This window comes from Bacillus luti, assembly GCF_009739945.1.
GTDB lineage: Bacteria > Bacillota > Bacilli > Bacillales > Bacillaceae_G > Bacillus_A > Bacillus_A luti.
Genome location: NZ_CP040336.1, coordinates 547672 through 1009044 on the forward strand (window position 1 = coordinate 547672; position 461373 = coordinate 1009044).

Consider the following 461373-nt stretch of genomic DNA (forward strand, 5'->3'; position numbering starts at 1 on the left):
TGGTATCCAAATTTCACTCTTGAAGTTTGGTGATGTTACATCTTTCTGTTCATTCCACAATATTTCCGGCCCTTCTGCTAGTTCATAGTTCGAAGAAGGGAACCATTCGGAATAAATACGTCCCCATACATTTTGCAATGCATCAGGAAATGGACCGACAGCTTCAAATATAGCCCAAGTTGAAGCTGCAACTTCCAGTTGGGCGAATTGCTCTGGACAATCTTTCGCTGTGGCTACTCCAATGTAGTGATCGAGTTCGCCTTTCTCCTCCATTCTTCCTTCAGAAAAATTAGTAGAGGCACTAATGATTCCGTTTGGTTCCACATTTGAAAGCATCTTTAATGTTTGAATAGACTCTGGGTTTAAACTTTTCCACATAGAAGCAATTTCTTCATTTACACCGTTAAATACAATCGGTACGCGTTTTGTAATACCTATAATTCGAAATGGTTCTTTTTCTTCAATTCGATAGTTCATTTCATTTCCTCCTTGAATCGATAACTGGAAGGTCATTGGTGAATAAGCTTTCAAAGAATGACTACTATTTCGGGTCTCTGAAGGTGTTATGCCGTGCAAGTTTTGAAAGGCACGAGAGAATGAATCTGATGAGTTGTACCCATATTTGATAGCGACATCAATGACTTTTACATTGCTGTTTTGTAGTTCAAAGGCAGCAAGAGTAAGACGTCTACAACGAATATATTCTGATAGTGATATGCCAGCTAGAAATGAAAACATCCTTTTAAAGTGATATTCAGAGCAAAGAGCTAGCTTCGCAACTTCTTTAAAATTAATTTCATTTGTTAGGTTGTTTTCAATATAGCGCATTGCAGCATTCATATGTTTAAGTGAATCCATATGATGACCTCCTCTGTACATAGAATAGCAAGAACGAAATAGCCCCATCCGACATTTCGTGCACAACTTTGTAGGTAGTTTTTTCACCTTACAAAATTGTAATGTTCCTGTAAGGAGAATGAATGGATGGCATGATATCCCAATGTTATAGTAACAAAGTACTTTGATTCATTATGTTAACTTTTTGATGTCTTTACTTATGTGCCTTACATAACTGTCATGTTTGTGTAAGAAACATCGATAGTGGCAAGAGTAGAGAGTGTATATAGTTGAAGATAGAGAATAGAAGAAATGAGGGATGTCGAGATGAAAACAGTGTTAGAAGCAAAAAATATTGAAAAAGTGTATGACACGGGTGGTAATAAATTTGCAGCGTTAAAAGGTATTAACTTACAAGTAAAAGAAGGTGAGTTCGTTGGAATTATGGGACCTTCTGGTTCTGGTAAGACGACTTTACTAAACGTTCTTTCTACAATTGATAATGCGACGAACGGTGAAATTTTAATTGATGGAAAAGACATTGTGAAAATGAATGATGATAAGTTGGCATTATTCCGCCGTGATCATTTAGGGTTCATTTTCCAAGATTATAACTTATTAGATACGTTAACGGTGAAAGAGAATATTGCGTTACCACTTGCGTTATCGAAAGTGAAAGCGAGTGAGATTGATCGCCGCGTTCTTGAAATTTCAAAGAAATTCGGTATTGATCACATTTTAAGTCAGTTCCCATATCAAGTATCTGGTGGACAGAAGCAAAGATGCGCGGCATCGCGTGCAATTGTTACAAATCCAAGTATGATTTTCGGGGACGAGCCAACTGGAGCACTTGATTCTAAATCAGCGACAGATTTATTAGAAAGTATGAAGTCGTTAAATGAATATGATAACTCTACAATTTTAATGGTAACGCACGATGCGTTTGCGGCGAGTTATTGTAAACGAGTTATTTTCATTAAAGATGGTGAGTTATATAAAGAATTGCACCGCGGCGAGTTAACGCGTAAACAGTTCTTCCAACAAGTCGTTGACGTAATGTCTTCTATTTCTGGAGGTATGGCTGATGACCTTATCTAGCATTGCCCTCCGCAACATACAGCGGAACTTTAAAGACTACTTTGTGTATTTTGCATCTATGATTTTTAGTATTGTCATTTATTTTACCTTTAAAGCGCTGCAATACAATTCACAAATGGAAAAAGCAGCGGAAGCTTCTAAAAAAATTAGCGGGGCATTCCAAGTTTCGAGTGTCATGCTTATCATTTTCGTGGCAGTGTTCATTATATATTCGAACGGTTTCTTTACACGTAAACGTAAAAAAGAAGTTGGACTATATTCCTTATTAGGTATTCGAAAAAGACAAATCGGTAAAATGCTCTTTTATGAAAATATGTTAATGGGATTAATGTCTTTAATTATCGGAATTGCGATTGGTAGTGTCCTTTCGAAGCTATTCCTTGAACTGCTAGTAAGCATGATGGGATTAAACTTAAATGTTCATTTTGAAGTACCAATGGCTGCAATTGTTGATACAGCACTTATTTTCCTTGTGATTATTTTGTATACATCACTTCAAGGATATCGTTTAATTTATCGATTTAAACTAATTGAACTTTTCCGTGCAGAACGTGAAGGAGAAGCAATGCCAAAAGGATCTGTCATTATGGCATTAATTTCAGTTGTCTTAATCGGTTCAGGTTATTTCTTAGCATTAATGTTCATGAAGGCAGTTCAATATGCAGACTTTATGGCAGTTGCACTTTATATTTTACTGGCAACAGTATTAGGTACGTACTTACTATTTATGTTCTTTACAGTATTCGTATTGAAACGTGCAAGAACGAATAAATCATCGTTTTATAACGGTATGAATATGGTAACGACGTCACAGCTACTATATCGTATTAAAGGAAATGCAAAGTCACTTGCGACAATTTCTATTTTAAGCGCGGTAACATTAACAGCGGTTGGTACGTCAGTTACGATGTATTACAACACATTTACGCAATCAAAAGTAGTTGCACCATATAGCTATTCTTATGAGAAAAAAGATGCAGCGCTTGATAAGAAAGTAAATGCGATTTTTGCAGAAGAGAAGAAAAATCATCCGATCAAAGATCAATTTGAAATTGAGACAGTTCCTGTAAAAGGGAAGTTTGAAGGAGACAAAGTTGATTTCATTCTAAATATGAACTATACGATTTTAGGGAAATATCAGTTTATGTCTCAGTCGGAATTTAACAAACTTGCTAAAAAAATTGATGCAGAAACAGTGAATGTAGCTGCTGGTGAAGCATTTATATATGATAGCTCGTATATTGAAGGACATGAGTTTAGTCCACAATATAAAGGAAACAAAGCAGTATTCCAAATCGGAAACGAAACGAAGCAATTAAAAATTCAAGGTGCCAATGACGTCGCGATTACAAATTTAGGTGAATTAGTTGTTGTCGTTTCAGATGAAATGTATGAGCAAGCGAAGCAAGCATTTGGAACACGCGTTGTAAAAAATATTGATGTAAAAGATGAAAAAGATAGTAAAGTGTTAACAGAAAAATTAACAAAAGTGATGCCAGCTGGTGAATCAGAAATGGTGCCATCATTTAGAGATTTCTACACTGGTTTCCATATGGGGCTTGAAGGAACAGGATTAATGATGTTTATTGGAATGTTCTTAGGTCTTGTATTCTTACTAGCAACAGGTTCTATCATTTACTTTAAACAATTAACAGAAGCAAATGCTGATCGTGAGCGTTATGTTGTACTTCACAAAATAGGGGTCACAAAACAAGAAATGAAAAAAGCTATTGCAAAACAAGTAAGCTTTATTTTTGCGATCCCGTTAGTAATCGGAATCCTGCACAGCTTGTTTGCATTAAAAGGTTTAGGGAACATACTACCATTTGAAATTATGATTCCGCTCCTAATTAGTATTGGAGTATATGGCGTCATTTATATCGGATATTACTTCATCACAGTTCGTTCTTATTATAAGATTGTGAGCGCGAAGTAATAGGAGATAATTATAAGAAGCTAAAAAGCCATTCACCTAATTTTTTATGAGGTGAATGGCTTTTTGTTTTTGTATATAAGTGCGACTAAGAGGGAGACACAATTAACGAGCATCAATTATGTCTATAAGACTAAAAGTATGTTTATGACCAAAGATATCTATGCATATTACAGTACGTTTTAAAGGATGTATTTCCATTACGGTCATGTACATTGTAGGAAAATAACCATTTTTATAATACGTGATCAATATTTCTACTTCTGAAATGAATGAGCGTAATAAGGTGTCTTCAATTCTTTCTCTATCATCGTATGGTGATACTTTTCGTGTGTCTTTCGTGTCAGCAGATTGTTTAGACATAATATTCATTGAAATCGATTTAAATATGTTTGCACTGCTCATGCTTTCTATTCTCCTAACAATATATTTTCTATATAGGAAGGTTAATGACTATGGAAGTAGTTATTACAGATAATTTATAAGCATTTTGTTTATCCCGCTTTAATGGGCAGTAAGACCCCCACTGATTAAAGTTTCACTTTATAGGACGATATTGGAAAATGAATTTGCTTGATACTAGAAAATTAACAAATAAATTACCATATTTATAGTAATTTATTTGTCATTTTTGTACTTTTTTGAATGCGGTTAAAATTTTATTTGGGAGGAAGGAGAATAAAATGAATATGAGGTGAGAAAAGTATTATACTTATCTCACCTCATAGTAAGAAAACATCTTTATATAACAGTATGATTTTCACGATATTGTCTAGGCGTCATATTCGTGATTTTTTTGAAAACTCGTGTGAAATAACTTTGGTCATTAAAATTAAGCCATGTACAAATATCTGATAATGGATAGGTCGTTAATGTTAATAATTTTTTAGCTTCTTCTACCCGTTCTCTTTGAATGTATTCACTTAAAGGAATGCCCACTTCTTTTTTAAACAGTTTTGATAAATAAGTAGGAGAAATATGTAAAAGATTAGCAAGGTCATTGAGAGATATTTCATCGTAAATTTGCTTGTGAATATGATTAAGGCATGTAGTAATGGAATTAGAATATACTTGATTATTATATTCTTTAACACGTTCTGCAAAAGTACATAACGCATCTTCAATTAATCTATTTACGGAATACATGTTATCTAGTTTTTCAATGGTTTGTATATATAAAGTACCGAGTGAAAAAGCAATATCTGACGGAAGATTACCGTCTATCGCATACCGAATGGCTAGCGTAATGGCAATAATCCCATTGTTTTTTTGGTTTCTAAGTTGATCGCCTTTGGATGAAATTGCCGCATCTTCTTGAGGGAATGAATATGCATATTGTATGACCTTTTCTTTATTGCCTTCTTTAATTGCTGAAAAAAATTTACGTTCCAATGATATATCATAATTTTGCGGATCATGCCGGCGACGTTTTGAAATGTATAGATCAGGATTTACGATTTTATAAGAAACGTCTTCGAGTAATTTATTTTTCTCCCAAACAATATCTCGATCTAATTTTTCATTAAAGATTACGTAATATAACCAAATACTTATATCAATTAGAGTGCTTTTTTTAACCTCAGGTAGAAATTGATAGTAGTCTATTCCTTGTTGCATGTTATTCGTACAGTTAAAATATTTCATAAGTTTAATCGCCATTTCATCAGACACTTTTGGATAGGTAGTAGGACCGATTATAATTGTACCTTTTATATGTTCATGGTTTGTTATATGGATGATAATGAAGTTTTCAAGATACTTGTTCCCTTTAAAAAGTGGGAAATTACAAGGAACATTTTCTTGATACATCTCACTAAGATGTTCTTCTTTAGAAGAATAAAAAGGACTACAAATCGTATGAGAAGTAGCTTCATATAAAATTTTTTTGTCAGTAGATAAAAACTGAACAGGTACATGAAAAGTTCTATGCACAAGATCACATAAGTATTGTAGATCAATGGATTTATTCATTATTTTCTCCTTTTAAATAGTATTAAATCTACATCCATTTCCATAAGATGTGAATTTCTTAATATTCATTTATCCCGCTTTAATGGGCAGTAAGACCCCCGCCTCAAAATTCAGCGAAAGCAAAGAAGTTAGGTGGGGGATCAACTGCCCATAAAAGTCTGATTGGTTCAACTAATAATCAGTGGGGGATGAAGAAAACCCCCACTGATTAAAGTTTCACTTTATTCTTACTTTTTATAAAAAGATTGCATGTATTTACGGATTCATTTACTTAGGTGTTGTATAGCAATATAGACGTATTGATGATGGCTTCCATAAAAGTTTCTTTTTATATCTATTATACCAAATAAATAAATACATAAGAGTTATTTATATCCAAAACCCCTCCCTAATTATTATTAGTTGAAATAATCGAGTTGTTATTACATGGTAAAATATAGAAGGAGGAGGCGGGAAGTATGCTACTTATTGTTAGCCTTATATTAATTGGAATTATGTGTAGTATGAGAATAGTATCCTTACATATGATAGAACGGCAAATAATAGAGGAGCGATATGTATATTGCCCAAAATGTGATGCGAAAATTAGAAGAGGGAACTCTGCTCCTTTTTGTTCGAAGTGTAATTTAATGTTTTAAAGAAAATAAAAAGGCCACAACGAACATATTTCAGTTCGTTGTGGCCTTTTTTGAATGAAGAATAATAACAACTTTCTATGTTCCACTGATAATTTCTACAGTTATCTCCACAAGAATAGTGGATTTTGTTAAATAAAATCATTTTTAATAATTTTATTTTGGAGCTACAGACGTTGAAACATAAAATTGTTACTTATTAGTATCTATAACACTTTAAAGTGCGTACTTTTTATTGTGTTGCTGATAAGACATAATTACATACGTAAGAGGGAAATGAGTAGTGCGAAATTAAAAAGCATCTATATTATTTTTAATAATTGTCGTGCTTTGAAGTGTATATTTTTTGACAGTTCGAATCCCTTATAGTGCATTTGATCGGTCATCCCTTTTCACATTATTTACATCCATTCATCATTTTTAAATAGATTTTAGGAGGAGATTTTAAATGAAAGATTTATTAAAAGGTACACTTGGTTTTGGTACGGCACCACTAGGTAATATGTACCGTAATATTCCAGAGGAAGAAGCAATCGCAACAGTGGATGCTGCTTGGGATAATGGTGTTCGTTACTTTGATACAGCTCCACTTTATGGATCTGGTTTAGCAGAGATTCGTCTTGGTGAAGCACTATCGAAAAGAAATCGTGATGATTACTTCTTAAGTACAAAAGTAGGTCGAATTATTTCAGATGAATTGGAAGATCCATCTACACGTGATTTAGGTGAAAAAGGCGGACTTTTCGAATTTGGTCGTAAAAATAAAATCATAAACGACTACAGTGCGGATGCAACTCTGCGTTCTATTGAGGATAGCTTAAAACGTTTAAAAACAGACCGTCTAGATTTTGTTTATATTCATGATGTAGCACAAGATTTTTATGGAGATGAGTGGATTTCACAATTTGAAATTGCTCGAACAGGAGCATTCCGTGCACTTACTCAATTACGTGACGAAGGTGTAATTAAAGGCTGGGGCCTTGGAGTAAACAAAGTAGAATCAATTGAACTTATGTTGGATTTAGAAGAAGCAAAACCAAATGTTTCTTTACTAGCTGGTCGCTATTCATTATTAGACCACGAGCGTGCGTTAGAACGCGTAATGCCTGCGGCTGTAAAAAACAATATGGACATTGTTGTTGGTGGACCATATAGCTCAGGTGTTCTTGCTGGAGGAGCTCATTTCGAATACCAAAAAGCGTCACCAGAAATCATTGCAAAAGTTAATAAAATGAAAAACCTTGCAGAACGTCATGGAATCAGTATTAAAGCTGCTGCTTTACAATTTGCATTGGCTAATCCAGCAGTTGCTGCTGTTATTCCAGGTGCAAGTAAACCGGAACGAATTGCAGAAGACCAAGCTGCATTGAAAACAGTAATTCCAGCAGCGTTCTGGGAAGAAATGCGTGAACAAAAATTAGTTGCAGTTAATGCACCACTACCAATTAACGTTAAATAAAAAGGAGAGTAATTAAAATGGCAAATACTATTACATCTATTGAAATCCCAGCGTCACCTGAACAAGTATGGCAATTAATTGGAGGTTTTGATGCACTTCCAGATTGGTTACCGTATATCCCTAGCAGTAAAGTAACTGAAGGCGGACGTGTACGTCATTTAGCTAATCCTGATGGCGATGCGATTGTAGAGCGTTTAGAAGCATTTAATGAGAAAGAACGTTACTACACATATTCAATTATGCAAGCACCGTTCCCTGTAACTAATTATTTATCTACAATCCGTGTTAAAGAAGGTAAAGATGCTAGCACATCATTAGTTGAATGGTCTGGTAGCTTCACTCCTGTAGAGGTTACTGATGAAGAGGCAATTAATCTATTCCATGGAATTTATAAAGATGGTTTAGAGGCGTTACAACAAGCATATTTAGCTTAATCAAATTATTAAACATTTGAAAGCCTGCAGTGTAACAACTGCAGGCTTTTTTATGATCATTGCATTTCTTTTTAAGGAAATATTAAGAAACCAAAGCACTATTTATTAAGAAAATGTATCTGTACTGAAGTCTGTTGCCTGAACAAAGTTTGTCCTCTCCCTTATATCAAGGTGCTTCTTTCCTTCGTTGTATATAAAAATCACTAGAGCATGCAAATAGACCATTCTACTATTTTTAAGTAGTATTATTAGAATGTCACAGGCAAGTATGGCTATGTTATACTTTGGTGAAATTGAAAAGTTTATATAGAGGTGAAGATGATACATATGCAAAAAGATATTTTGAAACTATTAGATAAAAAACAAAGTAACTATGAATTTCCTGCTTTTGATAATGAAGATATGGATATTTCACAAGTGAAATTCTCTCTTTTCTTTAAAGATAATAAGGATTGGTTAATGGTGTTTCAAATTGTTGGTGTAGGTTCATTAGGGGTATTTAATGATATTCAAGTATATGGCGATAGAATTACTCATTCAATGGGTGATGATGGTATTTTGCAATTAAATGATGGAGATTATGAATTATTTGATGATGAAGGTAATTTTATACCGGATATGTATACTGGCAGTTTAAAAATACGTGAGCATCATTTTGAATATAAATTTACAGAAGAAGAGTATGGAGATAATGGAATAGATGTACAAACGACAGAGCATTATCCAACATACTTCATGCGTATGCTTGCTACTCATGACGAAGCTAGAAAATTATTATGGTGGGATAAAGAAGAAATTTTAGAAGAGTTCGGTTTAGAAGGCGATTGGGAAGTAGCGTATGAAACGGAAGAGTGGAAACACGTTGAAGAAGAGAAAGTAAGTGAAAATGAATTTTTCCAATCAGTAGCCGCTGCAATAGAGACGCAAGATACAGGCGTTATTGTGAATAAGGATTGTAATACGCACTGGAAAAATTGGGTGGAGTTTGATTACGAAAACTTATATTAAAAATGAAAAAACAGGTTAAAATACCTTTCTAATAAAAAAGACGAGCTAAAGTGTTGAAACTTTAGTTCGTCTTTTTGTATTACACAACCGCAGGATTATAAATCATCGTAAAATGCCCTTGTAACAATTCAATATGACATGGTGTATGAAGTGAACTTTCGCCATCTGTATCTACTTCTTTTTCTTCTTCTGTTTCAATATGAATGGACTTCGCTTTTACGTGGAAGATGTCATTTTCATTTGTGTCTTCAAATAGTTTCTTTCCGATGTAATCTTTAAATGCTTGAATCCCCGTTGATTTGACTACGAAAATATCAAGTGTTCCGTCATCGCATTTTACATTTGGAATAAAGGAAGGAATACCACCAAGATATTCACCGTTTCCTACCATAACAAGGACAGCTTCGTCTTCATATACTTGTCCGTCGTAAGTGATTTTAACTGGGAATGTTTCAGCATTTTTGACCGTTCGAATGGTGCTTAAGTAGTAGCCAATTTTACCAAGCTTTGCTTTCTCTTCTGCATCAATATTGTTTGATACTTCAGATACGAGTCCAATACCCCAGAAGTTTAAGAAGTGTTGCCCGTTTGCTTTTGCGACGTCAACTGGTTTTACGTGTTCTTTTGTGATCAGTTTTGCTGCGTCTGCAATATTTTGCGGAACACCAAGTGTACGAGAGAAGTCGTTGCAAGTTCCGCCTGGAATGATTGCAAGTGTAGGTCTAGTTTCAAGAGGGGCTAATCCGTTTGTGCATTCAAATACAGTTCCGTCACCACCAAAGACGATAATTAAATCTACTTTACTAGCAAACTCTTGGCAATATTTTGTTGCATCACCTTGCTTTTTCGTATGAAGGATATGTAAATCAGGAAAAGCTGTGGCAAGAGGTGGTACGATTTTCGCTAAATTTGTATGTAAGTCGCCTTGACCGGCCTTCGGATTTACGATGAGGAGTACTTTTTCAAATTTTGTCTTTGTCATTTTTATTCTCTCCCTTTGTCTTGTACGAATCGTGATAGAAAATAAACTTTCATCAGTAATTGATGAAAGTTTATTTTGTTATATTAGTCCGTTACAACTGAAGCGATAAATGGTAAGTTACGATATTTTTCCGCACAGTCGATACCGTATCCAACGATAAATTCGTCTGGAATTTGGAAGCCAACATATTCAGCTTTTAAGTCCACTTTACGGCGCTCTGGCTTATCAAGTAACGTACAGAATTTAAGTGCCTTCGGTTTATGCATAAAGAAGTGATCTTTTAAGAAGTGCAGTGTTAAACCTGAATCGATAATATCTTCTACGACAATTACGTTTTTTCCAGTAATGTTTACGTCGATATCTTTTAGTAGTTTCACTTTTCCTGTTGTTTCCGTTTGATTTCCGTAGCTAGATGCAGAGATGAAATCAATTGTTACATCGTTTTTAATGTGACGAATTAAATCAGCAGCAAATACGAATGAACCTTTTAATACTGCGATGACTACGATTTCTTCTCCTTCAAAGTCACGTTCGATTTGAAGTGCTAGTTCTTTTACTTTTGCTTGTAATTGTTCTTCAGAAATTAAAGTGTCTTTTATTTCAATATTCATTGGAGTCCTCCTACAGTGTAAAACTTGTGAACATTTCGACTGTAAAGGATAGAAAGGAAAAAGTCAAAGAAGATAGTAATTTTTTACAAAGACAACAACAAAATCATCTGATGATATGATATACTAATCACATTAAGAAAACGCTTCCACGAAAGGTGATTATGATGAAAAAGAAACAGTACACAAGTGTAACATTTATAAAAGCATTACTATTAACGATTGTTCTTGGTCTGTTGGCTTACATAATTGACGTACCTGTAATTCGCATTTCACTAATTGGAATGACGTTAGTATTAGGCGCAATTTCCCACGGCATGATGTCGCAGCTGCAAGAAGCTGGACTTGATAATATGAATGATCATATAGATAAAAAGTGAGAAACCTTCATGTATATATAATGAAGGTTTTTTCTTTTCTTACAAAAATGTAAGGTAGTTGTAAGACAAATCGATAGTTGCATAATAGCATTTTGGATACACTATGAGTGTAAGGTAAAAGGCAAGCATATTTAGGTAAACTAAGTTTTAGGCACTCTATATGTGAAGAAGGAGTAGGAGGGCATGGAGAAACGTTGGACAACCTTTTCTTTTTTAGCAACTAGTAACACCGTAATGCTAGCTGGTGAAATGGATTTTTTGCACTTGTTTGATCGAGAAGACGATCATTCTTCTTCTAAATTTACAATGAAATGGTGTAAATGGAGCGAAAATTGTAGATTGGAAGAAGAGGCCCCTAAAGAAGAGCAAAAAATTATTTTAACAAATCCTATTAAAGCGTGGGTTGTTCAACGTCGCAAGTGTAACGTCAAAAATCATTTTAAGAAAACTGAGCCGAGACAATTAGTTATCGCTCCGGCCCGCTCTACTTCTAAATCACGCGAAAGTAACATGTAAATATTGAGACACACACCCGAAAAGAGCATTGTATCATACAGTGCTCTTTTTCTTTTTGTAAAAATCCTTTTGTCTGAGGAAAAATTTGTTATGATTATGGAGGAATCTTACATTTTACATATTGTTAGGAAATGTGAACGTAATAAAATTCGAAGAGGTGTGTGTATGATGAAAAAGTATAGTGTAATTGCAGTAGCGAGTCTGTTAGCGACAAATCTATTAACATTTCCTTCTAGTTCACTAGCGGAAATTGAAAATAAAACGAGAAATAGTATAGAAGCTTTACCACACATACAGAGCAATGAGAAAAGCGAACTGCAAAAACAATTAGAAGCTGTCAAAGAACGACAAATAGAATTAGAAAAAAGAGAAGAAATTTTAAAACAGCAGGAGGAATTATTTGTTAAGGTAGATGAATTAAACCAGAAAAAAGACGAGTTACTGAAACAAGATGGTGAACATAAAGTACAACTGGAAGAAGTACAGCAGGAATTAGATGAGTTGAAAAAGCAGCAAGCAGAACTTGAAGGGAAGAACCCGTTACAAGTGAAGGATAACAATGAAGAGAAAAAAGCTGCTGAATTAAAAAAACAAGAAGAACTTGAAGAGAAGAATGCATTAGAAATAAAAGAAAACGATAGCCAAGAAGAAAAAACTCTTGAAGAATTAGAAGAACAAAAAAAGAAGGACGAGCTAAAGAAGCAACAAGATGAATTACGAAAACAGCAGGAAGAATTGAAAAAGCAACAACTAGAAATGGAGCAGCAAATAAAACAAGAGCTTGAATTAAAACAAAAAGAGGAACAAGCAAAACAAGAACTTGAATTAAAACAAAAAGAAGAACAGACAAAACAAGAACTTGAATTAAAACAAAAAGAAGAACAGACAAAACAAGAACTTGAATTAAAACAAAAAGAAGAACAGGCAAAACAAGAACTTGAGCTAAAACAAAAAGAGGAACAAACAAAACAAGAATTTGAATTGAAGCAAAAAGAAGAACAGGAAAAGAGAGAAGCAGAATTAAAACGAGCTGCTATTACAATGCAAGCAGCGCCGCAATCGTTTCCTGATGTGCCAAAGTGGGCGGAAGAGTCTGTTTATTATTTAGTTCATAAACAGGTGATTTCTGGGATGCCGGATGGAACGTTTGCATCAAACAAAGTATTAAGTAGAGCTGAAGCAGCTACAATTATGGCGAAAATTTTAGGATTAGAAGTTAAAGAAGGAGAAAAGCCAACTTTTACAGACTCTCAAGACCATTGGGCAACTTCTTATATTGCTGCGGTGGAAAAAGCAGGTGTCATTAAAGGTGAAGGAAATGGGAAATTTAATCCGAATGGACAAATGACAAGAGCTGCTATGGCAGCGATGTTGGTCCAAGCTTATCAATTAGACAAAAAGGTTAATGAAGAATTACCAACATTATTTGCTGATGTAAAAGATCATTGGGGTGAGAAATTCATTAATATTTTAGTAGGCATGGGTATATCCAGTGGTGTTGATGGAGAGCATTGGCAACCGGATAGATCCATTACGCGTGCAGAGGCAGCGCAGCTCGTCGCAGTTACACATAAGTCTAAAGACAATGAAGTGAAGGTAAAAAAGATAAACATTTCGAAAAAATTCTTTACGTATAATGGACCATCTTTATCATCTGGAATTTCAAAGGAATATGGACCTAGGGAAGTAACAGTGTATGAAGAACGAGAAGATGGATGGATTAGAATTCATACGGAAGAAGGTTTTAAGTGGGTTTGTTTAGTTGAAAAGAAAATAAATATGAATAATAACTTTTTGACATACAATGAGGCATCCTTATCTTCTGGTATTTCAAGTGAGTATACTCCGCAAATAGTAACAGTTGTTGAAGAGCGAGAAGGAAATTGGATTAAAATTTATACTGGTTTAGGTTATAAGTGGGTATGTTTAATAGACAAGAAAGTACAGATTGATAGAGACTTTACTACTTATGATGCCCCTGTCCGATCTGCAAATATATTAGGTTATTATGGGCCTCAAGTAGTAACTGTTGTAGAGGAAAGAGGTACGTGGCTTCGTATACGTACATATGCAGGCTATCAATGGTTAGATACGAAAAAAGAAGCGAAGTATTTATCTAAAGTATTCTTTGCTTATGATAGTCCGAGTTTTGTATCTCGTGTATCCGGAAAGTATGCACCACAGACAGTAGAAGTTTATGGTGAAAGAGATGGTGGCTGGATTCAAATTCAAACTAGTAACGGATTAAAGTGGGTTAATGAAGGAAATGTTAATCGTAGTCAGGTCATACTGAATGTACCGTCGCTGTATCAATTCCCAGAATTGAATAATGGATGTGAAGTTGTTTCTTTACAAATGCTTGTGGAACATCAAACTGGTCGTTCGTTCAATAAAGTGATGTTTGCGTTTGAAATGCCGTTTGATCAAACGAAGTTAAAAAATTATAAAACGTCATCACAAATTTGGGGAGATCCAGATGTAGGATTTGTAGGTGATGTAACAGGTAATACACCAGGGTATTCTATTAATCCAGAACCACTAAAACGATTGTTAGATAAATATGCAAGAGGAACGAACTTAACCGGAAATGATCTTTCTGTTTTAGAAGACTATGTAAGAAATGGGAAACCAGTAGTAACATGGGTAACTGTCGCTCTAAATAACCCAAGACCAATTACAACGTGGAAAACACCAGGTGGAAAAACAATTTCTGCAAGAATGAATACGCATGCAGTTGTTTTAACAGGTGTGGATGATAATTACGTATACTATAATGATCCGTTTTATGGGACGAAAAATGTAAAAGTAAGTAAGAGCCGATTTGCAAGTATTTATAATCAAATGGGCAAGAAAGCTTTAAGTGTAGATTAACTTTAAAAGGTTATCCGAAGATTATTTCGGATAACCTTTTTTTACAATGAAATCTTTAAATGAAATATATTTCATCTGCACCTTATATTTACATCAATTATTTATTCTAGTGATACATCCGGTGCGAGTTGATGTAAATAAAATATAGGGAGAGAATAAAAATGAAAAAGAAACTATTACCAATCTGTGCAATGGCTTTTTTAACAGTAGGATATTCTTCAGTAGTAAGTGCGGATACTGGAACAGTAACAAAGGAAGAACAGGCGCAAATGCAGCAAGATAAAGCAAAAAAAGAAGCTGCGATTAAGGAACAACAAAAAAATGATGTAGCGAAAAAGCAAGCCGCGCAAGTACAAGAAAAAAGTGATATGGCAAAAAAAGAAGCCGCAATTAAGGAACAGCAAAAAAATGCTACAGCGAAAAAAGAAGTAGCGAAGCCAGTTGTACAAGGTGAAAAATTACCAAACACAGCATCAAATAATGTCGCAATGATGGGCTTAAGTGCCTCTCTTGTAGCAATAGGTGCATTATTTGGTTTGAATCGTCGCAATAAAGTTAAGGGGTAAATAAAATATTGTCCTATAAAGAATGGGATAATTTCACATATTAAAAATGGTAGGTTCTTCCTACCATTTTTTGCATGGAGGGATGAAATGTGAAGTTACTTAATTATATCGGAATCCTATTGATGGCTATAGGGCTATTCATGGGATCATATTACGCTATGGAATGGTATAAAGGAAAAAGCTCTGCTCAACAATTAACGAAAGAAGAAATAAAGAACTTTAACAATATAGAACATAATCAACTTCCTTATGAAACACCTGTAACTTCTCAAGTACCTTCTTCTCAAACAGAACATAAAGAAGGAGAAAAGGTAGCGATGTTAAATATACCGAAAATAAAAAAGAAGTTTTCTATATATTGGGGAGCTGGTGATGCAACGTTGAAGAAGGGAGTTGGAATGTTCGTTAGTGATTTAACGACAACGCCATCTGGAGGGGGACATACTGTACTGAGTGGGCACCGGGATACTGTATTTACAGAGTTGGGAGAGTTAAAAGAAAAGGATACCCTTATTTTAGAGTATGATAAAAAAACTTACACATATGAAATTCAAAAAATATGGATTACCCATGCTGATGATCGTACTGTTATTATAAAAAAAGAAGAGCCAATATTAACACTGACAACTTGCTATCCATTTGATTATATAGGGGATGCACCAGATAGATATATTATCGAGGCGAAATTAACTGCTAGTTATTCAAAATGAAATTGTAGTTTCTGAAAGCGGGAGGGGGTACATAAGTTATGTCAAAGAATATTTTAATTGTTGAAGATGAAGATATATTACGTGAAATATTAAAAGATTATTTTTTGAGTGAACAATATGTAGTGTTTGAAGCAAGAGATGGGAAAGAAGCTTTAGTTGTGTTTGAGGAAGAAGAAGTAGATTTAGTTATTCTAGATATTATGTTACCAGAACTTGATGGGTGGTCTGTTTGCCGGAGAATCCGTAAGACGTCCGGAGTTCCAATTATTATGCTGACGGCACGTGTTGATGAGGATGATACGTTACTTGGATTTGAACTTGGGGCGGATGATTATGTGACGAAGCCGTATAGCCCACCAATTTTATTAGCAAGAGCGAAAAGGTTGTTAGAAAGCAGAAAAGTGACAAAACAACTTTTAGAGAGTGAAGATGATACGTTATCAATCCATGGCATTCACGTCCATTTTCCGTCGCGTACTGTTACGGTAGATAGAACAGACATTAATTTAACACATACTGAATTTGAAATATTAGCGTATTTCATGAAAAACCAAGGGATTGTTTTAACACGAGAGCAACTCATTTCAAGAATTTGGGGATATGAATTTGCTGGCGATGATCGAACGGTTAATAGCCATATTCGTAATTTGCGAAATAAATTAGGAGAAAAAGCAAAGTACATTACAACTGTAGTACGAACAGGTTATAAATTTGAGGGGACTGTATGAGAAAAGGGATTGTACTGAAATTATTTACTCTCACAACAGCATTATGCATGTTAATTTTAGCGACGATATTTATTGGACAAACGATATTTTTTAAGCAATATTATGCAAATCGAAAAGTGGAAGATATTAAAGTAAATTTAAATTCCTTTGAACAAAATTATTTAAAGGAAGCCGGAAATGCAGAAGGAATTCAAAAGCTGGAGCAAGACTTTTTAAGAGAAAATAATACGTGGATTACGACATTAGATCAGAACGGTAATTTAAAGCATGTGGATGATTTTTATTTTGAGGTAACGATAGATCGTAGACAACAAAAGAGCTTTGGACGACAACTATTCAAAATGCCCTTATACAATCTCGTCAATATAGAGGAAATTGATAATAAATCATCAGAGCAGTTTTTAGGCCAAGAAATTTATTTTTCTGGAGTGAAAAAAGAAGATGATTTTATTCCATTCTCTTTCTCGTTATCTAAGCAGAATTTAAGTGGCTCGAATAAACCGTTAGAAAAAGCATTTAATGAGAAAATGAGTAAATCAAATGAGGAGAAAAAGAAAGTAGCTGGGGAACAAGTTGGTAAGGAAAAGAAGCCAGCCGTTCAGGAGCAAGCTGCCCCAGAACCAGATGTTTACATAGCGGGCCGTGTTACGAAAGTACAGTTACCCGATGTAAAAGGTTTTGTAAATCCAATTTATAAGAATAATTTATTCTTCGATAGTATAAAAGAGTTTCAAACGGATTTATTACTAAAAGAGAGTAATAAAATAGAGTATTCAACAAAGACAATGGACTATGAAAAAAATGATATAAAATATAAATTATTAATGAAACCGATAAAAGAAAAAGATGGATCTGTAACATATATTTATGCGATGGCTTCTTTACAACCTGTAGATGAAGCTGTACAAATGGTGCAAGATTATTACATCTACATTATTGCATTTGTGGTCGTTCTCATTTTTCTAGCTTCGTTCTATTACTCAAAACAAATTGCAAAACCGTTATTAAAAATAAATGATACAACGAAGAAAATAGCGCATTTAGATTTTACAGAAAAAATACCGATTACTTCAAAAGATGAAATTGGGGATTTATCGAAAAATATTAATGTGCTATCGAATAAACTCCATTCGCATATTGGACAGCTAGAACAAGATATTGAAAAAGAAAGAAAGTTAGAAAATACGCGGAAAGAATTTATTTCTGGTGTTTCGCATGAATTAAAAACACCGCTGAGTATTATGAAAAGCTGTATTTCCATTTTAAAAGATGGGGTAGCTGAACATAAAAAAGAATACTATTTTCAAGCGATGGAACGAGAAGTAGACAAAATGGATACGTTAATATTGGATATGCTTGAGTTAGCTAAATTTGAGTCAGGCACGTATAAAATGAAAAAGGATTTATTTTATATTGATACAGTAATTGAAGACATATGTGAACATCTTTCTGTGGAAATAGAGAAAAAAGAACTTCGTGTTCATAAAAATATAGGTCCATTTGAAGTGATGGCAAATCAAGGCCGGATTGAACAAGTCATTGTGAACTTCATTACGAATGCGATACGTTATACACCAAATAAGGAAGATATTATTGTTTCTACAATAGATGAAAAAGGTCGTATAAAAGTATGTATTGAAAATAAAGGTACTCACATTGAAGAAGAGCAGTTAGATAAAATTTGGGATCGTTTTTATCGCGTGGATGCAGCTCGCCAGCGTTCACAGGGGGGAACAGGGCTTGGTCTTGCGATTTCAAAAAATATTTTAGAACTGCACGATGCTGAATATGGGGCAGAAAATACAGAAGATGGTGTGTTATTTTACTTCTATTTACAGAAAAAAGCGTAGATGATGCATGCTACGCTTTTTTTAATTTATTTTCATATTATCTTTACCTAATCTTTATTTTTAAGCGATATAATCTGGTTAGAATATGAGGTTATGTAAGGAGTCGATGAACCGTGCATAGCAATTGGCTAAGTATAATGGTATTTATTTTCTTTTGTGCATTTATTGTATTTTTAATTGATATTACGATATGAAAAAAAAGCGCTTATTAAGCGCTTTTTTTGTTTGCATTTATTTGAGAAGCACCGATGCTTTTGAATAAGCGTGGTGAAGTTCTAAATAAAAGGAATAGTAATACTGTGCATAAGGCGAAAGAACCAAGCATTGTACTACCGTTTACAATTAATGAATATAGCACAGCAGATTGACCTTTCGGTGCATATTGTCCCCAGAAAATAATACCGGCGATAAAGTGACAGAAGTAGCGTGCAAAGCTACCGACAAATGTTGCAAGGATCATGTAAACAAGTGCTTTCTTTTTTTTGTTTTGCTTTGATGCAGGTTTATCTTTACGGCTACCTAAGTTGGATTGGTCTTCATTAGATGAAAGAAGAGCATTTTGAATTGGACGATAGAATAAACCAGCAAATCCAATAAAAGCAAAGGCAATGAAGTACTCAATGAATGCTTGAATAGGTGTTAAGATGTAAGCATCTCCTACGACAATTTGTAATAGTCCCCAAATTAATCCTCCTAAGAAAGCCATTTTGAAGCCCCAGCGGTATGCGATAATAAAAATAGGAATCATTGCAAATGAAATGGAACCACCTGTTGGAAGTTTAAGTGATAATGGTAAAATATCGATAATCATGGCGAAGGCTGCAAGAATAGCAGATTCGATCATCGCTTGTAAATTGGTGTTACGCATGTTGTCTCCCCCTAAATCCAAGTTGTACAAAAAAGAACATTATCATAGGAGGATACGAAATACGTAAATAAAAAAGAGGTATGTATTTCGGACGTTTGCACAATCCCTGCGTTAGCATTAACTAACAGGTTCGAAGGGTCGGAACGAAGGTGTTCCCTCTCAGCAGCATGGCTCCCCCTGTGATAACGAGATTCTTTATTTGCTATTGTTTATTGTAAGCGAAATGGATGAGAATGGCAAACGAATCTGTTATGACAATTATTGAAATAGAATTGTATTGAAATGTTAATAAATATGAAGCAAAAAGATATAGTACAAGAGAAATAGAGTGTGCTATAATTCTTTTGAAAATAATTATCATTCTCTTCTGAGGGGGAAGGTTATGAGCTTAGTAGATATTAAAATTGGCGAGAAAGTGTTAGTAAAAAGTATTCAGTCGTTAGATCAGTTACTAAAGAGAAGACTGGCTGCTTTCGGTCTTTCTGAAGGAAGCGAACTTCGCATGAAACAGAAAGCGATGTTCAAAGGTCCTTGTACATTGGAGTGTCGTGGACAGTTAATTAGTATTCGTCATTGTGACGCGAAAATGATAAAGGTGGAATTAGCGTGAATAAGGTAGCTTTGCTAGGGAATCCGAATACAGGGAAAACATCATTATTTAATGCACTTACTGGTTCTTATGAATATGTAGGAAACTGGAGCGGTGTAACAGTAGAAAAGAAGGTTGGTAAATTAAAAGATAAGCAAGGAACATTAATTGATTTACCAGGCGTCTATGATTTAAATCCAGTTTCACGTGATGAAGGTGTTGTAACAAACTTTCTACTAACAGAAGAATTTAATCATATGTTAAATATCGTGGATTCTTCGCAGTTTGAACGAAATATGCATTTAACGTTGCAATTACTTGAATTTGGTAAGCCCGTTTCAATTGGTCTAAATATGGTTGATGTGGCGAAGCAAAGAGGAATTGTCATTGATGTAAAGCGGTTATCAGAATTACTAGGAGTAACAGTCATTCCTGTTGTTGCAAGAAGTGGAAAAGGCTGTGAAGAATTACTTACGACTCTTAAAGAAAATGACAAAAAAGATAAAAACTCATTCATTATTTCATATGGTTTACAAATGGATGAAGGGATTAGAGAAGTAATTACTCTTTTAGAGACAGCGAATTATGAGCATCCAAGATGGCTAGCCCTTCAATTTTTAAGCAATAACGAAGTAGTAGAAAAAGAAATGAAAGCACTACCAATTTATAAGGAACTTGTAGCCGTTCGATCTCGCTTAGAAGAAAAACTTGATTGTACGTTAGAGGAGCATATTTACAAGACTCGTGAAGCGTATATTGAAAAGTTAAAAACAAATGTTATGAAGCATGAGAAAGAAGGAAAAATTCCTTTTTCGGAAAAAATTGATAGGTTAATTACGCATAAAATTTTAGGACTTCCAATCTTTTTAGCAGTTATGTTTTTTATTTTTCAGGTTACGTTTACGTGGATTGGGACACCGTTATCTGATATGTTAGATGGATTTTTTGGTGGGCAGCTTACGGATTGGGTAACGGCTGGACTTACAAGTGTTGGTGCTTCTGATTTTATTCAAGCACTCGTTACAGAAGGTATTATTGCTGGTGTTGGTGCTGTATTAGTATTCGTGCCACAAATCTTTGCACTATTCTTTTTCATTTCATTATTAGAAGACTCAGGATATATGGCGCGAATTGCAGTTGTTATGGATAGGATTATGGAGTTCTTTGGCTTAAACGGTAAAGCTTTTATTCCGATGATTATCGGTTTTGGATGTAACGTTCCAGGAATTATGGCGGCGAGAACGATTGAACAAGAGAAAGAGCGTTTACTTACAGTTTTAGTAACACCATTTATGTCTTGTTCAGCACGTTTACCTGTATATGCATTATTTGCGGGAGTATTCTTCCCTAATAGTCAGGCGACTGTTGTATTTTCTTTATATGTTGCAGGTATTGTTCTGGCATTACTCGTTACAAAAATTATGTCTCTTACGATTTTGAAAGCGGAAAAATCTATTTTCGTAATTGAATTACCACCTTACCGTGTACCACAAGCAAAAACATTATGGCTGAGCACATGGGAGAAAGGGAAAGGATTTGTTCGTAAAGCTGGTACATTCATCTTCGGTGGATCGGTTGTCATTTGGTTATTAAATTATGCAGGTCCATCAGGATTTGGTGTTGATATGGGAGACAGTTATTTAGCAATGATTGGTGGATTTATTGCACCACTGTTTGCCCCACTTGGTTTTGGAACATGGCAAGCTGCAGCATCCCTTTTAACAGGATTTTTAGCGAAGGAAGTTGTTGTTTCAACAATGGCAATCATTTATGCGGTTAAAGAAGATGTGCTTGGAAATGTAATGGGAGCACATTATACAGCATTATCAGCTTATGCATTTATGTTCTTTATTTTATTATATGTTCCGTGTTTAGCGACGGTGGCTGTTATTAAACGTGAAACAGGATCAGCGAAGTGGACGATTTTCTCAGTCGTTTATCCACTCGTAGTTGCTTATGTATTAACGCTCATTATATACCAAGTTGGATCCTTACTCGGATTCTAGAAGGAGATGTATTGTGGTGATGGTCAATATTATAATTGGAGCTATCATTTTTGGTTATGCAGCATATACGTTAGTTAATTTTGTAAAGAGAAGTAAAAAAGGAAAATGCGCAGCATGTTCTTTAAATAAGTCATGTCAGTCGCAAACGTGTAGCCCGGATATGGAGCAAGTTGCTCATAAATAGAAAAAAGCTTTGCGAATTTCGCAAAGCTTTTTTTGTGTTATTTTTTAATTTTTACAAGTTGAGAAGCTTCTACTCCCTTGTAACCAGGGAATTCTTTACTTGGGTCTTTATCGAATTTTAATACACCTACAGATTTTTCATCACCTTTTACATTGCTGTAAGTTGCGTCATCAACAATTGCGTACATATCTGTATATGCGCGGCCACTTCCGATAATTGTGTTGCCTTCATATTTTAATTTCGCACCATCAAGTGTAGTATTTTCAACTTTCTCTTTTGCGAATAATACACCTTGTTCAGTCGTTACAGCCGGTAATTTATCAAGTGGTTTCGTGTTGTCTTTTTCATCCACTTTGCTAAGTAACTCTTTCTTCACCAGTTCTTCGCCAGTTTTCTTATCCATTACAAGAACTTTTTTGCCATCTAATGTTGTCATTTTCATTTTATAGAAGTCTTTTTCTTTCACTTCTTTTTTATTTTTATCTGTAATTTGCTGAACTTGTTCTTCTGATCCGTATAGTACAAAACCGTTCGCTTTATCTCCTAATAAAGAACAACCTGATAATGCTCCAAGTGAAATTGCTGCTGCTAATCCGATTCCTACTAATTTTTTCATGATGATTTCTCCTTTTATATGTTTTATAGTAAATACAATTTTTGTATTATTGCTTACATGTGAAGAAGCTTGTTTGTTGCTTCTGGTATTAGTGTATAAGAAATATGGAGACGTAACTATCGAGTTAGCTTACAGTAACATTACAATAATGTAATTTAGTGAAAGTACGTAAAAATAAGTTAATTCTAAGGATAAATAATGAGAATATATTAGGAAAACAATATTGTATTTGGAATGTCATATTATATTGGATGTATTTTGGAAATAACATGTAAGGGCATCTTTGTTTTGTTATAATAAACACATAGGCTGTAAAAATGAATATTCTTTACTGTAAAGGGAGATTTTTAAGTTTTCCAAGTAGTGAATTTGAAATATGAGGTATATCATAGGAGGAATTCGGATGTCTGTATTTAAACGATTACGAGATTTAACAATGTCAAATGTGTATTCATTAATTGAAAAAGCGGAAGATCCAGTTAAGATGACGGATCAATATTTACGTGATATGCAAGCGGATGTACAAGAAGCTGAGAAAAGTGTAGCAGCTCAAATTGCGCTTGAGAAGAAATTCAAATTATTATTTGAAGAGCAAGAAGCACTTGTGAAAAAACGTGAAGAACAAGCTCATATGGCTGTTCAAGCTAGCAACTTAGATCTTGCGCGCCGTGCACTAGAAGAAAAACAAAATGCAGAGCAAAAGATGAATGAGTATAAAGCAAGCTATGAGCAAAACAAAGCAGCTGCTGATAATCTTCGTGCGAAGTTAGAAGAAATGCGTAAGCAATTAACTGAGCTGAAAAATAAACGTGAAACACTTGTAGCGCGTGTAAATGCAGCGAAAGCACAAAAGAATATTAATCAGGCGATGTCTGGATTTGATTCGAATTCAGCAAAAGCTGGTTTAAGCCGTATGGAAGAGAAAGCTCTTCAATTAGAGGCTGAAGCAGAAGCAAGTGGTGAAGTGTACAAAAAAGAAAAATCATTAGATGATGAATTCGCAAGCTTAAACAAAAATTCTGCTGTTGACGATGAATTAGCTCGTATTATGAAGCAGTATGAGAAATAATATAGAATAGAGACAAATGAACCGACATGTCTAAATACATTCATGTCGGTTTTCTATTACTTTTTAGAGGAGGTTTTGCAATGTCGTGGATGAATGTAGTAGCCATGCTTGTATGGACTGGAGCGAGTGCAGTACTTTTATTTGCAATTATGTGGGTTGATTCAATTTTTACAAAATACAATGATTTAAAAGAAATAAAAAATGGGAATACGGCTGTAGCGACTCGTTTTGTTATGAAATTATTCGCACAAGGATACATTTTATCCCAATCGATAACGAAAGCAAATGATTTATGGCAAGCACTTCTTGCTTCAGCAGTTTCTTTCGTTATTTTATTAGTGGTAGAAATGTTCATTGAATTCGTATTAAAGAAAATGTCTGGTCTTGATTTAGAAGAAGGTACGAAAGAAGGCAGTGTTGCGCATGCAATGTTAGCTGGATCATTACATATTGTTGGGGCACTTATTTTAGGTGCTTGTTTATAAAGAGAAAAGGAGGGGTAAATCATGAGTTTATTTAAACGTATTAAAAATATAATGAAAAGTCCAGAGCCGCCGAAGCTAGAAAAGAGTCTTTTAACGTTAGCGCCTGGTGATATGATTGAAGTTTCATTAGTCATGTACGAATTAACTGGGAAAACGAGCATGCATTCTCGCAAGGAAATTGTTTTAACGCTGCAAGACGGGAAAGATATTCGTTATTTAAAAATTGAAGATCGTGAAAATACGTATTACAAATTATATACACCAATTGATGGTCGTTTAGATTCAATTGATGAAATCCCGACGACGATTGAAATGGATGATACAGAGTACCATATGGAAGAGCAATATAATGGACGTGTTGTTGTGATGGGGAAAACACCATTTTCAGCTTCAGAGGAACAGTACGTATGGGAATTCCAATCTGATAATCGAAAGTTATTACGTATTGAATGGCAAAATGGTCGCACAATGATGTATGAGGGAGAAGCAATCATTCCTGCTGATGTACAAATTATAAGAGCAACGTAAGGGGGCGTAATCATGTCAAACCGATTGTTTACCATGATTAAATCATTTGTGATCCCTATACTTGCTATCGTTACATTACTTGTTGTTGCTGGTTATGCCTTATCAGGTTGTCAAGGCGGGCAGACAAAGTCGATTCAAGACCGCTATCCACTTGAGTCTGTCGCAAAAGAAGGTAAACAAGAATCTTACGTGTATAGGGCCGCCAATCGGTCAGTTCCTGAAGTCGCGAAGGAACTTATAGCCGAAAGGAAACCGAAGCAAGCATCTAAAGAAGACGAAAATCAAATGTTTCTCGTTTATTCTGATAAAATGTATAACCTTCAAAAGGATAAAGAGAAACCATCTGATACGTTAATTGAAGTAAGTAATGAAGAGTTTGTCCGTCAAAATTACCAACCGTCCTTCCTGCAAGGATATATTATGGGGAGTATATTAAACGATATATTCGGTTCGAAAAAATCATCGTCTGGTGATTATCGCGGATATAATGACAGACAAAATCATAAACCAGTTACGCCAGAAAGACCGCCTACGAAAGAAGAAAAGAAAAACCCACCTCCAATTACGAAGGAAGGGAAAGGGTCTATCATTAAGCGAGGCGATAATGTAGATTCGAAATCTTCTGTAGGAGATACAGGAAGTATTACGAAAAAAGGAAATAATACGCCTCCGCCTTCTACTGGAAGCAAAGGGAAAATTACGAAAACACCAGGTGGTTCGAGCGGATCAGATGTGAAGCCGAAATCTTCTATTAAAACGCCACCAAGGAATACATCTCCCCCAAAAACAAGGGTTGGTGGTTCAGGGAAAATCACGAAGAGAAGATAGGTATAGAGACCGAAAAGTGGAATTTACTTTTCGGTCTTTTTATTATGGAAATTAATTCCTTGTAGTTGGTACAATTAAGGTATAAGGAGGAGATTGTTATGACTATGTATAAAAGATTTAGTGTAATTATGTTCCTCGTATTATTCGTGAGTTTGTTTATAAGTACAACGATGAGATTTCACTTTGTAGTAGGTATTCTATGGATATTATGTACATGTACTCTCTTTCTATATGTTCCGCTTCGCTTTCAACATGAAGTGTCCGCCTTTCAAAAATACGTAGCATGGATTAAGAGCGGAGGAAGGTGGGGGGAATAAAATATATCAACGATTCGACAAGGAGTATCGATTTTATAATAAAAAGAGGCAGTCCCAACATTTTGGGACTGCCTCTTTTTTTGCATAACGATTAATGAATATCGCGCTTCTTGAAATTACCGCCTTTTACTTCTGCTACGTCATAAACTGTAATAAAGGCATTAGGATCGATTTCATTAATCAGGTCTTTCATTTTACTTTCTTCTAAACGGTTAATTACACAAGAAATTTCTTTGAATTTCTCTTTTGAATAACCACCATAAACTTCATTGTATGTTGCGCTTCGGCCTAAACGATCGCGGATGGTTTCTACCATTAATTCAGGCTCTTTTGTGATAATCTTGAATGTTTTCGAACCACTTAAACCAACTTCGACGATATGAATCACTTTCGAAGCAATAAAGTAAGCAATTGCCGAAAGGATAGCGCCTTGAAGACCGAATACTGTTGATACGAAAATAAATACGAACATGTTTAAGAATAAAATAAGGTCACTCGTTCCAAATGGTAACTTACGAGAAAGTAATACAGCTAGCATATCGATTCCATCTAATGCTCCGCCGTTACGTAATGCTAGTCCCATACCAAAACCGATAATAATACCACCAACAACTGTAACTAATAATGTATCGCCTTCAATAATAGTTGGTATACCGTGCATGACAACGGTACCGATTGCTAATGAAGCAATCCCGATAATAGAATAGATTGCAAAGCTTTTACCGATCTGCTTATATCCTAACCAAACGAAAGGAATGTTGATAACTGCGATTAGAGCTCCTAATGGTAATCCAAATAATCTTGAACTAACGATACTTAAACCAGTTACACCACCGTCGGATACGTTATTTGGAATTAATACTGCTTCTAATCCGTATGCTGTGATGAATGCCCCAATAATAATCATCAAAGCTTTTGAAGCAATTTTTAGCTTATTGGGCTTGTTTTTGATAATTTTCTCCATGTAATTTCCTCGTTTCAAACTAGTTTCTTATTTGTTACGTAATTCACACCTAAATTCCATTTTAACATTTTATTTGAAAAAATTCTCCTTTAATGGATGTATGCAGGGAATAGTATCACCGTATTGTTTTAAAAAAATTTGAAATGGGTATAAGAAATCCCATCCTTAAAAAGGATGGGATGTTGTTAAGAAAATATAAAACTTATGACTGTTAGGAATAACGCGAATCCTAAAATCGTTCCACATACTTTCATATGGCGCTTACGTCCCATAACGACGATTGCGACATATTCGCGAATCATTGCATTAGGCCAATAATAAAAGGCTGTTTTTGATCCGATTCCTTGGCTATTCAGACCAGCTTGTTTTGCATATATGCCAGCGCGGAAAAGATGGAAATTATTCGTTGTAAAAATACTTCTATATTTACCTTCTGGTTTTAACGAATCCATAATTTCTTTAGAGAACGCCATGTTTTGATATGTGTTGACAGAGCGATTTTCCTGCACTGTATGTTCAATTGGAATTCCTTTTTCAATAGCGTAATTTTGCATTGCTTCCGCTTCTGGAAGACCTTCATCTGGACCTTGTCCACCAGAGAATATAATTGTTGGTGGTGTATTCACGGCTGCTTGTTTCCAGTAAAAGTCGATTGCTTTATTAATGCGACTTGCAAGTAAAGGTGGTACTTTGTCATTAATTAAGCCGCTCCCAAGAACGATGATGAAATCTTGATTACGTCTCGGTCTATTGAATTGGTATAAAAAATATGCGCTTAAGAAGTTAGACAAATGTACAAAGAAATATATAGTTATAAGAGAAATAGCAGCAAAAATAGGCTCTAAATGCGATGAAACTAAACTTGCTGGATTTATAATAGGGAGTAACATAAAGAATAACATCCCTAAAGCAGCAAGGAGTGTTAAACAGTTAGTGAACCGTCGTCCTTCTCGCTTCATTAAAATTCTAGCATTAAGAAATAGCCCAAACATTAAAGCAACAATACCGAAAGGAAGCATAATGAGAAGTGCTAAAAAAGGTAAAAATATAATGTAGCGTAGGACATCACTATCTGAGTTCAAAGATACAATCACACAAAAAAGAAGGAAAAAACAGATAAAGGCATTAAATAAAAAGCCGTTTATTATTTTTCGCGGATCTTTTAAATAGGAGATAAGAAAAATAATAAACAATATAAGAGGAATAATTCCGAAATACATAAATATAGTACACCTCAATTTGTATAAGAATTTGACATACCTTTTATATTACATGATTTTATAATTGAAAATGAAAGAAAAAGGATTTTGAATTTTCTTAATAAAGTATATTCAAGGCGCTATATTAAAAGTAAAATGTTTGAAAAGGCACTCGGTAGAGTGTCTTTTCTTTTTGTATGTAATTATGCATATTATATTTATTTTCAAGTGAAGAGGATTAAAATATAGGTGGTAGGCAGACTATATAAAGCAGAATTTAATACAAACATTTCCCTCTACTTTTTTGTATCTAACAATCGTATAACAATAAAAAATTCTGTTTTATAGTGTCTGTTTATGAAAAGCGTAAAAGGTGTCTTCGGTGAAGGCACCTTTTTGTTGTTTAATGTAGATGCTTTTCACTGTTGATATAGTGGAAAGTATCTATACTAAACATTAGCAATCTTCCGTATAAATATTATCAATTTACTATATATTCCAGTGGTGGTAACCTACATATGAAAGGCTATCTTTTTCAAAATATTACCCCTAATAAATTTTTGAAGAAGTCAACTGTCTCCAAAATTGCCATTCATGCTTAGCAAAAAAGAATCCTGCTGGATTCTTTTTTGTGTTCGACATGATATGATAAATTATATTTTAATAATTTGTTATTATGTTAAATGGTTATTAAGAATAGTAAAAGGGGATTTTAGAATGAATTTAAAGAAAATACTTTTAGCAGGTGCGCTTGTCGCAACAACTGCATTTACATCAATTGGGACGGCACAAGCAAGTACTATCTTCAAAGATGTTCCAACAGGGCATTGGTCTTATAAAGCAATTTTAGATTTAACAAGTAAAAATATTGTTAGTGGGTACGGAAATGGAATTTTTGGATTCGGCGATGACGTGACTCGTGAGCAAGTTGCTAGACTTATGTATCTTCAACTAAAGCCGGGATTGAAAGAGAATTACAATAATCCGTATAATGATATTAATGAGCATTCAACAAGTTTTAAAAAGGAAATTTTAGCATTAACAGAAATGGGGATTTTTGCAGGAGATGAAAAAGGGAACTTTAGACCAAAAGCTTCTTTGACTCGTGAAGAAATGGCTCAAGTGTTAACAAATGCATATAAATTAGTGGCAAAATCAGAGCATACATTTGTAGATGTAGATAGAAAATCATGGTCGAATAAAGCGATTAGCGCTGTACAGTCTAATAAAATTGCTGCTGGAACAGGCGATAATATGTTTTCACCTAAGATGAATGTAACTCGTGAACAATATGTACAGTTCTTATATAATGCGACATTACCATATGAGGAAAGACCAGGAGCAAATCAAGAGCCAAAGCGCTTTGCTAATTGTAAAGAAGCAAACGATGCTGGATTTTATGATATTACAAGAGATAGTCCGTACTACGGAAAGCATTTAGATCGTGATGGCGATGGAATTGCTTGTGAGAGAGAGAAGAGCGGTAAATAAGAAAAAGCACTCAATCTGAGTGCTTTTTCTTATTGAAACATGCTATTTTTGTAGGCAATTTTCATAAAATAAAAGTAACGAAATGAAAGTAGGTGACAAAATGCCGGCAGTTGTGGAAGGTGTTATTATTGAAAACTGCAATGGGACGATTAATTTAGGTGATAAATATAACGTGCAGCCTATTGAAAAGACGAAAGCTTATAATGGATCGGGATCATCGAATACAGGACTAAAAGTTCAAACATTTAGTGGTGTTAGTACAGCGGATGTAGGGGATAATGATGTGAATGACCAAGGGATACAATTTACTTTATAGTGTAATATGCAAAATTTCATAAAATGATGAATTTGCCCTGTGCTACAATGTAGCTGTGAGCTGTTAGTGATTCTTCTATATCATAGTTGTTAGATTAGAAATATAACATCTTATCGAAAATCATACGTATAAAAAAGACACTTCAAACGAAGTGTCTTTTTTTATCTTAGTGATATCCTTTAGCAGAGTCTTTATGAATTTTATTTTTAAAGATACTGTAACTCCAAAGTTGATATCCAATAACGATTGGTACCATGACCATTGCCACGAAGAACATAATTTTTAAATTCAATTGACTACCAGCTGCGTTGTATAACGTTGTACTATACGCATCGTTAATACGAGATGGTAACATTCTTGGGAACATACCTGCAAAGCCAGTTGTCATAAACATTGCAATCGTTAAGCAAACGAATGTGAATGCAAGACCGATTTTATGTTTGTACACCATAATAAGTGCGAGTACACTCATTAACATGGCAAGTACCGGAAGAATGAATAGTACAGGATATTCCGTAAAGTTTTGGAATAGGTTTGTACGATTGGCAGTTGCTACGTAGAAAATAGCTAAAATGATAGCAGCTGCCATTGAAAATGGTCGTGCGATTTTATAAGCGCGATCAGATACTTCACCAGTCGTCTTAATCATAACCCAAAGGGCACCAGATACGACGAATATAGCAGTGAAGAAGAGACCACCTAAAATACCATAATGATTTAATAAGCTAAGTAAGTTTCCTTCATAACCGTTTTTTCCAATTTCTAGTCCGTAATATAGATTAGCGAATGTAACACCGAATAAGAAGGCGATTAGGAAACTACCGATTGTAAATGCCCATTTACAAGTTTTTTGCCAAATTGGTGAATCGTCTTTATGCATGAATTCAAGTCCAGCAGCGCGAGCAAATAGTGCAAGTAATACTAAAAATAACGGTGTATATAGATAACTAAACATATTGGCATATGTGACTGGGAAGGCAGCAAATGTTGCGCCACCAGCTGTAATTAACCATACTTCATTACCGCCCCAGAACGGGCCAATTGCTTCTTGTAATTGATTTCGTTCTTGTCGGTCTTTCGCAACGAATGGGAAAATCATCCCGTTACCGAGTGCGTATCCATCAAGAATGAAGTAAACTGTCCAAATTACGCCCCATAAACCGAACCAGATGACTGCAAGCATATCATGAGACATGAGCTGTACCTCCTTCAGTAGCAGGTTCTTCTAATGCAGCAGGTCCTTTTTTCGCGAACTTTAGCATTAAGTATACGTCTGCGATTAAAAGTAAAGTATAGAACAAGATTAAACTAATTAAAGAGAACCAAATTTGTGGAACGGATATAGGTGACACAGATTCTGCTGTACGCATGAGTTTATATACTGTCCATGGTTGGCGACCTACTTCAGCGACAACCCAGCCAGCATTAATCGCAATGTATGGAAGTAAGACGGACCACATTGTAATTTTTAAATAACGTTTTGAGTTTTCTAGTTTTCCTTTTCGGTTTAAATAGAAGCCGTACCAAGTTAATGCCATAAAGAACATACCAAGTGCAACCATTAAGCGGAAGCTATAATACACGAGGTTAACATTTGGACGTTCATCTTTCGGAATATCTTTTAAACCAACAATTTCGCCATCAAATGAGTTTGTATAGAAGAAGCTTCCTAGTTTCGGAATCGTAAGGAATTCAAAGTTCTTTTCGTTTTTTACATCAGGAATTTGCACAATTGAGAAGCCTTGTCCTTTACCAGTTTCCCAAACTGCTTCCATTGCAGCTCCTTTAGCTGGTTGATATTTAGCTGCGGATACACCGGATTGATGTCCCATAAATGGTGTAACAGTTGCAGCGAATAATCCTAACATTAAACCAAACTTAAATGATTTTTTGAAGAATTCAACTTCATTTTTACGTAGTAAGTGATAGGCACTAATTGCCATAACGAAGAAAGCACCAACGATATAACAACCAATTACAGTATGGAAGAACATATTCCAAGCATATGGATTTGTAACAAGTGCCCAGAAGTCGTTTAATTCAGCGCGGCCATTACGTACTACGTAGCCAACAGGATTTTGCATGAAACCGTTCGCTGTAATAATCCAAAGGGCAGAAATATTTGTTCCAAGTGCAACCATCCACATACAGAAGGCGCGGAACTTTGGTGAAATTTTGTCTTTACCGAATAACCATATCCCCATGAAGGTAGATTCTAAGAAGAAGGCAACAAGTGCTTCGATTGCGAGAGGTGATCCGAAAATATCTCCCATATATTTGGAGTACTCAGACCAGTTTGTTCCAAATTGGAATTCCATCGTAATCCCGGTTATAATCCCCATTACGAAGTTAATTGTAAATAATTTCCCCCAGAAATTTGCCATTTTGCGGTATGTTGGATTCAATGTGCGGGCGTATTGAGTTTCCATACATGCTACTAAAATAACAAGTCCGATTGTCAAAGGTACAAATAAAAAGTGATAAAAAATAGTAATTGCAAATTGAAAACGACTCAGTAACAGAACGTCGGACATAATAAATATTCACTCCTTTTTTACATTATCTACAATTAGTTTATAGTGAAAATAGGAGCATAGTGTGTGATACATGTTACAAAGCTGTGTGTATATTTTGAAAGAATTATGTCGGTTATCTGAAAATATATTGCTTTTATAATAATACAATATGCTTTTTGTGTTTTTCATATTTTGGTACACTATATAAGTAATGTAAATGAGAGAAAAGAGGGTCCTTTACTATGAAGTCATTAGAAGAGATTTTACAATACAATGAAAAATTCGTTGAAGAAAAAAAATACGAAGAGTATGAAACGGGAAAATTCCCAAATAAAAAAATGGTAATAATCTCTTGTATGGATACTCGCCTTGTTGAATTATTACCGAAAGCGATGAATATGCGTAACGGTGATGTGAAAATTATTAAAGTAGCAGGCGCTGTTATTTCACATCCGTTTGGAAGTATTATGCGTAGTATTTTAGTTGCTGTATATGAGCTGGGTGCTGATGAAGTTTGTGTAGTTGGTCACCACGATTGTGGTATGGCAAAAATTCAAGCAAGCAGTACAATTGAGAAGATGAAAGAGCGCGGTATAACAAATGAGAAATTAGATACACTTCGTTATTCTGGAATCGATTTAGAAAGATTCCTACAAGGATTCTCTAGTGTAGAAGAAAGTGTAGAACATAGCGTATCAATACTTCGCAACCATCCATTACTTCCAGAAGAAGTACCTGTTCACGGTCTTGTTATCGATCCTGACACAGGAAAATTAGATTTAGTTGTGAATGGTTACGACAATTAAGAATTCACTTTGTCATCCTTTTTATCTGGGACAGGATCAAATCCTCCCGGGTGGAAAGGGTGACATTTTAATATACGCTTACAAGTAAGCCAAAATCCTTTGAGGGCACCGTGTTTTTGAAACGCCTCTAATCCGTAATGAGAACAAGTTGGATAAAAGCGGCACGTTGGTGGTGTCATCGGAGAAATGAACTTTTGATAAAAGCGTATAATCCAAATAAAAATCTGTTTCATAACGGTCTCCTTTTCAGCATAGTCTTAAAGTATTATAGCACGACTGTACATAATACTTTACTAATGTGCATTTCCGTTATATCATATTGGATATAACGGAATTAAATTAAAAGCGGGAGAGATGTTGTATGCCATCAGTAGAAAGCTTTGAATTAGATCATACGATTGTAAAGGCGCCTTATGTAAGACATTGCGGAGTTCACAATGTAGGTAGTGACGGTATTGTAAATAAATTCGATATTCGTTTTTGCCAACCGAATAAACAAGCAATGAAGCCAGATGTTATTCATACGTTAGAACATTTATTAGCATTTAATTTACGTAAATATATTGATCGTTATCCGCATTTCGATATTATCGATATTTCACCGATGGGCTGCCAAACAGGATACTATCTTGTAGTAAGCGGAACACCGACAGTTCGAGAAATCATTGATTTATTAGAACTAACATTAAAAGATGCGGTTCAAATTACAGAAATTCCAGCTGCAAATGAAACACAATGTGGCCAAGCGAAGCTTCATGACTTAGAAGGAGCAAAACGCTTAATGAACTTCTGGTTAAGCCAAGATAAAGATGAACTTGAGAAAGTGTTTGGATAAGTAGAAAAAACTGCCTGTAAAAGGGCAGTTTTTTTTGTAGCATGATGATAAATGGAATTATATCGACGATTTTTCAAATATATCGAATACAACTTGAAATATATCAACGATTTTTTAAATATATCGACGTTTCGACAAGGGCTATCGACTTGCCGAAAAAAGTTGGCAAAAAATGATCCTCTATTTTACTACGTGCTTGTAAATGCTAAATTGCTCAAGATTTCATTCTATACGTAGCGAAGGTAGTTTGATATGAGAACGAAGAGCGTAAGAATAGAGATGAAAAAAAACGGAATGCTCATTGATTTTCTTCCGGATTTCAGTTCGTTAATTCCTAGAAGAATAAAGGAACAGCTGAGAGCAAATTGTATGTATGGGGTAAATATGAAGTTATCAGTAATAAGAGAATAAGTGCAAAGCGATATGGTGAGAAGAGTAAGAAGTCCTAAAACAATCCGTAATCCAGTTTGCATGGAAATCCCCCTTTTAAATAGACTATTTATCGGAATAGTTCTGAGAAGCTAAGAAATAAAGCACCAGCACCAGCTATGAAAGCAAATATACCACTAGATTTTCTGTCTTGTTTTATTTCTCCTAGTCCTATAGTGAAAGCCATTAATCCTAAGAAAATAAACATATAAGGCATCATTTCTCTATTACCAGTAAAATATCCATAGATTACTATACATAATGCAATGAGTGCAAAAGTAATCTGTAATCCTTTTAGCATATATATCCCCCCTGTTATTTTATATAGCTAATGATGAGGAAAATCTAAATAAATCCGATTCTTGAATCCTTTTTCTTTATTTGTTCAAGGGCAATGAGGAATAGTAAAGCACCTAATAGAAATTGTGAAAGTGGTAGAAAGTTATTTTGACCTGTATAGAGCCCGATTGCCGACATAAAGATCACACTAATCGCGATTATGATACGAAGTACGCGAAGCATATTATGAATTCTCTTTATTCTTTTTTGTATAAGGATTATCTTCTGGTTTATCAATGGAATGTTTGTAAGCATACCCTTTATTAATCGTCATGACGGAGAGTACTAGTATGACTAGGACGATTATAATACCGATAATTAATATTTTGAACATGGAATCCCTCCTTTTCTTTATTTTACATAATTTTGTAATTGATGAAAACAATAGAAATAAAAAGGATGAAAGAAGGGTGTTACATGGAGCAGAAAAAAACATATTATATATCAATAGCAAATGGTCAAATTTCACAAGTGAAGACGGCGGATACGTATAATTTTGAGATTTCCGCGAGTGATGAGGAGATTACGGAGTTGAGAGAGTACTTCGATCAAGCATATGTAGAGGATTTAGGTTCATTTGTACGCTCCCACGTTCCATTTGTTGAGTATCATCACGATTCAAATAATGACCGATATGATGAACAACTACAAAAAGCATATAAAATGATTTACGATTTAGGAAATCATGAGACGAAAGAATTAGTCGCGCAAATGGGAATAATCAATGGATTATAATTGGATAATATTATGCAGAAAAGCGAGAATATGCTACAATTTGTGGTAGGAAAAACTTGTAACCATCAATAGGGGAGTAATGGCATGTACAAATTTAAAGATTATTACCACAACACTGTACAATTATCGTTTGAACGTTATCCATTTTCTCCTGAGCCAAAGCATGTTTGGGTTGTATGCCGGTACGGGGATCAATGGTTATTAACGCATCATTTACGTCGCGGTCTTGAATTTCCAGGTGGTAAGGTGGAACTCGGGGAAACACCGGAAGAAGCGGCGGTTCGAGAAGTTCATGAAGAAACCGGCGGCATAGTTTCTGATTTAACTTACTTAGGACAATATAAAGTATCTGGAAAAGACAAAATAATCATTAAAAACATTTATTTTGCAACAATTAGTGCGGTAGAAGCACATACGCATTACGAAGAAACGAAGGGATCTGTTTTATTAACAGACATTCCTGACAACATTAAAACGGATAGAAAATTTAGCTTTATAATGCGCGACGATGTATTAGCGCGTACGATGAAACATATAGAAGAAATCGGCTGTTTTACGAAGTAAAGTAGCCGGTTTCTTTTTTGTGTTTAAGAATAAATGTAAATATATCTTTACATTATTTTGGATATATTATACAATTTTGTAAAGATATATTTACATTTTAGGAGGGGAAGATGGATAAAAGTAAAGAAACGACTGTTACTGTTTCGATGGTTAAATTAAATTTCTATTCATGTTGTATAGCATTCGTTCTGGCGATTGGAGTTAGTTCTTTACATGCGCTTCTTTCAGGCGGTGTTCAATTTGAAATTACGTTACCAACTATGTTTCTTTTTATTATCGCAATGATTGTTCTCGTTTGTATTCATGAAGCGATACATTTAATAGGATTTCGCTATATCGGCGGTGTTCCGTGGAGTGAACTAAAATGGGGCGTCAATTGGAAATTAGGTGTTGCATATGCTCATTCTAAACAGGCGATTACAGTAAAGCAAATGAAGAAAGTGTTAATGCTGCCGTTTTTACCAACTGGAATTTTGCCAATTGTAATTGGATTAGCTATGAATATGCAATCCATCTCATTTTTAGGGATTTTACTAACAGCAGGTTGCATCGGTGACATTGCCTTATATCAAAAAGTGTCAAAGTTTCCAGATGATGCGCAAGTTAAAGATCATCCGAGTAAACCGCAGTTTACAGTATATGAATCATAAAGGAAGAGGAGGCGTTCGGGAAACGAAGCCTCCTTTTACTATTGAATTGTTTTGATCTCTGCCTTTAAAAACGAGAGAGCCTCCAATAAATCATCCACCATACGTGAATGCTCAAAGTCACTCCAAAACGAATCTTTCTTCCAAACGCCATGAATTCCTACTTGTTCAGAACCAAGTACATCATTTTCTGGATGATCCCCAATGTAAAGACATTCTTCTGCCTTAACACCTAACTTTTGTAAAGCTCGTTTGAAAATATCAGGATGAGGTTTTTTCATTCCTTCCGCTTCTGAAATGAGAATGGTGTTTGTATACGTATGTAAGTTCAGAGCACGGAGATTGCTCATTTGAAAGTTAGTAAAGCCGTTTGTAATAATGCCGATTTTAATATTTTGTTGTGTTAATTGTTGAAGTAATTCATGCATGTTTGGGAAAGGGATACAATGATGTTGAAAATTTGTAATGTAGTCGTGCAGCAGTTGCTCTGATGTTAAAGTGGTAATGTTATATTCGCCAATGAGAGTAGCATATACTTTATCCTTCCAGGTGTAGCCATTGTTGTCGAGTTCGAGAAAACGAGAACAATATTCGGATTGTTCAATGTTCATAAAATGAAGAGAAAAGCGATTGTATTGGTCATGAATAAATCGCTCTAAAGATTGTCGTCGATCTAATAGTGTCCCATCTAAATCAAATAGCACAGCGTGAATCATATGTAACCTCCTTAAAGCTTTTATAAATAATTATCGCATATTCGTTAGAAAATGATTATCATATTTTTGTAGGCTGTAACGACGGAGGTTTAAATGAAAAAATTGTATGGAAAGTTAACATGTTTTATAATTTCAATTGGTTTAGTCGCCGGATGTGATATGGCGGAGCAAACTTTGAAAAGAGAGAAGAAAGATGTGTGCGAAACGACAGAAGAATGTACAGAAATAGGCGATAAAACGCTCCAAAAAGTATATGGAAAGATAGATGGACTTTCAGAACTTGAAGTACCAGAAGAGGATGTAACGGAGCAACATACTGCAAGTAATGAGATGAAAAAAGCAGAGCAGAAAAAAGACGATGATGAAAATTATTTCTTTTTAGCTTCCTATTATATTGATGGTGATGAAATTGTAGATCCTTATTTTGAAAAAATAGAACGGAAACGTTTAAATAAAGTATTCGCTGAAGATAAAGAAGCGAAAGAAGAGGTGCTACAACAACGTCAAGATAGAGGGTACCATGAATCATTATGGGACATGTACAGCACTCTTATTCCAGCTAAATATCGCAGCGACATAAAAGAATTCGATATGATGACAGACGGTTACGATGGAATTGTGGCCCATGTTATGCCAAGTATGGAATATCCGAAAGAATGGGTTCTTAGTTTAGATACGCTTGATTCTGCAGTAAATATCGATGAAGTGATGAAAACATTAATTCATGAGACTGCTCACGTGTTAACGCTAGGTCATAAACAAATACCAGTAAATGAACAGTACTTAAAGGCTTTTGAAGAAGATAAAGATATTGCATCATATCAAAATAAATGTAAATCGCTTTTCTTACAAGAAGGGTGTGCGAAGGAGAGTTCTTATATTAATCAATTCCATAATTCTTTCTGGAAACAAATTGAGCAAGAGTGGACAGAGAAGAAAGTGGAAGAAAGTGAAGAAGCTCAAATGCAATTTTTCAAGGAGAGACAAGATGAGTTTGTATCTGAATACGGAACAACCAATGTAGCGGAAGATATCGCAGATACATTTACAGCGTTTATTTTACAAGATTCAAAAGAAGTGAAAGAAGGGACAGCGCTAAAGTATAAGAAGATTGCTTTCTTCTATCAATTCCCTGAACTTGTAAAAATGAGAGCAGAAGTATTATCGGGATTATACGATGTTTCAAAAACGATAGAACAATAAATTAGATACTAATGTGAGTTATATGCTCGATATGTAGGAGTGGTGAAACGAAAACGCAAAGACGTTCAAATCTTTGCGTTTTTTCTTCTTTTCGATAAAATTGAAAATTCTGTCTTTTTATTAAAAAGAAGAAGGAACTGGCGTTATAAAATAGAATTAGTATAAAAACGTCACAATTTAGACACAATTATAATGCGCGTGTTGTAGGGGATATAAGTTTACTCTCGAGGAGGTAATGAAACGTATGAAAACGATTCTTGCTGTTGCTGGTCTCATTTGGGTAATGTCTCATAGTTTTCCGATCTTTGAAGGGGAGCAAATTCGTAGTGCATTAAATAAAAAGTTCAATGATTATCATGTGATAGATCGAAAAGATAATGTCGTTACAGTACGTGTGAAAGATTGTTTCCATACAGTTACGGTTGCGGATGGAAACGTTACAAATGAAACAAAGTTGTGTGATAAAAAGTAAAAGAAAGAAGCTGACTATAATGTGTAGGGTCAGCTTCTTTTTTGTTTTCCAATTAGAAGTTTCTCGAATGCCTCCACAAACACATACATAAGAGTTGCAAGGACACATGTGAGGAGTACGCTAAGTAAGACGAGCGTGAAGTTAAAGACTTGGAATCCATAGCTAATTAAATAGCCAAGTCCTTGTTTAGACACGAGAAGCTCACCGAAAATAACACCGACCCATGACAATCCAACATTTACTTTTAGCGTTGAAATAATGGCTGGGAACGATGAGGGGAGTATAACTTGCTTATAACATTGCCATTTATTTGCGCCAAATGTGTCCATCACTTTTATATAGTTAGAATCGACTTCTTGAAATGCACTGTAAATAACGAGGATGGTAATAATGATGGAAATGATTACGCCCATTGCAATAGACGATGAAATATTTGGACCGAAGATTACAATGATAATCGGACCAAGTGCGACTTTTGGCATGGCGTTTAGGACGACCAGATATGGATCAAGTACGCGAGCTAAAAGTGGCATCCACCAAAGGAAAGTAGCGATGATTGCTCCAAGTACTGTCCCAAGAATGAAACCTATTCCCGTTTCAAGCAATGTCGTCCATATGTGAACCCAAAGAGAACCGTCAATCCATTTACTAAGGAAGAGATCCAAAATGCTTGAAGGAGAGCTAAAGAGTAAAGGATCAATCCACTCTTTTTTACTAGCTATTTCCCATAGTGCAAAGAAAAGAATAAGTAGTAAAAGTTGTAACGACCTGGCTAACCATGCGCGCCTGCGTTCTTTCTTTCGAAACTGTTCATGTAGTTGCTTTATATTATCCAAGGCGCTCCAGCTCCTTCCATATATTTTGGAAGAGGGATGGGAAGTCATGGTGGTGGCGTGATTCTAACGGTGATAAGGAGCGGATACTTTCCGGGACGATGAATGTTTTTGCAATTTTTCCAGGGTTTGCTTGTAGTAAATAAATACGGTCACTCATCGCAATTGCTTCTTCGATATCATGTGTTACAAGGAGTGACGTTTTTTTATATTTACGTAGCAAGTTGAAGACGAGCTCTTCTAGTTTCAGCTTCGTTTGATAATCGAGCGCTGAGAATGGTTCATCTAGCAATAAAATTTTCGGATCGGTCGCTAACGTTCGAACGAGAGCGGCACGTTGACGCATACCACCGGATAATTCGCGGGGATATAGTTCTTCTACATCATGTAGACCGACTTGTTTTAAAAGCTGTAAAGTATGTTTTTTCGTCTGTTCATCGTAAATTTTTCGGGTGTGAAGCCCGAGCATAATATTTTCTTCAATTGTTTTCCAAGGAAACAAGTAGTCTTGCTGAAGCATATATCCCATAGATGAAGTTTTCGTTGTAATCGGTTCACCATCTAAAAAGACGATACCTTCAATTGGATCAAGTAGCCCAGCGATAATGGAGAGGAGGGTCGTTTTGCCGCAACCACTTGGACCGAGTATAGAAATAAATTCGCCTTCTTCCACTTGTAAGCTCATATCTTCGAGAATCAGTTTCGCATTCTCTTTTGCGAAAAAGCAGTGAGAAACGTTACGTATTTGTAAAAAACTCATACACTTCGCCTCTATTTCTTAATAACGCTTTCGGCAATTTTTGTATTGACGAGCGCTTCATGTGGGACTTCTTTTTGCAATTCGCCAGCATTTTTCATAATCGTTTGGAGTTGTTTCCATTCTTCAGCATCTAATAGCGGGTTTGTCGCATAGGAATGTTGCTTTTTATACCGTTCAATTACTTTTACTGTAATGTCTTTTGAAGTGTCTTTAAATAAAGGAGAAACGGCATCAGCAATCTCTTCTGGACTATGAGTATCAACCCATTGTTGTGCTTTATAGAGAGCACGTGTGAACTTTTCAGCAGCAACTTTATCCTTTTTTAAGAAACTTTCCTTTGCCATGAACGATGTATAAGGAACAGTACCGGATTCACTTCCGAACGAAGCGACGATATAACCTTTTCCTTCTTTTTCGAGTATACTTGCAGTCGGTTCAAAGAGCTGCACGAACTCTCCAGTGCCAGATGAGAAGGCATTTGCAATGTTAGCAAACTCGATATTTTGAATTAAGTTTGTATCTTTGTGGGGGTCAATGCCATTTTTCTTTAAAACATATTCTCCAACCATTTGCGGCATGCCGCCTTTACGTTGTCCTAAAAACGTAACACCTTTCACGTCATTCCAATTAAAAGAATCTAATTTTTTACGCGATACTAAAAATGTTCCATCTGTTTGTGTGAGTTGTGCAAAGTTGATGACAGGATCTTTTGCTCCTTGTTGATGAACGTAAATGGACGTTTCGGAACCGACGAGAGCAATATCAATTCCGCCAGATAAAAGAGCGGTCATCGTTTTATCTCCGCCAGCTGTTGTTTGTAAATCAATATTTAATCCTTCATCTTTAAAAAATCCCTTTTCAATTCCAACGTATAACGGGGCATAGAAGAGAGAATGGGTAACTTCACCGATGCGGATGTTTTGAGTTTGATCTTTCGTACCTTCTTTTTTGCTACTACAAGCAGCGAATGTGAAAACAGCCAGTAACAGGATGCAAAAAACAGCTATTAATTTTTTCATTAAATGACACCTCCTAAAAGTCAATCTACAAGCAGGATATGTAGGTAAGTGCCCATATGTGAGTATAGATAGCAGGAATTTTTTGGAGGATAAAGAAGTACAAATATAAGGGGTGATAAAATGGAGTACGAATACGATGATAGCGTACATTTACATCTTGACTATTTCGGAGCAGAATGTGATATGGAATCGATTGCTTACAAGAGAAAGCATGAAGACGTATGGGATGTGTATTTTAATTTTGGGGTATATGGTATTCAGAAAAATGAGGTAGAGATAGGTAGGTTTATGGACGAATATGCTGGTTATTACGTTTTTTCTGTACATGCTCGTGATTTAAGCTGGGAATTTGGAAGTGCTCAGTTTGAGGAGTGGGTTTTGAAGAATCATATCGTTGAAAAAGCGCTACAAAAATAGGGAGAAACTTAGTGATCGATTTTCTCATACTATTGTTCATTTTAGTAGTTGGATTCTTCATTATGCAATTTCTTAGTTACCAATTTGCAAAGAAAAATATTCATAAATACAAGGAAGTAAAATGGGTTCGTATGTGGTTAGATATGACGATGAAAAAGGGGCCAAGACTAGATTTTTTTGATTTTGTATTTCTAATAATCGTATGTATTATATGGAAAGTATGGATATATTCTTTTATATAATGAATAGACGAATGTCTGTTAGAATGAAAAAGAACCTGTCAGTGTTGATGGGTTCTTTTTTTATAGTAATATTTTTATCCCGCTTTAATGGGCAGTAAGACCCCCACCTCAAAATTCAGCGAAAGCAAAGAAGTTAGGTGGGGGCCGGGCTGCCCATAAAAGTCCGATTGGTGAAGGCTAATAATCAGTGGGGGATGAAGAAAACCCCCACTGATTAAAGTTTCACTTTATGGAGTATAGTTTATTTATGTTGGTAGAATATAGAGAAGAAAAAGTGTTATTTTTAAGGGGAAATTAAGGATACATGTGTATAATACAAACACAACGGGAGACTAACTGCATATAAATATGGTATTTTGTATAGGACAATATGTTTGCTGATGCGAGGCGAAGGGGTAAAGGAAAGAGGGAATAAATTGCGTTTTAATGTTTTAACACAGCGACGAAGAAGAGATGAATTTCATTTTAGCTTTTCGGCTCAGCAGCCGAAAAAGAACCTATTAATTTCAATCATTCTTAGTGGAATGTGGGCAATTTGTTTAGAGACATTGTTTTTTGTAATACTAAGTTCTTTCGAATTCGAGAAAACTAAAGAATTTTTTGACGGGAAAATGCAACTCAGTATACTCATTATTATTTTGTGGGGCGTACTCTTATACGTCATTCATTTAAATAAAGGCATTAGTCATAAGCTTAGGCCAGCCATTCGAGTGTACATCGTATTATTTTTGATCGCACATACAATGAACTGGATGTATATCATGATACAGGAAGATATGAACCTTCTTTTAGTAAATACGTGGGTTTATTTACAACATGGACAGTATATGTTAAGTCTATTGTTTATTTATATGGTATATATTTTTGTGTATAGTTTGCTTGGAAGAATTTTCTTAAGTACAACGATAACTAGTGTAGTCTTACTTGTTTTTGTGCTGGTGAACTATTTTAAAATCATGTTTAGAGGAGATCCATTCTATCCGTCTGATTTCACACAGATCGCTCATATGGATTCTGTTATACCGATGGTTATGGAAGCCTTTAGTTTTTGGAAGATGTTTCTCGTAATAGTTGGTATTGGGTTGCTTATATGTGTAGTTATGTATATACGAAAGCATATTCCAGTTATAAAATCTCATATTATTATAAGGATTATTTTAGTATGTGGATCTGCGTTTATGGTGTATGCATATAGTAATTTTTCTAATACCTTTATGAATAATTTATTCCAAAAAGGTGGAGTAGACATTCGTGCGTGGAATCAAACTACAAATTATCAGGTAAATGGTTTTGTTATAGGATTTTTAAGTAACTTAGATACGACGGTCATCGAAGAACCAGAGGGATATTCAAAGGAAAATATGCAGCGTATTGCTAAGGATATAGAGAAAACATATGGTGGCAATATAGGTGGACAAAAAAAGGTAGAGAAGCCGAATATTATATTTATTATGAGTGAAGCTTTTTGGGATCCGACAAAATTAACGAATCTTTCGTTTAGCGAAGATCCAGTGCCGAATTTACATCATTATATAGAGAATTTTCCTGGGGGACAAACGATAGCCCCTACATTTGGCGGAAATACAGCGAATACAGAATTTGAAGCATTAACAGGTTACTCGATGAGTCTCTTAATGCCTGGTTCTATACCGTATCAACAAGCCATTCCAAGTCAGAAAGAAATTCCATCTATTGCAAGCGAATTGAAAAAACAAGGGTACTATGCAAGTGCAATTCATGCTTTTAATAGATCGTTTTATAAAAGGGACGATGTATATAAAACGTTGGGATTCGATCATTTTAATGCAGAAGACACGATGAAAAACACTGAAGTAGTGGGAGACAATATCGGTGATTTATCTATGAGTAAAGAAATAATAGATGAATTGAATAAGAGAAAACAACCGACGTTTATCCACGCGGTGACGATGCAAAATCATTTTCCATATAAGGAGAATATGTTTGGTGAAAACAAAATAGAGATTAGTGGATTAACAGAAGAGGAATCGAAGGCGGAATTAGAAGCATATACGGAAGGCGTAAGACTCTCGGATGAAGCGCTGCAGTATTTAATAGAGCAGCTTGACGATTTAGAAAGACCCACTTTAGTAGTTTTCTTCGGAGATCATTTGCCTTTATTAGGGACTAATAAGTCTATTTATAAAGAAGCAGGATATATAGAGAATGAAGAAACTGTAAGTGAAAGATTAGCTATGGCAGAAACACCATTGTTAATGTATGCAAATTTTGATTTGCCAAATGATAATTTAGGTTTAGTAAGTCCAATTTATTTCTCTAATCTTGTTTTTGATTATGCAGGATTAAATAAATCACCGTACTACCAATTTTTATCAGAAATGCATAAAGAAATACCAGTGCTTAGAGATGAATTAAAGGTTAATAAAGATGGGGAAGAGATAGATTTAACAAAGAAACAAAAAGAAATGTTGGAGCAGTATAAAATGATCCAATATGATTTACTCGCTGGAAAGCAGTATAGTAAAGAAACACTCTTTAAATAAAGGAAACAAAAAGAACTTGTATCATGGGTACAAGTTCTTTTTAATATTTAACGGGGTAACCAGACAAGCTGGGTTTAGGGAGTATTACCTGTGCTTTTAGTATATATGAAAATGTAATCGTTTTATTAATTGATTTGTGAGAAATATGTGAATTATTATCCCTTTCAAAATTACGGACTAAAGAGTTATAATAAATCCCTCTAAATTTGTAAAATCGTAATTGGAGGGAGAAAATGAGATTAACTGGATTTCAATTAAAAATGTTAGCAATGATATTAATGGTCTGTGATCATGTGTATCAATACATACCGAATAGCCCAATTTGGTTAACATACGTAGGACGTATTGTTGCACCAATTTTTCTATATTTTGTTGTAGAAGGATTCTTTTATACGCGAAGCCGGAAAAAATACATAGCAAGAATGTTTATGTGGGCAGTTATTATGAAGACGGGAAGTATTCTTATTATGCTACTTGTTCCTCCAAAAGGAGAGGGCATACAAAATAACATTTTTCTATACTTTGTTTTTGCATTTATATTATTAATTACGTTAGAACAATTTATGAAGAAAAAAACGATAATGCATTTCATATATGTTGTGTTAGGAACTGCTATTGCTTTATTGCCAGAGATGAGCATTTTTGGTGCTATGTCTGTATATGCTTTTTATTTCTTTAGACATGATAAGTTGAAACTGTCGATAGCGTATGTTGTAAGTAGCATTGTTGCTACGATAGCTATGGGGTGGATTGCAGAAGGTGGAGCGATCTTTACAATACATGCTCTACTTGAAAATTATCAATGGATGATGATTTTCGCCCTGCCCTTCTTGCTACTTTATAACGGAGAAAGAGGCTATAATAAGACGTGGGCAAAGTATATGTTTTACGTATTTTACCCAGTACACATTTGGATGTTATATATCATTGGGCAATTTGTTTAATATGTTGAAGAGGAGTTCGTCCTTTAGGACGAACTCCTCTTTTTAATTGGTTGCTAAGCCGATATAATGCAGTTTGTGTACGAGTTCAATTTATCCCGCTTTAATGGGCAGTAAGACCCCCACCTCAAAATTCAGCGAAAGCAAAGAAGTTAGGTGGGGGATCAACTGCCCATAAAAGTCCGATTGGTGAAGGCTAATAATCAGTGGGAGATGAAGAAAACCTCCACTGATTAAAGTTTCACTTTATAATCTTAACCATAAAGAAAATAATTTCTAGTTAAAAGTTTGATTTTAGGAAAGTACTTTTATATATATAGTTTTAATTATCAGAAAAATCAATTAAAATAAGAGAGAACTGAAAAAAATGTAAAAAGAGGTGGAATATTGAAAAGTTTTTGGGGTGGGAAAATAGTAGAGTTTTTTATTAGTATCGCAGTTATTCTGACTGTAAGTTATTTGCCGTTTTCTTTGTTTTTAGGGAATAGCCTTAGTTTTACTACATATTTAGAGAGGTTAGCTTCGCCAAAGGATATTGCACATATTGATACAAACACTATGCAGTCAATTCCTTTTTTTGAACGAATTATGGAACCGTATACGTATTCTATGACCATTCTTTTAATTGCTACTTGTTTAACAATTATACTTTCAATTGGTCTTTCATCCGTATACTTATTAGTTTCTTCTAAAATTAAAAAGGGGATTGAGAGTTGTTTAATTTTAATAGAATCAGTTCCAGATTTATTATTAATTTTTAGTTTACAATTATTTGCTGTATGGCTGTATAAACAGACAGGGTATCGCTTCGTTACTATTTATGCGTTTAATGATGAACGTGCCTATTTCTTACCTATTCTTTGTATGACTATCGTTCCAACTCTGCATTTTTTCCGTATTATCGTTTTATTTTTAATGGAAGAGAAGAATAAGCCTTATGTGGAATTTGCTCGTGCAAAAGGGTTTAGTAATAAATATATACTGTATGTGCATTTATTACGTAATATAATGTATCATCTGTTAAATCACTTACAGCCACTGTTCTTGTTCATGATTTCAAGCCTCTTAATGGTAGAAGGTGCCTTTAATATTACAGGGTATATGTCTTTCTTAGTAAGGGCAGGTACTTTAAATCCTTTAACGATGGCATGGTGGATTCTTTTATTATTTGTTCCATTCTATATTCTATTTGCTATTATACATTACCGAGTAAATCGTATTACAGGAGGGGCTTCTCATGATATATAGAAACTTTCGCTCCAAACGTTTTTTGTTTGGTGTCCTGTATTTTGTAGGGATTGTTGTAATTAGTTATCTTATTACGTGGTTTGGTAAGGATTTATATACGAGTAAGACGATATGGATAAGAGATGAGAGTGGGAATGTTATTGGGGCAGCTCCGTTCAATCCACTTACAGTACCACCGCTCGGTACAGATCGTAACGGTTTGAATTTATTTTTTCAATTATTAGTAGGGGCAAAGTTTACCATTTTATTCGTATTTGGCATATGTGTTGTACAAGTGTTTCTCGGTACGGTATTAGGTGTAATATTAGCTCATACACCATCCATCGTACAAAATTTATTTCAAAAAATATGTAAAGTGTATTTCTTCATTCCGACAGTGCTATGGGCGATTTTGTGGATATTTCCAATCATGTTGCACAGTGAATTAACTGGATTTAATATGGAGATTATTATAAAGCAATTTACTGTTCTTTGTTTTGCGCTACTGCCAGCTGTTATTCTTTATGTGAATCAAGAAATCAATTTATTTATGAAAAATGAGTTTGTTACTACTTCGAAAATATTAGGTGCTTCAAGGTTTCGGATTATTAGAAAGCATATATGGTTGTATTTAAAAGAAATCCTTGTCGTTCTTTTTTTACAGCAGTTTGTTCAATTATTTACGTTATTAATTCATTTAGCGTTTTTTGGGATTTTAATAGGGGGACGAGGTATAGATTATGATACGAGGAAACCATACTCACTTACGAATGAATGGGCGGGGTTAATTGGTCTATACAAAAATGAATTTTTAGCGGCACCATGGATTGTCATTGCACCACTATTATTCTTTACGGTTTCGATATTCGTTTTACATTTAATGATTAAAGGAATAAAGAAAGAGCGAGGTAGAGGCTTATATTCTATGGATAAAAAGAAAAAGAATGAGCCATATGAACAAGGAAAGGAAAAGAAAGAAATAGATAAAGCTTTGTTCATTCAGGTATCGTCTAAATCGATAGAAAAAGGTAGTTAAGAAAAAAGAATTTGCTGTAAGGGCAAATTCTTTTTTTATTGCAGCGGGACTATGAATTTAAAAATTTTATAAGTTCCGTATTTAATTCATCTGCTTGATCGATTGGGGAACCGTGGCCACTATTTGTCAGAGCATGTAGTTGCGCATTTTTAATCCGCTTTTGCGTAAGCTCAGCGCTTTTATACGGGATAAGTTGGTCGTGAACGCCGTGGAATATTTTTGTCGGAACGTTAATCTTGCTTAAATCTTTCGTTACGTCTTCGTTTGCAGCTGCTTGCAAAATTTTGATGAGAGCATAGGAAGCGGACTGCATACCGAGATAAGAAAACCATTCTAACGTAGCAGCCCCTAAGTTTCTATTAAAAAATGATAAAGATACGTCACTTAAAAACTTTGGTAAATTTACATACATTTGATTAATGAGCGCATCTGCTTGTTCTTTTGGTACACCGTAAGGGGATTCTTGATTTTTAACGAATGAAGGAGAGACCGCATCAATTAATGCGAGCTTAGAAATGCGGTGACCGTTATAGCGGGACATATAGCGAATAGAAAGAGCACCACCGACTGAAAAACCGACTAACGTAGCATTTTCTACTTGGAGTGCTTCTAGGACAATCGCGATATCATCGGCTAATCGATCATATGTGTAACCAGTCCACGGTTTATCAGGTTGCCCATTTCCGCGTATATCCATGGCGATGCAGCGAAAGCCATGCTGTGGTAAAACATTGAGTTGATATTGATACATTTGATGATTTAAAGGCCAGCCATGGACGAAAAAAACCGTTTTACTACCAGGACCGGGATTAACGTCTTGCACAAAAATATGCACATCTTTCTCGACCGTAACAAACATGCAGTATCCCCCTTATGTGTATTAGTAGGCCCTATTCCAAAAACGTTGTTTTGTCATCGCTTGAATAAATTCATTTGCTAGGAGCGTAGGGTTTTGTTCTATTAAGACACCAGGCTTTCCTTCGATATTTAAAGATTGAATAATAGTAGAACCATTTTGGAAGGAACCAATTGGCTTAAAGTGATTATATGATTCTACGACAAATGAATTTGCTTTATTAAGAAAATGTTCATCCATATTTCCACCAATAAGAAGGAGACCATCGTAAAGAAGCGGAGATCCAGTTAGGAAAGTATCATTTACTTCCCACTGTACATTTTGTGTTCCTTGCACTGTGCCTAGTTTTTCAGAAATAATGACTGGTTGAAGACCAACTTGCTTCAACTGATTTATTATATATTGTGCATTTTGCCCATCATATCCGTTTGCAACGATGACACCTACCCGTAATGTATTTGGACTAAATGTCGTATTTGCCATGCTCAGTGCTGGAGAGATCGTTGTAACGTTGGACTCTTGAACATTAGGGACTTTTGCTCCGACTGCTTCGGCTACTAATGTGGCTAATTCTGTACTAATATGCCCGACCATATCTACGACTTGTTGGCGGACGGATTTACTTTTAACCTTTCCTAATTCAAAGGAGAAGGCTTGCATAATATGAACTTTTTCGACGTTACTCATACTATTCCAAAATAAACGAGCTTGAGAGAAATGGTCTTTGAAACTAGCGGCTGTTTGTCTCGTTTTATGTCCAGATACAGTAGAAGGATATGTAACGAAGCCGCCTTTTGTCCCAGGCACAGTGTAAGGAGAATTATTTGCTAAGGAGTTATTATGGTAAGCAACTTTTCCTTTATCGATTATATATTTAGAAGCGCCATCTCTCTGGTTATTATGAAAAGGACATACTGGACGATTAATCGGTAACTCTTGATAATTTGTACCGACGCGTGCTAATTGTGTATCAGTGTAAGAAAAGAGCCTGCCTTGTAAGAGAGGATCATTGGTAAAATCAATACCGCGGACGATGCTTCCGGGATGCAGTGCGACTTGTTCTGTTTCAGCAAATACATTATCGACGTTCTTGTTTAACGTCATTTTTCCGATGATTTTAACCGGGAAATCTTCTTCAGGCCAAATTTTCGTTGCATCTAATATGTCGAAATCATATTTAAATTCATCCTCTTCTTCTAAAATTTGAATGCCAAGTTCATATTCCGGATAGTTTCCAGCATTAATATTTTCCCACAAATCACGGCGATGGTAATCTGGATCAGCACCGCCTAACTTTTGAGCTTCATCCCAAATTAATGAATGGACACCAAGCTTTGGTTTCCAGTGAAATTTTACAAAACGGGACTTTCCATTTTTATTAACTAAACGGAATGTATGAACGCCGAAGCCTTGCATCATTCGAAAACTTCGCGGAATCGTACGATCGGACATAATCCACATCATCATTGCAGCGGACTCCTGATTATTGGCGATGAAATCCCAAAACGTATCGTGCGCTGTTTGTCCTTGTGGAATTTCATTATGAGGCTCTGGTTTAAGAGCATGAATGAGATCGGGAAATTTAATACCATCTTGAATGAAAAATATCGGGATGTTGTTACCGACTAAATCAAAATTACCTTCTTCTGTATAAAATTTAACAGCGAACCCTCTTACATCTCGATTCGTTTCATTTGCACCTTTTGATCCGGCTACTTCAGAGAAACGAACGAAAAGCGGCGTTTTTTTTGAAGGGTCTTGTAGAAAGTTTGCCATTGTTAGTTCTTCTAAAGATTCATATAGCTCGAAAACACCATGTGCGCCGTATCCTCGTGCATGAACGACTCGTTCAGGAATTCGTTCACGATCAAAATGAGAAAGCTTTTCTCGCATAAGGAAATCTTCTAGAAGGGTAGGACCACGATCGCCGACGGTTAAAGAGTTTTCATCATTTGAAATTTTAACACCTGTATTTGTTGTCATTTCCTTTCCTTCATTATTACGTGTAAAGGATTCGAGCTGTTCTGTCTTTTTATTTTCTTTGTCGTCCATATAAAACACCTCCCATAATATACGTATTATTGTTTAAAGTTTTTATGCTTACATATAGCCTGAAGATATTGCTATTTTGGGATGATTTTCCTCAAATGTTCGATTTATCTTTGTTTGTCTATGAAAATCATTTATTATAATAAATGGTATTCTTCGAGATATTATTTTGAAGGGGTGTTGAAGTGAAAGAAAGTTTTCTATCATATAAAGAAGAAGAAAGGAATGCCAAAATCTTTTTATGGCTGCTATCTGTCATTGTTGTTGTATACCAAGTTCTTTATACAACCCTATTAGAAAATAAAGCACCAATGGAAAATTTGCATAGAGGAATTTGGCAAGTTATATGCGGAGTAGCAATATTGTGCGTGAATATATATTTAATAAAAAAAGAAAAAGCAAATCTTATTAAATACGCTGGGATCCTCGTATACATAGGGATAGAAATCGCTAATATACTTTTGTATATGCTTTATAATAAGGCGGCATTTGATGGGACGAATGTAATAGAAATTATTCTCATTTTCTTTGTACCTATATTTTTAAATAAAAGATATTTTGTGTGTTTACTGGCGGCTATTATAGGGAAATATTTGATTTATTTATTTGTATTAGAGGAAGTAAAAGCATTCATGTTCCTTATTATGTACACACTTGTATTAATAGCTACATACATCATTTTAAATCGATTCTTGCAATATCTTTCAGCGGTAAAGGAAAGTATTAGGATTGCTAGTGAATCACAACAGTTAGCAGTAATCGGAAAAATGGCAGCGACAGTTGGACATGAAATTAAAAATCCACTTGCTTCATTAAAAGGATTTACACAATTACAGCGAGAGAAGCATGAGGAAGATCCAATTTATAAACGGATGATTCTTGAAATAGAGAATATGAATAATATGATTAGTGAATTGATGGAAGTTGCTACATGCAAACCCTCTGTTTATAAGCAACATGATGTAGGAGAGATTGTATTACAAGCAGCAGCAACTCTTCGTGAAAAAATGTGTGAGTCAAATATTCAGCTTATTTCTAATGTGGAAGGAAAAAAGATAGAGATTGAATGTGATGAACGAAAAATAAAGGGCGTATGTATATATATTATAAAAAATGCTCTGGAGGCAATGGAGCAAGGTGGAATATTAGAGTTACGAATAGAAAATAAAGATCAAGATTATGTAATGATCAGTATAATTGATAATGGCTATGGAATTAAGGATGAATATATAACGCTTGTTAAAGAGCCTTTCTATACAACGAAACACGATAAAATTGGTCTGGGACTTACGGTAGCAGATCGAATTGTTACTGAGCATCTTGGTGAATTACATATTTTAAGTGAAAGAAATATTGGAACGAGAATAGACATTTCTCTCCCAAAAAAGTATGAAAATAATGAAATACAGGTAGAGGAAAAGCTAGGAGTTACCATATGAATAAAGACTATATATTTGAAAATGAAGAAATAAAGGCGCTCAAAGCGTTTTTAAGCTTATTTTTTATTATATTTTTTGTATATGACCTTGCCTATGAATTTATCGTACCTTTAATAGGTGCAGAGCAAGAAGGGGTAGGCGTATTTGAAGATGGTTTAGGTTTATGGCTTTATGTTTTGATGATAATCTTATTTTGCACTGGAATATACTTCATGAAATGGAAGAATCCATTTATGGTAAAGTATATGATTCTAATTGGCTATAATCTGTTAGATTTTATTCATAATATTATGATTTACTATGGTAGCGATGCTGAGTTTGATGGTGGAAATATAGTAGAAGGATTTTTTATTTTATTTGCACCAATCTTTGTAAGTAAAAGATATTTTTGGTTAGTCGTAGGGATATTGGTTGGAAAGTACGCTCTTATAGGAATCATTATTCAATCTTCTCTCGTATTAATCCCAATGGCATTATGTAGCGTATTTGCTATTATATGTTGGATTATATTTTTGAGACTGCAGTCTTATGTTCGTACGCTTGAGATGATGGATAAAGAAATAAAACAAACAGAAAAATTAGCAACAGTTGGGAAAATGGCGACAGCTATTGGCTATAAAATTAGAAGACCTCTAGCAAATTTGAAAAAACTTGTGAATAAGCAAGCAAACAAATATCCAGAAGACAAGATTTATAGTGATATTATGAAACAAGAGGTAGATCGAATTCATACAATTGCTACAGAACTTAGTGGGCTTGAGAAATCTAATTCGATAGAATCAGAAACTCATAATATACAAGAAATTATCTCTTATGTTATTCAAGTTATGGGCAAGCCAGCTTTAGAACAAGGGGTACACATACAAGGTATTTACAGTAAAGACATACCGTTAATCACATGTGATGAAAAACGATTAAAACAAGTGTTTTTTAACTTAATTAAAAATGCAATTGAAGCAATGTCAATTGGCGGAACGATTACGATTAAAGTAATTGTAGAAGATGGAATCATTGTTCAAGTGAAAGATGAAGGTTGCGGAATTCCAAAAGAGAAAATTCCGAAGTTAAATGAAGCTTTTTATACAACGAAAGAAACGGGAACAGGATTAGGATTAGTAGTTACAGAAAAAATTATTAAAGACCACAACGGTAAGATGAGTTTTGAAAGTGAAGTTGGGGTTGGAACGACGGTTAATATTATGTTGCCGATATAGTAGTGGAGTTTTAAAAAGGGAGATCACCTATTTGAGAGTGATCTCTTTTTTGTTAAATAAATTACTTTAAAGAGGGAACTAAATATTAGTGATTAGAAAAACAGAATATACAGCACTGGCAGTAATTCCAGGGGCAATATAAAGGGATAGAGCATCTCCTCTCGAAACGGGGTTTCCAGCTGTAATGCTAGTCCAGGTTACAGTGGCTGGACCTACTGCTGGAGTAGGATTAAATACTTGAATTTGTCCCGATCCAGTATCCGTCGGTTTAATTGAAAATACCATAGTTCCGGTAATTTTGTCAGTAGTAGTTAAGGTAATAGTAGATAGAATGTAACTAGAGGTAGGGGCAGTGAGGTTTGTGGGGACATTCCTGCAAATATCAATCGTATAAACAGAAGCAGGTAAGTTATTTACATTTATTGACGCAGTAAAGCCAACTATACTACCGGATCCAGCAGTGACATATGGAATAACATTAGAGTCAATTCCAGGAGAGCCCGCTATACGTTGGAACCCAGCATTTGTTCCTTGAAAAACAATACTTTTAGCTGAAGCACTACCCGCAGAGCCAGTGGGTCCAGTACTCCCGGTAGATCCAGTGTTTCCGGAAGGTCCGGTGATACCAGTGGGTCCAGTACTCCCGGTAGATCCAGTGTTTCCGGAAGGTCCGGTGATGCCAGTGGGCCCAGTACTCCCGGTAGATCCAGTGTTTCCAGAAGGTCCGGTGATGCCAGTGGGCCCAGTACTCCCAGTAGATCCAGTGTTTCCGGAAGGTCCGGTGATGCCAGTGGGCCCAGTACTCCCGGTAGATCCAGTGTTTCCGGAAGGTCCGGTGATGCCAGCTGGTCCAGTGATACCAGTGGGTCCAGTACTCCCGGTAGATCCAGTGTTTCCGGAAGGTCCGGTGATACCAGTGGGTCCAGTACTCCCGGTAGATCCAGTGTTTCCGGAAGGTCCAGTGATGCCAGTGGGCCCAGTACTCCCGGTAGATCCAGTGTTTCCGGAAGGTCCAGTGCTCCCCGTAGGTCCACTTTCCACTAATACGATATAATCTAGAGATATATTTGGAAAACCTTGAGGTGCATCTTTTTTAACAACATAGCCGCTGCCCGTATAAGTGACAACTTGTCCTTTTTTATAGTTGGGAGCGGCTGCTAGACTAAAGGTGGTAGTACTTTGTAAACCGGCACCGGAAGGTCCTATAGCCCCAGTCGGTCCTGTAGCCCCTGTAGGCCCGGTGCTTCCGGTAGCACCGGTGATACCAGTGGCGCCGGTACTACCAATAGAACTGCCGTTTCGTCTGCCGTCGCAACTAAAGCAATTACGTTGATACATGTACGTTCTCCTTTCTACATTTTGGAAATCTAGTTTTAAAAATAGAACTACTATATATATATTAGAAATTCTATGTTTTTGTGTGGTTGATTGTATTGTGTATATAGATTTCAAAAATAGGGGGGAGAATTGAATTTTTTTAGAGGAACCATTTTTCTTGCGGAAGCAAAGCAATATTTATATCAAAATTCGCATTAAACCAATCATATATCAATTTTTCTTTCACTAAATATTTAGAGACGGAGTGTGATACAGCCTCTTTTATCACATATGTTAGTCTTAATTTTTTGTATACAATGATTTAGAAAAATAGTGGTACAATATATGAAGGATACGAGAAGAGAGGATGAAGATTAGAGTATGTACGTTACTGTAACAGAAGCAGCATATAAAAAGATTATGGATACGATTCCAAGTGAAGCGAAATATATAAAATTATTCTACGATAATGAAGGTTGCGGTTGTGTAATGAGCGGAATTATCGATTTAGTAGCTATAGCAGAAAAAGATGAGCGTGATGTAGATATTGAATCAAACCAATTTAGCTTTATCGCAGATCGTACAAAGCTTGTATTTATGGATGACAAGTTAACAGTCGATTGGCATGAAGGTGGAGGGACTTTTCAGCTAAAAAGCCCGAGCCAGTTTTATAATCCAAATATGAAGTTACATGTTCGAGTGTAACAAAGAAAAGGCCGCCCAAAAATATTTTTGAAGCGGTCTTCTTTAATTATATAAGATGTTATTATTGGCGTTTTTGTTGATAAATTAATATCCCTTGTTGAATCGCCGATATGACTTCGTTTACAAAATGAGCTACTTAATACAATGAAATGTACATATGATTGAATTTTCTGTATAATCGTATTTGCGGAGGGGATACGCATGAGAAAATGGGGAATGGAGTTATTACTTTTAAGTGTCGTTATTATTTGGGGGATTAACTTTACGATTGCGAAATATGGACTTTTAGAATTTACAGCAATTGAGTTTACTGCACTTCGGATGATATCGGCGGCACCGCTTATGTTACTCCTTACATTTTTTATTGAAAAGTCGGTTTATATGGAGCGAAAGGATATACCTAGATTAATTATCGTTAGCTTTGTAGGTATTGTACTGTATCAAACGTTATTTATGGAAACTGTCAAATATACATCCGCTACAAATGCCTCTTTACTTATTTCTATTTCACCTATTTTTACAACTGTATTTGCGATTTTCTTGAAACAAGAAAAATTTTCTTCTCGAAAGCTTATCGGTTCTATCATTGCCTTTTGTGGTGCAGCCTTAGTTTTAGTAGCAGGGAATTCACTTGCTAGTTCTTTTTACGGGAATGGCATTGGATTAATTACATCAATATGCTGGGGGCTTTATCCTGTTTTAGCAAGTCCATTAATTAAAAAATATTCAGCACTGCGTGTTACCGCATGGTCAGCACTAGTTGGCGCGATTCCGCTCTTACTTTTAAGTGGACCATACGTATTTATAATGCCATTTCACATTACACATGGAATGACACTATTTGCTTTACTTTATTCTATTTTCTTTGTAACAGTGTTCGGTTTAGTTATGTGGTATGTTGGAGTTCAAAAAATTGGAGCGTCACATACGATGGTATATATGTATATAACGCCGCTTGTAGCTGTTTTATTTGCAGCAGTATGGGCAAAGGAATATATTTCATTACAACAAATAATTGGTGGAATGGTCATTTTCTTCGGTCTATGGTTTGTGAAATCAGAGAAAGTAAAAGTACATTCTACTGCGGGGGAACCTATATCAAAATAGGAAAACAGATCACCTATGATCTGCTTTCCTATTTTTTTATTTTTGGTAAGAAGATGAGAAATAAGATCGCAGTAATAAGTGGAATTAAGTTTAAAAATGGAATACGGAAGAGTGTGATAAGAATAATACCCGGAAGAAGAACACCGAGGACAGCGTAGAAAATACTATGGTTTTTCGTGTACCAATACAATGAAAGTCCAATAAGTGCAGGGACAATGAGGTGGATGAGAGCCATTAAAAAATAAATCATTAGACGCCCCCTTTATTTGTGTACTCATTACATCATATCCGTATGTTCATAGATTGATATCAATTTTTTCATAAATGGACGAAAAATGTTTGGAAAAACGTCACAAATTATGAGAATATGATGTTTGAAATCTTGTATAATATTATTTCCTAAAAACATTCAAACAACATAAACATTGTGTTTATGTTGTTTTTTAATTTGAGTGAAATGGGTTTAAGTAGTATGGACTTGAAAGAAGTTTTTTGTTGGATAGATGAAAATTACTGAAGAAGAGGAGAACAGCATGATTAGTATGTCATTAAGGTCGTTTAAAATTCAATCGTATTATCTATTAGGTATTCTTTTGCTAGGCTGGATGGTAACACCGTTTTCAGCACATTTTTTAGGTGCAGGAATTGGACTTATCGTAAGTATGTATTGTGTTTGGCTTTTAGGGAGACGAATTGAGAAGCTTGGAGATAGTATCGTAAAGAAAACGAAAGCACCGACGCTCGGTATGTTTAATCGTTTTGCCGCTGCTATTTTGGGCGCTATTATTATGTACGAAATTGAGCACCATATGGTGATGTGGGCATTTGCAGTAGGGATTATGGGCGGTTATTTCTTAATCGTTGTTAATTTAGGATACTATAGTATGAAAGATGAGAAGGAATTAACGAAGAGTTAAAAAGTTAAAAAGCCTCTTTTTAGATGAAATAGAGGATCCGGCGATGGATGTACAACAGGAAGCGAAACTTTGCATAAAATACAGGTTTCAGCTTCCAATAAGTTAACATGAAATCACTGATTAGTATGGCCCTTAGGTTCTTTAAAAAAGTTGGATATAATACAACAAATTATTCCGGTAATTAGAATAATGTATTTTATCGTTTCACTTGTATGCTCAAATAAATTAACGTTAAGCATCACAAGTCCCCAAAACATTTGGATTGCTCCATAACTGAATAAAATTTTTCCTGTACGAGAAAAATTTTTCATAGGCCTCATCCTTTCCTGTATATGTAAATTATAGCATGGGAAACTTAAAATGAATGATTATAAAATGAATTTTCTGTATTTTTCGGGTATTGGTAAGTGATTTTATGAGCTAAGTTACAGATGAAGAGATTAAAGTTTTAAGATATAGAAAGAAGCTTACGCAAAAACGTAAGCTTCTTTTTTATGTAAGTGTGTGAACCGTAAAGTCGCATTGGGTTTTGTCGGTGAGTACGCAAAACTTTACGGTTACACAACACTTATTCATATGAGTAAAAGGGTTATTCCAACAGAAAGTTTTAATTTAAGCGATTGGACCGCCTAAGTTAATAATGTCTTCAGAAACGCTTTCGAACTTTTTGAAGTTCTCTTTGAATTCATTTGCAAGCTCGATTGCTTTTACTTTGTAAGCAGCTTTATCAGCCCAAGTTTGTTCAGGCATTAACACTTCGTCAGGTACACCTGGTACGTGAAGTGGAACTTCAAGACCGAAGATGTCATGTTTAGCTGTTTCAGTTTTCGCAAGTTCGCCGCTTAATGCTGCTTGAATCATTGCACGAGTGTAACCTAAGTTCATACGCTTACCAACGCCGTATTCGCCACCAGTCCAGCCAGTGTTTACTAAGAATACTTTTGCGTCATATTTCTCGATTTTTTCACCAAGCATTTCAGCATAGCGAGATGCATCAAGTGGTAAGAATGGTGAACCGAAGCAAGTTGAGAATGTAGCTTGCGGAGATGTAACGCCGCGCTCTGTGCCTGCTAGTTTACTAGTGTAACCACTTAAGAAATGGTACATAGCTTGTTCTTTTGATAACTTACTGATTGGAGGCAATACGCCAGATGCATCAGCAGTTAAGAAAATAATTGTATTTGGATGTCCTGCAACACTTGGCAGTACGATATTGTCAATCGCATGCATAGGGTATGCAGCACGTGTATTTTCTGTTAAAGTAGTATCGTTGTAGTCTGCGATACGCGTTTGGTCATTAATGATAACGTTTTCTAAAACAGATCCAAATTTGATTGCATCAAAAATTTGTGGCTCTTTCTCGTGAGAAAGGTTTACGCATTTCGCATAGCAACCGCCTTCAATATTGAATACACCGTTATCAGACCATCCATGCTCGTCGTCACCGATTAATTTACGGTTTGGATCAGCAGACAATGTTGTTTTACCTGTTCCAGATAATCCGAAGAATAGTGCCACGTCGCCTTCTTCACCTACGTTTGCAGAGCAATGCATAGAAAGGATATCTTGTTCAGGTAGTAAGAAGTTCATAATAGAGAAAATTGATTTTTTCATTTCTCCAGCGTATTCTGTACCACCGATCAGTACGATACGTTTTTCGAATGAAACCATAATGAATGCTTCAGAATTTGTGCCGTCAATTGCTGGGTCTGCTTTGAAGTTCGGCGCAGAAACAATTGTAAATTCTGATTCATGAGTTGTTAATTCTTCTTCAGTTGGACGAATAAATAATTGGTGTACGAACAAATTATGCCATGCGTATTCGTTAACAACTTGAATTGGTAGGCGATAGTTGCGATCAGCGCCTGCAAATCCTTTGAAGATGAATAACTCTTCTTTTTCTTTTAAGTATTCTAATACTTTTGTATATAATTTATTAAAATGTTCTTCAGAAATCGGTTGGTTCACAGCTCCCCAAGCAATTTTGTCAGCAACCGATGCTTCTTTCACAATAAATTTATCTTTAGGAGAACGTCCTGTATATTTTCCAGTTGAAGCAGAAACGGCACCAGTCGAAGTTAATTTCCCTTCATTTCGCATTAATACTTTTTCCACTAATTGCGGAACACTTAGTTGAATCTGTGCATTGCTTCCGTTCAATAATTCATGTAAACCAATTTGGACATTCACAGTACTCATATTTATATACCATCCTTTTCATTTAATGAAATATTTCTCGTAATCCCCATCAATAGTATAACACAATTATATAAATAATGTATACTATTTCTTTATTTTTGTTTGTGTGAATGTATTAATTCCTTATTAATATTCCATTCTCTCTCTATTGAGAAAAACTTTCAGGAAAATGTGAATATTAATTGACAAATGAATATCATTTCTTTAGTATAGGTTGGGACGGATACTCTCTTATCCCGAGCTGGCGGAGGGACAGGCCCGATGAAGCCCAGCAACCTCATCTGTATTGGTAAATACAGGTGAATAGGTGCTAAAACCTGTGCGAGGCTACAGGTCTCGAACGATAAGAGCGAAGGGCAAAAAGCAGTATGCAAGTAGCAAATTAAACCTTTCCTCTATGTAAAGTGGGAAAGGTTTTTCTGTATGCTTGTGTGGGAGAATAAATGTATGTCGCAGTTTGTGGCAAATTAAGGATGAGTTCCGTACAATATATACAATTACTGTAGGGAGGTTTACCACATGACAAAAAAACGTCATCTGTTCACATCTGAGTCTGTAACTGAAGGACATCCAGATAAAATTTGTGACCAAATTTCTGATTCAATTTTAGATGCGATCTTATCAAAAGACGCAAATGCACGTGTAGCTTGTGAAACAACTGTAACAACTGGTTTAGTATTGGTAGCGGGGGAAATTACGACTTCTACTTACGTAGACATTCCGAAAATCGTTCGTGAAACAATTCAAGGCATTGGTTACACACGCGCAAAATACGGATTCGATGCAGAAACTTGTGCAGTTTTAACATCTATCGATGAGCAATCTGCTGACATCGCTATGGGTGTTGACCAAGCGCTAGAAGCACGCGAAGGTCAAATGACTGACGCTGAGATTGAGGCAATTGGTGCAGGAGACCAAGGTTTAATGTTTGGTTTCGCATGTAATGAGACACAAGAGTTAATGCCACTTCCAATCTCGCTTGCTCACAAATTAGCTCGCCGTTTAACTGAAGTACGTAAAGATGATACATTATCATACCTACGTCCGGATGGAAAAACGCAAGTTACAGTTGAGTATGATGAAAATGGTAAACCTGTACGTGTAGATACAATCGTAATTTCTACACAGCATCATCCAGATGTTACATGGGAAGAAATCGATCGCGATTTAAAAGAGCATGTAATTAAAGCTGTAGTTCCAGCAGAATTAATGGATGGAGAAACGAAATTCTTCATTAACCCAACTGGCCGCTTCGTAATTGGTGGACCACAAGGTGATGCTGGTTTAACAGGACGTAAAATCATCGTTGATACTTACGGTGGATACGCTCGCCACGGTGGCGGTGCATTCTCTGGTAAAGATGCAACGAAAGTTGACCGTTCAGCAGCATATGCAGCTCGTTATGTTGCGAAAAACATCGTAGCAGCTGGTCTTGCTGACAAAGCAGAAGTACAACTTGCATACGCAATCGGTGTAGCACAACCAGTATCAATTTCAGTTGATACATTCGGCACTGGTAAAGTATCTGAAGACGTATTAGTAGAACTAGTTCGTAACAACTTCGATCTTCGCCCAGCTGGTATTATTAAAATGCTAGACTTACGTCGCCCAATTTACAAACAAACAGCAGCTTACGGCCACTTCGGACGTACTGATGTAGATCTAACATGGGAACGTACAGACAAAGCTGCAGCTTTAAAAGAGCAAGCTGGTCTATAATATATGAAAAAAAGCTTTGCGCGGTGAGCGCAAAGCTTTTTTTATTTTATTTTACTTATTATTTGAATACATGAATGACAATGTACTTCTCCTTCTAGTTCAATATACTTTTTCATATTTGTCATTCCGCTTGCCGGAAAGGGCATATGAATCCATGCTTTTTCATACGTTTGTATTTCTTTTTGACATGATTTACAAAGGATTGGTTTCTTACGGAACATAGAAAATCAACCTTTCAGTTGGCGTGCTTTTCCGGCGCAAAAAGCACTGCATAGTAAAAATAGCGTTGCGAATATAATGCTCACTAATGTAGCGGATGGGATTGCCCCTTTTAGAGAAAAACCGACGGTGATGGAAGCGATAAATAAGAGGATGAATGTTGTTGTTAATTTTTTATAAATTTCCATAGTATGTAGACCTCCTTATTTAGAGATAGAACGTATAAAAATAAAATCTAATATATAGGCAAGTACGAGAGGAATTAATGTGCTAGTCAAATAGTAACGAATACCACCATCCGGCATAAGCACATACAATTTTAAAAAGTTTATATCAAATCCGTAAGCGATGCATTGAAACACGGATAAAATAATAAGGAATGGTATAATAGGTACATATCGTTTTATGTTATAAAACATAAAAAAACTCCTTTATATGGATAAATATACTTATATTGTATCATATTGAATTCTTTAATTTATACATAATTTTACAAAGTTAAATGAAAGGAAAGATGAAAAATGAGCGTAACCGAGCATAAAAAACAAGCGCCAAAAGAAGTGCGCTGCAAGATCGTAACGATTTCCGATACACGTACAGAAGAGACAGATAAGAGCGGACAACTATTACATGAATTGTTAAAAGAAGCAGGACATACAGTGACTTCTTATGAAATTGTAAAAGATGATAAAGAAAGCATTCAGCAAGCAGTGTTAGCTGGCTATCATAAGGAAGATGTAGATGTTGTATTAACGAATGGCGGTACTGGTATTACGAAGCGTGATGTCACAATTGAAGCGGTATCAGTTCTATTAGATAAAGAAATTGTCGGATTTGGTGAGTTGTTCCGCATGATTAGTTATTTAGAAGATATCGGAAGCAGCGCAATGTTAAGTAGAGCAATTGGCGGTACAATTGGGCGTAAAGTAGTCTTTTCAATGCCGGGATCTAGCGGAGCCGTTCGCCTTGCGATGAATAAATTAATTTTACCGGAATTAGGTCATATTACATTTGAGCTGCATCGCCAATGAGTAAGTGGGCTGGAATTGTATTAGCGGGCGGTATGTCGAGTAGATTCGGTGAACCGAAAGCGCTAGCGAGCTGGGGTGGGAGTACTTTTGTTGAGCATATTTTGAAAGTGATGACAACTGCGGTGCAAGAAGTTGTAGTCATTAGTCACTCCGATATAAAAGAGCGAGTAGAGCAACTCATACAAGTTCCTGTTATAGAAGATATTCCGCATTATAAAGGAAACGGCCCACTTGCTGGAATTGTATCAGGAATGGAATATATAGAAGCAGATTGGTATGCTATTATGCCTTGCGATGCGCCAAATGTTTCACAAGAATGGTTTCCCATTTTACTAGAGCAAACGAGTGATGAGTATGATGCGGTTGTGCCTATTATTAATGGAAGAAAACAGCCGCTACTTGCAGCGTATCATAACCGTGTGAAAGAGAAGATTTACACTTTACTTCAGGAAGAGAAAAGAAGTATGGGCCAGCTTTTATCACAATGCAATGTGAAATATATTGCTGGTGAAGATGTACAAGCGAATGCAGATTGGTTTATAAATGTGAATACGAAAGAAGAATATGCGCAGGTTCAAAAAAACCTTTCAAATGAATGAAAGGTTTTTTGATATACAGAAATTGGGGAACAATTACTGTATAAAGGTATGTGAGTAAGTTGATTTTAAGGGGAATTTCTTAAAATCATCATACAGTAAAAACACTGTACAACCATATTTTAATTTTTATGGGTTTTTATTACAAGTCTGTTTAGTTATGTATCTTTTTGATATAATGAATATAGAAATAAATAGATATTTCACCTTGTGTATCATTTAGCAAACGAAATTTTATAATTGTGTAAAAAACTCCCTTCGTCTTTTGAAGGGAGTTTTTTGTTTTGAAATTGATTTATCCCGCTTTAATGGGCAGTAAGACCCCCACCTCAAAATTCAGCGAAAGCAAAGAAGTTAGGTGGGGGTCGGGCTGCCCATAAAAGTCCGATTGGTGAAGGCTAATAATCAGTGGGGGATGAAGAAAACCCCCACTGATTAAAGTTTCACTTTATATACATCTTTAGTTCTATACGATAGACATAGAATATATTTACAAATATAACATTTGATGGGTAGCAGAATAGGAAGGCCTGTTTTATACTAATATTGTGTCACCCCTTCTAAGGGACAGTGCACAGCCGGTGATTGGCTAATGGGAACATTCTCATTTTGCCAGTGCCGGTTTTTTATTAGATAATGATGATAATAAATTTTTTGAGGGAGGGATCGTTTTGAAAAAGATAGATTTTACTTCTGTGAGAGAGCAAGTAGCTAGTTTTTATATTTATTCTATCTCTTTTCTTGGTTTAATTGCTGTTATGATTTCCTTATTTTTAATTGAAATGCCTTCCCATTTTGTATTACCTTTGTTGTTAATTATGTTTATGGGCATTACTGAGTATTTTCCTATCCGCATTTGGAGAGGTGGAATCACACTGAGCCTTACACTTATTTATATAATGAATTGGCAGTTTGGAATGTATACAACTGTTGTTTCATGTGTGGGTGTGATGTTAAGTATCCAATTGTTTCGCCGATTACCTATGCAAAGGACGGTATTTAATTGTGCGCAACTTGCCCTTAGCATTGTATTAGCAGAATGGTTTTCGAGAGGATGTTTCTCTCTTTTTATTTCTGGAATGAATCTTTCAGTTTTATATGAAAAATTCATAATCTTATTTTTATTCAGCGCATTTCTTTGTCTATTTAACAGTTTATTTTATGATCTTTTAATCATACTTCTTCCTCAGCCTTACCCACTAGAAGAGTGGCGTAAAAAGAATATGTTAGTACTCTTGAGTTTGAGTTTTTGTTTACTTTATTCTTCACTTATACATATTTTAGATTACCGATACCGTGGCGTGATAGATGAAATTATGGTACTGTTCTTCTTTTTCCCGCTTGTGGCAATTTGTATCATTAGCTCATTCGTTAGACAAATACGAGTGGAAAAAGAACGATTATATAAGCTTTTTTCTATTACGACGGAATTAAGTCACGGATTATCTGCCGGAAACTTACAACAGATGAAACAATCATTGAAAGGATTTCTAGGAATACAGGCATATGTTTTATGGGCGAAAGATGAAGAGAACTGGACGCTTTTATTAAAGGATGGAAAAGTACGTCATGATATTTCTAATTGTTCTGACCTGTATAAGGAGTTTGAAGAAATATCAGAAACTGTAGTTGTGACGGATTGGAAAACAGGTATGGCTCCGGGAGATGAAGTGTTTGAAAATACGATGCGTTCTCTTGTGTATTTACCTCTTAAGGTAAATCACGAATTAGTTGGAATGTTTGTGGCAGGGAAAAGTAGGAGTGCGAGTTTTATTACTGAAGATGTACAAACTTTAGCTACGTTTGCTAATCAATTAGGCAGCTTGCTTAAAACACGGACACTCGTCTCTGAACAGGAAAAAAGAACGATTTTAGAAGAGCGAAATCGAATTGCTCGTGAAATCCACGATGGAATTGCACAAGCACTGGCTGGTGTAATATTTCAGATGGATTCAGCCCAGAAAAAGTATGCAGATCAACCAAAAGACATGCAGCAAGTGGTAGATACAAGCATAAAAAAATTACGGAAGAGTTTGAGTGAAGTTCGTTATTCTATTTATGCTTTAAAGCCCTATCCAACACAAAGATTAGGACTAAAACAAGCGATTATAAGTAAAGTCCAATCCTTAAAACAAGAATATGATTTAGCCATTACATATCATGAAAGAGGTCGTTCTCGAAAACTTAGTTTTACGAAAGAACGAGTCATTTTCGACACTTTACAGGAGAGTTTGCAGAACATTATAAAGCATGCAAGGGCAGATAAAGTTGATATTTTATTAAGTTATCAAAAGGAACATATACTTTTAAAGGTAAAGGATAACGGAATTGGTTTTTCTCTTTTTGAATCTATGATTAAAGCAAAGCATGAGCCGCATTATGGTATATTACATATGAATGAACAGGCTGAACAGCTAGGGGCCGCCCTTCAAATTGATAGTTCAAAAGGAAAAGGTACAGAAATTATATTGTTAATTCCAGATTCAGAAATGGGGGAGGAGTATCATGATTCGAATATTAGTAGTGGATGATCATACTGTTTTGCGTGATGGAATTCGAAGTATATTGGAACTCGAATCTGATATGCGAGTAGTTGGGGAGGCTGTTTCCGGTGATGAGGTAGTAAAGAAAGTAGAAGAGTGTAGGCCTGATTGTATCTTAATGGATATTAATTTACCAGGAAAAAATGGTATCGAGGCTACATCACTCGTGAAAAATCAGTATCCGAACTGCCGTGTTCTCGTATTAACGATGTATGAACATGATGAATACTTGATGTCTGCACTTCGGGCAGGGGCAGACGGTTATTTATTGAAGGATTCATCATCTGAGCAGGTAGTGGCGGCAATCCGAATGGTATTACAAGGAGATTCTGTGATTCATCCGCGTATGACTAAAAAGTTGATTACATATCATCAACAAACGAAATCAGAATCAAATGAAAATGAACTAACAGAGCGTGAAAAAGAAATACTATTTGAATTGGTCAAAGGTCTTAGCAATAAGGAAATTGCTGAAGCTCTATATATTAGTGACAAGACAGTTAAAATTCATGTTAATAAGATTTTCAGGAAATTAAATGTGAAAAGCCGTTCACAAGCAGTCATATATGCTGTTCGAAATCAGCTTGTTCCATTTTCTTAAATGAAAATCATTTAAAAGAACTACTCTGTACCTTATTATTTTACTCAAAATAATAAGGAGCGGAGTAGTTCTTTTGTACTATACGGTATAGAACTAATAACTAAAAAAAATATTCCTTTTTGATAATTTTCAGAAAAATTTAAATTTATTAAGATAAGGAAGTAGAGTCGTAGCCTAATAGTTTTAGAAATTTATATTATGCAATGACTATAGATACAAATAAATTTAGATGGGGGAACTTGTATGAAGAGAGGAAAATTTGGGAGGGTTCTTACAGGAACATTAGTTGCTGGTATGCTATTGTCACAAGGTATTCCGTATAACGTATTAGCAGAAAGTCCGGCTGAACTGAAGCCAGTTGATAATGCGGAACAGGTACTAATGAATCTGTCTGCAGAACAAAGAAAAGCGTTGGAACAGCTAGATGTAAGCCCTAATTTTACGATTTCACCTGATATTGATACGAATAGTCCTAAATTAGTTAACGTTATCGTGGAATTCAATCAAGCTCCAGCAAAAATTGAAGTGATGAAACAAGCGGCGAAAGGGAAGAAAATAGCTGCTACTACTGCGCAAGCAAAAGTGGATGAAGAGCATAAAGTGTTCAAACAACATGTCGAATCTTTAAAATCGAAGAAAGATGTTGGCACTTACGATACGAAAAAAGTGGAAATCACACGCGAATATAAAAATGCAATCAACGGTGTAGCGATGACTTTACCTGGTGTGGCTGTCAAAGAGTTGATCCAATCAGGAGTAGTAAACCGTGTCTTTAAAGATTACGAGGTAAAAGTAGAACCTCCAGTAGAAACACAAAAAGAAATCCAGCCAAAAATGGCGGACAGTATTCCGCAAATTGGTGTGGACAAGCTTCATGCAGAAAACATTACAGGTAAAGGAATTAAAGTCGGCGTTCTTGATACAGGTGTTGACTATAATCATCCAGATTTAAAAGATGCTTATAAAGGCGGATATGATTTTGTAGATAACGATGCAAATCCGATGGAAACAACGTACGAGGATTGGATAAAAGCTGGTAAGCCAGAGTATCCAGGGTTAGTGTACTATACAAACCATGGTACACATGTAGCAGGAACGATTGCAGCTCAAAAGAAAAACAATGCCGATTACGCTGTAAAAGGTGTGGCACCTGATGTAGATTTATATGCTTACAGAGTCCTAGGACCATGGGGCGGAGGAAATACAGCGGGAATCCTTGCTGGGATGGATAAAGCAATTGCAGATGGTATGGATGTCATCAACATGTCGCTTGGTGCACAGACGAACGATCCGCTATATGCTACTTCTGTCGCAGTAAATAACGCCATGCTTTCAGGAGTAGCGACAGTTGTTGCCGCAGGAAACAATGGACCAAACGAAAAGACGCTCGGTTCCCCTGGAACAGCAGCGCTTGGTATTTCAGTAGGGGCAAGTGATGCTGCCATGTCTATTCCTACATTCAGCGCAAGTGTATCTAACGAAAAATTTGAAAACATGCAGTTATTAGGTAAAGATTTTCCTGATAAGTTAGAAGATCTACAAGGACAATCGTTACCGATTGTATTTGCGGGACTTGGTAAGCCAGCTGATTTTACGGGGAAAGATCTTAACGGAAAAATTGCGCTGATTCAGCGCGGGGAAATTACGTTTGATGAAAAAATTAAAAATGCTAAAAAAGCCGGAGCAAAAGCAGTTATTGTGTATAACAATGCCGACGAACAAATATCTGCCTACTTAGGCGAGGGGGTAGGTCTTATTCCATCTTTCCGTCTGTCAAAAGCAGATGGCGAACGGTTAAAGGCGCTAGGTGAAGTATCTTTCAAATTCGAAACGCTGAGCAATACAAAAACGGAAGGTGATCACTTAGCTGATTTCAGCTCCCGTGGGCCGGTAAATGGGAATTATGACATTAAGCCAGACGTAGTCGCTCCAGGGGTGTCTATTTTCTCTACTGCACCGGAATATATTAACGATCCGCAGGACGGCATAAATTACGGTAATGCATATGTACGCTTGTCTGGTACTTCTATGGCTAGCCCTCACGTAGCGGGTACAGTAGCATTGATTTTGCAGGAGCATCCAGAATACACTCCTTTCGATGTAAAAGCGGCTCTTATGAATACATCTGATGATTTGAATGGCAAGAATTCCGTATATGAAGTGGGTGCTGGGCGCATCGATGCGTATCAAGCCGTCCATACGGACACATCCATTAAAGTATTAGACAAAACACAAAATATCGAGAATGGCAAGGTTGTCGAAATTGACGAACAGACAGGTTCCATTGTGTTTGGCAGACATGTTAAGCAAGGGGATAAACCGATTGAAGCTAGCAAAAAAGTGGTTGTTCAGAACAATAGTAAAGACGAAAAATCCTTTAAAGTAGAAGTGGAGTATCACGGTGAACGTACAGGCATTCAAGATGCAGTAAAGAACGGTATACAAGTTGAGGTGCCGGCATCTCTTACAATGGCAAGCGGACAATCACAGGAGCTGCAGCCGAAAATTACAATTCCTGCTAGCGCAGCGAAAGGTAGATACGAAGGATATATTCATGTAACGAATGCGAACAATCCGTCTGAAACATACCAAATCCCGTTCGCTGTCATGGTGACGGAAAAGGGATTTGAATATGCGAAAACGAGCAATCCGTCCGTGACGAATACGACACCTTTCTGGCAATATATGTACCCGTTTGTTCATGTCAACATGAAGTTGAATAGCCCGATGAAAACCATTGATGTACTTGTTAAGGATAGTGCAACAGGGAAAGCTGTAGGTTTTATAGGCACAGCAGATGCCAGCAGATTATTGATAGACGTAGACACGTTTCTTATGAATGCATTTAGCGGTACTGTCTATCCATTTACCAATGATCCTTCTAAGCCGATTGGTGATCTTCCTGTAAAGCTTCCGGCAGGCGATTATCTACTGGAACTGATTGCACACGATGAGGAAGGGAAATCATATGTTATAGATAATCCGCTTATCGTGGACAATACAGCACCGGAAGTAAATATGGATAAAAAACCGGGTGTAATCGAGGTTAATGACTCCATGTTCACAGTAGAGGATGGACAAAAAGCAGTATGGCTGCATGGAACAGCCAAGGATGCGACAGTGGATCTATTGAAATCAAAAGGTTTAAACTATGATCAATCGTCCAATCAAATGGCTTACTATGCAAACACTGGAATGATAGGTGGGTACTTCCCAATCCAAGCAAATGGAGACGTAAAATTCGGTATTGAGGAAAGTGATATTGCAACGAAACCTCTAAATTTGACTTTGGCTACGTATGATATTGCAACGGCAATTGGTAAACAAAACTATGTTTTCGTAAAAGAAGGTACGGAATATACGACTTCTAGTTATGATAAGAAAGACGTAAAAGTTGGCGATACAGTTACGAGGACACTTAGTCTTAATAATGTGAAGCAGCTTGTATCCGGGGAATTCCAGATCGACTTCAGAAAAGATTTGCTCAAGTTTGAGAATGTGAAACTGAACAATGCGGCAAACGAGTATGCGAAGGAAAGAGGTTTGGAAGTATTAATGCAAGAACCTGTGGTGACAGAAGGAACTTACAATAATACGGTGAAGGTTGGCGCATCTATGAAAGGGAATGCATTTAGTGGTATGGATGGAGATATGCCTTTCCTTGATGTCACGTTCAAAGTAGTAAATGAATATTACGATATTGTTGTGGGTGATTACCAGTTTAATATAAAACAGGCGTCTTATATGAAAGCGGGACAAACAGCTGCTACTGCCATTTCTTCTTTCGGTACGGAAAGCTTTAACATCATTCCAACGCATTCGAGAGTGTATGGTTATATCGGACCGGAAGCATTTTTGAGAAATGACGGTAGTTTGTTAAAAAGTGATTATTCAACAATCGGCGCACAAGTATATGCGATCTCCCCAAGCGGCAAAAAATATAAAGGAACGATTGATAAACAAGGAACCTACGAGATTAAAGGCATCCCAGCTTCTACTGAAGCCTACACAGTTGTTTTTGATGTTCCGGGACATCTCAAAGCGATGAAAAAATTTATTCCGGGGTATTTTGTAGGAGATGAGCTGCGCGGGCAACAGGTAGGGGTACGTGTTAAAAATCTTGCGGGGGACGTAAATGGTGATAGATTGATTGACATTCGCGATATGCAAAGTGTAGTTGAAGCATACGGCAAGAAGGATGCTTCTATCGTGCCACAAGATCTTAACCAAGACGGTGTCGTAAACGAGACGGATGTTCGCTTCATTGAGAAAAACTTCTTGCAAAAAGAAGTCGGTGTTCCAGAAGTAGTTAAACCAAAAGAAACAATTGGTAAAAAAGGATTGGCAGATTTCTTACGTCAGATCGGTCTAGAACCGAAGAAATAAAAAAGGTGACTTAGGAGCGGCTGTTGATAAAAGAGGGAGAAATTTCATCTTCTACAAATATCGATAGTCGCTCTTAAATAAAATGCTAAGTTCTTTATTAAGAACTTAGCGGCTTTTTTTTAAGACATGAAGTAAGGTAATAATCCGTTTTATCCCGCTTTAATGGGCAGTAAGACCCCCACCTCAAAATTCAGCGAAAGCAAAGAATTTAGGTGGGGGATCAACTGCCCATAAAAGTCCGATTGGTGAAGGCTAATAATCAGTGGGGATGAAGAAACCCCCCACTGATTAAAGTTTCACTTTATCCCATATGGGCTTATCAGATTTTTGGTAGTTTAAATATTATAAAAATAGGGGGATCATTAAAATGAGTCTTAAGAAAAAACTTGGTATGGGTGTTGCATCTGCAGCTCTTGGTTTATCTTTAATTGGGGGCGGAACGTTTGCGTACTTCAGTGATAAAGAAGTATCAGAAAACACATTTGCGGCGGGTACGTTAGATTTGAGCATGGATCCACAAGTTATCATCGATGTTGACAAAATCAAACCAGGTGATCAAATAGAACGCGATTTCCACTTAATCAACAGCGGTACTTTGAAAATTAAGGACGTTCATCTTCTTACTGATTACACTGTAACAGATGTAAAAGGCGATAATGGAAATGCTGATTTCGGTGATCATGTTAAAGTGGAGTTTTTATGGAACATAGACAAAAACACAGTTCCTGTATGGGAAACTACGTTGTCTGAATTAAAACAAGCAACTGCTGATGGCAACCTTCCTGATCTTGTCCAAAAAGGTGTCGTAAATTGGGAAGGAAATGGACTTGCTCCAGGAAAAGATGACACTTTCTATGTGAAATTCATATTTGAAGATAATGGGGAAGATCAAAACGTATTCCAAGGAGATACATTAAAATTAAATTGGACATTCGATGCGTCTCAGACAAAAGGTAAAGAAAAATAAGTTCAAATGGTATTCATTATATTTATGTACCAATGGAATCGTTAAATAAAAACGCAATATAAAGAGAGGCACTCCTTCTTCGAAGGGTGACCTCTCTTTATATTGTGAATTGATGATACATAAACTGAATTTAAGCTAGCATTTCCGCATTTCGACTTTGAATAACATCATTATAATGCATGAATAAATTATTGAAAATTTCATCCCAGCTTTGTGTATTAGCGTAGGAGTGAGCATCTAGGCTCATTTGTTTCCGCATTTCTTCATTATTTAACAAGCCATAAATAGAGGATAAAAATGAGTCTTCATTTTTGGGTTCGCATAGAACGCCCGTTTTTTCATCTGTAATAATATTTTTAACTCCGCCACTATTTGCACCAATAACAGGTGTACCACATGCAAGTGATTCCAGTACGACGTTCCCAAATGTTTCAGTAGCAGATGGAAATACCATTAGATCGGAAGAAGCATAGGCTTCAGCTAAATCTTCACCTTGTAAATATCCAGTAAAGGTTACATTTGTTTTCGGAACAGCTTCACGCAAATTTGTTGCTAGAGGACCATCTCCTGCGATGAGCCAATGAATGTCGTTTCGAGCATGCGCTGTTTTAACGATAATGTTTTGTAACGTATCAATATCTTTTTCAGGAGCAATCCGTCCAACGTAGGAAAGAATATACTTCGCTGTAATATTATATTTTTTTCGGAATAGGTCTGTATTATAAGATGGATGAAAGAGTGTACAATCTACACCACGTCCCCATATATAAAGAGATTGAAAGCCTTTATTTTTTAATTGATGTAATGTTTCAGGGGATGGAACGAAATTTTTGTGCATATGACTATGAAACCATTTTAAATAGTTCCAAAGCATATTGGAGAGGAATTCGATTTTGTAATAACGTAAATAAGCGTCAAAATCAGTATGATAAGAACCGACAACTGGAATGTTTAACTTTTTTGCGTAATATAACCCACAAAGCCCCATGTTGAAAGGTGTGGCAATGTGAATCATATCAGGTTTAAAGGCAAGAAGTTCCCGCTTAATGCGCGGAGTAGGAAAAGAAAAGCGACATTCTGGATATAATATTGTTAACGGGATACTTCTCATTTTGTTTACATTCGCTACGAAATTATCTTCAGCCGTATGCTGAGGGGCGAAAACAGAATAGGCGATTTTTTCTTTCTGAAAATATTGTGTTAACCGCTCTAACGTTTTCGCAACTCCGTTCACTTGTGGGGTAAAAGTATCGGTAAATATGGCGACTCTCATCATATCACTCCTTTATGTGAAAAGTGGGATGAATTGATAAAAAGAGATAATGCCAGAGCAAGTGCCGAGGCACATACCGACGAATACATCAGACGGATAGTGAAGCCCTAAATAAATGCGAGAAATACCAACGCATAATGCTAACGGTAATAGAAAAACAAATAAGCTTGGATTATAGCAAATAAACGGAATGAAGACAGAGAAAACGGCTGTTGTATGACCAGACGGGAAAGAGTGGTCTTTTAATGGATGGACTGGATATTTCGCATCTTGAATTGTTAAATATGGACGTTTCCGGGGATACCATCTTTTTAATATTTGCACAGGGATATGGCTAATCGCTAACGAAATAGCAGTTGCGATTGCGGCTTGGTGCAAAGTACCTTTTGCGAAAATTAAAAAGAACAGTGTGAGTGCGATTGAGAAAGTAGCACCGCCGATATGAGTAATATTGCTGAAAAAGATATTTAATGTTTTTTGATCAAAATATCGGTTAATACCTTTGAAAATGTAACATTCTATTTTATATAATCCACTGACCTTCATGAAAATTCTCCTCCCTCATCTACATATATATGGAGATATTTGCTTTTATTTTAATAAGATTTTGTTGAGGGAGTAATAATGTTTTGTAAAGAAACAGTTAGATTTTATAAAAAAAGCTGCCAGTATTATGGCAGCGGTAAAATCACTTTTGTAGTGATTTATAATATTGACCTTTTTCAACGTATTGTGTGCGAATACGTTCCATGTCTTTACGGTCTTCTTCTGTTAACTCACGAACGACTTTCGCTGGACGACCGAAAGCTAATGTGTTTGGTGGGATTTTCTTTCCTTGTGAAACGAGGCTTCCAGCACCGATAAAGGCTCCTTCGCCAATTTCAGCACCATCCAATATAATAGAGCCCATTCCAATTAAAGCATCCTTTTTTATATGGCAGCTATGTAAAATAACTTGATGCCCAACTGTCACATCATCTTCTAAAATAAGAGGATATTCTGGGCTTTGGTGGAGTGTACATTGATCTTGTACATTTACTCTATCTCCAATTATTGTTGGTGATACGTCACCTCGGATGACTGTATTAAACCAAATACTTGCTTCCTCGCCAATTGTCACATCACCTGTAATGGTTACGTAGTCAGCGATAAAAGCACTACTCGAAATTTTCGGATTTTTTTCTTTGTAAGGATATATCATGTAAAGCCTTCCTTTCCTAGAGACTAATTTTAGTGTATCAAATTATGAAAAAGAGTGAAATGGAGGTGGTCCGTATGTGGAATTATGAAGCAGAGGAAGCGAAAGCTGTAGTCGTTATTGTGCACGGCGCTATGGAGTATCATGGACGTTACGAAGCAGTCGCGGAAATGTGGAATCATATCGGCTATCATGTCGTGATGGGGGACCTTCCGTCACATGGAACGACTTCAAGAAATAGAGGACATATTGATTCGTTTGATGAATACATAGAGGAAGTTAAAGCGTGGGTGAAAGAAGCAAGAAAGTATCGGTTACCTATTTTTCTATTCGGTCATAGTATGGGCGGCCTTATCGTCATTCGTATGATGCAAGAAACGAAGAGAGAGGATATAGATGGTATTGTTTTAAGTTCGCCATGTTTAGGCGTATTAGCTGCACCTGCTGCCCCGCTTCGAGCTGCGTCAAAAATATTAAATATCGTTGCCCCAAAATTGCAATTTGCAACGAATCTTACAGTGGAAATGTCAACACGTAACCATGAAGTGAGAGATGCGATGGAGAATGATTCATTGTTCTTGCGCAAAGTGTCAGTACGTTGGTATAGTGAATTAATTAAGTCTATTGAAATTGCTCATAAAAAAATAGGTGATTTTCCAGACGTTCCACTCTTGCTAATGCAAGCATGTGAGGATAAACTTGTAGATAAAACACGTGTCCGCACTTGGTTTGATAATGTTAAAATAAGTGATAAGGCATATAAAGAATGGCCGAATTGTTATCATGAGTTATTAAACGAGTATGAGCGTGATGAAATTTTGAATTATATTCAGGCATTTACTGAAATACGTATCAATAACATAATAGAAACAAATAAGTAAATTATTTGTACATTGAATAGAGGAGATGAAGGAAGAAGTGAACGTACCGAGTAATCCCATAACGCTCATGGCGAAAGTATACCGTGATGTGTTTCCGGTTGTACACCATGAGCTAGCGATGTGGAAAGAGCGTGCCTACCATATTCCGAATGATGAGCTTCATAGTCAGGCAATCGCAAGTATTGAGCATAAAACGTTTCATTGCGAAGGCGGTGGCATTTTAGCGTTATTAGCGAATGAACACCGAGAGGAATGTATTCGTTTTATCGTCGCATATCAAACGATTAGTGACTACTTAGATAATTTATGTGATCGCAGTACATCACTTGATCCAAATGATTTTGCCGCACTACATGAATCGATGTTAATGGCATTATCACCTGAAGTAGAAGGTGGCGGTAATTATTATCGCTATCGTGATGATCAAGATGATGGTGGTTATTTAGATGAACTTGTTGAAACATGCCAAGATGTTTTAAAGAAAACGAAGCATTATGACAAAATTGCTCCTGTTCTTCATGAACTTGCTTGTTATTATTGTGATTTGCAAATTCATAAACACGTGAAGTTAGAAGAAAGAGAACCGCGCTTAAAAACATGGTTTGAAGCGCATCAAGAAAACTTACCTGAGATGAGTTGGTTTGAATTTTCAGCATGTGCTGGTTCTACGCTTGGAATCTTCTGCCTTGTAGCATATGCATTTCATGATGAATTACATGATGAAGATATTGCGAAAATTAGACAAGGGTACTTCCCTTACGTGCAAGGACTTCACATTTTACTTGATTATTTCATCGATCAAGAAGAAGACCGCGCCGGCGGGGATTTGAATTTCTGTAGTTATTATGAAAACGAGCAAGCTATATTAGATCGTATGAAACATTTTGTAGAAGAAGCAGAGAAGAGCATTGGTAATCTACCTCATGCGAAGTTTCATCGTCTCATAAGCCGAGGGTTACTGGGTATTTATTTATCGGATCAGAAAGTATCAGCACAAAAGAATATGCACAAAATGGCACGGCGCATTGTAAAATACGGAGGGCTTACTTCACGATTCTTCTACTGGAACGGGAAGTTGTACCGAAAGAAAATGGCGCAGTGATGAAGAAAACCACTCATGTAGAGTGGTTTTTGTTATAATATGGTAAAGGTGTGTTGGAAATGAAGCGATTGTTTCAAAAGCTATATGACAATATTGAAGTAACATTACTCGTGTTACTTTCCATTTCATTTGTGACTGGAATGTATATGATGATGAATAAAGCCGGCGGTCCTACAACGATGGATTATGTAGCTCAAGTTATTATTGCATTGATTATTATAGTAGATATTGTCTTTTTAATAAGTGGTAGAAAAAAAGAAAATAGTAAATAAAAAGCATTTGTACATGGGAGTACAAATGCTTTTTATTATGATCGTATTTTTGAAAATACATATATAAGAAGTTCAACCGCAAAAAGAACTAAAACAGATAGTCCGAATAAAGGCATGATAGCACCTAGTATAACCATCATGATAAAGAAAACGAGTACGCTTTTCTTATCTCTTTGCTTTGGAGGTGCGGCTAACTTTCCTTTCGGCTTTCTTGCTAACCACATTTTTATTCCGTAATAAATGAGAAGTAATAAAGATAATGTCGTTAGTAAGCATACTATTTTATTTGGCCATCCGAATAAATGCCCTTCATGAAGCGGGATACCGTAAGTGAACCATTGTGCAAATAAGCCATAATCACGATAATCCGTTTTTGAAATAAGTTTTCCGCTATATTGATCAAAATAAGCTGTTATTTCTTCATTTGGTGCGACATGCATACCCGTAATACCAGAACCGCTTGATTTTGAAACAGTGAATACACCTTTTGGATCAGCTGGTAGTGAGATAACATATGGCTTTTTTATTTCAATTCCTTTTTGTAATTCATCGACAGAAATTGCTTTTGGTTCATTTGAATTCGATTCAGGAGGAGCTTCCTTTCTTGTTGCCCACGGTAATTCTTTTACCTTCGATTCAGGCGGTGCCATATACAACTTTGGATATCCAATTGATTCATTCGACGCTGCGATTTTATAAATTTGGTTCCCCATAAATCCTGACCATGGCAATCCAGATGCGACTAGCAGAACGAGAGGAATTGTAAATATAATACCGATAATAGAATGACGTCGTTTTGCTTTTTCTCGCTTATTGGATGCCGGTGTGTTTTTGAATTGGCGTATACTCATGTATAACCCAGTCACAATTAAGAAGATTGTCCAACATGCCGCAAGTTCTACAATATAGTTAACGACAGTGCCACCAACTAAAAGAGAACTATGTAATTCCCTCATTATATTGGCAAATGTTTCACTTGCGTTTTGATCCCCAACAATTTGATTATTGCTATCTAAATACACATACTTTTGTTGTCCGGTATACTCATTTGCAATGGTAAGTCTCGTATTATAATCCCCATTAAACTCACTAATTTTAGCCACACTATAATGTGGATATTTTTTCTCTGTTAAGGAAATAGAATCAGTCATCGAAATAGATTCTGTTTGGGCGCTCTTCCCAAAATATAAATCTTTATAGATGAAATCTTCAACTTCTTCCCGAAATAAATACCCAATTCCGCTCAGTGACAACGTAATAAGAAGCGGCGTAATAAAAAGCCCAGCATAAAAATGCCAACGCCAAAAAATGTAATGAAGCGAACGATTTGCTTTCATACTTTCAGTTCCCCTAACCTTCCCTATATGAATAACTACTTATTTAATATAGCGAGATTAAGTGTGATTACTTTGAAAGAATTGTGAAGAAAGTTAAAAGTTTTTAAGGGTTTCAACATTTATAAATGTTTCTTCTTATTTGATAAATATATTTCAACAACCGCTTTCGCAAGACATTGAGCAGAATCAACAAAATCCTCACTCGCCACAACATTCAAATCGGTACATGCAATAATTGCGGTATCTACTTCATCTTGCAATTGTAAAACGAGCGCATTCCACAATTCGCGAGCTTCTTTAATTTCTCCAGATTTAGTACAAGTAATAATTTGATTAATCCTTTCCTGCCATTTTTCATGATGAATGTATTCTATATTGCGCTTTGCAATCCCATCTTGGTAAATCCCAGCTTGAACAGTTGCTTCTGTTGCGAGAAGAGCGACTCTTTTTGTATTTTCAGGAATTGCTTGTAACGTTTCATCGACTATATTTAAAATCGGGATAGAAAGCGAACGCTGTAATTCTTCAAAATAAAGATGCGCCGTATTACACGGCATAGCGATAAATTCTACGCCAGTACTTTCAAGTTTTTGTGCTCCTTCAATAATCGCTTTTTTCATCGCCTCGTGATTAATAGGGTGATCCATGTAAAACGGTGTTGGGCACGAATAGATCATCATATGAGGAAAGTCCATATCATGCTTTGCTCCATATATTGTTTGGCATTTTGCTACAACTGTATCGACGAATGGTCCAGTGGATTTTTGCCCCATTCCTGCTAGTATTCCGATCATTGTTTCGTCTCCTTTAATATGTAATTAAAAACGTTTTTTGCGAACGATAAAAAGAAATAAGGTAAATAATAAAAATGAATATACGATAGCCCAAGCTGTGAGCCATAGCGTGTGAGTCAGTATATTATATTTGTATTGTCCAAGCATTAGAAAGCTTTCGACAGGTGGAAAAACCCATAGTAATTCTTTTTTTAATCGGATAGATGCGATTGTTATAAGCAATATGGATGTAAGGCTAAGCCAAGCAGTGCTTGCTTTTTGAATTATATTTCTTGTAAATAATGTTGCGATTGAAATTCCTAGTATAGAGAAAGACATGTGAGAGAGAAATCCGACTAGAAATAAAGAAACTGTCATTTTTTCATTAAACATTTGCAAAATAATTGGATAGATTACGGATATAAAAGATAACACAGTACAAATGAGAAGAGCCGTAATATATTTACCAACATAGAGTGTGGAAATATTATTTGTGTGAGAAATAGTAATTTGCTCTTGTACAGGGTCTTCAGTATGAAAAATTGTAAGTGTAATCCAGGCAGATAATAAATAAAGTGCGAGTGCTGTTTCTAAATATGTCGGTACAATAGGAGTCGGTTTATATGTATATACAAAAAGCAAGCTCACAAAGTACATCGCAATAGGAGGGACATACTTATACGATTTTGTATAGTCGAGAAAATGGTAACGAATAAGCGCAAACATAATAAACCTTCTTTCGATTTAAAAATTAGGTTGTAGCAATGTGATAGATGCTTTTTTATGTAATAAAAACTGAAGTATGTCATTTGTATATTCTTTTTCGATTTGTAATTGAATAAGGTTTTGATTTGAATTGTGTGCAACGTGTATAAAACCGGATTGCTTTTGTAGTTCTATCGCTGAAAATGTGTCGTGAACGATTGCCTCAATATAGACTTGTTCTGCCCCTTTTTGTACAAAAGTATCTGCTGTGATTGTATGGTTTGCTAACGTCACAATTCTATCGGCGAAGTTTTCTAGTAGTTGTTTTTCGTGACATGTGAAGAGTATAGATATGCCTTGTTGTTTTAATGAGAGTAAAATATGTTCTAATTCTTGCTGAGAGTTAGGATCGAGCCCAGAAAGAGGTTCATCTAGAATTAATAAATGGACGTCCGTAAGCAATGCTTGCATAATGCCTGTTTTTTGTTTCATACCTTTTGAAAAGTTTCGTACAACGGAATGCCTTGCATGATGTAAATGAAAAGATTCAAGAAGCATCGGAATTTTATCTTTTAAATATTTTGTTGATAAACCGTGAATCTGGCCCAGATGATATAGATAATCCTCTAATGTAAAACGAATCCCTTCAGGAAAATGTTCAGGTACATAGCCAATTTGTATATGTTCTTTTCTTTGAAGTGCCCCTACCGTAGGTGAAATAAATCCTGCAATTATTTTGAGTAGAGTACTTTTTCCAGTCCCGTTCCCGCCAATAATAGCGAGTGCTTCTCCTTCTGGAATGGATAAATCAATGTTGTCTAGTATAAGTGATTTGCCATACTTCTTTTGAATTCCCCTTAGTTCTACTAGCAAAGTTCTATCCTTCTTTCTTTAAATAGTGTATATATCCATTATATAGGAGAATAACAAAAAGACGTACAATGAGTGCACGTCTGTTTTTGTTATGTTGTGTCGAATCGTCGATATATTATCGTTTCTCAATCGCCACAATAAATGGCGGGTTATTTTGTTGGTTAATGAAGCCGTATCGTAGTACGTGTGCTTGTTTTTGGTCTAGTTCTTCGGCAAATTTAAGTACAGCGTCGCGTTCTACTTGTCCTTCAGGGTGTCCGTGGTAAATGACAAGGACGATGATTCCTTCAGGGGCCATTACTTCTAATAATTGTTCAATTGCCGAAATTGTTGAGTTCGGTTTTGTAACGATATGCTTGTCACCGCCAGGAAGGTAACCTAAGTTGAAAATTGCGCCTGTTACTTTTCCTTTTGCATCGTCCGGTAATACGGATAGAAGCGTATCGTGACTATCGTGAACTAAAACAGTACGTCCGAAAAGCTCTTTTGCTTTTAAACGGATAGTAGAGCTTTCAATTGCTTCTTTTTGAATATCAAATCCAAATACTTTTCCGTGATCTCCAACGATTTCAGCTAGGAAGCAAGTGTCATGTCCATTGCCAAGAGTTGCATCTACAGCGTAATCGCCTTCTTTTACTGCCGTTTGCAACAGTGAGCGAGCAAACGGTAATACACGTTCTAATTTCATTTTTGTTTCTCCTCATTTGCATATTTTCCTTGCCAGCTTCCGCGGCGTACAAATTCTGCATCGATGGAATTTAATACTTCCCATTTATTTAAGCTCCACATTGGACCAATCATTAAATCAGGTGGACCGTCACCTGTGATGCGGTGCACAATTACGTCTTCTGGAATGATTTCAAGTTGGTCAACAACGAGACTTACGTAATCCTCAAGAGAAAGGAACTCGAGTTGTCCTTTTTCATATTGCTTCACCATTGGCGTTCCTTTTAATAAATGAAGTAAATGAATTTTAATTCCTTGTACGTCAAGCTTCGCTACTTCACGAGCTGTTTCCATCATCATGTCGTAATTTTCAAGTGGAAGACCGTTAATAATATGAGAGCAAACTCTAATACCATGCTTGCGTAATTTATTTACACCTTCCACATAAGACGGATAATCGTGAGCGCGATTAATAAGGTTTGCAGTTCGTTCATGAACAGTTTGTAATCCGAGTTCAACCCAAAGGTACGTGCGTTTATTTAAGTCCGCTAAATATTCAACGACATCGTCCGGTAAACAATCAGGACGAGTTGCGATAGAAAGACCGACAACGTCTTTTTCTGCTAGAAGCGGTTCGAATTTTTCTTTTAACACTTCAAGTGGTGCGTGTGTATTTGTGTAAGCTTGGAAATAAGCGATACATTTTCCATCTTTCCACTTTGAGCGCATTTTTTCTTTCATTTCATGATATTGCGTTATAACATCATCGCGGCGATCGCCAGCGAAGTCACCAGATCCAGCGGCACTGCAAAATGTACAACCGCCATAAGCAACTGTACCGTCACGGTTCGGACAATCGAAGCCAGCGTCTAATGATACTTTAAAGATTTTTTCACCAAATTCATTTCGTAAATGGTAATTCCATGTGTGATAACGTTTATTGTCGTTTGTATATGGAAAAGGGTTTTGAACCTTCATTATTTTCCCTCCTAAGCCGAGTCAAAATGAAACAAAATACATTATAACATACTCATAAGGTTCAGATGGAAGGGACACACTAAAGGGGAATTAAAGCAAGGAGGGACAATTATGGCAGAGCGTCAATCACTTGAATCGTATATTACACAAGCGGAACAAGCGGTGGAATATGCGAAAGAACAATTAGACCAAGGTATGAGACAAGAGCATTACAATACGATGGAGTATTCAGATGCACAGTTACAATTAGAGCAAGCATATAACGATTTACAAACGATGCAACAACATGCGAATGATGAGCAACGTGAGCAGTTAAATAGAGCACGTATGGCAATTCGCCAATTGCAACATCAAATGATTATTACACCGCACTAATAAGGAGTGAATGTAATGGCGAAACGTTCAGATCAAAATAACCCAGAGCAAAAAACACAAAACGGGCATAACGCTGAGTTTTCGAATGAACTTGATCCAGTTGTTCAAGTGAAACAGCGTAACAGTAAAAAGGGACAACCTCAAAGATCGAGGCAATCAGAGTAGACCAGGTCGCAATATGACCTGGTTTTATTTTATTATATTACAATAATGTAAGATTTCTGTAAGGTTTGCCGATAGTTGTAAGCTTACTTTTCCAGTAGAGTAAGGGAGGATTAAATTTTATACAAGGAGCTGCTTTATGGGGAACAATATTTCAAACAAACGAATCGATGAGTTAGATTACATTCGTGGCTTCGCATTACTGGGGATTATTTTAGTAAATATTCTTGCACTACTTAACATTAAAATTCCAGATCCTAATACAGTGGATGCTAGTTATCAAAGATTTCTATACTTATTTGTAGAAGGTCGTTTCTTCTCGATTTTCTCATTCTTATTTGGAGTGGGATTCTATATCTTTATCTCGAGAGCAATTGCAAAAGGGAAAAATGGCTATGTTTTATTTTTAAGACGCGTAGTGGCATTGTTTATTTTTGGATACATTCATCAAATGTTTCAACCTGGAGAGGCATTAGCGTTATACGCGATTTGCGGGTTAATCGTTTTACCGTTTTATAAAGCGAAAAAAGAAGTGAATCTAGTACTAGGGCTTATTTTGACAATTACCTTCAGTGTAATGGGTGCTAAAGAATTTTTACCGCTAGGTCTAATTTTATTAGGGCTTGCTGCAGGACAGTATAAAGTGTTTGAAAATCTTTCAGCGAAAATAAAGCAAGTTGCTATTTTTACAGCTATTATGTTTGTTTTAAGTGTTGTAGCTTTATGGTATCAATATGGGCACGTCCCTGCTGCTCCGTTTGTAAATATGATACTTGAGAATGAGGATGGGACAATGGATGCTGCAAGCCAATTTTTAAAAATTGGTGTGACAGTTGGACCGATTATTTCAGCTTTCTATGTAGGAGCATTAATTTTATTGCTTCAACTAAAACCAGTTCAAACAGTATTAGCACCACTGAAATACTACGGTCGTATGGCGTTAACAAATTATATTGGACAAACTGCAATGATTTTAATCGCAGGAAGTGTATTTAACTTTGCAGAAAACTTAACTTACATGCAGACGTTATATGTGTGTATTGCAATTTACGTAATTCAAATTGTATTTAGCGTAATTTGGATGAAGATCTTTAAAATGGGTCCATTAGAATGGATTTGGCGTGTTATTACGTATTGGACGGTAACACCTTTAAAGAAATAAAGTGAAACTTTAATCAGTGGGGGGGTTCTTCATCCCCCACTGATTATTAGCCTTCACCAATCGGACTTTTATGGGCAGCCCGACCCCCACCTAACTTTTTTGCTTTCGCTGAATTTTGAGGTGGGGGTCTTACGGCCCATTAAAGTGGGATAGAGAGAGAAGTGGGCTGTTCCTTTTGTGGAACAGCCCATTTTTTATTGTTATCTTTTTCGGTAAGTCGATATTACTTGTCGAAGCGTTAATGAAATTTCATTTATCAACGAACCTTACACACTTATCTTTTTTATATTACAAAAGTGTAAGGTAAATGTAATGTTAACAAATAGCAGTTCATCTCCAAAAGGCGCAAAATAGGTAATGGAAAAACAAGCGTAGGAGGATATATATGACGAAACCAGTTGTAGACGTAAAAAACGTTCAAAAAGTGTACGGTAAAAAAGGTGAGAACCAATCACACGCGTTAAAAGGTGTTTCATTCTCAATTCAAGAGGGTGAGTTTGTAGGAATTATGGGACCATCTGGTTCTGGTAAAACGACATTATTAAATGTAATTTCCACGCTTGATAAAGCAACGGGCGGCGTTGTTGAAATTGCGGGTACGGATATTACAAAAATGAAGCAAGGTGAGCTTTCTGATTTCCGTTCACAAAAATTAGGATTCATCTTCCAAGATTTTAACTTGTTAGAAAACCTATCTATTTATGAAAACATCGCACTTCCATTATCTCTTCAAGGTGTTTCATCACGTAATATTGGACCGAAAGTAGAAAAGGTAGCTGATATGTTAGGCATTTCGGCAATACTTCAAAAATATCCATCTGAAGTATCTGGTGGACAAAAACAACGTTCAGCAGCAGCACGCGCATTAGTACATGAGCCGGCAATTATTTTAGGGGACGAGCCAACAGGAGCGCTTGATTCTAAAAATGCAACGAGTTTACTTGATGCGATGACAAACTTAAATAAAGATCAAGGTGTATCTATTATGATGGTTACACATGATCCGTACAGTGCAAGTTACTGTCAACGTATTTTATTCATTCAAGATGGTGAGCTATATAAAGAAATTCACCGCGGTGGTACGCGTGAAGAGTTCTATAAAGAAATTTTAGATGTACTTGCAGATTTAGGTACACAAAAAGCGTAAGAAAGGAGGTTCTAGTACATGTTATTCAAACTTTCCATGTCAGGGCTAAAAAGTAAGTTGAAAGATTATATCGTCTTACTTGTCGGTCTTGTCATGTCTATCTCAATTTTTTATATGTTCCAAACGTTAGCGCTGAATAAAGCATTTATCGAATCTAACTCAGTTATTCAATCAATTGGATTCGTATTCCAAGCAGGTTCATTTTTACTAGCAATCATAACCTTCTTCTATATTTTATATGCAAACTCTTTCTTATTATCTCTTCGTCAAAAAGAGTTTGGTATGTATATGATGTTAGGAGCAAAAAAGCATAAAGTTACATTACTTATGTTTATTGAAACGATTGTATTAGGTGCTGCATCTCTTGCGATTGGTATTACAGTTGGTGTAGGACTTGCAGAAGGTATCGGACAGTTATTAATGAAACAATTAGAGTTTGCTGGTGAAGGGTATAAAGCATTTTACCTGCCATCTATGACTGTTACTTGTATTTTCTTCTTTGCATTATTTGTACTATCAGCAATTATGAATAGTATTAAGTTATCACGTATTTCTGTATTGCAACTTGTGCATGCAGATGCACAAACAGAGCGTGTTGCAGTAAAAGGAAAAATGACAGGTTTGGTTGCATTCCTAGCAGTTATTTTATTAGGAATTGGCTATGCATCAATGATTTACATGGAAAAACTAAGAGAAATGGGAATCCTTATTGCATTAATTACAACAACAGCTGGTACTTATATGCTATTTGGATCACTTCTCCCGGTTATTATTAAAAAGTTAAAAAGTAATAAAAAGCGTAGTGAAAAAGGACTTAACGCATTTACGTTTGCACAATTAAATTTCCGTATTAATAGTTTAACGAAGGTGCTTGCGACAGTAGCTATGTTAGTCGCTCTTGGAGCCGGTGCAATTTCAGGTGGTATGGCGTTTAAAAATAACGTTATAAAAATGGTTGATGGTTTCGTAATATATGATTCAGTAGTTCATAATCCAACTGCTGAAGAAAAGAAAGTTTTAGACGGTATTACATTTAAAGAGAAAAGTGAATATCGTTACAAAGTCGATGATAAATACGTTTACTATGTAAAAGAGGATTTAGAGAAAAATCGTCCTTTAGTAAGAGATATGGCAAATATGAAATCGATGAAGGATTTAGTGAACACGAAGAAAGTTTCAGCGGACCTGCCAGTAGGTGCAGTTTCTAGAGAAATGAATGAAAAAGATGCGAATGCTAAAGCACTTCCAGAAGAATGGGACGAGGCTTTCAGAACAATCCAGCCATTCTACGTACATGAAGATCATGCAATTAAAATTGTAGATCAAAAAATGTACGATACTGTAAATGGTAAAGAAGGAATCGTATTTACTGGAAAAACAGATGATTTTGAAGCACACACAAAAGAATGGAAAAAACTTGACGAGTTGCAACTAGATAAATATAAAAATATACAAGCTGAAAGATTAGATAGTAAATATCAAGCTTACGACATGTTCTACGGAGTTGCGAGCGGAACGGTGTTTATGGGATTCTTCCTTGGAATTGCTTTCTTAGCAATGATGGCAAGTTGTTTAATGTTTAAAATTCTTTCAGGTGCATCAAAAGATATTACGCGTTATCAAATGCTTCGTAAAATCGGTGTGCGCCGTGAATTATTAACGAAATCAATTTATAAAGAGTTATTCTTAGTATTCCTATTCCCTGCAATTGTAGGTATTGCTCACGTATTGGTAGGTATGAATATTTTCGGATTTATTTTAATCGATCCGTACTTCCGTATTTGGGTACCAATTGTAATTTTCGTAGTTATTTACACGATTTATTACTTCATTACTGTTCAATTGTATAAAGGAATTGTTCTTCCGAAAGAAGATTAATAGGTAAAAAGCCGAGTGAATGCGCTCGGCTTTTTGTATTTTCAGAAAAAACACTTTAATGTTACTGAAATATATAATATAATATAAATAAGTAACATAAAATAAAAGTAGAAGCAGCTCGATAAGGAAAGGAGGAATCTGATCTGTAGAAAGAAGCTGAACCTTTTATCCCCACACCTTTTTCTAACCACACTGTATTTGTACAATCGTAAGTTTCCACATTAAAAATTGCCGAGACCACAGAAGTATATTGTAAAAATAATGGATAAGACATGGAAATCCCATAGCATGATAAGGTAAAATGGACAACATGATGAGAAAATTACCGTTCATAAGATGAGGAGAATACATGTATGGAAGTTGTAGAGGCATTAAAAGATATAAGCCAAATTGAGGCTATGAAAAAGTATTTAAAAGAGCACTCACAGCGAGATTATCTTTTATTTGTTATTGGAATTAACACAGGATTAAAGATTACTGAGCTACTTAGTATGAAATTTGAAGAGGTATTAAATGAAGATGGAACTGTTAAAGAGTTTTATTCTCTTCCTGTGAAAGATGAAAAATTTAAACAAGATATTTATTTAAATACAAAAGTAAAAGAAGCGCTGTTAGATTACGCACAATCTATTGATGTGAAAAGAGAAAATTACGTATTTCAATCTAATAAAACAACAAATTCAATTACGCGCCAACAAGCGTATCGTGTAATTCATAGTGCTGCGGAAGCAGTTGGAATTGTTGGGAAGATTGGAACGAACTCAATGAGAAAAACATTTGGGTTTCATGCGTACAAAAGAGGAATAGCGATTGCACTATTGCAAAAACACTTTCACCATGCAACACCTTCAGAGACATTGAAGTATTTGGGAATCTCAAAAGATGAAGAATTTAAAACGGAGATTGATGTAGATTTATAAAAGCCGTAACTAAAAACCTTAGGAGGCGGAAAATATGAATATTAGAGAAAGTGAACTTCCGGGCATTGGTTGTAAATTTGAAGTAATTACAAAAGGTAATGAAAAAATGGTTATCGTTATTCACGATGATGGCCGAAGAGAAATGTATCATTTTGATGCGGATCATGATGAGAGTATTTCAAGTATTTCTCTTCGCGATTCTGAAGCAAGACAAATCGCAGCTATATTAGGTGGAATGGTGTATAGACCACAAGCGTTAGACACGATTGAAATGGCTTTTGAAGGATTATCAATTGAATGGTTTAAGGTGGAGAATCATGCACCAGTCGTACAAAAAACAATTGGTAGCTTACATGTCAGAAAAACATATAACGTAACAATTATTGCTATTTTAAAAAAGAATATGAAGAAATTCTTTAATCCAGGTCCAGACTCTATTATTGAAGCTGGCGATATGCTCGTACTATCAGGTGCGAGACATGAAGTGAAAAGAATTATTAATGAATTGCTTTCAGCCGGAGGTGACTCATAATCGATGAATACTTTAGTCTTTGAAGTTGGAACTGCGTTAGTATTAGTCGCTTTTGCAGCTATTCTCGCTGCAAAGTTAAAGTTCTCGATTATTCCGTTTCTCATTATACTCGGTATGCTAGTAGGGCCTCATGCCCCGGATTTAGGGCTTATCGATTTAAGATTTATTGAAAGCGGAGAAGTTATTTCCTTCCTCGGCCGTATTGGCGTCATATTCCTCCTATTCTATTTAGGTTTAGAATTCTCAATAAAAAAATTAATTAAATCAGGAAAGTCGATTGCTTTTGGGGGAACCGTTCATATATCACTTAATTTTATATTAGGTTTACTTTACGGATATATAATGGGTTTCCCCTTATTAGAAACATTAATCATTGCTGGAATCATAACAATTTCATCAAGTGCAATTGTTGCAAAGGTAATTGTTGATTTAAGAAGATCTGGTAATAAAGAGACTGAACTTATTTTGGGGATTATTATGTTCGATGATATCTTTTTAGCTGTATATTTGTCAGTCGTTTCAGGGTTAGTACTCGGTGGTGCAACATCATTTGTAGGTGCTCTTACATCGGTGTTAATCGCAGTAGGGTATATGCTGCTATTCTTTGTAATCGCTAGAAAAGCTACGCCGTTCTTAAATAAAATATTAGATATTTCGTCAAATGAAATTTTTATTATCGTAATATTCGCTATTTTATTCTTTGTAGCAGGATTTTCAGAAACAATTCATGTTGCTGAGGCGATTGGAGCGTTATTGTTAGGACTCGTCTTTTCTGAAACAGAGCATAGTGATCGTATTGAGCATCTCGTCGTTCCATTTCGTGATTTCTTTGGAGCCATATTCTTTTTCAGCTTCGGTTTAAGTATAGATCCGTTTTCACTTGGTGGAGCAGTGTGGTTGGCGTTGGGAGCAGTTCTTATTACGCTCATCGGTAATTTTACCGCGGGAATGCTTGCCGGACGTAAAGCCGGATTATCACATAAAGCTTCCACAAACATTGGATTAACTCTCGTATCGCGCGGGGAATTCTCTATTATTGTCGCGAATATTGGCATTGCGGGTGGCTTAATGGCAACGATTAAACCGTTCTCTGCACTGTACGTTTTAATATTAGCATCATTAGGACCTTTATTAACGAAGGAGTCTGGAAGAATATATACCTTGCTAGATAAAATGTTTAAATGGAGCGCTAAAGAACGTGGGAAAAGAGAAAAAGAAGTTGGATAATATAAATAAGAGGAGACTGCATGAAATTCATGCAGTCTCCTCTTATTTATATATCGTTACTGATGTCATTTCTTGTTGGTAAGTCGATATATTTTTAAGCAGCAATCAATATAATTTCATTTACCAACAAACCATTATCTGAATTTCATCAACTATTAATCAGTTGCCTTCCTATTTAAAAACGACTACAATTTTACTGTTATAGATGAACGAAAAAAATAGAATAGGAGGGGAGACTATGCCAAGGAAAGTATGGCTATTAGTAGCTGGGATGATTATTAATGTCACGGGTGCTTCTTTTTTATGGCCTTTTAATACAATTTATTTGCATGATCACCTAGGGAAATCTTTATCTGTGGCCGGAATGGTATTAATGATCAACTCGCTTACTGGAGTAATCGGAAACTTGCTCGGCGGTGTTTTATTTGATAAATGGGGCGGTTATAAATCAATTCTAGTAGGGATTGTGATTACACTCGTATCGATTTTAGGTCTCGTGTTCTTCCACGGTTGGCCGTTATATGTTGTATGGCTAGCGTTAATCGGATTCGGTTCTGGAATGGTCTTCCCATCGATGTATGCGATGGTTGGTACGGTTTGGCCAGAGGGCGGAAGACGGGCATTTAATGCGATGTATGTTGGACAAAACGTTGGTATTGCGATCGGAACAGCGTGTGGTGGATTAGTTGCATCGTATCGTTTTGATTATATTTTCTTAGCGAACTTTATTTTGTACTTTGTTTTCTTCTTAATTGCTTTTATTGGCTTCCGTGGTATGGAAGACAAAAAAGAGCCAGGAGTGCAAAAAGAAGTCGAAACGGAAAAAGGCTGGTCACTTACACCAGGATTCAAAGCACTTCTTATTGTGTGTGTAGCATATGCTTTATGCTGGGTTACATACGTACAATGGCAGGGAGCGATTGCGACACATATGCAGGAGCTGAATATTAGCCTTCGCCACTATAGTCTATTATGGACGATAAATGGAGCGATGATTGTTTGTGCGCAGCCGTTAGTTAGTATGTTAATTCGCTGGATGAAGCGTTCTTTAAAACAACAAATTATGATTGGAATCGTCATTTTTGCGGCGTCATTCGTTGTGTTAAGTCAAGCGCAGCAATTTACGATGTTCCTCGTTGCGATGGTAACATTAACAATTGGTGAGTTATTCGTATGGCCAGCAGTTCCAACGATTGCGAATATACTTGCGCCAAAAGATAAGTTAGGGTTTTATCAAGGGGTTGTAAATAGTGCGGCGACTGTAGGGAAAATGTTCGGACCAGTCGTTGGCGGAGCGATTGTTGATTTATACAATATGGAAGTATTGTTTATAGCAATCATGGTAATGCTTGTAGTAGCGCTTATTGCAACGAGCATTTATGATAAACGAGTAAAAGTAGAAGAAACAGTTGAAGAAAAAATTGCAGTTTAGTTTGACGGAACATGTAACATGTTTTAGAATATATTTAAATAAAACAACCTTTGGAACAAGGGAGATGGCTCGGCTGTCTAAAGACGAATTCGTTAGTTATTAATAGTAACGATTAACCGAGAAGCCCCGCTTTAAGTAAGCTCTTTAGAGATACTAAGTGGAGGGTAGTTCACATTAACTCATATTTGTAATAACAGTGAGAAGGAGTAGTAGTAATAGAAGCTGGTTTAGAGAGTTGACGGTCGGTGCAAGTCAATCCACGTTTCGTTATGAACTCGCCTTTGAGTTGCAGTTGTGAAACTAATAGTAGCAATTGCCGTTAATCCACGTTACGGATCTAAGCGAATGTATATTTGTACATTAATTTAGGGTGGTACCGCGGGAATCTATAACCTCTCGTCCCTTTCTAGGGATGAGAGGTTTTTTGTATTTTGGGCGGTGAAAATAAATAGAATTTCAAGGAGGGTATCTCATGAGCTTTAATCATCAAGACATTGAGAAGAAGTGGCAAGGGTACTGGGAAGAGAATAAAACATTCCGTACGCCAGATGAGACAGAAAAACCAAAATTTTATGCACTAGATATGTTCCCATATCCATCAGGTGCAGGTCTACACGTAGGACATCCAGAAGGTTATACAGCGACAGATATTTTATCTCGTATGAAGCGTATGCAAGGATATAACGTTCTTCATCCAATGGGATGGGATGCATTCGGTCTTCCAGCAGAGCAATATGCACTTGATACTGGAAACAGCCCAGCTGAATTTACAGAGCATAATATTAATACGTTCCGTAACCAAATTAAATCATTAGGTTTCTCTTACGATTGGGACCGTGAAGTAAATACAACAGATCCAAACTACTACAAGTGGACACAATGGATCTTCCTGCAACTATTTGAAAAAGGCTTAGCTTACGTTGATGAAGTACCTGTAAACTGGTGCCCAGCACTTGGTACAGTACTTGCAAACGAAGAAATCATTGACGGTAAGAGTGAGCGCGGTGGACATCCAGTTGAACGTCGTCCGATGAGACAGTGGATGTTAAAAATTACAGCTTACGGAGATCGTCTATTAGAAGATCTAGATGAGCTTGATTGGCCAGAAAGCTTAAAAGATATGCAACGTAACTGGATCGGTCGTTCTGAAGGTGCAGAAGTACACTTCAACATCGATGGTACAGACGAGAAATTCACAGTTTTCACAACGCGTCCGGATACACTATTTGGTGCGAGCTACTGTGTACTTGCTCCAGAGCATGCGCTTGTTGCTGACATTACAACAGCAGAGCAAAAAGAAGCTGTAGAAGCTTACATTAACTCTGTTAAAATGAAGAGTGATCTAGAGCGTACAGAACTTGCGAAAGAGAAAACTGGTGTATTCACTGGTGCTTACGCAGTTAACCCAGTAAATGGTGAGAAATTACCAATCTGGATCGCTGACTATGTTCTTGCAACTTACGGAACAGGTGCTGTAATGGCAGTTCCAGCTCATGATGAGCGTGACTATGAATTCGCATCAACGTTCAATCTTCCGATGAAAGAAGTTGTAAAAGGCGGAGACATTACGAAAGAAGCATACACAGGTGATGGTGCGCACGTAAACTCAGCATTCCTTGATGGTTTAAATAAAGAAGAAGCAATCGCAAAAATGATTGAATGGCTTGAAGTAACGAGCGCAGGAAATCAAAAAGTAACGTACCGTCTACGTGACTGGTTATTCAGCCGTCAACGTTACTGGGGTGAGCCAATTCCAGTAATTCACTGGGAAGATGGTACAATGACAGCTGTGAAAGAAGAAGAATTACCATTAGTTCTTCCGAAAACAGAAAACATCCGTCCTTCAGGTACAGGTGAATCACCACTTGCTAACATTGAAGAGTGGGTAAATGTTGTAGATCCTGAGACTGGTAAAAAAGGTCGTCGTGAAACGAACACAATGCCACAATGGGCTGGTAGCTGCTGGTATTACCTACGTTACATCGATCCAAACAACAGCGAAGCACTTGTAGATCCTGAAAAAGTAAAACAATGGCTTCCAGTTGATATTTATATCGGCGGAGCAGAGCATGCTGTACTTCACTTACTATATGCTCGTTTCTGGCATAAAGTATTATACGATATCGGTGTGGTTCCAACGAAAGAACCGTTCCAACAATTATTCAACCAAGGTATGATTCTAGGTGAAAACAACGAGAAAATGAGTAAATCAAAAGGTAACGTTGTAAACCCTGATGATATCGTAGCAAGCCACGGTGCAGATACACTTCGTCTATACGAAATGTTCATGGGACCATTAGACGCTTCAATTGCTTGGTCTGAAAATGGTCTTGACGGAGCTCGTCGTTTCCTAGACCGCGTATGGCGCCTATTCGTTCAAGATAACGGTGAATTAAGTGAGAAAATTACTGATGCACCAAACAAAGAGCTTGAAAAAGCTTACCATCAAACAGTGAAGAAAGTAACAGAAGACTATGCAGAGCTTCGCTTTAACACAGCGATTTCTCAAATGATGGTATTCATCAACGATGCATACAAAGCTGAAACACTTCCGAAAGAATATGTAGAAGGTTTCGTAAAAATGATTGCACCGGTTGCACCTCACATTGGGGAAGAGCTATGGAGCAAACTTGGATACAATGAAACAATCACATATGCAAGCTGGCCAACATTTGATGAGTCTAAACTTGTAGAAGATGAAGTTGAAATCGTTGTTCAAGTTATGGGTAAAGTTCGCGCAAAACTAACAATGAGTAAAGACGCATCAAAAGAAGAAATGGAACAACTTGCACTTGAAGCAATTCAAGACCAAATTGAAGGGAAAACAGTTCGTAAAGTAATTGTTGTTCCTGGAAAACTTGTTAACGTTGTTGCAAACTAATTCATTCTAAATAAAAGCTCAGAGTATTTATACTCTGAGCTTTTTTGTGTAGAAAATAATCTCTGGATCACCTTCGTCTAAATTTTCAATTATTCCACTACGTATAAAACCGTTCGCACTAAAAACTTTTTGCATACTTTCATTTGATTCGTTCGTTGAAGAAAAGATTTTTTGAGTAGGAGAATGACTTAACATATATGAGATTAACGAGCTTGCATAGCCGCGCCTTCTTTTTGCTGGCGAAACAATGATTAATGAGAGGAAAGTACAATCAAAGAAATTTGTATCGTATGTTAGAAAACCCGAAATAGAATTATCTTCTTTTACGATGACGCATCGGCCCTCATCAATAGTGTGCTTAATATAATTTCGTCTACTATTATCTCCGATTACATCAATATCTATATGTACGATTGAATCTAAATCATGGATAGAAGCTTTTGTTATGTCCTTCAATAGAAATACCCCCCAGAAAAATATTCAGTTAATTAATTTTATCATAAATGAAGAAAAAGAAGCGGAATTCCAATACAGACAAACACCTATTCTTCTATAAGAAATATGATAAAAAAGGTAGGCTAAATTGAGTAGAAGAGGTGAAAGGAATGAAAGGGATGGACAATAATGCACCACATGGCTTCTTCGGAGGTGGATCGGGTAGTTATGAACAAATGATGTTAATGGGAGGAGCTGACCAACAAGGATACGGTGGAATTCCGAGCTGGATGGGTGGAGCAGCAGGAGGATTTCCAACATCGGTAGCTGGCATGCAAACTGGAATGCCTACATTAATGGGAGGATTTTCGACATCAGGGGTTGGAATGCCTACAGTAACAGGAGGGTTTCCAACATCAGTAGCTGGAGCACAAACAGGAATTCCGACATTAGTAGGAGGCGCACAAGGGGGCGTGCCTGTAGGTATGCCAACTACGTTTCCATCTTTCGTCGGAGGCGTACAAACAGGATTTCCTGTACCTGGAATAGGTGTTGTAGCAGGTGGAGTAGGTGGGTTTCCACAGGTTGTTCATGGCCATCATGGACATCACCACCATCAAGGCCACCAAGGTCATCATGGACACCATCATCACCAAGGTCAACATGGCCATCATGGTCATCATCATCACCAAGGTCAACATGGCCATCATGGTCATCACCATCACCAAGGTCAACACGGTCATCATGGGCACCACCATCAAGGTCAACACGGCCATCATCAACAACAAGTACATTACCAAGGACACCACCACATACATCCACAAGCTGTTCTTTATCAAACTCATCAAGGGCATCACGGTCACCAAGGCCATCACGGTCATCAAGGGCATCACGGTCACCAAGGCCATCACGGTCATCAAGGCCAACATGGTCACCAAGGCCACCAAGGTCAACATGGTCAACATGGTCACCAAGGTCAACATGGTCACCAAGGTCAACACGGTCAACACGGTCACCAAGGTCAACACGGTCAACAGCATCAACAATACCAACAATATCAACAACAGCAACAATCTTCGCCTTGGACAGGTGGAATTGGAGCAGGAGCGGCAGGAGCAGCTGCAGGGGCAGCTAGCATTGGTGGGGCAGCAGGACACGCGGGGCACGTGGGTCATTAATGAGCTGCAGAAAAAAAGACATAATAAAAAACTGCTAGGTAATCCTAGCAGTTTTTTTCCGCTTCTTGGCGTTGACGTTCGATTTCAGCACGAAGTTGTGGTTCTGGTGCTTGCCAGCCTTCTGGCTTTAGAATTTTGCCGTCTCCTTCACGGAAGCGAGGTTTCCCATCAGGGAATAGCTTTGCCATGTTAGCGTTGTTTACAATTTCAAATCCTTTATCTGGACGTACACCCATTTCTGCAAACGTTCCGAATGCAAAGTAAATAAGGTCAATAAGTGCATCGTATTGATCTTCAACAGTCGTTGCTTCTAGAAATTCTTCTAGCTCTTCTTGCATAAAGCTAGCACGAATTTTTGCGCGCTCTTCCGCTAATTTTGTTGGGGTATTTGTCACAGGATGCCCGAATACTTCATGCATTTTCGCAACAAGTTCGTATCCTTTATCTAAACCTTTTTCGTTGGTCATGTTGTTTCATCCTTTCTCGCTTAGTGCCGAATTTCATTGTAACATAAGGTGATTATGAAATGAAAAGAACATCTTATAGAAATAAGATGTTCGCTTGTTATTCTTCTTTTTTTATTAAAATGGATAAAATAAGGTCGATGCCGAACATACCAACAAGTAGCATTGGTATAACGACAAGTAAATAACGTGTGAAGGAAACATTTTTTAAGTATGTATGAGCAAATAAAAAGACGCCGAGAAATAAAATACCATTCAAAATAGGCTTTACTAATTTTTTAGACATAAGCTCCCCCATAAATATCTTCTCTCTCTATCTAAAATAAAAACTCCTCTTTCCGTTGTATCATGCTGGAGAGAGGAGTTCAATCATTTCTCATTCAATTACACCAGAATTTGTAATATTCACGGTGTATTTTATATTAATTGGAACATCTTTGTACATTCGTCTCCATTCTTCTAGTTTGAATGGGCGATAATGATGTTTATATTTTGCTCCTAGCCCGAGGGGATCGACGTCTAAAGATTTAAACTGCTTAATTAATTTAGCAGCTTGTTTATCTAATTGTTTTTGGACATCTTTTTCAATGTTTTTTGTGTTCTTGTTATTTTCTAAGTTAATTTGTTTCGATAGTTCTTGAATACGTGCATCAAGATGAACGTGAATGAAAAAAGAAGGCTTTCCATTTTTAATCTTTATATCGTAAGTTGGAACAGAACGAATATTATTAATCATTACGTATGCAGAATCTGTTTTAAATTCATGTGAATCTAATTTATGTTTCTCTAATAGTCCTTTAAATATGAACATATCTTTTTGCGCAATTTTACCGATATATTTATCCTTTTTAAAAAGACCAATTCCGGTGATTTTTATTTTATCACCATGCTTCTTTAGAATGGGAATATAGTAGTCTTGCCCTTCTTGATAATAACGGAACGCCCCTACATGTAGATTATCCGTTGGTAAAGGACCGGTTTCCATATTATGTTCTAGCAACTTTTTCATATAAATTGCAACGTTGTATGAAGTTGTATATTTTCCTTTTAAAAGTTCAGTACCATTCCCCTCTAATAAAGCAACATATAAAGCGTTCCCTATATTCACATCTCGAAGTAATGTATCGAATGAAGTAGACATTCCTGTTTTGGCAAGTCTTATCGTATATAGGGCGACACGCATTTGTCCGCTAGCAAAAGGTTGAGAAGACTCTAAAGATGAGTCTGCTTTTACTTGTTTTACCGCATTTGCAGTTCCTTCAAAAACTTGAACTTTATTTCCTTTTTTCTGAATGGGACAAACGAATGTCACTTTTACTTTATTATCTTTTGCTACATCAAAAACGGTTCCTTGAATAAGTTGCACATCGTCGATAATATTTTTTTGTAAACATCCAGTTAGACTAAAGAATGTTATACAAGAAATAAGTATTAATTTGCTTTTGATTTTTTCCATTTTCTTTTCACCCACACAATAATAAATAGGATAGGGATGTATACATACATGAGCCAAAAACTAGCTTTTCCAGAATTACTAATAAAAGTATTAATGTCATGTCTGGTTGTTAAAAGCTGTGAAACAATGAGGGTGATAAGGATGAAAGCGATTAGGACACCTCTTTGTTTTACGCGAAATATTTCATGAGTTCCTCTCGTTGCCGCCCATAACGGAAGGATAAAACTCGTAACAATAACGAGTGCATAAGCGGAAATTGCAATATATTCTAGTCTTTCAATGAATGGTAATTGGATTACCTGGGTCATAGAAAGTTGTGACCAAATCGTTTTTAATAATTGTTTCTCACTAAAAAACGCAAAGGCTAAAAGGGTACTAAACAAATATAGAAGATTTGAAAATAGCGCCCCGTATTGAGCGAATTTATGAGATTGTATAGGTTTTTTTACAAAGGGATAAGCCATGAGATAAATTTCAAAGCCTGTCATACTGTAGATTGACAGATTGGCGGCTTTTAAAATATCTGAAAAGGAATGTGTGAACACAGGGAGTAAATTATCCCAATGTGAGTATTTCAAAACGAATAGGCTAAGCAATAAATATCCTAATGTACCGCCAACTGAAATGACGCAAATACCAGTAATGACACGAAATCCAGAAGAAATAATGTAGTAGCTAACTAAGCATAAAAAGAGAGTTAGCATCCAAGTGGAAGCGGTAGGAAACATCCATACTTGAATAATTTCAACGTATGTCCGAATGACGGAAATACTGACGATTAAAAAATAAGTCATAAAGATGATACTAATGCCATTTCCTAGCCATTTTCCAAATGTTTGTCGATGTAAATCAATTAAGTTTCCGTTTGTTTCTTTTAATAAAAAATACATCATCCATATAAGAATATGGATACAAACTCCTATAATTAGAACTCCCATCCAGGCGTCATATCCAGCGGCTTTTGCAATAATGCGAGCGAATCCGAGAACTCCGGCGCCAAACTGTGCACTGTGAATTAAGAAGAAAATAAAGATAGGAGATATTTGATATTTTTCTTGAACTTTACTCATCAATGCACCTCATTCCTTAATCATCAAAATCGGATCTATGTTTTGTTGAAATTCCTTTCGCTGCTTTTTTTACATGTTGTGGTCTTGCTTGTACATCTCTTGTGTCAATCATTGTTAAAGGGAAACGAATCCAAGAATCTTTAACGGATTGTTGTCTTGTCGGATAAAACAAAGCGTACGGCTTGCGTAAGGAAGTCAGTCTAAATAGATGGGTAAATAAAAAGATAAATCCAAGAGAAATCCCGAAAAGTCCTCCTATTTCGGCAAATATGAGAAACGGGAAACGTAGCAGCCGAACCGCATTACCCATTTTATAAATAGGCGTAATAAAGGATGCGAGCGCTGATAAGGCAACGATAATTAATAAAATGTTACTCGTTAAACCAGCTTGTACAGATGCTTGCCCGATTACGATACCGCCTACAATACCGAGCGTTTGACCAACTTTCATCGGTAACCTCGCGCCAGCTTCTCTTAATAAATCGATGGCAAGTTCTAAGAAGAGCGCTTCAATTAAAGGTGGAAACGGTACTTGTGCTCTTGATAAAATCAACGTTTCAAGTAGGTCACTAGGAATTAATTCGTAGTGATAGTTTAAAGTGGCAACATATAATGGTGTTGCGCAAATTGAGAATAAAACAGCGATTAGCCGTAAAATTCTTGAAAATGTAGCGTATAACCAAGAGACGTTATAGTCTTCTGGTGAAATAAAGAAATCGAAATATGATACAGGTGTTAGTAAAATACTTGGCGAACCATCCACAAAAATAGCGATTTTTCCATCAATTAGTGCTTTTGTAACTCTATCAGTACGTTCTGTATTGATATAGAGAGGGAAAATTGACTTTTCTCCCATCAATTCTTGTATATAAGCACTATCATTAATTTGATCATATTCAAGAGCGCGTAAAGATTCCTCTAGAAAATCAATATTATCTTTTTCAGCGAGGTTATCTAAATACATCATGACAACTTTTGTTTTTGAAAACTCTCCGATGATCATTTCCTTTGTTTGTAAATCTAAAACTGGAAGGCGTTTTCGAACTAAATTAATATTTGTATCAATATCCTCTACGAATCCCTCTTGCGGACCAATAACAGTCGATTCATTTAATGGAGGAGTAGGTGCACGATAATTATCAATTGCAATATTTGCAAGCATACACTTTTGATCTTGTTGATTTACTTGGACAATCGCATGCCCCTTTAAAACCATGTCCTCAATTTTTTGTAAATCATTCGTAATTGTAATGCCGCTCATTGGAATATTTTCTTTTAGCTCTTCTAGTGTAGCGTTAGGTCGTTCCAAAAGAGTAGGCATTAAGTATTTTTGCAATTTCTCACCATCAAGTGAAGGACGATAGTAAGAAATCCAATAAGGCATCGTTTCATCTTCAGATGTATGGTAATTAACAAAATCACTAGACTTTTTCAGCTTCTCTATTAAATTTTGTAGAGAATGGATACGGTCTTTTTCTGGTTTTGTAAAATCATAAATACTATTACTTCCAGGGCTTTGCGAATCGTTCTGCTTAGAGTTTTGCTGCTTCTCTTGAGAAGAATTGCCCTGTTTAGAGTTTTGCTGTTTCTCTTGAGAAGAATCGTCTTGTTTAGAATTTTGCTGTTTCTCTTGAGAAGAATCATCTTGTTTAGAGTTTTGCTGTTTCTCTTGAGAAGAATCGTCTTGTTTAGAGTTTTGCTGTTTCTCTTGAGAAGAATCATCTTGTTTAGAGTTTTGCTGTTTCTCTTGAGAAGAATCATCTTGTTTAGAGTTTTGCTGTTTCTCTTGAGAAGAATCATCTTGTTTAGAGTTTTGCTGTTTCTCTTGAGAAGAATCATCTTGTTTAGAGTTTTGCTGTTTCTCTTGAGAAGAATCATCTTGTTTAGAGTTTTGCTGTTTCTCTTGAGAAGAATCATCTTGTTTAGAGTTTTGCTGTTTCTCTTGAGAAGAATCGTCTTGTTTAGAATTTTGCTGTTTCTCTTGAGAAGAATCGTCTTGTTTAGAATTTTGCTGTTTCTCTTGAGAAGAGCCGTTTTGTTTTTTATCCTGGGAAGGATCTTTTTGTTCCTCTTTTTTTTGTTCTTCATTGTTATTTTTATTATGTTTCATACTTTTAGTCTGCTCTTTGTTAGTATCCTCTTGTTTGTTAGATTGCTGCTCCTCGTTATCTGTTTCGTTTGTTTTTGATTTTTTTTTCTTACGTAACCAATTCCAAATCATATGTATGCCCTCTTTGATTGTGTAATATAGTGCTATTTTGTGGCTAATTTTGTATATTATTCATTTATTTATGAAAAGAAGAAGGAGATTGGTTTGCATAGAAACAATCCTTTAGTAGGCAGTTCATACTATAGCGGGAAGAGGGCGAATCTGTGCAAATTGTAAAAAAGGAGAAGTTTATTTTAAAAGAGTTTACGTTTGAAAATGGTAGGGTAATGCCTGTCCAAATGGGATATGAGACGTATGGTACTTTAAATAGAGAAAGATCAAATGCAATTTTGGTTTGTCATTATTTTAGTGCAACAAGTCACGCGGCGGGAAAATATACAGAGAATGATGAGGAGTCTGGTTGGTGGGATGGACTAATTGGACCTGGAAAAGCAATTGATACAAATAAGTATTTTGTTATATGTACGGATAATCTTTGTAATGTGCAGGTGAAGAATCCATACGTGATTACAACGGGACCGAAGTCGATTAATCCAGAAACAGGGGATGAATATGCCATGGATTTCCCTGTGTTTACATTTCTTGATGTAGCTCGTATGCAATATGGATTAATAAAAGATATGGGAATCTCAAGATTACACGCTGTAATGGGACCTTCGGCGGGTGGAATGATTGCGCAGCAATGGGCTGTTCACTATCCTCATATGGTAGAACGAATGATTGGCGTTATTACGAATCCACAAAATCCAATTATAACGTCCGTAAATGTAGCGCAAAATGCGATTGAAGCAATACAACTAGATCCAAATTGGAAAGGCGGGAAATATGGAGAAGTACAGCCGATGAAGGGGCTCCATTTAGCGAATAGAATGATGTTTATGAATGCGTTTGATGAACATTTTTATGAAACGGCATTCTCGCGTAATAGTATAGAAATGGCACCTTATCAAGAGTTTTCTGCATTAACATCATTTGAGAAAGAGATAAATAAAGTGACATATAGAAGTATAGAGTTGGTAGATGCAAACTCATGGATGTACACTGCAAAGGCAGTTTTATTACATGATATTGCGCATGGATTTTCTTCCTTAGCGGAGGCTCTTTCTCGGGTAGAGGCGAATGTACTCATGATTCCGTGTAAACAAGATTTACTTCAGCCATCTCGTTACAATTATAAAATGGTAGACATTTTGCAAAAACAAGGGAAGTATGCGGAAGTGTATGAGATAGAGAGTATAAATGGGCATATGGCGGGAGCATTTGATATTCATTTATTTGAAAAGAAAGTTTATGAATTTTTAAATCGGAAAGTATCTAGTTTTGTGTAAGAAATAAATGATGAGGAAAAGGTGCAATGTTTGTAGTAGGCACCTTTTTTTACATGATTTGCAGACGGAAAATATAGGTAGCGACTGCTATACCGAAGAACGCTATACTAAGCAATAGAAATAAGAATGACATTTCTTGTGGCGATTTTATCTTTTTATTATTTTTCATACTAAGTGTAATAATCGCAGTGATTAAGAAAATGACGCCCATAATGAAAAGAAAAAGTGTCATTTTAACTGGCTCCTTTCATAAAACAAGTATATTGAGGATACAATGTGCGAGTTATGTTTGTAAAGAATAAGTTTTGCTAGAAAATTGAGAAATAAAATTTCGATTCTTTGCGTTCCTTCTTTCACATGCTAAAATTAATTAGGAATGCTTGTTTAAAGAAGAAGCTAAAGGTTTTATTTTATATAAGGAGGAAATACATATGACAGAAGTTAACACGATTACTACAGAAGAAGTGCAAGAGCGTTTAGAAAATGGAGAAACGTTATTTTTAGTAGATGTAAGGGAAGATGAAGAAGTAGCGGCAGGAAAGATTCCAGAAGCTGTACATATTAAAATGGGTGATATCCCAAATAAAGTAGATTTCTTTGATAAAGAGAATGAATACATCTTTATTTGCCGTTCAGGAATGCGCAGTGAAAATGTATGCCATTATTTAAATGAGCAAGGATTTAAAACAGTGAACATGGTTGGCGGTATGCTTCAATATGAAGGTGAAACGAAATAGTTAATTGTTAAAAACTTGAAACGAGTCTGTTTCAAGTTTTTTTCTTTTGCATACAGTATAAAAAAGGAGGAGGGGGAAATGGGGATTAACTTGCGTAAAGTAAAAATTATTAATAATACAGGAGCTGTTAATGTCGGCGACTGTTATGATATCTCACCTTTAGCGGTGGCGAAAATATATGCGGGTGCTGGAGGATCGAGTGCTGCTGTTTTTTTAAATGGGAAAAGACAGCCAGAAGCGGTGATCAGAACATCAGTGTTTCTTCCGCCATTAGCGACGAGTACACGTACATTAGGTTCATAGAGGAAAGGTAGAGTGTGATTATGCCTGCTCATATAAAAGAGTTTGTTATTGTGAATAACACTGGGAATATATTTACCGGTGATAATTTAAGTGATACTTCATTTACTGCGACGAAATCGTATAGTGGTTCAATGGGGTGCACTTGGATTGATGTCGTTACAGTAATAGGAACGGAGACAAAGCTTTGTTTACAGCCAGGAGATTCTGTGACGACAACATATACACGAGGTACTCCTGCTGGTACTGTACCAGGAACAAATGCAGGGCAAGTTACAAATGTATCGGGTATAGCGCAAGCTGTCCCTAATACAGATAATATGGATTCAATTGCGGGACTCCCTTAAGGAATTAAGGGGGTTTTTATTATTTGAAATAAAAATAGTCTTTGAGATTGTTTTTGTAAATAGATATTAAGAAGAGGTTTGCTTAATGTAAAAAAAGATGGTGTGTAGGCGGTGAAAGTGTGAAAGAGCGCGATAAACAAAATTCATTAAACTCTAATTTCGGAATTTCACCAAATCTTATTGGACCTACCTTCCCTCCCGTTCCAACGGGATTTACTGGCATGGGTCCAACGGGTCCAACAGGCCCGACTGGCCCTCAAGGACCAAGAGGATTACAAGGCCCAATGGGGGTAATTGGGCCGACAGGACCTCAAGGTGTGCAAGGGATGCAAGGACCGGCTGGACCAATAGGAGCAACAGGACCGGAAGGACAGCAGGGATCGCAAGGATTGAGGGGACCAATTGGAGATACAGGAGCAACAGGTGGGCAGGGGGTGCAAGGAATACAAGGTCCGATCGGTCCGATGGGGGCGACAGGAGCGCAAGGAATACAGGGAATACAGGGAGTGCAAGGTCCGATTGGAGTGACTGGACCTGAGGGATCTCAAGGAATACAAGGTGTGCAAGGGATACAGGGCGCAACTGGTTCACAAGGAATACAAGGAACTCAAGGGATACAAGGGTCACAAGGACCAAGTGGAAGTACGGGAATAACAGGAGCAACAGGAGCAACTGGTCAGGGGATACCGGGTCCGACTGGAATAACAGGCCCAACAGGGGTAACGGGTCCATCTGGAGGGCCACCTGGTCCAACGGGTGCAACAGGTGCGACTGGACCAGGAGGTGGTCCGAGTGGAAGTACAGGAGCAACGGGAAGTACAGGAGCAACGGGAACTACTGGTTCAACAGGAAGTACAGGAGCAACGGGAACTACCGGTTCGACTGGAAATACAGGAGAAACTGGTGCGCAAGGTTTGCAAGGGATCCAAGGAATACAAGGACCGATTGGTCCAACAGGTCCAGAAGGTCCACAAGGAATTCAAGGTATCCCTGGTCCGGCGGGAGCAACGGGTGAACAAGGAATCCAAGGTATTCAGGGGATACAAGGGATATCGGGAGCAACGGGTGATCAAGGACCACAAGGTATACAAGGGGTTATAGGACCTCAAGGTGTGACAGGAGGAACAGGCGATCAAGGTCCACAAGGTATACAAGGGATACCGGGTCCACCTGGAGATACAGGCCCGCAAGGCGTTCAAGGAATACAAGGTCCGGTGGGTGATATGGGCCCAACAGGCCCAGAAGGTCCAGAAGGGATCCAGGGACCGCAAGGAATACAAGGAATACCGGGACCAGCAGGAGCAACAGGTCCAGAGGGGCAACAAGGGATTCAGGGAATTCAAGGCCCGGTAGGTGCAACAGGCCCAGAAGGCCCGCAAGGAATCCAGGGATTACAAGGAATTCAAGGAGAAACAGGAGCAACTGGAGCACAAGGTGTGCAAGGCGTTCAAGGGATACAGGGTGACATAGGAGCAACAGGTCCAGAGGGCCCGCAAGGTATTCAAGGTGCTCAAGGGGAAATAGGTCCAACAGGTCCAATGGGGTCACAGGGAGTGCAAGGAATTCAGGGAGAAATAGGGGCGACTGGAGCACAAGGTGTTCAAGGTCTGCAAGGAATCCAAGGCCCGCAAGGTCCGACGGGAGTAACTGGAGATACAGGAGCGACAGGAGTTACAGGGGAAGGAGCGACAGGTCCAACGGGAGTAACCGGTGCAACAGGGGTAACCGGTCCATCAGGGGGCCCCGCAGGACCGACTGGCCCAACAGGTCCATCGGGCCCGGCGGGAGTGACAGGTCCATCAGGTGGTCCACCTGGCCCGACAGGAGCGACTGGTGTAACTGGAACGGTAGGAGAAACGGGAGCCACGGGAGAAACAGGTGTGACGGGAGCGACAGGGGCAATTGGAGAAACGGGAGCAACCGGCCTGCAAGGTCCACAAGGAATCCAAGGTGTGCAAGGAGACATAGGTCCAACGGGTCCGCAAGGTGTTCAAGGTCCACAAGGAATACAAGGGATAACGGGAGCAACCGGTCTGCAAGGTCCACAAGGAATCCAAGGTGTGCAAGGAGATATAGGTCCAACAGGTCCGCAAGGAATCCAAGGAGATCAAGGTCCGCAAGGGATCCAAGGTGTGACAGGAGCAACTGGGGCACAAGGGCCACAGGGAATTCAAGGGATACAAGGGATTCAAGGCCCGACTGGTCCACAAGGCCCGACAGGAGTACAAGGAATTCAAGGAGACATAGGTCCAACGGGTCCGCAAGGTGTTCAAGGCTTACAAGGTCCACAAGGCCCAACAGGTTCAACTGGAGCACAAGGCCCGCAAGGAAATCAAGGTTCGACGGGAGCAACGGGAGTAACGGGAGCAACGGGAGCAACGGGAGCAACGGGAGCAACGGGAGCAACGGGAGCAACGGGAGCAACGGGAGCAACGGGAGCAACGGGAGCAACGGGAGCGACGGGAGCAACGGGAGCAACGGGAGCAACGGGAGCAACGGGAGTAACGGGAGCAACGGGGGTAACCGGAGTAACAGGGGACACAGGAGCCACGGGAACGACCGGAGTTAGTACCACTGCAACGTATGCATTTGCGAATAATACGTCAGGCAGTAGTCTAGGAGCCGGTGCAAATGTTAATTTACCGAATAACCAAAATATAGGACCTGGAATAACTGTTAGTGGTGGGAATACTATATTTACAGTTGCGAATGCAGGGAATTATTATATAGCCTATACAATCAATTTAACAGCTGCTGTAGCTGTAGGTGCTCGTATAACTGTAAATGGAAGCCCGCTCGCCGGAACGATAAATTCTTCTTTAGTTGGTGTGAGTTCATTGAATGCGACTATTATTACTAACTTGCTTGCCGGATCCGCTATTAGCTTGCAATTATCTGGATTACTTGGAGTTACATTATCCACGACAGCACCAGGGGCTACTCTAACGATTATTAGATTAAGTTAATAAGCAGAAAACCTTGAAACTTGTATGTTTCAAGGTTTTTTCATCCCAGTATTTGAGAGTAAACCTGTTTAATTAGAAAGAGGTGGATATCTCTGATTGTTGAAAGTTTTACTTTATTCACGTGAGCAAAAACATCGCAGTTCGAAAATATATTATAATAGAATGAAAAGAGAAAATATTGGCGGAAAGGGAGGGTGGCGATGCAGGAGAAGGTTAAGGATTTTTTTGGACGCCCACTTCAAGATTTACGCATATCTGTTATTGATCGTTGCAATTTTAGATGTACATATTGTATGCCGGCAGAAGTGTTTGGGCCTGATTATGCTTTTTTGAAAGATGAGTTTTTACTGACGTTTGATGAAATTGAGCGTTTGGCAAAACTATTCGTTAGTATCGGTGTACGGAAAATTAGACTTACTGGTGGCGAGCCACTACTTCGTAAAGATGTAACAAAACTTATTGCGCGTCTCGTGAAAATTGATGGACTAGTAGATATAGGATTAACGACAAATGCCATTCATTTAACGAAACAAGCGAAGGCATTAAAAGAAGCTGGATTACATAGAGTAAACGTTAGTTTAGATGCAATAGATGATGATGTATTTAGGGATATTAATGGCCGGAATGTCAATACGAAACCTGTTATTAAAGGAATTATGGCTGCGAAAGAGGCGGGGCTGGAAGTAAAGGTAAATATGGTTGTGAAAAAAGGGATGAACGATCATCAAGTACTGCCGATGGCCGCGTATTTTAAAGAACAAGGAATCGCGCTTAGATTTATTGAGTTTATGGATGTTGGTAGTACGAATGGGTGGAATTTTGACCAAGTCGTTACAAAGCGAGAATTAATTGAGATGATTCATAAGGTATATCCGCTTGAGCCGGCTGAAGCGCATTATTTCGGTGAAGTTGCGAAACGATATCGGTATGCTGGAACAAATGTAGAGGTCGGTTTTATTACCTCTGTTTCTGAGTCGTTTTGTTCGTCTTGTACGAGAGCGAGAATTTCGGCTGATGGAAGGTTTTATACTTGCTTGTTTGCGACAGAAGGATTGGATATAAGAGAACTTCTTAGAAATAATCTTTCAGATGAAGAGTTATTACGCGCTATACAAGATGTATGGATGAATAGAAAAGATAGATATTCAGATGAACGGACAGAAGAAAGTGCAAAAAATCGTCCGAAAATCGAAATGTCGTATATAGGAGGATAAGAAAGGGGGCTATCGTATGCAGGAGCGATATTCAAGACAAATATTATTTCCTGGTGTTGGAGAAGAAGGGCAGCGAAAAATAAAAGAGAAGCATGTGCTTATTATCGGCGCTGGTGCTCTTGGTGCAGCGAATGCAGAAGCAATTGTTAGAGCGGGTGTTGGAAAAGTAACGATTGCTGATCGTGATTATGTAGAATGGAGCAATTTACAAAGGCAACAATTATATACCGAAGAAGATGCAAAGCAGTATAAACCGAAGGCGATAGCGGCAGCAGAACATTTAAAAGCGATTAATTCTGAGGTGGAAATAAATCCGGTTGTAACGGATGTAACGGTGCAAGAAATGGAAGAGCTAGTGAATGATGTAGATTTAATATTAGATGCGACAGATAATTTTGAAACACGTCTTCTTATTAATGATATTTCACAGAAGTATAATATTCCATGGATATATGGTGGTTGTGTCGGAAGTTACGGCGTAACGTATACAATTTTACCAGGAAAAACACCGTGCTTCCGCTGTTTAATGGAACATCCAGCGAGCGGAGCAACATGTGATACAGCCGGTATTATACAGCCAGCGGTACAATTAGTAGTGGCGCATCAAATAACGGAAGCATTGAAAATATTAGTAGAAGACTTTGGCGCACTTCGTGAAACGATGTTATCGTTTGATCTTTGGAATAATCAGCAGATGGCATTTAAAGTGAATAGGCAGAAGAAAGATACGTGTCTATCTTGTGGAAGATTACGTACATATCCGAGTTTAACATTTGAAGCACAAACAAAAACAGAAGTGTTATGTGGGCGAAATACAGTACAAATTCGTCCAGGTGTGCGGAATGAATTTAATTTAGAAGAAATTAAAAAGCGCTTACAAAGAAGTGTGGATGTAAAAACTACGCCGTATTTATTATCGTTTCCAGTGGAGGAATTTCGTTTTGTTTTATTTACAGATGGCCGGGCGTTTATTCATGGGACGAACGATATGAATGTAGCAAAACGTTTATATGCAAGATATATAGGTTGAACCTAAAGGGAATCCTTTAGGTTCAACGGAGAAAGTCTTAAGATTTTCTTGTATAATCTCCACTTTTTCCACCTGTTTTTTCAAGTAAGTATGTTTCGCCAATGATCATACCTTTATCAACAGCTTTACACATATCATACACAGTAAGAGCGGTAGCGGAAGCGGCAGTTAAAGCTTCCATTTCAACACCGGTGCTACCTTCTGTTTTAACTTTTACTTCAATGAGTAATCGGTATTGTTCTTCTAATTGTTTCCAATCGAAAGAAACATCGACACCTTTTAATAATAAAGGGTGGCACATTGGGATAATATCAGAAGTGCGTTTTGCAGCCATAATGCCTGCGATTTGTGCAACCGCTAATACGTCACCCTTTCCAATTTCATTGTGAGAGATTTTATCGTAAATTTCTTTCGTAACGACGATACTAGAACACGCAATTGCTGTTCGAACGGTTGCCTTTTTCTCGCTTATATCAACCATTTTTGCGCGGCCCTGGTCGTTGAAATGTGTGAATGAAGACATGGAATTCCTCCTTGAAGTAATTTCTATTTAATACATAAAGTTTAATCGAGATAAAAAAAATTGCAAATATGGGGTGAGAAATGATGGTAGAAAAACGAATTCCGATTCAAGTTGCCGAGGCAGTAGAGCGGGTAATGGAATATGCGAAGAATGGTGAAGTAGAATCGGTTTCTATTACGGAAAGTTACGGGAGAATTCTTGGGGAAGATGTTATCTCAGATCATGACGTTCCTCATTTTGACCGTTCTCCTTACGATGGTTTTGCCATTCGAGCAGAAGATACGAAAGAAGCAAGTCAGGAGAATCCAGTTACATTTGAAGTAATAGGGGAAATTGGAGCGGGGTCTGTTTTTTTTGAAGAAGTAGGATCTTTTAAAGCGGTTCGTATTATGACAGGAGCAGCTATTCCGGCAGATTGTAATGCAGTCGTAATGCTAGAATTGACGGAAGGATTTGAGCAGAACGGAACAACATATATGAGGTTAAAGCGTCCTTTTAATAGTGGTGATAACGTGTCATTTAAAGGAGAAGATATAAAACAAAATCAAGTTCTCGTTCAGAAAGGTGTTGCGATCAATCCTGGTGTTGCGGCCCTATTAGCGACGTTTGGGTATAGTACGGTGAAAGTTGTAAAACAGCCTGTTGTCGGTATTGTAACGACAGGAAGTGAATTGCTAGAAGTGCACGAGCCGTTAGAGCCAGGGAAAATTAGAAATAGTAACTCTTATATGATCGCCGCTCAAATTATGAAAGCTGGCGGGAAAGTTCGGTATTATGGTCAACTTGCCGATGAGTTAGATGCATGTTTTACAGCTGTTCAATCGGCGATGGATGAGGTCGATATTTTAATTACAACAGGCGGTGTGTCGGTAGGAGATTATGACTACTTACCAGCTATTTATGAAAGGTTACAGGCGAATGTACTCTTTAATAAAATAGCGATGAGACCAGGAAGTGTAACGACAGTAGCTGAAGTTGATGGGAAGTTACTTTTCGGTTTATCAGGAAATCCTTCAGCTTGTTACGTAGGATTTGAACTATTTGTGCATCCCGTTATAAAAACATATTTGTATGCGAAGGAACCTCACGTATATAGAGCAGATGCTATTTTGCAAAAAGATTTTCTAAAGCCAAATCCGTTTACTCGTTTTGTAAGAGCGAACGTGACAATCGCGGATGGGGCACTACACGCGATGCCGGTTGGTTTAGATAAATCGAGTGCGGTATCTTCACTTGCCGATGCGAATGCTTTTATCGTATTGCCTGGAGGAACGAGAGGATTTGAAGCAGGGATGAAAGTATCTGTATTATTGTTAGAGCACGCCGAGGGATGTGATTGGCCATGGGCAAAGCCTCTTCAATCTTACAAATAGTAGGGTATCAAAATAGCGGGAAAACAACACTAGTTGAGAAAGTTGTGCATGCATTAGCAGAAAGTGAAATGAAAGTTGCTACAATTAAACATCACGGGCACGGAGGCTTTCCAGAAGTAGCACAAAAAGATAGTGAAAGACACCGTAAAGCTGGAGCTGTCGTAAGTAGTGTAGAAGGGGCGGGATTACTTTCACTTTCTTCACTAAAAAAAGAATGGTCCTTGCAAGAAATTATTCGTTTATATGAGTTTTTTGAAGTGGATACGATTTTAATAGAGGGCTATAAAAAAGAGAAATATCCGAAAGTAGTGTTACTTCGTTCTGCGGAAGACATTGAACTTTTACATAAAGTAGAAAATATAGTAGCGGTTATTGTGTGGCATGATGTTCCAAAAAGCATACGAGAAGAATATAAAGTATTTCATATAACAGAAGAAGAGTTGTATATAGACTGGTTTTTACAAACGGTTAGGAGTATAAAATGACAAATACGTATTATGAAGTAATTGATACAGAAATCTCGATTGAAGAGGTAGCTCAGAAGGTAATTCGGCGTGAATGCGGTGCTGTTACAACATTTATCGGAACGGTTAGAGAGTTTACGAAAGGGCGCCGTACATTATATTTAGAATATGTCGCTTATAAAACGATGGCAGAAAAGATGCTACAGAAAATTGGCTCGGAAGTGAAAGAGAAGTGGCCAGGTACACACGTTGCCATTACACATCGCATCGGTACATTGCAAATTTCTGATATCGCGGTTGTTGTTGCCGTTTCAACACCGCACCGTAAAGCGGCTTATGAAGCGAATGAATATATTATGGAACGTATAAAACAAATTGTTCCGATTTGGAAAAAGGAATTTTGGGAGGATGGTGACTCGTGGATTGGTGATCAATTAGAAAAAACGCCATATCCGGCGGGAGAGCCTGGGAAGGAGTTATAAGTATGATTCGAGTATTGTTATTTGCACACTTGCAAGAGGAAGCAGGAACAAGTGAGTTACAAATAGAGAAAGAAAATATTACGGTCACGCAGTTAAAAGATATTGTTGCCAAAGAGTATAATGTACCGGTGTCAGCACCGATTATGGTTGCAATTAATGAAGAATATGCAAATGAAGATGATAGGATTCAATCTGGTGATGTTGTTGCACTCATACCACCAGTGAGCGGTGGTTAATATTAAATATATGCGATAAAAAACGACTTTCCTAAATAGGGAAGTCGTTTTTTATCGTGTTTTGGAGAACACTATCTTATAGGAAAAGGAGGGCGTTATGAAAAAAATATGTGTAATGATTGCTATAATATGTTCTGTTTTTTTCTCTTCTCCAAGCTATTCTTGGGCGAAAGAATCGAAGGAACAGCTGTTAGAGAGTGCGTTACTGAATAGGTACTATTCAGTTATTAGGCAAGCGACAGAAGATCAATATGAATGTGCTTCAGTTATAAATATAAAGCGTCTCGGCAAGAAAGATGAGTTCGTTCCTAGATATGAAGTGACGCTACAATTCCTTACATTTCAAGGTGCACATAATCCGCCGAATGACAAAGTTACAATTACTTTGGAAGACAATATAGACCACATAAAGATAAAGAAAGTAGAGCGAGAAAAAAATGTGTCTAGTGCGATTGCAGAAAAGATTTGTGAACGTGAAAAAGAAAAAATAAAAGCTCACTCTACTGATTCAGAGTAATAACCTATGACGTTTAGTAAAGAAAGGTAATGAGTGATGGATATATTTTTAGCGATTTTACCAGCTATATTTTGGGGAAGTATTGTGCTATTTAACGTGAAACTGGGCGGAGGACCTTATAGTCAAACGCTCGGTACAACGCTTGGCGCGCTTATTTTCTCGATTGTTGTTTATATTTTTATGAAACCAGTATTGACTCCTACTGTTATCGGAGTTGGAATTGTGTCAGGTTTATTTTGGGCGCTTGGTCAGGCGAATCAACTAAAAAGTATTGATTTAATGGGCGTTTCGAGGACGATGCCGATTTCAACAGGACTTCAATTAGTTGCGACGACTTTATTTGGAGTCATCGTATTTCATGAGTGGTCCACGACAATATCAGTCGTCCTTGGTGTATTGGCGCTCGTTTGTATTATTATCGGTGTTATTTTAACATCGCTTCAAAGTGAAGAAGAAAAGAATACAGAGCAAGCGAGGAATTTTAAAAGGGGCATTATCATTTTATTGATTTCAACAGTCGGTTATTTAGTTTACGTAGTAGTGATTAGACTATTTAACGTAGATGGTTGGTCAGCTTTATTGCCACAAGCAGTTGGTATGGTGTTAGGGGGGATTTTGCTTACTTTTAAACATCATCCATTTAATAAATATGCAATACGAAATATTATTCCAGGATTAATTTGGGCAGCTGGAAATATGTTTTTATTCATTTCGCAGCCGCGTGTTGGAGTGGCAACAAGTTTCTCGCTATCGCAAATGGGAATTATTATTTCGACGCTTGGCGGGATTCTTATATTAGGTGAAAGAAAAACGAAACGCCAATTAACAGGGATTGTTGTCGGTATCGTTTTTATTATCGCAGCCGGAATTATGTTAGGTATAGCAAAAAGTTAAAGGAGGTATGAAAATGTATAGTGATTTAGAAGGAAAGGTTGTCGTCATTACAGGATCAGCAACTGGTCTTGGAAGGGCGATGGGAGTAAGGTTTGCTGAGGAGAAAGCAAAAGTAGTGATTAACTATCGCTCACGGGAGTCAGAAGCGAATGATGTGTTAGAAGAAATTAAAAAGGTAGGCGGAGAAGCGATTGCTGTAAAAGGTGATGTAACGGTCGAATCAGATATGGCGAATCTCATTCAATCTGCTGTGAAAGAGTTTGGTACGCTTGACGTTATGATTAATAATGCAGGGATAGAAAATGCGGTACCATCGCATGAAATGCCGCTTGAAGATTGGAATAGGGTAATTAACACAAATTTAACAGGTGCTTTTTTAGGAAGCCGTGAAGCGATTAAATATTTTGTAGAACATGATATTAAAGGATCTGTCATTAATATGTCTAGTGTTCATGAGAAAATTCCGTGGCCCTTATTTGTGCACTATGCAGCAAGTAAGGGCGGTATCAAACTGATGACAGAAACGTTAGCGATGGAATATGCGCCAAAAGGTATTCGAGTAAATAATATCGGGCCAGGTGCAATTAATACGCCAATCAATGCAGAAAAATTTGCTGATCCTAAAAAACGTGCTGACGTAGAAAGTATGATACCGATGGGCTACATTGGAAAACCAGAAGAAATTGCAGCAGTAGCAGCTTGGCTTGCTTCTTCAGAGGCGAGTTATGTAACTGGAATTACGCTATTTGCAGATGGTGGAATGACGTTATATCCATCGTTTCAAGCTGGGCGTGGGTAATATAAAAGGACGAAGAGATAATGCTCTTCGTCCTTTTTTTACAAAAAAAAATAGCGGCAGCTATTTTAAATTTAATGATTAATTGTATCTTGAAGAAATTCTGTCGCTTGATGTTCAGAAACGTTTTGTACGAGCGCAACTTCGCTAATCATCATTTTTCGTGCATTATCTAGCATTTGTTTTTCGCTCGCATTTAAGGCTCTTTCTTTATTACGGCGAAGTAAATCTCGAACAACTTCTGCGCTATCTTGCAGATTACCGTTTTTCATTTTTTCCATATTCATTGTATATCTTTGTTTCCACGAGAGCGATGTGTCTGATTCTCCCTGCTGGAATTCGAGAAGTATATCATTTAACGTACCTTTATCAACGATATAACGAATACCTGATTTTTGTAATTGATCCATCGGAAGCATTACTTGCATATCTTTACTAAGGATGCGTATTACACAATATTGACGCAAAGTACCTAATATTTCTTTCTCTTCAATTGCTTCGATGATCCCTGCACCGTGCATTGGATAAACGATTTTATCACCAATTTGAAACAAATCATCCACCTCCATATGTGCTAACCATTTTTAATGATAACACATGGATATAAAAATGTCAAATTTTATATAATAACATAGTGTTTATAGTGTAGTCAATAAGTAAAACCTCTTTTTTTATATATTTTTTTACGCTTATTTATTTATGGCTTTTTTAGAAAAATAGTACAGGTGAGGAAGGCAGGCATATCCACTTATTTTTAAGCATAAAATGTAAAATCGCTAATACAATATACCTAAATCCGTTCTTTGCAAAGGAGGGAGAGAAGGTGGGGCGCACAATAAAAATTGATATTACAAATAAAGTTGTAGCTAAATTTAGACCAGATTATTTGGAATTATATACGAGTAAATTTATGATAGGTAAGTTTTATGTCTATACTGAAGGTAAACAATATGTGTTAGAAGACGGATATATATGAAGACGGAAAATTTTATCGCATCATAGATACGCACCGTGGCAATAATCAAGCGGCGGAGGGCTGCGATCTAGGATGGTGTTAACATGATTCGTGTGAAAGTTTTTGATGAAAGTCACGAAAAAGACTTAGAAGACGCAGTAAATGTGTTTTTAAAAAAGATTGATGATAGTAAATTTGTAGATATTAAGTACCAAGTTGGCGTTTCCATTAACGATGATGAAAACCAAATTTATTGCTTTTCAGCAATGATCGTTTATAAAGCATAAAAAAGAGCTGGGTGAGCCAGCTCTTTTTTATGCTTTATGTTGGGACAACATGTGTCGGTAATACGTTCATAATAGATTGGGGTGTGCCTAATTTATTTGTCGTTAAAAGAGGCTCCCCTGTCTCATGATTTTGGGCATCTTTACACATACCAAGGTGATAACGATCACCTAAAAATGGATCAATATAAAAACCGTTTTTGAATACTTTATCATTCGGATGTTTTTCATGGTGAATGTCAGAGCAGTTAATGCAATAGAACATAGCTTTCATCCCCTTTTTATTTTTGTTTGAAAAAAGTGAGTCGGTAGTCATTTCGCTCCTAAGGAAATGTTGAGGAGAAGAGAAATAACTACCTACTCAAATGGTGGGCATATTCCTTCTGATTTTTTATATCTCGCGTATTGCCTCTGAGGGAAGGAGGAGAGACGAATTACGCATGATATAAGTAAGGCACATCTTTCAATATGAATGATGGAGTTTCATATTGAGAGAAGTTTTTATTTTTGATTGCCTTTGTGAGTATATTATGAAGAAATGCTGAGAGGGTGTTTGTCCTGTTGAAAAAATGTTGAGAATTTCTCAACGGTAAAACGAATCAATATTGACATGAAACTAAAAGGTGTTATATCATCTTAATGAAACCAAAAGGTGTTATGTTTTAGTGACGAATAAAGGAGAATGAAAATGGAACAACAAAATACATTAAATGATATTAAACAAACAATCGTTTTTAACGCGTCTATTCAAAAAGTTTGGAGTGTAGTATCGACTGCAGAGGGGATTGCCTCATGGTTTATGCCGAACGATTTCAAATTAGAAGTAGGACATGAATTTCATGTGCAATCACCATTTGGGCCATCACCATGTAAAGTGTTAGAAATCGATGAGCCAAATCACCTCTCTTTCTCATGGGATACAGATGGCTGGGTCGTTTCATTTAATCTGAAAGACCTAGGAGATAATAAAACAGAATTTACGTTAATTCACGGCGGCTGGAAACATCCTGATGAAATTCTTCCGAAAGCGAATGCGAAGAGCTCTATTATTCGCGACAGAATGAGCGGAGGCTGGGTAGCGATTGTAAATGAAAAACTGAAAAAGGTTGTCGAAGGCTAAGTGTCCTCTTCAGCAGCGAAATATGATGTATTTCAAGCAATTGCTGATCCAACCCGCCGAGAAGTAATACGGTTATTAAGCGATAAAGAGTTACCGATTTCAAAAATAACAGATCATTTTCCGATGAGCCGTACGGCTGTTGTGAAGCATCTTCATATCCTTTCAGAAGCGAATTTAGTAAGTGGAAGAAAAAGCGGGAGAGAGAAGATATATCGCCTGCATCCAGAACCATTAGAGGAATTACAGCAGTGGCTCTCGTACTATGAACGTTTTTGGGATAATAAATTGTCTATGCTTAAACATATTGTGGAGAATGAAGAGTAAAAGAGGATGACCATTTCGGTCATCCTCTTTTATTGCTCACTTGTTTGTTTAGCTGGCTTTAGTAAGAGCCAAGCAATAATTAAAGTTAATACTGCTAATGCAAAAGTACTCATATAAATGACGTGCACACTTGATGCTAATGCGGATTGAGACTCGGTTGCTACGTTTGCTGTAGCTCCGCCGTGTCCGCCAGAAGAAACAAGATCAAGATTTTTAATGCCACGCGCGTGAATCATCGTATTGAAGATTGTTCCGAAGAATGCAGCACCTAATGTTTGACTAAATGTATTAATAAATGTGTTTAAACCGACGGCTGTCCCGCGCGTATGTGCTGGTACAGCTGCTTGAATTGTTACCATGTAAATAGGTGTTACAAGCCCCATTCCTAAGCCGAATAATCCGACTGCTACATAAATAAGGAATGATGGTGAGTCCGTTGACAATGTAAATAATAAGAACGTAGCAACTGATAAAATGCTAGCTCCAAGTAAAATAATTTGTTTCGTTTTTAATTTGCCAACTAAGTTACCCGAGAACATAGCACCGAATGTCCACATAACAGGAATCGGCATTAAAATGAGTCCAGCTTCTGTTGCATTTTTTCCTAAAACACCTTGGCTCCATATTGGAAGATACACTGTAATACTAATAATCATTGCACCAGCAATCAGTGTTAGTATGTTTATTGTAGATAATGTGCGATTAGAGAAAAGTGCTAGCGGAATTAATGGTTCCGGAGACTTTTTCTCGATGTATAAGAAAAGAATGAATGAAACAGCGGCAAAGATTAATAGGCCGATAATTGAAATGTCTCCCCAGTTTTGCTTACTGCTACCTGTTAATAATGCGTATAGTAGAGCAATTGTGCTTAATGAAAAGACGGTTGCACCAAGGTAATCGATATGTTGCTTAGATGACTTAATCGATTCCTTATAATAAATTGCGATCATTAAGCAAGCGATAATTCCAAATGGAACGTTTAAGAAGAAGATATAACGCCACGAAAGGGAATCAACTAAAAATCCACCTACTAACGGCCCGATAACACCAGATACACCCCAAACGGCACTCATCCAGCCTTGTGCTTTCGCGCGGTCTTTTGCTTCGCTATATAGGTCCCCAATAATTGTCATAGTAATTGGCATAACAGCACCAGCACCTACACCTTGAAGAGCACGGAAGAAGATTAATTGTTCCATTGATGTAACGACTCCGCATAGTGCAGAACCGATTAAGAAGATTGTTGCTCCAATGAGCAGAACTTTTTTACGACCGAACAAATCAGCTAGCTTTCCGTATATTGGAGTCGAAACTGCTGTGGCAAGCATATAAATTGCGTAAACCCAGCTAACAAGTTCGACGCCTGACAGGTCACTCGTTATACGAGGGATTGCTGTACTAACAATCGTTCCTTCTACCGCAGAAAGAAACGTCATTAGCATTAAAGACATCATGACTTTTTTTCTCATTTGTTTTCCCCTTACCCTTTTTCGAATATTCAACAATATAAAATATAAAGGTACTAAGGTATATAAAGCAACAAAAAAGCATGAGGGGTTCGGCATTTTTCGTTGGTAAGGCGATATATCCTATAGAATTGCTAATAGAATTTCATGAACCTATAAAAAAAGAAACAGGGAAGTCCTGTTTCTTCTTTAATATTGCATTTTCGCATTTTCTCCAGCTGTCGTTCCAGCAATTCTACCAGTAACGAGAGCAGATGTAATATTATAGCCGCCAGTATAACCGTGAATATCAAGAACTTCTCCGCAGAAATATAAGCCATTTGTGAATTTAGAAGACATTTCTTTCGGATTAATTTCTTTAACGGATACACCACCGCCAGTAACAAATGCTTTTTCAATTGACTGCGTACCATTTACATTCACAGTAAATTCTTTAAAGTCTTTCACAAGTGCACGAATCTTCTCATGAGAAACTTGTCCAGCTTGTTCGCTACCGTCAATTTCATTTTTTTCTAATAAGAATAGGAAGTAACGCTCAGGAACGTAACCTTTTAACACGTTTTTAATTCCTTTTTTCGGATCTTCCTTCATTTGTTTTAGCATGCGCTGGAATAGTTGCTCACTATTTTCTTCTGGCAATGCATCGATGCTCATTTGCACTGTATTCGTTTTGAACTTTTTCAGTGCTTTCACAACGAATTGACTACAGCGAAGGGCAGCAGGACCAGATAAGCCGAAATGAGTGAAGAGCATATCCATTTTGTGAGAAATGATAGCTTTTCCTTTCGGATTTAATACACTTAAGTTTATGTCTCGTAAAGCGAGTCCTTGCAGTGAACGGTCTCGAATAAATGGTTCGTTTGAAAGGATGGGTACTTCTGTTGGGAATAATTCTGTAATTGTATGACCAGCTTTTTTAGCCCAAGCATATCCGTCCCCAGTAGATCCAGTTTGCGGAACAGATTTTCCGCCAACAGCGATAACGACGTGATTTGTGTCTAACACTTCGCCTGTTTGCAGTACAACTGCTTTCGTTTGACCATTTTCATATTCAATCGTTTCAACAGGTGTATTCGTACGGATCTTTACACCTAAATCTTTTAATCGTGTTAAAAGTGCGTCTACTACCGATTGCGCTTTATTTGAAACAGGGAACATGCGGCCATGATCCTCCTCTTTCAGTTTTACGCCGAGATTTTCGAAGAATGTAATAATATCTTCATTATTAAAAATAGAAAAAGCGCTGTATAAGAAGCGGCCATTTCCTGGTATATGTTTAACGATCTCATCAAGTGGTAGACGGTTCGTTACGTTACAACGGCCACCGCCAGAAATCGCAAGTTTACGCCCTAGTTTATTTCCTTTATCAAGAAGTAAGACGCTTGCGCCTTCTTCTGCAGCACCGATTGCAGCCATTAGCCCAGAAGGCCCGCCGCCGATGACAATAACATCATAATGCATAATATATCGACCTCATTTTCTACATTTCCTGCCTAAAAGAATAGCATGTTTTCTCTTAAAAGAAAAATAGAGTGAAGTACTGCTTAAGGGGAGAATTGTGGTACAATACAAAAGTTAGAGTTCAGCACGATCCAGCTATTTGTGGGCAATAAGACTAAAACTTTAAGATTTAGGAGAAATAAAGAGGGAGTCTAGTAACCCATAAATGCCCGATTAGTACGAGCTAATAATCAGTAGGGAAGAACACCCTCACTGATTAAAGTTTCACTTTATGTAGATGTAGGAGGATTTTTGTATGTCCGATTCGAAATTTTTGCGCGGAACGCTTATCGTTACGTTAGGGACATTTTTAGTAAAGTTCTTAGGCATGATTTACGTTTTTCCATTTCATGCGTTAGTAGGCACAGAAGGCGGAACGCTCTATACATATGGATACATTCCATATACGATCTTTTTAAGTATCGCAACGGCAGGTGTGCCGCTTGCTGTTTCAAAATTTGTTTCCAAATATAACGCACTTGGCGATTATAAAACGAGCCGGAGAATGTTCCGCTCGGGAATGGTTATGATGATAGTAACAGGAGTTCTTTCATTCTTAGTTCTATACATGACGGCGCCGTTGTTTGCAGAAGCAATGCTTGGTAAACAAAGTGTACACAGTAATGTAGGAGAAGTTACGACGATTATTCGTCTTGTAAGTTTTGCGCTTATTGTTGTACCAGCAGCGAGTTTAATTCGTGGTTATTTCCAAGGTCACCAATCGATGGGACCAACTACTGTTTCGCAAATTATTGAACAAATTATTCGTATTGTCTTTTTATTAGCAGGTAGTTTTATCGTTATTAAAGTACTTGGCGGTACAGTTGCAACAGCAGTTGGGGTAGCGACATTTGCTGCGTTCGTTTCAGCAGTTGGAGCGCTCGGTGTCCTCATTTGGTACTGGTTAAAACGTAAAAAACATTTGGATCAATATTTAATTGAACAAACTGTACCAGAGTCGACAGTGAGTACCGTTCAATTGTTTAAAGAATTATTTGCATATGCGATTCCTTACGTTGTAATTGGGTTAACAATTCCTTTATATCAACAAATTGATACATTAACATTTAACTCAATTATGCAGGCGATTGGTCAAGGTGATATCGCAGAGCGAGCACTCGGTATTTTCACAATGTGGACGCATAAATTAATTATGATTCCTGTATCACTTGCAACAGCGTTTAGCTTAACGCTTGTGCCAGCGATTACAAAATCGTTTACTGAAAAACAACATCGTTATTTAAAATTACAAATTACACAAACATTCCAAGCAAATATGTTTTTAACATTGCCAGCAGTTATCGGTATTTCTACACTGGCATATCCGATTTATACAGCGTTTTACGACTCAGATCCACTAGGTGGACAAGTATTAATGTGGTATGCGCCAGTTGCGTTGTTATTTGCTTTATTTACAGTAACAGCGGCGATTCTGCAAGGGATTAATCAACAAAAACATGCGATTGTCGCGCTTATTATGGGTGTTATTTTGAAATTCGTATGTAACGTAATCTTTATTCGTTATTTCGGTACAGTTGGAGCAATTTTAGCAACTGCAGTTGGCTTCTTAGCCTCTGTATGGTATACGAATAGACAAATCAAAAAACATGTACACTATTCATTTGGTGTTGTATATAAGAGAACATTCCAAATTGCAGTATTAACACTTGTAATGGTCGTGGCGGTAAAACTATCACAATGGCTGCTATCCTTCATGATTTCGCCTGATGGCCGTATTGGAGCTCTTATAACAGTTGTGGTTTGTGCAGGTATTGGTGGTCTTGTTTACGGATTATTAGCAATTCGCACAGGAGTACTTGAAAGAGTATTTGGCGGAGAAGCGTTAGAGAAAATTCAACGTAAACTTGGTAGTAGATTTAAAATAAAGTTGAAATCAAAAGGGGCGTAATTACGTCCCCTTTTCTATGATAAACAAAGAAGGTGAAAAACGTGAGATTAGATAAATTATTAGCGAATATGGGATATGGAAGTAGAAAAGAAGTAAAGAAATTATTGAAAGACGGCGTTGTAAAAATTGACGGAACGCCAGTGAAAGATGCGAAGGTTCATGTAAATGTAGAAGAGCAAGAAGTTATGATTCACGGTGAAGTTGTGGAATATAAAGAGTTTGTTTATTTAATGATGCACAAACCACAAGGTGTTATTTCAGCGACAGAAGATGATAACCATGAAACGGTAATAGATTTATTAGAATTAGAAGACGCAATCTTTGATCCGTTCCCAGTTGGAAGGCTTGATATCGATACAGAAGGTTTCTTATTGATAACAAATGATGGGAAGTTATCGCATCAATTATTATCTCCGAAAAAGCATGTGCCGAAAAAATATTACGCGCACGTTGCAGGAGTAGTAACAGAAGAGGATGTAAAAGAGTTTGCTAAAGGTGTTATTTTAGACGATGGTTATGAAACGAAGCCGGGTGCACTTACAATATTAAAAAGCGATGATATTTCTGAAATTGAGCTTGTCATTACAGAAGGAAAATTCCATCAAGTGAAGCGTATGTTTGAAGCGGTAGGGAAAAAAGTTGTTTATTTAAAGAGAACAGAAATGGGACCGTTAGTATTAGATGAAGAACTAGAACTTGGGCAATACCGAGAGTTAACAGACGAAGAAGTGGAAATGTTAAAAACATATCAAGTAGATACTGAAAAGTAGTGCTGTTTTAAGGCGCAGAAAAGACCCCTTTCTAATGAGTTAGAAAGGGGTATGTATTTATTTACATACAATTATTTTTTCATTATGAGGTCATTCTCACTTTCTTTCCTGTTGTTGTCCACTTACCGCGGCAAGGGCTATACACGAGTTCATTAAACTGCAACACATTTAGATCACGTTGTATCGTTCGTGGTGTGATCCCGAACTCATCTACAAGGTCTTTCGTCGTTACCGTTCCGTTTTCATTGATGTACATATAAATCGATTTAATGCGTGTTAGCATACGAGTAGTTGTAGGTTTCAAGAGAAAACCACTCCTCTACTAGTTTTTTTGACCCCATTCAGGAAAGAAGGTCGTTACTACCATTGTACTCTACATGATAAAATTCATGCTTTAATCTACTTAAATTTTACAAAAGTTTAACAAATATTCATATAGAAAAATATTGGTAGTTGACATTGTATATGGTCAGTCAACTAAATCATAAAATTCTACGTAAAACGCCAAATTCCTGCAAATTTTTTTAAGAAAATAAAAGAAAAACTAATGGGAAATATCTGAAATATTACAATTGTTCGGTATTTAATATTCGTGTATGGCATAAGAGATTTCGGTTTGCTATGATGAAAGAGATAATATAGTGAAGGATGGATGCGTGATGTCAGCGATTAATTGGACAGAAGAAGTTACGAAACGAAAAGATGATTTAATTCGTGATACACAACAATTTTTGCAAATTAAAAGTGTGTGGGAAGAAGAATCGGCGAAAGAGGGCGCACCATTCGGTGAAGGCGTAGAAAAAGCTCTATCTTTCATGTTACATAAAGGAGAAGCTGAAGGTTTTGCTTCTAAAAATTTAGAAGGATATGCAGGTCATCTTGAAATGGGACAAGGAGAAGAATTAGTAGGTATTCTTTGTCACGTTGACGTTGTACCAGAAGGAGACGGATGGACGACTCCAGCATATAGTGCGGATATTCGCGACGGAAAGATTTTTGCACGCGGTGCAATTGATGATAAAGGTCCAACGATGGCAGCTTATTATGCGATGAAGATTGTGAAAGAATTAGGTTTGCCGCTTTCAAAACGTGTTCGTATGATTTTAGGAACAGATGAGGAAAGCAATTGGAAATGTGTAGATCACTATTTTAAAAATGAAGAAATGCCAACAATCGGTTTTGCGCCAGACGCGGACTTTCCAATTATTAATGCAGAAAAAGGAATTTCTGATATACAAGTTGTGCAAAATGGTAGCGAAGAGAAAAATGGTGCATATGAACTTGTTTCATTTGAATCAGGTCGTCGCTTAAATATGGTTCCTGATTTTGCAGAAGCGATTGTTACAGGAGAAGATGTAAATGCACTTACAGTAGCATATGAAGAGTATCTACAAACTGCTAAAAAAATAGGGAAATCAACTATAGAAGGAAATACAGTGACGTTGCAAATAGAAGGAATTTCAGCACACGGATCTACTCCTGAAAAAGGAGTGAATGCAGGTTTATTATTAGCAAACTTCTTAACTACAGTTTCCCTTGATGGAAAAGCAAACTCATTTGCGACATTTGTAACAGAAACATTTACAGGAGATATTTTAGGAGAGAAAGCTGGTATTTCTTATAAAGACGATATTAGCGGACCATTAACAGTGAATGTCGGTCGACTTTCTTATACGAAAGAAAATGGTGGGAATTTAGGGTTAAACGTACGTTACCCAGTTACGACTAACTTTGAAGAAACTATTGCGAAGTTAAAAGAGTATGTTGGCACTCATGGATTTGAAGTAGCTGACTATTCTAACTCTCGCCCGCATCACGTTGATAAAGATCACGAATTAATTCGTACACTGCAACGTGTATATGAAGAACAAACAGGAGAAAAAGCAGAACTATTAGCAATCGGCGGCGGTACTTACGCTCGTTCATTGAAAGCTGGTGTTGCATTTGGCCCGTTGTTCCCTGGAAAAGAAGAACTTGCGCATCAAAAAGATGAGTACATTGAAATTGAAGATTTACTAAAAGCAACAGCGATTTATGCGCAAGCAATTCATGAATTAGCGAAGTAATGGATATGTAAATAATGACCGCTCTCTACTTTAGAGGGCGGCTTCTTTTTACCTGAATGAGATAAGAAAGAAAAGCAACAATAAAAAGAAGGAGACGATGTATATGGATAGACATTATTTTGTCGCAATCACTTTACCAAATCATATAAAAGAAGTGCTATCTAACTATAAAGAAGATATGAAGGAGGAATTACCATTTCGCTCGTGGGTACATAAGGAAGATTATCATATTACCCTTTCTTTTTTAGGAAGTGCGACAGAGGAACAGTTAGAAGGGGTAAAGAATGGATTACACACACTTACAGAAATGAAAGAGCTATCGTTCACATTACAAGGCTTTTCAACGTTTGGCATGGAAGATAGACCACGTATTTTTTGGGCGAAGGTAAGTGAGAATCACGATTTGTTTCAGTTACAAAAGCGCGTGCATGCTATTTGTGAAGAAAATGGGTTTTCTCTAGAAACACGCCCATACCATCCACACATTACTGTTGCCCGTAAATGGGTAGGAGAAGAACCGTTTCATTTAGAACATATAAAAGGAGTGCCTGAAATATCATTTCAAGCGGATACGATCACTTTATACGAATCTCACGTGAAAGAAACACCCAAATATAAATCAATTGCTGAAATAAAACTACAAAAATAGAATGTATGAAAACGTTTTTTATGCAGGTGAATATACTATAGAGAAGAATGGAGTTACTGTATAGAGTTTTGCTCATAAGAAAAGTCGTATGATTTGCAACTCGTTTAATCCCGCAGCTACATGAGTGGAGATGTCTCCACTCATTCAAGTTTCACTTTATTTTAACTTTGAGAATGATGGTGATTTTTTTATGTTGAAAGTAAAACGTCCATTTGATGCCTATTTAGATGAAATGAATAAAATTACAATTTTGCTCCCACATGCGTATGGAACAAGTCGGACATTTCGTTTGCAAGAAGGAACCAATGTGAAAGATTTACCGATTGCTCATACGATTGCGCTTCCGGATGCAACGAAGTATGAGTGCTTTATAGAAGAGCCGCTAGATGTGGGAAAGTATTATACAGTACGAGATGAACGGAATGAAGAAACGGATTTACAAATAGGTGCTGTGATTCGAACAGAAATTTTCGATGAAAAGTATTATTACGAAGGTACAGATTTAGGTGCTGTACATCAAAAAGAAGTAACAACATTTAAAGTATGGGCTCCAACTGCAAGACTTGCGAAAGTAAGAATTTATAAAAGTGATAAAGAATATACCGACCATGAAATGCATAGAGGAGAAAACGGAGTTTGGACTCATGCATTTCATGGGGATTTAGGCGGAGCGCAATATACATTTCTTGTTTGTATTAACTTAATATGGAATGAAGCGGTGGATCCTTACGCAAAGTCGGTGACTGTAAATGGGAAATATGGCGTTGTAATCGATTTGGAAAAAACGCATGTAACAAAACGAGAGGAATTATCACCATTACAGTCAATGACAGATGCGATATTGTATGAACTGCATATTCGTGATGCGACTATTCATCAGGGCAGTGGAGTGAATAAAAAAGGAACATATAAAGGGTTAATGGAAGAGGGAACAACGGGACGAAATGGGACGCTAACGGGATTATCTCACATAAAAGATTTAGGTGTTACACATGTTGAATTATTGCCTTTACATTGTTTCGGTGGTGTAAATGAGGCGAATCCTTCCGCCGTATACAATTGGGGTTACAATCCACTATATTACAATGCCCCAACGGGATTTTATGCTACAAACCCTTCGGATCCTTATAACAGGATTATAGAGTGTAAACAATTGATTGAAACATTTCATGAGAACGGCATTAGGGTGATTATAGATGTTGTATATAATCATGTGTATGAAAGAGAGCTATCATCATTTGAAAAGCTTGTCCCAGGATATTATTTTCGTCATGGTGAAGATGGTATGCCTTCTAATGGGACGGGAGTTGGAAATGATATAGCATCCGAGCGGAAAATGATGAGGAAATTCATTATAGAGTCTATTTTATATTGGCTTACTGAATACAATGTTGACGGATTTCGATTTGATTTAATGGGGATTTTAGATATTGAGACGATGAATATAATAGAAAAAGAAGTACGAAACAGAAAGCGTGATGCACTTTTATTAGGAGAAGGGTGGGATTTGCAAACACCACTATCTCTTGAAGAAAAAGCAATATTAAATAATGCAAAGAAAATGCCACATATCGCGCAATTTAACGATCAATTTCGTGACGGGATAAAAGGAAGTACATTTCATATAAATAAACGTGGGTTTGCGTTTGGTGGACATGTAGACTGCCATCATTTGCAATATATATCATCCGGTAGTCTTCTAAGTATGAAAGAAACAGGGTTGTTTTTAGAGCCGGTGCAAAGTATTAACTATGTAGAATGTCACGATAATATGACGATGTGGGATAAACTAGTGCGTAGTAATGACGAGTCGGAAGAGGTTTTGAAAAAACGTCACCTTCTTGCAAGCGCAATGGTTATCCTTTCACAAGGTATACCTTTTTTACATGCGGGGCAGGAGTTTTATCGCACGAAGAAAGGAAATGAAAATAGTTATAATGCAAATGATGAAATTAATCAATTAGATTGGGATCAAAAGGAGAAAGAGATGGAGACCGTTAATTATATAAAAGGATTAATTGCGATCCGTAAAGAGCATGGGGCATTCCGATTACAAAACGCAGACCTTATAAAAAAGCATATGACCTTTTTACAAACATCTACAGAAGTACTTGCATACCATTTGCAACATGTAGAATCATTTGGACCGTGGAAAGAGATTGTCGTTTTATTGAATAGCAGTTTGGAAGCTAAAACGGTGCAACTGCCAAAAGAAGAAACGTGGCATGTGTTAGTAAACGAAAAGCAAGCGAAAATAGAGCCAATTTCTTCTTTTAGAGGAAAGGAACTTAGCCTCGCTCCAATTAGCACGTATATATTGACGATAATGTGACAAATCGCTACTTGACGATGCGAATGTAATAAATGTAGAATTGACAAAGGTGACGATTTTGATAAGTTGTCATTCTATGAGTGGTTTTGTAAAATAAAATAGAGAGTCTTTGGTATATGCCAAGATTTCTTTTCGTTTACAGTAAAATATATGAATCCACAACATGTGTAGAAATGTTGCGGTTTTTCTTTTCATAACTATAAAAGATAAGGATTTGTTAACGGGTAATGAATATGGAATGGTTGGAACAATTATTAGGAAAAGAGTGGAGTCTTGTACCGGCTGGTGGAGTGACGGGCGATGCATATATTGCGCAAAATGGACAACAGAAGTTATTTTTAAAGCGGAATACATCGCCCTTTTTAGCGGTATTGTCAGCAGAAGGAATTGTTCCAAAATTACTTTGGACAAGAAGGGTAACGAACGGTGATGTAATTTCTGCTCAAAAATGGCTTCCGGGACAGAAGTTAGAGCCAGAGGACATGAAACTAGAACGTGTTGCGAAACTTTTGAAAAAAATACACTCCTCTAAAGCACTGGTGCAGATGATTCAAAGATTGGGGAAGCAGCCGCTTCACGCACAAGAGTTATTACAACAACTGCAACTTGTTTTAAGAGGAGATATAAGAGTTGATGAAACAATTCAGCAAGGTCTTCAATATTTAACGGATTCATTAAAAGATATTGAATACAATGAATTCGTTGTATGTCATTGTGATGTAAATCATAACAATTGGCTATTGTCAGATGAAGATGAGTTGTTTCTAATTGATTGGGATGGAGCTGTAATTGCTGACCCAGCTTTAGACCTCGGTATGTTATTATATTGGTACATTCCGCGCCACGAATGGAGTGAATGGCTCGGATATTATGATATTGAAATGGATGAATCACTGCTTAGGCGTATGAGATGGTATGTAATAGCACAAACGATTTTATCTATTCAATGGCACACAACAAAAAAACAGCAAGCAGAAGCTGAATATTGGCATCAATATTTACAGCAACTACTTGCTTCAGAGTAATACTTAAGAAAAATTGTCCATTCCAGCAATCCACTGAGTAAGTTGTTCTTGATTATTGGAAATGTGGTTGTCCAAATTAGAGGAAGATTTACCCGATTGACTATAAGAATATACATCGTTTAGCATTGCTTTAGCGTCACTATTTATATTATCGTTTGCGAGTAACGATTGAATGAGACGCTCTAATTGCTCGCATTCAGAAACTGTCCCGCAACAATCACTTTGGTGATTGACTAAAATATCTTTCAGCACTTCTAATTGATGTTGTTGATTAATTGGCATGAACGGATCATCCTTTCGATTGTTTTTCTCTTCCCAGAAAGGTAAGAGAAAAAGCTGCTTCGTCATGGAATGTTTAATGCTGTATGTAGTTTTTATCAAAATGGTACATCTTATACTTGAAAGAAACGGACCGAGTGCTCGTACGTACTTGGTTTTTTGTTTGGTAGATTGATTAAAACAGAAAGAAGGAATTATTCCTTTAAAATAGCTTTGTAAAGAGAGGGAAACATCTATGCGTTTAAGACATAAACCATATGCAATGGATCGAATTAATGAGTATTCACATATCGTAATCGGAAACCCAGAGGAGTGCGCCGGTAACTGGAAAGAAGTATTTGGAAATGAACAACCAATTCATATTGAAGTAGGTACAGGTCGTGGCCGCTTTATGTATGATATGGCAAAAGCAAATCCTCATATTAATTATATTGGAATTGAAAAATTCACAAGTGTTGTTGTAGATGCACTTGATAAATTAATTGAAGAAGAAGTACCGAACTTAAAGTTAATTAATAAAGATGCTGAAGATTTAACAGTTTTCTTTGCAAAAGGTGAAATTGATCGCGTTTATTTAAACTTCTCAGATCCATGGCCAAAGAAACGTCATACGAAGCGTCGTTTAACGTATAAAACATTTTTACGCAATTATGAAGAAGTGTTAGTAGAAGGCGGAGAAATTCATTTCAAAACAGATAACCAAGGTTTATTTGAATATTCTCTTATGAGTATGGCTGAGTATGGTATGTTACTAACGTACTTAAGCTTAGATCTTCATAACAGCGACTTTGAAGGTAACATCATGACTGAGTACGAAGAGAAATTCTCTAGTAAAGGTCATCGTATTTACCGAGTAGAAGCAAAATATCGTACAGAGCCTATGCAGTAATGCATAGGTTTTTTGTGTCTTAAATAATCAGAATTTTATGTTAAAATCAATAGAAAGGGGGAGATGTAATGGAACAACTACAAATTGGAGATATAAAAGCGACGTGGTTAAAAGGCGGGAACACACATTTAGATGGGGGAGCAATGTTTGGTGTTGTGCCGAAAGTGCTTTGGTCACGTAAATATAAACATAACGAAACAAATCATATTTATCTACGAACAGATCCGTTACTTTTGCAAACGAAAGACGGTAATATGCTTATTGATTCCGGAATAGGAAACGGTAAATTGAATGAGAAGATGAAGCGAAATCAAGGTGTAACAGAAGAATCATCGGTTTATGAATCATTAGAAAAACTGGGATTAAAGCCTGAAGATATTCATTATGTTCTAATGACGCACCTTCATTTTGATCATGCATCTGGCCTAACAAAATGGGATGGAGATCACCTTGTACCGGCGTTTCCGAATGCAAAAGTTTACGTAAGTGAAACAGAGTGGAATGAAATGAGAAGTCCAAATATTAGATCCCGTAATACATATTGGAAGGAAAATTGGGAGCCGATTGTAGATCAAGTTGTTACGTTTCAGCAAGAAATAGAAATTACAGATGAAATAAAAATGGCGCATACAGGCGGTCATAGTGATGGACATGCAGTTATTGCTTTAGAAAGCCAAGGTGAAACGATGCTTCATTTAGCAGACCTATTGCCGACGCATGCACATCAAAATGTATTATGGGTAATGGCATACGATGATTACCCAATGACATCGATTGAAAATAAGCAAAAGTGGATGAAGTATGGTGCTGAAAAAGAGGCGTGGTTTACGTTTTATCATGACGCATATTATCGTGCAGTAAAGTGGAATGAGGAAGGGCATATTGTAGAAAAGATAGAGCGGAAAACGAGTGTAGAAGCATAAAAACGGGGTGTTCCAGCGGTCTGTTGGAGCGTCCTCTTCTTTTGTTGTCGGTAAGTCGATATATCTCAATAATCGCTGATATAATTTCAATCACTATCCACAATTTCAAAAAAATAAGAGGTTCACCTAATGGGAACCCTCCTTTTTATGCTGCTATAACCTCTAAAACAGTACCTGTTTTAGCATCAACTAAAAATTCAAATCGTTCTTGTATATCATCTAACATCGTTGTAAGACCGCCACGATAAACTTCGTATGCGACATCATATTTTTCAAATGTCTCCGGAACCATATGTACCCAAGAGCCAGTAATTTCACCTTTATGACTTAATGCTTGTTTCACCATTTTCAATGCTTTTTCTGAAGAAATATGGGATTGTTCTTGTACTTTGTTTGCAACGAAATAACCAGCTGCGAACCCAACGCCAAGACCTGCTACTAAACCTTTCCAGCTCATATATTCACCTCAATTCTATAAAATAAAAATAGTGTACCGATAATAATTATAAAGCAAATACAGCTAAAAAAGAAGAAACTAGAAACATTTCGAAAATTTCGTTACAATAAAAGAGGTATTCTACTAAGGTTTGAAAGAAGGGGACTTCGTGAATAAAGAGACATTACAATTATTTCGTACGTTAACAGAATTACAAGGTGCGTCAGGTTTTGAACATGATGTACGCCGTTTTATGAAGCAAGAATTAAGCAAATATGCTGATGAAATTGTACAAGACGGTTTAGGTAGCGTATTTGGTCTGAAAAAAGGGGACGAAACTGGCCCACGTGTTCTTGTAGCAGGTCATATGGATGAAGTAGGTTTCATGATTACGCAAATTACGAAAAACGGAATGCTTCGTTTTCAACCGTTAGGCGGCTGGTGGAGCCAAGTTCTATTAGCGCAGCGCGTACAAGTGATGACGAAGAATGGTCCTGTTATTGGGGTTGTTGGTTCTATCCCTCCTCATTTATTAAGTGACGCGCAACGTGCAAAACCGATGGATATAAAAAACATGTTAATTGATATAGGTGCAGATAGCTATGAAGATGCGATTGAAATTGGTGTAAAACCAGGACAACAAATCGTGCCAATCTGCCCGTTTACTCCGATGGCAAACGAAAAGAAAATCATGGCGAAAGCTTGGGACAACCGTTACGGATGTGGCCTTGCAATTGAATTACTAAAAGAATTAAAAGACGAAACATTACCAAATACATTATACTCTGGTGCGACTGTACAAGAAGAAGTTGGTCTTCGCGGCGCACAAACTGCTGCGAATATGATTCAACCAGACATCTTCTATGCGCTTGATGCAAGTCCAGCAAACGATGCTTCTGGTGACAAAACACAGTTCGGTCAATTAGGAAAAGGTGCTCTTCTTCGTATTTACGATCGTACAATGGTAACGCATAGAGGAATGCGTGAATTTATTTTAGATACAGCAGAAACACACAACATTCCGTACCAATACTTTATTTCACAAGGTGGTACAGACGCGGGCCGTGTACATACAAGTAACTCTGGTATCCCATCAGCAGTAATTGGTGTTTGCGCACGCTACATTCATACACATGCTTCTATTTTACATGTTGATGATTATGCAGCAGCGAAAGAACTCATTACGAAGCTTGTAAGAGCAACAGATAAAACGACGTTAGAAACAATTAAGAATAACGCGTAGAGAGGAAGGGCGAAAAACCCTTCTTTTTTTAGGTTGAATAGATGACCTAGCGATGAGTGGTGGCGGTTAGTGCCTAATGGGTGCTCGAATGATGTATTAAGAACGCGGGTAGGAAGAAAGAAGAAGCCTGTTTTTGTGTTTAGGACCAGTAATATTGTGGAAAGCGACCTTCTTTTATCCCGCTTTAATGGGCAGTAAGACCCCCACCTCAAAATTCAGCGAAAGCAAAGAATTTAGGTGGGGGATCAACTGCCCATAAAAGTCCGATTGGTGAAGGCTAATAATCAGTGGGGGATGAAGAAAACCCCCACTGATTAAAGTTTCACTTTATGGGGAGAAGGAATTCCCTGGTGGTGTGTGGTAGTGGTTGGTACTTAATTTGTGCCGAAGCGGATATTAGAATAGAATGAAGAATTTTTATAGAGGTGAACGAAATGAAAGTAGTAGTTGGATCAAAGAATAAAACGAAGGTTGGAGCAGTGGAGAAGGTTTGGGGAGATGCTACAATTACATCCCTTTCTGTTCCTTCAGGAGTAGCAGCACAGCCGTTTTCAGATGAAGAGACGATGCAAGGAGCGATAAATAGAGCAAAACGAGCGCTCCAGGAAGGAGAAGCTCAAATTGGTATTGGGCTGGAAGGCGGCGTGATGAAAACGGCGCACGGTTTATTTATGTGTAACTGGGGTGCTTTGGCGACAAGTGACGGTAGAGTATTTGTTGCAGGAGGCGCTCGTATTAAATTACCAGATGACTTTTTAACGCCACTGGAAGAAGGAAAAGAGTTAAGCGAAGTGATGGAAGAATTTGTACAGCGAAAAGATATTCGTAGCCACGAAGGTGCTATCGGGATCTTTACAGATGATTATGTCAATCGAACGGAATTATTTGTACACGTTGTTAAGTTGTTAGTTGGACAATATAAGTATGATGAAAAGCAAGCATAAACCTTGCACCGTGCGCGATGTATGGTAGTATAAAAGAAAGATTATAACATGAAAAAAGCACTCGTTAGAGGAGGAAATATAGATGAAATCATTAGAAAGCATGGAGCAATTCCAACAATTAAAAAATGAAGAGAATGTAGTCTTTATGTTCTCAGCAGAATGGTGTCCAGACTGCCGCTTTGTAGACCCATTTATGCCAGAAGTAGAAGAGAAATATAGTGATTTCTCATTTTACTATGTAGATCGTGATGAGTTTATTGATCTATGCGTGAAATTAGACGTATTTGGCATTCCGAGCTTTGTAGCGTACAATAAGGGTGAAGAAACAGGTCGCTATGTAAACAAAGATCGTAAAACACAAGAACAAATCGAAGAGTTCATTGAAGGTTTAAAATAAGGCAATTTGCCAATTGAATTGTAAAACAACCTCTACCTTCGCGGGGGAGGTTATTTTTTTGGAAGGGAGGAAAAAGAGATGAAGATGACAAGTAAAAAGATGAAAGACGAGTTAATGAAGAAATTATCTCGTCCAGAATGGGACTTTCAGTATGATAGCGAGAAAGAAGTTCTACGTATTGAACAGAAAGACTCTAAAAAAGGTATTAACGTATCGCTTCCAGGAGTTGTGGCAAAATGGGAAGTGAATAAAGAAAAAGCAATTGAAGAGGTTGCCTATTACGTACAAGAGGCGTTAATTGCGATGCATAAAGAAGAAAATAGCGAGGCGAAAATTTTACCTGTTATTCGCTCTACTTCTTTCCCGAAACAAGCAGAAGAAGGAAATCCGTTTATTATGACGGATCATACGGCGGAAACACGTATTTACTACGCGCTAGATTCTAATAAAACGTATCGACTAATTGATGAGCGTTTATTACAAAAGTTAGAGCTTACAGAACAACAAGTACGTGAAATGGCATTATTCAATGCTCGTTCATTAGGGTATGAATTTAAGCAGGACACAGTAGCAGGTAATACATTCTACTTTTTAAACACAAACGATGGGTATGATGCGACGCGTATTTTAAACGAATCGTTACTACAATCGATGCGTGAAAAGATTTCTGGTGACATGGTTGTTGCTGTTCCTCACCAAGATGTATTAATTATTGCTGATATCGTTAACGAAATCGGTTATGATATTATTGCACAAATGACAATGAAATTTTTTGCCGAAGGGCATGTTCCGATTACATCACTTTCATTCGTATATGAAGATGGGGACTTTGAACCAATCTTTATTTTAGCGAAGAATCGGAAGAAGACAGATGGAAAAGAGAAAGGATGAACGAAGTGAACGTTTTTTACAACCTTGAAGGAATTGGTGACACTCTAATTGTTGCCTTACAAGATATTACTTTAGAGACTCGTACTTTTGATCGCAAAGGAGATGTTGCTCGCGTTTATGATCGTGAAAGCAACGTAACGGGAGGATTCAACATCTTTAATGCATCTTCTTACTTAGAAGTAACAGAAACAGGTAACCTTACATTAACGAAAGAACTTGTTGAGAAAATCAACGAAATTTTAGCGAAGAACGGCTTTGAAGAAACAGTAGAAGCAGATCTTTCTCCGAAATTTGTTGTAGGCTATGTAGCTGAAAAAGAGAAACATCCAAATGCTGATAAGTTAAACATCTGTAAAGTAGAAATCGGTACAGAAACATTACAAATCGTATGTGGCGCACCGAACGTTGATGCAGGACAAAAAGTTGTCGTTGCAAAAATCGGCGCTGTAATGCCAAGTGGTATGCTGATTAAACCAGCTGAACTTCGCGGTGTTCCTTCTTCTGGAATGATTTGCTCTGCACGTGAATTAGAGCTTCCAGACGCTCCACAAGAAAAAGGTATTCTCGTATTAGAAGATAGCTTTGAAGTTGGACAAGAGTTTAAATTTTAATTGATATTAGAAAAGAGAGGTTGTCCTTATGGGCAACCTTTTTTGTTATTGTTAGCTATAGTCTGAGTTATGATAGATATATTTGAAAAATCATTAATAGCATAAGGAGAAAGAAGGAGGTTACCCAGTTGCGAAGTTGACTGATGGGGCATCCTTCTTTTATTTGTAACTTTTTTTCTCAAAATCTATATTGTATTTTATAAACAGTCTAGTTAAAATTTAGAAAAAAGAAGGGGGTAGACGTATGAAACAACAACTAAAAATCGCAGAACTTCTGAAACGAATTGAAACTTCCAAACAGCAAGATATCGAATTAGGTTCCTATGAAATATATGTATTTAGCGAAAGTGAATTAGAAAAAGGACAAATCGGTTACCGATATGATAAACATAAAAACTCATTAATAAGTGAAGAGAATGGAAAGTGGCAAGAAGGATGGATTGTGATTGGATATGAAACGGATATGGGCGATCCGGTTTTCGTGAATATCGATGATGATGCGTATCCAGTGTATACGGCAGAACGTGGTACAGAAACGTGGCAGCCTGTTAATATTGGAAGCATAGATGAGATTATAGGGCAATTATAAGAAAAAATTTGAGTCCGGTGCAAAGTGATGGGAGAGAAATATGAAGTATATAAAAATAATGAGCGTGATTGCATTTATTGGTATATATATGGGAGGTTGCTCACAAGAACAACCGAAAAAAGAGACAACATCTCCTATAAAAGAAACAAGCGAAGATAAAAAGGAAGACGCACCGGTAGAAAAGCAGCAAGAAGAACAAGAAAAGAAAGAAGAACCGCAAGCAATTCAAACAAATGAGCAAGTGGAGCAAAAGCAGGAGGAAGTGTCGGCTGAGGAAAAGAAAGAGAAATCTATGCCAGTGCAGCCAGCTGAGCAACTTATGCAAAATAATGAACAAAAAATAGAGAGTAAGGAAAAACAAGAAAAATTTCTCGTTGTCATTGATCCAGGGCATCAACAAAAAGCAAATTTAAATTTAGAGCCGATTGGTCCGGGAGCAACAACACAAAAATATAAAGTGACAGATGGAACAACAGGTGTTGCAACAAAAAAGAGAGAGTCTGTCCTTGTGTTAGAGATGGCTTTTATATTAAAAGAAAAGCTTGAAGCAAAGGGAATGCAAGTATTAATGACGAGAACGTCACAAGATGTTGATATAAGTAATAAAGAACGTGCGACATTTGCGAATGATCATAAAGCGAATTTATTTTTACGTCTTCATGCAGATGGTTCTGAAAATCCGAATCAAAGTGGATTCGCTGTATTGACGCCTGCAGAAGGAAGTCCGTATACGAAAGAAATCTATGCGGAAAGTCTTCAAATCTCTCAAACGATAGTAAATAAAATGAGAGAGAACCAGCAAGTGAAAGTAAATGGAATTAAGTTCAGGGATGATCTTTCTGGATTTAATTGGTCCAAAGTACCTGGTGTACTATTAGAACTTGGGTTTATGTCAAACCATGAAGAAGATAAAAAATTATCTGACCCGCAGTATGTAAATTCTTTATTGCAAAGTGTAACGGATAGTGTAGATGAATATCGGAAGAGTAAAGCTTAAACGCAGTCTTACATGTAAGGGTGCGTTTTTCCATATGAAAACACTCGTAAATTAGAATATTATGGATAAATATGACATGCTTAATTTTACCTGCACTTTTTTCCGAATGCTGATACAATAAAGGATGTTACTATTTAGTAGAAAGAGTGGTAAGCATGTTAGATTGGATGAAAAAGCTGTTTAACAAAGAGGAAGAACAAACAGCGATGAATAAAGAAGTACCAAAGCAAGTTGAAAGTCAGCCGAAAATTCCTCGTGTAAACCACTACACTGAAGCAAGAGAAGCGCAAATGGCAAGTAGGAATGCAGGTAAATGTCGTTTTCCATTAGTACCAGATAATGGGTTCGATGAAGAGGATGTTATAGAAACAGGGCATTTTGAAGAACAACCTGTTCAAGCTGTAACATATGAAAATCAGCCTATTCAAAGAGGAATCAAAGTGGAAAGAAGCAGACGACCGTATGTGGAGAAGGTAGTTCCTACATATGAAGAGCCGGAAGTGCAATATGAACCGGAGCGAGAGCCTGTCGTAAAGAAAACACCTGCACCAGCGCAAGAAAGTAACCGTAGACCATTTCGTCCAACAGAAATGATTTCGCCAATTTACGGATATAATCGTCCTTCTGTAGAGAAAAAGGAAGAAAAGCAGGAGGAAGTAAAGGAAAGAGAAGACCTTGAAATATCTGTAGAGGGAAAAGCGGTCGTTGATGCATGGTTAGAGAAAAAGGGATATACATTATCTGATTTCTCAGAAGGACAAGCAAAGATTTCTTCTTCTAGTCATGAAGGAGTTGATCAGCAAGATCAACAGAGTAAAAAGGAAGAAAAATCAGTTGTCGATCAATGGTTAGAGAAAAACGGTTATGAAATTGAGCGCCAAGTACCTTTAGTAGAAGAAAAAGAAGTGGTTCAAGAAATTAGTGCACCGCAGGAAGTTGTAGCGGATGAATTACTTCATAAAACGGTAGCTGAGCGCATGGAAGATGCAAAGCAAGAAAAAGATGTAGTGGTGCTAAACGAAAATATTTCACAAGAGAAATTAGTAGATTCTAAAGTAGAGCACGAGGATACAATACTATCAGAAGAAATTAAGCGTAATACAGAAATAGAACAACCTACTATTGAAGTAGAAAAACAAGCTCCAGAAGAATCAGTGATTGTCAAAGCAGAAGAAAAATTTGAAGAAACAATCATTGTGGAAATACCAGAAGAGTTAGAAGAAGAAACAAAAGAAGAAATAGAAGTAATTGCAGAAGAGTCAGAAGAAGTAGAAGTAATTGCAGAAGCAGAAGAGTCAGAAGAAGTAGAAGTAATTGCAGAAGCAGAAGAGTCAGAAGAAGTAGAAGTAATTGCAGAAGCAGAAGAGTCAGAAGAAGTAGAAGTAATTGCAGAAGCAGAAGAGTTAGAAGAAGTGGAAGCAATTGCAGAAACAGAAGAGTCAGAAGAAGTAGAAGTAATTGCAGAAGCAGAAGAGTCAGAAGAAGTAGAAGTAATTGCAGAAACAGAAGAGTCAGAAGAAGTGGAAGTAATTGCAGAAGCAGAAGAGTCAGAAGAAGTAGAAGTAATTGCGGAAGCAGAAGAGTCAGAAGAAGTAGAAGTAATTGCAGAAGCAGAAGAGTCAGAAGAAGTAGAAGTAATTGCAGAAGCAGAAGAGTCAGAAGAAGTAGAAGTAATTGCAGAAGCAGAAGAGTCAGAAGAAGTAGAAGTAATTGCAGAAACAGAAGAGTCAGAAGAAGTGGAAGTAATTGCAGAAGCAGAAGAGTCAGAAGAAGTAGAAGTAATTGCGGAAGCGGATTCTGTAACACTTGAGGAAACGCAGCAAGAAATGTTGTTAAATGAAGCAATTGAACAAAAGAATGAGTTCATACATGTTGCTGAGGCTGATGAGCAAACGAAGAAAGATGTTCAAAGCTTCGCGGATGTTTTAATTGCAGAAGAGCAACGAGTTGTAGAAGAAACACCGGTCGTAGAAGAACAACGAGTTGTAGAGGAAACACCGGTCGTAGAAGAACAACGAGTTGTAGAGGAAGCACCGGTCGTAGAAGAGCAACGAGTTTTAGAAGAAACACCGGTCGTAGAAGAACAACGAGTTGTAGAGGAAACACCGGTCGTAGAAGAACAACGAGTTGTAGAGGAAGCACCGGTCGTAGAAGAGCAACGAGTTGTAGAGGAAGCACCGGTCGTAGAAGAACAACGAGTTGTAGAGGAAACACCGGTCGTAGAAGAACAACGAGTTGTAGAGGAAGCACCGGTCGTAGAAGAGCAACGAGTTTTAGAAGAAACACCGATTGCAGAAGAGCAGCCAGTTGTACAAAAAGAAGAACCAAAACGTGAGAAAAAGCGTCACGTACCATTTAATGTTGTTATGTTGAAACAAGATAGAACACGATTAATGGAAAGACATGCGGCTAGAGCGAATGCAATGCAATCTTCTATGAGTGAACGAGTAGAGAGTAAGCCTGTACAACAAGTAGAAGAAACACCAGTGCAACAAGTGGCAGTAGAACCACAAGTGGAAGAAACACTAGTACAGCAAGTGGTAGTAGAACCACAAGTAGAAGAAAACGCAGTGCAACAAGTGATAGTAGAACCACAAGTGGAAGAAACACCAGTGCAACAAGTGGCAGTAGAACCACAGGTGGAAGAAACACCAGTGCAGCAAGTGGCAGTGGAACCACAGGTGGAAGAAACACTAGTACAGCAAGTGGCAGTGGAACCACAAGTGGAAGAGAAACCAATGCAGCAAGTAGTGGTAGAATCACAAGTGGAAGAACAACCAGTGCAACAAGTGGTGGTAGAGCAAGTACAAGAGAAGGCGTATGTTGTAAATCAAAGAGAGAACGATATGCGAAATGTACTGCAAACACCACCGACATACGCTATTCCGCCATTAACATTGTTGGCAATTCCACAGCAAGCAGCGTTAGATAATACGGAATGGTTGGATGAACAGAAAGAATTATTAGATACGACGTTTAATAATTTCCATGTTGGCGCACATGTTATTAATGTATCGCAAGGTCCAGCGGTAACTCGCTTTGAAGTACAACCAGACCCAGGTGTGAAAGTAAATAAAATTACAAATTTAAGTGATGATATTAAGTTGAGCTTAGCGGCGAAAGATATTCGTATTGAAGCGCCGATTCCAGGTAAAAGTGCGATTGGAATAGAAGTTCCAAATAAAGAAAGTAAGCCAGTATTTCTTCGTGAAATTTTAAGAAGTCCTGTGTTTACAAAAAGTGAATCACCGCTTACTGTTGCGCTAGGGCTTGATATTTCAGGTGATCCAATTGTAACGGATATTCGAAAAATGCCACACGGACTTATTGCGGGTGCAACAGGTTCAGGTAAAAGTGTATGTATTAACGCAATCTTAACGAGTATTTTATATAAAGCGAAACCACATGAAGTGAAGTTAATGTTAATCGATCCGAAGATGGTTGAGCTTGCACCATACAATTCTGTTCCGCATCTTGTAGCGCCTGTTATTACGGATGTAAAAGCAGCGACAGCTGCATTAAAGTGGGCAGTTGAAGAGATGGAGCGTCGTTATGAATTATTTGCGCACGCTGGTGCTCGTGATTTAACCCGCTATAATACAATTGTAAGTGAACGAGAAATTCCAGGGGAGACATTACCTTATATCGTTATCGTTATTGATGAGTTAGCTGACTTAATGATGGTAGCGCCTGGTGATGTTGAGGAAGCAATTTGTCGTATTGCACAAAAAGCACGTGCTTGTGGTATTCATTTATTAGTTGCGACGCAGCGTCCATCTGTAGATGTTATTACAGGTTTAATTAAATCAAATATTCCAACGCGTATAGCATTTACTGTATCGTCTCAAGTTGATTCGCGTACGATTATTGATATCGGGGGCGCGGAGAAATTACTTGGCCGTGGTGATATGTTATTTTTAGGGAACGGTACATCGAAGCCAGTTCGTGTACAAGGCGTATATGTATCGGATGATGAGATTGAAAAAACAGTTGACCATGTGAAAAAGCAAATGAAGCCGAATTACTTATTTAAGCAAGAGGATTTATTAGCGAAAACAGAACAGGCTGAGTCGGAAGACGAATTGTTTTTAGATGCATGTCAATTTGTTGTAGAACAAGGGGGAGCGTCCACATCTTCTGTACAGCGAAAATTCCGTATCGGTTATAATCGCGCGGCCCGCCTCATTGAAGAGATGGAATCGCAAGGGATTATTTCTGAAGCAAGAGGAACAAAGCCGAGAGATGTCCTTATTTCTGAGGATGAATTTGCTGCTATGCAGGAAACAAATGTATAGTAGCAGGTTTTGCTGTATACTAAGAGAAAATGTTGGATAGTAAAGTAGGGAGTAAAGCGACATGAAAGAAATTGAATTAAAATTAAAAGGTGAAATAAATCGACTAACAAATAAAACATTTAAATTTGATGAGCGTGTTGGAGAAGGTTGGTTCTCCGCCGTTTACTTTTTAAAAACTAGAGAAATCATTGAAGAATTTCGCCCGAAAAGTGTTGTAACGATGCAGTTTTTCCAAAAAGAGAATGCAGTACTTTGCGGAACAGATGAAGTAATCGCATTGCTACAAACATTTGCCAAAAATCCTGAGGAATTAGAAATTCATTCTTTAAAGGATGGCGATAATATTAGTCCATTTGAAACAGTTTTAACAATTCATGGCCCTTATGAAAATTTCGGATTTTTAGAAGGTGTAATTGATGGGATTTTAGCTCGTCGTACATCAGTTGCGACAAACGTATATAACGTTGTCCAAGCTGCACGTAGTGTAGATAAAGAAAAACCAGTTATTTTCATGGGAGATCGTGATGATCATTATACGCAACAAGCGGGTGATGGTTATGCGGCATACATCGGAGGTATGAGCGCACAAGCGACGCATGCTATGAATGAGTGGTGGGGTAAGAGTGGTATGGGGACAATGCCTCACGCACTAATTCAAATGTTTAATGGTGATGTTGTTGAAGCAGCAAAAGCATATCATAAGAAATTCCCAGAAGATGAATTAGTCGTACTAATTGATTACAACAATGATGTCATTACAGATGCACTTCGCGTAGCACGTGAATTTGGATCAACATTAAAAGGTGTGCGTGTCGATACGTCTCGTACAATGATCGATCAATACTTTATTCGTCATCCAGAAGTACTTGGAACATTTGATCCACGTGGTGTAAATCCATCGCTTGTATTTGCACTTCGTAAGGCTCTTGATGAGGAAGGGTTCCAACATGTAGATATCGTTGTAACTGGAGGATTTGATGAGAAGCGTATTCGTGAATTTGAAGCTCAAAATGTTCCTGTCGATATATACGGCGTAGGAAGTAGCTTATTAAAAATGAATATTGGCTTTACTGGTGACAACGTAGAATTAAATGGAAAACCAGAAGCTAAGGCTGGTCGTAAATACCGTCCAAACCCACGTCTAGAGCGTGTTCAATTGGAAACAAGAGAAGATATGTAAAAAAGAGAAAAACTGATAGGTGATTGACCCTATCAGTTTTTCTGTTATCATAGTATAACAGCTGGTTTTTTGCTATAATAAGTTTGTTATGGACATAAAAGAAGTACGTACGTGTTTATCCTGATAAGTGAAGATAAAAGAGAACTTCACTTCATCAGAAATGTATGATGATTACCAAAATAAGAAAAGATTCATATACTGTCTTATAGATAGGCCGTTGTATTAGTTCGAAATGTTGGAGGTTCTTTAAGATGACAGTTTACCATTTTGTAGGAATTAAAGGAACAGGAATGAGTTCATTAGCACAAATTCTTCATGACATGAAGCATACTGTTCAAGGGTCTGATTATGAAAAGCGTTTCTTTACACAAACAGCATTGGAAAAGCGTGGTATTTCCATCCTTCCTTTTGATAAAAATAATATTAAAGAAGGACAAGTGATTATCGCAGGAAATGCGTTTCCTGACACGCATGAAGAAATCGTAGCAGCAAAAGAATTAAATATCCCAGTACATCGTTACCATCACTTTTTAGGTGACCTTATGAATCAGTACACAAGTGTTGCTGTAACTGGTGCACATGGAAAAACATCAACTACAGGTTTGTTAGCCCATGTAATGCAAGGCGCACACCCAACATCTTACCTTATTGGAGATGGAACTGGGCATGGGGTAGAAAATAGTAAGTATTTTGTATTTGAAGCTTGTGAGTATCGTCGTCATTTCTTGTCTTACTATCCAGACTATGCAATTATGACAAACATTGATTTCGATCACCCAGATTATTTCTCAGACATCAATGATGTATTCAGTGCATTCCAAGAGATGGCATTGCAAGTGAAAAAAGGTATTATTGCATGTGGTGATGATGAAGAACTTCAAAAAATTCAAGCGAAAGTACCTGTTATTTTCTATGGATTTGGAGAAGATAATGATTTCCAAGCACGTAACATTCAAAAGAGAACAGATGGTACAATATTCGATGTATTCGTTCGTAATACGTACTATGATACGTTCAAAATTACTGGATACGGCAATCACAGCGTATTAAATGCATTAGCAGTAATCGCGCTTTGCCATTATGAAAACGTTGATGTAGAAGCGGTTAAACATCAATTAACAACTTTTGAAGGCGTAAAACGTCGCTTTAATGAAAAGCCAATGGGAGAGCAAGTTATCATCGATGACTATGCACACCATCCGACAGAAATTAACGCAACGATTGAAGCAGCTCGTCAAAAACATCCAGAGCGTGAAGTTGTAGCTGTATTCCAGCCACATACATTCTCACGTACAGAAAAGTTCTTAGATGAGTTCGCAGAAAGCTTAAGCAAAGCTGACCAAGTATACTTATGTGATATTTTCGGATCAGCACGCGAAAACAAAGGTGAATTAACAATCGAAGATCTGCAGAAGCGTATTGACGGTGCAGAACTAATTACAGATACAACAACAGATGTGTTAAAGAAACATAAAAACGGCGTTCTTATTTTCATGGGCGCAGGAGACATCCAGAAATTCGAAGCAGCTTACGTAAAAGAAGTTCAAGTTGCAGAGAAGTAATAGAAAAGACGCATAGCTATGGCTGTGCGTCTTTTTTGCTGTGTAGTATTGTTGTCGAATTTGGTCGGTAAGTCGATATATTTCAAAAATCTTTAATATGTTAGAAGGGAATTTTCCATCTATAGATGTTAGAATAATAAGAAAACTAAAAAGGGGCTAAAAATCATGTTCACACTCCGAGTAGACGAAGAAATCGAACTACAACTATTAGAGAAACATCATAAAGAGGAATTATATCAATTAATAAATCAAAACCGTAATCATTTACGAAGATGGCTCCCTTGGGTAGATGGGACAAAATCTGCGGATGCTTATGATGAAATTTTCCCGATGTGGTTAAAGAAATTTGCAGAGGGAGACGGTTTTGAAAGTGGTATACGCTATAAAGGAAAGCTCGTTGGGATGGTAGGCATTCATCCAGTGAGCTGGGGGAAGAAAGCGACGAGTCTTGGATATTATCTTGCGGAAGACGCTGGAGGGAAAGGTATTATGACGCGTAGCGTGAAGGCTGTACTTCACTATGCATTTGAAAATTTAAAGCTGAATAAAGTTGAAATTCGGTGCGGCGTTGAAAATGCAAAAAGCCGCGCGATTCCAGAGCGTTTAGGGTTTAAATTAGATGGTATTTTAAGAGATGACGAATGGATATATGATCATTTTCAGGATATTGCTGTATATAGTTTATTAGCTTCAGAATGGAAAGGGATTCAGGGTAAGTAAGAAATTTTATCCCGCTTTAATGGGCAGTAAGACCCCCACCTCAAAATTCAGCGAAAGCAAAGAAGTTAGGTGGGGGTCGGGCTGCCCATAAAAGTCCGATTGGTGAAGGCTAATAATCAGTGGGGGATGAAGAAAACCCCCACTGATTAAAGTTTCACTTTATGACAAATTGTTTAAAAAGGTCATTTGTAAATGGCCTTTTTTTTATAAAGTAAAATGGAAATAGTGGTATAATTTGGTTAGGGGGTGTAGGTATGGACTTTCCAATTCAAAGAAGTAAATCAGCAGTAATTTTCGTGAGTCTCACGTTAGTTTTTATGTTTGTGTATCCAATTGTCATGCTTTTCACAAATAAAGAGCAGTGGATGTCAGCGCTGATTGGGATGGGGCTATGCTTCATTGTAAATGTACCACTCGTTTGGGAAATATTTATTAAAAAGCATAAAGTAGAAGATGGTGTATTAAAGTACGGTATTTTAAATGATGATGTTGTATTAAAAGATATTAGAGTTGTTCGTCAAGTTGGAAAGTATCTTGAAATTACGACGAACGCATACAAAGTACATATGGTTCCGATGCCGCAACATATGGAGCAGTTTTTGTCGCTTGTAGAAAAAGAGAATCCACATGTAAAAATAGAAATGGTGGGTAAGAAATGAAAAGAATCTGTACGTTGTTTGTGCTTTTATTAACGGCATCTATTCTTTTAATAGGATGTAGTACGAAGAAGGAAAAGGCTGATATGAACTTAGAAAAAGCACAAAAAATTGAAATTGAATCTCTTACTGATTCAATTGAGAAAAAAGTAATTACCGATAAGAAAGAAATTGAAAAACTGTTCGAAGTCATGAAAATGGATAAGTGGGAAATGGAATCGGCTCCGTTAGATACTCCGCAAGGGAAAACATTTAAAATGTATCAAGAAGATACACCAAAATTATCGGATTCGAGTAAAGATAAAAAAGAGTTACATGAAATTGGTACGATGACAGTATATAAAGATGTCCCGTATGTTGAAGTTGAAATGAAAAATAAGAAAATGAGTTTTAAAGTACCAGAAAATGTGGCGAAAGAGTTATTAAAGTATTAAAAAAACGCTCGGAGAAAATCCCGAGCGTTTTTTTATTATTTTAAGTTCTCTGGGTTTAAAGCTTCTAATTCAGATACAACAAAGCGTCCGTCTTTACGGATTAGTACGTCGTCGAAGTAAATTTCGCCGCCGCCGTATTCAGGACGTTGGATGCATACTAAGTCCCAATGGATGTTCGAGTTGTTGCCGTTCCATGCATCGTCGTAAGCTTGTCCAGGAGTGAAGTGGAAGCTGCCATCGATTTTTTCATCGAATAGGATGTCTCCCATTGGATGTAAGATGTATGGGTTTACGCCGATTGCGAACTCACCAACGTAGCGTGCGCCTTCGTCTGTATCGAAGATTTTGTTAATGCGTTCTGAATCGTTTGCAGTTGCTTCAACGATTTGACCGTTCTCGAACTTAAGTTGTACATTTTCAAATGTATAACCGTTGTAAGGAGATGGTGTGTTGTAAGAAACTGTACCGTTAACAGAGTCACGAACTGGTGCAGAGTATACTTCACCATCTGGAATGTTTAAATGACCTGAGCATTTAATTGCTGGAATGTCTTTAATAGAGAATGTTAAGTCAGTTCCAGGGCCAGTTAAACGAACTTTATCTGTTTTATTCATTAATGTAACAAGGCTATCCATCGCCTTATCCATTTTACCGTAGTCTAAGTTACATACTTCAAAGTAGAAGTCTTCGAAAGCTTCTGTACTCATTTTAGCAAGCTGTGCCATAGAAGCATTTGGGTAGCGAAGAACAACCCAGCGTGTTTTTGGAACGCGAATGTCTCTATGAACTTTTTTGCCAACTGTTTGGCCATGAACTTTCATACGCTCACTTGGAACGTCAGCTTGTTCATTAATATTATCGCCAGAGCGAAGACCGATATAAGCGTCCATATCTTTCATTACGCTTGCTTCATATGCAGCGATTTGTTCGAAATGTTCTTCAGTAGCACCCATTAATAAAGAGCGATCTACTTGATGATCTTTTAAAGAAACGAATGGGAAACCACCAGCTGCATATGCTTCTTTAACAAGTGCAGTTACAAGTTCTTTTTGTAAGCCGAAGTTTTCAATTAATACTTTTTCACCTTTTTGTAAGCGAATAGAGTAGTTAATTAAATTGTATGCTAACTTTTCAATGCGTGGATCTTTCATATGTAAAGCCTCCCTACTAATTATGTATCCTCCCCTATTGTAACCTACTTAGTGGAATTTGTTGAATCATTTATGTTAAAGTTAACGAATAAGTATGAAAATTCTAATGGAATATAGGGATTAGAATGAAACGGCAAATGATTGTATAATAGGGGAAAGTATGAAAAAGATAAAGGAAGTGATGAAATGCAAGTTCTTTTATATGTAAGTGCAGCCATTATCGCGGTTGCTTTCGCTGTATTAGTAGTGTATGTATGCAGAACGTTGTTATCGGTTCAAAAGACGTTAGAAAACGTTGCAAGCACGTTAGAAGGTCTAGAAAAGCAAATGCAAGGAATTAGCGTAGAGACGGAGCAATTATTACATAAGACAAATGCGTTAGCTGATGATATTCAACAGAAGTCACAGTCGTTAAATAAAGTAGTAGCAGGTGTAGATGGAATTGGGACGACAATCCATTCTTTAAATACGAAACTTCGTAATGTATCAGAGTCTGTTACGGACGAAATTGAAAATAATGCAGATAAAGTAGCGCAAGTTGTACAATGGAGTAGCGCAGCAATTGAAGTATACAATCATTATCGTGCAACAAGACAAGAGAAGAAGGTTGAAAAAGAAGAGCGTAAACTAGAAAGGCTTGAGAAAAAAGCAGAGAAGAAAGAGAAGCGCTCTAGACTTCGTATGAGAGGTGAATCGTGATGAATATGACAAAACTTGAAACAATTGAAGAGCTTGAAGTATTAGTGGAAAAGAATGAGCCATATGTTCTTTTTAAACATAGTACAACATGCCCGATTAGTCATGGTGCATACACAGAGTTTCAAGCGTATTGTAGTGAAGAAAGAGCAGTACCAGCTTACTATTTATACGTACAAGATGCGAGAGATGTTTCGAATCGTGTTGCAGAACAATACAGTATTAGACATGAATCTCCGCAAGTGTTATACATAAAAGATGGGATGGTAGTATGGAATACGTCTCATTGGAACATTAAAAAAGACGCGTTAGAAGAGAATATCAAGTAAAAAGAAGCAAGCGAAAGGTGCTTGCTTCTTTTTTTTGTTTTTGTTGAAATATATTTAATGGTACACTGTTAATAGTTCAAACTAAATAACTAGATTGTTGAAAGTAGGTTTTAAGTAATGAAGAAAATGGCATTATCCTTCGCGGTCGTAAGTTTATTACTGGGAGCTTGTGGTAGTAATAATGCGATTAGTAAGAAGGATGAAGTTATACAAAAGGATACGAAAGAAAAAAGTATGATTCCAAGAACGGCTGTTTCTAAAGATTATTATAGAACTGTTATTCCTTTAAAAGAACAAAAGGTGATTAATACAGCTAATATAAAAACAAATTCTAAATTAGATTTAGCAGAATATGAAAATGGTTTAATGAATATTGCAAAAGAGCAATTTGATACAGAAAATCATGTGCTTCAATTAAATCAGTACATTCCGGAGAAGTTAATTGATGAATTAGTTGCGAAAGTAGAAGCACCAGTGTTGACGAACATTATTGAACAAGACTATTTCGGAAAGCAGAATTCAAACGAATTAAGTTTATCTGGCGTTACGATTGGTTTAGCTATGTCTTCAAGTGTGTCTAATGAAGAGGCTATTTCTAAAGGTACTGAAGTTGCTAAACAACTTATAGAAGCTATTAACAAAAACGATAAATATAACAAATCTCCAATTACGTTTGCGATCTTTAAGCAAGAAAATACAAGTTCTTTAAAAAATGGTACGTATATTGCTAGTGCTACTGTTCAAAAGAATGATACGAACCTTGGAAACTGGGGTACGATTGATGAACAAGCATATTCATATCCTTCTGATGAATTTAAACAAGCGCGTGGAGAAGATAATACAAAAATAAATGAATTTGCTGAGTCAATAAAAAAGTTTTCTCCTGGAGATTACATTCCAGTCAATGCTAAAGTTTCGTATAAACAGCAGCAAATGGATACATTAAATATGAATATTGTTATTAAATATAACGGTAAAACAGAATTAATGGCCCTTACCCAAATGGCTGCTCAAAGTATGTTAGAGAAATTGCCTAAAGATACGAAAGTACAATTACAAATAAAGTCCGAGAGTAAAATCGAGGCTGTTATTATAAAAGAGAAAAACAGCGATAAACCGTTTGTTTCCTTCTTATAAAACAGCATTTGGAAGTAAACGATAAAAACTTTTAAGGAGCTGTTCTAAAAAGGCATTTTGGAACAGTTTTCTCTTATTGTATAGTGACTGTCATTGTCGATTTTTGTTGGTAAGTCGATATATTTAAAAAATCGCTCATATAAATTTCATTTACTATCGTACTGCTTAAAATAAGGTTTTTATTATGAAACATCTATATTTTTACAAAAAATGCCCTTTTTTTCATGAAAAATACGAAAATACGAGAAAAGAAGCGAATTTTTTCGAAACTTTTGCGGGAAAATATTGTATGAGCCTGCGTTTTTATCGTATCATTAGTAAAAGGAAGAACTCGGGACGATTGGTGGCATCTGCAAATAGAGTTGATGTCTTTTTTTCATTCAAGTAACCGATACATAAAAATAGATAACAAAAATAGAAGGAGTGTGCGATGAGATGAACGTAACAATCTATGATGTAGCGCGCGAAGCGAACGTTTCAATGGCTACCGTATCACGCGTTGTGAACGGTAACCCAAATGTAAAGCCTACAACAAGAAAGAAAGTATTAGAAGCAATTGATCGTTTAGGGTACCGCCCAAATGCGGTAGCACGTGGACTAGCAAGTAAGAAGACAACTACAGTGGGTGTTATTATTCCTGATATCTCAAATACATTTTATGCGGAACTTGCGCGTGGAATTGAAGATATCGCAACAATGTACAAATATAACATCATTTTAAGTAACTCTGACCAAAACAAAGAGAAAGAATTCCATTTATTAAATACGATGCTTGGAAAACAAGTGGACGGAATTGTTTTCATGGGTGAAGATATTACAGACATTCATATTGAAGAATTTAAAAAGTCTCCAGTACCGATTGTATTAGCAGCGTCATTCGATGAGAAAAATGAAACGCCATCAGTAAATATTGATTATACACAAGCAGCATACGATGCAATGAAGCACTTCATTGAGCAAGGCCATACGCGTATCGGTTTCGTCTCTGGTCCGTTCATTGATAAAGCGGGAAGCGCAAAGAAATTACAAGGTTATAAAAAAGCTTTAGAAGAAGCAGGTATTTCATATGATGAAAATCTTATAATTGATGGAGATTACACATATGATTCAGGCATCGAAGCATTCGAAAAGCTTTGGAGCATTGATGAAAAGCCGACAGCAATCTTCGTATCTTCTGATGAAATGGCACTAGGTGTAATCCACGCAGCACAAGACGCTGGATTAAACGTACCAACTGATGTAGAAGTACTTGGTTTCGATAATACACGCCTAGCATTAATGGTACGCCCGCAGCTTTCGACAGTTGTACAACCAATGTATGATATCGGTGCAGTAGCAATGCGTCTATTAACGAAGTATATGAACAAAGAAAAAGTGGAAGATCACACTGTTATCTTACCTCACCGTATCCAATTTAGAGATTCAACGAAGTAAGTATAAAAAGCTCACAGCGATTGCTGTGAGCTTTTATTCGTATTCAGGATAGTATTTTTTAACTACTGTATCGACAGTTTCATTTTTCTTAACGTGTAAAAATCTTGCGTACAATTCTGTCCCTGTTTCAAATGACGTATCATTTAATTCAAACACATGTAACACTTTTCGAAACTTCCATGTGACTTTCTCCTCGTACACATTTTCATACGTTAATTCAGATTGTATAGCGAGCTTTTCACCTAGCACATGTGCTTCCTCTAAACTATTCGCTTTAACAAGAATGATGCTTTCTTCAAAAAGTGTATCGTGATCTCCTTCATAATGCTCATCAATTTTCGTAGGATCAGGCTCACCAGAATGAACAGATTCAAATAATAATTTTACAGCGTACATATTATATTGCATGTTTGACCTTATAAATAATACTTGCGACAAGTGAAGCTGGTATTGTAAATACGTTACTTTGGTAATGGTAATGTATTTGAGATTCTTCATAAGACATGTTGTCATATAATTCGTTTTGTGACACATTCATTTTCTTCTGTTTTTCTTTGAGTATTTTAATGTAGTTATACTGTATTGGGACGAGAATGATGAAATAGGCTAATACGATTAGTGAAATCCAAATCATTATGAACACTCCCTTATAAAGAATATTTATATATGGTAATCATATCAATTAATACAAAGTATATCCATTTTTTTTGTTAAGGCTAATTTTCTTCTAAAAATGCGAAGAGTTCTTCTTCGCTCCTTAAATGGCGATCGATACATGTTTGTGCAACGCCTTTTAATCCTTGTAATAATGCATCTATGTGCAACGTATCATACTGAGTTATATTTCCCTCTACCATCGTTTCGTCTTTTTCTAAGTTAATTGATATTTTTAGTACAGTTATATTACTTTGCAAATTTACAACTTCGATGTAAAAAAACTGTTTGTCTAAGTCAATCGTAACATAATCGAATCGTTCGGTTAGCTCTAATTTAAATGTGGTAGTATATTCCAAGTGGAAGCCTCCTTATTGTATAAGTGTATGTTATAAAGCCTTCGCTACAGATGAGGGTATTCCTTGTTATATGTCACATAAGTGCAAATTTACCTATTATAGGGCAATGTCATGTATAATAGAAAGAAAAGGCTTGTGAGGGGGGAGAAAAGATGATCGTTCTTTGGATAATTACGCTTTGTATGACTGCTATTTTTGCATATATGACGTTAAAACAAAATGGCTTCAAGCGATTTGTTCCAGGAAGTATTCTTGCAGGAATTGCCCTTATCACGTATGTAATTTCTATTTTTATTGAAAATGTATCGGTGGATATGAGCACAAGCTTAATGTTTATCGGTATCACACTATTTGCAGGTAGTATTATGGTGCTTATGGTTGCTGGTATTATTTTATTTATTCATATGAATTCGGAAACGTTATAACATATAGAAAAGGCATGCCCCGAGGGGCATGCCTTTTGTCCGTTCAATTATGCTCTATCTTTAGAAGAGTTTTGTTGTTTTAATAAGTCGCGAATTTCGCCAAGAAGTTCTTCTTCTTTTGTTGGTTCTGGAAGTTTCTCTTCTTTTTCTTCTTCTCTTTTAGATGTTAGTTTGTTGAATACTTTAACGAACATAAAGATAGCAGCTGCAATAATTAAGAAATCAAAAATAGTTTGGATGAAGTTACCATACATAATAGATGATTTACCGAATGTAATTTTTAAATCTGTAAAGTCAACGCCACCTAATACCATACCAAGTAATGGTGTAATAATGTCTTTTACTAATGAACTAACGATTTTACCGAATGCAGCACCGATTACAACCCCGACAGCTAAATCGATTACGTTCCCTTTGAACGCGAATTTTTTAAACTCGTTCCACATGTGTTAATCCCACCCTTTCCACGATTCAATATGAAATTTATAATTCCTATCAACATATTCTATAGAAATTTACGAGAGAAATAAAGGGGAAATGGGAATGAAAGTAAATTCTGAAAAATGTATCCGTTTTAATTTTTGTTTACATTATCCAGTAGAGATTGCAACATTTGCTGCGTTTTTAATCCTTCTAATCCATCTACAACAGGTTTTGTATCTCCGTGTACACATTCAATAAAATGATGAACAGCATCTTCAAAACCGCGCTGCTTTAATGTCGTTTCCCATGACGGAGAACCGCTTTGTGAAACAGAGTTTTCTGCCTCAATTTCAAATGTATTCATATTTTTTACACGAATGATTTTTCCTGTTGTTACAAGTTCAATTTGTTCTAAGTTTGTACCTGCATGACGATGCATGGCTGTAGAGAGTAAGAGCCCGTTTGCGGTTGTGTATGTATGATGTCCATAAAGGAGTTCATTTTTTTCGTTTATTTGCATCATATTATGAACGACGTTAAGGTTATCATTAGCTAACCAGCGGGCAGTATCTACAATATGTAAGTAATCATCTAGCATAGTAAAATCGTACGTATTTGGCCCTACTTTATTTGTGCGGTGCTTTTCAATTCGAATCCATGAAATATCATTAGCTTGTTCTTTGGCAGTGACGTACATAGGAACGAAACGGCGATTAAATCCAACCATTAACTTTCGATTATACTTTTCACTCATTTCGACTAGTTTTTCAGATTGTTCCACAGTAGCAGCTAACGGTTTATCTACGTAAACATCGATTCCTTTTTCAAGAAGTGTAGAAACGATTTCATAATGCGTAGCAGTTGAACTATGAACGAAGATTGCATCACATTCTGAAGCTAACGTTTCCATAGAATGAAAATCTTGAATACGATATTGCTGGCAAATTTGTTTTCTTTTCTCTGCATTAGGTGTAAATGCCCCTACAAAATTCCAAGTTGTTTCATTTGTAAGTGTTGGGAGGTAAGCTTTTTGTGCAATACTTCCAAGACCAATCATCCCGATTTTAGGTTTGTTCATGTTTAATCCCACCCTATCAATATTGATGTAACGGCTTAAATGTAGCATAGGGCGGGGGAGGAAGGCAAAAAGTAGGATTACTTCTGTCCTTCTATTAAAATCTTCTCTATCTCTTCAAAATTATGAGCCCGAGCGTGCTCTAGCGGGGTAACACCATCGTTGTCTGGAATATTTACGTCAGCACCATGTTTAATTAGAAGGCGAATGACTTGTTGTTGTGTTTCATCTCCGTCACTTAGTACGATAGCTTCCATTAAGGCGGTCCACCCGAGATTATTTACATGGTTTACATCAATATTTGTTCGCGTGAGGAGTTCTTTTATAACATCAATATAGCCATGTTCCGAGGCTGGGATAAGAGCTGTTCCGCCATACCGATTCGTAAGGGATGGATCGGCGCCAGCGTCAATCGTTAGTTTTAAAATATCCAAATAACCTTCTGCACCGGCGTATAGAAATGGGTTATTTTTCATATCATCTTGAACATTTACGTCAGCCCCAGCGTTGATAAGAGCTTTGGCGGTTTTTACATCATTTTTGTATGTGGCAATCATAAGAGGGGTACGTCCTTTATTGTCCGTTATATTTATGTCGGCCCCTTTTTTGAGCAATGATATAACAGTATTCGTTTCCTGTTTTTCAGTAGCTGTTAGTAGTGCTGTCTCCATGTTTGTCATCTCCTTTTTAACTTCTTGTTCTTGCGAGCAACCTTGTAAAAAAATTACGCAACATATCATGCTTAATGTTTTTTTGAACATGGAATTTCAACCTCCTAATTTCAACTCTAAAATAAGAACATTAAATTTTTATAAACTGACACTAAAATTACTATAAAATCGCTTGAGTATTTGAACATATATTTTTATGCTTATGAGTAATAAGGTTTAATAAAGTGAGGATTTAACATATGTCTATTAAAACAAGGTTTTTATTTTCTTATATTGCCGTTATTCTCGTTTCTATTACGCTTATATTAGTCGCGGGGTTTTTAATTGTTTTTTCAATAACAGGGGACTTGGAGTCAGTGAAAAATTTTTATAAAAGTTCCTATATTCAAAAGCCGCTTACGCAAGAAGAAGAGAATGCGTATCTTGAATTGAAATTAGCGGCAAAGCAACATCAATCACAACTATTAGATGAATCGTTCGTTTCATCAATTGAAAAAGAAGGTGTGAAAATAGCTGTAAGAAAGGGAGATTCCATTTCATATGCTTCGAAAGAATTTGAAAGGTCAACCTTAACAGAAGCCCTTCCGAAATTTGAATCAGCAAATATTAATAGTCGTGGTACAACGGAACTAGGCGATACATTTTATCGATATGTAAAATTTGATTTTTATTTTCCGCAGAAAGAAGAAGGTAGTATATTTGTATTAAAAAAGCAAAGTTCATTTGTAGACCTTACACAGAAATTATTTCCGATTTTGTTCATATCGCTCTTACTTTTAGCCATTTTGCTTATTGGATTATTAAGTTACCTCGTCTCCAGAAGTGTGATAAAACCAATCTTTGTATTGAAAGATGCGACTGAGAAAATTAAAGAAGGAAATTTGGATTTTCAAATACCAGTTACATCACACGATGAAATAGGACAATTAAATCAAGGGTTTGAGGAAATGAGGAAGAAATTAAAAGAGTCGATAGAGATGCAAACACAGTATGAAGAAAATCGAAAAGAGCTCATTTCAAACATCTCTCATGATTTAAAAACACCGATTACATCTATTATCGGATATGTAGAAGGAATAAAAGACGGGGTAGCAAACACACCAGAAAAAATGGATAAGTACTTAACGACTATCCATACGAAAGCAAGGCATATGGATACACTCATTGACGAACTATTTTTATTTTCGAAGCTCGATTTAAATCGAGTTCCATTTCAGTTTGAAACGGTTGAATTAAATATGTTTATGCAAGAATTAATAGAAGAGATGCAGATGGATTTAAGTAAAGAAGGTATAGAAATTAACTTACAATTACATGCATCACCACTATATGTAACGGCTGATTGCGAAAAGATAAATAGAGTGATATCAAATTTAATTCATAATAGTGTGAAATACATGGATAAAGAAGAAAAGAAAATTACTGTAACGGTATCAAGTGATAACAATAAAGTTATTGTGAAAGTAATGGACAATGGATCAGGTATAGAATCTGATACACTTCCTTATATTTTTGAACGTTTTTATCGTGCAGAGCAATCACGAAACTCTAGTACAGGTGGAAGTGGACTTGGCTTAGCGATAGCAAAACAAATTGTTGAAGAACATGGCGGGGAGATTTGGGCAGAAAGCGAGCTTGGGAAAGGCACAAGTATTTTCTTCTCGTTGGAAAAAGTAGAGAAATGTGGTGAGTAATTTGAAAAGAATTTTACTAATAGAAGACGAAATCAGCATTGCAGAATTACAGCGAGATTATTTAGAAATTAGTGATTTTCAAGTTGATGTAGAGCATTCTGGAGAAACAGGTTTACAAAGGGCTTTGCAAGAAGACTACGATTTAATTATTTTAGACATTATGCTTCCGAAGATGAACGGATTCGAAATTTGTAAGCAAATTCGAGCTATAAAAGACATTCCGATTTTACTTGTTTCAGCAAAGAAGGAAGATATAGATAAAATTCGTGGTCTCGGATTAGGTGCGGATGATTATATAACGAAACCGTTTAGCCCAAGTGAATTAGTTGCAAGGGTAAAGGCGCATATCTCTCGTTATGAACGATTATCAGGAAATGTAAGTAAGCAACGCGATACGTTATATATTCACGGAATCTCTATCGATCAACGGGCGAGAAAAGTTTTTATAAACAATGAAGAAATCGCATTTACAACGAAGGAATTTGATTTATTAACATTCTTTGTAACACATCCAAACCAAGTATTAAATAAAGAACAGTTATTTGAACGCATCTGGGGATTAGATTCCGCGGGTGATTTAGCCACTGTCGTTGTTCACATTAGAAAGCTACGTGAAAAAATTGAAAGAGATCCTGCTCACCCGCAATATATTGAAACAGTATGGGGAGCTGGTTATCGTTTTAATGTGTAATGTACCTGCCGAGTAATTGGCAGGTTTTTTATGTGTTATTTGAACGAAAGGGAAAAATAGGTAATTTATGTTGGGATATAAAGAGATAAAACATAGGAGAGCATGAAAGGGCGTGCTACATTTTGAGTAATTAAAAGTATTTCTAGCTCTAAGGTAAGTTTAAAAGATAGAGATAAAAAGTCAGTACTACTTGATGTAGGTTTATTGGCTATTTCTTGTGTTCTTTTATTTGTTTATATTTCCTTAATAATAACGGTACTGGTGTAACGATTTATAAAATGTTTGAGTAGTAGAAGTAAAATGAGTGGTTTCTTCTAAAAAAGGATAATGATTACTCTCCTCAAATATCACAAAGATAGAATTACGTATGCTATCATGCATCTCGATAGAATATTGAATCGGGCACTGTACATCGTGTCGTCCGCACATAATAAGTGTCTTTGTTTGAATGGAAGGTAAATACTCTCTTAAATCAAATGACGGATATTCATTGGCGAAAGCGTTCATCCGGCTAGCTGACATTGTTTTTATGATTGGTTTACAAAAATAAGAGTTATAGTTTTCTGGTTTATACAATGATAATTTTGTTCTCTTAGTAGATAGTTCTTTCCGTTCTTCACTTGTAAGATGAGGGCTTTTTAAGTTTTCGATGAGCAGTTGCATATAATGAAACTGTGGATGTTCCGGATGATAAATACAAAATGGTGTTTCCGTATAGTTACTTGCTGCAGCTCCGGTCACGACTAATGATTGTAAGGAAGTTGGATATGTAATCGCGTATAAAAGTCCAAGCATACCACCTGTTGAATGACCAGCGAAATGCCATGTGGAAAATTGTAAAGCTTCTTTAATTGCTTCTAAGTCGTGAATCGTTTCAATCATACTTAATTCGTTTTCTACTTTGGCTTTTACAGAATTACCAGCGTCTCGTAAATTAATGAGGAATACACGATGCGTAGAAGTGAAAACATCCGCAAAGTAATCCCCAGTTTCATTGAATTGTGAATAGTGATGTGTAATGCAAAGCGGTTCGCCATTTCCTTTTGTGAAGAGTTCGAATGCGCCGCGTTTCGTGTTAATTATTTGTTGTGTCCACATAATTTTACGACCTTTCCACATAAAAATTGGGCCAGACTGTTACTAAATAAAAATATATCAGCGATTATTAAAATATACCGATTCATCGACAGAAGCCGACAACAAATAAAAGGAGGCTATTCAAAAACGAGCCTCCTTTTCGTTTAGTACAAAGATTTTGTCATATTATTCCGAATAATTTCGAGGGATTTCGCTACAGTTAATGCATTCTTTTCTTCAATTTCCGGTTTGCGGGGGATAGGTTTATACATGTTGTCTGGATCTTCCCATGTTAGGGGAAGTTCTGTTTCTGCTTGTCCTTTCCAAGCGTCAATCCATTCTGGAGGAAGATAACCTGAGATGTTTTGGATGTTGTTCATTTCGAGCCAAATGAGTGCCCAAGCCCTTGGGACGACGCGCCAGTGGTCATAACCACCACCGCCGACAGCAATCCAGCGACCGTCGCAATATTCATTAGCGATTTCGCGAGCGAGCTTCGGTATTTCACGGTAAATATTCATTGTTGAACAAAGGTGTGTAAGTGGATCGTAATAATGTGCGTCAGCGCCGTTTTGCGTTAAAATAATATCGGGTTTAAAGTATGCGGCAACTTCTTTTACAACAGTTCGATAGGAATCTAAAAACGATTCGTCTTCTGTAAAAGCATCGAGTGGAACGTTGAAAGAATAACTATAGCCATTACCTTGTCCGCGTTCATTTACAGCGCCAGTTCCAGGGAATAAATAACGCCCAGTTTCATGTAATGAAATAGTGCATACGTTAGGATCGTCGTAAAAAGACCACTGTACACCATCACCGTGATGAGCGTCTGTATCAATATATAAAACACGTAAACCGTATTTTTTCTGTATATATTTCATTGCGATGGAACTGTCATTATAAATGCAAAATCCAGATGCTTTGCCGCGAAAACCGTGATGTAAGCCACCCCCTAAATTAAGCGCGTGCTTTACTTTCCCGGAAAGAACAGCATCGACAGCTGTTAATGTACCGCCAACGAGTAATGCACTTGCTTCGTGCATATTTGGAAACATCGGTGTATCTTCTGTTCCGAGTCCATACGTCATCGCAATTGATTTTTCTAACTTACCTTCTCCAGCACGTTTTACCGCATTTATGTATTCCTCTGTATGAACGTAGGCGATCTCTTCATCTGTAGCCATCCGTGGTGAGATGATTTGGGAAGGAGAGATGAAACCACCCTTTTGTAATAAATCATACGTAAGTGTGACGCGCAGTTGGTTAAAAGGATGATCAGGGCTAAAGGAATAGCCCCGAAAGTCATCCGAATAAATAAACGCGCTACTCATGCTTGCATCCCCATAATGTTCGGCCATAATACGCGGTAGCCTTCTGCTTCAAGTGCATCAATTACTTTTAGAGGATTCATCGTTTGAATGCGGAAAACGAGTACTTTATCATTCTCATCTTTTGCTGGGTAGACGAGAACGCTCACGATATTTATTTGTAAATCACTAAAAATAGCAACGACTTTTCCAAGGATACCAGGTTCGTTTTTTACTTGAATTTCAATTTGTGAACTCGGTTGATGTGCGCCTGTTAATTTCACTAACGTATGCAGTACAGTAGATTCGGAAATAATTCCAACTAACTTTCCAGCCTTTGTAACAGGAAGACAGCCGATTTTGTTTTCAAAAAATAAAGTAGCAATTTCCTCAACGAAATCGAGAGGATGGCAAGTCATAACAGGGTGCTTCATAATAAGTTCGAGCGGTTGCTGCAGCATATCGAGTGAAACTTGTTCATCTAGAATTGATGGACTTGCATCTCTTACATCCCGGTCAGAAATAATGCCTACGACATGATTATTTTGATCGACAATTGGAATGTGCCGAATGCCTTTCGTGCGTATCGTTCGGATTGCTGTTTCGATTGTATCGTTTGGATGTAGTGTCACTACATTTTGATTCATAATTTCTTCTACAATCATTCCAGTTGCCCCCCTTTATTAATACATAAAGCGATTGTGAAAACGTAGACGATCAAAAGCTTGAATAGAATCCGTATCAACACGTTTTCCGATGCGGACCATTAAACAGTTGGCAGGGTGGGAACAAATTTCAGGATCATCTGTAGCCATCCATTGTAAACCACCAGCATTCATCATCTTCTCCATTACTTTTCGGTATTCCCAAACATTTAAGCCTGTTTGCTTTAAATCCCAGTGCCAATAATATTCAGTCGTCAATATAATGTAATCTTCCATATAATCGTCCATCATAGAAACTTCTAATAAGTTCTTTCCGACAGAGCTCCCGCGGAAGGCTGGGACGACTTCAATTGCCCCGAGCTCAATTAAGTTCTCCATTTTTCCTTCTGACCATCGTTCGAGCGGATCAGGATACAAGTATGTAACATATCCAACGATCGTTTGGTCATGTCTAGCAATAATGAGACGAGCTTCTGGTAATTTAGAAATTTCGACAATTGCTTTATATTGTTGCTCGGCAGGACGAAACGCAACTAAATCTGGATGAAATTCATACATTTCTAAGTTATGTGTAGAGACAGGACCTTCAATAATTAAAGTGCCTTTCGCTGTTTTTAAGTTTCTAGCATTATATATTTTCTTATGGATCAATGTATTGCTCACCACCTTGAGGTTTTGAGAATCTATTAATATCGTACTTTATAATATATGCGATGTGAATCGAATTTTGTCATTAAAAATTTGTCTAAAAATCAACAAATATACTGAAAATTTTAAATAATGTCATTATAATAGATAATAGAATACATAGGAGGGGGATGTAAAGTATGAAAGTAGAAACGCTTCCAGTCATTAAAGGAAAAAATAATTTGCCGAATTATGAAGAGGCATACGCGAATTTTAACTGGGAAGAGGTTAATAAAAATTTTACTTGGAATGAGACAGGCCGAGTAAATATGGCGTATGAAGCAATTGATAAGCATGCGAAATCCGATCGTAAAAATAAAGTAGCCCTTTATTATCAAGATGGATCGCGAAAAGAGAAATATACATTTAAGGAAATGAAGGATTTTTCTAATAAAGCAGGAAACGTCCTGAAAAATTATGGCGATGTTGAAAAGGGCGATCGCGTTTTTATTTTTATGCCGCGTTCTCCAGAATTATATTTTGCACTTTTAGGTGCGGTGAAATTAGGGGCAATTGTTGGGCCGCTATTTGAAGCATTTATGGAAGGTGCAGTTCGTGATCGCTTAGAAGATAGTGAAGCGAAGGTGTTAATTACAACGCCTGAATTGTTAGAGCGTGTACCATTAAATGATTTACCTGCTTTAAAAACAGTCTTCCTTGTTGGAGATAATGTAGAAGAAGGCGGTAAAACGGTAGCGTTCAATCCTTTATTTGAACAAGCTTCAAAAGAATTACATATCGAATGGTTAGACCGTGAAGACGGTTTAATTCTTCACTATACGTCTGGTTCTACTGGTAAGCCAAAAGGTGTTCTACATGCGCAAAACGCAATGGTACAGCATTACCAAACGGCGAAGTGGGTATTAGATTTAAAAGAAGACGATGTATATTGGTGCACAGCTGATCCAGGCTGGGTAACTGGAACGGCTTACGGTATTTTCGCACCGTGGTTAGTTGGAGCATCAAATGTTGTTTTAGGTGGCCGCTTTAGCCCAGAAGCTTGGTATGAAGCACTGCAAGATTACGGTGTAACAGTTTGGTATAGTGCACCAACAGCGTTCCGTATGTTAATGGGTGCTGGACAAGATGCAATTAAAAAATATGATTTATCACAAGTGCGCCACGTATTAAGCGTTGGTGAGCCGTTAAATCCAGAAGTAATTCGCTGGGGTATGAATGCATTTGGACTTCGTATTCATGATACGTGGTGGATGACAGAAACAGGTGGACAAGTTATTTGTAACTACCCTTGTATGGAAATCCGCCCAGGGTCAATGGGTAAACCAATTCCAGGTGTGAAAGCAGCGATTGTTGATAATGAAGGAAATGAAGTACCACCATACACAATGGGGAACTTAGCAATTGCGAAAGGTTGGCCATCTATGATGCGTGCGGTTTGGAATAATCCGCAAAAGTACGAGTCTTACTTCATGCCGGGAGATTGGTACGTATCAGGTGATTCAGCTTATATGGATGAAGACGGATACTTCTGGTTCCAAGGACGTATTGACGATGTAATTATGACGTCAGGTGAGCGCGTTGGACCGTTTGAAGTAGAAAGTAAATTAATCGAGCACGCTGCTGTTGCAGAAGCTGGTGTAATCGGTATTCCTGATCCGGTTCGCGGCGAAATCATTAAAGCATTTATCGCACTTCGAGCAGGATACGAGCCATCAGAAGAATTAAAAGAAGAAATTCGTCAATTTGTAAAGAAAGGCCTAGCAGCTCATGCAGCGCCAAGGCAAATTGAATTTAAAGATAAATTACCGAAAACGAGAAGTGGTAAAATTATGCGCCGCGTATTAAAAGCGTGGGAGTTAAATTTACCAACAGGTGACTTATCGACGATGGAAGATTAAGAGAGAAAGGTCTGAACAAGTAATATGTTCAGGCCTTTCTTTTTTTATGGTATCATGAACTTATATATATAAGTTAAAGGGGAGAAGGAAATGAAAACAGAAAAAGAAAAGATGATACAAGGGGAAATGTACATACCGGCTGATCCAGTTTTAGTACGAGAGAGAGAGCAAGCACGTATATTAACGAGAAAATTCAATGATATGCCAGAAGTGCAATTAAAAGAGCGTAGCGAAATCATAAAAGAATTATTCGGAACGACAGGAGACAATATTCACCTTGAATCTTCTTTTAGATGCGATTACGGTTACAACATTCATGTTGGCGAAAATTTTTATGCGAACTTTGATTGTACGATTTTAGACGTATGTCCAGTAATAATCGGTGTGAATTGTATGTTAGCTCCAGGCGTTCACATTTATACAGCGACACACCCGCTTGATCCAGTAGAGCGCATAAGCGGAGTAGAATACGGAAAGCCAGTTACAATTGGCGATAACGTATGGATTGGCGGAAGAGCGATTATTAATCCAGGTGTAACAATTGGAGACAATGCTGTTATCGCATCTGGCGCCGTTGTAACAAAAGATGTACCGGATAATGTAGTCGTTGGCGGGAATCCTGCAAAAATTATAAAAAAAATAAAATAATATTTGAACGAAGCGCCTTCCTCGTCTGTATACATTTATGAAAGAATAGATGAGGGAGGCTTTTTTATGTCTAATAAATTACTTCTTACTTTTGCTTTAATTGGAATTATAGTCGTATTTTCTTGTGGTTTGTTATTACCGATGCCAATCGGATTTAAAGTTTCAATGATTACAGCTGGCGTTATGATGATTGTTATGTTTTCCATCATCATTCCATTTGATAGAAAATATATAGTACGGAAAAAAGGATATAAAATTGATTTTACAAAAACAAAAGTGTACTTTCGCTGGAATGTATTTGATACGATTTCAGCTTGTCTTGCAGTGTATGCATGCATATGTGTGCAAGCATTAAATATTTTAGTTTCAACCGGACAGACAATTCAAAACCCGTATGTTCAATTTTTTACGAATCAATCGCAAGTATGGATCATTGTCGCTAGTTGCTATTTAATTTCCCGCATTTCATTAACGTTAAAAGGAATAAAGGAGATCAAAAATCATGGCGCAGATTGGGATTGAGGAGGAACTCATGCTTGCGTATCAAAATGGAGATAAGCAGGCAGGAGAAAAACTATATGTTTTAATCAAACCAGCGCTATACACATTTTTGTATCGATTTAACCGAGATGAACAATTGAGTATCGACCTCGTGCAAGATACGTTTTTGACGCTAGAGCGTAAGAAACATATGTATGAACCTGAAAAGGGTAAAATAAAAACGTATTTATTTCAAATTGGTTATCGTCTTATGATTAATAAATTAAATAGAAGAAAAAAGTGGCGTACGCTTTTGCCATTTTTAGTACCGATTCAGGAAAAAGAATTTTCTCACGAAGATCGGCTCACAGTAAGAGAAGCAATTTTGAAAGTTCCAGAAGAGCAAAGGGCGGTCCTAATCCTTTCTTATTATCATGACATGCAGCAAAAAGAAATTGCAGAGGTATTAGAGATTCCAGTCGGAACGGTGAAGTCGAGACTTCATAACGGAATAAAGAAATTGAAACAATTGCTGGAGGTGGATGAAATTGAGAGAAAATCCCTTTAAGAATGAATATAAATTACAGCAACATTTAGATAGTGACCATATAGAAATACCAGATTTTCCAAAAGCGGTAAGTCGCTTCGATCGATTAATCGGATTTATGGGTTCTCCGGCGAAAGATCCTGTGGAGGCGACGATTGGGAATGATTTATCCATTGTTTTTCATATCTCACTATTAGTCGGTGCTCCAATTCTTTCTCTTATTACGGTATTCTGTGCGACGTTATAAAGAATTGGCAAGGGGAGAAATCCGGCCCTTATTTGACACGCCTATATAAATGATGGTATAAAGAAAAGTATATGAATAATTGAGCGTGGAAAGGGAGAAGTAGTGATCATTTCCCTGTTTTAGAGAGCTGATGGTCGGTGGAAATCAGCACATAGATGATCGCGAATTACGCCCCTAGAGCATCTTTTTTCGATTGAATTGTATTCAAAAGGGAAAAGACGGTGCTAAGCCGTTATGTAAATAAGGTGGTAGGCTTTTTTTGCCTGCAACTAGGGTGGTAACGCGATAATCAAAATCGTCCCTTATTTGAAGGGGCGATTTTTTTATGTTTTCAACCTTCACGCCAGTAATGAACTTAAAGGAGAGTATGTAGGATATGGGTATTTTACAAGATCTTGAATTTCGCGGTCTAATTAATCAGCAAACAGACGCTGAGGGCCTAGAGCAATTATTAGAAAAAGAAAGCGTTAAATTATACTGTGGTTTCGACCCGACAGCGGATAGCTTACACATCGGTCATATGTTACCAGTATTAATGTTACGTCGTTTCCAATTAGCTGGTCACCAACCAATCGCACTTGTTGGCGGTGGTACTGGTATGATCGGTGACCCAAGTGGTAAAAAAGCAGAGCGTACATTAAATACGAAAGATACAGTTGCTTACTACACAGAAAGCATTAAAAACCAACTTTCAAACTTCTTAGAGTTTGAAAACGTGGACAACCCAGCAACAATGGCTAACAACTATGATTGGCTTGGTAACTTAGATGTAATTTCATTCTTACGCGATATCGGTAAAAACTTCGGTTTAAACTATATGTTAGCAAAAGATACAGTAGCATCTCGTTTAGAGACTGGTATTTCATTTACTGAGTTTAGTTACATGATTTTACAATCATACGACTTCTTAAACTTATACCAACACCATAATTGCCGCCTACAAATCGGTGGTAGTGATCAATGGGGTAACATTACAGCTGGTCTTGAATTAATCCGTAAATCAGAAGAAGATGCGAAAGCGTTCGGTTTAACAATTCCACTTGTTACAAAATCTGATGGTACGAAGTTTGGTAAAACAGAAGGCGGCGCAATTTGGTTAGATCCAGAGAAAACAACTCCTTACGAGTTCTACCAATTCTGGATTAACACAGATGACCGCGACGTTGTTAAATACTTAAAATACTTCACATTCTTATCTCATGAAGAAATTCTTGAGCTTGAGAAGCAAGTAGCTGAAGCACCAGAAAAACGTGCAGCACAAAAAGCATTAGGTTCTGAAATGACAAAACTTGTTCACGGCGAAGAAGCGTTAGAGCAAGCAATTAAAATTTCAGCTGCACTATTCAGCGGTTCTGTAGCAGAACTGACTGCAAGCGAAATCGAACAAGGATTCAAAGACGTACCATCTGTAGAACGTACTGCAGAAGATACAGTATTAATCGACTTACTTGTAGAAAGCAAAATCTCTCCATCAAAACGTCAAGCACGTGAAGATGTAACGAACGGTGCAATCTACGTAAACGGTGAGCGTACACAAGCATTAGACTACGTTGTAACAGAAAACGACCGCATCGAAGGTAAATTCACAATCATTCGCCGCGGTAAGAAGAAATATTTCTTAATTCGTTACTAATCAGAAACGAATATATAACAAATAGTACCCCGAATTGTAGGCTGAAAAGTTTATGATTCGGGGTTTTTTATGTATGGATTTAAATCGCCGGATCGTTTCTTTTAAATAGAATATAAAGAATTAATATGAGCATATAAAGTAAGCTAATTAGCATAACGATAAATGCCGCCGGATAGAATTTTGCTGCATATATAAAGAAATCGATTTGATAAATATCTTGGTAATTTGAAACAGTGCCTTTAAAGTAATTCGTAAACTTAGCGCTATATTTCCATTCATCAGGATAATCTATTAAATTACTTCCCTGATACCAACTTATAAGTGCTGAAGCGATAAACAGCATACATGCACTGCCCAATTGAACCATTTGGTTTATTGTCAAAAAGAATCCACCTCCTATTTTATGGTTATTATAGCGTGCATTCATATGCCTGTAACTATTTTGTTGTAATCTCCATTTCGAGTTCATACGGAAATCACATGTAAGCGGTATGATAAATGTATAACAAATAGAAAGGAGTGGTAAAACGAAATGTCACTAGAAGCGCTCATTATCTTTTCTTTGCTAAATGCGGGGCAGCTTGCAGAGAATTCGAAGGTTGATATACATAAAGAGCAGAAAGATGCTTATGTATATGTTCAGAAAGAGGAAAATAAATAACTTTAATATATAAATAAAAGCTACTCGAAGTAACTGTTTAGTTGTCTTCGGTAGCTTTTTCATTTGTATAGCTTTATTTGTGCGAGAGTTAGCTCTTCATTATTCCAATTTAGGAGTTTATTTTACAAGGCTGCTTCTGAATCCCATACTTCTACAAATTCAAAACCTTTTAAATCACTTTCTAAAATTGCATTTCTCAGTTCATCTGATACGAAAACAGAAGGGATATGTAATGTTTCATTTAAGTAAACTTTAAATATTGTTTACTTCTTAACCATTTAATATTAAGTCCCCCCTGTCAAAAAATAAAATTTGTCCTCTGGGGAGGATAGGTAGCGTAGGGGCACATCAATAGTTGCACTATTTTTTTAAAAATGAAGGGGGGTGAAATGTCTACGAAACTCTGACTGTGTAAGTCCATATGTCTATGTTGTACAACCTGCTAACAACATAACAGGAATAGCTAAAGCTAATAGTTTACGTTTCATTGACATATATCCCTTTGTGTTATTTCTTTTTACTTAGTTCTTTTGTTGCTTTGTCTACTATTTCAGAAGCATCGTCTAAATTCTTTTTAGCGAATTCAATTGAATCTTCATCATTCTCTTCTAAACCTGTTTGCATATTCTCTACCCCTGATTTCGAGAATATCATTGCTTTAGTTACTTTTATTGGTGTTTTATTGTCTTCGGCTAATGGATAATCTAATTTATCAATCTTATCAATTAACTCGAAATAAGGTTTTGATAACTCTTTTAACTTTTCAGCTTTCTTCTTATTAGACTTTCTGCTATCTATAAGGTCTTGTATTTCTTCCGTTTGTTCCGTGTAATCTTTAAGTAAGTATGTTGCATTCTTACCATAGTCTTCTTTCTTGTTTTCTTTAACAGAAGCTTCCATTACTTCGTCTTTCTTTTTATCGTTTGACTCACAACCTACCCCAGTTATTAACAACATCGGAATCGCTAAAGTTAATAGTTTACGTTTCATTTGCTCATACCCCTTTAGTATTTATTATTCTACTTCACTTACACTTTGTTCGTCTAATGCTCGAATATTGTCTAATGCTTTACCAGACATTTCTAAGGCTTCATCCATACTCTCAGAACCAATATCTACCTTACTCTCATTGATTTTGTCTACCCCTTCTAACATCTTATCTATCGACTTTTCATAGAGAATAAGAGATTTTTTTAGTTCCAGTTGTAAGTTTTCATATTGTTTAGGTGGTTTAATGTCTTGTAATTTCTTAGCTTTCGCATAAACCTTTTCAAGTTGCGCTTTTACCTCTTCTTGGTTTGTTAGTAGAGTTCTGGCCTTTTCAATATATGGATACTCCTTTTTAAAAGTGTTGTAAGTAATTAACATATGAAACCATAACATAAATTATGTAAATAAGATATGTAAATATTTCATCCTTAAGAGGAATTTTGAGTGTTTTAACAATATGAAAACATGTATTACGGTTGTAGAGAATCCCGCTCTGTATGCTCTTCTTCTAAATTTACCCTTATTCGTCCCTCGACGTTTAGGTTTTTTTTATGCTTCTATAAACTCTTTATCAAAGAAGTTGTTTACGTAACTTATTATTTTTGTAAAGGTATTAACATGCCTCAAAGCGAACTTATCCACATTCCAATTGAAAGAGTGATTAAATGATAATCAGAGAAGGTATTGAAGTAACGAGCATTACTTTAGATGGTTATGAGTTCACGATTCCAGAAGGTTTTTCTGAGTTTTTACTTCGTGCTGGATATTGGTGAGTTGGTGAGGAAGTAGAAACGATTAACCGTGAAGAAATTTTGTTGAAATATGATAGAGAAGTTTTTGTGGAAAACGGGAGATTACACACGAGGATAATTTATAAAGGAAATAAAAAATCATGAATGAAAAGATGAGAGGATCTTATGGAAAGAAAAGAATGAATTATATTAGATAATCCGCCTAGTAAAGAAACAGCATTAAAGATGGCAGCGCTTTTTATGAAAACATCGGTTTCGCGTATATTAGCGGTTCGTAAAGCTGAACAAGAAAAAAGGGGATAAAGGGTATGGGAAATGAGAAAGGACAAATTATTCGTGATGAAAAAGGAATGTTGTAAAGGTAATTCTTACGAAAGAACAATGGAAAAGGTTCTTAACACCGTTGATACCAGCGGCAAGAGAATTAATCATACAAAGAAAATGTGAGTAAAGAAAGAAACAAAACGAATTAAAAAGTATGAATGAGGCTAATGTTAATGAATAACTGGACTATTGAGATTACAGAGGAAAAGCTACGTAAGTTAAAGCCAATATTCGAGAGTATCTTGTCTAGAGAACATGGTAAAACAATTAAAATCACGTCACTAACAATGGGTGGGATAATGATTAAAGATGAGGAATTGAAAGAAGGTAAATAATATGTTTGCTATTAAGATAGATGAACGTAAAATTGAAGAACTTTTCTTGGAAGAGATACGAAAACGTCTAGAGCAAATTGAACATAGAAAAACATTGTGGGATATGAAAGAATTATGTAAGCAAACGAGTATGAGTGAAAATACCATAAAGGATAAATTCTTTTACGACGAACGGTTTCCAAAATATAAGATAGGTGGAAAGTGGTATTTTCCAGCAGTAGAAGCAGAGAGTTTTTTGCTTATGTGGATAAAAGAACAATGAAAATTTTTGAAGAAAAGAAGGGCTTATAATTATTAACTACAAATAAGGTAAATGTACTATGAATCCATAGAGCTTTTTATTATTTTGTTTACACTTACTCATTTCTATACACACGCCAGCCTTATAATTTCTTGCCCCAAACTAGCCCCAGGTACATTCTTTTTGATGCTTTATTTTGCATTGTTAATACAACATAAAAAAAGCCCAGGCCCCTTGATAAACAAGGTTCCTAAGGCTTTTAATACGACTCTTTTCAGAGTACCGAGATTAACGAGAGTAGAACTCTACGATTAATGCTTCGTTGATTTCAGCTGGTAACTCAGCGCGCTCAGCGTGACGAGTGTAAGTAGCTTCTAATTTGTCAGCATCGAAAGTTAAGTATTCTGGTACGAAGTTGTTAACTTCGATCGCTTCTTTAACAACAACAAGGCTGTTAGATTTTTCGCGAACGCTGATAGTTTGACCAGGTTTTACACGGTAAGATGGGATATCTACGCGAGATCCATCAACTGTGATGTGACCGTGGTTTACTAATTGGCGAGCTGCACGACGAGTGCGAGCTAAGCCCATACGGTAAACTAAGTTGTCAAGACGAGCTTCAAGAAGGATCATGAAGTTTTCGCCGTGCTTACCAGGCATTTTACCTGCTTGGTCAAATGTGCGACGGAATTGACGCTCAGTCATGCCGTACATGTGACGAAGTTTTTGTTTCTCTTGTAATTGTAAACCGTATTCTGAAAGTTTCTTACGTTGGTTAGGACCGTGAGGACCTGGTGCGTAAGGGCGTTTTTCTAATTCTTTTCCTGTGCCGCTTAGAGAGATTCCAAGACGACGAGACAGTTTCCAAGCTGGACCTGTATAACGAGCCATAGTTGACTCCTCCTTTAAAAATGTTTTTATTTACGTAAAATAAAAACAGACGTAATCGATATTTACGGGCATTTTGTTTTCATGTACCTTCGCTCCAGCAGCAGGGAGTTACGAGATACACCTCCGTAGAGGAACAAAATACAAACGATAAACTCACATTACAAGGCTGCCTTTTTATTTTACACAAACGCTATTATATCTTTTACCCAGAGTTTCGTCAAGCGAGTACGTTTTTGTTTTATGCATATAAATTTTGGAAATTAACAAGAAGGAATTTAAAACAATATAAAAGAAGAGATAGAAACACAAATAAAACGCTTACATAAAATGCAGTAAAAACGTTCATCAAATTTTTGTTGATGGATATGCGGCAATAAAAACATAAAAGGGGATGTTTTTATGAAAAAGAAGCATATGGAGACAGCGTTAATTCATCACGGTTATACATCTGAGGAACATAAAGGGAGTTTAACACCACCTTTATTTCAAACGTCTACATTTACATTTGAGACTGCGGAGCAAGGTGAGGCGAGTTTTGCGGGAGTGGATCCGTCTTATATTTACTCAAGGCTTGGAAATCCAACTGTGAAATTATTTGAAGAACGTATGGCGGTGTTAGAAGGAGGAGAAGAAGCACTTGCCTTCGGATCTGGTATGGCAGCTATTTCAGCAACTTTAATTGGCTTTTTAAAGGCTGGAGATCATATTATTTGTTCAAATGGATTATATGGATGTACGTACGGTTTTTTAGAAGTGTTAGAAGAGAAGTTTATGATTACACATTCATTTTGTGATATGGAGACAGAAGAAGATCTTGAAAGTAAGATTCGTCCTAATACAAAGCTTATTTTCGTTGAAACACCGATTAATCCAACGATGAAATTAATTGATTTAAAACAGGTGATTCGGGTTGCGAAGCAAAATGGCTTACTTGTCATTGTTGATAATACGTTTTGTTCACCTTATTTACAAAGACCACTTGAACTCGGCTGTGACGCTGTTGTGCATAGTGCGACAAAATATATTGGTGGTCACGGCGATGTTGTGGCGGGTGTAACAATTTGTAAAACGAAAGCGTTAGCTGAAAAAATTCGCCCGATGCGAAAAGATATCGGCGGTATTATGGCGCCGTTTGACGCATGGTTATTGTTACGCGGATTAAAGACGTTAGCCGTAAGAATGGATCGCCATTGTGATAATGCAGAAAAAATTGTATCGTTTCTAAAAAATCATGACGCGGTAGAAGGTGTTTGGTATCCAGAAGGGGAGTTAGCATCTCGCCAAATGAAGCGGGGCGGCGGTGTGATTTCTTTTTCAATTAAAGGCGGAAAAGAAGAGACGCAAGCGTTTATCAATGATCTACACTTTATTACGATTGCGGTCAGTTTAGGAGATACAGAAACGTTAATTCAGCATCCAGCGACGATGACGCACGCTGCGATTCCGGCTGAGCTAAGAAAAGAAATGGGTATTTTTGATAATTTAATACGTTTATCTGTCGGTTTAGAATCGTGGGAGGATATTGTTTCTGACTTAGAGCAGGCGTTAAAGAAAATATCTACTGTGAATCAATAAAAAAGAGGGAACTATCGGTTTCGTACGTGATGTACTGAATCGATAACTCCCTCTTTTCTTGTTACATATGTTTTAGGAGTGCTTCCACAAACTTTTCTAAATAGTGCTGATCTACTTCGTCGAAACGATTTTTTTCGGGACTATCAATATCAAGTACACCGATGACAGTTCCTTCTTTCACAATCGGTACAACGATTTCTGAATTAGAAGCACTATCGCAAGCGATATGTCCTGGGAATTGATGAACATCTGCTACAAGCTGTGTTGTTTTCGTTTCAGCTGCCACGCCGCAAACGCCTCGCCCGAAAGGAATGCGCACGCAAGCAGGCATTCCTTGGAATGGTCCAAGAACAAGCTGATTTCCTTCTGTTACATAAAAGCCAACCCAATTAACGCGATCTAAAAATTGGTTTAATAATGCGGACGCATTTGATAAGTTTGCGACTACGTTTGATTCGCCAGTTAATAATGCATCCAATTGTTTAATTACTGTCTCATATTGCTGTTCACGAGATCCTGCATAACTTTCTTTAGTAAACATGGAAACAACTCCCTTTTTATCGAGATGTGTAAAATGTTAGCAAAATACGATGTATTTCACATGACTTTGTCGATAGAAAATTAAAGGAATTTGTCTTAAAAGTCAAGAAATTTAAACTATAGCTGTTCAGTGAGAGGAAGTGAGCGCATGAAACAGACGAAACAAAAAGTAATTGATGCGGCAATATCGTTGTTTAACACGAAAGGGTATGATGGAACGTCGGTGCGAGACATTGCAAAGCGAGCGGATGTGAATGTAGCCAATATTTCATATTATTTTGCTGGAAAGCAAGGTTTATTAGAACAGCTTATTACTGATTTTTTAGAGGGATATATTCATGTGATTGAAATGTCGTTTGAACAAAGAGAGTATTTGTCGGCTAAAGATGTGATGGTGCAAATGGTGCGCGGGATTTTACGATATCAATTTGAAAACAGGGAGCTGACACGTTTCTTCTACCGAGAGCTTTCGCTTGATACGACGTTAATTCGTGAAGTGATGACGATTTATTTTTCAAAAGAAAGATATTATATAGAGCAAATTATTAGGCAAGGGCAGACGAAACAAGAGTTTCAGAAGGTATCTTTTACAATGTTTATGACGCAATTAAAAGGCATGATGAATATGCCGTTTTTATATCCGCAATATATATCAGAAGTATTGCATTCGTTCCCGTCCGAGACATTTTTCTTAGAAATGTACACGAAAGAAATTGAGCAATGGATGGAACAGGCATTATGTAAAACGAATATGTATCAGGAATGGCCAAGAGCTGTTCATATGTGAAAAATCCCCACCTAACGAACTGAGGTGGGGATTTTTGTCGTTTCTTTTCTTTGCCATACATTGTTGCATAATAGCGCAATAATTGTTAATGAGGCGCCGACAATTTCAATTTTGTCGACTGTATAACCTCGAAAGATGGAACCAATAAGAGCAAGTACAGGAACTAAGTTCATAAATAATATGCCGTTAATAGATGAAATATAGCGATTTCCTGTGTTCCAGCAAAAGACAGCGATCACACCCGCGATAATCGACATGTAAAAGAGTTCAAAACGAACGCTCACAATTGTACGTAGTGACGGTACAGTAATGACGTTTGTATAAGTTAATACAGCGACAATAAAAACGAGTGAAATAGAGCCGAATAAACAAGTTAACGTCGTATATCGAAGTGGTGACCAAGATGGGAATTGAGCACCGCCGTTCGTGTAAATGACCCAGCAAGTAACACCACATAGCATAAGTAGATTTGTTGAGAAGTGACTGGCAGCTCCGAATAATAAGTGAATATTTCCCTTTGAAATGACAAGCATAACACCGATTAGTGCAACGAACATACAAAGGAATGTGTAGTTTTGTGGGCGTTTGTTTTTGGTTATCCACTGCAATAATAAAGCGATGAGCGGCATAAGAGACTGAATCATCGCGGCATGGATGGCTCCAGAAGGTCCGGCAAGTTGTTGGCCGTAAAAAACGAGAAATCCGTATCCTGCGAAACCGACTGTTCCATAAAAGAATAACGAAAGTGTTCTTTTTTCTAAGCGGAGCGAATGTGTTCCTTCAGCAATTAAGAGTAGTATAAGGAAAATAATAGCTGCTGACCCATATCTGATAGCTGTGAAGAAGAACGGATCGATGAATTGCAAAGCATTCGCCATTACTGGAAACATAAATCCCCAAGCAGTTACAGCCAGTAAGCATAGGGTGGATCCGAGTAGTATTTGTTTTTTGTTCAAGAGTATCTTTCCCCTTTACATTTCGTTATAGTAAGTTGATGAAATAAGTATAAAGAGTAATTGCTTATAGAAGGAAATACCGATTTTTTATGACAGTTATAACTTTTTGTTAGAGGTGTGTACGATGGATTTAGAGGCAGTACGATCGTTTATTGAAGTAAAGAACACGCGAAGTTTATCAAAGGCAAGTAAGCTTTTACATATTTCTCAACCGGCACTTAGTAAACAAATTCAAAGGTTAGAAGCGGATTTAGAGGTTACTTTACTAAGGCGTTCCGCGCAAGGAGTGGAGTTAACAGCGGCTGGAGAGTTATTTATAACAAGAATGTTACCGGTTTTGGAACAGATACAAGAAGTGAAAGCCGAAATGAAGAAATTTCAAGAGAAGCAGCACATTTCTATAGGCATATTGCCAAGTTTAGCAGCAAATTATATATCGAAATGTAAAGATATATTAGGTGACGGATTCGAAGTGGAATGGAAAATTGAGCATACGAAAGTACTAATGGGACTCTTTAAAGAACGGAAGATTGAAGCAATGTTCGTCGATTCAGTAGTAGAAGGCGCTACGTGTATAAAAGAAATACGAGAAGAAAAAATGGTTTGTGTCGTTTCAAATGATCATCTTTATAAAGTGAAAACAGTAATCCGAATGGAAGATTTGCAAAATGAAAAGTTAATCGTCTATCCAGAAATCTGTGATGTAAGGAAAATGATTACGAACATGTTTCAAGGGATAGGTGCGAAGCCAATTATTGCGTTTGAAACTTCTTATGCAGAGCCGATGCTTGCGATGGTCAGTGCTGGACTTGGTATTACGTTACTTCCAGAAATGGTAGTAGAGCAAGCGATAAAGCAAGGGAATGTGAATGCAATTCCTATTGAACCGCCACTTGTGCGCAAAATTTATTTCGCATCTCATATGGAAGAGAACCTGTTACTACAATCATTTGAGGATAGATAAAGGAGTAAGCGGAAGATTGAGAAAGATTACAATTGCATTGAAAGAAACATGAAATTTTAAAAAAAACTAGGTCAAAAACAAGCCATTACATGGTATGATTAGTACATTGTTAGTTGTTAAATATAGGGGAATTCCCTTTTTATACATAATGCCTTCCATTTCATAAACGGAACGGACAAAAAAAGAGATATAACTAGGAGGCTTTTTTGCATGGATTCTATCCTGACGATCGTTATCATTGTAGTAAGCTCTATTCTAGTGCTGCTCATGATAGAGCTTGTGATAAGAAATCGTTCATATAAAGATATTGAGGCACTGGAGCAGTGGAAACAAGAGATAAAAGATAAACCTGTAGCAGATGAACTAAAACGGGTAAAAGATTTAAATATGACGGGTCAAACAGAAGAACTGTTTGGTAAATGGCGTGAAGAATGGGATGAAATTGTATCAACAACCCTTCCGAAAGCTGACAAAGATTTAGCGCAAGCGCGAAAATTCGCCTCGCAATTCTCCTTCCGAAAAGCAAAGCATGCGATGAATGAATCCATAAGTGGTTTAGATGACGCTGATAATCGTATTACTGGCATTTTAAATGAATTACAGCAATTGTTAGAAAGCCATGAGAAAAATAGCTCGGAAATTGAAGGATTACGTGATACATATCGTAGTATGAAGAAGAGTGTTCTTGCACATAGACATATGTATGGAGCTGCTGAACAAAAAATCGAAGAGATGCTAGACGCTGAATCTAATAAATTCAAAACTTTTGAAGAAGCAACCGATAATGGTGACTATTTAAAAGCGAGAGAGATCGTTATTAGTTTGGAAGAAGGTTTAGCAGATTTAGAAATCATTATTCACCAAATCCCAGATTTATTGGTAGAATGTCAGGCGACATTACCAGTTCAGCTGGAAGATTTATTACACGGTCATAATGATATGGTAAGACAAGGCTATGTATTAGAGTATTTGGAAATCCCTAAAGAAGTTCGCGATATGACGACACAACTACACACATGTTTAATGGACATACAGGAGCTGCACATAACGGAAGCAGCTGGAAAAGTAGAAAACTTAAAAACTCGTTTAGATGGTTTCTATGATCAACTTGAGCAAGAGGTGCATGCGAGACATTATGTGGAGCAAAAAACACTTTCTGTTTATGAAGATTTAGAAGAGATTCGCACTGAAACAATTGAAACAAAAGCAGAAACACAACTTGTGAAACAAAGTTATCAGTTACAAGATAAGGACATTGAGTCTCAAAAAGTAATTGAAAAGCAAATGCACATTTTAACGAAACGTTTTGAAATGCTACAATTACGCGTTGCGGAACAAGATATTGCCTTCTCTATTATTCGTGAGGAACTAGAAGAGGTCTATGAGCAATGTGAAACGTTGAAAGTACTTCATGCAGAGTATAAAGAAATGCTACAAACGATGCGTAAAGAAGAATTTGAGGCGCGTGAGAAATTACAAGAAATGCGAAATACTATTTTCGAAACGAAGCGCTTTATGCAAAAATCGAATTTGCCAGGTCTTCCAGAGAGTATTATGGAAGATTTACAAAGAGGGCAAATGGCGATGCAAGCTGTTTATGATCAATTAGAAGTGAAACCGTTAAATATGAACGCTGTAAATAGTAGTTTAGAAGAAGCATACACAACTGTTAATGGTGTAGCTGAAATGACAGAAGAGTTAATTGGACAGGCGTATTTAGTTGAAAAATTAATACAATACGGTAACCGTTACCGCAGTCACGATGAGAACCTGGCAGAAAGTTTAAATTATGCGGAGAAATTATTCCGCGAATATCAATACGATGCAGCTTTAGAACAAGCGGCTTCTATACTAGAGCAACTTGAACCTGGTGTTGTTCAAAAAATAGCTGAATATGTAGACAATGAACAAACCCTTTCATAAAGGGTTTGTTTTTTTGTGTAATTTTGAAGACGATGTTGCTATAATGAATAGCGGAATACAGTAAGGTTGTTCGTTTGAAAATATAACGGAACCTTTGAGTAGTCTTAGCGTAATTACACGTATTTGTGATATGATTATATGATGTGATAGCGCTGAAAGGGGAAGAACGATGATCTATTTTGATAATAGTGCGACGACGAAGCCATATCCAGAAGCCCTTCAATCGTACGTAACGGTTGCTGGAAAATATTTTGGAAATCCTTCTTCCATTCATTCGCTAGGAGGAGAGGCAGAGCGTCTATTAACACAATCAAGAACAATTGCAGCGCAGCTCCTTCACGTTAAACCTTCTGAAATTATTTTCACATCAGGTGGAACGGAAGGGAATAACCTTGCGATTAAAGGGATTGCGATGAGGAATCGTTCGCGCGGCAAACATATCATTACAACGAATATTGAACACGCGTCTGTGTTTGAAGCATATAAGCAATTAGAAGAGCTTGGGTTTGATGTAACATATTTACCGGTTAACGAGCATGGTGTTGTATCGGTAGAAGATGTAAAGCAAGCACTTCGTGAAGATACGATTCTTGTGTCAATTATTCATGTGAACAACGAGACTGGAGCAATTCAGCCTGTTGCTGAAATTGGAACGTTATTATCGAATTATCCGAAAATAAGATTCCATGTGGACCATGTACAAGGGATAGGAAAAGTACCGCTTGATTTATACGCTTCTCATATTGACCTTTGCTCAATATCTGGACATAAATTCCATAGTGTAAAAGGAACGGGCCTTCTTTATGTACGTGATGGTGTAAGGTTAGATCCAATTTTATCAGGCGGTCAACAAGAGCTTAAATATCGCTCTGGTACAGAAAATTTACCTGGCATTGTAGCGATGGTGAAAGCACTTCGCATGACGATGGAACAAGTGAAAGAAAAGATAGCTCATTTGCAAAGTTTACAAACAGAGCTTGTCCGTTTCTTTAAAGAGATGGAAGATGTAACGATTAATACGTCGCTTGCATATGCAGCACCACACATTTTAAATGTATCGTTTGTTGGTTTAAAACCAGAAGTGGTCGTTCATGCTTTAGAAGAACACGGTGTTTATGTATCAACGAAGTCTGCTTGTTCTTCAAAAGCAAATGAAGTGAGCAGAGTGTTAGTGTCAATGGGAGTACCGCATGCCGCAGCTGCAAGTGCGATTCGCATTAGTTTGGCACCAGAAAACACGATGGAAGAAGTAAAACAATTTGAAGGTATTGTGAAAGAGACGATGCCAAAATTATATGAAGTGATGAGGTAAAGAAATATGATGACATATGAATATATTTTAGTGCGTTACGGAGAAATGACGACAAAAGGTAAGAACCGTTCTAAATTTGTAAGCACATTAAAAGATAACGTGAAGTTCAAATTGAAAAAGTTCCCAAATATTAAAATCGATGCAACACATGACCGTATGTACATCCAATTAAATGGTGAAGATCATGAAGCGATCTCTGAAAGATTGCAAGATGTATTCGGTATTCATAAGTTTAACCTAGCAATGAAAGTACCATCAGAATTAGAAGACATTAAAAAAGGTGCATTAGCAGCTTTCCTACAAGTAAAAGGCGATGTGAAAACATTTAAAATTACTGTACACCGTTCTTATAAGCATTTCCCAATGAGAACGATGGAATTATTACCTGAGATTGGTGGATACATTCTAGAAAATACAGAAGATATTACTGTAGATGTTCATAATCCAGATGTAAATGTACGTGTAGAAATTCGTAGTGGTTATAGCTACATCATGTGCGATGAGCGTATGGGAGCTGGCGGTTTACCAGTTGGCGTTGGTGGAAAAGTAATGGTACTTCTTTCTGGTGGTATCGATAGCCCGGTAGCAGCTTACTTAACGATGAAACGCGGCGTATCTGTGGAAGCAGTTCACTTCCATAGTCCGCCTTTCACAAGCGAGCGTGCAAAACAAAAAGTAATTGATTTAGCACAAGAGTTAACGAAGTATTGTAAACGTGTAACGCTTCACCTTGTTCCATTTACAGAAGTGCAAAAAACGATTAATAAAGAAATTCCATCTAGCTATTCAATGACGGTTATGCGCCGTATGATGATGCGTATTACAGAACGCATTGCTGAGGAGCGTAATGCACTTGCAATCACGACTGGTGAAAGTCTTGGACAAGTAGCGAGCCAAACGTTAGATAGTATGCATACGATTAACGAAGTAACAAACTACCCAGTTATTCGTCCGCTTATTACGATGGATAAATTAGAAATTATTAAAATTGCTGAAGAAATTGGAACGTACGAGATTTCAATTCGTCCGTACGAAGATTGCTGTACAGTATTCACACCAGCAAGCCCAGCTACAAAACCGAAGCGTGAAAAAGCAAACCGTTTTGAAGCGAAATATGATTTCACACCGTTAATCGACGAAGCTGTAGCGAACAAAGAAACAATGGTATTACAAACAGTAGAAGTAGTGGCGGAAGAAGAAAAATTCGAGGAACTTTTCTAAAACCATAAATTACCATATCTAAAATATGTATGAAGTCATGTTGTTTATCACACTCTATACTCACAAGGAGGTGATACAACATGGCAAGCACAAATAAATTAGCAGTGTCTGGTGCTCAAGCAGCATTAGATCAAATGAAATACGAAATCGCTCAAGAGTTTGGTGTTCAACTTGGAGCTGATGCAACATCTCGCGCTAACGGTTCTGTTGGTGGCGAAATCACTAAACGTCTAGTTTCACTAGCTGAGCAACAATTAGGCGGTTTCCAAAAATAATCCCATATATGATGGCTTAGAAAGAGCGGGTTCTCCCGCTCTTTCTTTTTGTTGTTTGTATCGTGATACATTTATCCCGCTTTAATGGGCAGTAAGACCCCCGCCTCAAAATTCAGCGAAAGCAAAGAAGTTAGGTGGGGGATTAACTGCCCATAAAAGTCCGATTGGTGAAAGCTAATAATCAGTGGGGGGATGAAGAAAACCCCCCACTGATTAAAGTTTCACTTTATTTCGACATAGACGTGAAAAATTTGTCAAAAGAAGAGGGTTCAAAATTAACTGAAAATTCTTTATTATAAAAGGGAGGCATAGAAATGAAGGAGGATATTTTATGAAAAGAGAGGAATTATTGGCGCCACCGTCTTATAACTTAGTTTCTGAAATAGAGAAATATACAGGTGATAAAGAGAAGCTTGCTTTAATTTGGCAAGATGATAAAGGGAATAGAAAAGAAGTTACATATTGTGAATTAATGCAAGGTGCAAATAAAATTGGAAACGCTTTTATAAAAAGTGGTTTACAAAAAGGGGACAAGCTTCTCATTATGATGCCGCGCTTAATTGAAGCTTATATGACGTATATTGCTGCAATTAAAGCGGGATTTGTTGTGATTCCAAGTTCGGAAATGTTACGCAAAAAAGATATCGAATATCGTATCGGGCATGGGGAAGTAAAAGCGATTGTAAGTTATGAACCGTATATTGGACAATTTGATGATATAGAGGCGATGGAATCTCTTCAAAAATTCGTCCTGAGCGAGCAGTCAGTAGATGGCTGGATGAATTTAAAAACAGCATTAGAAACAGAAAGCGATAGGCTAGAAATGGCGAAGACAGACAAAGAAGATATGGTCTTTTTATCTTATACGTCAGGGACGACAGGAAATCCAAAAGGTGTCGTTCATACGCATGCGTGGGCATATGCTCATTTACGTACGAGCGCCCCAAATTGGCTCGGAATTGAAGAGAATGATGTTGTATGGGCGACGGCTAGTCCGGGCTGGCAAAAGTGGATTTGGAGCCCGTTTTTAGCAACTCTCGGCTCAGGGGCAACGGGATTTGTATATCACGGTAAATTTGAACCGAAAACGTATTTGAATTTATTAGATGATAATAAAGTGAATGTGCTTTGTTGTACGCCGACTGAGTATAGATTAATGGCAAAAGTAGAAAATTTAAGTGAGTACAATTTAGAAGCGTTACATAGCGCTGTATCGGCCGGTGAACCACTAAATAGGGAAGTTATTGAAACGTTCCAAAGGCATTTCGATATTACAGTGAGAGATGGTTATGGGCAAACGGAAAACACACTACTTGTTGGGACAATGAAAGGGATGGACATTAGACCAGGATCAATGGGAAAACCGACGCCAGGCAACCATGTTGATATCGTAAATGAGGAAGGAGTTCCTGTACAACTTGGAGAAGTTGGTGATATTGCAGTTCACATTGAAACACCAGCCCTCTTTAAACAATATTATAAAGATGACGAGCGTACAGCGATGCAATTCCGTGGTGATTATTATATTACTGGTGACAAAGCGAAGAAAGATGAAGACGGCTATTTCTGGTTTGAAGGACGTGGAGATGATATCATTATTAGCTCTGGCTATACAATCGGGCCGTTTGAAGTAGAAGATGCACTTGTAAAACATCCATACGTAAGAGAATGTGCGGTTGTTGCAAGTCCAGATGAAATTCGTGGAAGTGTCGTGAAGGCATTTATTGTATTAAGAGAGAATATAGAAAAGAACGAAGAAACATTAATTCCAGTACTACAACAACACGTCAAAGAACTTACTGCACCATATAAATACCCTCGCAAAATTGAATTTGTAGATGAACTACCAAAAACGATTTCTGGAAAAATTCGCCGCATTGAACTTAGAAACCAAGAGATGGAGCTTCCTTCAAAATAATTTCGAAAATAGAGTAGTAAATAGTTGAATGAAATGTAAAACGTATGATAATATAAAAACGAACATAAGTTCGATTTTTATAAATTAAAAAAAGAGGTGTCCGTATGATTTTAGGTATTAATCCTTACTTAGTTTTAGATGGTAGTGGGCAAGAAGCTGTTCAGTTTTACAAAGAGGCGTTAGATGCAAAAGTAGAAATTATGCAAACTTTTGGTGACATGCCTGAAAATCCAGAATACCCGGTTCCAGCTGAAGCGAAAGAGCGCGTTTTACACGCTACTTTAAAAGTTGGTAATACGGATCTTATGATTTCTGATACATTCCCAGGTCAAGGGCATGCAATTGGATCTCAAGTAACAATTGCAATTCAAATTAGTGACGCGGAAAAAGCGAAAGAAGTATTCGATAAGTTACAAGAAGGTGGCGAAGTTATTATGCCACTTCAAGAAACATTCTGGAGCCCAGCATACGGACAAGTAAAAGATAAATTTAATATTGAATGGCAAGTTACAACGTCTACTACTGAGCAAAAGTAATTTTTAGAAAAAGCACCATTTTTAATCGAAATGGTGCTTTTTTTATACGTTCTAATTTCGTAGACTAAAATAAAAAGGGGATGAATATATGGGAGAAATTTGGCATGGCGGCACTATTTACACGATGAGAGAAGAAAGTGAAAAAGTGGATGCGATTTACGTTGAAAACGGTATGATTGTTGATGTCGGGAGTAAAGAAGAGTTAGAAAACCGATACTTTGCGGAGAAATTGCATGACTTAGAAGGAAAAACGATGATTCCAGGTCTCGTTGATAGTCATATGCATCTTATTGGTCATGGGGAGAGGCTACTTCGTCTAGACCTATCCAATTGTACATCTTATAGCGAAGTGCTTACTCTCGTTCAGAAGCGAGTAGAAGAAGCACCAAAAGGGTCTTGGATTATTGGAGAAGGATGGAATGAAAATAACTTTACAGACACAAAAGACGTTCACGCGCGTGATCTAGATATCATTTCGAAAGAACATCCCATTTTATTAAAGCGAGTTTGTCGTCACGTTACATGGGTGAACTCATACATACTGCAAAAAGCGAACATAACAGAAAAGGCAAAAGACCCGAAAGGTGGAAAAATTGGCCGGGATTCATCAAATATGTTAACAGGGCTTTTATATGAACAAGGACAAGAATTAATTAAACATGTTCAGCCTGAAATTGATGAAGCTTATTTACGAAGAGCGCTGCAAACAGCGATTAAAGATTGTTGGCAATATGGACTCGTTGGTGGGCATACGGAAGATTTAAATTATTATGGTGGTTTTAGAAAAACGTATAATGCGTTTTCTTATGTTATAAAAGAAATGCCATTTAAAGCGCACTTACTCGTTCACCATGAAGTAGCAAATGAACGAAAAGAATATGAAGATGAGCACTATATTGAATTTGGTGCCATGAAAATTTTTTCTGATGGCTCTTTTGGCGGAAGAACAGCTTTATTAAGTGAACCGTATGAAGATGAGAAGGAAACGAATGGTGTTGCAATTTTTTCACGTGAAGAGCTTGCGGAGTTAGTGAAAAAAGCACGAGATTTACATATGCCAGTTGCCATTCATACAATTGGTGATTTATCACTTGAATACGTCATTGATGCACTCGAATTATATCCACCAGCAAAAGGATTACGTGACCGCATTATTCATTGTCAGCTTGCTCGTGAAGCATTGATTGAACGAATGAAACACTTGCCAGCTATTATCGATATTCAGCCTGTCTTTGTATCATCGGATTTCCCGTCAGTAATTGAAAAACTAGGAGAGCGTCGTCTCCGTTACGCATACGCTTGGAAGACGCTATTAGAAGCTGGATTGCACTGTAACGGTGGCTCTGATGCACCAATTGAACAAGTAAACCCTTTCTTAGGTATATATAGCGCTGTTACACGTAGAAGTTTTATTGACGGCGTATGTTATATGCCAGAAGAAAGGCTAACAGTATATGAGGCTGTTTCTTTATTTACAACAGGAAGTGCCTATGCAATCGGAAAAGAAGCGAAGCGGGGACAAATTACAAAAGGATATGAGGCAGACTTTACGATAATAGACCGCAATATTTTTGAAATAGAAGCAGAAGAAATAAGAGAAGTGCAAGCAGCGATGACTGTTATTGATGGGAAGATTGTTTATCCCGCTTTAATGGGCAGTAAGACCCCCACCTCAAAATTCAGCGAAAGCAAAGAAGTTAGGTGGGGGTCGGGCTGCCCATAAAAGTCCGATTGGTGAAGGCTAATAATCAGTGGGGGATGAAGAAAACCCCCACTGATTAAAGTTTCACTTTATAGAAAAGAAGTGTGAGAATATATCAGCGATTATTGAAATATATCGACTTACCGACAAAAGATGACGAAAACCGCGAACGATAGAGAGAGAAAGAAAAACCGTCGTATTATGGAATTCCCATAATGCGACGGTTTTTTAATGCTATAAAAACGTTCTCTGTACTTTTTCCCAGAACGAATTATTTTTAATTTAACTGTTTTAATTTGTTTATCGCTTAAGCGCACAACAATTTTTTCAACTTGTTTAATGCTAAGCGCTTCGTTATCCATACCGATAACAGGATAATCGTTACCGTCTGGTCGTAGTTTTAGAGTTAATGTACGTTTGTGATTTAAAATGAACGGTGAACCAAGTGTACGGTATGTGTTGTTATTTAAAGATGCTAGTTCACTTACTTGGAAACACGGGATAAGTGGATCAACAACTGCGCCGTGTAATGATTTATTGTAAGCAGTACTGCCTGTTGGTGTGGAGATAACTAACCCATCACCTCTAAATGTTTCGAAATATAAATCGTCGACGTGTACATCTACAACAAATGTTTTAATGATACTAGAGCGTAATGAGAGCTCATTTAAACAATGGAAAGATGTACCGTGATCTACATCTACTTGAATTGTTGGATACTTTCGCACTTCAATTTCGTTCTTTGTAATTTCTTGAAGGGCTGTATCAACGTGATCGATGTGGAAATCGCAGTAGAATGAAATTTCATCATTCGTAGAAATCCCTGCGTATAAGCAATCTTCTCTAAAACCGGTTTTACGAACGGCTTGTAAGAAAGTTCCATCATCTCCAACGCTGACGATAGCGTTTGCATTTTTTGGATGATCTAATATGGTAAATCCATTCTCCTCTAAAATACTATAGATTGGTTTCATTTTTTCAACGAGCGTTATTTTGTCATCACCATAAAAGAAAAATAAATTGCGACGATTTGCCATTATGTATCCCTCCACTGCAGTTAGATTTTCTAGTTTTAGTGCTTCATACCATTAGAATGTATTCTCGATGATATGTTCAAATAATATATTTCGATATAAATTGTCAAAATACCTTTTTATTTTTAGAAAAATTTTTATATTCAATTTTATCAAAGGTTGTTTAATGATGAATAAACTTGTCGATAATGGGTACGGAGTGAAAGGATGATACGTATGGAGTGGCTCGCAATTGGAATGATAATTCTTCTCCTATTTATTTTGCTTATACTATTGTCGAAAATATCACTTAAAGTGACATTTTTATATTCAGAAATGGAAAAGCAATGTTTGTTTCAAGTGAAGATATGGATGATTCGATACACATTTGATGTATTGGAAAGAATTGAAAAGCAACAGAAGAAGACCGGACAAAAAATAAAAAAAGCTGAAAAGGACGGCGGACTAGATAATAAAATTATGGCCCAACTTGATAGCATTGGAGAACTGATAAAAAGGCTTCAAGAAGTTCATACTATTGTTAAAGATTTTCTCAAACGAGTGAAAATCAATGGTTGGAAATGGCACACGCAAATTGGAGCAGGCGACGCAGCTAGTACTGGAATTGTCACAGGATATGCATGGGGGACAAAAGGAATGGCTGCTGGAGTTGTAGGACAATATATGCATATTGTCGATGTACCAGAATTTGAAATTACTCCTGTTTTTCAAGGGAAGGGATTTGCGTCAAGATGTGAGTTAACAGCATCTTTTCGTATATTCCGTACTGTAAAAACAGCGGTGAAATTGCTCATGTTTATGAGAAAACAAAAATCTGGTATGGCAGAGAAACCTGTTCAAGCATAGGGGGGATATAGAATGGACCATCCAATTCAAGGTTTAATGACAACCGCAATGCAGCATTTAAAACAAATGACTGATGTAAATACAATTGTTGGTGACCCAATTAAAGCGGCAGATGGAAGTGTAATTCTTACCGTTTCGAAAGTTAGTTTCGGATTTGCCGCTGGTGGAAGTGAGTTTGGTAAAGAACAAGCAGGCCGTCATCCATTTGGCGGGGGAAGCGGTGGAGGAGTTTCTATTAATCCTGTTGCTTTTCTTGTTATAAATGGAGAAGGTGTAAAAGTGTTGCATTTAGATAAGCAAACACACGTCATCGATAAAATAATTGAATTAGCGCCACAAGCTGTTGATAAAGTGAAGGAAATGATGGATAAACGCAAAGAAGACGATCCTGAATTTCAAATTTAACGAATAGAGAAGCTAATCAATAGGTTAGCTTCTTTTATTTTTTTGTAAATAAAGCGATTTTATTTGCATTATCGATAGGGACAAACTATCATTTACAGTGTACATATTTTGTTTAAATAAGGGAGGATTTTCAAGTGGCAAACGTAACTTTTAAAGGTAATCCAATGACTTTAGTTGGAACAGAAGTTAAAGTTGGCGATCAAGCGCCAAACTTCCAAGTATTAGCAAACGACTTATCTCCAGTAAGTTTAGAAACATACAAAGGCGAAGTAAAATTAATTAGTGTTGTACCTTCAATCGACACAGGTGTGTGTGATGCACAAACACGTCGTTTTAACCAAGATGCAGCAGGTATTGAAAACGCGAAAGTATTAACAATTAGCGCTGATTTACCATTCGCTCAAAAACGCTGGTGTGCAGCAAACGGTTTAGAAAATGTTGTTACACTTTCTGACCACCGTGACCTTTCATTCGGTGAAGCTTACGGCTTAGTAATGAAAGAACTTCGTTTACTTGCTCGTGCAGTATTCGTAGTAGATAGCAATGACAAAGTAGTTTACGTAGAATACGTAGGCGAAGGTACAAGCCATCCAAACTATGAAGCAGCATTAGAAGCAGCAAAATCTGCGAAGTAATGTGAAGAAAATGACCTCTTAATAAAGAGGTCGTTTTTTCTCATATATTGCTGCATAATGGTACCAATATATGAGAAAAAACGTTATATCATATATAACTTAAAGGGGAGCTCTTTGTAGGAGGTCGCTTTTTCTTTTTTGAAAAAAACACTTTGTGGTATGATATAAGTTATGTGTAAAAGAGAGAAGGAGGAATGTACGTGAGTCAGACAGTAGAAACATTATTTTCTATTTTTGATTCTTCTGCGGTAGTTTTACGTAAAGAATTAGATGTAACATATTTAGAGGCGCTTGTAGAAACAGGTAATAACTTGTTTGAAGGAGCGATTTTACAAGAGGAATTATCAGAATCAGCAATTGAAAGGCTGAATCGTGAATATAGTACGTTTAATGAAGAAACATATAAAGGTGAAGAAATTCGTAAAGCATTTCAATTAGCCATCTTAAAAGGAATGAAAGAAGGCGTACAAGCGAATCACGAAATGACGCCTGATGCAGTTGGTATGTTCATGAGCTACTTATTCCATAAATTTATGCAAGGTCAAAATGAAATTACTGTGTTAGATCCTGCAATTGGGACAGGTAACTTAATGACGACAGTGTTTAATAGCGCCAAAGAAGGGCTAACAATGAGTGGATTTGGTGTAGAAGTGGATGAAGTGCTAATTAAACTTGCTTTAGTAAATGCGAATTTACAAAAGCATGCAATCGAATTCTTCCATCAAGATGGACTAGCACCACTTTATATCGATCCGGTTGATGCAGTCGTTTCAGACTTACCGATTGGTTATTACCCAAATGAAATCGGTGCAAGTGAATATAAGTTAAAAGCAGATGAAGGAATGTCATATGCCCATCACCTATTTATTGAACAAAGTGTGAAACATACGAAAGAAGGTGGGTACTTATTCTTCCTAGTACCGAACTTCATTTTTGAAAGTGATCAAGCACCGAAATTACATGCATTTATTAAAGAAACATGCTTTATTCAAGGGTTATTACAGCTACCTGTTTCCATGTTTAAAAACGAGAAAAATGCAAAAAGTATATTTGTTCTCCAAAAGAAAGGCCAGGGTGTAACAATGCCAAAACAGGCGTTATTAGTGGAGTTACCTAAATTCTCCAACATGAAGGCAATGGAGAACATTATGGATCAATTAAATACTTGGTTTGCAACCCATAAATAAAGTTAGGTATATGTAACAGGATTAGTAATTCATGTAGTACAGTTTTATATAATATGTCATATTTTTAAATATATTCAAGATTTAACTGAATTTTTTTGAAATCTGTAATATATATTTTTTCTTGGTGTTACAATTTTTTCACTTGAAATATATGTCGGACGATGTTTAAATTAAAATCGTGAGTATAAAATTTGCTAATGATGAAACGTTTTCATATTTAGTAAATTTGATCAGATAAAATCGAGCGGTTTGTGGAAACATCCACACAACTACCAAGAGAAAAAGGGGCGAAAGACTAGATGTCAAAAATCATCGCGATTAACGCAGGAAGCTCTTCCTTAAAGTTCCAATTATTTGAAATGCCAAGTGAAACAGTATTAACAAAAGGTTTAGTAGAACGTATCGGTTTAGAAGATAGTATCTTCACTATTACTGTAGATGGCGAAAAACAAAAAGAAATTACAAACATCCCAGATCACGCAGTAGCAGTTAATATGCTTCTAAAAAAATTAACTGAAAACGGAATCGTTAAGTCTCTAGATGAGATTGGCGGTATCGGTCACCGTGTTGTTCACGGCGGCGAAAAATTTGCTGACTCTGTTTTAATTACTGATGAAGTATTAGCTGATATCGAAGATTTAAGCGATTTAGCACCACTTCATAACCCAGCAAACATTGTTGGTATTAAAGCATTCCAAGAAGTATTACCAAACGTACCAGCAGTAGCAGTATTTGATACAGCATTCCACCAAACAATGCCGGAATCTGCATTCCTATACAGCTTACCATATGAGTACTATGAGAAATTTGGCATCCGTAAATACGGTTTCCACGGAACTTCTCACAAATATGTAACTGAGCGTGCGGCTGAATTATTAGGTCGTCCACTTGAAAGCTTAAGCTTACTTTCTTGTCACTTAGGTAACGGTGCAAGTATCGCAGCAGTAGAAGGCGGTAAATCTATCGATACTTCTATGGGCTTCACTCCACTTGCTGGTGTAACAATGGGTACACGTTCTGGTAACCTTGACCCTGCGTTAATTCCATACATCATGGAAAAAACAGGCCAAACAGTAGAAGAAGTAGTTAACGTATTAAACAAGAAGAGTGGTATGTTAGGTCTTACTGGTTACTCTAGTGACCTACGTGACATCATTGCGAAAGAAGAAGAAGGCGACCACCGTGCGAAAGTAGCACTTGATGTATTCGTAAGCCGTATCCACAAATACATCGGTTCTTACACTGCTCGTATGAAAGGTGTAGACGCAATCATCTTCACAGCTGGTGTAGGTGAAAACAGTGCAATTATTCGTGAGCGCGTATTAGAAGGCCTTGAGTACATGGGCGTATACTTCGACGTAAAACGTAATAACGTATTTGGTGAAGAAGCATTCATCAGCTTCCCACACTCTCCAGTAAAAATTATCGTAATTCCAACTGACGAAGAAGTTATGATTGCTCGTGACGTACTACGTCTTGGAGATATTGGTTAATATATTATATGAAAAGAAAGACGAGATCCTATAGGATCTCGTCTTTTTTCTTTTGGATATAGTTTAAAATTCCATCTGGATATAGTACTTTTTCCTTCTGAATAAAAGCTGTAATGGGAATCCATTTTGCATACGATACGGTTTGCGCATCTTGTATATTCACTTTTTCCATTTCATATAGTGATGTGTCTAATAAGCGTACAGAATATAGCTGAATGATTTCATGACCAATTTCCTCATCTAGCTGAAAGATGTTTTCTAAGCAGCCTAAATAATTGGTGATTTCCACTTCTGTATGAAGCTCTTCTTGAAATTCACGAATAACGGTATGTGCTGATTTTTCACCAAGTTCAATTGAGCCGCCAAGAGGTCGGTAATACGTTTCATCGCCTGTATGATATTCTTGTACGAGAAGGCGACCGTGATGTGTGGCAAGACCGAATGCTTTTGCACGTGGATACATATAGAATCACTCCTTATTTATTTTGTATAAGGATGATTATAATGTATTGCATGATAAAAAGTGTGGTGTATTTAAGCGTGCGGTCTAATTGAGATCCCATCAAATAAGTCATTCCAAAATCCTTCATTGTACTGGTATACATCCATAATAGGGCATTTTATAACGCAAACATTTTGTAATCCCCAATCTTCTTGGATGACAGTTGTTACATCCGTAGGAATCAGTAACAAGACGGAGAATTTATGTTTGACTATTTGAGATAAAATTTGTTCCAGAGATCGTGCTTCTTCGTATGTTCCTCCAGTCCGAATAAACAATATGGACTTTTCCATTTCAATTGTAGTTAGAAAACGATTAATTCGATGCTCATAATTTAGCTTGATTTCTGAATAAGAAGGCCAAGAAGTTGGTGTATTTACATCTGTTTTAAAGTCATGACAGGAGTCGATTTCATAGAGGTTGTCCCTTAGTCTTAATTTCGCATCATCATCCCAAAATGAGATGAAGGATAAATTTTCGAAGTGTAAAAAACGGTCAAATCGATTTTGTAATAATAAATTCACTTTTTCCAATGAGGGGCTTAGCATAAAATCAATAACGCCAAAAATGGTGATAATCCGAATTGATATAACGCCCAAGCAGGCCAACAGTTTTGTCCTAAACTGAATACGGTATTATATTCTTTTTTTATATTGGATAGATTCATGTGATTTATTTCATCCTTTTTGCTAATATTTTATGCCACTAAAAAATGGTATGTGAATAAAGATAGACAAGCATATTTGTAAAGAATAAGCGGAAATATGTTACAATAGAAAAAAATCGAACGAGGTGGTTGTTACGATGCGATCGAAGCGAGAACAAGCCATTTTAGACAATATAAAAGAATGGGAATTGCAATTAGTTGAGCAAGAAGCGACGGATTTTCAAAAAATGTTTGATAAATGGGTACATAATACAATTGCGAAATTACCTGAGAAAAAACGAAAAGATTTCTTTACGAAAGCAGATGGATGGCTCTTTCATTTGCATGCATTGATTCAAAGTTCACAATCACAGTTAGATGCGCGTAATCGTATTTTAGGAACATCGAGATTATTTGATGAATCGATTGAGCAACTAGAAGATTTGAAAGCATTATCTATTGATCAATTAACATACATAGCAGAGCAGCAAACAGCACGCCATCGTCTATATTCATTCGTACAAGGCGGAGCCACCGGTGCTGGAGGTTTATTATTATTAACAGCTGATTTTCCAGTTATGATTGCGTTAAATGTGAAGGCTGTCCAACTGATTGCAACATCATTTGGGCATGATGTGAACAAGCCTTATGAAATGATGCTTGCGTTAAAGGTGTTTCACGCGTCATTACTACCAGGAAGGCTTCAACAATACGCATGGTACAATTTATTGCAAGAACTGGGGCAAGAAGATTCGTTCTTTTATGAAGGAGACGAGGCGGTGTTACAACCAGCTTCTACTGAAGTTGTGTTAAAACAAATTTTGAAGACATTTTCGATTTATGCGCTTCGTCGTAAGTTATTCCAAGGTATTCCGGTAATCGGCATGGCGATTGGATCTACAGTGAATTATCGTTTAACGAGAAATGTTACTGAATTTGCGAATCGATTTTATCAAGTGCGTCACATAGTTGAAAAAGAAAAAAGTATGTAAAAAAAAGCGAGAGGCGCCGAAGCCTTTCGCTTTTTTAATTTGTTGCATGTTTCTTTGTCATTGGAATAGATACGGGTTGCTTTTCTGCTGTTTTTTCTGTTTTTGGATAATAAATTAAATCCAATGTTTTTGCCTGTACGGCAATAGAAAGAATAGTAAAAGCAATTTCCGTCCAATTTAAATAATATAATGAAAGCGCAAGAACAATCGCGTCAAAGACGAAGAAAATTTGCCCAATTGTAAAACGAGTTCGTTTACTTAATACAATTGTTAAAATATCGTCTCCACCGGTTGCACCGCCAAATCGCAATATAAAACCGAGTCCAATACCAGCTAACGCACCGCCAACTATCGCAGCTACAAATAAATTATTTGATAAATCTACCGTGAATGGAGAGTAATTTTCCATAAGAGAATAAAACACTCCGAATGAAATCGAACCTAGGAATGAATAACCAACCATTTTTCTACCTAAAAATGAAGCACACAGTAAAATAATAGGGATATCCATAATTACAGTTGAAATAGATGGTGAAATATCATAAAAATTTTGGATGAATAGTGCAATACCTACAAAGCCACCTTCAGTTAAGTGGTTTTGGAAGTGAATGTGATATAGCGCTGCTGCTAAAATAAATGAACCGATTAAAACCATAAAAATTTCTTTAATAATTTGTCGACTTTGGATGTTCCTCATCGTTATTCCTTCTTTCCGTAGTTAGTAGTCCTTTTGTGTTGTAAACTAACTACGAGCTCACATGTAGCTTCAGTTAGTTTACGAAAAAACTAACTACGCTATATGTCGCTGAAGAAATAACGAATAATCCTCTCGTCCATCAAGTTTCCCTACCTTCGTTTTAGTTTAAGTCTTAAAGCGACTAAACAAAACGTGGAGTAGGATTCTTCATTTAGCAATCCTGCTCTTCTTTGTTTTGTTTAGCTAGTAACAATTAAGTCCTAAACAAAACGCTACGTGTAAGAAGAGTCTTTTTTTTGCCAAATTATCCTTCGGGCAATCATAATTTCCCCACTCTCGTATTTTTTTCGCTAGACTAAAGTATCTGAGCTGAAAAATACGCTACGTGTATGATTCGTCAATACGATGCCACATGCTCCTTCGAGCGATCATGATATCAAAATCCCTTCCTTCAAGATTTATACTATTATATCATACTTTTAAAAAATGTATGCGGATGGAAACCGACAATAAACGGAGGGAATCTACAAAAATTGTTATGTTTAAATATTTTTGTAGAAAAGCCTAAGCTATTTTGCAGAATCGGACAGTTTCTTTAGTTTGTCCAATAAGTAAGAAAGAGATGGCGTTTATTCAGTTGTATCTTTTTGGTCACCTTTATCTTTAAAAAACGCATCCCAGCTAATCACACTTAAAAACGTTAAAGCGATAATAACGAAAGCACGCATAAGTATGGACCTCCTTTTGTACATAGTATGTGAATCCTTCGTTTTGGAATGTGTAATTTTTTTACAAGTCGTAACTGTTATGAGGTTATATTAATATAGATAGATAAAAGGGATAAAGAAGATATGCTAACAGACATGTTCAAAAGAAAAGAATTAATATGCGTTTCATGTAAGAAAAAGATTCAATATGAAGAAGAGCTCGTTGCTTTTGTAAAGTTGCCGAAAGAAAGAAGTATATTAGTCGGTCCGTTTGATGTGTGTTTGGCGAAAACAGCACAAGAAATATATTGTAAATCTTGTTACGACAAAAAAGCATGACCCAAAGTAATTGAGGGGCATGCTTTTTTCATTGGTGTGCCTTCCCCTCAGATACATTTTGAGTGAGTCGATACCAAAGCCAAAGGTCATTAATGATAGAAGCGAGATCGGCAATTTCTGAATTCAGTTTGCAAGAGATTTCGAAGTCTTCTTCGTTATTTAAATGATGTTGTTTTGCATTAATGTAATGTTCAAGTTCTTTTATACGATCGGGTATTTTTCCGCGAATTTGCTCCCATTTTAATAAAATAGTGTGCTGTGTTTTTTCAGAGATGTCATCCCATTCTTCTTGTATATTCGGCACTGCGATTCCTAGATGCTCATTGTATATAAAATATTTTTCCATAGATACACCTCCATTTATCTGCCTCTATTTTACATAAAAAAAGAAAGAAGTTCGACGAAATTGTTTGAAAAAATTTGAAAATGACCCTTGATACATTTTGTAAAAGGTGTTAAAGTGTGAATTATTATAAAAGAAAATGAATATTTATTCTTTAGGGGGATGCAAAATGGAGAAGAAAAAAGTGGTATTAGCATATTCCGGAGGTCTTGATACTTCCGTTGCAATTAAATGGTTACAAGAGAAAAATTATGATATTATCGCGCTTTGTTTAGACTTAGGGGAAGGTAAAGACTTAGCATTTGTAAAAGAAAAGGCACTTTCAGTAGGTGCAATTAAATCATATATGATTGATGTTCAAGAAGAATTTGCTAATGAATATGCATTGATGGCGATGCAAGCACACACATTATACGAAGGGAAATATCCTCTTGTCTCTGCATTATCTCGTCCGCTTATTGCGAAGAAATTAGTAGAAATCGCAGAACAAGAAGGCGCAACTGCAGTTGCACACGGATGTACAGGGAAAGGAAATGACCAAGTTCGTTTTGAAGTTTCTATCCAAGCATTAAATCCTTACTTAGAAGTGATTGCGCCTGTACGTGAATGGAAATGGTCACGTGAAGAAGAAATTGCATATGCAAAAGAAAATGATGTACCAATCCCAATTAATTTAGATAGCCCGTTTTCAATCGATCAAAACTTATGGGGACGCAGCAACGAATGTGGTATTTTAGAAGATCCATGGGCAGCGCCGCCAGAAGATGCATATGAGATGACATTGGCATTAGAAGATACACCGAATAAACCAGAGTTTGTAGAAATCGGATTTGAAGCAGGTGTACCGACTACTTTAAATGGCACTGCATATCCACTTTCAGAACTTATTAAAACGTTAAACGCACTTGCTGGAAAACACGGCGTTGGACGTATCGATCACGTAGAAAATCGTCTTGTTGGTATTAAATCTCGTGAAGTATATGAATGTCCAGCGGCAATGACGTTAATTACAGCGCATAAAGAACTTGAAGATTTAACACTTGTGAAAGAGGTTGCTCATTTCAAACCGATGATTGAGCAGAAAATAACAGAACTTATTTATAACGGTTTATGGTTCTCTCCTTTAAAACAAGCGCTCAATGCTTTCTTACAAGAAACACAAAAAAATGTAACGGGTACAGTGCGTGTGAAATTATTTAAAGGTCATGCAATTGTAGAAGGACGTAAATCTGAGTACTCTTTATACGATGAAAAACTAGCAACATATACTGCTCAAGATGAATTTAATCATGATGCAGCAGTTGGATTCATTTCATTATTCGGTTTACCTACGAAAGTATACAGCCAAGTGAATCAAAAGAAGGTGGAAGCGTGAGCAAACTTTGGGGCGGACGTTTTACAGAAGAAGCGGAAGCGTGGGTTGAAGAGTTCGGAGCATCTATCTCCTTCGATCAACAATTAGTAAATCAAGATATAAAGGGAAGTATTGCGCACGTAACGATGCTAGCGAAGCAAGGCATCGTTACGAAAGAAGAAGCAGAGAAAATAAAGGTGGGGCTTCACTACTTATTAGAGGAAGCAAAAGAGAATAAGCTTCAATTCTCAGTAGAAGCAGAAGATATTCACTTAAACATTGAAAAAATGTTAATTGAAAAAATTGGCGAAGTAGGGGGGAAACTTCATACAGGCCGAAGCCGTAACGATCAAGTGGCGACAGATATGCATTTGTATTTAAAAGAAAAGGTAGAAGACATCATAAAAGCTACAAAACAATTGCAAACTGTTCTTGTTCATCAAGCAGAAAATAATATTGAAACCATTATGCCTGGCTATACGCATTTGCAGCGTGCACAGCCGATTTCGTTTGCTCATCATATCCTTGCTTACTTTTGGATGTTAGAGCGTGATGTGAATCGTTATGAAGATTCATTAAAGCGTATTAATATTTCACCATTAGGAGCAGGAGCGTTAGCTGGGACAACATTCCCAATTGACCGCGAATATAGTGCGGAGCTTCTTGGGTTTAATGGAATCTATGAAAATAGTTTAGATGCAGTAAGCGATCGTGATTTCATACTGGAGTTTTTAAGTAACTCATCTATACTTATGATGCACTTATCACGCTTTTGCGAAGAACTTATTTTATGGAGTAGCCAAGAGTTTCAATTTATTGAAATGAGCGATCAATACGCAACGGGAAGCAGTATTATGCCGCAAAAGAAAAATCCGGATATGGCGGAACTAATCCGTGGTAAAACAGGCAGAGTGTACGGTAATTTATTTAGTTTACTTACAGTAATGAAAGGGTTACCGCTCGCTTACAATAAAGACTTGCAAGAAGACAAAGAGGGAATGTTTGATACAGTAAAAACAGTAGAAGGATGTCTTCATATTATGGCAGGCATGCTTGAAACGATGACTGTAAACAAAGAAAAAATGGGGCAAGCTGTGACGCAAGATTTCTCTAACGCAACAGAAATTGCTGACTACTTAGCAAATAAAGGACTGCCATTCCGTCAAGCTCATGAAATTGTTGGGAAGTTAGTTCTACATTGCACGCAAAAAGGAATTTATTTAGTAGATGTACCACTTGAAACGTATAAAGAAATGAGTTCTTTATTTGAAGAAGATTTGTATGAAGTGCTGTCACCATATGCGGCTGTAAAACGCCGTAATAGTGCTGGCGGGACAGGGTTTGAGCAAATCCAAAAAGCTTTGGATAAAGTGAAAGGTTTAACAAAAGAAGTTATTAGGAATTGAGTTGGAAAGTACGCTAGTCTGTTAAAGTCTAGCGTACTTTCTTTTTATTGGTATTAAAGTTATGATATAGTCAAAGATTACAATTAAAGGTCAGAGGAATCTATGAAAAAAATAATATTTATAGTCGTACTATTAATCAGCTTACTTGCAAATGCTAAAGTATTTCTCTTGGACAAATATTTGTCTGTTGGTGAAAAAGAGAAGCAAGAGGAAGCGATTATCGCAACGATGTGGCATTTGCAAGAGAAAGGATATAAAGAAAGTGATATTTCATACATACAACCGGCCTTTTATAGTAAAAGCGGTTCTTACGGTATGAATATCCAGTTTAAAGATGAACCAAATGAATCGTATACATATAGAGTTTCGAAAGATGCTAAAACCAATAAACTAACTGTACACCAGGATAGTAATGAGCCAGGCGGTATGGGCGGGAAACATCAAGATCTTAAATAGGTATGGAAGACTGCTGATAGGTAATATGGGCAGTTTTTTATATTTTTTTTAGAAGGGGACGCCCGAGATTGTTATAGTTGTTCTTCATAATGATAAAATGATGTTTCTCATGTATCGCTAAAAGCTGGATCGATTGAATAAGGTTAGGATAGTGCGCAATTGGATCTAAAAATACGATATGCCCTGCAATATTTTCTTCTATATTTTGAACTAGTTTTTTTATTTCATCAGTTTCATGTGCAAGTAATGCTTCTAATTCAGTTACATTCAGAGATTGATAGACCTTTTTTGAAGGAACTAAAATCCAAGGGGCTTTCATTCCTCTACCATGTTTCTTTTTGTATTCGGCATAAATATCGTGTATTTCAGTTTCAAATGGGGCATTTTTTCTTAGCTTTGCATAAGGGATAAGAGTGAGAGAGAATTTAATTGCTACTTTGAGCATTCTTGCAATTAAATATAAGTGATAAAAGTGTTCACCAGTAGACCATTTTTTGTCCTCTTTCCTATACCATAGTTGTCCTTGTGATAATGAATGAAGATGAGGAAGGAACTCGTTCCTTTGTGCATGTAATGTATGAAAATGTTTTGAGATATTTTCAGATTTCATATTTTGACACCCTCCACATTTTTTCCTAATTATAACATTTTCGTGTGGATGTAAGTAAGCCTAGAGAAATTTGCTCTAGGCTTCAAGTTGTACTGATTAATCATACTTATGTCGATCTTCCGTAATTCGAATATACTCAATATCCATCAAATCTCGTAGTAATGCACCGTTACTCAGTTCAATTCCATGCTTTTCTTTAAAATGTGTACGGATTGTATCTAACATTTCGATTTCTTTCCCATTCACATCTAAAATAATACGTTCAGAATCATCCATGTTGCATCCTCCTTTTTTAAACATATATATTTTGTCCGTCTATTTCTAAAAAATGTATGTTAATGTAATGTTAGGAAATAAGAAAGGAATGGAACATGAGACGTATTTATCTTATAGGGTTAATTTTGTATACGCTAATTGTATTACACGTTGCATTCCCAAATATCTTTTCATTTGAGAATGTAGAAACAGTACAAGTTGCAATATTTATCTTTACTCTATTTGTAATAGATTGCTGTATTTCGATATGGCTTTCGAAAAGAAAACATGTACAAAATAAAAAAGAAATGGAACGAAAAAAGAGAAAACGTTCATTTTGGATGATGACGTACTGTTTATCTTTAGTGCTTACTGCTGCTTTTTTTAGTGAACATATTCCATTAGAAAGAGTCAATATTGGATTTGGGGCATTCGTATTTGTATACTATTTTTTCGTGCACTTTCTTCCTTATATGAAAGAAAAGCGAGGAGAAGAGGAAGATCCGCTTGTAGAAGAAGCGAGAGAACAAGAGCATAAGAGAATAGAAGAAGATATACAGAAACTCGGAGAACAAAAATGGTATTTGAAATCAAAAATCATATATGTTCTTTGTTTTATTACGCCGCCAATCGGTTATTTGTATGTATTCTGCTTTCGTAAAAAAATGACAGAAGATGCAAGGCAATCTTATTTAACGATTGCGACGATTATGATGGCGTTATGGTCTTTGAAGTTCTTACCGCCTTATGTGTTGGCAGTAGCTATTGTTATGGTAGTTTGTCTTGTATTTATAGTGAAGTATGTGAAATAAGTTGTAGTTGTATAGGCTACAGCTATATAATCATAATCGATATAATTATATATAATAATATTTCGGAAAGGGGATGCAGTATGGGGTTAATTAAATTAGTAACGAGAGCGGCGGCTAAAGTTACAGCTGAAGTAGTTGGCGGTGCGATAGAAGCAGTAGGAGAAGTTACGAACAGTAATTTCATAAAGGATGTTGGAAAAGGTATTGTACATGTTTCAGAAAAGGGAGTTGAAACGGTGCAAGCGATACGAGAGGGAGATACTGATAAGGCGATAGAAGCAGGAAAAGAATTAGCAAAGGTTGCGGCTGTAGGTGTTTTCTCAGTAGGGGTTATAGATATAATTGATGGTGCAGATGGAATTACAGATGGGATAGGCAGTGATAATGTAGCACAAGCATCGGCTTTAGAAACAGCTGATGTGGAATATACGACGGAGGAAAATCCGAATACTCATCATGTAACAGCACATGAAAGAGTTTTACCTGACGGGAGAACAATATGGGTAGATGGTGATGGCGATACGAGTGTAGATACACAAGGTGGCTGGGAACAACATAATCCGGATTACAGAATTCCTAAAGTATAAATGAAAATAGGGTAAATAAGAGAAGCCTCTTATTTACCCTGTTTATTTTTATGAATTAAAGATCACCTTGCTCCTCATCACCACGAACAACAAGGACATCGCATTTCGCATAGCGAATAATATGTTCAGAGACGCTACCAATTAGGAAACGCTCAACAGCATTTAAACCAGTCGCACCACACATAATTAAATCTACTTTATGGTTTGGAGCAATTTCTTTTGAAATTTTAGATTTAGGATTACCAAATTCTAATACAGTTTCAATTTTTTCAAGGCCAGCTTCAAGCGCAGTTTTTTTGTAGTCTTCTAATAAGTCTTCTGCAAATAGATTTGCACGTTCAGCAATTGCGCGGCTATAAGCTTCTACTGCTGAGTATGCTTTTACATCAACGATATGTGCAATTGTTAATGTTGCATTGTTTCGTTTTGCGACTTGAATTGCTTTTTTAAAGGCTTTTTCTGCTTCTTTAGAACCATCCACCGCGATTAAAATATTTGTATATGTATTATTCATAGTAAATTCCTCCCAATCATTTTTATTACTGTTTACAACTTTATTATAAAACAAATTTTGGTAATGTGCTTGCCCGAAACGTTACAGAATTTCGAAAACTCTGTTTTAATTCATTTTAGTTGTAATTGGTGCGAGAACTTGTTACATATGAAGTATAGCAATTTAAAAGGAGGGCATGTTTGTGAGACACGCGCTCATTACAGCCGGTACGAAAGGTTTAGGAAAGCAAGTAACAGAAAAGTTATTGGCTAAAGGCTATTCAGTAACAGTAACGTATCATAGCGATATCACGGCTATGGAAACGATGAGAGAAACATATAAAAATATAGAAGAGCGTCTACAATTCGTGCAAGCGGATGTCACGAAAAAGGAAGATTTACATAAAATAGTAGAAGAAGCGATAAGCCGTTTTGGCAAAATTGACTTTTTAATTAATAATGCTGGTCCATATGTATTTGAACGAAAAAAGTTAGTCGATTATGAAGAAGACGAATGGAATGAAATGATTCAGGGTAATTTAACAGCGGTATTTCATTTATTAAAACTTGTCGTTCCGGTTATGAGAAAACAGAACTTTGGCCGTATTATTAATTACGGATTCCAAGGGGCAGATAGCGCACCGGGATGGATTTATCGTTCAGCTTTTGCGGCAGCGAAAGTAGGACTTGTTTCATTAACGAAAACAGTTGCTTACGAAGAAGCGGAATATGGTATTACTGCAAATATGGTATGTCCTGGTGATATTATTGGTGAAATGAAAGAAGCGACAATTCAAGAAGCACGTCAGTTGAAAGAACATAACACACCAATTGGTAGATCTGGAACAGGCGAAGATATCGCAAGAACGATTTCGTTTTTATGTGAGGACGATTCCGATATGATTACCGGTACAATTATTGAAGTAACGGGTGCAGTAGATGTTATTCATAGACATCGATAGAGAAAAATAAAGTGAAGTTTCGAATAATTGGACAGTTTATCCATTGTGCTGAGAGGTGCGGATAATACTGTCCTTTAATGTAAGATTAAATCTATCGGAAAACTTGTATTATTTTTTGTCAAATATTGAGATATTATGTTAAAATATAAGAGCGTAGAAAGCGCTTTAAAAAATGATTCAGGGGTCATTTCATAACTCAAGGGGGAACTAATAATGCGTATCGGTATTCCAACAGAAATTAAAAACAATGAAAACCGCGTGGCAATGACGCCAGCGGGAGCTGTACATTTAGTGCAAAATGGTCATGAAGTTTTTGTTCAAAAAGGAGCAGGTTTAGGATCTGGTTTTACGGATGAAGAATACGTACAAGCTGGTGCGAAACTTGTTGAAACTGCTGAAGAAGCATGGAATCAAGATATGGTTATGAAGGTAAAAGAGCCAGTAGCAAGTGAATATGGCTATTTCCGCGAAGGTTTAATTTTATTCACGTACTTACACTTAGCTCCAGAACCAGAATTAACGAAAGCATTAATCGATAACAAAGTTGTATCAATCGCATACGAAACAGTACAATTAGACAATCGTTCATTACCATTACTTGCACCTATGAGTGAAGTAGCTGGTCGTATGTCTGCACAAATCGGTGCACAATTCCTTGAGAAAAACAAAGGTGGTAAAGGTATCTTACTTGCAGGCGTTCCAGGGGTGAAACGCGGCAAAGTAACAATTATCGGCGGTGGTCAAGCTGGTACAAACGCAGCGAAGATTGCAGTAGGTTTAGGTGCAGATGTAACAATCATCGACTTAAGTGCAGAACGTCTTCGTCAATTAGATGACATTTTTGGTAACCAAGTAAAAACGTTAATGTCTAATCCATACAACATTGCAGAAGCTGTAAAAGAATCTGACCTTGTTATTGGTGCAGTATTAATTCCAGGTGCAAAAGCGCCAAAACTTGTAACAGAAGAAATGATTCAATCAATGGAACCAGGTTCTGTCGTTGTAGATATCGCGATTGACCAAGGTGGTATTTTCGAAACAACTGACCGTATTACAACTCATGACAACCCAACTTACGAAAAATATGGCGTTGTTCATTATGCAGTTGCTAATATGCCAGGTGCGGTTCCACGTACATCAACTCTTGCATTAACAAACGTAACAGTACCATATGCAGTACAAATTGCGAACAAAGGCTACAAAGATGCTTGCTTAGGAAACACTGCATTATTAAAAGGTATTAACACATTAGATGGATATGTAACATTTGAAGCAGTTGCAGAAGCGCACGGTTTACAATACGCTGATGCGAAAGAGCTTCTTGAGAAAGCTCCTGCTTTATCATAATAGAGATATATGCGAGACCTTCCTTTTTATGAGGAAGGTCTTTTTTTACGGGTAATAACATGTAAAAATTGGTATTTATTGATGTTAATCGACCTTTACTATGATAATTTAGAATTATATAAAATTTGGAAGGGGGATCAGATTGGGAAGAAAAAGTAAGCGGAGGAAGCAAAAAAAACAAAGAGGAGTAAGGAGTAAACGGGAGTTAGTAGTTACGAAAAAGAGACCTAGGTCTAAAATCGAAAGTGGTTTAATAGATGTGGCGAATGTTATGTATTTTATTGTCATGTGTATTATTTTTATTAACTTAATTAAGTTACCAGTTTCAAATTTATCTTTACATGTATTTGTACTTATTATTTTTTTAATGGTAGCGATTTTAGTACATGTTTTAGTGTTTGGAACATTACTATCAACTAATAAGAATGGTGGAGAAAAAAGGCGGAAAAAGAAAAGAAATTCGTCTTATTATTCAAGCTCATCAAGTGGATTTGGTGATTACAGTAGCAACGATTGTAGCAGCTCAAGTGATGGTGGAGGAGATTGCGGAGGTGGTGGAGACTAAGTTCGTTTTTCAGAAGAACGACTAATGAAAGGATGGGATGAAAGATGGAAACTGTGAATTTAATAGAATTAACAAAGGACATTCAAGATCAACATAAAAATTTCGTCGTTTCAAATGTAAATAGTCATTGCTTACGAATCGCTGTATTTACTGGTGAATATGATTGGCACTATCATTCTAATTCGGATGAATTATTTATTGTGTTAGAGGGGGAATTACTTATTGATTTTGAAGATGGAGAAACAGCGGTATTAAAGCCAAATGATTCTATTTTAATTCCAGCATGTACAATTCATAGAACGAGAGCATTAAAGCGAACGGTAAATCTTTGTTTTGAAAATATAGAGGCTGATACGATTAAAGTGGAGCGATTATGAAAAAATTATCTGTAGCCGAGTATAGAAAAATTCTTCCGATTTTAGAAAGCCTTACAAGAACGACGACGTTTGCTTATGCGGTATGTGACCAAATGATAGATGGTGAGATTTTTGCCAACGAGAAGTTAACGGCAGGATTAATTATTACAGCTAACGGTATCTATTATTTATTTGGTGATACGGATGATCAAAATTATAACGAAGATTTATTTGCGTATTTAAAAATGGCTATTGAAAAAACAGAGAAGAGATTTACACTCTTCACTTCAAGTGCCGAGTGGGAAATGATGTTAGAAGAGCGTTTTAGTAATGCACTTCGGAACATCCCGCGAATGAAATTTCAAAGCGTAACCTTTGAAGAGAGAAAACGAGATTGTAACAAAAATACACATGAAGTGAAGCGTATTGATAGAAAAGGTATAGCACAAAGTAATGAATTTACAGAAGAATATTATAAAGAATATTGGGGATCAACTGAAGCATTTTTGAATGATGGTTTTGGATTTTGTATAGAGAAAAATGGGACGATTGTAGCGGAATGTGTTTCGATATTTAGTGGAAATGGATTTGCTGAAATTGATATTGCGACACATAAAGAGCATCAAGGGAAAGGGTTAGCTCAAGCTGTTGCGACACGGTTCATTGAGTATTGCATGCAAAATGATATTATACCGTGCTGGGATTGTTATGTAGCTAATATTCCTTCGCAAAAATTAGCTAGTAAATTAAGTTTTTACAATCCAATAGAATATAGATTGTTTGCACGTAAGAAAACGGGGGAATAAAAATGAATGTGGAGTTAACAAGATTTAAAGTGAAGCAAGGTAAAAGTCATCGTGTAGACGAATGGATGCAGCTTCTTAATGACAACATGAAAGAAGTGCTTTTGACACTAAACGACGAAAAGATGTACGTTGAGACAATTTTCCGGGAAATAAGAGATGGAGAAGAATACTTATATTGGTATTCTATACAAGGAGAAAACGGGGCTCTTGTCGAAAATTCTCATCATGAAATTGATAAAAAGCACTTAGCGTTTTGGTATGAATGTATTGATGAAGAAGCACCCTCTGTTGATATGAAAACAGAAGTTGTTATGATTCAAGATGTTGTGAAGGAAGCGATGAAATAATAGATTGGTATTTTTGAGAGAAGCACATTAAAATAGATGTGCTTTTTATTTTGAAAAAAATTTTAGGAAAAGCTGTATTTAGATATCTTTAAGTGAAAATAAAGGGGGATATCAAGAGTATTTTAGGACAAACTATGATGAAATAAAAAACACTGAACCAAAAGATTTACGAATATACGGTGTAGTCGTAACAGGTAAAACAGAGGATTTACAAAGTTTACAAGGAGCACCATATATTAAGGCGGCTGTTAAAGGTGTAACCGTTGAGAAATATTAATTACGGTAGATTAATGTGAATAATCAGAAAACTTATGTTATAATATGGGAAAAGGAGGTTTATATGAGGCAAATACATGGAGCAATTTATATTTACATAACAATGTTTTTCGTGGCGATATCCTATGGATTAGGGCACGTGTATTCGCATCCTATACTAACTTTTTTAAGCGGAGCATGTATGGCGTTTGCGCTTCTTGTCCACCTTTTTTCAGTTTGGATCGTGAAATTTCAATTAAATATTAGTGAAATAGAAGAAGGCACTTTTTAAAGAAAGGGCCTTCTTTTTTATAATGTTGGGTGGGCTCTTGTAGTAATCTTTCAATTTTGTATGTAGCTTCTTTACATATAGACATTGAGAAGAATGAGACAAGAAATAAGTACTTTGGAATGGAGGGGCATTATGAAGAAAGTATTATTTTTGTTCATTAGTATTTTCTTTTTAGGAAGTTGTTCAATTTCATATGTTACTTTTTCTAGCGAGAGTAAAAGTTGGAAGGGGCAATATAAAGGGCATATTAAGGATGACAGTGAAGATGGCATGTTTACGTTTCAATATAAAGGCGGAGATGGAAATACAGAATTGAAAAATTTAGAGATTGCTATTAATGGAGCCTTTAGTACAATGACACAAACGTCAGAAAATCATAAAGGAGCAAAGGTTGAAATGAAGTCTTCTTGTGTAAGTTGTGCGCCTTTATCTAAAGATGAACCGATAGAGATTGTGATTAAATGGGATGATAAGTATGAAGAGAAGATGGTGTTAAAGCAGAAATAGTGTAGGATAAGGAGTTAGGAATGAATAGGCATACGAAGATTTCTATGTATATATTTTTCAGTGTATTTCTACTCGTATTATCAGCGTGTACTACAAAACAAGTAGCGGTAAAAGCAATACCTAAAGAAGGATATATTGTATTAAGAAATGACACGGTGTTTTTTGTCGGTGATAAAACGTTTGAAACAAAAGTAGAATTGCAAAATTATGTGGAACAACAAATGAATAAAGAGTATCCATCAGATATAGTGTTGAGCTTTAAGGATAAAGACGCATATAGTCAATTAAAAACAGGTGATAAAATAAAAGTATCGTCTTCTAAAATACTTGAAAGTTATCCAGCGAAAATGATAGTAGAGAAATAAAAAAGGCAGCACTCACGCTGCCTTTTTTATTATTTCACAAATTGTAATTCTTTCGGGAATTTCGTTAAAATTTCTGATCCATCTTTTGTGATATAAATATCATCTTCAATACGAACGCCACCTACGTTTGGTACGTAAATACCTGGCTCGATTGTGAAGACCATACCTTCTTTTAGTGGAGATTCGTTACCAGCTTTTACATCTGGATATTCGTGGACGCTAATTCCAAGTCCGTGACCAAGGCGGTGTGGGAAGAAGTCGCCGTAACCTGCATCTGCGATAACAGAACGAGCCGCGTTATCGATTGCGCCAAGTGTAACACCTGGTTTACATGCTTCAACTGCTTGTAATTGTCCAGCAAGTACAGTGTTGTAAATACGAGTTTGTTCTTCAGAAATCTCGCCGAATGCTACTGTACGTGTAATGTCAGAGCAATAACCGTCAATGATTACACCTAAATCAAATAGTACGAAATCACCGCGTTTCATTTTGTTTGCACCTGGAATACCGTGCGGAAGAGCAGAATTTGCACCTGCTAATACCATCGTATCAAATGACATTTTATGTATGCCTTTTGTTTTTAATTCGTGTTCAATAATTGCTAATACTTCTAGCTCGCTACGATTTTCTTTAATTGCATTTACACCAACTTCAACAGCATAGTCTGCCATTTTAGCTGCTTCGCGTAAAATAGAAAGTTCTTTTTCGTCTTTAATTAAACGAAGTTCGCGAACTTTTTCTTCCGCTGATCTGAACGCTGCATTTGGGAATAATTTTGTTAATTCTTCGTAACGTTCTACGTTTAAATGTTCTTTTTCAATTGCAACTGCGTTTGCATTGATGCCACGGTCTTTAATTGCTTTTGCAATCATATCCCATGGTTTGTCAGTATCAGTAAATCCGATAATTTCATGTGCCCAGCCAGCGTTACGTGCTTGGCCTTCTTCCATTTTAGGGCAAATTAAAATAGGCTCTTTTTCTTGGAATACAAACATACCAAGAAGTCTTTCGTGTGGTTCACAGTGGAAGTTTGTCATGTAGAAGACGTTTGGTGTAGAAGTTAAGAACGCAGCTTCTACGTTTTTTTCTTTTAGCCATTGCATTAAATTTTCTAATCTAGCATTCATCGATTGGCACCTCCGAGATTTCAATTACATGTATAACTTTACATCGGATGAAAGCGTTATGACAAGTAAATAGATGTTAGAAAAGACAGGGAATTGAGAAATCATGTAGAATACAAAGTGAGAATGTGAATAGGGGAGGAATGTAATCATGAAAGTATCTTATCACGGACATTCAGTTGTAAAGATTGAAACGAATGGAAAAGTAATTTTAATTGATCCATTTTTAACGGGAAATCCGACAACAGATTTAAAGGCTGAAGATGTAAAAGTAGATGCGATTCTTTTATCGCATGGACATGGTGATCATGTTGGAGATACAGTAGAGCTTGCGAAGAAAAATAATGCAGTAGTTATAGCGCCATTTGAACTAGCGACATTTTTAAGTTGGCAAGGTGTGAATACACATCCAATGCATATTGGTGGTTCACATGAATTTGACTTCGGCAAAGTGAAGTTTACACAAGCATTCCATGGTTCTAGTTATATTGATGAAGAAAATAAGACGATTACATATACAGGTATGCCAGCGGGTATTTTATTTACAGCAGAAGAGAAAACGGTATATCATGCGGGAGATACTGCACTGTTCTCTGATATGAAGTTAATTGGAGAACTGAATAATATTGATGTAGCATTTTTACCAATTGGTGATAATTTCACAATGGGACCAGAAGATGCTGTTTTAGCAGCAAAATGGGTTCAAGCGAAAACTGTTGTACCGATGCATTACAATACGTTCCCAGTAATTGAACAAGATCCATATCAATTTGTAGAAAAGCTACAAAATTGTACAGGGAAAGTATTAGAAGCTGGAGAAAGTATTACACTATAGAAAAGAAACCCTTCATTTGAAAAGACGAGTGAAGGGTTTTTACGTGTGTAGGACAACTTTTAACTGTTGTAGTTGTTTTGATGATTCTTTTCTTTTTGGAAGTGGCTGTTCAGGTGTTTCATTCAATTCCATTGCAACCTTTTTCCCGTCTACGAAAGCTAAAAATACAGCACCTACAATTTCTAATAATTTTTTCATCATTTATCCGCTCCTTTGTTTCATTTCTTGTCTTCATTGTATATTGAAGCGGTGGGACAAACTATCGAACGAGATGACAATACCATTACATTGTTGTAATAGAAGAAGTGGTGTAATGTAAGGCGTATTTTGTTATAAAAAAATAGTACAGATATACAAAGAGAGAGTGTAACAGTTTTGAAAATATAGTATACTGAAAATACAACACATGAAGAATTTAGGGAAAAGAAAGTATGGTGAAACCATTTGGCTACCAAGCATAACCAAATTTTAGAACATATTAATAGCCTGCCAGTAGGCCATAAAATTTCTGTAAGGCAAATTGCGAAAGATTTGAGTGTAAGTGAAGGGACAGCTTACCGTGCAATTAAAGATGCAGAAAATAAAGGATATGTTAGTACAATTGAACGTGTCGGAACAATTCGAATTGAACAAAAGAAGAAAGAAAATATCGAAAAACTGACATATGCAGAAGTCGTTAACATTGTCGACGGTCAAGTACTTGGGGGCAGAGAAGGACTACATAAAACATTAAATAAATTCGTAATCGGAGCTATGAAATTAGAAGCGATGATGCGCTATACAGAAGCTGGGAATTTACTCATTATTGGTAACCGTACGAATGCACATCAATTAGCGCTAGAAACTGGAGCCGCTGTATTAATTACGGGCGGATTTGATACGGAAGATCATGTGAAGAAATTAGCAGACGAATTAAAGCTGCCGATTATTTCAAGTAGCTACGATACATTTACGGTTGCGACGTTAATTAACCGTGCAATTTATGACCAACTTATTAAGAAAGAAATTGTACTCGTTGAAGATATTTTAACGCCAATTGAAGAAACGTTATATTTAAAGCCAAATGATACTGTACAGCAATGGCATGCATATAACGAAGAGACAATGCACGGAAGATATCCAATTGTTGATGAAAATAAAAAGGTGCTAGGAATCGTAACTTCAAAAGATATGATCGGTGTAGCGAAAGAAACATCAATTGATAAAGTAATGACAAAACACCCAATTACAGTGAACGGTAAAATGTCTGTCGCAGCTGCGGCACGTATGATGGTGTGGGAAGGAATTGAATTACTTCCTGTCGTTGAGGAAGGAAATAAACTGCAAGGTATCATTAGCCGTCAAGATGTACTTCAGGCACTGCAAATGATTCAACGTCAGCCACAAGTTGGAGAAACAATTGATGATATTGTAACGAATCAATTTATGACGCCAAAAGAAGCGAAAAATGAGCATCTATATCAATTTTCAGTGACGCCGCAAATGACGAATTCAATCGGAACGCTATCTTACGGTGTATTCGCAACGATTGTGACGGAAGCAACGAATCGCGTTATTCGTGCGCAAAAGAAGAGCGATTTAATTGTTGAAAACTTAACGATTTATTTCGTAAAACCAGTTCAAATTGATAATGTTGTATCGGTTCATCCGAAAGTATTAGAGATTGGACGTAAATTTGGTAAGGTTGATGTAGAAGTGCATCATGAAGGTAATGTTGTTGGAAAAGCATTACTTATGGTGCAGTTAATTGATAAATAAAAAGATGGAGCAGGCCACTTTGGTTTGTTCCATCTTTTTTTAGAAGATACAGTAGGGCGTTTTAAAATTTAGTTATCAATTGAATCTATTATGTTTTGAATTGCAAAAGAGAAAATTAAACACGTTCTGTTTCATATTTATAAGTAAGGGCACGCAATAATTTGCAGTTGTTTGAACAATAATTGTGGAGGTGTCGAATGGGAGTGATATTTTTCTTTTTAGGTTTAATATTTGTAATTACTGTTCATGTATTAACTCATAGAATAATGGATTCAAATAAAAAGAAATTGTATGTAATAAGTTTGATTTTCGCTATTATTTGTTCCTTTATCCATACAACTGGAGAAAATAAGAGCGATTTTCTTTACTTTGGTATACCAGCAGAAAATTTCATTTATTATGGCGGATGGGAAATTTCGTTTAATCCATTAGGCTTTTTCTTTAATTTTATTTTGTTTTATTGGATGTTGAAGCTATTACTTAAGCTGCGTAAGACTTGATATTGAACCTATTAAAAGGAATCCTGGAAATTTTACTCGGCGATATATTCAGTATGCTGAAGGGTAATTATACGGTGAGACAATTGTATGGATAAAAAACAGAATATTAATTTAATTAGAGTTTACACTATGCTATAATTGTATTGTAAGAAAATGGATTTTGGGAAGGTGGTATGCAATATGTCATCAGAAGTGCTCTTTTTTGGTGGAATCGCACTATTTTACTTTCTTGTGATGATACCGTTTCAATATTTATACTTACAAGGTTTACATGAAAAAAAGAAACGAACAGGATTATCTCAGCGAGAACTATATGAAAAAATGTCTTTTGAAGAAGAACAATTACATTTTCACGTACAAGGGAACCCATTTAATATACCTTCAGCTTTTGTTGCATATATGATTTTAAAAGTTAGAGGACGTAAAAAAGCATCACAATGTTGATGCTTTTTTACGTTGCTTCATAAGCTTCTGCTTCTTTAACTGCTAATGGTAAGAAATGTTTGTATTGGCGAAATCCATTAAATGCACTTGCGCTACCAAATAAAACGAATAGAACACCGACGATCATACGGGCAGTTGAAAGTTCTAAAAAGAATTGGTTTATCCCGAAGAATAAGACGAATGAACCGAGTGCCATTGCGGATTTTCCTGAGAGCCAACCTTTCTCCATTGGGCGGTTTGTACGAAAGTATTTTGTTTTGTAGAAGAGGTACAACATAAATGAGACGATAATACAGAAGACTAATACTGGCATAATACACACTCCCATCGCTTTGTGAAAAATAATAGTGGAGAAAAAAGAAATATCTAAACTTTCTAACTTTTATTATAAAGCAATTGTTCGCATGTATGAAATACTTTCCGTTATAATGGAGGATAAAGTGAAACTTTCATTCGTGTGAGGATGTTTCCACGCACGAATGATTAGCCCAGACCAATTGGGCTTTTACTGCACGTTAAAGTGAAGAAGTTGAATGAAAAGGAGATTATACATATGCATGAGCAAATTTTAGGAGCAATTAAAGAGTTCGATACGATTATTATTCATCGTCACGTGCGTCCGGATCCAGATGCGTTAGGTTCACAGGGCGGTCTTAGTACAATTCTACAAGAATCGTTTCCAGAGAAAAATATTTATACGGTTGGGTACAATGAACCGTCACTAGCATACTTACGAGTAATGGATGATATTGAAGATAGTGTATATGAAAATGCACTTGTTATCGTATGTGATACTGCAAACCAAGAACGTGTTGACGATCAGCGCTATACAAAAGGGAAGATGTTAATTAAAATTGATCATCATCCAAATGAAGATCCGTACGGAGATATTACGTGGGTAGATACGACAGCAAGTTCTACAAGTGAAATGATTTATGAGTTTTACAGTTATGGCAAAGATAAAGGATTAAAGATAACAAAAGAAGCAGCTCGCCTTATTTTAGCAGGAATTGTTGGAGATACAGGTCGTTTCTTATTCCCGAATACAACAGCGAAAACACTTTGTTATGTAAGTGAGCTTGTTGATATGGATGTGAAATTCACAGATTTATACAATGAAATGTATAAGACAAAAGAAAAAATCGCTCGTTTAAACGGATATATTTTACAAAACTTTACGATGGTAGAAGAAGGAGCGGCTTACATTAAGCTAACGAAAGAAGTATTAGAAGAGTTTGATGTACTTCCTTCTGAAGCATCTGGTGTTGTCGGAGCGCTTGGTAATATTGACGGATTAAAGGCGTGGGTTCTGTTTTTAGAGGAAGACGATGTGATTCGTGTTCGTCTTCGTTCAAAAGGACCAGTTATTAATAAATTAGCAATGCAATATAACGGCGGAGGGCATCCGATGGCCTCAGGTGCAAAAGCATCTTCTTGGGAAGAAGCGGATCGTCTGTTTGCTGATTTATGTGAGATTTGTAAATAAGAAATTATATGTTAGAACGAAAAGAAGGAGTGGCGTTAAAGCCCTCCTTCTTTATTTTTCTTTCTCTATCGCAATGCTAATTTCGAGCACGGTATCAAAAGATATTGTATCGACTTTAAAACGATATAGACGATCGTAATGTTTATACGTTTTATTTTCGATTGCTTTTTTGAGTAGGTCTTTATTTTTTGCGATACTTTGAATGTTTTTCGTTAAAAGATGTTGAAGATCATTATGGATAGAAGTGGTCATATTTTCGAGTGTAAGGTTGTCTAAATCATATTTTTCTCGATTTATAATTTTTATTTTAATCTCTTGGATGGTTAAGAGTCGTTTGTTTTCTGTGTTCAATTTCTCTTGATCTTCGAGAAGGACGTGGAGTTTGGCTTCTTGCTTTTCTATAATTTCTCGTTGCTGTGCTATTTTACTAGATTGTTCTTGTTGAAAAACACCGTATATGTACAAAAAAACAAACCAACTCAACACGCCTCCAACAGCAGCACCAGCTAAAACTAAATACCATCTTTTAGCTGTATTAGCACTTGGTACTCTCATACATGTTCCTGCGTTAGCCATTTAATAATAATAAGACCAGTTTGCATACCGCCAGTTGCGAAAAAAATAAGGAGAATTTGTTTTACGATATCTTTCATGTCTCCGCCAAAAAAACTTCTTTCAAAGCTATAAAAAGTATCAAATGTTCCGCCAATTGCTGCAACAAGTGCCCAAATTCTTAAATTTTGAGCAAATTGATTAATATATGTTAGAGCTGGTTTCCCGATAAGAAATGCACCAAATCCACCAATTAATGAACCGCCAAGTATAACCCCAAAGGCAATAAAATAACTAATAATAAGCAGAGAGAAAAAAGTATGTTCTCTTACATCCATCGTCATTCCCCTTTCTTCTTCATATATATGGACAAAGTATAAGAAGTATGTTTTGATTTCCGCTTTCCTCTTCACCTATAATAAAAGTAGTCAAATAGGTAAAGAGAGGGTACAACAGTGAAGTTTGTGCATTTACAATGTCAAACCGTTTTTAGTTTATTAAAAAGTGCTTGTAAAATTGATGAGCTTGTAGTCAGGGCAAAAGAGCTTGGTTTTTCATCGCTGGCTATTACGGATGAAAATGTTATGTATGGCGTTATTCCATTTTATAAAGCATGTAAGAAAAATGGTATACAGCCTATTATCGGCTTAACAGCTTCTATTTTTAGTGAGGAAGAAGAAAGGTCTTATCCGCTTGTCTTACTTGCTGAAAATGAAATAGGCTATCAAAATTTATTAAAGATTTCTAGTAGCATTATGACGAAATCAAAAGAAGGTATTCCGAAGAAGTGGTTGGCGCATTATGCGAAAGGGCTAATTGCAATTTCGCCAGGGAAAGATGGGGAAATTGAACAGTTATTATTAGAAGACAAAGAGAGTCAAGCTGAAGAAGTAGCTCGCACATATCAAAATATGTTTGGCGATTTTTATATAAGTTTGCAGCATCATGCGATTCAAGATGAGCTGCTTTTACAAGAGAAGCTACCTGAATTTATTAATAAGGTAAACATTCCAGTCGTTGCAACAAATGATGTACGTTATATCAATCAAAGCGATGCGCTTGTTCATGAATGTTTATTGTCTGTTGAAGGTGGAACGAAAATGACTGATCCAGATAGGCCGAGGCTGAAAACGGATCAATATTATTTAAAGTCATCAGATGAAATGGGAGCACTATTTTCTCAAGCAGAAGAAGCCATTTATAATACAGTAAAAATCGCAGAACGTTGTCATGTAGAAATACAGTTTCATGTAAATCAATTACCGAAATATCCTGTTCCATCTAGCGAAACGAATGATACGTATTTGCGCCGTGTTTGTGAAGAAGGTATGCGTAAACGATATGGTGCGCCCAAAGAAGTGCATATAGCGCGTTTGAATCATGAATTAAATGTCATTTCTAGCATGGGATTTAGTGATTATTTCCTTATCGTATGGGATTTTATGAAATACGCGCATGAAAATCATATTTTAACAGGACCAGGCCGTGGATCCGCTGCTGGCTCACTCGTTTCGTATGTATTAGAAATTACTGATATTGATCCGATTGAATACGATTTATTATTTGAGAGATTTTTAAATCCCGAACGTGTGACACTTCCAGATATTGATATCGATTTTCCAGATATAAGACGTGATGAGATGATTCGATATGTGAAAGATAAATATGGTCAGCTTCGTGTTGCGCAAATTGTAACGTTTGGTACGCTTGCGGCGAAAGCGGCAATTAGAGACATTGCACGTGTAATGGGGCTGCCGCCAAGAGATATTGACATATTTTCAAAACTTATCCCATCAAAGCTTGGTATAACGTTAAAAGATGCTTATGAAGAGTCACAATCGCTTCGTGAGTTTATTCAAGGGAATCTTTTGCATGAACGTGTATTTGAGATTGCAAAGCGTGTAGAAGGCTTACCACGTCATACGTCTATTCATGCAGCTGGCGTTATTATGAGTCAAGAACCATTAACGGGAAGTATAGCAATTCAAGAAGGGCATAACGATGTTTATGTTACACAATATCCGGCTGATGCATTAGAAGAACTCGGGTTGCTTAAGATGGACTTTTTAGGGTTACGTAATTTAACGTTACTTGAAAATATTATAAAGTTTATCGTGAAAAAAACGGGGAAACAAATTGATATAAGAAAGTTACCTCTTCAAGATGAAAAGACATTTCAATTGCTAGGAAGAGGGGATACAACAGGCGTATTTCAGCTAGAGTCAGGTGGTATGCGAAATGTGCTTCGCGGGTTAAAGCCGAATGAATTTGAAGACATCGTCGCTGTTAACTCGTTGTACAGACCAGGACCGATGGAACAAATTCCAACCTTTATTGAATCGAAGCATGGAAAAAGAAAGATTGAATATTTACATCCGGATTTAAAACCGATTTTAGAAAGAACATACGGTGTAATTGTATACCAAGAACAAATTATGCAAATTGCCTCAAAGTTAGCTGGATTTTCGCTCGGAGAAGCAGATTTATTGCGCCGTGCAGTGAGTAAAAAGAATCGTGACATTTTAGATCAGGAACGTAAGCATTTTGTGCAAGGTTGTTTAAAAAACGGTTATGAAGAGACATCTGCAAATAAAATTTACGACTTAATTGTAAGATTTGCAAATTACGGTTTTAACCGAAGTCATGCTGTAGCTTACAGTATGATTGGATATCAACTCGCCTACTTAAAGGCGAATTATACGCTGGAATTTATGACGGCATTATTATCAAGTGCAATTGGAAATGAAGATAAGATTGTGCAGTATATACGAGAAACGAAGCGGAAAGGTTTTCACGTTTTGCCACCGTCTCTGCAAAGAAGTGGTTACAACTTCCAAATAGAAGGAAACGCAATACGTTACAGTTTACTTTCCATTCGAAATATCGGAATGGCTACGGTGACGGCATTACTCGAAGAACGCGAGAAAAAAATGTTCGAAGATTTATTTGAATTTTGTCTTCGTATGCCATCAAAGTTTGTAACAGAGCGAAATTTAGAAGCATTCGTCTGGTCGGGATGTTTCGACGATTTTGGTATTTCGAGAACAAACTTATGGAAAAGCCTTAAAGGAGCATTAGAGTACGCTAATCTTGCACGTGATTTAGGAGATGCTGTTCCAAAATCAAAATACGTACAAGGAGAAGAGCTATCTTTTATTGAACAATTAAATAAAGAAAAAGAAGCACTTGGGTTTTATTTATCAAGTTATCCGACAGCGCAGTATGTGAAGTTAGGAAAAGAATTAGAAATTCCATCTCTCGCTCAGGCGATGCGACATAAGAAAAAAGTACAAAGAGCTATCGTGTATATAACAAGTGTGAGAGTGATTCGTACGAAAAAGTTGCAAAAGATGGCGTTTATTACATTCTGTGATCAAAATGATGAAATGGAGGCGGTTCTCTTCCCGGAAACGTATATACATTTCTCAGACAAGTTACAAGAAGGAGCAATTGTTTTAGTTGACGGTACGATCGAGCTAAGAAATCATAAGCTGCAATGGATCGTAAATGGACTCTATCCGTTAGAAGAAATGGATGCTTATGAAGAAAAGAAAGATGCATCGGTTTATGTAAAATTACCATCTCAGTATGAGAAAAAGCTTTTAAATCAGGTTACCAAAATATTGTTTGACTATTCAGGTTTTGCGAAAGTACTAATTTATTATGAAAAGGAACATAAAATGGTACAATTATCTCGAAGTTTATCAATTCATCCAAGTGAAGAATGTCTAGGAGCACTTCGTGAAATTGTCGGGGAAGAAAATGTAGTTGTGAAAATATAATGGACAATTTCCCTACACTTCGATTATTATAGTAGTAGTGTTCGTGGTCAGACCACTTGGAGAAATTGATATCAGCCAGAATAATTTGAGGAGAGTGGATAGTTTGTCAACACTTCGTGAAGAAGCACTTCACATGCATAAAGTGCATCAAGGAAAATTAGAAACGGTATCAAAAGTAAAAGTAGAAAATGCAAAAGATTTAAGTCTTGCATATTCTCCAGGGGTTGCAGAGCCTTGTAAAGAAATTTATGACGATAAAAGTAAGGTATATGAATATACGATGAAGGGAAATATGGTAGCAGTTGTGACAGATGGAACAGCTGTACTTGGTCTTGGAAACATTGGACCTGAAGCATCTCTTCCTGTAATGGAAGGTAAAGCTGTATTATTCAAGAGCTTTGCTGGTGTAGATGCATTCCCAATTGCCTTAAATACAAACGATGTAGATAAAATTGTTGAAACTGTAAAATTAATGGAGCCAACTTTTGGCGGCGTTAACTTAGAAGATATCGCAGCACCAAACTGCTTCATTATCGAAGAACGTTTGAAAAAAGAAACAAATATTCCTATCTTCCATGATGATCAACACGGAACAGCTATCGTAACAGTAGCGGGTCTTGTGAACGCACTGAAATTAGTTGGAAAGAAAATGTCTGACATTAAAGTTGTTGCAAATGGCGCAGGTGCAGCAGGTATTGCAATTATTAAACTTCTATATCGCTATGGTGTACGTGATGTTATTATGTGTGACCGTAAAGGCGCGATCTACGAAGGTCGTCCTACAGGTATGAATCCGGTTAAGGATGAAGTTGCAAAATATACGAATAAGAATCGTATTGAAGGTTCTTTAGCTGATGTTGTACAAGGTGCGGACGTATTTATTGGTGTATCTGCAGAAGGTGCATTAACAGAAGAGATGGTTCGTACAATGAATGACGATGCAATTATTTTTGCAATGGCGAATCCAGTTCCAGAAATTATGCCAGAATTGGCAAAAGCAGCGGGCGCAGCTGTTGTTGGAACAGGTCGTTCTGACTTCCCAAACCAAGTAAATAATGTACTAGCGTTCCCTGGTATTTTCCGTGGAGCACTTGATGTACATGCGACACAAATTAACGAAGAAATGAAGATGGCAGCTGTACAGGCCATTGCAGAGCTTGTAGCAGAAGATGAGTTAAATGCAGACTATATCATTCCAGCACCGTTTGACGCGCGTGTAGCGCCTCAAGTAGCGGCTTATGTTGCGAAAGCTGCAATGGAGACAGGAGTAGCTCGCCGTCAAGTAGATCCAAATGAGATCGCTGAGAAAACAAAACAATTAGCGCTGATTGGTAAAGAATAAGCGAGGAATTTCCATTGACATCATCAAACACAAAAGTATATCTCGAAATTGTAAAAAAAATCCGTTCTATTATGGAAGAGGATGGATTGGTAGCGGGAGATCGTTTGCCGTCTGAGCGTGAGTTAAGTTCACGCTTAAATGTCGGACGCTCCTCTGTAAGAGAAGCATTGCGTGCTCTAGAACTTGTAGGGTTAATTGAAACGAGACGTGGTGAAGGGACGTTTATTCGAAACTTTTATGATAACGGTCTTGTACAATTAATCGCTCCATTTTTATTGCAAGATGAGAAGACAATTCGTGATTTATTGCAAACAAAACGATTGCTTGAAAAAGATATGATTCGAATTGTATGTAATTTACCGAAAGAAACGTTTTCTAAAGTGCTAAGGAAATTAGATCAAGTACTTGAAGGAAATGAAAGCTCAATTCCAACGCTTCATCAAACATTCTTTAAAACACTTATTGAACAAGTCGATAATTATTTACTATATCGCATTTGGATGATCGTAAATGATTATGTAGCAACTCTTTCTTGTGAGGTTTCAGGAGACTCTATTGATTTGTATAGAAAGCTTTATGCGACTTTGGAAGGAAAACAAGAAAATGATGCACTAAAAATTTACGATGAATTAGTAGAGAATATACAGTTTCACTCGTAATGTATAAAATTTGTCGAAATGACCATGACACGTTATGACAAACATTCTACCGCATAGCGGTTAAAGTTAAACGTAAAGAGAGAGGTTATTAGACAGATTGAGAAGATAAGGCTAACATCAGACTTTGGTGTTAGCCCCATTTTCTTCTTACGCTAACCTTAGCTCTCAACGAAGGGGGTCAAATTGTGCTAAGAGATTTATTCGTGAAAAAGAAAAAGTACGCTGCAATACCTTCAGAACAAGTACGGAAAGATGTACCAGATGGCGTTATGACAAAATGTCCGAAATGTAAAAAAATCATGTATACGAAAGAGCTTTTAAAAAATTTAAAAGTATGTGTGAACTGTGGATATCATCATCCTATGAATGCGTGGGAACGTCTTGATAGTATATTGGACGAAGGGTCATTCCGTGAGTATGACAAAGAAATGGTTTCATTAAATCCACTCGAGTTTCCTGGATATGAGGAGAAATTAGAGAGCGATCGTAAGAAGACTGAATTAAACGAAGCGGTTGTAACTGGTGAAGGAACAATTGATGACATGCTTGTTGTTGTTGCAGTAATGGATTCTCGTTTTCGAATGGGGAGCATGGGCTCTGTAGTAGGAGAAAAAATTGCCCGTGCGGTTGAAAAGGCATACGACTTACAAGTTCCATTTATTATCTTTACTGCTTCGGGTGGTGCCCGTATGCAAGAAGGGATATTAAGTTTAATGCAAATGGCAAAAACAAGCGTAGCTTTGAAAAAGCATAGTAATGCAGGAGGATTATTTATTTCTGTTATGACTCATCCAACGACGGGCGGGGTTTCAGCGAGTTTCGCTTCACTTGGTGATTATAATCTTGCAGAACCAGGCGCACTTATCGGATTTGCCGGTAGACGTGTAATTGAACAAACCGTGCGTGAGAAACTACCGGAGGACTTCCAAACGGCAGAATTCTTACTAGACCATGGTCAATTAGATGCGGTTGTGCATCGTGATGATATGAGAGAATCACTTCGCAAGATTTTAGAAGTTCATCAAGGAGGGGAAATGGCTGTATGGCAGAGCTAGAATTTGAGAAACCAGTTGTTGAGCTAAGAAATAAGATTCGTGAACTGAAAGACTATACGAAAAACAGCCAGATGGACTTCAGTGAGGAGATTCGTATTTTGGAAGACAAGCTAGAAAATTTAGAGGAAGATATATACGGCAATATGAAAGTATGGGACCGTGTTCAAATTGCTCGTCATGCAGAACGACCGACAACGCTCGATTATATTGAGCACTTATTTACTGATTTTTTCGAATGTCATGGAGATCGTCTATTTGGCGATGATGCAGCGATTGTCGGTGGCATTGCGAAATATAAAGGGATGCCTGTAACTGTAATTGGGCATCAACGCGGAAAAGATACGAAAGAAAATATTCGCCGTAATTTTGGGATGCCTCATCCAGAAGGGTATCGAAAAGCATTACGTTTAATGAAGCAGGCGGAAAAGTTTAATCGTCCAATTATTTGTTTTATTGATACGAAAGGGGCTTATCCTGGTAAAGCTGCTGAAGAACGTGGTCAAAGTGAAGCTATCGCCCGCAACTTATTTGAAATGGCAGGCTTAACGGTACCTGTTATTTGTATCGTTATCGGCGAAGGTGGTAGTGGTGGCGCGCTAGGCCTTGGAGTAGGGGATTACATTCATATGCTAGAAAATTCCACTTATTCTGTTATTACACCAGAGGGTGCAGCGGCAATTCTTTGGAAAGATGCAGGAAAAGCAAAGGAAGCTGCAGAGGCGATGAGAATTACAGCAGCAGATTTGAAAGAATTAGGTGTAATTGACGAAATTATTCCAGAGGCAAAAGGTGGAGCACACCGTAATATTTTAAAACAGTCAGAAAATATCGACTTAATGATTAGAAAAACTTTTGAACAATTAAACGGAATTTCGAAAGATGAATTAATCGAAAAACGTTATGAAAAATATATGAAAATTGGGCAAGTTTCGTTTTCAAACGCTTCCATTTGGATAAAATAAGAAAAACGTGCGTTCCACTTCGCGAATGCACGTTTTTATTATGAAAAGACACATCTTCTCCATTGTAATTTTATATTTTTTCGTGTTATTTTATTATAAGGCAAATAATCTTTATGAGGTGAGTACAAATGAAACGTATTGGTGTATTAACAAGTGGTGGAGATTCACCTGGTATGAATGCTGCCATTCGTGCAGTTGTTCGTAAAGCGATTTTCCATGATATTGAAGTATATGGTATTTACCATGGATACGCTGGATTAATTTCTGGTCATATTGAAAAATTAGAGCTTGGTTCTGTTGGCGATATTATCCACCGCGGTGGTACAAAATTATATACAGCAAGATGTCCTGAGTTTAAAGATCCAGAAGTACGACTAAAAGGTATCGAGCAATTAAAGAAACACGGTATCGAAGGACTTGTTGTTATTGGTGGAGATGGTTCTTACCAAGGTGCTAAAAAATTAACTGAACAAGGATTCCCATGTGTTGGTGTACCAGGTACAATCGACAATGATATTCCTGGAACAGACTTCACAATTGGTTTCGATACAGCTTTAAATACTGTTATTGATGCAATTGATAAAATCCGTGATACAGCTACATCTCATGAACGTACATATGTTATCGAAGTAATGGGACGTCACGCTGGTGATATCGCATTATGGGCTGGTTTAGCTGATGGTGCAGAAACAATCTTAATTCCAGAAGAGAAGTATGACATGGAGGATGTTATCGCTCGTCTGAAACGTGGTAGTGAACGTGGTAAAAAGCACAGTATTATCGTTGTAGCTGAAGGTGTTGGAAGTGCAATTGACATCGGTAAGCACATTGAAGAAGCAACAAACTTTGATACTCGTGTAACGGTATTAGGTCACGTACAACGTGGTGGATCACCAAGTGCACAAGACCGTGTATTAGCAAGTCGTCTTGGCGCAAGAGCAGTTGAATTGTTAATTGCTGGTAAAGGTGGACGTTGTGTTGGTATTCAAGATAACAAACTTGTTGATCATGACATCATCGAAGCGTTAGCTCAAAAGCATACAATCGATAAAGATATGTATCAATTATCTAAAGAATTATCCATCTAATTGGCTTAATGTCAGATATTTGGGAACGGTTTCATAAATTTCGGAGGTGCAATATGCGTAAAACTAAAATTGTATGTACTATAGGTCCTGCTAGTGAAAGTATTGAGAAATTAGAACAATTAATGGAAGCTGGTATGAACGTTGCTCGTTTAAACTTCTCTCACGGTAGCCATGAAGAACACGGCGCTCGTATTAAAAACATTCGTGAAGCGTCAAAGAAAACTGGTAAAACAGTTGGTATCTTACTTGATACAAAAGGTCCGGAAATCCGTACTCACGACTTCGTAGACGGACAAGCTGAGCTTGTAACAGGTGCAGAAGTAGTTCTTTCTACTGAGCAAGTATTAGGTACTGCTGAGAAGTTCTCTGTATCTTATGCTGGTCTTTATGACGATGTAGATCCAGGTTCTCGTATTCTAATCGATGACGGTCTTATCGAACTAGAAGTAATCGAAAAAGCTGACGGAAACATCCGTACAAAAGTTCTTAACAGTGGAACTGTAAAAAATAAAAAAGGTGTTAACGTACCAAACGTAAGCATTAAGCTTCCTGGTATCACTGAAAAAGACGTAAAAGATATCATTTTCGGTATCGAGCAAAAAGTTGATTTCATCGCAGCTTCATTCGTTCGTAAAGCATCTGACGTATTAGAAATCCGTGAATTATTAGAAGAGCATAACGCTCAATACATCCAAATCGTACCAAAAATCGAAAACCAAGAAGGTATCGACAACATCGATTCAATCTTAGAAGTTTCTGACGGTTTAATGGTAGCTCGTGGTGACATGGGTGTAGAAATTCCACCAGAAGAAGTACCGTTAGTACAAAAACGTCTAATCAAAAAATGTAACGTGTTAGGTAAACCAGTTATTACTGCAACACAAATGTTAGATTCTATGCAACGTAACCCACGTCCAACTCGTGCGGAAGCAAGTGACGTAGCTAACGCAATCTTTGATGGTACAGATGCAATCATGCTTTCAGGTGAAACAGCTGCTGGACAATACCCAGTAGAAGCAGTAACAATGATGGCTAACATTGCAGTGCGTGTTGAAAAATCATTACAATATGAAGATATGTTCAAAAAACGTATTAAAGAGTTCACTCCAACAATTACAGATGCAATTAGCCAATCTGTTGCACATACAGCGCTTGCTCTTGATGTAGCTGCAATCGTAGCTCCAACAGAAAGTGGATATACTGCGAAAATGATCTCTAAATACCGTCCGAAATCTCCAATCGTAGCTGTAACATCTGACGAGCAAGTAGGACGTCGTCTTGCACTTGTTTGGGGTGTACAAGCATTTATGGCTGAGAAGCGTGCAGCTTCTACTGACGAAATGTTAGATACAGCAATTCAAACAGGTATGGACGCAGGTCTAATCGGACTTGGAGACACTGTGGTAATCACTGCTGGCGTTCCAGTTGCTGAAACTGGTACAACAAACTTAATGAAAATCCACGTTGTTGGTGAAGAAGTTGCTAAAGGACAAGGAATCGGTCGTAAAGCTGCAAAAGGTAAAGTAGTTGTAGCGAAAACAGCTGCTGAAGCTGTAGCGAACGTAAACAAAGGTGATATCCTTGTTACAACAAGCACAGATAAAGATATGATCCCTGCAATCGAAAAAGCTGCAGCTTTAGTTGTAGAAGAAGGCGGTCTAACAAGCCACGCGGCTGTTGTAGGCGTATCAATCGGTATTCCTGTTATCGTTGGTGTAAACGGCGTAACAGCAACTTTAAAAAATGGCCAAGAAGTAACAGTTGATGCAGCACGCGGAATTGTTTATAATGGACATGCGGAAGTGCTATAAGTAATACGGAGAGAAGGATCGGAGTCCTTCTCTTTTTTTTACACAAAAATGGAGTGTAAATAGCTTGAGACGCCTGAAAATGCGTAGGGAAACCGTTTGTTATGAGGGTTAACGGGAAAGGTAGTTTCGTTTCTGAAAGGCTTGTATCGGCATTGTGAAGGCGTTAAAAACGAAGTGTAAAAGAGGTGTGGAACTATGAAATGGTTGTTATTCTTGTTGATTTTAATACCGGCGATTGAGATTACGGTATTAATTGGATCGAGTCATATAATAGGCCTATGGTCTACGTTCGCTATGATTGTATTTACTGGTGTTGTAGGTGTATATTTAGCGAAAAAACAAGGATTTAAAGTGCTTAGAGAGATTCAATCTAAGTTGAATAGAGGAGAAATGCCAGGTGCGGCGGTACTAGATGGTATTTTTGTGTTTGTAGGAGGGATTCTTTTAGTGCTTCCTGGCTATGTAACGGATGTAATGGGGTTTATTTTTGTTATCCCTATTACGAGGGCTTTGTTGAAACCGCTTGTTATGAAATGGATGGAATGGAAGTTTAGAAAGAACTCTACTATTATTGTTCAGAAATAGTGCTTAGATTATATCAATCTAAGCACTATTTTTTTTGTTCAGCCAGAGGGTGAGTGATAGGGATGGGGGAAACTGTGGATGGAAGCTTTAATTTAGTATATTTGTTGTGTATTTTTGTTTGGATTCGATTATACATATGATTTTAGCTGTTATTAGTTTTCGTATATAAAGGGTCGATCGGTACGAAGTTGTTAAACAAGGATAGGGAAATTGTTAATGGAAGGCCTCTTTCATACATTTTTGTATATTTATTCATTTACATAAAAAGTAATAAATGTAAGTAATAATTATGAAATAAATAGAATAAAAATGTATTTTTGGTTAGAAAATGCGTTTTTTTATGCAAAAAATAAGAGAATTATCCTTTTCTAGGGGCAATTCTCTTTCTACATGTAGTTTGTATGAAAAATAAGTACAAGGAATAAACAGTGGGAATTTCCCACTGTTTATAGCCTGATTTTTTTGTGTGAATTAGAAATTATTATTTTGAAGGTGAACCTTTAATATATTTCCACAAGTCATGGAATACATGGGCTTTGTGTAATGTATTAAGTAGTACTAATGTGACTGGACCGATGATTAATCCTAAGAAACCAAAGAGCTTAAAGCCAACGAATAGAGCGATCAGTGTCGCTAATGGATCGAGGCCGATATTAGAGGAAAGTACTTTAGGCTCCATAATTTGTCTTTGGACAATCACGACGATGTATAAAATGAGAAGACCAATGGCGAATGCTGTGTCGCCAGTGAAAAATACGTATATAACCCAAGGAACGAAGACGGCTCCTGTTCCTAAATATGGGAGTAAATCTACAACACCTGTAATAATCGCGATAGTAATCGCGTATGGCACGCGTAAGATTAAAAGACCGATTAGTACAATAACAGTAGTCATAGATACGAGTGTAAGTTGCGCTTTAACAAAACCGAACAGCGCTTTTCTTAAGTCGACAAAAATCGTTTTTCCGTAGCCATGAACACGATTTGGTAGCAATTTTCTTGCTTTCTGAGCAAGGCGATGCCAATCGTAACTAATGAAGAAAGTAGCTAATAAAACGAATACAAGGACAGTTAAAGTCGTTGGTAGTGCACTAATGAAATTTGTTAATCCGCTTATAATGGCGGTTAAGAGTTCCTTCATTTGTGTTGTTGCTTCGGTTCCTAAGTTTTGAATGTTTTGCGTAATCGTATAGCGCTGTGGTTCTCCGAGATGATTAAATTTAGAGATTAAATCATCGTAGAGAGGCATAATATGATTAAGTGCAAATTGCTGAGCGAATGTAACAATGTCAGGAAACTTTACTGTAACAATTTGTAGTAAGTATGTTGTGGCGGATATTGCTTCCGTTACAAGGTATGTAACAAGTCCGACGATAGCTCCGAATACGAGAATTAAGCTAACGAGTACTGCCAGTGCGCGAGGGAATTGTAGTTTTTGATTAAGGAAATTGACGACAGGATTAATCAAATAAGCAAATGCAAAAGCGATAATAAAAGGATAGATAAGCCCTGACGTGTATAGCAATACATAGAACCCAACTACCGTTGCTACAATGACAAATATGAGTCGCAATATCATATATAGTAAGTTTCGGTTCAAAGATGTATACCTCCCATTCCAATTTGGATTATCCTAATTCGTCCAACTTATAACGAGTGTGATGCACTGATTAAATTTTCACTTTATGTTATAGTGGAATGATGGATTTAGCCTGCTTTTTCAGTACATGAACGACTGTGAAAGCTTGTTGACGATGCTTCTACTATATGGTAAAAACTTCATTTTCTCTTCTTTTTATTTTACCTGTTTCTTATTAGAAAAGAAAGGAGAGACGACCGTTTTCAAAAATGTATACATGCTGTAAATTTTTTTGATGAAAGTCTCATTTTTCAATTTTAAAATGCAAAAAAAATTGAATGTGTTATCGATAAATAGGCATCCGTATATCATGTATAACGATAGGTTTAAAGGTATTTTTGTTTGGAAACGAGTTCATTATTTTCAGAAAGGAAGTGTAATCATGATTAGTCAGTCGACGTTATTTTTATTCATACTACTTATCATAGGACTTATTGCGAAAAATCAATCGCTTACTGTAGCAATTGGTGTGTTGTTTTTATTGAAGTTTACGTTTTTAGGAGATAAAGTCTTTCCTTATTTACAAACGAAAGGGATTAACCTCGGTGTAACAGTCATTACAATCGCGGTACTCGTACCGATTGCGACGGGAGAAATTGGTTTTAAACAACTTGGAGAAGCGGCGAAATCGTATTATGCGTGGATTGCTTTAGCTTCAGGGGTAGCGGTTGCTTTGTTGGCAAAAGGCGGCGTGCAATTATTGACGACGGATCCTCATATTACAACTGCGCTTGTTTTTGGGACAATTATAGCGGTAGCCTTATTTAATGGGGTTGCTGTAGGTCCGTTAATTGGGGCTGGAATTGCCTATGCGGTTATGAGTATTATACAGATGTTTAAATAAGGAATTTTATAGTAATATAAAAATTTTGAATTCTTTCTGTTCACAAAAGTCAGATAATTGTTTATAATAGGATTAGAAACTTTGAAAAGTTACATAACAGCAGAGACTTTACACCAGATAAAATAAAAACAACATAAAACAATTTTATAATGATATTGTTTTATGTTGTTTTTATCATAAAACTCTTCGGAATTTATTTTCCTCACTAACTTGTTGTTTTGAGCGTGAGGATTCGGGGAGACATTCACGCTCATGCTTTCCATGTAGGTAATGGACATTAAGAGGGGAACATCGCAAAAAATTTGCATGATCGTGCATTTTGCTTGCCTAAAGAGTGAACGGGCGTTCATAATTTATAAGGGGAGCAAATAGATATAAGGAGCAAGGTTGGGAGAATTTTCAGGAAAAGGAGAGAATGTCATGACTGTTATTCGAGGTTTAGAAGGGGTAGTAGCAACAACATCATCTGTGAGCTCTATTATTGATGATACATTAACTTATGTTGGGTATAATATTGATGATTTAGCTGAGAATGCTACATTTGAAGAAGTAGTGTACTTATTATGGCACCGCAAGCTTCCTAATGAAAAAGAACTAGCGGAATTTAAAGATACTGTATCTGAATACTATAAAGTTCCAGGTGAGATTTTAACATATTTGAAACAAGTAGATTTAAAAATTGCGCATCCGATGTCTGTTTTACGAACTGCAATTTCCATGCTATCATTATACGATGAGAGCGCTGAAATTATGGATGGAAAGTCTAATTATTTGAAAGCGGTTAAATTACAGGCTCAAGTGGGAACTTTAATTGCTGCTTATGCAAGAATCCGTAAAGGCTTAGACGTTGTTGAGCCGAGAAAAGATTTATCATTAGCTGCAAACTTCTTGTACATGTTAAATGACCGCGAGCCAAATGAAGTTGAAATTGAAGCTTTTGATAAGGCGCTTGTACTTCATGCGGATCATGAGTTAAACGCTTCTACATTTACTGCACGTGTTTGCGTAGCTACACTTTCAGATGTATATTCTGGTATTACAGCAGCAATTGGTGCATTAAAAGGTCCTCTTCACGGCGGGGCAAATGAAAATGTAATGAAGATGTTAACTGAAATTGGCGAAGAAGAAAATGTAGAATCATATATTCATAATGCTCTTCAAAATAAAGTGAAAATTATGGGATTTGGCCACCGTGTATATGAGCATGGTGATCCACGCGCAAAACATTTACGTGAAATGTCTAAGAGATTATGCGTGCTTTTAGGAGAAGACAAATGGTATAATATGTCTATCAAAATTGAAGACATTGTAACAAAAGAAAAAGGTCTTCCACCAAATGTTGATTTCTATTCAGCTTCTGTATACCATTGTTTAGGAATTGACCATGACTTATTTACACCTATTTTTGCAATTAGCCGTATGTCAGGCTGGTTAGCTCATATTCTAGAACAATATGAAAACAACCGTTTAATCCGTCCGCGTGCTGATTATAATGGACCAACACATCAAGTGTATGTTCCAATTGCACAACGATAAGCGAAAAACACTATTTCGATAGTGAAAATACGCTTTCAAAAGTCTGATTTTTTCGGGAAGATGTAATGATTAGAATATTTTAATTTTACTAACGGTTTGAACTGAGGGGTTATTCCCTCAGTTTCATACATATGAAATTTCAAACATGGGGGTTATCACATTGACAACAGGTGAAAAAATTACTGTAACTAATGGTGTTATGAATGTACCAAACAATCCGATTATTCCATTTATCGAAGGAGATGGAATTGGTCCTGATATTTGGGCAGCTGCATCTCGCGTACTAGAAGCAGCAGTTGAAAAAGCTTATGATGGTGAGAAGAAAATCGTTTGGAAAGAAGTGCTTGCAGGGGAAAAAGCATTCAACCAAACAGGCGAGTGGTTACCAGAAGAGACTTTAAATTTAATCCGTGAATATTTAATCGCGATTAAAGGCCCGCTTACAACTCCAGTTGGCGGTGGTATTCGTTCTCTAAACGTAGCGCTTCGTCAAGAATTAGATTTATATGTATGTCTACGTCCAGTTCGTTATTTTGAAGGTGTTCCTTCACCTGTAAAACGTCCGGAAGATACTGATATGGTTATTTTCCGTGAAAATACAGAAGACATTTATGCTGGAATTGAATATGCACAAGGATCTCCAGAAGCAGAAAAAGTTCTTGCTTTCTTAAAAGAAGCAATGGGTGTTAATAAAATCCGCTTCCCAGAAACATCTGGTATTGGTATTAAGCCGATCTCAGAAGAAGGGACAAAGCGTCTTGTTCGTGCTGCAATTCAATATGCAATTAACGAAAAACGCTCTTCTGTTACATTAGTTCATAAAGGAAACATTATGAAATTTACAGAAGGTGCCTTCAAAAACTGGGGTTACGAAGTAGCGGAACAAGAATTCGGCGATAAAGTATTTACTTGGGCTGAATATGATCGTATCGTTGAAAAAGATGGAAAAGATGCAGCGAATAAAGCGATGGCAGACGCTGAAGTGGCTGGAAAAATCATCGTAAAAGATTCTATTGCAGATATCTTCTTACAACAAATTTTAACTCGTCCACGTGAGTTCGATGTTGTAGCAACAATGAACTTAAACGGAGACTACATCTCTGATGCACTTGCTGCACAAGTAGGTGGAATTGGTATTGCACCTGGTGCAAACATTAACTATGTAACTGGACATGCTATCTTTGAAGCTACACATGGTACAGCTCCAAAATATGCAGGCTTAGATAAAGTAAACCCATCTTCTGTTCTTCTTTCTGGTGTATTATTATTAGAGCACTTAGGATGGAACGAAGCTGCGAAATTAGTAACAGCTTCAGTTGAGAAAACAATTGCATCAAAAGTAGTAACATACGACTTCGCTCGTCTAATGGAAGGCGCAACAGAAGTGAAATGTTCTGAGTTCGCTAATGAACTTATTAAAAACATGGATGTAGCGATAATCAAAAACGCATAATTAAAGCGGGGGGGTAAAATATGACAATCAAACGCAAGAAAGTTTCAGTCATCGGTGCAGGATTTACAGGAGCAACAACAGCATTCTTATTAGCACAAAAAGAACTTGCAGATGTTGTATTAGTGGACATTCCACAGCTGGAAAATCCAACAAAAGGGAAAGCGTTAGATATGTTAGAAGCGAGCCCAGTACAAGGTTTTGATGCTAACATTATTGGAACATCTGATTACGCAGATACTGCTGATTCTGACGTTGTCGTTATTACAGCGGGTATTGCGCGTAAGCCTGGTATGAGCCGTGATGACTTAGTAGCAACAAACTCTAAAATTATGAAAAGTATTACGCGCGACATTGCAAAACATTCACCAAATGCAATTATTGTTGTATTAACAAATCCAGTTGATGCAATGACATATTCTGTATTTAAAGAGGCAGGATTCCCGAAAGAACGTGTAATCGGTCAATCGGGCGTATTAGATACAGCTCGTTTCCGTACATTCATTGCGCAAGAATTAAATCTTTCTGTGAAGGACATTACAGGATTTGTTCTTGGTGGACACGGTGACGATATGGTACCTCTTGTACGTTATTCTTATGCAGGTGGCATTCCGTTAGAAACGTTAATTCCGAAAGAGCGTTTAGAGGCAATTGTAGAACGTACACGTAAAGGTGGCGGCGAGATTGTAGGCTTATTAGGAAACGGTAGTGCATATTACGCACCAGCTGCTTCTTTAGTTGAAATGACAGAGGCGATCTTAAAAGATCAACGCCGTGTATTACCAGCTATTGCGTACCTTGAAGGTGAATATGGTTATAGTGACCTTTACTTAGGGGTACCAGTAATTTTAGGTGGTAACGGAATTGAACAAATTATTGAGTTAGAACTTCTTGCAGAGGAAAAAGAAGCGTTAGATCGCTCTGTAGAATCTGTACGTAACGTTATGAAAGTTCTTGTTTAATAATTAAATATAAGCGGAAAAAGATTCGGGGCCCCGAATCTTTTTCTACTATTTATTGAAATGTTTTTTTGAAATAATATGAAAACGCTGTCATTTGGTGTATCCTATAATGAAACTATAGACTTATACTATATATTGCCCTCATCACAGTAAATTTCGGATAAGGTATCGCTTTTAGTAGGATAATAAGGTGAAAAAATCGGAGGGGGTTGTAACATGTTAAAGAAAAAAGTTCAAATTGGTCGTAAAATGGATGAAATTACAGTAGGAGAGAAATTATCTATCACTGAAAAAATTGAGGATAAAGATTTGTTATTGTACTTAGGGTTAACGAATGATGCCAATCCATTATATATTCAGCATGATTACGCATCCCAAACTCCGTATGAAAAGCCGATTGTACCAAGCATTATGCTAACTGGAATGATTACAACGGCAGTTACGAAATATTTACCAGGTCCAGGTAGCCATATTACTAGGAAGGACCTTACGTTCGTGAAGCATGTTCACCATTATGAAACGTTACAAATCCACTTTGAAGTAGTGGCTGTTTCTGAGGAGGAACATACAATTGATATGCTTGTATCTGCTCATGATGAAAAAGGAGATACTGTTGTGAAAGGCTCATTAACAGTAACACCACCTTATAAATCTGTTTCCATTATGGAAAAAGCATTGGATAATTTTTAAAAGATGAAAGTTAGAATGATATAAAAGTAGTGCTAGTCATATTCTTATTAAGAATATGCTAGCGCTATTTTTTTTTGGGGAAGGTGATATAGCTGTGAAATGGAAAAGGGAAGACAGAATCTTTGAAACGATAAGAGAAGCTGAAGTGTGGGCCGATTCGATCGCGAATGAAATGTATGGAAGAGTATTTGATGGATATGAAACACCAGATTATAAAATAGCGTATGCTCTTTCGTTTTTCCTAGCGCAAAATCAAGATTTTACAGTTCATACGGAAGTGAGCTTTAAAGAAGAGAGAGAAATCTATAAAGTTTGGCAAAATCCTGTGTAGTTGCAGGTGAGGTGTAATTACGTCTATTTTCTCAATTTTACACAAACAAACTCCATGAATAGACAATTATATTGAGGGGGAACCTGTTTTCTAGTATGATGAGAATAACGGGGAAAATACTAGGATGAAGAAGGTTTCAAGTCTATAACTTGGAGGAAAAGAATGAACAATCGTATTTTAGTAGTTGATGATGAGGAGTTTATCTTAACTTTAATTGAATTTAATTTACAACAAGCTGGTTTTGAAGTTATAACAGCGATGGATGGAGAAATGGCGCTTCAAAAGGCGACAACAGAACGTCCGGATTTAATTATATTAGATTTAATGCTTCCGAAAATGGATGGTATGGAAGTTTGTAAAGAATTACGATTGCAGCGTATCATGACGCCGATTTTAATGTTAACAGCAAAAGATGATGAGTTTGATAAGGTGCTAGGTCTTGAACTTGGGGCAGATGATTATATGACGAAGCCATTTAGTCCGAGGGAAGTAGTTGCTCGTGTGAAGGCGATTTTGCGTCGTACGAAATTGCAACAAGAAGAACAAGTTGCAGAAGCGCCAGATGAAGATAGCATCATAATTGCAGAACTTAAAATTTTACCAGAGTTTTATGAGGCTTATTTCCAAGGAAGAAAGCTTGAATTAACACCAAAAGAATTTGAACTACTTGTTTATCTTGCGAAAAATAAGAGTCGCGTATTGACGCGTGATCAATTATTAAGTGCTGTATGGAATTATGATTTTGCTGGTGATACACGAATTGTTGACGTTCATATTAGTCATTTGCGCGATAAAATTGAACAAAATACGAAAAAACCGACGTACATTAAAACGATACGTGGTTTAGGATATAAATTAGAGGAGCCAAAAGGGGATGAATAAATTTCGTTCCAGGCTTCTTTTTACATTTGTTTCTCTCATTGTGTTTATTTTAGTTGGACTAGGTTTATTGCTAGAAACTGTTTTTGAAAACTACTATATAAATCATGCTAAAGAGAGAATGGTAAAAGAGACAGAGTATGTTGCCGTATTAGCAGAAGAACAAGGTTTCGATGATGTTTTAAAAAATCCGTATGTATTTGAAAAGTTGGAAGAGAAAATACCAGCTTCTATTCTATTTGTGGATGAAAAAAATAAAGTTCAATATAGCAAAGGGCAACAATCTGCTTTTAGCCAAGAGATGGTCAAAGAACTTTCCTCTGAAACAGCGAAGCAAAAAAATAAAGTGATTACGAAAGAAACGGATCAAAAGAATGAGTTTTATCATGTTGTATTCGTTCAGGATGTAGAAGGAAAACAAGGATATATTTTGGTGAAAAGTACAATTGATACATTGAGGGATGTTCACCAGAAAACGTGGGGATTATTAATCATTGGATTTGTCATCGCTTGTCTCGTAGTTGTATTCTTGGGTATGAAAATTACAGGGCAATATATTAGACCGATTGAATCCGTTACGAAAGTTGCAATTGAATTAGCGAAGGGGAATTATAAAGCGCGTGCATACGAAAGTCATTCGGATGAAACAGGAATGCTGAGTAAAGCAATTAATATTTTAGCGCGTAATTTACAAGAGATGACGCTTGAGCAAGAAATGCAACAAGACCGCCTGCATACATTAATTGAAAATATGGGAAGTGGAATGATTCTAATCGATAGCCGCGGTTATATAAACCTTGTAAACCGTTCGTATAAGGAGACTTTCCACGTAACAGACGAAGAATATTTAGATCGTTTATACTACGAGTCGTTTCATCATACAGAAATTATAGAGCTAGTGGAAGAAATCTTTATGACAGAAGTGAAAGTGCGTAAACAAATGTTGTTACCACTTGGAATTGAGCGAAAGCATTTTGAAGTATATGGAGCGCCAATTATTGGGACAAACCATGAATGGAAAGGAATTGTTCTCGTATTCCATGACATTACTGAGTTGAAGAAATTAGAACAAATGAGAAAAGACTTCTTAGCGAATGTTTCTCATGAACTAAAGACACCGATTACTTCTATTAAAGGTTTTTCAGAAACACTCTTGGACGGAGCGATGGATAATAAAAAGTTCTGCGAACATTTCTTGCATATTATTTTAAAAGAAAGTGAGCGTATGCAAGGTTTAATTGAAGATTTATTAGATTTGTCAAAAATCGAGCAACAAGGGTTTAAATTAAATATGGGAACCGTTGATATGAAGGGGCTTCTTGAAGATATTCATATGGTGCTTAATAATAAGGCGGGCGAAAAAGAAATCTCTTTACAAGTGGATGTATTAAAACGTGTTTCTGTCATTGGAGATCCGAGTCGATTGAAACAGATCTTTATTAATTTAATTAATAATGCAATCGTATATACACCTGCTGGAGGCGTTGTTTCTGTAGAGTTAGCAGAAGATAAATATAATGCTTACATAAAAGTATCGGATACTGGAATTGGTATTAGTAAAGATGAAATTCCGCGTATTTTTGAACGCTTTTACCGAGTGGATAAAGCGAGAAGTAGAAATACTGGTGGTACAGGCCTTGGATTATCGATTGTAAAACATTTAGTTGAGGCGCATCACGGTACAATTACAGTGGATAGCGAAGTTGGAGAAGGGACAACATTTACGGTTGTTTTACCAAAATCAGCAACTGATAAATAGGATGATGGATGTTTACAATATATTAACAATGGCTTAATTAAATATTAATAAAGCTCTGTTAATATAATAGATGAAAACCCCTTCATCCAAGGAGTAATTTTGGACGAGAGTAGTTGTGCTATTCTCGTCACTTCCCTTTATGCCAATATAAGCCGATTTTATATATAGGAAAATAACCGTTATTTTTCTTCTCTCTATTAGTCATGTTAATATAGAGAGAGGAAAGGAACGGTTTTTTTCTGTGAAAAAAATCATTTCAAATTTGTATGGGGAGGTTTCTGATTTGGAAAAAAAGGTCGTACTAGTAGATGGTAATAATATCGCGTATCGTGCTTTTTTTGCACTACCGCTTTTAAATAACGACAAAGGTATACATACGAACGCAATTTACGGTTTTACAATGATGTTAATGAGAATATTAGAGGAAGAAAAGCCGACGCATATGTTAGTAGCATTTGATGCAGGCAAAACAACGTTCCGTCATAAAACGTATAGTGAGTATAAGGGTGGACGTCAAAAGACTCCACCTGAGTTATCAGAGCAGTTCCCGTTTATTCGTGAAATGCTTGATGCGTTCAATGTACCACGTTATGAGCTGGCAAATTATGAAGCAGATGACATTATGGGAACGTTAGCGAAAGAAGCGAGTGAGCAAGGGGCAAGTGTAAAAGTTATTTCAGGAGATAAAGATTTACTTCAACTTGTTTCTGATAACACGCTTGTATGTATTCCTAGAAAAGGGATTACAGAAGTAGATGAATATACGACAGAAGCTTTATTTGAGAAATACAGCTTATCACCAAAGCAAATTATCGATATGAAAGGTTTAATGGGAGACCAATCAGATAATATCCCGGGTGTACCAGGAGTTGGTGAAAAAACTGCGATTAAATTGTTAACACAGTTTGGAACGGTTGAAGAGGTGTATGAAAATATAGATCAAGTAAGCGGGAAGAAATTAAAAGAAAAGCTGGAAGCAAATAAAGACCAAGCTCTTATGAGTAAAGATCTTGCAACTATTATTACAGATGCACCGATTACTGTACATGTGGATGATATGGAGTATAAAGGCTATGAAGCAAGTGATGTCATTCCAATGTTCGAGAGTTTAGGATTTACATCTCTTTTAAATAAGTTAGGTGTTACGCCGGAGGAAACAGCTCCAGCTGAATTAGATGATATTACATTTGATATCGTGGAAGAAGTTACACAAGAAATGCTTCAGCAAGATAGTGCGCTTATTGTTGAAGTGCAAGAAGATAATTATCATAAAGCAGATATTCAAGGTTTTGGTATTCAAAATGAAAATGGTTGCTACTTTATTCAGACAGACATTGCCCTTAAGTCAGATGCTTTTAAAGAGTGGCTTGCAAATGGAGAAATGAGAAAGCATACATTTGATGCGAAGCGTGCGATCGTTGCGCTTAAATGGAATGGGATAGATATTCAAGGGATTGACTTTGATTTATTAATCGCTGCGTATTTACTTGATCCAGCTGATACGGACAAAGATTTCCGTACTGTAGCGAAAATGAAAGAAACGCATGCTGTGAAATCCGATGAAGAAGTTTACGGAAAAGGCGCGAAGCGTGCTGTTCCAGAGCTAGAAGTAGTAGCGGAGCATGTCGCTCGTAAAGTGCATGTATTATATGATGTAAAGCAAACATTCATTGAAGAGTTAGAAAAAAATGAGCAATATGAACTATTTACAGAGTTAGAATTGCCACTTGCACGTGTATTAGCTGATATGGAAGTAAAAGGTGTAAAAGTTGATACGGATCGTCTTCGTAATATGGGAGAAGAGCTTGCAGGTAGATTAAAGGAAATGGAACAGGAAATTTATAAGCTTGCGGGAACAGAATTTAATATTAATTCACCGAAGCAGCTTGGTGTTATTCTGTTTGAAAACTTAAACTTACCAGTTATTAAAAAGACGAAAACAGGCTATTCTACATCAGCTGATGTACTAGACAAGCTTATGGATCACCATGAGATCATTCCAAATATTTTACATTATCGTCAATTAGGAAAACTAAACTCAACTTATATTGAAGGTTTATTGAAAGTTGTACATGAAGATTCATGTAAAATCCATACTCGTTTCAATCAAGTATTAACGCAAACAGGCCGATTAAGCTCAACGGATCCGAACTTGCAAAATATCCCGATTCGATTAGAAGAAGGAAGAAAGATTCGTCAGGCATTCGTTCCATCAGAAGAAGGATGGATTATGTACGCAGCAGATTATTCGCAAATTGAACTTCGTGTATTAGCTCATATTGCAAATGATAAAGGGCTAGTTGAAGCGTTCCAACATGACATGGATATTCATACGAAAACAGCTATGGATGTATTTGGCGTTGAAAAAGATGAAGTAACTTCAAATATGAGACGACAAGCGAAAGCTGTTAACTTCGGAATTGTATATGGTATTAGTGATTATGGTCTTTCGCAAAACTTAGGAATTACAAGAAAAGCAGCAGCGGAATTTATTGAAAAGTATTTAGAAAGTTTCCCTGGTGTACAAGAATACATGGAGGACATCGTAAAAGATGCGAAACAAAAAGGATATGTGGCTACATTATTAAATCGTCGCCGTTACATTCCAGAAATTACGAGTCGTAATTTCAATCTACGTAGCTTTGCTGAACGTACAGCTATGAATACACCAATTCAAGGTACTGCAGCAGATATTATTAAAAAAGCGATGATTATTATGGCGGATCGTTTAGAAGAAGAAGGATTACAAGCGCGTCTTCTTCTGCAAGTACACGATGAATTAATATTTGAAGCACCAAAAGAAGAAATTGAAAAATTAGAGAAGCTTGTACCAGAAGTAATGGAACATGCAATTGAACTGGCAGTTCCGCTGAAAGTTGATTATTCTTACGGTCCAACTTGGTACGACGCAAAATAAGGAAGTGATGAAATGCCTGAATTACCAGAGGTTGAAAACGTCAGACGGACACTTGAAAATCTTGTAACAGGAAAAACAATTGCAGATGTCATTGTTACTTATCCCAAAATAGTAAAACGTCCGGATGATGCAGAAATCTTTAAAGAAATGCTAAAAGGCGAGACGATTGAAAATGTAAAGCGAAGAGGAAAGTTTTTGCTTTTATATGTAACGAATTATGTCATTGTTTCCCATTTGCGTATGGAAGGTAAGTTTTTACTACATCAAGAGGATGAGCCGATTGATAAACATACGCATGTCCGTTTCTTATTTACAGATGGAACTGAATTGCATTATAAAGACGTGAGAAAGTTTGGTACGATGCATCTCTTTAAGAAAGGTGAAGAATTGAATCAAATGCCTCTTGTTGATTTAGGACCAGAGCCATTTGATGCTGAATTGACACCGAAGTATTTACAAGAGAGATTGCAAAAGACAAATCGCAAAATAAAAGTCGTATTATTAGACCAACGCCTTTTAGTAGGGCTTGGAAATATATATGTAGATGAAGTTTTATTCCGTTCTCAAATTCATCCAGAACGAGAAGCGTCGTCTTTAACAGAAGAAGAAATCGAGAGAGTGTACGAAGCGATTGTTACAACGCTAGGCGAAGCAGTGAAGCGAGGCGGAAGTACAATTAGAACGTATATTAATTCGCAAGGACAAATTGGTTCATTCCAAGAACTTCTAAATGTATATGGGAAAAAGGGAGAACCATGTGTGACTTGCGGTACGATTTTAGAAAAAACAGTTGTTGGCGGGAGAGGAACGCATTACTGCCCAATTTGTCAGCCTAGAATATAGAAAAGAGATAACATCGGATAGGCATTTGTCATATACATACAGCAGAGCTATGTATAAGGGAGGAGCTTACCGATGTACCTTTATTTATCTCTTATTTTATTAGCTTTTACATTAAGCTTAGATAGCTGTAGTGTAGGGCTAACATATGGTTTAAGAAGCGTAAGAATTCCACTAAGATCAATTATAATTATCGGAATTTGTTCAGCGGCTGTTATGCTTGTTTCAATGGGAATTGGACATATGATCGCGAAAGTTTTTTCACCTGTTATCGCAACGCGTATCGGTGGGCTTGTTCTTATTGGAATAGGGATTTGGGTATTATACCAATTTTTTCGGAGTGATAAAAAAGAAGAACCGAAGCAAGAGGAGAAGGTCTGGAAATTAGAGATTGCTTCACTAGGACTAGTGATTCAAATTTTACGGAAACCGACTGTTGCAGATTTTGATAAATCGGGTACTATTTCTGCAGGAGAAGCATTACTTCTCGGTATAGCTCTTTCTGTAGATTCGTTTGGTGCTGGAATTGGCGCATCTTTATTAGGTTATGCACCTGCTATGATGGCGATATTAGTCGCAGTAATGAGTTCTTTATTTTTATTTATTGGAATGAAGCTTGGTACGGTTTTATCGAATATGAAATGGTTGCAAAAATTTACATTCCTGCCTGGGGTATTACTCATCATTATTGGAATTTGGAAAATGTAAGTATGGGCGTGGAACATTAGTTTCGCGCCTTTTATTATGAGGAGGATTATTATGACAGTAGTAATTGGATTAACGGGAGGCATTGCAAGCGGAAAAAGTACGGTATCAGAAATGTTTCGTGAGCTAAGTATACCAGTTATTGATGCAGATGTTATTGCAAGAGAAGTTGTAGAACAAGGAAAACCAGCATATAACAAAATTGTAGAGACATTTGGAACGGAAGTGTTACAACAAGATGGGGAACTGGATCGTCCAAAATTGGGAAGCATCGTTTTCTATAATGAAGAAAAACGATTGCAGTTAAATAAAATTGTGCATCCTGCAGTACGTGAAGAAATGAATACACAAAAAGAAATGTACATAAAAAAAGGTGTGCAAGCGATTGTGTTAGATATCCCGCTATTGTTTGAAAGTAAATTAACAAGTCTTGTGGATCGTGTTTTAGTTGTAGCAGTTACGCCGAATACACAATTAAATCGCTTAATGAAACGAAATAACTTTTCAGAGAAAGAAGCAACGGCTCGTATTCAATCTCAGATGCCATTAGAAGAAAAAGTGAAAAATGCAGATGAAGTGATAAATAATGATGGCACAATTATGGGAACGAAAACACAATTACAGGTAATTTTAAAGAAATGGAACATTATTGACTAAAAAATTGTGAAATTAGTGAAAATGCTTAGTGACATATCTCCTTTTTGTGTTATACTATTATTGGGATTGGAGATAAATAGTATAACGCATTCAAGGGGGATAACATATTATGACTCGTGTGGCAATTAATGGATTTGGACGTATTGGGAGAATGGTATTTCGTCAGGCAATAAAAGAAAGCGCATTCGAAATTGTAGCAATCAATGCAAGCTATCCATCTGAAACGTTAGCACATTTAATTAAATATGATACAGTTCACGGCAAGTTTGACGGAACAGTAGAAGCATTTGAAGATCACTTATTAGTTGATGGGAAAATGATTCGCCTTTTAAACAACCGCGATCCAAAGGAATTGCCTTGGACAGATCTAGGTGTTGAAGTCGTAATTGAAGCAACTGGTAAATTTAATTCAAAAGAAAAAGCAATTCTTCACGTTGAAGCTGGAGCGAAAAAAGTTATTTTAACAGCGCCTGGTAAAAATGAAGATGTAACAATTGTAGTTGGTGTGAACGAAGACCAATTAGATATTACAAAACATACTGTTATTTCAAATGCATCTTGTACAACAAACTGTTTAGCACCTGTTGTGAAGGTGTTAGATGAGCAGTTCGGAATTGAAAACGGTTTAATGACAACTGTTCACGCTTATACAAATGACCAAAAAAATATTGATAACCCACATAAAGATTTAAGAAGAGCACGTGCTTGCGGACAATCAATTATTCCGACAACTACAGGTGCTGCGAAAGCGCTAGCAAAAGTTCTTCCGCATTTAAACGGAAAACTTCACGGTATGGCACTTCGTGTACCGACGCCAAACGTGTCTCTTGTTGACTTAGTAGTAGATGTAAAACGTGATGTGACAGTTGAAGCTATTAATGATGCATTCAAAACTGTTGCCAACGGTGCGTTAAAAGGCATCGTAGAGTTCAGTGAAGAGCCATTAGTATCTATCGACTTTAATACAAATACACACTCAGCTATTATCGATGGTTTATCTACAATGGTAATGGGTGAGCGTAAAGTGAAAGTACTTGCTTGGTATGATAACGAGTGGGGCTACTCTCGTCGTGTTGTAGACCTTGTAACGTTAGTTGTTGACGAATTAGCGAAACAAAAAAACGTGCAACATATTTAAGTGAATAAGGGAGAGGGCAGGTGAATATTTGCCCTCTTTTTTTAATTTTTTCTGAAAAGGAAAAAAATTATACGAGTATATTTTAAAAAGTGGACATACCACAAAGCGTTGGGATTACTGCATTCGTGAATCATTTCTTTTTTTTAGGGAAAAGTAAAGAGGAAAATATGACAGAAAATCGAAAAAACTGTTGTTGCAAAATGAAAATAAACAAAGTATACTAACACTCGTAAACTTAAGAGCTGAGGTACGTAGTCACTACTTAAAGGGTTAGGACCTCTCTGGACTAACTTTCCCCCGTGGTAGTGGAGCAAGCCAAATTGCAAATTAGTTTTCAATTCGAACAGTTAGAATAAATTTACAAGGGGGAACTGTAGAATGGATACTATGGATACGATGGGTCGTCACGTGATCGCTGAACTTTGGGATTGCGATTTCGACAAGCTTAATGACATGCCGTATATTGAACAATTATTTGTGGATGCAGCACTAAGAGCTGGTGCTGAAGTACGTGAGGTTGCTTTTCATAAATTTGCACCACAAGGTGTAAGTGGAGTAGTAATTATCTCGGAATCACATTTAACAATTCATAGCTTTCCGGAGCACGGTTACGCAAGTATTGATGTTTATACTTGTGGGGATCGTATTGATCCAAATGTTGCTGCAGAATATATTGCAGAAGGTTTAAACGCGAAAACGCGTGAGAGCATCGAGCTTCCTCGAGGCACTGGTAGCTTCGAAATTAAGCAGAGAGAAACAAAAGCTCTTTAAAAAAGAACATAATTGATTTAAAATGTAAAGAGGTGTATAATGCACCTCTTTTTTAGTTTATAAAAAAGGAAAACATAACGTACTTGTTAGTTGGATAAATTGAAATTTTACAAATAAGTTAGTGTCGCATCTACCATCTCATTTTGTTGAAAAACTTGATGATGAAATAATGCGTTGAAACTTAAAGTGGTAAGAGCGTTAGAATGAGTTATATAATATTGTATATATATTTTTAGGTGAAGTGAGTAGAGAGAAAATAAAGATTATAGTGTAAAGGAGTGAATATATTGCGTTGTCCATCCTGTTCTCATAATGGCACAAGAGTGTTAGATTCGCGTCCGGTAGACGAGGGGCGCTCTATTCGAAGAAGGAGAGAGTGTGAAAGTTGTTTAAGTCGCTTTACGACATTTGAAAGAGTAGAAGAGTCGCCTCTTATCGTTGTTAAAAAAGAAGGTACACGGGAAGAGTTTAATAAAGAAAAGATTTTACGTGGTTTAATTAAAGCGTGTGAAAAAAGACCGGTATCTTTAAGACAATTAGAGGAAGTAACACAAAGTGTGGAGCGTGAACTTCGTAATTTAGGTATTTCAGAAGTGAAAAGTGATATGATTGGTGAAATAGTTATGGAAGAGCTTCGTGATATCGATGATGTTGCTTACGTGCGTTTTGCTTCTGTATATCGTCAATTTAAAGATTTAAATGTATTTATTGAAGAATTAAAAGATATACTGCAAAAAGAAAGAGAATAGAAGCCCAATTCCGTTCTCTTTACATACTGTAAGTAATGAGATAAGAGAGCTAGAAGCGTAAGCTAATAGCTCTTTTTCGCTAATAAAATATATAATGAAGATAGAATGAATTTAAGGATAGATTGAATGAGAGAAAGGAAAAGCAAGAATGGAAAAACAGTCATGGATGGAGCTATTGCCGATTGATCGTTACAAAGTAAGTGCGAAAGGGCTACTACATAATTACGACCGAAAAGTGTTAACAATGTTGTATCAGCCGTTAATAGGTAGTAGAGCTTTTAGTTTATACATGACGCTATGGGGAGAGTTAGAGCAGGATCGTGTATTTGGAAAAGAGAATACACATCATTCCCTTATGGTGACTATGCAAATGCAACTTCCTGAAATATATGAGGAGCGAGTGAAGTTAGAGGCGATTGGGCTTTTAAAGGTATATATTAAGAAAGAAAAAGATATTCGAATGTTTATATACGAGTTGCAACCGCCTTTATCTCCGAAGCAGTTTTTTGATGATATTGTTTTAAGTATCTTTTTATACAATCGATTGAGTCGGACAAAATATAATCAAGTAAAGCAATATTTCTTAGAAGAAGAATTTGATTTTGTTTCTTATGAAAATGTTACGCGCTCTTTCAATGATGTGTTCGGATCGTTTAATCCAGGGCAGCTTGAGCATGCGCAAGAAGACCTTCGTATTCCAAAAACGACAACTATGCCAAGTAATGAGAAGGGAGACGCTCCGGAAGTTTGGAATGATTTCTTTGATTTCTCCTTATTTGTAGACGGCTTGTCTGCTCTTGTTCCTAAAAAGGCGATTACAGATCAAGTGCGAGAATGTGTCATTACACTTGCTTACGTGTATGGTGTAGATGTGTTATCGATGCAAAATATCGTTCTTGGTGCGGTGACAGAGATGCAGACCATTGATATTGAAAGGCTTAGAAAAGGAGCGCGTGATTGGTATCAGTTCGAAAACGGTCAAGCGTTACCTGTATTAAGTGAAAGAGTACAGCCTCACGCTGCACGTATGATGAAAGAGAAAGAGCCTTCTACACAAGAAGAGATGTTAATCAAACAGTTAGAGGAAATCTCACCAAAACAACTATTGAAAGAAATCTCTGGTGGTGCAGAGGCCACGAAGGCTGACTTGCAAATCGTTGAAGATGTAATGATGAACCAAAAGTTAACGCCAGGTGTTGTGAATGTACTTATTTATTACGTTATGCTACGCTCAGATATGAAGCTTGCGAAAACGTATGTGGAGAAGATTGCTGGTCATTGGGCGCGTAAAAAGGTTGGCACAGTAGCTGAAGCGATGGCACTGGCGAAAGAGGAAAACCGTCAATATCAAGAGTGGGCTGAGACGAAGAAAAAAGGTCGTACGTCGAAGAAAACGGTACGAAAAGAAATGGTACCAGATTGGCTGAAAGAAGAGCCGAAAGAACAAGAGAAAGAAACTGTGAAAAAAGATGTAAGTGTTGAAAAAGGTGCAAGTACGTTAGAAGATGAACGAAAACGACTAGAAGAAGTGTTGAAAAAATATAAGCGTGATTAATAGAAGAGAATGAACGCTCTTTGAGGTGAGAAAATGGAGCATATTCAAAATTCATTTGCAAAGTTAATGGAAAATAAAAATTTTAAAAATAGATATGAAGTATTAAAGGCGGAAGTAATGGCACATCCGCGTGTGAAAGCATTTATAGACGAACATCAAGGTGAAGTAACAACTTCTATGATTGAGCGTAGTCTTGTGAAATTATACGAATATATTGGACAAAGTGTAGGTTGCGCGGATTGTCCGGATTTAGGTTCGTGTAAAAACATGCTGCAAGGATATGAGCCAAAGCTTGTTATTCAAGGTAAGATGATTGATATTCAATATGATCGCTGCATTAGAAAAGTAGCGTATGACGAGAGGAAAAAATACGAAAAACTCGTTCAAAGTGTATATATGCCAAATGATATTTTACAGGCAACGATGGAGAATTTAGATCCTTCCGATTTAGATGCACGTATCCATGCAATCGGAGCGGCGAATGAATTTTTAAGTACATATGAACCAGGTAAAAAAGTACAAGGTTTATATTTGTACGGTAAATTTGGTGTAGGAAAAACGTATTTATTAGGAGCAATCGCGAATGAACTTGCTCGAAAGAAAATAAGCTCGATGCTTGTATACTTCCCAGAATTTTTACGTGAAATTAAAAGTTCGATTCAAGATAATTCGATTGGGGAAAAAATTGATGCCGTTAAACGTGTACAAGTGCTAATGTTAGATGATATTGGAGCGGAAGCGATGTCGAGCTTTGTACGTGACGACGTGCTCGGCGCAATCTTACAATTCCGTATGCTAGAAAACTTGCCAACGTTCTTTACGTCTAACTTTGATTTCAAGGAGCTGGAACATCATTTAACGTATACACAACGTGGTGAAGCGGAAGAAATGAAAGCAGCTCGTATTATGGAAAGGATTAAATATTTAGCGAAACCAATTTCAATTGGCGGGAAAAACCGTCGTCATAAGTAAAAGAGCGAGCTGAGAAGCTTGCTCTTTTTTCGTTTTGAACGCATTATACACTAGCTGAATTGTAAAATGAAAAGTTCTTATAGAAAATTCATTGTAGCTTGTATCATTTTTTTCTCCCTCCCTTAATATATATAAAATTAGCAAGCCATATCGAGTGGATCTTCTAACGATAGGAAATGAAATTCTACTAAGAGTGAACTTCATGCGGAACGGACTCTTATAGGACTTGTAACGTATAGATACAATCCTTTAGAGCGGGGATAAAAGGGGGGACAAAAGTGATTGAAATTTGCTTCGAAGAAAAAAATGATGCTATGCACGTATATAAACAACTACTGAAAAGAGCGGAAATGTTATATAAGGAAACGAGTGTGTACTTGCAGGAACAGAAAGTTGTGATTCACATACCAGTGCGTGAATCGAATTATATTGAAAAGATTTTATTACCAGTAATGGTGTATTTCATTGTGAATGTGAAACAAAATGAGTGGATATATACAATCCTAAAAGAAAAGTTTTTTTATGAAGAACAAGAAGAGTGTCATCAAATATTGCATATGGCACAGGAGATTTTAAAGGGAAGAAGAAAAGGTGTAGCGCAGGATTTAACACGCAATGCATTTGAATCATACATTAAGTCTTCTTTAAATAATTGGATTTGTGACCCGCTCTCATTCTCGTTTACATCATATGTTCGTTTTCGTCTTCGTACATATAGGGAAATGGTAGCTAAGCTTGCGGAAGTGGCGATTGATGAGTATAAGATGGAACAAGAGTATCAAATGTTCATTGAGACGCTTCGGCAACAAGTGAGTAGTCGGAAATCACGTTTGTCCTGTGTGCACCTTATTTTTGATGAAAGCTTTATTTTTTATGATGATAAAGGTAGACGTTTAAAACAGGAGAGATTGGTCCAATATATAGATGAAGAATTATTAAAGCAAAAGGATGTATATATTGATACGAAAATAATTGCACCACTTCTTTCTATTTCGCCGAAAAAAATTTATTTATATACGAAAGAACAAGATCACAATATGATTATTACGTTGCGAAACGTATTTCAAGAACGAGTACAATTACATGGATTACATGAGTTTGAGCGCAATGTGAAAAATTTAAAAAATAAAGGTAACGCCCTTGATTTTCTAAGTTTTTGAGCATATAATTACCTACATAAATGAAATATATCGAAATGTCATGATGAGGACATGAGTAGTTTTCTACGATTTTCAGAGAGGGGAGCCTTAGGGTGTGAGCTTCCTAGTACGGGATTATTACTTACCACCTCTAAACTTTAGCAGTGAACGATTTTTCTAGTAATTGCTAACGGACAACACCGTTATGTTGAACTTGAGCAATTAACAATTATGTTAATTGGAACAAGGGTGGAACCACGAATTCAACACTCGTCCCTTTTTACGGGATGAGTGTTTTTTATTTTGAAAAAAAGAGGAGTGACCAGTGATGGCAGATGTAGTTAAAATTACTTTCCCTGATGGAGCTGTGAAGGAGTTTCCTAAAGGCGTAACAACTGAAGAAATCGCAGCTTCTATTAGCCCAGGCTTAAAGAAAAAAGCTGTGGCTGGAAAATTAAATGATGAGATGATCGATCTTGTTACACCAATCGAAGAAGATGGTGCAGTTTCTATCATTACATTAGATTCTGAAGATGGCTTATATATTTTACGCCACTCAACAGCTCACCTTTTAGCACAAGCGTTAAAACGTTTATATAAAGATGTTAAGGTTGAGCTTGGTATTGGTCCAGTAATTGAAAATGGCTTCTACTACGATATTGATATGGAAGAAGCAATTACAGTTGAAGACTTCAAGAAAATCGAAAAAGAAATGCAAAAAATCGTGAACGAGAACTTAGAAATCGTTCGTCATGAAGTACCACGTGCAGAAGCAATTCGTCGTTTTGAAGAAATCGGCGATGAGTTAAAATTAGATTTAATTAACGATCTTCCAGAAGATGCAGTTATTTCAATCTATGAGCAAGGCGAATTCTTCGACCTTTGTCGTGGTGTTCACCTTCCATCTACAGGGAAAATTAAAGTGTTTAAATTATTAAGCGTAGCGGGTGCTTACTGGCGCGGCGATAGCAATAATAAAATGTTACAACGTATTTACGGTACTGCATTCGTTAAGAAAGCAGAATTAGATGAGCACTTACGTATGCTTGAAGAAGCAAAAGAGCGCGACCATCGTAAATTAGGTAAAGAACTAAAATTGTTTACTAATAGCCAAAAAGTAGGACAAGGTTTACCACTTTGGTTACCAAAAGGTGCGACAATCCGCCGTATTATCGAGCGTTACATCGTTGATAAAGAAGCGAGCTTAGGCTATGATCACGTATACACTCCAGTACTAGGAAGCAGAGAGCTTTATGAAACTTCTGGTCACTGGAACCACTACCGTGATGGTATGTTCCCATCAATGGAAATGGATAATGAAGAGTTAGTTCTTCGTCCAATGAACTGCCCTCACCACATGATGGTTTATAAAAACGATATTCACAGTTACCGTGAACTACCAATCCGTATTGCGGAACTTGGAACAATGCACCGTTATGAAATGTCAGGTGCGTTATCTGGATTACAACGTGTACGCGGGATGACTTTAAACGACGCGCACATTTTCGTTCGTCCAGATCAAATTAAAGAAGAATTGAAACGCGTTGTAAACTTAACTCTAGAAGTGTACAAAGATTTCGGTTTAGAGAACTATTCCTTCCGTCTATCTTATCGCGACCCAGCAGATACTAAAAAGTACTATGCTGATGATGAGATGTGGGAAAAAGCACAAGGTATGTTAAAAGAAGCTATGGATGAAATGGGTCTTGATTACTACGAAGCAGAAGGTGAAGCGGCATTCTACGGTCCAAAACTTGACGTTCAAGTTCGTACTGCTCTTGGAAAAGACGAAACACTTTCAACTGTACAATTAGACTTCTTACTTCCAGAACGCTTTGAATTAGCTTACGTTGGTGAAGACGGTAAACAACATCGTCCAGTTGTAATTCACCGCGGTGTTGTATCAACTATGGAACGCTTCGTAGCCTTCTTAATTGAAGAATACAAAGGTGCATTCCCAACTTGGTTAGCTCCAGTTCAAGCACAAGTAATTCCAGTTTCTCCGCAAGTACATTTAGACTATGCGAAGAAAGTACAAGACGAATTACGCCGTGCTGGTATCCGTGTTGAATTAGATACTCGTGAAGAGAAAATTGGTTACAAAATCCGTGAAGCACAAATGCAAAAAATTCCGTACATGCTTGTAGTAGGTGACAATGAAGTAACTGAAAATGGCGTAAACGTACGTAAATATGGTGAGCAAAAATCAGAAACAATCGCATTAGAGGCTTTTGTTGACATGATTAAAGTAGAAGGCAAACGATAAGAAAGAGCCGCGGTATACCGCGGCTTTTCTATGTAATATAAGTGAGAGAAATTAGAAAAAATAACCATATGATACTTATCATAAAAAAGTATTGCAAGTATGGTAGTTGTTTGTTACAATATTTCTTGTTGTTAGTAAAACACATCGCGTCTTCTTGACAGACGTCATGTCCTATGATAAACTCATCAAGGATAATAGAATATTGTTTTGTGGAACAAGTAGAAGCACCCGCTTCTCACCTGATGGACGCATTCGCAGTTTACAGGTAAATGTATTTCTTACTTAAGATTTTACAAGTGTGGGTGTCGTATGCCCGCACTTTTTTTGTCGGGTTCTATGACTACAAAATATGTTCTGAGAAAACCTTGGAGGTGGCTTACTATTAGCAAGGATATGATGATTAACGAGCAAATTCGTGCACGTGAAGTACGTTTAGTTGGCGCAAATGGCGATCAACTTGGAATCAAGTCTCGTAATGACGCTTTAGACTTAGCTGCAAATCTTAATCTTGATTTAGTATTAGTTGCTCCAAATGCGAAACCGCCAGTATGCCGCATTATGGACTACGGTAAATTCCGCTTTGAGCAACAGAAGAAAGAAAAAGAACAGCGCAAAAATCAAAAAGTAATTAGCATGAAAGAAGTTCGTTTAAGTCCAACAATTGATGAACATGACTTTAACACAAAACTTCGTAATGCTATCAAGTTTTTAGAGAAAGGCGACAAGGTTAAAGCGTCAATTCGCTTTAAAGGACGTGCCATTACTCATAAAGAAATCGGTCAACGTGTTTTAGATCGCTTCTCAGAAGCTTGTGCTGAAGTTAGTACAATCGAATCTAAGCCTAAAATGGAAGGACGCAGTATGTTCTTAGTTTTAGCACCGAAAAACGATAAGTAATAGATAGAGGAGGAAATACCTATGCCTAAACAAAAAACTCATCGCGGCGCTGCAAAGCGTTTCAAAAAGACTGGATCAGGTAAACTGAAACGTTCTCACGCTTACACAAGCCATTTATTCGCTAACAAATCTACAAAAGCTAAACGTAAACTACGTAAAGCTGGTGTAGTAAGCGCTGGTGACTTCAAACGCATTCGTCAAATGCTTGACAACTTAAAATAAGTTCGGCTGATATATAGAACAATTAGGAGGTAATATTATGCCAAGAGTAAAAGGTGGTACAGTTACTCGTCAACGTCGTAAAAAAGTAATTAAATTAGCAAAAGGTTACTACGGTTCAAAAAATACATTATTCAAGGTTGCTAACCAACAGGTTATGAAATCTCTAATGTATGCATTCCGTGACCGCCGTCAAAAGAAACGTGACTTCCGTAAATTATGGATTACACGTATCAACGCAGCAGCTCGTATGAATGGTCTTTCTTACAGCCGCTTAATGCACGGTCTTAAAAATGCTGGCATCGAAGTTAACCGTAAGATGCTTGCTGACTTAGCTGTTCATGACGAAAAAGCTTTCGCTGAATTAGCAACAGTTGCAAAAAACAACATTAACTAATTAATTAGTTGAAACCTTAGAAGATTTTTCTTCTAAGGTTTTTTGTTTGTATTCAAAGAGAAGTATGTCGTTATCGATATGACAAAATCAATATAAAAGCTATAGCAATATAGAAGAATATGCATATGAAGCCAGGAGAATCCTCCTGGCTTTTTTTCAATTATACTCCTTTGGAAAGAAGAGTATCTTTCCTACCTGAAACGACACTGCTATAATGGAAAGATGATATGGAACTTTCATCAGATAAAATAATATTTTTATTAGTGGGCAATCCCCGGATAAGTATTAACTATCACCAATCGGAGTGAATAATCTAATAGTGATGATTGAAACGTATTTGTAAATTAAGGACAAGCTATTTTGTAAAGAGATAAATGGCTGACTTATTAATAAAAAATGAAAAATAATAATGAACTTTGAGATGAAACAACATTGTTGCGTAAAATGCGATGTTGGAGGAGGACAATAGAATGGACTTACTACAACTATTTAAATTACAAAAAGAACTAGATGACCGTATTGCGAAAGAACATGACTTACAACCGAAAAAGTTGTTAAAAGAAAAAATGTTAGCTCTTCTTGTAGAAATTGGAGAACTTGCAAATGAAACACGTTGTTTTAAATATTGGAGCAATAAACCGGCTTCAGAACGTGAAGTAATATTAGAAGAGTACGTAGATGGTTTGCATTTTATTTTATCAATCGGAATTGATTTAGGTATTGATAAAAACTTCCTATTCTATAAGTGTGCACAAACGAATAAAACACAAGTAGAAATTTTCTTAGACACATATGCGAAAGTGATTCGTTTTACAGATCAACCATCTATTACGAACTATATTGAATTATTTACAAGCTATCTTCGACTTGGACAAGCGCTTGAGTTCGAACAAGAAGAGATTGAAAAAGCGTATTTAGACAAAAATGAAGTAAATCATCAGCGTCAAACACAAGGATACTAATTTAATTTTTGAATATTTCAATTTAATTATTGTATAATGAAGTGACTGAAGAAAAAGGAGGGTGTTGGCAATGACAAAATTAGACTCGACATTGACAATGCTAAAAGAATTAACAGATGCACGTGGTATTGCGGGTAACGAGCGTGAACCACGTGAAGTAATGAAGAAATATATCGAGCCGTTTGCGGACGAACTTTCTACTGATAATTTAGGAAGTTTAGTTGCGAAAAAAGTAGGGGAAGAAAACGGCCCGAAAATTATGGTTGCAGGTCATTTAGATGAAGTTGGCTTTATGATTACGCAAATTGATGACAAAGGTTTCCTTCGTTTTCAAACGGTTGGTGGCTGGTGGTCACAAGTTATGCTTGCACAGCGCGTAACAATTGTAACGCGTAAAGGAGACGTAACAGGTGTAATTGGTTCAAAACCACCGCACATTTTACCTCCAGAAGCACGTAAAAAGCCAGTTGACATTAAAGACATGTTCATTGATATTGGTGCTTCTAGCCAAGAAGAAGCGATGGAGTGGGGCGTACGACCTGGAGATCAAGTTGTACCTTACTTTGAATTCCAAGTGATGAAGAATGAAAAAATGTTGCTTGCAAAAGCATGGGATAACCGAATTGGTTGTGCAATTGCAATTGACGTATTAAAACAATTAAAAGATGAAAAGCATCCGAACGTTGTATATGGCGTAGGGACTGTACAAGAAGAAGTCGGTCTTCGTGGTGCGAAAACATCTGCAAACTATATTAAACCAGATATCGCATTCGCAGTAGATGTTGGTATCGCTGGGGATACACCTGGTGTAACGGCAAAAGAAGCGCAAAGTAAAATGGGCGATGGACCACAGATTATTTTATATGACGCTTCTGTTATTGGACATACAGGTTTACGTGACTTTGTAGTGGATGTTGCTGATGAATTACAAATTCCGTACCAATATGATTCGGTAGCGGGCGGGGGAACAGATGCTGGTGCAATTCATATTGCTGTAAATGGTATTCCTTCTATGGCAATTACGATTGCAACGCGATACATTCATTCTCATGCGGCAATGTTACACCGTGATGACTATGAAAATGCAGTGAAGTTAATTGTGGAAGTTATTAAACGTCTTGATAAAGAGGCTGTACATAACATTACATTTAATTAATAGAAAAAAGCGAAGGAACCTCTCCTTCGCTTTTTTATGTTTTTAAAAAGGTCTTTCTAATCCAGCTGCAGTATGAGCTCCTAAAATGATTAAACGAGTTAATTGCATGGCCATGAAATGCGGAGTATATATCATGCCCCTTTTTAACCAAGACATAATCATTCCGATATGAGCACCTGTCACATAGCTAATAAGAATGTCACGGGGAACCATAAGTTCTGTATCATTCGGCTGTGAAATAGACAAGCTCAATGTTAAATGTGTTTGGATTGTTTTCATCATTTTATAAGAGAAGTTTCCAGCTGCCTTATCACCAAGCATAACGTTATAGAAGTTCACATTTTCTGCAATATGTTCGAATAAAGCTAAAAAGGTTGGATTTGGTGAATCAAATGTAAGTTGAAATTCTTCTTTATTTTTATTTTTCGGTTTAATTACTTCCGTTAATTTCTCTAACATTTCTTCAATACTTTTTTCTAATAGGTCATATTTATCGTGGTAATGGCTATAAAACGTGGCGCGATTTACAGGAGCACGTTCTGCAATATGTTGGACCGTTACATTTTCAAATCCTTTTTCGCCTACTAAAGCGACAAAAGCATCCTGTATGAGTTGTCTCGTCCGCTTTACACGTGGATCATTTGTATTTTTAATAGACATTGTTACTTCTCCTCGTTTATTTTTTTACACTTAAACAACATAATGGTATTATATTGTTGTTTAAGCGACATTTCATACTGAAATTGTCGGTTGTAGATTCAAAATAATTATTTATAATTATAAACGATAGTCCTTCAGAAATCAGCACCGCTCACAGGTAGACATATTTTAGTTTACGCTGTAAATGGTGTGATTTTTTTGTTTAAAAGTTAATATAATTAACAATTAAACAGTCTAAACAATAAGGACGTAAATAGTTTAGAAAAAAATTATATGCGATATAAGGAGAGGAATGCAATGAATCAGTTTCGAAGAATGGTGATTATCAACATTATCACATTAATTGTACTAGTTGGCGGCGGCATTGGCGGTTATTACTATTACAATCAAGCGGAAAATTACTTGAAAACAGAAAATGCAAAAATTGATGGAAAGGTAATTCCGATTGCATCACCAGTAGCAGGTAAACTAACTGACTGGAAAGCTGAAGTAGGAAAGAACTACAATGAGAATGATAAATTAGGTGCTGTCACTGTAGCAGCGGCTAATGGAGAACAAACAGTAGATGTAACAATTCCGCAAAATGCAACAGTTGTACAATCAAACGCGACGACAAATGCTTTCGTTGGAGCGGGTAGCCCAATTGCTTATGCATTTGATATGAATAACTTATGGGTAACAGCAAACATTGAAGAAACAGATGTTGACGATGTACAAAAAGGGCAAGATGTAGATGTGTATGTAGATGCATATCCAGATACAACATTATCAGGAAAAGTAGAGCAAGTTGGGTTAACAACAGCGAATACATTCTCTATGCTACCATCAAGCAACGCAACAGCGAACTATACGAAAGTAACACAAGTAGTACCAGTTAAAATTTCTTTAGATCATAGCAAATCAGTAAATATTGTTCCTGGCATGAATGTGACAGTTCGTATTCATAAGTAAGGGGGAGATGAGATGTCCTCAATCGTAATTGCAGGATATGCACTATTTTGTATAATCGTCTTCTTCCTTGTAAATCGTCTTTTACGAAAGAAAAAAACGAACGCGGGAGAAGAACAAGTCCCAGCCGTAAGTAAAATAGAAGTAAGTAATGTAGAAACAGAAGAGAAAGAATTTGAAAACAAGCAAGAACCGGAAATTTCTAATGTAGTTGAGTTAGAAACAGGAAAGCAAGAAGAAGTGAAGCAAGAAAAAGAAGTGCCGAAAAAACAAATGTCTATGCCTGTGGAAAATGTAAATGTAAAAGCAGTTGTAGCGGTATTAATTCTCGGTATGTTCGTTTCCATTTTAAACCAAACAATCATTAACGTTGCATTGCCTCCGTTAATGAATGAATTTAACGTATCAACTTCAACAGCACAATGGTTAATTACAGGCTTTATGCTTGTAAACGGAATTTTAGTGCCGATTAGCGCCTTTTTAGTTTCACGATTTACGTATCGTAAATTATTCGTAGCGGCAATGTTATTCTTCACGGTAGGATCTATCATTTGTGCTATATCAGGTAACTTTACAATGATGATGACGGGCCGCGTTATTCAAGCGGTTGGTGCAGGTATTTTAATGCCAGTTGGTATGAATATCTTCATGACATTATTCCCTCCTCATAAGCGCGGAGCAGCTATGGGATTACTAGGGGTAGCAATGATTTTAGCGCCAGCTATCGGACCAACTGTAACAGGTTGGGTGATTGAAAACTATAGCTGGAACTTGATGTTCTACGGGATGTTTGTAATTGGTTTAATTATTACGTTTCTAGCTTTAAAATTCTTTACACTAGCTCAGCCAGTATCTAAAACGAAATTAGATGTATTTGGTGTTGTTAGTTCAAGTATTGGACTAGGAAGCTTATTGTACGGATTTAGTGAAGCAGGAAATAATAGTTGGACTAGTGCAGAAGTTATTATTTCACTTGTTATTGGGGTAATTGGTTTAGCGTTATTTATTTGGAGAGAGCTAACAACGGACAATAAAATGCTTGATTTACAAGTGTTTAAATATCCAGTATTTACGTTTACTTTAGTAATTAATGCAATTGTAACGATGGCATTATTCGGGGGTATGTTATTGCTTCCAGTATATCTGCAAAACATTCGCGGTTTCACACCGATAGAATCAGGTTTATTATTACTTCCAGGATCATTAATTATGGGGATCATGGGGCCTATTGCAGGTAAACTATTTGATAAGTATGGTATTCGTCCGTTAGCAATTGTCGGATTAGCCATTACGACGTTTGCGACATATGAATTTACAACGTTATCGATGGATACACCGTATAGCGTTATTATGACGGATTATATTATACGCTCAATTGGTATGTCATTCATTATGATGCCAATTATGACAGCTGGTATGAACGCATTGCCGATGAAATTAATTTCTCACGGTACAGCAACGCAAAATACGTCAAGACAAGTAGCTGGTTCAATTGGAACAGCGATATTAATCACGCTTATGACGCAACAAACGACTGCTCACGTAGCAGATTACGGCAATATGTTAACAACGTCCAACCCAATATTAGTTGATAAAGTACACGGTATGGGCCAAAGTTTAGCGGCCTTAGCTGGATCAGCTCAAGCAGGAGATGCGATGAGCACGCAACTATTATATGGACAAATTTCAAAGCTATCTGCAATTAACGGTATTAACGATGCCTTCTTAATTGCAACGATACTCGCAGGTATTGCTTGGGTGTTATCGTTCTTCTTACCATCAGGCAATAAACCAAATAGAAAAGCAGGGAATTAATTCCCTGCTTTTTTGTCTTTTTATAAAAGGAATTCAACTAAATATAGAATGAATCTCCTGCAGACATGAGTCCCCAAAAAATAACCCCTAATATTCCTGCAATAAAAATAATGAATCCCATATTACGTATACTTTTAATTTTTGCTTTTAACCCAATGAATCCCGCTAATAATCCAGTCAAAGAAAATAGGATCCAGTATAGAGAAGTTGGAATAGGAAGGATTGTATCACCATTAATCCCCATGCCCCAAAAAACATAAGGTAGCACGACGAAGGATAGACTGAGTAACCCCATTAAACTAACAAGTAATTTGCGATGTTTAATTCCTGCAATAATTAAAAAAATCCCGCCAAAAAGTCCACATAAAGTAAGGAGTGGTACATAGAAAATCCAAAGTAAGCTCAAAACGTGCATATATAATCTCCCTCTAGTTAATGAGTTATATTTTACTACGAGAGGATTATTTTGGATATCATTAATAAATATATATAATTTGATAAAAATGAGTAGTGACGATACGAACTATCGAAAAGTGTTAACAGAAGAATTTGAAGTTGTTATAAAAGAGTGAAAGAGGTATCGTGATGATACCTCTTTTTTACGTTGAAAAGGCGATTATATTAGTCAAAATATGTAATAGTATAGCTGGAATAATAGATTTAGTTTGTTTGTACAATAAACAAGCAAATATTCCCGTCATAAATGCGCTAACCATAATTCCCACAGAATACGTATGAGCAATACCGAAAATTAAACTTGAGAGAATTACAGCTGACCAAAAGGTAAACTTCTCTTCGAAAAAACGAAGAAGAATACCTCTGCATACAAGCTCTTCAAAAATAGGTGCAAAAATCCCACCAGCTAGAAGTAAGAGAAGTGGATAGTGCTCTAGTGTTGAAAGTTGCAATGCATCAGACTGTTCTTGTACGGATGAAGGAAATAATTTATCTAATACAAACATATCTACAAACAGGGTGAGTACATAATAAATGAGAACATAGATGTACATTTGAAAAGATTTTAAAACTCGAAAATCAAATATGGGTAATACTAGTTCTTTCAGTGGTTTATATTTCATTATAAATACGATTAGTAAAAGTAGGGCAACTAATTCATAACTTACATTTTCTATAGATTCAAGTAAAGGTTTATTTGTATCTGGGTTAATGTATCCATATAACTCAATAGGTAAAAATGTAAAGAGTATATTTATTAATGAGAGACATGGAAAGATAATGAATAAAGCTCCAAGAAATTGTAACCATGACATAGAGTTTTTCTGTTCGTGTGGAATTGGTGCAGTGGGTTGCATATGTTCAAATCACCTCTTTATATTTATATATAAAATTATAGTTGATTTGAATTTGGAATGTTACGTTTAAATATTACATACAAGATTCGAATTTGAAATATTCCGTGTCTTTTTAGGGGAAAATAATAAAAGAGGTATCACCCTATAGTGATGCCTCTTTCTCATTGATAACTATGTTCTGCCTTGTTATTCGATTTCGATTGCTCTATTTGTAATTCACGCTCTACTAATCGATCTAACTGTTGGATTGCCTTTAGCGCTTTTTCATAAGAAATCGTTCGGTAATGGTGCGCTCCGCCTGGTTCTTCATCTGCTTCATCCGCCCATTTAATAATGTTTTGAAGAGATGTTCTTTCAATTTCTTGTTCTACTAAGAAAGAATCTGTATGAAGGAGAATTGCGATAGAAATTTCTTTTGCTAGTTTCGGATGTTCTCCTAATCTAATAAGCAATTTATGAGCTCTTTCTGCGCCTTTAATTGCGTGTATATCATTCTTTTTATATAAGTCATAGTCCCATTCGCCGCCTGTGTACCATGTATGGTGTCCGATATCATGAAGGAAACCGGCTTTTGTCGCAGCATCGACTGAGGCGTGATGCTTTTTAGCTAAGTGAAACGCATGGTAAGCGACAGCAATCGCGTGGACCATTCCAGAACGATTTACATATTTTTGTGTAATGTGGTGTTTAAAAACTTGTTCAAGCGTAATACGGTGCATAAAACATTCACTCCTTTTATCCCGCTTTAACGGGCAGTAAGATTCCTACTTCAAAATTCGGCGAATACGAGAAAGTTAGGTGGGAAATCAACTGCCCGTAAAAGCCCGATTGGTTCAACTAATAATTAGTGGGGATGAACACCCCTCCCCACTAATTAAAGTTTCACTTTATCTAATGGTGTATATGAAGAAAAACGATCGGTTTAAATGTATTTTGAACATTGTACTCCATCAATCGGCGTTAGTAAAGTAGAAATGTTTAGGAAAAGAAAAATTTTATAGGCATAAAAAAATCACCTTAGCTTATGCAAAGGTGATTTTCAAATTGCTTATTTTTTTAATCCTTGCTCTAGTGTTTCTAACATTTCATGCTTTTCATTTTCATCAGCATTTTTCCAAATGACTTCGAATAAAACACCAAGACCTGGAAGCATTTTTTCTTCACCGCTTTGAATTGCATCGACAATTGTTTCTTGTAATTGGTCTTGTGAATTTCCAGATACATTCGCTAATACAGCGCCGCGTAAATTAAAACTCATTATTTTCACCTCTTCTTCAGAATTGAAACTGACGTTAGTTTTTGTTCTTTTTTATGTAAATATGTATGAAAAATAGGCTATAATGATAAGACAAGAAGAGAGGGAAATACATATTATGAAAAACATTGATTCAGTACAAAATCCGCGTGTGAAGCAGTGGAAAAAGCTGCAAACGAAAAAGGAACGCGATAAAAAAGGTTTATTTTTTGTAGAAGGATTCCATTTAGTAGAGGAAGCTTTAAAGGCAGGCGTTGTAACAGAACTTATCGTTTCAGATCAAACAGACCTTCCGAAAGATTGGACAGTTAATGATGTGGAAATGTATATCGTGCCGGAAGCAATTGTAAAAGTACTTCGTGAAACAGAAACGACGCAAGGTGTATTTGCTGTTTGTGAAAAGCATGAGAAAGAAGTAGCTCTTACTGACGGGAAATTCCTTTTATTAGATGGCCTTCAAGACCCAGGTAATTTAGGAACGATTATTCGTACAGCTGATGCAGCTGGTATTCATGCCGTTGTGCTTGGAGAAGGTTGTGTTGATGTTTACAATAGTAAAGTACTCCGCTCTACACAAGGTTCTATTTTCCACTTACCCATTGTAAAAGGAAACTTAGAAGAATGGGTAGACAAGTTAAAGGAAAATAATGTTCCTGTATATGGAACAGCTCTTGAAAATGGCGTTCCTTACGGCGAGGTAACACCAGCCGGAAGTTTTGCATTAATTGTAGGGAATGAAGGAAACGGCGTACGCCAAGAGATTCTTGCAAAAACGGATCAAAACTTGTATATTCCGATTTACGGCGGGGCAGAATCATTAAATGTTGCAGTTGCAGCAGGGATTTTAACGTATTATTTACAAAGCCCAGTTGCGAACAAATAAAAAACTTCTTATAATAAGTTGAAGTACATTATATTAAAAGTTAAATAACGAAAAACGTTGATAGAGAAGAGTAGCTTACAAAATCGCCATATAGGGAGAGAATGCCATAGACTGAAAGCATTCTTATGGTAGACGGAAGTGAATTCACCTCTGGAGTTGACGCCAGGACCATATATATGTAAAGGCGTTCCGGTCAGAATTGATCGTTATAACTAATGAGTGGGCAGACTTGTTCTGTCAATTTAGGGTGGTACCGCGAATTTACCTCGTCCCTTTTTGGGAGCGAGGTTTTTTTATTTTTAAAATTAGGAGGGTTCCAAATGGAAGCACGTTTAAAAGAGCTAAAGCAAAAAGCGTTAGAGCTTATTGAAGAAGCGAAAGAGCTAAAAGGCTTAAACGATGTACGCGTAGCGTATTTAGGTAAAAAAGGTCCGATTACAGAAGTATTACGCGGCATGGGAAAATTATCAGCAGAAGAGCGTCCACGTATGGGAGCATTAGTAAATGAAGTACGTGAAGCGATTCAAACGCGTCTAGACGACAAAATTGGTAACTTAGAAAAAGCAGTAATTGAAGCGAAGTTAGCAACTGAAACAATTGATGTTACACTGCCGGGGCGTCCTGTTGAAACAGGTTGTCACCATCCGTTAACAGCTGTTGTGGAACAAATTGAAGATGTATTCATCGGTATGGGTTATGAAGTAGCTGAAGGAACAGAAGTAGAAAAAGACTACTACAACTTCGAAGCATTAAACTTACCGAAAGATCACCCAGCGCGTGATATGCAAGATACATTCTACATTACAGAAGAAACGTTACTACGTACACATACATCTTCTGTACAAGCGCGTACGATGGAAAATAATAAAGAAAAAGGCCCAATTAAAATTATTTGTCCTGGTAAAGTGTATCGCCGTGATGACGATGATGCGACGCATTCACACCAATTCATGCAAATTGAAGGTCTTGTAATTGACAAAAACATTCGCATGAGTGATTTAAAAGGTACACTGCAAGTATTCGTGAAAAAGATGTTCGGTGAAGATCGTGAAATCCGTCTTCGTCCAAGTTTCTTCCCATTCACAGAGCCATCTGTAGAGATGGATATTTCTTGTATGATGTGTCATGGCAAAGGTTGCGGCACTTGTAAAGGAACTGGCTGGATTGAAATTTTAGGCGCAGGTATGGTTCATCCGAACGTACTTGAAATGGCTGGTTATGATTCAAAAGAATATCAAGGTTTCGCATTCGGTATGGGCGCAGAGCGTATCGCAATGTTGAAATACGGCGTAGATGACATTCGTCATTTCTATACAAATGATGTACGTTTCTTACAACAATTCAAACGAGCGTAAGGGAAGGAGAGGATAAGTATGTTCGTATCATATCGTTGGTTACAAGAGTATGTAGATATTAAAGATGTAACAGCACAAGAACTAGCAGACAAAATCACGAAAAGTGGTATTGAAGTAGAAGGTGTTGAAGTATTAAATAAAGGTGTAAAAGGTGTTGTAGTTGGTCACGTATTAGAATGTGAAAAACACCCAGAAGCTGACAAATTAAGCAAATGCTTAATCGATATCGGTGAAGAAGAACCAGTTCAAATTATTTGTGGAGCTGCTAATATTGCAAAAGGTTTAAAAGTACCAGTTGCAAAAGTTGGCGCTGTACTTCCTGGTAACTTCAAAATTAAAAAAGCAAAACTACGTGGTGAAGCATCTCACGGTATGGTTTGTGCTCTTCAAGAGCTTGGTATTGATGGGAAATTAGTTTCGAAAGACTACGCAGATGGTATCTTCATCTTCCCAAGTGACGCTGAAGTTGGTGCAGATGCACTTGAAATTTTAAACTTACATGATGAGGTACTTGAGCTTGGTTTAACACCAAACCGTGCAGATTGTTTAAACATGTTAGGTGTTGCGTATGAAGTAGCTGCTATTTACGGCCGCGAAGTAAAACTTCCAGCTATCGACTTACAAGAAACAGCAGAAAAAACTTCTGATTACATTTCTGTAAGTGTAGAAGCGAAAGAAGAAAATCCATTATATATTGCAAAAATGGTTAAAAACGTAAAAATTGGTCCATCACCAATGTGGATGCAAACGCGCCTTATGGCAGCTGGCATTCGTCCAATTAGCAATGTAGTTGATATTACAAACTACATTTTAATGGAATACGGTCAACCGTTACACGCATTCGATTACGATAAATTAGGTTCAAAAGAAATCGTTGTTCGTCTTGCAAAAGAAGGCGAAAAAATTGAAACGTTAGATGATCAAGAGCGTACGTTACAGGATCACCATCTTGTAATTACAAACGGAACAAAAGCTTTAGCTGTTGCTGGTGTAATGGGCGGAGCCGATTCTGAAGTTACAAATGAGACAGTAAATGTTTTAATTGAGTCTGCATACTTTGCAGGTCAAACAGTGCGTCGTACATCAAAAGACTTAGGTCTTCGTAGTGAATCAAGCGCACGCTTCGAAAAAGGAATCGACCCAACACGTACATTTGAAGCAATTCAACACGCAGCTGCTTTAATGGCGAAATACGCTGGTGGTGAAGCACTTGAAGGTGTAGTAGAAGCTGACAACTTACAAGTACAAGAGCGTACAGTATCTGTTACTGCTGAAAAAGTAAACCATGTATTAGGTACAACTATTTCTGCAAGTGAGATGGGTACAATGTTCACAAACTTAAAATTCCCATTCACAGAAGTAGAAGGAACATTCCATGTGAATGTACCAGCACGTCGTCCTGATATTACAATTTCAGAAGACTTAGTAGAAGAAGTGGGCCGTCTATACGGTTATGACCACATTCCAGTTACATTACCTTCTGGAACGATGACTCGTGGTAAATTAACATCAGCACAAACGAAACGTCGTAAAGTACGTCGCTTCCTAGAAGGTGCTGGTTTATATGAAGCAATCACGTATTCATTAACAAGCGCTGACAAAGCGAAACAATATATGGTTGAGCCGAACGAAAAGGCGCCTGTAAACCTTGCACTTCCAATGAGTGAAGAGCGTAGCCAACTTCGTTTAAGCTTAGTGCCACAATTGCTAGAAGCAGTTTCATACAACGTTGCACGTAAAAACGACAGCGTTGCTTTATACGAAGTAGGTTCTATCTTCTTACCAACAGAAGCAGGAGAACTTCCGAAAGAAGAACAACATCTTGCAGGTGTTATGACAGGTCTTGCTCTTCACCATGCATGGCAAGGTGAGAAGAAAGTAGTAGACTTCTTCGTTGTGAAAGGTGTACTAGAAGGACTATTCGACGTACTTGGCGTTTCAAACCAAATCACATATGTACCAGCAAAACGTGAAGGTATGCACCCAGGTCGTACAGCTGACATCGTATTAGATGGCGACGTAATTGGTTTCATCGGTCAATTGCACCCAGAAGCAGAAAAACAATTAGATGTGAAAAATACATTCGTATTCGAACTATCTCTTGTAAAAGTATTCGGTGCAGACGCAGAAGAAACTTACTACTCAGCGATTCCACGTTTCCCATCTATGACACGTGATATGGCTGTTGTTGTAACGAAAGAAACAAAAGCTGGCGAAATGAAGCAAGTCATTGCTGAAGCTGGCGGAGAACTTCTGAAAGACGTAACGTTATTCGACTTATACGAAGGTGAAAAAATGGAAGAAGGCAAGAAATCACTTGCATTCTCTATGACTTACTTCGATGCAGAACGTACGTTAACAGATGAAGAAGTAACAGAGGCACATAACCGTGTATTAACAACGGTAGAAGAGAAATTTGGTGCGGAGTTACGTAAGTAATGAGAAATTGCCGGATTAAGTCCGGCAATTTTTTTATGGCACGATCGTCGATATATGATAAAAATCGCCGATAAATATTAAGGCATCTTGCATCTTTCTCTCGAATGTAGTACATTAATTTTAGTTTAACAAAATGAAAGACGATGATAAGGAAAAGTAGTATATACTATAATCCAAAGCGAGTCAGGGACGGTGAGAGCCTGATGAGGCGGTATATGTGAAGAACACCTTGGAGTTGCTAACCGAAATTGAATCTTGTATTCAAGAGTAGACTTAGACGGGAATCCGGCCTGTTACAAACCGGGAAGTATGTATTACATACGAGTTAAAGTTGGTCTTTATGACAAATTGGGTGGTACCGCGAAGTTTAACCTTTCGTCCCTTTATGGATGAAAGGTTTTTTTGTATTTAAATATATCAGCAAAGGAGAATTTCACTATGGAAAACACATTAGTAAAAAGTCTGTATAGAGATACAGATAAATACGCAGGTCAAACAGTACAAGTATCAGGGTGGATTCGTAACTTACGTGATTCAAAAGCATTTGGTTTCATCGAATTAAACGACGGTAGCTTCTTCAAAAGCGTTCAAATCGTTTTCGATACAGAGTTAGAAAACTTCAAAGAAATTGCAAAACTTCCACTTAGCTCTTCAGTTAAAGTAGAAGGTAAAGTAATTGCAACGCCTGGAGCGAAGCAACCATTTGAAATTAAAGCAGAAAAAATTGATATCGAGGGATTATCAGATTCTGATTACCCACTTCAAAAGAAACGTCACACGTTTGAATACTTACGTACAATCGCTCACTTACGTCCAAGAACAAATGCATTCTCTGCAACGTTCCGTGTACGTTCTATTGCAGCATTTGCGATTCACCAGTTCTTCCAAGAGCGTGGATTCGTACATGTTCACACACCAATCATCACTGGTAGTGATACAGAAGGTGCAGGCGAAATGTTCCGCGTAACAACGCAAGATTTAAACAACGTATCAAAAGGCGAAGACGGACAAGTTGATGAATCAAAAGACTTCTTCGGCAAAGAAACAAACTTAACAGTAAGTGGACAGCTGAACGCTGAAGCTTATGCATTAGCATTCCGTGACGTATACACATTCGGACCTACATTCCGTGCGGAAAACTCAAACACAACTCGCCACGCTGCTGAGTTCTGGATGGTTGAGCCGGAGATTGCATTCGCTGAATTAGGCGATGTAATGGATCTTACAGAAGATATGCTGAAATATGCAATGAAATACGTACTAGAGCATGCACCAGAAGAAATGGAATTCTTCAACAGCTTCGTTGATAAAACAGTTCTAGAGCGCATGAACAACGTAATCAACTCTGACTTCGGTCGTATCACATATACAGAAGCAATTAAAGTACTTCAAGAGTCAGGTGCTGACTTCAAATACCCAGTAGAATGGGGTATTGACTTACAAACAGAGCACGAAAGATACTTATCAGAAGAAATCTTCAAACGCCCTGTATTCGTAACTGACTATCCAAAAGACATTAAAGCGTTCTACATGCGTATGAATGAAGATGGAAAAACAGTAGCTGCTACTGACCTTCTAGTTCCTGGTATCGGCGAATTAATCGGCGGAAGTCAACGTGAAGAAAGAATGGACGTTTTAGTAGACAGAATTAAAGAATTAGGTATGAACGAAGAGGACTACTGGTGGTACTTAGAACTTAGAAAATACGGCGGTACAAAACACGCTGGATTCGGTCTAGGTTTCGAGCGCTTCCTAATGTACATCACTGGTATGGCTAACATCCGTGACGTAATTCCATTCCCAAGAACTCCAGGTTCTTCTGAGTTTTAAGATATGAAAAAAGCGAGAGCAACTGCTCTCGCTTTTTTTATTGGGAAAGGGTGTAACTACAACCCAAATTTTATTAAGTATTTCACAATTGGAAAAGATGTTGTTCATAGTTTTCTTCCCACTTCATATATAAGTAAAGCGAATGCGACATTTATAGGGAAGGGGTTTTGATGCAATGGGAGAAATTTTAAATCATACAAAGTGGTCATTGCGTGACAAGTATATAGTAATCACTGGTGCAACAAGTGGTATTGGATTAGCGGCAGCTAAGGTATTTGCAGAACGCGGTGCTAAGCTAGGAATCATTGCACGCAATGAAGCAAAAGCGAATGATGTTATGACTCAACTTGAACATCTAACGAATGGGAATACAGTGGTAGATATATTTTTCGCTGATATGGCTTCCCAACAATCTATACGCCGGGTAGCCACTGACATTTTAGAAAGGTGTCCGAGAATTGATATATTAGTGAATAATGCTGGAGCTTTATTTCAAACAAGGCAAATTACGGAGGACGGTTTGGAGATGACCTGGGCGGTAAACCATTTAGGCCCATTTTTGCTCACAGATTTGTTGTTGGAGCGTTTAAAAGAAAGTGCTCCTGCTCGTGTCATTACCACTGCATCTCACGGTCACAAAATGGCTAAAAAGGGAATTGATTTCGGTGACCTAGATGCAGAACAACTGTATCGCGGTGTTAAGAAGTTCATGGGCGGTCCTACAATGCGTTATGCGCAAACAAAACTAGCTAACATTTTATTCACCTCTGAATTGGCACAGCGATTGGAGGGAACGGGTGTTAGTGCTTATAGCTTTGATCCGGGGCTAGTGAATACGAATTTTAACCAGGACAATGGTCTGGTTGCTCGTTTAACTATGGCGGCAATGAAACCTTTCTCTCGTACGCCCGAGGAAGGTGCTGAAACTTTGATATGGCTAGCAGAATCAAATGGAATTATTGACCATAGTGGCTGTTACTATGCTGATAAGCAAATAGGAAAAACGTCTGAAGCCGCCTTGGATAAGGGTGTTGCAAAACGTCTATGGGACATTAGTGAAAAACAGACACGAGAGTAACAGAGTAGTGAGCGTCTGTTCAGACTAATATGTTGAATAGTTTTTTACCCTTAAGTAAAAAGTAATCTTGGGGGTGAGTGCAATGAGTAAAAAGGTGAAAACAGACCATTCTAGATCAAGCCTTGGTTCTCCAGAAGTAGAAGGACAAGGAACGACGGCACATGAAACAGGTTCTCATAAAGTATCTTCATCAAATAAGAAGCAGAAACGAAGCTAACATAAAAAAGGAGAGTCTTGGCGACTCTCCTTTTTTATGTACTACATCTTCTTATCGTTAATTTCTTTCGTAATTTTATCCCGCATTAACGGGCAGTAAGACCCCCACCTCAAAATTCAGCGAAAGCGAAGAAGTTAGATGGGGGATCAACTGCCCATAAAAGCCCGATTGGTTCAACTAATAATCAGTGGGGGATGAACAAAACCCCCACTGATTAAAGTTTCACTTTATCTACATCTTTGTCTAATCGATCTAAATAGAAAAACCACAGTAAACTCATGAACACGTAATAGATGGCCATAACGCCAAGATTATCAGATATATTTTCGAATGTGGATTTAGTAGTGAAAAAAGCTCCCCAAATGGTAGAAATAGTGAGGTAAGAAAGTGGACCTACGAGATGTACGAAAGCATATAATACCTTTTTAATTTTTACAGCGCTCATATGAATTCCCTCCTTATGCAAACACTCCTTTTCTTCTAATCATAAATTCAAGTTCCTCACAGAAGTGTCGTAGTTTTGCTGGATTATGTATTAACAAGCGGGCATCGTGTTTCCCGATAAATCTTCGGATCCGAAAGTTTAATAGGAATGATCTACCATATCTTTCAATCAAATTTTGGCATTCCTTTTGCTCGCTTAGTAATTGAATATTTTCCCTAATTTCGAATTGTCTTTCATGTGGATCACCTAGTAAAATATTTAGAATCATTTGTAGAAGTAGCGATGGGAATCTCCTTCTATGTTGGAATAATCTGTATATTTTAATTGTAACAAAATTACAAGGACAATAGTAGGGTGAAACAAAAAACAGGAGTTTGTAGGCTCCTGTTTTTGTCGATACTATTTTAATAAGCGAAACGCTTTTTCTGTATTAGCAAAATGCAGTTTCACAAACTCAGGTAATCTTTCTTTACCAAGCCTTTGGATTAATTTAGCGGCTGCAATATCAACTTGTTTACCAGCACCTTTTGGAAGCGGCATACCAGCTTTTTTACTGAGTTCGTCAAATTGTTTTACAAATGAGTAACGAGCTAAAATGGAAGCGGCGGCGACTGCTAAATGGACGCTTTCGCCTTTCGTCGCAAAGTAAACATTTTCACGCTGTACTTCTTTTTGTTTTGCTAAATATTTGTAGTATGTATCAGGTTGCGTGAATTGATCGATTAAGACGCCTTCAGGTTTTGTAGGTGCCATTTTTGCTAATAAATTTGTAATAGCTTTATTGTGTAGTAAAGCTTTTAGCTTACCTTGGTTGTTTCCTTTATCAAATAGCTCGTTATATTTTTCATTATGAAGGACAAGAGAGCTGTAAGGAACAACGTGTAGAAGTTGTTTCGCAATAGCGGTAATCTGATCATCATTTAAGTTTTTAGAGTCTTTTACACCAAGTTCTTTTAGTAGTGGAATTTGTTTCGCATCCACATATACAGCAACTACTGTCATCGGTCCGAAGTAATCACCAGTACCAACTTCATCAGACCCTACGATAGACATTGTACCGATCGAAGCAGGCGGTGCATAACGGTGTGAATCGACAGATTTTTTTACAGCTGTTTTTGGTGTTTGAGAGACACTTTGCCAACGAGAAGCTTCTGCTTCAGCGCGACCTCCTTGGAACATTACTTTTCCAGATTTATACGCTGTAATTGTGCAAGATGGCACCTTTGCCATAAAGATACCGCCTTGCGGAATTTTCGGGCTTAGCGCTTGTTTATATTGTTTTTTCATGTCTTCAATTACTGTAGAACTTGTTTGTATTACGATAGAATTTGACAATATGGTCGCTCCTTTTTTTATATTGTTATTTTTATCATATCGGATTGTTCTTTCTGTTTCCATATTATGATGGTTCATGGTATTATAAACTTTAGGATTCTGTACGTGATTGGAGGCCGGTGAGTTGTCACAACAAAAGGGAAATAAAAGTCGAATTAATGTAGAAATATATGGCCAACAGTATTCAGTTGTTGGCGATGAAAGTACAAGTCATATCCGCATGGTAGCAGCGATTGTGGATGATAAAATGCGCGAACTCAATGCCAAGAATCCTTCGCTTGATACGAGTAGACTAGCGGTATTGACGGCGGTAAACGTCATACACGATTACATAAAATTAAAAGAAGAACATGAAAAATTGAAAGAAAGTATGACAAAAAAAGGAATGGAATAACATGATTGATATTATTATCATTTTACTGCTTGTTATGGGATTTTTCCTTGGCTTACGCAGAGGGTTTATTCTGCAACTTGTAAAGTTAACAAGCTTTATTATCGCATACCTTGTTGCATACTGGTACTGTAAAGATTTAGCGCCAGCACTTGCGAAATTTATTCCGTATCCATTTGATAAAAATGTATCTGTTCCAGAATGGATTGATGCAAATAATATTGAAACTGTATTTTACCAAGCGATTGCGTTTATCGTATTATTTATTATTACAAAAATCGCACTTTCATTGCTCGGTAATTTGTTAAATATGTTTGCAGAAATACCGGTTTTAAAGCAAGTAAATGCGTTTGCGGGGGCGATCCTCGGATTTTTAGAAGTATACATTATTTTGTTTGTATTAATTATCGTTGGAAATATTCTTCCGATTGAACAAGTACAAACACCATTACAAAAATCATCAATTAGCAACATAATTGTAGACGATACACCGATTCTTTCTGAAAAGGTGAAGGAGCTATGGCAGACAGGTAGCAAAGTATAACTTCTCTTTTTTCGGAAAGGGAAGTTTTTTTCTATGAAAGAAAGGCGGGGCAATGATGAAAGTAAATAAAAAACAAGTTATCAAATTACTAGAAACAATTGGTCTTTTTATGGAATTGAAGGGTGCGAATCCATTTAAAATATCTGCATTTCGTAAAGCAGCAGCAGCGTTAGAAAGTGATGATCGTAGTCTTTCTGAAATTGAAGATTTTACAAAGATTCCAGGCATCGGAAAAGGAACGGCAGCAGTTATTCAAGAATATATAGAATCGGGAACATCTGAAGTATTACAAGAGCTTGAAACAGAAGTACCGAGTAGTTTATTACCGCTATTAAAACTACCAGGTCTTGGTGGTAAAAAGGTAGCAAAGTTATATAAAGAACTTGGTGTTGTTGATATGGAATCGCTAAAAGCTGTTTGTGAGGAAAATAAAGTACAGGCTTTAGCAGGTTTCGGTAAGAAGACAGAGGAGAAAATATTAGAAGCAATCGATCAAGTAGGGTCTCGTCCAGAGCGTTTACCAATCGCGATGGTATTGCCTATTGCCGGGGAAATAGAGGAGAAATTGTCGAATATTGCTGAAGTAATTCGTTTCTCTCGCGCTGGTAGCTTGCGCCGAGTTCGTGAGACAGTGAAGGATTTAGACTTCATTATTGCAACGACAGAGCCAGCAGCGGTACGTGAGCATTTATTACAGTTCGATAATATGATTGAAGTAATCGCGAGCGGTGATACGAAAGTTTCTGTTCGTCTTCAATATGAATATGATATTTCAATTGATTTCCGCTTAGTAAAACCAGAAGAGTTTATTACAACTCTTCACCATTTCACAGGATCAAAAGACCATAACGTAAAAATGCGTCAAATCGCAAAAGATAAAGGCGAGAAAATTAGTGAGTACGGTGTAGAGAACTTGGAAACAGGTGAAGTGAAGACATTTGAAACAGAAGAGGAGTTCTTTGCTCATTTCGGTCTTCCATTTATCCCACCAGAAGTGCGTGAAGATGGAAAGGAAATTGAATTAATTAAAGAGTATCCAAACTTAATTCAGTTCTCTGATATACAAGGTGATTTACATATGCATACAACATGGAGTGACGGTGCCTTTTCCATTGAAGAAATGGTACAAGCATGTCGTGCTCGTGGGTATAAGTTTATGGCGATTACGGACCATTCACAATACTTAAAAGTAGCGAACGGTTTAACGAAAGAGCGTCTTCGTGAACAAGCAAAAGAAATTGAACGTATGAATGAGAAGTACCCAGACATTACAATTTTACGCGGAATTGAAATGGACATTTTACCGGATGCCTCGCTTGATTTTGATGACGAAGTATTGGTAGAACTAGATTATGTCATTGGAGCGATTCACTCTAGCTTCTCACAAGACCGTGAAACGATTATGAAACGTCTTCGCGCTGCGCTAGAGAATAAACATGTCACAATGATTGCCCATCCGACAGGACGTCTTCTTGGACGACGCGCAGGCTATGATGTAGATACAGATTTATTAATTGAGCTCGCAAAAGAAACAAATACAGTTTTAGAATTAAATGCGAATCCGAACCGTCTAGATTTAAGCGCGAAATTATTAAAACAAGCACAAGATGCTGGTGTAAAAGTAGCGATTAATACGGATGCTCATACGCTTGAAATGTTAGAAGATATGGAAACAGGTGTAGCGGCAGCACGTAAAGGTTGGATTCAAAAAGATAACGTGATTAATACGTGGGATATTGAACGTTTATTAGACTATATTAAACGTAATAAGTAATACAAGGGGGACCTGCAACATGTTAGAAAGAACGTTGCGTGTATTAGAATACAATAAAGTAAAAGAACAATTACTTGAACATACAGCCTCTTCACTTGGTCGTGATAAAGTGAAGCATTTAGTGCCGAGCACTGATTTTGAAGAGATTGTAGAGATGCAAGATACAACGGATGAAGCAGCGAAAGTCATTCGTTTAAAGGGTAGTGCACCATTAGGTGGTATTACGGATATTCGCTCAAATGTGAAGCGTGCAAAGATCGGAAGTATGTTAAGCCCAAATGAACTACTGGATATTGCGAATACGATGTACGGTAGTCGTAATATGAAACGTTTCATTGAAGATATGGTTGATAATGGTGTCGAGCTTCCAATTTTAGAAACTCATGTCGCTCAAATTGTATCTTTATATGACTTAGAAAAGAAAATTACAAATTGTATCGGTGATGGCGGTGAAGTAGTCGATAGCGCAAGTGATAAACTGCGTGGTATTCGTACTCAAATTCGTACTGCGGAAAGCCGTATTCGTGAAAAGTTAGAAAACATGACGCGTTCTTCAAACGCACAAAAGATGCTGTCTGACTCGATTGTAACGATTCGTAACGAACGCTACGTAATCCCGGTAAAACAAGAATACCGCGGTGTATATGGCGGTATTGTTCACGATCAATCGGCTTCTGGACAAACGTTATTTATTGAACCACAAGTCATTGTCGAATTAAATAACGCGCTTCAAGAAGCACGTGTGAAAGAAAAACAAGAAATTGAACGCATCCTATTGATGTTAACAGAAGAAGTGGCAGTAGAAGCCGATATCGTTTTATCAAACGTAGAAGTAGTTGCAAATCTTGATTTCATCTTTGCGAAAGCTTTTTATGCGAAACGAATTAAAGCAACGAAACCAATCGTAAATAACGAGCGCTATATGGATTTAAGACAAGCACGTCATCCGCTTATTGATCCAGAAATTATTGTGCCAAATAACATTATGTTAGGTAAAGATTTCACGACAATTGTTATTACAGGACCGAATACAGGTGGTAAAACAGTTACGCTGAAAACAGTTGGTATTTGTGTATTAATGGCGCAATCCGGTCTTCACATTCCAGTAATGGATGAGTCAGAGATTTGTGTATTCAAAAATATCTTTGCTGATATCGGTGATGAGCAATCGATTGAACAAAGTTTAAGTACGTTCTCCTCACATATGGTGAACATTGTTGATATTTTAGAAAAAGCTGATTTTGAAAGCTTAGTTTTATTCGATGAATTAGGTGCTGGAACAGACCCGCAAGAAGGGGCTGCACTTGCAATTTCAATTTTAGATGAAGTATGTAATCGTGGTGCTCGCGTTGTTGCAACGACGCATTATCCAGAATTAAAAGCATACGGATATAACCGTGAGCAAGTTATTAATGCGAGCGTTGAGTTCGACGTGAACACATTAAGTCCAACGTATAAATTATTAATCGGCGTACCAGGGCGCAGTAACGCCTTTGAAATTTCGAAGCGTCTTGGATTATCTGATCGCGTGATTGATCAAGCACGTAACCATATTAGTACAGATACAAATAAAATTGAAAATATGATTGCGAAGTTAGAAGAAAGTCAAAAGAACGCAGAGCGTGACTGGAACGAAGCAGAAGCACTTCGCAAGCAATCTGAAAAACTTCATCGCGAATTACAACGTCAAATTGTTGAATTTAACGAAGATCGCGATGAACGATTACTAAAAGTGCAAAAAGAAGGCGAAGAAAAGGTCGAAGCTGCGAAGAAAGAAGCAGAAGGTATTATTCAAGAACTTCGTCAATTGCGTAAAGCACAGCTTGCAAACGTGAAAGATCACGAACTTATTGAAGCGAAGAGCCGTCTAGAAGGCGCAGCACCAGAGCTCGTGAAGAAACAAAAAGTAAACGTGAAAAACACTGCGCCGAAACAACAATTACGCGCAGGTGATGAAGTAAAAGTATTAACGTTCGGTCAAAAAGGTCAATTACTTGAAAAAGTAAGCGATACAGAGTGGAGCGTACAAATCGGTATTCTGAAGATGAAAGTGAAAGAATCCAATATGGAATACATTAATACACCGAAGCAAACTGAGAAAAAAGCAGTCGCAAGTGTGAAGGGGAGAGATTATCACGTTTCATTAGAACTTGACCTTCGTGGTGAACGATTTGAAAATGCAATGGTGCGCGTTGAGAAATATTTAGACGATGCACAGCTTGCAAGCTATCCTCGCGTATCAATTATTCACGGTAAAGGAACAGGAGCGCTTCGCCAAGGTGTTCAAGATTACTTGAAGAAGCACCGCGGTGTGAAAACATTCCGTTACGGTGACATGGGCGAGGGAGGCCTAGGTGTAACAGTTGTCGAATTAAAATAGAAAACAACGAAACAAAGGGGAAACCATTATATGTTTATGGACAAACTTGCAAAAGTATTGTTAGCTTGTTGTGGAATATTTTTGGTGATTGGGGTTATTTATTTAGTTGTTTTTGCGAAGTAAACGAGCGTCAATCGTGGCAGAATGATATTGCCATAGATTGACGCTTTTAATCTATATGAAAAGGAATAAGAGATGAAAATCAACCAATACATAAGCGAAGCAAAATCCTGCTCCAGACGTGAAACAGATCGCCTTATTAAAGCTGGACGCGTGGCTATTAACGCCGAAATATGTACGCACGGTGCACTCGTGAGCAATGGTGATGTTGTAACGATTGATGGACAGATTATTGCAAAAGAAGAGAGAGAAAAGGTGTATATCGCCTTTCATAAACCAGTCGGAATTACTTGTACAGCAGCTGATCATATTGAAGATAACATTATTGATTATATCAATTATCCAGAGAGAATCTTTCCAGTTGGACGATTAGATAAAGCATCAGAAGGACTTATTTTATTAACGAATGATGGCGCGATTGCGAATCAAATTTTACACGGAGATCATGAGCATGAGAAAGAATATGTCGTGACGGTCGATAAGCCTTTTACAGATTGGTTTATTGATGAGATGGCCAGTGGTGTAAAGATTAAAGATGGCATGACAAAACGATGTCAAGTGACGAGAGTGGATCAGTCTACATTTCGCATTGTTTTAACGCAAGGAATGAATAGGCAAATTCGTAGAATGAGCCGTGCTTTCGGGTTTACTGTAATAAAGCTAAAGCGAGTGCGCATTATGAATATAGAGCTAAATGAGCTTGAAGTAGGAAAATGGCGGAGCATTACACCAGAGGAATTAGACACTTTAATAGGACAGTTATAGGGAGGAAAAATTTTCTCCCTATATTTTTTTGTCAGAAAAAATAAAACTATTGATTTTTTAAAAAATAGCCCATATAATAAAAAACAACAAGTTTCGACAAGATATTTTATAAAAGTAATGATGAGGACATGAGTTGTTTTTTACGATTCTCAGAGAGGGAAGCCTTAGGCTGTGAGCTTCCTAATACGGAAAGACAAATTTACCACCTCTAAACTTCAAGAGTGAACTGCATGATGCATTGTAATTCTTGGCGGATAAAACCGTTATCAATTTACACGAGCTATAAAATGAGCTTATTTTGTTATAAATTCATTTTATTAGAATAAGGGTGGAACCACGATTTCAACACTCGTCCCTTTGTTAGGGACGGGTGTTTTTTGCGTTCTTTTACGGGGAAGTATGCTTGAAAGAGGATATGTGACGGATTTGAATTCAGAATATTTTGTCAATGAAACATTTAGGAGGTTAGTAGAAATGAAATCATCTTTAAAGTTTTCTGAGATGTTTGCAATAAGTTTAATGTTATTTGCACTATTTTTTGGCGCAGGTAATATGATTTTTCCACCAGCGTTAGGACAAGGTGCTGGAACTGATGTATGGATCGCCTTGTTTGGTTTTATCGTAACAGGAGTTGGATTACCTTTATTAGGTGTAATTGTTATAGCCTTAAAGGGAGATATTAACGAGCTAGCGGGACGTGTACATCCTATATTCGCACTTGTTTTTATCACTGCAATTTATTTATGTTTAGGTGTATTTGTAAGTGTTCCACGTACAGGAACAGTTGCTTATGAAATGAGTGTTGCACCGTTTTTACCAAGTGAGATAGCTGGTCAAGCATATCCACTTGTTATCTTTACATTTATTTTCTTTGCAGTAACTTTCTATTTAGCTTTAAACCCCTCGAAATTAGTGGGACGCATCGGTAAAGTGTTAACTCCAATTTTGTTAGCTGTTATTGCAATTATTGTAGTGAAAGCACTTATTACACCAATCGGAGAATTTGGTGCACCGACAGAAGTATATAGTGCTCCTCTTTTTAAAGGTTTTATTGACGGATATTTAACTTTAGATGGACTTGCAGCACTTGTTTTCGGAAATGTTGTTATTAATGCTTTAAAAGCAAAAGGTGTTACAAATAAAAATAGCATTGCGAAAGTAACAATCTTTGCAGGGTTTATTGCGGCACTTGGTTTATTACTTGTGTATTTAGCGCTTGCTTACCTTGGAGCTTCTAGTGTATCTCTTGGAATGGGAGCAAACGGAGGAATTATTTTAACAAATGTTGTGAATCATTTATTTGGAAGTTACGGAACTTTATTACTAGGTATCGCAATTACAGCAGCATGTTTAACAACTTCTGTAGGAATTGTTGCCGCTTGTGGAGAATATTTTTCTTCCTTATTACCGAAGCTTTCATATCAAAAAGTTGTTTTCATTTTCTGTGTATTAGCATTTATGGTAGCGAATCTTGGATTAACTCAGTTAAATGCATTAGCATTACCAATTTTAATCGCAATTTATCCAATTGGAATCGTTCTTATCGTATTATCACTCGTTGAAAACTACGTTCGTCTTCCATTAGCGATGTACGTGGGTGGTATTGTAGGAGCATTTGCAATAAGTTTCTTTGATGGATTACACAATGCGAATCTTCAAATTGCAGCATTAGCACCTATTTTAGATAAGATCCCATTATATAGTGTAGGGATTGGGTGGTTAGTTCCAGGTATGATCGGTATAGGATTTGGTTATATAATTTCTAAGTTTCAAAAGCATGAAATTGCTGTAGAAAAATAGAGAAAAGAGGCTTCCTATGAAAGGAAGCCTCTTTTTTTGTAGAAAAAGCCGCATATAGGGAAATTTAGATATTAAAAATTTTATACGTAATATAGTTGACAAAAAAATTATGAGTAGGCTAAGATTGACTTAGTTGTGGAAATATTGGAAGGGAAGTGAGGGGAAGGAGAGACGGACTTGTCTGTGACTATATTATTTTGCTAGAAGAGGTGATAAATAGTAGGATAGAGGAAGTTTTATTTTTTTGAATCCCATTGAGAATGATAATCAATATATTTAAAATGTACTTTGGTTCAATAAATACTTCTTTGTATAAGGAGTTATGGGGATAGATTATTTTTTTGGGCTATAGTGAGAATGATAATCACTAAATCTTAAGTTACATATTGTTATTCGTCATGAAATAGAGATTAAATGATTATTTTTTTTCTTATATATTGAGAATAATTATCATTTTCAAAAATATAAAATAAAAGGGAAATAAGGAGGTAGTAAGGGAAATGAGAAAGTTTTCTGTATTACCCGCTTTTATTATGACATTTGTATGTATGCTAGCTTTTCTTGTAGTGCCATTCGGACAAGCTTCAGCAAAATTAGCTGACGGTACTTACGATATTAACTATGTGATACAAAAAGCGGAAAACAATTCAGCTTCAATGGCCAATGATTATTTTGAAAAGCCAGCAAAATTAGTAGTAAAAAACGGTGAGATGAGAGTACAAATTCCGATGAATCATAGTGCTTGGATTACAGAATTTAAAGCACCAGAGAACGGGAATTTTGTTGATGCAAAAGTTGTTAGTAAAGATGAATCGGCGGATAAAAGAACAGTAGAGTTTAAAGTGGATGATTTATCTAAGCCAGCAGCTGCAAAAATTCATGTTGTTGTACCAAATGTAAATTATGATCATAATTACACAATTCGCTTTGCGTTTGATGCAAACGTAAAAGCGGTAGGTGGAGAAAATACAGCAACTACTGTAACAAAGAATAATGATCAAACAAAAACAGATACAAAAGTAAAAGAAGAAGTGAAGAAAGAAGAGAGCAAAGAGGCAAACAAAGGAAAGAATGAGAGTGGTAAAACTGAAAAAACAGATAATCCAAAAACTGGTGATGAAGCACGCATCGGATTATTTGCAGCGTTACTCCTTATTTCGGGTGTTTTCTTAATTCGTAAAGTACGTCAAAACTAAATAAAGGAGCGGTATTCCATTGAATAGATATCTTAAAATTGTTGTTGCGATGTTTTTCATGATATTTACATTCGTATCAACATTACAACCTCTTGCAGTTCAAGCAGCTACTAAACTAGCCGATGGTGAATATACAATTGGTTTCCAAGTGATTAAAGACACGTCAGATGAAATATCTAAAATGAATGACTATGTTATAAGTCCAGCTACTTTAAAAGTAAAAGATGGTAAACAAAAAGTTTCTTTCACTTTAAAGAACAGTGAATGGATTACGAAGTTTACAACAGAAAAAAATGGTCAGTTTGTTGATGTGAATGTGATTGATGAGAATAAAGAGAAGAATATTAGAGTAGTAGAATTCGATGTAGCAGATGTATCAAACCTTTTAAATGGAAAAGTAAAAGTAGATATTGATGCGATGAATTATCATCATATTTTTGATGTTCGCATTAAATTTGATGTAAGTAGTATTACACCGGTTCATGTAGAAAAGCCAAATGAAAAAGAGGATCCAGCGAATAAGCCAGATCCAAATGAAAAACCGGATCCAAGTCAGAAGCCCGACCAAAAGCCTGACTCAGATCAACAACCAAATTCTAACACAATTAAAGATGGAGAGTACAGCATTCCATTTAAAGTATTAAAAGATAAGACAGATGAAGAATCTAGAATGAATACTTACATGGTAAATCCAGGAGTATTAAAAGTAGAAAACGGTAAGAAAAAAGCGGTTGTAACGTTAACAGATAACGCATCAATTAAAAATTTCCAAACGGAAAAAGATGGTTCATTTGTTGATGCAAAAGTAGTAAGTGAAGATAAAGAGAAAAATACAAGAGTAGTAGAATTCGAAGTAGACAATTTATCTAAAAAGTTAAATGCAAAAATATTTATCGAAGTGGCATCAAAAAATTATAAACAAACGCATGAGTTACAACTTCAATTTAATCAAGAAAAACTTGAGCCAATCAAAAAACAACCAGACGGTGATAAAAAGCCAGAGGTAGAAACAATTAAAGATGGAGAGTACAGTATTCCATTTAAAGTGTTGAAAGATAAGACAAATGAAGAATCTAGAATGAAAGATAGTGTGGTAAGTCCAGCGGTATTAAAAGTAGAAAATGGTAAGAAAAAAGCACTTGTAACATTAAAAGATATCTCATCAATTAAAAATTTCCAAACAGAAAAAAACGGTGCATTTGTTGATGCAAAAGTAGTGAGTGAAGATGCAGAAAAAAATACAAGAATTGTAGAATTCGAAGTAGATGATTTATCTAAAAAAATAAATACAAAAGTATTTATTGAAGTGGCATCAAGAAATTATAAACAAACGCATGAGTTACAACTTCAATTTGATCAAGAAAAACTTGAGCCAATTAAAAATGAAGAAAAGCAACCAGACGGCGATAAGAAACCAGAAGTAGAGAAGCCGAATGTTGAAACAATTAAAGACGGCGAATACAGTATCAATTTCAAGGCTTTAAAAGATCAAACCGATGAACTTTCAATGATGAACACATATACGAAAAGTCCAGGTGTGTTAAAAGTACAAAATGGTAAGAAGTATGTGTCATTTACGTTAACGAATAGTGCTTGGATTACAAAGTTTGAATTCGAGAAAAATGGTTCGTTTATTGATGCAAGTGTATTAAGTGAAGATAAGAAAGCTGATACACGCGTAGTGGAAGTGGAAGTTGGAGATTTATCAAAAAAATTAAATGCAAAAGTGAAAGTAGATATCGATTCAATGAACTACCATCATTTCTACGATATTCAATTTGCATTTGATAAAGATAGCATTCAGCCAGTAGACAACGAAGGTGGAAACAACAACGAAGGCGGAAACAACAACGAAGGCGGAAGTGAAAACCAAGGCGGAAACAACAACGAAGGTGGAAACAACAACCAGGGCGGAAACAACAACGAAGGTGGAAACAACAACCAGGGCGGAAACAACAACGAAGGTGGAAATAACAACGAAGGCGGAAACAACAACCAGGGCGGAAACAACAACGAAGGTGGAAACAACAACCAAGGTGAAAACAACAACCAGGGCGATAACACAACCATTGATCCAAAAGCTCTTAAAGATGGTGAATATAGTATTGGTTTTAAAGTTTTAAAAGATCAAACCGATGAACTTTCAATCATGAACACATATACAAAGAATCCAGGTGTATTAAAAGTAAAAGATGGTAAGAAGTATGTATCGTTTACATTAACGAATAGTGCGTGGATTACGAAGTTTGAGTATGAAAAAAATGGTTCTTTCGTTGACGCGAAAGCGTTAAGCGAAAACAAAGAGAAAAACACAAAGGTAGTAGAACTAGAAGTAGATGATTTATCAAAAAAATTAAATGCAAAAGTAAAAGTAGATATTGATGCGATGAATTACCACCATTTCTACGATGTTCAATTTGTATTTGATCAAAATAGTATCAAAGTTTTAGGTAACGAAGGCGGAAACAATAACGAAGGTGAAAATGACAACCAAGGCGGAAACAATAACCAAGGTGGAAATGACAACCAGGGCGGAAACAATAACCAAGGTGGCAACGACAACCAAGGTGGAAACAATAACCAAGGCGGAGATAATAAGCCGAAAGTAATCGTTGATCCGAAAAATTTAGTAGATGGTCAATACGATATTCCATTTAAAGTGTTAAAAGACAAAACAAATGAACTTTCAAAGATGCATGACTATACTGTACATCCAGCAAAATTAATCGTTAAAGATGGTAAAAAGTACATTGAGATGACGCTGAAAAATAGTGCGTGGATTACGAAATTCCAAACAGAAAACAATGGTCTATTTGCTGATGCGAAAATAGTGAGCGAAGATAAAAATGCAAATACGAGAGTGGTGCAATTTGAAGTAAGTGATTTATTTGCAAAATTAAATGCAAAAGTAAAAGTAGATATTAACGAAATGAACTACCATCATTTCTACGATGTACAAATCCAATTTGATACAAATAATATTGGTGCGCTAGGAACGATTAAAGAGGATCCAAAAAAAGATCCAAAGAATGATCCGAAAAATCCAGTAACTACACCGAAAGTAGATAATGTAAAAACAGTAGGAACTCCTGATTTTAACCGAAATGCAGATGGTAAAAAGAAAAACGAAGCTACAAATAATGATGCGAAAAAAGAGAAAAACTCAAAAACTGCAGATACAGCACAGCTTGGTTTATACATGGTGCTACTGCTAGGTTCACTTGCTTTACTAGTTCGTAAATATAGAGCTGGTAGATTGTAATTTTTGGAGTCTTGATGCGTTTTCGGGCGCATCAAGACTTGTTTCATATTGTTTGGAAAGGAGTGGTGATTGAGAGTGAAGAAAATTGCAAGTGTACTAATGGCTATCATTTTATTAGTGAGTATAGCTGGGTGCTCGTCACCTAAAAAAGAAACAGCGAAGCAGGTAAAGAGTGAAGGTAAAGAGAGGATTGTTGCAACGACAGTCGCTGTTACTGAAATTATGGATGCGTTAGAAGTAGATTTAGTTGGTGTACCAACAAGTACGAAAGATTTACCAAAGAGATATAAAGGCTTACCGGAAGTTGGAAACCCAATGAGTCCAGATATGGAAAAAGCAAAATCATTAAAGCCATCAGAAGTGTTATCTGTGACAACACTTGAATATGAATTAAAGCCAGTTTTTGATGGTGTAGGTATGAAAGCAAACTTTTTAGATTTAACGAGTTTGAAAAATATGCAAAATTCAATTAGCGATTTAGGTAAGAAATATGGACGTGAGAAGCAAGCGGAAACAGTTGTAACTAAGTTAGATAACAAGGTTGCAGAGATTCAAAAAGCAGTAAAGGGTAAGAAAGAACCGACAGTACTTATTTTATTGGGTGTACCGGGAAGTTACTTAGTAGCGACAGAACATTCCTATATTGGAGATTTAGTAAAACAACTAGGTGGTAAAAATATTGTACAAGGTGAACAAGTAGAGTATTTAGCCTCTAATACAGAGTATTTAAAGAAAGCCGATCCAGACATTATTTTAAGAGCGGCACATGGTATGCCTGATGAAGTCGTAAAAATGTTCGATAAAGAATTTAAAACAAATGACATTTGGAAACACTTCGCTGCAGTTAAAAATAACCGTGTTTACGATTTAGAAGAGCGTTTATTTGGAACGACAGGTAATTTAGCGGCTATTGAAGCATTAGATGAATTGAAAAAAATGATGTATCCGTGATGCATTTTTATATAAAGGAAGAGTGGAATGAATAAAAAACTTGGAGTTTCTTCATTGTTACTGTATTGCTTATTGTTATGACATCATTGTCAGCAATGAAAGGAAGTTTAGAAATAGGGATTGTTGAGCTTGTGCAAGGAATATTTACAGGGGCCAATGAAGATGTTGAAGTAATTAAAGATTTACGTTTCCCGCGTATTATTATTGCGCTGTTCACTGGGGCGGCTCTTGCTGTTTCAGGTGTGCTTTTTCAAGCTGTTATGAAAAATCCACTTGCTGATGCTGGAGTGATTGGTATATCTTCAGGAGCAAGTTTTATGACACTTGTTATTATTACGTTATTCCCGCAATTCTTTTTCTGGACACCAGTATTCGCCTTTTTAGGTGGGGCGTTTGCATGTTATCTCGTTTATGCTTTTTCATGGAAGTCAGGGCTAAGTCCACTTCGCATTATTTTAGTTGGTATAGCTATTAATGCAATGTTCACTGGATTAAATGAATCGTTCATTACGATTTGCGGATATTTCATTAAGAGTATTAAGCAAACGACGACTTCCAACATAACGATGAAGACGTGGGGCGATGTAGAAATAATGGTTACGTATGGAACAATTGGTCTTGTTCTTGCACTGTTTGTAGGAGCTTGGTGTAACTTATTATCACTACAAGATAAGACTGCGAAAAACTTAGGTTTGCACGTGACGAGAGTTCGTCTTATTATTTCTGCCATTGCAGTACTTTTAGCGGCAGTATCAACAGCGATTGCAGGAGTCATTGCTTTCGTTGGATTACTTGTTCCGCACATTTCAAGACAACTAGTTGGTTCAGACCATAAAGTGTTGATTCCATTTTCTGCACTTGCAGGAGCGTTATTAATTTTGACGGCGGATACGATTGGAAGGTTAATTGTGCCACCTAATGAAATTCCAGCAGCAACAATTATGGCGGTCATTGGTGGGCCATTCTTAATATTCTTGCTTAGAAAGAGTGATAAAGTTCATGGAAATTAAAAATGTAACCTTTTCATACGATAATGTAACAAATCGTTTAAAGTCTGTTAGTAGTGAAATAGAAATTGGGAAAATTACAACAATCATTGGTCCAAATGGTTGCGGGAAATCAACATTACTTGGTGTTATGTCTAGAAATCATGCTCCTAATAGTGGAGAAGTAATACTTGATGGGAAAGCGATTAGTGAGTATAAACCGAAAGAGTTTGCTAGAAAGTTAGCTGTTGTCCATCAGCAAAATGAGGCACCAGCAGATATTACAGTGGAAAAACTAATAAGCTTTGGACGTATGCCATATAAAAATGTTTTTTCTTCGCAAACTGATGAAGATAGAGAAGCAATTGAGCGTGCATTAACATGTACGAATTTGCAAAGTAAACGTGAAAAGCCAATTCATGCTTTATCGGGCGGAGAGAGACAGCGAGTTTGGATTGCGATGACATTAGCTCAAAGTACACCAATGCTTTTCTTAGATGAACCGACAACATATTTAGATATTTATTATCAGCTAGAAATATTAGAGTTAGTGAAAGAGTTAAATGAAGTGTATGGATTAACGATTGTAATGGTACTACATGATATTAATCAAGCTATTCGTTACAGTGATCATATTATCGTTATGAAAGATGGGGAGATTGTTACGAAAGGCAATCCTAATGATGTAATAACAGAAGAAATGGTTAAAGCAATATATGGTGTAGATGTCGTTGTAAAACAAGATGAAGATACAGGGTTATACATGGTACCAATGGGAATTTAAAGGCTGAGCATAATCCGTTTTGAGGTGATAATTTGAATAGTAAGAAAGAACGGAAAAAGAATTCTTTTTTTCAACGAATACTTACAATTGTATTTTTAGGAATCTTTTTCTATTCAATGTATGAATTGGGTGGGATTTTCATGGATTATTATGAAAATCGTAAAGTAATGGCTGAAGCGCAACATATTTATAAGAGAAGTCCAATGGAAGAAAAATCAGAAGATGGGGAAGTACGTAAACAGTTTCAAGCTCTCCAAAAAATGAATCCAGAAATAGTTGGATGGATTACGATGGATGATACACAAATCAATTATCCAATCGTTCAAGCGAAGGATAATGATTACTATTTATTTCGTAATTACAAAGGCGAGGATATGAGAGCGGGAAGTATTTTTATGGATTATCGTAATGATGTGAAATCTCAAAACCGAAATACAATTTTATATGGTCATCGTATGAAGGACGGTTCTATGTTTGGAAGCTTAAAAAAGATGTTGGATGAAGATTTCTTCATGTCCCATCGTAAATTGTATTATGATACATTATTTGAAGGATACGACGTTGAAGTGTTTTCAGTATATACGACAACGACGGATTTTTATTACATTGAAACGGATTTTGAAAGCGATGCAGCGTATACAGCGTTCTTAAAGCAAATTCAAGATAAATCACTTTACAAAACGGATACGGAATTGACGGCTAACGATGAAATTATAACACTTTCGACATGTGACTATGCACTTGATCCAGAAGCAGGGAGATTAGTAGTGCATGCGAAACTAGTAAAAAGACAGTAAAGAAAAAAGTATAGAATATGAGGGGCGGTAATGCTTCTCATATTCTATACTTTAAAAAAGAAATATGTTTACTGTGCTGCAGCCATTGGCATACGTACAACTTCAACATTGTAGTAAGTGATTTTATTGTCAAGAATATAATCTGGCATCCCGCCTTGATGTGAGTGAGCAGCTTTAAATGCTGGGCTCTTCGTCCAACCTTGGAAATCTTCTTTTGCATTCCAGCGTGTGCTAATTGTTACTTCATCATAATCAACTGTATTTTGCGTTAGAAGAACTTCTAATCCTAAAAAGCCTGGCATCGTTTCGACTTGACCTACTTTATTAAAACGATCAATTAATTTATGTCCATTTCCCTTTGTAATTTTAGCTGTATTTGTAACAATAATCATGTTTTATTCCTCCTATAAGTGTAACCTTTATTTTCGAGAACTCATATACATTAAATGATAATGAAAATCATTATCAATGTCAATGGTAAATGTGAAATAAATAAGTATTTTTTCTATTATGTTAGACAGTAAGATTTCCATTTCAAAGTGTAGTAAATATGTGGGGTTAAGCGAGAGAATGAGTGAGTTGTACTAGCAAAGCAATAATATGGTATAGTGAAACGAGGCTGTTTTTCAGTCTCGTTTTTTACATGCTTCCTACAAATTAGAAAGCATTCAAATGGAAAGGAAGACATTACATGCGATCAGAAGTAACGATAAAAATAAAACCGAAATTTATAAAAGAAATTAAAAGTGGATATCCGCTTATTTTAAAAGATGCAATTCAAAACTTAAATGATGTCCGAGAAGAAGGGACAATTATTAAAGTAGTAGATGAGAAGAACCAATTCATCGGAAAAGGCTATTATGGAAAACAAAATAAAGGGTACGGCTGGATTTTAACGAGAAAAGAGAGTGAACAAATTAATCAATCTTTCTTTGAAAGTAAAATAAAATCTGCCTTACATAAACGAAAGCAATTTTACAAATCAAGTGATACGACAGCATTCCGTGTTGTGAACGGTGAAGGTGATGGGCTTGGGGGCTTAATCATCGATTATTATGACGGCTATTATGTAGTAAGTTGGTATAGTGAAGGGATTTATACTTTCAGAGATGAGATTATAGCAGCTCTTCAAAAAGTAGCAAACTTTAAAGGTATTTATGAGAAAAAGCGTTTTGATACGAAAGGGAAATACATTGAAGGTGATGATTTCGTAGCAGGAGAGCGCGGTGAATTCCCGCTTATTGTAAAAGAGAATGGTGTGAACTTTGCGGTTTATTTAAATGACGGAGCAATGGTTGGTGTATTTTTAGATCAACGAAACGTTCGAAAACAAATTCGTGATAAATATGCAAAGGGAAGAACCGTGTTAAATATGTTCTCTTATACAGGTGCTTTCTCTGTATTTGCGGCGCTTGGTGGAGCGAGCAAAACGACGAGTGTCGACCTTGCAAATCGTAGTTTAAGTAAAACGATTGAGCAGTTTAGTGTAAATGAAATTGATTATGAAGCACAAGATATTATTGTAGAAGATGTATTTCTATATTTCAAATATGCAGCTAAGAAAAAGATGAAATTTGATATGGTCGTACTAGACCCTCCAAGCTTTGCCCGCTCAAAAAAATATACATTTAGTGCAGCGAAAGATTATAAAAACTTATTAAAAGAAACAATTGCCATTACAGAAAATAACGGGATTATCGTTGCTTCTACAAATTGTAGTGCGTTCGATATGAAAAAGTTTAAAGGCTTTATCGATACAGCATTTAAAGAAATGAATGGCAAATATAAAATATTAGAAGAACATTCTTTACCAGAAGATTTCCGTACAATCGATCAATTTAAAGAAGGAGACTATTTAAAAGTAGTTTTCATCGAGAAAATTAAAGGCTAATAAACAAAAAGGAGCTCGAGTTTACTTGAGCTCCTTTTCTTATTGGACGATATTTTGTACTCTACCGACTTGCCCGTCTTGTAATCGCACTTTAATGCCATGCGGATGAGAAGGGGAGTTTGTCAAAATATCTTTTACAATTCCACGTGTTAGTTTGCCCGTTCGCTGATCTTGTTTTAATACAATATCAACTTCAAGACCTGGTGCGATATTAGAACGTTTTTGTCCGTTCATTTATACACCTGTACGTCTACGTTGGTTGTTTGTTTTCTTCGTTTGTTGGTTTTGTAATTTTTTCGTTTCTTGGCTTTGGTTTTTGGCATTTTGACCATTACCGTTACCTTGCTTTTTCTTTGCAAGTTGTTCACGCATTAAATCAGCTAAGCTTACTTTTTTGTTTTCTGACATGATAAGTCTCCTTTATATAAAGTTAATTATGAACTATCGTAGTAAATTTCATCATATCATTGTTACGGAAGGAAGGGAAGTTGGTTTGAAAATTCATATAATTCTTCACAGTGTTCATTCGTTACGATACAATTAAAATGTTAATGTTTGTAAAAAAGGGGATAGACATATGTCACATCATATTTTATTAGTTGAAGATGATATCTCAATTCAAGAGATGGTGGGAAAATATTTAATGAAAGAAGGCTTTCAAGTTACAATTGCGTCTGATGGAGAAGAAGGGGTGCAAGCCTTTTTTAAATCACCTTTTGATTTAGTTATCCTCGATATCATGATGCCGAAGTTAGATGGATTAGAGGTTGTACGTATTATTCGTGAGAAGAGTGCAGTTCCGGTTTTAATGATGTCAGCAAAAGATACAGATGTTGATAAAGCTGTTGGATTAGGACTTGGAGCAGATGATTACATCTGTAAGCCATTTTCGATGATTGAATTGGCTGCACGTGTAAAAGCAGGTATTCGAAGATCTACGAAATATTCAGCGACAGAAACAACCGAAAAAATGATTCGGATTGGTGATTTAACCATAGATCCAATCAACTTTACTGTGGAGAAAAATGGGAAGCCTCTCAAACTTACTTTAAAAGAATTTGAGATTTTAAAACTGTTCGTAAAGAATCAAAATCGTGTATTTACGAAAGCACAAATATATACGTTGGTTTGGAATGAAGAGTATTACGGTGATGATAATGTTATTAATGTTCATATGAGAAGATTGCGTGAGAAAATCGAAAATGATCCATCTAATCCAGAATATATTAAAACGTTATGGGGCATCGGCTATAAGCTGGAAGTGATGTAGTATGGTCAATTTGTTAATGGGCATTATTTTTATATTGATATGTATCATTTACATACAATATAAAATGAGAAAAACTAGTAGCAAAAATTTACGATACACATATGAAAAGTTGGAAAGTATTGTGAATGAAAAAACAGGTGAGAAGTTACTCGTTATGACAGATGATCAAGAATTACAAAAGTTATTAGTGGCAATTAATCATTTATTAGATGCAAAGCAGAAAACGAATGCAGATCACGCGAAAGTAGAAATTTCGATGAGAAAAATGCTTTCAAATATTTCACATGACTTAAAAACACCACTAACAGTTATTCTTGGATATACAGAAATGTTAAATGAGGATAAAACGATAAAAAAAGAAGAACAGCAAGTATTACTTGAAAAGGTGCATGTGAAAACATTAGAAGTCATGGAACTGATTCATAAGTTTTTTGATTTAGCAAAATTAGAATCAGGTGACAAAGCAATTGAGATAACAAAAGTCAATATGAATGAAGTTTGTCGTGAGAAAATTTTATCCTTTTATGATTTGGTGACAGCGAAAGGTTTTCAAGTTCATATTGATATACCGGAAAGAAATATATATGCACTTGGAAATGAAGAAGTATTAGGCAGGGTATTGAATAATTTAATATCAAATGCGATTACATATGGAGACGATGGAAAGATGCTCGGTATGACGTTAAGAGATGATGAAACGAGTGTGTATATAGACGTATGGGACACGGGAAAAGGAATTGATGAGACTCATATTGATAAAGTGTTTGAGCGTATGTATACACTTGAAGACTCCAGAAATAGATTGTACCAAGGTAGCGGTTTAGGGTTAACGATTACGAAAAGGCTTGTGGAGGCGATGGATGGAGAAATTCATCTTTCTAGTAAGCCGTATGAAAAAACGGCTTTTACAGTTGTATTAACAAAAATGCAGTTTTAGCTTGTAGAGCAGTAGATTCTACAAGCTTTTTTTCAGCGTAAGGAATTTGTAAGAAACGGGTAAGAAAAAAGAGATTTCCGTTGTCTATTATAGAAGTATAAAGTAGTGCGAAAGGAGAAAATGACATGACATATATATTAAAAACGAATCAGCTAACGAAAGTGTTTAAGGGGAAAGAAGTTATTTCTAGCGTTAACATGCATGTGAAAAAAGGAGAGATATACGGTTTCTTAGGACCGAATGGTGCAGGTAAAACAACGATTATGAAAATGATCACAAATTTAATAAAACCGACGAGTGGTGATATTGAAATTTTCGGTGAGAAGTTAACAGACACATCTTATGAAGTATTAAAAAGAATGGGGACAATTATTGAATATCCGGTTTTTTATGAGAAACTAACGGCGCAGGAAAACTTAGAATTACATTGTGAATATATGGGCTATTACGATAAGAACGCCATTGAGCATGCTTTAAATTTAGTAAAACTGCACGGTATAGATGAGAAAAAAGTAAAAGATTTTTCATTAGGGATGAAACAACGACTCGGTATTGCAAGGGCAATTATGACAAAACCAGAGCTACTTATTTTAGATGAACCGATTAACGGTTTAGATCCAATTGGTATTAAAGAATTGCGAGATTTATTTAAAATGCTCTGCAAAGAATATGGCATTACTTTATTAGTTTCTAGTCATATTTTAGGCGAGATGGAACAAATGGCAGATACAATTGGCGTTATTCAAAATGGGAAACTAATAAAAGAAGTTTCAATGAAGAGTATTAATGGAAAACAAACAGAGTACATTGAAATCACTGTTCCTGATGTGAAACGGGCAGCTTATATTTTAGAAGATAAACTCGGTATAAAAAATTACAAAATAATGAGTGGAAACATGATTCGTGTGTATGATACGGCAGCGTCTCAGCAAGCTATTTCAAAAGCACTTATTATGAACGATGTAGAAATTGAAAGTATTAATAAGAAACATAGTTCCTTAGAGGAATATTTCTTAAATGTAATGGATGGAGAGGGCATTCATGCTTAATGGATTGTTAGTGAATCTAGTAAGCGGATTGATCGTAATGTTCATAAGTGGGATTTTATATTATAGAAAACCAGAGCGGAAATGGTTGTTAATTCTACTAGTGATAGGAATGTTAAGCTTCGTTACTGCTGGAATTAGAATGTTAGCAGTGTAGAGACAGTTATATAAAGAATGGAGGCGCGGTTTATATGTTTAAGTTAATGAAGCTCGAATGGAAGAAACATCAACTATCTAGTTACTTTAAAGGGGTAACGATTTGTATTATAGCAATTTTTGTTGCAGTAAGTTTTATGGGGTTAGGAGTGAAAGGTGAAGTAGATGCGGCGCTCACTGATTTCACAAAATATATGACCTTAGCAAACATCTTTATTAGGATGACATTTCTAATTTTTAGTTCGGTCATTTTATCACGGTTAGTAATTGATGAGTATAAGAACAAAACAATGCAACTACTGTTTATGTATCCATTGCAAAGAAAAATGTTAATGAGGGCGAAGTTAACAATTGTTTTTAGTTTTTGTTTTGTGAGCATGATTATTGCTACTTTCATTATTAGTTTGCTCATATTTTTTATGAATCCAATGATGGGAGTAATTGAAACGCCTGTTACGATAGGTGAAATAATAGCTACCGTTCCAGCTACTTTTATAAATGCATTTATGATATCTGGTATAAGTTTAATTCCTTTATTTTTTGGGATGAGAAAGAAATCGGCACCAACAACAATTACTTCTGCAGTAATAATCGGGATGATAATGAACAGTAACATTGGAAGCAATCAAGTAAGTTTTTATAGTTTTATAGCTATCCCAATTGTGCTCTGTTTATTAGGAATTTTTATTAGTTATCTTTCATATCGTAAAATCGACAAGGTCGATGTGGCGTAAAGTAAGTTTAAAACAACAACGAACTGGGGTATGAATGTTGAAAAAAATAATAGTAATTGCAATTTTATTTCTGACAATTGCTAGTGTAGTTTTTGGTTTTAAGACATTTCAGGGGAAAGATTTTAAGAAAGAAAAGTCTTTTGAGATAAATAATATAAAAGAAATCGAAGTGGATAATGAAAATTGGGATATTGAATTTAAAAGTACAGACGCTAATAAAATAGTAATTTCCGCTCAAGGTCAACAAGTAGATAAAGATCTAGAGCCTGTCAAAATAGAAAATGACGGAAAGAAAATTGTGATTAAACAAAAACAAAAGGCGACCAGATTTTTTAATGGTTTTACGTTTAGGAAGAAAAATAGTATATCTATAGCTATTCCGAAGAAAGAAATAGATAAAATTGTATTAAATAATAAATCGGGTGATGTGAAAATAAGAAATATAGAAGTGAAAAGTATCGTTACAAAAAGCAAGTCTGGAGATGAAATGATTGTAGGACTATTAGCAGAGAAGGGTGAATTCACTTCGAAAAGTGGCGAATTAAGTTTGAAAGATAGTTCAGTACAAGAGTTAAATATAAAGTCTACAACTGGCGATAACTATGTAACAAATGTAAACAACGTAAATATGAACATCACTTCAACATCCGGTGAAGTATTACTGAAAGATATAAAAGAAGGAAAATCATTATTTATAGAAACAAAATCAGGAGATATTGGCGTAAGGTATAAAGGTGTTCCGGATTCATTGAAACTTACAGCTAAAAGTAATTCGAATGACATACTGGTGAATGTAAACGGATTGAAGAAAGACAAGAATACTGAAAAGATAATAGAAGGAATCATTGGTGATGCAAAAAACGAAGTGAAGATTTTAAGTAAAACAGGAGCAATTTATATTGATTAAGTCTTAAACGGGAGGAGGACCATCATGCTACGTCTTATGAAGCTAGAACTGAAGAAATTTAAACTCGGCTGGTACGTGAAGAGAGCAGTAATTGCAAATCTTGTTATACTGGCATTATTGATTTTTGTTAGCATCGTTTCTCAAATAGAGGGAGATCCAGAAATAAGAGATCCGCAGGCGATTTTGTTAATGGCTAGTTCAATAGTAAGAGCAACATTTATTATTTTTGGTGCTATACTAATAGCTAAGTTAATAATTGATGAATATAAAAACAAAACAATATTATTGATGTTTTCTTATCCAATTAATCGGAAGAAAATAATGATTAGTAAGTTGGCTATTACAGCAATATTAACATTCATAACAGTTATTTTATCTAATATTTTTGTAGTAGGAATTTTCATTGGAATAGATAGTTATTTTTCGATTCTTTCTAATCCATTTACATTAGATCAATTGATTCAAGAAGGGATAAATCTCGTTCCTTTAGCCATTGCCACTGCTGGAATAAGCTTAATTCCTCTATACTTCGGAATGCGTAAACGTTCAGTGCCAACTACTATTGTTTCGTCTATTATCGTTGTACTAATCGCAATTAATAACCCACCAATATTTCCTATAGCGACCTTTCTTCCTCTTCAATTCGCATTTGCAGCGATTGGTGTGGCGATTGCTTATTATGGGATTAGAAATATTGAGAGAGAAGATGCAATATAAAGTTTCACATGAAACAAGTTACAGAAAAAGACAAGGTGAATCAATACCTTGTCTTTTTCTGTCGTTACATTTTTGGAGCTTCCATCCCGGCCGCAGCCCATTCTTCTTTTGCAGGACCATATACGCCAGGGACTGTTAAGCCAGCTTGTCGCATTAAAACTGTCATTTGTCCGCGGTGGTGATTTTGATGATTAATAAGCGTCATTAAAAATATAGAATTCGGCATAGGGCGACCAAAGAAGTCATTAATAGTCGCTAAGTCTTTATCAGTCCATTCGCTTTGAAGTGCTTCAACAAAAGCTGCATTTACTTTACGATATTGATCAGCAATTGTTGTAGCAGAAGTCGGTACAGGATAATCTTTCGTTTCCCCTTCAAACTTAAGCCCTGTGCCAGATAGCATAACCGGAATGGCCGTCACGATATGCCAAGCAACTCTGCCTAACGTCCAGTGTCCAGGTGCAATTTCCTGTGATAAAGATTCATCTGTTAATGCATCGAGCATCTTCTGAGTAGATTCAGCCTCGTATTTCCATGATTGTAAAAAGCCTTCAATTGTTTGGTACATAGTTATCCCTCCTAATTATGTTCATAGGTTAAGTTCGAGACACTTGATTTATTCCCTTTTAATAGAAAAAAATTCATTACATATTGTTACAATATAAAAATAACTAGAAAATATTTGTAGAATTGTCAGGAATCGAATGTGTTCATTCGTATATATAACGAATAGAGAATGGGATAAAGCGTGGTGATAAGGGTGAAAGATATAGAAATAGTAGAAGGTCTTCGAAAACAGGATATGTTAGCTTTACATACAGTAATTGATCGATATGGGGAGTTAATTTATAGGGTGGTTCACAGTGTGTTAGATACGGCACATAGTAAGGTGCTAGTGGATGAATGTGTTGATGATATTTTATTAATCGTTTGGTACAACATTAGCAGTTACGATGAAAATCGTGGGAAGTTTAGGAATTGGCTTATATCCGTTGCGAAATTTAAAGCCATTGATTATAAACGAAAAAGTAATAAGGCTTACCAATTACAAGAGTTTCATCAAGAAATATATGAAGAAGGGGAAGAGGTTAATTTAACAACAGAAGAGCGAAATCATAATTTTTACGTCTTAATTAAAGAATTGAACGAAAAAGATAAGGAAATTTTTATAAAAAGGTATTTAGATGAATATAGCGTACAAGAAATAGCACTTGAATTCGGTATGACCCGAGATACGGTGTATAGCAGGCTTTCGAGAGGGAGAAAGAAATTGAAGAAGCTGTTAGGAGGGAAAAGAAATGAATAAAGAAAAATTGCTTCAGGAATTAAATAATTTGCAGTATGGTGATAATTTTGTAGAAGATTATAGAAATGATAAAAAAATAGATAAAAAGAAAATAGATCGTACAAAAGAAGTTGTAACAAAAACAATTTTAATGAAACGTTGTTATGAGGCCGTACAAGAAGAATCACAGGGGAGTGAAGAGGTTTTGTATAGTATGTTTACTGAAAATCCTTGCGTGAAAAACTGGCAGACAGGTACAGCGATGACATTAGGGATAGGCGTTCTTGCGATGAACTTCGGTATTAACAATGTGCTAATCGTTACAAATAAAAAGTTATATGTGTTTTTTGTGGATCGTTATTATAATGAAGTGGACTTAAAAGTATGTTTATTAAACGAAATAGCTTCTATGAAAACAATATTAGACCGTAAAGGTGGAAGTGAATTTCTTTATATAAAGTATAAAAATGATAAAGAATACGTATTGTTAGGAAATGCTGATGATTACAGAGAGTTATTTCAAATAGTAGGTGGATTGAAAATAGCAACCGGAATAGAATTAAGATTGCTGGATAAAAAATTAAAGAGAAAGTTAACGTTAAAACGTAGTATATTCAATATAATTATGTATTCACTTGTTATATATTTTATGTACAAAGCTTATATTAATTTTATCCCGCATTAACGGGCAGTAAAACTCCTACTTTAAAATTTGGCTGGAGTGAAGAAGTGGGAGATGAACAAAACCCTACTGATTATAGTTTCACTTTATGCCATGATAGAAAAGCCAGCTTCATATATGAAGCTGGCTTTTAATTAACCTTCTTCCCACTTTTCCTCATTAACCATAAGAAATAAGGTGCCCCAAGTACAGCAACGACAAGACCAGAAGGAATTTCTTTCGGATATGCAATTGTTCGTCCTAGTAAGTCAGCAATGGAAAGGAGGATTGCTCCAAACAGTGCTGAACAGACGAATAGTCTTTGGTGATTCATCCCAACAACAATTCGCGCTAAGTGTGGTGCGACAAGGCCTAAAAAGGCAATCGTACCGACAGCAGCGATATTTACTGATGCAAGTAGTGTCGCTAACACGATTAGAGCAAGACGCGTTTTATTTACCGGTTGTCCGAGTCCAGTTGCTAAATCATCCCCAAGTACAAGAACATCGAGTTGCTTTATTAAGAAAAAGATAATGAGTACGAGAATAAGTGATGGATATAGAATAATATTTTCTAAGTGATTCCATCCTCTTGCATACGTACTACCTGATAGCCACGTTAAAGCAGCAGCCACATTTAAATTCGCTCTAACAATAAAGATTTGAATAATTGCTGAGCCAAGCGCGGAAATGCCAATCCCTATTAAAGCGAGAGCTGTTGGACTAAACCCTGATTTCCAAGAGAAGAAGAGGACAATTCCAACTGCAAGTAGTCCGCCAATAAATGCACCAATTGGTAGGAAGAAACCAGGAAGTGCAGGAAAGACATACATAATAGTTAAAGCACCAACACCAGCCCCCGAGGAAATACCAATGATAGAAGGGTCTGCAAGTGGGTTTCGTAATATACCTTGGAAAACAAGTCCGCTTATTGCAAGGCAAGCGCCAGCAATAGCAGCAACGAGCATTCTTGGTAAACGAAGGTTCATCATCATATTTTTGTCAAATTGTGTTAATTGACCTGATATAACATTTGTAATGCTTTCGATATAAGCGTTACTACCAATTGTAACACCAAGAGCAATCGTCACAATACAAAGCGTAATAGATATAATGATTACCTTTTTATAAGAGTAATAGCGGGAACTAGCTCCAGCTGCATTTGCAACGTTATCATTCATATATTGTTTCGATTTCATTATTCGATACACTAAGTAAATAAGCCAAGGCGATCCAATCATTGCCGTGACTGCCCCAACAGGAAGTTCTGCACCGGTTGGATCTATTAACCTACCGACAACATCTGCTCCAAGTAATAAGACTGCCCCCCATAAGAAAGAAGAGAGAAGAAGAGTAAAGTGCTGACGGTAGCCAATAAGACGCATTAAATGTGGTGCAACTAAGCCCACAAAACCGATTGGTCCAACAACAGTAACAATTACTGCTGTTAAAAAGATTGCGGCAATGAAGGCGATAAGACGTGTTACCGCTGTTTTTTCACCAAGAGAAACAGCCACATCATCACCAAGTAAGAGAATGTTGAGTTTACGAGACATAAATAGTAAAACTAGGAAAGAAATAATGATAAATGGAAAAGCAAATTGAACGCCATCCCAGTTATTTTGAATAAGAGACCCAGCTCCCCATAAAAATAAACCAGCTGTTTCATTCTCATAGAACAGTTGCATCGTTCCAGTAAAGGCAGAAAGCATTAATGTAACGACCATACCAGCTAATGCCATTCTAAGTGGGGTTCCCTTTTTTCCACCAGAAATACGGTATACAAATAAAGCAGTAATTGCACCACCGATAAATGTGAAAAGGAGTGAGTTAATTTGCAAACCTTTCGGTAAGAAAATTGTAGCAGTTACTAGAAAGAAATATGCGCCAGAGTGAATACCCATTGTACTGGATTCAGCAAGTGGGTTTTTTGTTAACGTTTGTAAAATAACTCCAGATGCAGCAAGAGCACCTCCGGCTAAAATAGCAATTACGGCTCTAGGTAATCGAAGCATGATTAAAGTTTGATGCTCTAGCGATTGATTCGGTGAGATAAGAGCATCCATAATCATACTATAGGAAATGTTCGCTTGACCTTGTCCGATATGAATAAAGAAAAGGAGGAGCAAGAGAGCTGCTCCTCCTCCGAATACAAGACTTGCTCGAAGTGTATGTTGTAAGCTATTCATCGTGTAATCACTTCTTCGCTGTCATTACATCTGCTACTTGTGTTGCTAAAGATTTTGCAGACTCAGGACCACCGAAAATCCAAGTGTCGCCTTTTAATTTATACATTTTGTTTTCTTTTTTGAACTTTAATTCTTCCCAAGCAGGGTTGCCTTTTAGTTGCGTGTCAAAAATGTTATCTTCATCCGCTACAATGTAAATGAAGTTTGAATCTTGTACACTTTGTAATGATTCTACAGTTGTTTGTTTGAAACCATCTGGCTCAGATTTTCCTGCTTCAAAAGTATTTGTTAAACCTAATTTTTTTGTAACCTGTATAGCTACAGAATTGTCAGTTAAGATACGGAATGTTGGCACGTTTTTAGCTGTAAATGCTTGTGTCATTGCGATGTTTTTATCTTTTAAGTCTGCTTTTTCAATTTTTGCTTTTGCATCAGCGAATGTTTTATCCATATCAGCTAATACTTTTTTACCTTCTTCTTCTTTTCCAACTGCTTTTGCAATTTGTTTAAATGTTTCTGTCATTTCAGCAAAGTGATCGTTATTGCTTGTTGATGGATCGAACATAACTGTTGGTGCAATTTGTTCTAATTCGTTTTTAATAGCTTTACCACGGAATGATGCAGTAATAATTAAGTCTGGTTTTAGACGGCTAATTTCTTCTAAGTTTGGTTGTTGGCGTGTCCCTACATCTACAACATCTTTACTTGGTTTTGTTGGTGTATTTACCCATTTATTATAATTCTTAATGTCTGCCATCCCTACTGGCTGAACACCAAGTGCTAATAAGTCTTCTGAATATACCCACTCAAGTACAACAACTTTTTTCGCTGGTTTATCTAATTTTGTTTCCCCTTCAGCGTGTTTAATTGTTATAGCTTGCTTCTTATCGTCTGTCTTTGTTTCTTTTTTCTCCTCTTTTTGCTGTCCACATCCAACAGCGAATAGAAGAATTACTATGAAAATACTGAGAATTTTCTTCATCTTCTGCCCCCAAATAATTTTTTTACTTGTAATAAATGACACTGAAAATCGTTATCAATTACAACAACCAAATCATACTATGAGGATATTTTAAGTGTCAATATTTTTTTAAAATTTTGACGAAAAGCAACGAATTATGCAGATTTTACTATGTAGAATTGAAATTTGTATACGTATGAAGACTTTAGAAGGTGAATTTGGTTTAACCAAGAAGGCGAAAGTACAAGCAAAAGGAGAGAATGTCGCATGTAATAATTATTAGAATGTATGGAATTAATGCGTGTTTATCGCTATAGAATACAGTTTTTTATTATTTGATATGTGTTTTCTAATTCGTTGCTTATGCTTAAAAGATTGAATTTGAAGGAAGGGATCAGCATGTCTTCATGGCTCAATAATACAAATGGATATTGTGGGTGTAATAATCAAAATGGTGTACATGTTGATTCATGCTGTTTTAGTTGCGATGGGACAGTTCCTAAGCTTGGTCCAACAGGTCCGACGGGAGCGACAGGAGTAACGGGAGCGATAGGGGCAACGGGAGCAACAGGTCCAACAGGTGAAACGGGGGCAACAGGAGCAACAGGAGCAACAGGAGCAACAGGAGCAACAGGAGCAACAGGAGCAACGGGTCCAACGGGTCCAACAGGAGCAACAGGTCCAACGGGTCCAACAGGTCCAACGGGTCCAACGGGTCCAACAGGTCCAACGGGTCCAACGGGTCCAACGGGTCCAACAGGTCCAACAGGAGCAACAGGTCCAACGGGTCCAACGGGTCCAACAGGTCCAACAGGAGCAACAGGTCCAACGGGTCCAACAGGTCCAACAGGTCCAACGGGTCCAACAGGTCCAACAGGTCCAACAGGTCCAACAGGTTTAACAGGTCCAACGGGTCCAACAGGTCCAACAGGTTTAACAGGTCCAACGGGTCCAACAGGTTTAACAGGTCCAACAGGTCCAACAGGTCCAACAGGTTTAACAGGTCCAACGGGTCCAACAGGAGCAACAGGTTTAACAGGTTCAACGGGTCCAACGGGTCCAACAGGTCTAACAGGTTTAACAGGTTTAACAGGTTCAACAGGTTCAACGGGTCCAACAGGCCCAACAGGTCCAACGGGTCCAACAGGTCCAACGGGTCCAACAGGTCCAACGGGTCCAACAGGTCCAACAGGTTTAACAGGTTCAACAGGTTCAACAGGTTCAACAGGTGAAACGGGTGCAACAGGCACAAGTATAACGGCAACGTACGCGTTTGCAAATAATACGTCGGGTACAGCAATATCGGTCCTACTCGGTGGAACAAACGTCCCGCTTCCAAACAATCAGAACATTGGTCCAGGAATGACGGTGTCTGGGGGAAACACTGTATTTACGGCTGCAAATGCAGGGAATTATTATATTTCATATACAATTAATATAACAGCAGCGTTATTAGTAAGTTCGCGAATTACGATTAATGGAGCACCGCTTGCTGGGACTATCAATGCTCCTGCGTTAGCAACCACATCTTTTAGTGCAACAATTATTACGACTCTTGCGGCTGGAAGTGCCATTAGTTTGCAATTATTCGGTCTGCTAGCCGTTGCAACATTATCAACGACTACTCCAGGAGCAGTGTTAACAATTATACGACTCAGTTAAATGATGACTCTCTTACTCTTTTAAGGTTAGGAGAGTTTATACATATAATAAGAAGTTAATGAGGTAAAGCATAGTTATATAAAAGTCAGAATATTATGATTGTAACGTGGTGATGACTATAATATAATGAAAACAATCATCATGAATGAACATTCATTTATTTTCAAGAGTATTGGAAGGGGGAATGAGAGTGGAAAAACCTTGGTTACAGAGCTATCCAGAGGAAATTCCAGCAACAATTGCTTATGATATTCAACCACTTCATAGATATTTAGAAAAAATGGCCTCACGTTATCCAGAAAAGAAAGCGCTTCATTTCTTGGGGAAAGATGTAACATTTGCAGATTTCCATGATAAGGTAAAGAAATTTGCAAATTATCTTCAAAAGCTCGGTATTGAAAAAGGTGATAGAGTCGCGATTATGTTACCGAATTGTCCACAATCTGTAATTGGTTACTATGGTACTTTGCTTGCAGGGGGGATTGTTGTACAAACGAATCCTCTTTATACAGAAAGAGAACTCGAGTATCAACTTCATGATTCAGGGGCAAAAGTCATTCTTTGCCTTGATTTAGTATTCCCAAGAGTTACTAATGTTCAAAATGCTACAAGGCTTGAGCATGTTATTGTAACTCGTATTGCAGATTTTTTACCGTTTCCGAAAAATTTACTTTATCCATTTGTGCAAAAAAAGCAAGCGAATCTTGTTGTGAACGTGTCGGAAAGTGAAACAATTCACCTTTGGAAGTCAGTAGAAAAGGAAAGTAATACCGATGTTGAAGTTCCTTGTGACCCTGAAAATGATTTGGCTCTTTTGCAGTATACCGGTGGGACGACAGGTTTTCCAAAAGGAGTTATGTTAACGCATAAAAACCTTGTTTCAAATACTTTGATGGGTGCACATTGGTTATACAATTGCACAGAGGGAGAAGAGGTAATTCTTGGAGTCCTACCATTCTTTCACGTATATGGCATGACAGCGGTAATGAATTTGAGTATTATGCAAGGGTATAAAATGGTGCTTATTCCGAAGTTTGATATGAAAATGGTTTTTGAGGCAATTAAGAAACATAAAGTTACATTATTTCCAGGAGCACCAACTATTTATATTGCCCTTTTAAATAGTCCTCTTTTAAAAGAATACGATATTTCTTCTATTCAGGCTTGTATAAGTGGATCTGCACCGCTTCCAGTAGAAGTACAGGAAGAGTTTGAGAGAGTTACAGGTGGTAAATTAGTAGAAGGATATGGATTAACGGAGTCGTCACCAGTTACACATGGGAACTTTTTATGGGAAAAACGTGTGCCAGGAAGTATTGGTGTACCGTGGCCGGATACAGAAGCAATCATTATGTCACTCGAAACAGGAGAGGCCTTACCTCCAGGTGAAATTGGTGAGATTGTTGTTAAAGGTCCACAAATTATGAAAGGGTATTGGAATAAGCCAGAAGAAACGGCGGCTGTATTGCAAGATGGCTGGCTTCATACAGGAGATGTTGGCTACATGGATGAAGATGGGTTTTTCTATGTGAAAGATCGTAAGAAAGATATGATTGTTGCTAGCGGTTTTAACGTATATCCTCGTGAAGTAGAAGAAGTATTATATGAGCATGAAAAGGTGCAAGAAGTAGTAACAATCGGCGTTCCTGATCCGTACCGAGGGGAAACTGTAAAAGCGTTTGTTGTTTTAAAAGAAGGCGCAGAATGTTCTGAAGAAGAATTAGATCAGTTTGCACGTAAGTATTTAGCTGCTTATAAAGTGCCGAAAGTATATGAGTTTAGAGAGGAACTGCCGAAAACGACGGTCGGCAAAATTTTACGCCGTGTCCTAATAGATGAAGAGAAGAGAAAGAATGAGGATGAGCAAACGGGCTAAGGCCCTTTCTTTTTGAAAAAATAGGATTGACACTTTTCTAAATAGTCAGTATTATAAGAATATGAATGACTATTCATTCAGTCATCTTCTTGAAGGGGACAGTAAAGTGAAGAAAAATAGACCGAAATACAATCAAATTATTGATGCGGCAGTCATTGTGATTGCGGAGAATGGATACCACCAAGCGCAAGTTTCGAAAATCGCAAAGCAAGCTGGGGTAGCAGATGGCACGATTTATTTATATTTTAAAAATAAAGAAGATATATTAATATCCTTATTCCAAGAGAAGATGGGAGAATTTGTCGAAACAATTCGTCAAAAAACAGCAGGAATTGAAAGCGCTGTAGCGAAATTATTCATGTTGGTAGAAACGCACTTCTTGCTGTTGTCACAAAATGATCCTCTTGCTATCGTTACGCAATTAGAGCTAAGACAGTCCAATCAAGACTTACGCCTTAAAATAAATGAAGTATTAAAAGGCTACTTACAAGTTATGGATGAGATTTTAGAAACAGGTATAAAGCAAGGTGAATTCCAAGCGGACTTAAATGTTCGCGTGGCAAGACAAATGATCTTTGGAACAGTAGATGAAGTTGTGACCAATTGGGTAATGAGCGATCATAAGTATGATCTGGTCGCACTTTCAAAAACGGTACATGGGCTACTTATTGCAGCTTGTGGTTATCGTCAATAATGGGAGGGATCATGTTGAAATTCCTATCTGTAAGAGTTGAAGATCATATCGCGGTGGCTACGTTAAATCATGCGCCAGCTAACGCGATGTCTTCACAAGTTATGCATGACGTCACTGAATTAATTGATCAAGTGGAGAAGGATGATAACATTCGTGTTGTTGTTATTCACGGTGAAGGCCGCTTCTTCTCAGCAGGAGCAGATATTAAAGAATTCACATCTGTTACTGAAGCGAAGCAAGCGACTGAGCTGGCGCAGCTTGGACAAGTTACGTTTGAGCGCGTAGAAAAGTGTTCAAAACCAGTTATTGCGGCAATTCATGGAGCGGCACTAGGCGGCGGCTTGGAGTTTGCTATGTCTTGCCACATGCGCTTTGCAACTGAAAGTGCAAAACTTGGTTTACCTGAATTGACGCTCGGATTAATTCCTGGCTTTGCAGGTACACAGCGCTTACCACGTTATGTTGGGAAAGCGAAAGCTTGTGAAATGATGTTAACGAGTACACCGATTACTGGTGCTGAAGCATTAAAATGGGGACTTGTTAACGGATTGTTCTCTGAAGAATCATTTTTAGATGATACGCTTAAAGTCGCAAAACAAATTGCTGGGAAAAGTCCAGCAACAACTCGTGCTGTATTAGAGTTATTACAAACGACGAAATCGTCTCATTATTATGAAGGTGTACAACGTGAATCACAGATTTTTGGTGAGGTATTTACGAGTGAAGATGGAAGAGAAGGTGTAGCGGCATTTTTAGAAAAGCGTAAACCTTCATTTAGTGGCAGGTAGTTCAAATATTTTTTTAATATAAATTAACAGAATTTTAAAATTGATAGAATCTTTCTGAAAAATAAGGGGGTAAATGGAATGAACATCTACGTACTCATGAAACGAACATTTGATACAGAAGAAAAAATCGTAATTAAAAACGGTGCAATTTACGATGGCGAAGCGGAATTCATCATCAACCCTTACGATGAATATGCGATTGAAGAAGCAATTCAAGTAAGAGATGCACAAGGCGGAGAGGTTACTGTCGTAACAGTTGGTGGCGAAGATAGTGAGAAAGAACTTCGTACAGCATTAGCGATGGGCTGCGATAAAGCGGTATTAATTAATATTGAAGACGATGTTGAAAATGGTGATCAGTTCACGACAGCAAAAGTACTTGCTGAATATTTAAAAGATAAAAATGCAGATTTAATTTTAGGCGGAAACGTTGCAATTGACGGAGCGTCTGGACAAGTTGGTCCACGCGTAGCTGAAGCGTTAAATATTCCATATGTAACGACAATTACAAAGCTTGAGATTGACGGTACAAGCGTGAAGATTGAGCGTGATGTTGAAGGTGACACGGAAGTTATTGAAACATCATTACCAGTTTTAGTAACAGCGCAACAAGGTTTAAATGAACCTCGTTATCCATCGCTTCCGGGTATTATGAAAGCGAAGAAAAAGCCATTAGAAGAAGTAGAATTAGATGATTTAGATTTAGAAGAAGATGATGTGGAAGCAAAGACAAAAACAATTGAAATCTATTTGCCTCCTAAGAAAGATGCAGGAAAAGTGTTACAAGGCGAGCTGCAAGATCAAGTAAAAGAACTTGTATCGTTGCTCCATACAGAAGCGAAAGTAATCTAATAAAATACGAAATTATATACGCAGGAGGGAAAATCTATGGCTCGTAAAGTATTAGTAATGGGTGAAGTTCGTGACGGATCGCTACGTAACGTTTCGTTTGAAGCGGTAGCAGCAGCAAAAACAATTGCAGAAGGCGGTGAAGTGGTAGGTCTTCTAGTTGGAGACAGCGTTGCCTCTTTTGCAAATGAATTGATTCATTACGGTGCAGATCGCGTTGTGACAGTTGAAAATGATAAATTAAAATCATATACGTCTGATGGTTATGCACAAGCATTTTTAGCTGTATATGCTGAAGAAAAACCAGAAGGTATTGTATTTGGACATACAGCACTTGGTAAAGATTTATCACCAAAATTAGCAGCAAAGCTTGAGGCTGGTCTAGTTTCTGACGTAACTGCTTTAGAAGTTGAAGGTGGAAATGTTATCTTCACTCGTCCAATCTACTCTGGTAAAGCTTTCGAGAAGAAGATTGTAACAGACGGTATCTTATTTGCGACAGTGCGTCCAAATAACATTGCAACTCTTGAAAAAGATGAGTCTCGCAGCGGTGACGTGTCTTCTATTACAGTTGATGTAAAAGATTTACGTACAATCATTCAAGATGTTGTCCGTAAAACTGCAGAGGGTGTTGATCTTTCTGAAGCGAAAGTAATTATCGCTGGTGGACGCGGTGTGAAGAGTGAAGAAGGATTTAAACCATTAAAAGAGTTAGCTGACGTATTAGGCGGCGCTGTTGGGGCATCTCGTGGTGCTTGTGACGCTGAGTATTGCGATTACTCATTACAAATTGGTCAAACTGGTAAAGTTGTTACGCCAGACTTATACATTGCATGCGGTATTTCTGGTGCGATTCAGCATTTAGCTGGTATGTCTAACTCAAAAATCATCGTTGCGATTAATAAAGATCCAGAAGCAAGCATCTTCAAAGTAGCTGACTACGGTATTGTTGGTGACTTATTTGAAGTCGTGCCTCTTTTAACAGAAGAGTTTAAAAAGTTAAAAGTACATTCATGATTTGAGTACCCTTGAGTTCCAAGTGAAGTACCCCTATATATAGAAAAAGGTGAGAGATCCCCTGTCTCTCATCTTTTTAGTATTTCATCCGTATTTTTATATAGTATAAAGGAACATTTTTTTGTTACAATACATAACGATACATAATATTCGCCACGTATATAAGTTAATGATATACTCTTGGTAGAATATACTTGAAGGAGGAAATAAAATGGCAATTGTAAATGCAAATGACCAAAGCTTCGCAGCTGAAACTAGCGAAGGTGTTGTATTATTAGATTTCTGGGCACCTTGGTGTGGACCTTGTAAAATGATCGCTCCTGTATTAGAAGAAATCGATGCAGAGTTAGGCGAGAAAGTAAAAGTAGTAAAAGTAGACGTTGATGAAAATCAAGAAACTGCTCGTCAATTCGAAGTAATGAGCATTCCAGCTCTTTTCGTATTAAAAGACGGTAAAGTAGTTGATCAAGCGTTAGGTTACAAACCGAAAGAAGCGTTAGTAGAATTAGTTTCTAAACACTTCTAAAATAAAGAAGCTACCATTTGGTAGCTTTTTTTATTTTCTTTTTTATAGCCTTTCCGTTACAATGAAAGAACGTATGTTGGGTGTTTTGGCATAGTATGTTTTCATGTGAAAATAAAAATGCTAAGCATGTAGAAATGGAGGGTGACGAGTGCACGAACATTTGAAAGAGAAGTTAGCCATTTTACCAGATCAACCTGGTTGCTATTTAATGAAAGATAAGCAAGGAACGATTATATATGTCGGAAAGGCAAAAGTGCTTAAAAATCGTGTGCGCTCGTACTTTACTGGTTCGCATGATGGGAAAACACTGCGGCTTGTAGGAGAAATTGTAGATTTCGAATATATTGTAACCTCCTCAAATTTGGAAGCTCTTATTTTAGAGCTGAACTTAATAAAAAAACACGATCCAAAATATAATATTCAATTAAAAGATGATAAAACATATCCTTTTATTAAAATTACAGCTGAAAAACAGCCGCGCTTGCTTATTACGCGCAATGTAAAAAAGGATAAAGGAAAATATTTTGGACCTTATCCGAATGCACAATCAGCTCATGAAACGAAAAAACTATTAGACCGTATGTATCCACTTCGTAAATGCACGAATATGCCAGATAAAGTTTGTCTGTATTATCATATGGGTCAATGTTTAGCACCTTGTGTGAAAGAAGTGACAGAAGAACAAAATAAAGAAATTGTGGATGAAATTATTAAGTTTTTAAATGGTGGGCATAAAGAAATTCGTTCAGAATTAGAAACAAAGATGTATGATGCTTCAGAGAAACTAGAATTTGAACGTGCGAAAGAATTACGAGATCAAATTGCCCATATGGATGCAATTATGGAAAAACAAAAGATGATTATGAGTGACTTAGTGGATCGTGATGTATTTGGATATGCAGTTGATAAAGGATGGATGTGCGTTCAAGTTTTCTTTGTTCGAAAAGGAAAGTTAATTGAACGTGATGTTTCAATGTTTCCAATCTATGATGAACCAGAAGAGGGATTTTTAACATTTATCGGTCAATTTTATGAAAACAGTAGTCACTTTAAGCCGAAGGAAATTGTCGTTCCAGGAAGTATAGACTCAGAATTAGTAGAGCGCTTTTTAGAAGTGGAAGCGACACAGCCAAAACGTGGTAAGAAAAAAGATCTTGTAGAATTAGCAAATAAAAATGCAAAGATTGCTCTTGAAGAGAAGTTTTACTTAATTGAACGTGATGAAGAACGGACGATTAAAGCTGTAGAAAATTTAGGGAAGCAGCTTGGAATTGAAACACCTTATCGTATTGAAGCATTTGATAACTCAAATATCCAAGGAACGAATCCTGTTTCAGCAATGATTGCTTTTATCGATGGGAAACCGGCGAAGAAAGAATATAGAAAATATAAAATTAAAACGGTTCAAGGGCCAGACGATTACGAGTCTATGAGAGAAGTTGTGAGGCGCCGTTATACAAGAGCACTAAAAGAAAATTCACCTTTACCTGATTTAATCGTTATTGATGGCGGAAAAGGCCACTTAGCGGCTGCGAGTGATATTCTAGAGAATGAGCTCGGATTATATATTCCAATGGCAGGGCTTGTGAAAGATGACAAACATAAAACATCACATTTAATTATTGGAGATCCACCTGAACCTGTCTTGCTTGAGAGGAATAGCCAAGAATTTTATTTGTTGCAGCGCATTCAAGATGAGGTGCATCGATTTGCAATTACATTCCATCGACAATTACATGGGAAATCTGTCATTCAATCAGCACTGGATGATATTCCTGGAATTGGTGATAAACGAAAAAAGATATTGCTGAAACATTTTGGATCGTTAAAAAAGATGAAAGAAGCTTCTGTGACGGAATTTGTCGAAGCGGGTATGCCGAAAAATGTCGCGGAGACGATCTATACTTATTTAGCAGATAAGAAGACGTTGTAGTTTACAATGTCTTCTATTTTTTGTTATAATTTCTGAAGATTTAAAATAACTAGACCTGATTGAAAATACAAAAAAGTCAACTAAACTTATATGTCTAGTTGACTGTAAGTAATGCTACACTTCAATGAGATCTTTTATATCCCATTTCACAAGAAATGTAATAGAGTCTGAACGTTTTTTCTTTTCTTCGTATGACTCTGCAACGACATTTCGTTGCTTCTGAAATTGCTCAGCAATGAATCCAGCCTCTAATTGATAAGAAGAATGTCTATTGTGTTTTTGACGTTCAGCAATGAGTGTGCCTTTAAGTTGGAACTGCATTTCACGACGTTTATGCTCAATAATACTTAAAGTGCCCCAACCAGCTTTTTCAAAGAACTGAATAACTTCTTCAATTGTTTCTAGTGGATATTTTCTTGCAAGGTTTCTACCAGACCAGTATAAAATACCATCTAAATCGTTACCAATTAAGTCAGGTAGTAATTCTTCACGTAGCAATTCATAAGCGAAGGCATTCAATGAAACATCTTCTAAAGATGTTATATCGATTGTATTTTTACTCACAATAATCCCCTCTTTCTATAGGGATTATTATATAACATTTCACATTTATAAAAACAGATTTTTCTTTAGGAAAATCTGAATATATAAGAAGAAAAAAAGAATTGGCAAATTATATGCAAATTATGTATACGTTTTCTTGACGCTTCGACAAAAATAGGAGTAAAATGAACTTGGTATCAAATTATGCTGAAATATTTCGAATAATTTTTTCAGTTTTTCTTATGCCAATAGTGAAAAAACATTATTGTTGTAAACTAATCTGAAAACAGCAGTCAAACATTCGAGGGGGGTAATGGGGACATGAAAGGCCGCGAGTATACGTTTCGTAAGTGGCACTCATTAATGGGGGTCATCCCGGTTGGTGTCTTTTTGACGCAACATTTAGTAGTAAACAACTTTGCAACAAGAGGAGCAGAGGCTTTTAACAAAGCTGCAGGCTTTATGGAGCTCCTTCCATTCCGGTATGCGCTAGAAATTTTCATCATCTTTTTACCTATACTGTACCATGCTATATATGGCTTATATATTGCATTTACAGCTAAGAACAATGCGGTATCTTACGGTTATTTCCGTAACTGGATGTTCGTCTTCCAACGAATTTCAGGTATCGTTACGCTGATCTTCATTTCTTGGCACGTCTGGGAAACTCGTATTCAAGCAATGTTAGGTAAAGAGGTAAACTATGATATGATGGCAGATATTTTAAGCAATCCAGCTATGTTTGCATTCTATTTAGTTGGTGTTGTTTCAACAATTTTCCACTTTGCAAATGGACTATGGACATTCTGCATCAGCTGGGGAATTACAGTATCTCCACGTTCACAAAGAATCTCTACTTATGTAACATTAGCTATTTTCTTAGGTCTATCTTATGTAGGTGTGAGTGCATTATTAGCGTTCATCGATCCACAGCTAGCAAACCAGTAAGGAGTGGGAGAGCATGAAAGGGAAACTTATAGTAGTCGGCGGTGGCTTGGCCGGCTTAATGGCAACGATTAAAGCGGCAGAGGCAGGAGTAAATGTTGAACTGTTTTCATTAGTACCAGTAAAACGTTCACATTCTGTTTGTGCCCAAGGTGGAATTAACGGTGCCGTAAATACGAAAGGTGAAGGGGATTCTCCATGGATCCACTTTGACGATACAATTTATGGTGGGGACTTCTTAGCGAACCAACCACCAGTTAAAGCGATGTGTGAAGCAGCACCTGGTATCATTCATTTAATGGACCGCATGGGTGTTATGTTCAACCGTACGGAAGAAGGACTTCTTGATTTCCGTCGCTTTGGTGGAACGCAACATCACCGTACAGCATTTGCTGGTGCAACAACTGGCCAACAATTACTATACGCATTAGATGAGCAAGTACGTCGTCATGAAGTAGCAGGACTTGTAACGAAATATGAAGGTTGGGATTTCTTACGAGCTGTTGTTGATGATGAAGGTGTGTGCCGAGGAATCGTAGCACAAGACTTACAAACTATGGAGATTAAAAGTTTCGGAGCTGATGCCGTGATTATGGCAACAGGGGGCCCTGGTATCATCTTTGGAAAATCAACTAACTCTATTATTAATACAGGTACAGCAGCTTCTGCTGTATATCAACAAGGTGCATATTATGCGAACGGTGAGTTCATTCAAATCCATCCAACGGCAATTCCTGGAGACGATAAATTACGTCTTATGAGTGAATCTGCACGTGGTGAAGGTGGACGTGTTTGGACGTATAAAGATGGTAAGCCATGGTACTTCTTAGAAGAAAAGTATCCTGCTTACGGAAACCTTGTACCTCGTGATATTGCAACGCGTGAAATCTTTGATGTTTGCGTAGAGCAAAAACTAGGTATTAACGGTGAAAACATGGTGTACTTAGATCTTTCTCATAAAGATCCGAAAGAACTAGATATTAAACTTGGTGGAATCATTGAAATCTATGAGAAATTTACAGGTGATGATCCTCGTAAACTACCAATGAAGATCTTCCCAGCTGTTCACTATTCAATGGGCGGATTATGGGTTGACTATAAGCAGATGACAAGTATTCCAGGTTTATTTGCAGCAGGTGAGTGTGATTATTCTATGCACGGTGGTAACCGCCTTGGTGCGAACTCACTATTATCAGCAATTTACGGTGGTATGGTAGCAGGACCGAATGCAATTGAATACATGAAAGGTCTTTCTAAATCATCGGATGCTGTTTCATCTACTGTATATGAGCAAAATGAATTAATCGAAACAGAGAAATTTAACAATATTTTAACGCTCGATGGTAACGAAAATGCATATGTTCTTCATAAAGAGCTTGGAGAATGGATGACAGATAACGTTACAGTAGTTCGTGAAAATAAAAAGTTATTAGAAACAGATGCGAAAATTGAAGAGTTAATGGCTCGTTACAAGCGTATTAACATTAACGATACAGCAAGATGGAGTAACCAAGGTGCTTCATTTACACGCCAACTTGCAAATATGTTTGAGTTAGCGCGTGTTATTACAATTGGCGCATATAACCGTAATGAGAGCCGCGGGGCGCATTACAAACCTGAATTCCCAAATCGTGATGATGCAAACTTCTTAAAAACTACGATGGCGAAATTTGAGGGAGAAGGAAATGCACCAGCATTCCATTACGAAGACGTGGATGTTTCATTAATTAAACCACGTAAACGTGACTATTCTTCAAAACATGATGTAGCTGCTAAGGGTGAAGAGAAGGGGGATAAACAACATGTCTGAGAAAACAATCCGCCTCATCATTACGAGACAAGATGGACCAGATGCACAAGAATTTGATCAAGAGTTTGAAATTCCGTATCGTCCGAATATGAATATTATTTCGGCGCTTATGGAAATTCGACGTAATCCTGTTGATTCAAAAGGAAACGCAACAACTCCGATTGCATGGGATATGAACTGCTTAGAGGAAGTATGCGGAGCATGTTCGATGGTGATTAACGGAAAACCACGACAATCATGTACAGCTCTTATCGACCAGTTAGAACAACCAATCCGCTTAAAGCCGATGAAGACATTCCCAGTTGTACGTGACTTGCAAGTGGATCGTAGCCGTATGTTTAACGCGTTAAAACGTGTTAAGGCTTGGATTCCAATCGATGGTACGTATGACTTAGGACCAGGTCCAAGAATGCCAGAGAAAAAGCGTCAATGGGCTTATGAGCTTTCAAAATGTATGACATGTGGCGTTTGCTTAGAATCATGTCCAAACGTGAACAGTAAATCTGATTTTATTGGACCAGCACCGTTATCACAAGCTCGTTTATTCAACTCACATCCAACGGGTGAAATGCATAAAGCAGATCGCTTACGTGCAATTATGGGAGATGGTGGACTAGCAAACTGTGGTAACTCTCAAAACTGTGTGCAATCATGTCCGAAGGGTATTCCATTAACAACTTCAATTGCGGCATTAAACCGTGATACAACAATTCAATCGTTCAAAGATTTCTTTGGTAGCGATAATAACTATTAATAAATATTGCCTCTTCATCTTGAAGAGGCAATATTTATAACTTTATTTTTCAGTTTATTCTGTTTATTGAGAAGAAAAGGGGAGAGACTAGTGAAGAGAATTTCTTACATTGAAGACTTTGAGAAATGGGAAAGTGGTTTTTCATTTTACAATCCTGTCAAAGTTCGTTTTGGTGAAGTAGATATGTTTGGGCATGTAAATAATGTAGTAGCTTTTACTTATTTTGAAGAGGCACGTATCGCATTGTTTAAAGAACTTGGATTTATGCAAGAATGGACGCATGAATCATCAGAAACGATGATCGTTGTTGCAGATTTACAATGCAATTTTATTAAGCAAATATATTTTGATGAACAGTTGAAGGTATATGTAAAGGCAGGCTCAGTTGGGAATTCTTCTTTAGATTTACACTATATGGTCAAAAATGCAGCAGGAGAAGTTTGTTTAGTTGGACGCGGTATGATGGTTCAAGCATCGAAAAAAACGGGAAGAGGCGAACCCTGGCCTGAAGAGTGGAAGAGACAATTACTACAATGATAGAGTGAAAGAAAATAAGAGAGCAAAATTGCTCTCTTATTTTTTGTCTTCCATCGCTTCCTCTAATGTTAAATGATGTTTATATATGTATGTAGCGTATGGATTACCAACGTAACGTAAATGCCACGGTTCATATGCATATTCTGTTGTTCCTGTTTTATCTTCTAAATAACGGACGACAAAACCGAATTCATGGGCGTGTTCTGCAACCCATTTGCCTTCTGCTGTTTCTCCGAAGATAGGCTCTAATTGGAATTTAGCAGATTTTGAACTAATATCCATTGCTAAACCAGTTTGATGTTCACTTGTGCCAGGAATTGCACTTACAGAATCAGCTTCAGCTTTTCCTTGACGTCTAACGTACGTATCATGCAATGATTTTTGGCGTTTGTATGAACGATAACCAGATACAGCTGTAAGTTCAAGGCCTTCTTTTTTTGCCGATTCGAACATATTCTCAAGCGCGTCTGCAGCATCTTTGCGTAGCAACGTTTTTTCTTTGTCTTTTGGACTAGTAAATGGTACGTTTGGCCTCGTTAAGTCTTCAGGTATGTATCCATCTGGTAGTTTTCGATGTTTATTAACTAAGACAAGATTAGATTCCGGATTTGTTACAACTGAAAAATCATTGTCTAGTTTCTTTGCATTATGATCAGCTTTTGGAAAAGCAGGGATCTCTTCTTTTTGATGGTTATTATGCTTTTGACTTTCGACAGCTTTCGCCCCATTTTGTAATGGTGATTGAGAACCGAAGTAAGCGAAAGATGTGATACCGATTACAATAGTAGCGGCAGAAATAATAATTATCTTTTTCATGATGCCTTGTAATCTCAGTCCTTTCTTAATAAAATATGTATCATTTTTTATTATAAGTCTAGTTGACTGAAAAGGAAATATAAGAGTCGTAACGTAATAGAAATGCAAAGAAAATGTCAGAAAATGTGTGAAATTGTAGTATTTTTTTATATAATTCATTTCTTACCTTTCATGAAATTCATTTTTTATGTAATATATATACATAAGAAGATGTAACGATTATCGAGAATAAAGAACTTCCTGTATAGACTAGGAGTGAAAGGGAATGGATTTTGCAACAATTATTGGAATAATTTTAGGAGTAGCGGCGGTAGTAGTAGGGATGGTTGTCAAGGGCGCTGACGTAATGGCCTTAGTTAATCCTGCCGCAGCATTAATTATTTTTGTTGGTACATTTGCTGCAGTATGCATAGCATTTCCGATGAATCAACTAAAAAGGATTCCAAAATTATTTAAAGTTCTTTTTGGTTCAAATAAAAAAGATTTAAGTTATGAGCAGTTGCTAGAATTGTTTGTTCATTGGACATCTGAAAGTAGAAAATACGGTATTTTGTCTTTAGAGCAACAATTAGATAAAATCCAAGATGAATTTCTTTTGCGTGGTATGAAATTTGTGATTGATGGTGTATCCGCAGAAGATTTAGAGCAGATTTTAGAAGCTGAATTGGAAGCAATTGAAGAGAGACATGCAAAAGGGGCTGCTATCTTTTCACAAGCGGGTACGTATGCGCCTACACTAGGGGTTTTAGGTGCTGTTATTGGTTTAGTAGCTGCGCTAGGTAATTTAACGGATATAGAAAAGTTAGGACATGCTATTTCAGGTGCATTTATTGCAACGATTTTTGGTATTTTTTCAGGTTATATACTATGGCATCCATTTGCAAATAAGTTAAAGCAAAAATCTGCAGCTGAAATAGAGAAAAAACGTTTAATTATTGATTGCTTATTAATGTTACAAGAAGGTACATATCCATTTATAATGAAGAACCGCATTTTAGGTGCACTTTCTGCAACAGAGCGTAAAAAGCTCGAAAAAGGAGCAGAAAAAAATGCGGAGTAAAAAAAATAGAAGAAACAAAAAGAAAAAGCATGATGAGCATATTGATGAAACTTGGTTAATTCCATATTCTGATATGTTAACGTTGTTATTTGCATTGTTCATTGTTTTATTTGCAATGAGTAGTATAGATGCAGCGAAGTTTAAACAGATGGCAGTAGCTTTTCGAAGTGAACTAGCAGGTGGAACAGGAAATAAAGAATTTTTAAGTGATCAAAAACCGAATGAAGAAAAAGAGTTGTCGGCAAATAGTTTAGAGTCTGAGAAGATGAAAAAGAATGCTGAGGCTGAAGTAAAGCAGCAAGAAATGAACGAATTAAAAGCGGTACAAAAAGGAATCGATAAGTATATTGAGGAAAACAAATTATCTTCTTCTTTTAAAACTGATTTAACAGAAAAAGGATTAAAGGTAACAATATTAGAAAATGTACTGTTTGATTCAGGGAAAGCAGATGTGAAATTGGAATCGTTAAATATTGCAAAAGAAATGTCTAACCTACTAGTTTCCACATCGCCTCGTGAAATTACAGTATCTGGCCATACAGACAATGTCCCTATTGCAAATGCGCAATTTGCATCGAATTGGGAATTGAGCACACAGCGGGCAGTTAATTTCATGCAAGTATTACTGCAAAATAAAGAATTACAACCGGAAAAATTCAGTGCTGTTGGTTACGGAGAATATCGTTCTATTGCTCCAAATGATACACAAGAAGGAAAGGCGAAAAATAGACGCGTAGAAGTGTTTATTTTACCTTTAACGAGAAATATGGAATAAAGAGGATGGCGAATGCCATCCTCTTTATTTTGTATCAAATGATTTTAAGTTGTCACGGCGAATTTTATCTTTTTCTGCATCTGATTTTTTGAAATCATAATCATATAAAGCACCTTCCCAATCACCATACATTGGGTTAGGGAAAATAATGAACTTTTCACCAAATTGTGCTTTTGAATCTGCTACGGTTTGATTGCGGTCTTTTACAGTTTTTCCATCAAAACCAGTGAAATCAGATAGGTTATCACCGAAGAATAAGACAATGTCATGTGTTTGAGAAACGAGTTCACGGCGTTTTTCTTTTCCTTTTTCTTTCGGATCTTGTAATAATATATGTTCTTTCGTTGCTTGAGGAGCACCTACACGTTCGAGGTTTTTAATTGTTGCATCTAGTTGATTCGTTTTACGATTTGAAATGTAGTAAATATCTACACCTTTAGATTCTGTATATTTTAAGAAATCAATTGAACCTGGAAGGGCTTCTGCTTCAGCTTTATTAATCCAGTCATCCCATTTGTAAGGATAGCCTTTTCCTGTTTTTACGCTCATCGCTTGATGAGGACTGTTATCTAAAACAGTTTCGTCTAAATCAAGTACGATAGCAGGTTTTTTTTCTGTTCCTTTTGCAAGAGCTGCATCAAGCTTCAATTGACCGATATTGTATCCTTGATAGTAAAGTGCTTTCGTTTCACCGGCTGTTTGATACCATAAATCAGCCATTAATTGCTGTTCTGTTAACTTTGCTTGTTCTTCTTTCGCCACTGACTTCTCTGTTGTTCCTGAACATGCTACAAGCGATATAGATAGAACCGCTACAGATAATAAAGTGGTAATGTTCCTCTTCATCTTCATATGTATCCTCCTTGATGTTAGAAAATCATCTTATATTATATATTAAAATATAAAAATTTTTTTATGAACATTTGCATATTGTCTTTTGTATATATAGTAGTATGTCCTATATTAGAAAGGCGAGTAAAATAATGATAGATTTTTTGACAAATTTAATTGTCGTAATGACAATTATAATTGACAAATGAAACTTTAATATTTACAATTTTAACTAAATAGTACAAATGATGGATTGTAGTTGGTGTTACATGTAAGAGGATGAAGTGTAGTGCTATATTTTATCCTGAATAAACATAGTCTTTGAAAGAGAGCGTGAATGATACTAAAGGGGAGGCTTTATACTTTGAGCTTACAAATTCAAAATTTAACGAAACAATTTGGGGAATCAAAAGCGGTTAACGGTTTGCAAATTTCGGTGCCAAAAGGTGAAGTACTAGGGTTACTTGGACGAAATGGTGCAGGGAAAACAACAACAATCAAAATGCTTCTCGGATTATTAACACCTAATGAAGGTTCGATTACATGGGATGGAAAAGCATTCGAGAATAGCGGGGTAACAATTGGGTATTTACCAGAAGAAAGAGGCTTATATACAAAGAGTAGAGTAGTAGATCAGTTGCGATATTTTGGTAGATTAGAAGGAATGTCGAAGAAAGAAGTAGATCTCGCTATTGATCAATGGTTAGAGCGATTAGCGATCCCAGAATACAAATTTAAAACGGCTGGAGAGCTTTCAAAAGGGAATCAGCAAAAAATCCAATTAATTGCTGCTCTTCTTCATAATCCGGAACTTCTCATTTTAGATGAACCATTTAGCGGGCTTGATCCAGTTAATGCGGGGATGTTAGCTAGCATTATTGAAGAACAAGTACAGAGTGGAAAGACAATTATTTTATCTAGCCATCGCATGGAGCAAGTGGAGGCTTTTTGCCAACATGTATGTATTTTGAAAAAAGGTGAAGCAGTCGTAAAAGGCCAGTTAAGTGATATTAAGAAAGAATATGGTTTCCGTAATTTAACGATTGAAGATGTAGCAGAGAATGAAAAGGGATTAGAAGCTATACATGTTCCATATGAAAAGCAACAAGGCCTTCTTTATATAAAAGTACAAGACGATGCAGAGGCTCTCAACATTTTGCAGCAGTTGCAAGAGCAAGGTGTTAGCTTACGCCAATTTAAAATGTTAGAGCCGACGTTAAACGAAATCTTTGTAGAGAGGGCGAAATAACGATGCGTAAATTTTCTCATGTATTTTCATTTTATTTTAGAGAAGCGTTTTTATCTAAAAAATCATTAATTACAAGTGCGATTTTATTTTTAGTTGTGTTTGGGATTTTCGCATTTAACCATTTTACTTCAAGTAATGATGAGAATAAGGATAAAGACAAAATTGCAGTTGTGACAGAGAGTTCCACATATAAAGTACAAAAGGAAGAGCTAAGTAAGCTATTGCCATCAGCAAAAATAACGGTTGGTTCAAAAGAGGATTTTGATAAACTACATAAACAAGTAGAAGAGGGCGAACTGGATGGTTTGTTTCATGTAACAGAAAAGAACGGAGCTCCAGAGGTTACGTATATGTATAATGGATTTCCAAGCCAAGCAACTTCTGCAATCATGGCAGGTTATTTCAAACAACAATATACAATGGTGACAATTGCAAAGCATAATGTTTCACCGGAAATTGCACAACAACTGCAAACTGAAATTCCAGTGAAGCAAGAAGCGATAAAAGATCGTTCTTCTTCTTTCGGAATTGCCTATTTCTTTACATTTGCTTTGTATATGTTTATTGTCGCGTTCGGAAATACAATTGCAATGAATATTGCTTCGGAAAAAGCATCGCGCGTAATGGAAGTAATGCTTCCGAAAGTAAAACCGCTTACGATGATGTATGCGAAAATATTAGCGGTCGTTTCAACGGCACTATTACAACTTGTCATATTGGCGTGTGGTTACCTTATTCCGTATTTGTTAGGCTGGGTAGATTTAGAGAATGCTTCATTATTTGGAGTGCCAATTGACTTTACGAAATTAGATGCAAAGGTTATAAGCATGTTCTTAGTTTATTTCATTACGGGATATTTACTTTATGCGATGATGTACGCTGCTGCTGGAGCTGTTGTTTCTAAGACGGAAGATTTACAAGCTGTATCTTTCCCAGTAATGATTTTAATTATGGCTGCCTTCTTCATTAGTATTAAATCATTAAGTGATCCGAATAGTACTATCGTTGTTATAAGCTCTTATGTTCCATTTTTCACCCCGATGGTTACCTTCTCACGTATTGTAGCTGGTGAAGCAGGTATGTTAGAAATTACGATAACATTAGTAGTCTTATTGGCAACAATTGGTGTGTTAAATGCTGTTACAAGCCGCATTTACGTAAACGGTGTAATGAATTACTCAGACAAAGTGAAATTTAAAGATTTAGCAAAATTTATAAAGCGTCAATAAAGAGGAAAAAGCATGATTTTCTATTGAAATCATGCTTTTTCTTTATGTATAAATTAAAAATAGTATATAATAATAAGAGTCGTCTTTTAATAGAATGAATACGAAGGAGGGTGTGCAGATGGGAATTAGTAGTCGGTTTACAGTAGGTGTTCATATGCTAACATTACTTGCGATAGATCGGAACTCTCGCTGTACCTCTGAATGGATTGCTGGTAGTGTGAATACAAATCCAGTTGTGATTCGTCGCATTACAGGAATGTTGAAGAGAGCAGGACTTGTTGATGTACAAGCTGGTAAAGGTGGTACGACACTTGCTCGTGATTTAGAAGAAATTACATTACTTGATGTATATAAAGCAGTGGAAGTTGTAGAAGAAGGACAGCTATTTTCCTTCCATGAAAATCCCAACATTGAATGTCCAGTAGGAGCTAATATTCAATCAGTATTAGAAATTATTTTAATGCAAGCGCAAGAAGCGATGGAAAACGTACTTGCAAATGTAACAGTAGATCAATTAGTTACAAATTTAAAGTCTAAAATGAAAGAATAAAAAAGCGAGCATCCTCATAATGAGGGCTCGCCTTTTTTTATTCAGAAATATTGAAAATTCTATTTTTCAGTATTCAAAATGAATTTACCAACAATAGCTGCTACGATACCACCAAGAATTGGTGCTACGATGAATACCCATAGTTGAGAAAGTGCTTCTCCACCAACGAATAAAGCTGGCGCGATACTACGAGCTGGGTTAACAGATGTTCCAGTTAACGGAATTCCTAATAAGTGAATTAATACTAATGTGAAACCAATTACTAGTCCCGCTAAAGACGAACTTCCTTTTTTACCTGTTACAGCCACGATAACTAAAATAAATACGAAAGTTAAAACGAACTCAACTAAAAATGCTCCAGATAAACCAAGAGTTCCGAAACCATTTTGTCCTAAATTATCTAAAGGTGTTTTAGCGGATTTTAAAATTGTTACTAACGTTGCAGTACCTAATAAACCACCTAAAATTTGAGCTAATACATAATAACAAAGTTCCATAGCATTCATTCTTTTGTTGATGAACATAGCGATTGATACCGCTGGGTTAATGTGACATCCAGAAACTGTTCCGATGCTATATGCCATAGCGACAATAGATAGACCGAAAGCCATAGCGATTCCTAATGTTCCAATTCCTTCAATTCCGCCGCCAGTGACAGCTACTCCAGTTCCGAATAATACAAGTACAAATGTACCAATAAATTCAGCAATTGCTTTTTTTAACATAATTTACCTCCTATTATTGCGCATGAAACGTATTATAACATAGGTTTTAGTATAAACAGCCAATGAAATACTATTCTGATAAGGCGAAATAGGGGGACAATAAAAAAGGAGTATGGTTCTTTGCTATAGAACCATACTCCTTTTTATGCTGTTTTTTTCTGTTTAACGACTGGAACAGATCGGTTTAATACGCTATTTGCAACCATTCCTAACATAATAATAATCATTCCAAGCAGGGAAAGCCCGCCAGGAAATGTACCATTTAAGAAAACAATTTCACCAAGCACTGTAAAGACCATCGTTCCAGCTTGCGTTGCTTCAACAGCTCCAAGTAGAGCGAGGTTATCTTTGGCTAAGTCAGTAGCAAAGAAAAACGTCATTGTTGCGATAACACCAGAACATAATGCTAATAAAAATCCTTGCAGCATTTGGCTGGATGTTGGAATGCCTGTAGTGGAAAATCCATATATCCCAAGTAGAATTGTTATAGGAAGACTTCCAATTGCCATTCCTAATACACGCTGAAATGTATCAAGGCGTCCGCCAACAAGTTCCATCATTTTTCGATTGCCGAACGGATATAAGAATGCAGCTAACACGACAGGTAAAAAACCTGAGATGAATTGAGTCATTGTAATGTGGCCTGCGGCAGTCGCTTGCATACAAATTACACCAAGTAAAATAAATAGTGCTACATATAAACTACGAAGTGGAATTTTTCCGCGTACAAGTTTCGTACCTGACTGCGTCTCTATTTTAACGAAAAATAGTGGTGAGAGTAGTAAACCTGCTAATATCGTAACTTGCCAAGTTCCGGCAACGAGCCAAGCCGGAGAAAAAACAGCTGCGAAACTTAATAAAGAATAGAAACCAATACCTGCAACGGAACCCCATCCGATCCAAGCAAATGGATGCTTTTTTAACTCTTCCCATAGCCCCTTTAAGTTTTTGCGAAATAAAACGATAAGGAATAAAATAGGGAGAGCGAATAAAAAGCGGAAGGAAGCTGTCCAAGCCCAGCTTGTTCCTGATACATTCATTGCTCTATTAATAATAAAGGTTGCAGAAAAAAATGCTGATGATAAAAGACCTAATAAAATTGCGCGCATGAAGTATAGCACTCCTTTCAAAATTAAATAATTATGTATAGTATGATATACTTTAAGATAATAAAAGTAAACTATTTTATACTTTGAGGTGGTTTTGTAGATGAAAGAAAATGAGGACATACAAACGAAAGAAGTCATTCAACAAGTAGGTCAGCTACTAAGACAAATTCGAAATGAACAAAAATTAAGTTTAGAAGAATTAGCCCAAAAAACAGGAGTTAGTAAATTAACATTAGGGAAAATTGAGAGAGGCGAAACGAATCCAACGTTAGCTGTCATTTGGAAAATAACGAAAGGGTTATCGATTCCTTTATCAAGGTTAATGGTTGTTGGAGAACCTGTAGCTGTTGCGCGCTGCGGAGAAGGATTTGCAGTAGATGTAGGACAAGCATGGCATTTAGAAACGATGTTTCGTTACACGAAAGAAACGGGGATGGAAATGCATCGTGCTTGTTTAAGATCGAACAGTATATATGAGCCGGAAGCACATCATGAAGGGGCTATTGAACTTGTAACGGTAATGAAAGGGAAAGTTTCGATTCAAGTGGAGAATGATGTGTATGAGTTAAATGAGTTTGATTCCATTCAATTTGAAGCAAATAAGAAACATAGTTACCGAAATAATGAGGATGAAGTGGCGGTATTACATTTAACGATGAAGTATTCTTCATGAAAAAATCACCTATAGAAAAGAATTCTATAGGTGATTTTTAAGTATATAAATGGCGCCGCTAGTACGAACGTGGCATAAGTAATAAACAAATGAGATAGACTAAAAAACCTGTTCCAAAACATAGAACGGCAATGACCCAAAGGATGCGAATGAGAGTAGAACTAATATCAAAATATTCTCCTAACCCACCACATACACCAGATAACATTTTATCAGTCTCGGATTTATATAATTTTTTTGACATACTACAATCAACTCCTTTTTATAGCAAACTGTATACTTCTATTCTATATGGAATTTTATGAGAAGACTATGAGGTTGTATTACATTTTTTATAAAGTGAACTGTGTTTTACAATTTAGATATGGGAGTATATAAACAATGAATCTAATTTATAGCCCAGCACAATAGTTTGCGATAAAAGTAAAAAGGCCTTAGGTAGCAAAGTTAAACCACCAAAAGGGCCTCATATTATTGTTTCATTTTATAGTTGAATTGTTGGTGTATCCAATGTGAAAACAGATAACAAATACTTAGTGAAAGAGTAACAGCTATACTCACCCAAATGCTCGTTAAAGGACTGATTAAGAAGTAAGTTACATAACCGGTAAGGGTACCAATAATCGAGATGAGCGGTATAATGAGGCTGATTTTTTGTTTGCTGAAAATAACGAATAATATTGTGATAATAAGAGATGTATAAAGAATACCAAAGAAAAAAATAATTTCTAAAATAGTATAGTTTGTAGTAATCGTAATGAAAAAAGCTAAAAATCCGATAGCTATAGAAATAAAATGAGCTGTATATAATTTGAAATTTATTTTTGTACGTATCATCGGTATAAAATCTCGAATGAGTTTAGTAAATCCATGTATCCAAGAGATAAAACTAGAAGTTATTGCGCTTAAAGAGCCGATAACGAGTAGATAAAATAAAATGGTAAATTCTATTTTTTTTGGGAGTTGAGCTAAAAGATCGTATAAATGATCTAAGCTCCCGCTAAAGATAACTATCATAATTAGAGAAGCGAACGCCAAAGGGATGGTAATCCATATAAATCCTGATAGTAAAAAAGTCGGAATGATTTTTTTAGGATGAATACGGAAAGCTTTATCCCAAGATGCAGGGCTTATTAATACTCTGCCTGTTTCGATGAGAATGCCGGCAGTAAGAAAATATATTCCGTTTATATTTTCATAAAATAGCAAATACGGGTGATATAAGCGAATTCCATCGTATACATGGGTAATGCCATCTTGCACAAAAAAATAAATTGGAATAATGATCATGGTAGAAAACATTAATACAGTTTGCATAATAGCCATTTGAGTAAATAGCTTAGCGTTACTTAACATTACGAATATTGTACAAAGGGTAATGAAAAGGAAAGAGCCCAATGTATATGGAATATGGAAGAAAACATTAAGTAAAATACTAGCAACTTTCGTTTGAATGAACATACTCTCTATACTTAATAGAACAAGGAAAGAGCATACTATTATATATCCTTTGTGAGAAAGTTTATAAGATAAGTAATCGTGAATGGATTCTCCTTCTGGGAATGTAGAACGTATTTTCTTTATTAAAATCCCCAATAAAATAAGAGTAAAAGGGCCAATCATCGCATAAAGAATGCCAGCGATTAGCCCATAATTGATAATAGATTCAGGTAAAGCGAGAGTCGATATACTTGCGACCCATTTAGATAATAAAAGAACAGTACCAGTTCCGATCCCTAATTGTAAAGGTGTGAAAGCTGAGTTGTTTTTCGTCACAATTTATCCCTCGCCTCTATATTCTTTCGGAGTCATTCCGGTCATTTTGCGAAAAACAGTACTGAAATAATGCTGACTATTAAAACCAGATCGTTCAGAGATTTGAGAGATACACCAATGTGGGTGTTCCGTTAAATATTTTTGTGACATTTCAATTCGATATTGCATGATATATCCGGAAAATGAAATACCTACTTCTTCATGGAACCTTCGGCTTAAATAAGTAGGATTTGTATGTACTTTAGATGCGATGTCTGCTAAGTGTAGTTTGTCATGAAAAGTTTCATGGATGATGTCTAATGTGTCTTGAATAATACGTGAGTAGGAAGGAGTGTTGGAATCTCCTTTGTACTTTTGTAATATATCGATGAGTTCTTTTTCTATAATTGGCTTTGTTATATAGTCAATAACTCCTAGACGAATGGACTGTTTTGCATAATCGAAATTTTGATATGCGGTTACGATGATGATGTCCAAGTTAGAGTTGTTATTTTTTAATTTTTCACCTAGTTGTAGGCCGGATATGCCTGGAAGGTGAATATCTAAAAGTGCTAAATGAATCGAAAATTTTTCATTTATATGTAAAGCTTCATCCGCATCTAAAGCTAGATGCAGTGTCCAATTAGGAAACTGACGGTGGATAAGAAATTCTAATTGCTCCAGTTCCAGTGGTTCGTCATCTACTAATAGCACGTTCATTTTTGTATTACCCCCTCTGTGTTTTTTTCTGTGATGAAAGGCCATGTGATTTCTACTTTCGTGCCGTTCTCTTTTGTAGAGAGGAAAGAGAACGTAGTTTGTTCTTGAAAGAATAACTGAAATCGCTGTTTTATATTTTCAAGTCCGTATCCGCTTTCTTCCGTATGGGAAGTAAATGGTTCGTTTTGAGTACCGTTGTCGGATACTAGAAGTGTAACTCGGTTATTTGTATTGTATAGATGAATATTTAAAATTGCTTGACCAGCTTTTTTTTCTAGCCCATGTTTAAAGGAATTCTCAACTAGCGTTTGAATAACGAAAGGTGGAATATGAGCGTTATGTAAATCTTCAGAAGAGGTAATGCTTACTGAAAGCCTTGAGCGAAATCGCATTTTTTGAATCTCAATATAATAATTCGTATATGCTAGTTCTTCAGAAATAGGAATTAACAAATCTGTTGTTTTATATTTTCCTTTTAAAAATAGAGAAAAGATCTCGAGTGATTTGACAACTTCATCTGTTCTCTGTAGACGAGCTAAGCTTAAAATTGTATTTAATGTATTGAATAAAAAATGAGGCTGAATTTGTTGAGTAAGTTGATGATATAAAGACTGTTGCAACTCTCGTTCTAGTACTATTTTTTTCTTTTCACTTTCTAGTAAATCGATTCGTTTTTCAAAAATAAATAAACATAATAAAATAATAGCTCCAAAAATTGGAGCTAAGACAAGTATAGTTATTAATACAGCAAATGCTTCATAAGTTAACATACATACCTCAATCTTGTTTTTTATTATTATACTAAAGTGTTGTAAATATTTCTATTATTCAGACTCGAATCAAATGATATGACAGGCTACTTTATGACCTTCGCTTATAGATTGAAAACTTGGTTGCTGCGTAGCGCATTTTTCAATGGCATACGGACAACGAGTATGAAAACGACAGCCTGTTGGAGGGTTTAAAGGAGAGGGCAGGTCCCCTTTAAGTTCAATACGCTCTTTTTTCGTTCCTGCACTAATGGTAGGAATTGCTGAGAGAAGCGCTTTTGTGTAAGGGTGTTGCGGATTGTTAAAAAGAGAATGCTTATCGGCAATCTCCACAATGGTACCAAGGTACATTACAATGATGCGATCTGATATGTGACGAACGACAGCTAAGTCGTGAGAGATGAATAAGTATGTTAACCCATATTGTTGTTGCAACTGCTTTAATAAATTTAAAACTTGTGCTTGCACTGAAACATCTAAGGCGGAGACAGCTTCGTCACAAATGATGAGTTTTGGATTAACAGCTAAGGCGCGCGCAATTCCAATTCTTTGCCGTTGACCACCACTAAATTCATGTGGATAGCGCTTCACTGCATCAGGTGGAAGACCAACTTTCCCGAGTAACTCAATAACCTTTGCTTTTCTTTCGCCTTTTGGACATACGTTTTGAATGGTCATAGCTTCTTCTAAAATGCTCCCTACAGTTTGCCGAGGGTTTAAAGAAGCGAAGGGATCTTGAAAAATAACTTGTAAATCTTTTCGAACCTTTCGCATTGCTGAGTTATTTAATGCTAGTAAATCTTTATCTTGAAATATAATTTTTCCACTTGTTGCTTCATCAAGGCGCAATATTGCACGCCCAGTGGTGGATTTTCCGCAACCAGATTCACCAACAATACTAACAGTTTCCTTTTCGTAAATTGTAAAGCTAATATCGTCAACTGCTTTAATATAGCTAATAGAACGTCCTAGAATTCCTTTTTTTATAGGAAAGTATTGTTTTAAGTTTTGTACTTGTAATAACTCTCGTTTATTTATTCGCGTAGCAGTAGACATTTTATAATACCTCCAATTTTTCTGACGATGATTTATCCCAAAGGTCAGTAAACATCCAGCATCGAACTTCGCTTCCATCTTGCGTGAGTTGAAGTTCTGGAAGAGTATTGTGACATAGTTCTGTTGCATGTGTGCATCTATCAGCAAAGCGACATCCACTTGGCATATGGTATGGACTCGGTACAGACCCAGGAATAGTTTGTAATTCTTCTTGGTCTGTATCGAGTCTTGGAAGAGATTGAAGAAGTCCGATTGTATAAGGATGTTTTGGGTTAGTAAATATATGCTCAATATCTGCATATTCGACGATTTTTCCAGCGTACATAACGGCGACTCTATCGCATGTTTCTGACACGACTCCTAAGTCGTGGGTGATCATGATAATCCCCATACCGAGTTGTTTTTGAAGTGATTTCATAAGTGATAATATTTGAGCTTGAATTGTTACATCAAGAGCAGTTGTTGGTTCGTCTGCAATGAGTAAATCTGGATTACAAGCAAGTGCCATTGCAATCATAATACGTTGTCGCATTCCTCCGCTTAGTTCGTGTGGCTCTTGTTTTGCACGCTTTTCAGGAGAAGGAATCCCAACTAGTTTCAACATATCGACGGCTTTATTCCAAGCTTCTTTTTTATTTAATTTTTGATGGATACGAATTGCTTCTGCGATTTGTTCCCCAACAGAATATACTGGATTCAAAGATGTCATTGGTTCTTGGAAAATCATTGAGATTTGATTTCCACGAATTGCACGCATTTCAGCTTCTTTTTGTTGTAATAAATCTTTTCCTTTAAATAAAATGCTCCCTTCAATTTTACTGCCGCTTTCTCGGTCAATTAATCTCATAATGGATAGAGAAGTGATACTCTTCCCACAGCCAGATTCACCTACGATGCCGAGTGTTTCTCCTTTAGAAACAGAGAAATTTACACCATCAACCGCTTTACTTACACCTTCGTCTGTAAAGAAATGTGTTTTTAAATCTTTAACTTGTAATACCTCTTCCTTTTTATTCATGTTTGTGCACTCCTTTAATTAAGCTCAATACGTTTATTGAAATGACGGTATAAAATATCAACAATAAGATTGACTAGAACGAAGATGACCGAGGCGATTAATACGCCCCCTTGTAACATTGGTAAGTCTCTCATTCGGATGGCGTCTACGATCAATCTTCCAAGTCCATTTATAGCAAAAACTGATTCTACTAAAACTGTACCGCCTAAAAGTGCACCAAATTGTAATCCAACAACAGTAATAACGGGAATTAATGCGTTCCTCAAAGCATGTTTATATATAACGACTCTTTCTTTTACTCCTTTTGCTCTTGCTGTTCGTATATAATCTTGGCGTATAACATCAAGCATACTTGAGCGAGTCATACGTGCTACGATTGCTGCGCCAGATGCACCTAGTGTAAGTGCTGGTAAAACCATGTGCATCCAAGTTCCCCAACCAGAAACGGGGAATATTTGAATTTGGACAGAGAAGTAGAAAATGAGCATAAGTCCAAACCAAAAACTTGGTAATGAGACACCTAATAAAGCGATAATCATAATGGAAACATCTGTCCAAGAATATTGCTTTGTAGCAGAGATGATACCAGCAATCATCCCAATTACAACTGTAATGACGATGCTACATAGTGCGAGTTCAATAGTGATTGGAAGGCGGATTAAAACTTCATCTAATACTGGGCGATTAGAACGAATCGAAACCCCAAAGTCTCCTTGCAATATATTTCCGATATAAGAGAAGTATTGCATGATAAAGGGTTTGTCTAATCCTAATTGGTGGCGTATTTGCTCGACAGTTTCTTTTGATGCTCCTTCACCAGCGATAAGGAGAGCTGGGTCACCCGGTACCATTTGCATAATTAAGAAAACAACGAATACAACGCCGAAAAGAACGGGAATTAATTGTAGTATTCTACGAAATATAAACATTAGCATGTATAATGCCCCTTTCTATTTTTTAAGTCTTGGATCTAGTGCATCACGTAATCCGTCACCAAACATGTTTAAACCGATTACGAGTGTAGACATTGCGATTCCAGGAAACATTGCAATATGTGGTGCGGTAAATAAAAAGTCGCGTCCATTACTTAACATGGCACCCCATTCAGGGGAAGGTGGTTGCGCTCCAAGTCCTAAAAATGATAATCCAGCTGCAGATAAAATTGCTGTAGCTAAGCGTAAAGTAGCTTGGACGATAATAGGTGATAAGATGTTAGGGAATATGTGTTTCATAATAATAGTAAAATCATTTGCTCCTAGTGCTCTTATAGCGTCGATATACTCTAATTTTTTTACTGTTAATGTAGAAGCTCTAACGATACGAGCGAACATAGGGATTGAGAAAAAGCCAATAGCGATAATTACGTTCGCAAGACTTGGTCCTAGTGCGCCTACAATAGCAAGAGCAAGTAAAATACCAGGGAAAGCTAGCATAATATCAATGATTCGCATAATAATTGTGTCAAACCATCCACCGTAATAACCAGAAATGATACCAAGGATAATGCCGAACAATGCCCCTATAAATACAGAAGAAAATCCAACAAGTAATGAAAGGCGTGTCCCGTGTAAAAGGCGGCTTAAAATATCTCTACCTTTATCATCTGTTCCCATCCAATGCTCCATAGATGGTGGTTGTAATTTGTTAACTAACTGAATATCAAATGGATTATAGGGTGCTAACAATGGGGCAAATATAGCTATTAAAATATAGAAAAGAACGATAATCCCCCCGATAAATGCCATCTTATTTTTTTTCAGTTTTCGATAGCTAATAATCCATTTCGATGTGTTCTTCGTTTGAATCGTTTGTAAAGAAGTGTTTTCTTCTTTAGAAAGACGAACTTCCATTTTTCATACCTCCCTTTCTTTATGAATAAATTATCAGAAAATTAAAACGAGTCAACGAGTTTAAAACAATAAGTAAAGAAAATGCAAATAGAAGTAAAGATGTTTCAAAAAAATTCAGAAAATTCAAATAGTAAAGAAAGTGCAAATAGAAGTAAAGATGTTTAAAAACTTTTTCCACAAAGTTATTTATAATTACAAATACATAGACGAAATTGAAAAAGAGAGGGTGGTGGAATAATCTGCTATTAGAAAGTAGGGGAGAGAAAGCTGGATTTAAGGTTTCACTTTAGGATGTAGAGATAAAAGAAAGTGGAGGGGAAGGGCGATGAGATTCAAAAGGGGACTTGTGATTTGTTTTATCACAATTTTATGTCTTTCAGTTTTTCTAGCGGGGTGTTCATCTAATACGAAGACAGGAAATGAAGGGTCAGGAAGCAATGGAACAAAAGAAGGCGGTGTTTTAACAATTGCTAGATTGTCAGATGCTGATAATTTAGATCCGCATTTTATTACAAACATCCCTTCCGCGAGTGTTGTGTACCATAAAGTGTATGAAAATCTTGTACAACGAGATAAAAACATGGATTTTAAGCCGATGTTAGCAAAGGAATGGAAACAAATTGATGATTTGAATTGGGAATTTAAGTTGCAACAAGGAGTGACATTCCAAGATGGTGCACCATTTAATGCTGAGGCAGTAAAGAAAAACTTTGAACGTGTATTAGACCCGAAAGTAGGTTCAAATCGAGCAACTGTTTATTCCATGATTCAAGAAATAAAAGTAATTGATGAATATACAGTACAGTTCGTATTGAAATACCCATACTCACCTCTTTTATCTATTTTCGCAAGTAATGAAGGGAGTATTTTAAGTCCGAAAGCAATTGATGAAAAAGGGAAAGGTTTAGCGCAGCATCCAGTTGGGACAGGTCCATATACTTTTAAGTCATGGAAACCAGGTGAAGAAATTCGACTTGAAAAGAATAAAAATTATTGGGGTGAGAAAGCAAAGGTTGATGAAGTTGTATTCAAAGTAGTACCAGAAGATGCTACTCGTATTGGAATGATTGAAACTAGTGAAGCTCACATTGCAGAGAATTTACCTGTAACTGAGGTAGAGCGTGTGAAAAATTCACCATCCATGGAGTTAATTGAAAATGAAGGTTTAGGTGTAGAATATATTGGATTTAATGTACAGAAAAAGCCATTTGACAATCCGCTCGTTCGTCAAGCGATTGCGCATGCGATTGAAACGAAAGGAATTTTAAAAGGGGTATATAACAATGTTGGGACTGAAGTGAATTCTGTAATGACCCCTAAAGTATTCGGTTATACGAAAGACGTAAAAGGATATAAGTATGATATTAATACTGCAAAAAAATTATTAGCAGAGGCTGGTTATCCAAATGGGTTTAAAACAACAATTTGGACGAATGACAGCAAAGTTAGAATGGCGTTAGTGGAAGTAATTCAATCTCAATTAAAAGGGATTGGTGTTGATGTAGAAATTAAAGTTATGGAGTATGGTGCGTTTTTAGCTGCAACGAATAAATCAGAACATGCGATGTTTGTTGGAGGATGGGGAAATGCAACAGGTGATGGTGACTATAATCAATATAATTTATTCCATTCTAGTTCACACGGAGCAACTGGTAACCAATTCTTCTATAGTAATCCGGAAGTAGATAAATTAATAGAAGATGCTAGAAAAGAAAAAGATGAGACGAAGAGAAAAGAAATGTATAAACAGTTACAACAAATTGAATTAAAAGATGCTTTATTAGTACCAATTCGAGGGATTAATCATATTGCCGCAACTACGAAAAATATAAAAGGATTTTGGATTGATCCATCTGGGTATTTGCGACTGGAAGGTGTAGAACTTCAGTAAAATAGGGAATTCTATCAGTGTAAAACACCATTTTACACTGATAGAAATTTTTATCTATTTTTGTTTCATTTGGGAAATAGAAAAATCATATTGCGAAGGGAGATTGACAGAGTGAGTGTAAAATCACAATATTGGTTAACGAATGTGAAGCTTGAATGTGGATATGTATTTGAGGAATCGCGAATTACAAGTACAGAAACGGAGATTTGTAGTTTGTTTATTGAAGATGGGAAGATTACGAAGATATTACCTGGGATTGTATCAGAGCAAGATGGTGAAGTAGTAAATGCAAACGGTTTACTGGCATTACCAGCATTTGAAGAAATGCATATTCATATTGATAAAACGTATTATGGTGGACCATGGAGAGCATGCACACCAGTAAAAAGTATATTCACTCGCATTCATGAGGAGCAAACTATTCTTCCGAAGCAATTAGAAACTGCAAAGAGTAGAGCGGAGAAAATGTTGCAATTACTTCTTGAAAATGGAGCGACAAATATTCGAACACATTGCAATATTGATCCTGTAATTGGTCTTGGGAATTTAGAAGCAACGATTGCGGCGCTAGAAACATATAAAGACAAGTTATCAGCAAAAATTGTAGCATTCCCGCAACATGGTTTGTTACGAAGTAATTCCGTAGGGCTTGTAAAAGACGCTATGCGTATGGGAGCTCATTTAGTAGGTGGAGTAGACCCAGCTACAGTAGACGGTAATATTGAAAAATCATTAAATACAATTATGGATATTGCAGTAGAGTTTGATTCAGATATTGATATTCATTTACATGACGCGGACCAACTCGGAACATTTACAATGAAGAGATTGGCAGCATTGACAGAAGAAGCAGGGTGGCAAGGAAGAGTTACGATTAGTCATGCTCTTGGACTTGGAGATGTATCTGTAGAAGAAGCGGAGGAAATGTCTGAACGACTTGCGGCATTAGGCATTGATATAACGTCAACAGTTCCAATTAGTAGACATGTAATTCCAGTTCCGTTATTAAATCGTCAAGGTGTAAAAGTTTCACTAGGAAACGATAGTATAACTGATCATTGGTCTCCATTTGGGACAGGAGATATGTTGCAAAAGGCAAATTGTCTAGCGGAAAGATTTAGATGGATTGATGAGCGCTCTTTAGGGAAAGCACTTCAGTTTATTACGGGTGGGAAATCTATATTAGATGATCAAGGGAATCGTCAATGGCCAAAAATTGGGGATGAAGCAAATATCGTCTTTACAGAAGCGTCATGTTCAGCCGAGGTAGTAGCAAGACAAACAGAGCGCTGTGCTGTTCTATATAAAGGAAATGTTGTTGCTGGTAGTTTGCAAAAAAAGGCTATAAATAATCTTGTTTGAGAGGATGATTGAAATGCAAAATGTGTATTGGTTAACGAATGTACGATTAGAAACAGGTTACAAGTTTAATAGTGAAGTAGTTACAGGTACAGAAACAGCTTTGCATCATTTACTCATACAAGATGGAGAGATTGCAAAAATTGTACTTGCGGATGTGCCGCTTCAAACAGAGTATGAAACGAAAGATGCGAAAGAATTGCTTGTTCTTCCATCGTTTGTGGAAAATCATTTTCACCTTGATAAAACAAAACTTGGTGGCCAATGGGAAGCGTGCACACCAGTAAAAAATATTATTGAGAGATTAGAGTTAGAACAGCAGGAGTTACCAATTTTAGCTCAAACAACTGGAGAGAGAGCAGAGTTATTACTAAGAAATATTTTAAATGCTGGTTCGACTCATATACGAACGCATGTAAATATTGATCCGTATATTGGTCTTAAAAACTTAGAATCTGTACGTCAAACTTTAGAGAATATGAAAGGTACGTTTACATATGAAATCGTAGCATTCCCGCAGCACGGTTTACTTCGTACAGAAGCACATTCTCTTATGAGAGAAGCAATGAAAATGGGCGCAACTTTAGTAGGTGGTGTAGATCCAGCTACAGTAGATAATAATATTGAAAAATCACTTTTTGATATGATGGAAATCGCTGTAGAGGCAAATGCAGATGTTGATTTGCATTTACATGATGCAGGGCATTTAGGTATTTATACAATTAAAAAATTAGCTCACTTTACAGAGGAGGCTAGTTGGGACGGACGTGTTGCGGTCAGTCATGCGTTTAGTCTAGGTGATGTATCTAAAGAAGAAGGAGCAGATATGGCAGACTTATTAGCTGAAAGAGGAATGTCTATTATTACGACAGTACCAATTAATAGAAATATGCCGCCAGTACCATTACTTACAGAAAAAGGCGTTTCCGTTTCTTTAGGTTGCGATAGTATGTTTGATTCATGGGGCCCATTTGGCAATGCTGATATTTTTGAAAGAGTAGGGCGTTTAGCAGAAAAGTATCGCTGGATTGATGAGAAGTCTTTATCTTCTTCTTTAGCGTATATTACAGGTGGAAAAACGCCATTGGATCAAGAAGGAAATCAGGTTTGGCCTAAAGTAGGAGATAAAGCTGATTTCGTCTTCTTGCAAGCTACTTGTTCAGCAGAAGCGATTGCTAGACGAGCAAAGCGACCAGCCGTAATGAAAGATGGGAAAATAGTAGCAGGTTCCTTGCAACATGTTCAAGGTGTATTGATTTAATTTACGTATCTCCCTAATTTATATATATTTTTTCAAGGGTTCCTAATGAAAGAATAGGAATCCTTCTTTTTTACGAGAAAAGGAGGGGAATAGGTGACACGTACATATATATTACTGTTTATATGTGTAGTAGTTTGGGGGAGTAATTTTATATTTGGTGCGATTTTAGTAAATACATTTCATCCAGTGTTGTTAACGACACTTCGCTTACTATTTATTAATTTGTTTTTTCTAGCGTACGCTATTATGTGTAAGAAAGACTTATATATAGAAAAGAATGAAATGAAAAGTGTATTATTAATTGGGATCATAGGTGTCGCGATTAATCAATGGTCTTTTTATGAAGGGTTACAGACAGCGGATCCAACAACAGCTGCGCTAATATTAGCACTTACTCCTGTCATGACTTCTATTCTAGCGGTATTTATTTTAAACGAACCGTTAACAGCTAAGTTAGTAATAGGAGGAGGAATTGCTACTTTTGGAGTGTTTTTTGTAATTGGTGTTGGGCAGAGATTCGTCTTTTCAGAAGGGTTAATATGGATTTTTATAACGATGCTATCTTTTTCTTTATCTATCGTTTTAATTCGGAAATTGGGGAACAGAGATGATATGTTTTTGATTACATTCTTTTCTTCAATTTTTGGTTTTTTAATTATGCTACCGTTTCTTGCTTTTACCTTTTCTCATATGACGTTGAAATACTCTATAGAGAGTTGGTCGCTTCTCATTGTGACAGCAATACTTATGCATGGAATTTGCACATTAGTTTGGAATAATCAATTGAGAAAAGCGCAAGCATCAACAGCAGCAATGTTTTTAAATTTAGAACCATTCGTTACGATGGTGGTAGGGTATATTATATTGCAGAAAAGTGTAACAGCCATTCAAATAATTGGAGCTGTTTTTATCGTTTGTGGAGTTTACACTGCAACATTTGGATACGGGAAGAAATCGAAAGGACAAAAAGAGTTGTTTCGAAAAGCTACGTAATAGTATAGAGTGTATTTCTGTGTGGAATGTATAGAAGGGATGAAAAAATTGGACAATCAACATAATCAAAATCACATTATGGGAACTTTGCAATGGTTTATATTTTTATTAGCGAATTCAATCGCACTACCAATTGTTGTTGGCGGATTATTTCACCTTACGACGGAAGAAATATTTTATTTAATGCAGCGTACGTTTTTTGTAGTTGGTATATCCTCTTTTTTACAAGGTTGGATTGGACATAGACTACCAATTGCGGATGGGCCAGCTGGATCTTGGGTTGGTGTATTTACTGTACTTGCTTATGCAACTGTCGGGCAGGATCAATTACATAGTACGTTGCAAATTTTAGAATTAGGAATGATAATTTCCGGTGTCATTTTAATAGGATTAGGAGTAAGTGGTTTTATAGGGCGTATTTTATTTTTATTTACGCCGCTTGTGACAGGGACGTTTTTACTTTTGTTATGTTTACAACTAAGTGGTGTATTTTTGAAAGGAATGCTAGGAATTACAGCCACTGTTTCTCAAGTCGATGGATTTACAGCAATAATCGCGTTTAGTATATTTTTGTTCGTTATTATACTATCTAATTTTGGGAAAGGTTTTGTTAAAAGTTATGCAGTTTTAATAGGGTTAATTAGTGGGTGGATTATCTTTTTAATTGCAGGGAAAGTGACGATTCCGTCTCAAGTAACTCACTTTGTGCAATTTCCGCATATATTTGCTTGGGGGCTTCCGAAATGGAATACAGGGATGGCTGTATCAAGTTTCGTTATGGTATGTATTTTAGTTTCAAATACAGTAGCTGCTATTATAGCAATTAATCAAGCTACCATCCATAAAGCGACGATTGAACAAAAACAGTTGAGAGATGGTACGTGGGTTGGAGGGATTTCACATATTATTTCCTCCGTATTTTCAACTGTAGGTGTCGTTCCGTTACCAGCAACAGCAGGATTTATACGCCTAACAAAACAAAAATATATACGATCGTTCTTAATGGCATGTGTACTACTAGTCGTTATGTCGCTTTTTCCAAGTATTATTCGTTACTTAGCGTCATTACCATCCGCTGTTGCATCTGCAGTTTTAATGGCTTCATTCGTGCAACTAATTGGGATTGGACTAAACAATATAAAACAAGTGGAGCTTAATGAAAGGAATATAACAATTTTAGGAGTAGCAGTATTATTTGGCAGCGGTGTTATGTTTTTACCGTCTGGAGCACTCCAATCGTTGCCGTCTGTTATGCAATATATATTCGGCAATGGTTTGTTCGTAGGTACAGTTGTAAGTATATTGCTAGAACAAATATGGCGCATTAAACAGTAAGTGGATAAAATGAGTGCGTGCACTGTATAAATGTCTAAAATAACATAAGAAATAAAGCCTATTTTCATTCACCACCTGCACATTTCGTTCATACAATATCTTGACTAAATAAACACCCAACTTACACATATACAGCTCTGGCTTAAGCAAGGAGGGTTATACCAGTTGAAGGAAAAAGCGTATCAATCTAAACCGTTACTCACAAAGAGAGAGAGAGAAGTATTTGAATTACTGGTTCAAGATAAAACAACGAAGGAAATTGCAGGTGAACTTTTTATCAGTGAAAAAACCGTTCGCAACCACATATCTAACGCAATGCAAAAGCTAGGGGTTAAAGGACGTTCACAGGCAGTTGTTGAGCTTCTTCGTATGGGAGAGCTTGAGTTATAAGAAGTAAGCCGACTTTTATACAAAGAGTCGGCTATTTTTCTGTTTGTTTCACGCTCTATATGAATGATAAGAATGTCTCATACATAAATAGGTAGTAAGGAGGGGATATGTTGAAAAGGATATTGTTAGTTTCAACAAGTGCTCATGATATGAAGGGACACCCGACTGGTTTGTGGCTTGAAGAGCTTGCTGCTCCTTATCATTTGTTTAAAAGGGTTAAGTTTGATGTTGATATCGTATCGATAAAAGGCGGGAGGGTACCTATTGATAGAGTATCTATTCCAAATGGTATACCCCGTGAATTTAAGTATGTCGCTTCTTTATTGCAAAATACGAAGTCGATCTCAACTGTTCACTTTTCAGATTATGATGCGGTTTTATTTGGTGGTGGGCACGGGGCGATTGTAGATTTTCCAGGTAATCCATATGTTGCAAATTTGATTGAGAATATGTATAACAATAACCGGATTGTAGCGGCTGTTTGTCACGGGGTAAGCTCTTTAGTCGGTGTGAAAAATAAAGATGGTTCGTTTTTTAGTGCAGGCAAGCGAATAACAGGTTATACAAATGATGAAGAAAAAGCTGTGCATTTAGAAAAGAGAGTTCCATTTTTGTTAGAAAGTAAATTGAAGGAAGAAGGAGCTTTCTTTTATGTTGCACCTAACTTTACGCCGCATGTTGTAGTAGATGGGCGTTTGATTACAGGGCAGAATCCGCAGTCTAGTGTGGAAATAGGTAAGGCTATAAAAAGAGCTGTAAATAAATTATCGTCGGTTTAATCTCTGCACATTTCTTCTTATTAATAGGGATATCTTCTGTCCAAAGAAAGGAGGCGTAATAAATACGTACTTTATTATAGAAGAAACCGACTTTCATTTAGAAGGTCGGTTATTTTTCTGTCTTGCAAATTATGAAAAAAAGGAGCAAAATAAAAAAGGTCCTAGTCTATATAGGTACACATAAAAAATTTTCATACAGGAGCAATTTTAGTGAGCGAACTTAAATTGCGTAAAATATAATGATAAACATAAAATAAGATGATGAATGAGAAAACGGGTGATGAAGTTGAATAGAGCAATCGGTGTTATCGATTCAGGAGTTGGCGGTTTAACAGTAGCGAAGGAATTAATTCGTCAGTTGCCGAAAGAGCGTATTATATATTTAGGAGATACAGCACGTTGCCCGTATGGTCCGCGTTCTCGAGAAGAAGTGCGTCAATTTACGTGGGAAATGACAGAGCATTTATTAGATTTAAATATTAAAATGCTAGTTATTGCGTGTAATACAGCAACTGCGGTTGTACTAGAAGAAATGCAGAAGCAATTACCGATTCCGGTAGTAGGAGTTATCCATCCAGGATCACGTACAGCTTTAAAAGTGACAAATACGTACCATGTTGGGATTATTGGAACGATTGGAACGGTGAAAAGTGGTGCGTACGAAGAGGCGTTAAAGTCTATTAATAACCGTGTTATGGTAGAAAGTTTAGCGTGCCCACCTTTCGTTGAACTTGTAGAGAGTGGGAATTTCGAGAGTGAAATGGCGTATGAAGTTGTAAGAGAAACGTTGCAACCGCTAAAAAGCACTGATATTGATACGCTTATTTTAGGGTGTACACATTATCCGATTTTAGGCCCAGTTATTAAAAATGTAATGGGAGATAAAGTGCAATTGATTAGTTCGGGTGATGAAACGGCGCGTGAAGTAAGTACAATTTTATACCACAGTAAAATGTTAAATGAGGGAGAAGAGCAAAGTGATCACCTCTTTTTAACGACTGGTAAAATAGACTTATTTAAAGAAATTGCATCCAAGTGGTTCGGTCAGCCGATTGAAAATGTGAAGCATATCAATTTAGAAACAGAATAATAGTAGACTCATATAAGTGAACTCCTGAGAAATCAGGAGTTTTTTATTTATAAGCAGCAGGGCTTGTTCTAAAATGTGAAACAGCTCGTATACATAATAGTACAAACTTAGCTTTTAGGGGGGAATGGCATGCCTAAATCCACTTTTAAATGGGTTGTTGGTGCTACTGTGAGCGCTGTTTTACTAACAGGGTGTGGCTTTATAAATCAGGAGAAAGCGACTGAACAAATTGATCCACCAAAACAAGTTACGTATACAGAGGGTGGAAAGAAAGAGGTAGCTAAGAAGGATAAACAAGGGCAAACGGTAAATAGGGAACTATACCTTGTTGATAAAAATGGTTATGTTGTACCACAAACGTTAACTATACCAACTCCGAAAGCAAATGAGGTCATGCAGCAAACGCTAGAATATCTTGTGAAAGATGGACCTGTAACGGATTTGTTACCGAATGGGTTCCGTGCGGTCATTCCAGCAAATACAATGATGACTTTGGATTTGAAAAAAGATGGGACGGCAGTCATTGATTTCTCTAGTGAGATGAAAAAATATGCCAAAGAAGAAGAGCGTCAAATTGTTGAATCTATAGCGTGGACGTTGACGCAATTTAAAGAGGTAAAACAAGTGCAGTTCCAAATAAATGGTGAAAAATTAGCGAAGATGCCTGTTGGTGGTACACCGCTTGGTGAAGGGGTGAGCCGCGCGAATGGTATTAACTTTGATGATGAACAAGTAGCTGATGTAACAAATACAAAACCAGTCACATTGTATTTTATGGCGCAAAATAATAAACAGCAATATTATGTGCCAGTTACGCGCCGCGTTGCAGAGGGGAAAGAAAATGATATTACGACAGTTGTAAATGAACTAGTTAAAGGGCCGAATCAAAATTCACTGTTGAGTGACTTTAATCCAGGGGTCAAACTTATTACGAATCCGAAATTGCAAGACGGGAATATTACGTTAAACTTTAATGAAAATATATTTGCGAATAAAGATAAAAGTAAGATTTCAAATTACGTATTGAAATCATTAGTTTTATCTTTAACGGAAAAACAAGGTGTGAAAAATGTTTCTATTCAAGTGAATGGGAAAGCAAATCTTATGGATGAGAAGGGTGAAAAGTTAACAAAACCTGTAAATCGTCCAGAAAACGTGAATACAGGTGGTTTTTAATCACGAATAATTTGATATACTTATGTAAGAAAGGGGAATTGCTTTTTGGGTTCTCCTTCTTTTATTGTATACATATCATACATTTAAATTTGGCTATACTAACGAGTAGTAGTTATGAGGAGGTTATTTTATGCGAGTAGATGGTAGAGAGAAAACAGAATTACGCCATATACATATTCATACGAATTATTTGAAACATCCAGAAGGGTCAGTATTAATTGAAGTTGGGGATACAAAGGTAATTTGTTCAGCGACAATTGAAGAGCGTGTACCACCGTTTATGCGTGGAGAAGGAAAGGGCTGGGTAACAGCTGAATACGCGATGATTCCACGTGCGACAGAACAACGTACAATCAGGGAGTCAAGTAAAGGGAAAGTAACAGGACGTACAATGGAAATCCAACGTTTAATTGGACGAGCATTACGTGCGGTAGTTGATTTAGAAGCGCTTGGCGAGAGAACAGTTTGGATTGACTGTGATGTTATTCAAGCGGATGGTGGAACGAGAACAGCTTCTATTACAGGGGCATATGTAGCGATGGTATTAGCGTTTGAGAAGTTATTACAAGCAGAAAAAGTATCTAAAATTCCAGTGAAAGATTATTTAGCAGCAACGTCAGTAGGGATTGTTGAAGAACAAGGTGTTGTTTTAGACTTAAACTACGTAGAAGATTCTAAAGCAGACGTTGATATGAATGTAATTATGACTGGAAAAGGTCAGTTTGTTGAAGTGCAAGGAACTGGAGAAGAAGCGACGTTTAGCAGAGCTCAGTTAAATGGATTACTTGATGCTGCGGAACAAGGGATTTTCCAACTAATTGATATGCAAAAAGAAGCGTTAGGTGACATCGTATCTCATATAGAGTAGAGGTGGAAAATATGAAACAAGTTGTTGTAGCGACAAAAAATTTGGGGAAAGTACGTGAGTTTGCTGAGTTATTTGGGCGATTCGATTTAGAAGTGAAATCATTACACGATTTTCCTCATATTGAAGAAGTTGAAGAAACTGGCGAAACATTTGAAGAAAATGCAATCTTAAAAGCAGATAGTCTAAGTAGACAGTTGGATGCTATCGTAATTGCGGATGATTCAGGTCTCATTGTAGATGCTTTAAACGGAAAACCAGGCGTGTATTCAGCTCGTTTTGCTGGAGAGCCGAAAGACGATCAAGCGAACATCGATAAAGTGTTACAAGAATTAAATGATGTCGATTTTGAAAAACGTAAAGCGCGTTTCTACTGTGCACTAGCAGTTGCATTCCCAGAAGCGGATAAAGAGCCGGTAATTGTGAATGGAACGTGCGAAGGGTACATTTTAGAACAGCGCCGCGGGGAAAACGGTTTTGGATATGATCCAATTTTTTATGTGGAAGAATATAAAAAAGCGATGGCGGAACTAAGCTCAGATGAGAAAAACGCCATTAGTCACCGCGGGCGTGCTCTTCGTAAGTTAGAAGAAAAAATCCCGGAATGGTTTTTAGGAGAATAAGGGAGAGAGATTGATGAAAGCTTTAATCGTAAGCGATAGTCATAGCTCTGTGAAGGAATTACAGCAGTTAAAAGCGAAATATGAAGGAAAAGTAGATATCATGATTCATTGCGGTGATTCAGAGCTAACACCTGCTCATGAAGAACTGCAAGGTTTCCACGTTGTAAAAGGGAACTGTGATTATGCTAACTTTCAAGACGAAATTGTAACGGATGTAGATGGCGTTCGTTTCGTAGTGGTGCATGGGCATCGGCATAACGTGAAAATGACATTACAAACGTTAGCGTACCGTGCAGAAGAGGCAGGAGCGCAAGTTGCATGCTTCGGACACTCTCACGTATTAGGTGCGGAATTAATCGATGGCGTTTTATTTATTAATCCTGGAAGTATTTTATTACCACGTCAGCGTGTAGAGAAGACATTTGCTTTATTAGAAATGGATGAAAATCAAATGGAAGTTCGCTTTGAAACATTAGACGGACAACTAGTTGAACAAGCAGTTTTTAAAAGAGGATAAGAAAAATTATCCTCTTTTAAAAAAGGTGTTGACTTTATGTATGGTTATACATATAATAAATATTGTCGATAGGGCAACGGCGCTAACGAAGAAAATAAAATAACATATGCGGGTGTAGTTTAGTGGTAAAACAAGAGCCTTCCAAGCTCTGGTCGAGAGTTCGATTCTCTTCACCCGCTCCATGTCCCAGTAGCTCAGCCGGATAGAGCATACGCCTTCTAAGCGTACGGTCGGGAGTTCGAATCTCTCCTGGGACGCTAACAAAACCTTGTTATCTTTTGATAACAAGGTTTTTTGTTTGTCTAAAAATTGATGTATGTGAAAGAACTGTGAAATTTTTCGGAGCTCTTTCTATTTCGTTAGCTATATTATCGAATTCTGTTAAAACAGTGAACATATTGATACATACGTTATCAGCAACGAAGACTGACACGATGTGGACGATCAAAAGAAAGTACGATTAATGAACTCGGCGAATCGAACGTTGCACAATCAATTCAAAAGATATGATATCCCTTATAATGTAATATGTGAATTCAACGCATGCTTAGGAATCGTTTATAACGATACAAACAAAATGCAGCGGCAAGGAATCGCACCGTTTAGCGTAACTGGCGTCGGTTCATTCACATTCAAAGGAAATAACGTTTCTAGTACGATTGAGCAGCCGTTATCAGAACTTATCCCTGGCAGTGTGTTACAATTAATCGAAGTGGAAAGCGAGGATCTCCAATTGACTGGACGTGTGATTGGACAGTTTAAGAAGGTTGTATAAAAAGGGAGATGGCGCAAAGATGGCAAGATCAAAAGAGACTGATTTAACGGAAAAATTGGCAGAAGGTAAACGGAAATATGGTGACGGCAACTTTACAATACGGAACATCGGTGATGAAACTGACCCGAATTGGACTGTCGTAAAAAATGTGAGGAAGGGATCGGCAGGCATTCGCGAAGAGGAAGATATATTAAGACTGCGATCAAAATATATAAAATAGTACGGGAATGGGCGGATCGGGAGTTCGAATCTTTCCTAGGACGCTAAGAAAACCTTGTTATCTTTTGATAACAAGGTTTTTTGTTTAGTTATTGATAAACTTCTCAAATACAAAACCATAATCTTTCACGTTATATTGCTTCTTCGTATCAACGAGCCAGTTAAAGGCGATCTCATTTATCTCTTTAAATTGGTCTGCTAAATTTACTTGTGCGTTTGAAATACGGCTGAAAGCGTTAGATGCCATATCTAAACTTTTATGTGCATACTGCAATGTAATATCGTTGTCATATGAAATTTCTTCGATTTTAAGTAAAGCCTTATATAAATCTTTTAATTCTTCAATATGTTTTTTATGAACATCAATTGAGTAATACTCATCTCCCATTTGAAACTTAATTTCTACATCTAAGTCAATCGTTCCTGCAGTTTCAAGTGCTACGTTTTTAATTGGATATTTACTGTAGCTAAAGCGGCGTAGTGTACGCTTTTTACTTGTTGCACTTGTACCATCTAGGTGGATTAATCCTTTGTTTGTGAAGCAATATTCATCTGATTTTGATTTAATTAGAAAATAAATTTTCTCGCCATCTTCATGCATCACGTAATCATCAGCATCAACCTTATCGTAATCCTTCGGTGTAATGACAGAACCTACATCACTTAATCCTAAAACATCTGCAGCCATTTTTTTAAACATATATAATCCCCCTTGTAAAATAAATTCTTAATTGTTCGAAAATATATTAACACGATTTTAAATCAATTTTTGAAATCTTACAATTCTGTAAGGTAACTGTAAGGTAGTTCGATGGTAACAAATTGCTAATCTTTTATAATAAAGGTAACAACGATAAAACGAGGAGGAAGAAATGATGAAAGGGTTAATCGTAACGGGCTTAACAGTAGCTTTTGGATTTGTAGCGTATGAGAAATTAACGTATGTAATTGATGTTGTAAAACATTTAGTAGCGTAGAAAAAAACTGCCATGAGAGGGAAAGGGAATGAGTGAATGAATGGAATGGTTATTTGGAATTATAGGTACTTGTAGTGTAGTGTTATTGTTCTTTGTCCCGAGTGGTATACTTAGTTCGACAACGAGTTTGTTCTTCTTAAGTTTGTTTGGTTGTACGATGCTTATTATTATGTTTTTAATGAAGCGAAGTAAACCAATCTTCTATTTTAGCATGATTGTTATGGCAATTATTGTTCTCCAAATTATTACCCTTGTTATATACCCCACTATTATAAAAGCTTTCCATTAATAATGAATCCTCTGTGCTTGTTGCTGAGGATTTTTATTTATATAATCTTGGTTTTTGATAAAGGTTTGTTCATGTTGAAATATAAAAATTGAATATTTTTATATTTCAAACAAATGTTTTCGGGATGTTGTGTTCTCATTACGCATTTGATATATTTACTTTGAACATAATTAAAATCAAGAAAAAGAGGCGGACGTATGGATAAAAAAGAAAATACGGTCGTATTGTTTCCTCAACTATCAGAGCGTTATATTGATGAAGGTTTTTTAGCGCTGAAAGAGCGGAAATTCGAAGATGCATTGCGCTGCTTTGAAATATTACGTCAGTATAATGCGGAAACGGAACAAACGGAATTAGCTTCAGTTATTTGTTTGTTAGAATTAAAACGTATGGAAGAAGCGAAAGACAAATGTGAACAGTTACTTGAAACAGGAGCTGTACTATTTGGTGATATTCTTGAAACATATGTGACTATTTTAGTTCAAACAAATGATTATGAAGGTGTTATTGAAACTGTTGAAAAAGTTTTGCAAACGAAAGACATAATGCCGGAACAAAAAGAAAAATTAGCGCAGCTCGCTTTATTTGCAGAAGGAATGCTAAATGAGGAAGATGCATCATTAGCGGATTCTAATTTTGATTTGGACGAGTTTACTAATGAGATTTTTGGTGAAAACTTCGGGCAAAAGTTAAGGGCAATTCAGCAACTTTCGTTAAAAGATTTGGATCTTGCATTACCTGTCTTAAAGAAATTTTTAATAGACGAACAGCAGCACCCTTATTTGAAAACTTCTATTTTATATAAAATGATAGAAAATCAAATAGAAGAAGAGATAGAAGTAGAAAAGTTTGGAAATACGATCAAGGTGATTCCAGCATTTACAGGTCATAATGAGGAGCAATCCGATAACATTATACATATATTATCAAGCCGATTAGAGCAAAATTATCCGGATATATTTGATGCGATGGCTACATACTGGAAAGAACTACAAATTGGTGTTTTCCCATTCGCTCTATTAATGGATAAAGTAGAGATCTGGGCTGCTGTTTTAGAGAGAATTGGAAGAAAGCGTTTCGGATTGGCTATTGATGAAGAAGAGCTTATGACAGCGTACAATATTGAATTAGAAGAGTTTCATATTGCCTATCAATGGTTATTACGTGTTGAAAGAGAAGGATATTTGCCCGTATAATTATGAAAAAGAGTTGTTCAGTTCTTGAAACGAGCATATTCTATGTTATAATGTAAGGGTTGCAAAAGGCAGAAATCTGTCTGTTTGTAAGAGAAGAGAAGTGTAATTCTCTTACTTAATATGTTTCATATTATTCTCGAACAAAATATACCGTAATTGTCTTTTAGACAATTAATAGATTGAAACATTATATCTGAAAGCTTTTGCTAGAGGATTATTTGTGCATTTGTTATTTCAAAAAAGAGATAATGAAGGTCTTAATCTATAGAGGTATGTGCATACATTATTATAGTTGGAGGGAAAGAATAAATGTCTACAAAATGGGAAAAATTAGAAGGTAACGTTGGCGTTTTAACAATCGAAGTTGATGCTAAAGAAGTAAACAACTCTATCGACGCTGCATTCAAAAAAGTAGTAAAAACAATTAATGTACCAGGTTTCCGTAAAGGAAAAATGCCTCGTCCATTATTCGAACAACGCTTTGGTATCGAATCTTTATACCAAGATGCTTTAGATATCATCTTACCAAAAGCATACGGTGAAGCAATCGATGAAGCTGGTATTTTCCCAGTTGCTCATCCTGAAATCGACATCGAGAAGTTCGAAAAAAATGCTAACCTTATCTTCACTGCAAAAGTTACAGTGAAACCTGAAGTTAAATTAGGTGAGTACAAAGGTTTAGCAGTAGAAAAAGTTGAAACAACTGTAACTGACGAAGATGTAGAGAACGAATTAAAAGCTTTACAAGAGCGTCAAGCTGAACTAGTTGTTAAAGAAGAAGGAACTGTTGAAAACGGTGATACAGCTGTAATCGACTTCGAAGGTTTCGTTGATGGCGAAGCATTTGAAGGCGGAAAAGGCGAAAACTACTCTCTTGCAATCGGTTCTGGTACATTCATCCCAGGTTTCGAAGAGCAAGTAATTGGTCTTAAATCTGGTGATTCTAAAGACGTTGAAGTATCATTCCCAGAAGAGTACCATGCTGCTGAATTAGCTGGAAAACCAGCAACATTCAAAGTAACAATTCACGAAATCAAAACAAAAGAACTTCCTGAGTTAAACGACGAGTTCGCTAAAGAAGCAGACGAAGCGGTTGCAACTCTTGATGAATTAAAAGCGAAACTTCGCACAAACTTAGAAGAAGGCAAAAAGCACGAAGCTGAGCACAAAGTACGTGACGAAGTAGTAGAATTAGCTGCTGCTAACGCTGAAATCGACATTCCAGAAGCTATGATCGACACTGAGTTAGATCGTATGGTTCGTGAATTCGAGCAACGTTTAAGCCAACAAGGTATGAACCTTGAGCTTTACTACCAATTCACAGGTACTGACGCTGACAAGTTAAAAGAGCAAATGAAAGAAGACGCTCAAAAACGCGTAAGAATCAACCTTGTTCTTGAAGCTATCATTGAAGCTGAAAACATCGAAGTTACTGAAGAAGAAGTAACTGCAGAAGTTGAAAAAATGGCTGAAATGTACGGTATGCCAGTAGACGCTATCAAGCAAGCTCTTGGAAGCGTAGACGCTTTAGCTGAAGATATTAAAGTGCGCAAAGCTGTAGACTTCTTAGTAGACAACGCTGCATAATAAAATAACAAGGCACGATTTTAATCGTGCCTTGTTTTATAAATATAGAAATATATTTATAAAACTTTTCGATGAAGAAGGAAAAGTTCCTTTGTAAGTCGAATATACATATTTCAAAAGTTTTAAAAAATTTTTATTTGTACATAACTAGTCATATTATTTGTATTTCTCGCCACGTAGTGACATAATATGTATTTACATACGATACATTTATCGTGTACATACGAAGGCAAGAGGTTAGCACTTTGTAAGGGGTGTGAAAATATGTTTAAATTTAATGATGAAAAAGGGCAATTAAAATGTTCTTTCTGTGGTAAAACACAAACGCAAGTTCGAAAGTTAGTTGCAGGTCCAGGTGTTTACATTTGTGACGAGTGTATCGAACTTTGTACTGAAATTGTACAAGAGGAGCTTGCGAAGGACGAAGAAGTAGAATTCAAAGATGTACCGAAACCGGTAGAAATTCGTGAAATCTTAGATGAGTATGTCATCGGACAAGATAACGCGAAAAAAGCACTAGCGGTAGCGGTATATAACCATTACAAACGCATTAATTCTAACAGCAAAATTGATGATGTAGAATTAGCGAAGAGTAATATCGCACTTATCGGGCCAACAGGTAGTGGTAAAACATTATTGGCACAAACGTTAGCGCGTATTTTAAATGTTCCATTTGCAATCGCGGACGCAACATCTTTAACAGAAGCTGGATACGTTGGGGAAGATGTAGAAAACATCTTACTAAAACTAATCCAAGCAGCTGATTATGATGTAGAGAAAGCGGAAAAAGGAATCATTTATATTGATGAGATTGATAAAGTGGCACGTAAGTCCGAAAATCCATCAATTACACGTGATGTATCTGGTGAAGGTGTGCAGCAGGCACTTCTGAAAATTTTAGAAGGTACTGTAGCAAGCGTTCCACCTCAAGGTGGTCGTAAGCATCCGCATCAAGAGTTTATTCAAATTGATACAACGAACATCTTATTCATTTGTGGTGGAGCGTTTGATGGCATCGAGCCAATTATTAAACGTCGCCTTGGTGAAAAAGTAATTGGATTCGGTTCTGAGAAGAAAAATGCTGATGTAAATGAAAAGCATGTTTTATCTCACGTATTACCAGAGGATCTTTTAAGATTTGGTTTAATTCCAGAGTTTATTGGTCGTCTTCCAGTTATTGCGAACCTAGAGCCACTTGATGAAGATGCTCTTGTTGATATTTTAACGAAACCGAAAAATGCACTTGTTAAGCAATTCCAAAAATTATTGGAGCTTGACGATGTTGAGTTAGAGTTTGAAGAAGGTGCACTAATCGAAATTGCGAAGAAAGCAATTGAACGTAAAACAGGTGCTCGTGGACTTCGTTCTATTATTGAAGGCTTAATGCTGGATGTAATGTTCGAACTTCCATCTCGCAAAGATATCGAGAAGTGTGTTCTGACAAAAGAAACAGTGGCTGATAATGCAGCGCCAAAATTGGTGTTACAAGACGGTACTGTACTTGATACAAAAACATCTGCATAATACAAAGGAGAAACAGCAATTTTTATAATTGCTGTTTTTCTTTATGTTTAGCTACGTTCCTCCGCGGAAATACTAAGGGATAAAACATTGCGGGAGGAAATAAATGATGAGCTGGACAAATATATTTTTAGTTGTTCAACTTGTTTTTGGAGTAATTGTAGGATTGTATTTTTGGCATTTACTTCGAAATCAGCGAACACAAAAAGTTTCAATTGATCGAGAATCGAAAAAAGAATTAGAGCAGCTTCGTAAAATGCGTGAGATTTCTCTAACAGAGCCGCTTGCGGAAAAGGTACGTCCTACATCCTTTTTAGATATTGTAGGGCAAGAGGACGGGATTAAGTCGTTAAAAGCGGCTCTATGTGGTCCGAACCCGCAACATGTAATTATATATGGCCCGCCAGGTGTCGGAAAGACAGCGGCAGCACGTCTTGTATTAGAAGAAGCGAAAAGAAATCCGAAATCTCCATTTCGTACGAATGCAACGTTTATTGAACTCGATGCGACGACAGCGAGGTTTGATGAACGTGGTATTGCAGATCCTTTAATTGGCTCGGTGCATGATCCAATTTATCAAGGTGCGGGTGCGATGGGGCAAGCTGGTATTCCACAACCGAAAAAAGGCGCTGTAACAGATGCACACGGTGGTATTTTGTTCATTGATGAGATTGGTGAACTGCATCCGATACAAATGAACAAAATGTTAAAGGTATTAGAAGATCGGAAAGTATTTTTAGAAAGTGCGTATTATAGTGAAGAGAATACGATGATTCCAACATATATACATGACATTTTTCAAAAAGGTTTACCGGCGGATTTTCGCTTAGTCGGTGCGACGACGCGTTCACCAGAGGAAATTCCACCTGCCATTCGTTCGCGTTGTTTAGAAGTGTTTTTCCGTGAGTTAGATACAGAGGAAATTCAAAAAGTAGCGAAGAATGCAGCTGAAAAAGTGGAAATGCAAATTGGTGAAAATGGTATTGAAATGATCGGAATGTATGCAAGAAATGGACGAGAAGCGATTAATCTTGTGCAAATTTCTGCTGGAATGGCGATAAATGAAGAACGTTCTTTCATTAAAGATGAAGATATAGAATGGGTTGTTCATTCTAGCCAACTTACACCGAAATATGAAAAACATATTTATCCGATTCCAAGGATTGGTCTTGTAAATGGACTTGCTGTATATGGTCCGAATACGGGCGCATTATTAGAAATTGAAGTAACAGCGATCAAGGCGAAAGATAAAGGATCGGTAAATGTTACCGGAATTGTAGAAGAGGAAAGTATTGGTAGTCAAACGAAATCGATTCGCCGTAAAAGTATGGCGAAAGGTTCTGTAGACAATGTATTAACAGTACTTCGTTCTCTAGATGTGTTGCCAGAAGGGTACGATATACATATTAATTTTCCAGGCGGTATCCCAATTGATGGACCTTCGGCAGGAATCGCTATGGCAACAGGTGTATATTCAGCAGTGCATCGTACGTATGTGAATAATGAAGTAGCGATGACAGGTGAGATAAGTATACACGGAGAAGTGAAGCCGATTGGTGGTGTGTACGCAAAAATAAAAGCTGCGAAAAAAGCAGGGGCTAAGAAAGTCATCATCCCTGCTGAAAACATGCAACCACTTTTGTATACAATAAAGGGAATTGAAATCATTCCTGTTCGTAAGTTAAAAGAAGTATTTGAGCTAACGTTTATGCAGGAAAATATGCATCGTGGGCTGGATGTACATACTGCTGTAGACGAAACAGATGCACAATCAATGTGAGGGTGGACGACAATAAAATTTGCAAGACTTCGTTTAAGTTTGTATGCTTAAGCGGAGTCTTTTTTCGTTTCATAAGGGAGAAAAAACAAGGGATTTACAATTGTGGAGAATCTCTGCAATTGCATCTAGATGTATTGTAATATAAAATAGTTGAACAGGAGTTTAATTTATTATGGAGGTGCTATGTCTAGTATGAATACGAATGAAAAAATCGTACCCCTCCTACCATTAAGAGGCGTTCTCGTATATCCAACGATGGTTCTGCATCTTGATGTAGGACGTGATAAATCGATACAAGCACTAGAGCAGGCGGCAATGGATGAAAATATCATCTTTTTAGCGATGCAAAAAGAAATGAATATCGATGATCCGAAAGAAGATGACATATATAGTGTAGGTACAGTTGCGAAAGTGAAGCAAATGTTAAAATTGCCGAACGGTACGCTTCGTGTCCTTGTAGAAGGTTTACATAGAGCAGAAGTAGTAGAGTTTATCGAAGAAGAGAATTTTGTACAAGTTTCTATTCAAACGATAACTGAAGAAGTGGAAAATGATCTAGAAGAGAAAGCTCTTATGCGTACGTTACTGGAGCATTTTGAACAATATATTAAAGTTTCGAAAAAAGTTTCAAATGAAACATTTGCAACGGTAGCTGATGTAGAAGAACCAGGCAGACTAGCTGATTTAATTGCTTCTCACTTGCCGATTAAAACGAAGCAGAAACAAGAGATTTTAGAGATTGTATCTGTGAAAGAACGATTACATACACTGATTTCAATTATTCAAGATGAACAAGAGTTACTTAGTTTAGAAAAGAAAATTGGACAAAAAGTGAAACGTTCAATGGAGCGCACGCAAAAAGAATACTTCTTACGTGAGCAAATGAAGGCAATTCAAACTGAACTTGGCGATAAAGAAGGTAAGGGCGGAGAAGTTGAAGAGCTTCGTGAGAAAATTGAACAGTCAGGAATGCCTGAAGAAACAATGAAGGCTGCGCTGAAAGAATTAGATCGTTATGAAAAGTTACCAGCAAGTTCAGCGGAGAGCGGCGTTATTCGCAATTACATTGATTGGTTATTAGCACTTCCGTGGACAGAAGCAACAGAAGATATGATTGATCTTGCTCATTCTGAAGAGATTTTAAACAAAGATCATTACGGTCTTGAAAAGGTGAAAGAGCGTGTACTTGAATATTTAGCTGTACAGAAGTTAACGAATTCATTAAAAGGACCTATCCTTTGCTTAGTAGGCCCTCCTGGGGTCGGAAAAACTTCGTTAGCGCGTTCAATTGCAACGTCATTGAATCGTAACTTTGTCCGTGTATCTCTTGGTGGTGTACGTGATGAATCTGAAATTCGTGGTCATCGCCGTACGTATGTTGGAGCAATGCCAGGGCGCATTATTCAAGGTATGAAAAAGGCGAAAACAGTTAATCCAGTCTTCTTATTAGATGAGATTGATAAAATGTCTAACGATTTCAGAGGAGATCCATCAGCTGCATTACTTGAAGTATTAGATCCAGAACAAAACCATAACTTCAGTGATCATTACATTGAAGAACCATATGATTTATCGAAAGTTATGTTTGTAGCAACTGCTAATACACTTTCAAGTATTCCTGGTCCATTACTTGACCGCATGGAAATTATTTCGATTGCTGGCTATACAGAGCTTGAAAAAGTTCATATTGCTCGTGAGCATTTATTGCCGAAACAATTAAAAGAGCATGGCTTACGAAAAGGTAATTTACAAGTACGTGATGAAGCACTTCTTGAAATTATTCGTTATTATACACGTGAGGCTGGTGTTCGTACGCTAGAGCGCCAAATCGCAAAAGTTTGCCGTAAAGCAGCGAAAATCATCGTTACAGCAGAACGTAAACGTATTGTTGTGACAGAGAAAAATATTGTAGATTTACTTGGTAAACATATATTCCGTTATGGACAAGCAGAGAAAACAGACCAAGTCGGAATGGCAACTGGGTTAGCATATACAGCAGCTGGTGGCGATACACTTGCAATTGAAGTATCTGTAGCACCAGGTAAAGGGAAATTAATTTTAACAGGGAAACTTGGGGATGTTATGAAAGAATCCGCACAAGCAGCGTTTAGCTATATTCGTTCTCGTGCAGAAGAGCTTCAGATTGATCCGAATTTCCATGAGAAAAATGATATTCATATTCATGTTCCAGAAGGAGCAGTTCCAAAAGATGGACCGTCAGCAGGTATTACGATGGCAACGGCGCTTATTTCTGCACTAACAGGTATTCCTGTAAGTAAAGAAGTGGGTATGACAGGTGAAATTACACTTCGTGGTCGTGTATTACCAATTGGTGGTTTAAAAGAAAAAACATTAAGTGCTCACCGCGCAGGCTTAACAAAAATCATTTTGCCAGCAGAAAACGAGAAAGATTTAGATGATATTCCAGAGAGCGTAAAAGAAAACCTTACGTTTGTGCTTGCATCTCATTTAGATGAAGTATTGGAGCACGCATTAGTAGGAGTGAAACAATGAAAGTAACAAAAGCAGATATTGTAATTAGTGCTGTTAAACCAGAACAATATCCAGACAGTGATTTACCAGAAATTGCATTAGCAGGTCGTTCAAATGTCGGGAAGTCTTCCTTTATTAATAAAATTTTAAATCGTAAAAAGTTAGTGCGTATTTCTTCTAAACCAGGGAAAACGCAAACGCTGAACTTTTTCTTAATCAATGAGATGATGCATTTTGTTGACGTTCCAGGTTATGGATATGCGAAAGTATCTAAATCGGAGCGCGCAGCATGGGGCAAAATGATTGAAACGTACTTTACAACGCGTGAGCAATTAGACGCAGCTGTATTAGTAGTTGATTTACGTCACCAACCAACAAACGATGACGTGATGATGTATGATTTCTTAAAGCATTATGAAATCCCAACAATTATTATTGCGACGAAAGCCGATAAAATTCCGAAAGGGAAATGGCAAAAGCATTTAAAAGTTGTAAAAGAAACGCTTGCTGTTGAAATTGGCGATGAAATCGTTCTATTCTCTTCTGAAACAGGACTTGGAAAAGAAGAAGCGTGGAAAGCGATTCATAAAATGACAAAAACAAAAAACGCGTGACGAATGTCGCGCGTTTTTTTCTTTATACGCTTTTAGCGTACGTTTAACGTAACTTCAATATTTCCTCGTGTCGCTTTAGAGTAAGGACATACACCATGAGCAGCTTCTACAAGTTCTTGTGCTTCGCTATGTGAAACGCCAGCAACATGTACATCAAGTACAGCGGATAGGCCGAAACCACCATCTGTATCTTTTCCGATAGAAACGTGAGCAGTTACTTCTGTACTTTCTACTTTCACACGTTTTGTACGAATGACAAGTTGTAATGCACTATCAAAACAAGCTGCATAACCAGCGGCAAATAGTTGCTCAGGATTTGTTGCCTCTCCACCTGCACCGCCTAGTGCTTTTGGCATTTTTACATCAAGATTCAATATGCCGTCATCTGAGATTACTTTCCCGTTTCTTCCACCTGTTGCTGTTACTGAAGCAGTATATAGTTTATCCATGTTTATTCCCCTTTTCCATCATTAATTGTTTTCATTGTTTCAATTAGTTTATTTAGCTGAATTAATAAAGAGCGATATTCTTGCTCTGTAATTCCTAAGTTTGTAGCCATCGTTGTCGGTAATGAACAAGCCTTTTCCTTTAAATCTTTGCCTTGTTCTGTTAATTCAATACAAACTTTTCGTTCGTCTTCTTTGGAACGAACACGTTTTACAAGTTTTAATGATTCCATTCGTTTTAACATAGGTGTTAACGTACCGGAATCTAAAAATAAACGTTCTCCAATTTCTTTTACTGTTAGTCCATCTTGCTCCCATAGTACGAGTAAAGTAATGTACTGGGGATACGTAATACCCATTTCTTCTAAATAAGGTCGATAAAAACGAGTAACCTCTCTAGAGCAGGCGTAAATAGAAAAACAAAGTTGGTTATCTAGATGCAAAGAGTCCTCTGTCATAAATAACTCCCTTCTAATTAAGTTGTGCACAATTTAATTTTGTAAAACCAATATAACGAAAAAGAAATACAATGTCAAATACATTGTATTGAGAAAGTGTTTGTTACATTTTGGAACAATCATACATATTTTCCTTCATGATGAAAGAAGATAGGGAAGATGATGTTATAATTTATATGGAATAGTTTCCATCACTTGATTATGAGAACTTTTTTTGGTAACGTACAAATAGAGTTATTAATTTATAATCATTATAAAGTAGGAAGTTTTAATTAGTTTTGCTGAATCTCCTTCATTACATACGGAGAATAAATAAAAAATAATCGGTTGTTCACACGATTGTCAGATTCATAAGAGGAAAGTTGTATTATGATAGTAGATAAAGTGATAAAACGGGTGAAGGGGGACATGCTGCGTGCATATTCTTGTTGTTAGTGTAAATTATCGAACAGCCCCTGTAGAATTTCGTGAGAAACTCACATTTCAGGCAGCAGAGCTAGAACGAGCGATGACTACATTACAAAATCAAAAGAGCGTGTTAGAGAATGTCATTGTATCAACTTGTAATCGTACTGAGGTTTATGCTGTTGTCGATCAATTACACACGGGACGGTATTATATTAAGAAATTTTTAGCTGATTGGTTTCAGCTTGAAATAGAAGAGGTTGCACCATATTTAACGATTTTTGAACAAGATGGTGCAGTCGATCATTTATTCCGCGTAACGTGCGGTTTAGATTCTATGGTAGTTGGAGAAACGCAGATTTTAGGACAAATAAAAGATAGCTTTTTAGAAGCACAGCAAGTGAAAGCAACAGGCACAATTTTTAATGAATTGTTTAAGCAAGTCATTACATTGGCAAAACGTGCTCATTCAGAAACGACAATTGGTGAAAGTGCGATGTCTGTTAGTTATGCTGCTGTTGAGCTCGGAAAGAAAATATTTGGTGAGTTAACAGATTGTCATGTGCTTATTCTTGGTGCGGGTAAAATGGGTGAACTTGCATTGCAAAACTTATACGGAAGTGGTGCTCGTAAAGTAACGGTCATGAATAGAACGCTATCGAAAGCGGAAGTAATGGCTGAGAAGTATATGGGACATGCAAAATCTTTAAGTGAATTACAATGTGCATTATTAGAAGCGGATATTTTAATTAGTTCAACTGGTGCATCAGAGTATGTCATTACGAAAGAGATGATGACGAAAGTAGAGAAAATGCGCTCTGGTCGCCCGTTATTTATGGTTGATATTGCAGTGCCACGTGATATTGATCCTGCAATCGATGAGCTAGAAGGTTCTTTCTTATATGATATCGATGATTTGCAAGGAGTAGTGGAAGCAAACCGTGCTGAGCGTTTGAAAGAAGCAGAGAAAATTCAATTTATGATTGAAGAGGAAATGGTTCTATTTAAAACGTGGTTAAGTACACTTGGTGTTGTTCCGTTAATATCGGCTCTTCGTGATAAAGCATTAGCGATTCAAAGTGATACGATGGAAAGTCTTGAGCGGAAAATACCAAATCTTAGTGATCGTGAGAAAAAAGTAATTAGTAAACATACGAAAAGTATAATTAATCAATTATTAAAAGACCCAATTCTAGTAGCAAAAGAAATAGCTGCTGAGGATGGAGCGACAGAAAAACTAGCTTTATTTGCGAAGATTTTTGATTTAGAAATGGAAGAAGAAGTAGAGAGAAATGCGGAAGAAGTAAAACATAAAAGAGCGTGGACACCATCCGTTCCATCTTTATAATTTGGAAGGATGATCGGATGAGCTTTTTAAATAACAGTATTATTTATCATATTGCAATTATTTTATATGCTTGTAGCATTAGTTTATATTTTATAGATTATTTCCAAAGTAACCGAAAGGCGAACCGATTTGCTTTTTGGTTACTTTCGATTGTGTGGGTTCTGCAGTCTATTTTTATGCTGCTTCGGGCTACAGATTCGGAAACAAATCCTATCTTAACTTTATTATCAGGGATTTATTTTTATGTATGGTTATTGATTACGATGTCGTTAGTCATTAACCGATTTATGCGCGTGGATTTTTTAGTCTTTTTTACAAATGTTGTAGCATTTGGCGTAAGCGCTTTTTCTATTTTTACACCGCTTGGAAAGATGTCGCCAGTACTTGCAGAGCAATTAGTTTCAGAACTTGTATATGTGCATGTCGGTATGGCTATTATTTCTTATGCAACGTTTACTGTATCGTTTATTTTTTCTATTATGTATTTATTGCAATATCGCCTATTAAAAAAGAAAAAGTGGAATGCGAGATTAAGAAGGTTAGGGAATTTACCGAAGCTCGAATCTACGTCTTACGGATTAAATTTATTTTCTGTTCCGTTTTTCTTATTAGCGATTTTATTAGGATGTATATGGGGATATACAAAATTGGACAATTTCCATTGGTATGATACGAAAGTAATCGGATCTTTTGTTGTTTTATTTGTATATTGCACAGGTTTATATTTACGAGCGGCAGATGTGTTACAAGGGAAAAAAATTGTAATGTGGAATATCGGTGCATTTCTCGTAATGCTAGTTAACATTTTTCTATTAAGTAGTTTATCTAATTTCCACTTTTGGTATTTATAATGAGGAGAGAGAATTATGCGCAAAATTATTGTAGGTTCACGAAAGAGTAAACTAGCATTAACACAAACAAATTGGTTTATCGATCAGTTAAAAGCGTTAGGCTTACCATATGAATTTGAAGTGAAAGAAATCGTCACAAAAGGTGATGTTATTTTAGATGTTACTCTTTCAAAAGTAGGCGGAAAAGGTTTATTTGTAAAGGAAATTGAACATGCGTTACTTACGAAAGAAATCGATATGGCTGTACATAGTATGAAAGATATGCCAGCTGTACTTCCGGAAGGATTAATGATTGGTTGTACACCAAAGCGTGTTGACCCTCGTGATGCTTTTATTTCTAAAAATGGAGAGTCATTTAAAGACTTAGCAGAGGGCGCGATTTTAGGAACGAGTAGTTTGAGACGTAGTGCACAACTACTAGCTGCGAGACCAGATTTACAAGTGAAGTGGATTCGCGGGAATATCGATACACGTTTACGTAAGTTAAAAGATGAAGATTATGATGCAATTATTTTAGCGACAGCTGGATTACAGAGAATGGGCTGGGACGGGGAAGTTATTACAGAACATTTAGATGAAACGTTATGTGTACCAGCTGTAGGACAAGGGGCATTAGCGATTGAATGTCGTGAGGACGATAAGGATTTACTGCAGTTATTATCGCATATGAATGATGCGGTAACAGAAAGAACAGTAGCAGCGGAGCGAGTATTTCTTCATAAACTTGAAGGCGGATGCCAAGTTCCGATCGCTGGATACGCAACGCTTACAGAAAATGATGCAATTGAATTAACAGCTCTTGTCGGTTCTATGGACGGTTCTGTTCTATTGAAAGAGACAGTAGCAGGCACTGATCCAGTGGAAGTAGGACTAGAGGCAGCAGACCGTTTAATTAAACAAGGCGCAAAAGAACTTATTCTTGCTGCAAATAAGGGGCAACAATAAATATGAACGCTCTCGCTGGCAAAACGGTATTGATTACACGTGCCCAGCATCAAGCGAAACAAATGAGTGTGGCGGTAAAAGAAAAGAGCGGAATTCCATTGGAAATTCCGCTTTTGCGTATGGAAGGTATGTCTTCTAGGCAAATTCAACATATAGCAAAACAGCTGCATTCATATGACTGGGTTATTTTTACGAGTAAAAATGGTGTAGCTTTTTTTCTAGATAGTTTGAAAAAGAAGCTCCCAGCAACAATTAAAATTGCTGCTGTCGGTGTGAAAACAAAGTTAGAGTTAGAAAAGCGGGGCTATCAAGTAGCCTTTGTTCCAACTTCATTTGTTGCAGAAGTATTTGCAGAAGAGTTTATAAAAAAACTAAGTGGAAACGAGCGTATTCTATTTCCAAAAGGGAATTTAGCGAGAGATGTCATTCCAGTTGCACTTCGAGGCATTGGTGTTTCTCTAGATGAATTAATCGTATATGGTACGAAAGCAAATGTAGAGAAAAGGCAGGAGCTTATAGCATCGTTAGAAGTAGAGAAAATAGATATTATTACATTTACGAGCCCTTCAACTGTTACTAGTTTTGTTCATTTACTTGAGGGTACAAACTGGAGAGAATGGACAAAAAAATGTACAATTGCTTGTATAGGGCCTATTACGGAAAAAGAGGCGATCCTTTATTTTCCGCATGTTATTGTGCCGAAAGAGTACACTGTAGAAGCATTGCTACAATGCATTTGTGAATCTATAAAATAAAAGAATGGGGATAGAAATCTATGAACTCTTTACAATTTAATCGTCATCGTCGTTTAAGACAAAGCGGTAATATGCGTGCGCTTGTGCGTGAAACGTTTTTACATACGGAAGATTTTATTTACCCTATTTTTGTATTAGAAGGTGAAAATGTTCGTAACGAAGTTCCTTCTATGCCAGGCGTATATCAAATGTCTTTAGATTTATTGCAAGCTGAAATGCAAGAAGTTGTTGATTTAGGTATTCGTTCTGTTATTGTATTTGGTTTACCTGCTGAAAAGGATGAAGTTGGTTCATCAGCATATTGTGATCATGGAATTGTACAACGTGCAATTAAGCAAATTAAAGGTGAGTTCCCTGAGTTAGTAGTAGTTGCGGATACATGTTTATGTCAATTCACAAGTCACGGTCATTGCGGTGTAATTGAAGATGGGATTATTTTAAATGATGAGTCTCTTGCAGTTCTTGCGAAAACAGCTGTAAGCCAAGCGAAAGCTGGAGCGGACATTATTGCGCCATCAAACATGATGGACGGATTTGTAACGGCAATTCGTCATGCATTAGATGAAAATGGTTTTGGACATGTACCAGTTATGTCATACGCTGTGAAATATTCATCAGCATTTTACGGACCATTCCGTGATGCTGCGCACGGTGCGCCGCAATTTGGTGACCGTAAAACATATCAAATGGACCCAGCGAACCGCATGGAAGCATTCCGTGAAGCTGAATCAGATGTAATGGAAGGGGCAGATTTCTTAATTGTAAAGCCAGCTCTTTCTTACTTAGATATCGTTCGTGATGTGAAAAATAACTTTAACTTACCAGTTGTTGCTTATAACGTGAGTGGTGAATATTCAATGATCAAAGCGGCAGCGCAAAATGGTTGGATTAATGAAAAAGAAGTTGTACTTGAAAAGTTAATTAGCATGAAACGTGCAGGAGCAGATTTAATTATTACGTATCATGCAAAAGATGCAGCAAGATGGTTACAAGAAGGAGGCGCTAAATAATGAAAAAGTTTGATAAGTCGATTGCGGCGTTTGAAGAGGCTCAAGATTTAATGCCTGGAGGCGTAAATAGCCCTGTTCGTGCTTTTAAATCTGTTGGTATGAATCCATTGTTTATGGAGCGCGGAAAAGGCTCTAAAGTATATGATATCGATGGAAATGAATACATCGATTACGTATTATCATGGGGTCCTTTAATTCATGGTCATGCAAATGATCAAGTTGTTGAAGCGTTAAAATCTGTTGCTGAAAGAGGTACAAGCTTCGGTGCACCAACAGAAATTGAAAATAAATTAGCAAAACTTGTTATTGAGCGCGTACCATCAATTGAGATTGTACGTATGGTTAACTCTGGAACAGAGGCGACAATGAGTGCGCTACGTTTAGCTCGTGGTTATACAGGTCGTAATAAGATTTTGAAATTCATCGGTTGTTACCACGGTCATGGTGATTCGTTATTAATTAAAGCGGGTTCTGGTGTAGCAACGCTAGGTTTACCGGATAGCCCTGGTGTACCAGAAGGTGTAGCGAAAAATACGATAACAGTAGCGTATAACGATTTAGAAAGTGTGAAATACGCTTTCGAACAATTCGGTGATGATATTGCTTGTGTAATCGTAGAACCAGTAGCAGGGAATATGGGAGTTGTTCCTCCGCAGCCTGGATTTTTAGAAGGTCTTCGTGAAGTAACAGAGCAAAACGGTTCATTACTTATTTTTGATGAAGTAATGACAGGATTCCGAGTTGCTTACAATTGTGGACAAGGTTATTACGGTGTAACACCTGATTTAACTTGTTTAGGTAAAGTAATCGGTGGTGGTTTACCAGTAGGAGCATACGGTGGTAAAGCAGAAATTATGCGCCAAGTTGCACCGAGCGGACCAATTTACCAAGCTGGTACTTTATCAGGTAACCCGCTTGCAATGGCAGCAGGTTATGAAACGTTAGTACAGTTAACGCCAGAATCGTATGTAGAATTTGAGCGCAAAGCCGAAATGTTAGAAGCTGGATTACGTAAAGCGGCGGAAAAACATGGTATTCCTCATCATATTAATCGTGCAGGTTCTATGATTGGTATTTTCTTTACAGATGAGCCAGTTATTAATTATGAGGCAGCAAAATCTTCAAACTTACAATTCTTTGCGGCTTACTATCGTGAAATGGTAGAACAAGGTGTATTCTTACCACCATCTCAATTCGAAGGATTATTCTTATCGACAGCGCATAGTGATGCTGATATTGAAGCGACGATTGAAGCGGCTGAAATTGCAATGTCAAAATTAAAAGCATAATCATAATGCATGAAAGAAAATCGCTCTCCATAAGGGGAGCGATTTTTTTATTCATAAAGTAGGCTTTCGAAACATAAATCTGTAATGACATATAGTTTGGGAGGGGGAAAAGAAGTGACAACAGATCATTCATTACGATTCTCATTAAAAGAATCTGTTTGGTTCCAAAAAGGACAGGAAGTCGAAGAACTTTTGTCAATTTCGTTAGATCCAGACGTTGAAATAGAAGAGCTTGATCATGAAGTTATCGTGAGAGGGCAATTAGATTTAACGGGGGAGTATGTCGCACGGCAAGATGATTCCGCTTATTCATTGAGAGAACTATCGCCAGCAAAATCAATTGATTATGTAGAAACAAGGGAGGATGGAGTTAATGAACTTGTTCATTCCTTCCCGCTTGAAATATCCATACCGAGAAACCGGGTGAAAGTAATTGAAGAACTATATGTATCAATCGAGGAATTCGATTATGAATTAAAGGAAAATGGTTGCTTACAATTACTAGCGGATATATCTATTACAGGTTTATGTGATGAGGAAAGAATCGAGGATGAAGAAGAAGAAGAAACGGTGTATGCGGAGTTAGAAGAAGATGCAGCACAAGAGGATGAAAATAGACCTGCGCCGCATGTAGAGGAACCAGCTTATAAGGAATCAGATGAGTGGGAAGATTATGCATTTGAACCGTTCCAACTAGAAGAAAGAAAAGAGCAAGAAGTAGAGGAAGAGGAAATAGAAGAACATGAATTTGCAGGGCGTGAAGAGGAGAAAGAAATAACGCCGCAATTTGAATTGTTCGGACGAAAAGATTTCAAGAAAGAAAAAGCGAAAAAGCAGGAAGAACAAGAAGAAGTGTACTCACAGAGAGATGAAAATGCGCTTTATTTAACGAAATTATTTACGAAAGAACCAGAAGAGGAATTTACAAAGTTAAGAATGTATTTTGTGCAAGAAGGAGATACGATCGAATCTGTTGCAGAACGTTATGAAACGTCAGTACAGAACTTGTACCGTGTCAATCAAACAGAAGATATCTATTTAACTGAGGGACAAATTATTTATATTCCCGTTTCAAGAGCGAAGGCGAAATAAGGGGGGAGTTTCCCCTTGTTTTCCTAGAGGTTATGCTTTGAATAGAAAGGGTAATTCGTATGGATATTGAATTACGAAATCGCTATGAACCCATTGTAAGGCAGTATCGATTGGATACGCAGCACATGGAAGAACACGGAAGTGTAACGAAAATTTACACGAATCAAGGTCCATATGCTTTGAAAAAAATAGAAGATAGAAAATTAGCGCGAAATAATTTTCTGCATCATATTCAATATTTGAAAGAGAAAGGTTTTTCAAATTATGTACCTATATACCATGCGACGGATGGAAATTATATTTTAAGTGACGGGACGTATAATTATTATTTAATGCCTTGGTTAGAGCGTGCGGAAGGAAACGGCGAGGATAATGATCAATACCATAAAATGTTTCAGACACTTGGGATGTTGCATCAAAAAACGGTAAAAGAAGAAACGTATACAGAAGAGGATTTAGAAAAGCATTATACGAATATATCTGATCGGTGGGAAAATGATGGTGAGATGTTAGAAGAGTTTCTTGTAGAGTCTGAAGCGAAGTGGTATATGTCTCCGTTTGAATTACAATATTGTACGTACTATCATCATGTAATGAGGGCGCGGGAATTTGCAACGAAGCAATTAAATGAGTGGAACGATGCGATGAAAGAAAAAGAAAAAACACGCATTACGTTTGTACATGGTAACGTGTCACTGAATCATTTTTTATTTGACTATGAGCGGAATGGCTATTTTATTAGTTTAGAAAAATCGAAATTTGCAACGCCTGTGCAAGATATTGTAGGCTTTTATTCTCGGTCTTTAAACACATATCCAATTGCGCGAAATGATCGGTTTGAATGGTATCAAATGTATCAAAAAAACTTCCCGTTTACGAAAGAAGAGCAACTTCTCATGTTTGCTTATATGACGTATCCATCGCAATTTATTCGGCAAATCCAGTCTTATAAGAAAAGAAGAGAGAATCGCAATGAGGAAAATGAAATTCGCGGAGTAAAGAGTTTGCAACAATCGCATTGGCTCGTTAGCAATATAGAATATTTCCTGTCACAATTACAAGCTGCCCAGCAAGGGAACGGATAAAGAAGATGAGTAGAGGATGCTACTTATCTTCTTTTTTTTTACTCAAAAAGCTGTAGTCTTAAATTTATCTTGACGAATAAGGTTTCGTTTTTTACACTATTGTATATAATAATTAACAATCATATAAATGCATTGAAGGGGAAGAGTATAACAAGAAACGTCTTCAGAGAGGAGAATCATTAGCTGGGAGATTCTCTAGATAGTTATGTTAGAAGGTAGCCCTGGAGCATCTTTTCTGAACGGAATAGTTCTCATTAGGAAAAGACGGATTTGTCCGTTATCAAATTAAGAGTATAAGCAAATTCCTGGATTTGTTTGTAAATAAAGGTGGTACCGCGATGTCCCTCGTCCTTTTTTTGGATGAGGGACATTTTTTATTTTAAGGAGGGAAAATAATGTCAAACACGGAAAAGAATTTACCAACTAAATATGATCATATGTCCGTTGAAGAAGGCCTGTACCAATGGTGGCTTGAAGGCAAATATTTTGAAGCAACAGGAGATGAGAAGAAACAACCATACACAATTGTAATTCCACCTCCAAACGTAACAGGTAAGTTACACTTAGGTCATGCTTGGGATACGACTCTTCAAGATATTTTAACTCGTACGAAGCGTATGCAAGGTTACGATGTATTGTGGCTTCCGGGAATGGACCATGCGGGTATCGCAACACAAGCGAAAGTAGAAGGAAAACTTCGTGAAGAAGGTATTTCACGTTACGATCTTGGCCGTGAGAAATTCCTTGAAAAAGCTTGGGAATGGAAAGAAGAATACGCGTCTCACATTCGTCAACAATGGGGGAAAGTTGGTTTAGGACTAGACTATTCTCGCGAACGTTTCACATTAGACGAAGGTTTATCTGATGCGGTTAATAAAGTATTCGTTCAATTATACGAAAAAGGCTTAATTTACCGTGGTGAGTATATTATCAACTGGGATCCAGCAACACGTACAGCACTTTCTGATATTGAAGTAATTCATAAAGAAGTTCAAGGTGCATTCTACCATATGAACTATCCGTTAACAGATGGTTCTGGTCATATTCGTCTTGCAACGACTCGTCCAGAAACGATGCTTGGTGATACAGCAGTAGCAGTTCATCCAGAAGATGATCGTTACAAACACTTAATCGGAAAAACAGTTACACTTCCAATCGTAGGCCGTGAGATTCCGATTATCGCTGATGAGTACGTAGAAAAAGACTTCGGAACAGGTGTTGTAAAAATTACACCAGCTCATGATCCGAATGACTTTGAAGTAGGTAACCGTCATGACTTACCACGCATCTTAGTAATGAACGAAGATGGAACGATGAATGAAAAAGCTGGTAAGTATAATGGTATGGATCGTTTCGAATGCCGTAAAGAATTAGTGAAAGACTTACAAGAGGCTGGCGTATTAGTAGAAATCGAGCCTCATATGCATTCAGTAGGTCATAGTGAGCGTAGCGGTGCAGTTGTTGAGCCTTACTTATCAACACAATGGTTCGTAAAAATGGCTCCACTTGCTGAAAAAGCAGTAGAGTTACAACAAAAAGAAGAAGAAAAAGTAACATTCGTACCAGAGCGTTTTGAAAACACATACTTACGCTGGATGGAAAACATTCATGACTGGTGTATTTCTCGTCAGTTATGGTGGGGACACCGTATTCCAGCTTGGTACCATAAAGAAACTGGTGAAGTATACGTAGGTACAGAAGCGCCAGCAGATCTTGAAAACTGGAATCAAGATAATGATGTACTTGATACATGGTTCAGCTCAGCGCTATGGCCGTTCTCAACACTTGGTTGGCCGGATGAAGATTCAGCAGACTTTAAACGTTACTATTCAACAGATGCATTAGTAACTGGTTATGACATCATCTTCTTCTGGGTATCTCGTATGATTTTCCAAGGTTTAGAGTTTACAGGCGAGCGTCCATTTAAAGATGTGTTAATTCACGGTTTAGTTCGTGATGAGCAAGGACGTAAAATGAGTAAATCTCTTGGTAACGGTATCGACCCGATGGATGTTATCAAGAAGTACGGTGCAGATGCAATGCGTTACTTCTTATCAACAGGAAGCGCACCAGGGCAAGATTTACGTTTCAGCATGGAAAAAGTAGAATCCACTTGGAACTTCATTAATAAAATTTGGAACGCATCACGTTTCGTATTAATGAACATGGATGATATGAAGTATGAAGAAATCGATTTAACTGGTGAAAAATCAGTTGCAGATAAGTGGATTTTAACTCGCTTAAACGAAACAATCGAAAGTGTAACACGTAACATGGATAAATATGAGTTCGGTGAAGCTGGTCGTTCATTATACAACTTCATTTGGGATGATTTCTGTGACTGGTACATTGAAATGGCGAAACTTCCATTATACGGTGAAGATGAAGCAGCTAAGAAAACAACTCGTTCGATTTTAGCTTACGTATTAGACCAAACAATGCGTCTATTACACCCATTCATGCCATTCGTAACTGAGAAGATTTGGCAACATTTACCGCACGAAGGCGAATCTATTACAGTAGCAGCGTGGCCAACAGTTCGCGAAGATTTACAAGATACAGAAGCGGCAGCAGAAATGCACCTTCTAGTTGATATCATTCGCTCTGTTCGTAACATCCGTGCAGAAGTTAATACGCCAATGAGCAAAAAAGTTCAAATGCAAATTAAAGCAAAAGATGAGGCTGTACTTGCTCAACTTACGAAGAACAGCTCTTACATTGAGCGTTTCTGTAACCCAAGCGAATTAACAATTCAAACGGATTTACAAGCGCCAGAAAAAGCGATGACTGCAATCGTATCAGGTGCGGAGTTATTCTTACCGTTAGCTGATCTTATCAATCTTGATGAAGAGAGAGCTCGTCTTGAGAAAGAACTTGAGAAGTTTGATAAAGAAGTAGAACGTGTACAGAAGAAACTTTCAAATCAAGGTTTCGTAGCGAAAGCTCCTGCAGCAGTTATTGAAGGAGAGCGTGCGAAAGAGCAAGATTACCTAGAAAAACGCGAAGCAGTTCGCCAACGTCTAGCAGATCTTGAGAAATAAAAATGTTTTTTAGAGACTCACTATATTGGTGAGTCTCTTTTCTTTGCGTATAATAGAATGATGAAGGTTTTTTGAAAGGGGAAAAGCATACGTGATACATACATACGAAGAAGCGATAGGATGGATTCATAGCCGATTGAAGTTTGGAATTAAACCAGGATTAGAAAGAATGAGGTGGATGCTAGAAGAACTCGGAAATCCAGAGCGTCACATAAAATGTGTTCATCTTGCTGGTACAAATGGAAAAGGTTCAACTTTAACATATATGCGCTACATGCTAGAAGGGGCGAAATATAAGGTAGGAACGTTTACTTCTCCTTATATCGAAACATTTAATGAGCGTATTAGTGTGAATGGAACACCAATTGCAGATGAAGAGATTACTGAACTTGTAAAGATGGTAAAGCCAGTCGTTGAAAAACTAGATGAGACGGATTTAGGAGAAGCGACTGAGTTTGAGATTATTACTGTTATGGCAATTTGTTATTTTGGTAAAGTCAATTTCTGTGATGTTGTTTTATTTGAAACGGGGCTTGGAGGGCGCTTTGACTCTACTAATGTCATTCACCCTGTTCTAACAATTATTACGAATATTGGTCACGATCACATGCATATTTTAGGAAATACATTAGGAGAAATTGCATATGAAAAGGCAGGAATTATTAAGTCAGGTGTTCCGGTAATTACAGGTGTACAAAATGAGGAAGCATTGCAAGTCATTCGAAAAGTTGCGAAGGAAAATCATGCAAACTTATATGAGATTGGCAAGCATTTTACAGCGTTACATAAACAGTCTAGTGAAGATGGAGAACAGTTTGATTTCACTTGTCCTTTCGCTACATTTGATGATGTGCAAATTTCAATGAAAGGTAGTCATCAAGTAGGAAATGCAGCACTAGCACTTATGGCAGTAATGTATGTAAAAACATATGTATCATTTTTAATTGAGGAAGAAGAAATAAGAACTGGATTACAGGAAGCGTATTGGGTTGGGCGCTTTGAAAAGTTGCAAAGTAATCCGGATGTTATAATAGACGGTGCTCATAATCCAGAAGGTATTGAAAGTCTTGTGAAAACAGTAGAAGCACATTATAAAGATAAAAATGTAATAGTATTATTTACAGCTCTTGGGGATAAACAACTGCATAACATGGTAGGTCAATTAGAAACTATTTCCGATGAAATTATTTTTACAACATTCGCCTTTGATCGTGCTATTTCTGCTGATAAGCTTGCAACATATTCACAAAAAGAGTCAAAATTAGTTTTCGAGAATTGGAAAGAGGCAATTGATACGAAGCTTGAAATGATAGGAGAAAATGATGTTTTCATCATAACAGGTTCTCTTTACTTCATCTCTGAAGTTCGAAAGTATATCCGCGAAAAAAACTAGATAGTATTTACTATCTAGTTTTTTGTTCTACAAATGAAGTCAAATGCATACATATAAGATAATAATATAGGATAATTTGGCGAATTTCTCTGACAAATATCTCGTTTTTTTGTGAAATGAATATGATATGATGCGGACAACGATAAGAGGTGAGGTGTGAGTGTATGGACAAGCAATCACGAACGATCTCAGTGAAAGTGAATGGAACAGAAGCAAAGTATGAGGAAAAGAAGAAAGATGAATTTGACTGGATGGTAGTAGAAAGTGAGAGACCGAAAAACGTCGTTCCGTTTCAAAAAGCGAAATCGATGTCTATGGAAAAGTATCGAAAGAAATGGAGTAATAGATTAATTATAATTGTTGCTACTGCTATTGTTATGGGTACGGCGCTTGGAATGGGAATGCTTCATGTCACAGGGCAAGGGACGGCGGGGGGAAGTGAAGTAACAGCTTCAAAGCAGACCGGGAATGAAGAATCAAAGGTGGGTGGGACGGGGGAACAAACTCCAGCACCAAAAGAGGAAAAACAAAAAGCACAGGTAGGAACGTCATTAGATCCGATGAAACTATTTTTTGTTCAAGGAGGGATCTATTCTTCTGAAGAAAAGGGACAGGCAGCTCTTGAAGAATGGAAAGCTAACGGGGGTATTGCAGCTTTGAAACCGAGCGGCGATAAGTATGCATTAGTTGTTGGTATTGCTAGTGATGAACAGGGCATAAATCAATTAATGACTCAGTATAAAAATAATGGTGTCTCCGTTTTGAAAAAGAATTGGGATATAACAGATAAAGCGTTACTTAAAGATGATAAAGAAGTAGGAGCGTTTTTAACAAAAGTGCAGCCATTATATATTCATTTAACAAAATGTATTTCTAGCGTGCAGGCCGGTGGAAAAAGTAATGAAAAGGATATAGGAGCGATTGAAAAAGAATGGAAAGTAATTGAAAAAGAAGGGAAAAGTATGAAGCAGGAAGAGGCGAAGAAACTGTATATGTATACGTCAGTGGCTGTACAAACAGTGAAAGAAGGGAAAGGTGATAAGGAATCTTTGGCGAAATTAAATCAAGTTATTATTGATGGTATACTTTCGTACGAAAAAATTGTTTCACAAAAAGTGAAATGATAGGATAATGAAATGGCGAAGGAAGAAGTATAGGTGCTTCTTTCTTTTCTTTTGAATTTAGAGCAAAGTGCTTTCTCTATGGCTGGAATATAATCGTATTCAATAAAGAAATATTATTTTGTCTAGGGAAAATAATATTTCTTTCATTTGTGGACAAACTATTCCTTTGATACGATTGATGTAAATTATTCTGCTTCATGTGAGAAAGGAAGGAGAAAATATGAGAAAAATCATTTTAGCTTCGGGATCACCTCGGAGGAAGGAATTACTTGAATTAGCTGGTGTGCCATTTGAAATTGTTGTAAGTGAAGTAGAAGAAACGATTGGTGCGTATTCATCGCCTTCTGATATTGTTATGTCTCTTGCCTTGCAAAAAGCATCTGCGGTAGCAGAAAATAATAGTGATCACATTGTGTTAGGTGCAGACACAATTGTTACATATGAGTCACGTATTCTTGGAAAGCCTTCTAGTGAGGCTGAGGCGAAAGAAATGTTACAATTATTATCAGGGAAAGCGCATGAAGTGTATACTGGTGTTGCAATTATAGCAAAAGAAAAAACTGTTACTTTTTATGAGCGTACAGAAGTTACGTTTTGGGAATTAACAGAAGAGGAAATTGATACATACGTTGCATCGAAGGAGCCTCTTGATAAAGCGGGAAGTTACGGGATTCAAGGTAAGGGGTCTATTTTTGTTCAACATATCCAAGGGGACTACTACAGTGTAGTTGGTTTACCAATTGCACGTCTCGTTCGGGAATTGAAACAATTTAATATTGATGTAACCCATGCGTAAAATTGCATGGGGTTTTCTTTGAGAGAACAAATAAAGGGGTGGAGAGATGAACGGTATTCGTGATGTTGTCAGAGAAGAGCAGCCACGGGAGCGTTTATTGTTAGAAGGAGCTGGTAGTTTATCGAATCGGGAGCTTCTGGCGGTGTTACTTAGAACAGGTTCTAAAGAAGAGACGGTTTTAAAGTTATCAGATAAAATTTTGCATCACTTTGATGGCTTACGTATGTTGAAAGATGCAACGTTAGAAGAGTTAGTCAGTATACATGGTATTGGGATTGCAAAGGCATCTCAGCTTATGGCAGCCTTTGAGCTAGGTAGAAGAATGGTGCGTTTAGAATATCAAAATAGATATAGCATTCGAAGCCCGGAAGATTGCGCGAGATACATGATGGAAGAAATGCGTTTTTTACAACAGGAGCATTTTGTGTGCTTATATCTGAACACAAAAAATCAAGTTATACATAGGCAAACGATTTTTATTGGAAGTTTAAACACATCAATTGTACACCCAAGAGAAGTTTTTAAAGAAGCGTTTCGCCGCGCAGCAGCCTCTATCATCTTTTTCCATATAGGTAAACTTTATATGGGTCGTAATTAAAATTCGTTGTAATGATGGGCATATATATATTTCGCCCATTTTTTGATGAGCGAAATTAAAAATTGTATACAAATGTATATCTTCCTAATTATAAAAAGTTTAGTTTTTTTCTTCTTGAAATAAACTAAACTCTTTAATCAATTCATTTAAGACGAAGTCTATGGATTGTATTTGCCCTAATAAATTGTCTCTAATACATGAAAATTCATTTTTATTTATTTGACTTACCATGATTTCTTTTCTCCAATGAAGTCGTTTAATATAGTCTTCTATCTTCCCGCGCCGAAATGTCTCTGCTATTTTAATCACTCCTACTATCTTTGTATTGTATACATTTGTATATGTGTTAAATTACAGTATATTTTTATAGTATAACCATAAGGATATTTAACTTTACATCATTTTCTCAGCTTTTAATTAGGATAGAGAAGTTTAAATGTAATTCTTAAAAATTACATTTAAATTATTGACGGAGTATTTTCAGAGTGATATGATTTAATCACAATGATAATTAAGTAATTTTAAAGAATTACTTTTTAAAAGAGGGCGGGATATGAAACTTGAAGATATCGTAACAGTTAGAATAGGAAGAAACCTTTCTAGAGGAAATGAGAAAAATGATCTGACTTTAGTTGCTTATTCGTATGAGGATTTAATGAATGACTTAGATGGATCATTTCTAGAATCACAAGCTAGTTTTTATGGCGGAAATTCAAATCATAAAGACAGCCATTTGAGCAGTGCCGGAGATGTTGTTTTCAGCTTTGTTAGTTCCAAAGCTGGGATAGTGAGTGACTTGAACCAAGGGAAAATCATAAACCAAAACTTTGCAAAACTTATTATTGAACATGATCATTTGGATAGTAGCTATTTATGTTATGCATTGAATGAATCGTACTCAATGAAAAAGCAAATGGCAATTTCCATGCAAGGAAGTACTGTACCAAAATTAACTCCAGCAATTTTAAAAGAGCTGGAAATCAAGTTGCCAAGTATTGAGAAACAACGGACGATTGGAAAAGCTTATTTCTTTTTAAGAAAGCGTCAAGCTTTGGCAAAGAAACAGGCAGAACTTGAAGAGAAAATTTATTTAAACATATTGGAGCAATTAGACCGACAATAAAAAAGTGAGGAACGTAACATGGCTGAATTAAATTCAAAATTATTTAGTGCCGCAGACAACTTGCGAAGCAAAATGGATGCGTCAGAATATAAAAACTACTTATTAGGATTGATTTTTTACAAGTACTTATCTGATAAGTTATTAGAAAAAGTAGTAGAAATAGCAGATGAAACGCTAGAGGAATACAACACACAAGAAAAACAAACTCAATTATATAGAGAATCATTAGCAGATGAAGATATAAAAAATGACTTGATTGAAACGTTAGTAGATACATTAGGTTATGATATTGAACCAGATTATTTATTCAATGTATTAACCGATCAAGCTAACCAAAACACGTTTCAGTTGAATGACTTGAATAAAGCCTTTATCGATTTGTCTACGAAATATGATCAATTTAATGGATTGTTTGATGATGTGGATTTGAAATCAAAAAAACTTGGATCAGATGACCAACAAAGAAATATTACTATTACTGAGGTACTGAAAAAACTAAATGCTGTCGATGTAATAGGACATAATGGCGATATCATTGGGGATGCCTATGAATTCTTGATTAGTCAATTTGCCTCAGAAGCTGGTAAGAAAGCTGGCGAATTCTACACACCTCATGAGGTATCTGACATGATGGCTCGTATTGCTGCAATTGGTCAAGAAGACAAAAAATTGTTTAGCGTATTTGATCCAACCATGGGATCGGGTTCTTTGATGCTGAATATTCGTAACTATCTTAATCATCCAGATAGTGTAAAGTATCATGGACAAGAACTAAATACAACGACCTATAATCTAGCGAAGATGAACTTGATTTTGCATGGTGTTGATAAAGAAGATATGCGCTTGCGAAATGGGGATACGTTGAATAAAGATTGGCCGACAGATGAGCCTTATACCTTTGATTCTGTCCTTATGAATCCACCATATTCTGCAAAATGGTCTTCGGATGATACATTTTTAGATGATTCTCGTTTCAACCGTTACGGGAAGTTAGCGCCAAAATCAAAAGCAGATTTTGCTTTTCTTTTACATGGATTCTACCATTTGAAAGATTCAGGAACAATGGCAATCGTCTTACCGCATGGGGTACTGTTCCGTGGAGCTGCAGAAGGTGTGATTCGTAAGAAATTACTAGAAGATGGCAGTATTGATGCTGTTATTGGTATGCCAGCAAACTTATTCTTTGGGACATCAATTCCAACAACAGTCATAATATTGAAGAAGAATCGTACCACTCGAGACGTGTTATTTATTGATGCAAGTAATGAGTTTACTAAAGGGAAAAATCAGAATAAACTTTCCAAAGAAAATATTGATAAAATTATCGAAACTTATAAAAAGCGTGAAGATGTGGAGAAATATGCCCACGTTGCTACCTTTGATGAAATCAAAGAGAATGATTTCAATTTGAACATCCCTCGATACGTAGATACCTTTGAAGAAGAAGTGTCTGTTGACATGGCATCAGTTGGTTCGACTATTAAAGATATTAGAAAAGAAAAAGCAGAACTAGAAGCCAGTCTATATAGCATGATTTCTTCCCTACAATTTGATGAAGAAAATGCAGAATGGATTAAGGGTGCATTAGAGGTGTTTAACCGTGAAAGATAAACGTATACCAGACATTCGATTTTCTGGATTTACTGGATATTGGGAACAGTTTAATTTAGGAAGTATCGCAACTAAAATTGGAAGTGGTAAAACTCCTAAAGGTGGAAATCAAAATTATAAATCGGAAGGGATTCCTTTGTTGCGATCACAAAATATTTTCAACGATAAAGTGAATTTTAATGAAGTTGTTTATATTACACCTGAAATTGACGAAGATATGGCAAATAGTCGTGTTCAAAAAGGTGATGTATTGCTAAATATTACTGGCGCTTCAATTGGTAGAAGTGCAGTGTATAAATTAAATCATAAAGCAAATGTAAATCAACATGTCTCAATAATCCGTCCTTCTGGCGGAGTAAATCCTTACTTTATACAATTAAATATAACGTCTGAAAAAGGTCAAAAACAAATTGAATTAAACCAAGCTGGAGGAGGAAGAGAAGGGCTAAATTTTCAACAAATAGCCAAAATGAGTTTCTATTTTCCAGACATATTAGAGCAAGGTAAAATTGGGGATTTTTTCATACAACTGGACAATACTATCTCTCTTTATCAAAAAGAACTAGTCATCCTCAAACAAACAAAACAAGGATTTTTACAAAAAATGTTTCCAAAAGAAGGAGCATCTGTGCCTGAGTTTCGCTTCCCAGGGTTCACCGAGCATTGGAAACAGCATAGGTTGGATTCAATGGTGGATAGATTAAAGTCATATCCTTTATCCCGTGATGTCGAGACGAGTGATTATACGGGATATAAGTATATACATTATGGTGACATCCATACGAAAGTTGCAGATAGAATAGATAAGTCGAGCGATTTGCCGAATATAAAAGCTGGAAACTACGAACTTTTAGAAAAGGGAGATTTAGTATTAGCTGACGCTTCGGAAGATTATAAAGGAGTAGCCGCTCCTGCCGTAATCACCATAGACACACCGTACAAGCTAGTTTCCGGACTCCATACAATAGCTTTGAGGCCAAAAAAAATAGATTCTTTGTTTCTTTACTATTTTATTAATTCACCAATTTTTAGGAAGTATGGTTACAGGATTGGGACGGGAATGAAAGTATTTGGAATTAGTGTTACGAACCTTCTAAAATTCGAAAGTACTTTCCCTTCACTGGAAGAACAATCTAAAATCGGTAAATTTTTTGAAAAACTAGACAATACTATCGCTCTTCATCAACGCGAATTAGATGCTTTAAGAGAAACAAAAAAAGCTTTCTTACAAAAGATGTTTGTATAAGTAAGTAGATGGGGGAAGGAAAATGATATCACATAACGATGAAGCTGAAGTAGAACGTCGACTCATTGAAGTCTTAGGTGAAGGGCATAATCAGTGGAATTATCGCCCAGATTTAAGATCTGAAGAAGACCTGTGGGAGAACTTGCGTCAAAAGATTACACAAAATAATTTATCAGAAATTGGGGAATATCCCCTTTCTGATAAGGAATTTGACACGATTAAAACAGAATTACTTTCAAAAACAAAAACCCCTTTTGATGCCGCTAGATGGCTTAAAGGAGAAAATGGCATCTCTCGGATTACGATTGAACGTGAAAATGTATCTCTAGGTTCAATGTCGTTGGTATTGTATTCCAACCAAGACATTGGTGGCGGAATATCTACTTACGAAGTCGTTCATCAGATTGCGAAACAAAAGGCAAACGTTGATGGGCGTAATCGCCGATTTGACGTGACGCTTTTAATCAATGGGTTGCCAATTGTTCAAATTGAATTAAAACAGGTGAGTGCTAAAGACGGCGTATTCCAAGCCTATAATCAAATCAAGAAATACGCAGAAGAAGGGATGTTTAGAAATAATATCTTTTCTACTCTTCAGTTATTTGTCATTTCCAATGAACAAACGACTCGCTATTTTGCCAATGCGCTGCCAAAAGACATGCATAAGAAATTTATTTTTAGCTGGCGAACAAAAGATAATCGAAAAGTAGAAAAACTTTATGAATTTGTGAAACAAGTCCTAAATATTCCAGATGCACATCGCTTGATTGCCAATTATACGATTGTGAGTGAGGAACAAGACAATAGAGCCTTAATGGTCTTACATCCTTATCAAATTCATGCAATTGAAGCCTTGTTTACCTCTGCCATAAAACATGAATCTGGATATGTTTGGCATGCGACTGGTTCAGGAAAAACGTTGACAAGTTTTGTTTCTACAAAATTATTGGCTCGTAAACCAGGTGTAGGTCGTACAATTATGCTTATTGACCGAAAAGACTTGGATAATCAAACTACGACAGAATTCACCAAATTTGCTTCCGAGTTTAATACCGGCATTTCTTCTGGTAGTGCCAAAGCTAATAGCTTGATTGTCGGAACTGGAAGTGCGAAAGAGCTAAGTGATACACTATTATCTGATGCTAATTCCAATACAGTAATTATTACCACTCGTCAAAAATTAGAAGCTGCCTTGCGCTATGCCCAAAGACAAGAGGAACAAAAAGGAACCAAACGCTTTAAAAAACTACTGGGGCAACATATTGTCTTTGTCGTGGACGAATGTCATCGAGCGGTAAGTGCCGAAGGAATGGAAGAGATTAAAAAATTTTTCCCTAATTCTACATGGTTTGGCTTTACGGGTACGCCAATATTTGATGTGAATAAGAAGCAAGCTAAAGGCCGATTAGCTCGTACCACTCGTGATCAATATGGAGAAGTTTTACATACCTATACCATTAAGAACGCGTTAGATGATGGGGCTGTTTTAGGATTTCAAGTAGAACATGAAGATACGATTGAACCAACATCGTTAAATAATTATATTTTTGCTCAACTGCGTCAAAATGAAAAATACGCTCATTTTAGTGATGATAAAATTAACGACATTATTGATCAAATGGATGTTATGGAAAAGGAAGCATATCTTGAACCATCTTCTTTCGAAAGTGATGAACATATTCAAAAAGTCATTCATAAGATTTTTCGACCAGATAATGCTTATACCAAATTTGATTTCCAAAACGGTCGCCCGCAAAAGTCTGCAATTCTAACGACGAGTTCCATCGATATGGCTAAACATTACTATTGGGCAATCAAAGAAATGACCAAAGATCCAGAATGGTTGAAGAAAAAATTTGCTGGACATCCGATTCGAACAGGGCGTACGATTGAAGATTTAGATTTTCCGCGGATTGCTATCACCTATTCGATACAAGAAAACGAAGATAATTCCAAACAAAATCAAGATGAAATGAGAGACATTATTAAGGACTATAACGATTATTATCACACCGCTTGGTCAATAGAAGATATTGAACGGTATAATGGTGATATCAATAATCGCTTAGCTTGTAAAAAAGCGGAGTTTAAAGAATTTGGAAAACAAATTGACCTAGTCATTGTTGTAGACCGCTTATTAACTGGATTTGATGCACCAACGATTCAAACGTTATTTGTGGATAGGAATTTAAGTTATGCCAATTTAATCCAAGCCTTTTCTCGAACCAATCGTACCTATCCCGGAAAGACAAAAGGATTGATTGTGACATTCCGGAAACCTTCGACAATGGAACAAAATGTTAAGGATGCCACGAAGTTATATTCTGAAGCACAAGAGGAATCTAATCTTGTTTATCCAACTTATGATGAATCAAAGAAACGTTTTAAAAAGGCCCACAAAGTGTTAACAACGTTAGTTCCAAATCCAACCGATATTAATGAGCACTCACCTCTTGAAACTAGGATTGAATTTGTGAAAGCTTTCCAACAGTTGAACAATGCCTATGGAGCTTTAGTTACATATGATGATTACAACGATGATATAGAGAAATCAACAGCACTTCAAGAACAGGTAAATACTTTAGAAGAATATATTGGTGTATACAACACGGTTAAGGGTTCATTAGTAGATGAAGAGGACCAAGATGGACAGGTGCCAGATTTCTCAAGTATTGAATTCTATGGAGAAAATGCGATTAAGATCTATGATATTGACTCAACCTATATTGATAGACTATTAGGAACGTACTCGGCAAATAATCAGAATATCCGTGATGAAATCGAAAAGGCACTACAGAAACTAAAGAAATCAGAAATTGTTAAAGGTGTATACCGTGCAATTTTAAACGCTATTGATGTTAAAGAAATAGATTCAGAGGAAGATATTCTTGTAGTGAAAAGAAGCTTCTTCACTGAATCCTATAATAAAGCAATTAAGGAATTTGCGAATACTTGGTTTGTGGAAGAAAATGAGTTACATTTATCTGCGATTCAGTATGTGATAGGAACAGACCCTATTCCGAATATTGGGGGGATCATTAACAGCAAGCAATTTGATAAGTATAAAGCCGTACACCCAGATGCAAAACCATTGAAATACGGACCAGAAATGAAGCGTCAGTGGAGAAAGACATTAGATGAAGTGATTATACCTTTGGGAGATGAGTTACGTTAGATTATTAGTTTTAGATATAATAACGCAATTAAAATAAAGAGTAATCCATATTGTTGCAGGAGGTGTTATGTAGGTAATGACAGTTGATGAAAGAGATAAAAAGAACTTTATAAATTCATATGTAAGGGCCTTGAATAACGGTAGAGCTGCAATATTTGCTGGTGCAGGAGTTTCGATTCCATCTGGTGGAATCAGCTGGAGTGATTTACTTAGAGAGGAAGCGGAGTCTATAGGGTTAGACATAACGAAAGAAAATGATTTGATATCAGTAGCTCAATATATCTATAATGAGTCAGGTACTAAGCAAACTATAACTAACCTTTTAAAGAATAAGATCGCTCGCGAAGGAAAAATAAATAAAAACCATGAAATAATAAGATCATTGCCCATACGAAAAATTTGGACGACAAACTATGACGATTTCTTAGAAAAGGCATACTTAGATGTAAATAAGGTGATCGATGTAAAAAAATCCATCGAAGATATGGCTACTGAAATAGATTTCTCCGAAACTACTATTTACAAAATGCATGGTGATATAGGAATACCGAGTAGTACGGTATTACTTAAAGATGATTATGAAATTTATGATAAGAAGAATGAACTTTTTACCAAGACTCTTCAGACAGACTTACTTAGTAATACATTTTTGTTTATTGGATTTAGTTTTGATGATCCAAACTTAGAAAGTATTTTATCTAAAGTTCGAATTATGTTAGAAGGTAATCCCCGTCGACACTACTGTTTGTTGAAAAAGATTAGTGAGAGTGATCCTGAATTTGATCAGTTTGATGACCAAAAAGAAAAAGCTCGGGAACTAGAATATAGAATTAATAAACAACGATTAAGAGTAGCGGATTTATTGAGATATGGAATTAAAGCAATATTGGTTGATTCCTATGATGAGATGACTCAATTATTAGACTCAATTAAAAGAAAGTACTTATCAACTAAAGTATTTGTATCTGGGGCATACGAAGGAGTTGATAATTTCCTGGGGGAAACCGGTGATGATGCTTTAAAACAAGCCAACCGTTTTTGTGAAAAATTAGGAGAAGTATTATTTACTGAAGGCTTTGAAATATCATCTGGTTTTGGTTTGGGGGTTGGCAGGAATGTCGTAACTGGTGTTTTAATTCAAGAATCTCTTTTAAATCATACACGAGCAGGTTCTCAGCTGGTAATTAGACCTTTCCCAACACAACAAACAGTACCTGAAAAAAGTGCATACCGTGAGAAAATATTGTCTGAATGTGGTGTGACAATATGTGTTTTCGGAAATAAAAAAGCTAGTGGGAGCAATGAATTAATAAATTCTCCTGGTGTTGAAGAAGAGGCAAGAATTGCTGGAGAGTTAGGACAACTTGTTTTATCTATAGGTTCAACTGGATACGTTGCAAAAAAAATATGGGAAGATCAGCTAGGAAAGATAACAACCACTTTTTCTGAGAACCCGAAAATTATAGAAAGCTATAATAATCTTAACAATCCTAATCAAAGTATTGACCAGCTTATTGATGATATTTTGATTATCTTAAAAGAATATAAAACAAACCCAGAGAAGTTTAAAAGTGTTTAATAAAGGGGAGAAGGCAGAATGGGGACAAACGTATTTATTTCATTTCGTTTTAGTGATGGTAACGATTTAAAGGAAGAACTAGAAGAATTATTTGACTCATCAACTGAAGTCTTTAATAGATCTGAAAATGAGGACCGAAGTACTATGAGCGAAGACACGATTCAGAAATATCTATACGAAAAACTTAAACAAACCTCTGTTACAATTGTACTATTAACTCCTAAAGCGGTTTCCTATAAGAAAGGTATTTTTGGATTGTATGATGATTGGTTGTATGATGAGTTAAGATATTCTTTGGAGGATCGAAATGAGAATCGTACAAACGGTGTAGTTGCTGTTTACACAAATGAAAGTAAAGACTTAATATTAAGTACAAGCTCACATACTTGTAGTGTTTGTAATCAAGAATCAAATTGTGAGGTAATACTGGATTTTGATAATCTTGTGAGAAAAAATGTCCTAAATGTCAAAGCTGCCTATAAATCTAACCCTTGTAACAATTTATTTGATGAGGATAAAGACTCTTATATTTCACTGGTCCATATAGATGATTTTAAGAAGGATTATGTGAAATATATTGAAGCGGCAAAAGAAAAACGTGATAGAAAAGATGAATTTGAACTAGTAAAAAAAATGTGAATTTAAGCTGATTTTTTATGGGCTTCAGTTTATTGAGCTCCTAATCGATTGGGAAACGGCAACAATCCCCTTTCTCTGATGTCATAATGTCTTTGTAATAAAGTTTGATTAAAAATCATAAGGCCTAATTTCACCTCATATAAAATGTTGATTTGAAATAAAGTTTAATCAAAAAAGCTCCACAAACCTATATTATATGGTAGATAAGAAGACTCCGTTTTGAAAAAAGCTTAATCAAAATGGAGTCTTTTCTATTCAAATAAACATTCTTTTTATAAAAAAGTTTGATTAAAATTCACTTGGAATTCTTTAATTAAAAGGGGAAAACAGCGTAACTCAAAATTTTAGTAAAAGTTTGGTAAGCGCAATACATTAACAAAAATATTCTTGATATAAAATTGAATATGGCAGATTATAAATGTATATTATAGAAATAATTTAATGGAAGGATTTGATTGTTATATTAATGAAAATTAATAGAGAAGCATTTGATGAATTTAATCAAGTGTGTAATGATTACTTTGAAAAAGACGCAAATAAACATTTTGAAATAAACACTAAAATTATGCTTTGCAAGATATAAACAATAAAAATGATGATATTAATGTGTATGAATTAATATCAGTTTCAGACAAAATATTAACATCAATAGAATACTTGTTAAAATCATTAACAGTCTATGAGAAAAAGAACGACAAAGACGAGTTTTATGGTGTTAAAAGTGAAAATAGGGATAAATATGATTATTTTAAAGCGATTAGATCATATATAATTGCTCATCCTCTAAATACAACATATAAAGAATATGAAAGATTTGGATTTAATAAAAATGTAGTATTTGAGGATATTCAAAAGACAAAAGAACTTCATAAAACTTTAATGAAAGAAATGATAGAAAACATTGAAACGGCTGATTATGTTATGACGTTTACAAAAATTAATCTTGATTTTGAAAATAGTGATATTGAGAATATTGATAACTTGGGCGAAACGTTTAAAAAAGGACTTAATATAGAAGAAGACATATTGAGTCTAATTAGATATGCTATTGATAACATGATGGTCATAACAGAGCATTTAAAAGTTATGATTTCTCAAAATGAGACTACAATAAATGGTGTTGAATAAATCGAGAATGGAGGTTTAAAATGTGAAAAATATACAGAGTTTACTAAAAAAACCATTTATTAAATATCCATTAGCCCTAATTTCAGCTATAGCTATAATAAAAACAGGCTATGATTTGGGCTCTTTTATAATAAAGTTAAAATACATTTAAATCATAAAAAAGAAATTAATCTTTTTGAACAAAAGATTAATTTCTTTTTTATCGCAACTTTATTCAAAACATCGCGTCTTTTTTATAAACATCATAACTTTATTTAAAAGCAAAATAAAAAGCTATTGTTTTGAATAAAGATTGATCAAAACAATAGCTTTCTTTTTTTAATTTATCTACTCATATACTCAGCACTTACAGCGATACCAGATACTCCTGTCCAAAATGTTTCCGATACAACAGATATAAGGAATTTTGCATTTAGAAGACTAGGTAATTTTTTCATAGACATCTCTCCCGTCAATGTTTTTAAGCTAATAATTCTTAATACAATTGCTAACAGGAGTAAGCTTATTGCTACTGGTATAGATGGGGCTGTAGTTACACTTGTAAGTGCTCAATATATGATATTTTAACTATAACTATTATATCACGAATGTTCAGAAAGGTCAATGTTGGTCAAATATCACTTTATATAAATGAATTTATGTAAAAACCATTTTCGGAATGGAACTATATAATTATCCGGTCTTCCACTAACCTGCTGTGTTAGTTATAAATATATTTTTTCAAAATCCTCATAATAAGCCTAACAGAATTACCCTAATTAAAGACGGTACAACAAGCAATAGATGGCTATAGTTTTATAATAACGAGCGTTACCAAAAAAAGATTAAAGCGGCTAAGTTACATTGGAGTACAGGGTTCAAGCCGCTTAAAGTATTTTTTATTATTTCCACTACCTAATTTACAGGAGAATCAGACACCATTGCCTGCCCACGATAAATGGGGAATGTGGTAAAAAGTAATAATATTTTATTTGAAGTGAAATTAGTATACAAAAAAATTAATCAAACTTGTTTCTAAATCGATTTGATAACTTCCTCTCGGTTTTATTACTATTAATCGAAATTACATTCTTAGACGAATTGTTTGCTGTTTTAGTTTTTTTGAATTCCTCGAAAAAGTCAATTGGACTAGTAAATAACTCTTCCATAGCTCTTATAGCCATTCCTTTGGTTTTATGACTAGACTCCATTAATATGTGATGATATAGATCAAATAAAAGTAGCTGAATCTGATTTTGCTTTTCTTGTAATTTGTTATATTTCTCTTTTTGTATGGAGAGTTGCTTTTTATAGTCTTCATTTTTTTGTTTAAGTTCGTTTTCTTTTTGTATTCCTTTAATAATTAGCTTTTCTAATGGAAGTAAGCTATTAATTAAAGCCTCTTTATTGGCGTATTTTTTATCGACTAGATCTACTATGTTTGGAACTGCTTTCTTTGTATCATTTGAAATAGGAAGTCGATGCGTAAATACAGCATTAGCTTCATCTACTAATTCTCTACCTAGGCGACCTTGTTTTCTCCAAAAAGATTCTGATGTATGTGTATCTAAGCGACCTTGCTCAACTAAATAATTAGAAAAATAATGGATATCCGAATACTTAATCTGACCGGATACATTTTTTTCCTTTTTATACAAATAGATTATTTCTTTTACTTGAGTCTCTGTTAATTTTACCTTACGCCCCAATTTATTCATCAAAAATGCCTCCTTTTGAATTCAGAGTTTGTAGCGCTGTTAAATTACTTATCTCGGCTTGAATTTGTTTTGAGGTAGTTTTTAGCCGTCCTAATGTATTAGGATTTATTTGTATCAATTCGTTTTTTAAAATATTTGAATGTAAATTTTTTATAAACGCAAAGAGTTCATGGATATGCTTTCTTTTTTTAAACAATATTTCTTTAATTAGTTCTTCTTTTTCCAGAATCTCTTTTGTGTTAATTCTCCAATGAGAACAAAGCATACATTCTTCAGACTCGCATCTTTGCAAGGCATCTGTACAATAACCTATTTTTAATTTTCCTTGAAAAGAAGAGGTAGGGGGAGCAAATGCTTTTAATTGAATTTCTTTAGGGATAAAAGAATCATTTATAGTATCTGAAGTTTGTCCTTTATCTTGATTTTCTTTCAAGTATTTAAATTTGGAAAATAATTTAAATACTTCACTATCAATCCAATATTCTATATGAGATGAATAGTGGTATTGTGCATTAATTGTTTGATGTCCGCCGAGTCTTGCGATTTCAACTGGAGAAATTCCTTGCATCATGAGAGAAACGAAAGCAAGGTGTCTAGTATCATTAGGGCTGAGATGATATTCTTTAGGAATATCACAATTATACGTTTTATTAAGTACATCTTTGTAAAATTTTGTGATTAATCTTTGCAGATTCTCACGATTAAAATCAGTACTAACCCTTTTCTGTCGTTTTCTTTGATTGGATGAATCTGTCCATATTAAAGAAGGATACGAAACTAGGGTATTAGAATAACCATACGATTGAGTATCGTTAATATAATTATTTATGAGATCATATATATCTTTTGATATAGCGACAGTATCAAGTATTTGGATGTTGCGTTTATTGTTGGATTGTATCTTTCTTCTTGGAAGATGTATGTAGTACTCATTATTGTTGACTGATAAGCAATTTCTTTTTATGGCAGCAAATTCTACGCTTCTTATAGGTATAACATTGGTCAGCTTCCACCAGATTAAAAGAGGGTAATATAAAATCTTTTCCTTTTGTACTGTTATATCTAAACTGCCTTTTGCTTCTAGCTGTTTAATTGTTTCAAAATGTTTTTCTAAATAATAAGAAAATTTCAGTATTTCCTTTGAAGGTGGAAGTTGCCTAACACTATGAATAAAATTAAGTTTAGAATTTACTTCATGAAGTTTAGGGATGAAAATCTCTCCAACCTCAAGGTCACTATAGTCAAAAAAATTCAACATTGAAGTTATTAAGTAGATTTTAGTGTTGTTTTGAATGTTTGGTTTATGTAACCATTCTATGAATTGATTAACAGTTTCTTTTTGGAAGCCATGGGTTTCTTTAAATGCTAGTAAGAAGTGATAATATTGGTTTACTACGGTTGCAGTCTTGAATTTGTTTAATAATTCTGAAATCCAACACTTAACTATGAGTTTAAACTCATTTGGTAAATCAGTACTAAACATATGTGTGTTTAACTCGTTGAAGTCAATTTTATGTGTTCTGCCTTTAGAGTTAGGATTTGCCAATAACCATAAATCATCATCGAATTCACCCGTTATCAATAAATCTAATTTCTTTAATTGTTGTAACGTGCTTTTGGATTCTTCAATGGTGGTCAGTAGAGAAAATGATGATTCTGATAGAGCTTCTATTATCTCTTCATTTATTCCTAGTTTAATAATATTCATATATCCTCCTATAATTCGTACTGTGTTGTAGGGACATAGGTGAGATATTCTTCGATGTCTTTTTCGAGTTCTAGATTATCTAATAAAGCCAATAACTCAAAATAGCCTTCTTGTTTTTTTTCGAAAAACTGGAATACTTCTTCTTTTCCAAATGAAACACAAGCATCGTGTAATATATCCATCTCCATGTATAAAAGATTTGCTAACTTTATTCGTTCAGTATTATAGGGAGTGTTTTCAAATTGTTCTTTAAAGCTTTTTAAATGGGAACTAATACTTTCTGTAATTGCGGAAAGTGCATAAAAGTTAGGGATAGCATATACACATTGTTTGCAGCTCTTTGCTGGGTAGATACAGCCTGTTTCTGATACCAAGCATTGGATATGTTCCTCTCGGCTAGGAAGTACATTACAATTTAGTTTGAATAAATAATCTATGACAGCTTCCTTTCCAATGTTTAAAATCATGTCACCAATTAATCTTTTTTCTGATAAAACATTATTAATAAATTCAGATGTAGCTTCTATCTGGTAAATATCCTTAAATTTTTCATTTAATACAGTAATTTCATGTGTTCTTTGTTCGCGATTATTTGATTCTCCTAAAAGTACTTCCGCAAAAAGGTTAGTAATATATCCAAAGTGTTTTCTTTGAAATAGCTGGCGAGATAAGTGATCTAATTCTCTTTCTGGGATGTGTATATAAATATTAGTAGTTTCAAAGTCTGCATGTGCACGTAATCTTTGAGCGACTTCAAGTGCAGCTCCTCCATGTCCTTTTTGAAGAAGTAAAATATACATAAATGATAATAAGGTTCTATTCATTTTCCTATTTTCAAAAATAAACTGCGAATCACTAAAATTTTTAAAGAAAGCTTTTTGAGCCGTCTCAGTAAAGTGTTGATGTTTATTTCCGAAATCAATAATATGATTACGCATTGGAAAACACTCATTTGCTACAAGTTGACATATAATTACTGCCGTTGCTAAAGAAATTGTAAGATCTCTTGAGCAAAAAAAACGGTTAGTTACTTGTGTTTTTGAGACGGTTAAATCTTTTGCAATAAGTTGAGTGATAACCTTTTGAGCATCTTCGATGCTCAATTCTTGATTTTTGAATTGTTCTAGAGATGTTATATGAATTAGTTTTAAATCAACACTGGGGATTTCACATACATCTTTGTGTCGCCAAGCATTGTTTAAGTGAATTAGTATATATAACCATGAAGAAGCGTAATGTTTACTTAATGTGTTGTGCTTCCTTTGGTATTTATAGTCATTGATTTTATTAATAGCATCATTGATCGCCTTAGTTTTGTGTAATGTTATGCTATTTGTATAATCGAATAAAAGTTGGTATTGTTCGTATTCATAAATATCTTTATCTTTCTTTTTTGATTTTGTGGCATATGGATTTTTTATCATTTTTAAGTTGAACGTTGGTAAGCTATTAACTTTTAATTCATTATAATAGCTATTTATAAATGCATATAAAACAAACTGATGTGTAATAGGGATTTGCTCATTAAATAATACAAGGTTAATTTCTTTAGAAGATTTGAGATAGAGTTCTTGATTTCCTAGTGAATTAATGAGGTGCCTTGTACACTTTACTAGTTGAGATACATTTGCTTCAACTGTTAGTTTGTGTGCCTTAGATAGTTTCAATTTATTGATACAATAGCTCATCCATTGATTCTGTGTATGCCAACAATTTGTAGGGAATGTCAGCTCATATATATCTAGTTGAGTTAAGAAGGAATCAGCTGGTTTACTGTAGTTTAATTGAGCGATTTGTTGCTTAATTGTATCTTCTTTAATAAAGGCATCTACTTCGGATTTTAAATAAACAAAGCTACGACGATTTTTACTATTTAAAGCTATTTTAATTAAATAAGATGTTTTGTACTTAGTGAAATACTTATCAACATGCTGAGAATAACCTTTATTTCGAAGGTATTGTGGAGTACAATATTTTATTTTTGCTTCTTCTTGAAGCTGCTTTAATTGGTTAATATCTGTTTTTAGATATATTGTAGTATCTTTGTAATAAAGGAAATCTAGATTTTCTTCCTTTCGAATTTGTTGGAGTTCTGTATCATTCGCATTCAAAATGTCTTTGACTTCTTTTAATGTATAATAGCTATTAATCTTAAAGGGCGCCCTGGGTTCGGTGTTGCTAAGTGAAAGCTGAGGAGTATGAACGAATAGGTGTTCAATATCTTGTTTGAAATAATAGGATAATGTGTAGTGAAATGTTAATTTTTTTATATTGTTTTTTCCAACCCAGTAGTTAAGGTCTCTGTGAGTTATCTGATATTCCTGTACTATGTCATTGTTTGAAATATATTTTTCAAAGAATAGATCCAACCCGGTACGTTCAATAAATATAAACTCCCTCTCAATTGGTATTTCGAATTTTTTGTATTTAATTCCTACAGATTTACATATATGAAGAAGATTTGGGATGAAATTAACTTGTAGTTGAGAAATTGTAAATTGTTTTATACCAAATAATCTAGTAACTTTGGTGAGTTTATAATAATGTTGATGTAGTTCACCTACTAACTTAGCGTACTTTACGAATGATTTCTCTTCAACGAAGAACTTATTATCGGTATCAAAGAAGTACTTAAAATGCCCCAATTTCGCTATCTTGATTAAGGTCTCTACTTTTTTTGCTACATGACTATACTTAACATCCTTAACTACCCTAGCCCCAATTAACCATGTAAATTCATTTGAGGTGGTATTGTATTTTACAGCAGCTTGTTTGAGTATGTTGAAATCACTGATTGAAATGAATGGGTTTTTAATAGTTATCTTTACCTCATTTATATCTGTTTTTCTTAAGATCATATGGTAATCGTGTAATGATAGGTTAAGTTGTTTTAATATATCATCTCTGTGTATAAATTCTTCTAAAAAACGTAGCATGTCAATTTTTTTTATATACTCTTTGTTTCTAAATACTTTAAAATCAATTAACAATAGGTCTTTATTTTTAATAAGTCCTTCTTTATAGTGGGTAATTTTCCCGTTTTTTCTTACGTGAAATACTTGTTCAATAAATGAATGAATGGATAAGTAGTTTTCGTGTATTTCACTTTCAATTTTTATATATTTTTTTATCTCTGATATTGATACGAAAGGGGTATTGTTCTCGTTTTTTATAGTAATAAACCCTTCTTTTTCAAGTTTTTGTAATTTGAATCGACTCATGTTCAAGTGTTTAAATTCAGGATCCGTTGCTACTGAGTTAATAGTAACTAAATCTTTTTTCACGTTTGAGTACACCATCTTTCCAAATTTTTTTAACAAGATCATCTTCAATAAATCCAATACGTTCAATAGGGATATTTTTGATTTCATCCATTGCTTCTTTTATAGATTCTATTGTTAGTTTTTCATCTACATAGTCCATTGCGGAGTGGATACTTCTATCACCACGCCCGATAGCAATTTGAGTAATGCTTAATCCCATGTCCATCAAAAAATTTGTGAAAATACCTCTTCCTATATGTGTCCCCCAGTAAGAGTCGCTAAATAGCCTGTAATCATCATATCGTTCGGCTGCTAATAAAGATTCAAGAAAATGCTTTTTTATCTTTTTAAATCTTTTTTCGTATACTTTTCCAGACATGGCGTTTCCATCTTTATTAATGAAGAAAGCAAAAGGATTTTTTATTTCCTTTTGTTTAATTTCGAGCATTTTTCTATGTTCTTCGTAAACTTCCCATACCAGATCATTATCTAAAACGCTTTGTCTAGTTAAATGGGTTTTAAGGTAGTTTAATCGCTTTGGGTACTCATTTTTTGTATCTGTTAAGTGTGAGAATAATTTATTTCGGTTATCCTGGATTTGTACAGATAGACTTTCTCTTGTAGAAGCAAAGATATCTCCTCTAGTGATGTTTACAACTTCTCCTTTTCGTAGACCGCCATAGAACTGTAAGCAAACACCAAAGGCAATGTCAGGTGCTACTTTTCGTGCTACTTGAATAAAGTGCGCAGTAAGAGAGTATCTGTTTACACCGAAATCTTTTAACTTTGCAGTTCTTTTTTTCATTGTATCTTTTGAAGGGAATCTAGTTTGGAGGCTCGCATGTCTAAATAACGATTCAATTATAGGATTACCATTAGCATCCGTTCTTGATTTTACTTCAAAGTGTTGGTCAATTAAATCTAGTTCTTGTAAATATAGATAAAACTTAGTTAATATCCCTTCGTGCTGTAGTACTGTAGAACGCTTAAGTCCACATAATGTTAAGTGTGAAATATATTTACTTCCATGACTAAGGGTGAGGCCCCTAACCCCTTTACTTTGAAGTGATAGGAAAAAGTTGTTCCCTTCCTTTATTTTATAATATATAAAATTCAGAAAACGACAAACGATATAGGCTGGTATTGTTTGTGAGTTTAGGGATTTTCCCATGTATGCATATTTAATTCTTATAAAATCTGTTAGTGGATGAGGTATTGTAATGCCCGTTTGTTTATCCTGAATTCCAATAGCAATAATTCTATTTGTAACAATTAAGTCTTGTATTGTTTCTTTTATAGGTATTTCTTTGACGACAAATCGGTAATTTGTTAGATTGCTGTTCATTTAAATACCCCCTTAAAAATATATTACATTAATTGAACGGGTTATTAAATACTACGTAGTAAACTGTTTTGCCCTTAGGGATAAATGGATGGTCTAAATGCTCTTACCTATAAACCATTGATAAATATGGAGTTACATAATAAATGTAGAGATAAAATTAATTTTGGCCAAAACTGTACCTATATGTCTTCATAACCATCCCTCAGGAGATCCTACGCCGAGCAGAGAAGATATTGAAGTAACGAAACGTTTAGTAGAATGCGGTCAGATTATCGGAATTGAAGTGCTTGATCATATTATAATAGGTGACCATAAATTCGTGAGTTTAAAGGAAAAAGGTCATATTTAAGACTATGCTTTTTACTTATTTTGTTTTATAATGTGATTTATGAGTTTTTTGTAGAAAATTATCTACAAAAAGGATACAGATATAAAAAACGTACTGTTTTTATCATATAAAGTAAGAAAAAATGAGTCCGTGAAAACAAGAAAGGAAGATAAATAATATGTTTGGATTTGGTGGCTTTACTCGCGATCTTGGAATAGATTTAGGAACTGCGAACACGCTTGTATATGTAAAAGGAAAAGGTGTAGTTTTACGTGAACCTTCAGTAGTAGCGTTACAAACTGATACGAAACAAATCGTTGCTGTAGGTAGCGACGCAAAACAAATGATTGGTCGTACACCAGGAAACGTTGTGGCACTTCGCCCAATGAAAGACGGTGTAATTGCTGATTATGAAACAACAGCAACAATGATGAAATATTACATTCAACAAGCTCAAAAATCAAATGGATTCTTCTCACGTAAACCATACGTAATGGTATGTGTACCATCTGGTATTACAGCTGTAGAAAGACGTGCAGTAATCGATGCGACTCGTCAAGCTGGTGCTCGTGATGCTTATCCTATCGAAGAACCATTTGCAGCAGCAATTGGTGCGAACTTACCTGTTTGGGAACCAACTGGTAGTATGGTTGTTGATATCGGTGGCGGTACAACAGAAGTTGCAATCATTTCTTTAGGTGGTATTGTAACAAGTCAATCAGTTCGTGTTGCTGGTGATGATATGGATGATTCAATCATTCAGTACATTAAGAAAAGCTATAACTTAATGATCGGTGAAAGAACAGCTGAAGCATTAAAATTAGAAATCGGTTCTGCAGGCGAGCCAGAAGGTATCGAGCCTATGGAAATTCGCGGACGTGATTTAGTAAGTGGTTTACCAAAAACAGTACTAATTCAGCCTGAAGAAATTGCAGATGCATTAAAAGATACAGTGGATGCGATTGTAGAATCAGTTAAAAATACGTTAGAAAAAACTCCACCTGAATTAGCGGCAGATATTATGGACCGTGGTATCGTATTAACTGGTGGCGGAGCATTACTACGTAACTTAGATAAAGTTATTAGTGAAGAAACAAATATGCCGGTTCTTGTTGCGGAAGACCCATTAGATTGCGTAGCAATTGGAACGGGTAAAGCATTAGACAATATCGACCTTTTCAAAACTGCTGCTCGATAATATTGCAAAATAAAAATCAGTAAAATTAAGAGGGTGTGAACGTGCCACAGTTTTTCTTAAACAAAAGATTAATTGTTTTGTTAGTTAGTATTATTCTTCTCGTGGCATTGATTGGAATTTCATTGAAAGAACGGAACAGTTTAACATGGCCAGAGCAGTTTATAAAAGATACTGTCGGTGTTGTAGAACGTGTATTCCAAAAGCCAGCGAATTATGTTGCCGGATTCTTCGAAAACGTAGAAGATGTAAAGCGCACGTATGAAGAGAATAAAGAATTAAAAGCAAAATTAGATAACTATGCAAAGTTATCAGGTGACGTAAAGCAATTAGAAGATGACAAAAAGAAATTACAAGAGTTAACTGGTAAAACACAGTTGAATAGCGATTATACTGAAATTCCAGCTACTGTCGTCTCTCGTAATCCAGATAAATGGTACGATTTAATTGGGATTGATAAAGGGGCACAGCAAGGAATTAAAAAAGATATGGCTGTAATCACTTCACAAGGTTTAGTTGGAAGAGTGAAAAGTGTATCTCAGTTTACATCATCAGTAGAGCTGTTAAGTTCTATGAGTCGAACAAACCGTGTTTCTGCTATTGTACAAGGGCAAGAGAAAATCTTTGGATTGATTGAAGGTTATGATAAAGAAAAACAATTACTTCTTTTCACAAAGATTGGCTCTGATGCACCGGTAGAAAAAGATCAACTAGTTGTAACATCAGGACTTGGTGATATTTTCCCGAAAGGTCTTGTCATCGGAAAAATCGTTGATGTTCAGCCAGATCCATACGGCTTAACAAAAACTGCTTATGTAAAACCTGCCGCTGATTTAAATGACGTAGAGCATATTATAGTTGCTAAACGTGCAACGCCTTCAGCGCCATTAGAATAGGGGGAGAAGAAGAGATGATGAAGATTTTAAAAAGAGCAGCTCTTCCTCTTTTGCTCCTTTTTGTTTTTCTATTTGAAAATATGTTTGCTACTGTTGTTCCAACGGATGTTTTTTGGAAAGACAGTATAGCAGCACCGCACTTCTTTATAATTGTGTTATGTTTTATTACAGTGTATTATAGTCCGGTCCAAGGGATTTATTACGGACTATTATTTGGTTTCTTATTTGATACCGTATACACAGAACTTGTCGGCGTATATATATTTGCTTATCCGATTTTAGCTTACTTAGTCTATAGTGTAATGAAGATATTGCAATTGAATTTATTTATTGTCGTTTCTATCGTATTAGCTAGCATTGCAGCACTAGAGTATTATGTGTATGGATTTTTAACTTTGTTAGGACGTACTCATATGTCAGCGTATGTCTTTTTCACAGATCGTCTCCTAGCTACTTTATTGCTAAATGGAATTTTCCTATTAATAGTTTGTTTCCCACTGAGACGATATTTAACGCGTCTTTCAAAAGCGATGGAAGAAAAAGAAAAAAGGATTTTCTAATTTTATGTCGAATTGAATCGGTGGGGTGAACTTTAGTGGAAGAAAAAAAGCAACAAAATGTAACGATAAAAGGGACAAAAGACGGGATAACGCTTCATTTAGATGATTGCTGTTCATTCTCTGAATTGCTAAGTGAATTGGACGAAAAGCTTTCTACACATTACTATGGTGGCGACGGGCACTCTTTAATTGAAGTGCACGTGAAAGTAGGCAATCGTTATTTAACAGAAGTCCAACAAGAAGAGATTCGTACGTTAATTCGTAATAAGAAGAATCTCGTTGTGGATTCAATTGAAAGTGACGTTATGACTAAAGCGGAAGCAATAGCTTGGAAAGAAGAAACAGAAATTGTCCCTATTTCCAAAATTGTTCGCTCTGGACAAGTATTACGCGTAAAAGGAAATTTATTGTTAATTGGAGATGTTAATCCAGGCGGAACGGTTATCGCTGGGGGGAATATTTTTGTTGTGGGATCATTAAGAGGAATTGCACACGCCGGTTGTGATGGAGATGCCGAAGCTGTTATTGCGGCATCTGTTATGAACCCGATGCAACTTCGAATTAATGATGTGACAATGCGGGCTCCGGAAGAGAAAGAAGACGGAGCGGAGACGGCAGAATGTGCGTATATTAATGAGAATAATCACATTGTTGTCGATCGCCTGCAACTTCTCACTCATCTTAGACCTAATTTAACAAAGTTAGAAAGGGGAATTGTATAGCTGTGGGAGAGGCAATAGTAATTACATCTGGAAAGGGCGGAGTAGGTAAAACTACAACGTCTGCGAACATTGGTACAGCCCTAGCGTTATCTGGAAAGAAAGTGTGCTTAATTGACACAGATATTGGTCTTCGAAACTTAGACGTAGTAATGGGGCTGGAAAATCGTATTGTATTTGATCTTGTTGATGTCGTTGAAGGGCGTTGCCGTTTACCTCAGGCTCTTATTAAAGATAAACGTTTTGATGATCTTTATTTATTACCTGCAGCACAAACGAGTGATAAATCAGCGGTAACACCTGAACAAATGGATGAATTAATACAAGTATTACGTCAAGATTATGATTACATATTAATTGATTGTCCTGCGGGGATTGAGCAGGGATTTAAAAATGCGGTAGCTGGTGCGGATAAAGCAATCGTCGTTACGACACCAGAAGTATCCTCAATGCGCGATGCGGATCGTATTATCGGGCTTTTAGAAAAAGAGGATATTGAACCACCGAAACTTGTTATTAACCGTGTGCGTAGTCATATGCTTCATGAACAGGATATGTTAGATGTTGATGAAATCGTACGTACATTGTCAATTGAGCTTCTTGGTGTTGTTGAGGATGATGATGAAGTTATTCGAGCTACAAATACAGGTGAGCCTGTAGCGTTGCAACCGAGTGGAAAAGCAGCGTTAGCTTATCGTAATATTGCAAGACGCTTGTTAGGTGAGAATGTACCATTACAAGCATTTGAACAAGAAAAATTATCGGTATTTACAAAGGTGAAAAACTTCTTTGGAATCCGTTAAAAGCACTTCGCACATACGCGAGGTGCTTTCTTTTTTCTTCACATGAATATCTTTCTTTCCTAGCTCATACATATGTACAAACTGTATACAACTGTTTCTACTTAAATTAGCTTAACGAAAGAAAGGAGACAGTATGAAGAATAGACGTGTAGAAGAAATTAAAAAGCGGATTGCGAAGAGGAAGGCAGAGCAAGAAAGGATGGAGGAAGAGCAATATTTTGCTGGAGGGAATTTTGATAGCGAAACGGTATTTGTTGAAGAGGGAGAGAAGGAAATTCACCCTTTGTTCCGGAAAGAAATATTTTTCTTCAAAGTGTTATTATCAGCAATATTAGTGCTTTCTGTTGCTATTTTATATAAGAATGCTCCTTCAACTTTCGATGGGGCTAAGGCTGTTACAGAGAGGGTGATGAAAGAGGAATTTCAGTTTGCTACGGTAGCGAAATGGTATGAAAAACAGTTTGGAAAACCTCTCGTCTTTTATTCGCCTAGCGAGAAAAAGGAAGGGACGATTCAACAAAAGGATTATGCAATTCCTGCTTCAGGAAAGGTAATGCAAGGATTTCAAAAAAATGGCCAAGGTGTATTTGTCCAAACAGCTACAAATGCAACAGTGGAGTCTGTAAATGAAGGATTAGTTGTTTTTGCAGGTAAGAAAGAGGAACTTGGAAATACAATTCAAATCCAGCATGCAGATGGTACTGAGTCATGGTATGCAAATTTAAATGACATGTCGGTAAAATTATATGATTACGTTTCAAAGAAACAAAAAATTGGTACGGTGAATAATGATGAAAATAATAAAAATGGCAAGTTTTATTTCGCGATAAAAAAGAATGAAAAATTTATTGACCCAATTCAGGTGATTTCATTTGATTAAATATAGGGATGTTTTAACAAAGATTTCAGTTCATCCGTTGTTTTGGGTTATTATTGTCATTGGTATTTTTACGGCGCGTTTTAAAGAATTGCTATTGTTATTTTGTATTGTTCTTATTCATGAACTTGGGCACGCTTTTGCAGCAGCATATTATAATTGGCGTATTAAAAGAATTCAGCTGTTACCATTTGGTGGTGTAGCTGAGCTTGAGGAACATGGAAATAAGTCGTTGAAAGAGGAGCTTGTTGTCGTAATTGCAGGACCTGTTCAACACGTTTGGATGATGATGGTTGGTTATGCACTGTTTGAAGCTGGTTGGCTGGGTGCGGAGTTATATTCTTTCTTTATGTGGAACAATATAGTGATTTTAGCATTTAATTTATTACCTATTTGGCCACTTGATGGCGGAAAAGTACTGTTTAATGTACTCTCATATCGTTTTCCTTATTTGCAAGCACATGAAAAGATGATGAAATTGTCATGTGTTTTTTTTGGTGTAATATTAGGATGGCAGTTACTTTGGAATAGTAACAATATTATGATGTGGGTATTACTCATATTTTTGGCAGTGTCGTTATATCAAGAGTGGAAACAAAGACGCTATGCGTTTATGCGCTTCTTATTAGAACGTTATTATGGGAATAAAAGGGGAATTGAAAAGATTGCACCTATTGAGGTGCAATCAGACGATCGTCTATATACAATCTTTACAAAATTTCGGAGAGGGTATAAGCACTCTATTATCGTCCATGGAGAATATAAAGAGCATTATACATTGGATGAGAATGAATTACTCTATGCGTATTTTACTGAAAAACGAACAACTTCATCTGTTGAAGAATTAATCGGTTAGTGTTGACGATAGCACTAACCTTTTATTATTGTAAAAGCAAAGAAGATTATAAAGTGAGGAAATAATTTTGAAGACGTTATATATGAATTATGCTGGATCGGAAAAGAGAGTAGCAATTGAAGAAAAGAAAAAAATTGTTGAATTTCTATGGCAACGTAATGAAGAGCAAGAAATTGTTGGACATATTTATGTTGGACGTATTGTAAGGACAATTGCTGGAATGAACGCGGCATTTGTAAATATAGGTTTAGAAAAACATGCGTACCTTTCTTATGATGATGTACCACCTTCCTACCGTATACATGAAGGACAAGCAGTGCTCGTACAAGTCGTGAAAGAGGCAATTGATACGAAAGGTCCTAAATTGACAGCGAATATAGAGTTTACAGGGAAATATGTTGTTTATATGCCGTTTGATGAAATGCGCGCTGTTTCTCGGAAAATAAAAAATAATAAAAGAAGGCAAGAATTACTTCAAATTGAGGTAGAAGGAACAGGAGGATATATTTTCCGCTCTGCTTCTGAAAAAGGAACAATTGAAGAAATACAAGCTGAAATGCAAAGGTTGCAGCAGTTATATGAAGAGTTAAAAAGAAAAGAGAGTCAGGGGAAAGCGCCATTATTACTTCATCGACCGGCGACTTTTTTAGATCGTGTATTTCAAGAGAACCCAATTGAAACAATTGAAAAAGTAGTTGTAGATACAAGAAGTATAGTAAAAGAATTAGAAGAAAAAGTCGGTAAAGAAAAGGTATCTTTTTATAATGAAAAGTCTTCAATGTTTAACCATTTTGGAATAGAGCGTGAGATCGAGAAAGCACTTCAAAAAATTGTGTGGCTCCCAAATGGTGCTTATTTAATTGTGGAACAAATGGAGACGATGACTGTAATTGATGTGAATACGGGCAAGTTTACTGGAAAACAAAACTTACAAGATACAGTTCTTCGCACAAATGAAATAGCTGCTGAAGAGATTGCGCGTCAATTAAGACTTCGTGATATTGGTGGTATGATATTAATTGATTTTATTAATATGAAAAGAAAAGAAGATAAAGAAAAGGTAAGAGAATGCCTCATAGCTGCTATGCAAGGGGATCGTACGTATACAAGAGTGCTTGGATTTACTGAGTTAGGGATTTTGGAGATGACTCGTAAACGCAAAAAACATTCTTTACGTGACGTATTACTAGAGGAGTGTGTGCCTTGCAAAGCGACGGGATATGTTATGTCGTATGAAACAATTGCGTATGAGTTAGAGAGAGAACTAATCACATATGGCAATATAGAAGATGAGGCGGTGTTAATCGCTGCGCCTAAAAATCTGCAAAAACAATTTTTACAAAAAGAATTACAAAAAAATATTCCATTTGAAATTTATTTCAAAGATGATATGATCGAAAAGTACGCTATTATCCGTTTTGGGAGTAAAAAAGAAATTATAGAACGGAAAAAATAGTTAGTAGAAGATTCATTGACAATAGTCAACGAATTATGGTAACATCTTTATGTTATAGTTTATAGCACCTAAACGGCTATATGCTACAACCGCACAAGACAGGTTCCCTAAAGGCATTTATGTCTACCTCGTTTTTGGCGAGTCTTAGTAATTAAGAGGAGGTGCAAGTATGTACGCAATTATCGAAACAGGTGGAAAACAAATTAAAGTTGAAGCTGGTCAAGCAATCTACATTGAAAAATTAGATGTTGAAGCTGGTGAAACTGTTACTTTTGACAAAGTTCTTTTCGTTGGTGGCGAAAACGTTAAAGTTGGTAGCCCAGTTGTAGAAGGTGCAACAGTTACTGCGAAAGTTGAAAAACAAGGTCGCGCTAAGAAAATCATCGTTTTCAAATACAAAGCGAAAAAGAACAATCGTAAGAAACAAGGTCATCGTCAACCTTACACTAAGCTAGTTGTTGAAGCTATCAACGCTTAATTCTGGTTAACATGATTAAAATTACGATAAGTCGCACGAAATTAGGAAGTATCCAATCATTTAAAATGACTGGACATGCCGATTATGCGCCACATGGACAAGACCTTGTCTGTGCTGGAACTACAGCGGTTGTGTTTGGTTCTATAAATGCAGTGGAAGAACTTTGTAATGTGCAGGCAACTATTGAACTCGGAAGTGATGGCGGATTCTTAACGTATGAATTGCCTAATGATTTAGACGTTCATACAGCAGAAAAAGCACAGATACTTTTAGAAGGATTGGTTGTTTCGCTTAAGACGATCGAACTTGATTACGGAAAGTATATCCGTTTAATAGAAAAAGTGCAGGAGGTGTAACGTATGTTAAGATTAGATCTTCAGTTTTTCGCATCTAAGAAAGGTGTAGGTAGTACAAAGAACGGTCGTGACTCTCAGTCAAAACGTCTTGGTGCTAAACGCGCAGATGGTCAAACGGTTTCAGGTGGTTCAATTCTTTACCGTCAACGCGGTACAAAAATTTATCCAGGTGTTAACGTTGGTCGTGGTGGCGATGACACTTTATACGCGAAAGTTGACGGCGTAGTACGCTTCGAGCGTCTTGGCCGTGACCGCAAACAAGTGAGCGTATATCCTGTTGCTCAAGAAGCATAAGAACTCACGGAAAACTCTAACCTGAGTGCAGGTTAGAGTTTTTCTATATTAAGGGGTATCTAAATGAATGAAAAATGGACAATTATAGATGCATTGCGTCATTCAAGACATGATTGGCTCAATCGTATGCAGATGGTTAAAGGAAACCTTTCCCTTGGAAAAGTGGAAGAGATTCATAAGCTCATCGATCGTTTTGTCCAAGAAGCGAGACAAGAATCCAATCTGATGGGGCTATCGATGCCTTTATTTTCAGAGTGGATTTTAACATATAATTGGAAACAGCAGCCGTGCTTATTGGAGTACGAAGTATTAGGGAATTTACATAACTTATCTCACTTAGATGAGACTGTGTGTACATGGACGAATCAATTTTTCTCAATACTTCAGCATAGTTTAGACGTATATGTTGAAAATTATGTTTGTATCACAATTGAATGTGACGCGGAGAATGCTCGTTTCTTTTTTGATTTTCGTGGTAAGCTAACGAGTGTAGAAGAACTACAGAATTGGCTTGCGAACCAAAACAATAAATGGTGTTCCATTTCTTATACAGTAAGAGACGAAGAAGTCTCAGTTATATTACAACCAATTGAAAAAAGTGTGGTGAAATAATGTTTGTAGATCAGGTCAAGATATATGTAAAAGGCGGCGACGGTGGTAACGGTATGGTTGCGTATCGTCGTGAGAAGTATGTTCCTAAAGGTGGCCCAGCAGGTGGCGACGGCGGTAAAGGTGCAGATGTTGTTTTCGTAGTTGAAGAAGGCTTACGTACATTAATGGACTTCCGCTACCAACGTCATTTCAAAGCTGATCGCGGTCAGCACGGAATGAGTAAAGGTCAGCACGGACGTAAATCTGAAGATTTAATCGTAAAGGTTCCACCAGGAACAGTAGTAAAAGATGAAAAAACAGGTCAAATCCTTGCTGATTTAGTAACGCATGAACAAACAGCTGTAATCGCAAGAGGTGGCCGTGGTGGCCGTGGTAATTCACGTTTCGCAACAGCTACGAACCCAGCGCCAGAAATCGCTGAGAACGGGGAACCAGGTCAAGAACGTGATGTCATCCTAGAACTTAAAGTGCTAGCAGACGTTGGACTTGTCGGATTCCCAAGTGTAGGTAAATCTACATTATTATCTGTTGTATCATCAGCACGTCCGAAAATTGCAGAGTATCACTTTACAACAATCGTTCCGAATCTTGGTGTTGTTGAAACTGGTGATAACCGCAGCTTCGTAATGGCTGACCTTCCTGGACTAATTGAAGGCGCACATGCAGGCGTTGGACTTGGACACCAATTCTTACGTCATATCGAGCGTACACGTGTAATCGTGCATGTTATTGATATGTCTGGTTTAGAAGGCCGTGAGCCATATGAAGATTATGTTACAATCAATAATGAGCTAAAAGAATACAATATGCGTCTAACAGAGCGTCCACAAGTTGTTGTTGCAAACAAAATGGATATGCCAGATGCAGAAGAAAACTTACAAGCATTTAAAGAGAAAGTGGGAGATGAAGTAAAAATCTTCCCAATCTCAGCTGTAACGAAACAAGGTGTTCGTGACTTACTATTTGAAGTAGCGAACTTATTAGAAACAACACCAGAATTCCCAATGCATGATGTTGTCGATGAGTCTGAAGCAAGTGTAATGTACAAATTTGATACTGAAGGTGTTAAATTTGAAATTACACGTGAAAGTGACGGCACGTTTGTTATTTCTGGTTACGATATTGAGAAGACATTCAAAATGACAGACTTCTCACGTGATGAATCTATACGTCGTTTCGCTCGCCAAATGCGCGGAATGGGTATCGATGAAGCGCTTCGTGCACGTGGTGCAAAAGACGGAGATATTGTAAAAATTCTTGAATATGAATTTGAATTTATCGATTAAGACTGCCGAAATAGGGCAGTCTTTTTTTTATATCGCAAAAGTCCAATTGTTATAGGAAAATATCCCCACTAATTAAATTTTCAATTTATAATGGAAAAAGGAGTAATTTTAGAAGAATTCTTTTATGGGGAGAAAAAACATGTATAAAATATTAATTGTAGAAGACGATGAAAAAATCGCGGGAATATTAGAGGAGCATTTACAAAGGTATGGCTATCAGTCATTTAGAGCAAGTGATTTACGTCATATTAAAGATGAGTTTGTGAAAGTGAATCCACATCTCGTATTACTAGATATTAATTTGCCGTATTTTGATGGTTTCTATTGGTGTCGTCAAATTCGAAGTGTATCGAATGCGCCGATTATTTTTGTTTCTGCAAGAACAGGGGAAATGGATCAAGTAATGGCAATTGAAAATGGTGGAGATGATTACATTACGAAGCCGTTCCATTTAGATATCGTAATGGCAAAGGTGAAAAGTGCACTTCGACGTGGATATGGTGAGTATGCTTCTGCGGCAGAAAGTGATTGTTTAGGTGTTAATGGATTGTTGTTATTTCCGTCCCAACATGTGGTTGAGTGGCAAGGACAACAAACAGAACTAACTAAAAATGAATTTTACTTGTTAGAGTGTTTAATGAAACAGGCGAATCAATATGTAACGCGCGAAGAACTGTTAGAAGCTTTATGGGACGAAGTAGCATTTGTTGATGATAATACATTAACCGTAAATGTGAAACGTGTAAGAAAGAAGCTAGAGGAGCTAGGCATTAAAAATGCAATTGTTACAAAAAGAGGATATGGTTATGCGCTTCTTACAGAGTGGGGCGAAGGGCATGAAGGTTAAAAATTACCTCATAGACCGATTTTCTTTACTTCTTTCTTATATTGTTAGTCTTTGTTTATTCGGGCTCGTATTGCAGTTGCAAAATCTTTTAGAAAAAAGATCAATTGATTGGAGTACGTGGTTATATGGACTTTTATTAGGGACAGTTGTGTTTACTGTATACCTCATTTACGATTACCGAAAACGGAGTGTGTTTTTAAAGAGAATCGAAAAATATGTTGCTAGTGGGAATACATTACATGACTCGTTACTTATTGATACTTCTTATACGTCAGAGCAAGAGATGGTTGTGGAATCATTTACGCTATTAAGACAGCAATATATGAATGAAATTCATAAACAACATGCGAAAGAGCAACAGCAAATGATATTTATGAACCAATGGATTCATCAAATGAAAACACCAGTATCTGTTATTGAATTAGTATTGCAGAAGTTTGGTAAAGAGCATCGTGAAGCGAGAGAAACAGTTGAAAGTATTCGTGAAGAAAATAACCGCATACTAAATGGTTTAGATTTAGCGTTACATATGGCAAGGCTAGAGCAGTTTGCGAAAGATTATAAGGTAGAAGTAGTAAATGTGATAGATGTCATTCGAGGTATTATTAATGAAAATAGAAAGTCTTTCATTCAATCTTCTGTATTTCCGAAAGTGATGTTTGAAGAAGATACGTGTATGGTTGCATCGGATAGAAAATGGCTGAGTATTGCGATCGGTCAAATTGTTGTAAATGCAATTAAGTATACAAAAATTTCAGAAATAGAGAAAAAAGAAATTCAATTTCAAATTGAAGAGAAAGATCAAAAGGTGTTATTACATATTAAAGATAATGGAATCGGTATTCCAAAGCAAGATATAAAGCGTATATTTGATCCATTCTTTACGGGAACAAACGGCCGTAAAACGAGAGAAGCGACTGGCATGGGTTTATATATTACGAAGGAAATTTGCGATAATTTACATCATGGAATGTACGTCCAATCGGCTGAAGGGGAAGGAACAACATTTACGTTTCAATTTGCCAAAGATGAAGAATATCATACATTAATGAGAAAAATGACAAAACTGTAAGATAACAAAACGTTTTGTAAGGGAAATCACTCGTTTCTTTTTCTTATTTTTCTTATAGTAAATGTAAGAAGAAAACACATAGGGGGATTAGAAATGAGTGTTCTTGAAGTAAAAGGGTTAACAAAGGTATATCAATCAAAAGGTTCAGTAGCGACGACTGCTTTAAATGATATAAATTTTAAAATTGAAGAAGGCGAATTTGTAGGAATTATGGGTCCTTCAGGAAGCGGAAAAACAACACTCTTAAATTTATTAGCGACAATTGATAAACAAACTTCAGGCCATGTGCTTGTAAATGGGGAAGAAATTAATCAAATGCGTGCTGCGAAATTAGCGGAGTTTCGCCGTACACATTTAGGATTCATCTTCCAAGATTTTAACTTACTTGATACGTTATCGATTAAAGAAAATATCATTTTACCACTTGTCATGGCGAAGAAATCTGTAAATGAAATCGATGCAAAGGTGCTTGAGATTGCAAAGTTTTTAAATATCGAAGAAATTTTAAATAAAAAAGTATATGAAGTATCAGGCGGACAACAACAACGTGCAGCAGCAGCACGAGCAATCATTCATGAACCGACATTAATTTTAGCGGATGAACCAACTGGAAACTTAGATTCGAAGTCGGCGAAATCATTAATGAGTGCATTGCAAGATTTACACGAGCAAAAGAAAGTAACCATTGCAATGGTAACGCATGATCCAGTAGCGGCGAGTTATTGCGAACGTATTCTCTTCATTCGCGACGGAGAAATTTTCTCGGAAATTCATAAAGGAAGAACGAAACAAGCCTTTTTCCAAGAAATCCTAGACGTACTTGCGATGTTAGGAGGAGAATATCATGAACTTTCGCCAGCTCGCGCTTAATAACGTAAAAGGAAATTGGCGTAATTATAAAGCGTTCCTTATAAGTAGCTGTTTATCGATTGTCGTATTTTTCATGTATGCTTCCTTCATTTATCATCCAGATGTCGTAAGCGGTAATATTAGTATGAGGGATATGATTTCAAAAGGGTTAGAATCGATGAATTATATTGTAGTCATTTTCTCAGCACTCTTTATTTTATATGCCAATTCAACGTTTTTACGAGCAAGAAAAAAAGAGTTTGGTTTATTAACATTAATAGGCGGAAAGAAATCTCAACTTGGCCGAATGATTATATTAGAACAACTTATGTTAGGTAGTATTGCAATTATAGTAGGTATTGGACTTGGTATGCTTTGTTCAAAGTTATTTTTCCAAGCACTAAGTGTAATATTAAAAATAGATAAAACACTTCCGCTCGTATGGAATGGTAAAGCAGTTCTTATTACAGCTGGTGTATACTTTATTCTATTTTTAATCCTATCATTGTTTAGCGTGTGGACAGTAGGACGCTTGCAAATTATTGATTTATTAAGAGAAGCAAGAAAACAAAAAGTAGAACCTTTTGCATTTACATGGTTATGTGTAGCGGGTATAGGATGTATTATTGTTGCATATGTACTTAGCTTCCAAGTGACATTTATGAATTTTATCATGCTTTTTTTACCGATTGTAGGGCTGACGATAGGCGGAACTTATTTACTGTTTACACAAGGTAGTACAGTCGTATTAAAGGCGTTACAAAAACGAAAAAAATCTTTTTATACATATCCAAATATGTTCGTACTTAGTAATCTTATTTATAAAATGAAAGATAATGCTCGTTTTTTATTTGTAATTTCTATCATTACGGCAGTTGTATCTTCAGCAGTTGGTACGCTGTACGTATTTTTTGAGGATATGAGTTATAAGGCAGCAACTAGTACCCCACATGCTATTTCGTATGAGGAAAAGGGAATACATACGCATAATGTCATCAAAGAAGGAAAAACAAAAGAATTAATAAAAAAACACGGATTTGAAGAAGCGCGAGAAGTAACGTACGTCAAACTTCCTGGAACTCAAAAAATCACAATGTTTAACAGTGAACATGAAGTGCCAATGGCGATTGTTTCAGAAAAAGAATATAACGTTGAAGTACGTAAACAAAAGAGAGAGCAAGTTAGAGAAGTTCATAATGAACCAGGTAGTGCAACGATGGTCATAATGGATATGGCGAACGATATGATGAAGATAGATCGTACGAAACCGTATGAAATTAAAATTAACGGACAAAAGCAATCTGTTCAATTAAATGAGCCAACTTCATTTTCTGTTTTTAATGATAGTGAATATCTCATTGTGAATGATCAAGATTTTGAGAAATACGCAAAGCTCGTACCGGATGAAGAAAAGACGAAATATTACGGTTATTATATAGAAGACTGGAAGAGTACGGAAGACCTTGTGTTAGATTTGAAAAAGGAAATTGCACCCGATAAACAAGAGGAATTACATAACTCGGTGCTCGCTTATAAAAATATAAGGGAATCAGGAGCAATTACAATGTTTATTGGTTTCTTCGTAGCGGTACTGTTCTTCTTCTTCGCTTGTAGTATGACATACTTTAAATGGTTTAACGATAAAGAACAAGATCGTATTCAATTTAAATCGTTAAAGAGAATTGGTATGACAGATAAAGAAATTCGTAAAATTGCAATTCGACAAATGGGTGTTATCTTCTTTATCCCAATTGTAATCGGCGCCATTCATAGTGGATTTGCTCTTCATACGTTAGGAAAAATGCTTTATATGGATTTGTGGAAATCAGGTGCGATTGTAATTGGAACATACGTTATAGCTTCTGCGATTTACTTTATGATCGCGCAAAGAGGATATTTGAAACACGTGCAAAGCTAGAGAAACCTCTAGCTTTTTGCCTATGTAGTAAGTTATAGGGGGACGATAGATGAACATTCGGCAACTAGCACTACAAAATATAAAAGGAAATTGGCGTAATTATAAAGTGTTTTTCTTAAGTAGTTGTTTTGCAATATTTGCGTCTTTTGCATATATGTCTGTCATTGTGCATCCGTATATGCAGGAGACGCTGTGGTATCAAAACGTACGCTGGGGACTTATCATATGTAATGTTATAATCATTTCTTTTTTTATCATATTTATATTGTACGCTACTTCTATTTTCATAGAAGCGCGTAAGAAAGAATTAGGGTTATATATGTTAATGGGAGCAACGAAGTCTAACGTAATAGGAGTGATTATGACCGAACAAATATTGATTGGGGTATTTGCTAATATTTTCGGTATAGGGATTGGCATGATCTTTTTGAAACTCTTTTTTATGGTGTTTAGTATGCTAATGCGTCTACCGAAAGAACTCCCTGTCATGTTTGACGTGAAAGCGATTGGGGTAACGTTTATTACATATATGTTTGTTTTTATTCTGTTATCTTTTATAAGTGCTTTACGTATATGGAACATAAAAATCATTCGGTTATTGAAAGAATTTCGAACGGATAAAAAAGAGAAGAAAACATCAATATGGCTTTGTATATTCGGCTTTATTTGTTTAGGGACAGGATATGCGTTAGCGCTACAAGTGACAATGGAAACGATCGGATTATATTTTTTCCCTGTGTCTATACTTGTCTTTTTCGGAACGTACTTTTCTTTTACACACGGTACAATCCAATTGTTAGAAATGATTAAACGAAATAAAAAGATTATGTATACATATCCGTATTTATTTATAGTGAATCAATTGTCACATCGAATGAAGGAAAATGGTCGCTTTTTCTTTATGCTTTCTATGGCAACGACATTTGTAGTTACGGCAACAGGTACGGTGTTCTTATATTTTTCTAGCATGCAAGATATGTGGCGAGATGGGGGCGCACACTCATTTTCATACATAGAAAAAGGTGTTTCTACCCATGAAGTCTTTGAGGAAGGTACGGTTGAACAATTACTGCATCAATATGGATATGATGATTTTCAATCTATGAGTTTTGTTGGAGTGTATGCATCTTTTCAGTCCAACAAGGGAGAAACAGAAGTAGCGCCGCTCATTAAAGAAAGTGAATACAATCAGGAGGCAAGAAAACAAAAACAGAAAACGTATCATCCTAAAAAAGGAACGGTTACACTTGTTTATTATAGTAAATACAATCATTCGAATATATATAATCAAAAAGAGATTCAATTACAAGTAATGAATCAAACGTATCCATTCGTATTTAACGGTCAGAAAGAAGGGGTGCAATTTAACTATCACCTCTCGCACATTAACGGTTTGTTTTTCGTTATGAATGATGAAGATTTTGACAGTATAGCAAATAAGGTTCCGGATTCTGGAAAAATGATGTATAGAGGATACACATTACCAAATATTGAAAATACGAAAAAATTAAATGAAGCTTTACGGAAACATATGAAACAAGATGATAATAACGCATTTCGAAGTAATATGGAGTTATATGTGAATATGAAAGAGTTTGGCGATATTACTTTATTTGTAGGTTCATTCATTAGTATATTATTCTTTCTTACTTCATGTAGTATCGTATATTTTAAATGGTTTCATAATATTGCATCCGATCGAAAGCAGTACGGGGCACTTTCTAAACTTGGAATGACGAAGGAAGAAGTGTGGAAGGTTTCTCGCTGGCAATTGTGTATGCTATTTTTTGCGCCAATTATAGTAGGGAGTATGCATAGTGCAGTTGCTTTATATACGTTTCATAATACGATCTTTATGGATGGTTCATTAAGAAAAGTAGCTTTGTTTATTCTGTTTTATATTGCTGCATGTATCATGTATTTCTTCTTCGCTCAAAGAGAATATAGGAAACATTTAGACTAGCGAATGCTAGTCTTTTTTTAATATTCGAAATTTACATAGAAGAATATAAAAAAGTATGGTATAACAGTAAGAAAACGAAAAAGAGGGGAAAAGACGATGATTCGAGTAGGATATTTAGGACCAGAAGCAACATTTACAAATATGGCGGTGAGTCGTTTTTTTCCGGAAGCAGAGCATGTACCGTATCGAACGATTCCAGATTGTATAGATGCAGCTGCAAATGAAAATGTAGATTTCGCAGTTGTACCGTTAGAAAATGCGATTGAGGGTTCAGTAAACATAACGGTCGATTATCTCGTACATGAACAGCCGCTTTCCATTGTAGGAGAAATTACAGTACCGATTCAGCAACATCTACTTGTGCATCCCCAGTATGCAGAAGTGTGGGAAGAAGTATATGCAGTACATTCTCATCCGCATGCTATTGCACAATGTCATAAGTTTTTAAATGAACAATTAAAAGGGGTAACCGTTCGAGATATGACATCAACAAGTGCCGCTGCACAATATGTGAAAGAACATCCTGAAGAAAAAATCGCCGCTATTGCAAACGAAGCAGCAGCAGAAAAATACGGATTAGCAATTGTAAGAAGTGGTATTCATACGCATAAAAACAATCATACACGTTTCCTCGTTCTGCATAAGAAAAAGAAAGCGGTACTCCCAAATAACGGAGAAAATCGCGGAGAGAAAACGACGCTTATGATAACGTTACCCGCGGATTATGCAGGAGCGCTATATCAAGTGTTATCAGCTTTCGCATGGAGAAAATTAAACTTATCCAAAATCGAATCGCGTCCGATGAAAACAGGTCTTGGAAATTACTTTTTCTTAATCGATGTCGATAAAGCATACGATGACGTATTATTGCCAGGCGTAACGATGGAACTTGAAGCACTTGGTTTTTCTGTTACGGTGCTGGGGAGTTATTCTTCTTATTGGTTGTAAGAGATGAGGAGCTGTCTATTCTATCGAAGCAACAGAAACAATTGTGCTAGATTAATAAAATCCCACCTGCAGAAGGTGGGATTTTTTATTTTAACTTCGCAAGACGATCCTCTAACTGATCACGCCAAATATCAGCTAGTTCTGGGACAGCAAGAATCTTCTCGATGCCATCTTTATCTTTTCTATTATGGAAATAGATTTCATTAGAGAAAAGAACAGAAATATTGTTTGGATGACGCTCTAGTAATGTAATTTTAGAATCTTTACGCACGATACCTTCTTGAAGAACGCGGCATAAGTAGCCAGTAAATCCGGTTGCTACAATGCGCGGCAGTATGCCAGGGATGCCAAGACGTTTTGAAATCGTGCTACAAGGTACTCTTGCTTGTGTTACTTGAATGATTGCTTCGCCTAGTTGATATGTATCTCCGATGCAAACATCACGCTCTAACATATTTGTTACGGTAATGTTTTCGCCAAATGTGGAAGCTGGAAGTGTTGTTTGGAATTCCTCTTCCCATAGTGCGTAATGCTCGTGTGGGTACACACAAACTGCACGATCAGGTCCACCGTGATGTTTTAAATCCGCTACATCATCACCAAGGAAGCCGTCTTTTGAGAGAAAAGCTTCTTCCGTAGAATCTTTACATATACCTGTTATCATTTCTTTATCTTCGCCATATTTCATTTGTTTCGGTTTGCCAATGCTAAAGTGAACGAGTTCAATTCCCATATGTAATCTCCTTTATAATTGATTACAATATTATAGCATTAAAAAAGCACAGAGAATTATAAAAACTCTGTGCTTTACATTAATAAACGAGAAATCCTGCCTTATCTAAAGCCTCGCAAGCAGCATCTAACTTTTCTTTTGAATCTGCTTCAATTGTATGTAAGTGAATACCATCTGTAAGTTGCGAAAGATAGGAAGCATTTGTGTTTTCGATTTTTTGTAAATATTGCTCTACATCAAAGCGATTACTTACCATAATGGATGCTGTTAAGTCACCGTATACAGGATGTTCAACTTTTACGTCTTTAATCGTAACGCCGTGATCAACGAGCATTGTAAGTTCTTGACGTACTTCTGCTGGTTTATGTTGGCATACAATTACCCGTTCGAAAGTCTGTTGTTTCTCTTGTGGTTTTAAATATAAGTAGCCTTGAGCAGTTGCAATAATTGGTTCGTTTCTTGCTTTAAGCAAGGAAATATCTTGCACGATAACTTGTCTACTTACGTTCGTCTTTTTCGATAGTTCATTCCCTGATAACGGTTCGTTTGCAGCAAGAAGCCATTGCAGGATAAGTTGTCGTCTTTCTTCACCTAAAATCTTTTTTTGTTCATTTTGTTTCATTATGATTTAACACCTCTATAAAATTGATTTCCAATTGTGTGTAGTGCATGAATAGTAGTATCAATTTGATCTTTCGTTGTTTGCTGTCCGAAAGAGAAGCGGACATATTGTTTTGCCTCTTCATACGTTTTTCCAATTGCAAGCATTGTTTTCGAAGGGTCTTGTTTGCCGACTTGGCATGCACTGCCAGTGGAAATGGCAATACCGCGGCGATTACATTCTAGCATAGTATATTGACCTTCTATTCCTTTTATTGTAACCCCAATAATATGTGGTAAACAAGAAGTAGAATGACCTTCTACTTCAATTTCTAGCGGAAGTGTTCGTAATTGTTCTAAAAAATAGGTCCGTAACGCTTTAAAACGTAAATTCTCTTCCATATGATTTTTTAATATATTCTCAGCTGCTGTTAAAAAAGAGGCAATTCCAGGAACGTTCACTGTACCAGGGCGAAATCCTTTTTCGTGAGAAGTACCTGGGAATATTTGTTTCCAGCGAACTTGCGGATTTATATAGCAAGCGCCGACACCTTTTGGCCCGTATATTTTATGTGCTGAAACAGACAGACTATCAATCCCCATCTCAAAAACATGGATAGGGAGTTTGCCAAACGTTTGCACACAATCTGTATGAAATAAAACATTATATTTTTTTAAAAGTAGCCCAATCTCTGCTATGTTTTGAACGGTTCCGATTTCAGAGTTTCCGTGCTGTATACTTGCTAGAACAGTATCTTCTGTAATAGCTGCTTCTACATCTACTAAACGAATGAGTCCACCTTTATCAACAGGAATTTCCGTAATCGTATAACCTTGTGATGCTAAAGATTGAAAATAACTTCGAATGGATGCATGCTCCATAGGTGTCGTAATAATGTGTTTTCCACTTCTAGCATTTAGAAGTGATTGAATCGCAAGATAGTTAGATTCTGAACCGCCGCTTGTAAAAAATACTCCTTGTTCTTTTCCTCCAATCATTTCTGCAAATGTTTTTCTGCAAATTTGTAATAAAGAAGAGGCTGTCCCTCCGATATCATGTAAACTTTGTTCATTCCCAAAGTATTGTGTTGCTGCTTTCGTATATGTTTGTAACGCTTCCGCGCTCATAGGTGTAGTTGCCGCGTAGTCGAGATATATCATCATGTAAGGTCCTCTCTCTAGTAAGAGTTACATTTCTTGTATTTTTTAAATGGTAGTGAAAATAAGAATTATAAAAAAACTCTTGTCATTATTTTAAAACTATGTAAATATAGGTGTCAAGACAGTTGAAAAGTGTAAAGTAGGAGGCAACGAATATGCCAAGTGCAGATGTCTTAATTATTGGAAGTGGCGTTGCGGCACTTCGTGTTGCAAAAGAGATTTGTCACGAAAAGAATGTGATTATTATCACAAAGGGTACAGAACATAATAATAATACACATTTAGCCCAAGGTGGAATTGCGGCAGCTGTTGCTACATATGATGATCCTCATGATCATTTTGAAGATACGCTAGTAGCAGGGTGTCATTATAACAAGGAAGAAGTCGTCCGTTATTTAGTCGAGGAAGGACCGAAAGAAATAAATAATCTCATTGAAAACGGAATGGAATTTGATGGAGATGAAACGGGTCCTCATCTTGGAAAAGAAGGCGCACATCGAAAGCGTCGTATTTTACATGCAGGTGGCGATGCAACAGGAAAGAATTTATTAGAGCATTTCATACAAGAAGTAGCTCCGTACGTTACAGTAGTGGAACAGGAAATGGTGCTCGATTTTATTATAGAAAATGATAAATGTGTTGGAGTTCTAACGCGAAATAGTGAAGGAGAACTGAAGCGTTACGATGCAGATTATACGGTGTTAGCAACAGGAGGAATTGGTGGTTTATACGCTTTTACTTCTAATGACGAAACAATCACAGGCGATGGACTTGCGATGGTGTACCGCGCGGGTGGGGAGCTCGTAGATTTAGAGTTTATACAATTTCATCCGACGATGTTATACGCGGGCGGGCGGTGCCCCGGCCTCATTTCTGAAGCTGTTCGCGGAGAAGGAGCTGTCCTTATAAATGGAAAAGGGCAGCGTTTTATGATGGGTGTACATCCTGAACAGGATCTAGCACCGCGCGATGTAGTGGCAAGGGCTATTCATGAACAGTTACTTGCGGGTGAAAAGGTGTACTTAAATATCGAAATGATTCAAAACTTTGAACAACGTTTTCCGACCGTGTCATCAATATGTAAAACGAATGGTGTCGATATAAATAAAAAACTTATTCCAGTCGTGCCCGGTGCACATTTTCATATGGGCGGCGTGAAAACGAACTGTGATGGAGAAACATCCATTCCTAACTTATACGCAGTTGGTGAAGTAGCTTGTAATGGTGTTCACGGCGCAAATAGGTTAGCGAGTAACTCATTGTTAGAAGGCCTTGTATTTGGGAAAAGAATCGGACAACATATTTTATCTAGAACTGTAAAAGAAAGAATGAAGGGTCTAACAGAGAAGGAAGACAAATTTATCGTTCTGAAGCATTTGCCGGCGAAAGAAGAAATACAAGAATGCATGATGAAATATGTTGGGATTGTACGAACAGAGCAAAGTTTATCTTATGCACAGAGATGGCTTAGTAAGTACGGTGTTCGAAATATGATATTACAATATGATGCTCTTACAAATGAAGAGATAACGCTTATTAATATGTTAACAGTTTGTGAGCTTATAGTTGTATCAGCTCTGCAAAGAGAAGAAAGTATTGGCGGTCATTATCGAAGTGATTACCTAGATAGAAATACACGGAAGAAAGAGATCGTTCGAGTGAAAAGAAAACTACAACTTGTGTAATGAGGGGAAGAGGGGCTTTATGAATACGATAAAAGTTAAAGAAGCATTAAATCGATTTTTTCTAGAAGATATAGGAGAAAGAGATGTAACATCTCAGCTTATTTTTCCGGACAATTTACTTTCAAAAGGAACGTTTCTTGCGAAGGATACAGGGGTCTTTGCGGGACGTTTAGTAATTGAAGAAGGGTTTAAATTAATTGATGAGAGAATTAAAGTGGAGCTTCATAAAAAAGATGGAAATCTTGTAGAAAAAGGCGAAATAATCGCAACTGTCCAAGGCCCAATCGCATCGTTATTAACGGCAGAGCGCGTTATATTAAACGTTATTCAGCGTATGAGCGGGATAGCGACGATGACGCATAAAGCTGTTCTTGCGTTAGATAGCAGTCATACTCGTATTTGTGATACACGAAAAACAATGCCAGGACTACGTATGTTTGATAAGTATGCAGTTGTATGTGGCGGCGGATTTAATCACCGTTTCGGTTTATATGACGGTGTCATGATTAAAGACAATCATATTGCTTTTGCTGGTTCTATTACGAAAGCCGTTACATCAGTGAAAGAAAAATTAGGGCATATGGTGAAAGTGGAAGTGGAGACAGAAACAGAGGAGCAAGTGAGAGAAGCTGTAGCTGCTGGTGCGGATATTATTATGTTTGATAACCGTACGCCAGATGAGATTCGAGAGTTTTCAAAGATTGTTCCAAGTGCCATCGTTACAGAAGCTTCAGGAGGCATTACAATTGAAGATTTATCGAAATACGGAAAAACAGGGGTAGATTATATTTCACTTGGAGCGTTAACACATTCAGTGAAAGCACTTGATATTAGTTTCAATATTGAGGCGTAAGGAAAGTGGCTTAGAGGGGGAGAAAGAAATATGAGTATTTTAGAAAAAGTGCAACCGATTGAAACGATGTTACCTGAGCGTTATTACACGATGTCAACAGAAGATATGGAAAAGCGTGTTCGTGAAATTAAAGAAAAAATGGGGAGAACATTATTTATTCCAGGGCACCATTACCAAAAGGATGAAGTGGTACAATTTTCGGATGCAGCAGGAGATTCGCTGCAGCTTGCACAAGTTGCAGCAAGTAATAAAGAGGCGAAATATATTGTATTTTGTGGCGTTCATTTTATGGCAGAAACAGCAGATATGTTAACGACAGATGAACAAGTTGTCATCTTACCAGATATGCGTGCAGGTTGTTCGATGGCAGATATGGCAGATATTGAACAAACAGAAAGAGCATGGAAAGAGCTCACGAAATTATTTGGAGACACGATGATTCCGTTAACGTATGTAAACTCTACGGCTGCAATTAAGGCATTTTGTGGTCGTAATGGCGGAGCGACAGTAACTTCTTCTAATGCTAAACAAATGGTATCTTGGGCTTTTACACAAAAAGAGCGTCTTGTCTTTTTACCGGATCAACATTTAGGAAGAAATACAGCGTACGACTTAGGTATCCCATTAGATAAAATGGCAGTATGGGACCCGCATACAGATTCATTAGAGTACGATGGAGATATAGAAGAAATTCAAGTGATTTTATGGAAAGGTCATTGTTCTGTTCATCAAAACTTTACAGTGAAAAACATTGAGAATGTACGAAAAAATCATCCGAATATGAATATTATTGTACATCCGGAATGTTGTTACGAAGTTGTAGCAGCTTCAGATTATGCGGGCTCGACGAAATATATTATTGATATGATTGAATCGGCTCCATCTGGAAGTAAGTGGGCGATCGGTACAGAAATGAATTTGGTGAACCGGATTATTCAGCAACATCCAGATAAAGAAATCGTTTCACTTAATCCCTTTATGTGTCCGTGTTTAACGATGAACCGAATTGACTTACCACATTTATTATGGGCACTTGAAACGATAGAAAGAGGAGAAGAAATTAACGTTATTAGCGTAGATAAACAAGTGACCGAAGAAGCGGTTCTTGCATTAAATCGTATGTTAGAGCGTGTGTGAAGCAGCGGGATTCCCGTTGCTTTTTTTCATACATATAATCATAACGGGAACGAAATGGGCATACATTGTTTTGAAGAAATCATTGTGATTTTTTTATGTTTATTCCACTTCTAATGATATGAAAAATCGAAGAAGTGATACAAGTAAAAAGAAGTTAAGGTTATTTAGAAAGGGTTACTTCATGAGATTTGTTACTTATAGATAAGTTATACAGGAGGGGGAAAATTTGAAAATTCATATCGTGCAAAAAGGGGATACCCTTTGGAAAATTGCGAAAAAGTACGGAGTGGATTTTGACACATTGAAAAAAACAAATACACAACTTAGTAATCCAGATTTAATCATGCCAGGTATGAAAATTAAAGTACCATCAAACAGTGTTCACGTGAAACAACATGCTGGAGTAGGTTCAGCACCTCCAAAACAATACGTAAAAGAAGTGCAACAAAAAGAATTTGCAGCAACACCAACTCCGCTTGGAATAGAAGATGAGGAAGAAGTTACGTATCAATCAGCGCCAATTACACAAGCGCCTGCTATGCAACAAACACAAAAAGAAGTGCAAGTAAAACCCCAGAAGGAAATGCAAGTGAAGCCGCAAAAAGAAGTACAGGTAAAACCGCAAAAAGAACAGCCAATTCAAAAAGAACAGCCAATTCAAAAAGAACAGCCAATTCAAAAAGAACAGCCAATTCAAAAAGAACAGCCAATTCAAAAAGAACAGCCAATTCAAAAAGAACAGCCAATTCAAAAAGAACAGCCAATTCAAAAAGAAAAACCAATTGAAAAACCGTCTGTCATTCAAAAACCACCTGTTATAGAAAAACAAAAACCAGCGGAAAAAGAAAACACGAAGTTTTCGGTAAATGTATTACCACAGCCACCGCAGCCACCAATAAAACAGAAAAAAGAATATAAAATTTCAGACGTCATTAAAAAAGGAAGCGAGTTAATTGCTCCGCAAATTACGAAAATGAAACCTAATAACATCATTTCTCCGCAAACGAAAAAAGATAACATCGTGTCACCGCAAGTGAAGAAAGAAAATATAGGAAATATAGTGTCACCGCAAGTGAAGAAAGAAAATATAGGAAATATAGTGTCACCGCAAGTGAAGAAAGAAAATATAGGAAATATAGTATCACCGCAAGTGAAGAAAGAAAATATAGGAAATATAGTATCACCGCAAGTGAAGAAAGAAAATATAGGAAATATAGTATCACCGCAAGTGAAGAAAGAAAATATAGGGAATATAGTGTCACCGCAAGTGAAGAAAGAAAATGTAGGGAATATAGTATCGCCAAACGTATCGAAAGAAAATGTAGTTATTCCGCAAGTCATACCGCCAAATATTCAAATGCCAAACATCATGCCAATGTTGGATAACAACCAACCACCAAACATTATGCCAATCATGGATAACAACCAACCACCAAACATTATGCCAATCATGGATAACAACCAACCACCAAACATTATGCCAATCATGGATAACAACCAACCACCAAATATCATGCCAATCATGGATAATATCCAACCACCAAATATGATGCCAATTATGGATAATAATCAAATGCCAAATATGATGCCGATTATGGATAATAATCAAATGCCAAATATGATGCCGATTATGGATAATAATCAAATGCCAAATATGATGCCGATTATGGATAATAATCAAATGCCAAATATGATGCCAATTATGGATAATAATCAAATGCCAAATATGATGCCGATTATGGATAACAATCAACCACCGAACATGATGCCATATCAAATGCCATATCAAATGCCATATCAACAGCCTATGATGCCACCGAATCCGTATTATCAACAACCAAATCCATATCAAATGCCATATCAGCAAGGGGCACCGTTTGGACCGCAATATACGTCTATGCCAAATCCAAATATGATGCCAATGGATAATAATATGCCGCCGCTCGTGCAGGGTGAGGAAGATTGTGGGTGTGGTGGAGACAGTAGACTGTATAGTCCGCAGCCAGGTGGGCCACAATATGCGAATCCTTTATATTATCAACCAACTCAGTCAGCATATGCACCACAGCCAGGAACGATGTATTACCAACCAGATCCACCAAATGTATTTGGAGAACCTGTTTCAGAAGAAGAGGAAGAAGAGGAAGTTTAAAAAAGGCGGGATTATTCCCGCTTTTTTTGTATGTAGATTTATTTAGAAAGCGGAAGATGCACATCAAGTGTTAGAAAATTCCTAGTGAAATATTAACAGTGTAAAAATCCTCTCTGTTACTCATCATAAGAGGGAGCTTTTCAGAAGAGAAGTTCATCCTAACAGAGGGGGTTTTTGTATTGAATACGAAAGTAAAAGTGATTGCTGCTTCTTTGTTAGTTACCAGTGCATTAGCTGCATGTGGTACACCAAAAGATAATAACGCAATGGATGGACGTAATTACAATTACGAGCGTACATCTTATAATGATACACACCAGTATCGCGACAATGTGGCACGTAACGATCGTTATACAGACTATGTAACATATAGAAACGGTCGTAACGATACAGGATATAATTATTACCGTGATGTAAATTACAACGGACAAATTGCAAATCCGCACCCAACACGTAATATTACAATGAACAATTCATACATTAACAACGATGGTAAAACTGCAGAAAAAATTACGAATCGTGTGAAACGTATGAATAACGTAGACAGGGTATCTACAGTTGTATATGGAAACGATGTAGCGATTGCAGTAAAACCACGTAATCCAGTATCGAATGAAACAGCGCTTGCAAACGAAATTCGTCAAGCTGTTGCAAATGAAGTTGGAAACAGAAATGTGTACGTTTCTGTAAGAAATGATATGTTTACTCGTGTGGATGCAATGAACACACGCTTACGTAATGGCACCGTTACAAACGATTTTAATCGTGACATAGTGAATATGTTCAGAGACATTCGTTACGGTTTAACTGGTACTATGCGATAGCAAAACAAAAGAGGAAGGGCTAGCCCTTCCTCTTTATTCATCGTCGTCTTGTAAACGACGTTTTTTTATAAAATAACTAACGGAGTAGGATGCTAAAAAGCATAGGAATAGAATACTACCTGTTAAAATAGCTTCGAAGAGAGGTCTTTCTGGACTGAAAATGATATAGATAATAGCCATAACGATTCCAACAATAAGAGAGCGTAAAACAATTTTGTAATAAGGAGTTAACTGTATTTCCTTTTCGCTTTCTTCTACATCGATAGAAATGCTTAACTGTAAATAACTAAGTACCATACTCGTAAGAATAAATAATAACCATAATGGAGATTTTGTAATTTGATCCGCTCCTTCAGTGAATCCGATATAGCCTAAAATACCAATTATACCAAGTGATTGAAAAAGAAAAGCAATACGTATGTTCTTTAATGTTTGTAGAATGAGACGTTCATCCTTTATTTTTTTCACAATATCCATCTCCTGTTTATTATGATTTCGATGTACATTTATTGTAATATATATATTACATTTATCAATTTATAATTTACATAAAGTGATTTATAATAAAGGGGAGATAAAATTTTTTTTATAAATATGTTGCACTTATACGTTATTAATGTTATATTAGCAAAGCGATGAGCTAATTTACGTAAGACGAGAGATATGCTTAAGTGCTAAACACGCGAATGTGGTCGCCTGGTCTCTCGCCGTAAACGCATCAAGACGCCTGCTTTGCAGGCGTCTTTCTTATTATGTGAAAAAATGTTATAACTCTATATTAAGATTAAAAATAGGTAATAGGTGAGGGTATGAAAAGACCCTTTCTTATTATCTTTTTGTTTTATGTAGGTTGCATTTCATTTGATGATTGCTATCAATCTTTTAAGTGCGTTACAATAAATGGGTTAGAGTTACTAATATTGGAATTAATGTGTAAGGGTGAGGTACTATGGGGGAAGAAAAGGAATTAAAAATACAACAAGAACAATTGAAAGTGGAAGTACATCAAACGAAACGTTCATCAAAAACGAATTTTTCTTATCAAATGCATACATATTTAAACAATTCCATTCGTTTTTCAGATGTAAAAGCAGCTGGGATTAGTGGTGTAAATGTAACTATGTTTCGCTTGTTTTTTGATCCATCGACTATTCAAATGTCTTGGAAATTTTTAATATTAGGTGCGAGTTTAATTGGTTTATTAGTAGGTATTGTATTTGCAATTTTATCTATTATGCCTCGTTTTATGGAAAAAAAAGAAAATGGTTTGATATACTGGGGAAGTGTAGCTGATATGACTAGAGAGGACTATATAGAAGCGATTAAAGGTGCAGAAGGCGACCATCTATTAGAAGAATTGCTCAGTCAAAATTATACGTTATCTCTAATTGCGAAAAAGAAATTTGCAATGACTAAGTATGCATTTTTATTTTCGATAGTAGGATATATTTTCTTAATCATAGGAGAAGTTGTGAAAGCATTATAGAATTTTGGAATGGAGGAGATTATGGATGGCATATAAGCCAAAAGCGATTGATACATCAAATGTTGAGGTTCCGAAAGATATTCAGGAACTTACAGAGTTAATTTCTAAAAATACACATGAAGTTTGGGCGGATCAAAGGTTGCAAGAAGGTTGGAGATACGGAGAAAAAAGAGATGAAGATAAAAAAGAACATCCGTGTTTAATACCTTATGAAGAGCTTTCAGAAATCGAGAAAAACTATGATCGAAGAACTTCATTAGAGACAATTAAAGTGATTTTAGCGCTTGGTTATGAAATAAAGAAAAGGTAGAACAGCAAAGTGAAAGTAGCTGTTCTACCTTTTTTTAATACATAATTGGGATTCCTTGTTGTACAAATGAAAGATTGTATTGAGAGAAAGTATTTGGTGCATGATCTGGATAATGCATTGCGTAAAGTATAGGTCTACAAGTGTCGGGATAATAGGATAGTACCTCTGTTAAGTGTGCATGGACTGGATTGTAAGTTAAATCTACATCTTGAAAAATGGCTACGGTTTCTTGGTTTATTTGTTCTTTTAAATTGCTATTTTTTAATTTCTTTATATCAGATGAAAATAGGATGTTTTGCTGTTTGTTTAAATCATAGATTTGTAGTGCGAAACTTATCATATCCTCGCAGTGGAAATTTGTTGTATCAATGAATTGAATTTCAATTGTATTTTCAATTGTTAAAGACGACTGTTCATCGCTCAACGTATGAATATCGCAGTAATCATGTAAAGTTAAATTTTGATTGCATAAACCTGGAGAGAGAAGAGATTCAAGTTGTTTTAATTGACACTCTTTAATAATAATCTGTGGTTTTTTTTGATTTTGTTTGCTTGTAGTTGACCAATAACGTCTTTGAAGTAACTCTTCTAGCCCGCCGACATGGTCGAAATGAAAATGCGTGAGAAGTATATAATCAATATCCGTATATGTATATGGACTAGCTTCTAAACTGAATCTTAAAGTCGTACCAGCATCAATTAAGATATTTGTATTTGAAATTGAAATAATGTAGTTATTGTGAAAGTATTTTGTTGAAAATCCTTGTCCTACTCCTAATGGATATATTTTCATATAGGTCCCTCCAAAAAATGAACATTTTGTGAAAAGTTATGCTAAAATGTTGTTAGTAATTAGTGGAATTATAGCATACTGAAAAGAATTTGGAGTGTTTTGAAACTAGATATTTGGATGTGAAATCGATGTTGGAAAATCTGGAAGAGCGTTTGTTGTTACATGAATTAACTGTGGATGTCCCGAGTGGGAAGCGTTCCTTCTTTATTTATAAAGGAGATATGTCGCAAGCTAAGGCCACTGTTTTTTTTGTTATTGCACATGGCTTGTCACTAGATGAAAGTGGTGAATTGTACGAAGCATTTGACAATGAATTTTCTCTTTCTACTTCAAAAGAGAAGAAGCTATTATCACTTTCCAGTGGAGGCTGGATTGGTATCATTAATCAGAAACAACAAAATAAAACATTTTTAATTCTTCATACTAATAAAAAGAAGGAACGAGATATTCGTTAGATTTACTAGAAGAATACATCAAGGGATGTTTTTTAGCATTAACTCTACTAGAATATAAAGGATTTGAACTAAAAGATGTTTGTTTACCTGTTATCGGTAGAAAAGGAATAGAGACTGAACATCATTTAGTAGCTATAAATATGATGATCCAGTATGCAACAAATTGGTTAAGAGACACATCTTGTTGTGAAAAATTATCATATTTTTTATATGTGCAACAAGATAATGATGTGTGGATGAATTCTTTGGAAAAAGCATTAAAAGGCACGAATATTGCTCCGGATTTTGATGAAATAATCCGGAATTTACGAAAAAAAATTGTAAGTGAAATAAATAATATTTCCGTAAAAAATGATTTTTATACTAGTGCATTAAATGGAATAAAACAAGAGCTAGAAAAAAGAGAAGATTCTAGTAGAAATGTAGCGGTTTTATGTAAAAGTTTAATCATTGAAATAAATAAGGATATATGCCGAATTGCAGGAATGCCTGTTTCATCATTTAGGAAAAATATAATAGAGATAAAAAGGAATAAAGTAGTAGAAGAATGGATGATTAATCATTTTATTATACTATACGAGTATAATGAAGATGGTAGAGATAATACTCCATTATATGGGCCGAAAACTTTGGAAAAAGATGATATTGCTATTATGTATTTTACTCTTTTAAGAGTTATCAAATTTTTAAATAAAATGTTGCCCAAAAGGATGAACGTGGAATGAATATTATAAATCGTGTAATAGTTGATTCAACCTTTGGTGATCGATCTTTTTTGTTGTGTAAAGGTGATTTGTTAGAAAGTAGTGGGGACGGTGCCATCGTCATTACTACGTATAAAAATGAAAGTGGCCAAATATACGGTGAGCTAGTAGAAAGTATTAGGCAGAGGATGGATATAGATACATTAAAGATTGCTCCTTTTTATCATGTCAACGACCAAGTTTTTATTGGTTATACGATTCTTCAAGGAGACAAACAGGATAAATTTGTATTAACGATTAATTTTAATAGAACACACGATATATTATTTTCGAAAGAAGAATATGAAGAATTAATCGAAGGAGTATTCGCCACGCTAGCAGCATTAGAATTTTCAGGATATCGTTTTTCTTCTATTGCTCTTCCGGTTATTGGTAGGAAGGGATTGGTAGGAAACTATAGTGCTGAGATTACAACGTTACTTGAGCATGCAACACGTTGGTTAAAAAAATCTAAATATACAAAGACGATTTACTACTGTATTTATTTGGATGAGGACGTTGAGATTTGGAATGCAACGCTGAATCAAGTGTTGGGGCGTTCGATTATTCCGCTGCATTATTCTAAAGAGATGGATCAAATTCAAAAGGAATTGTTAAATATATTGGATTCTTTTCCTAAGTCTGATGCTTTTTGGGAGGACACATTTCTCCCGTTAAGAACAGCATTACAACGTGTAAATGAAATACAGTTTGAAACTCTCGCAGCATTTGGAAGGAAATTTGCTGAAAATACTTGTCAGAATCTTTGTGAACTAACAGGGACTGACACAGCATTATTTGATATGAACTTAAGAAATATTAAAAATAATAATGTATTAAACCGAAGTATGAGTCAGTATATGTATGGGTTGAGATCGTTTGGTAACCCAGCTATTCATCGGACTGCAACTTTAATAGGAGAGAATAGACCAACAGAAGAAGACATATACGTACTCTTATTGATGCTCCGGAAAATTTTAAAGTTATATGGGTTGTTAATTTATAATCAGAAGTTAATTTGAAAAGAGGGATAGAATCTTGGAAAAGAGATCTATGTTTATTGTTTTCTCTGACTTGAAAGGTTTTTCAAAAATGAATGAACAAGAGTTCAAAAATTTTTATGAACACTATTTAAAATTACTTGTTGAATCTATTCGGTCGTATAAGGATAAAGCAATTGTATGGAATACATGGGGAGATGCGTTTATTGCTTTATTTGAAAATGGAGAAGATGCTGTTTCTTTAATGTTGGAATATCAAAATTTTTTCCGCAAGCACAAATTAAGTATGACGCCTCGCATTGCAGGGCACTATGGTGAGGTGTATATTTTCGAGGACCCTATGTTAAATAATCGGAAAAATGCAGTTGGAGAACATATTAATCGAACTGCACGAATTGAGCCAGTTACATTTCCAGGAGAGATTTATATTACAGAAGACTTCGTACAGGCTTATAAGCAATTTAATGAAATGGAAGCAGTGTTTTTTGAAGATTTAGGTGATGTTCAATTAGCCAAGAAATTCGGAGAACAGCATTTACATAGATTATATTCAGCTAAAGATGAAGGTTGGAATGTTACTAATTTGTTTTTTAAATATAATTTAAAAGAGGCGATTCCACCACGTCCTCAAGTGATAGATGTGCAAGAAAGAGACGTAGTACAACAAGTTATTTCAGTTAGAGATAAGGATGAGTTATTGATACTCCAAGAGAAATATAATTTTGATACGTATAGCGGACCATTCCTTTTGGAGTTAGCTAAAGTATATAAAAAATTTGGTGTATATGATAAAGCGCTTATGTACATAAAAAAAGTAGAAGCATGGTCTGTGGTCGTGAATGAAATTAATCTTTACCCATTTATAGAGGATAAAGAAGTAGTGAAGTTAAAGGCGAACTGTTTGACTCGTATGGGGAACTATGATGAAGCAGCTAATTTGATGCATGCATTATTAAAGGAAAATAGAATAGATTCTGATGCTTTAGCAATGTTAGCGGCGCAATTTAAACGTAGAGCTTTATATAAAGAAGATTGTTTATTAGATAGAGAGAGTATTAACTTTTCAGATTTACGGAAGGCTTTAGATTTATATTTAGAGGCGTTTCGTGTGAATCCTGAAGATTTTTATCCTGCGATTAATGCAGTGTATATACAAAAGATTTTAGGATTAACAGATTGCTTTACTTTCGCGAATTATATTTCGGATCGATGGTCTGAATATAATGAGGAGTCATGGTGGTATTATAGTACTTTAGCTGAAGTACAACTTATTCATGATCGTTATGAAGCGAGTGAAAGGTTGATGAAGCGTGCAATTCGCTTAGGGAAGCCGAACACTTTTGAAAAGCAATCAACATTAGATCAAATTAAACAATACTTATTCATCATGGGGCTTGAAAAAGAAGGAGCAGGTATCGTGAAGCTGTTACGTTCAGAGAGCGAAAAGAAAACTATAGTGAATAGGGGATAAAAATGGAAAAGGTATTTATTAGTTATTCTACAAAAGATGCAAGTATTGCTGATATGTTATGTAGTAAATTAACTGGTGCTGAAATAGAATATTGGTTTGCCCCGAAAGATATTCCAGTTGGGGGAGTATACAGTAAACATATCGTACAAGGTCTTCAAGAGTGTAGTTGTGTGCTACTTATTCTTTCAGAGAATGCTAGGCGGTCTGAACATGTAGAGAACGAAGTAGAACTGGCATTTAATTATAAGAAAAGGATTATCCCATTTCGAGTAGATGATAGTAAGTTAGGTAGCTTTTTTGAATATTTTATAAAAAAGGTAAGTTGGTTTGATGCAGCGGTTGGTGAAATAGAAGAGCATGCAGATGAACTTATTGTAAAAATAAAGGAAAGTTTAGCTTACGATAGTTTAGAGGCCAATGTAAATGAATCAGAGTTTTATTACGAAATGATTCCTAGCGATATTTCTAAAGAAGAAGGACCGAATTTTTCTTTGAATATGTCAAATAAATTGTTTGAAATTAAAGACAGTGAAATCGATAAAATTAGTAATATATATGAAAAAACTTCTAACTTTAGTGAATGCTTGCAGGAACTAAAAAAGAATCACATTTTATTTTTACATAATGAACAGGCCATTGGAAAATATACGACTGCAATTGCGCTTGCAAATGAGTTAAATATAGAAAGTATGTATCAATTTTTCCCGGACATGAGATGGGAACAATTAGTGAGTACAATGTTAAAAGAAAATACGGTATTTATCATCGATCATATTACATATGATTCCTTACAAGGATTACAAGATCCTGTAATAAAGCAGATGATAGATTCTTTAAAGAATCATAATAGTTACTTCATTATTACAGTCAATATTGATAGGGAAGAAATAAACAACGACATACAAAAACATATGAAGTTCTGCCCGATTCCTAATGAAAAAGAACAAATAATAAAGAAGCATGTAGGGCTTTTAAATAAAGTAGATTCAGAGATAGAGGCAGTAAATCATCTTTTAAAAAAGAATGAAATTAAACAATATATAGATTTAGTATTTGTTCCGAGAGATGCAGAGTATTTTTCAGAGAGAGTATTGTGCTTATTAAACGGTAAAATACAGGAAGACGATTTATTAGCTGTTTTAAGACAGAATATAAATGAGCGAATTGAAAAGTTATTACATGAAAATTCAGGGATACGGAAATATACGATGCTTCTAGCGCTATCTATATTTAATGGTATGGAGTATCAATTCATTGGAGAGTCTGCAGGACGTTTACGTAAAATGTTAGAACAAGAACTGGAGATAAAAGATGAAATTCAGGTAGGAAGCACTTTGACGACGCCGGTAAAACAAGAGATTAAGCAACTCGGTGGAGTTTTATATCATGCACAAACGTATTCACATTTAGGTGTTCTACCAACAACGTGTGCCAAATTTAAGTATGAAGAGGACGCTAGAGCTATATTGTTAGAATCCTGGAAATCTTATTTTACTCCTGAGTTGAAAAATGTATTTATGAAATGGTTAATGGAAGAGACAATGGGCTCTAACAAGAAAATAAATAAGCGGATACTAGAGACTATAGCAGTGCTTTGTAAAGAAGACTTTTTATTTATCTATAATGTGACTATTTCTAATTGGGCTGGACAGAAAAAATATATTTACAATATGAAAGTTATCCAGCTATTTCTTTTGTTGTTGCAAGATAAAGATAATATGGTCTTAGTGTCACGTGTATTGCGCTACTGGACTGCAAGCAATAATTATAATTTCAAAAAAACGGCTGCAAGAGTGTATGGAACGAAAATAGGAATGATGATGTATCCGCAAGCTTTGGCAGGATTAAAAGAAATATTTAATAAATCAAATGCAGCTTTACAGGATATAGCATGGGAGAGTATTGAAAATTTATTTAGACTCGGTGAAAATAAAACGGGATATCACGGAGCATTATTTGCATTTTTGAGAAGTTGGGTACAAGAAGAATCTTTAAGTACGAGTAGGCGAGAGAAATTACTGGAGTTAGTTATTTTATTGATTTGTACGCTTTCACCACATATGCTTGTTTACTTGTTTACAAATAAACATATACGAAGTATGAGCCTAGTTCCGATTATCAGTGCATGTTTAGGGAATGAAGAAACGAGAATTAATACGACAAAATGGATTCAAAACGTATTTAAAAAATTGGAGAACAGAGGCGAGGTACACCAGGATTTATGTGAATTTATGAAAGAGTTGTTTATTGAAGGTGGCGATAGAATAGAAACGAAAATGCGAATTATTCTAGAACGACTTGTTGAGTCTGAACAACACTATATTATTAGTCCTGTAATTCCTGAAATTATAGAAATCCAGAGGGGGAGAAAAAATGACATTTATTAAATCTAGACAACCTGCTAAAGCTAAAGTCTTTGGAAAGCAAAAACCTTCAACGCCAGTTTTAGCACTTGTATATACAAATAATGAAGGTGAATGTCTTGTTGTGCAAAATGGAGATTACGCATTGAATAGTGAATTGCGACATGGAAAATACAATACTGTTTATGAGGTAGATACAAGTGTGTATAGTTATACGTTTCATAAAGAGGTAATGTGTGAAGATGGTCAAAATGCATTTTTAATTAGAATGCGCATCAGTTATTATGTTGGTAATCCAGAAATTATAGTTAGAAGAGGAATTGCAAATTCTACTAATATGTTAGATGAATTGTTATTTTATTCTATAAAAGAAGTTACGAGAGACTACCCAATCGATCAAACGAGAGCGGTAAATGGGGCGCTAAAAGGATTGCAAAATGATAGTAAATTTAAAAGGGTTCTTGGTGAATATGGTTTAGCAGTTGAAGCTCTGGAAGTAGATGTTGAGCTAGGGCATGAAACGCGTGAAAGACTTAAAAGGAAAATGAATATTAAAGATGAGCAAGAAGAAAAGCGTTTGAGAAAAGAAGGAGATATTGAAAATCTTGTGCACTTTATGGAAAAGTACGGAGAAGTGGGAGTATTTAACTCGGAAAAAGAGAGAACAGAATTTATTATGAAAGAATATGAACGAAAAAAACAAGAAGAGCGAGAAGAGCGACAAATAAATCGAGAGAATGAAAACAGAGTGCAGAATTTAATAGAAGATATGGTCAAAAAGGGTGAAGACCCGACACGAATTAGGGAAATAGTACAGACATTGAATGAAATTAATTCAGGAAAGGAATTTACATCATCAGAAGCTGATATGTTGGAAAAAGCTAAGTGGGGTAAATTAGGAGAAACATCAGAGTTTAAGCGGAAAGAGAGATTAGATGGATAAGTTATTAGAAGGGTTTTATAAATCATATATATTTTTACTTTCAATACCGATAGCGGCACCTATTCGATTTGCTATTATATTATTTTTAATCACATTTATCGGGAAGTATTTGATTTTTTATCTTTTCCCTTATGTAAGTAAGAAAATTTTGAGTTTGCTTGATTGGTGTATTACAAAATTAGTAAAAGGGGTTACTAGCTTTATTGGCACTATTATGCGTAAAAGAAGAGAAAAAGGAAAAGGTGCCGCATCTGTTTTTGACATAATAGAATTATTATTAAGTATTATCGTAAAGGCTTTTGAATATATAAATAAGTATGTTTTGAAATTTATTAGGTTTATAGTTGGATTAGAGCATAAATATAAGATAACAATGAGAGTTTGCGTAGTTGTAATTCCTATTTTAATATATGTATTTCCTACTAATTCGTATACTTTAAAAGTATACGAGTCTGAAAATAAATTGATTCAAGAACATTTAATTCCTTTAGGTTTTGATCCGCAGACATTAAGCGCGAGTAGTGAAGGGAAGACAATACTAAAAGTGAAGGATGAAATGGAAGGAGGAAATGTGCGTAAAGAAGCTCGAATTGATGCAGAAGTTGTAGAAGCTGTATCACCTGGAGTTGAACTTGTATATTTAGAAGAGAATGTACAAGTCCAAGATAGTGATAATCAACAACGTACGTGGTTAAAAGTAAGACTACCAGACGGAAATATTGGCTGGATTAGTGGTGCAATCGTGGAAAAAGTGAAATAAAAAAGGTTGTTGTGAATCGGTCTTCGCAGTAGAAAAAAACTATTGTGCACAAATGAAATAAGGTTCTTGGATAAAACCCCCATTTCCGGAAAAGCTACAAATGAAAGTTTGATTTTGCCTAAAAGAGGTGAACGGAAATGAAATGGATACTGATTACAATGCAAGCGTTCGTTATGATGTTTTGTTTAGTTTATGAAACGAGTGCAAGGGCGGAAGGGCCAGTACCAGAAGTAACAGAGAAAGACCCTCAAGTTACAATTTTATTAGAGCGCATGTATGTTGATGGAGAAGTAAGTGAAGAAATATTTACAGAAAAAGTAGCGGATTTAGAAAAGTTTTTACAGCAATATAAAGAGTGGCAACTTGTTGATCGTGATGATGTGCAAATTGTATTACAAAAGAAAGTTGATGATATTTCTCCCTTATTGAAAACGAGTGGTTATTTCGGTGTTTCAGAGGAAGGGATATTACAAATCTTTAAAGGTGTGCCGCAAAGTGATAACGCGATTCACTCCTTTTTTCAAATTGATATGAAAAAGCTAGAGAGTTATGAACGGGCGAAGTTGAAGCGTGGTATTCGTATTAAGTCAAAAGAAGGATTCGTGAAGACAATCGAAAAAATGAAGCAATATGCAGTACAAAGTAAGAAAAAAAGCAGCTCATGGTGAGCTGCTTTTTCTTATTTATTTTTATCTAAAATTTGTTTTGCGATTTCATCAAGTAGCATATCTTTTCCGATTGGATTGAATGCTTTCGTATTGAATACTTCGTTTGATACTTCATATACGTGATTGCTTTTTACTGCTTTATTATCTTTCCAAACGGCACTGTTTTTATAGTCTTCGTACACTTTATCAGCTTCTCCGCCGAAGTTTACAACGAACATTTGGTCAGGCTGGAATGCAACAAGACCTTCTAGTGATACTTGCGCCATCGTTTGCTTTAAATCTGTACCTTTTGTTGCTGGAAGTTTTAAGTCGTTAAAGATGATGTCACCGTATCCAAAGCTACCGTATACACGGAAGTTTTGTGGTGTAACTGCAACGAACATAAAGTTTTCATCTTTTGTCTTTTCTTTAATTTTTTTAGATAAAGAGTCTGCTTTTTTATCGTAGTCTGCAATCCATTTATCAGCTTTCTTCTCTTCGTCAAATAGCTTGCTTACTTCTTTAAACTTACCGCGCCAATCTTCTAAGTTTGTTTCTAGAACAACTGTCGGTGCAACCTTTTCTAATTGATCATAAATTTTCAATTGACGATTATTTAAAATAATTAAGTCTGGTTTTAAAGCAGTAACAGCTTCTAAATCGACTTTAGGTGCCCAGTACCAACCTACTGCTTTTACGCCGTCTAATTTTTCTGTTAAATGATTTTGGATTTTATCTTTATATGTGTTTGCTGTACCAACAGGTTTGTGTCCAAGAAGTAATAATTCTTCTGTTGATCCAGATAAATCAACAATTCTCTTTGGATTTACTGGAATTGTAGCTTCCCCTTTAGCGTGTTTTACAACTTTTGTTTTTGGTTGTTCTCTTGCTTTTGATTCTTCCTTTTGAGAAGAACAGCCAACGATAGAAAGAACAACTAGCATGATAGTAAATAAAATAAATACCTTCTGTTTCATCCTGATGTAACCCCTTTAATTAGTATTGATAATCATTATCGACTTCTGTATATTAATGTGCTTCAACCTTTCTGTCAATGGAAAATAACAGAAGTTTCAAATAGAGAACATTTGTTGGGGCAGTCTCGCTTTTCTATCATTAAATATGTTAAAATGGAATACATGATTTAAGAGGGAGAGATCGTATTTTGTTTGAATATGTTACAGGTTACGTGGAGTATGTAGGACCGGAATATGTCGTAATTGACCATAATGGAATTGGTTATCAAATTTTCACACCGAATCCGTATGTATTTCAAAGAAGTAAGCAAGAAATCCGTGTCTATACATATCATTATGTGAGAGAAGATATTATGGCACTTTACGGGTTTAAAACACGTGAAGAGCGTTTATTATTTACAAAATTGTTAGGTGTATCTGGTATTGGACCAAAAGGTGCCCTTGCAATTTTAGCTTCTGGTCAAACAGGACAGGTCGTTCAAGCGATTGAACATGAAGATGAGAAGTTTTTAGTGAAGTTCCCAGGGGTCGGAAAGAAAACCGCGCGTCAAATGATTTTAGATTTAAAAGGAAAACTAGCAGATGTTGTACCAGATGCATTTGTTGATTTATTCTCAGACGAAGAACGTTTCGATGAGAAGAAAGGTTCATCAGCTGAGCTGGATGAGGCGCTAGAAGCTCTGCGCGCACTTGGATACGCAGAACGAGAAGTTTCTCGCGTTGTACCAGAGTTATTAAAAGAATCATTGACGACGGATCAGTATATTAAAAAGGCACTTAGTCTTTTACTAAATGGTAAGAGGTGAGTATAATGGACGAACGTCTCCTTTCAGGGGAATCTGCATATGAAGATGTGGATTTAGAATATTCATTACGGCCACAAACGCTCCGTCAGTATATTGGCCAAGATAAGGCGAAACATAATTTAGAGGTGTTTATTGAAGCGGCGAAAATGCGTGAAGAAACGCTAGATCATGTGCTCTTATATGGACCGCCAGGGCTTGGTAAAACGACGCTTGCGAATATTATTGCAAATGAAATGGGCGTAAATGTTAGAACAACTTCAGGACCGGCAATTGAAAGACCAGGTGATTTAGCTGCTGTCTTAACAGCACTTCAGCCAGGGGATGTATTATTTATTGATGAAATTCATCGTTTGCATAGATCAATTGAAGAAGTACTATATCCTGCGATGGAAGACTTCTGTCTTGATATTGTAATTGGGAAAGGACCGTCAGCACGGTCTGTACGATTAGACTTACCTCCATTTACATTAGTTGGGGCAACGACGCGTGCAGGTGCATTATCAGCGCCGCTTCGTGACCGTTTCGGTGTGCTTTCAAGATTAGAGTATTACACAGTAGATCAGCTTTCTGAGATTGTTGAACGTACAGCAGAAGTATTCGAAGTTGAAATTGACTCGTTAGCCGCACTAGAAATTGCAAGACGTGCTCGTGGTACACCTCGTATTGCAAATCGTTTATTACGACGTGTACGTGATTTCGCACAAGTTCGTGGTAACGGAACGGTTACAATGGAAATCACACAAATGGCGTTAGAACTATTGCAAGTAGATAAATTAGGACTCGATCATATCGATCATAAATTATTGCTTGGTATTATTGAAAAATTCCGTGGTGGCCCAGTTGGATTAGAGACTGTTTCGGCAACGATTGGAGAAGAATCTCATACGATTGAAGATGTGTATGAGCCGTATTTATTACAAATTGGCTTTTTACAACGAACGCCAAGAGGCCGAATCGTAACGCCGCTTGCATATGAGCATTTCGGAATGGAGATGCCAAAAGTATGACGGAGATGCCGAAATTGCTTATTACAGCAGGTATCTTACTTATCGTTGTTGGATTAGCTTGGAAGTTCATTGGAAGACTTCTAGGCGATATTTTTGTGAAAAAAGGAAACGTTACCTTTTATTTTCCTATCATTACATGTATTGTGTTAAGTATTGTATTATCTTTTATTATGTATATAATAAATCGATTCAAATAAGAAATAGGTGGATACAGTTATGGATATTAATCTGTTTGATTTTCATTTACCAGAAGAACTTATTGCGCAAGTCCCGTTAGAAGAGCGTGAAACATCAAGATTAATGGTGTTAGACCGTGAAACCGGTGATATTGAGCATAAACATTTTACGGACATTCTTTCTTACTTACATGAGGGGGATTGCTTAGTTTTAAATGAAACGAAAGTAATGCCAGCTCGTTTGCACGGTGTGAAAGAAGATACAGGCGCACACATTGAAGTACTTCTTTTAAAACAAGAAGAAGGCGATAAGTGGGAAACGCTTGTTAAGCCAGCGAAACGTGTAAAAGAAGGAACTGTTATCTCTTTTGGCGAAGGGAAATTAAAAGCAACTTGCACAGGAACGGCAGATCAAGGTGGACGTCAGCTTGAATTTTCATATGACGGCATCTTCTATGAAATTTTAGATGAACTTGGAGAAATGCCACTTCCTCCATATATTAAAGAGACGCTAGAAGATCGCGATCGCTATCAAACAGTATATGCGAAAGAAATCGGTTCAGCAGCAGCGCCGACTGCAGGACTTCACTTTACAGAAGAGTTACTGGAGAAGTTAAAACAAAAAGGCGTTGAGTTAGCATTTATTACACTTCACGTAGGGCTTGGAACATTTAGACCAGTTTCTGCAGATACGATTGAAGAACACCATATGCACGCAGAATATTACCATATGTCTGAAGAGACAGCGGCATTATTAAATCGTGTGAAAGAGAATGGTGGACGTATTATTACAGTAGGTACAACATCAACTCGTACGTTAGAAACAATTGCGACAGATCATGACGGTAAGCTTTGTGCTGCTTCTGGCTGGACAGATATTTTTATGTACCCAGGTTATGAATTTAAAGCAATTGATGGTTTAATTACAAACTTCCATTTACCAAAATCAACATTAATTATGCTTGTAAGTGCATTTGCAAATAGAGATAATGTACTTCATGCTTATAATGAAGCAGTAAAAGAAAAATATCGTTTCTTTAGCTTCGGTGATGCGATGTTCGTTGCATCTCACGCTAAAATGGGAAACAAATAAAAGGAGTAAATTATGACAGCAATTCGTTATGAATTTATTAAAACTTGTAAACAAACGGGTGCGCGTTTAGGACGTGTACATACGCCACACGGTTCATTTGATACACCAACATTTATGCCGGTTGGTACACTTGCAACAGTTAAGACGATGTCACCAGAAGAATTAAAAGCAATGGATTCTGGCATTATTTTAAGTAATACGTATCATTTATGGCTGCGTCCAGGTCACGAAATTATTCGTGAAGCAGGCGGTTTGCATAAATTTATGAACTGGGATCGCGCGATTTTAACGGACTCTGGTGGTTTCCAAGTATTCAGTTTAAGTGACTTCCGCCGTATTGAAGAAGAAGGCGTTCACTTCCGTAACCACTTAAATGGAGATAAATTATTCTTATCACCAGAAAAAGCGATGGAAATTCAAAATGCATTAGGTTCAGATATTATGATGGCATTTGATGAGTGTCCACCATTCCCAGCTACTTTTGAATATATGAAGAAATCTGTAGAGCGTACAAGCCGCTGGGCAGAGCGTTGTTTAAAAGCGCATGAACGTCCACAAGATCAAGGTTTATTCGGTATTGTACAGGGCGGGGAGTTTGAAGAACTTCGTCGTCAAAGTGCAAAAGACCTTGTTTCAATGGACTTCCCTGGTTACGCTGTAGGTGGTTTATCTGTTGGGGAGCCAAAAGATATTATGAACCGTGTACTTGAGTTCACAACACCACTTCTTCCAGATAATAAACCACGTTACTTAATGGGAGTAGGTTCTCCTGACTCGTTAATTGATGGTGCAATTCGTGGTATTGATATGTTTGATTGTGTGCTTCCAACTCGTATCGCTCGAAATGGTACATGTATGACAAGTGAAGGTCGTCTTGTTGTGAAAAATGCGAAATTCGCTAGAGACTTCGGTCCGCTTGATCCAAACTGTGATTGCTACACATGTAAAAATTACTCTCGTGCGTACATTCGTCACTTAATGAAATGTGATGAAACGTTCGGAATTCGTTTAACGTCTTATCACAACCTGCATTTTCTGTTAAACTTAATGGAGCAGGTGAGACAAGCTATTCGTGAAGACCGTCTTGGCGATTTCCGCGAAGAATTCTTTGAACAGTATGGCTTTAATAAACCGAATGCTAAAAACTTCTAATACATAATTTAAAAGGAGGAACAAAAGATGAATGCAGGTATGATGAATATCGTTATGATCGTTGCGATGTTTGCGATTTTCTATTTCTTATTAATTCGCCCACAACAAAAGCGTCAAAAAGCAGTTGCTCAAATGCAAAATGAGTTAAAAAAAGGTGATGCTATCGTAACAATCGGTGGTTTACACGGTACAATTGAATCAGTAGACGAAACGAAAATCGTTGTTAAATCTGGTGGTTCACACTTAACTTTCGATCGCAATGCGATTCGTGAAGTTGTGAAAAACTAATGAGGAAGGCCCTGCATGAAATGTGCAGGGCCTTTTTTTAGTTAGTTTGCTTTGACATATTTACACCGAAAATACCACCAAGTGTGCTCGCACCCATTAATGCTAATTGATAAAGTAACTGTGAGTTCGATAAAGTTTGAGAAAAGCCTAAATAGTTAACTAGAAAAACAAGTACAGTGAATGTAAGTCCTGTCGTGAAACCTACTAGCCAACCTTTCCCTTGTGCCTTTTTTCCAGCGATAAATCCAGACATAAGCATGGAGAGGAGGGCTAGTATAAAAATTGTAATTACTAATGTTCCTTCACTAATATTCGTAAACCTTAATAAAAGAGCCATGACCATACTTGTAATAGAGGCAAGAATTAATAAGGTAATAATACCGAAACCAATTGCTGTTGATAATTTTTTCGTTCCATCCATTTATGCATTCCTCCTTTTTAATACAAGCATATTTTCATTTTGCTTAAGTTAGACTAGTTTCTTTTTTAAAGGGGAGTCTATATGTAAAAAGGAGATGTAGAAATGGAATGGGTATCAATCATTGGTCGGACGATGCTTTTGTATATCATCATCTTAATTATTTTTCGTCTTATGGGTAAGCGTGAAATTGGAGAGCTAAGTGTATTAGATTTAGTTGTATTCATTATGCTTGGTGAAATGGCAGTAGTCGCAATTGAAAATACGGATAAATCACTTTGGCACCAATTAGTTCCAATGACTTTTCTTATGTGTATACAAATCATTTTGTCAGTTATTTCGTTAAAGTATCAACGATTTCGGCATTTAATAGAAGGAGAGCCAGCTATTCTTGTAAATGCGGGAAAGATTGATGAAAAGAAGATGAGAAAGCAACGTTATAATATAGATGATTTAATGATGCAATTAAGGGAGCAGGGAGTCGGAGATATCCGAGATGTAGAATACGCTATTTTAGAACCATCTGGGAAGTTATCTGTCTTTCAAAAACAAAAAGGTAAACAGGATGCATTGCAGTTTACTCTTCCGCTTATTATTGATGGGGAAATTCAATTTAGTCATTTGCAAATGATTGAACATACAGACGAATGGCTCATTGGGAAATTAAAAAACTTAGGTTATAACGATGTAACAAAAGTTTTGTACTGTAGCTTTCAAAATGGACAATTTTTTGTTGATTTAAAAGAAAACTAGAGGCTTACCATATGAAATAGTAAGCCTGTTTATTTCAAAAATGAAAGTTTACGAATGATAGGGAGCCGGCTTAACTCTTCTTTTCGAATCAGTTTGAAAGTGAAGAGGAGGATGGTATAAACGATTGTTGTTAAAAAGATTTCCCATAACGTTTGTACACCGAGTGAATGAGAAAAAACAATATACTTATGAAGGTAAAAGCCGAAGCTACCTGCAATACCGATGGCAAGCCCGCCAAAAATATAGTCTTTTGCGTAGATGGTAAATGTAATCTTCTTTAAAACGGTAGCATAGTGAAGGAAGGTTACCGTTACTATATTTGCCGCGATGGCCAGTGCAACCCCCATCATTTGAAAATCTGGCCTTGAAGCTAGTACAAAAATAACGATTAATTTCACGATGGCGCCAATAAATGTATTCATCATTGCAGCTCGTGCTAGGTTTAAAGCTTGCAAAACAGAGGTAAGCGGGCTTTGGAAATAATGAAATAAAAAGCAAGGTGCAAGGAGTTGGATGAATGCTGTTGCACTATCCGATCCATACATAAGAGTTAAAACAGGAGAAGCAAATACGTATAATATAACGACTGACCACCCACCAGTAATTAATGAGATCCGAAGAGCTTGTTGTAATCGGTGTTCCACTAATTTATGCTGTCTTTTAGCCATCGCTTCACTAATAGATGGAACGAGTGCTGTAGAAAGGGCGTATGTAATAAAGGCTGGCAGTGATAATAGCGGGAATGCATAACCGTTTAAGATACCGTATTGCTGGGTTGCGACAGAGGCAGCAACGCCGGCAATCGCTAAGCTTTGCATAACGACGATAGGCTCAAAGAAATATGAAATGGAACCGATTAAACGGCTCCCTGTAGTGGGAAGGGCAATATCCATAAGAGAATAAAATGTCCCTTTGCTTTCCTTTACAGTAGTGAAAAATCTAGAGCGTATAGATAAATGTTTTTCGCGCTGAAATAAAGTGAGTAAAAATAATAACGATGCAACTTCACCGAGAACGGCTGATAACATAGCACCAGCTGCAGCATATTCTACGCCGTAAGGTAAAAATAACCGAATGCATATAGCGATAATTGTAATGCGGACAACTTGTTCTATAACTTGAGCATAAGCGCTAGGCTTCATATTTTGTTTCCCTTGAAAATAACCACGTAAAACAGAAGAAACTGCAATAACAGGAACGACAGGCAAAATAGCCATTAACGGGTAGTACGTTCTTTCATCGGTTAATAATGTTTTTGCTAAAATGGGTGTGAGGAGCATAATCCCAATTGTTAAAATGATACTAATAACGGATGTAACAGCTAGGGAGACAGTTAATATTTTTTTGACTTTTTGTTTATCATTCACCGCTTCCGCTTCTGCTACAAATTTTGCGATTGCAACAGGAAGGCCGATTTGTGTTAATGTAATTGCTAAAATGAAGGTGGGAACAGCCATCATATAAAGGCCAACGCCTTCTTCGCCTAGTATACGTGCCATTACAATGCGGTTAATAAATCCAAGGATTTTTGTAATAAACCCAGCTATCATTAAAATAAATGCACCTTTTAAAAAGCTTTGTCTCGTCATACTCTTCTCCTACCTTCTCAAAATCAGTGGAATGATTTACAATAATTTATATGCACGTATGAGACAAGAATGACAAGCATTTAAGAGAGTGAAGTATGAATGCTCTTGAAAGTAGTAGTTATTGCTGTCCATTAGAGCGGGAGTAAAAGCGACTTTTCGTGCTGAAATAAGAAGGAGATGTTATATATGTTGGATAAAGAGGCTTTGGTAGAATCATACCGCGGACAGTTACAAGTCGTTTTAGAAAGTAAAGTAGAAGAGTTTCGAATGTTCGGTTATGACCGAGTGACAGATAATGATATTTGGAAGTTTCTCAAGGTGAAAAAGTGGAAAAAGATAGACAGTGATGTTAGGTTATATGAATTAGTAAATGATGTCTTAAGAGTAAGTGCTAATGAATATATGACTTATTTAACTGTTGAAGCATATCAAGCGCCACTTTGGTCATTTGATGAATATGAAAATAAATAACTGACTGCAATTGGTTTGTTCTTCCTTTTGCAGTATAATGATAGGTATTGATAAAGAGGAATTAATGATGTCTAAGATTATATATAAAGGAGGTAGTGAAGCGAAAAATAAATAATAAAAGTGTAGGTATTCCGTAAGGCTTACCGACATAGCTAGTGATGGGCTAGCAAAACTATAGAAAGGAAGTCTACTAACTAGGCATATGCACACGTATAGCAGTGAATCGTAAGAGATTTATTGAAAGTGTTAGTAGCAGAAAGAGGGTACATATGGCAAAGCGTGGTACGAGAATTGCTGCCTTTTTCCTCATCGTTTTATTAATCGGTGGAGTAATTGGTGCGGCAGGAAAAGACATAGCAAAAGGAATTAGTCTAGGACTAGACCTTCGCGGTGGTTTTGAAATTCTGTATGAAGTAAAACCAGCCAAAAAAGGTGACAAAATTGACCGAGAGGCGCTTGTAAGTACAGTAGGTGCTCTTGAAAATCGTGTCAATGTTCTCGGTGTAAGTGAGCCGAACATCCAAATTGAAGGGGAAAATCGAATTCGTGTACAGCTTGCTGGTGTACAAGATCAGCAAAAAGCACGTGAGATGTTATCAACACAAGCGAAATTAACATTCCGTGATGTAGATGACAACCTTCTTATGGACGGAACGGATTTAAAAGGCGGCGGAGCGAAGCAAACATTTGATGAGCAAGGCCGTGCGAGCGTAGGTCTTACACTAAAAAGTGCTGACAAATTCCGTGAAGTAACTGAAAAAATTTCAAAAATGCCACCACCAACGAACTTAATGGTAATTTGGCTTGATTTTGAAGAAGGAAAAGATTCGTATAAAGCAGAAGCTGCAAAACCGAATCCGAAGTTCTTATCAGCAGCAACAGTAAGTCAAGTATTTAACCAAGCTGAAGTATCTATCGTAGGTGGAAACTTCACAGTTGAAAGTGCGAAACAACTTTCATCTTTATTAAATGCAGGTGCACTTCCTGTTGATTTAAAAGAAATGTATTCAACATCTGTTGGAGCGAAATTTGGTCAACAAGCGTTAGAGCAAACGATTTTCGCTAGTGCGATTGGTATCGCTCTTATTTTCTTATTTATGCTTGTATTCTACCGTTTACCAGGACTTGTAGCGGTTATTATGTTAGGTCTATACATTTTCGTTACATTACTTGTCTTTAACTGGATGCATGCAGTTCTTACGTTGCCGGGTATTGCGGCGTTAGTGCTCGGGGTAGGTATCGCAGTTGATGCGAATATTATTACGTACGAGAGACTGAAAGAAGAACTGAAAATTGGTAAGTCAATGATGTCAGCATTCCGTGCTGGTAACCATCGTTCATTAGCAACAATTTTAGATGCAAACGTTACGACTCTTGCAGCAGCTGGTGTGTTATTCGTTTATGGTAATAGCTCTGTAAAAGGATTCGCAACAAGTTTAATTGTAAGTATTTTAGTTGGTTTCGTTACGAACGTATTCGGTACTCGTTTCTTATTAGGATTACTTGTAAAGAGCCGTTACTTCGATAAAAAGCCAGGATACTTTGGTGTGAAACAAAAAGACATTATTCCATTAACAAAAGGTGTAGTACATCCACCGACAAGATTTGATCGTATTAACTTCGTAAATATCGGTCATAAATTCCTTGTTTTCTCGATTTTAGTTGTAATTGCAGGCGCAATTATACTACCAATTTTCAAATTGAATCTTGGTATTGACTTTGCGAGTGGTACACGAATCGACTTGCAATCAAAACAAGCAGTTACTGTATCTGATGTTCATAAAGATTTTAAAGAGTTGAACATTGAAGTGAAGGAAGAGAATATTGTACCGACTGGAGATGACAATAAAGGATTCGCAGTTCGTACATTAGGTGTTCTATCAAAAGATGAAATTGCGAAAACAAAAACATTCTTCCACGATAAATATGGTACAGATCCAAACGTAAGTACAGTTTCGCCGACAATCGGTAAAGAAATTGCACGAAATGCATTTATCGCAGTATTAATTGCTTCTGCGGTTATCATTTTATACGTAAGTATTCGATTCCGATTTACGTACGCATTATCTGCAGTACTTGCATTATTACATGATGCATTTGTTATGATTGTTATATTTAGTATTTTCCAATTAGAGGTAGACTTAACGTTTATCGCTGCGGTATTAACGATCATCGGTTATTCTATTAATGACTCAATTGTTACGTTTGATAGAAACCGTGAATTATACAAACAGAAAAAACGAGTTCGCGATATAAAAGACTTAGAAGAAATCGTAAATGCAAGTATTCGCCAAACGCTTGGTCGTTCGATTAACACCGTATTAACAGTGTTATTCCCAGTAATTGCACTGCTTATCTTCGGTAGTGAGTCACTACGTAACTTCTCGTTTGCGTTACTTGTTGGATTAGTTGTAGGTACGTACTCTTCTGTTTTCGTTGCTTCTCAAATTTGGTTAATGCTTGAAAACCGTCGTTTGAAAAAGGGTAAAAACAAGAAGAAGGTTGAGAAAGTAGAATCTGAACCGCAAGTATAAAAACAGATGATGTCTCTTTATGAGGCATCTCTTTTTTCGTTTGTGGATACAATAAGATAGCAACTTTTAAAAATGAAAATGGAAGAAAGTGGTGATGTTATCGCTGTTTTTGTTAAAATAAAAAGATAGGTTAAGAAAAGAAGGGATTTTAATTATGGAAAAAGATGAACGTTTTAAACAGGCCGAGTTTGGTGCTATTGTCGGGATCGTTGGTAATATCGTATTAGCGATTATAAAGGCGGTAATTGGTTATATTGGGAACAGTAAAGCGCTATTAGCGGATGCCGTGCATTCTGCATCAGATGTAATTGGTTCGCTAGCTGTACTGTTTGGATTGCGAGCAGCAAAGCAGCCGCCTGATGAAGATCATCCATATGGTCATGGTAAAGCGGAATCGATTTCAGCGATTATTGTTGCGGTATTATTATTTATTGTAGGAATCGAGATAGCGATTTCGTCTATAAAAGCTTTTTCGCAGGAACTAGAACCACCGAAAGCGATTACGATTTTTGCTGTTATTCTTTCAATTGTAGTGAAAGAAGGGATGTTTCAATATAAATTCCGATTAGGGAAGAGAGTCAATAGTGATGCAATTATTGCAAATGCATATGAGCACCGTTCAGATGTGTTTTCTTCAATTGCAGCTTTAATCGGTATTTGTGCAGCTATTATCGGTGGAAAGCTCGGGTTAGATTGGCTTGTATATGCTGATCCGATTGCGGGATTATTTGTTTCGATTCTCGTTGCAAAGATGGCGTGGAGTATTGGAGCGGAGGCAATTCATGCAACGCTTGATCACGTTCTTCACGAAGAAGATGTTATTCCGCTTAGAGAAGCAGTTCTTCAAGTGAATGGTGTAAAAAAAATCGGTTCTTTATATGCGAGGGAACATGGCCATTATGTTATTGTTGATATTAAAGTGTCTGTAGATCCATACATTACTGTAGAGGAAGGCCATAGCATCGGAAAGCATGTGAAAGAAAAGCTTATGGAACAAGATAACGTGCAAAATGTGTTTGTACATATAAATCCGTATTCTCCAAATTAAACATTGTTAACATTTTAGTATGCAGATATTGCATCGTAGTTTGCATTATATTGTCACCCCTTAATCTGTCTTGTATAATGAACAGGTTAAGGGGTGATTTCGTGTTACAACCGAAGACGCGTTGGAAAGAAAAAGAATATAATGAAGAGCGAGTGAGTGAATTAGCAAGTAAATTGCAATTATCACCTCTTGTTATCTCTTTATTCCTCGGTAGAGGACTAGATACAGAAGATAAGATTTTAGATTTTTTAAATACAGAAAATCAAGAATTCCATGATCCATTTTTATTAGAAGGAATGGACCGAACAGTAGAACGTGTAAATAAGGCGATTCAAAATGGAGAGCAAATATTAATATTTGGTGATTATGATGCGGACGGAGTAAGTAGTACGACGGTATTATATCTTGCTCTGAAAGAATTAGGTGCAGATGTAGAATTTTACATTCCGAACCGTTTTACAGAAGGCTATGGACCGAATGAAGAAGCGTTTCGTTGGGCGCATAGTGCGGGGTTCTCATTAATTATTACTGTCGATACTGGTATTGCAGCAGTACACGAAGCGAAGGTAGCGAAGGAGCTCGGAATAGATCTTATTATTACAGATCACCATGAGCCACCGCCAGAGTTACCAGAGGCACTTGCGATTATTCATCCGAAACTAGATGGTGGTGTGTATCCATTTCACTATTTAGCGGGTGTAGGTGTTGCGTTTAAAGTTGCACATGCACTACTAGGCCGTGTGCCAGAACATTTATTAGAAATTGCAGTAATTGGTACAGTAGCCGATTTAGTGTCACTTCATGGTGAAAATAGGTTGCTAGTGAAGCGCGGTTTAAAGCATATGCGCATGACGAAAAATATCGGTTTAAAGGCATTGTTTAAAGTTGCTAACGTTTCGCAAAGTGAAATTACTGAGGAAAGCATAGGCTTCTCAATTGCGCCACGTATTAATGCAGTTGGACGTTTAGAAGATGCAGCGCCGGCTGTACACCTTTTATTATCAGAGGATCCAGAGGAAGCGAAAGAACTGGCTGAAGAAATTGATGAGCTGAATAAACTGCGAAAAGACATTGTAAAACAAATTACAGAAGAAGCTATCGCTGAAGTTGAAAATCATTTCCCGCCAGAAGATAATAAAGTGTTAGTGCTTGCAAAAGAAGGTTGGAATCCAGGAGTAATTGGGATTGTCGCTTCTAAATTAGTTGAGCGCTTTTATCGTCCAACAATTGTATTAAGTATTGATCCTGTAAAAGAAACAGCGAAGGGCTCAGCACGTAGTATTGCAGGATTTGATTTATTTGCAAACTTGTCAGATTGTAGAGAGTTATTGCCGCACTTCGGAGGGCATCCAATGGCGGCCGGAATGACGCTTCATATGAATGATGTAGAGGAATTACGTCGCCGTTTAAATGAGCAAGCAGATGCAATTTTAACAGAAGCAGACTTCATTCCAATTACAGCCGTTGATGCTTTTTGTAAAGTGGAGGACGTAACACTTGCAGCAATTGAGGATATGCAAAAGTTGGCGCCATTTGGTGTTGGAAATCCGAAACCGCGTATTGCAGTGAAAGATGCTGAGCTAGAAAGTATTCGTGCAATTGGATCAGACGGTTCTCATTTGAAAATGGCTCTTCGTGATGGACAAGCAACACTAGACACGATTGGATTTGGGTTTGGTGCGTATGCAAAAGAAATTTCTCCAGTTGCAAAGGTATCTGTAATAGGAGAGGCATCCATCAATGAATGGAATAATTTTAAAAAGCCACAATTAATGGTACAAGATATTGCTGTAGAGGCTTGGCAATTATTTGATTGGCGTAGTATGCGTAATGTAGAAGCGAATTTAGCAGAACTTCCGAAAGAGAAAATAACAATGGTGTATTTTTCGGAAGATGTATTGAATAAATTTTCTCTAGAAGACTATAAGGAGCAGCTCATGCATGCATCCGAAGTAACGCATTTAGATGATCAATATATTGTGTTACTCGATTTGCCAAAAGGAACAGATGAATTACGTGAGTTATTTAAAGTAGGATTCCCATCGCGAATCTATGCGTTATTTTATCAAGAGAATAATCATTTATTTAGTACGATCCCAACGAGGGAACACTTTAAATGGTACTATTCTTTCTTGAACCAAAAAACACCATTTTCTTTAAGACAATATGGTGAACAGCTATGTCGTCATAAAGGTTGGTCAAAAGATACAGTAAATTTCATGACACAGGTGTTTTTTGAGTTAGAATTTGTTACAATAAAAGATGGCGTCATTTTTATGGCAGACAAAAAACAAAAGCGTGATTTAATTGAATCGAACACATATCGTGAGAAAATGAACCACTTACAATTAGAAAAAGAATTGGTTTATAGCACATATCAGCAATTATATACATGGTTTGAAACGATTCGTAATCATAAAGAAGTAGAACAGTTAGGGTAAAGGTTTTGTATTTACAAACCTTTTAGATCTGAGGAGGATTCAGAAATATGGATTTCAAGCAACATATCGCAATTGTACCGGATTATCCGAAAGAAGGTATTGTGTTTAAAGACATTACACCTTTAATGAACGACGGTAAAGCATACAAAGCAGCAACAGATGCAATCGTTGAATATGCAAAAAAAAGAGATATTGACCTTGTAGTAGGACCAGAAGCACGTGGCTTTATTATCGGTTGCCCAGTTTCTTATGCATTAGAAGTAGGTTTTGCACCAGTTCGTAAATTAGGAAAATTACCACGTGAAGTAATTACAGTTGACTATGGTAAAGAATATGGTAAAGATGTTTTAACAATCCATAAAGATGCAATTAAGCCAGGTCAACGCGTATTAATTACAGATGACCTATTAGCTACAGGTGGAACAATCGAAGCGACAATCAAACTAGTTGAAGAGCTAGGCGGAGTTGTAGCAGGAATTGCATTCTTAGTAGAGCTTACTTACTTAGATGGTCGTAAAATGTTAGATGGTTACGATGTATTAGTATTAGAAAAATACTAATCACTATATAGGTAAAACTACGGTGATAAGAAGTACCCGTGAATCTCTTGGAGAGGAGCGGGTACTTTTGTATAATTGCACAAAAAAATAAGGTGAAATGTCAGTAAAATCTTTTCCTTTTCACAATTCACAATCATTAGGTTATAATGATAGAATATAATTTATTCTACTTAATAAAGATAAAGTCAATTTTCAATAAAAGGTGATTCGATGGCAAATGAGCAGGTACTAACAGCTGAACAGGTACTCGAGAAAGCAAGTCAATATTTAGCGAATGAAGATATTGAGCTAGTAGCACGTGCCTATGAATATGCACGTGATGCGCATAGTGAACAATATAGAAAATCGGGTGAACCGTACATTATTCATCCAATTCAAGTTGCTGGTATTTTAGTGGATTTACACATGGATCCAGCAACAGTGTCGGCAGGTTTCTTACATGATGTAGTGGAAGATACAGAGGTTACATTAGAAGATATTGAACGGGAATTTAATAAAGAAATTGCTATGCTTGTTGATGGTGTGACGAAGCTTGGAAAGATTAAATATAAATCTCATGAGCAGCAACAAGCAGAAAACCATCGCAAAATGTTTATCGCAATGGCTCAAGATATTCGAGTTATTTTAATTAAACTAGCTGACCGTCTTCATAACATGCGTACATTGAAACATTTGCCCCAAGAGAAGCAGCGTCGCATTGCAAATGAGACATTAGAAATCTTTGCACCTTTAGCGCATAGACTCGGAATTAATACTATTAAATGGGAACTAGAGGATACGTCACTTCGCTATTTAAATCCACAGCAATATTACCGTATTGTAAATTTAATGAAGCGTAAACGTGCAGAGCGTGAAGAATATTTAGATGAAGTAATGACTGGCATTCGCGAGAAATTAAAAGAAGTTGCAATTCAACCTGAAATTTCTGGCAGACCAAAGCATATTTACAGTATTTATCGTAAAATGGCCCTGCAAAATAAACAGTTCAATGAAATTTACGATTTATTAGCTGTACGTGTCGTTGTAAATAGCATTAAAGATTGTTATGCGGTGCTTGGAATTATTCATACGTGTTGGAAGCCAATGCCAGGTCGTTTTAAAGATTATATTGCGATGCCGAAAGCAAATCTATATCAATCTCTTCATACGACTGTAATTGGACCAAAAGGAGATCCACTTGAAGTGCAAATTCGTACGAAAGAAATGCACGAAATTGCAGAATTCGGGATCGCGGCACACTGGGCGTATAAAGAAGGAAAAGCAGCAGAAACAACAGGTACATTAGAGAAAAAACTTACATGGTTCCGTCAAATATTAGAATGGCAAAATGAAGCTTCTAATGCAGAAGAGTTTATGGAGTCATTAAAAATTGATTTATTCTCTGACATGGTATTTGTCTTTACACCGAAAGGCGATGTAATGGAATTACCACTTGGATCTGTTCCAATTGATTTTGCGTATCGTGTCCATTCGGAAATTGGAAATAAAACAATTGGTGCAAAAGTAAACGGGAAAATGGTGACACTTGATTATAAATTAAAAACGGGTGACATCATTGAAATTTTAACATCGAAACATTCGTATGGACCAAGTCAAGACTGGGTAAAACTCGCTCAAACATCTCATGCGAAAAATAAAATACGTCAATTCTTTAAGAAGCAACGTAGAGATGAAAATATTGAAAAAGGCCGTGAACTTGTTGAAAAAGAAGTACGTGGTCTAGAGTACGAGATGAAAGAAGTATTAGCGCCTGATAATTTAAAACGTGTTGCTGAGAAGTTTAACTTTGCGAATGAAGAAGATATGTTTGCGGCAGTAGGTTATAACGGAATTACAGCCGCGCAAATTGTTACGCGACTAACGGACAAGTTCCGCAAACAACGCGAAGAAGAAGAAATCGTTGAAGTTAAAGAAGTTCGTAAACCGATGAAAATTCGAAAATGGGATTCTGGTGTAAAGGTAAGCGGTGCTGATAATTTATTAATTCGTTTATCAAAATGCTGTAACCCAGTGCCGGGTGATGATATCGTTGGGTATATTACGAAAGGTCGAGGCGTATCGATTCACCGTCGTGATTGTGTAAATGTTCATACAGAAGAAGCGGTAGAACGTTTATTAGAAGTGGAATGGGAAGGTAGTCCTGAAAAAGAAATTGAATATAACGTTGATATTGAAATTTCAGGTTACGATCGCCGTGGTTTATTAAATGAAGTACTGCAAGCTGTTACAGAGACGAAAACGTATATTTCAGCTGTTTCTGGTAGAAGTGATCGTAATAAGATGGCGACAATTAATATGTCAATCTCTATTCGTAACTTACAACACTTGAAAAAAGTAGTGGAGCGCATTAAGCGTGTTCCAGAAATTTATGCAGTACGACGCATGATGCATTAATAGGGAGTGTAGAAAAAATGAGAGTTGTTTTACAACGATCAAAGGAAGCGTCTGTCACAGTAGATGGTGAGATTGTAGGACAAATTCCATTCGGTTTAACATTACTAGTCGGCATTACGCATGAAGATACAGAGAAAGATGCAACTTATATTGCAGAAAAAATTGCGAACTTACGTATTTTTGAAGACGAGAGCGGAAAGATGAACCATTCAGTACTTGATGTAGAAGGACAAGTTCTATCTATTTCGCAATTTACATTATACGGAGATTGTCGTAAAGGAAGACGTCCAAACTTTATGGATGCTGCGAAACCTGATTATGCAGAGCGTTTATACGATTTCTTTAATGAAGAGGTTCGTAAACAAGGTCTGCATGTCGAAACAGGGAAGTTCGGAGCGATGATGGACGTTTCTTTAATCAATGATGGTCCGGTGACCTTAATTGTGGAAAGTAAATAATGTTGCTGAAGAAGAGAGGATGATAGGATCCTCTCTTTTTTATACATTTTGGTATGTTTTGTTCATTTATCATAAGATTAATTGGTTATTGTTATCGTCGTTAACTGTATTCTTATGTTTGTTTGGAATCAATAGCTGATTTAATTATGTATAACTCTCTAATCAATATGGAACAATAAAAAGTAAAACATCCATATTGAATGTGAGGGATATACGTATGCGTATGAATGAAAAAGGGCATTCTGTTACAAATGGTGCAAATCAATTGTTTAACGTAAATTTACATGATTTCATTTCGAAAGAACAAAACAATACTTCAATGGAGCTTGCTTCTGAGTTTGGTATTTCGCTACAAGATGTAAAGCGTCTAAAGAAACAAATTGAGCGCTCTTAGAGCACTTGACAATCCTACTCAACAAACGTATAGTAATTTTATATTTACATATGAATATAACCGTTGATGGAGAAGAGTAAATGAGGCACACATGGAAAGAGAAGAAATGTCTTAGGCTGAAAACATTTCTACATGATGACTGATTGAATGACACTCTAGAGGTTTCAACTTGAACGGCAAATATGCTTAGTAGAGATGAACGCATATTTAAGCGTTATTAAAAAAGTGGAAGCATACGTGCTTCAATTAGGGTGGCACCACGGGTATAATACTCTCGTCCCTACTGTTTAAACAGTAGAGGCGGGAGTTTTTTTATTTTTATTAAGATTAAAACAATTTGAGGAGGAACTGAATATGTCTATTCAAATCCCACGCGGAACGCAAGATATTCTTCCAGGTACTGTTGAGTTATGGCAGTATATCGAAGGGCAAGCACGCGAAATTTGCCGTCGTTACAACTATAAAGAAATTCGTACACCAATTTTTGAACACACTGAGCTATTTTTACGCGGTGTTGGTGATACGACAGATATCGTACAAAAAGAAATGTACTCATTCCAAGATCGTGGAGAGCGTAGTTTAACATTACGTCCAGAAGGTACTGCACCTGTTGTACGTTCTTACGTTGAAAATAAAATGTTCGGTGATGCAACACAACCAACGAAATTATACTATATCGGTCAAATGTTCCGTTATGAAAGACCGCAAGCAGGTCGCTATCGTCAATTCGTACAATTCGGTATTGAAGCAATCGGTAGTAACGATCCTGCAATTGATGCAGAAGTAATTGCGCTTGCTGTAGAGTTTTACCGCGGTATGGGCTTAAAGAATATTAAAGTTGTATTAAACAGCTTAGGTGATGCAGCGAGCCGTCAAGCGCATCGCGATGCACTAATCGCTCATTTCGAGCCACGCATTGGCGAGTTCTGCTCTGATTGCCAATCTCGATTAGAAAAGAACCCACTTCGCATTTTAGACTGTAAAAAGGACCGTAACCATGAATTAATGGGTACAGCACCATCTATTACAGAATACTTAAACGAAGATTCAGCAGTATACTACGACAAAGTTCAAGAACTATTAACGATGATGGATGTTCCATTTGAAAAAGATCCAAACTTAGTACGTGGTTTAGACTACTATCAACACACTGTATTTGAAATTATGAGTGAGGCAGAAGGTTTCGGTGCTATCACTACATTAAGCGGTGGTGGTCGTTATAACGGACTTGTACAAGAAATCGGTGGACCAGAAATGCCAGGTATCGGTTTTGCGATGAGTATTGAACGTCTAATTATGGCGCTAAAAGCTGAAAACATTGAGTTGCCAATTGAACATAGTATCGATTGTTACGTTGTAGCTCTTGGTGAAAAAGCGAAAGACCATGCTGCAAAAGTTGCGTTCGATCTTCGTAAAGCTGGCTTATCAGTTGAAAAAGATTATTTAGATCGCAAAATGAAAGCACAATTTAAATCAGCAGATCGTTTAAATGCGAAATTTGTAGCTGTATTAGGGGAAGATGAGCTAGATAAAGGTGTCATTAACTTAAAAGATATGGCAACAGGCGGACAAGAAGAAGTCGCATTAGATGTATTTGCTTCATACGTAGCAGAGAAATTAATATAGGGGGAACTTACAGTGGCTGAAAGAACACATGCATGTGGAAAAGTAACAGTAGAAACAGTTGGACAAACAGTTCAATTAAAAGGTTGGGTACAAAAACGCCGTGATTTAGGTGGATTAATCTTTATTGACTTACGTGACCGTACAGGTATCGTACAAGTTGTATTTAACCCAGAAACATCAAAAGAAGCACTAGAAGTAGCAGAGACAATTCGTAGCGAATACGTATTACACGTAGAAGGTACAGTTGTTGAGCGTGGAGAAGGTGCAATTAATGACAATATGGCAACTGGCCGTATTGAAGTACAAGCAACGAAAGTAAATGTATTAAACGCAGCGAAAACAACACCAATCATTATCTCTGATGATACAGATGCATCAGAAGATGTGCGTTTAAAATATCGTTACTTAGACTTACGTCGTCCTGTAATGTTCAACACATTCAAAATGCGTCACGACGTAACAAAAACAATTCGTAACTTCTTAGATACAGAAGATTTCTTAGAAGTGGAAACACCAATTTTAACGAAGAGCACGCCAGAAGGAGCTCGTGACTATTTAGTACCAAGTCGTGTGCATGATGGTGAATTCTATGCATTACCACAGTCTCCGCAGCTATTTAAACAACTTCTTATGGTCGGCGGATTTGAGCGTTACTATCAAGTAGCACGTTGTTTCCGTGACGAAGATTTACGCGCAGATCGTCAACCAGAATTCACGCAAATCGATATCGAGGCATCATTCTTAACGCAAGATGAAATTTTAGAAATGATGGAGCGCATGATGACGAAAGTTATGAAGGATGCGAAAGGTGTAGAAGTTAGTGCACCATTCCCTCGTATGAAATATGCTGATGCAATGGCTCGCTACGGTTCTGATAAGCCAGATACACGCTTTGAAATGGAACTAACAGACCTGTCTGAATTCGCAGCAGGTTGTGGTTTTAAAGTATTTACAAGTGCTGTAGAAAGCGGCGGACAAGTAAAAGCAATTAATGCAAAAGGTGCTGCGAGCAAATACTCTCGTAAAGATATCGATGCATTAACTGAATTCGTAAAAGTATACGGTGCAAAAGGTCTAGCTTGGCTTAAAGTAGAAGAAGACGGCCTAAAAGGACCGATTGCGAAATTCTTCGGTGAAGAAGATGCAAACGTGTTAATGACTACATTAGAAGCTACTGCTGGCGACTTATTACTATTCGTAGCAGATAAGAAGAGTGTTGTTGCAGATAGCTTAGGCGCACTTCGTTTACGTCTAGGTAAAGAACTTGAGTTAATTGATGAAAGTAAATTTAACTTCCTATGGGTAACGGATTGGCCACTTCTTGAGTACGATGAAGATGCAGATCGTTACTTCGCAGCTCACCATCCATTCACAATGCCATTCCGTGAAGATGTTGAACTATTAGAAACAGCACCAGAAAAAGCGCGCGCGCAAGCATATGACCTTGTATTAAACGGTTATGAGCTTGGTGGTGGATCACTTCGTATTTACGAGCGTGACGTACAAGAAAAAATGTTTAAAGCACTTGGATTCTCACAAGAAGAGGCGCAAGAGCAATTCGGATTCTTATTAGAAGCATTCGAATACGGTACACCACCACACGGCGGAATCGCATTAGGTTTAGACCGTCTTGTTATGTTACTTGCAGGTCGTACGAACCTTCGTGATACAATTGCATTCCCGAAAACAGCAAGTGCAAGCTGTCTATTAACAGAAGCTCCAAGCCCAGTTGCAGAAGCGCAGCTTGAAGAGTTGAACTTGAAATTGAGCTTGAAAGAAGAGAAGTAAGAGAAGTAAGAATAGGGTCTAGATGGTTATACTAATACCATCTAGACTTTTTTTGAGAGGTTGTTTAAAAAGTCCGGTTCAGCTGGCCGTCGCATCTCATCGTTGCTTCGCCAGTCCGGTGCTCATGTAGTACGCCTACACTTGTGCTCCTCCTGGCTTCAGCGCCTCGATCTGCTCGGCCATCTGAATCCTCCTTTTTAAACGTGTATTGGAAGGAAGTTTAAAAGGTTATTTAAGAAGTAAAAAAATCCGGTTTACACTATGTTTTCATTATCGAAATATGTATTTTTAGGAATTCTATAACTTTTTCTATACAAATAGTCGGAAAAAGGCTAGAATACATGGTAGACCATTTTTGTAATAGGAGTGTAGAGCTGAATGTTACATCAATTTTCACGTAATGAATTAGCCTTCGGTAAAGAAGGACTTGAAATATTAAAAAATAGTACAGTCGGTATTTTAGGAATTGGCGGCGTAGGTTCTTTTGCAGCTGAAGCGTTAGCACGTTCTGGCGTAGGACGTCTCGTATTAGTTGATAAAGACGTTGTAGATATTACAAACGTAAACCGTCAAATTCATGCTTTAGTATCTACTGTAGGACGTTCAAAAGTAGAATTAATGAAAGAGCGTATTGCAGATATTAATCCAGAGTGTGAAGTAATTGGACTAGAAATGTTTTATACGGATGAAACATATGAAGAGTTCTTTAAACACGGTTTAGATTTCGTAGTGGATGCATCTGATACGATTACGTTCAAAATTCATTTAATTAAACAGTGCTTACGTCGTAAAATCAAAATTATCTCATGTATGGGTGCAGCAAATAAAATGGACCCAACTCGTTTCCGTATTGCGGACATCTCTAAAACACATACAGATCCAATTGCGAAAGTAATTCGTACGAAGCTTCGTAAAGAGGGTATTAAAAAAGGTGTAAAAGTTGTCTTCTCTGACGAAAACCCAATCGTAATTCGTGAAGAGGTACGTAAAGAAATCGTACCAGACGAAAATGCAAAAATTCGTAAAGCAAAATTACCACCTTCTTCAAATGCATTCGTACCATCTGTGGCAGGCCTAATTATGGCAAGTCACGTTGTACGTGAGCGTATTAAAAACGTAGAAGTGAAACGTGTAGGGCAAGAATAAAAAGAAAGCATATATCCGTCTAGGATATATGCTTTTTCTATTATGTTTTAAAGAATTGCTGAAATTTGCAATACTAATAATTCAAATGTAAGTAATCCTAATAAAGAATAATCGTATTTATCCGGCTTATAGGCGGAAGTCTTTTTTAAACTGTGAATGGTGAAAAGACCTAAAGTCAGGACGAGAACACTGAGTGTTATTTTGAAGACTATTAATGAAATAGCAATCAGCTCCTTTCAATCGTATATGTTTATAGTAACATGTAATTGAAGTATATCCAATTAATTCCAAGTACTACCTTATACGACAGGTCGGCTTTTTTGTGAATATTTGTCGGTAAATCGATATTCCTTGTCGAATCGCCGATATAATTGCCTTTACCAATACGCTGTCCACAGAGGAAACAAAAAAGGATGTCACTTAGCCGGAAAATTGGGCTAGGTGACATCCTTTTTAATTCTCTGCAGAATATATAATATCTAAATTTCCATTTTGATCTGTTTTGAAAATTGGAGCAATCTGTTCTTCTTGTTCTTCAACTGAAACGAGTTTTCGAGCGCGGTCCATAATTCTAACAAGCATGGCGTAATCTTCTTCGATCGCTTGTTGTTTTTTTGTGAGTACAGCTAATTTTGTTTCAAGTTCATGATTCGTTTTTTTCAAGGAAGTGAGCTGATCTTGTAATACGTCATTTTCAGTTTGTAATTTCGCAAGTGAAGGGTTATTGTGCTCCAAATTTTTCAGAAATGCGATGACATTTTGCATTGTGAGTTCTTGTTTACTTGGCGTAATATCTTCTGAAAACTCAGCATCGATTACGAGTTGAGGAGTTTTTGTAAATTGCTCTTTTTCTATTTTAGCTTCAGAACGTTTTAACTCTTTACGCTGTTTTTTTGCAAGTTGTACTGCATCTTCGTAATTTTGTCTTACTTCAGCGTTCCATCTAAAACCACAAGCTGCGGAAGTACGGTTTAAAGCATCGCCAACTTCATCAAACGCTTTTATTTGTGTACTTCCGCTGCGAATATGTCGCAAAACAGTTTCTGCTAAAAGGAGATCGTCTTCTTTTGTCCATGCATCTTGACGTGTTTTCATAAGCGAAGCCTCCGTAATGGTGACGTTTTCGTTTATGTTACCCTTTATTTTTTGTTTTATTCGAACTTTGTAATCTTTCATACACAGTAGAAAGTGCTTGTTCAAATTTCCCTGTCGTTTTCGGTTTATAATATTGCTTGTTTTTAATTTTGTCAGGTAAGTATTGTTGTTGTACCCAGCCGTTTGGCTGATCATGTGGGTATAAGTATCCAATGCCTCTTCCAAGTGATTCGGCGCCTTTATAATGACTATCTTTTAAATGACTAGGGATATCACCTGTTTGTCCATTACGTAAATCGTGTAATGCGGCATCAAGTGCTTTATAAGCTGAATTTGATTTTGGTGATAAGCAAAGCTCGATAACGGCATTCGCAAGTGGTATGCGCGCCTCTGGGAACCCAACTCGTTCAGCTGATTCAATTGCTGCTAGTGTACGTGGTCCAGCCTGCGGGCTAGCGAGTCCAACATCTTCATATGCCATAATGAGTAGACGCCTACCGATACTTTGTAAGTCACCAGCTTCAATAAGACGTGCTAAATAATGGAGTGCTGCATTCACGTCACTTCCGCGTACTGATTTTTGAAATGCTGATAATACGTCATAATGAGCATCTCCACCTTTATCGTGAACGAAGCTCTTTTTTTGCAAGCATTCTTCTGCGATTTCTAGCGTAATCTCCGCAGCTTTGTCATCAGTTGTAAAGCTAGATAAAACAGCTAGTTCAAGTGCATTATAAGCGGAACGCATATCTCCGCCTGATGCATTTGCAAAGTGATGTAATGCTTCAGGCGTAACTGTTACATTATATTCTCCAAGACCTTTTTCTTTATCTTCAAGTGCTCGTTTTAAGCCAATTAAAAGATCATCTTCTGTTAATGCGTGTAATTCGAAGATTTGACAACGACTTCGAATAGCAGAATTAATAGCATGGTACGGATTACTCGTTGTTGCACCAATTAAAGTAAGAAGCCCACTTTCTAAATGAGGTAATAGAAAGTCCTGCTTTGCTTTATCTAGACGGTGCACTTCATCTAAAATTAAAACGAGATGTCGATGCATTTTTGCTTCTTGTACGACAACTTCCATATCTTTTTTATTATGGGTAACAGCGTTTAATAGACGAAACGGGGTACCAGTACTTCCTGCGATTGCGCTAGCGATTGATGTTTTTCCTGTACCTGGAGGCCCATATAAAATCATAGATTGAAAATGATTTGCTTGGACCATTCGCCATAAAATCTTACCTTCACCAACTAAATGCTGTTGCCCAATAATTTCTTGAATATTTGTAGGGCGCATTCGATGTGCGAGTGGTTGTTTCATATTGACCTTCTCCCTTAATGTATAATCTCACTCTATCGTATCATTTTTTGTAATGGAACTTGAAATAAGATGCTGTTTGTGGGGAAAATGAGTATAAATATTTTCATTTTTCTTTCAATTGTAATAATTTCCGAGTTTTTCAATGTGATTTTATGTTATCATTTTGATACACAAGTTGAAATTTCTTATAATACTATATTATGCTATAATTTCATAGGATTTTAAATTGTGTTCTTATATAAATAAGATATAACTAATAGAAGTGAAAATTTGAAAAGAGGTGCAAAATAGATGAAGATTTCAACGAAAGGCCGCTACGGCTTAACAATTATGATCGATCTTGCAAAAAAGTTTGGTGAAGGTCCGATTTCATTAAAATCAATTGCGCAGGCGCACGACTTATCGGAACATTACTTAGAGCAATTAATTTCACCGCTTCGTAACGCTCGTCTTGTAAAGAGTACGCGTGGTGCATATGGCGGATACGTGTTATCTGATCAGCCAGCTAACATTACAGCTGGAGATGTAATCCGTGTATTAGAGGGTCCGATTAGTGTTGTAGAAATGATTGAAGAAGAAGAACCAGCACAACGCCAATTATGGATGCGTGTTCGTGATGCGGTGCAAGAAGTGTTAGATAGTACAACGTTAGAAGATTTAGTACGTTATGAGGAAGAAAATCACGGGGGCTATATGTTTTACATTTAATTCCTTGTGAAACGATTTGGAAAGAAGGAGATTTAATGGAACGCATTTACTTAGATCATGCTGCGACATCTCCGACTCACCCAGAAGTGGTCGAAAAGATGATTCCATATATGACAGAAACATTCGGAAACCCTTCTAGTATTCACTTTTATGGACGTCAAACGCGCCATGCAGTAGATGAGGCGAGACGCGTGTGTGCACGGAGCATTCACGCAAATCCGAATGAAATTATATTTACGAGCGGTGGTACAGAAGCTGATAATTTAGCACTTATCGGTGTAGCGCGTGCGAACCGTCATAAAGGTAACCATATTATAACGACGCAAATTGAACATCATGCAATTTTGCATACATGTGAATTGTTAGAGCGTGAAGGGTTTGAAGTGACATATTTACCTGTTGATGAAACAGGACGCGTTCAAGTTTCTGACATACAAAAGGCATTAACAGAAGAGACAATTCTTGTATCTGTTATGTTTGGGAATAATGAAGTTGGGACGATGCAACCAATTGCGGAAATAGGTAAGCTGCTAAAAGAGCATCAAGCTTATTTCCATACAGATGCGGTACAAGCTTACGGTTTAGTAGAAATTAATGTGAAAGAGTTTGGTATTGATTTACTATCAATTTCAGCTCATAAAATTAACGGACCAAAAGGTGTAGGGTTCTTATACGCTGGTGCAAATGTGAAATTTGAACCGTTATTAATAGGCGGGGAGCAAGAAAGAAAACGCCGTGCTGGTACGGAAAATGTACCTAGTATTGTTGGGCTTCAGCATGCAATTTTTATAGCTGAAAAAACTCGTGAGCAAAAAAATGCCCAATATGAAGAGTTTAAAGATATAATGGTATCTGTCTTCAAAAATGAAGACATTACTTTCGAGGTAAACGGAAACTTGGAATATCGATTACCACATGTGTTGAATATAAGTTTTACAGGGATGAATATTGAACCGTTTCTTGTAAACTTAGACTTAGCTGGCATTGCAGTATCAAGCGGTTCGGCTTGTACAGCCGGTTCGATTGATCCATCACATGTATTAGTGGCGATGTTCGGGAAAGATTCCGATCAAATACGTTCATCCGTACGCTTTAGTTTCGGACTTGGAAATACGAAAGAGCAAATTGAGAAAGCGGCGTACGAAACAGTGAAAATCGTGAAGCGATTAACACAAAATTAGTATGGGAGGTGACATGATGAACAAACTACCTCACGAAACACGCGTTGTCATCGGGATGTCCGGTGGCGTCGATTCATCTGTAGCAGCTCTTTTATTAAAAGAGCAAGGTTATGATGTAATCGGAATTTTTATGAAAAACTGGGATGATACAGATGAGAATGGTGTCTGCACAGCAACAGAAGATTACAATGATGTAATTGAAGTGTGTAACCAAATCGGTATTCCGTATTATGCAGTAAACTTTGAAAAACAATATTGGGATAAAGTATTTACGTACTTCTTGGACGAGTACCGAGCTGGTCGTACACCAAACCCAGATGTAATGTGTAACAAAGAAATTAAATTCAAAGCCTTTTTAGAGCATGCAATTGCGCTTGGTGCGGATTATGTAGCGACAGGCCATTATGCACGTGTTGCTTATATGGACGGCGAATATAAAATGCTTCGCGGCGTTGATGACAATAAAGACCAAACGTACTTCTTAAATCAATTAAGCCAAGAGCAATTATCAAAAACAATGTTCCCATTAGGCGAATTAAAGAAACCGCAAATTCGTGAAATGGCGAAAGAAGCTGGTTTAGCGACGGCGGCGAAGAAAGATAGTACTGGTATTTGCTTCATTGGTGAGCGTAACTTTAAAGATTTCTTAAGTAACTATTTACCAGCACAACCAGGTGTGATGCAAACATTATCTGGCGAAGTGAAAGGGAAGCATGACGGTTTAATGTACTACACAATTGGCCAACGTCATGGCCTTGGTATTGGTGGTAACGGTGATCCGTGGTTTGCTGTTGGGAAAAACTTGAAAGAAAACATTTTATATGTTGATCAAGGATTCCATAACGAACTTCTATATGGCGATGAAGTTATTGCTACGAATGTAGGATGGGTAAGTAACGAAGTAAAAGAAGCAGAATTTAAATGCACAGCGAAATTCCGTTATCGTCAAGAAGACAACAAAGTAACGGTTCAAATCGTTGATGAAAATACAGTTCGTATTCTTTGTGACGAGCCAATTCGTGCAATTACACCAGGACAAGCAGTTGTTTTCTATGATGGGGATGAGTGCTTAGGCGGTGCTACAATCGATGAAGTATACCGTAGTGGTAATAAATTAGATTATTTAGGATAAACGAGAAGCCTCTGCCGATTAGCGGTTAGAGGTTTCTTTTACATAAAGCGAATTTTCGTTCGCTTGGAAAATACATTCTTTGTTATAATTTGTTGTAGAGGTGAAGGACATGTCAAACAAACTTGAAACAGGCATTCAATATATGCAAGAAGGAAACTGGGAAGAAGCGGCTAAAAATTTTACAGAAGCAATCGAAGAAAATCCGAAAGATGCGCTTGGCTACATTAACTTTGCGAATTTATTAGATGTATTAGGCGATAGTGAAAGAGCGATTTTATTTTATAAACGTGCATTAGAGTTAGATGATAAATCTGCAGCTGCTTATTATGGCTTAGGAAACGTATATTACGGTCAAGAGCAATTTGCAGAGGCTAAAGCTGTATTTGAACAAGCAATGCAAGCGGGATTACAATCAGCTGATGTAACATTTATGCTAGGTATCACACATGTGCAACTTGGAAATGATCGTCTTGCACTACCTTTCTTACAAAGAGCAACTGAATTAGATGAAAATGATGTAGAGGCTGTATTCCAGTGTGGACTTTGCTTCGCACGATTAGAGCACATTCAAGAGGCGAAACCTTATTTTGAAAAGGTATTAGAAATGGATGAAGAGCATGCAGATGCGTATTATAATTTAGGTGTTGCTTACGTATTTGAAGAAAATAACGAGAAGGCCCTTGCTCTATTTAAGAAAGCAACAGAAATTCAACCAGATCACTTTTTAGCTGGTAATGGTATTCGTTTATTAGAGCAAGAAGCTGAATAAGATGAATATGTAGTTTAATGGGTAGTTATCCCTCATCTAAAAAGGTGGGGGATGTACTGCTCATTAAAGTGAAAATATCGGGAAGGAGAGGAAAGATGGGAAATCAACATGCAATGGATTTGTTCGAGGAAGAGAAAAAATTTATAAAAGCGCAAGTTCTTCATACCATTTTCCACAACGAAGAAAACCTCTATTCCGTTGTCAGTATGAAAATCATTGAAACAAATGAAACGTACGATGAAAAAAAAGTACTGATAAACGGTCATTTTCCCCGCATGCATGAAGATGAAGTGTTTACATTGACAGGTCATTTTAAAGATCATCCAAAGTATGGGAAACAATATTTGGTTGAAACGTTTAAAAAAGAGTTGCCGCAAACAAAAGCCGGTATGGTGCAATATTTAGCGAGTGATTTATTTAAAGGCATAGGAAAGCGTACAGCTGAAAAAATTGTGGACCATCTTGGGGAACATGCTATTTCTAAAATTATGGATGATCCTGATGCGTTAAATGGTGTTGTCAACAAGCAAAAAGCGCAGGAAATATATGAGACAATCGTTGAGCATCAAGGGTTAGAGAAAGTAATGAGCTTTTTAAATGGTTACGGTTTTGGAACGAAGCTTTCTATTAAAATTTATCAGCAATATAAAGAGATGACATTAGAAGTGATTCGGAATAATCCATATCAACTTATCGAAGAGGTTGACGGGATTGGATTTGGAAGAGCAGATGATATAGGACGTGCGTTAGGGATATCGGGTAATCATGATGACCGTGTGCGGGCGGGATGTTTTTATACGTTAGAGAATGTATCCTTGCAACTTGGCCACGTTTATATGGGAAAAGATCAACTTGTAAGAGAAACGATGTCACTTTTAAATAATCAAGAAGGAAGAGTGACGGAGGAAGATATTATAGCCTGCGTTGAAATGATGCAAAGTGAAGGGAAAGTCATCATTGAAGAAGAACGAGTGTATTTAGCATCATTGTTCTACTCTGAAAAGGGTGTTGTAAAGTCTATTCGCAGGCTCATGAATCAAGAAGAAACACCTTCATTCCCTGAAGCGGAAGTGTTAAAGACATTAGGTGAAATTGAAGAACAGCTGAATGTACAATATGCACCATTTCAGCAAGAAGCAATTCAAACGGCGCTTCATAAGCCGATGATGCTATTAACAGGTGGACCAGGAACAGGAAAAACAACTGTTATTAAAGGTATTGTTGAAATGTATGCGTCACTTCACGGGTTATCGTTAAATCCGAATGAATATAGTGATGATAATCCATTTCCGATATTATTAACGGCTCCAACAGGAAGAGCAGCGAAGCGAATGAGCGAATCAACAGGACTTCCGGCTTGCACAATTCATCGTTTGCTTGGCTGGACGCCAGAAGGATCTTTTCAGCGCAATGAAACGGATCCGGTTCAAGGGAAGTTACTCATTATTGACGAGTTTTCGATGGTTGATATTTGGCTTGCAAATCAGCTGTTTAAGTCATTGCCGACAAACATTCAAGTTATCGTTGTAGGTGATGAAGATCAGTTACCATCTGTAGGACCTGGACAAGTGTTAAAAGATTTATTAAATGCAGGTGCAGTTCCGACAGTAAAGCTTACAGAAATTTATCGTCAAGCAGAAGGGTCATCTGTTATTCAACTTGCCCATGCAATAAAAGGCGGCACGCTTCCGCCAGATTTAGCGCAAAATAAAAAAGATCGTTCGTTTATTAGCTGTACAGGGGCTCAAATTGTTGAGGTTGTCAAAAAGGTTTGTGAAAATGCTAAGACAAAAGGTTTTAGTGCAAGAGATGTACAAGTATTAGCACCAATGTACCGCGGACCTGCTGGCATTAATGTACTGAATGAAGCGCTGCAACAAGTATTTAATCCGAAAAGGGAAAAGAGTAAAGAAATTGCTTACGGTGATGTTGTATACCGAAGAGGCGATAAAGTGCTGCAACTCGTCAATCAGCCAGAAAGCCAAGTGTTTAATGGTGATATTGGAGAAATTGTTTCGGTATTTTATGCGAAAGAAAATGTTGAACAACAAGATATGATTATCGTTTCATTTGATGGAATTGAAGTTACGTATACGAAACCAGATTTAAATCAAATTACACATGCATATTGCTGTTCCATTCATAAATCACAAGGTAGTGAATTTCCGATTGTGATTATGCCGATTGTAAAAAGTTACAACCGTATGTTACGTCGTAATTTAATTTACACGGGCATTACAAGAAGTAAGAAGTTCCTTATTATTTGCGGGGAGGAAGCTGCTTTCCAGTCTGGTGTAAATCGCCTTGATGATGCGATGCGTCAAACGACTTTAGCTAGTCGATTGCAGGAATCACAAGGAGAAGTACAGATGGTAACAGTTAATGGCGAAGAAATGGACGTGGAAAACATTTCACCGTATGATTTCATGTAACAAGGTGAAATTATATAGTGAAACTTTCAAACGTATAACGTTGAAAGGCTCCAGCAATGTATAAATGAACGCGGTTTGGACATAATGGCGAATAGAATCTGGGAGACTGTAAGGAGATGAAAGCCATATGTTCATTTGTCCAAATTGCAAAGGGAAAGACATTGGAAAAATAGGTGTCAACCAATTTTATTGCTGGAATTGTTATATCGAATTATCGGTTTCAAAGGGGAAAATCCATACGCATCAAGTAGAAGAAGATGGTTCGTTAAGCTCTCTTGATGATTTATTTGATGAGAATGAAAGAACGATCGGATAACGAAAAGGGGGATTTACTTTGAATATACGCAATTCATTAATCGCATTAGGTGTTGGAGCAGCAGCATATCAATATGCTCGCAAACAAGATGTATTTTCAAAACGCAATATGAAAAAAGCACGTAAGATGATTAAATCTTATTTATAAGCGTAAAAACTCCCTTCCTGATAAGGGAGTTTTTTTATGCGCTTGTATGCAAATATAACAGTCCAATTTCAGAGAAGAGATAAGATAGGCCGTAACATCCAACGCCAAGCATGCCGTAATGAAATAATTGCTTCGCTCTTTCTTTTCGTGAGGAACGAATAAAGAAACCTTTCCAAATACCAAACCCGATACAAACCCATTCAAGAATCATAAAAAGTGCAGATAATACAAGCATAAACAAAACCATAGCGAGCCCTCCTGATTATATTGTTCCATGTTGTACTCTCAGGGGTGGTTGTCCTTATTATGTTAAATATATGTACGTCTTTACAAAACAGTATTGTCTGTATGAAAAGATTTTAAAAGTTTTGCACATAACCTACCCTATTTATTTTCAAAATAAAGGTGGAGGAGGTTTTTCGTGTGAAGAATCTTAAAATCATTTGGATATATCGTTTAGGATTATTGTTACTTGTATTTCTTTGTTTGCTTGTCTTTTTAAAAATTAAGCCGCTATGGGCGCCGATTATTTTTGTATTTAAAGTGGCGATAACACCGTTTCTTATTGCGTGTTTTATTGCTTATTTATTGCATCCTTTAATTGAAAAAATTCATAAAGAGGGAATGCCCCGCACGCTTGCTATTTTGCTCATTTACATTCTGTTCTTTGGTGGGATTGGGTATGGGATTTATAAAGGAACACCGGTTGTTATTAAGCAGTTACAAGAGATTAATGAACAATTTCCGCAGTTTACAAAAATGTACGATTCTTGGATGGATGGGGTTACAGAACAAACAGCAAATTTCCCATCATTTATTCATGAAAAGGTGAAACAAATTTTTGGTGGTGTAGAAACGAAAATTCAAGCACTTTTAAATAAAGTGATGAGTACAGCTCGTGGTGTACTTGATTCGTTGCTCATTATTTTCTTAATACCGTTCATTGTATTTTACATATTAAAAGATTACGGTGAGTTTTATCATATATTTTGGAAACTAGTCCCGAGTAAATGGCGTAGTACGGGTCAAATGCTTGCGAAAGAAATTGATAAATCGCTCGGAAGTTATATTCGAGGACAGTTATTTGTTTGCTTAGTATTAGGGGGAGTATCTGTTCTTTCTTTTTGGTTTATTGGTATGAAGTATCCATTATTACTCGGTATTATTATTGGGGTAACGGATATAATCCCATACTTTGGTCCTATTTTAGGGGCGATTCCGACGTTGATGATTGCAGCGACGGTATCAACGAGTTTACTCATTAAGGCGGGAATTACGATCGCTATTTTGCAATTTTTGGAAAGTAACATTTTATCGCCTTATATCGTTGGTAAGTCGCTTCGAATGCATCCAGTTATTATTATGCTTGCATTACTAGTAGGAGGAGAGGTAGCTGGGATTGTTGGCTTGCTAGTATCGGTTCCTATTTTAGCTGTTATTCGTACAGTTATTGTGCATGTGAGACCTCTTTGGAAAAGAGAAGATGTTTAATGTGAAAGCCCTCTATTTATGGAATAGAGGGCTAATGATATATTTATTTAGAGAGCTGTTCGTATATTTTTTGAACGAGTGAGCTCACATCATTTGTTTGAATATGTTTTATTCTTTTCCATTCATTATCATACATAAATACAATTTGATTACTGAAAAGACGCTTCTGCTCTTTTAGATTAGAAATCTTTGCGAAAGAGTACTCTTCAAATAATGGGTTCTTACTTACATCTGGTCCGTAAAAGAAGAGCCGTTTATTCGTTAAAATTAATAGTCCTGGTCTTGCGACGGAACGATAAATAAATATATCTAATGAACATGCAGTGTACAATAATATCGTTTCGTCATTCGTTAACATATTTTTAGCTTTATTCAACAAGGTTGTCATTATAATCGCTCCTTTATTATTGATAATTTAATTATAACAAAAATATAATATTCAGAAAAGTTTATAGAAGTAGTGCAATTTGTTAATGAATGCATAATATATGAAAAGGCTGTTAAGAATGAATAGTAGAATAGCTATGATTAATAAGCGATTGATATAATATAAATGATTATCCACATTGACAAACTTAAGAGAATTCTATTATATTTAGTCATATAATACATTAAATCAATGACGGAACAAGTACGTTACAGTCCATTTATAGAGAGAAGCTTCCATATGGCTGAAAGAAGCTTTAAATGAAGGGTAACAGAAAGCTAATCCTGAGAGCAGCTAATCACTGCCGTCTTGCCACGTTACGGCACCATGAGGTGATGAATTGATTCGTATCGTAATCAATTCATAATTAGGGTGGTATCGCGAGTTAACTCTCGTCCCTTTTATAGGGGCGGGAGTTTTTTATATTTAAGGAGGAAAATACAATGAAACAACTAACAGGCGCTCAAATTCGTCAAATGTTTTTAGACTTTTTCCAAGAAAAAGGACATGCAGTAGAACCTAGTGCATCACTAGTTCCACACGAAGATCCATCTCTTCTTTGGATTAACAGTGGTGTAGCAACATTAAAAAATATTTTGATGGACGCGTAATCCCGCAAAATCCACGTATTACAAATGCTCAAAAATCAATTCGTACAAACGATATTGAAAACGTAGGAAAAACAGCTCGTCACCATACATTCTTTGAAATGTTAGGGAACTTCTCAATCGGTGATTACTTTAAAGAAGAAGCAATTACTTGGGCTTGGGAATTCTTAACGAGCGACAAATGGATCGGATTCGATAAGGAGTTATTATCAGTTACAATCCATCCAGAAGATGATGAGGCATTCACAATTTGGAATGAGAAAATGGGTGTTCCGAAAGAGCGCATTATCCGTTTAGAAGAAAACTTCTGGGATATCGGTGAAGGACCAAGTGGACCGAATACAGAGATTTTCTATGATCGCGGAGAAGCTTACGGTAATGACTTTAGTGATCCAGAACTATATCCGGGCGGAGAAAACGAGCGTTACTTAGAAGTATGGAACCTTGTATTCTCTCAATTTAATCATAATCCAGACGGTTCATATACACCACTTCCTAAGAAAAACATCGATACAGGGATGGGTCTAGAGCGTATGACATCTATCGTTCAAGATGTGCCTACAAACTTTGACACAGACTTATTCATGCCAATGATTGGTGCAACAGAAACAATCTCGGGTGAGAAGTATCGTAATGGTGACTTAGAAAAAGATATGGCGTTTAAAGTAATTGCTGACCATATCCGTACAGTAACATTCGCTGTTGGTGACGGTGCTCTTCCATCTAACGAAGGCCGTGGTTATGTATTACGTCGTTTATTACGCCGCGCGGTTCGTTACTCGAAGAAATTAAACATCAACCGTCCATTCATGTTTGAATTAGTATCGGTTGTTGGAGAAGTAATGAAAGACTTCTATCCGGAAGTACTTGAAAAGAAAGATTTCATCGAAAAAGTTGTGAAAAATGAAGAAGAGCGTTTCCATGAAACACTTCATGATGGTGAAGCAATTTTAGCTGAAGTTATTGCGAAAGCAAAAGAAGAAAAAACAACTGTTATTTCTGGAGTAGATGCATTCCGTCTATACGACACATACGGTTTCCCTATTGAATTAACAGAAGAATATGCAGAAGAAGCTGGAATGACAGTGGATCAAGCAGGTTTTGAAAGCGAAATGGAAAAACAACGTGAGCGCGCACGTGCTGCTCGTCAAGACGTTGATTCTATGCAAGTTCAAGGTGGTGTCCTTGGGGAAGTTAAAGTAGCAAGTGAATTCGTTGGTTACGGTACAGTTGCAACAGAAAGTAATGTTGTTGCACTTGTGAAAAACGGTGAATACACAGACAGCTTACAAGCTGGTGAAGAAGGACAATTAATGCTTGATGTAACACCATTCTATGCTGAGAGCGGTGGACAAATTGCAGACCGTGGTTACCTTCTTGCTGATGGCGTGAAAGTGCTTGTAAAAGACGTACAAAAAGCACCAAATGGTCAAAACTTACACAAAGTAGTTGTGGAAGAAGGTACATTAACGAAAGACGCGGCTGTGAAAGCTGTTATTGATACAAAGAATCGTAGTAGCGTTGTGAAAAACCATACAGCAACTCATTTACTACACCAAGCATTAAAAGATGTACTTGGAATGCACGTTAACCAAGCGGGTTCTCTTGTAACTTCTGAACGCCTACGCTTTGACTTCTCTCACTTCGGTCAAGTACAAGCTGACGAATTAGAAAAAATTGAGCGTATTGTAAACGAGAAAATTTGGGAAAGTATTGATGTTGAGATTTCTCAAAAAGCAATTGAAGAAGCGAAAGAAATGGGCGCAATGGCATTATTCGGTGAAAAATACGGTGATGTTGTACGCGTTGTACAAGTTGGCGATTACAGCTTAGAGCTTTGTGGTGGTTGTCACGTTGATAACACAGCTTCTATCGGTATTTTCAAAATCGTTGCTGAGTCTGGTATCGGTGCAGGAACTCGTCGTATTGAGGCAGTAACTGGTAAGTCTGCATACGAATTAATGAACGATCAAGTAGGCTTATTAAAAGAAGCAGCTGGAAAAATGAAAACAAATCCGAAAGATATTTTAACAAGAGTTGATGGTCTATTTGCTGAAGTGAAACAACTGCAAAAAGAAAACGAATCTCTTGCTGCGAAATTAAGCAATATCGAAGCTGGAAACTTAACGGATTCAGTAATGACAGTTGATGGCGTGAACGTATTAGCGGCGAAAGTAAACGTTGCAGATATGAACAACTTACGTACAATGATGGATGACCTGAAAAATAAATTAGAGTCAGCAGTTGTCGTATTAGCTTCTGTAAATGACGATAAAGTAAACATTCTAGCAGGTGTAACAAAAGACTTAATTAGTCAAGGTTACCATGCTGGTAAGCTTGTGAAAGAAGTAGCTTCTCGTTGCGGCGGTGGCGGTGGCGGCCGTCCTGATATGGCGCAAGCAGGCGGTAAAAACCCAGCTCAAGTTGAAGAAGCTTTAGCATTTGTACAAGAGTACGTTAAATCTGTTTCAAAATAAAGAGATAGTAGTGTACAATGGTAGGGAGAGGAGAAGTTCTTCTCCCTATACTTACTATATAAGTGAGGTGCTTGAAATGGACGGTTTTGATAAAACAATGAAGTTTAGCATTCAAGATGAAAAACAGAGTGTCCATGTAAACGATGTACTTTTAACTGTGTATGATGCACTTCAAGAAAAAGGTTATAATCCGATTAACCAAATCGTCGGTTATTTATTAAGTGGAGATCCAGCATACATACCTCGCCATAAAGATGCTCGAAGCATCATTCGCAAGCTTGAGCGTGATGAGTTAATCGAAGAGCTTGTGAAGTCTTACTTGAAACATCATCGTGAGGAGTAGTTTATGCGGATATTAGGTTTAGATGTAGGTACAAAAACAGTCGGAGTTGCAATGAGCGACGAAATGGGCTGGACTGCACAAGGACTGGAAACAATCAAGATTAACGAAGAACGAGGTCACTTTGGTTTTGACCGTATTTCTGAGTTAGTAAAGCAGTACAATGTGGACAAAATAGTAGTAGGTTTACCTAAAAATATGAATGGTACAATTGGCCCACGTGGTGAAGCGTGCCAGCAATTTGCAGAAAACCTACGAGAGCTGTTACAATTAGACGTTGTAATGTGGGACGAGCGTTTGTCAACGATGGCAGCGGAACGTCTGCTCATTTCAGCTGATGTAAGCCGTAAGAAGCGAAAGCAAGTAATCGATAAGATGGCTGCAGTCGTAATCTTACAAGGATTTTTAGATAGTAAATAAGAGGTGACCAAAATGGAAGAAAATCAAATTACAATTGTAGACGAAAAAGGTAACGAACATTTATGTGAAATTATTTTCACTTTTGATGCTGAAAAATTTGGCAAAAAATCATACGTAGTCTTCTCTCCAATCGGTGAAGTAGACGAAGATGGAGATCAAATTTATGATGCAATGGCTTATGAGCAAAATGAAGAAGAGGGCGGAAGTTTACTTCCAATCGAATCTGAAGAAGAGTGGGAAATGGTACAAGAAATGTTCAACACTCTAGCTGATGAGCAAGAAGCTGAATAATAAGTACTGAAAAGGTGGACGATATATCGTCCATCTTTTTTTATATGTAAAATGAAAGATTTTTTGTCGAAACTGCGTAATCCTTTGTAGTATAATGAGACGGATTGTAGAAAAATAAAGTATCTGTCAAAAATGATAGGTAAGTTTATTGTGATTTTTCATCGTGTTGTATAGAAAGATGTACATATGGCCTACAATTGAATAAGGAGGAAGAGTTTTGGTAGAGAATCAAGTGAAAAAGAAGCGTAGACGCATTTTTTTATTTTCGATTATTGCACTGCTTTTAGTTTGTGGTTCAGTCTATGCGTATATTTCATCGGCATTAGGACCAGTTGATAGCGGGAATAAAAAAGAGATTGAAGTAGAAATTCCAAAGGGATCATCTACTAGTAAGATTGGTGAGATTTTAGAAGAAAAAGGTGCTGTGAAAAACGGTACAGTTTTTAGTTTTTATACAAAGGCTAAATCAAAAAATTTACAAGCTGGTACATATTTGTTGAATCCTTCAATGAGTGTTACAGATGTTATTGAACAAATGTCATCTGGTAATGTACATCGTCCAGCTCTTTATAAAGTGACGATAAAAGAAGGGGCGCAAGTAACTGAAATTGCAGAAGCGGTTGCAAGCGAATTAAAGTGGAATAAAGATGATGTTGTACGTCAATTAAACGATAAAGCATTTATTCAAAAAATGCAGCAAAAGTATCCGAAGTTATTAACGGATAAAATCTTTGATAGCAATATTAAATACCCGTTAGAAGGGTATTTATACCCTGCGACATATTCTTTCTATAAGAAAGATACGACGCTAGAGGAAGTTGTAATTCCGATGCTTGAGAAAACGAATGCAATCATTGTTCAAAACGAGGGGAAAATGAAAGCGAAGAACTGGGATGTTCATCAGCTTTTAACATTATCTTCCCTTATTGAGGAAGAGGCAACTGGTTTTACAGATCGTCAAAAGATATCCAGTGTGTTCTATAATCGTTTAGCAAAAGGGATGCCGCTTCAAACGGATCCAACGGTATTATACGCACTTGGAAAGCATAAGCAACGTGTATTATACGAAGATTTAAAAGTAAACTCACCGTACAATACGTATGTTGTGAAAGGATTGCCAGTGGGACCAATTGCAAACTCTGGTAAACATTCAGTAGAAGCAGCATTAGAACCGGCGCAAACAGATTATTATTATTTCTTAGCTGCACCAAGTGGTGAAGTGTATTATGCGAAAACATTAGAAGAGCATAATGCATTAAAGCAAAAATATATTACGAAAAAACAGTGAAATGGGGAGGGATAGCGAAAAAGGTCGCACATCCCTCTTTTTTGTGGTAAAATATATCGGGTTAAAAACTGGCAGAAGAATCGTTTTTAATATCAAAACGGGACGTACAAGCTAAGGGTGAAGCTGG

General features: G+C 36.5%; 462 protein-coding genes, 2 tRNA genes, 11 pseudogenes, 2 riboswitches and 11 other annotated features (1 of these 488 only partly in view). Of the genes and pseudogenes, 344 read left to right on the forward strand and 131 right to left on the reverse strand.

The annotated features are described in order from the left end of the window. On the reverse strand, window positions 1-858 hold the 5' portion of the coding sequence (locus EUC40_RS02830) for an AraC family transcriptional regulator (RefSeq protein ID WP_156573570.1). Its footprint begins 15 nt before the window's first position; the window shows 858 of its 873 coding nt (coding positions 1-858); the start codon lies at window positions 856-858; the stop codon falls past the left edge of the window. Between the two features lie 306 nt (window positions 859-1164). Here EUC40_RS02830 and EUC40_RS02835 point away from each other — a divergent pair, with 306 nt between their 5' ends. Further along, window positions 1165-1935, forward strand: coding sequence for an ABC transporter ATP-binding protein (locus EUC40_RS02835; protein WP_000859654.1), 771 nt, complete (start codon window positions 1165-1167; stop codon window positions 1933-1935). Next, window positions 1922-3871 carry an ABC transporter permease gene (locus EUC40_RS02840; protein WP_151626660.1) on the forward strand — a complete coding sequence of 650 codons (1950 nt, stop codon included), beginning with the start codon at window positions 1922-1924 and terminating at the stop codon, window positions 3869-3871. The genes EUC40_RS02835 and EUC40_RS02840 overlap by 14 nt, the downstream gene beginning before the upstream one ends. A gap of 102 nt (window positions 3872-3973) precedes the next feature. Here the strand turns inward: EUC40_RS02840 and EUC40_RS02845 are convergent, their stop codons facing one another. Beyond that, on the reverse strand, window positions 3974-4273 hold the full coding sequence (locus EUC40_RS02845) for a YolD-like family protein (RefSeq protein WP_071710930.1): 300 nt from the start codon (window positions 4271-4273) through the stop codon (window positions 3974-3976). A 336-nt stretch (window positions 4274-4609) separates the two neighbouring features. Beyond that, window positions 4610-5839, reverse strand: coding sequence for a helix-turn-helix domain-containing protein (locus EUC40_RS02850; protein WP_156573572.1), 1230 nt, complete (start codon window positions 5837-5839; stop codon window positions 4610-4612). Window positions 5840-6297: 458 nt separating this feature from the next. Here EUC40_RS02850 and EUC40_RS02855 point away from each other — a divergent pair, with 458 nt between their 5' ends. The 4 genes from EUC40_RS02855 to EUC40_RS02870 all read left to right on the forward strand — a co-directional run bounded on the left by EUC40_RS02855 (window position 6298) and on the right by EUC40_RS02870 (window position 9375). Next, window positions 6298-6477 (forward strand): hypothetical protein, encoded by a 180-nt coding sequence (locus EUC40_RS02855; protein ID WP_156573574.1) that lies wholly within the window; start codon window positions 6298-6300, stop codon window positions 6475-6477. Between the two features lie 445 nt (window positions 6478-6922). After that, entirely contained in the window at window positions 6923-7933 is a 1011-nt protein-coding gene (locus EUC40_RS02860; RefSeq protein ID WP_156573576.1) for an aldo/keto reductase, read from the forward strand. A gap of 17 nt (window positions 7934-7950) precedes the next feature. Continuing rightward, window positions 7951-8367, forward strand: a complete 417-nt coding sequence (locus tag EUC40_RS02865) for an SRPBCC family protein (protein WP_156573578.1) — start codon at window positions 7951-7953, stop codon at window positions 8365-8367. Between the two features lie 318 nt (window positions 8368-8685). Beyond that, window positions 8686-9375, forward strand: coding sequence for a DUF7003 family protein (locus tag EUC40_RS02870; RefSeq protein ID WP_156573580.1), 690 nt, complete (start codon window positions 8686-8688; stop codon window positions 9373-9375). Window positions 9376-9454: 79 nt separating this feature from the next. Here EUC40_RS02870 and EUC40_RS02875 read toward each other — a convergent pair whose 3' ends face one another. Together EUC40_RS02875 and hpt are read right to left on the reverse strand one after the other, a co-directional pair. Further along, window positions 9455-10357: a diacylglycerol/lipid kinase family protein gene (locus EUC40_RS02875; RefSeq protein ID WP_156573582.1), complete on the reverse strand. Its 903-nt coding sequence runs from the start codon at window positions 10355-10357 to the stop codon at window positions 9455-9457. Between the two features lie 83 nt (window positions 10358-10440). Next, the gene (hpt, locus tag EUC40_RS02880) at window positions 10441-10968 is read right to left on the reverse strand and encodes a hypoxanthine phosphoribosyltransferase (protein ID WP_071710935.1); all 528 of its coding nucleotides are present in this window, start codon (window positions 10966-10968) and stop codon (window positions 10441-10443) included. Between the two features lie 161 nt (window positions 10969-11129). On the opposite strand from hpt, the gene EUC40_RS02885 reads away from it, so the two are divergent. From EUC40_RS02885 to EUC40_RS02915, 7 genes are all read left to right on the forward strand, one after another. Continuing rightward, window positions 11130-11345, forward strand: a complete 216-nt coding sequence (locus EUC40_RS02885; RefSeq protein ID WP_116758500.1) for a hypothetical protein — start codon at window positions 11130-11132, stop codon at window positions 11343-11345. A gap of 183 nt (window positions 11346-11528) precedes the next feature. After that, entirely contained in the window at window positions 11529-11861 is a 333-nt protein-coding gene (locus EUC40_RS02890) for a hypothetical protein (RefSeq protein WP_071710937.1), read from the forward strand. A 165-nt stretch (window positions 11862-12026) separates the two neighbouring features. Then, a complete protein-coding gene (locus EUC40_RS02895; protein WP_156573584.1) occupies window positions 12027-14732 on the forward strand; it encodes an S-layer homology domain-containing protein in 2706 nt (901 codons plus the stop codon). Between the two features lie 161 nt (window positions 14733-14893). Then, complete coding sequence (locus EUC40_RS02900; RefSeq protein ID WP_156573586.1) at window positions 14894-15298, forward strand: LPXTG cell wall anchor domain-containing protein; 405 nt, start codon at window positions 14894-14896, stop codon at window positions 15296-15298. An 89-nt stretch (window positions 15299-15387) separates the two neighbouring features. Further along, the gene (locus tag EUC40_RS02905; protein ID WP_071710940.1) at window positions 15388-16008 is read left to right on the forward strand and encodes a class D sortase; all 621 of its coding nucleotides are present in this window, start codon (window positions 15388-15390) and stop codon (window positions 16006-16008) included. A gap of 38 nt (window positions 16009-16046) precedes the next feature. After that, window positions 16047-16736 carry a response regulator transcription factor gene (locus EUC40_RS02910; RefSeq protein WP_156573588.1) on the forward strand — a complete coding sequence of 230 codons (690 nt, stop codon included), beginning with the start codon at window positions 16047-16049 and terminating at the stop codon, window positions 16734-16736. Further along, window positions 16733-18586, forward strand: a complete 1854-nt coding sequence (locus tag EUC40_RS02915; RefSeq protein ID WP_156573590.1) for a sensor histidine kinase — start codon at window positions 16733-16735, stop codon at window positions 18584-18586. The genes EUC40_RS02910 and EUC40_RS02915 overlap by 4 nt, the downstream gene beginning before the upstream one ends. 208 nt (window positions 18587-18794) lie before the next feature. Here EUC40_RS02915 and thiT read toward each other — a convergent pair whose 3' ends face one another. Next, window positions 18795-19454, reverse strand: coding sequence for an energy-coupled thiamine transporter ThiT (gene thiT, locus EUC40_RS02920; protein WP_071710943.1), 660 nt, complete (start codon window positions 19452-19454; stop codon window positions 18795-18797). A gap of 85 nt (window positions 19455-19539) precedes the next feature. Further along, a riboswitch (TPP riboswitch) is annotated at window positions 19540-19642 on the reverse strand. A 194-nt stretch (window positions 19643-19836) separates the two neighbouring features. Here thiT and EUC40_RS02925 point away from each other — a divergent pair. The 3 genes from EUC40_RS02925 to EUC40_RS02935 are packed head-to-tail and all read left to right on the forward strand — an operon-like array spanning window position 19837 to window position 22233. Continuing rightward, window positions 19837-20064: a FeoA family protein gene (locus EUC40_RS02925; RefSeq protein ID WP_000060514.1), complete on the forward strand. Its 228-nt coding sequence runs from the start codon at window positions 19837-19839 to the stop codon at window positions 20062-20064. Further along, a complete protein-coding gene (gene feoB, locus EUC40_RS02930) occupies window positions 20061-22049 on the forward strand; it encodes a ferrous iron transport protein B (RefSeq protein WP_156573592.1) in 1989 nt (662 codons plus the stop codon). Before EUC40_RS02925 ends, feoB begins: the two co-directional genes overlap by 4 nt. A 16-nt stretch (window positions 22050-22065) precedes the next feature. Further along, complete coding sequence (locus EUC40_RS02935; RefSeq protein ID WP_000989599.1) at window positions 22066-22233, forward strand: FeoB-associated Cys-rich membrane protein; 168 nt, start codon at window positions 22066-22068, stop codon at window positions 22231-22233. A 37-nt stretch (window positions 22234-22270) separates the two neighbouring features. Here the strand turns inward: EUC40_RS02935 and EUC40_RS02940 are convergent, their stop codons facing one another. Beyond that, window positions 22271-22849 carry a lipoprotein BA_5634 family protein gene (locus EUC40_RS02940; protein WP_156573594.1) on the reverse strand — a complete coding sequence of 193 codons (579 nt, stop codon included), beginning with the start codon at window positions 22847-22849 and terminating at the stop codon, window positions 22271-22273. A gap of 403 nt (window positions 22850-23252) precedes the next feature. Between EUC40_RS02940 and EUC40_RS02945 the strand changes: the two genes are divergently transcribed. The 5 genes from EUC40_RS02945 (at window position 23253) to EUC40_RS02965 (ending at window position 26076) form a co-directional block, all read left to right on the forward strand. After that, window positions 23253-23918, forward strand: a complete 666-nt coding sequence (locus tag EUC40_RS02945) for a PspA/IM30 family protein (RefSeq protein ID WP_071710946.1) — start codon at window positions 23253-23255, stop codon at window positions 23916-23918. Between the two features lie 80 nt (window positions 23919-23998). After that, the gene (locus EUC40_RS02950; protein ID WP_071710947.1) at window positions 23999-24403 is read left to right on the forward strand and encodes a DUF350 domain-containing protein; all 405 of its coding nucleotides are present in this window, start codon (window positions 23999-24001) and stop codon (window positions 24401-24403) included. Window positions 24404-24424: 21 nt separating this feature from the next. Further along, a complete protein-coding gene (locus tag EUC40_RS02955; RefSeq protein WP_156573596.1) occupies window positions 24425-24931 on the forward strand; it encodes a DUF4178 domain-containing protein in 507 nt (168 codons plus the stop codon). A 12-nt stretch (window positions 24932-24943) separates the two neighbouring features. Further along, complete coding sequence (locus tag EUC40_RS02960) at window positions 24944-25759, forward strand: DUF4247 domain-containing protein (RefSeq protein ID WP_156573598.1); 816 nt, start codon at window positions 24944-24946, stop codon at window positions 25757-25759. 98 nt (window positions 25760-25857) lie between these two features. Then, window positions 25858-26076, forward strand: coding sequence for a hypothetical protein (locus tag EUC40_RS02965; RefSeq protein ID WP_071710949.1), 219 nt, complete (start codon window positions 25858-25860; stop codon window positions 26074-26076). Between the two features lie 91 nt (window positions 26077-26167). Here the strand turns inward: EUC40_RS02965 and EUC40_RS02970 are convergent, their stop codons facing one another. Then, window positions 26168-27040 carry a YitT family protein gene (locus EUC40_RS02970; protein WP_149177770.1) on the reverse strand — a complete coding sequence of 291 codons (873 nt, stop codon included), beginning with the start codon at window positions 27038-27040 and terminating at the stop codon, window positions 26168-26170. Between the two features lie 185 nt (window positions 27041-27225). Then, a complete protein-coding gene (locus EUC40_RS02975; RefSeq protein ID WP_156573600.1) occupies window positions 27226-28260 on the reverse strand; it encodes a YdcF family protein in 1035 nt (344 codons plus the stop codon). Window positions 28261-28956: 696 nt separating this feature from the next. Here EUC40_RS02975 and EUC40_RS02980 point away from each other — a divergent pair. After that, complete coding sequence (locus EUC40_RS02980; protein WP_156573602.1) at window positions 28957-29730, forward strand: S-layer homology domain-containing protein; 774 nt, start codon at window positions 28957-28959, stop codon at window positions 29728-29730. Between the two features lie 82 nt (window positions 29731-29812). Continuing rightward, a complete protein-coding gene (locus tag EUC40_RS02985; RefSeq protein ID WP_071710952.1) occupies window positions 29813-30046 on the forward strand; it encodes a spore germination protein in 234 nt (77 codons plus the stop codon). Between the two features lie 166 nt (window positions 30047-30212). On the opposite strand, the gene cydB is transcribed toward EUC40_RS02985, so the two are convergent. Next, window positions 30213-31241, reverse strand: coding sequence for a cytochrome d ubiquinol oxidase subunit II (cydB, locus tag EUC40_RS02990; RefSeq protein ID WP_151626682.1), 1029 nt, complete (start codon window positions 31239-31241; stop codon window positions 30213-30215). Continuing rightward, on the reverse strand, window positions 31231-32580 hold the full coding sequence (gene cydA / locus EUC40_RS02995) for a cytochrome ubiquinol oxidase subunit I (RefSeq protein ID WP_001286173.1): 1350 nt from the start codon (window positions 32578-32580) through the stop codon (window positions 31231-31233). The genes cydB and cydA overlap by 11 nt, the downstream gene beginning before the upstream one ends. Before the next feature lie 224 nt (window positions 32581-32804). Between cydA and EUC40_RS03000 the strand changes: the two genes are divergently transcribed. Continuing rightward, window positions 32805-33368 (forward strand): beta-class carbonic anhydrase, encoded by a 564-nt coding sequence (locus EUC40_RS03000; RefSeq protein WP_000838168.1) that lies wholly within the window; start codon window positions 32805-32807, stop codon window positions 33366-33368. Here EUC40_RS03000 and yidD read toward each other — a convergent pair. After that, window positions 33365-33601 carry a membrane protein insertion efficiency factor YidD gene (yidD, locus tag EUC40_RS03005; RefSeq protein ID WP_156573604.1) on the reverse strand — a complete coding sequence of 79 codons (237 nt, stop codon included), beginning with the start codon at window positions 33599-33601 and terminating at the stop codon, window positions 33365-33367. The two genes, EUC40_RS03000 and yidD, sit on opposite strands and share 4 nt — an antisense overlap. A 128-nt stretch (window positions 33602-33729) precedes the next feature. Between yidD and luxS the strand changes: the two genes are divergently transcribed. After that, window positions 33730-34203, forward strand: coding sequence for an S-ribosylhomocysteine lyase LuxS (gene luxS, locus EUC40_RS03010; protein WP_001141369.1), 474 nt, complete (start codon window positions 33730-33732; stop codon window positions 34201-34203). Between the two features lie 499 nt (window positions 34204-34702). Here luxS and EUC40_RS03015 read toward each other — a convergent pair whose 3' ends face one another. From EUC40_RS03015 to ytzI, 3 genes are read right to left on the reverse strand one after another with little or no spacing between them, the layout of a single operon-like run. Further along, window positions 34703-34933 carry a YczI family protein gene (locus EUC40_RS03015; protein ID WP_016085834.1) on the reverse strand — a complete coding sequence of 77 codons (231 nt, stop codon included), beginning with the start codon at window positions 34931-34933 and terminating at the stop codon, window positions 34703-34705. Window positions 34934-34977: 44 nt separating this feature from the next. After that, on the reverse strand, window positions 34978-35154 hold the full coding sequence (locus tag EUC40_RS26865) for a hypothetical protein (protein ID WP_167520139.1): 177 nt from the start codon (window positions 35152-35154) through the stop codon (window positions 34978-34980). 1 nt (window position 35155) lies between these two features. Next, window positions 35156-35305: a YtzI protein gene (gene ytzI, locus EUC40_RS03020; protein ID WP_156573606.1), complete on the reverse strand. Its 150-nt coding sequence runs from the start codon at window positions 35303-35305 to the stop codon at window positions 35156-35158. An 83-nt stretch (window positions 35306-35388) separates the two neighbouring features. On the opposite strand from ytzI, the gene EUC40_RS03025 reads away from it, so the two are divergent. The 3 genes from EUC40_RS03025 to EUC40_RS03035 all read left to right on the forward strand — a co-directional run bounded on the left by EUC40_RS03025 (window position 35389) and on the right by EUC40_RS03035 (window position 36920). Next, window positions 35389-35706: a hydrolase gene (locus EUC40_RS03025; protein ID WP_071710958.1), complete on the forward strand. Its 318-nt coding sequence runs from the start codon at window positions 35389-35391 to the stop codon at window positions 35704-35706. 84 nt (window positions 35707-35790) lie between these two features. Beyond that, the gene (gene mutTA / locus EUC40_RS03030; protein WP_000276383.1) at window positions 35791-36270 is read left to right on the forward strand and encodes an antimutator 8-oxo-(dGTP/GTP)ase; all 480 of its coding nucleotides are present in this window, start codon (window positions 35791-35793) and stop codon (window positions 36268-36270) included. A gap of 110 nt (window positions 36271-36380) precedes the next feature. After that, the gene (locus tag EUC40_RS03035) at window positions 36381-36920 is read left to right on the forward strand and encodes a DUF3267 domain-containing protein (protein WP_156573608.1); all 540 of its coding nucleotides are present in this window, start codon (window positions 36381-36383) and stop codon (window positions 36918-36920) included. A gap of 38 nt (window positions 36921-36958) precedes the next feature. Here EUC40_RS03035 and EUC40_RS03040 read toward each other — a convergent pair whose 3' ends face one another. After that, entirely contained in the window at window positions 36959-37633 is a 675-nt protein-coding gene (locus EUC40_RS03040) for an HAD family hydrolase (RefSeq protein ID WP_156573609.1), read from the reverse strand. Between the two features lie 93 nt (window positions 37634-37726). On the opposite strand from EUC40_RS03040, the gene EUC40_RS03045 reads away from it, so the two are divergent. Together EUC40_RS03045 and EUC40_RS03050 are read left to right on the forward strand one after the other, a co-directional pair. Further along, on the forward strand, window positions 37727-38836 hold the full coding sequence (locus tag EUC40_RS03045; RefSeq protein WP_071710961.1) for a hypothetical protein: 1110 nt from the start codon (window positions 37727-37729) through the stop codon (window positions 38834-38836). 244 nt (window positions 38837-39080) lie between these two features. After that, window positions 39081-39308 (forward strand): hypothetical protein, encoded by a 228-nt coding sequence (locus tag EUC40_RS03050; protein WP_000849121.1) that lies wholly within the window; start codon window positions 39081-39083, stop codon window positions 39306-39308. A gap of 29 nt (window positions 39309-39337) precedes the next feature. Here the strand turns inward: EUC40_RS03050 and EUC40_RS03055 are convergent, their stop codons facing one another. Genes EUC40_RS03055 through EUC40_RS03065 form a run of 3 tightly spaced genes read right to left on the reverse strand, consistent with a single transcriptional unit; the run spans window position 39338 to window position 41920 of the window. Next, window positions 39338-40144 carry an ABC transporter permease gene (locus EUC40_RS03055; RefSeq protein ID WP_156573610.1) on the reverse strand — a complete coding sequence of 269 codons (807 nt, stop codon included), beginning with the start codon at window positions 40142-40144 and terminating at the stop codon, window positions 39338-39340. After that, the gene (locus tag EUC40_RS03060) at window positions 40137-40901 is read right to left on the reverse strand and encodes an ABC transporter ATP-binding protein (RefSeq protein WP_000009052.1); all 765 of its coding nucleotides are present in this window, start codon (window positions 40899-40901) and stop codon (window positions 40137-40139) included. The genes EUC40_RS03055 and EUC40_RS03060 overlap by 8 nt, the downstream gene beginning before the upstream one ends. A gap of 11 nt (window positions 40902-40912) precedes the next feature. Next, on the reverse strand, window positions 40913-41920 hold the full coding sequence (locus tag EUC40_RS03065) for an ABC transporter substrate-binding protein (RefSeq protein WP_071710963.1): 1008 nt from the start codon (window positions 41918-41920) through the stop codon (window positions 40913-40915). 120 nt (window positions 41921-42040) lie between these two features. Here EUC40_RS03065 and EUC40_RS03070 point away from each other — a divergent pair, with 120 nt between their 5' ends. From EUC40_RS03070 to EUC40_RS03095, 6 genes are all read left to right on the forward strand, one after another. Next, window positions 42041-42337 carry a DUF3986 family protein gene (locus EUC40_RS03070; protein WP_071710964.1) on the forward strand — a complete coding sequence of 99 codons (297 nt, stop codon included), beginning with the start codon at window positions 42041-42043 and terminating at the stop codon, window positions 42335-42337. 11 nt (window positions 42338-42348) lie between these two features. Then, complete coding sequence (locus EUC40_RS03075; RefSeq protein ID WP_071710965.1) at window positions 42349-42579, forward strand: hypothetical protein; 231 nt, start codon at window positions 42349-42351, stop codon at window positions 42577-42579. 380 nt (window positions 42580-42959) lie between these two features. After that, entirely contained in the window at window positions 42960-45101 is a 2142-nt protein-coding gene (locus EUC40_RS03080; RefSeq protein WP_156576906.1) for an LTA synthase family protein, read from the forward strand. 233 nt (window positions 45102-45334) lie between these two features. Further along, window positions 45335-46045: a TraX family protein gene (locus EUC40_RS03085; RefSeq protein ID WP_156573611.1), complete on the forward strand. Its 711-nt coding sequence runs from the start codon at window positions 45335-45337 to the stop codon at window positions 46043-46045. A 384-nt stretch (window positions 46046-46429) separates the two neighbouring features. Beyond that, a complete protein-coding gene (locus tag EUC40_RS03090; RefSeq protein WP_071710968.1) occupies window positions 46430-47290 on the forward strand; it encodes an ABC transporter permease subunit in 861 nt (286 codons plus the stop codon). Next, entirely contained in the window at window positions 47280-48305 is a 1026-nt protein-coding gene (locus tag EUC40_RS03095; RefSeq protein ID WP_156573612.1) for an ABC transporter permease subunit, read from the forward strand. Before EUC40_RS03090 ends, EUC40_RS03095 begins: the two co-directional genes overlap by 11 nt. 49 nt (window positions 48306-48354) lie before the next feature. Here the strand turns inward: EUC40_RS03095 and EUC40_RS03100 are convergent, their stop codons facing one another. After that, a complete protein-coding gene (locus EUC40_RS03100) occupies window positions 48355-49164 on the reverse strand; it encodes an alpha/beta fold hydrolase (RefSeq protein ID WP_156573613.1) in 810 nt (269 codons plus the stop codon). Window positions 49165-49185: 21 nt separating this feature from the next. Next, window positions 49186-51213 (reverse strand): catalase, encoded by a 2028-nt coding sequence (locus EUC40_RS03105; protein ID WP_156573614.1) that lies wholly within the window; start codon window positions 51211-51213, stop codon window positions 49186-49188. Window positions 51214-51395: 182 nt separating this feature from the next. Between EUC40_RS03105 and EUC40_RS03110 the strand changes: the two genes are divergently transcribed. Together EUC40_RS03110 and EUC40_RS03115 are read left to right on the forward strand one after the other, a co-directional pair. Beyond that, window positions 51396-52649 (forward strand): ATP-binding protein, encoded by a 1254-nt coding sequence (locus EUC40_RS03110; protein ID WP_156573615.1) that lies wholly within the window; start codon window positions 51396-51398, stop codon window positions 52647-52649. Then, entirely contained in the window at window positions 52646-53863 is a 1218-nt protein-coding gene (locus EUC40_RS03115) for an ATP-binding protein (RefSeq protein WP_071710973.1), read from the forward strand. Before EUC40_RS03110 ends, EUC40_RS03115 begins: the two co-directional genes overlap by 4 nt. Before the next feature lie 78 nt (window positions 53864-53941). Here the strand turns inward: EUC40_RS03115 and EUC40_RS03120 are convergent, their stop codons facing one another. Together EUC40_RS03120 and EUC40_RS27565 are read right to left on the reverse strand one after the other, a co-directional pair. Continuing rightward, on the reverse strand, window positions 53942-55201 hold the full coding sequence (locus EUC40_RS03120) for a collagen-like domain-containing protein (protein ID WP_156573616.1): 1260 nt from the start codon (window positions 55199-55201) through the stop codon (window positions 53942-53944). A gap of 139 nt (window positions 55202-55340) precedes the next feature. Further along, window positions 55341-55454 (reverse strand): annotated as a pseudogene (locus EUC40_RS27565) (Nif3-like dinuclear metal center hexameric protein); the annotation flags it as partial. 107 nt (window positions 55455-55561) lie between these two features. Here EUC40_RS27565 and EUC40_RS03125 point away from each other — a divergent pair. Together EUC40_RS03125 and EUC40_RS03130 are read left to right on the forward strand one after the other, a co-directional pair. After that, window positions 55562-55885, forward strand: coding sequence for an iron-sulfur cluster biosynthesis family protein (locus EUC40_RS03125; RefSeq protein ID WP_071710975.1), 324 nt, complete (start codon window positions 55562-55564; stop codon window positions 55883-55885). Between the two features lie 201 nt (window positions 55886-56086). After that, on the forward strand, window positions 56087-56992 hold the full coding sequence (locus tag EUC40_RS03130; RefSeq protein WP_156573617.1) for a DMT family transporter: 906 nt from the start codon (window positions 56087-56089) through the stop codon (window positions 56990-56992). 28 nt (window positions 56993-57020) lie between these two features. Here EUC40_RS03130 and EUC40_RS03135 read toward each other — a convergent pair whose 3' ends face one another. Then, window positions 57021-57242, reverse strand: a complete 222-nt coding sequence (locus EUC40_RS03135; protein WP_000639047.1) for a hypothetical protein — start codon at window positions 57240-57242, stop codon at window positions 57021-57023. 283 nt (window positions 57243-57525) lie between these two features. Between EUC40_RS03135 and EUC40_RS03140 the strand changes: the two genes are divergently transcribed. Further along, the gene (locus tag EUC40_RS03140; RefSeq protein ID WP_156573618.1) at window positions 57526-57909 is read left to right on the forward strand and encodes an ATP synthase subunit I; all 384 of its coding nucleotides are present in this window, start codon (window positions 57526-57528) and stop codon (window positions 57907-57909) included. 113 nt (window positions 57910-58022) lie between these two features. On the opposite strand, the gene EUC40_RS03145 is transcribed toward EUC40_RS03140, so the two are convergent. Together EUC40_RS03145 and pckA are read right to left on the reverse strand one after the other, a co-directional pair. Further along, a complete protein-coding gene (locus tag EUC40_RS03145; protein ID WP_156573619.1) occupies window positions 58023-58220 on the reverse strand; it encodes a hypothetical protein in 198 nt (65 codons plus the stop codon). 301 nt (window positions 58221-58521) lie between these two features. After that, window positions 58522-60108 (reverse strand): phosphoenolpyruvate carboxykinase (ATP), encoded by a 1587-nt coding sequence (gene pckA, locus EUC40_RS03150; protein WP_156573620.1) that lies wholly within the window; start codon window positions 60106-60108, stop codon window positions 58522-58524. 228 nt (window positions 60109-60336) lie between these two features. Beyond that, a riboswitch (SAM riboswitch) is annotated at window positions 60337-60458 on the forward strand. Window positions 60459-60627: 169 nt separating this feature from the next. Here pckA and metK point away from each other — a divergent pair. Then, complete coding sequence (gene metK, locus EUC40_RS03155; RefSeq protein ID WP_000163118.1) at window positions 60628-61827, forward strand: methionine adenosyltransferase; 1200 nt, start codon at window positions 60628-60630, stop codon at window positions 61825-61827. A gap of 41 nt (window positions 61828-61868) precedes the next feature. Here metK and EUC40_RS03160 read toward each other — a convergent pair whose 3' ends face one another. From EUC40_RS03160 to EUC40_RS03170, 3 genes are read right to left on the reverse strand one after another with little or no spacing between them, the layout of a single operon-like run. Further along, the gene (locus EUC40_RS03160) at window positions 61869-62048 is read right to left on the reverse strand and encodes a hypothetical protein (RefSeq protein ID WP_156573621.1); all 180 of its coding nucleotides are present in this window, start codon (window positions 62046-62048) and stop codon (window positions 61869-61871) included. A gap of 6 nt (window positions 62049-62054) precedes the next feature. Beyond that, window positions 62055-62234 carry a hypothetical protein gene (locus EUC40_RS03165; protein WP_156573622.1) on the reverse strand — a complete coding sequence of 60 codons (180 nt, stop codon included), beginning with the start codon at window positions 62232-62234 and terminating at the stop codon, window positions 62055-62057. A gap of 15 nt (window positions 62235-62249) precedes the next feature. Then, window positions 62250-62465 (reverse strand): hypothetical protein, encoded by a 216-nt coding sequence (locus EUC40_RS03170; protein WP_156573623.1) that lies wholly within the window; start codon window positions 62463-62465, stop codon window positions 62250-62252. 102 nt (window positions 62466-62567) lie between these two features. Here EUC40_RS03170 and EUC40_RS03175 point away from each other — a divergent pair, with 102 nt between their 5' ends. From EUC40_RS03175 to EUC40_RS03200, 6 genes are all read left to right on the forward strand, one after another. Next, complete coding sequence (locus EUC40_RS03175) at window positions 62568-63077, forward strand: MogA/MoaB family molybdenum cofactor biosynthesis protein (protein WP_098269404.1); 510 nt, start codon at window positions 62568-62570, stop codon at window positions 63075-63077. Next, on the forward strand, window positions 63074-63676 hold the full coding sequence (locus EUC40_RS03180) for a molybdenum cofactor guanylyltransferase (RefSeq protein WP_156573624.1): 603 nt from the start codon (window positions 63074-63076) through the stop codon (window positions 63674-63676). Before EUC40_RS03175 ends, EUC40_RS03180 begins: the two co-directional genes overlap by 4 nt. A 668-nt stretch (window positions 63677-64344) precedes the next feature. Continuing rightward, window positions 64345-66204: a GAF domain-containing sensor histidine kinase gene (locus EUC40_RS03185; protein ID WP_156573626.1), complete on the forward strand. Its 1860-nt coding sequence runs from the start codon at window positions 64345-64347 to the stop codon at window positions 66202-66204. Next, window positions 66179-66817, forward strand: coding sequence for a response regulator (locus EUC40_RS03190; protein WP_156573628.1), 639 nt, complete (start codon window positions 66179-66181; stop codon window positions 66815-66817). The genes EUC40_RS03185 and EUC40_RS03190 overlap by 26 nt, the downstream gene beginning before the upstream one ends. A 243-nt stretch (window positions 66818-67060) precedes the next feature. Next, window positions 67061-71203: a S8 family serine peptidase gene (locus tag EUC40_RS03195; RefSeq protein ID WP_156573630.1), complete on the forward strand. Its 4143-nt coding sequence runs from the start codon at window positions 67061-67063 to the stop codon at window positions 71201-71203. 367 nt (window positions 71204-71570) lie between these two features. After that, window positions 71571-72170 (forward strand): TasA family protein, encoded by a 600-nt coding sequence (locus EUC40_RS03200; protein WP_156573633.1) that lies wholly within the window; start codon window positions 71571-71573, stop codon window positions 72168-72170. A 130-nt stretch (window positions 72171-72300) separates the two neighbouring features. On the opposite strand, the gene EUC40_RS03205 is transcribed toward EUC40_RS03200, so the two are convergent. The 3 genes from EUC40_RS03205 to EUC40_RS03215 form a co-directional block, all read right to left on the reverse strand. Continuing rightward, window positions 72301-73443, reverse strand: coding sequence for a glycosyltransferase family 4 protein (locus EUC40_RS03205; RefSeq protein ID WP_156573635.1), 1143 nt, complete (start codon window positions 73441-73443; stop codon window positions 72301-72303). Between the two features lie 12 nt (window positions 73444-73455). After that, window positions 73456-73989: a phosphatase PAP2 family protein gene (locus EUC40_RS03210; protein WP_156573637.1), complete on the reverse strand. Its 534-nt coding sequence runs from the start codon at window positions 73987-73989 to the stop codon at window positions 73456-73458. Window positions 73990-74131: 142 nt separating this feature from the next. Then, window positions 74132-74644 carry a gamma carbonic anhydrase gene (locus EUC40_RS03215; RefSeq protein WP_071710990.1) on the reverse strand — a complete coding sequence of 171 codons (513 nt, stop codon included), beginning with the start codon at window positions 74642-74644 and terminating at the stop codon, window positions 74132-74134. A 74-nt stretch (window positions 74645-74718) separates the two neighbouring features. Here EUC40_RS03215 and EUC40_RS03220 point away from each other — a divergent pair, with 74 nt between their 5' ends. Genes EUC40_RS03220 through EUC40_RS03230 form a run of 3 tightly spaced genes read left to right on the forward strand, consistent with a single transcriptional unit; the run spans window position 74719 to window position 76896 of the window. Then, on the forward strand, window positions 74719-75522 hold the full coding sequence (locus EUC40_RS03220; RefSeq protein ID WP_156573639.1) for an alpha/beta hydrolase: 804 nt from the start codon (window positions 74719-74721) through the stop codon (window positions 75520-75522). A gap of 37 nt (window positions 75523-75559) precedes the next feature. Then, window positions 75560-76624: a tetraprenyl-beta-curcumene synthase family protein gene (locus tag EUC40_RS03225; RefSeq protein WP_156573641.1), complete on the forward strand. Its 1065-nt coding sequence runs from the start codon at window positions 75560-75562 to the stop codon at window positions 76622-76624. Between the two features lie 59 nt (window positions 76625-76683). Beyond that, window positions 76684-76896 carry a hypothetical protein gene (locus EUC40_RS03230; RefSeq protein WP_156573643.1) on the forward strand — a complete coding sequence of 71 codons (213 nt, stop codon included), beginning with the start codon at window positions 76684-76686 and terminating at the stop codon, window positions 76894-76896. A gap of 35 nt (window positions 76897-76931) precedes the next feature. Here EUC40_RS03230 and EUC40_RS03235 read toward each other — a convergent pair whose 3' ends face one another. From EUC40_RS03235 to mnmL, 6 genes are all read right to left on the reverse strand, one after another. Continuing rightward, entirely contained in the window at window positions 76932-78233 is a 1302-nt protein-coding gene (locus EUC40_RS03235; protein ID WP_156573646.1) for a PepSY-associated TM helix domain-containing protein, read from the reverse strand. Between the two features lie 119 nt (window positions 78234-78352). After that, window positions 78353-79027 carry an aspartate/glutamate racemase family protein gene (locus EUC40_RS03240; protein WP_156573648.1) on the reverse strand — a complete coding sequence of 225 codons (675 nt, stop codon included), beginning with the start codon at window positions 79025-79027 and terminating at the stop codon, window positions 78353-78355. A gap of 24 nt (window positions 79028-79051) precedes the next feature. Then, window positions 79052-79732, reverse strand: a complete 681-nt coding sequence (locus EUC40_RS03245) for an ABC transporter permease (protein ID WP_156573650.1) — start codon at window positions 79730-79732, stop codon at window positions 79052-79054. Between the two features lie 18 nt (window positions 79733-79750). Continuing rightward, on the reverse strand, window positions 79751-80584 hold the full coding sequence (locus tag EUC40_RS03250) for an ABC transporter ATP-binding protein (protein ID WP_156573652.1): 834 nt from the start codon (window positions 80582-80584) through the stop codon (window positions 79751-79753). 115 nt (window positions 80585-80699) lie between these two features. Then, window positions 80700-81272, reverse strand: coding sequence for a tRNA 5-(aminomethyl)-2-thiouridylate-methyltransferase MnmM (gene mnmM, locus EUC40_RS03255; protein ID WP_156573654.1), 573 nt, complete (start codon window positions 81270-81272; stop codon window positions 80700-80702). Further along, window positions 81269-82228 carry a tRNA modification radical SAM protein MnmL/YtqA gene (gene mnmL, locus EUC40_RS03260; RefSeq protein ID WP_156573657.1) on the reverse strand — a complete coding sequence of 320 codons (960 nt, stop codon included), beginning with the start codon at window positions 82226-82228 and terminating at the stop codon, window positions 81269-81271. Before mnmL ends, mnmM begins: the two co-directional genes overlap by 4 nt. 111 nt (window positions 82229-82339) lie before the next feature. Here mnmL and EUC40_RS03265 point away from each other — a divergent pair, with 111 nt between their 5' ends. The 10 genes from EUC40_RS03265 (at window position 82340) to leuS (ending at window position 93944) form a co-directional block, all read left to right on the forward strand. After that, complete coding sequence (locus EUC40_RS03265) at window positions 82340-82603, forward strand: YtzC family protein (protein WP_000840869.1); 264 nt, start codon at window positions 82340-82342, stop codon at window positions 82601-82603. A 15-nt stretch (window positions 82604-82618) separates the two neighbouring features. Continuing rightward, a complete protein-coding gene (locus EUC40_RS03270; RefSeq protein ID WP_074569981.1) occupies window positions 82619-82768 on the forward strand; it encodes a glycogen biosynthesis protein GlgD in 150 nt (49 codons plus the stop codon). Window positions 82769-82904: 136 nt separating this feature from the next. After that, window positions 82905-83927, forward strand: coding sequence for a DUF418 domain-containing protein (locus EUC40_RS03275; protein ID WP_156573659.1), 1023 nt, complete (start codon window positions 82905-82907; stop codon window positions 83925-83927). 385 nt (window positions 83928-84312) lie between these two features. After that, window positions 84313-85074 carry an ABC transporter ATP-binding protein gene (locus tag EUC40_RS03280; RefSeq protein ID WP_000165846.1) on the forward strand — a complete coding sequence of 254 codons (762 nt, stop codon included), beginning with the start codon at window positions 84313-84315 and terminating at the stop codon, window positions 85072-85074. Window positions 85075-85092: 18 nt separating this feature from the next. Continuing rightward, a complete protein-coding gene (locus tag EUC40_RS03285; RefSeq protein ID WP_071711002.1) occupies window positions 85093-86952 on the forward strand; it encodes an FtsX-like permease family protein in 1860 nt (619 codons plus the stop codon). Between the two features lie 353 nt (window positions 86953-87305). Next, window positions 87306-87872: a tyrosine-type recombinase/integrase gene (locus EUC40_RS03290; protein ID WP_071711004.1), complete on the forward strand. Its 567-nt coding sequence runs from the start codon at window positions 87306-87308 to the stop codon at window positions 87870-87872. Window positions 87873-87906: 34 nt separating this feature from the next. Further along, window positions 87907-88404 (forward strand): cation:proton antiporter regulatory subunit, encoded by a 498-nt coding sequence (locus EUC40_RS03295; protein ID WP_001026044.1) that lies wholly within the window; start codon window positions 87907-87909, stop codon window positions 88402-88404. Window positions 88405-88407: 3 nt separating this feature from the next. Next, window positions 88408-89631 (forward strand): cation:proton antiporter, encoded by a 1224-nt coding sequence (locus EUC40_RS03300; protein ID WP_156573661.1) that lies wholly within the window; start codon window positions 88408-88410, stop codon window positions 89629-89631. Between the two features lie 238 nt (window positions 89632-89869). Further along, window positions 89870-91063, forward strand: a complete 1194-nt coding sequence (locus EUC40_RS03305) for an MDR family MFS transporter (protein WP_071711007.1) — start codon at window positions 89870-89872, stop codon at window positions 91061-91063. A 187-nt stretch (window positions 91064-91250) separates the two neighbouring features. Then, window positions 91251-91470, forward strand: a binding site (T-box leader). 65 nt (window positions 91471-91535) lie between these two features. After that, entirely contained in the window at window positions 91536-93944 is a 2409-nt protein-coding gene (leuS, locus tag EUC40_RS03310) for a leucine--tRNA ligase (protein WP_156573663.1), read from the forward strand. Between the two features lie 27 nt (window positions 93945-93971). Here leuS and EUC40_RS03315 read toward each other — a convergent pair whose 3' ends face one another. Then, window positions 93972-94400 (reverse strand): GNAT family N-acetyltransferase, encoded by a 429-nt coding sequence (locus EUC40_RS03315; protein ID WP_156573665.1) that lies wholly within the window; start codon window positions 94398-94400, stop codon window positions 93972-93974. A 149-nt stretch (window positions 94401-94549) separates the two neighbouring features. On the opposite strand from EUC40_RS03315, the gene EUC40_RS03320 reads away from it, so the two are divergent. Continuing rightward, the gene (locus EUC40_RS03320) at window positions 94550-95557 is read left to right on the forward strand and encodes a hypothetical protein (protein ID WP_156573667.1); all 1008 of its coding nucleotides are present in this window, start codon (window positions 94550-94552) and stop codon (window positions 95555-95557) included. Window positions 95558-95601: 44 nt separating this feature from the next. Here the strand turns inward: EUC40_RS03320 and EUC40_RS03325 are convergent, their stop codons facing one another. From EUC40_RS03325 to EUC40_RS03345, 5 genes are all read right to left on the reverse strand, one after another. Then, window positions 95602-96024: a pyrophosphohydrolase domain-containing protein gene (locus EUC40_RS03325; RefSeq protein ID WP_000180552.1), complete on the reverse strand. Its 423-nt coding sequence runs from the start codon at window positions 96022-96024 to the stop codon at window positions 95602-95604. Between the two features lie 97 nt (window positions 96025-96121). Then, window positions 96122-96307, reverse strand: coding sequence for a hypothetical protein (locus EUC40_RS03330; protein WP_000038783.1), 186 nt, complete (start codon window positions 96305-96307; stop codon window positions 96122-96124). A 90-nt stretch (window positions 96308-96397) separates the two neighbouring features. Beyond that, window positions 96398-97477, reverse strand: a complete 1080-nt coding sequence (gerHC, locus tag EUC40_RS03335) for a spore germination protein GerHC (RefSeq protein WP_156573669.1) — start codon at window positions 97475-97477, stop codon at window positions 96398-96400. Next, window positions 97453-98547, reverse strand: a complete 1095-nt coding sequence (locus EUC40_RS03340; RefSeq protein ID WP_156573672.1) for a spore germination protein — start codon at window positions 98545-98547, stop codon at window positions 97453-97455. The genes gerHC and EUC40_RS03340 overlap by 25 nt, the downstream gene beginning before the upstream one ends. 16 nt (window positions 98548-98563) lie before the next feature. Then, the gene (locus EUC40_RS03345) at window positions 98564-100768 is read right to left on the reverse strand and encodes a spore germination protein (RefSeq protein WP_156573674.1); all 2205 of its coding nucleotides are present in this window, start codon (window positions 100766-100768) and stop codon (window positions 98564-98566) included. A gap of 152 nt (window positions 100769-100920) precedes the next feature. On the opposite strand from EUC40_RS03345, the gene EUC40_RS03350 reads away from it, so the two are divergent. Continuing rightward, window positions 100921-102045: a homoserine O-acetyltransferase family protein gene (locus EUC40_RS03350; RefSeq protein WP_156573676.1), complete on the forward strand. Its 1125-nt coding sequence runs from the start codon at window positions 100921-100923 to the stop codon at window positions 102043-102045. 49 nt (window positions 102046-102094) lie between these two features. Here the strand turns inward: EUC40_RS03350 and EUC40_RS03355 are convergent, their stop codons facing one another. Continuing rightward, the gene (locus EUC40_RS03355) at window positions 102095-102277 is read right to left on the reverse strand and encodes a hypothetical protein (protein WP_071711015.1); all 183 of its coding nucleotides are present in this window, start codon (window positions 102275-102277) and stop codon (window positions 102095-102097) included. A 199-nt stretch (window positions 102278-102476) separates the two neighbouring features. On the opposite strand from EUC40_RS03355, the gene EUC40_RS03360 reads away from it, so the two are divergent. From EUC40_RS03360 to EUC40_RS03385, 6 genes are all read left to right on the forward strand, one after another. Further along, a complete protein-coding gene (locus EUC40_RS03360; RefSeq protein ID WP_000141255.1) occupies window positions 102477-102782 on the forward strand; it encodes a rhodanese-like domain-containing protein in 306 nt (101 codons plus the stop codon). A gap of 78 nt (window positions 102783-102860) precedes the next feature. Beyond that, window positions 102861-103085, forward strand: coding sequence for a spore germination protein (locus tag EUC40_RS03365; protein ID WP_000512462.1), 225 nt, complete (start codon window positions 102861-102863; stop codon window positions 103083-103085). A gap of 20 nt (window positions 103086-103105) precedes the next feature. After that, window positions 103106-103429, forward strand: a complete 324-nt coding sequence (locus EUC40_RS03370) for a hypothetical protein (RefSeq protein ID WP_001110859.1) — start codon at window positions 103106-103108, stop codon at window positions 103427-103429. Window positions 103430-103548: 119 nt separating this feature from the next. Next, entirely contained in the window at window positions 103549-106395 is a 2847-nt protein-coding gene (locus tag EUC40_RS03375; protein ID WP_156573678.1) for a BclA-related collagen-like exosporium protein, read from the forward strand. Between the two features lie 200 nt (window positions 106396-106595). Next, complete coding sequence (gene moaA / locus EUC40_RS03380) at window positions 106596-107609, forward strand: GTP 3',8-cyclase MoaA (RefSeq protein ID WP_156573681.1); 1014 nt, start codon at window positions 106596-106598, stop codon at window positions 107607-107609. A gap of 16 nt (window positions 107610-107625) precedes the next feature. Then, complete coding sequence (locus EUC40_RS03385) at window positions 107626-108639, forward strand: molybdopterin-synthase adenylyltransferase MoeB (RefSeq protein ID WP_071710030.1); 1014 nt, start codon at window positions 107626-107628, stop codon at window positions 108637-108639. 37 nt (window positions 108640-108676) lie between these two features. Here EUC40_RS03385 and moaC read toward each other — a convergent pair whose 3' ends face one another. Beyond that, window positions 108677-109162: a cyclic pyranopterin monophosphate synthase MoaC gene (moaC, locus tag EUC40_RS03390; protein WP_000094158.1), complete on the reverse strand. Its 486-nt coding sequence runs from the start codon at window positions 109160-109162 to the stop codon at window positions 108677-108679. A gap of 83 nt (window positions 109163-109245) precedes the next feature. Between moaC and moeA the strand changes: the two genes are divergently transcribed. The 7 genes from moeA to EUC40_RS03425 all read left to right on the forward strand — a co-directional run bounded on the left by moeA (window position 109246) and on the right by EUC40_RS03425 (window position 113927). After that, window positions 109246-110535 (forward strand): molybdopterin molybdotransferase MoeA, encoded by a 1290-nt coding sequence (gene moeA / locus EUC40_RS03395; protein ID WP_156576907.1) that lies wholly within the window; start codon window positions 109246-109248, stop codon window positions 110533-110535. After that, window positions 110505-111020 carry a molybdopterin-guanine dinucleotide biosynthesis protein B gene (gene mobB, locus EUC40_RS03400; RefSeq protein WP_156573683.1) on the forward strand — a complete coding sequence of 172 codons (516 nt, stop codon included), beginning with the start codon at window positions 110505-110507 and terminating at the stop codon, window positions 111018-111020. The genes moeA and mobB overlap by 31 nt, the downstream gene beginning before the upstream one ends. Next, entirely contained in the window at window positions 111017-111481 is a 465-nt protein-coding gene (gene moaE, locus EUC40_RS03405) for a molybdopterin synthase catalytic subunit MoaE (protein ID WP_071710034.1), read from the forward strand. The genes mobB and moaE overlap by 4 nt, the downstream gene beginning before the upstream one ends. Before the next feature lie 2 nt (window positions 111482-111483). Continuing rightward, window positions 111484-111717, forward strand: coding sequence for a molybdopterin converting factor subunit 1 (gene moaD / locus EUC40_RS03410; protein ID WP_156573685.1), 234 nt, complete (start codon window positions 111484-111486; stop codon window positions 111715-111717). Between the two features lie 97 nt (window positions 111718-111814). After that, the gene (locus EUC40_RS03415) at window positions 111815-112234 is read left to right on the forward strand and encodes a DUF3888 domain-containing protein (RefSeq protein ID WP_156573687.1); all 420 of its coding nucleotides are present in this window, start codon (window positions 111815-111817) and stop codon (window positions 112232-112234) included. A gap of 36 nt (window positions 112235-112270) precedes the next feature. After that, window positions 112271-113128, forward strand: a complete 858-nt coding sequence (glcU, locus tag EUC40_RS03420; protein ID WP_156576908.1) for a glucose uptake protein GlcU — start codon at window positions 112271-112273, stop codon at window positions 113126-113128. A gap of 13 nt (window positions 113129-113141) precedes the next feature. Next, complete coding sequence (locus EUC40_RS03425; RefSeq protein WP_156573689.1) at window positions 113142-113927, forward strand: glucose 1-dehydrogenase; 786 nt, start codon at window positions 113142-113144, stop codon at window positions 113925-113927. A gap of 71 nt (window positions 113928-113998) precedes the next feature. Here the strand turns inward: EUC40_RS03425 and EUC40_RS03430 are convergent, their stop codons facing one another. Continuing rightward, complete coding sequence (locus EUC40_RS03430; RefSeq protein ID WP_002019506.1) at window positions 113999-114493, reverse strand: CarD family transcriptional regulator; 495 nt, start codon at window positions 114491-114493, stop codon at window positions 113999-114001. A gap of 254 nt (window positions 114494-114747) precedes the next feature. Between EUC40_RS03430 and EUC40_RS03435 the strand changes: the two are divergent. Together EUC40_RS03435 and EUC40_RS03440 are read left to right on the forward strand one after the other, a co-directional pair. Then, window positions 114748-114982 (forward strand): annotated as a pseudogene (locus EUC40_RS03435) (DUF2553 family protein). A gap of 1 nt (window position 114983) precedes the next feature. Continuing rightward, window positions 114984-115166 carry a sporulation protein Cse60 gene (locus EUC40_RS03440; protein ID WP_000621750.1) on the forward strand — a complete coding sequence of 61 codons (183 nt, stop codon included), beginning with the start codon at window positions 114984-114986 and terminating at the stop codon, window positions 115164-115166. Window positions 115167-115200: 34 nt separating this feature from the next. Here the strand turns inward: EUC40_RS03440 and EUC40_RS03445 are convergent, their stop codons facing one another. Beyond that, window positions 115201-115428 (reverse strand): DUF3973 domain-containing protein, encoded by a 228-nt coding sequence (locus EUC40_RS03445; protein WP_071710039.1) that lies wholly within the window; start codon window positions 115426-115428, stop codon window positions 115201-115203. A 423-nt stretch (window positions 115429-115851) separates the two neighbouring features. Between EUC40_RS03445 and EUC40_RS03450 the strand changes: the two genes are divergently transcribed. Together EUC40_RS03450 and EUC40_RS03455 are read left to right on the forward strand one after the other, a co-directional pair. Next, the gene (locus tag EUC40_RS03450; protein ID WP_071710040.1) at window positions 115852-116283 is read left to right on the forward strand and encodes an SRPBCC family protein; all 432 of its coding nucleotides are present in this window, start codon (window positions 115852-115854) and stop codon (window positions 116281-116283) included. After that, window positions 116284-116607 (forward strand): ArsR/SmtB family transcription factor, encoded by a 324-nt coding sequence (locus EUC40_RS03455; RefSeq protein WP_000098837.1) that lies wholly within the window; start codon window positions 116284-116286, stop codon window positions 116605-116607. Window positions 116608-116636: 29 nt separating this feature from the next. Here the strand turns inward: EUC40_RS03455 and EUC40_RS03460 are convergent, their stop codons facing one another. Further along, window positions 116637-118076, reverse strand: a complete 1440-nt coding sequence (locus tag EUC40_RS03460) for an MDR family MFS transporter (protein ID WP_156573692.1) — start codon at window positions 118074-118076, stop codon at window positions 116637-116639. A gap of 186 nt (window positions 118077-118262) precedes the next feature. Further along, on the reverse strand, window positions 118263-119534 hold the full coding sequence (locus EUC40_RS03465; protein WP_156573694.1) for a BaiN/RdsA family NAD(P)/FAD-dependent oxidoreductase: 1272 nt from the start codon (window positions 119532-119534) through the stop codon (window positions 118263-118265). Between the two features lie 295 nt (window positions 119535-119829). Here EUC40_RS03465 and EUC40_RS03470 point away from each other — a divergent pair, with 295 nt between their 5' ends. Then, complete coding sequence (locus EUC40_RS03470) at window positions 119830-121482, forward strand: putative polysaccharide biosynthesis protein (RefSeq protein WP_001284053.1); 1653 nt, start codon at window positions 119830-119832, stop codon at window positions 121480-121482. 41 nt (window positions 121483-121523) lie between these two features. Beyond that, window positions 121524-122252: a pseudouridine synthase gene (locus tag EUC40_RS03475; RefSeq protein ID WP_001234947.1), complete on the forward strand. Its 729-nt coding sequence runs from the start codon at window positions 121524-121526 to the stop codon at window positions 122250-122252. Between the two features lie 82 nt (window positions 122253-122334). Here EUC40_RS03475 and EUC40_RS03480 read toward each other — a convergent pair whose 3' ends face one another. Then, window positions 122335-122556, reverse strand: coding sequence for a DeoR family transcriptional regulator (locus EUC40_RS03480; protein ID WP_000805512.1), 222 nt, complete (start codon window positions 122554-122556; stop codon window positions 122335-122337). 355 nt (window positions 122557-122911) lie between these two features. Between EUC40_RS03480 and pepV the strand changes: the two genes are divergently transcribed. From pepV to EUC40_RS03500, 4 genes are all read left to right on the forward strand, one after another. Further along, window positions 122912-124318 carry a dipeptidase PepV gene (gene pepV / locus EUC40_RS03485; protein ID WP_156573696.1) on the forward strand — a complete coding sequence of 469 codons (1407 nt, stop codon included), beginning with the start codon at window positions 122912-122914 and terminating at the stop codon, window positions 124316-124318. 103 nt (window positions 124319-124421) lie between these two features. After that, complete coding sequence (thpR, locus tag EUC40_RS03490; protein WP_071710045.1) at window positions 124422-124967, forward strand: RNA 2',3'-cyclic phosphodiesterase; 546 nt, start codon at window positions 124422-124424, stop codon at window positions 124965-124967. 190 nt (window positions 124968-125157) lie between these two features. Further along, window positions 125158-127299: a type I pullulanase gene (gene pulA, locus EUC40_RS03495; RefSeq protein WP_156573698.1), complete on the forward strand. Its 2142-nt coding sequence runs from the start codon at window positions 125158-125160 to the stop codon at window positions 127297-127299. A 227-nt stretch (window positions 127300-127526) separates the two neighbouring features. Then, a complete protein-coding gene (locus EUC40_RS03500) occupies window positions 127527-128324 on the forward strand; it encodes a phosphotransferase family protein (protein WP_156573700.1) in 798 nt (265 codons plus the stop codon). Between the two features lie 3 nt (window positions 128325-128327). Here EUC40_RS03500 and EUC40_RS03505 read toward each other — a convergent pair whose 3' ends face one another. Beyond that, window positions 128328-128606: a YtzH-like family protein gene (locus tag EUC40_RS03505; RefSeq protein WP_071710048.1), complete on the reverse strand. Its 279-nt coding sequence runs from the start codon at window positions 128604-128606 to the stop codon at window positions 128328-128330. A 232-nt stretch (window positions 128607-128838) separates the two neighbouring features. On the opposite strand from EUC40_RS03505, the gene trmB reads away from it, so the two are divergent. Both trmB and EUC40_RS03515 read left to right on the forward strand, forming a co-directional pair. After that, entirely contained in the window at window positions 128839-129492 is a 654-nt protein-coding gene (gene trmB / locus EUC40_RS03510; RefSeq protein ID WP_001239374.1) for a tRNA (guanosine(46)-N7)-methyltransferase TrmB, read from the forward strand. A 68-nt stretch (window positions 129493-129560) separates the two neighbouring features. Beyond that, window positions 129561-130415: a YtnP family quorum-quenching lactonase gene (locus EUC40_RS03515; RefSeq protein WP_156573703.1), complete on the forward strand. Its 855-nt coding sequence runs from the start codon at window positions 129561-129563 to the stop codon at window positions 130413-130415. A 145-nt stretch (window positions 130416-130560) separates the two neighbouring features. On the opposite strand, the gene EUC40_RS03520 is transcribed toward EUC40_RS03515, so the two are convergent. Continuing rightward, window positions 130561-130872, reverse strand: a complete 312-nt coding sequence (locus tag EUC40_RS03520) for a PepSY domain-containing protein (protein ID WP_000118537.1) — start codon at window positions 130870-130872, stop codon at window positions 130561-130563. Between the two features lie 148 nt (window positions 130873-131020). Between EUC40_RS03520 and EUC40_RS03525 the strand changes: the two genes are divergently transcribed. From EUC40_RS03525 to EUC40_RS03585, 13 genes are all read left to right on the forward strand, one after another. After that, window positions 131021-132094, forward strand: a complete 1074-nt coding sequence (locus EUC40_RS03525) for a M42 family metallopeptidase (RefSeq protein WP_002170155.1) — start codon at window positions 131021-131023, stop codon at window positions 132092-132094. Between the two features lie 434 nt (window positions 132095-132528). After that, window positions 132529-133038 carry a DUF84 family protein gene (locus EUC40_RS03530; RefSeq protein WP_071710051.1) on the forward strand — a complete coding sequence of 170 codons (510 nt, stop codon included), beginning with the start codon at window positions 132529-132531 and terminating at the stop codon, window positions 133036-133038. A gap of 82 nt (window positions 133039-133120) precedes the next feature. Beyond that, window positions 133121-133435 carry a thioredoxin family protein gene (locus tag EUC40_RS03535; RefSeq protein ID WP_000838193.1) on the forward strand — a complete coding sequence of 105 codons (315 nt, stop codon included), beginning with the start codon at window positions 133121-133123 and terminating at the stop codon, window positions 133433-133435. Window positions 133436-133513: 78 nt separating this feature from the next. Beyond that, window positions 133514-134326, forward strand: coding sequence for a DUF1444 domain-containing protein (locus EUC40_RS03540; protein ID WP_151626242.1), 813 nt, complete (start codon window positions 133514-133516; stop codon window positions 134324-134326). After that, window positions 134323-134937 (forward strand): YtpR family tRNA-binding protein, encoded by a 615-nt coding sequence (gene ytpR / locus EUC40_RS03545; protein WP_001006778.1) that lies wholly within the window; start codon window positions 134323-134325, stop codon window positions 134935-134937. Before EUC40_RS03540 ends, ytpR begins: the two co-directional genes overlap by 4 nt. A gap of 244 nt (window positions 134938-135181) precedes the next feature. Next, the gene (locus tag EUC40_RS03550; RefSeq protein ID WP_000813287.1) at window positions 135182-135526 is read left to right on the forward strand and encodes a hypothetical protein; all 345 of its coding nucleotides are present in this window, start codon (window positions 135182-135184) and stop codon (window positions 135524-135526) included. Window positions 135527-135566: 40 nt separating this feature from the next. Further along, window positions 135567-136523 (forward strand): N-acetylmuramoyl-L-alanine amidase, encoded by a 957-nt coding sequence (locus EUC40_RS03555; RefSeq protein WP_156573705.1) that lies wholly within the window; start codon window positions 135567-135569, stop codon window positions 136521-136523. 155 nt (window positions 136524-136678) lie between these two features. Next, complete coding sequence (locus EUC40_RS03560) at window positions 136679-140818, forward strand: DNA translocase FtsK (RefSeq protein ID WP_156573707.1); 4140 nt, start codon at window positions 136679-136681, stop codon at window positions 140816-140818. A gap of 61 nt (window positions 140819-140879) precedes the next feature. Next, the gene (locus EUC40_RS03565; protein WP_000658365.1) at window positions 140880-141998 is read left to right on the forward strand and encodes a nicotinate phosphoribosyltransferase; all 1119 of its coding nucleotides are present in this window, start codon (window positions 140880-140882) and stop codon (window positions 141996-141998) included. A gap of 251 nt (window positions 141999-142249) precedes the next feature. After that, complete coding sequence (murC, locus tag EUC40_RS03570) at window positions 142250-143560, forward strand: UDP-N-acetylmuramate--L-alanine ligase (RefSeq protein ID WP_000219454.1); 1311 nt, start codon at window positions 142250-142252, stop codon at window positions 143558-143560. Between the two features lie 165 nt (window positions 143561-143725). Beyond that, window positions 143726-144280, forward strand: coding sequence for a GNAT family N-acetyltransferase (locus EUC40_RS03575; protein ID WP_071710315.1), 555 nt, complete (start codon window positions 143726-143728; stop codon window positions 144278-144280). Between the two features lie 254 nt (window positions 144281-144534). After that, entirely contained in the window at window positions 144535-144939 is a 405-nt protein-coding gene (locus EUC40_RS03580) for a PH domain-containing protein (protein WP_156573709.1), read from the forward strand. After that, a complete protein-coding gene (locus tag EUC40_RS03585; RefSeq protein ID WP_156573711.1) occupies window positions 144936-145370 on the forward strand; it encodes a hypothetical protein in 435 nt (144 codons plus the stop codon). The genes EUC40_RS03580 and EUC40_RS03585 overlap by 4 nt, the downstream gene beginning before the upstream one ends. Before the next feature lie 35 nt (window positions 145371-145405). On the opposite strand, the gene EUC40_RS03590 is transcribed toward EUC40_RS03585, so the two are convergent. Further along, on the reverse strand, window positions 145406-146521 hold the full coding sequence (locus EUC40_RS03590; protein WP_000654730.1) for an aminopeptidase: 1116 nt from the start codon (window positions 146519-146521) through the stop codon (window positions 145406-145408). Window positions 146522-146707: 186 nt separating this feature from the next. Here EUC40_RS03590 and EUC40_RS03595 point away from each other — a divergent pair, with 186 nt between their 5' ends. The 4 genes from EUC40_RS03595 to ccpA all read left to right on the forward strand — a co-directional run bounded on the left by EUC40_RS03595 (window position 146708) and on the right by ccpA (window position 150117). Beyond that, window positions 146708-147220: a DUF948 domain-containing protein gene (locus tag EUC40_RS03595; RefSeq protein WP_001197718.1), complete on the forward strand. Its 513-nt coding sequence runs from the start codon at window positions 146708-146710 to the stop codon at window positions 147218-147220. Further along, on the forward strand, window positions 147220-147546 hold the full coding sequence (gene ytxJ / locus EUC40_RS03600) for a bacillithiol system redox-active protein YtxJ (RefSeq protein ID WP_001057467.1): 327 nt from the start codon (window positions 147220-147222) through the stop codon (window positions 147544-147546). Before EUC40_RS03595 ends, ytxJ begins: the two co-directional genes overlap by 1 nt. Before the next feature lie 117 nt (window positions 147547-147663). Then, a complete protein-coding gene (locus tag EUC40_RS03605; RefSeq protein ID WP_156573713.1) occupies window positions 147664-148683 on the forward strand; it encodes a CamS family sex pheromone protein in 1020 nt (339 codons plus the stop codon). A gap of 435 nt (window positions 148684-149118) precedes the next feature. Then, a complete protein-coding gene (ccpA, locus tag EUC40_RS03610; protein WP_001103288.1) occupies window positions 149119-150117 on the forward strand; it encodes a catabolite control protein A in 999 nt (332 codons plus the stop codon). Between the two features lie 33 nt (window positions 150118-150150). Here the strand turns inward: ccpA and EUC40_RS03615 are convergent, their stop codons facing one another. The 3 genes from EUC40_RS03615 to dhp61 form a co-directional block, all read right to left on the reverse strand. Further along, window positions 150151-150513: a DUF4288 domain-containing protein gene (locus tag EUC40_RS03615; RefSeq protein ID WP_156576909.1), complete on the reverse strand. Its 363-nt coding sequence runs from the start codon at window positions 150511-150513 to the stop codon at window positions 150151-150153. A 1-nt stretch (window position 150514) separates the two neighbouring features. Further along, window positions 150515-150751 carry a DUF3949 domain-containing protein gene (locus EUC40_RS03620; protein WP_156573716.1) on the reverse strand — a complete coding sequence of 79 codons (237 nt, stop codon included), beginning with the start codon at window positions 150749-150751 and terminating at the stop codon, window positions 150515-150517. Window positions 150752-150833: 82 nt separating this feature from the next. Beyond that, a complete protein-coding gene (dhp61, locus tag EUC40_RS03625; protein WP_156573718.1) occupies window positions 150834-151130 on the reverse strand; it encodes a protein Dhp61 in 297 nt (98 codons plus the stop codon). A 152-nt stretch (window positions 151131-151282) separates the two neighbouring features. Between dhp61 and EUC40_RS03630 the strand changes: the two genes are divergently transcribed. Next, window positions 151283-151555, forward strand: a complete 273-nt coding sequence (locus EUC40_RS03630) for a DUF3917 domain-containing protein (RefSeq protein WP_000636584.1) — start codon at window positions 151283-151285, stop codon at window positions 151553-151555. Window positions 151556-151602: 47 nt separating this feature from the next. Here the strand turns inward: EUC40_RS03630 and mscL are convergent, their stop codons facing one another. The 3 genes from mscL to EUC40_RS03645 form a co-directional block, all read right to left on the reverse strand. Further along, on the reverse strand, window positions 151603-152001 hold the full coding sequence (mscL, locus tag EUC40_RS03635; RefSeq protein ID WP_016135469.1) for a large-conductance mechanosensitive channel protein MscL: 399 nt from the start codon (window positions 151999-152001) through the stop codon (window positions 151603-151605). Window positions 152002-152129: 128 nt separating this feature from the next. Next, entirely contained in the window at window positions 152130-153056 is a 927-nt protein-coding gene (locus EUC40_RS03640) for a Gfo/Idh/MocA family protein (protein ID WP_156573720.1), read from the reverse strand. A gap of 77 nt (window positions 153057-153133) precedes the next feature. Beyond that, complete coding sequence (locus tag EUC40_RS03645) at window positions 153134-153814, reverse strand: ankyrin repeat domain-containing protein (protein ID WP_071710325.1); 681 nt, start codon at window positions 153812-153814, stop codon at window positions 153134-153136. A 149-nt stretch (window positions 153815-153963) separates the two neighbouring features. Between EUC40_RS03645 and EUC40_RS03650 the strand changes: the two genes are divergently transcribed. Together EUC40_RS03650 and EUC40_RS03655 are read left to right on the forward strand one after the other, a co-directional pair. After that, window positions 153964-155418, forward strand: coding sequence for a sensor histidine kinase (locus tag EUC40_RS03650; RefSeq protein ID WP_156573722.1), 1455 nt, complete (start codon window positions 153964-153966; stop codon window positions 155416-155418). Between the two features lies 1 nt (window position 155419). Then, window positions 155420-156109 carry a response regulator transcription factor gene (locus EUC40_RS03655; protein WP_071710327.1) on the forward strand — a complete coding sequence of 230 codons (690 nt, stop codon included), beginning with the start codon at window positions 155420-155422 and terminating at the stop codon, window positions 156107-156109. Window positions 156110-156352: 243 nt separating this feature from the next. On the opposite strand, the gene EUC40_RS03660 is transcribed toward EUC40_RS03655, so the two are convergent. The 4 genes from EUC40_RS03660 to acuA form a co-directional block, all read right to left on the reverse strand. After that, window positions 156353-157228, reverse strand: a complete 876-nt coding sequence (locus EUC40_RS03660) for an alpha/beta fold hydrolase (protein WP_156573724.1) — start codon at window positions 157226-157228, stop codon at window positions 156353-156355. A 122-nt stretch (window positions 157229-157350) separates the two neighbouring features. After that, a complete protein-coding gene (gene acuC / locus EUC40_RS03665; protein WP_071710329.1) occupies window positions 157351-158517 on the reverse strand; it encodes an acetoin utilization protein AcuC in 1167 nt (388 codons plus the stop codon). Then, window positions 158514-159158, reverse strand: a complete 645-nt coding sequence (locus tag EUC40_RS03670) for an acetoin utilization AcuB family protein (RefSeq protein WP_000634583.1) — start codon at window positions 159156-159158, stop codon at window positions 158514-158516. The genes acuC and EUC40_RS03670 overlap by 4 nt, the downstream gene beginning before the upstream one ends. An 18-nt stretch (window positions 159159-159176) precedes the next feature. Then, window positions 159177-159809 carry an acetoin utilization protein acetyltransferase AcuA gene (acuA, locus tag EUC40_RS03675; RefSeq protein WP_000581400.1) on the reverse strand — a complete coding sequence of 211 codons (633 nt, stop codon included), beginning with the start codon at window positions 159807-159809 and terminating at the stop codon, window positions 159177-159179. Between the two features lie 176 nt (window positions 159810-159985). Here acuA and acsA point away from each other — a divergent pair, with 176 nt between their 5' ends. The 6 genes from acsA (at window position 159986) to tyrS (ending at window position 165259) form a co-directional block, all read left to right on the forward strand. Next, entirely contained in the window at window positions 159986-161704 is a 1719-nt protein-coding gene (acsA, locus tag EUC40_RS03680) for an acetate--CoA ligase (RefSeq protein WP_156573726.1), read from the forward strand. 90 nt (window positions 161705-161794) lie between these two features. Next, entirely contained in the window at window positions 161795-162352 is a 558-nt protein-coding gene (locus tag EUC40_RS03685) for a maltose acetyltransferase domain-containing protein (RefSeq protein WP_156573728.1), read from the forward strand. Window positions 162353-162418: 66 nt separating this feature from the next. Continuing rightward, window positions 162419-162874: a hypothetical protein gene (locus EUC40_RS03690; RefSeq protein ID WP_156573730.1), complete on the forward strand. Its 456-nt coding sequence runs from the start codon at window positions 162419-162421 to the stop codon at window positions 162872-162874. Further along, complete coding sequence (locus tag EUC40_RS03695) at window positions 162855-163400, forward strand: RNA polymerase sigma factor (protein ID WP_156573733.1); 546 nt, start codon at window positions 162855-162857, stop codon at window positions 163398-163400. The genes EUC40_RS03690 and EUC40_RS03695 overlap by 20 nt, the downstream gene beginning before the upstream one ends. Then, complete coding sequence (locus EUC40_RS03700) at window positions 163381-163626, forward strand: hypothetical protein (protein WP_156573735.1); 246 nt, start codon at window positions 163381-163383, stop codon at window positions 163624-163626. Before EUC40_RS03695 ends, EUC40_RS03700 begins: the two co-directional genes overlap by 20 nt. 77 nt (window positions 163627-163703) lie before the next feature. Beyond that, window positions 163704-163932: a binding site (T-box leader), on the forward strand. Between the two features lie 70 nt (window positions 163933-164002). Then, the gene (gene tyrS, locus EUC40_RS03705; protein ID WP_000512081.1) at window positions 164003-165259 is read left to right on the forward strand and encodes a tyrosine--tRNA ligase; all 1257 of its coding nucleotides are present in this window, start codon (window positions 164003-164005) and stop codon (window positions 165257-165259) included. 79 nt (window positions 165260-165338) lie between these two features. Here tyrS and EUC40_RS03710 read toward each other — a convergent pair whose 3' ends face one another. Then, on the reverse strand, window positions 165339-165686 hold the full coding sequence (locus EUC40_RS03710) for a YjdJ family protein (protein WP_156576910.1): 348 nt from the start codon (window positions 165684-165686) through the stop codon (window positions 165339-165341). 105 nt (window positions 165687-165791) lie between these two features. Between EUC40_RS03710 and EUC40_RS03715 the strand changes: the two genes are divergently transcribed. Further along, complete coding sequence (locus EUC40_RS03715) at window positions 165792-165920, forward strand: hypothetical protein (protein ID WP_000050940.1); 129 nt, start codon at window positions 165792-165794, stop codon at window positions 165918-165920. A 122-nt stretch (window positions 165921-166042) separates the two neighbouring features. On the opposite strand, the pseudogene EUC40_RS27570 reads toward EUC40_RS03715, so the two are convergent. From EUC40_RS27570 to EUC40_RS03725, 3 genes and pseudogenes are all read right to left on the reverse strand, one after another. Continuing rightward, window positions 166043-166183: pseudogene (locus tag EUC40_RS27570) on the reverse strand (imm11 family protein); the annotation flags it as partial. Window positions 166184-166427: 244 nt separating this feature from the next. Continuing rightward, window positions 166428-166910 carry a hypothetical protein gene (locus EUC40_RS03720; RefSeq protein ID WP_151626218.1) on the reverse strand — a complete coding sequence of 161 codons (483 nt, stop codon included), beginning with the start codon at window positions 166908-166910 and terminating at the stop codon, window positions 166428-166430. A 24-nt stretch (window positions 166911-166934) separates the two neighbouring features. Then, entirely contained in the window at window positions 166935-167288 is a 354-nt protein-coding gene (locus EUC40_RS03725) for a hypothetical protein (RefSeq protein WP_156573737.1), read from the reverse strand. A 287-nt stretch (window positions 167289-167575) separates the two neighbouring features. On the opposite strand from EUC40_RS03725, the pseudogene EUC40_RS03730 reads away from it, so the two are divergent. The 3 genes and pseudogenes from EUC40_RS03730 to EUC40_RS03740 all read left to right on the forward strand — a co-directional run bounded on the left by EUC40_RS03730 (window position 167576) and on the right by EUC40_RS03740 (window position 168583). Continuing rightward, window positions 167576-167806, forward strand: a pseudogene (locus EUC40_RS03730) (hypothetical protein). A gap of 353 nt (window positions 167807-168159) precedes the next feature. Further along, the gene (locus EUC40_RS03735) at window positions 168160-168321 is read left to right on the forward strand and encodes a hypothetical protein (RefSeq protein WP_167520134.1); all 162 of its coding nucleotides are present in this window, start codon (window positions 168160-168162) and stop codon (window positions 168319-168321) included. Between the two features lies 1 nt (window position 168322). Then, window positions 168323-168583, forward strand: a complete 261-nt coding sequence (locus tag EUC40_RS03740; protein ID WP_156573741.1) for a hypothetical protein — start codon at window positions 168323-168325, stop codon at window positions 168581-168583. A gap of 267 nt (window positions 168584-168850) precedes the next feature. On the opposite strand, the gene rpsD is transcribed toward EUC40_RS03740, so the two are convergent. Beyond that, window positions 168851-169453 carry a 30S ribosomal protein S4 gene (rpsD, locus tag EUC40_RS03745; RefSeq protein ID WP_071710345.1) on the reverse strand — a complete coding sequence of 201 codons (603 nt, stop codon included), beginning with the start codon at window positions 169451-169453 and terminating at the stop codon, window positions 168851-168853. Between the two features lie 399 nt (window positions 169454-169852). On the opposite strand from rpsD, the gene megL reads away from it, so the two are divergent. Then, entirely contained in the window at window positions 169853-171028 is a 1176-nt protein-coding gene (gene megL / locus EUC40_RS03750; protein WP_071710346.1) for a methionine gamma-lyase, read from the forward strand. A gap of 61 nt (window positions 171029-171089) precedes the next feature. On the opposite strand, the gene EUC40_RS03755 is transcribed toward megL, so the two are convergent. After that, window positions 171090-171569 (reverse strand): GAF domain-containing protein, encoded by a 480-nt coding sequence (locus EUC40_RS03755; RefSeq protein WP_156573743.1) that lies wholly within the window; start codon window positions 171567-171569, stop codon window positions 171090-171092. Window positions 171570-171716: 147 nt separating this feature from the next. Between EUC40_RS03755 and refZ the strand changes: the two genes are divergently transcribed. Then, window positions 171717-172355: a forespore capture DNA-binding protein RefZ gene (gene refZ / locus EUC40_RS03760; RefSeq protein WP_000814916.1), complete on the forward strand. Its 639-nt coding sequence runs from the start codon at window positions 171717-171719 to the stop codon at window positions 172353-172355. Window positions 172356-172366: 11 nt separating this feature from the next. Here refZ and EUC40_RS03765 read toward each other — a convergent pair whose 3' ends face one another. Further along, window positions 172367-173311, reverse strand: coding sequence for a DMT family transporter (locus EUC40_RS03765; RefSeq protein WP_156573745.1), 945 nt, complete (start codon window positions 173309-173311; stop codon window positions 172367-172369). Between the two features lie 124 nt (window positions 173312-173435). Here EUC40_RS03765 and EUC40_RS03770 point away from each other — a divergent pair, with 124 nt between their 5' ends. From EUC40_RS03770 to EUC40_RS03805, 8 genes and pseudogenes are all read left to right on the forward strand, one after another. Next, window positions 173436-174275 carry a LysR family transcriptional regulator gene (locus EUC40_RS03770; RefSeq protein ID WP_156573747.1) on the forward strand — a complete coding sequence of 280 codons (840 nt, stop codon included), beginning with the start codon at window positions 173436-173438 and terminating at the stop codon, window positions 174273-174275. A 210-nt stretch (window positions 174276-174485) separates the two neighbouring features. Continuing rightward, entirely contained in the window at window positions 174486-176198 is a 1713-nt protein-coding gene (gene ezrA, locus EUC40_RS03775) for a septation ring formation regulator EzrA (RefSeq protein ID WP_156573749.1), read from the forward strand. 169 nt (window positions 176199-176367) lie between these two features. Next, on the forward strand, window positions 176368-177510 hold the full coding sequence (locus EUC40_RS03780; protein WP_071710349.1) for a cysteine desulfurase family protein: 1143 nt from the start codon (window positions 176368-176370) through the stop codon (window positions 177508-177510). 6 nt (window positions 177511-177516) lie between these two features. Next, window positions 177517-178731 (forward strand): tRNA uracil 4-sulfurtransferase ThiI, encoded by a 1215-nt coding sequence (gene thiI, locus EUC40_RS03785; protein WP_071710350.1) that lies wholly within the window; start codon window positions 177517-177519, stop codon window positions 178729-178731. A gap of 80 nt (window positions 178732-178811) precedes the next feature. Next, window positions 178812-179006: an alpha/beta-type small acid-soluble spore protein gene (locus EUC40_RS03790; protein WP_000168890.1), complete on the forward strand. Its 195-nt coding sequence runs from the start codon at window positions 178812-178814 to the stop codon at window positions 179004-179006. 331 nt (window positions 179007-179337) lie between these two features. Beyond that, window positions 179338-180924 (forward strand): acyl-CoA synthetase MbcS, encoded by a 1587-nt coding sequence (gene mbcS / locus EUC40_RS03795; protein ID WP_071710351.1) that lies wholly within the window; start codon window positions 179338-179340, stop codon window positions 180922-180924. A 104-nt stretch (window positions 180925-181028) separates the two neighbouring features. Further along, window positions 181029-181460 carry a VOC family protein gene (locus EUC40_RS03800; protein ID WP_071710352.1) on the forward strand — a complete coding sequence of 144 codons (432 nt, stop codon included), beginning with the start codon at window positions 181029-181031 and terminating at the stop codon, window positions 181458-181460. A gap of 88 nt (window positions 181461-181548) precedes the next feature. Then, a pseudogene (locus EUC40_RS03805) lies at window positions 181549-183102 on the forward strand (amidohydrolase); the annotation flags it as partial. 294 nt (window positions 183103-183396) lie between these two features. On the opposite strand, the pseudogene EUC40_RS03810 reads toward EUC40_RS03805, so the two are convergent. Beyond that, window positions 183397-184199 (reverse strand): annotated as a pseudogene (locus tag EUC40_RS03810) (NAD kinase). Between the two features lie 204 nt (window positions 184200-184403). Between EUC40_RS03810 and EUC40_RS03815 the strand changes: the two are divergent. From EUC40_RS03815 to ackA, 5 genes are all read left to right on the forward strand, one after another. Next, on the forward strand, window positions 184404-185042 hold the full coding sequence (locus EUC40_RS03815; RefSeq protein ID WP_156573751.1) for a DUF2953 domain-containing protein: 639 nt from the start codon (window positions 184404-184406) through the stop codon (window positions 185040-185042). A gap of 12 nt (window positions 185043-185054) precedes the next feature. Next, the gene (ytfJ, locus tag EUC40_RS03820; RefSeq protein WP_000350001.1) at window positions 185055-185447 is read left to right on the forward strand and encodes a GerW family sporulation protein; all 393 of its coding nucleotides are present in this window, start codon (window positions 185055-185057) and stop codon (window positions 185445-185447) included. A gap of 134 nt (window positions 185448-185581) precedes the next feature. Then, complete coding sequence (gene tpx / locus EUC40_RS03825) at window positions 185582-186082, forward strand: thiol peroxidase (protein WP_000024527.1); 501 nt, start codon at window positions 185582-185584, stop codon at window positions 186080-186082. Between the two features lie 200 nt (window positions 186083-186282). Continuing rightward, on the forward strand, window positions 186283-187269 hold the full coding sequence (locus EUC40_RS03830) for a class I SAM-dependent methyltransferase (protein WP_156573753.1): 987 nt from the start codon (window positions 186283-186285) through the stop codon (window positions 187267-187269). A gap of 299 nt (window positions 187270-187568) precedes the next feature. Beyond that, entirely contained in the window at window positions 187569-188762 is a 1194-nt protein-coding gene (gene ackA / locus EUC40_RS03835) for an acetate kinase (RefSeq protein WP_071710356.1), read from the forward strand. 28 nt (window positions 188763-188790) lie between these two features. Here the strand turns inward: ackA and EUC40_RS03840 are convergent, their stop codons facing one another. Next, window positions 188791-189225 carry an NUDIX hydrolase gene (locus tag EUC40_RS03840; RefSeq protein ID WP_156573755.1) on the reverse strand — a complete coding sequence of 145 codons (435 nt, stop codon included), beginning with the start codon at window positions 189223-189225 and terminating at the stop codon, window positions 188791-188793. A 71-nt stretch (window positions 189226-189296) separates the two neighbouring features. Then, window positions 189297-189931, reverse strand: a pseudogene (locus tag EUC40_RS03845) (DUF1796 family putative cysteine peptidase). 137 nt (window positions 189932-190068) lie between these two features. Between EUC40_RS03845 and EUC40_RS03850 the strand changes: the two are divergent. Beyond that, window positions 190069-190902 carry an EcsC family protein gene (locus tag EUC40_RS03850; RefSeq protein WP_071710360.1) on the forward strand — a complete coding sequence of 278 codons (834 nt, stop codon included), beginning with the start codon at window positions 190069-190071 and terminating at the stop codon, window positions 190900-190902. A 34-nt stretch (window positions 190903-190936) separates the two neighbouring features. Here the strand turns inward: EUC40_RS03850 and EUC40_RS03855 are convergent, their stop codons facing one another. Further along, window positions 190937-191599, reverse strand: a complete 663-nt coding sequence (locus EUC40_RS03855; protein ID WP_001244512.1) for a YitT family protein — start codon at window positions 191597-191599, stop codon at window positions 190937-190939. An 851-nt stretch (window positions 191600-192450) separates the two neighbouring features. Here EUC40_RS03855 and EUC40_RS03860 point away from each other — a divergent pair. Further along, window positions 192451-192645, forward strand: coding sequence for a hypothetical protein (locus EUC40_RS03860; protein ID WP_071710361.1), 195 nt, complete (start codon window positions 192451-192453; stop codon window positions 192643-192645). A gap of 28 nt (window positions 192646-192673) precedes the next feature. Here the strand turns inward: EUC40_RS03860 and EUC40_RS03865 are convergent, their stop codons facing one another. Next, on the reverse strand, window positions 192674-192991 hold the full coding sequence (locus EUC40_RS03865) for a radical SAM protein (protein ID WP_156576911.1): 318 nt from the start codon (window positions 192989-192991) through the stop codon (window positions 192674-192676). Window positions 192992-193157: 166 nt separating this feature from the next. Between EUC40_RS03865 and EUC40_RS03870 the strand changes: the two genes are divergently transcribed. From EUC40_RS03870 to EUC40_RS03880, 3 genes are all read left to right on the forward strand, one after another. Continuing rightward, entirely contained in the window at window positions 193158-194363 is a 1206-nt protein-coding gene (locus tag EUC40_RS03870) for an argininosuccinate synthase (protein ID WP_042512163.1), read from the forward strand. Beyond that, window positions 194360-195748 (forward strand): argininosuccinate lyase, encoded by a 1389-nt coding sequence (gene argH, locus EUC40_RS03875; RefSeq protein WP_156573758.1) that lies wholly within the window; start codon window positions 194360-194362, stop codon window positions 195746-195748. The genes EUC40_RS03870 and argH overlap by 4 nt, the downstream gene beginning before the upstream one ends. A 102-nt stretch (window positions 195749-195850) precedes the next feature. Continuing rightward, a complete protein-coding gene (locus tag EUC40_RS03880) occupies window positions 195851-196204 on the forward strand; it encodes a DUF3139 domain-containing protein (protein ID WP_156573760.1) in 354 nt (117 codons plus the stop codon). A 37-nt stretch (window positions 196205-196241) separates the two neighbouring features. Here the strand turns inward: EUC40_RS03880 and EUC40_RS03885 are convergent, their stop codons facing one another. Further along, on the reverse strand, window positions 196242-196814 hold the full coding sequence (locus EUC40_RS03885) for a DinB family protein (RefSeq protein ID WP_156573762.1): 573 nt from the start codon (window positions 196812-196814) through the stop codon (window positions 196242-196244). A 96-nt stretch (window positions 196815-196910) separates the two neighbouring features. Then, window positions 196911-197090, reverse strand: coding sequence for a hypothetical protein (locus tag EUC40_RS03890; RefSeq protein WP_000342758.1), 180 nt, complete (start codon window positions 197088-197090; stop codon window positions 196911-196913). Between the two features lie 95 nt (window positions 197091-197185). On the opposite strand from EUC40_RS03890, the gene EUC40_RS03895 reads away from it, so the two are divergent. Both EUC40_RS03895 and EUC40_RS03900 read left to right on the forward strand, forming a co-directional pair. Next, a complete protein-coding gene (locus tag EUC40_RS03895) occupies window positions 197186-197881 on the forward strand; it encodes a hypothetical protein (protein WP_156573764.1) in 696 nt (231 codons plus the stop codon). Between the two features lie 80 nt (window positions 197882-197961). After that, window positions 197962-198468 (forward strand): hypothetical protein, encoded by a 507-nt coding sequence (locus EUC40_RS03900; protein WP_156573767.1) that lies wholly within the window; start codon window positions 197962-197964, stop codon window positions 198466-198468. A 55-nt stretch (window positions 198469-198523) separates the two neighbouring features. Here the strand turns inward: EUC40_RS03900 and EUC40_RS03905 are convergent, their stop codons facing one another. Continuing rightward, entirely contained in the window at window positions 198524-198982 is a 459-nt protein-coding gene (locus EUC40_RS03905; RefSeq protein WP_001066672.1) for a universal stress protein, read from the reverse strand. Window positions 198983-199163: 181 nt separating this feature from the next. On the opposite strand from EUC40_RS03905, the gene EUC40_RS03910 reads away from it, so the two are divergent. From EUC40_RS03910 to EUC40_RS03955, 10 genes and pseudogenes are all read left to right on the forward strand, one after another. Beyond that, window positions 199164-199922, forward strand: a complete 759-nt coding sequence (locus tag EUC40_RS03910; protein ID WP_156573769.1) for an SDR family oxidoreductase — start codon at window positions 199164-199166, stop codon at window positions 199920-199922. A 213-nt stretch (window positions 199923-200135) separates the two neighbouring features. After that, the gene (gene ald, locus EUC40_RS03915) at window positions 200136-201269 is read left to right on the forward strand and encodes an alanine dehydrogenase (protein WP_071710369.1); all 1134 of its coding nucleotides are present in this window, start codon (window positions 200136-200138) and stop codon (window positions 201267-201269) included. 142 nt (window positions 201270-201411) lie between these two features. Then, window positions 201412-201834, forward strand: a complete 423-nt coding sequence (locus tag EUC40_RS03920) for a hypothetical protein (protein WP_071710370.1) — start codon at window positions 201412-201414, stop codon at window positions 201832-201834. Between the two features lie 44 nt (window positions 201835-201878). Beyond that, window positions 201879-202211: a cupin domain-containing protein gene (locus EUC40_RS03925; protein ID WP_071710371.1), complete on the forward strand. Its 333-nt coding sequence runs from the start codon at window positions 201879-201881 to the stop codon at window positions 202209-202211. Continuing rightward, entirely contained in the window at window positions 202208-202996 is a 789-nt protein-coding gene (locus EUC40_RS03930) for a GNAT family N-acetyltransferase (RefSeq protein WP_156573771.1), read from the forward strand. The genes EUC40_RS03925 and EUC40_RS03930 overlap by 4 nt, the downstream gene beginning before the upstream one ends. 2 nt (window positions 202997-202998) lie before the next feature. Beyond that, window positions 202999-203343: a DUF6176 family protein gene (locus EUC40_RS03935; RefSeq protein ID WP_156573773.1), complete on the forward strand. Its 345-nt coding sequence runs from the start codon at window positions 202999-203001 to the stop codon at window positions 203341-203343. 85 nt (window positions 203344-203428) lie between these two features. After that, window positions 203429-203620, forward strand: a pseudogene (locus EUC40_RS03940) (anti sigma factor C-terminal domain-containing protein); the annotation flags it as partial. 63 nt (window positions 203621-203683) lie between these two features. Continuing rightward, a complete protein-coding gene (locus EUC40_RS03945) occupies window positions 203684-203890 on the forward strand; it encodes a hypothetical protein (RefSeq protein WP_001248905.1) in 207 nt (68 codons plus the stop codon). 132 nt (window positions 203891-204022) lie between these two features. Beyond that, entirely contained in the window at window positions 204023-204397 is a 375-nt protein-coding gene (locus EUC40_RS03950) for a hypothetical protein (protein WP_071710374.1), read from the forward strand. 20 nt (window positions 204398-204417) lie between these two features. Then, a complete protein-coding gene (locus tag EUC40_RS03955) occupies window positions 204418-204762 on the forward strand; it encodes a DUF3221 domain-containing protein (protein WP_156573775.1) in 345 nt (114 codons plus the stop codon). A 29-nt stretch (window positions 204763-204791) separates the two neighbouring features. Here EUC40_RS03955 and pepQ read toward each other — a convergent pair whose 3' ends face one another. Further along, window positions 204792-205889 carry a Xaa-Pro dipeptidase gene (gene pepQ / locus EUC40_RS03960; protein ID WP_000994020.1) on the reverse strand — a complete coding sequence of 366 codons (1098 nt, stop codon included), beginning with the start codon at window positions 205887-205889 and terminating at the stop codon, window positions 204792-204794. Window positions 205890-206037: 148 nt separating this feature from the next. Between pepQ and EUC40_RS03965 the strand changes: the two genes are divergently transcribed. Beyond that, the gene (locus tag EUC40_RS03965; RefSeq protein ID WP_071710377.1) at window positions 206038-206721 is read left to right on the forward strand and encodes a metal-dependent hydrolase; all 684 of its coding nucleotides are present in this window, start codon (window positions 206038-206040) and stop codon (window positions 206719-206721) included. Between the two features lie 39 nt (window positions 206722-206760). On the opposite strand, the gene EUC40_RS26870 is transcribed toward EUC40_RS03965, so the two are convergent. Next, on the reverse strand, window positions 206761-206922 hold the full coding sequence (locus tag EUC40_RS26870; protein ID WP_167520141.1) for a hypothetical protein: 162 nt from the start codon (window positions 206920-206922) through the stop codon (window positions 206761-206763). Window positions 206923-207165: 243 nt separating this feature from the next. Between EUC40_RS26870 and EUC40_RS03970 the strand changes: the two genes are divergently transcribed. From EUC40_RS03970 to EUC40_RS03980, 3 genes are all read left to right on the forward strand, one after another. Then, window positions 207166-208479, forward strand: coding sequence for a DRTGG domain-containing protein (locus EUC40_RS03970; protein WP_069356286.1), 1314 nt, complete (start codon window positions 207166-207168; stop codon window positions 208477-208479). A gap of 197 nt (window positions 208480-208676) precedes the next feature. After that, window positions 208677-208979, forward strand: coding sequence for a hypothetical protein (locus tag EUC40_RS03975; RefSeq protein ID WP_156573777.1), 303 nt, complete (start codon window positions 208677-208679; stop codon window positions 208977-208979). Between the two features lie 180 nt (window positions 208980-209159). After that, on the forward strand, window positions 209160-209423 hold the full coding sequence (locus tag EUC40_RS03980) for a DUF3949 domain-containing protein (RefSeq protein WP_000093750.1): 264 nt from the start codon (window positions 209160-209162) through the stop codon (window positions 209421-209423). A 7-nt stretch (window positions 209424-209430) separates the two neighbouring features. Here the strand turns inward: EUC40_RS03980 and EUC40_RS03985 are convergent, their stop codons facing one another. After that, window positions 209431-209736 (reverse strand): YtpI family protein, encoded by a 306-nt coding sequence (locus tag EUC40_RS03985; protein ID WP_001144781.1) that lies wholly within the window; start codon window positions 209734-209736, stop codon window positions 209431-209433. A gap of 240 nt (window positions 209737-209976) precedes the next feature. Between EUC40_RS03985 and EUC40_RS03990 the strand changes: the two genes are divergently transcribed. Continuing rightward, window positions 209977-210909: a DHH family phosphoesterase gene (locus EUC40_RS03990; protein ID WP_208814643.1), complete on the forward strand. Its 933-nt coding sequence runs from the start codon at window positions 209977-209979 to the stop codon at window positions 210907-210909. Window positions 210910-210960: 51 nt separating this feature from the next. Here the strand turns inward: EUC40_RS03990 and ytrI are convergent, their stop codons facing one another. Both ytrI and EUC40_RS04000 read right to left on the reverse strand, forming a co-directional pair. Further along, the gene (gene ytrI / locus EUC40_RS03995; protein WP_001265741.1) at window positions 210961-211464 is read right to left on the reverse strand and encodes a sporulation membrane protein YtrI; all 504 of its coding nucleotides are present in this window, start codon (window positions 211462-211464) and stop codon (window positions 210961-210963) included. Then, window positions 211461-211874, reverse strand: a complete 414-nt coding sequence (locus EUC40_RS04000; RefSeq protein WP_002019462.1) for a YtrH family sporulation protein — start codon at window positions 211872-211874, stop codon at window positions 211461-211463. Before EUC40_RS04000 ends, ytrI begins: the two co-directional genes overlap by 4 nt. Before the next feature lie 42 nt (window positions 211875-211916). Here EUC40_RS04000 and dnaE point away from each other — a divergent pair, with 42 nt between their 5' ends. The 8 genes from dnaE to EUC40_RS04040 all read left to right on the forward strand — a co-directional run bounded on the left by dnaE (window position 211917) and on the right by EUC40_RS04040 (window position 222745). Beyond that, window positions 211917-215243, forward strand: a complete 3327-nt coding sequence (gene dnaE / locus EUC40_RS04005) for a DNA polymerase III subunit alpha (protein ID WP_156573782.1) — start codon at window positions 211917-211919, stop codon at window positions 215241-215243. 133 nt (window positions 215244-215376) lie between these two features. Further along, entirely contained in the window at window positions 215377-216585 is a 1209-nt protein-coding gene (ystJ, locus tag EUC40_RS04010; RefSeq protein WP_165613782.1) for an NADP-dependent malic enzyme, read from the forward strand. A gap of 14 nt (window positions 216586-216599) precedes the next feature. Then, entirely contained in the window at window positions 216600-217244 is a 645-nt protein-coding gene (locus tag EUC40_RS04015; RefSeq protein WP_071710383.1) for a FadR/GntR family transcriptional regulator, read from the forward strand. A 185-nt stretch (window positions 217245-217429) separates the two neighbouring features. Further along, complete coding sequence (gene accD / locus EUC40_RS04020) at window positions 217430-218299, forward strand: acetyl-CoA carboxylase, carboxyltransferase subunit beta (RefSeq protein WP_071710384.1); 870 nt, start codon at window positions 217430-217432, stop codon at window positions 218297-218299. Beyond that, window positions 218287-219261 carry an acetyl-CoA carboxylase carboxyl transferase subunit alpha gene (gene accA, locus EUC40_RS04025; RefSeq protein ID WP_000818792.1) on the forward strand — a complete coding sequence of 325 codons (975 nt, stop codon included), beginning with the start codon at window positions 218287-218289 and terminating at the stop codon, window positions 219259-219261. The genes accD and accA overlap by 13 nt, the downstream gene beginning before the upstream one ends. Before the next feature lie 128 nt (window positions 219262-219389). Next, a complete protein-coding gene (gene pfkA, locus EUC40_RS04030; RefSeq protein WP_071710385.1) occupies window positions 219390-220349 on the forward strand; it encodes a 6-phosphofructokinase in 960 nt (319 codons plus the stop codon). A 53-nt stretch (window positions 220350-220402) separates the two neighbouring features. Further along, window positions 220403-222160 (forward strand): pyruvate kinase, encoded by a 1758-nt coding sequence (gene pyk, locus EUC40_RS04035; protein ID WP_071710386.1) that lies wholly within the window; start codon window positions 220403-220405, stop codon window positions 222158-222160. A 195-nt stretch (window positions 222161-222355) separates the two neighbouring features. Continuing rightward, window positions 222356-222745: an FxsA family protein gene (locus tag EUC40_RS04040; protein WP_156573784.1), complete on the forward strand. Its 390-nt coding sequence runs from the start codon at window positions 222356-222358 to the stop codon at window positions 222743-222745. A gap of 481 nt (window positions 222746-223226) precedes the next feature. On the opposite strand, the gene ytvI is transcribed toward EUC40_RS04040, so the two are convergent. Then, entirely contained in the window at window positions 223227-224345 is a 1119-nt protein-coding gene (gene ytvI / locus EUC40_RS04045; protein ID WP_071710388.1) for a sporulation integral membrane protein YtvI, read from the reverse strand. Between the two features lie 421 nt (window positions 224346-224766). Between ytvI and EUC40_RS04050 the strand changes: the two genes are divergently transcribed. The 24 genes from EUC40_RS04050 (at window position 224767) to EUC40_RS04165 (ending at window position 250175) form a co-directional block, all read left to right on the forward strand. Next, entirely contained in the window at window positions 224767-225228 is a 462-nt protein-coding gene (locus EUC40_RS04050; protein ID WP_000625507.1) for a DUF441 domain-containing protein, read from the forward strand. 387 nt (window positions 225229-225615) lie between these two features. Then, window positions 225616-226764 (forward strand): citrate synthase, encoded by a 1149-nt coding sequence (gene citZ / locus EUC40_RS04055; protein WP_002019455.1) that lies wholly within the window; start codon window positions 225616-225618, stop codon window positions 226762-226764. Between the two features lie 160 nt (window positions 226765-226924). Then, a complete protein-coding gene (gene icd, locus EUC40_RS04060; RefSeq protein WP_000206898.1) occupies window positions 226925-228217 on the forward strand; it encodes an NADP-dependent isocitrate dehydrogenase in 1293 nt (430 codons plus the stop codon). A 20-nt stretch (window positions 228218-228237) separates the two neighbouring features. Continuing rightward, on the forward strand, window positions 228238-229176 hold the full coding sequence (gene mdh, locus EUC40_RS04065; protein ID WP_000153237.1) for a malate dehydrogenase: 939 nt from the start codon (window positions 228238-228240) through the stop codon (window positions 229174-229176). A gap of 216 nt (window positions 229177-229392) precedes the next feature. Then, window positions 229393-229866, forward strand: coding sequence for a MaoC family dehydratase (locus tag EUC40_RS04070; RefSeq protein WP_000914178.1), 474 nt, complete (start codon window positions 229393-229395; stop codon window positions 229864-229866). Between the two features lie 94 nt (window positions 229867-229960). Then, window positions 229961-230197: a hypothetical protein gene (locus EUC40_RS04075; RefSeq protein WP_151626179.1), complete on the forward strand. Its 237-nt coding sequence runs from the start codon at window positions 229961-229963 to the stop codon at window positions 230195-230197. Between the two features lie 162 nt (window positions 230198-230359). Next, entirely contained in the window at window positions 230360-231079 is a 720-nt protein-coding gene (phoP, locus tag EUC40_RS04080) for a two-component system response regulator PhoP (RefSeq protein WP_071710392.1), read from the forward strand. Then, a complete protein-coding gene (phoR, locus tag EUC40_RS04085; protein ID WP_156573786.1) occupies window positions 231072-232835 on the forward strand; it encodes a sensory box histidine kinase PhoR in 1764 nt (587 codons plus the stop codon). The genes phoP and phoR overlap by 8 nt, the downstream gene beginning before the upstream one ends. Window positions 232836-233118: 283 nt before the next feature. Continuing rightward, window positions 233119-235752: a DNA polymerase I gene (polA, locus tag EUC40_RS04090; RefSeq protein WP_071710394.1), complete on the forward strand. Its 2634-nt coding sequence runs from the start codon at window positions 233119-233121 to the stop codon at window positions 235750-235752. Window positions 235753-235764: 12 nt separating this feature from the next. Next, window positions 235765-236595 (forward strand): DNA-formamidopyrimidine glycosylase, encoded by an 831-nt coding sequence (gene mutM, locus EUC40_RS04095; RefSeq protein ID WP_156573788.1) that lies wholly within the window; start codon window positions 235765-235767, stop codon window positions 236593-236595. A 72-nt stretch (window positions 236596-236667) separates the two neighbouring features. Then, the gene (ytaF, locus tag EUC40_RS04100; RefSeq protein ID WP_071710396.1) at window positions 236668-237300 is read left to right on the forward strand and encodes a sporulation membrane protein YtaF; all 633 of its coding nucleotides are present in this window, start codon (window positions 236668-236670) and stop codon (window positions 237298-237300) included. Window positions 237301-237351: 51 nt separating this feature from the next. Further along, the gene (coaE, locus tag EUC40_RS04105; RefSeq protein ID WP_156573790.1) at window positions 237352-237954 is read left to right on the forward strand and encodes a dephospho-CoA kinase; all 603 of its coding nucleotides are present in this window, start codon (window positions 237352-237354) and stop codon (window positions 237952-237954) included. A 109-nt stretch (window positions 237955-238063) separates the two neighbouring features. Next, window positions 238064-239092 carry a glyceraldehyde-3-phosphate dehydrogenase gene (locus EUC40_RS04110; RefSeq protein ID WP_000198976.1) on the forward strand — a complete coding sequence of 343 codons (1029 nt, stop codon included), beginning with the start codon at window positions 238064-238066 and terminating at the stop codon, window positions 239090-239092. Between the two features lie 387 nt (window positions 239093-239479). Then, complete coding sequence (gene speD, locus EUC40_RS04115) at window positions 239480-239863, forward strand: adenosylmethionine decarboxylase (RefSeq protein WP_002003660.1); 384 nt, start codon at window positions 239480-239482, stop codon at window positions 239861-239863. 287 nt (window positions 239864-240150) lie between these two features. Then, window positions 240151-240612, forward strand: a complete 462-nt coding sequence (gene nrdR / locus EUC40_RS04120; protein ID WP_001203687.1) for a transcriptional regulator NrdR — start codon at window positions 240151-240153, stop codon at window positions 240610-240612. A 148-nt stretch (window positions 240613-240760) separates the two neighbouring features. Next, entirely contained in the window at window positions 240761-242167 is a 1407-nt protein-coding gene (locus EUC40_RS04125; RefSeq protein ID WP_156573792.1) for a replication initiation and membrane attachment family protein, read from the forward strand. Between the two features lie 33 nt (window positions 242168-242200). Continuing rightward, window positions 242201-243139, forward strand: coding sequence for a primosomal protein DnaI (gene dnaI, locus EUC40_RS04130; protein ID WP_000400113.1), 939 nt, complete (start codon window positions 242201-242203; stop codon window positions 243137-243139). Window positions 243140-243417: 278 nt separating this feature from the next. Then, a complete protein-coding gene (gene ytxC, locus EUC40_RS04135) occupies window positions 243418-244299 on the forward strand; it encodes a putative sporulation protein YtxC (RefSeq protein WP_156573801.1) in 882 nt (293 codons plus the stop codon). A gap of 31 nt (window positions 244300-244330) precedes the next feature. Beyond that, window positions 244331-244559 (forward strand) — a binding site (T-box leader). 47 nt (window positions 244560-244606) lie between these two features. Further along, entirely contained in the window at window positions 244607-246544 is a 1938-nt protein-coding gene (thrS, locus tag EUC40_RS04140) for a threonine--tRNA ligase (protein WP_071710400.1), read from the forward strand. A 210-nt stretch (window positions 246545-246754) separates the two neighbouring features. Then, window positions 246755-246875 (forward strand) — a sequence feature (ribosomal protein L20 leader region). Between the two features lie 62 nt (window positions 246876-246937). Next, window positions 246938-247441 (forward strand): translation initiation factor IF-3, encoded by a 504-nt coding sequence (infC, locus tag EUC40_RS04145; protein ID WP_000973214.1) that lies wholly within the window; start codon window positions 246938-246940, stop codon window positions 247439-247441. Between the two features lie 21 nt (window positions 247442-247462). Further along, entirely contained in the window at window positions 247463-247663 is a 201-nt protein-coding gene (gene rpmI, locus EUC40_RS04150; RefSeq protein ID WP_001125945.1) for a 50S ribosomal protein L35, read from the forward strand. Between the two features lie 37 nt (window positions 247664-247700). Next, window positions 247701-248057: a 50S ribosomal protein L20 gene (gene rplT / locus EUC40_RS04155; RefSeq protein ID WP_001138362.1), complete on the forward strand. Its 357-nt coding sequence runs from the start codon at window positions 247701-247703 to the stop codon at window positions 248055-248057. Window positions 248058-248527: 470 nt separating this feature from the next. After that, entirely contained in the window at window positions 248528-249019 is a 492-nt protein-coding gene (locus EUC40_RS04160; protein ID WP_000365050.1) for a dUTP diphosphatase, read from the forward strand. Window positions 249020-249089: 70 nt separating this feature from the next. Then, window positions 249090-250175 (forward strand): M42 family metallopeptidase, encoded by a 1086-nt coding sequence (locus tag EUC40_RS04165; RefSeq protein WP_000163584.1) that lies wholly within the window; start codon window positions 249090-249092, stop codon window positions 250173-250175. 42 nt (window positions 250176-250217) lie between these two features. Here the strand turns inward: EUC40_RS04165 and EUC40_RS04170 are convergent, their stop codons facing one another. Then, the gene (locus EUC40_RS04170) at window positions 250218-250835 is read right to left on the reverse strand and encodes a TetR/AcrR family transcriptional regulator (protein WP_000023674.1); all 618 of its coding nucleotides are present in this window, start codon (window positions 250833-250835) and stop codon (window positions 250218-250220) included. A 297-nt stretch (window positions 250836-251132) separates the two neighbouring features. Between EUC40_RS04170 and EUC40_RS04175 the strand changes: the two genes are divergently transcribed. Then, window positions 251133-251786: an HlyD family secretion protein gene (locus EUC40_RS04175; RefSeq protein WP_071710402.1), complete on the forward strand. Its 654-nt coding sequence runs from the start codon at window positions 251133-251135 to the stop codon at window positions 251784-251786. Window positions 251787-251798: 12 nt separating this feature from the next. Then, window positions 251799-253598, forward strand: coding sequence for a DHA2 family efflux MFS transporter permease subunit (locus tag EUC40_RS04180; protein WP_156573803.1), 1800 nt, complete (start codon window positions 251799-251801; stop codon window positions 253596-253598). 37 nt (window positions 253599-253635) lie between these two features. Here the strand turns inward: EUC40_RS04180 and EUC40_RS04185 are convergent, their stop codons facing one another. The 4 genes from EUC40_RS04185 to sspI form a co-directional block, all read right to left on the reverse strand. After that, a complete protein-coding gene (locus EUC40_RS04185) occupies window positions 253636-254013 on the reverse strand; it encodes an ammonia permease (RefSeq protein WP_071710404.1) in 378 nt (125 codons plus the stop codon). Between the two features lie 184 nt (window positions 254014-254197). Beyond that, complete coding sequence (locus EUC40_RS04190; RefSeq protein WP_156573805.1) at window positions 254198-254911, reverse strand: CPBP family intramembrane glutamic endopeptidase; 714 nt, start codon at window positions 254909-254911, stop codon at window positions 254198-254200. 161 nt (window positions 254912-255072) lie between these two features. Then, window positions 255073-255630: an HD domain-containing protein gene (locus tag EUC40_RS04195; protein ID WP_071710406.1), complete on the reverse strand. Its 558-nt coding sequence runs from the start codon at window positions 255628-255630 to the stop codon at window positions 255073-255075. 329 nt (window positions 255631-255959) lie between these two features. After that, window positions 255960-256169: a small acid-soluble spore protein SspI gene (sspI, locus tag EUC40_RS04200; protein WP_000009509.1), complete on the reverse strand. Its 210-nt coding sequence runs from the start codon at window positions 256167-256169 to the stop codon at window positions 255960-255962. A gap of 82 nt (window positions 256170-256251) precedes the next feature. Between sspI and EUC40_RS04205 the strand changes: the two genes are divergently transcribed. The 6 genes from EUC40_RS04205 to EUC40_RS04230 all read left to right on the forward strand — a co-directional run bounded on the left by EUC40_RS04205 (window position 256252) and on the right by EUC40_RS04230 (window position 263968). Further along, entirely contained in the window at window positions 256252-257049 is a 798-nt protein-coding gene (locus EUC40_RS04205; protein ID WP_071710407.1) for a TrmH family RNA methyltransferase, read from the forward strand. A gap of 48 nt (window positions 257050-257097) precedes the next feature. Then, window positions 257098-257326: a binding site (T-box leader), on the forward strand. A gap of 43 nt (window positions 257327-257369) precedes the next feature. Further along, a complete protein-coding gene (gene pheS, locus EUC40_RS04210; RefSeq protein ID WP_000388217.1) occupies window positions 257370-258404 on the forward strand; it encodes a phenylalanine--tRNA ligase subunit alpha in 1035 nt (344 codons plus the stop codon). A gap of 18 nt (window positions 258405-258422) precedes the next feature. After that, a complete protein-coding gene (gene pheT / locus EUC40_RS04215; RefSeq protein ID WP_156573807.1) occupies window positions 258423-260843 on the forward strand; it encodes a phenylalanine--tRNA ligase subunit beta in 2421 nt (806 codons plus the stop codon). A gap of 134 nt (window positions 260844-260977) precedes the next feature. Further along, window positions 260978-261229, forward strand: a binding site (T-box leader). A 52-nt stretch (window positions 261230-261281) separates the two neighbouring features. Continuing rightward, window positions 261282-262673 carry an asparagine--tRNA ligase gene (asnS, locus tag EUC40_RS04220; protein WP_156573809.1) on the forward strand — a complete coding sequence of 464 codons (1392 nt, stop codon included), beginning with the start codon at window positions 261282-261284 and terminating at the stop codon, window positions 262671-262673. A 175-nt stretch (window positions 262674-262848) separates the two neighbouring features. Continuing rightward, complete coding sequence (locus tag EUC40_RS04225; protein WP_071710410.1) at window positions 262849-263751, forward strand: SDR family oxidoreductase; 903 nt, start codon at window positions 262849-262851, stop codon at window positions 263749-263751. An 82-nt stretch (window positions 263752-263833) separates the two neighbouring features. Continuing rightward, window positions 263834-263968, forward strand: a complete 135-nt coding sequence (locus tag EUC40_RS04230; RefSeq protein WP_061677066.1) for a YuzL family protein — start codon at window positions 263834-263836, stop codon at window positions 263966-263968. A 214-nt stretch (window positions 263969-264182) separates the two neighbouring features. On the opposite strand, the gene EUC40_RS04235 is transcribed toward EUC40_RS04230, so the two are convergent. The 3 genes from EUC40_RS04235 to rnhC all read right to left on the reverse strand — a co-directional run bounded on the left by EUC40_RS04235 (window position 264183) and on the right by rnhC (window position 265748). After that, window positions 264183-264413, reverse strand: a complete 231-nt coding sequence (locus EUC40_RS04235) for a hypothetical protein (RefSeq protein WP_156573812.1) — start codon at window positions 264411-264413, stop codon at window positions 264183-264185. 13 nt (window positions 264414-264426) lie between these two features. Next, complete coding sequence (locus tag EUC40_RS04240) at window positions 264427-264681, reverse strand: hypothetical protein (RefSeq protein WP_156573814.1); 255 nt, start codon at window positions 264679-264681, stop codon at window positions 264427-264429. Window positions 264682-264812: 131 nt separating this feature from the next. After that, window positions 264813-265748, reverse strand: a complete 936-nt coding sequence (rnhC, locus tag EUC40_RS04245; protein WP_156573816.1) for a ribonuclease HIII — start codon at window positions 265746-265748, stop codon at window positions 264813-264815. Between the two features lie 124 nt (window positions 265749-265872). Here rnhC and zapA point away from each other — a divergent pair, with 124 nt between their 5' ends. The 12 genes from zapA to srtB all read left to right on the forward strand — a co-directional run bounded on the left by zapA (window position 265873) and on the right by srtB (window position 281498). Beyond that, on the forward strand, window positions 265873-266142 hold the full coding sequence (zapA, locus tag EUC40_RS04250) for a cell division protein ZapA (protein ID WP_000082703.1): 270 nt from the start codon (window positions 265873-265875) through the stop codon (window positions 266140-266142). A 1-nt stretch (window position 266143) separates the two neighbouring features. Continuing rightward, entirely contained in the window at window positions 266144-266683 is a 540-nt protein-coding gene (locus EUC40_RS04255; protein WP_000565406.1) for a CvpA family protein, read from the forward strand. 55 nt (window positions 266684-266738) lie between these two features. Next, on the forward strand, window positions 266739-268457 hold the full coding sequence (gene polX / locus EUC40_RS04260) for a DNA polymerase/3'-5' exonuclease PolX (protein ID WP_156573819.1): 1719 nt from the start codon (window positions 266739-266741) through the stop codon (window positions 268455-268457). A 19-nt stretch (window positions 268458-268476) separates the two neighbouring features. Continuing rightward, window positions 268477-270837, forward strand: a complete 2361-nt coding sequence (locus EUC40_RS04265; protein WP_000893727.1) for an endonuclease MutS2 — start codon at window positions 268477-268479, stop codon at window positions 270835-270837. A gap of 195 nt (window positions 270838-271032) precedes the next feature. Continuing rightward, window positions 271033-271722 carry a 23S rRNA pseudouridine(2604) synthase RluF gene (locus EUC40_RS04270; RefSeq protein ID WP_156573821.1) on the forward strand — a complete coding sequence of 230 codons (690 nt, stop codon included), beginning with the start codon at window positions 271033-271035 and terminating at the stop codon, window positions 271720-271722. A 108-nt stretch (window positions 271723-271830) separates the two neighbouring features. Beyond that, window positions 271831-272082, forward strand: a binding site (T-box leader). A gap of 114 nt (window positions 272083-272196) precedes the next feature. Next, window positions 272197-273522 carry a branched-chain amino acid transport system II carrier protein BrnQ6 gene (brnQ6, locus tag EUC40_RS04275; RefSeq protein WP_156573823.1) on the forward strand — a complete coding sequence of 442 codons (1326 nt, stop codon included), beginning with the start codon at window positions 272197-272199 and terminating at the stop codon, window positions 273520-273522. Between the two features lie 500 nt (window positions 273523-274022). Continuing rightward, window positions 274023-274718 carry a heme uptake protein IsdC gene (gene isdC, locus EUC40_RS04280; protein ID WP_071710417.1) on the forward strand — a complete coding sequence of 232 codons (696 nt, stop codon included), beginning with the start codon at window positions 274023-274025 and terminating at the stop codon, window positions 274716-274718. Between the two features lie 49 nt (window positions 274719-274767). Continuing rightward, window positions 274768-277980, forward strand: coding sequence for an NEAT domain-containing protein (locus tag EUC40_RS04285; protein WP_156576912.1), 3213 nt, complete (start codon window positions 274768-274770; stop codon window positions 277978-277980). 69 nt (window positions 277981-278049) lie between these two features. Continuing rightward, entirely contained in the window at window positions 278050-278931 is an 882-nt protein-coding gene (gene isdE / locus EUC40_RS04290; protein WP_156573827.1) for a heme ABC transporter substrate-binding protein IsdE, read from the forward strand. A gap of 77 nt (window positions 278932-279008) precedes the next feature. Then, window positions 279009-279941, forward strand: a complete 933-nt coding sequence (locus tag EUC40_RS04295; protein WP_156573829.1) for a FecCD family ABC transporter permease — start codon at window positions 279009-279011, stop codon at window positions 279939-279941. Continuing rightward, complete coding sequence (locus EUC40_RS04300; protein ID WP_000403752.1) at window positions 279931-280701, forward strand: ABC transporter ATP-binding protein; 771 nt, start codon at window positions 279931-279933, stop codon at window positions 280699-280701. The genes EUC40_RS04295 and EUC40_RS04300 overlap by 11 nt, the downstream gene beginning before the upstream one ends. A gap of 32 nt (window positions 280702-280733) precedes the next feature. Next, window positions 280734-281498 (forward strand): class B sortase, encoded by a 765-nt coding sequence (srtB, locus tag EUC40_RS04305; RefSeq protein ID WP_071710422.1) that lies wholly within the window; start codon window positions 280734-280736, stop codon window positions 281496-281498. A 68-nt stretch (window positions 281499-281566) separates the two neighbouring features. Here srtB and isdG read toward each other — a convergent pair whose 3' ends face one another. Next, window positions 281567-281890, reverse strand: a complete 324-nt coding sequence (gene isdG, locus EUC40_RS04310; protein WP_156573832.1) for a heme oxygenase — start codon at window positions 281888-281890, stop codon at window positions 281567-281569. A gap of 299 nt (window positions 281891-282189) precedes the next feature. Between isdG and EUC40_RS04315 the strand changes: the two genes are divergently transcribed. Continuing rightward, window positions 282190-283389 (forward strand): class I SAM-dependent rRNA methyltransferase, encoded by a 1200-nt coding sequence (locus tag EUC40_RS04315; protein WP_071710424.1) that lies wholly within the window; start codon window positions 282190-282192, stop codon window positions 283387-283389. Window positions 283390-283428: 39 nt separating this feature from the next. Here EUC40_RS04315 and EUC40_RS04320 read toward each other — a convergent pair whose 3' ends face one another. Together EUC40_RS04320 and EUC40_RS26875 are read right to left on the reverse strand one after the other, a co-directional pair. Further along, window positions 283429-283623 (reverse strand): YwbE family protein, encoded by a 195-nt coding sequence (locus EUC40_RS04320; protein WP_001014310.1) that lies wholly within the window; start codon window positions 283621-283623, stop codon window positions 283429-283431. Continuing rightward, window positions 283624-283797 (reverse strand): hypothetical protein, encoded by a 174-nt coding sequence (locus tag EUC40_RS26875; RefSeq protein WP_001293578.1) that lies wholly within the window; start codon window positions 283795-283797, stop codon window positions 283624-283626. 169 nt (window positions 283798-283966) lie between these two features. Between EUC40_RS26875 and EUC40_RS04325 the strand changes: the two genes are divergently transcribed. From EUC40_RS04325 to EUC40_RS04350, 7 genes are all read left to right on the forward strand, one after another. Continuing rightward, window positions 283967-284659: a response regulator transcription factor gene (locus tag EUC40_RS04325; RefSeq protein WP_156573834.1), complete on the forward strand. Its 693-nt coding sequence runs from the start codon at window positions 283967-283969 to the stop codon at window positions 284657-284659. Window position 284660: 1 nt separating this feature from the next. Then, window positions 284661-285596, forward strand: a complete 936-nt coding sequence (locus EUC40_RS04330) for a HAMP domain-containing histidine kinase (protein WP_156573836.1) — start codon at window positions 284661-284663, stop codon at window positions 285594-285596. Window positions 285597-285721: 125 nt separating this feature from the next. Next, the gene (locus tag EUC40_RS04335; RefSeq protein WP_156573838.1) at window positions 285722-286645 is read left to right on the forward strand and encodes an ABC transporter ATP-binding protein; all 924 of its coding nucleotides are present in this window, start codon (window positions 285722-285724) and stop codon (window positions 286643-286645) included. Then, window positions 286638-286799, forward strand: coding sequence for a hypothetical protein (locus tag EUC40_RS26880; RefSeq protein ID WP_167520142.1), 162 nt, complete (start codon window positions 286638-286640; stop codon window positions 286797-286799). Before EUC40_RS04335 ends, EUC40_RS26880 begins: the two co-directional genes overlap by 8 nt. A 34-nt stretch (window positions 286800-286833) precedes the next feature. Beyond that, window positions 286834-287532, forward strand: a complete 699-nt coding sequence (locus tag EUC40_RS04340) for an ABC transporter permease (protein ID WP_156573840.1) — start codon at window positions 286834-286836, stop codon at window positions 287530-287532. A 34-nt stretch (window positions 287533-287566) separates the two neighbouring features. Continuing rightward, window positions 287567-288439 carry a DUF4097 family beta strand repeat-containing protein gene (locus EUC40_RS04345; RefSeq protein WP_156573842.1) on the forward strand — a complete coding sequence of 291 codons (873 nt, stop codon included), beginning with the start codon at window positions 287567-287569 and terminating at the stop codon, window positions 288437-288439. Window positions 288440-288463: 24 nt separating this feature from the next. Beyond that, a complete protein-coding gene (locus tag EUC40_RS04350; protein WP_071710429.1) occupies window positions 288464-289156 on the forward strand; it encodes an ABC transporter permease in 693 nt (230 codons plus the stop codon). A 64-nt stretch (window positions 289157-289220) separates the two neighbouring features. On the opposite strand, the gene EUC40_RS04355 is transcribed toward EUC40_RS04350, so the two are convergent. After that, the gene (locus tag EUC40_RS04355) at window positions 289221-289724 is read right to left on the reverse strand and encodes a DinB family protein (RefSeq protein ID WP_071710430.1); all 504 of its coding nucleotides are present in this window, start codon (window positions 289722-289724) and stop codon (window positions 289221-289223) included. Between the two features lie 183 nt (window positions 289725-289907). Here EUC40_RS04355 and EUC40_RS04360 point away from each other — a divergent pair, with 183 nt between their 5' ends. Both EUC40_RS04360 and EUC40_RS04365 read left to right on the forward strand, forming a co-directional pair. Beyond that, complete coding sequence (locus EUC40_RS04360; protein ID WP_156573844.1) at window positions 289908-290462, forward strand: sigma-70 family RNA polymerase sigma factor; 555 nt, start codon at window positions 289908-289910, stop codon at window positions 290460-290462. Further along, on the forward strand, window positions 290455-291126 hold the full coding sequence (locus EUC40_RS04365) for a septation ring formation regulator EzrA (RefSeq protein ID WP_156573847.1): 672 nt from the start codon (window positions 290455-290457) through the stop codon (window positions 291124-291126). The genes EUC40_RS04360 and EUC40_RS04365 overlap by 8 nt, the downstream gene beginning before the upstream one ends. Before the next feature lie 127 nt (window positions 291127-291253). On the opposite strand, the gene fhuB is transcribed toward EUC40_RS04365, so the two are convergent. Continuing rightward, complete coding sequence (gene fhuB / locus EUC40_RS04370) at window positions 291254-293290, reverse strand: Fe(3+)-hydroxamate ABC transporter permease FhuB (protein WP_156573849.1); 2037 nt, start codon at window positions 293288-293290, stop codon at window positions 291254-291256. A gap of 7 nt (window positions 293291-293297) precedes the next feature. Beyond that, complete coding sequence (locus EUC40_RS04375; protein ID WP_156573851.1) at window positions 293298-294272, reverse strand: ABC transporter substrate-binding protein; 975 nt, start codon at window positions 294270-294272, stop codon at window positions 293298-293300. Between the two features lie 378 nt (window positions 294273-294650). Here EUC40_RS04375 and EUC40_RS27575 point away from each other — a divergent pair, with 378 nt between their 5' ends. The 8 genes from EUC40_RS27575 to uvrC all read left to right on the forward strand — a co-directional run bounded on the left by EUC40_RS27575 (window position 294651) and on the right by uvrC (window position 303596). Continuing rightward, window positions 294651-295913 carry a BclA C-terminal domain-containing protein gene (locus tag EUC40_RS27575; protein WP_156573853.1) on the forward strand — a complete coding sequence of 421 codons (1263 nt, stop codon included), beginning with the start codon at window positions 294651-294653 and terminating at the stop codon, window positions 295911-295913. 190 nt (window positions 295914-296103) lie between these two features. Continuing rightward, window positions 296104-297789, forward strand: coding sequence for a long-chain-fatty-acid--CoA ligase (locus EUC40_RS04385; protein ID WP_151625055.1), 1686 nt, complete (start codon window positions 296104-296106; stop codon window positions 297787-297789). Window positions 297790-297895: 106 nt separating this feature from the next. Then, on the forward strand, window positions 297896-298483 hold the full coding sequence (locus tag EUC40_RS04390; protein ID WP_000742218.1) for a fatty acid metabolism transcriptional regulator FadR: 588 nt from the start codon (window positions 297896-297898) through the stop codon (window positions 298481-298483). A gap of 11 nt (window positions 298484-298494) precedes the next feature. Next, window positions 298495-299271, forward strand: a complete 777-nt coding sequence (locus EUC40_RS04395) for an enoyl-CoA hydratase (RefSeq protein ID WP_000911291.1) — start codon at window positions 298495-298497, stop codon at window positions 299269-299271. 78 nt (window positions 299272-299349) lie between these two features. Continuing rightward, window positions 299350-300123, forward strand: coding sequence for an electron transfer flavoprotein subunit beta (etfB, locus tag EUC40_RS04400; RefSeq protein WP_001029038.1), 774 nt, complete (start codon window positions 299350-299352; stop codon window positions 300121-300123). 36 nt (window positions 300124-300159) lie between these two features. Next, window positions 300160-301137, forward strand: a complete 978-nt coding sequence (gene etfA, locus EUC40_RS04405) for an electron transfer flavoprotein subunit alpha (protein ID WP_000101961.1) — start codon at window positions 300160-300162, stop codon at window positions 301135-301137. Window positions 301138-301348: 211 nt separating this feature from the next. Then, window positions 301349-301663: a thioredoxin gene (gene trxA, locus EUC40_RS04410; RefSeq protein ID WP_001018943.1), complete on the forward strand. Its 315-nt coding sequence runs from the start codon at window positions 301349-301351 to the stop codon at window positions 301661-301663. Between the two features lie 148 nt (window positions 301664-301811). Continuing rightward, on the forward strand, window positions 301812-303596 hold the full coding sequence (uvrC, locus tag EUC40_RS04415) for an excinuclease ABC subunit C (RefSeq protein WP_000544265.1): 1785 nt from the start codon (window positions 301812-301814) through the stop codon (window positions 303594-303596). Window positions 303597-303710: 114 nt separating this feature from the next. Here the strand turns inward: uvrC and EUC40_RS04420 are convergent, their stop codons facing one another. Further along, a complete protein-coding gene (locus EUC40_RS04420) occupies window positions 303711-304160 on the reverse strand; it encodes a YslB family protein (protein ID WP_156573855.1) in 450 nt (149 codons plus the stop codon). Between the two features lie 300 nt (window positions 304161-304460). Between EUC40_RS04420 and sdhC the strand changes: the two genes are divergently transcribed. The 4 genes from sdhC (at window position 304461) to EUC40_RS04440 (ending at window position 308185) form a co-directional block, all read left to right on the forward strand. Beyond that, entirely contained in the window at window positions 304461-305087 is a 627-nt protein-coding gene (sdhC, locus tag EUC40_RS04425; protein WP_000678360.1) for a succinate dehydrogenase cytochrome B558, read from the forward strand. 13 nt (window positions 305088-305100) lie between these two features. After that, entirely contained in the window at window positions 305101-306894 is a 1794-nt protein-coding gene (gene sdhA / locus EUC40_RS04430) for a succinate dehydrogenase flavoprotein subunit (protein ID WP_000676741.1), read from the forward strand. Next, the gene (gene sdhB / locus EUC40_RS04435) at window positions 306887-307648 is read left to right on the forward strand and encodes a succinate dehydrogenase iron-sulfur subunit (protein ID WP_001291828.1); all 762 of its coding nucleotides are present in this window, start codon (window positions 306887-306889) and stop codon (window positions 307646-307648) included. Before sdhA ends, sdhB begins: the two co-directional genes overlap by 8 nt. A 90-nt stretch (window positions 307649-307738) precedes the next feature. Beyond that, window positions 307739-308185, forward strand: coding sequence for an acyl-CoA thioesterase (locus EUC40_RS04440; protein WP_000822728.1), 447 nt, complete (start codon window positions 307739-307741; stop codon window positions 308183-308185). A 36-nt stretch (window positions 308186-308221) separates the two neighbouring features. Here EUC40_RS04440 and EUC40_RS04445 read toward each other — a convergent pair whose 3' ends face one another. Then, a complete protein-coding gene (locus EUC40_RS04445; protein ID WP_000720187.1) occupies window positions 308222-309001 on the reverse strand; it encodes a M15 family metallopeptidase in 780 nt (259 codons plus the stop codon). A gap of 265 nt (window positions 309002-309266) precedes the next feature. Here EUC40_RS04445 and motA point away from each other — a divergent pair, with 265 nt between their 5' ends. Both motA and motB read left to right on the forward strand, forming a co-directional pair. Further along, entirely contained in the window at window positions 309267-310061 is a 795-nt protein-coding gene (gene motA, locus EUC40_RS04450; protein ID WP_000344847.1) for a flagellar motor stator protein MotA, read from the forward strand. Then, window positions 310051-310836, forward strand: a complete 786-nt coding sequence (motB, locus tag EUC40_RS04455; protein WP_071713356.1) for a flagellar motor protein MotB — start codon at window positions 310051-310053, stop codon at window positions 310834-310836. Before motA ends, motB begins: the two co-directional genes overlap by 11 nt. Before the next feature lie 24 nt (window positions 310837-310860). On the opposite strand, the gene EUC40_RS04460 is transcribed toward motB, so the two are convergent. Next, window positions 310861-311688, reverse strand: a complete 828-nt coding sequence (locus EUC40_RS04460) for a 5'-nucleotidase, lipoprotein e(P4) family (RefSeq protein WP_156573858.1) — start codon at window positions 311686-311688, stop codon at window positions 310861-310863. Window positions 311689-312031: 343 nt separating this feature from the next. Between EUC40_RS04460 and EUC40_RS04465 the strand changes: the two genes are divergently transcribed. The 3 genes from EUC40_RS04465 (at window position 312032) to EUC40_RS04475 (ending at window position 314695) form a co-directional block, all read left to right on the forward strand. Next, window positions 312032-312916 (forward strand): ABC transporter ATP-binding protein, encoded by an 885-nt coding sequence (locus tag EUC40_RS04465; RefSeq protein WP_071713354.1) that lies wholly within the window; start codon window positions 312032-312034, stop codon window positions 312914-312916. Window positions 312917-312918: 2 nt separating this feature from the next. Next, window positions 312919-314145: an ABC transporter permease gene (locus EUC40_RS04470; protein WP_156573859.1), complete on the forward strand. Its 1227-nt coding sequence runs from the start codon at window positions 312919-312921 to the stop codon at window positions 314143-314145. A 118-nt stretch (window positions 314146-314263) separates the two neighbouring features. Continuing rightward, window positions 314264-314695 carry an Rrf2 family transcriptional regulator gene (locus EUC40_RS04475; RefSeq protein WP_000512998.1) on the forward strand — a complete coding sequence of 144 codons (432 nt, stop codon included), beginning with the start codon at window positions 314264-314266 and terminating at the stop codon, window positions 314693-314695. A gap of 59 nt (window positions 314696-314754) precedes the next feature. On the opposite strand, the gene EUC40_RS04480 is transcribed toward EUC40_RS04475, so the two are convergent. Both EUC40_RS04480 and EUC40_RS04485 read right to left on the reverse strand, forming a co-directional pair. Continuing rightward, window positions 314755-315420, reverse strand: a complete 666-nt coding sequence (locus EUC40_RS04480) for an aquaporin (protein WP_071713352.1) — start codon at window positions 315418-315420, stop codon at window positions 314755-314757. 143 nt (window positions 315421-315563) lie between these two features. Continuing rightward, complete coding sequence (locus EUC40_RS04485) at window positions 315564-316529, reverse strand: DMT family transporter (RefSeq protein WP_001201645.1); 966 nt, start codon at window positions 316527-316529, stop codon at window positions 315564-315566. Window positions 316530-316629: 100 nt separating this feature from the next. Here EUC40_RS04485 and EUC40_RS04490 point away from each other — a divergent pair, with 100 nt between their 5' ends. Beyond that, the gene (locus EUC40_RS04490; protein ID WP_098268773.1) at window positions 316630-317202 is read left to right on the forward strand and encodes a helix-turn-helix domain-containing protein; all 573 of its coding nucleotides are present in this window, start codon (window positions 316630-316632) and stop codon (window positions 317200-317202) included. A 58-nt stretch (window positions 317203-317260) separates the two neighbouring features. Here the strand turns inward: EUC40_RS04490 and EUC40_RS04495 are convergent, their stop codons facing one another. The 8 genes from EUC40_RS04495 to nikC all read right to left on the reverse strand — a co-directional run bounded on the left by EUC40_RS04495 (window position 317261) and on the right by nikC (window position 324371). After that, entirely contained in the window at window positions 317261-317446 is a 186-nt protein-coding gene (locus EUC40_RS04495) for a PspC domain-containing protein (RefSeq protein ID WP_071713350.1), read from the reverse strand. A 227-nt stretch (window positions 317447-317673) separates the two neighbouring features. Then, on the reverse strand, window positions 317674-318978 hold the full coding sequence (locus tag EUC40_RS04500; protein ID WP_156573861.1) for an SLC5/6 family protein: 1305 nt from the start codon (window positions 318976-318978) through the stop codon (window positions 317674-317676). A 3-nt stretch (window positions 318979-318981) separates the two neighbouring features. After that, window positions 318982-319677, reverse strand: a complete 696-nt coding sequence (locus EUC40_RS04505; RefSeq protein WP_156573863.1) for a response regulator transcription factor — start codon at window positions 319675-319677, stop codon at window positions 318982-318984. Further along, complete coding sequence (locus EUC40_RS04510; RefSeq protein WP_071713347.1) at window positions 319674-320447, reverse strand: sensor histidine kinase; 774 nt, start codon at window positions 320445-320447, stop codon at window positions 319674-319676. The genes EUC40_RS04505 and EUC40_RS04510 overlap by 4 nt, the downstream gene beginning before the upstream one ends. A 69-nt stretch (window positions 320448-320516) precedes the next feature. Then, window positions 320517-321503, reverse strand: a complete 987-nt coding sequence (locus tag EUC40_RS04515; RefSeq protein WP_000102017.1) for an ABC transporter ATP-binding protein — start codon at window positions 321501-321503, stop codon at window positions 320517-320519. A 1-nt stretch (window position 321504) separates the two neighbouring features. Then, window positions 321505-322521: an ABC transporter ATP-binding protein gene (locus EUC40_RS04520; RefSeq protein ID WP_071713345.1), complete on the reverse strand. Its 1017-nt coding sequence runs from the start codon at window positions 322519-322521 to the stop codon at window positions 321505-321507. Between the two features lie 14 nt (window positions 322522-322535). Continuing rightward, window positions 322536-323456, reverse strand: coding sequence for a nickel ABC transporter permease (gene nikB, locus EUC40_RS04525; protein WP_000928487.1), 921 nt, complete (start codon window positions 323454-323456; stop codon window positions 322536-322538). A 15-nt stretch (window positions 323457-323471) separates the two neighbouring features. After that, a complete protein-coding gene (nikC, locus tag EUC40_RS04530) occupies window positions 323472-324371 on the reverse strand; it encodes a nickel transporter permease (RefSeq protein ID WP_071713344.1) in 900 nt (299 codons plus the stop codon). Between the two features lie 325 nt (window positions 324372-324696). On the opposite strand from nikC, the gene EUC40_RS04535 reads away from it, so the two are divergent. From EUC40_RS04535 to EUC40_RS04610, 16 genes are all read left to right on the forward strand, one after another. Further along, on the forward strand, window positions 324697-326262 hold the full coding sequence (locus EUC40_RS04535) for a glutathione ABC transporter substrate-binding protein (RefSeq protein WP_071713343.1): 1566 nt from the start codon (window positions 324697-324699) through the stop codon (window positions 326260-326262). Between the two features lie 111 nt (window positions 326263-326373). Beyond that, on the forward strand, window positions 326374-327624 hold the full coding sequence (locus EUC40_RS04540) for an amidohydrolase family protein (RefSeq protein WP_156573866.1): 1251 nt from the start codon (window positions 326374-326376) through the stop codon (window positions 327622-327624). Window positions 327625-327637: 13 nt separating this feature from the next. Further along, window positions 327638-328882: an amidohydrolase family protein gene (locus EUC40_RS04545; RefSeq protein ID WP_156573868.1), complete on the forward strand. Its 1245-nt coding sequence runs from the start codon at window positions 327638-327640 to the stop codon at window positions 328880-328882. A 93-nt stretch (window positions 328883-328975) separates the two neighbouring features. After that, window positions 328976-329875 carry a DMT family transporter gene (locus EUC40_RS04550; protein WP_071713340.1) on the forward strand — a complete coding sequence of 300 codons (900 nt, stop codon included), beginning with the start codon at window positions 328976-328978 and terminating at the stop codon, window positions 329873-329875. Between the two features lie 39 nt (window positions 329876-329914). Continuing rightward, window positions 329915-331210, forward strand: a complete 1296-nt coding sequence (locus EUC40_RS04555) for a purine/pyrimidine permease (RefSeq protein ID WP_156573871.1) — start codon at window positions 329915-329917, stop codon at window positions 331208-331210. Between the two features lie 165 nt (window positions 331211-331375). After that, complete coding sequence (gene gerE, locus EUC40_RS04560) at window positions 331376-331600, forward strand: spore germination transcription factor GerE (protein ID WP_000659484.1); 225 nt, start codon at window positions 331376-331378, stop codon at window positions 331598-331600. Window positions 331601-331707: 107 nt separating this feature from the next. Further along, window positions 331708-332379, forward strand: coding sequence for a type 1 glutamine amidotransferase domain-containing protein (locus EUC40_RS04565; RefSeq protein ID WP_156573873.1), 672 nt, complete (start codon window positions 331708-331710; stop codon window positions 332377-332379). Window positions 332380-332644: 265 nt separating this feature from the next. Beyond that, the gene (gene racE / locus EUC40_RS04570; RefSeq protein WP_116758558.1) at window positions 332645-333469 is read left to right on the forward strand and encodes a glutamate racemase; all 825 of its coding nucleotides are present in this window, start codon (window positions 332645-332647) and stop codon (window positions 333467-333469) included. A gap of 129 nt (window positions 333470-333598) precedes the next feature. Then, window positions 333599-334645, forward strand: coding sequence for a GerMN domain-containing protein (locus EUC40_RS04575; protein ID WP_156573875.1), 1047 nt, complete (start codon window positions 333599-333601; stop codon window positions 334643-334645). Between the two features lie 130 nt (window positions 334646-334775). Further along, window positions 334776-335513, forward strand: coding sequence for a ribonuclease PH (gene rph / locus EUC40_RS04580; protein ID WP_156573878.1), 738 nt, complete (start codon window positions 334776-334778; stop codon window positions 335511-335513). An 11-nt stretch (window positions 335514-335524) separates the two neighbouring features. Beyond that, complete coding sequence (locus EUC40_RS04585; protein ID WP_071713336.1) at window positions 335525-336133, forward strand: XTP/dITP diphosphatase; 609 nt, start codon at window positions 335525-335527, stop codon at window positions 336131-336133. A gap of 13 nt (window positions 336134-336146) precedes the next feature. Next, the gene (locus EUC40_RS04590; RefSeq protein ID WP_071713335.1) at window positions 336147-336650 is read left to right on the forward strand and encodes a metallophosphoesterase; all 504 of its coding nucleotides are present in this window, start codon (window positions 336147-336149) and stop codon (window positions 336648-336650) included. A gap of 108 nt (window positions 336651-336758) precedes the next feature. Continuing rightward, window positions 336759-336832: transfer RNA gene (locus tag EUC40_RS04595), tRNA-Gly, on the forward strand. Window position 336833: 1 nt separating this feature from the next. Then, window positions 336834-336907: transfer RNA gene (locus EUC40_RS04600), tRNA-Arg, on the forward strand. A gap of 179 nt (window positions 336908-337086) precedes the next feature. Further along, window positions 337087-337425, forward strand: coding sequence for a hypothetical protein (locus tag EUC40_RS04605; protein WP_244322179.1), 339 nt, complete (start codon window positions 337087-337089; stop codon window positions 337423-337425). 19 nt (window positions 337426-337444) lie between these two features. Next, window positions 337445-337645: a cytoplasmic protein gene (locus EUC40_RS04610; protein ID WP_071713334.1), complete on the forward strand. Its 201-nt coding sequence runs from the start codon at window positions 337445-337447 to the stop codon at window positions 337643-337645. 84 nt (window positions 337646-337729) lie between these two features. Here the strand turns inward: EUC40_RS04610 and EUC40_RS04615 are convergent, their stop codons facing one another. Beyond that, on the reverse strand, window positions 337730-338344 hold the full coding sequence (locus EUC40_RS04615; RefSeq protein ID WP_071713333.1) for a PH domain-containing protein: 615 nt from the start codon (window positions 338342-338344) through the stop codon (window positions 337730-337732). Window positions 338345-338661: 317 nt separating this feature from the next. Between EUC40_RS04615 and EUC40_RS04620 the strand changes: the two genes are divergently transcribed. The 7 genes from EUC40_RS04620 to ysxC all read left to right on the forward strand — a co-directional run bounded on the left by EUC40_RS04620 (window position 338662) and on the right by ysxC (window position 348101). Continuing rightward, the gene (locus tag EUC40_RS04620; RefSeq protein ID WP_071713332.1) at window positions 338662-338910 is read left to right on the forward strand and encodes a hypothetical protein; all 249 of its coding nucleotides are present in this window, start codon (window positions 338662-338664) and stop codon (window positions 338908-338910) included. 197 nt (window positions 338911-339107) lie between these two features. Further along, window positions 339108-340106 carry a hypothetical protein gene (locus EUC40_RS04625; RefSeq protein WP_156573880.1) on the forward strand — a complete coding sequence of 333 codons (999 nt, stop codon included), beginning with the start codon at window positions 339108-339110 and terminating at the stop codon, window positions 340104-340106. A 309-nt stretch (window positions 340107-340415) separates the two neighbouring features. Further along, complete coding sequence (tig, locus tag EUC40_RS04630; protein ID WP_071713330.1) at window positions 340416-341693, forward strand: trigger factor; 1278 nt, start codon at window positions 340416-340418, stop codon at window positions 341691-341693. A gap of 264 nt (window positions 341694-341957) precedes the next feature. Next, the gene (gene clpX, locus EUC40_RS04635) at window positions 341958-343217 is read left to right on the forward strand and encodes an ATP-dependent protease ATP-binding subunit ClpX (RefSeq protein ID WP_000472280.1); all 1260 of its coding nucleotides are present in this window, start codon (window positions 341958-341960) and stop codon (window positions 343215-343217) included. A 106-nt stretch (window positions 343218-343323) separates the two neighbouring features. Then, window positions 343324-344994 carry an ATP-dependent protease LonB gene (lonB, locus tag EUC40_RS04640; protein ID WP_033665543.1) on the forward strand — a complete coding sequence of 557 codons (1671 nt, stop codon included), beginning with the start codon at window positions 343324-343326 and terminating at the stop codon, window positions 344992-344994. Window positions 344995-345177: 183 nt separating this feature from the next. Beyond that, window positions 345178-347508, forward strand: coding sequence for an endopeptidase La (gene lon, locus EUC40_RS04645; RefSeq protein ID WP_156573883.1), 2331 nt, complete (start codon window positions 345178-345180; stop codon window positions 347506-347508). After that, window positions 347505-348101: a ribosome biogenesis GTP-binding protein YsxC gene (gene ysxC / locus EUC40_RS04650; RefSeq protein ID WP_000869114.1), complete on the forward strand. Its 597-nt coding sequence runs from the start codon at window positions 347505-347507 to the stop codon at window positions 348099-348101. The genes lon and ysxC overlap by 4 nt, the downstream gene beginning before the upstream one ends. Window positions 348102-348133: 32 nt before the next feature. Here ysxC and EUC40_RS04655 read toward each other — a convergent pair whose 3' ends face one another. Together EUC40_RS04655 and EUC40_RS04660 are read right to left on the reverse strand one after the other, a co-directional pair. After that, window positions 348134-348550: an organic hydroperoxide resistance protein gene (locus tag EUC40_RS04655; RefSeq protein WP_000359771.1), complete on the reverse strand. Its 417-nt coding sequence runs from the start codon at window positions 348548-348550 to the stop codon at window positions 348134-348136. Between the two features lie 2 nt (window positions 348551-348552). Further along, window positions 348553-349005 (reverse strand): MarR family winged helix-turn-helix transcriptional regulator, encoded by a 453-nt coding sequence (locus tag EUC40_RS04660; RefSeq protein ID WP_071713328.1) that lies wholly within the window; start codon window positions 349003-349005, stop codon window positions 348553-348555. Between the two features lie 415 nt (window positions 349006-349420). Between EUC40_RS04660 and hemA the strand changes: the two genes are divergently transcribed. From hemA to EUC40_RS04760, 20 genes are all read left to right on the forward strand, one after another. After that, window positions 349421-350758 (forward strand): glutamyl-tRNA reductase, encoded by a 1338-nt coding sequence (gene hemA, locus EUC40_RS04665; protein WP_000547871.1) that lies wholly within the window; start codon window positions 349421-349423, stop codon window positions 350756-350758. 17 nt (window positions 350759-350775) lie between these two features. Then, window positions 350776-351609 (forward strand): cytochrome c biogenesis protein, encoded by an 834-nt coding sequence (locus tag EUC40_RS04670; RefSeq protein ID WP_071713327.1) that lies wholly within the window; start codon window positions 350776-350778, stop codon window positions 351607-351609. Window positions 351610-351624: 15 nt separating this feature from the next. Then, window positions 351625-352554 (forward strand): hydroxymethylbilane synthase, encoded by a 930-nt coding sequence (gene hemC / locus EUC40_RS04675; RefSeq protein WP_001226415.1) that lies wholly within the window; start codon window positions 351625-351627, stop codon window positions 352552-352554. A gap of 2 nt (window positions 352555-352556) precedes the next feature. Further along, a complete protein-coding gene (gene hemD / locus EUC40_RS04680) occupies window positions 352557-353309 on the forward strand; it encodes a uroporphyrinogen-III synthase (RefSeq protein ID WP_156573885.1) in 753 nt (250 codons plus the stop codon). A gap of 20 nt (window positions 353310-353329) precedes the next feature. After that, entirely contained in the window at window positions 353330-354319 is a 990-nt protein-coding gene (gene hemB, locus EUC40_RS04685; RefSeq protein WP_001087076.1) for a porphobilinogen synthase, read from the forward strand. Then, a complete protein-coding gene (gene hemL / locus EUC40_RS04690) occupies window positions 354319-355608 on the forward strand; it encodes a glutamate-1-semialdehyde 2,1-aminomutase (RefSeq protein ID WP_071713325.1) in 1290 nt (429 codons plus the stop codon). Before hemB ends, hemL begins: the two co-directional genes overlap by 1 nt. Window positions 355609-355692: 84 nt before the next feature. Further along, complete coding sequence (gene spoVID / locus EUC40_RS04695; protein WP_156573887.1) at window positions 355693-356700, forward strand: stage VI sporulation protein D; 1008 nt, start codon at window positions 355693-355695, stop codon at window positions 356698-356700. Between the two features lie 59 nt (window positions 356701-356759). Next, entirely contained in the window at window positions 356760-357785 is a 1026-nt protein-coding gene (gene ysxE / locus EUC40_RS04700; RefSeq protein WP_156573889.1) for a spore coat protein YsxE, read from the forward strand. Window positions 357786-357908: 123 nt separating this feature from the next. Then, window positions 357909-358141 (forward strand) — a binding site (T-box leader). 39 nt (window positions 358142-358180) lie between these two features. Then, window positions 358181-360826: a valine--tRNA ligase gene (locus EUC40_RS04705; RefSeq protein ID WP_156573892.1), complete on the forward strand. Its 2646-nt coding sequence runs from the start codon at window positions 358181-358183 to the stop codon at window positions 360824-360826. Window positions 360827-360917: 91 nt separating this feature from the next. Beyond that, window positions 360918-362219 (forward strand): bifunctional folylpolyglutamate synthase/dihydrofolate synthase, encoded by a 1302-nt coding sequence (locus EUC40_RS04710; RefSeq protein ID WP_156573894.1) that lies wholly within the window; start codon window positions 360918-360920, stop codon window positions 362217-362219. A gap of 164 nt (window positions 362220-362383) precedes the next feature. Then, window positions 362384-363343, forward strand: coding sequence for a stage II sporulation protein B (locus tag EUC40_RS04715; protein ID WP_156573896.1), 960 nt, complete (start codon window positions 362384-362386; stop codon window positions 363341-363343). 220 nt (window positions 363344-363563) lie between these two features. After that, window positions 363564-364139 carry a Maf family protein gene (locus EUC40_RS04720; protein ID WP_001226283.1) on the forward strand — a complete coding sequence of 192 codons (576 nt, stop codon included), beginning with the start codon at window positions 363564-363566 and terminating at the stop codon, window positions 364137-364139. 46 nt (window positions 364140-364185) lie between these two features. Beyond that, on the forward strand, window positions 364186-364737 hold the full coding sequence (gene radC / locus EUC40_RS04725; protein ID WP_156573898.1) for a RadC family protein: 552 nt from the start codon (window positions 364186-364188) through the stop codon (window positions 364735-364737). A gap of 553 nt (window positions 364738-365290) precedes the next feature. After that, entirely contained in the window at window positions 365291-365860 is a 570-nt protein-coding gene (locus EUC40_RS04730) for a restriction endonuclease subunit S (protein ID WP_061535636.1), read from the forward strand. Between the two features lie 18 nt (window positions 365861-365878). Next, window positions 365879-367471: a type I restriction-modification system subunit M gene (locus tag EUC40_RS04735; protein ID WP_061535635.1), complete on the forward strand. Its 1593-nt coding sequence runs from the start codon at window positions 365879-365881 to the stop codon at window positions 367469-367471. Beyond that, window positions 367461-368717 (forward strand): restriction endonuclease subunit S, encoded by a 1257-nt coding sequence (locus EUC40_RS04740; protein WP_061535634.1) that lies wholly within the window; start codon window positions 367461-367463, stop codon window positions 368715-368717. Before EUC40_RS04735 ends, EUC40_RS04740 begins: the two co-directional genes overlap by 11 nt. A gap of 22 nt (window positions 368718-368739) precedes the next feature. After that, window positions 368740-371892: a type I restriction endonuclease subunit R gene (locus EUC40_RS04745; protein WP_061535633.1), complete on the forward strand. Its 3153-nt coding sequence runs from the start codon at window positions 368740-368742 to the stop codon at window positions 371890-371892. Between the two features lie 76 nt (window positions 371893-371968). Further along, window positions 371969-373471: an SIR2 family protein gene (locus EUC40_RS04750; RefSeq protein WP_061535632.1), complete on the forward strand. Its 1503-nt coding sequence runs from the start codon at window positions 371969-371971 to the stop codon at window positions 373469-373471. An 18-nt stretch (window positions 373472-373489) separates the two neighbouring features. Further along, complete coding sequence (locus EUC40_RS04755; RefSeq protein WP_156573900.1) at window positions 373490-374110, forward strand: TIR domain-containing protein; 621 nt, start codon at window positions 373490-373492, stop codon at window positions 374108-374110. A gap of 606 nt (window positions 374111-374716) precedes the next feature. After that, a complete protein-coding gene (locus EUC40_RS04760) occupies window positions 374717-375238 on the forward strand; it encodes a hypothetical protein (protein ID WP_230305644.1) in 522 nt (173 codons plus the stop codon). A 998-nt stretch (window positions 375239-376236) separates the two neighbouring features. Here the strand turns inward: EUC40_RS04760 and EUC40_RS04765 are convergent. The 4 genes from EUC40_RS04765 to EUC40_RS04780 are packed head-to-tail and all read right to left on the reverse strand — an operon-like array spanning window position 376237 to window position 383251. Continuing rightward, window positions 376237-376935: a hypothetical protein gene (locus EUC40_RS04765; protein ID WP_061535629.1), complete on the reverse strand. Its 699-nt coding sequence runs from the start codon at window positions 376933-376935 to the stop codon at window positions 376237-376239. After that, the gene (locus EUC40_RS04770) at window positions 376928-378643 is read right to left on the reverse strand and encodes a site-specific integrase (protein WP_061535628.1); all 1716 of its coding nucleotides are present in this window, start codon (window positions 378641-378643) and stop codon (window positions 376928-376930) included. The genes EUC40_RS04765 and EUC40_RS04770 overlap by 8 nt, the downstream gene beginning before the upstream one ends. 8 nt (window positions 378644-378651) lie before the next feature. After that, window positions 378652-381927, reverse strand: a complete 3276-nt coding sequence (locus EUC40_RS04775; protein ID WP_242216195.1) for a hypothetical protein — start codon at window positions 381925-381927, stop codon at window positions 378652-378654. Beyond that, window positions 381902-383251, reverse strand: a complete 1350-nt coding sequence (locus tag EUC40_RS04780) for a hypothetical protein (protein ID WP_061535627.1) — start codon at window positions 383249-383251, stop codon at window positions 381902-381904. Before EUC40_RS04780 ends, EUC40_RS04775 begins: the two co-directional genes overlap by 26 nt. A 181-nt stretch (window positions 383252-383432) precedes the next feature. Here EUC40_RS04780 and EUC40_RS04785 point away from each other — a divergent pair. From EUC40_RS04785 to pheA, 20 genes and pseudogenes are all read left to right on the forward strand, one after another. Continuing rightward, window positions 383433-383600: pseudogene (locus EUC40_RS04785) on the forward strand (JAB domain-containing protein); the annotation flags it as partial. 157 nt (window positions 383601-383757) lie between these two features. Further along, a complete protein-coding gene (mreB, locus tag EUC40_RS04790; protein ID WP_000466737.1) occupies window positions 383758-384777 on the forward strand; it encodes a cell shape-determining protein MreB in 1020 nt (339 codons plus the stop codon). Window positions 384778-384818: 41 nt separating this feature from the next. Beyond that, window positions 384819-385670: a rod shape-determining protein MreC gene (gene mreC, locus EUC40_RS04795; RefSeq protein ID WP_001135469.1), complete on the forward strand. Its 852-nt coding sequence runs from the start codon at window positions 384819-384821 to the stop codon at window positions 385668-385670. A 14-nt stretch (window positions 385671-385684) separates the two neighbouring features. After that, window positions 385685-386230 (forward strand): rod shape-determining protein MreD, encoded by a 546-nt coding sequence (mreD, locus tag EUC40_RS04800; protein ID WP_071713319.1) that lies wholly within the window; start codon window positions 385685-385687, stop codon window positions 386228-386230. Window positions 386231-386265: 35 nt separating this feature from the next. Further along, window positions 386266-386952, forward strand: a complete 687-nt coding sequence (minC, locus tag EUC40_RS04805; protein ID WP_000391524.1) for a septum site-determining protein MinC — start codon at window positions 386266-386268, stop codon at window positions 386950-386952. A 2-nt stretch (window positions 386953-386954) separates the two neighbouring features. Continuing rightward, window positions 386955-387752, forward strand: coding sequence for a septum site-determining protein MinD (minD, locus tag EUC40_RS04810; RefSeq protein WP_071713318.1), 798 nt, complete (start codon window positions 386955-386957; stop codon window positions 387750-387752). Between the two features lie 133 nt (window positions 387753-387885). Continuing rightward, the gene (spoIVFA, locus tag EUC40_RS04815) at window positions 387886-388632 is read left to right on the forward strand and encodes a stage IV sporulation protein SpoIVFA (RefSeq protein WP_000797470.1); all 747 of its coding nucleotides are present in this window, start codon (window positions 387886-387888) and stop codon (window positions 388630-388632) included. Next, complete coding sequence (gene spoIVFB, locus EUC40_RS04820) at window positions 388625-389485, forward strand: stage IV sporulation intramembrane metalloprotease SpoIVFB (RefSeq protein WP_000599062.1); 861 nt, start codon at window positions 388625-388627, stop codon at window positions 389483-389485. The genes spoIVFA and spoIVFB overlap by 8 nt, the downstream gene beginning before the upstream one ends. Before the next feature lie 67 nt (window positions 389486-389552). Continuing rightward, window positions 389553-390941 carry an Rne/Rng family ribonuclease gene (locus EUC40_RS04825; RefSeq protein ID WP_098662578.1) on the forward strand — a complete coding sequence of 463 codons (1389 nt, stop codon included), beginning with the start codon at window positions 389553-389555 and terminating at the stop codon, window positions 390939-390941. A gap of 77 nt (window positions 390942-391018) precedes the next feature. Continuing rightward, window positions 391019-391096 (forward strand) — a sequence feature (ribosomal protein L21 leader region). A 14-nt stretch (window positions 391097-391110) separates the two neighbouring features. Next, window positions 391111-391419, forward strand: a complete 309-nt coding sequence (rplU, locus tag EUC40_RS04830) for a 50S ribosomal protein L21 (RefSeq protein ID WP_000270907.1) — start codon at window positions 391111-391113, stop codon at window positions 391417-391419. An 11-nt stretch (window positions 391420-391430) separates the two neighbouring features. Next, on the forward strand, window positions 391431-391775 hold the full coding sequence (locus EUC40_RS04835; RefSeq protein ID WP_001993153.1) for a ribosomal-processing cysteine protease Prp: 345 nt from the start codon (window positions 391431-391433) through the stop codon (window positions 391773-391775). A gap of 3 nt (window positions 391776-391778) precedes the next feature. Further along, window positions 391779-392069, forward strand: coding sequence for a 50S ribosomal protein L27 (rpmA, locus tag EUC40_RS04840; RefSeq protein ID WP_000944957.1), 291 nt, complete (start codon window positions 391779-391781; stop codon window positions 392067-392069). A 63-nt stretch (window positions 392070-392132) separates the two neighbouring features. Further along, window positions 392133-392681 carry a sporulation initiation phosphotransferase B gene (locus tag EUC40_RS04845; RefSeq protein WP_071713316.1) on the forward strand — a complete coding sequence of 183 codons (549 nt, stop codon included), beginning with the start codon at window positions 392133-392135 and terminating at the stop codon, window positions 392679-392681. After that, window positions 392681-393967 carry a GTPase ObgE gene (gene obgE, locus EUC40_RS04850; protein WP_000497124.1) on the forward strand — a complete coding sequence of 429 codons (1287 nt, stop codon included), beginning with the start codon at window positions 392681-392683 and terminating at the stop codon, window positions 393965-393967. The genes EUC40_RS04845 and obgE overlap by 1 nt, the downstream gene beginning before the upstream one ends. A 139-nt stretch (window positions 393968-394106) precedes the next feature. After that, entirely contained in the window at window positions 394107-394814 is a 708-nt protein-coding gene (locus EUC40_RS04855; protein WP_156573903.1) for a response regulator transcription factor, read from the forward strand. After that, the gene (locus EUC40_RS04860; RefSeq protein WP_156576915.1) at window positions 394804-395886 is read left to right on the forward strand and encodes a HAMP domain-containing histidine kinase; all 1083 of its coding nucleotides are present in this window, start codon (window positions 394804-394806) and stop codon (window positions 395884-395886) included. Before EUC40_RS04855 ends, EUC40_RS04860 begins: the two co-directional genes overlap by 11 nt. A 93-nt stretch (window positions 395887-395979) precedes the next feature. Further along, window positions 395980-396756, forward strand: a complete 777-nt coding sequence (locus EUC40_RS04865) for an ABC transporter ATP-binding protein (RefSeq protein ID WP_000114530.1) — start codon at window positions 395980-395982, stop codon at window positions 396754-396756. Beyond that, complete coding sequence (locus EUC40_RS04870; protein ID WP_156573905.1) at window positions 396731-398653, forward strand: ABC transporter permease; 1923 nt, start codon at window positions 396731-396733, stop codon at window positions 398651-398653. The genes EUC40_RS04865 and EUC40_RS04870 overlap by 26 nt, the downstream gene beginning before the upstream one ends. 49 nt (window positions 398654-398702) lie before the next feature. Further along, the gene (locus EUC40_RS04875) at window positions 398703-400616 is read left to right on the forward strand and encodes an ABC transporter permease (protein ID WP_156573908.1); all 1914 of its coding nucleotides are present in this window, start codon (window positions 398703-398705) and stop codon (window positions 400614-400616) included. Between the two features lie 96 nt (window positions 400617-400712). Then, the gene (gene pheA, locus EUC40_RS04880; protein WP_071713311.1) at window positions 400713-401564 is read left to right on the forward strand and encodes a prephenate dehydratase; all 852 of its coding nucleotides are present in this window, start codon (window positions 400713-400715) and stop codon (window positions 401562-401564) included. 85 nt (window positions 401565-401649) lie between these two features. Here pheA and EUC40_RS04885 read toward each other — a convergent pair whose 3' ends face one another. The 3 genes from EUC40_RS04885 to EUC40_RS04895 form a co-directional block, all read right to left on the reverse strand. After that, a complete protein-coding gene (locus tag EUC40_RS04885) occupies window positions 401650-402297 on the reverse strand; it encodes an MOSC domain-containing protein (protein WP_156573910.1) in 648 nt (215 codons plus the stop codon). Window positions 402298-402376: 79 nt separating this feature from the next. Next, on the reverse strand, window positions 402377-402919 hold the full coding sequence (locus EUC40_RS04890; RefSeq protein ID WP_000812275.1) for a transcription repressor NadR: 543 nt from the start codon (window positions 402917-402919) through the stop codon (window positions 402377-402379). Continuing rightward, entirely contained in the window at window positions 402919-404061 is a 1143-nt protein-coding gene (locus tag EUC40_RS04895) for an IscS subfamily cysteine desulfurase (protein WP_156573912.1), read from the reverse strand. Before EUC40_RS04895 ends, EUC40_RS04890 begins: the two co-directional genes overlap by 1 nt. A gap of 152 nt (window positions 404062-404213) precedes the next feature. On the opposite strand from EUC40_RS04895, the gene nadB reads away from it, so the two are divergent. From nadB to EUC40_RS04920, 5 genes and pseudogenes are all read left to right on the forward strand, one after another. Next, entirely contained in the window at window positions 404214-405743 is a 1530-nt protein-coding gene (gene nadB, locus EUC40_RS04900) for an L-aspartate oxidase (RefSeq protein ID WP_156573914.1), read from the forward strand. 19 nt (window positions 405744-405762) lie between these two features. Continuing rightward, window positions 405763-406596 carry a carboxylating nicotinate-nucleotide diphosphorylase gene (gene nadC / locus EUC40_RS04905; RefSeq protein ID WP_071713307.1) on the forward strand — a complete coding sequence of 278 codons (834 nt, stop codon included), beginning with the start codon at window positions 405763-405765 and terminating at the stop codon, window positions 406594-406596. Window positions 406597-406626: 30 nt separating this feature from the next. Continuing rightward, window positions 406627-407733, forward strand: a complete 1107-nt coding sequence (gene nadA, locus EUC40_RS04910) for a quinolinate synthase NadA (RefSeq protein WP_071713306.1) — start codon at window positions 406627-406629, stop codon at window positions 407731-407733. Window positions 407734-407959: 226 nt separating this feature from the next. Further along, window positions 407960-408116 (forward strand): annotated as a pseudogene (gene safA, locus EUC40_RS27580) (SafA/ExsA family spore coat assembly protein); the annotation flags it as partial. Window positions 408117-410064: 1948 nt separating this feature from the next. Beyond that, window positions 410065-410709 (forward strand): YhcN/YlaJ family sporulation lipoprotein, encoded by a 645-nt coding sequence (locus EUC40_RS04920; protein WP_001093527.1) that lies wholly within the window; start codon window positions 410065-410067, stop codon window positions 410707-410709. A 33-nt stretch (window positions 410710-410742) separates the two neighbouring features. On the opposite strand, the gene EUC40_RS04925 is transcribed toward EUC40_RS04920, so the two are convergent. Then, window positions 410743-411177 carry a branched-chain amino acid ABC transporter substrate-binding protein gene (locus EUC40_RS04925; RefSeq protein ID WP_071712903.1) on the reverse strand — a complete coding sequence of 145 codons (435 nt, stop codon included), beginning with the start codon at window positions 411175-411177 and terminating at the stop codon, window positions 410743-410745. A gap of 481 nt (window positions 411178-411658) precedes the next feature. On the opposite strand from EUC40_RS04925, the gene EUC40_RS04930 reads away from it, so the two are divergent. After that, the gene (locus EUC40_RS04930) at window positions 411659-412195 is read left to right on the forward strand and encodes a Pycsar system effector family protein (protein WP_156573919.1); all 537 of its coding nucleotides are present in this window, start codon (window positions 411659-411661) and stop codon (window positions 412193-412195) included. A gap of 25 nt (window positions 412196-412220) precedes the next feature. Beyond that, the gene (locus EUC40_RS04935; RefSeq protein ID WP_000323609.1) at window positions 412221-412505 is read left to right on the forward strand and encodes a RyR domain-containing protein; all 285 of its coding nucleotides are present in this window, start codon (window positions 412221-412223) and stop codon (window positions 412503-412505) included. Window positions 412506-412539: 34 nt separating this feature from the next. On the opposite strand, the gene EUC40_RS04940 is transcribed toward EUC40_RS04935, so the two are convergent. Continuing rightward, window positions 412540-413298, reverse strand: coding sequence for an MBL fold metallo-hydrolase (locus tag EUC40_RS04940; RefSeq protein WP_151624876.1), 759 nt, complete (start codon window positions 413296-413298; stop codon window positions 412540-412542). A gap of 128 nt (window positions 413299-413426) precedes the next feature. On the opposite strand from EUC40_RS04940, the gene EUC40_RS04945 reads away from it, so the two are divergent. The 8 genes from EUC40_RS04945 (at window position 413427) to EUC40_RS04980 (ending at window position 421702) form a co-directional block, all read left to right on the forward strand. Beyond that, a complete protein-coding gene (locus EUC40_RS04945) occupies window positions 413427-413753 on the forward strand; it encodes a hypothetical protein (RefSeq protein WP_156573921.1) in 327 nt (108 codons plus the stop codon). Between the two features lie 245 nt (window positions 413754-413998). Then, entirely contained in the window at window positions 413999-414478 is a 480-nt protein-coding gene (locus EUC40_RS04950) for a hypothetical protein (protein WP_156573923.1), read from the forward strand. Further along, a complete protein-coding gene (locus EUC40_RS04955; RefSeq protein WP_098663526.1) occupies window positions 414475-415518 on the forward strand; it encodes a hypothetical protein in 1044 nt (347 codons plus the stop codon). The genes EUC40_RS04950 and EUC40_RS04955 overlap by 4 nt, the downstream gene beginning before the upstream one ends. Window positions 415519-415534: 16 nt before the next feature. Further along, the gene (locus tag EUC40_RS04960) at window positions 415535-416968 is read left to right on the forward strand and encodes a tetratricopeptide repeat-containing protein (protein ID WP_156573925.1); all 1434 of its coding nucleotides are present in this window, start codon (window positions 415535-415537) and stop codon (window positions 416966-416968) included. Between the two features lie 2 nt (window positions 416969-416970). After that, on the forward strand, window positions 416971-419355 hold the full coding sequence (locus EUC40_RS04965; protein WP_156573927.1) for a toll/interleukin-1 receptor domain-containing protein: 2385 nt from the start codon (window positions 416971-416973) through the stop codon (window positions 419353-419355). After that, window positions 419342-420274 (forward strand): hypothetical protein, encoded by a 933-nt coding sequence (locus EUC40_RS04970; RefSeq protein WP_156573929.1) that lies wholly within the window; start codon window positions 419342-419344, stop codon window positions 420272-420274. Before EUC40_RS04965 ends, EUC40_RS04970 begins: the two co-directional genes overlap by 14 nt. Continuing rightward, window positions 420267-421034, forward strand: a complete 768-nt coding sequence (locus EUC40_RS04975) for an SH3 domain-containing protein (protein WP_156573931.1) — start codon at window positions 420267-420269, stop codon at window positions 421032-421034. Before EUC40_RS04970 ends, EUC40_RS04975 begins: the two co-directional genes overlap by 8 nt. A 137-nt stretch (window positions 421035-421171) precedes the next feature. Further along, window positions 421172-421702: a BofC C-terminal domain-containing protein gene (locus EUC40_RS04980; protein ID WP_071712906.1), complete on the forward strand. Its 531-nt coding sequence runs from the start codon at window positions 421172-421174 to the stop codon at window positions 421700-421702. A gap of 11 nt (window positions 421703-421713) precedes the next feature. Here EUC40_RS04980 and EUC40_RS04985 read toward each other — a convergent pair whose 3' ends face one another. Further along, window positions 421714-422658 carry an iron-hydroxamate ABC transporter substrate-binding protein gene (locus EUC40_RS04985; protein ID WP_156573933.1) on the reverse strand — a complete coding sequence of 315 codons (945 nt, stop codon included), beginning with the start codon at window positions 422656-422658 and terminating at the stop codon, window positions 421714-421716. Window positions 422659-422846: 188 nt separating this feature from the next. Between EUC40_RS04985 and ruvA the strand changes: the two genes are divergently transcribed. Genes ruvA through yajC form a run of 6 tightly spaced genes read left to right on the forward strand, consistent with a single transcriptional unit; the run spans window position 422847 to window position 427180 of the window. After that, window positions 422847-423464, forward strand: coding sequence for a Holliday junction DNA helicase RuvA (gene ruvA / locus EUC40_RS04990; protein WP_000464508.1), 618 nt, complete (start codon window positions 422847-422849; stop codon window positions 423462-423464). A 5-nt stretch (window positions 423465-423469) separates the two neighbouring features. Further along, the gene (gene ruvB, locus EUC40_RS04995) at window positions 423470-424471 is read left to right on the forward strand and encodes a Holliday junction branch migration DNA helicase RuvB (RefSeq protein WP_000344468.1); all 1002 of its coding nucleotides are present in this window, start codon (window positions 423470-423472) and stop codon (window positions 424469-424471) included. Beyond that, window positions 424468-424668, forward strand: coding sequence for a DUF2905 domain-containing protein (locus EUC40_RS05000; protein WP_064472646.1), 201 nt, complete (start codon window positions 424468-424470; stop codon window positions 424666-424668). The genes ruvB and EUC40_RS05000 overlap by 4 nt, the downstream gene beginning before the upstream one ends. A gap of 19 nt (window positions 424669-424687) precedes the next feature. Beyond that, window positions 424688-425740 (forward strand): tRNA preQ1(34) S-adenosylmethionine ribosyltransferase-isomerase QueA, encoded by a 1053-nt coding sequence (queA, locus tag EUC40_RS05005; RefSeq protein WP_000354028.1) that lies wholly within the window; start codon window positions 424688-424690, stop codon window positions 425738-425740. A gap of 12 nt (window positions 425741-425752) precedes the next feature. After that, window positions 425753-426892 (forward strand): tRNA guanosine(34) transglycosylase Tgt, encoded by a 1140-nt coding sequence (gene tgt, locus EUC40_RS05010; RefSeq protein WP_000125362.1) that lies wholly within the window; start codon window positions 425753-425755, stop codon window positions 426890-426892. Window positions 426893-426919: 27 nt separating this feature from the next. Beyond that, window positions 426920-427180, forward strand: coding sequence for a preprotein translocase subunit YajC (gene yajC / locus EUC40_RS05015; protein WP_071712910.1), 261 nt, complete (start codon window positions 426920-426922; stop codon window positions 427178-427180). A gap of 37 nt (window positions 427181-427217) precedes the next feature. Here the strand turns inward: yajC and EUC40_RS05020 are convergent, their stop codons facing one another. After that, window positions 427218-427601 (reverse strand): TIGR04086 family membrane protein, encoded by a 384-nt coding sequence (locus EUC40_RS05020; protein WP_000349140.1) that lies wholly within the window; start codon window positions 427599-427601, stop codon window positions 427218-427220. Window positions 427602-427703: 102 nt separating this feature from the next. On the opposite strand from EUC40_RS05020, the gene EUC40_RS05025 reads away from it, so the two are divergent. Continuing rightward, window positions 427704-428351 (forward strand): DUF421 domain-containing protein, encoded by a 648-nt coding sequence (locus tag EUC40_RS05025; RefSeq protein WP_156573935.1) that lies wholly within the window; start codon window positions 427704-427706, stop codon window positions 428349-428351. Window positions 428352-428380: 29 nt separating this feature from the next. Here EUC40_RS05025 and spoVB read toward each other — a convergent pair whose 3' ends face one another. Beyond that, window positions 428381-429940, reverse strand: a complete 1560-nt coding sequence (gene spoVB / locus EUC40_RS05030; RefSeq protein WP_156573937.1) for a stage V sporulation protein B — start codon at window positions 429938-429940, stop codon at window positions 428381-428383. 186 nt (window positions 429941-430126) lie between these two features. Here spoVB and EUC40_RS05035 point away from each other — a divergent pair, with 186 nt between their 5' ends. The 11 genes from EUC40_RS05035 to EUC40_RS05080 all read left to right on the forward strand — a co-directional run bounded on the left by EUC40_RS05035 (window position 430127) and on the right by EUC40_RS05080 (window position 444800). Next, window positions 430127-430411 carry a post-transcriptional regulator gene (locus tag EUC40_RS05035; protein WP_000884550.1) on the forward strand — a complete coding sequence of 95 codons (285 nt, stop codon included), beginning with the start codon at window positions 430127-430129 and terminating at the stop codon, window positions 430409-430411. A gap of 269 nt (window positions 430412-430680) precedes the next feature. Further along, a complete protein-coding gene (secDF, locus tag EUC40_RS05040; protein WP_156573939.1) occupies window positions 430681-432945 on the forward strand; it encodes a protein translocase subunit SecDF in 2265 nt (754 codons plus the stop codon). A gap of 154 nt (window positions 432946-433099) precedes the next feature. Beyond that, window positions 433100-433993 (forward strand): cation diffusion facilitator family transporter, encoded by an 894-nt coding sequence (locus EUC40_RS05045; RefSeq protein WP_156573941.1) that lies wholly within the window; start codon window positions 433100-433102, stop codon window positions 433991-433993. A 101-nt stretch (window positions 433994-434094) separates the two neighbouring features. Continuing rightward, a complete protein-coding gene (gene recJ, locus EUC40_RS05050) occupies window positions 434095-436434 on the forward strand; it encodes a single-stranded-DNA-specific exonuclease RecJ (protein ID WP_156573943.1) in 2340 nt (779 codons plus the stop codon). 47 nt (window positions 436435-436481) lie between these two features. Continuing rightward, window positions 436482-436994 (forward strand): adenine phosphoribosyltransferase, encoded by a 513-nt coding sequence (locus tag EUC40_RS05055; RefSeq protein ID WP_000346220.1) that lies wholly within the window; start codon window positions 436482-436484, stop codon window positions 436992-436994. 210 nt (window positions 436995-437204) lie between these two features. Further along, complete coding sequence (gene relA, locus EUC40_RS05060) at window positions 437205-439388, forward strand: GTP diphosphokinase (protein WP_001262804.1); 2184 nt, start codon at window positions 437205-437207, stop codon at window positions 439386-439388. A gap of 17 nt (window positions 439389-439405) precedes the next feature. Beyond that, on the forward strand, window positions 439406-439846 hold the full coding sequence (locus EUC40_RS05065) for a D-tyrosyl-tRNA(Tyr) deacylase (protein ID WP_001266956.1): 441 nt from the start codon (window positions 439406-439408) through the stop codon (window positions 439844-439846). 217 nt (window positions 439847-440063) lie between these two features. Then, window positions 440064-440240, forward strand: coding sequence for a hypothetical protein (locus tag EUC40_RS26885; protein ID WP_002015300.1), 177 nt, complete (start codon window positions 440064-440066; stop codon window positions 440238-440240). A 54-nt stretch (window positions 440241-440294) separates the two neighbouring features. Next, window positions 440295-440525, forward strand: a binding site (T-box leader). A 69-nt stretch (window positions 440526-440594) separates the two neighbouring features. After that, complete coding sequence (gene hisS / locus EUC40_RS05070) at window positions 440595-441866, forward strand: histidine--tRNA ligase (RefSeq protein WP_071712916.1); 1272 nt, start codon at window positions 440595-440597, stop codon at window positions 441864-441866. Window positions 441867-441878: 12 nt separating this feature from the next. Then, window positions 441879-443654 carry an aspartate--tRNA ligase gene (gene aspS, locus EUC40_RS05075; protein WP_156573945.1) on the forward strand — a complete coding sequence of 592 codons (1776 nt, stop codon included), beginning with the start codon at window positions 441879-441881 and terminating at the stop codon, window positions 443652-443654. Between the two features lie 378 nt (window positions 443655-444032). Next, the gene (locus EUC40_RS05080; protein ID WP_000903176.1) at window positions 444033-444800 is read left to right on the forward strand and encodes a tRNA threonylcarbamoyladenosine dehydratase; all 768 of its coding nucleotides are present in this window, start codon (window positions 444033-444035) and stop codon (window positions 444798-444800) included. A 453-nt stretch (window positions 444801-445253) separates the two neighbouring features. On the opposite strand, the gene EUC40_RS05085 is transcribed toward EUC40_RS05080, so the two are convergent. Together EUC40_RS05085 and EUC40_RS05090 are read right to left on the reverse strand one after the other, a co-directional pair. Further along, window positions 445254-445895 carry an RsfA family transcriptional regulator gene (locus EUC40_RS05085; protein WP_071712918.1) on the reverse strand — a complete coding sequence of 214 codons (642 nt, stop codon included), beginning with the start codon at window positions 445893-445895 and terminating at the stop codon, window positions 445254-445256. Between the two features lie 37 nt (window positions 445896-445932). Further along, window positions 445933-447219 (reverse strand): replication-associated recombination protein A, encoded by a 1287-nt coding sequence (locus EUC40_RS05090; RefSeq protein WP_156573948.1) that lies wholly within the window; start codon window positions 447217-447219, stop codon window positions 445933-445935. Window positions 447220-447510: 291 nt separating this feature from the next. On the opposite strand from EUC40_RS05090, the gene cymR reads away from it, so the two are divergent. From cymR to EUC40_RS05125, 7 genes are all read left to right on the forward strand, one after another. Further along, the gene (gene cymR, locus EUC40_RS05095; RefSeq protein WP_000704116.1) at window positions 447511-447927 is read left to right on the forward strand and encodes a cysteine metabolism transcriptional regulator CymR; all 417 of its coding nucleotides are present in this window, start codon (window positions 447511-447513) and stop codon (window positions 447925-447927) included. A 35-nt stretch (window positions 447928-447962) separates the two neighbouring features. Then, window positions 447963-449108 carry a cysteine desulfurase family protein gene (locus tag EUC40_RS05100; protein ID WP_071712920.1) on the forward strand — a complete coding sequence of 382 codons (1146 nt, stop codon included), beginning with the start codon at window positions 447963-447965 and terminating at the stop codon, window positions 449106-449108. Window positions 449109-449124: 16 nt separating this feature from the next. After that, on the forward strand, window positions 449125-450240 hold the full coding sequence (mnmA, locus tag EUC40_RS05105) for a tRNA 2-thiouridine(34) synthase MnmA (protein ID WP_156573950.1): 1116 nt from the start codon (window positions 449125-449127) through the stop codon (window positions 450238-450240). A gap of 109 nt (window positions 450241-450349) precedes the next feature. Continuing rightward, on the forward strand, window positions 450350-451009 hold the full coding sequence (locus EUC40_RS05110) for a tetratricopeptide repeat protein (RefSeq protein WP_016086179.1): 660 nt from the start codon (window positions 450350-450352) through the stop codon (window positions 451007-451009). A gap of 95 nt (window positions 451010-451104) precedes the next feature. Next, complete coding sequence (gene recD2, locus EUC40_RS05115; RefSeq protein ID WP_156573952.1) at window positions 451105-453441, forward strand: SF1B family DNA helicase RecD2; 2337 nt, start codon at window positions 451105-451107, stop codon at window positions 453439-453441. Window positions 453442-453568: 127 nt separating this feature from the next. Continuing rightward, a complete protein-coding gene (locus tag EUC40_RS05120) occupies window positions 453569-453757 on the forward strand; it encodes a hypothetical protein (RefSeq protein WP_000469281.1) in 189 nt (62 codons plus the stop codon). 18 nt (window positions 453758-453775) lie between these two features. Then, the gene (locus EUC40_RS05125; RefSeq protein WP_001026264.1) at window positions 453776-453904 is read left to right on the forward strand and encodes a YrzQ family protein; all 129 of its coding nucleotides are present in this window, start codon (window positions 453776-453778) and stop codon (window positions 453902-453904) included. Between the two features lie 34 nt (window positions 453905-453938). Here EUC40_RS05125 and EUC40_RS05130 read toward each other — a convergent pair whose 3' ends face one another. Continuing rightward, a complete protein-coding gene (locus tag EUC40_RS05130; protein ID WP_000242555.1) occupies window positions 453939-454151 on the reverse strand; it encodes a hypothetical protein in 213 nt (70 codons plus the stop codon). Window positions 454152-454327: 176 nt separating this feature from the next. Between EUC40_RS05130 and EUC40_RS05135 the strand changes: the two genes are divergently transcribed. Then, a complete protein-coding gene (locus EUC40_RS05135) occupies window positions 454328-455395 on the forward strand; it encodes an AI-2E family transporter (protein WP_071712922.1) in 1068 nt (355 codons plus the stop codon). A 43-nt stretch (window positions 455396-455438) separates the two neighbouring features. Here the strand turns inward: EUC40_RS05135 and EUC40_RS05140 are convergent, their stop codons facing one another. Further along, complete coding sequence (locus EUC40_RS05140) at window positions 455439-455783, reverse strand: PH domain-containing protein (protein ID WP_156573954.1); 345 nt, start codon at window positions 455781-455783, stop codon at window positions 455439-455441. A gap of 222 nt (window positions 455784-456005) precedes the next feature. Continuing rightward, window positions 456006-456225 (forward strand) — a binding site (T-box leader). A 40-nt stretch (window positions 456226-456265) separates the two neighbouring features. Here EUC40_RS05140 and alaS point away from each other — a divergent pair. The 5 genes and pseudogenes from alaS (at window position 456266) to mltG (ending at window position 461246) form a co-directional block, all read left to right on the forward strand. Then, a pseudogene (gene alaS / locus EUC40_RS05145) lies at window positions 456266-458907 on the forward strand (alanine--tRNA ligase). Between the two features lie 76 nt (window positions 458908-458983). Then, window positions 458984-459250 (forward strand): IreB family regulatory phosphoprotein, encoded by a 267-nt coding sequence (locus EUC40_RS05150; protein ID WP_000348590.1) that lies wholly within the window; start codon window positions 458984-458986, stop codon window positions 459248-459250. Window positions 459251-459253: 3 nt separating this feature from the next. Continuing rightward, the gene (ruvX, locus tag EUC40_RS05155) at window positions 459254-459667 is read left to right on the forward strand and encodes a Holliday junction resolvase RuvX (protein ID WP_001221202.1); all 414 of its coding nucleotides are present in this window, start codon (window positions 459254-459256) and stop codon (window positions 459665-459667) included. 12 nt (window positions 459668-459679) lie between these two features. After that, window positions 459680-459958 carry a DUF1292 domain-containing protein gene (locus EUC40_RS05160; protein WP_000392246.1) on the forward strand — a complete coding sequence of 93 codons (279 nt, stop codon included), beginning with the start codon at window positions 459680-459682 and terminating at the stop codon, window positions 459956-459958. Between the two features lie 217 nt (window positions 459959-460175). Then, entirely contained in the window at window positions 460176-461246 is a 1071-nt protein-coding gene (gene mltG, locus EUC40_RS05165) for an endolytic transglycosylase MltG (RefSeq protein WP_156573956.1), read from the forward strand. Window positions 461247-461373 lie beyond the last annotated feature (127 nt).

Bases quoted from the DNA above. Each gene is read 5' to 3' on its own strand.
- ytzI (WP_156573606.1), bottom strand. From the start codon at position 35,305: ATGTTCAAAATATTAATTATCGGTATTATAATCGTCCTAGTCATACTA.
- radC (WP_156573898.1), top strand. From the start codon at position 364,186: ATGAACGGTATTCGTGATGTTGTCAGAGAAGAGCAGCCACGGGAGCGT.
- gerHC (WP_156573669.1), bottom strand. From the start codon at position 97,477: ATGGAAAAAATCAAAAGCAAATTAATACTTATTTCTTGTATAACATTC.
- EUC40_RS04485 (WP_001201645.1), bottom strand. From the start codon at position 316,529: ATGCGCGCAATTTTATTAGGTCTTTTATCATCAGCATTTTTTTCTGCA.
- EUC40_RS03120 (WP_156573616.1), bottom strand. From the start codon at position 55,201: ATGTATCAACGTAATTGCTTTAGTTGCGACGGCAGACGAAACGGCAGT.
- EUC40_RS03115 (WP_071710973.1), top strand. From the start codon at position 52,646: ATGAATAAAGACTATATATTTGAAAATGAAGAAATAAAGGCGCTCAAA.
- EUC40_RS04235 (WP_156573812.1), bottom strand. From the start codon at position 264,413: ATGAGCGCTGTAAAAATTAAAAAGGTATTATATGCTTTCGTACATCTC.
- obgE (WP_000497124.1), top strand. From the start codon at position 392,681: ATGTTTGTAGATCAGGTCAAGATATATGTAAAAGGCGGCGACGGTGGT.
- EUC40_RS03865 (WP_156576911.1), bottom strand. From the start codon at position 192,991: ATGGAAAAATATTTTATATACAATGAGCATCTAGGAATCGCAGTGCCG.
- mnmL (WP_156573657.1), bottom strand. From the start codon at position 82,228: ATGAAGGTTCAAAACCCTTTTCCATATACAAACGACAATAAACGTTAT.
- EUC40_RS03815 (WP_156573751.1), top strand. From the start codon at position 184,404: ATGATACGTATGGAGTGGCTCGCAATTGGAATGATAATTCTTCTCCTA.
- EUC40_RS27575 (WP_156573853.1), top strand. From the start codon at position 294,651: ATGTCTTCATGGCTCAATAATACAAATGGATATTGTGGGTGTAATAAT.
- EUC40_RS03980 (WP_000093750.1), top strand. From the start codon at position 209,160: ATGTCATCAGAAGTGCTCTTTTTTGGTGGAATCGCACTATTTTACTTT.
- acsA (WP_156573726.1), top strand. From the start codon at position 159,986: ATGAAAGTAGAAACGCTTCCAGTCATTAAAGGAAAAAATAATTTGCCG.
- EUC40_RS02910 (WP_156573588.1), top strand. From the start codon at position 16,047: ATGTCAAAGAATATTTTAATTGTTGAAGATGAAGATATATTACGTGAA.
- EUC40_RS04765 (WP_061535629.1), bottom strand. From the start codon at position 376,935: ATGAATAAATTGGGGCGTAAGGTAAAATTAACAGAGACTCAAGTAAAA.
- EUC40_RS04345 (WP_156573842.1), top strand. From the start codon at position 287,567: ATGTTGAAAAAAATAATAGTAATTGCAATTTTATTTCTGACAATTGCT.
- EUC40_RS05080 (WP_000903176.1), top strand. From the start codon at position 444,033: ATGTTACATCAATTTTCACGTAATGAATTAGCCTTCGGTAAAGAAGGA.
- EUC40_RS04835 (WP_001993153.1), top strand. From the start codon at position 391,431: ATGATTAAAATTACGATAAGTCGCACGAAATTAGGAAGTATCCAATCA.
- ackA (WP_071710356.1), top strand. From the start codon at position 187,569: ATGTCAAAAATCATCGCGATTAACGCAGGAAGCTCTTCCTTAAAGTTC.
- cymR (WP_000704116.1), top strand. From the start codon at position 447,511: ATGAAGATTTCAACGAAAGGCCGCTACGGCTTAACAATTATGATCGAT.
- pheA (WP_071713311.1), top strand. From the start codon at position 400,713: ATGATTCGAGTAGGATATTTAGGACCAGAAGCAACATTTACAAATATG.
- EUC40_RS04395 (WP_000911291.1), top strand. From the start codon at position 298,495: ATGTTGAAATTCCTATCTGTAAGAGTTGAAGATCATATCGCGGTGGCT.
- EUC40_RS03290 (WP_071711004.1), top strand. From the start codon at position 87,306: ATGGAAGTTGTAGAGGCATTAAAAGATATAAGCCAAATTGAGGCTATG.
- EUC40_RS04855 (WP_156573903.1), top strand. From the start codon at position 394,107: ATGTATAAAATATTAATTGTAGAAGACGATGAAAAAATCGCGGGAATA.
- EUC40_RS03265 (WP_000840869.1), top strand. From the start codon at position 82,340: ATGGCAGAGCGTCAATCACTTGAATCGTATATTACACAAGCGGAACAA.
- EUC40_RS03165 (WP_156573622.1), bottom strand. From the start codon at position 62,234: ATGGAAATTTATAAAAAATTAACAACAACATTCATCCTCTTATTTATC.
- pulA (WP_156573698.1), top strand. From the start codon at position 125,158: ATGTTGAAAGTAAAACGTCCATTTGATGCCTATTTAGATGAAATGAAT.
- EUC40_RS03505 (WP_071710048.1), bottom strand. From the start codon at position 128,606: ATGCCAATTAATCAACAACATCAATTAGAAGTGCTGAAAGATATTTTA.
- isdG (WP_156573832.1), bottom strand. From the start codon at position 281,890: ATGATTATTGTTACAAATACAGCTAAAATTACAAAGGGAAATGGACAT.
- EUC40_RS03650 (WP_156573722.1), top strand. From the start codon at position 153,964: ATGTCTATTAAAACAAGGTTTTTATTTTCTTATATTGCCGTTATTCTC.
- EUC40_RS03085 (WP_156573611.1), top strand. From the start codon at position 45,335: ATGAGATTAACTGGATTTCAATTAAAAATGTTAGCAATGATATTAATG.
- mscL (WP_016135469.1), bottom strand. From the start codon at position 152,001: ATGTGGAACGAGTTTAAAAAATTCGCGTTCAAAGGGAACGTAATCGAT.
- phoR (WP_156573786.1), top strand. From the start codon at position 231,072: ATGAATAAATTTCGTTCCAGGCTTCTTTTTACATTTGTTTCTCTCATT.
- EUC40_RS26865 (WP_167520139.1), bottom strand. From the start codon at position 35,154: ATGCTTCGCGTACTTCGTATCATAATCGCGATTAGTGTGATCTTTATG.
- EUC40_RS03620 (WP_156573716.1), bottom strand. From the start codon at position 150,751: ATGATTTGGATTTCACTAATCGTATTAGCCTATTTCATCATTCTCGTC.
- EUC40_RS04475 (WP_000512998.1), top strand. From the start codon at position 314,264: ATGGGAATTAGTAGTCGGTTTACAGTAGGTGTTCATATGCTAACATTA.
- EUC40_RS02870 (WP_156573580.1), top strand. From the start codon at position 8,686: ATGATACATATGCAAAAAGATATTTTGAAACTATTAGATAAAAAACAA.
- EUC40_RS03130 (WP_156573617.1), top strand. From the start codon at position 56,087: ATGAGAAAATGGGGAATGGAGTTATTACTTTTAAGTGTCGTTATTATT.
- EUC40_RS03685 (WP_156573728.1), top strand. From the start codon at position 161,795: ATGAAAACAGAAAAAGAAAAGATGATACAAGGGGAAATGTACATACCG.
- EUC40_RS04980 (WP_071712906.1), top strand. From the start codon at position 421,172: ATGAAATGGATACTGATTACAATGCAAGCGTTCGTTATGATGTTTTGT.
- EUC40_RS04610 (WP_071713334.1), top strand. From the start codon at position 337,445: ATGGCAAGATCAAAAGAGACTGATTTAACGGAAAAATTGGCAGAAGGT.
- EUC40_RS03590 (WP_000654730.1), bottom strand. From the start codon at position 146,521: ATGAAAGATCCACGCATTGAAAAGTTAGCATACAATTTAATTAACTAC.
- yidD (WP_156573604.1), bottom strand. From the start codon at position 33,601: ATGAAACAGATTTTTATTTGGATTATACGCTTTTATCAAAAGTTCATT.
- EUC40_RS03500 (WP_156573700.1), top strand. From the start codon at position 127,527: ATGAATATGGAATGGTTGGAACAATTATTAGGAAAAGAGTGGAGTCTT.
- EUC40_RS03045 (WP_071710961.1), top strand. From the start codon at position 37,727: ATGAAAAAATTGTATGGAAAGTTAACATGTTTTATAATTTCAATTGGT.
- phoP (WP_071710392.1), top strand. From the start codon at position 230,360: ATGAACAATCGTATTTTAGTAGTTGATGATGAGGAGTTTATCTTAACT.
- EUC40_RS04555 (WP_156573871.1), top strand. From the start codon at position 329,915: ATGAAAAAATTGGACAATCAACATAATCAAAATCACATTATGGGAACT.
- ytpR (WP_001006778.1), top strand. From the start codon at position 134,323: ATGAACGAAGTGAACGTTTTTTACAACCTTGAAGGAATTGGTGACACT.
- EUC40_RS02860 (WP_156573576.1), top strand. From the start codon at position 6,923: ATGAAAGATTTATTAAAAGGTACACTTGGTTTTGGTACGGCACCACTA.
- EUC40_RS03645 (WP_071710325.1), bottom strand. From the start codon at position 153,814: ATGTTCAAAAAAACATTAAGCATGATATGTTGCGTAATTTTTTTACAA.
- nikC (WP_071713344.1), bottom strand. From the start codon at position 324,371: ATGGAAGTTCGTCTTTCTAAAGAAGAAAACACTTCTTTACAAACGATT.
- EUC40_RS04510 (WP_071713347.1), bottom strand. From the start codon at position 320,447: ATGTTAACTTATGAAGCATTTGCTGTATTAATAACTATACTTGTCTTA.
- EUC40_RS03025 (WP_071710958.1), top strand. From the start codon at position 35,389: ATGGAGCAGAAAAAAACATATTATATATCAATAGCAAATGGTCAAATT.
- clpX (WP_000472280.1), top strand. From the start codon at position 341,958: ATGTTTAAATTTAATGATGAAAAAGGGCAATTAAAATGTTCTTTCTGT.
- hemB (WP_001087076.1), top strand. From the start codon at position 353,330: ATGAACTCTTTACAATTTAATCGTCATCGTCGTTTAAGACAAAGCGGT.
- EUC40_RS02835 (WP_000859654.1), top strand. From the start codon at position 1,165: ATGAAAACAGTGTTAGAAGCAAAAAATATTGAAAAAGTGTATGACACG.
- EUC40_RS26875 (WP_001293578.1), bottom strand. From the start codon at position 283,797: ATGTCAGAAAACAAAAAAGTAAGCTTAGCTGATTTAATGCGTGAACAA.
- EUC40_RS03860 (WP_071710361.1), top strand. From the start codon at position 192,451: ATGCTAACAGACATGTTCAAAAGAAAAGAATTAATATGCGTTTCATGT.
- EUC40_RS04590 (WP_071713335.1), top strand. From the start codon at position 336,147: ATGAAAGCTTTAATCGTAAGCGATAGTCATAGCTCTGTGAAGGAATTA.
- rplU (WP_000270907.1), top strand. From the start codon at position 391,111: ATGTACGCAATTATCGAAACAGGTGGAAAACAAATTAAAGTTGAAGCT.
- EUC40_RS03880 (WP_156573760.1), top strand. From the start codon at position 195,851: ATGAAAAAAATAATATTTATAGTCGTACTATTAATCAGCTTACTTGCA.
- queA (WP_000354028.1), top strand. From the start codon at position 424,688: ATGGATATTAATCTGTTTGATTTTCATTTACCAGAAGAACTTATTGCG.
- pepQ (WP_000994020.1), bottom strand. From the start codon at position 205,889: ATGAATGCTAGATTAGAAAATTTAATGCAATGGCTAAAAGAAAAAAAC.
- EUC40_RS03190 (WP_156573628.1), top strand. From the start codon at position 66,179: ATGATTCGAATATTAGTAGTGGATGATCATACTGTTTTGCGTGATGGA.
- EUC40_RS03125 (WP_071710975.1), top strand. From the start codon at position 55,562: ATGTACGTTACTGTAACAGAAGCAGCATATAAAAAGATTATGGATACG.
- EUC40_RS04575 (WP_156573875.1), top strand. From the start codon at position 333,599: ATGCCTAAATCCACTTTTAAATGGGTTGTTGGTGCTACTGTGAGCGCT.
- EUC40_RS03035 (WP_156573608.1), top strand. From the start codon at position 36,381: ATGGATAAAAGTAAAGAAACGACTGTTACTGTTTCGATGGTTAAATTA.
- EUC40_RS03695 (WP_156573733.1), top strand. From the start codon at position 162,855: ATGGCGCAGATTGGGATTGAGGAGGAACTCATGCTTGCGTATCAAAAT.
- EUC40_RS02950 (WP_071710947.1), top strand. From the start codon at position 23,999: ATGTCGTGGATGAATGTAGTAGCCATGCTTGTATGGACTGGAGCGAGT.
- EUC40_RS04070 (WP_000914178.1), top strand. From the start codon at position 229,393: ATGTTAAAGAAAAAAGTTCAAATTGGTCGTAAAATGGATGAAATTACA.
- EUC40_RS03640 (WP_156573720.1), bottom strand. From the start codon at position 153,056: ATGAACAAACCTAAAATCGGGATGATTGGTCTTGGAAGTATTGCACAA.
- EUC40_RS03550 (WP_000813287.1), top strand. From the start codon at position 135,182: ATGAAACAACAACTAAAAATCGCAGAACTTCTGAAACGAATTGAAACT.
- accA (WP_000818792.1), top strand. From the start codon at position 218,287: ATGGCAGAGCTAGAATTTGAGAAACCAGTTGTTGAGCTAAGAAATAAG.
- cydB (WP_151626682.1), bottom strand. From the start codon at position 31,241: ATGTCTCATGATATGCTTGCAGTCATCTGGTTCGGTTTATGGGGCGTA.
- pepV (WP_156573696.1), top strand. From the start codon at position 122,912: ATGTCAGCGATTAATTGGACAGAAGAAGTTACGAAACGAAAAGATGAT.
- EUC40_RS02945 (WP_071710946.1), top strand. From the start codon at position 23,253: ATGTCTGTATTTAAACGATTACGAGATTTAACAATGTCAAATGTGTAT.
- EUC40_RS04375 (WP_156573851.1), bottom strand. From the start codon at position 294,272: ATGAAGAAAATTCTCAGTATTTTCATAGTAATTCTTCTATTCGCTGTT.
- nadB (WP_156573914.1), top strand. From the start codon at position 404,214: ATGCCAAGTGCAGATGTCTTAATTATTGGAAGTGGCGTTGCGGCACTT.
- EUC40_RS04935 (WP_000323609.1), top strand. From the start codon at position 412,221: ATGGCATATAAGCCAAAAGCGATTGATACATCAAATGTTGAGGTTCCG.
- isdC (WP_071710417.1), top strand. From the start codon at position 274,023: ATGAGAAAGTTTTCTGTATTACCCGCTTTTATTATGACATTTGTATGT.
- EUC40_RS03595 (WP_001197718.1), top strand. From the start codon at position 146,708: ATGCAAGTTCTTTTATATGTAAGTGCAGCCATTATCGCGGTTGCTTTC.
- moaD (WP_156573685.1), top strand. From the start codon at position 111,484: ATGATTCGAGTATTGTTATTTGCACACTTGCAAGAGGAAGCAGGAACA.
- EUC40_RS04340 (WP_156573840.1), top strand. From the start codon at position 286,834: ATGTTTAAGTTAATGAAGCTCGAATGGAAGAAACATCAACTATCTAGT.
- EUC40_RS03340 (WP_156573672.1), bottom strand. From the start codon at position 98,547: ATGAGTAAAGTTCAAGAAAAATATCAAATATCTCCTATCTTTATTTTC.
- polX (WP_156573819.1), top strand. From the start codon at position 266,739: ATGAAAGTAAATAAAAAACAAGTTATCAAATTACTAGAAACAATTGGT.
- dnaI (WP_000400113.1), top strand. From the start codon at position 242,201: ATGGAGCATATTCAAAATTCATTTGCAAAGTTAATGGAAAATAAAAAT.
- EUC40_RS03280 (WP_000165846.1), top strand. From the start codon at position 84,313: ATGACGAAACCAGTTGTAGACGTAAAAAACGTTCAAAAAGTGTACGGT.
- etfA (WP_000101961.1), top strand. From the start codon at position 300,160: ATGGCTCGTAAAGTATTAGTAATGGGTGAAGTTCGTGACGGATCGCTA.
- EUC40_RS04365 (WP_156573847.1), top strand. From the start codon at position 290,455: ATGAATAAAGAAAAATTGCTTCAGGAATTAAATAATTTGCAGTATGGT.
- EUC40_RS05110 (WP_016086179.1), top strand. From the start codon at position 450,350: ATGTCAAACAAACTTGAAACAGGCATTCAATATATGCAAGAAGGAAAC.
- EUC40_RS03215 (WP_071710990.1), bottom strand. From the start codon at position 74,644: ATGATATATCCTTACAAAGAAAAAAATCCGAAAATTTCGAGTAGTGCT.
- EUC40_RS03580 (WP_156573709.1), top strand. From the start codon at position 144,535: ATGGACTTTCCAATTCAAAGAAGTAAATCAGCAGTAATTTTCGTGAGT.
- EUC40_RS04985 (WP_156573933.1), bottom strand. From the start codon at position 422,658: ATGAAACAGAAGGTATTTATTTTATTTACTATCATGCTAGTTGTTCTT.
- yajC (WP_071712910.1), top strand. From the start codon at position 426,920: ATGAATGCAGGTATGATGAATATCGTTATGATCGTTGCGATGTTTGCG.
- EUC40_RS02915 (WP_156573590.1), top strand. From the start codon at position 16,733: ATGAGAAAAGGGATTGTACTGAAATTATTTACTCTCACAACAGCATTA.
- ccpA (WP_001103288.1), top strand. From the start codon at position 149,119: ATGAACGTAACAATCTATGATGTAGCGCGCGAAGCGAACGTTTCAATG.
- EUC40_RS03445 (WP_071710039.1), bottom strand. From the start codon at position 115,428: ATGTTCTATTGCATTAACTGCTCTGACATTCACCATGAAAAACATCCG.
- EUC40_RS03140 (WP_156573618.1), top strand. From the start codon at position 57,526: ATGATTAGTATGTCATTAAGGTCGTTTAAAATTCAATCGTATTATCTA.
- EUC40_RS02900 (WP_156573586.1), top strand. From the start codon at position 14,894: ATGAAAAAGAAACTATTACCAATCTGTGCAATGGCTTTTTTAACAGTA.
- motA (WP_000344847.1), top strand. From the start codon at position 309,267: ATGGATTTTGCAACAATTATTGGAATAATTTTAGGAGTAGCGGCGGTA.
- EUC40_RS05065 (WP_001266956.1), top strand. From the start codon at position 439,406: ATGAGAGTTGTTTTACAACGATCAAAGGAAGCGTCTGTCACAGTAGAT.
- speD (WP_002003660.1), top strand. From the start codon at position 239,480: ATGGATACGATGGGTCGTCACGTGATCGCTGAACTTTGGGATTGCGAT.
- hpt (WP_071710935.1), bottom strand. From the start codon at position 10,968: ATGAATATTGAAATAAAAGACACTTTAATTTCTGAAGAACAATTACAA.
- EUC40_RS04190 (WP_156573805.1), bottom strand. From the start codon at position 254,911: ATGCAACCCACTGCACCAATTCCACACGAACAGAAAAACTCTATGTCA.
- hemC (WP_001226415.1), top strand. From the start codon at position 351,625: ATGCGCAAAATTATTGTAGGTTCACGAAAGAGTAAACTAGCATTAACA.
- EUC40_RS04320 (WP_001014310.1), bottom strand. From the start codon at position 283,623: ATGAACGGACAAAAACGTTCTAATATCGCACCAGGTCTTGAAGTTGAT.
- EUC40_RS04940 (WP_151624876.1), bottom strand. From the start codon at position 413,298: ATGAAAATATATCCATTAGGAGTAGGACAAGGATTTTCAACAAAATAC.
- lon (WP_156573883.1), top strand. From the start codon at position 345,178: ATGTCTAGTATGAATACGAATGAAAAAATCGTACCCCTCCTACCATTA.
- EUC40_RS03555 (WP_156573705.1), top strand. From the start codon at position 135,567: ATGAAGTATATAAAAATAATGAGCGTGATTGCATTTATTGGTATATAT.
- rpmA (WP_000944957.1), top strand. From the start codon at position 391,779: ATGTTAAGATTAGATCTTCAGTTTTTCGCATCTAAGAAAGGTGTAGGT.
- EUC40_RS03230 (WP_156573643.1), top strand. From the start codon at position 76,684: ATGAAGCGATTGTTTCAAAAGCTATATGACAATATTGAAGTAACATTA.
- EUC40_RS02980 (WP_156573602.1), top strand. From the start codon at position 28,957: ATGAATTTAAAGAAAATACTTTTAGCAGGTGCGCTTGTCGCAACAACT.
- EUC40_RS03205 (WP_156573635.1), bottom strand. From the start codon at position 73,443: ATGAGAGTCGCCATATTTACCGATACTTTTACCCCACAAGTGAACGGA.
- EUC40_RS02855 (WP_156573574.1), top strand. From the start codon at position 6,298: ATGCTACTTATTGTTAGCCTTATATTAATTGGAATTATGTGTAGTATG.
- EUC40_RS04975 (WP_156573931.1), top strand. From the start codon at position 420,267: ATGGATAAGTTATTAGAAGGGTTTTATAAATCATATATATTTTTACTT.
- EUC40_RS03060 (WP_000009052.1), bottom strand. From the start codon at position 40,901: ATGAGTTTTTTACAAATACGTAACGTTTCTCACTGCTTTTTCGCAAAA.
- EUC40_RS03780 (WP_071710349.1), top strand. From the start codon at position 176,368: ATGATCTATTTTGATAATAGTGCGACGACGAAGCCATATCCAGAAGCC.
- EUC40_RS04330 (WP_156573836.1), top strand. From the start codon at position 284,661: ATGGTCAATTTGTTAATGGGCATTATTTTTATATTGATATGTATCATT.
- moaA (WP_156573681.1), top strand. From the start codon at position 106,596: ATGCAGGAGAAGGTTAAGGATTTTTTTGGACGCCCACTTCAAGATTTA.
- ytfJ (WP_000350001.1), top strand. From the start codon at position 185,055: ATGGACCATCCAATTCAAGGTTTAATGACAACCGCAATGCAGCATTTA.
- EUC40_RS04745 (WP_061535633.1), top strand. From the start codon at position 368,740: ATGATATCACATAACGATGAAGCTGAAGTAGAACGTCGACTCATTGAA.
- EUC40_RS03800 (WP_071710352.1), top strand. From the start codon at position 181,029: ATGATTTTAGGTATTAATCCTTACTTAGTTTTAGATGGTAGTGGGCAA.
- EUC40_RS04755 (WP_156573900.1), top strand. From the start codon at position 373,490: ATGGGGACAAACGTATTTATTTCATTTCGTTTTAGTGATGGTAACGAT.
- megL (WP_071710346.1), top strand. From the start codon at position 169,853: ATGAAAAAGAAGCATATGGAGACAGCGTTAATTCATCACGGTTATACA.
- EUC40_RS05130 (WP_000242555.1), bottom strand. From the start codon at position 454,151: ATGGTTTTGTTTATGCTTGTATTATCTGCACTTTTTATGATTCTTGAA.
- EUC40_RS03855 (WP_001244512.1), bottom strand. From the start codon at position 191,599: ATGAGGAACATCCAAAGTCGACAAATTATTAAAGAAATTTTTATGGTT.
- ruvX (WP_001221202.1), top strand. From the start codon at position 459,254: ATGCGGATATTAGGTTTAGATGTAGGTACAAAAACAGTCGGAGTTGCA.
- EUC40_RS03735 (WP_167520134.1), top strand. From the start codon at position 168,160: ATGAATAACTGGACTATTGAGATTACAGAGGAAAAGCTACGTAAGTTA.
- EUC40_RS04230 (WP_061677066.1), top strand. From the start codon at position 263,834: ATGAGTAAAAAGGTGAAAACAGACCATTCTAGATCAAGCCTTGGTTCT.
- EUC40_RS04720 (WP_001226283.1), top strand. From the start codon at position 363,564: ATGAGAAAAATCATTTTAGCTTCGGGATCACCTCGGAGGAAGGAATTA.
- EUC40_RS03425 (WP_156573689.1), top strand. From the start codon at position 113,142: ATGTATAGTGATTTAGAAGGAAAGGTTGTCGTCATTACAGGATCAGCA.
- EUC40_RS04890 (WP_000812275.1), bottom strand. From the start codon at position 402,919: ATGAAACAAAATGAACAAAAAAAGATTTTAGGTGAAGAAAGACGACAA.
- nadC (WP_071713307.1), top strand. From the start codon at position 405,763: ATGAATACGATAAAAGTTAAAGAAGCATTAAATCGATTTTTTCTAGAA.
- EUC40_RS04970 (WP_156573929.1), top strand. From the start codon at position 419,342: ATGACATTTATTAAATCTAGACAACCTGCTAAAGCTAAAGTCTTTGGA.
- EUC40_RS04565 (WP_156573873.1), top strand. From the start codon at position 331,708: ATGTTGAAAAGGATATTGTTAGTTTCAACAAGTGCTCATGATATGAAG.
- EUC40_RS03950 (WP_071710374.1), top strand. From the start codon at position 204,023: ATGAAGAAAGTATTATTTTTGTTCATTAGTATTTTCTTTTTAGGAAGT.
- EUC40_RS03370 (WP_001110859.1), top strand. From the start codon at position 103,106: ATGCCTGCTCATATAAAAGAGTTTGTTATTGTGAATAACACTGGGAAT.
- EUC40_RS04715 (WP_156573896.1), top strand. From the start codon at position 362,384: ATGGACAAGCAATCACGAACGATCTCAGTGAAAGTGAATGGAACAGAA.
- EUC40_RS02890 (WP_071710937.1), top strand. From the start codon at position 11,529: ATGGAGAAACGTTGGACAACCTTTTCTTTTTTAGCAACTAGTAACACC.
- mutM (WP_156573788.1), top strand. From the start codon at position 235,765: ATGCCTGAATTACCAGAGGTTGAAAACGTCAGACGGACACTTGAAAAT.
- pyk (WP_071710386.1), top strand. From the start codon at position 220,403: ATGCGTAAAACTAAAATTGTATGTACTATAGGTCCTGCTAGTGAAAGT.
- EUC40_RS03725 (WP_156573737.1), bottom strand. From the start codon at position 167,288: ATGTTAATTACTTACAACACTTTTAAAAAGGAGTATCCATATATTGAA.
- EUC40_RS03325 (WP_000180552.1), bottom strand. From the start codon at position 96,024: ATGACCAACGAAAAAGGTTTAGATAAAGGATACGAACTTGTTGCGAAA.
- EUC40_RS26870 (WP_167520141.1), bottom strand. From the start codon at position 206,922: ATGATGAAAAAATTATTAGAAATTGTAGGTGCTGTATTTTTAGCTTTC.
- EUC40_RS04185 (WP_071710404.1), bottom strand. From the start codon at position 254,013: ATGCACGTTTTGAGCTTACTTTGGATTTTCTATGTACCACTCCTTACT.
- fhuB (WP_156573849.1), bottom strand. From the start codon at position 293,290: ATGAATAGCTTACAACATACACTTCGAGCAAGTCTTGTATTCGGAGGA.
- EUC40_RS03040 (WP_156573609.1), bottom strand. From the start codon at position 37,633: ATGATTCACGCTGTGCTATTTGATTTAGATGGGACACTATTAGATCGA.
- EUC40_RS03345 (WP_156573674.1), bottom strand. From the start codon at position 100,768: ATGATTTGGAATTGGTTACGTAAGAAAAAAAAATCAAAAACAAACGAA.
- EUC40_RS04270 (WP_156573821.1), top strand. From the start codon at position 271,033: ATGAAAATCAACCAATACATAAGCGAAGCAAAATCCTGCTCCAGACGT.
- EUC40_RS04460 (WP_156573858.1), bottom strand. From the start codon at position 311,688: ATGAAGATGAAGAGGAACATTACCACTTTATTATCTGTAGCGGTTCTA.
- EUC40_RS03945 (WP_001248905.1), top strand. From the start codon at position 203,684: ATGAGGCAAATACATGGAGCAATTTATATTTACATAACAATGTTTTTC.
- EUC40_RS05045 (WP_156573941.1), top strand. From the start codon at position 433,100: ATGGAAAAAGATGAACGTTTTAAACAGGCCGAGTTTGGTGCTATTGTC.
- EUC40_RS04490 (WP_098268773.1), top strand. From the start codon at position 316,630: ATGAAAGAAAATGAGGACATACAAACGAAAGAAGTCATTCAACAAGTA.
- EUC40_RS02850 (WP_156573572.1), bottom strand. From the start codon at position 5,839: ATGAATAAATCCATTGATCTACAATACTTATGTGATCTTGTGCATAGA.
- mreB (WP_000466737.1), top strand. From the start codon at position 383,758: ATGTTTGGATTTGGTGGCTTTACTCGCGATCTTGGAATAGATTTAGGA.
- recD2 (WP_156573952.1), top strand. From the start codon at position 451,105: ATGGGAAATCAACATGCAATGGATTTGTTCGAGGAAGAGAAAAAATTT.
- EUC40_RS02965 (WP_071710949.1), top strand. From the start codon at position 25,858: ATGACTATGTATAAAAGATTTAGTGTAATTATGTTCCTCGTATTATTC.
- spoIVFA (WP_000797470.1), top strand. From the start codon at position 387,886: ATGAAGAATAGACGTGTAGAAGAAATTAAAAAGCGGATTGCGAAGAGG.
- EUC40_RS03415 (WP_156573687.1), top strand. From the start codon at position 111,815: ATGAAAAAAATATGTGTAATGATTGCTATAATATGTTCTGTTTTTTTC.
- EUC40_RS02895 (WP_156573584.1), top strand. From the start codon at position 12,027: ATGATGAAAAAGTATAGTGTAATTGCAGTAGCGAGTCTGTTAGCGACA.
- EUC40_RS05025 (WP_156573935.1), top strand. From the start codon at position 427,704: ATGGAATGGGTATCAATCATTGGTCGGACGATGCTTTTGTATATCATC.
- EUC40_RS04170 (WP_000023674.1), bottom strand. From the start codon at position 250,835: ATGTCTATTAAAAATACAAATGATCCACGTGTAAAGCGGACGAGACAA.
- EUC40_RS03305 (WP_071711007.1), top strand. From the start codon at position 89,870: ATGCCAAGGAAAGTATGGCTATTAGTAGCTGGGATGATTATTAATGTC.
- EUC40_RS03540 (WP_151626242.1), top strand. From the start codon at position 133,514: ATGAAGATGACAAGTAAAAAGATGAAAGACGAGTTAATGAAGAAATTA.
- EUC40_RS03965 (WP_071710377.1), top strand. From the start codon at position 206,038: ATGAAAGTATCTTATCACGGACATTCAGTTGTAAAGATTGAAACGAAT.
- EUC40_RS03210 (WP_156573637.1), bottom strand. From the start codon at position 73,989: ATGAAGGTCAGTGGATTATATAAAATAGAATGTTACATTTTCAAAGGT.
- mutTA (WP_000276383.1), top strand. From the start codon at position 35,791: ATGTACAAATTTAAAGATTATTACCACAACACTGTACAATTATCGTTT.
- racE (WP_116758558.1), top strand. From the start codon at position 332,645: ATGAGAAAACGGGTGATGAAGTTGAATAGAGCAATCGGTGTTATCGAT.
- EUC40_RS03985 (WP_001144781.1), bottom strand. From the start codon at position 209,736: ATGCCAGTATTAGTCTTCTGTATTATCGTCTCATTTATGTTGTACCTC.
- EUC40_RS03160 (WP_156573621.1), bottom strand. From the start codon at position 62,048: ATGTTCCGTAAGAAACCAATCCTTTGTAAATCATGTCAAAAAGAAATA.
- ytxJ (WP_001057467.1), top strand. From the start codon at position 147,220: ATGAATATGACAAAACTTGAAACAATTGAAGAGCTTGAAGTATTAGTG.
- EUC40_RS03605 (WP_156573713.1), top strand. From the start codon at position 147,664: ATGAAGAAAATGGCATTATCCTTCGCGGTCGTAAGTTTATTACTGGGA.
- moaE (WP_071710034.1), top strand. From the start codon at position 111,017: ATGACAAATACGTATTATGAAGTAATTGATACAGAAATCTCGATTGAA.
- EUC40_RS04300 (WP_000403752.1), top strand. From the start codon at position 279,931: ATGGAAATTAAAAATGTAACCTTTTCATACGATAATGTAACAAATCGT.
- EUC40_RS03870 (WP_042512163.1), top strand. From the start codon at position 193,158: ATGGAGAAGAAAAAAGTGGTATTAGCATATTCCGGAGGTCTTGATACT.
- EUC40_RS04480 (WP_071713352.1), bottom strand. From the start codon at position 315,420: ATGTTAAAAAAAGCAATTGCTGAATTTATTGGTACATTTGTACTTGTA.
- ezrA (WP_156573749.1), top strand. From the start codon at position 174,486: ATGGATTCTATCCTGACGATCGTTATCATTGTAGTAAGCTCTATTCTA.
- mreD (WP_071713319.1), top strand. From the start codon at position 385,685: ATGATGAAGATTTTAAAAAGAGCAGCTCTTCCTCTTTTGCTCCTTTTT.
- EUC40_RS03905 (WP_001066672.1), bottom strand. From the start codon at position 198,982: ATGAATAATACATATACAAATATTTTAATCGCGGTGGATGGTTCTAAA.
- EUC40_RS04545 (WP_156573868.1), top strand. From the start codon at position 327,638: ATGCAAAATGTGTATTGGTTAACGAATGTACGATTAGAAACAGGTTAC.
- EUC40_RS03015 (WP_016085834.1), bottom strand. From the start codon at position 34,933: ATGCTAAAAGGATTACAGATTACTTTTGCACTCATTGCATTATGTATA.
- EUC40_RS03360 (WP_000141255.1), top strand. From the start codon at position 102,477: ATGACAGAAGTTAACACGATTACTACAGAAGAAGTGCAAGAGCGTTTA.
- EUC40_RS03710 (WP_156576910.1), bottom strand. From the start codon at position 165,686: ATGAATGCACGCTATAATAACCATAAAATAGGAGGTGGATTCTTTTTG.
- EUC40_RS03755 (WP_156573743.1), bottom strand. From the start codon at position 171,569: ATGTTTACTAAAGAAAGTTATGCAGGATCTCGTGAACAGCAATATGAG.
- ysxE (WP_156573889.1), top strand. From the start codon at position 356,760: ATGGATATTGAATTACGAAATCGCTATGAACCCATTGTAAGGCAGTAT.
- EUC40_RS26885 (WP_002015300.1), top strand. From the start codon at position 440,064: ATGCGTATGAATGAAAAAGGGCATTCTGTTACAAATGGTGCAAATCAA.
- EUC40_RS04285 (WP_156576912.1), top strand. From the start codon at position 274,768: ATGTTTTTCATGATATTTACATTCGTATCAACATTACAACCTCTTGCA.
- EUC40_RS03790 (WP_000168890.1), top strand. From the start codon at position 178,812: ATGGCAAGCACAAATAAATTAGCAGTGTCTGGTGCTCAAGCAGCATTA.
- mnmA (WP_156573950.1), top strand. From the start codon at position 449,125: ATGAACAAACTACCTCACGAAACACGCGTTGTCATCGGGATGTCCGGT.
- EUC40_RS03530 (WP_071710051.1), top strand. From the start codon at position 132,529: ATGAAAGTAGTAGTTGGATCAAAGAATAAAACGAAGGTTGGAGCAGTG.
- EUC40_RS04495 (WP_071713350.1), bottom strand. From the start codon at position 317,446: ATGTCAAAAAAATTATATAAATCCGAGACTGATAAAATGTTATCTGGT.
- EUC40_RS03615 (WP_156576909.1), bottom strand. From the start codon at position 150,513: ATGTACGCTGTAAAATTATTATTTGAATCTGTTCATTCTGGTGAGCCT.
- EUC40_RS04945 (WP_156573921.1), top strand. From the start codon at position 413,427: ATGTTGGAAAATCTGGAAGAGCGTTTGTTGTTACATGAATTAACTGTG.
- EUC40_RS03585 (WP_156573711.1), top strand. From the start codon at position 144,936: ATGAAAAGAATCTGTACGTTGTTTGTGCTTTTATTAACGGCATCTATT.
- rph (WP_156573878.1), top strand. From the start codon at position 334,776: ATGCGAGTAGATGGTAGAGAGAAAACAGAATTACGCCATATACATATT.
- EUC40_RS03330 (WP_000038783.1), bottom strand. From the start codon at position 96,307: ATGTCTAAAAAATTAGTAAAGCCTATTTTGAATGGTATTTTATTTCTC.
- sdhA (WP_000676741.1), top strand. From the start codon at position 305,101: ATGAAAGGGAAACTTATAGTAGTCGGCGGTGGCTTGGCCGGCTTAATG.
- EUC40_RS04470 (WP_156573859.1), top strand. From the start codon at position 312,919: ATGCGTAAATTTTCTCATGTATTTTCATTTTATTTTAGAGAAGCGTTT.
- EUC40_RS03990 (WP_208814643.1), top strand. From the start codon at position 209,977: ATGCATGAGCAAATTTTAGGAGCAATTAAAGAGTTCGATACGATTATT.
- EUC40_RS03895 (WP_156573764.1), top strand. From the start codon at position 197,186: ATGAGACGTATTTATCTTATAGGGTTAATTTTGTATACGCTAATTGTA.
- EUC40_RS03690 (WP_156573730.1), top strand. From the start codon at position 162,419: ATGTCTAATAAATTACTTCTTACTTTTGCTTTAATTGGAATTATAGTC.
- EUC40_RS03935 (WP_156573773.1), top strand. From the start codon at position 202,999: ATGAATGTGGAGTTAACAAGATTTAAAGTGAAGCAAGGTAAAAGTCAT.
- EUC40_RS05035 (WP_000884550.1), top strand. From the start codon at position 430,127: ATGTTGGATAAAGAGGCTTTGGTAGAATCATACCGCGGACAGTTACAA.
- EUC40_RS03275 (WP_156573659.1), top strand. From the start codon at position 82,905: ATGGGGAACAATATTTCAAACAAACGAATCGATGAGTTAGATTACATT.
- EUC40_RS03105 (WP_156573614.1), bottom strand. From the start codon at position 51,213: ATGGACGACAAAGAAAATAAAAAGACAGAACAGCTCGAATCCTTTACA.
- EUC40_RS03575 (WP_071710315.1), top strand. From the start codon at position 143,726: ATGTTCACACTCCGAGTAGACGAAGAAATCGAACTACAACTATTAGAG.
- spoVID (WP_156573887.1), top strand. From the start codon at position 355,693: ATGACATATAGTTTGGGAGGGGGAAAAGAAGTGACAACAGATCATTCA.
- EUC40_RS04860 (WP_156576915.1), top strand. From the start codon at position 394,804: ATGAAGGTTAAAAATTACCTCATAGACCGATTTTCTTTACTTCTTTCT.
- tig (WP_071713330.1), top strand. From the start codon at position 340,416: ATGTCTACAAAATGGGAAAAATTAGAAGGTAACGTTGGCGTTTTAACA.
- tgt (WP_000125362.1), top strand. From the start codon at position 425,753: ATGACAGCAATTCGTTATGAATTTATTAAAACTTGTAAACAAACGGGT.
- EUC40_RS03660 (WP_156573724.1), bottom strand. From the start codon at position 157,228: ATGTGGAAAGGTCGTAAAATTATGTGGACACAACAAATAATTAACACG.
- metK (WP_000163118.1), top strand. From the start codon at position 60,628: ATGACAAAAAAACGTCATCTGTTCACATCTGAGTCTGTAACTGAAGGA.
- EUC40_RS03740 (WP_156573741.1), top strand. From the start codon at position 168,323: ATGTTTGCTATTAAGATAGATGAACGTAAAATTGAAGAACTTTTCTTG.
- thiT (WP_071710943.1), bottom strand. From the start codon at position 19,454: ATGCGTAACACCAATTTACAAGCGATGATCGAATCTGCTATTCTTGCA.
- sspI (WP_000009509.1), bottom strand. From the start codon at position 256,169: ATGAGTTTTAATTTACGCGGCGCTGTATTAGCGAATGTATCTGGAAAT.
- mbcS (WP_071710351.1), top strand. From the start codon at position 179,338: ATGAAAAGAGAGGAATTATTGGCGCCACCGTCTTATAACTTAGTTTCT.
- EUC40_RS05160 (WP_000392246.1), top strand. From the start codon at position 459,680: ATGGAAGAAAATCAAATTACAATTGTAGACGAAAAAGGTAACGAACAT.
- EUC40_RS04930 (WP_156573919.1), top strand. From the start codon at position 411,659: ATGGGGGAAGAAAAGGAATTAAAAATACAACAAGAACAATTGAAAGTG.
- etfB (WP_001029038.1), top strand. From the start codon at position 299,350: ATGAACATCTACGTACTCATGAAACGAACATTTGATACAGAAGAAAAA.
- EUC40_RS03135 (WP_000639047.1), bottom strand. From the start codon at position 57,242: ATGATTTATTTTTTAATGGCTCTCATCCACCTCATTGTCCCTGCACTT.
- EUC40_RS03770 (WP_156573747.1), top strand. From the start codon at position 173,436: ATGGATTTAGAGGCAGTACGATCGTTTATTGAAGTAAAGAACACGCGA.
- EUC40_RS04520 (WP_071713345.1), bottom strand. From the start codon at position 322,521: ATGAATAAAAAGGAAGAGGTATTACAAGTTAAAGATTTAAAAACACAT.
- EUC40_RS04730 (WP_061535636.1), top strand. From the start codon at position 365,291: ATGAAACTTGAAGATATCGTAACAGTTAGAATAGGAAGAAACCTTTCT.
- EUC40_RS03145 (WP_156573619.1), bottom strand. From the start codon at position 58,220: ATGAAAAATTTTTCTCGTACAGGAAAAATTTTATTCAGTTATGGAGCA.
- EUC40_RS04160 (WP_000365050.1), top strand. From the start codon at position 248,528: ATGGACTTACTACAACTATTTAAATTACAAAAAGAACTAGATGACCGT.
- trxA (WP_001018943.1), top strand. From the start codon at position 301,349: ATGGCAATTGTAAATGCAAATGACCAAAGCTTCGCAGCTGAAACTAGC.
- glcU (WP_156576908.1), top strand. From the start codon at position 112,271: ATGGATATATTTTTAGCGATTTTACCAGCTATATTTTGGGGAAGTATT.
- ald (WP_071710369.1), top strand. From the start codon at position 200,136: ATGCGTATCGGTATTCCAACAGAAATTAAAAACAATGAAAACCGCGTG.
- EUC40_RS04180 (WP_156573803.1), top strand. From the start codon at position 251,799: ATGTCCTCAATCGTAATTGCAGGATATGCACTATTTTGTATAATCGTC.
- EUC40_RS03885 (WP_156573762.1), bottom strand. From the start codon at position 196,814: ATGAAATCTGAAAATATCTCAAAACATTTTCATACATTACATGCACAA.
- trmB (WP_001239374.1), top strand. From the start codon at position 128,839: ATGCGTTTAAGACATAAACCATATGCAATGGATCGAATTAATGAGTAT.
- sdhB (WP_001291828.1), top strand. From the start codon at position 306,887: ATGTCTGAGAAAACAATCCGCCTCATCATTACGAGACAAGATGGACCA.
- EUC40_RS02885 (WP_116758500.1), top strand. From the start codon at position 11,130: ATGATGAAAAAGAAACAGTACACAAGTGTAACATTTATAAAAGCATTA.
- EUC40_RS03235 (WP_156573646.1), bottom strand. From the start codon at position 78,233: ATGAAAGCAAATCGTTCGCTTCATTACATTTTTTGGCGTTGGCATTTT.
- thiI (WP_071710350.1), top strand. From the start codon at position 177,517: ATGATGACATATGAATATATTTTAGTGCGTTACGGAGAAATGACGACA.
- EUC40_RS05000 (WP_064472646.1), top strand. From the start codon at position 424,468: ATGACGGAGATGCCGAAATTGCTTATTACAGCAGGTATCTTACTTATC.
- EUC40_RS02975 (WP_156573600.1), bottom strand. From the start codon at position 28,260: ATGTATTTCGGAATTATTCCTCTTATATTGTTTATTATTTTTCTTATC.
- moaC (WP_000094158.1), bottom strand. From the start codon at position 109,162: ATGTCTTCATTCACACATTTCAACGACCAGGGCCGCGCAAAAATGGTT.
- EUC40_RS04315 (WP_071710424.1), top strand. From the start codon at position 282,190: ATGCGATCAGAAGTAACGATAAAAATAAAACCGAAATTTATAAAAGAA.
- EUC40_RS03925 (WP_071710371.1), top strand. From the start codon at position 201,879: ATGGAAACTGTGAATTTAATAGAATTAACAAAGGACATTCAAGATCAA.
- EUC40_RS04780 (WP_061535627.1), bottom strand. From the start codon at position 383,251: ATGAACAGCAATCTAACAAATTACCGATTTGTCGTCAAAGAAATACCT.
- tyrS (WP_000512081.1), top strand. From the start codon at position 164,003: ATGGGTATTTTACAAGATCTTGAATTTCGCGGTCTAATTAATCAGCAA.
- EUC40_RS03515 (WP_156573703.1), top strand. From the start codon at position 129,561: ATGGAACAACTACAAATTGGAGATATAAAAGCGACGTGGTTAAAAGGC.
- EUC40_RS03065 (WP_071710963.1), bottom strand. From the start codon at position 41,920: ATGAAAAAATTAATAGCTGTTTTTTGCATCCTGTTACTGGCTGTTTTC.
- EUC40_RS03100 (WP_156573613.1), bottom strand. From the start codon at position 49,164: ATGTTTGTTACGGTCGAGAAAGATGTGCATATTTTTGTGCAAGACGTT.
- EUC40_RS03220 (WP_156573639.1), top strand. From the start codon at position 74,719: ATGTGGAATTATGAAGCAGAGGAAGCGAAAGCTGTAGTCGTTATTGTG.
- EUC40_RS04355 (WP_071710430.1), bottom strand. From the start codon at position 289,724: ATGTACCAAACAATTGAAGGCTTTTTACAATCATGGAAATACGAGGCT.
- EUC40_RS02845 (WP_071710930.1), bottom strand. From the start codon at position 4,273: ATGAGCAGTGCAAACATATTTAAATCGATTTCAATGAATATTATGTCT.
- EUC40_RS02840 (WP_151626660.1), top strand. From the start codon at position 1,922: ATGACCTTATCTAGCATTGCCCTCCGCAACATACAGCGGAACTTTAAA.
- EUC40_RS04325 (WP_156573834.1), top strand. From the start codon at position 283,967: ATGTCACATCATATTTTATTAGTTGAAGATGATATCTCAATTCAAGAG.
- EUC40_RS03430 (WP_002019506.1), bottom strand. From the start codon at position 114,493: ATGGAGGTGGATGATTTGTTTCAAATTGGTGATAAAATCGTTTATCCA.
- EUC40_RS03080 (WP_156576906.1), top strand. From the start codon at position 42,960: ATGCGAGGCGAAGGGGTAAAGGAAAGAGGGAATAAATTGCGTTTTAAT.
- leuS (WP_156573663.1), top strand. From the start codon at position 91,536: ATGAGCTTTAATCATCAAGACATTGAGAAGAAGTGGCAAGGGTACTGG.
- EUC40_RS02940 (WP_156573594.1), bottom strand. From the start codon at position 22,849: ATGAAAAAATTAGTAGGAATCGGATTAGCAGCAGCAATTTCACTTGGA.
- EUC40_RS03630 (WP_000636584.1), top strand. From the start codon at position 151,283: ATGATCGTTCTTTGGATAATTACGCTTTGTATGACTGCTATTTTTGCA.
- rpmI (WP_001125945.1), top strand. From the start codon at position 247,463: ATGCCTAAACAAAAAACTCATCGCGGCGCTGCAAAGCGTTTCAAAAAG.
- EUC40_RS05020 (WP_000349140.1), bottom strand. From the start codon at position 427,601: ATGGATGGAACGAAAAAATTATCAACAGCAATTGGTTTCGGTATTATT.
- EUC40_RS26880 (WP_167520142.1), top strand. From the start codon at position 286,638: ATGCTTAATGGATTGTTAGTGAATCTAGTAAGCGGATTGATCGTAATG.
- EUC40_RS04770 (WP_061535628.1), bottom strand. From the start codon at position 378,643: ATGAATATTATTAAACTAGGAATAAATGAAGAGATAATAGAAGCTCTA.
- EUC40_RS03300 (WP_156573661.1), top strand. From the start codon at position 88,408: ATGAATACTTTAGTCTTTGAAGTTGGAACTGCGTTAGTATTAGTCGCT.
- EUC40_RS03465 (WP_156573694.1), bottom strand. From the start codon at position 119,534: ATGCATTATGATGTTATTGTCATCGGCGGCGGGCCTTCTGGGCTAATG.
- EUC40_RS04205 (WP_071710407.1), top strand. From the start codon at position 256,252: ATGATAAGACAAGAAGAGAGGGAAATACATATTATGAAAAACATTGAT.
- thrS (WP_071710400.1), top strand. From the start codon at position 244,607: ATGGCAGATGTAGTTAAAATTACTTTCCCTGATGGAGCTGTGAAGGAG.
- thpR (WP_071710045.1), top strand. From the start codon at position 124,422: ATGGATAGACATTATTTTGTCGCAATCACTTTACCAAATCATATAAAA.
- EUC40_RS03670 (WP_000634583.1), bottom strand. From the start codon at position 159,158: ATGATTGTAGAAGAAATTATGAATCAAAATGTAGTGACACTACATCCA.
- mobB (WP_156573683.1), top strand. From the start codon at position 110,505: ATGGGCAAAGCCTCTTCAATCTTACAAATAGTAGGGTATCAAAATAGC.
- EUC40_RS03440 (WP_000621750.1), top strand. From the start codon at position 114,984: ATGATTCGTGTGAAAGTTTTTGATGAAAGTCACGAAAAAGACTTAGAA.
- brnQ6 (WP_156573823.1), top strand. From the start codon at position 272,197: ATGAAATCATCTTTAAAGTTTTCTGAGATGTTTGCAATAAGTTTAATG.
- EUC40_RS04265 (WP_000893727.1), top strand. From the start codon at position 268,477: ATGTTAGAAAGAACGTTGCGTGTATTAGAATACAATAAAGTAAAAGAA.
- EUC40_RS03715 (WP_000050940.1), top strand. From the start codon at position 165,792: ATGTCACTAGAAGCGCTCATTATCTTTTCTTTGCTAAATGCGGGGCAG.
- EUC40_RS02985 (WP_071710952.1), top strand. From the start codon at position 29,813: ATGAAAGTAGGTGACAAAATGCCGGCAGTTGTGGAAGGTGTTATTATT.
- sdhC (WP_000678360.1), top strand. From the start codon at position 304,461: ATGAAAGGCCGCGAGTATACGTTTCGTAAGTGGCACTCATTAATGGGG.
- secDF (WP_156573939.1), top strand. From the start codon at position 430,681: ATGGCAAAGCGTGGTACGAGAATTGCTGCCTTTTTCCTCATCGTTTTA.
- acuC (WP_071710329.1), bottom strand. From the start codon at position 158,517: ATGAGTAGCGCGTTTATTTATTCGGATGACTTTCGGGGCTATTCCTTT.
- EUC40_RS04445 (WP_000720187.1), bottom strand. From the start codon at position 309,001: ATGAAAAAGATAATTATTATTTCTGCCGCTACTATTGTAATCGGTATC.
- EUC40_RS03270 (WP_074569981.1), top strand. From the start codon at position 82,619: ATGGCGAAACGTTCAGATCAAAATAACCCAGAGCAAAAAACACAAAAC.
- EUC40_RS03900 (WP_156573767.1), top strand. From the start codon at position 197,962: ATGGGGTTAATTAAATTAGTAACGAGAGCGGCGGCTAAAGTTACAGCT.
- EUC40_RS03520 (WP_000118537.1), bottom strand. From the start codon at position 130,872: ATGAGCTGGAAAGGTTTAGTAGCAGGTCTTGGCGTTGGGTTCGCAGCT.
- EUC40_RS04895 (WP_156573912.1), bottom strand. From the start codon at position 404,061: ATGATGATATATCTCGACTACGCGGCAACTACACCTATGAGCGCGGAA.
- EUC40_RS04865 (WP_000114530.1), top strand. From the start codon at position 395,980: ATGAGTGTTCTTGAAGTAAAAGGGTTAACAAAGGTATATCAATCAAAA.
- pfkA (WP_071710385.1), top strand. From the start codon at position 219,390: ATGAAACGTATTGGTGTATTAACAAGTGGTGGAGATTCACCTGGTATG.
- spoVB (WP_156573937.1), bottom strand. From the start codon at position 429,940: ATGACGAGACAAAGCTTTTTAAAAGGTGCATTTATTTTAATGATAGCT.
- moeA (WP_156576907.1), top strand. From the start codon at position 109,246: ATGGTAGAAAAACGAATTCCGATTCAAGTTGCCGAGGCAGTAGAGCGG.
- asnS (WP_156573809.1), top strand. From the start codon at position 261,282: ATGGAAAACACATTAGTAAAAAGTCTGTATAGAGATACAGATAAATAC.
- EUC40_RS05090 (WP_156573948.1), bottom strand. From the start codon at position 447,219: ATGAAACAACCACTCGCACATCGAATGCGCCCTACAAATATTCAAGAA.
- EUC40_RS05055 (WP_000346220.1), top strand. From the start codon at position 436,482: ATGGATTTCAAGCAACATATCGCAATTGTACCGGATTATCCGAAAGAA.
- pheT (WP_156573807.1), top strand. From the start codon at position 258,423: ATGTTCGTATCATATCGTTGGTTACAAGAGTATGTAGATATTAAAGAT.
- EUC40_RS04195 (WP_071710406.1), bottom strand. From the start codon at position 255,630: ATGCACCGTATTACGCTTGAACAAGTTTTTAAACACCACATTACACAA.
- EUC40_RS03180 (WP_156573624.1), top strand. From the start codon at position 63,074: ATGAGTAAGTGGGCTGGAATTGTATTAGCGGGCGGTATGTCGAGTAGA.
- EUC40_RS04845 (WP_071713316.1), top strand. From the start codon at position 392,133: ATGAATGAAAAATGGACAATTATAGATGCATTGCGTCATTCAAGACAT.
- EUC40_RS04175 (WP_071710402.1), top strand. From the start codon at position 251,133: ATGAATCAGTTTCGAAGAATGGTGATTATCAACATTATCACATTAATT.
- EUC40_RS02970 (WP_149177770.1), bottom strand. From the start codon at position 27,040: ATGGAGAAAATTATCAAAAACAAGCCCAATAAGCTAAAAATTGCTTCA.
- EUC40_RS03460 (WP_156573692.1), bottom strand. From the start codon at position 118,076: ATGAGAAAAAAAGTCATGATGTCTTTAATGCTAATGACGTTTCTTTCT.
- EUC40_RS03070 (WP_071710964.1), top strand. From the start codon at position 42,041: ATGGAGTACGAATACGATGATAGCGTACATTTACATCTTGACTATTTC.
- EUC40_RS04225 (WP_071710410.1), top strand. From the start codon at position 262,849: ATGGGAGAAATTTTAAATCATACAAAGTGGTCATTGCGTGACAAGTAT.
- EUC40_RS04735 (WP_061535635.1), top strand. From the start codon at position 365,879: ATGGCTGAATTAAATTCAAAATTATTTAGTGCCGCAGACAACTTGCGA.
- EUC40_RS03170 (WP_156573623.1), bottom strand. From the start codon at position 62,465: ATGTTTTATAACATAAAACGATATGTACCTATTATACCATTCCTTATT.
- EUC40_RS05150 (WP_000348590.1), top strand. From the start codon at position 458,984: ATGGACGGTTTTGATAAAACAATGAAGTTTAGCATTCAAGATGAAAAA.
- EUC40_RS04295 (WP_156573829.1), top strand. From the start codon at position 279,009: ATGACATCATTGTCAGCAATGAAAGGAAGTTTAGAAATAGGGATTGTT.
- EUC40_RS04885 (WP_156573910.1), bottom strand. From the start codon at position 402,297: ATGGGAATTGAACTCGTTCACTTTAGCATTGGCAAACCGAAACAAATG.
- EUC40_RS04620 (WP_071713332.1), top strand. From the start codon at position 338,662: ATGGAATGGTTATTTGGAATTATAGGTACTTGTAGTGTAGTGTTATTG.
- nikB (WP_000928487.1), bottom strand. From the start codon at position 323,456: ATGCTAATGTTTATATTTCGTAGAATACTACAATTAATTCCCGTTCTT.
- EUC40_RS02955 (WP_156573596.1), top strand. From the start codon at position 24,425: ATGAGTTTATTTAAACGTATTAAAAATATAATGAAAAGTCCAGAGCCG.
- EUC40_RS03200 (WP_156573633.1), top strand. From the start codon at position 71,571: ATGAGTCTTAAGAAAAAACTTGGTATGGGTGTTGCATCTGCAGCTCTT.
- EUC40_RS03535 (WP_000838193.1), top strand. From the start codon at position 133,121: ATGAAATCATTAGAAAGCATGGAGCAATTCCAACAATTAAAAAATGAA.
- cydA (WP_001286173.1), bottom strand. From the start codon at position 32,580: ATGTCCGACGTTCTGTTACTGAGTCGTTTTCAATTTGCAATTACTATT.
- infC (WP_000973214.1), top strand. From the start codon at position 246,938: ATGATGATTAACGAGCAAATTCGTGCACGTGAAGTACGTTTAGTTGGC.
- ytaF (WP_071710396.1), top strand. From the start codon at position 236,668: ATGTACCTTTATTTATCTCTTATTTTATTAGCTTTTACATTAAGCTTA.
- EUC40_RS03245 (WP_156573650.1), bottom strand. From the start codon at position 79,732: ATGTTTGCGCTTATTCGTTACCATTTTCTCGACTATACAAAATCGTAT.
- EUC40_RS03840 (WP_156573755.1), bottom strand. From the start codon at position 189,225: ATGTATCCACGTGCAAAAGCATTCGGTCTTGCCACACATCACGGTCGC.
- EUC40_RS04050 (WP_000625507.1), top strand. From the start codon at position 224,767: ATGATTAGTCAGTCGACGTTATTTTTATTCATACTACTTATCATAGGA.
- EUC40_RS04240 (WP_156573814.1), bottom strand. From the start codon at position 264,681: ATGATTCTAAATATTTTACTAGGTGATCCACATGAAAGACAATTCGAA.
- refZ (WP_000814916.1), top strand. From the start codon at position 171,717: ATGAAACAGACGAAACAAAAAGTAATTGATGCGGCAATATCGTTGTTT.
- pheS (WP_000388217.1), top strand. From the start codon at position 257,370: ATGGAAGCACGTTTAAAAGAGCTAAAGCAAAAAGCGTTAGAGCTTATT.
- EUC40_RS03565 (WP_000658365.1), top strand. From the start codon at position 140,880: ATGAAAGAAATTGAATTAAAATTAAAAGGTGAAATAAATCGACTAACA.
- EUC40_RS05120 (WP_000469281.1), top strand. From the start codon at position 453,569: ATGTTCATTTGTCCAAATTGCAAAGGGAAAGACATTGGAAAAATAGGT.
- hisS (WP_071712916.1), top strand. From the start codon at position 440,595: ATGTCTATTCAAATCCCACGCGGAACGCAAGATATTCTTCCAGGTACT.
- EUC40_RS03000 (WP_000838168.1), top strand. From the start codon at position 32,805: ATGAAGTCATTAGAAGAGATTTTACAATACAATGAAAAATTCGTTGAA.
- EUC40_RS04110 (WP_000198976.1), top strand. From the start codon at position 238,064: ATGACTCGTGTGGCAATTAATGGATTTGGACGTATTGGGAGAATGGTA.
- EUC40_RS04955 (WP_098663526.1), top strand. From the start codon at position 414,475: ATGAATATTATAAATCGTGTAATAGTTGATTCAACCTTTGGTGATCGA.
- EUC40_RS03050 (WP_000849121.1), top strand. From the start codon at position 39,081: ATGAAAACGATTCTTGCTGTTGCTGGTCTCATTTGGGTAATGTCTCAT.
- ystJ (WP_165613782.1), top strand. From the start codon at position 215,377: ATGCATAAAGTGCATCAAGGAAAATTAGAAACGGTATCAAAAGTAAAA.
- EUC40_RS03890 (WP_000342758.1), bottom strand. From the start codon at position 197,090: ATGGATGATTCTGAACGTATTATTTTAGATGTGAATGGGAAAGAAATC.
- EUC40_RS03365 (WP_000512462.1), top strand. From the start codon at position 102,861: ATGGGGATTAACTTGCGTAAAGTAAAAATTATTAATAATACAGGAGCT.
- murC (WP_000219454.1), top strand. From the start codon at position 142,250: ATGACAGTTTACCATTTTGTAGGAATTAAAGGAACAGGAATGAGTTCA.
- EUC40_RS03095 (WP_156573612.1), top strand. From the start codon at position 47,280: ATGATATATAGAAACTTTCGCTCCAAACGTTTTTTGTTTGGTGTCCTG.
- relA (WP_001262804.1), top strand. From the start codon at position 437,205: ATGGCAAATGAGCAGGTACTAACAGCTGAACAGGTACTCGAGAAAGCA.
- EUC40_RS03240 (WP_156573648.1), bottom strand. From the start codon at position 79,027: ATGATCGGAATACTAGCAGGAATGGGGCAAAAATCCACTGGACCATTC.
- EUC40_RS02865 (WP_156573578.1), top strand. From the start codon at position 7,951: ATGGCAAATACTATTACATCTATTGAAATCCCAGCGTCACCTGAACAA.
- rplT (WP_001138362.1), top strand. From the start codon at position 247,701: ATGCCAAGAGTAAAAGGTGGTACAGTTACTCGTCAACGTCGTAAAAAA.
- hemL (WP_071713325.1), top strand. From the start codon at position 354,319: ATGAAAAAGTTTGATAAGTCGATTGCGGCGTTTGAAGAGGCTCAAGAT.
- nadA (WP_071713306.1), top strand. From the start codon at position 406,627: ATGAGTATTTTAGAAAAAGTGCAACCGATTGAAACGATGTTACCTGAG.
- EUC40_RS03560 (WP_156573707.1), top strand. From the start codon at position 136,679: ATGTTAGATTGGATGAAAAAGCTGTTTAACAAAGAGGAAGAACAAACA.
- EUC40_RS03450 (WP_071710040.1), top strand. From the start codon at position 115,852: ATGGAACAACAAAATACATTAAATGATATTAAACAAACAATCGTTTTT.
- rpsD (WP_071710345.1), bottom strand. From the start codon at position 169,453: ATGGCTCGTTATACAGGTCCAGCTTGGAAACTGTCTCGTCGTCTTGGA.
- EUC40_RS03385 (WP_071710030.1), top strand. From the start codon at position 107,626: ATGCAGGAGCGATATTCAAGACAAATATTATTTCCTGGTGTTGGAGAA.
- EUC40_RS03720 (WP_151626218.1), bottom strand. From the start codon at position 166,910: ATGAAACGTAAACTATTAACTTTAGCGATTCCGATGTTGTTAATAACT.
- ytrI (WP_001265741.1), bottom strand. From the start codon at position 211,464: ATGAGAGTACCAAGTGCTAATACAGCTAAAAGATGGTATTTAGTTTTA.
- EUC40_RS03285 (WP_071711002.1), top strand. From the start codon at position 85,093: ATGTTATTCAAACTTTCCATGTCAGGGCTAAAAAGTAAGTTGAAAGAT.
- EUC40_RS05100 (WP_071712920.1), top strand. From the start codon at position 447,963: ATGGAACGCATTTACTTAGATCATGCTGCGACATCTCCGACTCACCCA.
- EUC40_RS02925 (WP_000060514.1), top strand. From the start codon at position 19,837: ATGAGCTTAGTAGATATTAAAATTGGCGAGAAAGTGTTAGTAAAAAGT.
- EUC40_RS04125 (WP_156573792.1), top strand. From the start codon at position 240,761: ATGGAAAAACAGTCATGGATGGAGCTATTGCCGATTGATCGTTACAAA.
- mdh (WP_000153237.1), top strand. From the start codon at position 228,238: ATGACAATCAAACGCAAGAAAGTTTCAGTCATCGGTGCAGGATTTACA.
- EUC40_RS03850 (WP_071710360.1), top strand. From the start codon at position 190,069: ATGCGATCGAAGCGAGAACAAGCCATTTTAGACAATATAAAAGAATGG.
- EUC40_RS03955 (WP_156573775.1), top strand. From the start codon at position 204,418: ATGAATAGGCATACGAAGATTTCTATGTATATATTTTTCAGTGTATTT.
- ysxC (WP_000869114.1), top strand. From the start codon at position 347,505: ATGAAAGTAACAAAAGCAGATATTGTAATTAGTGCTGTTAAACCAGAA.
- EUC40_RS04870 (WP_156573905.1), top strand. From the start codon at position 396,731: ATGAACTTTCGCCAGCTCGCGCTTAATAACGTAAAAGGAAATTGGCGT.
- EUC40_RS05085 (WP_071712918.1), bottom strand. From the start codon at position 445,895: ATGAAAACACGTCAAGATGCATGGACAAAAGAAGACGATCTCCTTTTA.
- luxS (WP_001141369.1), top strand. From the start codon at position 33,730: ATGCCATCAGTAGAAAGCTTTGAATTAGATCATACGATTGTAAAGGCG.
- EUC40_RS02960 (WP_156573598.1), top strand. From the start codon at position 24,944: ATGTCAAACCGATTGTTTACCATGATTAAATCATTTGTGATCCCTATA.
- hemD (WP_156573885.1), top strand. From the start codon at position 352,557: ATGAACGCTCTCGCTGGCAAAACGGTATTGATTACACGTGCCCAGCAT.
- EUC40_RS05140 (WP_156573954.1), bottom strand. From the start codon at position 455,783: ATGACAACCTTGTTGAATAAAGCTAAAAATATGTTAACGAATGACGAA.
- EUC40_RS04655 (WP_000359771.1), bottom strand. From the start codon at position 348,550: ATGGATAAACTATATACTGCTTCAGTAACAGCAACAGGTGGAAGAAAC.
- EUC40_RS04515 (WP_000102017.1), bottom strand. From the start codon at position 321,503: ATGTCTACTGCTACGCGAATAAATAAACGAGAGTTATTACAAGTACAA.
- EUC40_RS04585 (WP_071713336.1), top strand. From the start codon at position 335,525: ATGAAACAAGTTGTTGTAGCGACAAAAAATTTGGGGAAAGTACGTGAG.
- EUC40_RS04875 (WP_156573908.1), top strand. From the start codon at position 398,703: ATGAACATTCGGCAACTAGCACTACAAAATATAAAAGGAAATTGGCGT.
- EUC40_RS04350 (WP_071710429.1), top strand. From the start codon at position 288,464: ATGCTACGTCTTATGAAGCTAGAACTGAAGAAATTTAAACTCGGCTGG.
- coaE (WP_156573790.1), top strand. From the start codon at position 237,352: ATGACAGTAGTAATTGGATTAACGGGAGGCATTGCAAGCGGAAAAAGT.
- EUC40_RS03295 (WP_001026044.1), top strand. From the start codon at position 87,907: ATGAATATTAGAGAAAGTGAACTTCCGGGCATTGGTTGTAAATTTGAA.
- EUC40_RS04335 (WP_156573838.1), top strand. From the start codon at position 285,722: ATGACATATATATTAAAAACGAATCAGCTAACGAAAGTGTTTAAGGGG.
- EUC40_RS03175 (WP_098269404.1), top strand. From the start codon at position 62,568: ATGAGCGTAACCGAGCATAAAAAACAAGCGCCAAAAGAAGTGCGCTGC.
- mnmM (WP_156573654.1), bottom strand. From the start codon at position 81,272: ATGAAATTAGAACGTGTATTACCGTTTGCTCGCTCACTGTTGCAAACG.
- EUC40_RS04255 (WP_000565406.1), top strand. From the start codon at position 266,144: ATGATTGATATTATTATCATTTTACTGCTTGTTATGGGATTTTTCCTT.
- EUC40_RS04040 (WP_156573784.1), top strand. From the start codon at position 222,356: ATGAAATGGTTGTTATTCTTGTTGATTTTAATACCGGCGATTGAGATT.
- pckA (WP_156573620.1), bottom strand. From the start codon at position 60,108: ATGAGTACTGTGAATGTCCAAATTGGTTTACATGAATTATTGAACGGA.
- EUC40_RS04625 (WP_156573880.1), top strand. From the start codon at position 339,108: ATGGATAAAAAAGAAAATACGGTCGTATTGTTTCCTCAACTATCAGAG.
- EUC40_RS04165 (WP_000163584.1), top strand. From the start codon at position 249,090: ATGACAAAATTAGACTCGACATTGACAATGCTAAAAGAATTAACAGAT.
- EUC40_RS04705 (WP_156573892.1), top strand. From the start codon at position 358,181: ATGTCAAACACGGAAAAGAATTTACCAACTAAATATGATCATATGTCC.
- EUC40_RS04965 (WP_156573927.1), top strand. From the start codon at position 416,971: ATGGAAAAGGTATTTATTAGTTATTCTACAAAAGATGCAAGTATTGCT.
- EUC40_RS04505 (WP_156573863.1), bottom strand. From the start codon at position 319,677: ATGAACGTGCTATTAGTAGATGACGAACCACTGGAACTGGAGCAATTA.
- ruvB (WP_000344468.1), top strand. From the start codon at position 423,470: ATGGACGAACGTCTCCTTTCAGGGGAATCTGCATATGAAGATGTGGAT.
- EUC40_RS03930 (WP_156573771.1), top strand. From the start codon at position 202,208: ATGAAAAAATTATCTGTAGCCGAGTATAGAAAAATTCTTCCGATTTTA.
- EUC40_RS04660 (WP_071713328.1), bottom strand. From the start codon at position 349,005: ATGACAGAGGACTCTTTGCATCTAGATAACCAACTTTGTTTTTCTATT.
- EUC40_RS03975 (WP_156573777.1), top strand. From the start codon at position 208,677: ATGGGAGTGATATTTTTCTTTTTAGGTTTAATATTTGTAATTACTGTT.
- lonB (WP_033665543.1), top strand. From the start codon at position 343,324: ATGAGCTGGACAAATATATTTTTAGTTGTTCAACTTGTTTTTGGAGTA.
- EUC40_RS04670 (WP_071713327.1), top strand. From the start codon at position 350,776: ATGAGCTTTTTAAATAACAGTATTATTTATCATATTGCAATTATTTTA.
- EUC40_RS04535 (WP_071713343.1), top strand. From the start codon at position 324,697: ATGAGATTCAAAAGGGGACTTGTGATTTGTTTTATCACAATTTTATGT.
- EUC40_RS04615 (WP_071713333.1), bottom strand. From the start codon at position 338,344: ATGTTTAAAAAAATGGCTGCAGATGTTTTAGGATTAAGTGATGTAGGT.
- motB (WP_071713356.1), top strand. From the start codon at position 310,051: ATGCGGAGTAAAAAAAATAGAAGAAACAAAAAGAAAAAGCATGATGAG.
- EUC40_RS04750 (WP_061535632.1), top strand. From the start codon at position 371,969: ATGACAGTTGATGAAAGAGATAAAAAGAACTTTATAAATTCATATGTA.
- EUC40_RS03355 (WP_071711015.1), bottom strand. From the start codon at position 102,277: ATGACACTTTTTCTTTTCATTATGGGCGTCATTTTCTTAATCACTGCG.
- EUC40_RS03470 (WP_001284053.1), top strand. From the start codon at position 119,830: ATGTCCGATTCGAAATTTTTGCGCGGAACGCTTATCGTTACGTTAGGG.
- EUC40_RS02875 (WP_156573582.1), bottom strand. From the start codon at position 10,357: ATGACAAAGACAAAATTTGAAAAAGTACTCCTCATCGTAAATCCGAAG.
- EUC40_RS03320 (WP_156573667.1), top strand. From the start codon at position 94,550: ATGAAAGGGATGGACAATAATGCACCACATGGCTTCTTCGGAGGTGGA.
- EUC40_RS03195 (WP_156573630.1), top strand. From the start codon at position 67,061: ATGAAGAGAGGAAAATTTGGGAGGGTTCTTACAGGAACATTAGTTGCT.